Origin of the sequence: Streptomyces sp. NBC_01460, assembly GCF_036227405.1 — a bacterium.
Classification (GTDB): Bacteria; Actinomycetota; Actinomycetes; order Streptomycetales; family Streptomycetaceae; genus Streptomyces.
This window is the reverse complement of the sequence record NZ_CP109473.1, coordinates 1,203,885-1,661,216: the sequence shown is the minus strand read 5'-3', so window position 1 is coordinate 1,661,216 and position 457,332 is coordinate 1,203,885. Positions and strand designations below refer to the sequence as shown.

The 457,332-nt window shown below is 71.4% G+C and carries 397 protein-coding genes, 7 tRNA genes, 3 rRNA genes, 5 pseudogenes and 2 riboswitches (2 of these 414 running past the window's edge); of the genes and pseudogenes, 271 read left to right on the top strand and 141 right to left on the bottom strand.

Features of this window, described 5'->3' with window-relative positions; all coding sequences use genetic code 11:
* A protein-coding gene (locus OG488_RS07360; RefSeq protein WP_329227022.1) for an SCO1664 family protein crosses the window boundary here: on the top strand, window positions 1-429 show its 3' portion. It extends 420 nt beyond the left edge of the window; only the last 429 of its 849 coding nucleotides appear in the window; the start codon falls outside the window, past its left edge; its stop codon occupies window positions 427-429.
* A gap of 222 nt (window positions 430-651) precedes the next feature.
* On the top strand, window positions 652-1,881 hold the full coding sequence (gene mshC / locus OG488_RS07355; protein WP_329227020.1) for a cysteine--1-D-myo-inosityl 2-amino-2-deoxy-alpha-D-glucopyranoside ligase: 1,230 nt from the start codon (window positions 652-654) through the stop codon (window positions 1,879-1,881).
* A gap of 85 nt (window positions 1,882-1,966) precedes the next feature.
* Here mshC and OG488_RS07350 read toward each other — a convergent pair whose 3' ends face one another.
* On the bottom strand, window positions 1,967-3,001 hold the full coding sequence (locus OG488_RS07350; RefSeq protein WP_329227019.1) for a PAC2 family protein: 1,035 nt from the start codon (window positions 2,999-3,001) through the stop codon (window positions 1,967-1,969).
* A gap of 230 nt (window positions 3,002-3,231) precedes the next feature.
* On the opposite strand from OG488_RS07350, the gene OG488_RS07345 reads away from it, so the two are divergent.
* Window positions 3,232-4,551, top strand: a complete 1,320-nt coding sequence (locus OG488_RS07345; RefSeq protein WP_329227017.1) for an enolase C-terminal domain-like protein — start codon at window positions 3,232-3,234, stop codon at window positions 4,549-4,551.
* Complete coding sequence (locus OG488_RS07340) at window positions 4,548-5,333, top strand: SDR family NAD(P)-dependent oxidoreductase (protein WP_329227016.1); 786 nt, start codon at window positions 4,548-4,550, stop codon at window positions 5,331-5,333. The genes OG488_RS07345 and OG488_RS07340 overlap by 4 nt, the downstream gene beginning before the upstream one ends.
* A gap of 40 nt (window positions 5,334-5,373) precedes the next feature.
* Here OG488_RS07340 and OG488_RS07335 read toward each other — a convergent pair whose 3' ends face one another.
* From OG488_RS07335 to OG488_RS07305, 7 genes and pseudogenes are all read right to left on the bottom strand, one after another.
* A complete protein-coding gene (locus tag OG488_RS07335) occupies window positions 5,374-6,045 on the bottom strand; it encodes a FadR/GntR family transcriptional regulator (protein WP_329227014.1) in 672 nt (223 codons plus the stop codon).
* A gap of 78 nt (window positions 6,046-6,123) precedes the next feature.
* Window positions 6,124-7,181, bottom strand: a pseudogene (locus OG488_RS07330) (LLM class flavin-dependent oxidoreductase).
* A gap of 33 nt (window positions 7,182-7,214) precedes the next feature.
* A complete protein-coding gene (locus tag OG488_RS07325) occupies window positions 7,215-8,180 on the bottom strand; it encodes an LLM class flavin-dependent oxidoreductase (RefSeq protein WP_329227013.1) in 966 nt (321 codons plus the stop codon).
* A 153-nt stretch (window positions 8,181-8,333) separates the two neighbouring features.
* Window positions 8,334-9,944, bottom strand: a complete 1,611-nt coding sequence (locus OG488_RS07320; protein ID WP_329227011.1) for a glycerol-3-phosphate dehydrogenase/oxidase — start codon at window positions 9,942-9,944, stop codon at window positions 8,334-8,336.
* 12 nt (window positions 9,945-9,956) lie between these two features.
* Window positions 9,957-11,486, bottom strand: coding sequence for a glycerol kinase GlpK (glpK, locus tag OG488_RS07315; RefSeq protein WP_329227009.1), 1,530 nt, complete (start codon window positions 11,484-11,486; stop codon window positions 9,957-9,959).
* A 41-nt stretch (window positions 11,487-11,527) separates the two neighbouring features.
* The gene (locus tag OG488_RS07310; RefSeq protein WP_329227007.1) at window positions 11,528-12,319 is read right to left on the bottom strand and encodes an MIP/aquaporin family protein; all 792 of its coding nucleotides are present in this window, start codon (window positions 12,317-12,319) and stop codon (window positions 11,528-11,530) included.
* 264 nt (window positions 12,320-12,583) lie between these two features.
* Window positions 12,584-13,348 (bottom strand): IclR family transcriptional regulator, encoded by a 765-nt coding sequence (locus OG488_RS07305; protein WP_329227006.1) that lies wholly within the window; start codon window positions 13,346-13,348, stop codon window positions 12,584-12,586.
* A 240-nt stretch (window positions 13,349-13,588) separates the two neighbouring features.
* Here OG488_RS07305 and metH point away from each other — a divergent pair, with 240 nt between their 5' ends.
* From metH to OG488_RS07290, 3 genes are all read left to right on the top strand, one after another.
* On the top strand, window positions 13,589-17,101 hold the full coding sequence (metH, locus tag OG488_RS07300) for a methionine synthase (RefSeq protein ID WP_329227004.1): 3,513 nt from the start codon (window positions 13,589-13,591) through the stop codon (window positions 17,099-17,101).
* A 140-nt stretch (window positions 17,102-17,241) separates the two neighbouring features.
* On the top strand, window positions 17,242-17,940 hold the full coding sequence (locus OG488_RS07295; RefSeq protein ID WP_329227003.1) for an HAD family hydrolase: 699 nt from the start codon (window positions 17,242-17,244) through the stop codon (window positions 17,938-17,940).
* Between the two features lie 308 nt (window positions 17,941-18,248).
* Entirely contained in the window at window positions 18,249-19,841 is a 1,593-nt protein-coding gene (locus OG488_RS07290; protein WP_329227001.1) for an ABC transporter substrate-binding protein, read from the top strand.
* A gap of 84 nt (window positions 19,842-19,925) precedes the next feature.
* Here the strand turns inward: OG488_RS07290 and OG488_RS07285 are convergent, their stop codons facing one another.
* Entirely contained in the window at window positions 19,926-20,597 is a 672-nt protein-coding gene (locus OG488_RS07285; RefSeq protein ID WP_329227000.1) for a response regulator transcription factor, read from the bottom strand.
* Window positions 20,598-20,606: 9 nt separating this feature from the next.
* Window positions 20,607-21,452 (bottom strand): RecB family exonuclease, encoded by an 846-nt coding sequence (locus OG488_RS07280; RefSeq protein ID WP_329238489.1) that lies wholly within the window; start codon window positions 21,450-21,452, stop codon window positions 20,607-20,609.
* A 170-nt stretch (window positions 21,453-21,622) separates the two neighbouring features.
* Between OG488_RS07280 and OG488_RS07275 the strand changes: the two genes are divergently transcribed.
* The 3 genes from OG488_RS07275 (at window position 21,623) to OG488_RS07265 (ending at window position 24,619) form a co-directional block, all read left to right on the top strand.
* Complete coding sequence (locus OG488_RS07275) at window positions 21,623-22,873, top strand: site-2 protease family protein (protein WP_329238487.1); 1,251 nt, start codon at window positions 21,623-21,625, stop codon at window positions 22,871-22,873.
* Between the two features lie 42 nt (window positions 22,874-22,915).
* A complete protein-coding gene (locus OG488_RS07270; protein WP_329226998.1) occupies window positions 22,916-23,824 on the top strand; it encodes a tRNA (adenine-N1)-methyltransferase in 909 nt (302 codons plus the stop codon).
* Between the two features lie 198 nt (window positions 23,825-24,022).
* Window positions 24,023-24,619, top strand: coding sequence for a hypothetical protein (locus OG488_RS07265; RefSeq protein ID WP_329226997.1), 597 nt, complete (start codon window positions 24,023-24,025; stop codon window positions 24,617-24,619).
* 25 nt (window positions 24,620-24,644) lie between these two features.
* On the opposite strand, the gene OG488_RS07260 is transcribed toward OG488_RS07265, so the two are convergent.
* Complete coding sequence (locus tag OG488_RS07260; RefSeq protein ID WP_329226995.1) at window positions 24,645-24,956, bottom strand: ferredoxin; 312 nt, start codon at window positions 24,954-24,956, stop codon at window positions 24,645-24,647.
* Window positions 24,957-25,197: 241 nt separating this feature from the next.
* Here OG488_RS07260 and arc point away from each other — a divergent pair, with 241 nt between their 5' ends.
* The 6 genes and pseudogenes from arc (at window position 25,198) to prcA (ending at window position 31,033) form a co-directional block, all read left to right on the top strand.
* Window positions 25,198-26,964, top strand: coding sequence for a proteasome ATPase (arc, locus tag OG488_RS07255; protein WP_329226993.1), 1,767 nt, complete (start codon window positions 25,198-25,200; stop codon window positions 26,962-26,964).
* 230 nt (window positions 26,965-27,194) lie between these two features.
* The gene (gene dop, locus OG488_RS07250) at window positions 27,195-28,706 is read left to right on the top strand and encodes a depupylase/deamidase Dop (RefSeq protein WP_329226992.1); all 1,512 of its coding nucleotides are present in this window, start codon (window positions 27,195-27,197) and stop codon (window positions 28,704-28,706) included.
* 120 nt (window positions 28,707-28,826) lie between these two features.
* Window positions 28,827-29,045 (top strand): ubiquitin-like protein Pup, encoded by a 219-nt coding sequence (locus OG488_RS07245; RefSeq protein WP_073751996.1) that lies wholly within the window; start codon window positions 28,827-28,829, stop codon window positions 29,043-29,045.
* Window positions 29,046-29,163: 118 nt separating this feature from the next.
* Window positions 29,164-29,341: pseudogene (locus OG488_RS07240) on the top strand (endonuclease domain-containing protein); the annotation flags it as partial.
* On the top strand, window positions 29,293-30,138 hold the full coding sequence (prcB, locus tag OG488_RS07235; RefSeq protein ID WP_329226989.1) for a proteasome subunit beta: 846 nt from the start codon (window positions 29,293-29,295) through the stop codon (window positions 30,136-30,138). The pseudogene OG488_RS07240 and the gene prcB, both read left to right, overlap by 49 nt.
* Window positions 30,139-30,193: 55 nt before the next feature.
* Entirely contained in the window at window positions 30,194-31,033 is an 840-nt protein-coding gene (prcA, locus tag OG488_RS07230; protein ID WP_329226987.1) for a proteasome subunit alpha, read from the top strand.
* 59 nt (window positions 31,034-31,092) lie between these two features.
* Here the strand turns inward: prcA and OG488_RS07225 are convergent, their stop codons facing one another.
* Complete coding sequence (locus OG488_RS07225; protein WP_329226986.1) at window positions 31,093-32,121, bottom strand: LacI family DNA-binding transcriptional regulator; 1,029 nt, start codon at window positions 32,119-32,121, stop codon at window positions 31,093-31,095.
* A gap of 129 nt (window positions 32,122-32,250) precedes the next feature.
* On the opposite strand from OG488_RS07225, the gene OG488_RS07220 reads away from it, so the two are divergent.
* The 12 genes from OG488_RS07220 (at window position 32,251) to OG488_RS07165 (ending at window position 44,240) form a co-directional block, all read left to right on the top strand.
* Window positions 32,251-33,510 (top strand): MFS transporter, encoded by a 1,260-nt coding sequence (locus OG488_RS07220; protein WP_329226984.1) that lies wholly within the window; start codon window positions 32,251-32,253, stop codon window positions 33,508-33,510.
* A 9-nt stretch (window positions 33,511-33,519) separates the two neighbouring features.
* The gene (pafA, locus tag OG488_RS07215) at window positions 33,520-34,881 is read left to right on the top strand and encodes a Pup--protein ligase (protein ID WP_329226983.1); all 1,362 of its coding nucleotides are present in this window, start codon (window positions 33,520-33,522) and stop codon (window positions 34,879-34,881) included.
* 122 nt (window positions 34,882-35,003) lie between these two features.
* A complete protein-coding gene (locus OG488_RS07210; protein WP_329226981.1) occupies window positions 35,004-35,936 on the top strand; it encodes an FKBP-type peptidyl-prolyl cis-trans isomerase in 933 nt (310 codons plus the stop codon).
* Window positions 35,937-35,979: 43 nt separating this feature from the next.
* On the top strand, window positions 35,980-36,351 hold the full coding sequence (locus tag OG488_RS07205) for an FKBP-type peptidyl-prolyl cis-trans isomerase (RefSeq protein WP_329226979.1): 372 nt from the start codon (window positions 35,980-35,982) through the stop codon (window positions 36,349-36,351).
* Between the two features lie 115 nt (window positions 36,352-36,466).
* Entirely contained in the window at window positions 36,467-37,420 is a 954-nt protein-coding gene (locus OG488_RS07200) for a helix-turn-helix transcriptional regulator (protein WP_329226977.1), read from the top strand.
* A 14-nt stretch (window positions 37,421-37,434) separates the two neighbouring features.
* Window positions 37,435-38,391 (top strand): helix-turn-helix transcriptional regulator, encoded by a 957-nt coding sequence (locus OG488_RS07195; RefSeq protein ID WP_329226975.1) that lies wholly within the window; start codon window positions 37,435-37,437, stop codon window positions 38,389-38,391.
* Window positions 38,392-38,427: 36 nt separating this feature from the next.
* Window positions 38,428-38,703, top strand: coding sequence for a hypothetical protein (locus OG488_RS07190; protein WP_329226974.1), 276 nt, complete (start codon window positions 38,428-38,430; stop codon window positions 38,701-38,703).
* Window positions 38,704-38,727: 24 nt separating this feature from the next.
* Window positions 38,728-38,925 (top strand): hypothetical protein, encoded by a 198-nt coding sequence (locus OG488_RS07185; protein WP_129261536.1) that lies wholly within the window; start codon window positions 38,728-38,730, stop codon window positions 38,923-38,925.
* Between the two features lie 216 nt (window positions 38,926-39,141).
* Window positions 39,142-39,438, top strand: a complete 297-nt coding sequence (tatA, locus tag OG488_RS07180; RefSeq protein ID WP_329226971.1) for a Sec-independent protein translocase subunit TatA — start codon at window positions 39,142-39,144, stop codon at window positions 39,436-39,438.
* A 49-nt stretch (window positions 39,439-39,487) separates the two neighbouring features.
* A complete protein-coding gene (gene tatC, locus OG488_RS07175) occupies window positions 39,488-40,453 on the top strand; it encodes a twin-arginine translocase subunit TatC (RefSeq protein WP_329226970.1) in 966 nt (321 codons plus the stop codon).
* An 18-nt stretch (window positions 40,454-40,471) separates the two neighbouring features.
* A complete protein-coding gene (locus tag OG488_RS07170; RefSeq protein WP_329226968.1) occupies window positions 40,472-41,362 on the top strand; it encodes a diacylglycerol kinase in 891 nt (296 codons plus the stop codon).
* A 49-nt stretch (window positions 41,363-41,411) separates the two neighbouring features.
* Window positions 41,412-44,240 carry a DEAD/DEAH box helicase gene (locus OG488_RS07165; RefSeq protein ID WP_329226966.1) on the top strand — a complete coding sequence of 943 codons (2,829 nt, stop codon included), beginning with the start codon at window positions 41,412-41,414 and terminating at the stop codon, window positions 44,238-44,240.
* 144 nt (window positions 44,241-44,384) lie between these two features.
* On the opposite strand, the gene OG488_RS07160 is transcribed toward OG488_RS07165, so the two are convergent.
* From OG488_RS07160 to OG488_RS07145, 4 genes and pseudogenes are all read right to left on the bottom strand, one after another.
* Window positions 44,385-44,891, bottom strand: a complete 507-nt coding sequence (locus OG488_RS07160; RefSeq protein ID WP_329226964.1) for an SPW repeat protein — start codon at window positions 44,889-44,891, stop codon at window positions 44,385-44,387.
* Window positions 44,892-44,980: 89 nt separating this feature from the next.
* Window positions 44,981-45,915, bottom strand: a pseudogene (locus OG488_RS07155) (ADP-ribosylglycohydrolase family protein).
* A 103-nt stretch (window positions 45,916-46,018) separates the two neighbouring features.
* Entirely contained in the window at window positions 46,019-46,666 is a 648-nt protein-coding gene (locus tag OG488_RS07150; protein ID WP_329226963.1) for a fasciclin domain-containing protein, read from the bottom strand.
* A gap of 69 nt (window positions 46,667-46,735) precedes the next feature.
* A complete protein-coding gene (locus OG488_RS07145) occupies window positions 46,736-48,274 on the bottom strand; it encodes a molybdopterin-dependent oxidoreductase (protein ID WP_329238485.1) in 1,539 nt (512 codons plus the stop codon).
* A gap of 251 nt (window positions 48,275-48,525) precedes the next feature.
* On the opposite strand from OG488_RS07145, the gene OG488_RS07140 reads away from it, so the two are divergent.
* Genes OG488_RS07140 through OG488_RS07120 form a run of 5 tightly spaced genes read left to right on the top strand, consistent with a single transcriptional unit; the run spans window position 48,526 to window position 54,017 of the window.
* Window positions 48,526-49,797: an NAD(P)/FAD-dependent oxidoreductase gene (locus tag OG488_RS07140; protein ID WP_329226961.1), complete on the top strand. Its 1,272-nt coding sequence runs from the start codon at window positions 48,526-48,528 to the stop codon at window positions 49,795-49,797.
* Window positions 49,794-50,519 carry a DUF1365 domain-containing protein gene (locus OG488_RS07135; RefSeq protein WP_329226959.1) on the top strand — a complete coding sequence of 242 codons (726 nt, stop codon included), beginning with the start codon at window positions 49,794-49,796 and terminating at the stop codon, window positions 50,517-50,519. Before OG488_RS07140 ends, OG488_RS07135 begins: the two co-directional genes overlap by 4 nt.
* Before the next feature lie 50 nt (window positions 50,520-50,569).
* Complete coding sequence (locus OG488_RS07130; RefSeq protein WP_329238482.1) at window positions 50,570-51,832, top strand: cyclopropane-fatty-acyl-phospholipid synthase family protein; 1,263 nt, start codon at window positions 50,570-50,572, stop codon at window positions 51,830-51,832.
* A complete protein-coding gene (locus OG488_RS07125; protein ID WP_329226957.1) occupies window positions 51,829-53,196 on the top strand; it encodes a cyclopropane-fatty-acyl-phospholipid synthase family protein in 1,368 nt (455 codons plus the stop codon). The genes OG488_RS07130 and OG488_RS07125 overlap by 4 nt, the downstream gene beginning before the upstream one ends.
* Complete coding sequence (locus OG488_RS07120) at window positions 53,193-54,017, top strand: DUF1295 domain-containing protein (RefSeq protein WP_329226955.1); 825 nt, start codon at window positions 53,193-53,195, stop codon at window positions 54,015-54,017. The genes OG488_RS07125 and OG488_RS07120 overlap by 4 nt, the downstream gene beginning before the upstream one ends.
* Before the next feature lie 22 nt (window positions 54,018-54,039).
* Here the strand turns inward: OG488_RS07120 and OG488_RS07115 are convergent, their stop codons facing one another.
* Window positions 54,040-55,836 carry an FUSC family protein gene (locus OG488_RS07115; RefSeq protein WP_329226953.1) on the bottom strand — a complete coding sequence of 599 codons (1,797 nt, stop codon included), beginning with the start codon at window positions 55,834-55,836 and terminating at the stop codon, window positions 54,040-54,042.
* A gap of 100 nt (window positions 55,837-55,936) precedes the next feature.
* On the opposite strand from OG488_RS07115, the gene OG488_RS07110 reads away from it, so the two are divergent.
* Window positions 55,937-56,581 (top strand): DUF1345 domain-containing protein, encoded by a 645-nt coding sequence (locus OG488_RS07110; protein ID WP_329226951.1) that lies wholly within the window; start codon window positions 55,937-55,939, stop codon window positions 56,579-56,581.
* On the opposite strand, the gene OG488_RS07105 is transcribed toward OG488_RS07110, so the two are convergent.
* From OG488_RS07105 to OG488_RS07080, 6 genes are all read right to left on the bottom strand, one after another.
* Entirely contained in the window at window positions 56,571-58,880 is a 2,310-nt protein-coding gene (locus OG488_RS07105) for an FdhF/YdeP family oxidoreductase (protein ID WP_329226950.1), read from the bottom strand. The two genes, OG488_RS07110 and OG488_RS07105, sit on opposite strands and share 11 nt — an antisense overlap.
* Window positions 58,881-58,932: 52 nt before the next feature.
* Window positions 58,933-59,451, bottom strand: coding sequence for an SRPBCC family protein (locus OG488_RS07100; RefSeq protein WP_329226948.1), 519 nt, complete (start codon window positions 59,449-59,451; stop codon window positions 58,933-58,935).
* Window positions 59,452-59,644: 193 nt separating this feature from the next.
* Window positions 59,645-60,400, bottom strand: coding sequence for an anti-sigma factor (locus OG488_RS07095; protein ID WP_329226947.1), 756 nt, complete (start codon window positions 60,398-60,400; stop codon window positions 59,645-59,647).
* Window positions 60,397-60,981 carry a sigma-70 family RNA polymerase sigma factor gene (locus tag OG488_RS07090; RefSeq protein WP_329226945.1) on the bottom strand — a complete coding sequence of 195 codons (585 nt, stop codon included), beginning with the start codon at window positions 60,979-60,981 and terminating at the stop codon, window positions 60,397-60,399. The genes OG488_RS07095 and OG488_RS07090 overlap by 4 nt, the downstream gene beginning before the upstream one ends.
* A 95-nt stretch (window positions 60,982-61,076) precedes the next feature.
* On the bottom strand, window positions 61,077-61,547 hold the full coding sequence (locus OG488_RS07085; RefSeq protein ID WP_329226943.1) for an ABA4-like family protein: 471 nt from the start codon (window positions 61,545-61,547) through the stop codon (window positions 61,077-61,079).
* Complete coding sequence (locus tag OG488_RS07080; RefSeq protein WP_329226941.1) at window positions 61,544-62,455, bottom strand: hypothetical protein; 912 nt, start codon at window positions 62,453-62,455, stop codon at window positions 61,544-61,546. The genes OG488_RS07085 and OG488_RS07080 overlap by 4 nt, the downstream gene beginning before the upstream one ends.
* Before the next feature lie 153 nt (window positions 62,456-62,608).
* On the opposite strand from OG488_RS07080, the gene OG488_RS07075 reads away from it, so the two are divergent.
* On the top strand, window positions 62,609-63,277 hold the full coding sequence (locus OG488_RS07075) for a MerR family transcriptional regulator (RefSeq protein ID WP_329226939.1): 669 nt from the start codon (window positions 62,609-62,611) through the stop codon (window positions 63,275-63,277).
* A gap of 83 nt (window positions 63,278-63,360) precedes the next feature.
* On the opposite strand, the gene OG488_RS07070 is transcribed toward OG488_RS07075, so the two are convergent.
* Both OG488_RS07070 and OG488_RS07065 read right to left on the bottom strand, forming a co-directional pair.
* Window positions 63,361-64,203, bottom strand: coding sequence for a siderophore-interacting protein (locus OG488_RS07070; RefSeq protein WP_329226937.1), 843 nt, complete (start codon window positions 64,201-64,203; stop codon window positions 63,361-63,363).
* A 65-nt stretch (window positions 64,204-64,268) separates the two neighbouring features.
* Window positions 64,269-65,177, bottom strand: a complete 909-nt coding sequence (locus OG488_RS07065) for a 5'-3' exonuclease (protein ID WP_329238479.1) — start codon at window positions 65,175-65,177, stop codon at window positions 64,269-64,271.
* Window positions 65,178-65,439: 262 nt separating this feature from the next.
* Here OG488_RS07065 and OG488_RS07060 point away from each other — a divergent pair, with 262 nt between their 5' ends.
* The 4 genes from OG488_RS07060 to OG488_RS07045 all read left to right on the top strand — a co-directional run bounded on the left by OG488_RS07060 (window position 65,440) and on the right by OG488_RS07045 (window position 70,607).
* Window positions 65,440-66,531, top strand: a complete 1,092-nt coding sequence (locus OG488_RS07060) for a quaternary amine ABC transporter ATP-binding protein (protein ID WP_329226935.1) — start codon at window positions 65,440-65,442, stop codon at window positions 66,529-66,531.
* Window positions 66,524-69,151, top strand: coding sequence for an ABC transporter permease/substrate binding protein (locus tag OG488_RS07055; RefSeq protein WP_329226933.1), 2,628 nt, complete (start codon window positions 66,524-66,526; stop codon window positions 69,149-69,151). Before OG488_RS07060 ends, OG488_RS07055 begins: the two co-directional genes overlap by 8 nt.
* Before the next feature lie 191 nt (window positions 69,152-69,342).
* On the top strand, window positions 69,343-69,888 hold the full coding sequence (locus tag OG488_RS07050; protein ID WP_329226932.1) for a helix-turn-helix domain-containing protein: 546 nt from the start codon (window positions 69,343-69,345) through the stop codon (window positions 69,886-69,888).
* Window positions 69,889-69,902: 14 nt separating this feature from the next.
* The gene (locus OG488_RS07045; RefSeq protein WP_329226931.1) at window positions 69,903-70,607 is read left to right on the top strand and encodes a helical backbone metal receptor; all 705 of its coding nucleotides are present in this window, start codon (window positions 69,903-69,905) and stop codon (window positions 70,605-70,607) included.
* On the opposite strand, the gene OG488_RS07040 is transcribed toward OG488_RS07045, so the two are convergent.
* Window positions 70,546-71,700, bottom strand: coding sequence for a TDT family transporter (locus OG488_RS07040; RefSeq protein WP_329226930.1), 1,155 nt, complete (start codon window positions 71,698-71,700; stop codon window positions 70,546-70,548). The two genes, OG488_RS07045 and OG488_RS07040, sit on opposite strands and share 62 nt — an antisense overlap.
* A gap of 70 nt (window positions 71,701-71,770) precedes the next feature.
* On the opposite strand from OG488_RS07040, the gene OG488_RS07035 reads away from it, so the two are divergent.
* Entirely contained in the window at window positions 71,771-72,715 is a 945-nt protein-coding gene (locus tag OG488_RS07035; protein ID WP_329226928.1) for a LysR family transcriptional regulator, read from the top strand.
* 45 nt (window positions 72,716-72,760) lie between these two features.
* Here the strand turns inward: OG488_RS07035 and OG488_RS07030 are convergent, their stop codons facing one another.
* Both OG488_RS07030 and OG488_RS07025 read right to left on the bottom strand, forming a co-directional pair.
* Complete coding sequence (locus OG488_RS07030; RefSeq protein ID WP_329226926.1) at window positions 72,761-73,489, bottom strand: gamma-glutamyl-gamma-aminobutyrate hydrolase family protein; 729 nt, start codon at window positions 73,487-73,489, stop codon at window positions 72,761-72,763.
* Between the two features lie 112 nt (window positions 73,490-73,601).
* Window positions 73,602-74,375: a FadR/GntR family transcriptional regulator gene (locus OG488_RS07025; protein WP_329226924.1), complete on the bottom strand. Its 774-nt coding sequence runs from the start codon at window positions 74,373-74,375 to the stop codon at window positions 73,602-73,604.
* Between the two features lie 59 nt (window positions 74,376-74,434).
* Here OG488_RS07025 and OG488_RS07020 point away from each other — a divergent pair, with 59 nt between their 5' ends.
* The 4 genes and pseudogenes from OG488_RS07020 to OG488_RS39235 all read left to right on the top strand — a co-directional run.
* Window positions 74,435-75,796 (top strand): glutamine synthetase family protein, encoded by a 1,362-nt coding sequence (locus tag OG488_RS07020; protein ID WP_329226923.1) that lies wholly within the window; start codon window positions 74,435-74,437, stop codon window positions 75,794-75,796.
* An 8-nt stretch (window positions 75,797-75,804) separates the two neighbouring features.
* A complete protein-coding gene (locus OG488_RS07015) occupies window positions 75,805-77,169 on the top strand; it encodes an aldehyde dehydrogenase family protein (RefSeq protein WP_329226922.1) in 1,365 nt (454 codons plus the stop codon).
* A 6-nt stretch (window positions 77,170-77,175) separates the two neighbouring features.
* Entirely contained in the window at window positions 77,176-77,967 is a 792-nt protein-coding gene (locus OG488_RS07010; protein ID WP_329226920.1) for a 3-oxoacyl-ACP reductase, read from the top strand.
* Between the two features lie 19 nt (window positions 77,968-77,986).
* Window positions 77,987-78,091 (top strand): annotated as a pseudogene (locus tag OG488_RS39235) (DUF2510 domain-containing protein); the annotation flags it as partial.
* A 104-nt stretch (window positions 78,092-78,195) separates the two neighbouring features.
* Here the strand turns inward: OG488_RS39235 and OG488_RS07005 are convergent.
* Window positions 78,196-79,398 (bottom strand): amino acid deaminase/aldolase, encoded by a 1,203-nt coding sequence (locus OG488_RS07005; RefSeq protein ID WP_329226919.1) that lies wholly within the window; start codon window positions 79,396-79,398, stop codon window positions 78,196-78,198.
* A 535-nt stretch (window positions 79,399-79,933) separates the two neighbouring features.
* On the opposite strand from OG488_RS07005, the gene OG488_RS07000 reads away from it, so the two are divergent.
* Window positions 79,934-80,797 (top strand): hypothetical protein, encoded by an 864-nt coding sequence (locus OG488_RS07000; RefSeq protein WP_329238477.1) that lies wholly within the window; start codon window positions 79,934-79,936, stop codon window positions 80,795-80,797.
* Entirely contained in the window at window positions 80,794-82,038 is a 1,245-nt protein-coding gene (gene mycP, locus OG488_RS06995; protein ID WP_329226918.1) for a type VII secretion-associated serine protease mycosin, read from the top strand. Before OG488_RS07000 ends, mycP begins: the two co-directional genes overlap by 4 nt.
* A gap of 16 nt (window positions 82,039-82,054) precedes the next feature.
* Here the strand turns inward: mycP and OG488_RS06990 are convergent, their stop codons facing one another.
* Window positions 82,055-82,963, bottom strand: coding sequence for a serine hydrolase (locus OG488_RS06990; protein ID WP_329226916.1), 909 nt, complete (start codon window positions 82,961-82,963; stop codon window positions 82,055-82,057).
* A gap of 86 nt (window positions 82,964-83,049) precedes the next feature.
* Between OG488_RS06990 and OG488_RS06985 the strand changes: the two genes are divergently transcribed.
* Complete coding sequence (locus OG488_RS06985; protein ID WP_329226914.1) at window positions 83,050-83,778, top strand: SseB family protein; 729 nt, start codon at window positions 83,050-83,052, stop codon at window positions 83,776-83,778.
* 55 nt (window positions 83,779-83,833) lie between these two features.
* Here the strand turns inward: OG488_RS06985 and OG488_RS06980 are convergent, their stop codons facing one another.
* A complete protein-coding gene (locus tag OG488_RS06980; RefSeq protein WP_103516633.1) occupies window positions 83,834-84,199 on the bottom strand; it encodes a DUF1844 domain-containing protein in 366 nt (121 codons plus the stop codon).
* Window positions 84,200-84,528: 329 nt separating this feature from the next.
* Here OG488_RS06980 and infC point away from each other — a divergent pair, with 329 nt between their 5' ends.
* The 9 genes from infC (at window position 84,529) to OG488_RS06935 (ending at window position 94,424) form a co-directional block, all read left to right on the top strand.
* Window positions 84,529-85,248: a translation initiation factor IF-3 gene (gene infC / locus OG488_RS06975; protein ID WP_329238475.1), complete on the top strand. Its 720-nt coding sequence runs from the start codon at window positions 84,529-84,531 to the stop codon at window positions 85,246-85,248.
* A gap of 120 nt (window positions 85,249-85,368) precedes the next feature.
* Window positions 85,369-85,563, top strand: coding sequence for a 50S ribosomal protein L35 (gene rpmI / locus OG488_RS06970; RefSeq protein WP_099176763.1), 195 nt, complete (start codon window positions 85,369-85,371; stop codon window positions 85,561-85,563).
* A gap of 112 nt (window positions 85,564-85,675) precedes the next feature.
* Entirely contained in the window at window positions 85,676-86,059 is a 384-nt protein-coding gene (gene rplT, locus OG488_RS06965) for a 50S ribosomal protein L20 (protein ID WP_003970214.1), read from the top strand.
* A 154-nt stretch (window positions 86,060-86,213) separates the two neighbouring features.
* The gene (locus OG488_RS06960; RefSeq protein ID WP_329226911.1) at window positions 86,214-87,053 is read left to right on the top strand and encodes a TrmH family RNA methyltransferase; all 840 of its coding nucleotides are present in this window, start codon (window positions 86,214-86,216) and stop codon (window positions 87,051-87,053) included.
* A 139-nt stretch (window positions 87,054-87,192) separates the two neighbouring features.
* Window positions 87,193-88,347: a sensor histidine kinase gene (locus tag OG488_RS06955; RefSeq protein WP_329226909.1), complete on the top strand. Its 1,155-nt coding sequence runs from the start codon at window positions 87,193-87,195 to the stop codon at window positions 88,345-88,347.
* A gap of 114 nt (window positions 88,348-88,461) precedes the next feature.
* The gene (pheS, locus tag OG488_RS06950) at window positions 88,462-89,589 is read left to right on the top strand and encodes a phenylalanine--tRNA ligase subunit alpha (RefSeq protein WP_329226908.1); all 1,128 of its coding nucleotides are present in this window, start codon (window positions 88,462-88,464) and stop codon (window positions 89,587-89,589) included.
* On the top strand, window positions 89,589-92,099 hold the full coding sequence (gene pheT / locus OG488_RS06945) for a phenylalanine--tRNA ligase subunit beta (protein ID WP_329226906.1): 2,511 nt from the start codon (window positions 89,589-89,591) through the stop codon (window positions 92,097-92,099). Before pheS ends, pheT begins: the two co-directional genes overlap by 1 nt.
* Window positions 92,100-92,465: 366 nt before the next feature.
* Window positions 92,466-93,806, top strand: coding sequence for a transcriptional regulator (locus tag OG488_RS06940; RefSeq protein ID WP_329226904.1), 1,341 nt, complete (start codon window positions 92,466-92,468; stop codon window positions 93,804-93,806).
* A gap of 87 nt (window positions 93,807-93,893) precedes the next feature.
* The gene (locus OG488_RS06935; RefSeq protein WP_329226903.1) at window positions 93,894-94,424 is read left to right on the top strand and encodes an NUDIX hydrolase; all 531 of its coding nucleotides are present in this window, start codon (window positions 93,894-93,896) and stop codon (window positions 94,422-94,424) included.
* A 141-nt stretch (window positions 94,425-94,565) separates the two neighbouring features.
* Here OG488_RS06935 and OG488_RS06930 read toward each other — a convergent pair whose 3' ends face one another.
* On the bottom strand, window positions 94,566-95,192 hold the full coding sequence (locus tag OG488_RS06930; RefSeq protein WP_329226902.1) for a hypothetical protein: 627 nt from the start codon (window positions 95,190-95,192) through the stop codon (window positions 94,566-94,568).
* A 164-nt stretch (window positions 95,193-95,356) separates the two neighbouring features.
* Between OG488_RS06930 and OG488_RS06925 the strand changes: the two genes are divergently transcribed.
* From OG488_RS06925 to OG488_RS06890, 8 genes are all read left to right on the top strand, one after another.
* Entirely contained in the window at window positions 95,357-95,629 is a 273-nt protein-coding gene (locus OG488_RS06925; RefSeq protein WP_329226901.1) for a hypothetical protein, read from the top strand.
* 47 nt (window positions 95,630-95,676) lie between these two features.
* Window positions 95,677-96,645, top strand: coding sequence for a hypothetical protein (locus tag OG488_RS06920; protein WP_329226899.1), 969 nt, complete (start codon window positions 95,677-95,679; stop codon window positions 96,643-96,645).
* Window positions 96,642-100,382: a CHAT domain-containing protein gene (locus tag OG488_RS06915; RefSeq protein WP_329226897.1), complete on the top strand. Its 3,741-nt coding sequence runs from the start codon at window positions 96,642-96,644 to the stop codon at window positions 100,380-100,382. Before OG488_RS06920 ends, OG488_RS06915 begins: the two co-directional genes overlap by 4 nt.
* Before the next feature lie 1,059 nt (window positions 100,383-101,441).
* On the top strand, window positions 101,442-101,780 hold the full coding sequence (locus OG488_RS06910) for a helix-turn-helix domain-containing protein (protein ID WP_329226895.1): 339 nt from the start codon (window positions 101,442-101,444) through the stop codon (window positions 101,778-101,780).
* Between the two features lie 700 nt (window positions 101,781-102,480).
* Window positions 102,481-102,684 (top strand): cold-shock protein, encoded by a 204-nt coding sequence (locus OG488_RS06905; protein WP_076967088.1) that lies wholly within the window; start codon window positions 102,481-102,483, stop codon window positions 102,682-102,684.
* Window positions 102,685-103,022: 338 nt separating this feature from the next.
* Window positions 103,023-104,534 carry a DEAD/DEAH box helicase gene (locus OG488_RS06900; protein WP_329226890.1) on the top strand — a complete coding sequence of 504 codons (1,512 nt, stop codon included), beginning with the start codon at window positions 103,023-103,025 and terminating at the stop codon, window positions 104,532-104,534.
* A gap of 46 nt (window positions 104,535-104,580) precedes the next feature.
* On the top strand, window positions 104,581-104,985 hold the full coding sequence (locus OG488_RS06895; RefSeq protein WP_406461475.1) for a CBS domain-containing protein: 405 nt from the start codon (window positions 104,581-104,583) through the stop codon (window positions 104,983-104,985).
* Window positions 104,986-105,041: 56 nt separating this feature from the next.
* Window positions 105,042-105,353, top strand: a complete 312-nt coding sequence (locus tag OG488_RS06890) for an SCO5918 family protein (protein ID WP_329226888.1) — start codon at window positions 105,042-105,044, stop codon at window positions 105,351-105,353.
* A 105-nt stretch (window positions 105,354-105,458) separates the two neighbouring features.
* Here the strand turns inward: OG488_RS06890 and OG488_RS06885 are convergent, their stop codons facing one another.
* Together OG488_RS06885 and OG488_RS06880 are read right to left on the bottom strand one after the other, a co-directional pair.
* Entirely contained in the window at window positions 105,459-105,818 is a 360-nt protein-coding gene (locus OG488_RS06885) for a hypothetical protein (RefSeq protein ID WP_329226887.1), read from the bottom strand.
* A 222-nt stretch (window positions 105,819-106,040) separates the two neighbouring features.
* Complete coding sequence (locus OG488_RS06880) at window positions 106,041-106,901, bottom strand: 3-hydroxybutyryl-CoA dehydrogenase (protein ID WP_329226885.1); 861 nt, start codon at window positions 106,899-106,901, stop codon at window positions 106,041-106,043.
* Window positions 106,902-107,099: 198 nt separating this feature from the next.
* On the opposite strand from OG488_RS06880, the gene OG488_RS06875 reads away from it, so the two are divergent.
* On the top strand, window positions 107,100-108,356 hold the full coding sequence (locus OG488_RS06875; protein WP_329226883.1) for a glycoside hydrolase family 10 protein: 1,257 nt from the start codon (window positions 107,100-107,102) through the stop codon (window positions 108,354-108,356).
* A gap of 82 nt (window positions 108,357-108,438) precedes the next feature.
* Here the strand turns inward: OG488_RS06875 and OG488_RS06870 are convergent, their stop codons facing one another.
* Window positions 108,439-108,642, bottom strand: coding sequence for a DUF1918 domain-containing protein (locus OG488_RS06870; protein WP_329226881.1), 204 nt, complete (start codon window positions 108,640-108,642; stop codon window positions 108,439-108,441).
* Window positions 108,643-108,684: 42 nt separating this feature from the next.
* Window positions 108,685-109,674: a DMT family transporter gene (locus tag OG488_RS06865; RefSeq protein WP_329226879.1), complete on the bottom strand. Its 990-nt coding sequence runs from the start codon at window positions 109,672-109,674 to the stop codon at window positions 108,685-108,687.
* Here OG488_RS06865 and OG488_RS06860 point away from each other — a divergent pair.
* The 4 genes from OG488_RS06860 to OG488_RS06845 all read left to right on the top strand — a co-directional run bounded on the left by OG488_RS06860 (window position 109,673) and on the right by OG488_RS06845 (window position 113,466).
* On the top strand, window positions 109,673-111,133 hold the full coding sequence (locus OG488_RS06860) for an aminotransferase-like domain-containing protein (protein ID WP_329226877.1): 1,461 nt from the start codon (window positions 109,673-109,675) through the stop codon (window positions 111,131-111,133). The two genes, OG488_RS06865 and OG488_RS06860, sit on opposite strands and share 2 nt — an antisense overlap.
* Window positions 111,130-111,567 carry a GNAT family N-acetyltransferase gene (locus tag OG488_RS06855; RefSeq protein ID WP_329226875.1) on the top strand — a complete coding sequence of 146 codons (438 nt, stop codon included), beginning with the start codon at window positions 111,130-111,132 and terminating at the stop codon, window positions 111,565-111,567. Before OG488_RS06860 ends, OG488_RS06855 begins: the two co-directional genes overlap by 4 nt.
* 65 nt (window positions 111,568-111,632) lie before the next feature.
* Entirely contained in the window at window positions 111,633-112,208 is a 576-nt protein-coding gene (locus OG488_RS06850) for a histidine phosphatase family protein (protein ID WP_329226873.1), read from the top strand.
* 94 nt (window positions 112,209-112,302) lie between these two features.
* Window positions 112,303-113,466: a serine hydrolase domain-containing protein gene (locus OG488_RS06845; RefSeq protein ID WP_329226871.1), complete on the top strand. Its 1,164-nt coding sequence runs from the start codon at window positions 112,303-112,305 to the stop codon at window positions 113,464-113,466.
* Here OG488_RS06845 and OG488_RS06840 read toward each other — a convergent pair.
* The 5 genes from OG488_RS06840 to OG488_RS06820 all read right to left on the bottom strand — a co-directional run bounded on the left by OG488_RS06840 (window position 113,460) and on the right by OG488_RS06820 (window position 118,471).
* Window positions 113,460-114,128, bottom strand: coding sequence for a response regulator transcription factor (locus OG488_RS06840; RefSeq protein WP_329226869.1), 669 nt, complete (start codon window positions 114,126-114,128; stop codon window positions 113,460-113,462). The two genes, OG488_RS06845 and OG488_RS06840, sit on opposite strands and share 7 nt — an antisense overlap.
* A complete protein-coding gene (locus OG488_RS06835; protein ID WP_329226867.1) occupies window positions 114,125-115,429 on the bottom strand; it encodes a sensor histidine kinase in 1,305 nt (434 codons plus the stop codon). The genes OG488_RS06840 and OG488_RS06835 overlap by 4 nt, the downstream gene beginning before the upstream one ends.
* Window positions 115,422-116,609 (bottom strand): acyltransferase family protein, encoded by a 1,188-nt coding sequence (locus OG488_RS06830; protein WP_329226866.1) that lies wholly within the window; start codon window positions 116,607-116,609, stop codon window positions 115,422-115,424. The genes OG488_RS06835 and OG488_RS06830 overlap by 8 nt, the downstream gene beginning before the upstream one ends.
* Window positions 116,602-117,561, bottom strand: coding sequence for an alpha/beta hydrolase (locus OG488_RS06825; protein WP_329226864.1), 960 nt, complete (start codon window positions 117,559-117,561; stop codon window positions 116,602-116,604). The genes OG488_RS06830 and OG488_RS06825 overlap by 8 nt, the downstream gene beginning before the upstream one ends.
* 136 nt (window positions 117,562-117,697) lie before the next feature.
* Window positions 117,698-118,471 (bottom strand): LysR family substrate-binding domain-containing protein, encoded by a 774-nt coding sequence (locus tag OG488_RS06820; RefSeq protein ID WP_329226862.1) that lies wholly within the window; start codon window positions 118,469-118,471, stop codon window positions 117,698-117,700.
* A 58-nt stretch (window positions 118,472-118,529) separates the two neighbouring features.
* On the opposite strand from OG488_RS06820, the gene OG488_RS06815 reads away from it, so the two are divergent.
* Window positions 118,530-118,928 (top strand): DUF5997 family protein, encoded by a 399-nt coding sequence (locus OG488_RS06815; RefSeq protein WP_329226860.1) that lies wholly within the window; start codon window positions 118,530-118,532, stop codon window positions 118,926-118,928.
* Window positions 118,929-119,171: 243 nt separating this feature from the next.
* On the opposite strand, the gene OG488_RS06810 is transcribed toward OG488_RS06815, so the two are convergent.
* Window positions 119,172-119,804, bottom strand: coding sequence for an SRPBCC family protein (locus OG488_RS06810; RefSeq protein ID WP_329226858.1), 633 nt, complete (start codon window positions 119,802-119,804; stop codon window positions 119,172-119,174).
* Between the two features lie 140 nt (window positions 119,805-119,944).
* On the opposite strand from OG488_RS06810, the gene OG488_RS06805 reads away from it, so the two are divergent.
* A complete protein-coding gene (locus OG488_RS06805) occupies window positions 119,945-120,334 on the top strand; it encodes a hypothetical protein (protein ID WP_329226856.1) in 390 nt (129 codons plus the stop codon).
* A gap of 50 nt (window positions 120,335-120,384) precedes the next feature.
* Here the strand turns inward: OG488_RS06805 and OG488_RS06800 are convergent, their stop codons facing one another.
* Complete coding sequence (locus OG488_RS06800) at window positions 120,385-120,846, bottom strand: DUF2199 domain-containing protein (RefSeq protein ID WP_329238469.1); 462 nt, start codon at window positions 120,844-120,846, stop codon at window positions 120,385-120,387.
* 56 nt (window positions 120,847-120,902) lie between these two features.
* Complete coding sequence (locus tag OG488_RS06795) at window positions 120,903-121,799, bottom strand: alpha/beta fold hydrolase (RefSeq protein ID WP_329226854.1); 897 nt, start codon at window positions 121,797-121,799, stop codon at window positions 120,903-120,905.
* A gap of 103 nt (window positions 121,800-121,902) precedes the next feature.
* On the opposite strand from OG488_RS06795, the gene OG488_RS06790 reads away from it, so the two are divergent.
* The 6 genes from OG488_RS06790 (at window position 121,903) to OG488_RS06765 (ending at window position 127,371) form a co-directional block, all read left to right on the top strand.
* Complete coding sequence (locus OG488_RS06790) at window positions 121,903-122,316, top strand: winged helix-turn-helix transcriptional regulator (RefSeq protein WP_329226852.1); 414 nt, start codon at window positions 121,903-121,905, stop codon at window positions 122,314-122,316.
* Window positions 122,317-122,412: 96 nt separating this feature from the next.
* Window positions 122,413-123,441, top strand: coding sequence for an N-acetyl-gamma-glutamyl-phosphate reductase (gene argC / locus OG488_RS06785; protein ID WP_329226850.1), 1,029 nt, complete (start codon window positions 122,413-122,415; stop codon window positions 123,439-123,441).
* A gap of 88 nt (window positions 123,442-123,529) precedes the next feature.
* Window positions 123,530-124,684 (top strand): bifunctional glutamate N-acetyltransferase/amino-acid acetyltransferase ArgJ, encoded by a 1,155-nt coding sequence (gene argJ, locus OG488_RS06780; protein ID WP_329226848.1) that lies wholly within the window; start codon window positions 123,530-123,532, stop codon window positions 124,682-124,684.
* A complete protein-coding gene (gene argB, locus OG488_RS06775; protein WP_329226846.1) occupies window positions 124,681-125,607 on the top strand; it encodes an acetylglutamate kinase in 927 nt (308 codons plus the stop codon). The genes argJ and argB overlap by 4 nt, the downstream gene beginning before the upstream one ends.
* Window positions 125,604-126,800: an acetylornithine transaminase gene (locus OG488_RS06770; protein ID WP_329226845.1), complete on the top strand. Its 1,197-nt coding sequence runs from the start codon at window positions 125,604-125,606 to the stop codon at window positions 126,798-126,800. Before argB ends, OG488_RS06770 begins: the two co-directional genes overlap by 4 nt.
* Before the next feature lie 25 nt (window positions 126,801-126,825).
* Complete coding sequence (locus tag OG488_RS06765) at window positions 126,826-127,371, top strand: arginine repressor (protein ID WP_329226843.1); 546 nt, start codon at window positions 126,826-126,828, stop codon at window positions 127,369-127,371.
* On the opposite strand, the gene OG488_RS06760 is transcribed toward OG488_RS06765, so the two are convergent.
* The 3 genes from OG488_RS06760 to OG488_RS06750 form a co-directional block, all read right to left on the bottom strand.
* Complete coding sequence (locus tag OG488_RS06760) at window positions 127,365-128,066, bottom strand: L,D-transpeptidase family protein (RefSeq protein ID WP_329226842.1); 702 nt, start codon at window positions 128,064-128,066, stop codon at window positions 127,365-127,367. The genes OG488_RS06765 and OG488_RS06760 overlap by 7 nt on opposite strands.
* A gap of 64 nt (window positions 128,067-128,130) precedes the next feature.
* Window positions 128,131-128,730, bottom strand: a complete 600-nt coding sequence (locus OG488_RS06755) for a pyridoxamine 5'-phosphate oxidase family protein (RefSeq protein WP_329226839.1) — start codon at window positions 128,728-128,730, stop codon at window positions 128,131-128,133.
* Window positions 128,731-128,771: 41 nt separating this feature from the next.
* Window positions 128,772-129,986 (bottom strand): hypothetical protein, encoded by a 1,215-nt coding sequence (locus OG488_RS06750; protein WP_329226837.1) that lies wholly within the window; start codon window positions 129,984-129,986, stop codon window positions 128,772-128,774.
* Between the two features lie 181 nt (window positions 129,987-130,167).
* On the opposite strand from OG488_RS06750, the gene argH reads away from it, so the two are divergent.
* Window positions 130,168-131,601, top strand: a complete 1,434-nt coding sequence (gene argH, locus OG488_RS06745; RefSeq protein ID WP_329226835.1) for an argininosuccinate lyase — start codon at window positions 130,168-130,170, stop codon at window positions 131,599-131,601.
* A 67-nt stretch (window positions 131,602-131,668) separates the two neighbouring features.
* Entirely contained in the window at window positions 131,669-132,640 is a 972-nt protein-coding gene (locus OG488_RS06740) for an aldo/keto reductase (protein ID WP_329226833.1), read from the top strand.
* A gap of 16 nt (window positions 132,641-132,656) precedes the next feature.
* On the opposite strand, the gene OG488_RS06735 is transcribed toward OG488_RS06740, so the two are convergent.
* Entirely contained in the window at window positions 132,657-133,157 is a 501-nt protein-coding gene (locus tag OG488_RS06735) for a hypothetical protein (RefSeq protein ID WP_329226831.1), read from the bottom strand.
* Window positions 133,158-133,279: 122 nt separating this feature from the next.
* On the opposite strand from OG488_RS06735, the gene OG488_RS06730 reads away from it, so the two are divergent.
* Entirely contained in the window at window positions 133,280-133,831 is a 552-nt protein-coding gene (locus OG488_RS06730) for a TetR/AcrR family transcriptional regulator (protein ID WP_329226829.1), read from the top strand.
* Window positions 133,828-135,375, top strand: coding sequence for an MFS transporter (locus OG488_RS06725; protein ID WP_329226827.1), 1,548 nt, complete (start codon window positions 133,828-133,830; stop codon window positions 135,373-135,375). Before OG488_RS06730 ends, OG488_RS06725 begins: the two co-directional genes overlap by 4 nt.
* Window positions 135,376-135,484: 109 nt before the next feature.
* Here the strand turns inward: OG488_RS06725 and OG488_RS06720 are convergent, their stop codons facing one another.
* Window positions 135,485-136,156 carry a lysophospholipid acyltransferase family protein gene (locus OG488_RS06720; RefSeq protein ID WP_329226826.1) on the bottom strand — a complete coding sequence of 224 codons (672 nt, stop codon included), beginning with the start codon at window positions 136,154-136,156 and terminating at the stop codon, window positions 135,485-135,487.
* Window positions 136,157-136,389: 233 nt separating this feature from the next.
* Here OG488_RS06720 and OG488_RS06715 point away from each other — a divergent pair, with 233 nt between their 5' ends.
* The 3 genes from OG488_RS06715 to OG488_RS06705 all read left to right on the top strand — a co-directional run bounded on the left by OG488_RS06715 (window position 136,390) and on the right by OG488_RS06705 (window position 138,766).
* On the top strand, window positions 136,390-137,550 hold the full coding sequence (locus OG488_RS06715; protein ID WP_329226825.1) for a glycerophosphodiester phosphodiesterase: 1,161 nt from the start codon (window positions 136,390-136,392) through the stop codon (window positions 137,548-137,550).
* A gap of 105 nt (window positions 137,551-137,655) precedes the next feature.
* Window positions 137,656-138,225, top strand: coding sequence for a sigma-70 family RNA polymerase sigma factor (locus OG488_RS06710; RefSeq protein ID WP_329226823.1), 570 nt, complete (start codon window positions 137,656-137,658; stop codon window positions 138,223-138,225).
* 37 nt (window positions 138,226-138,262) lie between these two features.
* The gene (locus tag OG488_RS06705) at window positions 138,263-138,766 is read left to right on the top strand and encodes a GNAT family N-acetyltransferase (protein WP_329226821.1); all 504 of its coding nucleotides are present in this window, start codon (window positions 138,263-138,265) and stop codon (window positions 138,764-138,766) included.
* Between the two features lie 22 nt (window positions 138,767-138,788).
* On the opposite strand, the gene OG488_RS06700 is transcribed toward OG488_RS06705, so the two are convergent.
* Window positions 138,789-139,235, bottom strand: a complete 447-nt coding sequence (locus OG488_RS06700; protein WP_329226820.1) for a hypothetical protein — start codon at window positions 139,233-139,235, stop codon at window positions 138,789-138,791.
* 2 nt (window positions 139,236-139,237) lie between these two features.
* On the bottom strand, window positions 139,238-139,597 hold the full coding sequence (locus OG488_RS06695) for a hypothetical protein (protein ID WP_329226818.1): 360 nt from the start codon (window positions 139,595-139,597) through the stop codon (window positions 139,238-139,240).
* Between the two features lie 601 nt (window positions 139,598-140,198).
* On the opposite strand from OG488_RS06695, the gene OG488_RS06690 reads away from it, so the two are divergent.
* The 8 genes from OG488_RS06690 to OG488_RS06655 all read left to right on the top strand — a co-directional run bounded on the left by OG488_RS06690 (window position 140,199) and on the right by OG488_RS06655 (window position 151,171).
* Window positions 140,199-141,281, top strand: coding sequence for a methionine ABC transporter ATP-binding protein (locus tag OG488_RS06690; protein ID WP_329226816.1), 1,083 nt, complete (start codon window positions 140,199-140,201; stop codon window positions 141,279-141,281).
* Window positions 141,278-141,949, top strand: a complete 672-nt coding sequence (locus tag OG488_RS06685; protein ID WP_329226814.1) for a methionine ABC transporter permease — start codon at window positions 141,278-141,280, stop codon at window positions 141,947-141,949. Before OG488_RS06690 ends, OG488_RS06685 begins: the two co-directional genes overlap by 4 nt.
* Before the next feature lie 73 nt (window positions 141,950-142,022).
* Window positions 142,023-142,889: a MetQ/NlpA family ABC transporter substrate-binding protein gene (locus tag OG488_RS06680; RefSeq protein ID WP_329226812.1), complete on the top strand. Its 867-nt coding sequence runs from the start codon at window positions 142,023-142,025 to the stop codon at window positions 142,887-142,889.
* Window positions 142,890-143,031: 142 nt separating this feature from the next.
* The gene (locus OG488_RS06675) at window positions 143,032-143,670 is read left to right on the top strand and encodes a GNAT family N-acetyltransferase (RefSeq protein ID WP_329226810.1); all 639 of its coding nucleotides are present in this window, start codon (window positions 143,032-143,034) and stop codon (window positions 143,668-143,670) included.
* 121 nt (window positions 143,671-143,791) lie between these two features.
* Entirely contained in the window at window positions 143,792-145,009 is a 1,218-nt protein-coding gene (gene cbiE / locus OG488_RS06670) for a precorrin-6y C5,15-methyltransferase (decarboxylating) subunit CbiE (RefSeq protein WP_329226808.1), read from the top strand.
* Between the two features lie 331 nt (window positions 145,010-145,340).
* Window positions 145,341-148,757, top strand: a complete 3,417-nt coding sequence (gene cobT / locus OG488_RS06665; protein ID WP_329226806.1) for a nicotinate-nucleotide--dimethylbenzimidazole phosphoribosyltransferase — start codon at window positions 145,341-145,343, stop codon at window positions 148,755-148,757.
* Between the two features lie 276 nt (window positions 148,758-149,033).
* Window positions 149,034-150,287, top strand: coding sequence for a uroporphyrinogen-III C-methyltransferase (cobA, locus tag OG488_RS06660; protein ID WP_329226804.1), 1,254 nt, complete (start codon window positions 149,034-149,036; stop codon window positions 150,285-150,287).
* A 59-nt stretch (window positions 150,288-150,346) separates the two neighbouring features.
* Window positions 150,347-151,171, top strand: coding sequence for a TrmH family RNA methyltransferase (locus tag OG488_RS06655; RefSeq protein ID WP_329226802.1), 825 nt, complete (start codon window positions 150,347-150,349; stop codon window positions 151,169-151,171).
* A 207-nt stretch (window positions 151,172-151,378) separates the two neighbouring features.
* Here the strand turns inward: OG488_RS06655 and OG488_RS06650 are convergent, their stop codons facing one another.
* Window positions 151,379-152,698, bottom strand: coding sequence for a serine/threonine-protein kinase (locus OG488_RS06650; RefSeq protein WP_329226801.1), 1,320 nt, complete (start codon window positions 152,696-152,698; stop codon window positions 151,379-151,381).
* A 205-nt stretch (window positions 152,699-152,903) separates the two neighbouring features.
* On the opposite strand from OG488_RS06650, the gene OG488_RS06645 reads away from it, so the two are divergent.
* The 10 genes from OG488_RS06645 (at window position 152,904) to OG488_RS39230 (ending at window position 162,312) form a co-directional block, all read left to right on the top strand.
* Window positions 152,904-153,152 (top strand): hypothetical protein, encoded by a 249-nt coding sequence (locus OG488_RS06645; RefSeq protein WP_329226799.1) that lies wholly within the window; start codon window positions 152,904-152,906, stop codon window positions 153,150-153,152.
* 329 nt (window positions 153,153-153,481) lie between these two features.
* Window positions 153,482-154,279 (top strand): IclR family transcriptional regulator, encoded by a 798-nt coding sequence (locus OG488_RS06640; protein ID WP_329226798.1) that lies wholly within the window; start codon window positions 153,482-153,484, stop codon window positions 154,277-154,279.
* A 122-nt stretch (window positions 154,280-154,401) separates the two neighbouring features.
* Window positions 154,402-156,069: an OPT/YSL family transporter gene (locus tag OG488_RS06635; protein WP_329226796.1), complete on the top strand. Its 1,668-nt coding sequence runs from the start codon at window positions 154,402-154,404 to the stop codon at window positions 156,067-156,069.
* A 66-nt stretch (window positions 156,070-156,135) separates the two neighbouring features.
* Window positions 156,136-157,194: a hypothetical protein gene (locus OG488_RS06630; RefSeq protein ID WP_329238467.1), complete on the top strand. Its 1,059-nt coding sequence runs from the start codon at window positions 156,136-156,138 to the stop codon at window positions 157,192-157,194.
* Window positions 157,195-157,300: 106 nt separating this feature from the next.
* Complete coding sequence (locus tag OG488_RS06625) at window positions 157,301-158,596, top strand: alpha/beta fold hydrolase (RefSeq protein WP_329226795.1); 1,296 nt, start codon at window positions 157,301-157,303, stop codon at window positions 158,594-158,596.
* Window positions 158,597-158,835: 239 nt separating this feature from the next.
* Window positions 158,836-159,042, top strand: a complete 207-nt coding sequence (locus OG488_RS06620) for a hypothetical protein (protein ID WP_329226794.1) — start codon at window positions 158,836-158,838, stop codon at window positions 159,040-159,042.
* A 364-nt stretch (window positions 159,043-159,406) separates the two neighbouring features.
* Window positions 159,407-160,369: an aminoglycoside phosphotransferase family protein gene (locus OG488_RS06615; RefSeq protein WP_329226792.1), complete on the top strand. Its 963-nt coding sequence runs from the start codon at window positions 159,407-159,409 to the stop codon at window positions 160,367-160,369.
* A gap of 62 nt (window positions 160,370-160,431) precedes the next feature.
* On the top strand, window positions 160,432-160,737 hold the full coding sequence (locus tag OG488_RS06610; RefSeq protein ID WP_329226791.1) for a TFIIB-type zinc ribbon-containing protein: 306 nt from the start codon (window positions 160,432-160,434) through the stop codon (window positions 160,735-160,737).
* Window positions 160,738-160,865: 128 nt separating this feature from the next.
* Window positions 160,866-162,215: an L-lactate MFS transporter gene (locus OG488_RS06605; protein WP_329226789.1), complete on the top strand. Its 1,350-nt coding sequence runs from the start codon at window positions 160,866-160,868 to the stop codon at window positions 162,213-162,215.
* 7 nt (window positions 162,216-162,222) lie between these two features.
* Entirely contained in the window at window positions 162,223-162,312 is a 90-nt protein-coding gene (locus OG488_RS39230) for an MFS transporter small subunit (protein WP_443074275.1), read from the top strand.
* A 71-nt stretch (window positions 162,313-162,383) separates the two neighbouring features.
* On the opposite strand, the gene OG488_RS06600 is transcribed toward OG488_RS39230, so the two are convergent.
* The 5 genes from OG488_RS06600 to OG488_RS06580 form a co-directional block, all read right to left on the bottom strand.
* A tRNA-Val gene (locus tag OG488_RS06600) sits at window positions 162,384-162,455 on the bottom strand.
* A gap of 23 nt (window positions 162,456-162,478) precedes the next feature.
* Window positions 162,479-162,550 (bottom strand) — tRNA-Val (locus tag OG488_RS06595).
* A gap of 19 nt (window positions 162,551-162,569) precedes the next feature.
* Window positions 162,570-162,641 (bottom strand) — tRNA-Val (locus tag OG488_RS06590).
* Between the two features lies 1 nt (window position 162,642).
* A tRNA-Cys gene (locus OG488_RS06585) sits at window positions 162,643-162,716 on the bottom strand.
* A gap of 37 nt (window positions 162,717-162,753) precedes the next feature.
* Window positions 162,754-162,826, bottom strand: a tRNA-Gly gene (locus OG488_RS06580).
* Between the two features lie 144 nt (window positions 162,827-162,970).
* Between OG488_RS06580 and OG488_RS06575 the strand changes: the two genes are divergently transcribed.
* The 3 genes from OG488_RS06575 to OG488_RS06565 all read left to right on the top strand — a co-directional run bounded on the left by OG488_RS06575 (window position 162,971) and on the right by OG488_RS06565 (window position 165,775).
* On the top strand, window positions 162,971-164,032 hold the full coding sequence (locus tag OG488_RS06575) for a chorismate-binding protein (RefSeq protein ID WP_329226787.1): 1,062 nt from the start codon (window positions 162,971-162,973) through the stop codon (window positions 164,030-164,032).
* A complete protein-coding gene (locus OG488_RS06570; protein ID WP_329226785.1) occupies window positions 164,029-164,850 on the top strand; it encodes an aminotransferase class IV in 822 nt (273 codons plus the stop codon). Before OG488_RS06575 ends, OG488_RS06570 begins: the two co-directional genes overlap by 4 nt.
* Window positions 164,851-164,938: 88 nt before the next feature.
* On the top strand, window positions 164,939-165,775 hold the full coding sequence (locus OG488_RS06565) for a GNAT family N-acetyltransferase (protein ID WP_329226783.1): 837 nt from the start codon (window positions 164,939-164,941) through the stop codon (window positions 165,773-165,775).
* A gap of 19 nt (window positions 165,776-165,794) precedes the next feature.
* Here OG488_RS06565 and OG488_RS06560 read toward each other — a convergent pair whose 3' ends face one another.
* Window positions 165,795-166,310, bottom strand: coding sequence for a DsbA family protein (locus tag OG488_RS06560; RefSeq protein WP_329226781.1), 516 nt, complete (start codon window positions 166,308-166,310; stop codon window positions 165,795-165,797).
* A gap of 154 nt (window positions 166,311-166,464) precedes the next feature.
* On the opposite strand from OG488_RS06560, the gene OG488_RS06555 reads away from it, so the two are divergent.
* The 3 genes from OG488_RS06555 to OG488_RS06545 all read left to right on the top strand — a co-directional run bounded on the left by OG488_RS06555 (window position 166,465) and on the right by OG488_RS06545 (window position 168,570).
* Window positions 166,465-166,929, top strand: a complete 465-nt coding sequence (locus OG488_RS06555) for a hypothetical protein (RefSeq protein WP_329226780.1) — start codon at window positions 166,465-166,467, stop codon at window positions 166,927-166,929.
* A 299-nt stretch (window positions 166,930-167,228) separates the two neighbouring features.
* A complete protein-coding gene (locus OG488_RS06550) occupies window positions 167,229-168,248 on the top strand; it encodes a LacI family DNA-binding transcriptional regulator (protein WP_329226778.1) in 1,020 nt (339 codons plus the stop codon).
* 166 nt (window positions 168,249-168,414) lie between these two features.
* Window positions 168,415-168,570: a hypothetical protein gene (locus OG488_RS06545; RefSeq protein ID WP_329226776.1), complete on the top strand. Its 156-nt coding sequence runs from the start codon at window positions 168,415-168,417 to the stop codon at window positions 168,568-168,570.
* Window positions 168,571-168,637: 67 nt separating this feature from the next.
* Here the strand turns inward: OG488_RS06545 and OG488_RS06540 are convergent, their stop codons facing one another.
* The gene (locus tag OG488_RS06540) at window positions 168,638-169,195 is read right to left on the bottom strand and encodes a CGNR zinc finger domain-containing protein (RefSeq protein WP_329226774.1); all 558 of its coding nucleotides are present in this window, start codon (window positions 169,193-169,195) and stop codon (window positions 168,638-168,640) included.
* A 349-nt stretch (window positions 169,196-169,544) separates the two neighbouring features.
* The gene (locus OG488_RS06535) at window positions 169,545-169,958 is read right to left on the bottom strand and encodes an SsgA family sporulation/cell division regulator (protein ID WP_003959770.1); all 414 of its coding nucleotides are present in this window, start codon (window positions 169,956-169,958) and stop codon (window positions 169,545-169,547) included.
* Between the two features lie 190 nt (window positions 169,959-170,148).
* On the opposite strand from OG488_RS06535, the gene OG488_RS06530 reads away from it, so the two are divergent.
* The 7 genes from OG488_RS06530 to OG488_RS06500 all read left to right on the top strand — a co-directional run bounded on the left by OG488_RS06530 (window position 170,149) and on the right by OG488_RS06500 (window position 177,573).
* Complete coding sequence (locus tag OG488_RS06530; RefSeq protein ID WP_329226772.1) at window positions 170,149-170,604, top strand: TIGR02611 family protein; 456 nt, start codon at window positions 170,149-170,151, stop codon at window positions 170,602-170,604.
* 75 nt (window positions 170,605-170,679) lie between these two features.
* A tRNA-Val gene (locus OG488_RS06525) sits at window positions 170,680-170,751 on the top strand.
* Between the two features lie 279 nt (window positions 170,752-171,030).
* Window positions 171,031-172,317 (top strand): ABC transporter substrate-binding protein, encoded by a 1,287-nt coding sequence (locus OG488_RS06520; RefSeq protein ID WP_329226770.1) that lies wholly within the window; start codon window positions 171,031-171,033, stop codon window positions 172,315-172,317.
* Window positions 172,318-172,327: 10 nt separating this feature from the next.
* Window positions 172,328-173,317, top strand: coding sequence for a carbohydrate ABC transporter permease (locus OG488_RS06515; RefSeq protein ID WP_405696161.1), 990 nt, complete (start codon window positions 172,328-172,330; stop codon window positions 173,315-173,317).
* Window positions 173,314-174,174, top strand: a complete 861-nt coding sequence (locus OG488_RS06510; RefSeq protein WP_329226769.1) for a carbohydrate ABC transporter permease — start codon at window positions 173,314-173,316, stop codon at window positions 174,172-174,174. Before OG488_RS06515 ends, OG488_RS06510 begins: the two co-directional genes overlap by 4 nt.
* A 6-nt stretch (window positions 174,175-174,180) precedes the next feature.
* Complete coding sequence (locus OG488_RS06505; protein ID WP_329226768.1) at window positions 174,181-174,771, top strand: hypothetical protein; 591 nt, start codon at window positions 174,181-174,183, stop codon at window positions 174,769-174,771.
* 54 nt (window positions 174,772-174,825) lie between these two features.
* Window positions 174,826-177,573, top strand: a complete 2,748-nt coding sequence (locus OG488_RS06500; RefSeq protein WP_329226766.1) for an exo-rhamnogalacturonan lyase family protein — start codon at window positions 174,826-174,828, stop codon at window positions 177,571-177,573.
* Window positions 177,574-177,615: 42 nt separating this feature from the next.
* Here OG488_RS06500 and OG488_RS06495 read toward each other — a convergent pair whose 3' ends face one another.
* Entirely contained in the window at window positions 177,616-180,036 is a 2,421-nt protein-coding gene (locus tag OG488_RS06495; RefSeq protein ID WP_329226764.1) for an SCO7613 C-terminal domain-containing membrane protein, read from the bottom strand.
* A gap of 115 nt (window positions 180,037-180,151) precedes the next feature.
* Here OG488_RS06495 and OG488_RS06490 point away from each other — a divergent pair.
* Window positions 180,152-180,223, top strand: a tRNA-Val gene (locus tag OG488_RS06490).
* A gap of 62 nt (window positions 180,224-180,285) precedes the next feature.
* Here the strand turns inward: OG488_RS06490 and OG488_RS06485 are convergent.
* Window positions 180,286-181,011, bottom strand: coding sequence for a 3'-5' exonuclease (locus OG488_RS06485; RefSeq protein WP_329226762.1), 726 nt, complete (start codon window positions 181,009-181,011; stop codon window positions 180,286-180,288).
* 194 nt (window positions 181,012-181,205) lie between these two features.
* Here OG488_RS06485 and OG488_RS06480 point away from each other — a divergent pair, with 194 nt between their 5' ends.
* The 3 genes from OG488_RS06480 (at window position 181,206) to thrS (ending at window position 185,133) form a co-directional block, all read left to right on the top strand.
* Window positions 181,206-181,805 (top strand): DUF4365 domain-containing protein, encoded by a 600-nt coding sequence (locus tag OG488_RS06480; RefSeq protein ID WP_329226761.1) that lies wholly within the window; start codon window positions 181,206-181,208, stop codon window positions 181,803-181,805.
* The gene (locus OG488_RS06475) at window positions 181,805-183,055 is read left to right on the top strand and encodes a hypothetical protein (RefSeq protein WP_329226759.1); all 1,251 of its coding nucleotides are present in this window, start codon (window positions 181,805-181,807) and stop codon (window positions 183,053-183,055) included. Before OG488_RS06480 ends, OG488_RS06475 begins: the two co-directional genes overlap by 1 nt.
* A gap of 101 nt (window positions 183,056-183,156) precedes the next feature.
* On the top strand, window positions 183,157-185,133 hold the full coding sequence (gene thrS, locus OG488_RS06470) for a threonine--tRNA ligase (RefSeq protein WP_329226757.1): 1,977 nt from the start codon (window positions 183,157-183,159) through the stop codon (window positions 185,131-185,133).
* 28 nt (window positions 185,134-185,161) lie between these two features.
* Here thrS and OG488_RS06465 read toward each other — a convergent pair whose 3' ends face one another.
* Window positions 185,162-185,839 carry a potassium channel family protein gene (locus tag OG488_RS06465; protein WP_329226755.1) on the bottom strand — a complete coding sequence of 226 codons (678 nt, stop codon included), beginning with the start codon at window positions 185,837-185,839 and terminating at the stop codon, window positions 185,162-185,164.
* Between the two features lie 66 nt (window positions 185,840-185,905).
* Here OG488_RS06465 and OG488_RS06460 point away from each other — a divergent pair, with 66 nt between their 5' ends.
* Window positions 185,906-186,478 carry an HIT family protein gene (locus OG488_RS06460; protein WP_329226753.1) on the top strand — a complete coding sequence of 191 codons (573 nt, stop codon included), beginning with the start codon at window positions 185,906-185,908 and terminating at the stop codon, window positions 186,476-186,478.
* A gap of 24 nt (window positions 186,479-186,502) precedes the next feature.
* Here the strand turns inward: OG488_RS06460 and OG488_RS06455 are convergent, their stop codons facing one another.
* Window positions 186,503-188,173: a hypothetical protein gene (locus tag OG488_RS06455; protein ID WP_329238464.1), complete on the bottom strand. Its 1,671-nt coding sequence runs from the start codon at window positions 188,171-188,173 to the stop codon at window positions 186,503-186,505.
* 156 nt (window positions 188,174-188,329) lie between these two features.
* Entirely contained in the window at window positions 188,330-190,555 is a 2,226-nt protein-coding gene (locus OG488_RS06450; protein ID WP_329226751.1) for an elongation factor G-like protein EF-G2, read from the bottom strand.
* Between the two features lie 279 nt (window positions 190,556-190,834).
* Between OG488_RS06450 and pgsA the strand changes: the two genes are divergently transcribed.
* From pgsA to OG488_RS06375, 15 genes are all read left to right on the top strand, one after another.
* Window positions 190,835-191,503 carry a phosphatidylinositol phosphate synthase gene (gene pgsA / locus OG488_RS06445; protein ID WP_329226750.1) on the top strand — a complete coding sequence of 223 codons (669 nt, stop codon included), beginning with the start codon at window positions 190,835-190,837 and terminating at the stop codon, window positions 191,501-191,503.
* On the top strand, window positions 191,500-192,423 hold the full coding sequence (locus tag OG488_RS06440) for a phosphatidylinositol mannoside acyltransferase (RefSeq protein WP_329226749.1): 924 nt from the start codon (window positions 191,500-191,502) through the stop codon (window positions 192,421-192,423). The genes pgsA and OG488_RS06440 overlap by 4 nt, the downstream gene beginning before the upstream one ends.
* Window positions 192,420-193,580 (top strand): glycosyltransferase family 4 protein, encoded by a 1,161-nt coding sequence (locus OG488_RS06435; RefSeq protein WP_329226748.1) that lies wholly within the window; start codon window positions 192,420-192,422, stop codon window positions 193,578-193,580. The genes OG488_RS06440 and OG488_RS06435 overlap by 4 nt, the downstream gene beginning before the upstream one ends.
* Window positions 193,581-193,632: 52 nt before the next feature.
* Window positions 193,633-194,178 (top strand): hypothetical protein, encoded by a 546-nt coding sequence (locus OG488_RS06430; protein ID WP_329226746.1) that lies wholly within the window; start codon window positions 193,633-193,635, stop codon window positions 194,176-194,178.
* A gap of 160 nt (window positions 194,179-194,338) precedes the next feature.
* Window positions 194,339-195,259 carry a pyridoxal 5'-phosphate synthase lyase subunit PdxS gene (gene pdxS, locus OG488_RS06425; protein ID WP_103514736.1) on the top strand — a complete coding sequence of 307 codons (921 nt, stop codon included), beginning with the start codon at window positions 194,339-194,341 and terminating at the stop codon, window positions 195,257-195,259.
* Between the two features lie 6 nt (window positions 195,260-195,265).
* Complete coding sequence (gene pdxT, locus OG488_RS06420; protein ID WP_329226744.1) at window positions 195,266-195,859, top strand: pyridoxal 5'-phosphate synthase glutaminase subunit PdxT; 594 nt, start codon at window positions 195,266-195,268, stop codon at window positions 195,857-195,859.
* A gap of 61 nt (window positions 195,860-195,920) precedes the next feature.
* Complete coding sequence (locus OG488_RS06415) at window positions 195,921-196,673, top strand: YebC/PmpR family DNA-binding transcriptional regulator (protein WP_329226742.1); 753 nt, start codon at window positions 195,921-195,923, stop codon at window positions 196,671-196,673.
* 118 nt (window positions 196,674-196,791) lie between these two features.
* Window positions 196,792-197,325 (top strand): crossover junction endodeoxyribonuclease RuvC, encoded by a 534-nt coding sequence (gene ruvC, locus OG488_RS06410; RefSeq protein ID WP_329226740.1) that lies wholly within the window; start codon window positions 196,792-196,794, stop codon window positions 197,323-197,325.
* Window positions 197,322-197,948 carry a Holliday junction branch migration protein RuvA gene (gene ruvA / locus OG488_RS06405; protein WP_329226738.1) on the top strand — a complete coding sequence of 209 codons (627 nt, stop codon included), beginning with the start codon at window positions 197,322-197,324 and terminating at the stop codon, window positions 197,946-197,948. Before ruvC ends, ruvA begins: the two co-directional genes overlap by 4 nt.
* Before the next feature lie 79 nt (window positions 197,949-198,027).
* Entirely contained in the window at window positions 198,028-199,113 is a 1,086-nt protein-coding gene (ruvB, locus tag OG488_RS06400) for a Holliday junction branch migration DNA helicase RuvB (protein ID WP_329226736.1), read from the top strand.
* 168 nt (window positions 199,114-199,281) lie between these two features.
* The gene (gene yajC, locus OG488_RS06395) at window positions 199,282-199,761 is read left to right on the top strand and encodes a preprotein translocase subunit YajC (protein WP_329226734.1); all 480 of its coding nucleotides are present in this window, start codon (window positions 199,282-199,284) and stop codon (window positions 199,759-199,761) included.
* A 147-nt stretch (window positions 199,762-199,908) separates the two neighbouring features.
* Window positions 199,909-201,660 carry a protein translocase subunit SecD gene (gene secD, locus OG488_RS06390; protein ID WP_329226732.1) on the top strand — a complete coding sequence of 584 codons (1,752 nt, stop codon included), beginning with the start codon at window positions 199,909-199,911 and terminating at the stop codon, window positions 201,658-201,660.
* A 1-nt stretch (window position 201,661) separates the two neighbouring features.
* On the top strand, window positions 201,662-202,771 hold the full coding sequence (secF, locus tag OG488_RS06385) for a protein translocase subunit SecF (RefSeq protein ID WP_329226730.1): 1,110 nt from the start codon (window positions 201,662-201,664) through the stop codon (window positions 202,769-202,771).
* Window positions 202,768-203,325, top strand: coding sequence for an adenine phosphoribosyltransferase (locus tag OG488_RS06380; RefSeq protein WP_329226728.1), 558 nt, complete (start codon window positions 202,768-202,770; stop codon window positions 203,323-203,325). The genes secF and OG488_RS06380 overlap by 4 nt, the downstream gene beginning before the upstream one ends.
* 169 nt (window positions 203,326-203,494) lie before the next feature.
* Complete coding sequence (locus tag OG488_RS06375; protein WP_329226726.1) at window positions 203,495-206,206, top strand: RelA/SpoT family protein; 2,712 nt, start codon at window positions 203,495-203,497, stop codon at window positions 206,204-206,206.
* Window positions 206,207-206,350: 144 nt separating this feature from the next.
* Here the strand turns inward: OG488_RS06375 and OG488_RS06370 are convergent, their stop codons facing one another.
* Both OG488_RS06370 and OG488_RS06365 read right to left on the bottom strand, forming a co-directional pair.
* Window positions 206,351-207,580, bottom strand: coding sequence for a DUF349 domain-containing protein (locus OG488_RS06370; RefSeq protein ID WP_329226724.1), 1,230 nt, complete (start codon window positions 207,578-207,580; stop codon window positions 206,351-206,353).
* A 191-nt stretch (window positions 207,581-207,771) separates the two neighbouring features.
* Complete coding sequence (locus tag OG488_RS06365; protein ID WP_329226722.1) at window positions 207,772-208,572, bottom strand: peptidylprolyl isomerase; 801 nt, start codon at window positions 208,570-208,572, stop codon at window positions 207,772-207,774.
* Window positions 208,573-208,720: 148 nt separating this feature from the next.
* Here OG488_RS06365 and OG488_RS06360 point away from each other — a divergent pair, with 148 nt between their 5' ends.
* The 4 genes from OG488_RS06360 to OG488_RS06345 all read left to right on the top strand — a co-directional run bounded on the left by OG488_RS06360 (window position 208,721) and on the right by OG488_RS06345 (window position 213,146).
* Window positions 208,721-209,407, top strand: a complete 687-nt coding sequence (locus tag OG488_RS06360; RefSeq protein ID WP_329226719.1) for an MBL fold metallo-hydrolase — start codon at window positions 208,721-208,723, stop codon at window positions 209,405-209,407.
* A gap of 15 nt (window positions 209,408-209,422) precedes the next feature.
* A complete protein-coding gene (gene hisS / locus OG488_RS06355; RefSeq protein ID WP_329226717.1) occupies window positions 209,423-210,685 on the top strand; it encodes a histidine--tRNA ligase in 1,263 nt (420 codons plus the stop codon).
* A 408-nt stretch (window positions 210,686-211,093) separates the two neighbouring features.
* Window positions 211,094-211,729 carry a vitamin K epoxide reductase family protein gene (locus tag OG488_RS06350; protein ID WP_329226715.1) on the top strand — a complete coding sequence of 212 codons (636 nt, stop codon included), beginning with the start codon at window positions 211,094-211,096 and terminating at the stop codon, window positions 211,727-211,729.
* Window positions 211,730-211,772: 43 nt separating this feature from the next.
* Entirely contained in the window at window positions 211,773-213,146 is a 1,374-nt protein-coding gene (locus OG488_RS06345) for a replication-associated recombination protein A (protein ID WP_329226713.1), read from the top strand.
* 10 nt (window positions 213,147-213,156) lie between these two features.
* Here the strand turns inward: OG488_RS06345 and OG488_RS06340 are convergent, their stop codons facing one another.
* Window positions 213,157-213,858 (bottom strand): DUF2470 domain-containing protein, encoded by a 702-nt coding sequence (locus OG488_RS06340; RefSeq protein WP_329226712.1) that lies wholly within the window; start codon window positions 213,856-213,858, stop codon window positions 213,157-213,159.
* Between the two features lie 188 nt (window positions 213,859-214,046).
* Here OG488_RS06340 and rpsD point away from each other — a divergent pair, with 188 nt between their 5' ends.
* Window positions 214,047-214,661, top strand: coding sequence for a 30S ribosomal protein S4 (gene rpsD, locus OG488_RS06335; protein ID WP_031097728.1), 615 nt, complete (start codon window positions 214,047-214,049; stop codon window positions 214,659-214,661).
* Between the two features lie 14 nt (window positions 214,662-214,675).
* Here the strand turns inward: rpsD and OG488_RS06330 are convergent, their stop codons facing one another.
* Window positions 214,676-216,916: an ATP-binding protein gene (locus OG488_RS06330; RefSeq protein ID WP_329226710.1), complete on the bottom strand. Its 2,241-nt coding sequence runs from the start codon at window positions 216,914-216,916 to the stop codon at window positions 214,676-214,678.
* A gap of 240 nt (window positions 216,917-217,156) precedes the next feature.
* On the opposite strand from OG488_RS06330, the gene OG488_RS06325 reads away from it, so the two are divergent.
* From OG488_RS06325 to nusB, 13 genes are all read left to right on the top strand, one after another.
* Window positions 217,157-217,606, top strand: a complete 450-nt coding sequence (locus OG488_RS06325) for a DUF948 domain-containing protein (protein ID WP_329226707.1) — start codon at window positions 217,157-217,159, stop codon at window positions 217,604-217,606.
* A 7-nt stretch (window positions 217,607-217,613) separates the two neighbouring features.
* Window positions 217,614-217,910 (top strand): DUF6167 family protein, encoded by a 297-nt coding sequence (locus tag OG488_RS06320; protein ID WP_329226706.1) that lies wholly within the window; start codon window positions 217,614-217,616, stop codon window positions 217,908-217,910.
* On the top strand, window positions 217,910-220,579 hold the full coding sequence (gene alaS / locus OG488_RS06315; protein WP_329226704.1) for an alanine--tRNA ligase: 2,670 nt from the start codon (window positions 217,910-217,912) through the stop codon (window positions 220,577-220,579). The genes OG488_RS06320 and alaS overlap by 1 nt, the downstream gene beginning before the upstream one ends.
* 8 nt (window positions 220,580-220,587) lie before the next feature.
* A complete protein-coding gene (ruvX, locus tag OG488_RS06310) occupies window positions 220,588-221,061 on the top strand; it encodes a Holliday junction resolvase RuvX (protein WP_405698147.1) in 474 nt (157 codons plus the stop codon).
* Window positions 221,062-221,161: 100 nt separating this feature from the next.
* Window positions 221,162-222,928 (top strand): endolytic transglycosylase MltG, encoded by a 1,767-nt coding sequence (mltG, locus tag OG488_RS06305; protein WP_329226700.1) that lies wholly within the window; start codon window positions 221,162-221,164, stop codon window positions 222,926-222,928.
* On the top strand, window positions 222,925-223,755 hold the full coding sequence (locus tag OG488_RS06300; RefSeq protein ID WP_329226699.1) for a shikimate dehydrogenase: 831 nt from the start codon (window positions 222,925-222,927) through the stop codon (window positions 223,753-223,755). The genes mltG and OG488_RS06300 overlap by 4 nt, the downstream gene beginning before the upstream one ends.
* 212 nt (window positions 223,756-223,967) lie before the next feature.
* Complete coding sequence (gene aroC / locus OG488_RS06295; RefSeq protein WP_329226698.1) at window positions 223,968-225,152, top strand: chorismate synthase; 1,185 nt, start codon at window positions 223,968-223,970, stop codon at window positions 225,150-225,152.
* On the top strand, window positions 225,149-226,795 hold the full coding sequence (gene aroB / locus OG488_RS06290; RefSeq protein WP_329226696.1) for a 3-dehydroquinate synthase: 1,647 nt from the start codon (window positions 225,149-225,151) through the stop codon (window positions 226,793-226,795). Before aroC ends, aroB begins: the two co-directional genes overlap by 4 nt.
* On the top strand, window positions 226,792-227,235 hold the full coding sequence (locus OG488_RS06285; RefSeq protein WP_329226694.1) for a type II 3-dehydroquinate dehydratase: 444 nt from the start codon (window positions 226,792-226,794) through the stop codon (window positions 227,233-227,235). Before aroB ends, OG488_RS06285 begins: the two co-directional genes overlap by 4 nt.
* Before the next feature lie 124 nt (window positions 227,236-227,359).
* Window positions 227,360-228,211 (top strand): Pro-rich N-terminal domain-containing protein, encoded by an 852-nt coding sequence (locus OG488_RS06280; RefSeq protein ID WP_329226692.1) that lies wholly within the window; start codon window positions 227,360-227,362, stop codon window positions 228,209-228,211.
* A gap of 68 nt (window positions 228,212-228,279) precedes the next feature.
* Window positions 228,280-229,386 carry an aminopeptidase P family protein gene (locus tag OG488_RS06275; protein ID WP_329226690.1) on the top strand — a complete coding sequence of 369 codons (1,107 nt, stop codon included), beginning with the start codon at window positions 228,280-228,282 and terminating at the stop codon, window positions 229,384-229,386.
* 72 nt (window positions 229,387-229,458) lie between these two features.
* Complete coding sequence (gene efp, locus OG488_RS06270; protein WP_329226688.1) at window positions 229,459-230,025, top strand: elongation factor P; 567 nt, start codon at window positions 229,459-229,461, stop codon at window positions 230,023-230,025.
* A gap of 2 nt (window positions 230,026-230,027) precedes the next feature.
* Window positions 230,028-230,459 (top strand): transcription antitermination factor NusB, encoded by a 432-nt coding sequence (gene nusB, locus OG488_RS06265; RefSeq protein ID WP_031097763.1) that lies wholly within the window; start codon window positions 230,028-230,030, stop codon window positions 230,457-230,459.
* Window positions 230,460-230,626: 167 nt separating this feature from the next.
* Here the strand turns inward: nusB and bldD are convergent, their stop codons facing one another.
* A complete protein-coding gene (bldD, locus tag OG488_RS06260) occupies window positions 230,627-231,127 on the bottom strand; it encodes a transcriptional regulator BldD (RefSeq protein ID WP_014157378.1) in 501 nt (166 codons plus the stop codon).
* A gap of 221 nt (window positions 231,128-231,348) precedes the next feature.
* On the opposite strand from bldD, the gene pyrR reads away from it, so the two are divergent.
* From pyrR to OG488_RS06190, 14 genes are all read left to right on the top strand, one after another.
* Window positions 231,349-231,933, top strand: a complete 585-nt coding sequence (pyrR, locus tag OG488_RS06255; protein ID WP_329226686.1) for a bifunctional pyr operon transcriptional regulator/uracil phosphoribosyltransferase PyrR — start codon at window positions 231,349-231,351, stop codon at window positions 231,931-231,933.
* Window positions 231,934-232,023: 90 nt separating this feature from the next.
* Complete coding sequence (locus OG488_RS06250) at window positions 232,024-233,040, top strand: aspartate carbamoyltransferase catalytic subunit (protein WP_329226684.1); 1,017 nt, start codon at window positions 232,024-232,026, stop codon at window positions 233,038-233,040.
* A gap of 2 nt (window positions 233,041-233,042) precedes the next feature.
* Window positions 233,043-234,329: a dihydroorotase gene (locus OG488_RS06245; protein WP_329226683.1), complete on the top strand. Its 1,287-nt coding sequence runs from the start codon at window positions 233,043-233,045 to the stop codon at window positions 234,327-234,329.
* Entirely contained in the window at window positions 234,326-234,928 is a 603-nt protein-coding gene (locus OG488_RS06240; protein WP_329226681.1) for a PH-like domain-containing protein, read from the top strand. The genes OG488_RS06245 and OG488_RS06240 overlap by 4 nt, the downstream gene beginning before the upstream one ends.
* Window positions 234,925-236,067, top strand: coding sequence for a glutamine-hydrolyzing carbamoyl-phosphate synthase small subunit (carA, locus tag OG488_RS06235; RefSeq protein WP_329226679.1), 1,143 nt, complete (start codon window positions 234,925-234,927; stop codon window positions 236,065-236,067). The genes OG488_RS06240 and carA overlap by 4 nt, the downstream gene beginning before the upstream one ends.
* A complete protein-coding gene (carB, locus tag OG488_RS06230) occupies window positions 236,060-239,368 on the top strand; it encodes a carbamoyl-phosphate synthase large subunit (RefSeq protein WP_329226677.1) in 3,309 nt (1,102 codons plus the stop codon). The genes carA and carB overlap by 8 nt, the downstream gene beginning before the upstream one ends.
* Window positions 239,369-239,425: 57 nt before the next feature.
* Window positions 239,426-240,535: a quinone-dependent dihydroorotate dehydrogenase gene (locus tag OG488_RS06225; protein WP_329226675.1), complete on the top strand. Its 1,110-nt coding sequence runs from the start codon at window positions 239,426-239,428 to the stop codon at window positions 240,533-240,535.
* Window positions 240,532-241,371, top strand: a complete 840-nt coding sequence (pyrF, locus tag OG488_RS06220; RefSeq protein WP_329226673.1) for an orotidine-5'-phosphate decarboxylase — start codon at window positions 240,532-240,534, stop codon at window positions 241,369-241,371. The genes OG488_RS06225 and pyrF overlap by 4 nt, the downstream gene beginning before the upstream one ends.
* 245 nt (window positions 241,372-241,616) lie before the next feature.
* Complete coding sequence (locus OG488_RS06215; protein WP_014157387.1) at window positions 241,617-241,940, top strand: integration host factor; 324 nt, start codon at window positions 241,617-241,619, stop codon at window positions 241,938-241,940.
* A gap of 38 nt (window positions 241,941-241,978) precedes the next feature.
* A complete protein-coding gene (gmk, locus tag OG488_RS06210) occupies window positions 241,979-242,596 on the top strand; it encodes a guanylate kinase (protein ID WP_329226672.1) in 618 nt (205 codons plus the stop codon).
* Window positions 242,597-242,697: 101 nt separating this feature from the next.
* Window positions 242,698-242,970, top strand: coding sequence for a DNA-directed RNA polymerase subunit omega (rpoZ, locus tag OG488_RS06205; protein ID WP_003970369.1), 273 nt, complete (start codon window positions 242,698-242,700; stop codon window positions 242,968-242,970).
* A 178-nt stretch (window positions 242,971-243,148) separates the two neighbouring features.
* Window positions 243,149-244,351, top strand: coding sequence for a bifunctional phosphopantothenoylcysteine decarboxylase/phosphopantothenate--cysteine ligase CoaBC (coaBC, locus tag OG488_RS06200; RefSeq protein ID WP_329226670.1), 1,203 nt, complete (start codon window positions 243,149-243,151; stop codon window positions 244,349-244,351).
* A gap of 240 nt (window positions 244,352-244,591) precedes the next feature.
* Complete coding sequence (metK, locus tag OG488_RS06195; RefSeq protein ID WP_329226668.1) at window positions 244,592-245,815, top strand: methionine adenosyltransferase; 1,224 nt, start codon at window positions 244,592-244,594, stop codon at window positions 245,813-245,815.
* 122 nt (window positions 245,816-245,937) lie between these two features.
* Entirely contained in the window at window positions 245,938-248,076 is a 2,139-nt protein-coding gene (locus tag OG488_RS06190) for a primosomal protein N' (RefSeq protein ID WP_329226666.1), read from the top strand.
* Between the two features lie 125 nt (window positions 248,077-248,201).
* On the opposite strand, the gene OG488_RS06185 is transcribed toward OG488_RS06190, so the two are convergent.
* Window positions 248,202-248,705, bottom strand: coding sequence for a hypothetical protein (locus OG488_RS06185; protein WP_329226664.1), 504 nt, complete (start codon window positions 248,703-248,705; stop codon window positions 248,202-248,204).
* A 250-nt stretch (window positions 248,706-248,955) separates the two neighbouring features.
* Between OG488_RS06185 and fmt the strand changes: the two genes are divergently transcribed.
* The 4 genes from fmt to OG488_RS06165 all read left to right on the top strand — a co-directional run bounded on the left by fmt (window position 248,956) and on the right by OG488_RS06165 (window position 253,332).
* Window positions 248,956-249,888 (top strand): methionyl-tRNA formyltransferase, encoded by a 933-nt coding sequence (gene fmt, locus OG488_RS06180; protein ID WP_329226662.1) that lies wholly within the window; start codon window positions 248,956-248,958, stop codon window positions 249,886-249,888.
* A 98-nt stretch (window positions 249,889-249,986) separates the two neighbouring features.
* Window positions 249,987-251,420: an RsmB/NOP family class I SAM-dependent RNA methyltransferase gene (locus OG488_RS06175; protein WP_329226660.1), complete on the top strand. Its 1,434-nt coding sequence runs from the start codon at window positions 249,987-249,989 to the stop codon at window positions 251,418-251,420.
* Between the two features lie 102 nt (window positions 251,421-251,522).
* Window positions 251,523-252,206, top strand: coding sequence for a ribulose-phosphate 3-epimerase (gene rpe / locus OG488_RS06170; protein WP_329226658.1), 684 nt, complete (start codon window positions 251,523-251,525; stop codon window positions 252,204-252,206).
* A 139-nt stretch (window positions 252,207-252,345) separates the two neighbouring features.
* Complete coding sequence (locus tag OG488_RS06165; protein WP_329238462.1) at window positions 252,346-253,332, top strand: sugar-binding transcriptional regulator; 987 nt, start codon at window positions 252,346-252,348, stop codon at window positions 253,330-253,332.
* 82 nt (window positions 253,333-253,414) lie between these two features.
* On the opposite strand, the gene OG488_RS06160 is transcribed toward OG488_RS06165, so the two are convergent.
* Window positions 253,415-254,572 carry a terpene synthase family protein gene (locus tag OG488_RS06160; protein ID WP_329226657.1) on the bottom strand — a complete coding sequence of 386 codons (1,158 nt, stop codon included), beginning with the start codon at window positions 254,570-254,572 and terminating at the stop codon, window positions 253,415-253,417.
* A gap of 294 nt (window positions 254,573-254,866) precedes the next feature.
* Between OG488_RS06160 and OG488_RS06155 the strand changes: the two genes are divergently transcribed.
* The 5 genes from OG488_RS06155 (at window position 254,867) to OG488_RS06135 (ending at window position 261,334) form a co-directional block, all read left to right on the top strand.
* Window positions 254,867-256,333, top strand: coding sequence for a GuaB1 family IMP dehydrogenase-related protein (locus OG488_RS06155; RefSeq protein WP_329226656.1), 1,467 nt, complete (start codon window positions 254,867-254,869; stop codon window positions 256,331-256,333).
* A gap of 204 nt (window positions 256,334-256,537) precedes the next feature.
* Window positions 256,538-257,998 (top strand): aldehyde dehydrogenase family protein, encoded by a 1,461-nt coding sequence (locus OG488_RS06150; RefSeq protein ID WP_329226654.1) that lies wholly within the window; start codon window positions 256,538-256,540, stop codon window positions 257,996-257,998.
* Window positions 257,999-258,109: 111 nt separating this feature from the next.
* Window positions 258,110-258,565 (top strand): Lrp/AsnC family transcriptional regulator, encoded by a 456-nt coding sequence (locus tag OG488_RS06145; protein WP_329226653.1) that lies wholly within the window; start codon window positions 258,110-258,112, stop codon window positions 258,563-258,565.
* A 230-nt stretch (window positions 258,566-258,795) separates the two neighbouring features.
* Window positions 258,796-259,593 (top strand): carbon-nitrogen hydrolase family protein, encoded by a 798-nt coding sequence (locus OG488_RS06140; RefSeq protein WP_329226651.1) that lies wholly within the window; start codon window positions 258,796-258,798, stop codon window positions 259,591-259,593.
* Window positions 259,594-259,642: 49 nt separating this feature from the next.
* Window positions 259,643-261,334, top strand: a complete 1,692-nt coding sequence (locus tag OG488_RS06135; protein ID WP_329226649.1) for a flavin monoamine oxidase family protein — start codon at window positions 259,643-259,645, stop codon at window positions 261,332-261,334.
* Between the two features lie 42 nt (window positions 261,335-261,376).
* Here the strand turns inward: OG488_RS06135 and OG488_RS06130 are convergent, their stop codons facing one another.
* On the bottom strand, window positions 261,377-262,087 hold the full coding sequence (locus tag OG488_RS06130; protein WP_329226647.1) for a DUF5995 family protein: 711 nt from the start codon (window positions 262,085-262,087) through the stop codon (window positions 261,377-261,379).
* 95 nt (window positions 262,088-262,182) lie between these two features.
* Between OG488_RS06130 and OG488_RS06125 the strand changes: the two genes are divergently transcribed.
* On the top strand, window positions 262,183-263,373 hold the full coding sequence (locus OG488_RS06125; RefSeq protein ID WP_329226646.1) for a glycoside hydrolase family 6 protein: 1,191 nt from the start codon (window positions 262,183-262,185) through the stop codon (window positions 263,371-263,373).
* A gap of 246 nt (window positions 263,374-263,619) precedes the next feature.
* Here OG488_RS06125 and OG488_RS06120 read toward each other — a convergent pair whose 3' ends face one another.
* Window positions 263,620-264,000, bottom strand: coding sequence for a hypothetical protein (locus OG488_RS06120; RefSeq protein WP_329226645.1), 381 nt, complete (start codon window positions 263,998-264,000; stop codon window positions 263,620-263,622).
* On the opposite strand from OG488_RS06120, the gene OG488_RS06115 reads away from it, so the two are divergent.
* Entirely contained in the window at window positions 263,972-264,250 is a 279-nt protein-coding gene (locus OG488_RS06115) for a hypothetical protein (RefSeq protein ID WP_329226643.1), read from the top strand. The two genes, OG488_RS06120 and OG488_RS06115, sit on opposite strands and share 29 nt — an antisense overlap.
* 34 nt (window positions 264,251-264,284) lie before the next feature.
* Here OG488_RS06115 and OG488_RS06110 read toward each other — a convergent pair whose 3' ends face one another.
* A complete protein-coding gene (locus OG488_RS06110; RefSeq protein ID WP_329226641.1) occupies window positions 264,285-265,676 on the bottom strand; it encodes a uracil-xanthine permease family protein in 1,392 nt (463 codons plus the stop codon).
* Between the two features lie 138 nt (window positions 265,677-265,814).
* Window positions 265,815-267,056 (bottom strand): MFS transporter, encoded by a 1,242-nt coding sequence (locus tag OG488_RS06105; protein ID WP_329226638.1) that lies wholly within the window; start codon window positions 267,054-267,056, stop codon window positions 265,815-265,817.
* 140 nt (window positions 267,057-267,196) lie between these two features.
* On the opposite strand from OG488_RS06105, the gene OG488_RS06100 reads away from it, so the two are divergent.
* Window positions 267,197-268,396 carry an ROK family transcriptional regulator gene (locus OG488_RS06100; protein WP_329226637.1) on the top strand — a complete coding sequence of 400 codons (1,200 nt, stop codon included), beginning with the start codon at window positions 267,197-267,199 and terminating at the stop codon, window positions 268,394-268,396.
* A gap of 234 nt (window positions 268,397-268,630) precedes the next feature.
* Here OG488_RS06100 and OG488_RS06095 read toward each other — a convergent pair whose 3' ends face one another.
* The 9 genes from OG488_RS06095 to OG488_RS06055 form a co-directional block, all read right to left on the bottom strand.
* Entirely contained in the window at window positions 268,631-270,796 is a 2,166-nt protein-coding gene (locus OG488_RS06095) for a UvrD-helicase domain-containing protein (protein ID WP_329226635.1), read from the bottom strand.
* A 45-nt stretch (window positions 270,797-270,841) separates the two neighbouring features.
* A complete protein-coding gene (locus OG488_RS06090; protein WP_329226633.1) occupies window positions 270,842-272,431 on the bottom strand; it encodes a serine/threonine-protein kinase in 1,590 nt (529 codons plus the stop codon).
* A 421-nt stretch (window positions 272,432-272,852) separates the two neighbouring features.
* Window positions 272,853-273,182 carry a hypothetical protein gene (locus OG488_RS06085; RefSeq protein WP_329226631.1) on the bottom strand — a complete coding sequence of 110 codons (330 nt, stop codon included), beginning with the start codon at window positions 273,180-273,182 and terminating at the stop codon, window positions 272,853-272,855.
* The gene (locus OG488_RS06080; protein ID WP_329226630.1) at window positions 273,175-278,013 is read right to left on the bottom strand and encodes a putative T7SS-secreted protein; all 4,839 of its coding nucleotides are present in this window, start codon (window positions 278,011-278,013) and stop codon (window positions 273,175-273,177) included. Before OG488_RS06080 ends, OG488_RS06085 begins: the two co-directional genes overlap by 8 nt.
* Window positions 278,013-278,660, bottom strand: coding sequence for a hypothetical protein (locus OG488_RS06075; protein ID WP_329226628.1), 648 nt, complete (start codon window positions 278,658-278,660; stop codon window positions 278,013-278,015). Before OG488_RS06075 ends, OG488_RS06080 begins: the two co-directional genes overlap by 1 nt.
* Window positions 278,657-279,148, bottom strand: coding sequence for an SseB family protein (locus OG488_RS06070; RefSeq protein WP_329226626.1), 492 nt, complete (start codon window positions 279,146-279,148; stop codon window positions 278,657-278,659). The genes OG488_RS06075 and OG488_RS06070 overlap by 4 nt, the downstream gene beginning before the upstream one ends.
* Window positions 279,149-279,222: 74 nt before the next feature.
* Window positions 279,223-279,690 (bottom strand): ATP-binding protein, encoded by a 468-nt coding sequence (locus OG488_RS06065; RefSeq protein ID WP_329226625.1) that lies wholly within the window; start codon window positions 279,688-279,690, stop codon window positions 279,223-279,225.
* Between the two features lie 132 nt (window positions 279,691-279,822).
* Window positions 279,823-281,592: a hypothetical protein gene (locus OG488_RS06060; RefSeq protein ID WP_329226623.1), complete on the bottom strand. Its 1,770-nt coding sequence runs from the start codon at window positions 281,590-281,592 to the stop codon at window positions 279,823-279,825.
* Window positions 281,593-281,706: 114 nt separating this feature from the next.
* Window positions 281,707-282,753 (bottom strand): MarR family transcriptional regulator, encoded by a 1,047-nt coding sequence (locus OG488_RS06055; RefSeq protein ID WP_329226622.1) that lies wholly within the window; start codon window positions 282,751-282,753, stop codon window positions 281,707-281,709.
* Window positions 282,754-283,304: 551 nt separating this feature from the next.
* Between OG488_RS06055 and OG488_RS06050 the strand changes: the two genes are divergently transcribed.
* The gene (locus tag OG488_RS06050; RefSeq protein WP_329226620.1) at window positions 283,305-284,171 is read left to right on the top strand and encodes a helix-turn-helix domain-containing protein; all 867 of its coding nucleotides are present in this window, start codon (window positions 283,305-283,307) and stop codon (window positions 284,169-284,171) included.
* Window positions 284,168-284,422: a DUF397 domain-containing protein gene (locus OG488_RS06045; protein WP_329226618.1), complete on the top strand. Its 255-nt coding sequence runs from the start codon at window positions 284,168-284,170 to the stop codon at window positions 284,420-284,422. Before OG488_RS06050 ends, OG488_RS06045 begins: the two co-directional genes overlap by 4 nt.
* 70 nt (window positions 284,423-284,492) lie before the next feature.
* Here OG488_RS06045 and OG488_RS06040 read toward each other — a convergent pair whose 3' ends face one another.
* The 4 genes from OG488_RS06040 to OG488_RS06025 form a co-directional block, all read right to left on the bottom strand.
* Window positions 284,493-287,672 carry a type I restriction endonuclease subunit R gene (locus tag OG488_RS06040; protein ID WP_329226616.1) on the bottom strand — a complete coding sequence of 1,060 codons (3,180 nt, stop codon included), beginning with the start codon at window positions 287,670-287,672 and terminating at the stop codon, window positions 284,493-284,495.
* Complete coding sequence (locus OG488_RS06035) at window positions 287,669-288,946, bottom strand: restriction endonuclease subunit S (protein ID WP_329226614.1); 1,278 nt, start codon at window positions 288,944-288,946, stop codon at window positions 287,669-287,671. Before OG488_RS06035 ends, OG488_RS06040 begins: the two co-directional genes overlap by 4 nt.
* A complete protein-coding gene (locus OG488_RS06030) occupies window positions 288,943-291,060 on the bottom strand; it encodes a type I restriction-modification system subunit M (RefSeq protein ID WP_329226612.1) in 2,118 nt (705 codons plus the stop codon). The genes OG488_RS06035 and OG488_RS06030 overlap by 4 nt, the downstream gene beginning before the upstream one ends.
* Before the next feature lie 95 nt (window positions 291,061-291,155).
* Window positions 291,156-293,336 (bottom strand): N-6 DNA methylase, encoded by a 2,181-nt coding sequence (locus OG488_RS06025; protein ID WP_329226610.1) that lies wholly within the window; start codon window positions 293,334-293,336, stop codon window positions 291,156-291,158.
* Between the two features lie 175 nt (window positions 293,337-293,511).
* On the opposite strand from OG488_RS06025, the gene OG488_RS06020 reads away from it, so the two are divergent.
* Window positions 293,512-294,738 carry a DNA sulfur modification protein DndB gene (locus tag OG488_RS06020; protein ID WP_329226608.1) on the top strand — a complete coding sequence of 409 codons (1,227 nt, stop codon included), beginning with the start codon at window positions 293,512-293,514 and terminating at the stop codon, window positions 294,736-294,738.
* Window positions 294,739-294,791: 53 nt separating this feature from the next.
* A complete protein-coding gene (locus tag OG488_RS06015) occupies window positions 294,792-295,418 on the top strand; it encodes a hypothetical protein (protein WP_329226607.1) in 627 nt (208 codons plus the stop codon).
* Between the two features lie 162 nt (window positions 295,419-295,580).
* On the opposite strand, the gene OG488_RS06010 is transcribed toward OG488_RS06015, so the two are convergent.
* Window positions 295,581-297,959, bottom strand: a complete 2,379-nt coding sequence (locus OG488_RS06010) for a chitinase C-terminal domain-containing protein (RefSeq protein ID WP_329226605.1) — start codon at window positions 297,957-297,959, stop codon at window positions 295,581-295,583.
* A gap of 260 nt (window positions 297,960-298,219) precedes the next feature.
* Window positions 298,220-298,350: riboswitch (FMN riboswitch) on the top strand.
* 159 nt (window positions 298,351-298,509) lie between these two features.
* Here OG488_RS06010 and ribD point away from each other — a divergent pair.
* From ribD to OG488_RS05960, 10 genes are all read left to right on the top strand, one after another.
* Window positions 298,510-299,610 carry a bifunctional diaminohydroxyphosphoribosylaminopyrimidine deaminase/5-amino-6-(5-phosphoribosylamino)uracil reductase RibD gene (gene ribD / locus OG488_RS06005; protein WP_329226603.1) on the top strand — a complete coding sequence of 367 codons (1,101 nt, stop codon included), beginning with the start codon at window positions 298,510-298,512 and terminating at the stop codon, window positions 299,608-299,610.
* The gene (locus tag OG488_RS06000) at window positions 299,611-300,231 is read left to right on the top strand and encodes a riboflavin synthase (RefSeq protein WP_329226601.1); all 621 of its coding nucleotides are present in this window, start codon (window positions 299,611-299,613) and stop codon (window positions 300,229-300,231) included.
* Window positions 300,228-300,872 (top strand): nicotinamide mononucleotide transporter family protein, encoded by a 645-nt coding sequence (locus OG488_RS05995; protein WP_329226600.1) that lies wholly within the window; start codon window positions 300,228-300,230, stop codon window positions 300,870-300,872. The genes OG488_RS06000 and OG488_RS05995 overlap by 4 nt, the downstream gene beginning before the upstream one ends.
* Complete coding sequence (locus OG488_RS05990; protein ID WP_329226599.1) at window positions 300,869-302,155, top strand: bifunctional 3,4-dihydroxy-2-butanone-4-phosphate synthase/GTP cyclohydrolase II; 1,287 nt, start codon at window positions 300,869-300,871, stop codon at window positions 302,153-302,155. Before OG488_RS05995 ends, OG488_RS05990 begins: the two co-directional genes overlap by 4 nt.
* A gap of 25 nt (window positions 302,156-302,180) precedes the next feature.
* Window positions 302,181-302,666, top strand: a complete 486-nt coding sequence (gene ribH / locus OG488_RS05985; protein ID WP_103760538.1) for a 6,7-dimethyl-8-ribityllumazine synthase — start codon at window positions 302,181-302,183, stop codon at window positions 302,664-302,666.
* 35 nt (window positions 302,667-302,701) lie between these two features.
* Window positions 302,702-302,974 (top strand): phosphoribosyl-ATP diphosphatase, encoded by a 273-nt coding sequence (locus tag OG488_RS05980; RefSeq protein WP_014157415.1) that lies wholly within the window; start codon window positions 302,702-302,704, stop codon window positions 302,972-302,974.
* Between the two features lie 53 nt (window positions 302,975-303,027).
* Window positions 303,028-303,876: an ATP phosphoribosyltransferase gene (gene hisG / locus OG488_RS05975; protein ID WP_329226596.1), complete on the top strand. Its 849-nt coding sequence runs from the start codon at window positions 303,028-303,030 to the stop codon at window positions 303,874-303,876.
* 38 nt (window positions 303,877-303,914) lie between these two features.
* Window positions 303,915-304,394: a PH domain-containing protein gene (locus OG488_RS05970; RefSeq protein ID WP_329226594.1), complete on the top strand. Its 480-nt coding sequence runs from the start codon at window positions 303,915-303,917 to the stop codon at window positions 304,392-304,394.
* 188 nt (window positions 304,395-304,582) lie between these two features.
* Window positions 304,583-305,950: a hemolysin family protein gene (locus OG488_RS05965; protein WP_329226592.1), complete on the top strand. Its 1,368-nt coding sequence runs from the start codon at window positions 304,583-304,585 to the stop codon at window positions 305,948-305,950.
* Window positions 305,947-307,032, top strand: coding sequence for a hemolysin family protein (locus tag OG488_RS05960; RefSeq protein ID WP_329226590.1), 1,086 nt, complete (start codon window positions 305,947-305,949; stop codon window positions 307,030-307,032). Before OG488_RS05965 ends, OG488_RS05960 begins: the two co-directional genes overlap by 4 nt.
* Before the next feature lie 60 nt (window positions 307,033-307,092).
* On the opposite strand, the gene OG488_RS05955 is transcribed toward OG488_RS05960, so the two are convergent.
* Both OG488_RS05955 and OG488_RS05950 read right to left on the bottom strand, forming a co-directional pair.
* A complete protein-coding gene (locus OG488_RS05955) occupies window positions 307,093-309,000 on the bottom strand; it encodes an AAA family ATPase (RefSeq protein WP_329226589.1) in 1,908 nt (635 codons plus the stop codon).
* 366 nt (window positions 309,001-309,366) lie between these two features.
* On the bottom strand, window positions 309,367-309,981 hold the full coding sequence (locus tag OG488_RS05950; RefSeq protein ID WP_329226587.1) for a uridine kinase family protein: 615 nt from the start codon (window positions 309,979-309,981) through the stop codon (window positions 309,367-309,369).
* 269 nt (window positions 309,982-310,250) lie between these two features.
* Here OG488_RS05950 and OG488_RS05945 point away from each other — a divergent pair, with 269 nt between their 5' ends.
* On the top strand, window positions 310,251-311,612 hold the full coding sequence (locus tag OG488_RS05945; RefSeq protein ID WP_329226585.1) for a peptidase C39 family protein: 1,362 nt from the start codon (window positions 310,251-310,253) through the stop codon (window positions 311,610-311,612).
* A 160-nt stretch (window positions 311,613-311,772) separates the two neighbouring features.
* On the opposite strand, the gene OG488_RS05940 is transcribed toward OG488_RS05945, so the two are convergent.
* From OG488_RS05940 to OG488_RS05930, 3 genes are all read right to left on the bottom strand, one after another.
* Window positions 311,773-312,777 carry an NADP-dependent oxidoreductase gene (locus OG488_RS05940; RefSeq protein WP_329226583.1) on the bottom strand — a complete coding sequence of 335 codons (1,005 nt, stop codon included), beginning with the start codon at window positions 312,775-312,777 and terminating at the stop codon, window positions 311,773-311,775.
* Window positions 312,778-312,912: 135 nt separating this feature from the next.
* Complete coding sequence (locus OG488_RS05935; protein ID WP_329226581.1) at window positions 312,913-313,968, bottom strand: aldo/keto reductase; 1,056 nt, start codon at window positions 313,966-313,968, stop codon at window positions 312,913-312,915.
* Window positions 313,969-314,027: 59 nt separating this feature from the next.
* Window positions 314,028-314,720: an SDR family oxidoreductase gene (locus OG488_RS05930; protein WP_329226580.1), complete on the bottom strand. Its 693-nt coding sequence runs from the start codon at window positions 314,718-314,720 to the stop codon at window positions 314,028-314,030.
* Between the two features lie 115 nt (window positions 314,721-314,835).
* On the opposite strand from OG488_RS05930, the gene OG488_RS05925 reads away from it, so the two are divergent.
* The 6 genes from OG488_RS05925 to OG488_RS05900 all read left to right on the top strand — a co-directional run bounded on the left by OG488_RS05925 (window position 314,836) and on the right by OG488_RS05900 (window position 322,292).
* A complete protein-coding gene (locus OG488_RS05925; RefSeq protein ID WP_329226578.1) occupies window positions 314,836-315,396 on the top strand; it encodes a TetR family transcriptional regulator in 561 nt (186 codons plus the stop codon).
* A gap of 329 nt (window positions 315,397-315,725) precedes the next feature.
* A complete protein-coding gene (locus OG488_RS05920; protein ID WP_329226576.1) occupies window positions 315,726-316,565 on the top strand; it encodes an SDR family oxidoreductase in 840 nt (279 codons plus the stop codon).
* A gap of 34 nt (window positions 316,566-316,599) precedes the next feature.
* Window positions 316,600-318,069 (top strand): cytochrome ubiquinol oxidase subunit I, encoded by a 1,470-nt coding sequence (locus OG488_RS05915; protein WP_329226574.1) that lies wholly within the window; start codon window positions 316,600-316,602, stop codon window positions 318,067-318,069.
* Window positions 318,066-319,124: a cytochrome d ubiquinol oxidase subunit II gene (locus OG488_RS05910; protein WP_329226572.1), complete on the top strand. Its 1,059-nt coding sequence runs from the start codon at window positions 318,066-318,068 to the stop codon at window positions 319,122-319,124. The genes OG488_RS05915 and OG488_RS05910 overlap by 4 nt, the downstream gene beginning before the upstream one ends.
* A 49-nt stretch (window positions 319,125-319,173) precedes the next feature.
* Window positions 319,174-320,940, top strand: a complete 1,767-nt coding sequence (locus OG488_RS05905) for a cation:proton antiporter (RefSeq protein WP_329226570.1) — start codon at window positions 319,174-319,176, stop codon at window positions 320,938-320,940.
* Between the two features lie 71 nt (window positions 320,941-321,011).
* Complete coding sequence (locus OG488_RS05900) at window positions 321,012-322,292, top strand: DUF2254 domain-containing protein (protein WP_329226568.1); 1,281 nt, start codon at window positions 321,012-321,014, stop codon at window positions 322,290-322,292.
* 59 nt (window positions 322,293-322,351) lie between these two features.
* Here the strand turns inward: OG488_RS05900 and OG488_RS05895 are convergent, their stop codons facing one another.
* Together OG488_RS05895 and OG488_RS05890 are read right to left on the bottom strand one after the other, a co-directional pair.
* Window positions 322,352-322,504, bottom strand: coding sequence for a hypothetical protein (locus OG488_RS05895; protein ID WP_329226566.1), 153 nt, complete (start codon window positions 322,502-322,504; stop codon window positions 322,352-322,354).
* Window positions 322,505-322,788: 284 nt separating this feature from the next.
* Window positions 322,789-324,153 carry a glutamate decarboxylase gene (locus OG488_RS05890; RefSeq protein ID WP_329226564.1) on the bottom strand — a complete coding sequence of 455 codons (1,365 nt, stop codon included), beginning with the start codon at window positions 324,151-324,153 and terminating at the stop codon, window positions 322,789-322,791.
* Between the two features lie 302 nt (window positions 324,154-324,455).
* Between OG488_RS05890 and OG488_RS05885 the strand changes: the two genes are divergently transcribed.
* The 3 genes from OG488_RS05885 to OG488_RS05875 all read left to right on the top strand — a co-directional run bounded on the left by OG488_RS05885 (window position 324,456) and on the right by OG488_RS05875 (window position 327,930).
* Window positions 324,456-326,303, top strand: a complete 1,848-nt coding sequence (locus OG488_RS05885) for a glycoside hydrolase family 15 protein (RefSeq protein ID WP_329226562.1) — start codon at window positions 324,456-324,458, stop codon at window positions 326,301-326,303.
* Between the two features lie 145 nt (window positions 326,304-326,448).
* The gene (locus tag OG488_RS05880) at window positions 326,449-327,195 is read left to right on the top strand and encodes a phosphotransferase family protein (RefSeq protein ID WP_329226561.1); all 747 of its coding nucleotides are present in this window, start codon (window positions 326,449-326,451) and stop codon (window positions 327,193-327,195) included.
* 132 nt (window positions 327,196-327,327) lie between these two features.
* On the top strand, window positions 327,328-327,930 hold the full coding sequence (locus OG488_RS05875; RefSeq protein WP_329226559.1) for a hypothetical protein: 603 nt from the start codon (window positions 327,328-327,330) through the stop codon (window positions 327,928-327,930).
* A gap of 34 nt (window positions 327,931-327,964) precedes the next feature.
* On the opposite strand, the gene sbnA is transcribed toward OG488_RS05875, so the two are convergent.
* The 5 genes from sbnA to OG488_RS05850 all read right to left on the bottom strand — a co-directional run bounded on the left by sbnA (window position 327,965) and on the right by OG488_RS05850 (window position 336,232).
* On the bottom strand, window positions 327,965-329,017 hold the full coding sequence (sbnA, locus tag OG488_RS05870; protein WP_329226556.1) for a 2,3-diaminopropionate biosynthesis protein SbnA: 1,053 nt from the start codon (window positions 329,015-329,017) through the stop codon (window positions 327,965-327,967).
* A gap of 67 nt (window positions 329,018-329,084) precedes the next feature.
* Window positions 329,085-330,155, bottom strand: a complete 1,071-nt coding sequence (sbnB, locus tag OG488_RS05865) for a 2,3-diaminopropionate biosynthesis protein SbnB (RefSeq protein WP_329226555.1) — start codon at window positions 330,153-330,155, stop codon at window positions 329,085-329,087.
* Window positions 330,152-331,159, bottom strand: a complete 1,008-nt coding sequence (locus tag OG488_RS05860; RefSeq protein ID WP_329226553.1) for a TauD/TfdA family dioxygenase — start codon at window positions 331,157-331,159, stop codon at window positions 330,152-330,154. The genes sbnB and OG488_RS05860 overlap by 4 nt, the downstream gene beginning before the upstream one ends.
* 26 nt (window positions 331,160-331,185) lie before the next feature.
* Window positions 331,186-333,684: a non-ribosomal peptide synthetase gene (locus tag OG488_RS05855; RefSeq protein ID WP_329226551.1), complete on the bottom strand. Its 2,499-nt coding sequence runs from the start codon at window positions 333,682-333,684 to the stop codon at window positions 331,186-331,188.
* A 4-nt stretch (window positions 333,685-333,688) separates the two neighbouring features.
* Window positions 333,689-336,232, bottom strand: a complete 2,544-nt coding sequence (locus OG488_RS05850; protein WP_329226549.1) for a Pls/PosA family non-ribosomal peptide synthetase — start codon at window positions 336,230-336,232, stop codon at window positions 333,689-333,691.
* Window positions 336,233-336,700: 468 nt separating this feature from the next.
* On the opposite strand from OG488_RS05850, the gene OG488_RS05845 reads away from it, so the two are divergent.
* From OG488_RS05845 to OG488_RS05825, 5 genes are all read left to right on the top strand, one after another.
* The gene (locus OG488_RS05845; protein WP_329238459.1) at window positions 336,701-337,546 is read left to right on the top strand and encodes a helix-turn-helix domain-containing protein; all 846 of its coding nucleotides are present in this window, start codon (window positions 336,701-336,703) and stop codon (window positions 337,544-337,546) included.
* Window positions 337,547-337,714: 168 nt separating this feature from the next.
* Window positions 337,715-338,581 (top strand): ABC transporter ATP-binding protein, encoded by an 867-nt coding sequence (locus tag OG488_RS05840; RefSeq protein WP_329226548.1) that lies wholly within the window; start codon window positions 337,715-337,717, stop codon window positions 338,579-338,581.
* Between the two features lie 78 nt (window positions 338,582-338,659).
* Window positions 338,660-339,724, top strand: coding sequence for an iron-siderophore ABC transporter substrate-binding protein (locus tag OG488_RS05835; protein ID WP_329226547.1), 1,065 nt, complete (start codon window positions 338,660-338,662; stop codon window positions 339,722-339,724).
* Window positions 339,721-341,823, top strand: a complete 2,103-nt coding sequence (locus tag OG488_RS05830) for an iron ABC transporter permease (RefSeq protein WP_329226545.1) — start codon at window positions 339,721-339,723, stop codon at window positions 341,821-341,823. Before OG488_RS05835 ends, OG488_RS05830 begins: the two co-directional genes overlap by 4 nt.
* A gap of 58 nt (window positions 341,824-341,881) precedes the next feature.
* The gene (locus tag OG488_RS05825) at window positions 341,882-342,958 is read left to right on the top strand and encodes a peptidase C39 family protein (protein WP_329226542.1); all 1,077 of its coding nucleotides are present in this window, start codon (window positions 341,882-341,884) and stop codon (window positions 342,956-342,958) included.
* Between the two features lie 40 nt (window positions 342,959-342,998).
* Here the strand turns inward: OG488_RS05825 and OG488_RS05820 are convergent, their stop codons facing one another.
* Entirely contained in the window at window positions 342,999-344,243 is a 1,245-nt protein-coding gene (locus OG488_RS05820) for an MFS transporter (protein ID WP_329226541.1), read from the bottom strand.
* A 126-nt stretch (window positions 344,244-344,369) separates the two neighbouring features.
* Here OG488_RS05820 and OG488_RS05815 point away from each other — a divergent pair, with 126 nt between their 5' ends.
* Window positions 344,370-345,305, top strand: coding sequence for a LysR family transcriptional regulator (locus OG488_RS05815; protein ID WP_329226540.1), 936 nt, complete (start codon window positions 344,370-344,372; stop codon window positions 345,303-345,305).
* Window positions 345,306-345,594: 289 nt separating this feature from the next.
* Here OG488_RS05815 and OG488_RS05810 read toward each other — a convergent pair whose 3' ends face one another.
* Window positions 345,595-346,128 carry a GNAT family N-acetyltransferase gene (locus tag OG488_RS05810; protein WP_329226538.1) on the bottom strand — a complete coding sequence of 178 codons (534 nt, stop codon included), beginning with the start codon at window positions 346,126-346,128 and terminating at the stop codon, window positions 345,595-345,597.
* A 161-nt stretch (window positions 346,129-346,289) separates the two neighbouring features.
* Between OG488_RS05810 and OG488_RS05805 the strand changes: the two genes are divergently transcribed.
* Window positions 346,290-346,646 carry an ArsR/SmtB family transcription factor gene (locus OG488_RS05805; protein ID WP_329226537.1) on the top strand — a complete coding sequence of 119 codons (357 nt, stop codon included), beginning with the start codon at window positions 346,290-346,292 and terminating at the stop codon, window positions 346,644-346,646.
* A 108-nt stretch (window positions 346,647-346,754) separates the two neighbouring features.
* Window positions 346,755-348,119 (top strand): MFS transporter, encoded by a 1,365-nt coding sequence (locus OG488_RS05800; RefSeq protein WP_329226535.1) that lies wholly within the window; start codon window positions 346,755-346,757, stop codon window positions 348,117-348,119.
* Between the two features lie 17 nt (window positions 348,120-348,136).
* Here OG488_RS05800 and OG488_RS05795 read toward each other — a convergent pair whose 3' ends face one another.
* Complete coding sequence (locus OG488_RS05795) at window positions 348,137-349,663, bottom strand: aromatic amino acid ammonia-lyase (protein WP_329226533.1); 1,527 nt, start codon at window positions 349,661-349,663, stop codon at window positions 348,137-348,139.
* Between the two features lie 151 nt (window positions 349,664-349,814).
* Here OG488_RS05795 and OG488_RS05790 point away from each other — a divergent pair, with 151 nt between their 5' ends.
* The 5 genes from OG488_RS05790 to OG488_RS05770 are packed head-to-tail and all read left to right on the top strand — an operon-like array spanning window position 349,815 to window position 354,567.
* A complete protein-coding gene (locus tag OG488_RS05790) occupies window positions 349,815-350,858 on the top strand; it encodes an ABC transporter ATP-binding protein (RefSeq protein WP_329226531.1) in 1,044 nt (347 codons plus the stop codon).
* Window positions 350,855-351,505 (top strand): ABC transporter permease, encoded by a 651-nt coding sequence (locus OG488_RS05785; RefSeq protein ID WP_329226529.1) that lies wholly within the window; start codon window positions 350,855-350,857, stop codon window positions 351,503-351,505. The genes OG488_RS05790 and OG488_RS05785 overlap by 4 nt, the downstream gene beginning before the upstream one ends.
* A 3-nt stretch (window positions 351,506-351,508) precedes the next feature.
* Complete coding sequence (locus tag OG488_RS05780) at window positions 351,509-352,195, top strand: ABC transporter permease (RefSeq protein ID WP_329226528.1); 687 nt, start codon at window positions 351,509-351,511, stop codon at window positions 352,193-352,195.
* A complete protein-coding gene (locus tag OG488_RS05775; RefSeq protein WP_329226527.1) occupies window positions 352,192-353,127 on the top strand; it encodes an ABC transporter substrate-binding protein in 936 nt (311 codons plus the stop codon). The genes OG488_RS05780 and OG488_RS05775 overlap by 4 nt, the downstream gene beginning before the upstream one ends.
* Before the next feature lie 30 nt (window positions 353,128-353,157).
* The gene (locus tag OG488_RS05770) at window positions 353,158-354,567 is read left to right on the top strand and encodes a purine-cytosine permease family protein (RefSeq protein ID WP_329226526.1); all 1,410 of its coding nucleotides are present in this window, start codon (window positions 353,158-353,160) and stop codon (window positions 354,565-354,567) included.
* Between the two features lie 37 nt (window positions 354,568-354,604).
* Here the strand turns inward: OG488_RS05770 and OG488_RS05765 are convergent, their stop codons facing one another.
* From OG488_RS05765 to OG488_RS05755, 3 genes and pseudogenes are all read right to left on the bottom strand, one after another.
* Window positions 354,605-355,249, bottom strand: coding sequence for a DNA alkylation repair protein (locus OG488_RS05765; RefSeq protein ID WP_329238457.1), 645 nt, complete (start codon window positions 355,247-355,249; stop codon window positions 354,605-354,607).
* A 111-nt stretch (window positions 355,250-355,360) separates the two neighbouring features.
* Window positions 355,361-355,951, bottom strand: a complete 591-nt coding sequence (locus tag OG488_RS05760) for a hypothetical protein (protein ID WP_329226524.1) — start codon at window positions 355,949-355,951, stop codon at window positions 355,361-355,363.
* A gap of 117 nt (window positions 355,952-356,068) precedes the next feature.
* Window positions 356,069-356,146 (bottom strand): annotated as a pseudogene (locus OG488_RS05755) (3-oxoacyl-ACP reductase); the annotation flags it as partial.
* Between the two features lie 181 nt (window positions 356,147-356,327).
* Between OG488_RS05755 and OG488_RS05750 the strand changes: the two are divergent.
* Window positions 356,328-357,620 (top strand): CehA/McbA family metallohydrolase, encoded by a 1,293-nt coding sequence (locus OG488_RS05750; protein ID WP_329226522.1) that lies wholly within the window; start codon window positions 356,328-356,330, stop codon window positions 357,618-357,620.
* Window positions 357,621-357,694: 74 nt separating this feature from the next.
* Here the strand turns inward: OG488_RS05750 and OG488_RS05745 are convergent, their stop codons facing one another.
* Window positions 357,695-358,732, bottom strand: a complete 1,038-nt coding sequence (locus tag OG488_RS05745; protein WP_329226519.1) for an extracellular catalytic domain type 1 short-chain-length polyhydroxyalkanoate depolymerase — start codon at window positions 358,730-358,732, stop codon at window positions 357,695-357,697.
* A 283-nt stretch (window positions 358,733-359,015) separates the two neighbouring features.
* Between OG488_RS05745 and OG488_RS05740 the strand changes: the two genes are divergently transcribed.
* Window positions 359,016-359,162, top strand: coding sequence for an SCO1431 family membrane protein (locus tag OG488_RS05740; protein ID WP_329226518.1), 147 nt, complete (start codon window positions 359,016-359,018; stop codon window positions 359,160-359,162).
* Between the two features lie 88 nt (window positions 359,163-359,250).
* Here OG488_RS05740 and OG488_RS05735 read toward each other — a convergent pair whose 3' ends face one another.
* A complete protein-coding gene (locus OG488_RS05735; RefSeq protein ID WP_329226517.1) occupies window positions 359,251-360,516 on the bottom strand; it encodes a glycoside hydrolase family 18 protein in 1,266 nt (421 codons plus the stop codon).
* Between the two features lie 353 nt (window positions 360,517-360,869).
* On the opposite strand from OG488_RS05735, the gene OG488_RS05730 reads away from it, so the two are divergent.
* Entirely contained in the window at window positions 360,870-362,042 is a 1,173-nt protein-coding gene (locus OG488_RS05730; RefSeq protein ID WP_329226515.1) for an acyl-CoA dehydrogenase family protein, read from the top strand.
* Between the two features lie 398 nt (window positions 362,043-362,440).
* On the opposite strand, the gene OG488_RS05725 is transcribed toward OG488_RS05730, so the two are convergent.
* Window positions 362,441-362,857 carry a hypothetical protein gene (locus tag OG488_RS05725; RefSeq protein ID WP_329226513.1) on the bottom strand — a complete coding sequence of 139 codons (417 nt, stop codon included), beginning with the start codon at window positions 362,855-362,857 and terminating at the stop codon, window positions 362,441-362,443.
* Between the two features lie 202 nt (window positions 362,858-363,059).
* On the opposite strand from OG488_RS05725, the gene OG488_RS05720 reads away from it, so the two are divergent.
* From OG488_RS05720 to fxsA, 4 genes are all read left to right on the top strand, one after another.
* Entirely contained in the window at window positions 363,060-363,500 is a 441-nt protein-coding gene (locus OG488_RS05720) for an Lrp/AsnC family transcriptional regulator (protein ID WP_329226512.1), read from the top strand.
* A 69-nt stretch (window positions 363,501-363,569) separates the two neighbouring features.
* Window positions 363,570-365,210 carry an amidohydrolase gene (locus OG488_RS05715; protein WP_329226511.1) on the top strand — a complete coding sequence of 547 codons (1,641 nt, stop codon included), beginning with the start codon at window positions 363,570-363,572 and terminating at the stop codon, window positions 365,208-365,210.
* Between the two features lie 537 nt (window positions 365,211-365,747).
* Window positions 365,748-366,518 carry a polyprenol monophosphomannose synthase gene (locus tag OG488_RS05710; protein WP_329226510.1) on the top strand — a complete coding sequence of 257 codons (771 nt, stop codon included), beginning with the start codon at window positions 365,748-365,750 and terminating at the stop codon, window positions 366,516-366,518.
* Between the two features lie 81 nt (window positions 366,519-366,599).
* On the top strand, window positions 366,600-367,202 hold the full coding sequence (fxsA, locus tag OG488_RS05705) for an FxsA family membrane protein (protein WP_329226509.1): 603 nt from the start codon (window positions 366,600-366,602) through the stop codon (window positions 367,200-367,202).
* A 155-nt stretch (window positions 367,203-367,357) separates the two neighbouring features.
* On the opposite strand, the gene OG488_RS05700 is transcribed toward fxsA, so the two are convergent.
* From OG488_RS05700 to yczE, 4 genes are all read right to left on the bottom strand, one after another.
* Window positions 367,358-367,732, bottom strand: coding sequence for an RNA polymerase-binding protein RbpA (locus tag OG488_RS05700; protein WP_078598328.1), 375 nt, complete (start codon window positions 367,730-367,732; stop codon window positions 367,358-367,360).
* Between the two features lie 264 nt (window positions 367,733-367,996).
* Window positions 367,997-369,361: an MFS transporter gene (locus tag OG488_RS05695; RefSeq protein ID WP_329226507.1), complete on the bottom strand. Its 1,365-nt coding sequence runs from the start codon at window positions 369,359-369,361 to the stop codon at window positions 367,997-367,999.
* 46 nt (window positions 369,362-369,407) lie between these two features.
* Entirely contained in the window at window positions 369,408-370,181 is a 774-nt protein-coding gene (locus tag OG488_RS05690; RefSeq protein ID WP_329226506.1) for a glycerophosphodiester phosphodiesterase family protein, read from the bottom strand.
* Complete coding sequence (yczE, locus tag OG488_RS05685; protein ID WP_329226505.1) at window positions 370,178-370,846, bottom strand: membrane protein YczE; 669 nt, start codon at window positions 370,844-370,846, stop codon at window positions 370,178-370,180. The genes OG488_RS05690 and yczE overlap by 4 nt, the downstream gene beginning before the upstream one ends.
* A 101-nt stretch (window positions 370,847-370,947) precedes the next feature.
* Between yczE and OG488_RS05680 the strand changes: the two genes are divergently transcribed.
* Window positions 370,948-372,447 (top strand): SCO1417 family MocR-like transcription factor, encoded by a 1,500-nt coding sequence (locus tag OG488_RS05680; protein WP_329226503.1) that lies wholly within the window; start codon window positions 370,948-370,950, stop codon window positions 372,445-372,447.
* Between the two features lie 39 nt (window positions 372,448-372,486).
* Here the strand turns inward: OG488_RS05680 and OG488_RS05675 are convergent, their stop codons facing one another.
* Both OG488_RS05675 and OG488_RS05670 read right to left on the bottom strand, forming a co-directional pair.
* Window positions 372,487-374,088 (bottom strand): hypothetical protein, encoded by a 1,602-nt coding sequence (locus tag OG488_RS05675; protein ID WP_329226502.1) that lies wholly within the window; start codon window positions 374,086-374,088, stop codon window positions 372,487-372,489.
* Between the two features lie 37 nt (window positions 374,089-374,125).
* A complete protein-coding gene (locus OG488_RS05670; protein ID WP_056787333.1) occupies window positions 374,126-374,320 on the bottom strand; it encodes a hypothetical protein in 195 nt (64 codons plus the stop codon).
* Window positions 374,321-374,645: 325 nt separating this feature from the next.
* On the opposite strand from OG488_RS05670, the gene OG488_RS05665 reads away from it, so the two are divergent.
* From OG488_RS05665 to OG488_RS05640, 6 genes are all read left to right on the top strand, one after another.
* The gene (locus OG488_RS05665) at window positions 374,646-375,038 is read left to right on the top strand and encodes an ankyrin repeat domain-containing protein (RefSeq protein ID WP_329226499.1); all 393 of its coding nucleotides are present in this window, start codon (window positions 374,646-374,648) and stop codon (window positions 375,036-375,038) included.
* A 242-nt stretch (window positions 375,039-375,280) separates the two neighbouring features.
* Window positions 375,281-376,699, top strand: coding sequence for a HEAT repeat domain-containing protein (locus OG488_RS05660; protein ID WP_329226497.1), 1,419 nt, complete (start codon window positions 375,281-375,283; stop codon window positions 376,697-376,699).
* 188 nt (window positions 376,700-376,887) lie between these two features.
* Window positions 376,888-380,502 carry a hydantoinase B/oxoprolinase family protein gene (locus OG488_RS05655; RefSeq protein ID WP_329226496.1) on the top strand — a complete coding sequence of 1,205 codons (3,615 nt, stop codon included), beginning with the start codon at window positions 376,888-376,890 and terminating at the stop codon, window positions 380,500-380,502.
* A gap of 57 nt (window positions 380,503-380,559) precedes the next feature.
* Window positions 380,560-382,086: a hypothetical protein gene (locus OG488_RS05650; RefSeq protein ID WP_329226494.1), complete on the top strand. Its 1,527-nt coding sequence runs from the start codon at window positions 380,560-380,562 to the stop codon at window positions 382,084-382,086.
* Between the two features lie 67 nt (window positions 382,087-382,153).
* On the top strand, window positions 382,154-383,065 hold the full coding sequence (locus tag OG488_RS05645; RefSeq protein WP_329226493.1) for a hypothetical protein: 912 nt from the start codon (window positions 382,154-382,156) through the stop codon (window positions 383,063-383,065).
* Window positions 383,066-383,121: 56 nt separating this feature from the next.
* Window positions 383,122-387,855: a hypothetical protein gene (locus tag OG488_RS05640; RefSeq protein WP_329226491.1), complete on the top strand. Its 4,734-nt coding sequence runs from the start codon at window positions 383,122-383,124 to the stop codon at window positions 387,853-387,855.
* Between the two features lie 34 nt (window positions 387,856-387,889).
* Here OG488_RS05640 and OG488_RS05635 read toward each other — a convergent pair whose 3' ends face one another.
* Window positions 387,890-388,408: a hypothetical protein gene (locus OG488_RS05635; protein WP_406461211.1), complete on the bottom strand. Its 519-nt coding sequence runs from the start codon at window positions 388,406-388,408 to the stop codon at window positions 387,890-387,892.
* Window positions 388,409-388,918: 510 nt separating this feature from the next.
* Here OG488_RS05635 and OG488_RS05630 point away from each other — a divergent pair.
* The 4 genes from OG488_RS05630 to OG488_RS05615 are packed head-to-tail and all read left to right on the top strand — an operon-like array spanning window position 388,919 to window position 393,190.
* The gene (locus OG488_RS05630; RefSeq protein ID WP_329226489.1) at window positions 388,919-391,717 is read left to right on the top strand and encodes a sensor histidine kinase; all 2,799 of its coding nucleotides are present in this window, start codon (window positions 388,919-388,921) and stop codon (window positions 391,715-391,717) included.
* Window positions 391,714-392,157, top strand: a complete 444-nt coding sequence (locus tag OG488_RS05625) for a roadblock/LC7 domain-containing protein (protein ID WP_329226487.1) — start codon at window positions 391,714-391,716, stop codon at window positions 392,155-392,157. The genes OG488_RS05630 and OG488_RS05625 overlap by 4 nt, the downstream gene beginning before the upstream one ends.
* A gap of 9 nt (window positions 392,158-392,166) precedes the next feature.
* Window positions 392,167-392,604 carry a DUF742 domain-containing protein gene (locus OG488_RS05620; RefSeq protein WP_329226485.1) on the top strand — a complete coding sequence of 146 codons (438 nt, stop codon included), beginning with the start codon at window positions 392,167-392,169 and terminating at the stop codon, window positions 392,602-392,604.
* On the top strand, window positions 392,585-393,190 hold the full coding sequence (locus OG488_RS05615) for a GTP-binding protein (RefSeq protein ID WP_329226483.1): 606 nt from the start codon (window positions 392,585-392,587) through the stop codon (window positions 393,188-393,190). Before OG488_RS05620 ends, OG488_RS05615 begins: the two co-directional genes overlap by 20 nt.
* Before the next feature lie 142 nt (window positions 393,191-393,332).
* Here the strand turns inward: OG488_RS05615 and OG488_RS05610 are convergent, their stop codons facing one another.
* Both OG488_RS05610 and OG488_RS05605 read right to left on the bottom strand, forming a co-directional pair.
* Window positions 393,333-393,680, bottom strand: coding sequence for a DUF962 domain-containing protein (locus OG488_RS05610; RefSeq protein ID WP_329226481.1), 348 nt, complete (start codon window positions 393,678-393,680; stop codon window positions 393,333-393,335).
* Between the two features lie 127 nt (window positions 393,681-393,807).
* On the bottom strand, window positions 393,808-394,614 hold the full coding sequence (locus OG488_RS05605) for a M15 family metallopeptidase (protein ID WP_329226479.1): 807 nt from the start codon (window positions 394,612-394,614) through the stop codon (window positions 393,808-393,810).
* Between the two features lie 60 nt (window positions 394,615-394,674).
* On the opposite strand from OG488_RS05605, the gene OG488_RS05600 reads away from it, so the two are divergent.
* Window positions 394,675-395,172 (top strand): NUDIX domain-containing protein, encoded by a 498-nt coding sequence (locus OG488_RS05600; RefSeq protein ID WP_329226477.1) that lies wholly within the window; start codon window positions 394,675-394,677, stop codon window positions 395,170-395,172.
* Here OG488_RS05600 and OG488_RS05595 read toward each other — a convergent pair.
* Complete coding sequence (locus OG488_RS05595) at window positions 395,163-397,532, bottom strand: glycoside hydrolase family 31 protein (RefSeq protein WP_329226475.1); 2,370 nt, start codon at window positions 397,530-397,532, stop codon at window positions 395,163-395,165. The two genes, OG488_RS05600 and OG488_RS05595, sit on opposite strands and share 10 nt — an antisense overlap.
* Window positions 397,533-397,753: 221 nt before the next feature.
* Here OG488_RS05595 and OG488_RS05590 point away from each other — a divergent pair, with 221 nt between their 5' ends.
* Together OG488_RS05590 and OG488_RS05585 are read left to right on the top strand one after the other, a co-directional pair.
* Entirely contained in the window at window positions 397,754-399,730 is a 1,977-nt protein-coding gene (locus OG488_RS05590) for an acetoacetate--CoA ligase (protein WP_329226473.1), read from the top strand.
* A gap of 77 nt (window positions 399,731-399,807) precedes the next feature.
* Window positions 399,808-400,722, top strand: a complete 915-nt coding sequence (locus tag OG488_RS05585; RefSeq protein ID WP_329226471.1) for a hypothetical protein — start codon at window positions 399,808-399,810, stop codon at window positions 400,720-400,722.
* A 91-nt stretch (window positions 400,723-400,813) separates the two neighbouring features.
* Here the strand turns inward: OG488_RS05585 and ptsP are convergent, their stop codons facing one another.
* Complete coding sequence (gene ptsP, locus OG488_RS05580; protein WP_329226469.1) at window positions 400,814-402,484, bottom strand: phosphoenolpyruvate--protein phosphotransferase; 1,671 nt, start codon at window positions 402,482-402,484, stop codon at window positions 400,814-400,816.
* A gap of 76 nt (window positions 402,485-402,560) precedes the next feature.
* A complete protein-coding gene (locus OG488_RS05575) occupies window positions 402,561-403,010 on the bottom strand; it encodes a PTS sugar transporter subunit IIA (RefSeq protein ID WP_329226467.1) in 450 nt (149 codons plus the stop codon).
* A 687-nt stretch (window positions 403,011-403,697) separates the two neighbouring features.
* Between OG488_RS05575 and OG488_RS05570 the strand changes: the two genes are divergently transcribed.
* From OG488_RS05570 to OG488_RS05510, 13 genes are all read left to right on the top strand, one after another.
* Window positions 403,698-405,223, top strand: a 16S ribosomal RNA gene (locus OG488_RS05570).
* A gap of 303 nt (window positions 405,224-405,526) precedes the next feature.
* Window positions 405,527-408,651: ribosomal RNA gene (locus OG488_RS05565) — 23S ribosomal RNA — on the top strand.
* 79 nt (window positions 408,652-408,730) lie between these two features.
* Window positions 408,731-408,847 (top strand): 5S ribosomal RNA (gene rrf, locus OG488_RS05560).
* Together the 16S, 23S and 5S rRNA genes form the textbook arrangement of a ribosomal RNA operon.
* A gap of 149 nt (window positions 408,848-408,996) precedes the next feature.
* Window positions 408,997-409,605 carry a CDP-alcohol phosphatidyltransferase family protein gene (locus OG488_RS05555; RefSeq protein WP_329226466.1) on the top strand — a complete coding sequence of 203 codons (609 nt, stop codon included), beginning with the start codon at window positions 408,997-408,999 and terminating at the stop codon, window positions 409,603-409,605.
* Between the two features lie 110 nt (window positions 409,606-409,715).
* Window positions 409,716-412,211 carry a mannose-1-phosphate guanyltransferase gene (locus OG488_RS05550; protein WP_329226464.1) on the top strand — a complete coding sequence of 832 codons (2,496 nt, stop codon included), beginning with the start codon at window positions 409,716-409,718 and terminating at the stop codon, window positions 412,209-412,211.
* A 98-nt stretch (window positions 412,212-412,309) separates the two neighbouring features.
* Entirely contained in the window at window positions 412,310-413,230 is a 921-nt protein-coding gene (locus OG488_RS05545; RefSeq protein WP_329226462.1) for a DUF881 domain-containing protein, read from the top strand.
* Window positions 413,227-413,559, top strand: coding sequence for a small basic family protein (locus tag OG488_RS05540; RefSeq protein WP_003970459.1), 333 nt, complete (start codon window positions 413,227-413,229; stop codon window positions 413,557-413,559). Before OG488_RS05545 ends, OG488_RS05540 begins: the two co-directional genes overlap by 4 nt.
* A 5-nt stretch (window positions 413,560-413,564) precedes the next feature.
* On the top strand, window positions 413,565-414,401 hold the full coding sequence (locus tag OG488_RS05535; protein ID WP_329226460.1) for a DUF881 domain-containing protein: 837 nt from the start codon (window positions 413,565-413,567) through the stop codon (window positions 414,399-414,401).
* A gap of 190 nt (window positions 414,402-414,591) precedes the next feature.
* A complete protein-coding gene (locus tag OG488_RS05530; protein WP_329226458.1) occupies window positions 414,592-415,380 on the top strand; it encodes an FHA domain-containing protein in 789 nt (262 codons plus the stop codon).
* A 41-nt stretch (window positions 415,381-415,421) separates the two neighbouring features.
* Window positions 415,422-416,165, top strand: coding sequence for a transcriptional regulator FtsR (gene ftsR / locus OG488_RS05525; RefSeq protein ID WP_329226456.1), 744 nt, complete (start codon window positions 415,422-415,424; stop codon window positions 416,163-416,165).
* Between the two features lie 53 nt (window positions 416,166-416,218).
* Window positions 416,219-416,692 carry a bifunctional nuclease family protein gene (locus tag OG488_RS05520; RefSeq protein ID WP_006123076.1) on the top strand — a complete coding sequence of 158 codons (474 nt, stop codon included), beginning with the start codon at window positions 416,219-416,221 and terminating at the stop codon, window positions 416,690-416,692.
* 166 nt (window positions 416,693-416,858) lie between these two features.
* Window positions 416,859-417,476, top strand: coding sequence for a MerR family transcriptional regulator (locus OG488_RS05515; RefSeq protein ID WP_329226455.1), 618 nt, complete (start codon window positions 416,859-416,861; stop codon window positions 417,474-417,476).
* Between the two features lie 81 nt (window positions 417,477-417,557).
* Window positions 417,558-419,015 (top strand): DNA polymerase IV, encoded by a 1,458-nt coding sequence (locus OG488_RS05510; protein ID WP_329226453.1) that lies wholly within the window; start codon window positions 417,558-417,560, stop codon window positions 419,013-419,015.
* Here OG488_RS05510 and OG488_RS05505 read toward each other — a convergent pair.
* Window positions 418,937-419,308, bottom strand: a complete 372-nt coding sequence (locus OG488_RS05505; protein WP_329226452.1) for a PRC-barrel domain-containing protein — start codon at window positions 419,306-419,308, stop codon at window positions 418,937-418,939. The genes OG488_RS05510 and OG488_RS05505 overlap by 79 nt on opposite strands.
* 133 nt (window positions 419,309-419,441) lie before the next feature.
* A riboswitch (glycine riboswitch) is annotated at window positions 419,442-419,537 on the top strand.
* 192 nt (window positions 419,538-419,729) lie between these two features.
* Here OG488_RS05505 and gcvP point away from each other — a divergent pair.
* The gene (gcvP, locus tag OG488_RS05500) at window positions 419,730-422,615 is read left to right on the top strand and encodes an aminomethyl-transferring glycine dehydrogenase (protein WP_329226450.1); all 2,886 of its coding nucleotides are present in this window, start codon (window positions 419,730-419,732) and stop codon (window positions 422,613-422,615) included.
* A 70-nt stretch (window positions 422,616-422,685) separates the two neighbouring features.
* Here the strand turns inward: gcvP and OG488_RS05495 are convergent, their stop codons facing one another.
* Together OG488_RS05495 and OG488_RS05490 are read right to left on the bottom strand one after the other, a co-directional pair.
* Complete coding sequence (locus OG488_RS05495) at window positions 422,686-422,892, bottom strand: DUF5999 family protein (RefSeq protein ID WP_329226448.1); 207 nt, start codon at window positions 422,890-422,892, stop codon at window positions 422,686-422,688.
* 289 nt (window positions 422,893-423,181) lie between these two features.
* Window positions 423,182-423,796: a hypothetical protein gene (locus tag OG488_RS05490; RefSeq protein WP_329226446.1), complete on the bottom strand. Its 615-nt coding sequence runs from the start codon at window positions 423,794-423,796 to the stop codon at window positions 423,182-423,184.
* A 492-nt stretch (window positions 423,797-424,288) separates the two neighbouring features.
* On the opposite strand from OG488_RS05490, the gene OG488_RS05485 reads away from it, so the two are divergent.
* Both OG488_RS05485 and OG488_RS05480 read left to right on the top strand, forming a co-directional pair.
* Entirely contained in the window at window positions 424,289-425,794 is a 1,506-nt protein-coding gene (locus tag OG488_RS05485; protein ID WP_329226444.1) for a glutamate-cysteine ligase family protein, read from the top strand.
* A gap of 96 nt (window positions 425,795-425,890) precedes the next feature.
* Entirely contained in the window at window positions 425,891-426,670 is a 780-nt protein-coding gene (locus tag OG488_RS05480; protein ID WP_329226442.1) for a CPBP family intramembrane glutamic endopeptidase, read from the top strand.
* 85 nt (window positions 426,671-426,755) lie between these two features.
* Here the strand turns inward: OG488_RS05480 and OG488_RS05475 are convergent, their stop codons facing one another.
* Window positions 426,756-427,577 (bottom strand): PhzF family phenazine biosynthesis protein, encoded by an 822-nt coding sequence (locus OG488_RS05475; protein WP_329226440.1) that lies wholly within the window; start codon window positions 427,575-427,577, stop codon window positions 426,756-426,758.
* A 191-nt stretch (window positions 427,578-427,768) separates the two neighbouring features.
* Here OG488_RS05475 and OG488_RS05470 point away from each other — a divergent pair, with 191 nt between their 5' ends.
* On the top strand, window positions 427,769-428,494 hold the full coding sequence (locus tag OG488_RS05470; protein ID WP_329226438.1) for a DUF2625 domain-containing protein: 726 nt from the start codon (window positions 427,769-427,771) through the stop codon (window positions 428,492-428,494).
* 531 nt (window positions 428,495-429,025) lie between these two features.
* Window positions 429,026-429,538, top strand: coding sequence for an Imm21 family immunity protein (locus OG488_RS05465; protein ID WP_329226436.1), 513 nt, complete (start codon window positions 429,026-429,028; stop codon window positions 429,536-429,538).
* Window positions 429,539-429,652: 114 nt separating this feature from the next.
* Here OG488_RS05465 and OG488_RS05460 read toward each other — a convergent pair whose 3' ends face one another.
* Window positions 429,653-429,868, bottom strand: coding sequence for a hypothetical protein (locus OG488_RS05460; RefSeq protein WP_329226434.1), 216 nt, complete (start codon window positions 429,866-429,868; stop codon window positions 429,653-429,655).
* A 506-nt stretch (window positions 429,869-430,374) separates the two neighbouring features.
* Between OG488_RS05460 and OG488_RS05455 the strand changes: the two genes are divergently transcribed.
* The 4 genes from OG488_RS05455 (at window position 430,375) to OG488_RS05440 (ending at window position 433,934) form a co-directional block, all read left to right on the top strand.
* The gene (locus tag OG488_RS05455) at window positions 430,375-430,971 is read left to right on the top strand and encodes a PadR family transcriptional regulator (protein ID WP_329226432.1); all 597 of its coding nucleotides are present in this window, start codon (window positions 430,375-430,377) and stop codon (window positions 430,969-430,971) included.
* A gap of 280 nt (window positions 430,972-431,251) precedes the next feature.
* Window positions 431,252-431,716: a Clp protease N-terminal domain-containing protein gene (locus tag OG488_RS05450; RefSeq protein ID WP_329238452.1), complete on the top strand. Its 465-nt coding sequence runs from the start codon at window positions 431,252-431,254 to the stop codon at window positions 431,714-431,716.
* A gap of 67 nt (window positions 431,717-431,783) precedes the next feature.
* Entirely contained in the window at window positions 431,784-432,818 is a 1,035-nt protein-coding gene (locus OG488_RS05445; protein ID WP_329226430.1) for an EamA family transporter, read from the top strand.
* A gap of 162 nt (window positions 432,819-432,980) precedes the next feature.
* Window positions 432,981-433,934, top strand: coding sequence for a DMT family transporter (locus OG488_RS05440; protein ID WP_329226429.1), 954 nt, complete (start codon window positions 432,981-432,983; stop codon window positions 433,932-433,934).
* A 34-nt stretch (window positions 433,935-433,968) separates the two neighbouring features.
* On the opposite strand, the gene OG488_RS05435 is transcribed toward OG488_RS05440, so the two are convergent.
* Entirely contained in the window at window positions 433,969-434,664 is a 696-nt protein-coding gene (locus OG488_RS05435) for a pyridoxamine 5'-phosphate oxidase family protein (RefSeq protein WP_329226426.1), read from the bottom strand.
* A 35-nt stretch (window positions 434,665-434,699) separates the two neighbouring features.
* Between OG488_RS05435 and OG488_RS05430 the strand changes: the two genes are divergently transcribed.
* On the top strand, window positions 434,700-436,031 hold the full coding sequence (locus tag OG488_RS05430) for an aminotransferase class I/II-fold pyridoxal phosphate-dependent enzyme (protein ID WP_329226425.1): 1,332 nt from the start codon (window positions 434,700-434,702) through the stop codon (window positions 436,029-436,031).
* Here the strand turns inward: OG488_RS05430 and OG488_RS05425 are convergent.
* The gene (locus tag OG488_RS05425; protein WP_329226423.1) at window positions 436,018-437,016 is read right to left on the bottom strand and encodes a DMT family transporter; all 999 of its coding nucleotides are present in this window, start codon (window positions 437,014-437,016) and stop codon (window positions 436,018-436,020) included. The two genes, OG488_RS05430 and OG488_RS05425, sit on opposite strands and share 14 nt — an antisense overlap.
* Window positions 437,017-437,089: 73 nt before the next feature.
* Here OG488_RS05425 and OG488_RS05420 point away from each other — a divergent pair, with 73 nt between their 5' ends.
* Window positions 437,090-438,016, top strand: a complete 927-nt coding sequence (locus tag OG488_RS05420) for a LysR family transcriptional regulator (protein WP_329226421.1) — start codon at window positions 437,090-437,092, stop codon at window positions 438,014-438,016.
* 66 nt (window positions 438,017-438,082) lie between these two features.
* Here the strand turns inward: OG488_RS05420 and OG488_RS05415 are convergent, their stop codons facing one another.
* The 4 genes from OG488_RS05415 to OG488_RS05400 all read right to left on the bottom strand — a co-directional run bounded on the left by OG488_RS05415 (window position 438,083) and on the right by OG488_RS05400 (window position 441,221).
* Entirely contained in the window at window positions 438,083-438,553 is a 471-nt protein-coding gene (locus tag OG488_RS05415; protein ID WP_329226419.1) for a pyridoxamine 5'-phosphate oxidase family protein, read from the bottom strand.
* Window positions 438,554-438,658: 105 nt separating this feature from the next.
* A complete protein-coding gene (locus OG488_RS05410) occupies window positions 438,659-439,111 on the bottom strand; it encodes a Rieske (2Fe-2S) protein (protein ID WP_329226417.1) in 453 nt (150 codons plus the stop codon).
* Between the two features lie 206 nt (window positions 439,112-439,317).
* Window positions 439,318-440,523 carry a cytochrome P450 family protein gene (locus tag OG488_RS05405; protein ID WP_329238450.1) on the bottom strand — a complete coding sequence of 402 codons (1,206 nt, stop codon included), beginning with the start codon at window positions 440,521-440,523 and terminating at the stop codon, window positions 439,318-439,320.
* Between the two features lie 428 nt (window positions 440,524-440,951).
* The gene (locus OG488_RS05400) at window positions 440,952-441,221 is read right to left on the bottom strand and encodes a GlsB/YeaQ/YmgE family stress response membrane protein (RefSeq protein ID WP_329226415.1); all 270 of its coding nucleotides are present in this window, start codon (window positions 441,219-441,221) and stop codon (window positions 440,952-440,954) included.
* A 248-nt stretch (window positions 441,222-441,469) separates the two neighbouring features.
* Here OG488_RS05400 and OG488_RS05395 point away from each other — a divergent pair, with 248 nt between their 5' ends.
* Window positions 441,470-441,829, top strand: coding sequence for a hypothetical protein (locus tag OG488_RS05395; protein ID WP_329226413.1), 360 nt, complete (start codon window positions 441,470-441,472; stop codon window positions 441,827-441,829).
* A gap of 51 nt (window positions 441,830-441,880) precedes the next feature.
* Here OG488_RS05395 and OG488_RS05390 read toward each other — a convergent pair whose 3' ends face one another.
* The 3 genes from OG488_RS05390 to OG488_RS05380 all read right to left on the bottom strand — a co-directional run bounded on the left by OG488_RS05390 (window position 441,881) and on the right by OG488_RS05380 (window position 446,097).
* Window positions 441,881-443,344, bottom strand: coding sequence for a M20/M25/M40 family metallo-hydrolase (locus OG488_RS05390; protein ID WP_329226411.1), 1,464 nt, complete (start codon window positions 443,342-443,344; stop codon window positions 441,881-441,883).
* Window positions 443,337-444,401 (bottom strand): S-methyl thiohydantoin desulfurase domain-containing protein, encoded by a 1,065-nt coding sequence (locus OG488_RS05385; RefSeq protein ID WP_329226410.1) that lies wholly within the window; start codon window positions 444,399-444,401, stop codon window positions 443,337-443,339. The genes OG488_RS05390 and OG488_RS05385 overlap by 8 nt, the downstream gene beginning before the upstream one ends.
* A 64-nt stretch (window positions 444,402-444,465) precedes the next feature.
* Entirely contained in the window at window positions 444,466-446,097 is a 1,632-nt protein-coding gene (locus tag OG488_RS05380; RefSeq protein ID WP_329226408.1) for an OPT/YSL family transporter, read from the bottom strand.
* 252 nt (window positions 446,098-446,349) lie between these two features.
* On the opposite strand from OG488_RS05380, the gene OG488_RS05375 reads away from it, so the two are divergent.
* The gene (locus OG488_RS05375; protein ID WP_329226406.1) at window positions 446,350-447,132 is read left to right on the top strand and encodes an IclR family transcriptional regulator; all 783 of its coding nucleotides are present in this window, start codon (window positions 446,350-446,352) and stop codon (window positions 447,130-447,132) included.
* A gap of 7 nt (window positions 447,133-447,139) precedes the next feature.
* On the opposite strand, the gene OG488_RS05370 is transcribed toward OG488_RS05375, so the two are convergent.
* Window positions 447,140-447,820: an AroM family protein gene (locus tag OG488_RS05370; protein WP_329226404.1), complete on the bottom strand. Its 681-nt coding sequence runs from the start codon at window positions 447,818-447,820 to the stop codon at window positions 447,140-447,142.
* 247 nt (window positions 447,821-448,067) lie between these two features.
* Window positions 448,068-448,523 (bottom strand): hypothetical protein, encoded by a 456-nt coding sequence (locus OG488_RS05365; RefSeq protein WP_329226402.1) that lies wholly within the window; start codon window positions 448,521-448,523, stop codon window positions 448,068-448,070.
* A gap of 358 nt (window positions 448,524-448,881) precedes the next feature.
* Between OG488_RS05365 and OG488_RS05360 the strand changes: the two genes are divergently transcribed.
* The 7 genes from OG488_RS05360 (at window position 448,882) to OG488_RS05330 (ending at window position 454,964) form a co-directional block, all read left to right on the top strand.
* Window positions 448,882-449,766 (top strand): HipA family kinase, encoded by an 885-nt coding sequence (locus tag OG488_RS05360; RefSeq protein ID WP_329226400.1) that lies wholly within the window; start codon window positions 448,882-448,884, stop codon window positions 449,764-449,766.
* Window positions 449,763-450,146, top strand: coding sequence for a DUF3037 domain-containing protein (locus tag OG488_RS05355; protein ID WP_329226398.1), 384 nt, complete (start codon window positions 449,763-449,765; stop codon window positions 450,144-450,146). Before OG488_RS05360 ends, OG488_RS05355 begins: the two co-directional genes overlap by 4 nt.
* A gap of 200 nt (window positions 450,147-450,346) precedes the next feature.
* Window positions 450,347-451,108, top strand: coding sequence for a 3-oxoacyl-ACP reductase FabG (gene fabG / locus OG488_RS05350; protein ID WP_329226396.1), 762 nt, complete (start codon window positions 450,347-450,349; stop codon window positions 451,106-451,108).
* A 22-nt stretch (window positions 451,109-451,130) separates the two neighbouring features.
* Window positions 451,131-451,886 (top strand): SDR family oxidoreductase, encoded by a 756-nt coding sequence (locus tag OG488_RS05345; protein ID WP_329226395.1) that lies wholly within the window; start codon window positions 451,131-451,133, stop codon window positions 451,884-451,886.
* Between the two features lie 117 nt (window positions 451,887-452,003).
* Window positions 452,004-453,584: an ABC transporter substrate-binding protein gene (locus tag OG488_RS05340; RefSeq protein ID WP_329226393.1), complete on the top strand. Its 1,581-nt coding sequence runs from the start codon at window positions 452,004-452,006 to the stop codon at window positions 453,582-453,584.
* Window positions 453,585-453,674: 90 nt separating this feature from the next.
* A complete protein-coding gene (locus OG488_RS05335) occupies window positions 453,675-454,394 on the top strand; it encodes a uracil-DNA glycosylase (RefSeq protein ID WP_329226391.1) in 720 nt (239 codons plus the stop codon).
* A gap of 75 nt (window positions 454,395-454,469) precedes the next feature.
* Window positions 454,470-454,964, top strand: coding sequence for a hypothetical protein (locus OG488_RS05330; protein ID WP_329226390.1), 495 nt, complete (start codon window positions 454,470-454,472; stop codon window positions 454,962-454,964).
* A 30-nt stretch (window positions 454,965-454,994) separates the two neighbouring features.
* Here OG488_RS05330 and OG488_RS05325 read toward each other — a convergent pair whose 3' ends face one another.
* On the bottom strand, window positions 454,995-455,522 hold the full coding sequence (locus tag OG488_RS05325) for a DinB family protein (protein ID WP_329226388.1): 528 nt from the start codon (window positions 455,520-455,522) through the stop codon (window positions 454,995-454,997).
* Between the two features lie 54 nt (window positions 455,523-455,576).
* A complete protein-coding gene (locus tag OG488_RS05320; protein WP_329226386.1) occupies window positions 455,577-456,197 on the bottom strand; it encodes a TetR/AcrR family transcriptional regulator in 621 nt (206 codons plus the stop codon).
* Window positions 456,198-456,280: 83 nt separating this feature from the next.
* On the opposite strand from OG488_RS05320, the gene OG488_RS05315 reads away from it, so the two are divergent.
* A protein-coding gene (locus OG488_RS05315) for an FAD-dependent oxidoreductase (RefSeq protein WP_329226385.1) crosses the window boundary here: on the top strand, window positions 456,281-457,332 show its 5' portion. Its footprint extends 160 nt past the window's final position; the window shows 1,052 of its 1,212 coding nt (coding positions 1-1,052); the start codon lies at window positions 456,281-456,283; its stop codon lies off the right edge, out of view.

Below are 457,332 nucleotides of genomic sequence, written 5' to 3'. Positions count from 1 at the left end.
GTCGGCCTCGCCGAGGTGGGGGAGGGGAGGACGGCGCTGCTGGTCCATGCCGACGACCCCCGGCTGCGCAGGCTCGCGGTCCTCGACGCGGTGATCAACAACGGTGACCGCAAGGGCGGGCACCTTCTGTCCGCCCCGGGCGGGCGGCTGTACGGGATCGACCACGGCGTCACCCTCAACGCGGACGACAAGCTGCGGACGCTGTTCTGGGGGTGGGCGGGCGAGCCGCTGACCGCGGAGGCCACCGAGGTGCTGGACCGGCTGTCCGCCGTTCTGGAACCGGGGGCGGTGCTCGCCACCCGGTTGGGGGAACTGATCACCGCTGCGGAGCTCGATGCCCTGCGGGGCCGCGTGGAGAGCCTGCGCAAGGCCGGCAGGCACCCGCAGCCGAGCGGCGACTGGCCGCCGATCCCGTGGCCTCCCGTGTGACGGTCACGGCTCCGCCACCCGCGCCGGAAGCCGCCCTACCGCCCCCGAGCACCCGGCCCGGGCGCGCGTTGAGCCCGTCGGGCGCCCGACGACGCGTCGGCCCGGGATGTCCTCCGCCCCCAGCCTGTTAGAGGAGAACCGGGCCGCGCGCAAGACCGCCTCTTCGGCCACGATCTGCCATCCGGTTCGTATCCGGAAGCATCGTCCGGTTACGCTCATGACATGCATGCCTGGCCCGCTTCTGAGGTCCCCGCCCTTCCTGGCAAGGGCCGCGACCTTCGGATCCACGACACCGCGACCGGCGGACGGATCACCCTTGACCCCGGTCCCGTCGCCCGCATCTACGTCTGCGGCATCACGCCGTACGACGCGACCCACATGGGTCATGCGGCGACCTACAACGCGTTCGACCTCGTTCAGCGCGTGTGGCTCGACACCAAGCGGCAGGTTCACTACGTCCAGAACGTGACCGACGTGGATGATCCGCTGCTGGAGCGGGCCGTGCGCGACGGCGAGGACTGGACCGAGCTCGCGGAGCGCGAGACGGCACTCTTCAGGGAGGACATGACCGCCCTGCGCATGCTTCCCCCGAAGCACTACATCGGGGCGGTGGAGGCGATACCCGGCATCGTCCCGCTGGTGGAGCGCCTCCGCGACGCGGGTGCCGCCTACGAACTCGACGGCGACGTGTACTTCTCCGTGGAGTGCGACCCGCACTTCGGAGAGGTCTCGGGCCTCGACGCCGAGGCCATGCGCGTGCTCTCCGCCGAGCGCGGCGGGGACCCGGAGCGCCCCGGCAAGAAGAACCCCCTCGACCCGATGCTCTGGATGGCCGCCCGTCAGGGCGAGCCGAGCTGGGACGGCGGAACGCTCGGCCGTGGCCGCCCCGGCTGGCACATCGAGTGCGTCGCCATCGCGCTGGACCACCTGGGCATGACCTTCGACGTCCAGGGGGGCGGCTCCGACCTCGCCTTCCCGCACCACGAGATGGGCGCCTCGCACGCCCAGGTGCTGACCGGCGAGCACCCGTTCGCCCGCGCCTACGTGCACGCGGGCATGGTCGCCCTCAACGGCGAGAAGATGTCCAAATCCAAGGGCAACCTCGTCTTCGTGTCGGCGCTCCGCCGGGACGACGTGGACCCCGCCGCGATCAGGCTCGCCCTGCTCGCGCACCACTACCGGGCCGACTGGGAGTGGACCGACCAGGTCCTCGCCGACGCCGTCGAGCGTCTCGCCCGCTGGCGTGCGGCCGTCTCCCGGCCCGACGGGATCTCCGCCGATGCCCTGGTCGAGGAGGTCCGGGAGGCCCTGGCCGACGACCTGGACGCCCCGGCCGCACTCGCCGCCGTGGACCGCTGGGCCGAGCGGCAGAGCGCGGGCGGCGGCACGGACGAGGGCGCGCCCGGCCTCGTCTCGCGCACCGTCGACGCCCTGCTGGGCGTCGCTCTCTAGCCCGTAGCCGGGAACGCCGGACGGCCCCGGACCACGCGAGGGATCGCGGGGTCCGGGGCCGTCGCACGTAAGGCCGGGGGCCGGGTCAGCCGTCCGAGGAGTCCTCGTCAGGGCCCGTCGGCGGGTCCTCGGGCGCCGTGCTCCCGTCGCCGTCCTTCGGCCGCCCCTTCTCCGGGCGCTGCGGCTTCGGCGGTCTCGTGCGGCCGCCGGAGGTGTCCCGCAGATACGGCACGTCGCCGCTCTCGGTGGCATGACCGCCCGGTGCCTGACCGGGGCCGTTGACGTCCCTGCGCCGCAGATAACGCTCGAACTCGCGCGCGATCGCCTCGCCTGACGCCTCGGGAAGCTCCGCGGTGTCCCGCGCCTCCTCCAGCGTCTGCACGTACTCCGCGACCTCGCTGTCCTCCGCGGCCAGCTGGTCGACCCCGAGCTGCCAGGCGCGGGCGTCCTCGGGCAGCTCGCCCAGCGGGATCCGCATGCCGAGCAGGTCCTCGAGACGGTTCAGCAGCGCCAGCGTCGCCTTCGGGTTCGGCGGCTGCGACACGTAGTGCGGCACCGCCGCCCACAGGCTCACCGCGGGCACCCCCGCGTGCGTGCAGGCCTCCTGGAGGATGCCGACGATGCCGGTCGGGCCCTCGTACCGGGTCTCCTCCAGGTCCATCGTCCTGGCCAGGTCGGGATCCGAGGTGACGCCGCTGACGGGCACCGGCCTGGTGTGCGGGGTGTCGCCGAGCAGCGCCCCCAGGATGACGACCATCTCGACACCCAGCTCATGGGCGAAGCCCAGGATCTCGTTGCAGTACGAACGCCAGCGCATGGAGGGTTCGATGCCACGGATCAGCACCAGGTCACGTGGTTTCTCGCCGCCGACCCGGACCACGGAGAGCCGCGTGGTGGGCCAGGTGATCTTGCGTGTCCCGCCGTCCAGCCACACCGTGGGCCGATTGACCTGGAAGTCGTAGTAGTCCTCGGCGTCGAGCGCCGCGAAGACCTCGCCCTTCCACTCCCGGTCAAGATGCGCGACCGCTGTGGAGGCGGCGTCACCGGCGTCGTTCCAGCCCTCGAACGCGGCCACCATGACCGGGTCGATCAGCTCGGGTACCCCCTCGAGCTCGATCACCCAGGCCTCCTTCCGAAGTTCCCTTGTGTACGGACCAACCTTACGGCTTCCACCCTGTTCCGCCGCAGCCCGTTTGCGCGCGGAGGTGAAGCGTGCCACCTCATGATTCATCCGAGCTGTACCGGTCGAAAATGATCAATTTTCGTCTGGACCCTGGACTGTGAGGGCTGCGGGAGGCTATACATCGGATGACCATTGAGAGATCCGATGTTATTCCCCTGGGGGCGCACATGACTCTGACCGTCACGGATCTCGAGGTCGAGGACATCCGCTTTCCCACCTCGGAGGAGCTGGACGGCTCGGACGCCATGAACCCCGACCCCGACTACTCCGCCGCGTATGTCGTCCTGCGCACGGACGGCGGGGAGGAGGGGCACGGCTTCTGCTTCACCATCGGCCGTGGCAACGATGTCATGGCCGCCGCCATCGGCACGCTCCGGTCCCATGCCGTCGGCCGCCCGGCCCCGCGCACCGCCGCTGACCTGGCCGCCCTCCACCACACGCTCACCCACGACTCGCAGCTGCGCTGGCTCGGCCCCGAGAAGGGCGTGATGCACATGGCGGCCGGCGCCGTCGTCAACGCGGCCTGGGACCTCGCGGCGGGACTGGCGGGCAGGCCCGTCTGGCAGTTCCTGGCGGAGATGACCCCGGAGGAGCTCGTCTCCCTCGTCGACTTCCGCTACCTCACGGACGCCCTCACCCCGGAGGAGGCGCTCGGCATCCTGCGTGCCGCGGAGCCGGGCCGCGCCGAGCGCACCGCGCGGCTCCTCGCCGAGGGGTATCCGGCGTACACGACGTCGCCCGGCTGGCTGGGGTACGACGACGACAAGCTCGTGCGCCTGTGCAAGGAGGCCGTCGCCGACGGCTTCACCCAGATCAAGCTGAAGGTCGGGGCCGATCTGGACGACGACGTCCGCAGGCTCTCGCTCGCGCGCGGGGCCGTCGGTCCCGGCATCCGCATCGCCGTCGACGCCAACCAGCGCTGGGACGTCGCAGGAGCGGTGGAGTGGATGACCGCGCTCGCCCCGTACGACCCGTACTGGATCGAGGAGCCGACCAGCCCCGACGACGTGCTCGGCCACGCCGCGGTGCGCGCCGGACAGCCCGTCAAGGTCGCCACCGGTGAACACGTCGCCAACCGGGTCGTGTTCAAGCAGCTGCTCCAGGCGGACGCCGTCGACTTCGTGCAGATCGACGCCGCCCGCGTGGCCGGCGTCAACGAGAACCTCGCGGTCCTGCTGCTCGCCGCGAAGTACGGCGTCCCGGTCTGCCCGCACGCGGGAGGCGTCGGACTGTGCGAACTGGTCCAGCACCTCTCGATGTTCGACTACGTCGCGGTATCCGGCAGCTGGAAGGACCGTGTCATCGAGTACGTCGACCACCTCCACGAGCACTTCGCCGACCCGGCCGTCATCGAGCACGGCCGCTACGTCACCCCGCGCACGCCGGGCTTCTCGGCCCGCATGCTTCCGGCCTCGATCGCCGGGCACCGCTATCCGCAGGGCCCCGTCTGGCAGGCCCGCCGCACCCCCGAGGAGACCGCCCGATGACCGGTACGCAGGATTTCGACGGACTGTCCGCCCTGGTGACGGGCGGCGCGTCCGGCATCGGCGCCGCCGTGGCGAGCCTCCTGCTCGCCCGAGGGGCCCGCGTCGCGGTGCTCGACCTCGATCCGGAGGGCGCTCCCGAAGGGGCCCTCGCACTGGGGGCCGACGTGACGGACGACGACGCCGTACGGAGCGCCGTCGACCGGGCCGCCGAGGAGCTGGGCGGCCTGCACACCCTCGTCTCCAACGCCGGGATCGGCTCGGTCGGCACGGTGGAGGAGAACACCGACGCGGAGTGGACCCGGGTGCTGGACGTCAATGTGCTCGGCATGGTCCGCACCGCCCGCCACGCCCTGCCGCATCTGCGCCGGGCCGCCGCCGGACGCCCGGGGGCCGTGTCGATCACCCAGACCTGCTCCATCGCCGCGACCGCCGGGCTGCCGCAGCGCGCGCTCTACAGCGCGAGCAAGGGCGCCGTGCTCTCCCTCACCCTCGCCATGGCGGCCGACCACGTCCGGGAGGGGATCAGGGTCAACTGCGTCAACCCCGGTACGGCGGACACCCCCTGGATCGGCCGGCTCCTCGACCGGGCCGAGGACCCGGCGGCGGAGCGCGCGGCGCTCGACGCCCGCCAGCCCCTGGGGCGGCTGGTCTCCGCCGAGGAGGTCGCCGCCGCCGTCGTCTACCTGGCGAGCCCGGCGGCCGCCTCCGTCACCGGCACCGCGCTCGCCGTCGACGGGGGGATGCAGGGGCTGCGGCTGCGCCCCGCCCCGGCGCAGGGCTGACCGCGTCCGCTGCCCGGTCCGGCGCGGGGCGGGACGCGGTTCAGAGGGTCGAGCGCAGCCACTGCTCCACGCTCGCCACGTGCACCGTCGCCCAGGACCGGGCCGCCTCCGCGTCCCGGTCCCGCATCGCGGCGAGGATCGCCCGGTGTTCGCGCAGGGTGCGGGCGACCGCGTCCTCCTGCGTCAGCCCGCGCCACACCCTGGCCCGGGTGGTGGGGCCCGACAGGCCGTCCAGCAGGGAGCAGAGCACCGAGTTGCCGGAGTGCCGGACGATGCCGCGGTGGAACTCCAGGTCGCCGGCGACGAGTGCCTCCACCGAGGGGTCCGGGCCCAGTGCGTCCAACTGGGCATCCAAGGCGTCCAGTTGCTCCTCCTCGATGCGCAGCGCCGCCATCGCGGTGGCCGCGGGCTCCAGGATCCTGCGGACCGCGAAGAACTCCAGCACCGTGTCGTCGCGGTGGAAGTCCACCACGAAGCTGAGCGCCTCCAGGAGCAGCTGCGGGTCCAGGCTGGTGACGTAGGTGCCGTCGCCCTGGCGGACGTCGAGGATCCGGATCAGCGAGAGGGCGCGCACCGCCTCGCGCAGCGAGTTGCGCGACAGGCCCAGTTCGGCCGCGAGCTCGCTCTCCTTGGGAAGCCGGTCGCCCGGGGCCAGCGCACCCGAGACGATCATTCCCTTGATCTTCTCGATCGCTTCGTCGGTGACGGCCATGTGGGGCCTCCTCGCGCACAAGACATCCGATGTATGGCCTCATTATGCGGCCACACATCCGGGCGCGAGCCCCGCGGGTCAGTCCCAGAGCGTGGAGGGCGCCTCGCGCCGCACGACCGGGGCGATCTCCTCGGCGAACCGCTGGAGCGTCTCCAGCTGCTCCTCGTGCGGAAGGCCGAAGCCGTCGACGGTGACCGACTGGAGATCGTGCCGGTAGGCCGCGTGGAAGCCGAGGATCTTGTCGATGATCTGCTGCGGGGAGCCGATGAGCTGAGGTCCGCCGGCCATCGCGTCCTCGATCGTGCGAATGGTGTGTTGTAGCCCGCCCTGCCCTCCAGGTGCGGCTTGAAGGACTGGGCGACCTTGGCCTCGTACAGCTCCTTGTAGCGTGCGACGGCCTTGTGCGGGGTGTCCGCGATCAGCAGGCCGCCGGACCCCGCCGCCACCCGCGCGTCCGCCGGGTCGTGCCCGTAGGCCTCGAAGCGCTCGCGGTAGTGGGCGATGAGCCGGGCGTACGCCTCGCGGGGCTGGATCGCGTTGGCGGTGAACAGGGGGTCGCCGTGCTCGGCCGCCAGCTCGGGGGAGTTGAGGCTCGTCGCCGAGCCGTGCCAGACGCGCGGCGGGCCGGCGTAGGGGCGCGGCACCGTCGTCACGTTCTTCAGCGCGGGCCGGAACTCCCCCTCCCAGTCGACGCCCTCCTCGGTCCAGAGCCGCCGCAGCAGCTCGTACTTCTCCTTCTGCAGATCCCACTGCCGTTCCTCGTCCAGCCCGAACAGGCTGAAGTGACCGGCCTCCGCGCCCTTCCCCACGACGAGCTCGAGCCGGCCCCGCGCGATCTGGTCGAGTGTCGCGAACTCCTCCGCCACCCGCACCGGATCGAGGATCGCGACGACCGTCACCCCGGTCAGCAGCCTGATCGTGGAGGTGCGGGCGGCCAGCGCCCCCAGCACCACACCGGGGCTCGACGAGAGGAACGGCCCGGCGTGCCGTTCGCCGATCGCGTACCCGTCGAAGCCGAGCCGCTCCGCCGCCACGCCGGTCCCGATCACCTCGTGGAACCGCTCGGCGGCGGAGGGCAGCGCCCCGGTCAGCGGATGCGGGGCATGGCCGATGAGGGAGAGCACGGAGAACTTCACAGGGGCCTTCCTTCCGTGGTGCGGCGAGGGCGGTCAGGCGGCCTGGAGGCCGAGGTGGCCGCGCAGGGTCCGGGCGGTGTACGCGGTGCGGAAGAGCCCGCGCCGCTGCAGGACGGGCACCAGCCCGGTGACGATCGCGTCCAGGTCGTCGGGGAGGACCGCGGGCCGCAGCCGGAAGCCGTCGGCGCCGCCCTCGCGGAACCACTCCTGAAGAAGGTCGGCCAGCCCCTCGGACGTGCCGGAGAATATGGCGGCGTCCGAGGTGAACGGGGCTCCGGCGGCCTTCTCCAGCGCCGCTGTGCGCGCGTCGGCCGCCTCCTGGCTGTCAGCCAGGACGACGTTGACGTCGGCGAGGAGGCGCAGCGCTCCGGCGGGCCTTCCCGCCGCCTCCCGCAGCGACTCGACCTCCTTGCGGATGGTGACCAGGTCCGCGGTGTCGGCCGGGGTCACGAGGACGACGTCGCCGTGCGTGGCCGCGAGCCGGTAGGGGACCGTGGCGTGCGCGAGCAGCGCCAGCGGCGGCCTGCCCTGCGGTGAGGGCGCGGCGGTGGCCCACGCCCCGGTGACCTCGGTGAGGAACTCGTCCGCCCGGGCGAAGAGTTCGGCGACCTTCGCGTCCCCCTCGGGGGTGCCGAGGATCTTCAGCAGCCGGGCGTGCTCGGGGTTGCTCGTCGTGGCCCGGGGCCGCACCCCGGCCCGTCCCGCGCTCAGGTGGTCGAGCGTGGCGATCCGTGTCGCCCAGGCGCCGGGGTCACCCGTCGTCGGCCCCAGCGGGACGAGCCCGATCCGGTCGGTGACCTGTGCGGCCAGGGCGAGGAGCAGCCCGGAGTCGAGCCGCCCGGGGCCGTCCTCGACCGTGACGAAGTCGAGCAGCCCGGCCTCGGCACCGCGCACGAGCCGGACGTACTCCTCGGATGTGAAGGGCCTGGCGGGCGCGCCCGGATGTGAACCGGCGCCGTTCAGCGCCGCCGACAGATGGAATCCCTCTGGTTCGGACATCCCTCCACTGTCCCCGCGTCACATTGCGCCCGTATGGCGGCGGCATGGCACGTCCACCGGATCCGGGCCGCCGCGCCCGTCCGCCGGGCTCATGGCGGGAGGGCGGCCTCCCGTGACCGGGAGACCGCCCCTGCGCGTGCGTACGGCCCGCGGTCAGCGCCCGTCGGCCAGCATGGCCTCGACCCGGCCCCGGATGTCGTCCGTGGCCAGGCCCCGGATCGTCAGGGTCGTCCGGCGGCGCAGCACGTCGTCCGCCGTCTCGGCCCACTCGCGGTCGCGCGCGTACGCCACCTGCGCCCAGATCTCCGGGGCGTCGGGGTGGACGCGCTCGGCCAGCGCCGGGTTCTCGTTCGCCAGCCGTGCGATGTCGAAGGAGAGCGAGCCGTAATGGGTGGCGAGGTGCCGGGCCGTGTCGGCGGACATCCGCGGTCCCGGCGTACCGCCGTCGACCAGCAGCCGGTGTGCCACCGCGTTCGGGTTGGCGATACCGGGGAGCGGCATCTTCCTGGGCAGCCGGGCCATCGGCTCCATGTCCTCGGCGAGGGGGTGGCCGGGCAGTTCGGCCAGCTTGTTCATCACCGTACGGCCGATGTGGCGGAACGTCGTCCACTTGCCGCCCGCGACGGACAGCATCCCGCCGCGCCCCTCGGTCACGACCGTCTCGCGCTTGGCCTTGGACGTGTCACCCGGGCCGCCGGGCAGCACCCGCAGTCCTGCGAAGGAGTACGTGATCAGGTCCCGGGACAGCTGCTGGTCCCGCACGGAGAAGGCGGCCTCGTCGAGGATCTGGGCCGTGTCCTTCTCGGTGACCGCGACATCGGCCGGGTCGCCCTCGTACTCCTCGTCGGTCGTCCCGAGCAGCAGCATGTCCTCCCACGGCAGGGCGAACGTGATCCGGTACTTGTCGATCGGGGTCGCCAGTGCCGCCTTCCACGGGCGGGTCCGCCTGAGGACCAGGTGCGCGCCCTTGGACAGGCGTATGGAAGGCGCCGCGTTCGGGTCCTCCAGCTTGCGCAGGTGGTCGACCCACGGACCGGTGGCGTTCAGCACGAGGCGGGCGTCGACGCCGAACTCCGTACCGTCCTGACGGTCCTCCAGCTCGGCGCCGGTGACCCGGCCCCGGGTGAACCGCAGACCGGTCACCGCGGCGTGGTTGAGGACGACGGCTCCGGCGTCGACGGCCGCGCGGACCGTCATCAGCGCCATCCGGGCGTCGTTCATCTGGTCGTCGCCGTAGACCGCGACAGCCTTCAGGTTGTCGGTACGGAGCTCGGGCACGTCGCGCTGCGCCCGGGCGGGGCTGATCACATGGCCGACGCCGTCACCGAACGCGGACAGCGCCGAGTAGGCGAAGACGCCCGCGCCGAGCTTGGCGGCGCCGTGCGGGCCGCCCTTGTAGACGGGCAGGTAGAAGGTGAGCGGGCTGGCCAGGTGCGGGGCGACCTGACGGGAGACCGCGCGGCGCTCGAAGTGGTTCTCCGCGACCAGCTTCACCGCGCCGGTCTGGAGATAGCGCAGACCGCCGTGGAGCAGCTTGGAGGAGGCGGAGGAGGTGGCGCCGGCGAAGTCGCCGGCGTCCACCAGGGCCACCCGCAGCCCGGACTGCGCGGCATGCCAGGCGGTGGAGATGCCCAGGATGCCGCCGCCGATCACCAGGAGGTCGTACGTCGCCTTGGAAAGCTGCTCCCGGGTCTCGGCACGGCTCGGGAGGGAGCCGGAGGCCGGATGCGTCCCGAGGGCGGGGACGCTCTGCAGGGTGGTCATGTCGATTGCTCCTCAGCTCTCGTCGTCGTCGATCCAGCCCATGGTCCGTTCGACGGCCTTGAGCCAGCTCTTGTACTCGCGGTCACGGGTGGCCGCGTCCATACGGGGGGTCCACTCGGCGGCGCGGCGCCAGTTGGCGCGCAGCGCGTCGGTGTCCGGCCAGAAGCCGACGGCGAGGCCGGCGGCGTAGGCCGCGCCGAGGCAGGTCGTCTCGGCGACCATCGGGCGCACCACGGGTGCGTCCAGGAAGTCGGAGAGCGTCTGCATCAGCAGGTTGTTGGAGGTCATTCCGCCGTCGACCTTGAGCGCGGTCAGCTCGACGCCGGAGTCCTTGGTCATGGCGTCGCTGATCTCACGGGTCTGCCACGCGGTCGCCTCGAGCACGGCACGGGCGATGTGCGCCTTGGTCACGTACCGGGTGAGGCCGGCGATGACACCCCGGGCGTCCGGACGCCAGTACGGGGCGAACAGACCGGAGAACGCGGGCACGAAGTAGGCGCCGCCGTTGTCCTCGACGGAGGAGGCGAGTGTCTCGATCTCGGCCGCGGACTTGATCAGGCCCATCTGGTCGCGCATCCACTGGACGAGCGAGCCGGTGACCGCGATGGACCCCTCCAGCGCGTACACCGCCTTCTGGTCGCCGATCCGGTAGCCGACCGTCGTCAGCAGCCCGTTGTAGGAGTTGACGGGGGTCTCACCCGTGTTGATCAGCATGAAGGTGCCGGTGCCGTACGTGGACTTGGCCTCGCCCTCGGCGAAGCACGTCTGGCCGAACAGCGCGGCCTGCTGGTCGCCCAGCGCGGAGGCCACCGGGACGCCGTCGAGCACGCCGCCCTTGGCGGTGCCGTAGACCTCGGCGGAGGACCGGATCTCCGGCAGCAGTGCGGACGGGATGTTGATCGAACTGAGGATCTTCTGGTCCCACTGCATCGTGTGCAGGTTCATCAGGAGGGTGCGCGAGGCGTTGGTGACGTCGGTGACGTGGACGCCGCCTTCGGTGCCGCCGGTCAGGTTCCAGATGACCCAGGAGTCCATGGTGCCGAAGAGGATCTCGCCCCGCTCGGCGCGCTCGCGCAGGCCCTCCACGTTGTCGAGGAGCCAGCGGACCTTCGGGCCGGCGAAGTACGAGGCGAGGGGCAGCCCGGTCTCGCGGCGGAAGCGGTCCTGGCCGACGTTACGGCCGAGCTCCTTGCAGAGGGCGTCGGTGCGGGTGTCCTGCCAGACGAGGGCGTTGTACACCGGCTCACCGGTGTTCTTGTCCCACAGGAGGGTGGTCTCACGCTGGTTGGTGATGCCGATCGCCTTGACGTCGGCGGCGGTGATGCCGGCCTTGACGATCGCCCCGGCCACGACCTCCTGGACGTTCTCCCAGATCTCCTTGGCGTCGTGCTCGACCCAGCCCGGCTTGGGGAAGATCTGCTCGTGCTCCTTCTGGTCGACCGAGACGATCCGGCCGTCCTTGTCGAAGACGATGCAGCGGCTGGAGGTGGTGCCCTGGTCGATGGCCGCGATGAACGGTCCGGTGGTGTGTGCGTCGGTCACGGTTGGCTCCCGGAGGGTCTGTGTGGTGTGGAGGGTGTGGCTCAGGCGAAGGCGAGGTTGTAGAGCCCGCCGGCCAGTGCGGCCCCGATGAGCGGTCCTACCACCGGTACCCAGGCGTAGCCCCAGTCCGACCCGCCCTTGTTCGGCAGAGGCAGAAGCGCGTGCACGATCCTCGGGCCGAGGTCGCGCACCGGGTTGATCGCGTAGCCGGTCGGGCCGCCGAGCGACAGACCGATCCCCACGACCACCAGCGCGGTGATCAGGGCGCCCAGGGCGCCGAGGCCGTTGCCCTCGTCGTTGAGGCCCTGGGTGAGGATCGCCAGGACCAGGACGAACGTGGCGATGACCTCCGTGACGACGTTCTGCACCGCGTTCCGGATCTCCGGCCCGGTGGTGAAGACGCCGAGCACGGGGCCGGCCTTCGGCGCCGACGCCTGGTCGACCATGCCTTCCTCGGCCGGCTGGTCCTTCACGATCTCGGGATCGGTGAGGTGCGCGTGGAACTGTCCGTAGTAGACGGCCCAGACGAGCACGGCACCGATGATCGCGCCGAGCAGCTCGGAGGCGAGGTACAGGGGGACATCGCTCCACGCGGTGCCGCCCTGGATCGCGAGGCCGATCGTGACCGCGGGGTTGAGGTGAGCTCCGGACACGCCGGAGGCGATGTAGGCGCCCGTCAGCACGGCGAAGCCCCACCCGAAGGTGATGGCCAGCCAGCCGGCGTTCTGCGCCTTTGAGCGCTTGAGCGTGACGGCGGCACAGACACCGCCGCCGAGCAGGATGAGTATGGCGGTACCGATGGTCTCGCCGATGAAGATGTCGGAGCTGGACACCGCGACTCCTTTGTCCTTCGTCCAGGGGAAGGCGAAACACCGGGTCCCTCCGGTGGATCGCGCCCTAGGTGGGTACCCGTGAGAAGCGGGGCACATCACCTGTGTAGGGCTTGACCGGCCCTCGGCACTGTCACACCCTAACGCGTATTGCCGTTAGGTGTTCGGCAATGCCGACCGGTGAGCGGCAATGTTTCTCCCTGAAGGGGGGTGCGTCAAGGGGTGTGTGACGCGCGACTCGATCGTTACGACGTCGCGGGGGCGGGCTCAGAAGCGCCCGGCGCCCAGATCCCGGGAGACGGCGCGGGCGCAGTCCCGCACCGCGGCGACGAGCTCGGGCCGCAGTTCGCCGCCCGCGCAGACACGCTCCACGGCACCCGTCACGGCCACGGCGCCGACCGGCATCCTGCGCCGGTCGTGGATGGGGGCGGCCACCGCCGCCACGCCCTCCCAGGTCTCCTCGACATCGGCCGCCCAGCCCTGCGCCCGGATCAGGTCGAGCAGCGACTCGAACTCCTCCTCGCCCGTCACGGTGCGCGGGGTGAAGGAGCGTCGCTCCACCTCGGTGGCCTCGCTGTGCGCGACCGGGTCGTAGGCGGCGATCACCTTGCCGAGGGCCGTGGAGTGCAGCGGCTGCATGGCGCCGACCTCGAGCACCTGGCGGCTGTCGTCCGGGCGGAAGACGTGGTGGACGATCAGGACGCCGTGCTGGTGGAGCACGCCCAGGTGGACGCTCTCGCCGCTGGAGCGGGCCAGGTCGTCCGTCCACACCAGTGCGCGGGCCCGCAGTTCGTGCACGTCGAGATAGCTGTTGCCCAGGCGCAGCAGCTCGGCGCCGAGCTGGTAGCGGCCGGACGCGGCGTCCTGCTCGACGAAGCCCTCGTGCTGGAGGGTCCGCAGAATGCCGTGCGCGGTACCTTTGGCCAGACCCAGCGACGACGAGATGTCGGACAGGCCGAGCCGACGCTCGCCGCCCGCCAGCAGACGCAGCATCGCGGCTGCCCGCTCGAGCGACTGGATGTTCTTCGCCATCGCGCCGTACTCCTCCACCTCGGTTCGACAATGCTGAACACTATCGGTCGATGCCGACCTCTGTCCGGTGGCGCGAAAATTATGCGTCACGGCGCGAGCGGGCCTGTTCCCCGCACAGCATGCAGTCCGTCCCGTGGGACGCGATGACCGGCCCGGGCGCCTCCCGGCTACGCTGGCCGCGTGCCCCTCTCCGCAGAAGGGCGCAAAGCCGACAGCCGTCGCATCCCAGGGAGAACATCCATGGCCTCGTCGCCGACCCCCTCAGCTGACAGCCGGAACCGAGCCCGAGCGCTCCGTGAGGCGCTCGCCACCCGGGTGGTGGTGGCCGACGGTGCGATGGGCACCATGCTCCAGGCCCAGGACCCCACCCTCGAGGACTTCGAGAACCTCGAAGGCTGCAACGAGATCCTGAACGTCACGCGCCCCGACATCGTCCGCTCGGTGCACGAGGAGTACTTCGCGGTCGGCGTGGACTGCGTCGAGACCAACACGTTCGGGGCCAACGCCTCCGCCCTGGGTGAGTACGACATCCCCGGCAGGATCCACGAGCTCTCGGAAGCCGGCGCGAGGATCGCCCGCGAGGTCGCCGACGGCTTCACCGAGTCCACCGGACAGCAGCGCTGGGTGCTCGGCTCCATCGGACCCGGCACCAAGCTGCCGACGCTGGGCCACGCCCCGTACACCGTCCTGCGCGACGGCTTCCAGCAGAACGCCGAGGGTCTGATCGCCGGCGGCGCCGACGCGCTGATCATCGAGACCACGCAGGACCTCCTGCAGACCAAGGCCGCCGTGCTGGGTGCGCGGCGCGCCCTGGAGGCGATGGGCAGCGACCTCCTGGTGCTGTGCTCCCTCGCCTTCGAGACGACGGGCACCATGCTGCTCGGCTCCGAGATCGGCGCCGCGCTGACCGCCCTCGAACCGCTCGGTGTCGACATGATCGGCCTGAACTGCTCGACCGGCCCCGCGGAGATGAGCGAGCACCTGCGCTACCTCACGCGCCACTCCCGGATCCCGCTGCTCTGCATGCCGAACGCCGGGCTGCCCGTCCTCACCAAGGACGGGGCGCACTTCCCGCTCGACGCCGAGGGCCTGGCCGACGCCCAGGAGACCTTCGTCCAGGAGTACGGCCTCTCCCTCGTCGGAGGCTGCTGCGGTACGACACCGGAGCACCTGCGCCGGCTCGTCGAGCGGGTACGCGGCTCCGAGCTCACCCCCCGCGATCCGCGCCCCGAGCCGGGCGCCGCCTCGCTCTACCAGACCATCCCGTTCCGCCAGGACACCTCGTACCTCGCGATCGGCGAGCGTACGAACGCCAACGGGTCCAAGAAGTTCCGCGAGGCCATGCTCGACGCCCGCTGGGACGACTGCGTGGAGATGGCCCGTGACCAGATCCGCGAGGGCGCGCACATGCTCGACCTCTGCGTCGACTACGTGGGGCGCGACGGGGTCGCCGACATGGAGGAGCTGGCCGGCCGTTTCGCCACCGCCTCGACCCTGCCGATCGTCCTCGACTCCACCGAGCTGCCCGTCCTGCGCGCCGGCCTGGAGAAGCTCGGCGGCCGAGCGGTGCTCAACTCCGTCAACTACGAGGACGGCGACGGTCCCGAGTCACGCTTCGCGAAGGTCGCCGGGCTGGCCTCCGAGCACGGCGCCGCGCTGATCGCGCTGACCATCGACGAGGAGGGCCAGGCCCGCACCGTCGAGCACAAGGTCGCCATCGCCGAGCGGCTGATCGAGGACCTCACCACCAACTGGGGCATCCACGAGGCGGACATCCTCATCGACTGCCTGACCTTCACCATCTGTACGGGGCAGGAGGAGTCCCGCAAGGACGGGATCGCGACGATCGGCGCCATCCGCGAGCTGAAGCGCCGCCACCCCGACGTCCAGACCACGCTGGGCCTGTCCAACATCTCCTTCGGCCTGAACCCGGCCGCCCGCGTCGTCCTGAACTCCGTCTTCCTGGACGAGTGCGTGAAGGCGGGGCTGGACTCCGCCATCGTGCACGCCTCCAAGATCCTTCCGATCGCCCGGCTGGAGGAGGAGCAGGTCAAGGTCGCCCTCGACCTCGTGTACGACCGCCGCGAGGAGGGCTACGACCCCCTGCAGAAGCTCATGGAGCTCTTCGAGGGCGTCAACATGAAGTCGATGAAGCAGGGCAAGGCCGAGGAGCTCTTGGCCCTGCCGCTGGACGAGCGGCTCCAGCGCCGCATCATCGACGGCGAGAAGAACGGCCTGGAGACCGACCTCGACGAGGCGCTGCAGACCAGGCCCGCGCTCGACATCGTCAACGACACCCTCCTGGAGGGCATGAAGGTCGTGGGCGAGCTCTTCGGCTCGGGCCAGATGCAGCTGCCCTTCGTGCTGCAGTCCGCCGAGGTCATGAAGAGCGCGGTGGCCTACCTCGAACCGCACATGGAGAAGACCGACGACGACGGCAAGGGCACCATCGTGCTGGCCACGGTCCGCGGTGACGTCCATGACATCGGCAAGAACCTGGTCGACATCATCCTGTCCAACAACGGCTTCAACGTGGTCAACCTGGGCATCAAGCAGCCCGTCTCCGCGATCCTGGAAGCCGCCGAGGAGCACCGTGCCGACGTCATCGGCATGTCCGGCCTCCTGGTGAAGTCCACCGTGATCATGAAGGAGAACCTGCAGGAGCTCAACCAGCGCAAGATGGCGGCCGACTACCCGGTCATCCTCGGCGGCGCCGCCCTGACCCGGGCCTACGTCGAACAGGACCTCCACGAGATCTACGAGGGCGAGGTCCGCTACGCCCGCGACGCCTTCGAGGGCCTGCGGCTCATGGACGCCCTCATCGCCGTCAAGCGCGGGGTCCCCGGGGCCAGCCTGCCCGAGCTGAAGCAGCGCAGGGTGCCCAAGCGGGACGCCCCCGCGGCGGAGGTCGTGGAGCCCGAGGAGGGCGTGCGTTCCGACGTCTCCGTCACCAACCCGGTTCCCGAGCCGCCGTTCTGGGGCACCCGGGTCGTCAAGGGCATCCAGCTCAAGGAGTACGCCTCCTGGCTGGACGAGGGCGCCCTCTTCAAGGGCCAGTGGGGCCTCAAGCAGACCCGCGCCGGTGACGGACCGACGTACGAGGAGCTCGTCGAGCAGGAGGGCCGGCCCCACCTGCGCGGCTGGCTCGACAAGCTCCACACGGAGAACCTGCTGGAGGCCGCCGTCGTCTACGGCTACTTCCCCTGCGTCTCCAAGGGCGACGACCTGATCCTCCTGCACGAGGACGGCTCGGAGCGCACCCGCTTCACCTTCCCCCGCCAGCGCCGCGGCCGCCGCCTCTGCCTCGCGGACTTCTTCCGTCCCGAGGAGTCGGGGGAGACGGACGTCATCGGACTCCAGGTCGTCACGGTCGGTTCGAAGATCGGCGGGGCCACCGCCGAGCTCTTCGAGTCGAACTCCTACCGCGACTACCTGGAGCTGCACGGGCTGTCCGTGCAGCTGGCCGAGGCGCTCGCCGAGTACTGGCACGCACGGGTCCGCAGCGAGCTCGGCTTCGCCGGCGAGGACCCGTCCGACGTCGAGGACATGTTCGCGCTGAAGTACCGAGGGGCCCGCTTCTCCCTGGGGTACGGGGCCTGCCCCGACCTGGAGGACCGGGCGAAGATCGCCGAGCTGCTGGAGCCCGAGCGGATCGGGGTGAAGCTCTCCGAGGAGTTCCAGCTGCACCCCGAGCAGTCCACGGACGCGATCGTCATCCACCACCCCGAGGCGAAGTACTTCAACGCACGGTAGGGATCCGTTCAACGCGCGGTAATCCTCCACTCCGCGCGCCGTGCGGGCACGAGTCGTAGACTGGTCGGTCCAGTGCAGGCCGGTCGCCGTTCCCACCGGGACGGCGGCCGGCCTTCTCGTCCCTCATGGAGGTGTGCCGGATGACCAGTACGGTCCCCGCGTCCCTGACCCGCACGGCCGAAGGGTCGGCGCTGCAAGCGGTCCTTCTCGACATGGACGGCACACTGGTCGACACCGAAGGCTTCTGGTGGGACGTGGAGGTCGAGGTCTTCGCCGACCTCGGTCACCGGCTCGACGAGGCATGGCGCGACGTGGTCGTCGGCGGCCCGATGACCCGGAGCGCCGGGTACCTCATCGAGGTCACGGGCGCCGGCATCGGCATCGAGGAGCTCACGGTGCTGCTCAACGACCGCTTCGAGAAGCGCATCGGGCGAGGTGTCCCGCTGATGCCGGGCGCCGCCCGGCTGCTCGCCGAGCTCGCCGCGCACGAGGTGCCCACCGCCCTCGTCTCCGCCTCGCACCGACGCATCATCGACCGCGTCCTGGACTCCGTGGGACGCCACCACTTCGCGCTCACCGTCGCCGGGGACGAGGTGACGCGCACCAAGCCCCACCCCGAGCCCTACCTCGCGGCCGCGGCGGGCTTCGGTGCGGACCCCTGGCGCTGTGCGGTCATCGAGGACACGGCGACGGGGGTCGCCGCCGCGGAGGCCGCGGGGTGCCGCGTCGTCGCCGTCCCGTCCGTGGCGACGATCGCCCCCGCGCCGGGAAGAGTGGTCGTGCCCTCGCTGGAGCAGGTGGACCTGGCCTTCCTGCGGGGCCTGATCACGGCTGAGTGACCGCTGATGCACTGAGGGTGTTTCTCATGAATCAGGTCCATGTCAATGCGATCGGCACCCCGGGCGTGTGACTTCCCTCACTGAACGCGCTGTTCGGGCGCGCCCGGGGTGGACGCGCATGCCCGTTTCGTCAACCCCATACGTCCGGTTTCATGAGGTCGTGCACGAAACATTCTTGAGCCCTACATGGACAACCCGTCATCAGTGATCACCGAGTGGATACGCGGCCGGACGGCACCGGTCAAGCCCCCCTGCGACGCCTACTAATCTCAGTTTTCTCACATGCCGGACTGAGGGAGAACGTCCAGATGAACCGCAAGACGCTGGTGCTGCCGGCCGTAGTGGGCCTGCTCGCGCCCGTGCTCGCCGCCTGTGGCGGGTCGGACGACGGGGGCGATGCCATCGTGGTGGGGACGACGGACCAGTTCATCGCCTCGAAGGACAACCCGGCACCGCTCGACCCGGCCATCGGCTACGAGGCGGGCGTGTGGAACGTGCTGCGCCAGACCGTGCAGACCCTGACCCACATACCGAAGGGCGGCAGCGAGCCGGTGCCCGAGGCGGCCGAGAGCTGCGCCTTCACCGACACGGAGAACGAGAGCTACCGCTGCACGCTGCGCAGCGGACTCACCTTCGCCGACGGCACCGCGGTCACCCCGGAGGACGTGAAGTACTCCATCCAGCGGGTCATCGACATCAAGGACGAGAGCGGCCCGGTCGGCCTGCTCTCCAACATCGACACGATCGAGACCAAGGGCGAGAACGAGGTCGTCTTCCACCTGCGCACCCCGGACGCGACCTTCCCCTACAAGCTGGCCACGCCGCCCGCCGGCATCGTCCAGAAGGACAAGTACCCGGCGAAGTCCGCGCGCGAGGGCTTCCAGGTCGACGGCTCGGGCCCCTACACCATGGAGCCCGAGGTCGAGGGCGGCCAGGTCGTCAAGGTGGTCTTCACCAGGAACCCGAAGTACAAGGGCGACCTGAAGATCAAGAACGAGAAGGTCGAGCTCGACCTCTTCCCCGACGCCGCGGCGATGGGCAAGGCCCTCGACGACAAGAAGATCGACATGATGACGCGCACCATGTCGCCCGAGCAGGCGCAGCAGATGCTGGAGGAGCCGAAGGACGGCGTCAAGCTCACCGAGATGCCCGGCCTCGCCATCAGCTACCTCGGCTTCAACACCGAGGACCCCACGGTCAAGGACAAGGCCGTACGCCAGGCGATCGCGCAGGTCATCGACCGCGGCCCCATCGCGAGCAAGGTGTACGGCAGCACGGCCGAGCCGCTGTACTCGCTGATCCCGTCCGGTATCACCAGCCACACCAACTCGTTCTTCAACAAGTACGGTGAGCCCAGTGTCTCCGCGGCCGCGCAGACCCTGGACAAGGCCGGCATCAGCACTCCGGTGAAGTTCACGCTGCACTACACGACGGACCACTACGGCCCCGCCACCAAGGCGGAGTTCGAGATGCTGGCGAAGCAGCTCAACGACTCGAAGCTCTTCCAGGTGGACATCCAGGGCACGCCGTGGGACAAGTTCCGCCCCGCCCAGAAGAAGGGTGAGTACGCGGTCTACGGCATGGGCTGGTTCCCCGACTTCCCGGACGCGGAGACCTACACCGCGCCGTTCCTCGACGACGACAACTTCCTCAACTCGCCCTACCGGTCGACCCTCGCCACAGGGACGCTCATCCCGGAGTCCCGCCGCGAGGCCGACCGCAGCGCGGCGACCCCGACCTTCGAGAAGCTCCAGGACATCGTTGCCACCGACGTCCCCGTGCTCCCCGTCTGGCAGGGCAAGCAGTACGTCGCCTCGCTCGAGGGGCTGAGCGGCGTGGAGTGGTCCGTCAACTCCTCGGCCGACCTCCAGCTCTGGGAGCTGGGCCGCGGCGATTCCTGACGCGGAACCTCCTGAGAACCGGCGCGGGCCGGGGCCGAATCGAATCGGCCCCGGCCCGCGCCGGTTCTCGTCCCTCGCCCGGTCTCACTGGGCGCCGGGACGCACCAGCCCGCTCTCGTACGCGTAGACGGCCGCCTGCACACGGTCGCGCAGACCCAGCTTCGTCAGCACGTGCCCCACATGCGTCTTGACCGTCGTCTCGCTCACGAACAGATCGGCCGCGATCTCCGCGTTCGACAGACCGCGCGCCACCAGCTTCAGCACCTCCAGCTCACGCTCGGTGAGGGTGTGCAGGGCGTCCGGAACGGGCTCCTCGCCCGACGGCAGGTGGTCGGCGTACTTGTCGAGCAGCCGGCGCGTGATGCTCGGCGCCAGCATGGCCTCGCCCGCGGCCACCACCCGGATGGCCTGCACCAGCTCGTCGGCCGGCGCGTCCTTCAGGAGGAAGCCGCTGGCACCGGCGCGCAGCGCCTCCACCACGTACTCGTCGAGGTCGAACGTCGTCAGCACCAGGACCTTCGCCGGTCCGTCCCTGCCGGGGCCCGTGATCTGGCGGGTCGCCTCGACCCCGTCCATCCGGGGCATCCGGATGTCCATGAGGACGACATCGGGCTGCAGCGCCCGCACCTGGTCGATGGCCTGCAGACCGTCACCGGCCTCACCGACCACCGCGAGATCGCCTTCCGCCTCCAGGATCATCCGGAAGCCGGTGCGCAGCAGCGGCTGATCGTCGACGAGCAGGACGCGGATAGCCACGTGATCTCCTTAAGGGCCCTCGAGGGCCACCGGTAGGCCGGCCTCGGACCGGGCCGGCTCCATTCTGCCCTGCACAGCCTCCACCGGTTCGGCCGGGCGCACGGACAGCGGATAGACCGGGGGAGTCCCGCCGAACTCCGGACAGACCGCCCGGTGGTCGCACCAGCCGCACAGCTTCGTCGGCCGGGGCCGCCACTCGCCCGTCTCGGTGGCGAGCCGGATCGCCTCCCACAGCGCGAGCAGCTTGCGCTCCACCCGCTCGAGGTCGGCGGGAACGGGGTCGTACGTCAGCACGTCCCCGCTGCCGAGATAGACCAGCTGGAGCCGGCGCGGCACCACGTTCCTCAGGCGCCACACCACCAAGGCGTAGAACTTCATCTGGAACAGGGCGCCCTCGGCGTACTCCGGGCGCGGGGCCTTGCCCGTCTTGTAGTCCACGATGCGGACCTCGCCCGTCGGCGCCACGTCGACGCGGTCGATCACCCCGCGCAGCCGCAGCCCCGAATCCAGCTCCGTCTCGACGAACAGCTCCCGCTCGGCCGGCTCCAGGCGGGTCGGGTCCTCCAGCGAGAACCACCGCTCCACGAGCCGCTCCGCCTCGCCCAGCCACCCCGCGAGCCGCTCCCCCTCGGGATCCCCCTCGAACAGCTCCGTGAGCTCGGGCTTCGACTCGAGCAGCCGGTCCCACTGACCGGGGATCAGGGCCTTCGCCCTGGGCGCCGTACGGTCCGCCGCGGGGGCGTCGAACAGCCGCTCCAGCACCGCATGCACCAGCGTGCCCCGGGTAGCAGCCTCACTGGGCTTCTCGGGCAGCCTGTCGATCACCCGGAAGCGGTACAACAGAGGGCACTGCATGAAATCGTTCGCGCGCGAGGGCGACAGGGACGAGGGTGGCTGAGGCGGGCGCGGTACGGACGTCATGCCGAAGACCCTACGGCCCGCCACCGACACCCAGCGGCATACCATCGACGACAGAGCTCGCACACAGCATGATCGTGGCAGAAGCCACCGACCGGAGGGACCCCGTGGACGAGAGCGGCGACAGCGGGCGCCCGCAGCCCGGCGCAGGGGGCACGGACCCCGGCACCGGACCGAAGAAGGGCAAACCGCGACGCCCGGCGGAGCCCGGCGGCGGCCTCCTCATGGGCCGTCCCTTCGGTGTGCCGGTGTACGTGGCACCCAGCTGGTTCGTCGTCGCGGCTCTGATCACCTGGGTCTTCGGCGGTCAGCTCGACCGCGTCCTGCCGGAGCTCGGAGGCGTCCGCTACCTGGTCGCGCTCTTCTTCGCGATCGCCTTCTACGCCTCCGTACTGGTCCACGAGCTGGCCCACACCGTCGCCGCCCTGCGCTACAAGCTGCCGGTGCGCCGCATCCAGCTCCAGTTCTTCGGCGGCGTCTCCGAGATCGAGAAGGAGTCCGAGACCCCCGGCCGCGAGTTCGTCCTCGCCTTCGTCGGACCCCTGCTCTCCCTCGTGCTCGGCGGCCTCTTCTACGTCCCGCTCCAGTTCGTCGAGGCGGGCACCGTCCCCGGCGTGCTCCTCGCCGGACTGATGATCTCCAACCTCATCGTCGCGGCCTTCAACCTCCTGCCCGGCCTGCCGCTGGACGGCGGACGCATGCTCCGCGCCGTCGTCTGGAAGATCACGGGCAAGCCCATGAGCGGCACCGTCGCGGCCGCATGGGTCGGCCGCGGCCTGGCCGTCACCGTCCTCATCGGGCTGCCCCTCCTCACCCACACCGGCGCCCTCGGCAACGCCACCACCGAGATCAGCGGCGTGGAGACCGTCACCGACGCCCTGCTCGCCGCGATCCTCGCCGGGATCATCTGGACCGGCGCCGGCAACAGTCTGCGGATGGCGCGCCTCCGCGAACACCTCCCCGACCTGCGGGCCCGCACCCTCACCCGGCGCGCCGTGCCCGTCGAGTCCGCCACCCCGCTCTCCGAGGCGCTGCGGCGCGCCAACGAGGCGGGCGCCCGCGCGCTGGTCGTCGTCGACGGACACGGCAGCCCCAAGGGCGTGGTGCGGGAGGCGGCCATCGTCGGCGTCCCGGAGCACCGCAGGCCCTGGGTGGCCGTCAGCGGTCTCGCCCAGGACCTCACCGAGGGTATGAAGGTCCCCGCCGAACTCGCGGGTGAGGCACTCCTGGACCGGCTGAAGGCGACCCCCGCGACCGAGTACCTGGTCGTCGAGGACACCGGCGAGATCTACGGCGTCCTCTCCACCGCCGACGTCGAGCGCGCCTTCGTCAAGGCCATGGCCCGCCCGTCGGCCTGACACCCCGGAAAGCGGCCCCCGAAATACCGGTAGGCTGGTCACATGTCCGAACCGACCGGTGCCGCCCGCCGTCGCGGCCCATTCACAGTCGGGGACCAGGTCCAGCTCACCGACCCCAAGGGACGCCACTACACCTTCACGCTCGAAGCCGGAAAGAACTTCCACACCCACAAGGGTTCTTTCCCGCACGACGAGCTGATCGGTGCTCCCGAGGGCAGTGTTGTCCGTACCACGGGAAACGTCGCCTACCTCGCGCTGCGCCCCCTGCTCCCCGACTACGTCCTGTCCATGCCCCGCGGTGCCGCCGTGGTCTACCCGAAGGACGCGGGCCAGATCCTCGCCTTCGGTGACATCTTCCCCGGCGCGCGCGTCGTCGAAGCCGGCGTCGGCTCGGGTGCGCTCAGCACCTTCCTGCTGCGCGCCATCGGCGAGCAGGGCATGCTGCACTCCTACGAGCGCCGCGAGGACTTCGCCGAGATCGCCCAGCAGAACGTCGAGCGCTACTTCGGCTCCCCGCACCCCGCCTGGCAGCTCACCGTCGGCGACCTCCAGGACAACCTCTCGGACACCGACGTCGACCGCGTCGTCCTCGACATGCTCGCCCCGTGGGAGTGCCTCGAGGCCGTGTCCAAGGCCCTGGTGCCCGGCGGCATCCTCTGTGCGTACGTCGCGACCACGACCCAGCTCTCGCGGACCGTCGAGTCCATCCGCGAGATCGGCTGCTTCGCCGAGCCGCAGCCCTGGGAGTCGATGATCCGCAACTGGCACGTCGAGGGTCTGGCCGTCCGGCCCGACCACCGGATGATCGGCCACACCGGCTTCCTCGTCACCGCCCGCCGTCTCGCGGACGGCGTCACGCCGCCGCCGCGCCGCCGCCGCCCCTCCAAGGGCGCCTACGGCGACGACTACGACGGTCCCGGCAGCCGGAGCGGATCCGCCCCCCGCGACTGACGTCGCGCAACGAGCAGGCGCCGTCGCCGAGTTCCCGGACCGACCCGGGAGCCCGGCGGCGGCGCCTTTCCGCTGCCCGCACGCACCCCGGCGTTCCCCTCGGGTGTGAGGTGTGGCACGATGCTGGCCACCCCCCGCCCGCCGACGTCCGCTCGGCACCGCCTATCCAGGCTCCAGGAACCACAGGAGACATACCGCGTGCAGACCTCCGCGCTCCCGGACCTCGCGCACACCGACGCCAAGCCGGTGCACTGGCTCGCCACGGCGACGGCGATGGCCGCGGTCGTCGCCGCCGCGGGGCTGCTCCAGCCCGAAGCGGCCACCGCCACGGCCTCGGCGTCCGAACACCACGTGACCGCACCCCACAGCGGGGTGCCCGCGGCGGCGGCCCCCGATCCGGCCGGAGTCACCTTCCCGCTCGACTGCGGCGCCGCGGGGCGGACCGTGGCCGACAGCGCCCACGGCGACCTCGACGGGGACGGCGGGCCCGAGACCGTGGCCGTCGTCCGCTGCGCCGCGGGGTCCGGCACCCCGCCCAGCGGCATCTACGTCGTGACGCAGCAGAGCGGGGCCGCACCCAGGGTCGTGGCGACCCTGGTGGACCCCGCTCAGCAGCTCAACGTCACCGACTTCACCGTCCGGGACGGAAAGATCTCGGCCACGCTGCTCGGCTACTCCTCGGCCGACGTGCCACGCTGCTGCCCCGACGAGCTGGAGAACGCCGCCTGGCAGTGGAAGGGCGACGCCTTCATCAAGACCGTCGGTCCCGCCGGGAGCACGGCACAGGGCGTCTGAGCACCTTCGGCCCCACCCGCGGCCGTCACGCCGCGTCCGGCCCGAAGACTTCCACGTTGTCCGAAACGCGACGTACATGGATGCAGTCGCCCGGGCATTCCTTGGCCGAATCCACCACGTCCTGGAGGAGGGGCAACGGCACCGGGGTGGTGGCGCCCTTGTCCTGGAGGAGCTCGTCCTCGGAGCTCTTCACATAGGCGAGACCGTCGATGTCCAGCTCGAACACCTCAGGTGCGTACTGCACGCAGATGCCGTCGCCCGTACAGAGATCCTGGTCGATCCAGACCTCGAGATCCTGCGTGTCGCTGTCGCCCGGAGCGTCCTGCTGCACGGTCATGTGTCCTGCCGTTCCCTGCGTATCTGCACCAATTGAAGCCAGCCCTGACGGGTGTTGAACGCTTCGACGATACAACCGGCTGCTTTCCGGTGCCGAAGGGTGGGTATTCCCTTGGCGTGAGGGAGAGCGCAAGGGTGAAGATCGGACACACTCCCGGGTCTTTGTGATCTAGGGGTTTCAATCATCACCCACCCAGGTAGGGTCAGGAAGCGTCCAGCTCCCCTTGGAGGAGGTGAGGACCGTGGCAGCCCACGACGACGACATCAACCGCGGCATCCGGCCCGGGCGGGGGTCAGAAGACCCAGCCGGCCAGGTTGCCTATCTCGAGCAGGAAATCGCCGTCCTGCGACGTAAGCTCGCCGACTCTCCGCGTCATACGAGGATTCTCGAAGAGCGGATCGTCGAGTTGCAGACCAACCTGGCAGGCGTGTCCGCGCAGAACGAGCGGCTCGCCAACACGCTCCGGGAGGCCCGCGACCAGATCGTGGCCCTCAAGGAGGAGGTCGACCGGCTCGCACAGCCGCCGGCCGGCTTCGGTGTCTTCCTGCAGGCCAACGAGGACGACACCTGCGACATCTTCACCGGGGGCCGCAAGCTCCGGGTGAACGTCAGCCCCAGCGTCGAGCTCGAAGGCCTCCGGCGAGGCCAGGAAGTCATGCTCAACGAGGCGCTCAACGTGGTCGAGGCCATGGAATTCGAGCGGGCCGGGGACATCGTCACCCTCAAGGAGATCCTCGAGGACGGCGAGCGCGCCCTGGTCGTCGGGCACACCGACGAGGAACGGGTGGTGAGGCTCGCCGAGCCGCTCCTGGACATCACCATCCGTCCCGGCGACGCCCTCCTGCTCGAACCCAGGTCCGGCTACGTCTACGAAGTGGTCCCCAAGAGCGAGGTCGAGGAACTCGTTCTCGAAGAGGTCCCGGACATCGACTACAACAAGATCGGCGGTCTGGGCGACCAGATCGAACTGATCCGCGACGCGGTCGAGCTCCCGTACCTCCATCCGGACCTCTTCAAGGAGCACGAACTGCGTCCGCCGAAGGGCATCCTGCTCTACGGCCCTCCGGGCTGCGGCAAGACCCTGATTGCCAAGGCCGTCGCCAACTCGCTGGCCAAGAAGGTCGCCGAGGTCACCGGACAGCCCGCGGGGAAGAGCTACTTCCTCAATATCAAGGGCCCCGAGCTCCTCAACAAGTACGTCGGTGAGACCGAGCGGCACATCCGTCTGGTCTTCCAGCGTGCCCGGGAGAAGGCGAGCGAGGGCACCCCCGTCATCGTCTTCTTCGACGAGATGGAATCCCTCTTCCGCACCCGTGGTTCCGGTGTCAGCTCGGACGTGGAGAACACCATCGTCCCCCAGCTGCTCGCCGAGATCGACGGTGTGGAGGGCCTGGAGAACGTCATCGTCATCGGTGCCTCCAACCGTGAGGACATGATCGACCCCGCGATCCTGCGGCCCGGCCGTCTCGATGTGAAGATCAAGATCGAGCGTCCGGACGCGGAGGCGGCGAAGGACATCTTCGCGAAGTACCTCACGCCCTCGCTGCCGCTGCACTCGGACGACCTGGCCGAGCACACCGGATCGAGGGAGGCCGCCGCCCACGCGATGATCCAGTCCGTCGTGGAGCGGATGTACACCGAATCGGAGGAGAACCGCTTCCTCGAGGTCACCTACGCCAACGGTGACAAGGAAGTCCTGTACTTCAAGGACTTCAACTCCGGAGCGATGATTCAGAACATCGTGGACCGGGCAAAGAAAATGGCCATCAAGGCATTCCTCGAGCAGGGCCAGAAGGGCCTGCGCGTCTCCCATCTCCTCCAGGCGTGCGTGGACGAGTTCAAGGAGAACGAGGACCTGCCCAACACCACGAACCCGGACGACTGGGCCAGGATTTCCGGAAAGAAGGGTGAGCGGATCGTCTTCATCCGCACGCTCGTCACCGGAAAGCAGGGCGCGGACACCGGTCGCTCCATCGACACGGTGGCGAATACCGGACAGTACCTGTAAATCGCAGACCGGCTGCGGATGCCCGGCAGGGTATCCGCAGCCGGCCGTTTTCCCGGCAGGTCCGGCCACACACCCGAACAATGACGTAATTGATCTCCCCACCGGCGCGGAGGCGCTCTAGGCTCTGCCGTACCGCCGAGTCGCGCAGTGCAGGGGACGGGCACCGCGGACCAGCAGCGGTACTTGAGCGTCGCTCCCGGACGGGAGCGACGCCGGGCAAGGAGGGCCGCATGACCGTACGGCGAGTAATGGGCATCGAGACGGAGTACGGGATCTCCGTTCCCGGTCAACCCAACGCCAATGCCATGCTCACCTCGTCCCAGATCGTCAACGCCTACGCGGCGGCGATGCACCGGGCGCGCCGCGCCCGCTGGGATTTCGAGGAGGAGAATCCGCTGCGCGACGCGCGAGGCTTCGACCTCGCCCGTGAGACCGCGGACTCCAGCCAGCTCACCGACGAGGACATCGGCCTGGCCAATGTCATCCTCACGAACGGTGCGCGGCTGTACGTCGACCACGCGCACCCCGAATACAGCTCACCGGAGATCACCAACCCGCTGGACGCGGTGCTCTGGGACAAGGCCGGCGAGCGGGTGATGGCGGAAGCGGCGGAACGGGCCGCCGCGATCCCGGGCGCCCAGCCGATCCACCTCTACAAGAACAACACCGACAACAAGGGCGCGTCCTACGGCACGCACGAGAACTACCTGATGAAGCGGGAGACCCCCTTCTCGGACATCGTGCGCCACCTGACGCCGTTCTTCGTCTCCCGCCAGGTCGTGACCGGCGCCGGCCGCGTCGGCATCGGCCAGGACGGCCATGAGCACGGCTTCCAGATCAGCCAGCGCGCCGACTACTTCGAGGTCGAGGTCGGCCTCGAGACCACGCTCAAGCGCCCCATCATCAACACCCGCGACGAACCGCACTCCGACGCCGAGAAGTACCGCAGGCTGCACGTGATCATCGGCGACGCGAACCTCTCCGAGATCTCGACCTACCTGAAGCTCGGCACCACCTCGCTGGTCCTGGCCATGATCGAGGACGGCTTCATCAAGGTCGACCTGGCCGTCGACCAGCCCGTCCGTACCCTGCACCAGGTCTCCCACGACCCGACGCTCAAGCAGCTGGTCACGCTCCGTAGCGGCCGGACACTCACCGCGGTGCAGCTCCAGATGGAGTACTTCGAGCTGGGCCGCAAATACGTCGAGGAGCGGTACGGGGCGGACGCCGACGAGCAGACCAAGGACGTCCTGGCGCGCTGGGAGGACACCCTGAACCGCCTGGAGAACGATCCGATGAGCCTGTCGGGCGAGCTGGACTGGATCGCCAAGCGGGAGCTCATGGAGGGCTACAGGCGCCGTGACGGCCTGGACTGGGACGCCCCGCGCCTGCACCTCGTGGACCTCCAGTACGCCGACGTGCGGGCCGACAAGGGCCTGTACAACCGTCTGGCGGCCCGCGGGAAGATCAAGCGGCTGCTCGACGAGAGCGACGTCGAGCGGGCCCGTACGAAGCCGCCCGAGGACACCAGGGCCTATTTCCGGGGCCGCTGCCTGGAGCAGTACGCGGACGACGTGGCCGCGGCCTCCTGGGACTCGGTCATCTTCGACCTGCCCGACCGTGACTCGCTGCAGCGGGTGCCCACGATGGAACCGTTGCGCGGTACACGTGCTCACGTCGAGGGGCTCCTGGACCGCTGCCGCACAGCGGAAGAGCTGGTCCGGACGCTCACGGGGGGCTGAAAGGCGCTCCGGCTGGGAATCAATCAGATGACCTCCGGACGTTGAGGAAAGTACCGGGCCAATGTCGGACCCCGTAGGTAGGGTCTGATCAAGTGCTTCGAACCGAGCGGGGTGAGCTATATGGCGACCAAGGACACCGGCGGCGGACAGCAGAAGGCGACGCGTTCCACCGAGGAGACCGAGGAGCAGGCGCAGGAGGCGCAGGCGTCCGAGGACCTCGCGGAGCGGCAGGAGAAGCTCAGCGACGACGTGGACGACGTCCTCGACGAGATCGACGACGTACTCGAGTCCAATGCCGAGGACTTCGTTCGATCATTTGTTCAAAAGGGCGGCGAGTAACAGCCCGGAGATCCGGTCCGGACCGCTCGCCGACGAGTCGGCTCAGTCGGCCGGCGCCTTCCGTGGGATGCCCCGGCCACACCGGGGCATCCCACGGAAACGCTTCTGGTCCCGGGATCATGTTGATCACCGTCACAGGGCGGGTAGGGTCCGTGGCGTACTGCTTCAACTGCAATTCGGCCATCGGCAAGTTGGGGGATGATCCTGACTCCTTGCGCAGGGCCATCGCATACCTGGAGGGAAACGCGTGGAAGCCAACACTCGTAGCACCGGGCGTCTACCAGCTGCCTTCCTGACGCCGGGTTCGTCGTCGTTCATGGACTTCCTGTCCGACCACTCACCCGAGATCCTTCCCGGCAACCGCAGCCTGCCGCCGCTGCAGGGCGCCATCGAGGCGCCGCACGGCACGACCATCGTCGCGGCCTCGTTCCCCGGTGGAGTGGTGCTCGCCGGTGACCGGCGGGCGACCATGGGGAACATGATCGCGCAGCGCGACATCGAGAAGGTGTTCCCGGCCGACGAGTACTCGGCGGTGGGCATCGCCGGCACGGCGGGGCTCGCCGTGGAGATGGTCAAGCTGTTCCAGCTGGAACTGGAGCACTTCGAGAAGGTCGAGGGGGCCACGCTCTCCCTCGAGGGCAAGGCCAACCGCCTCTCCACGATGATCCGCAGCAATTTGGCGATGGCCATGCAGGGTCTGGCGGTCGTCCCGCTGTTCGCCGGGTACGACGTCGACCGCGAGAAGGGCCGGATCTTCTCGTACGACGTCACCGGTGGCCGTTCCGAGGAGCGCGGCTACGCGGCCACCGGCTCCGGCTCGGTCTTCGCACGCGGGTCGATGAAGAAGCTGTTCCGCGACGACCTGACGGAGGAGCAGACGCTCACCCTGGTCGTGCAGGCGCTCTACGACGCCGCCGACGACGACTCGGCGACCGGTGGCCCGGACGTGGCCCGCCGGATCTACCCGATCGTCACCGTCATCACCGACGAGGGCTTCCGCAGGCTGGACGACGCGGAATCCTCGGAGATCGCGCGCGCGATCCTGGAGCGCCGGCTCGAGCAGCCCGACGGCCCCCGTGCCGCGCTGCTCTGACCGGTCCGATGCCTCTCCGATGCACTCGTCACTGACAGAAAGGGACGGATAGCCGGTGTCGACGCCGTTCTATGTCTCACCCCAGCAGGCCATGGCCGACCGGGCGGAATACGCCCGGAAGGGCATCGCCCGTGGTCGCAGCCTGGTTGTGCTGCAGTTCGCCGACGGCATTGTGTTCGTCGGCGAGAACCCGTCCCGCGCGCTGCACAAGTTCAGCGAGATCTACGACCGGATCGGCTTCGCCGCCGCCGGCAAGTACAACGAGTACGAGAACCTCCGGATCGGCGGGGTCCGCTACGCCGACCTGCGGGGGTACACCTACGACCGTGACGACGTGACGGCCCGTGGCCTGGCCAACGTCTACGCGCAGACGCTCGGCACCATCTTCTCCAGCGCGGCCGAGAAGCCGTACGAGGTGGAGCTCGTGGTCGCCGAGGTCGGGGCCGGACCCGAGGGCGACCAGATCTACCGGCTGCCGCACGACGGGTCCATCGTGGACGAGCACGGCTCGGTCGCGGTCGGCGGGAACGCCGAGCAGATCAGCACCTTCCTCGACCAGCGCCACCGTGACGGGATGTCGCTCGCGGAGGCACTGAAGCTGGCCGTGCAGGCGCTGTCCCGTGAGGCCAACGGGAACGAGCGGGAGATCCCCGCGGAGCGGCTCGAGGTCGCGGTCCTGGACCGCACGAGGCCGCAGCAGCGCAAGTTCAAGCGGATCGTCGGCCGGCAGTTGACCAGGCTGCTGGACGCGGACGGCGCGGGGGCCACCCCGACGGACGCCCCGTCCGACACCGAGGAGCCCGAGGGCGGCAGCACCCCGGCCGCCGGTACCGACACCCCGGGGAAGGACTCGGACGGTCCTTCCGGCGCTTCGGGCGAGACCACTAAGGAATAGCCCCGGGCAGAGCTCATGACGGAGCCTCCGGCCGCCTCGCGCGGCGGCCGGAGGCTCCGTCACGTGGTGGGCGGGGGAGCGGTGGAACCGCGTGCCACCAGGGTGACCGGAAGGTCGTGGTGGGCCGCCGGGCGGCCTTCCAGGACGTCGAGCAGCGCCGTCATGCCCCGCTCGCCCACCTGTTCGGCCGGGAGGCGCACCGTGGTGAGCTCGGGTTCCACGGCCGTGGCGAGCGCCAGGTCGTCGAAGCCGGTCACCGAGATGTCGTCGGGCACCCGCAGCCCCCGTCGGCGCACCGCCTTGCAGGCGCCGGCGGCCAGGATGTCGTCGTCGCAGACGATCGCCGTAGGCAGGGGGCCGGGAGCGGCCAGGACCGCCTCGGCCGCCTCGCGCCCCGACCGTACGTCCAGCGGGGCGGTCACGGTGCGCAGGACCGTGCCGGGGACCTCTCCCACGGCTTCCCGCAGCGCCCTGGCGCGCACCGCGAAGGTCCAGGTGTCCACGGCGGACGCGAGGTGCACGATCCGGCGGTGGCCCAGCCCCAGCAGATGGTCCGTCACCTGGCGCATGCCGTCCGCGATGTCGAGATTGACGCGCGCCGCGGCGCCGCGGTCCCCGGGGTCGCTGTCCAGCATCACCAGTGGCAGTTCCGCGCCCCTCAGGGCTCCCAGGGCGTCCGCCGCCATGGACGAGGCGATCACCCCGTCGAGCGCCGCACGGGCCGAGGCGAAGGGGTCCCTGGCGGGGCCGGTGCCGTCGGGGGACGGGTAGAGGACCACGCCGAAGTCGTGCTCCGCGGCGACGGCCGCCGCGCCCGTGTACACCCGTGCGAAGAACTCGTTGGTGAGGGCGGGGACGACGAGGAGCGCCGTGCGGGTGCGGCCCATGCGGAGGCTGCGAGCGGCGAGATTCGGCCGGTAGTCGAGGTCCCGGGCGCTGTCGCGGACCCGTTCGGCGGTCGTGGCGGACACGCGGCCCTGCCATTTCCCGCCGAGCACGAGCGAGACCGTGGCCTGCGAGACGTCCGCGGCCCGTGCCACGTCACGGCTGGTGGGCCGGGGTGGGGCGGGCTGCCGCGCGCTGCTCACTCGTGCCTCCGTGCTGGGCCGGTCGGATGCGGCGGGATGGACTCCCGGCCTGCCCACATGGTACGTATGACCAGCGACGTTATACGTAAAACCCCGAGGCTGCGACACCGGCGGGGGAGAGGGGCGGACATGGCCGCGGGATATCTGGACATCCTCAGGACGCGGCATGCCGCCCGGCTGCTGGCGGGGACGCTCGTGGGGCGGCTGCCGAACGGCACCGCCCACATCGCGATCGTGCTGTTCACCCGGGCCGAGGGCGGCAGCTACACCCTGGCCGGCGCTCTCGCGGCGGCCTACGGCCTCGCCACGGCGGTGGGGCAGCCCCTGCTCGGCCGGGCCGTGGACCTGTACGGCCAGCCGCGCGTCCAGCTCCCCGCGGCGGTCGTCTCCGCCCTCGGCATGGCCGCGCTGGCCCTGGTGGGCCTCGGCCCGCTCCCCGCGGCCTACGCGGCGGTCGTCGTGGCCGGCCTGTTCACGCCCCCGCTGGAGGGCGGGCTGCGCGCCCTGTGGCCGACGGTCCTCGGCAGGGAGGACCGGGTGCACCGGGCGTACGCCATGGACGCGGTGGCCCAGGAGGTCATGTTCACCGTGGGACCGCTCCTCGTGACGGTCCTGGTGTCGCTCCGATCGCCCGCCGCCGCCCTCCTGGTCATCAACGCCATCGGGGTGCTGGGGGCGCTGTCCGTCGTCCTGTCCGAGCCCTCCAGGACCTGGCGCTCGGCGCCGCGCGAGGCCCACTGGCTCGGCGCCCTGCGCTCCCGGGGTCTGCTCGCCCTGCTGGGTGCCTTCTTCTTCGTCGGGCTCGCCCTCGGCTCGATCACGGTGGCCGGCGTCGCCTACGCCGACGACCACGGACGGGAGTCCGTGTACGGCTGGCTGATGGCCGCGCTCGGCCTCGGCGCGCTGATCGGCGGAGCGGTGTACGGGGCGCGGCAGTGGGCGGGTGCGCCCGAGCGCAGGCTGCGGGTCATCGTCGCGCTGCTGGCGCTGGGCTATCTGCCGCTGATGCTGACGCCCGGTGTGCCCGCCATGACCGCGCTGGCGGCCCTCGCCGGGGTCTTCCTGGCCCCGGCGATCGCGTGCTCGTTCATCGTCGTGGACCGGCACGCGCCGCGGGGCACGGTGACCGAGGCGTTCTCCTGGCTCGTGACGACCTTCGGGGTGGGCGCGGCGGCCGGAACGGCGGTGGCCGGCCCGGCCGTCGAGCTCGGCGGCACGGCGTGGAGTTTCGCCGTCGCGGGGGCCGGTGGAGTGGCGGCCCTGCTGGTCCTGCTGGCCACCGGAAGGGTCCTCGCAGCTCCCGGGCGTACGCCCGCGGTCGTGGCCGGTTCGGAAAATGATCGAAACGGTGCCGCCGAACCCGGTTTCAGCTCAGGCCATAAGGCGTAATGTTCAGTCATGGACCGCCGCATTTTCGGGCTGGAGAACGAGTACGGCGTCACGTGCACGTTCAGGGGACAGCGCCGACTGTCACCTGACGAAGTGGCGCGCTACCTCTTCCGCCGTGTTGTGTCATGGGGCCGCAGCAGCAATGTCTTCCTGCGGAACGGCGCCCGCCTCTACCTCGACGTGGGATCGCATCCGGAATACGCGACACCCGAATGCGACAACGTGACCGAGCTGGTCACGCACGACAAGGCGGGCGAGCGCATTCTCGAAGGCCTGCTCGTCGACGCCGAACGCCGCCTGCACGAGGAGGGAATCGCGGGCGACGTCTATCTCTTCAAGAACAACACCGACTCGGCCGGAAACTCCTACGGGTGCCACGAGAACTACCTCGTGGCCCGGCACGGGGAATTCTCCCGGCTCGCGGACATCCTCATTCCGTTCCTCGTGACCCGTCAGCTCATCTGCGGTGCCGGCAAGGTGCTGCAGACGCCCCGCGGAGCCGTCTACTGCGTGAGCCAGCGGGCCGAGCACATCTGGGAGGGCGTCAGTTCCGCGACGACGCGCTCCCGTCCGATCATCAACACCCGTGACGAGCCGCACGCCGACGCGGAGCGGTACCGCCGCCTCCACGTCATCGTCGGTGACTCCAACATGTCCGAGACGACCATGCTCCTCAAGGTCGGTGCCACCGACCTCGTGCTGCGCATGATCGAGGCGGGCACGGTGATGCGCGACCTGACCCTGGAGAACCCGATCCGGGCCATCCGCGAGGTCAGCCACGACATCACGGGCCAGCGGAAGGTGCGCCTGGCCAGCGGCCGCGAGGCTTCGGCCATCGAGGTCCAGCGCGAGTACTACGAGAAGGCCGTCGACTTCGTCGAGCGCCGCGGCATCCGCACCGGCACCGTCGACCAGGTCCTCGAGCTGTGGGGCCGCACGCTGGACGCCATCGAGGCCGAGGACCTCGACCGGATCGGCACCGAGATCGACTGGGTCATGAAGTACAAGCTCATCGAGCGGTACCGGGCCAAGCACAACATGACCATGTCGAATCCGAGGGTCGCTCAGATAGACCTCGCCTACCACGACATCCACCGGCGGCGCGGGCTCTACTACCTCCTGGAACGCAAGGGCCAGGTCGCCCGCATCTGCAACGACCTGAAGATCTTCGAGGGCAAGTCGGTGCCCCCGCAGACGACCAGGGCGCGCCTGCGCGGCGATTTCATCCGCCGCGCCCAGGAGCAGCGACGGGACTTCACCGTCGACTGGGTCCACCTCAAGCTCAACGACCAGGCGCAGCGCACCGTGCTGTGCAAGGACCCCTTCCGTTCCGTCGACGAGCGGGTGGAGAAGCTGATCGCGGGCATGTGATCCGGGACGGAGACGTCCCACCCCGTATGCGACCGGGCCCCGTACGTTCCTCGTACGGGGCCCTTCGCTCCGCCTAGAGTGTCGGGGGACCATTCACGTGCCGTCTGAGATCTGAGGAACCCGTGCGCCGACTTGCCGGCCTTCTCGTCGTCCCCCTTCTGCTGCTGTCCACGGCGGCATGCGGCGACGACAAGGCCTCTGACTCCGCTTCACCCAAGGGCGACCCCGCCATCACCGCGGGAGCGAAATTCGGTGAGAAGCCCACCCTGGCCAAGGGGGAGGGTGATCCCCCCAAGGAACTGAAGACCGATGTCATCAGCGAGGGTGACGGCGCGAAGCTCAAGAACGGCGACGCGATCCAGGTCAACTACCTCGGACAGGCGTGGGACTCCACCAAGCCGTTCGACAACAGCTTCGACCGCAAGCAGCCCTTCGATCTGACGCTCGGGGCGGGCATGGTCATCCAGGGCTGGGACAAGGGTCTGGTCGGCCAGAAGGTCGGCAGCCGCGTCCAGCTGGTCATCCCGCCGGAGCTCGGCTACGGCGAGCAGGGGCAGGGCGACATCAAGCCCAACGCCACCCTCGTCTTCGTCGTCGACGTCGTGAAGGCGACCCAGATCCCCACGTCCGCCAAGGGCACGCCGGTCGCGCAGGACGACATCGACCTGCCGAAGGTCGGTACCAAGACCGACGGCAAGGCGCCGTCCGTCACGATCCCCAAGAGCGATCCGCCGAAGAAGCTGGTCTCCAACTACGTCCTGGAGTCCGACGGTGCGGTCATCAAGGAGACCGACAGCGTCGTCGTGAACTACGTGGGTCTGCTCTGGAAGGGCAGCAAGCCCTTCGACAGCACCTACCAGACGGGCAAGACGCAGACCTTCCCGCTGGCCCAGGTCACCCTCAAGGGTCTCAAGACCGGTCTGGTCGGCAAGAAGGTCGGCAGCCGCGTGCTGCTCGTCATCCCGCCGGACCAGGCCTTCGGTGACAAGGCTCAGCAGTCCATCCCCGCCAAGTCCACGCTCGTCTTCGCGGTGGACCTCCTGGCGAAGATGTAAGACTGTCCCGGTTGCCCCGTTCACAGTCAAGAGGAGCAGTTCAGTGAGCATCGAGAAGCCCGAGATCGACTTCCCGGGTGGCGAGCCGCCGGCCGACCTGGAGATCAAGGAAATCTGGGAGGGCGACGGACCGGTGGCCCAGGCGGGTCAGACCGTCTCCGTGCACTACGTCGGTGTGGCCTTCTCCACCGGCGAGGAGTTCGACGCCTCCTGGAACCGTGGCACCCCGCTGCGCTTCCAGCTCGGTGCCGGTCAGGTCATCGCCGGCTGGGACCAGGGCGTCCAGGGCATGAAGGTCGGCGGCCGTCGCCAGCTGACCATCCCCGCGCGCCTCGCCTACGGCGACCGCGGTGCGGGCGGCGCCATCGCCCCGGGCGAGACGCTGATCTTCGTCTGCGACCTCGTCGGCGTCTGATCCGGCCGTCTACCGCAGTCAGGGCCCGTGCCGCAAGGCACGGGCCCTCGCTTTGGTCCGGACACCCCGGGGCGGTACGGTCGACGGTCGGAGAGCACGTCGAGAAAGGGCGTCGATGGCGATTGCCAAGGCCGAACGGCTGATGAACCTGGCGCTGTGTCTGCTGGGTACCCGGCGCCCGCTCAGCAAGCGTGAGCTCCGAGGGTCCATCGAGGCCTACCTGGAGGCGGGCTCCGACGAGTCCTTCAACCGGATGTTCGAGCGCGACAAGGACGATCTGCGCGAACTCGGCCTGGTCATCGAGACCGTGGAGAACCTGGACGGCGACACCGGGTACCTCGCGCGCCGTGACAGCAACCGCCTGCCCCCCATCACCCTGGACGCCGAGGAGGCCGCGGCGCTCGGGCTCGCCGCCAAGGTCTGGCAGCAGGCCCGGCTCGCCGGGGCCGCGAGCGGCGCCCTGCAGAAGCTGCGCGCCGCGGGCATGCCGGAGGCCGAGGACGCCTACGAGGTGCACAGCGCCCTCGAACCCCGTATCCCGGTCCACGAGGCCGCCTTCGAGCCCCTGATGCTCGCCTGCCGTGACCGCCGCCCGGTCACCTTCGACTACCGCAAGGGCAACGCGGCCCGCCCGGAGCAGCGTCAGGTCGAGCCCTGGACGCTCGAGTGCTGGCGTGGCCACTGGTACCTGGCCGGCTGGGACCGCGGCCGGGGTGCCGAGCGGGTCTTCCGGCTGTCCCGGATCTCGGGCCGGGTCCGCTCCCGCGCCGGGGCCTTCACGGCCCCCGTCCCCGACGCCGTCACCGTCCGCGAGACCGTCGAGAGCTGGGCGGGGGAGACCGCCACCAGGACCGCCCGCATCAGGCTGCGCGCCGGGTCCGGCTACCCGCTGCGCTCCCGCGCGATATCGGTACGGGACCTCGGTGACGGCTGGGACGAGCTGGAGATCCCGTACGGACACGGCCTGGACGCCTGGCTCGTGGAGTTCGGGCCCGACGTGACCGTGAGCGAGCCCGCCGACCTGCGGGCCGACGTGATGGACCGGCTGCGCGCCGTGGCCAAGGACTGAGGGGACCGCTACTCGTGGCCACGAACGCGATCGACCAGACCCGGCGGATGCTCTCCCTCGTCACGTACCTGCGTGAGCGCCCCGGCGCGCACGTCCAGGACGTGGCCCGGGCCTTCGGGATCACCGAGGACGAGCTGATCTCCGACCTCGACGTGCTCCCCATGTGCGGGACCAGCTTCCGGGGCGGGGACCTGCTGGACATCGACACCGACGGTGACCGGATCTGGTGGCACAACCCGGACGACGTCGCCGAGCCGCTGCGGCTCGCCGCCGACGAGGCGACCGCCCTGCTCGTCGCGGCCCGTGCCGTCGCGACGCTCCCCGGCCTGCGCGAGAGCGACCGGCAGGCGCTGGTGCGCGCGACCGCGAAGCTGGAGACGGCGGCCGGCGAGGTGGGGGCCGCGAGCTCGCGGCTCTCGGTCACCTTCGAGTCCGAGGGCGGCGTCTTCGCCGACGTGGACCGGGCGATCTCCGAACGGCGCCGGCTCTGGCTGCGCTACTACTCGCCCGCCCGCGACGAGCTGACCGAGCGCGAGGTGGACCCGATCCGGCTGTTCGCCGTCGGCCACACCTATATGGAGGGCTGGTGCCGGCTCACCGAGGCGCGGCGTACGTTCCGGCTGGACCGGGTCGCCGAGATCAGGCTCCTCGACGCCCCGTCCGCTCCGCCGGAGCTGGAGCTGCGTGATCTCTCCGAGGGACTGGTGCAGCCCGCGGCCGAGGATCCGGAGGTCGTGATCGAGGTCGGCCCCGGCGGCCGGTGGGTCGCCGAGTACTACCCGCACGACAGCGCGGAGGAGCTGCCCGACGGCGGTCTGCGGATCACGCTCCGTACCCCGGACCCGGCCTCCCTGCGCAGGCTCGCCCTGCGGCTGGGCGGCGAAGGGCGCATCACCTCGCCCCCGGAGCTCGCCGAGAGTGCCAGGGCCGCGGCGCGTGAGGCACTGGCCGCCTACGACGGCGCACTCTGAAGGGCGGCCACCGTGCACCGAGGGGACAGAGGTCACATGACCGCGATATCGAGCACGCAGACCGGACCGGCTCCGGTCCCGGTGCCCGACACCGTGCGCTTCCGGGCCGCCTGTCCGGACTGCCGTGAGCGGTTCGAGCTGGGGGCGGGGGCGCTGCGGCTGGCGATAGGAGCCAGCCGCCGTACGACCTTCTACTCCTTCACCTGCCCCGCGTGCGGCACCGCGGTCCGCAAGCCCGCCGGGGAGCGCATAGTGGAGCTCCTCAGCGGCGGCGGGGTGCGGACGCTGCGCCTGCACACCGCCCTGCGGTGACGAGACACGATCGAGGATCCGTCCATGTTCTGGCCCATGCTCGCCATCGCCCTGGGATTCGCCGGCCTCGCCGTGCTCGGCGTGCTGGCCGTCAAGGTCTTCGTCGAGGCACAGCGGCTCGCCGGACAGGTCGCCGCGACCACGCGGCGGATCAACCGAGCGGCCGAGGATCTCGAACGAGCGGCCACCACGCTCGCCGATACCGGCGAGGCACTGCGCTAGCAGGGCGCGGCCTCCGGATTCACCGGTTCGGGGGGTACGCTGCTGGAGTCGGCCCAGGCTAGGGAGGTGCGGGCCGCAAGCGGGAGTACGCACGGGCATTGCCTCGCGTTTACCCCTGCGGGTTACGATCGCTGCCAGCGTGCAGGTCGGACGTACGTCCGGTCGAACGGGTAGTGAGTCCACCCTCCGGTCGCCTCAGTGAGAAGGAAGTCGCACATGCCGCTCGGCAATCTGAAGCCCCTCGAGATCATCCTGATCATCGCTGTCATCCTGCTGCTCTTCGGTGCCAAGAAGCTTCCCGACATGGCGCGTTCGCTCGGCAAGTCGGCCCGCATCCTCAAGAGCGAGGCCAAGGCCATGAAGAAGGACGGCGCGGAGCCCGCGGCGCCCACCACGGAGACCGCCGCGGACGCCCCCCCGCAGCCGACCCCCGCCAAGACGATCCAGGCCGCTCCGGGAGACGTCACCAGCGCCCGCCCGGTCAGCGACGCCAAGCCCACCACCCAGAGCTGACAGCTGATCCGTACCACCGGAAGCTGCCGCACGAGACGAGGGAAGTGGGTTGCTCAAGTCTGCCCGCAAGCAGGAGAAGGACGACGAGGGGCGCATGCCCCTCCTCGATCACCTGCGTGAGCTGCGCAACCGTCTGCTGAAGTCGGTCCTGGCGATCCTGGTCGCCGTGGTCGTGGCGGCCTTCTTCCAGAAGGAGATCTTCGAGTTCCTGATGAAGCCGATCCTGGACTCGGTCGGCTGCAGGAACGGCGCCGTGACCATGATCAACGGTCGTCCGTGCGCGGAGATGACCACCAACGGTCTGCTGTCGCCGTTCACCATCGCTCTGAAGGTCGCCCTGATGACGGGCGTGCTGGTGGCCACCCCGGTGTGGCTCTACCAGCTGTGGGCGTTCGTCGCCCCGGGCCTGCACAAGCAGGAGAAGCGCTACTCCTTCGCCTTCGCGGCGGCGGGCGTGCCGCTCTTCGTCGCGGGCGCCTGGATCGCCTACTGGATCCTGCCGCAGACCGCCGAGATCATGCTGGGCTTCACGCCCGACAACGTGAAGAACCTGCTGCCGCTCGACGACTTCCTCGACCTGATCACCCGCATGGTGCTCGTCTTCGGCCTGGCCTTCGAGCTGCCGTTGCTGCTCATCCTGCTGAACATCACCGGGGTCCTCAGCGGTAAGCGCATGCTTGCCTGGTGGCGCGGGATGATCATCGGCCTCACCGGCTTCGGAGCCATCGCCACCCCGGGCGGTGACCCCCTGTCGATGCTCCTGCTGGCGGGCCCGCTGGCGGTGCTGTACTTCCTCGCCGTCGGTTTCTCGCTCCTCAACGACAAGCGCAGGCGCCGCAACAACCCCGACGCCGGGCTCGACGACGACGAGGCGTCCGAGCTGGACCTCACCCCCGAGCCCGTCGGCGCGATCGATCCGGTGTCCTCCCGGGCCGCCCTGCCCGAACAGGCCTCCGGCGACGCGGACGGCGGCGGCCGGTCCCACCGGCTCAACGGTTACGACGACATCACCTGACCTTGTAAGGTCCCGCGGGTGACCAGCGAGATCACCCTCTTCGTCAATCCCACCGCGGGAAGCGGCCGGGGCGCGCGTGCCGCGCAGCCGGCCGCTTCCGCTCTGCGGGACGCCGGATTCTCCGTACGCACCGTGCTCGGCGAGGACGCCGACGACGCCCTGCGGCGGGCCCGCGAGGCCGTGGCGGGCGGTACCGGCGCGCTCATAGCCGTGGGCGGGGACGGCATGATGTCCCTCGCCCTGCAGGCCGTGGCGGGCACGTCGACACCGCTCGGTGCCGTGGCCGTCGGTACCGGCAACGACTTCGCCCGTGCCCTCGGGCTGCCGGTCCGCGATCCGGTCGCCGCCGGACGGCTGGCCGCCGAGGCGCTCAAGGCCGGGACGGCGCGCACGATCGACCTCGGCCGGGTCGGGGAACGGTGGTTCGGCTCCGTGCTGGCCTCCGGCTTCGACTCGCGGGTCAACGACCGTGGCAACCGCATGCGCTGGGTCGGCGGACGCTTCAAGTACGACCTGGCGATCCTCGCCGAGCTGGCCGCCTTCCGGCCGATCCCGTACCGCGTCCGGCTGGACGACGGTCCGGTCACCGAGATCGAGGCGACCCTGATCGCGGTGGGCAACGGGACCTCGTACGGCGGCGGCATGCGGATCTGCGCGGACGCGGTGATGGACGACGGGCTCTTCGACGTGACCGTCGTCGGCGACTGCAGCCGGACCACCCTGCTCAAGGTGTTCCCGAAGGTCTACAGGGGAACGCACCTCGGGCACCCCGTCGTCACGGTGCACCGGGTCTCGTCCATCGAGCTGGCCTCCGCCGGTGTCACGGCGTACGCGGACGGTGAGCCGCTGGGCGCACTGCCGCTCACCGCCACCTGTGTGCCTGCCGCGGTGCGGGTCCTGGCACCGTGAAACAAAGATCGGGCTGACTGTCATACGAGGCGGGTAGGCTCGTATCAAGATGACAGAGGACCTCTCACCAGCTGAGCGATACCAGGCGTCCCGGGTCCGTGCGGCCGAGGCGGCCACGGCTCTCGGGCCCTTCCGCGAGATGTACGAGTTCGGGCTGGACCCGTTCCAGATCGAGGCCTGCCAGGCCCTGGAGGCCGGCAAGGGGGTGCTGGTCGCGGCCCCGACCGGGTCGGGCAAGACGATCGTCGGCGAGTTCGCGGTGCACCTCGCCCTGCTGCAGGGCCGCAAGTGCTTCTACACCACGCCGATCAAGGCCCTGTCCAACCAGAAGTTCACCGATCTCGCCCGGCGCTACGGCGCGGACAAGGTCGGTCTGCTGACCGGTGACAACAGCGTCAACGCGGACGCGCCGGTGGTCGTCATGACCACCGAGGTCCTGCGCAACATGCTGTACGCGGGCTCCCAGTCCCTCACCGGCCTCGGTTACGTGGTCATGGACGAGGTGCACTACCTCTCCGACCGCTTCCGGGGCGCCGTGTGGGAGGAAGTGATCATCCACCTGCCGGAGTCCGTGACCCTCGTCTCGCTCTCGGCGACCGTGTCCAACGCCGAGGAGTTCGGTGACTGGCTGGACACGGTGCGCGGTGACACCGAGGTGATCGTCTCCGAGCACCGCCCCGTGCCGCTCTGGCAGCACGTCATGGCCGGGCGGCGGATGTACGACCTCTTCGAGGAGGAGACGGACCACGGCGGTCGCGGCACCGGCCGGCGCGAGGTCAACACCGATCTCGTCCGGCTCGCCCGGATGGAGAACCAGCGCGGATACAACCCGCGCGAGCGCCGGCGCGGGAAGATGGTGCGCGAGGCCGACCGTGAGCGCGAGCGCCGCCAGCGCAGCCGCATCTGGACCCCGTCCAGGCCCGAGGTCATCGACCGGCTCGACGCCGAAGGGCTCCTGCCCGCGATCACGTTCATCTTCAGCCGGGCGGGCTGCCAGGCCGCCGTGCAGCAGTGCCTTCAGGCCGGACTGCGGCTGAACGACGAGGAGAAGCGCCGGCTGGTGCGGGAGATCGTCGAGGAGCGGACCGCGTCCATCCCCGGCGAGGACCTGCACGTCCTCGGCTACTACGAGTGGCTCGAAGGGCTGGAGCGGGGCATCGCCGCGCACCACGCGGGGATGCTGCCGACGTTCAAGGAGGTCGTGGAGGAGCTGTTCGTCCGCGGCCTGGTCAAGGCCGTCTTCGCGACCGAGACGCTGGCGCTCGGCATCAACATGCCGGCGCGCTCCGTGGTGCTCGAGAAGCTCGTCAAGTGGAACGGCGAGCAGCACGCCGACATCACGCCGGGCGAGTACACACAGCTCACCGGGCGGGCCGGGCGCCGGGGGATCGACGTCGAGGGCCACGCGGTCGTCCTGTGGCAGCGGGGCATGGACCCCGGGGCGCTCGCCGGGCTCGCCGGCACCCGTACGTATCCGCTGCGTTCCAGCTTCCGGCCCTCGTACAACATGGCCGTGAACCTGGTGCAGCAGTTCGGGCGGCACCGCTCGCGCGAGCTGCTCGAGACCTCCTTCGCGCAGTTCCAGGCCGACCGGTCCGTCGTCGGGATCTCCCGTCAGGTCCAGCGCAACGAGGAGGGACTCGAGGGCTACAAGGAGGGCATGACCTGTCACCTCGGGGACTTCGAGGAGTACGCGCGGCTGCGCCGCGACCTCAAGGACCGCGAGACGGACCTGGCCAAGCAGGGCGCGGCCCAGCGGCGCGCCGCCGCGGCCTCCTCCCTGGAGAAGCTGAAGCCCGGTGACGTCATCCACGTGCCCACCGGCAAGTTCGCCGGGCTCGCCCTGGTCCTCGACCCGGGACTGCCCGCCGGCCGGACCAACGGCCACCGCGGGCTGGAGTACCACGACGGACCGCGCCCCCTGGTGCTCACCGCGGAGCGGCAGGTCAAGCGGCTGGCCGGCATCGACTTCCCGGTCCCGGTCGAGGCGCTGGAGCGGATGCGGGTGCCCAAGTCCTTCAACCCGCGCTCACCCCAGTCCCGCCGCGACCTGGCCTCCGCCCTCCGGAGCAAGGCGGGGCACATCGACCCGGGACGGCACCGCAAGCAGCGGTCCGCGGCGGCCGACGACGGGGAGATCGCCCGCCTCCGCACGGAGCTGCGGGCCCACCCCTGCCACGGGTGCGACGAGCGTGAGGACCACGCCCGCTGGGCGGAGCGCTACCACCGGCTGCAGCGTGACACCCGGCAGCTGGAGCACCGCATCGAGGGGCGGACGAACACCATCGCCCGGACCTTCGACCGCATCGTCGCGCTCCTGACCGAGCTCGACTACCTGCGGGGCAGCGAGGTCACCGACAACGGGCGGCGGCTGGCGCGGCTCTACGGCGAGCTCGACCTGCTGGCCAGCGAGTGCCTGCGGGAGGGCGTCTGGGAGGGGCTCAACCCCGCCGAGCTCGCCGCCTGCGTCTCGGCGCTGGTCTACGAGGCGCGCCAGGCGGACGACGCCGTCGCGCCGAAGCTGCCGTCCGGGCCGGCGAAGGCCGCGATGGGCGAGATGGTCCGCATCTGGGGCAGGCTCGACGCCCTGGAGGAGGACTTCAAGATCAGCCAGACGGAAGGGGTCGGCCAGCGGGAGCCCGACCTCGGCTTCGCCTGGGCGGTCTACATGTGGGCCTCCGGGCGGACGCTGGACGAGGTGCTCCGCGAGGCCGAGATGCCGGCCGGGGACTTCGTGCGGTGGTGCAAGCAGGTCATCGACGTGCTCGGCCAGATCGCCGCCGCCGCGCCCAGGGACGGGAGTTCGGTCGCGAAGAACGCCCACAAGGCGGTCGACGCGGTGCTGCGGGGCGTGGTGGCGTACAGCTCGGTGGGCTGAACCGGCCCAGTCGGACGGCGTCTCTTTCCCGGGGCTCCTCTCCCGGGCGGCTTCGTGAGCGCGGCGCCCGGGACGGCGGTGTGAGCGGAGAAGTGGCCACAGGCGGCCGATGGGCGCCTGTGGCCACTTCTCCGCGTTATCCCGTCAGGTCGTGTTCCTGTTCGTCTTCCTGTTCTTCATCGAAAGTCCCGCGCAGGCTGCGCCCAGCACGATCGCCAGACCGCCGATGATCACGTTGTTGAGGATGACGCCCATGTCGGGGCTCTGGCCCACGACCCAGGTCGACACGATGAGCCACGCGCCCAGGGCGACGATGGCCATGCTCATCCCGGTCATCCGCTCGGGCATCGCCGTGAAGCAGAGTGCCAGCACGGCTATCGCGATGCCGATGACGAGGTTGTGCGTCACCAGGGAGGGCTGGCTCGCGGTGAAGTGCAGCACCCACGGCGAGACGGCGCAGAACAGTCCCAGCAGGAACACCGGAGCGTCCGCCATGGCCGTCGTACGGCCCCCGCCGCCACTGATCACGCGGTCGTGGCGCGCCCGCATCTCCTCGGCGTCGGGGTGCCCGGAGATGTCTTTCCCGGTGTGTCCGGAGACGTCTCGGGTGTTCCCGGAAACGTCCCTTCCGGTGTGCGAGAGGTTGCTCATGAGGATGGTCTCCTTCGGACTTGCTGGAGCGACCGCGGTGAAGAAGTACGGTCATCAGCTCTTGAGACCAGTGTGCTCTTATATGTCCCTTATGTGTAGTTTCTCTGGTGGTCGGATCCTGCGGTTCCGTCGAGCCGGCGGGCCAGTTCCTCCAGGTCCCCGGCCCGCAGCACGCGGCCCCGTATCCCGGCAGCGGTACGTGGAGGGGGCGCGTCCAGCGTTCCGGCACGGCGCCGATCCCGTACACCGCGCCGGCCAGGCCGCCCGTGACCGCGGCCACGGTGTCGGTGTCCCCGCCCACGTCCACCGCCGCCGACAGCGCGGCCTCGAAACCGTCCGTGGTGCGCAGCGCCCACACGGCGGTGGCGAGGCACGGCCACACCGCGCCGTTGAACTCGGTGGCGTCGTCCGGCTGCCAGTCCGGGGTGAGTGCGGAGGCCCAGCGCTCACGATGGGCGGCGTCTACTTCGGCCAGGGTGCCGTCCAGGGCCGCGAGCGGATCGCCGCCCTCCAGGGCCACACGCACCAGTTCGTGAAAGACCGCGGTGCCTTCCCACGCGGCGCGGTCGCCGTGAGTCAGTGCCGCGATGCGGCGGGCGGCGTCCATCGTGCCGGCCCGCCCCGCCCGGGCGAAGTACACCGCCGACGTGGTGGCCCGCATCAGTGAACCGTTGCCCGCCGCGCGGGCGTTGACCTGGAAGTGGAGTGCGGCGGCCAGGTCCCAGGGGTCGCCGCTCGTGAGCACGTCCTCGGTCTGCAGGCCGATGTCCTTCGGCTCGCCCGCCGCCCACCGGCGGAACCGGCCGAACATGTCCGGGAGGTCCAGGCCGCCCCGCTCCAGCAGCGACTCCCCGACGAGGACGGCCATCTGCGTGTCGTCCGTCGCCTCGCCCGGATCCCAGCCGCCGCCCCCGCACATCGTGCCGGCACCGTCCGGGAACCTGGCGCTGTAGACGCCGGGCAGCCCGAACTCGAAGGGGGCGCCCAGCGCGTCACCCACCGCGGACCCGACGACCGCGCCCATGGCACGAGCCCCGCGGTCCGCGCCGCTCCGGCCGTGGGGTCGGAGGGCGTGGTCCTCGGGGCTCGTCGGGGTCATGCCGTCAGCGTACCGACGGGCCGAGGGCTCAGGCGGCGGGCATCAGGACGGTGTCGACGATGTAGACCGTGGCGTTGGCGGTCGGGACGTTGCCGCAGACGACCTTGGAGGAGTCGTTCACGGTGTAGTCCTCGCCCGAACCGGCCGTCGTCAGCTTGGTCTTGGCCAGGGTGTCGAACGAGCCCTTCTCCAGCTGCTGCGGCGTCAGCTTCTGACCGACCACGTGTGCGGTGAGCACCTTGGTGAGCTCGGCCTTGTTCGCGAGCAGCTTGTCCAGGTCGGCCTTCGGGATCTTCGCGAAGGCGTCGTTGGTGGGCGCGAACACCGTGATGTTCTCGGCGCTGTTCAGGGTGTCGACAAGACCGGCCTGCTTGACCGCCGCGACCAGCGTGGAGAGCGCCGGGTTGTTCGACGCGGCCGTGGCGACCGGGTCCTGCGCCATGCCGTCGAAGGAGCCCGCGCCGTCCTTCGGGACCGACGCACAGCCCGGGCCGAACGGCTTGTCCATCGCCGCTGCCGACTCGGTCTCCTTGGCCGGCGCGCTCGACGCGGCCTTGTCCGCACCGGAGTCGGACGAGGAGGTGTCGGAGTCGCCGGAGCAGGCGGTCAGCGCGAGCGGCAGCAGGGCCGCGGCGGAGACGGTGACGGCGATGCGGCGAAGGTGACGGTTGTTCATGGTGTTCTCCTGAAGGGATCGTTGTTCGACAGAGGGAAGGAAAGAAGTAGTCCGGTGGCGGGGCGGGGGTCAGGTCACGTCGACCACCACCGAGTGCCAGCCGGTCGCACCGTCGGGGACGGTGCCGACCCGCTCGTCGGTCTGTGTGGCGCCGGTGCGGTCCGTCGCGCGGACCTCGAGGGTGTGGTGGCCGGTCGTGGCGGGCCACTCCCACACCCACTGGCGCCAGGTGTCACGGCCCGCCTCGGCGGCCAGCCGGGCGGTGTGCCACTCCCCGCCGTCGACCCGGACCTCCACCCGGGCGATGCCCCGGTGCTGGGCCCACGCGACACCGGCGACCGGCACGGTCCCGGCGCGCGGGGCGGCGAAGGGGCGCGGAGTGTCGATCCGTGACTGGGTCTTGACCGGGGCCTCGCGGGACCAGTCGCGCTCGACCCAGTAGGCGTCGTACGCGTCGAACGTCGTGAGCTCGATGTCCTGGATCCACTTGCACGCCGAGACGTAGCCGTACAGCCCGGGGACGACCATCCGGACGGGGAAACCGTGGTCGAACGGCAGCGGTTCGCCGTTCATGCCGACCGCGAGCAGGGCGTCCCGGCCGTCCATGACGTCCTCGACCGGCGTCCCGATCGTCATGCCGTCCACGGAACGCGACACGATCTGGTCCGCGCGCCCGCCCTTCGACGGGGGCTTCACACCGGCTTCGCGCAGCAGATCGGCCAGCCGCACGCCGATCCACCGGGCCGTGCCCACATAAGGGCCGCCCACCTGGTTGGACACGCAGGTCAACGTGATGTCGCGCTCCACGAGCTCGCGCCCCAGGAGGTCCTGGAAGCCGAGGGTGACGGGTCGCGCCACCCCCGTGCCGTGGATCCGCAGCCGCCACCGGTCGGCGTCGACGCGCGGAACCACCAGAGCGGTGTCCACCCGGTAGAAGTCCTTGTTCGGGGTGGTGAAGGAGCTCAGACCCCGGATGCCCAGATCCGCACCGCCCGGTATCGCGGGGGCGCCCGAGGCCGGGGACGGGAGCACGATGTCACCGCGCGCGGCGGAGACCCCGGCCAGCTGGGACGCCTGGAGCCGTCGCCCCACGAGTCCCGCGCCGGCCGAGGCCGCCGCCGCCGTGGTCGCCGCGATGACGAATCCGCGGCGGTCGAAGGCGCCCTGTACCCCGCCGCCTCCCGTCTCCCCAGCCGCGGGAGACGGGACGGGGACCGGGGCCAGCCGTCCGGTCAGGAGATACAGCACTCCTGCGGCCACCAGCGCGCCCACGACCGAGGGCAGTGCGTCGACCGGACGGCCTTCCGGCCGCCCGGTCGCCGCGACCGCCCCGACCACACCGAAGACCAGTACGGCCGCAGCGCCGGTCCGCCGGTGCCGCAGCGCCAGAACCCCTACCGCCATGGCGAAGAGCGCCAGGAGGACGAGGATCCCGAGCTGCAGCACCAGCTTGTCGTCGGTGCCGAAGTTCCGTACGGCGAAGTCCTTGACGGCCGGGGGAGTGCGGTCGATGACCGCCCCGCCCACGGCCGTGACCGGACCCGCCTCGGGACGCACGGCAGCGGCGACCAGTTCGGCGACGCACAGGGCGGTGAACCCGGCGATCAGACCGCTGAGCGCGGCGGATGCGGCACGCGCCCAGCGGGAGCGCCGGGCCCCTGAGGCCCCTTGCTTCTGCGAAACGTATCGGTCTGCTGTCACACCGGGAGTTCGGCGCCGACCGGTCGGCGGATTGGTCGTTCACTCGATCGAAGGAAGTCCGATCATCGGCCAATCCGTGGAGCCCGCTGCCTCGAATGACCTCTGAGGGGCACTCCAGTGGAGCCCCGGCCAGGCATGCAACACCGGAAGGAACCCGAATGACTGGGGAGCGGCGGCGCACAGCCGTAGTGGGCAGCGGGGTGGCGGGACTCACCGCCGCACACGTCCTGGGGAAGGCGCACGACGTGACGCTCGTCGAGGCGGACGAACGCGTCGGGGGGCACGCGCACACCCACGACCTGACCTCGTCGGACGGCCGGACGCACCGCGTCGACTCGGGGTTCATCGTGCACAACCGGCGGACGTATCCGAACCTCCTCCGGCTCTTCGACGAACTCCGGGTGGCCACGCAGGAGTCCGAGATGAGCATGTCCGTGCGCTGCGAGGGCTGCGGACTCGAGTACGCGGGAGCCCGGGGCGCCGCCGGACTGTTCGCCCGGCCGGGGTCCGTGGTCCGGGGCCCCTACCTGAGGATGCTGACCGAGGTACCCCGCTTCCACCGCGCGGCCCGGGCCCTGCTCGCCCTTCCGGAGGGCGCGGGGCCGATGACGCTGGGCGACTTCGCGGCGCGCGGGCGGTTCTCCCCGTACTTCTCGGCCCACTTCCTGACGCCCATGGTCTCCGCGGTCTGGTCCTGCGATCCGGTGACCGCGCTGCGCTACCCGGCCCGCTACCTCTTCAGGTTCCTGGAGCACCACGGGATGCTCTCCATCGGCGACTCCCCGGTCTGGCGGACCGTCACCGGCGGATCGCGCGAGTACACCGACCGCATCGCCAAGCAGGTGCACTCCGTGCGGACGGCCACCCCCGTCAGGACGATCCGCCGGCACGCCGACGGGGTGGAGATCGTCACCGACGACGGCGTGACCGAGGACTTCGACGCCGTGGTCGTCGCCACCCACCCCGACCAGGCGCTCCGGCTGCTCGCCGACCCCACCGACGAGGAACGCCGGACCCTCGGGGCCTTCCGCTACTCGGACAACCCCACGCTCCTTCACACCGACACCACGCTCCTGCCGCGCAGCCGGGGGGCCGCGGCCTCCTGGAACTACCTGATGCCGTCCTGCGCCGCCGACGCCGACCGGGTCACCGTCAGCTACGACATGAACCGCCTCCAGCGCCTGGACGCGCCCGAGCGCTTCGTCGTCACGCTGAACGGCGCGGACCGCGTGGACCCGGACCTCGTGCGGGCCCGCATGATCTACCAACACCCCGTGTTCACCCCGGAATCGGTGGCCGCCCAGGCCCGGCTGCCCGCACTCTCCGGGCCGGTCACCGCCTACGCGGGGGCCTACCACGGCTGGGGATTCCACGAGGACGGCTGCCGCTCGGGCGTCGAGGCGGCCGCCGCACTGGGAGTGGCGTGGTGAGCGGCGCCCTCTACCCGTGCACGATCACCCACGTACGGACCGCGCCCCGCAGGTACACGCTGCGGCACCGCACCTATCTGTGGCTCGTCGATCCGGACAGCCCGCCGCGGCTGCCGGCGCCACTGCGCCCGCTGGCCGGCTTCGACGCCCGCGACCACTTCGGCGGTACGGCGCCCACCGTGCGGGCGGGACTCGAACGGTTCCTGGAGGCCCGGGGCGTGGACCTCGCCGACGGCACCGTCAGCATGCTCACCCAGGCCCGGGTGTTCGGCCACGTCTTCAACCCGCTGACCGTCTACTGGTGCCACCGCGCCGACGGCACCCCCCTCTGCGTGGTCGCCGAGGTGCACAACACCTACGGCGGACGCCACTGCTACCTGCTGCGCCCGGACGCCGAGGACCGGGCGGTGACCGGCAAGGACTTCTACGTGTCGCCGTTCTTCCCGGTCGACGGCGACTACCGGATGCGGCTGCCCGAGCCCGACCGGCGGCTGAACCTGACGATCCACCTGGAGCGTGAGGACGCACGCCCGTTCACGGCGACCGTACGGGGCACCCGGCGCCCCGGCACGCCCGCCCAGCTGCTCCGGCTGTTCCTGCGCCACCCCTTCTCCACCGCGGTGGTGTCCGCCGCCATCCGCCTGCACGGCATCCGGCTCTTCCTGCGCCGGCTGCCCGTGCAGCCACGTCCCCCTCACCACACCCAGGAAGGCATGCAGTGAAGGTGCCCACCACTCCCAACCCGCCCGTGGCCCCCGCCCGGAGCGGCCTCATCCCGGCCCAGGCCCGGTCCGCCACGACCCCCTTCACGGGCGTGGACGCGGACCGCTGGCCGGATGTCGCCGCCCAGCCGGAGGCCTCCGGGATCAGGACCGCCGTGGCCGAACGGCTCGTGCGGCGGGCCCTCTCCCGGCTCCCGCTGCGCGTCCGGCTCGCCGGCCGCGACAGCATCGGGCTGGGCGGACCGCTCATGGAGATCCGCCGGCCCGACGCCTTCTTCAGGCGGATCGGCGCGGGCGGGCTCATCGGCTTCGGCGAGTCGTACATGGCGGGTGAGTGGGACTCACCCGACCTCGTCGGTGTCCTGACCGTCCTCGCGGGGAACGCGGCCGTCCTGGTGCCCGCACCCCTCCAGAAGCTGCGGAAGCTGTGGGCGCTGCGCCGGCCCGCCTCCCAGGCCAACACCCCCGAGGGCTCCCGCGACAACATCAGCCACCACTACGACCTGTCGAACGACCTCTTCGCGCTCTTCCTCGACGACACCCTGACGTACTCCTCCGCCGTCTTCCGCGGATTCCCGGCCGAGCACGACCTGCTGCCCGCCGCCCAGCACCGCAAGATCGACAGGCTGCTGGACCTGGCCGGAGTGCGCCACGGCACCGAACTGCTGGAGATCGGCACCGGATGGGGCGAACTCGCCGTACGCGCCGCCGCGCGCGGCGCCCGTGTCACCACCGTCACGCTCTCCCGGGAACAGCGGGAGCTGGCGATGGCCCGGATCCGCGAGGCCGGTCACGAGGACCGGGTCGACGTGCGGCTCTGCGACTACCGGGACGTCACCGGGGAGTACGACGCGATCGTCAGCGTCGAGATGATCGAGGCCGTCGGCGCGGAGTTCTGGCCCGAGTACTTCCGGACGCTGGAGCGCCGCCTCGCCCCCGGCGGACGGATCGCGCTCCAGGCCATCACGATGCCGGACGACCGGATGCTCGCCAGCCGCAGCACCTACACCTGGATCCACAAGTACATCTTCCCCGGCGGGCTGCTCCCGTCCACCGAGGCCGTCGAGCGCGTCACCACCGCTCACACCAACCTGCGGACGAGACAGCGCGACGGCTTCGGCACGCACTACGCCGAGACCCTGAGGCTCTGGCGGGAACGCTTCGAGGAGCGGGCCGCCCAGGTGGACGCACTGGGCTTCGACGCCACGTTCCGCCGGATGTGGACCTTCTACCTCGCCTACTCCGAGGCCGGATTCCGGTCCGGCTACCTCGATGTGCAGCAGCTTCTCCTGACCCATGAGGACACCGCGTGACCACCACGACCGACACCCCGGCCACCGGAGCGGCGCAGCGGATCGCGCCGGTCATCCAGCAGTTCCTCGGCGGCCCGCCGCCCGTCAGGATCAGGATGTGGGACGGCAGCGAGACCGGACCGGAGGACGCGCCCACGGTGCACGTCCGTTCCCGGCGGGCGCTGCGCCGGCTCCTGTGGCAGCCCGGCGAACTCGGCCTCGCCGAGGCCTACATCACGGGTGACATCGACCTCGCCGACGACCTCGCGGACGGTCTCCGGGCGATGCGCCGTGCCGCGCGCGAGCACGGCCTGCGCGCTCCCGGGCCCGCCTTCTCCGACCGCCTCCGCGCCCTGGGCACGGCCCTGCGCCTCGGCGCCGTCGGGCCCCGTCCGCCGGTCCCCGGGTCCCGGGCCGGGCTGAGCGGCGCGCTGCACAGCAAAGCCCGCGACCGGGCCGCCATCAGCCACCACTACGACCTGTCGAACGACTTCTACGCGCTGCTGCTCGACGAGACCATGGCCTACTCCTGCGGCTACTGGAGCAGCGACGCCCCCGGATACGGACCCGCCGACGCGCAGCGCGACAAGCTGGAGCTGATCTGCCGCAAGCTCGGTCTGACGGCCGGCGCCCGGCTGCTCGACATCGGCTGCGGCTGGGGCTCCCTGACCCTCCACGCGGCGGCCCGGCACGGGGTGCGGGTCACCGCCGTCACGCTCGCCGCCGAGCAGGCCGCGTACGTACGCGGCCAGGTGGAGGCGCGCGGGCTGGAGGACCTCGTCGAGGTGCACCGCTGCGACTACCGTGACGTCGCGGACCTGCCCGGATTCCTGGGCGGGTACGACGCCGTGTCCACCGTCGAGATGGGGGAGCACGTCGGCGACGCCGAGTACCCGGCCTTCACCGCGCTGCTCCACTCGGTGCTCCGGCCGCAGGGCCGCGCGCTGGTCCAGCAGATGTCCCGGGGATCGACCGCCCCGGGCGGCGGGGCGTTCATCGAGTCGTACATCGCCCCCGACATGCACATGCGCCCGCTCGGCGAGACCGTGGGGCTGCTGGAGGGCGCCGGGTTCGAGGTGCGTGACGTCGAGTCGATGCGTGAGCACTACGTCCGGACCGTCGAGGCCTGGCACCGCACGCTGGAGGAGCGCTGGCCGGAGTTCGTCGCCCTGGTGGGGGAGGAGACGGCCCGGGTGTGGCGCCTCTACCTGGTCGGCGGCGCCCTCGCCTTCGAGGAACGGCGCATGGGCGTCGACCAGATCCTCTCCGTGCGGCCCGACGCGCACGGCTCGGCGGGGCTCCCCGCCACCCGGCGCGGCTGGTACGCGGAGGGGGGCCACGTCCCCCACCAGGCCGTGGCACCGGACCGGACGGACGTCCCGTGAGTGCCTTCGGCTGGGCGGAGTTCGCCCAGAACCTGGCGGCGGCGGCGGGAGCGGCCCTCGGCGTCATGCTCGTGACGTTCCTGATCGCCCTGCGCAAGGGCCTGCACCGGATCGTCGACGTGGCGTGGGGCCTCGGCTTCGCGGCCGTCGCCCTCGCCTCGTACGCGATGTCGGCGGGCGACGGGGACGGCGGCGGCCGGCTCCTGGTGACCGTGCTCACCGTCGTCTGGGGCCTGCGGCTGGCCGTGCACATCGGCCGGCGGGGCCGGGGCCACGGCGAGGACCCGCGCTACGAGGCCATGCTCGCCAAGGCACCCGGCAACCCCGGTCTCTACGCCCTGCGCAAGGTCTACCTCCTCCAGGGCGCCCTCGTCTGGCTGATCTCCCTCCCGGTGCAGGCCGCCTGCTACCTGACGGGGCCACCGGCCTGGTGGGCCTGGGCCGGAACCGCGCTGTGGGCGGTGGGCCTCGGCTTCGAGGCGGTCGGGGACGCGCAGCTCGCCCGGTTCAAGGGCGATTCCGCCAACAAGGGGCGGATCATGGACCGGGGCCTGTGGTCCTGGACCCGGCACCCCAACTACTTCGGGGACTTCTGCGTCTGGTGGGGGCTGTTCCTCATCGTCTGCGGGGAACCGGCGGTCGCCGCGGCGACGCTCGTGTCGCCCGTGGTGATGAGCCTCCTGCTGACCCTGGGCAGCGGGAAGGCGCTGCTGGAGCGGCACATGGCCGGACGGCCGGGGTACGAGGAGTACCGGGCCCGTACCAGCGGCTTCTTCCCGCGACCGCCCCGCGCACCCGGGCGCCGACCGGTGGTCCGGTGAGTCAGCGGGTCCGGGGTGCCCGTCAGCGCCCCGGCCCGCGCCGGTCCAGCCGGCCGAGCAGCTCGTAGGCGCGCTGCTCGGCGGCCGCGAGCCGGGAGGGATCGATCCCGGCCGGCAGCAGCTCACCGGCCGCCGCGTCGTCGGCCTCCCGCAGCTCCACGGCCGCCTCGGCGAGTCGCATCTGCACGGGCGAGGGCCGGGGCCCGCCGACCGCCGCCAGGGACCGTTCGGCGAGATCGGCGGCCTCCGTACACGCCGCCAGCGCGCGGTCCACCCGTACCGCCGCACGGTCATGGACCACCAGCAGCGCGCACACCAGCCCGACGACGATGCCCAGGGCACTGCCGAGCACCCGGTCCAGGATCAGTTCCCCGGCCGGCGCCGGGGCCGACAGATCGCTCAGCAGCAGGGCCAGCGGCGTGAGGAAGACGACCCCGAGGGCGTAGTTGCGGGCCACGACGCACTCCAGCAGGAACTCCAGACCCACGATGGTCAGGACCAGCACCAGGGGTTCCGGGCGCGCCCCCAGGATGCCGAGCGCGAGCAGCAGGCCGACGGCGGTGCCCAGGGCCCGCTGGGCCGCGCGCTGGGCCGTGGTGCGGAGGTTGACGGAATGCAGGACCGCCGCGGCCGAGATCGCCGCCCAGTAGCCGTGCTCCAGGTCCAGCAGCGCGGCCAGGCCCCCCGCCACCCCGGTGCCCAGAGTCATCCGCAGGGCCGAGACGATCAGGGGGCCGTAGTGGCGGGAGCCGCCCCTCGGCCCGATCAGCAGTTCGGTGGCGCGCAGCGCGGCGGTGCCGGCCGACGCCGCGGGAGCCCGCGCCGGACCGGGGCCCCCGCCCTCCTCGATCTCCTGGAACGGCGCCGCCGCGTCGAGGCGGGAGCGCAGCTCCGGCAGGACGAGGACCCTCCGGCGCCGGACACCGAGCAGCCGCGCCTGGCGACGCAGATGGCGGGCGGTCCGCGCCGGCGCGCCGAGCGTGGCCTGCGCGGAGTCGACCAGGAGGGCCCAGGACAGGTCGGTGAGGCGCATGAAGACCGCGTCGCGCGCCGGTCCGCTCCGCGCCGCGGCGGCCGGCGGCGGGTACCCGAGGCACTGGTACGCGTGGAGCACCGCCACGGTCGCACGATGGCGGGTGCGATGAGGCACGCTCCCTGCTTCGGCGGCCTCCAGCAGATCGGCGACCCTGCGCAGGGCGGTGGCCACCGCCAGGCGCTGCGGCCGGTCCGGGTGGACGAGCCAGTCCACGGCCGCCAGCAGCCAGGCCGACGCCGCCCCCGCCGCCGCGAGCGCCGTGAAGGGCAGCACGTCGGCACCGGTCGCCGGACCGTTGGCCGCCACCGCGAAGGAGAACAGCAGCATGATCGCGCCGAGCCCGCTCAGCCGCGTGGCGTCGCACGCGAACTTCGCAGCGCCCGCGACCAGCGCGGTCGCGGCGATCCCCACGGCGACGGCCCCCGTGTCCTCGGGGCCCGCCCACGCGGCGAGCGCCGCACCGCAGCCCACGCAGGCCGTCATGGCCACGGCGGTGACGGCCAGGACGCGTGAGCGGCGCGCGTAGGGCAGGTCACGGCCGAAGGTGGTCGTGAAGGAGCCCAGCATCGCGTAGACCGCGAGACCGGGCCGCCCCACGCACACGAGCGGGACGGCGATCAGCCCCACGGCCAGGGCGGCCCGCGCGGCGAAGAGCAGCGATCCCTCCGCGTCACGCAGGGACAGCGCACCGCGCGGGGAGAGCACGCGGCGGCCCGCCCCGGCGAGTGAACGCCACCCACCGTGCCGAGGCACGGGGCTGGCGGATCTGCGCGGCGTCGGCATGTCTGATGTCTACCTCCCGCATGCGCCCGGAGCGACGCGCCTCGCCCGGGAGGCGCTCGGTGCCGGGCCGGTGGGCGGCCCCGGGGATACCCTCCGACGCATGAGCATCTGGTCGCCGCTGGACGCCGTCCCCCGGCTCGTCCGCGCGGTGGGTCTGGGAGTCGTGGTGGGCGCGGCCGTCGGGTGGCCGACCCAGGCGGCACTGGGGGTGCTCGCCGGGATCGCCGCGACCCAGTTCGCCTTCGTCGTCGCGGGGTGGTCGGTGCTGTGGCCGATGGACGCCGCCGCCACCCACCGCAACGCCCGCCGCGAGGACTTCCGGCCCCTCGTCGAGGAACTCGTGGTGGTGGCGGTCGCCCTGTGCGGCCTGTTCGCCATCGTGCTGCTGCTCCTCCTCGGGGAGGCCGACACGGGCCACGCCGGGGCCGCGACCGCCCTCTTCGGCGTCTTCATGGCCTGGGCCGCACTGCACCTGATGTACGCCACCCGCTACGCCTACGTCTACTACGACGAGGGCGGCGAGGGAGAGGGCGGCATCGACTTCAACTCCCGCCGGCCTCCGGCGTACCTCGACTTCTTCTACTTCAGCTACAACCTGGGCATGACCTACCAGGTCTCCGACACCGACGTCTCCAGTTCGGCGATCCGGGCGATCGTGCTGCGTCACACCCTGCTGTCCTACGTGTTCGGGACCAGCATCCTCGCCACGGCCATCAACCTCGTCGCGAGCCTCGTCACCGGATGACGCCCGCGCCCTCCCCGGCGGGCTCCAGCCGGACGATCATGCCCTTGGCGGTCGGCTGATTGCTGGACTCGGCGACGCTGTCCAGCGGCAGCAGGACGTTGGTCTCGGGGTAGTAGGCGGCGGCGCAGCCGGGGGCCGTCGGGTAGGGCACCACCGTGAAGTTCTCCGCGCGGCGGTCCGCGCCGCCCGCCCACACACTCACCAGGTCGACGTTCTGGCCCGCCGCCAGTCCGAGCCGGGTCACGTCCTGCGGGTTCACCAGGACCACCCGGCGGCTCCCGTGGATGCCCCGGTAGCGGTCGTTGTCCGTGTACGGGACGGTGTTCCACTGATCGTGGGAACGCAGGCTCTGCAACACCAGGTGCCCCTCGGGGGCGACCAGCATCTCCCAGGCGTTGCAGGTGAACATGGCCTTGCCCGTGGCGGTGGCGTAGACGCCCTCGTTGACGGGGTTGGGCAGTCTGATGCCACCGGGGCGGGCCACCCGGCGGTTGAAGTCGTGCAGCCCGGGCACGACGCGGGCGATCCGGTTCCGGATGGTGCCGTAGTCCGCCTCGAACTCCGCCCAGGGGATTCCCGTGCTGCCGTCGAGGGTCCGGACGGCGAGCCGGCACAGGATGGCGACCTCGCTGAGCAGGACCTTGGACGCCGGCTCCAGACGCCCGTGGGAGCTGTGCACCTCGCTCATCGAGTTCTCCACGGTGACGAACTGTTCGCCCGTCGCCTGGATGTCCCGTTCGGTGCGGCCCAGGGTCGGGAGGATCAGCGCGGTCCGGCCGCACACGGTGTGGGACCTGTTGAGCTTGGTGGAGACGTGCACGGTGAGACCGCACCGCCGCATGGCGTCCTCGGTGACGTCGCTGTCCGGGGCGGCCCGCACGAAGTTGCCCGCGACGCCGACGAACACCTTGATCCGGTCCTCGCGCATCGCCCGGATCGCGTTCACCGAGTCGAGCCCGTGGGCGCGCGGCGGCTCGAAGCCGAACTCGTCACGCAGGGAGTCGAGGAAGGAGTCGGGCATCTGCTCCCAGACGCCCATCGTCCGGTCGCCCTGGACGTTGCTGTGCCCACGCACGGGACACGCTCCCGCTCCGGCCCTGCCCAGGTTGCCGCGCAGCAGCAGGAAGTTGACGATCTCCCGGATCGTGGGGACCCCGTGCTTCTGCTGCGTCACCCCCATCGCCCAGCAGACGATGACGCGCTCGCTGCGCAGGACCTCGTCCCTCACCTTCTCGATCTCCGCGCGGGTCAGCCCCGTCGCGGCGAGGACGTCGTCCCACGCGACGGTCCGGGCGTGGCGGGAGAACTCCTCGAAACCACTGGTGTCGGAGCGGATGAACTCCTGGTCGAGGACGCTGCCGGGCCGCGCGTCCTCGGCCTCCAGCAGCAGCCGGTTCAGGCCCTGGAACAGCGCGAGGTCGCCACCGCTGCGGATCTGGAGGAACTGGTCGGCGATCTGGACACCGCGCCCGACGACCCCGCGCGCCTCCTGGGGGTTCTTGAACCGCAGGAGGCCCGCCTCCGGCAGGGCGTTCACCGCGATGATGCGGGCGCCGTTGCCCTTGGCCTCCTCCAGCGCCGAGAGCTGACGCGGGTGGTTGGTTCCGGGGTTCTGGCCCACCACGAGGATCAGGTCGGCGTGGTGGATGTCCTCCAGGCTCACCGTGCCCTTGCCGGTGCCCAGGGTCTCGTGGAGGGCGAACCCGCTGGACTCGTGGCACATGTTGCTGCAGTCGGGCAGGTTGTTGGTGCCGAAGGCCCGGGCGAAGAGCTGCAGGAGGAAGGCGGCCTCGTTGCTGACCCGGCCCGACGTGTAGAAGACCGCCTCGTCCGGCGAGTCCAGCGCCTTCAGCTCGTCGGCCAGCAGCCCCAGGGCGTCGTGCCAGCTGATCGGCTCGTAGTGGTCCGAGTCGGGCCGCTTGACCATCGGCTCGGTCAGCCTGCCCTGCTGGTTGAGCCACAGGTCGGAGCGCCGGCCCAGCTCGGAGACGGTGTGCCGGCGGAAGAAGTCGTCCGTGACGCGCCGCGACGTCGCCTCGTCGTTGATGTGCTTGGCGCCGTTCTCGCAGTACTCGTTGAGGTGCCGGTGCCCGGGGGACGGATCCGCCCAGGCGCACCCGGGGCAGTCGATCCCGCCCACCTGGTTCATGGAGAGCAGCGTCAGCCCGGTCCGCCGGACCGAGGTCTCCCCGAGGGAGTACTCCAGGGCGTGGGTCACGGCGGGCACGCCCGCCGCCCACTCCTTGGGGGGAGTCACGGTCAGTCGTTCGTCCGGCTCTTCGCGCGGGGCCTTCTTCATCGGACGTGCCCTCTCGGTCTCTCACTCGGTCTCTGGCTCGCGGACAGGCTGGTCAGCCGACCGGCCAGTGCGGGACCCGGCTCCTGACCGGTTCCGCCTCCAGGGGTCTGACGTGGCCGTCGCGGATGGTCCCGCGCCAGGCCCCGCCCTCCTGTCCCAGGCCCTCGATGAACTCCTTGAAGTGGCCGAGTTCGGCCCGGACCGTACGGCGCGTGAGCCCGGGGGCGTAGGCGAGGAGGTCCGTCACGCCGTGCGGCCTGACACCGATCCGTACGGAGACCGAGGTGCGGCCCGGAGCGGTCGGGTGGAACGACACCTCGCCGCGGTGGCTGAAACGCCGGCCGAGGCTCCGCCACGCCACGAGGGAGTCGGGCACCTGCTCCACGATCTCCGCGTCGAACTCGTACCGCAGCGGCCCCGAGCCGATCACCCAGCGGGTGAGATTGGGGCGGATCTGTTCGACGCTCCTCACGGCGGTCATGAACCGGGGGAAGCTCTTGAACTGCGTCCACTGGTTGTAGGCGGTACTGACCGGGACGGCTATGTCGATCGTCTCTTCAACGGTGCTCATGGCCCACCTGTCCTCGGGCGCTGCGGTGGTCGGTGTCGCCGCGCGCCCGGGCCCCCACCCCTCGGACGCGTCCTTGCCCACCCTGCACCGGCTCCCCGGGCACCGCCACTCAGGACGACGACGCCCGGTCACGCTCCGTACGGGCTCGTACGAAGCGTGACCGGGCGTCGGGGCGCGCGGAGGGGGCGGGGGCTCAGGCGTCCTGGAAGGCCACCAGGGCCACCGGATCCGAGGTCGGCTCGTCGGATCCGCCCGCCGGCTCGACGGTGATGCCCATGCCGGAGGCGCTGCCCACGGGCCCGTCCAGCAGCACCGCGTCGTCGGTCGCCGACGGATTCATGAGGCCGGCCGAGCGCATGGTGCCCCCGTCGTCGAACCACAGCTGGTACACCTTGCCGCCCGGCGGCGGCGCCATGTCCGATGCCAGGAACACCGCACGGTCCACGTTCTGCGAGACCACCACCGTGCCCCGGGCGCCGTCCCCGAGATCCGCCGCGCTGGTCGTGGCGTCGGGGGCGGTCAGCACGCGCGCCACCTGCTCGTTGTGCCGCTGAGCCTGTGCGGTCTCCTGCCGGGCGTCCTGCGCGACCTGGTTCTGCCACACGGCCACCCCGCCGAAGGCGGCAGCGGCGGCGAGGCACGCGGCGAGCGCGTAGCGCGACCACCGGCCGGTCCGGCCGGGGGAGGCCCCTGAGCGGGAGCCCCGACCGTGGGGCGGCGGCACCTGCCGTACGGTCGTGATGTCCCGCAGCACCCGGTCCCGGAGCGCCGGCGGCGGAGTGGCGGACACGGCGAGCCCGAGCCGGGCGGCGGTGGCGGACAGCTCCCGTACCTCCTGGCCGCACGCCTCGCAGGCACCCAGATGCCGTTCGAACGCGAGGCGCTCGTCCTCCGGCAGGGCGTGCAGGGCGTAGGCCCCGGTCAGCGTGTGAAGTTCGGCCGTGCTCATGCGCTCACCCCCAGGCAGTCGCGCAGCCGGATGAGTCCGTCGCGCAGGCGGGTCTTGATGGTTCCCAGTGGTACGGACAGCAGCTCGCCGACCTCCCGGTAGGTCAGTCCGCGGTAGTAGGCAAGCGTCACCGACTCCCGCTGGAGTTCGGAGAGCGTCCGCAGACAGCGGCGGACCTGTTCCCTCTCCAGCCGGCTCTCGACCTGCTCGGACACCTCGTCGAAGTCGGGGGTGCGGTCGAGGAGCGCGGCCTTGTGCTCCCGTGCCGCGGTCGCCTCGGCGGACCGGACGCGGTCCACCGCGCGGTGGTGGGCGAGCGTCAGCACCCAGTTCATGGCGCTGCCGCGGGACGGCTGGTAGCGGGGGGCGGTGCGCCACACCTCGACCAGGACCTCCTGGGCCACCTCCTCGGACTGGGCCGGGTCGCGGAGCACGCTCCGGACCAGGCCGAGGACCGGCCCGCTGACATGGTCGTACACCCGGGTGAAGGCGTCCTGGTCGCCACGGGCGACCTGGACGAGCAGATCCTCCAGGCCGGGGCCCTGCGAAGGGACCCCACTGATGTGTACGGCTTCTCTCACGCGGACGGTCCTCCCGGAGCACGCATCGGTTTCCTGTTTGATTCGGAGCCGACGCGCCCGCGGATTGGTCGGAGGTCCCCCGATCGCCCGGCCGGCTACCGGCCCTCCGGCGGTCCGGAACCCGCGTGCGCGGTCCCCGCCCTCCGGGACCTGGATCCTACGGCCGTGCGGATGACCAGCAGGACCAGCAGCCCGAGCGGGGAGAGCAGGATCGTCAGCACCAGCAGGGGGCCCGTCACCAGTGGGGAGAGCCCCAGCCTGCGGGCCTCCAGGAACATCCACTGACCCAGCAGGAGATCCCACGCGATGATCTGCGCCCAGACCGCCCCGGCGCCGTTCGCCGTCGCCGTCAGCGCACGGAAGGTATCGATGTCGGGGCTGCTCACCGCCGTCCACAGCTCGGGGAACACCGGCGCGGCCATCACCGCCCAGAGGGTGAGCACCGGCAGGACGGTCAGTGGGGAGGCGGCGAGACGCAGCGTGGGGCGCCAGCGCGGTGCGAGGATCATGAGCAGCCAGAACGGGGCGGCGGCCATGAACGTCATCTCGAAGAGTGCTCCGGTCATGACACGAGCTCCTTCCCGGGCGCACCGGCCCGCGGGGCGTCGGCGCCCGGCCGCAGCGCGACGAGGGCTCCGGCGGCGGTGGCGGCGGCGATCAGGCCCGCGGCGGCGAGCGTCGCGCCGTCGGGGCGGACCAGCGGCTGCCCGCGGAGCGCCTGCCAGGTCACCAGTGCGACGACCGCGGCATAGGCGCCGGAGGCGACGAGCACCAGACGCAGACGTACGCGGGGGTCGCGCAGCCGGGTGACACGGGGCGCGAGCAACAGCAGGGCGAGGAGGAGCAGCGGGAGCACCTGCAGGGCGTGCATGCCGACGAAGTGCGGGACGCGCAGGTCGCCGCCCGTCGTGGACCAGCCCGTCAGAGGCATCGAGGGCCCGCCGTCCGGCACGCCCACCGCGTGGGCCCCGACCACGTCGGCGGTGTCGAGACCGCCCGCCGCCCTCTGGCCGGCGGAGGGCTGCGTCATGAGGAAGCCGAACGCGGCGCCCACCAGGGCGATCAGCACTCCCGACCGCACGGCCCAGGCGGAGGCGCGGTCGGCGATCCGCGCCCGCAGCAGCAGGAGTGCGATGACGAGGGTGCCCGCCCAGAGGATCACGACGGTGACGGCCATGACCTGGTAGAGCGTCGAGTCGAGCGGGGTCGCCTGGTTGAAGTGGCTCCGCCTCCCCCTGACCACCTGACCGGTGATGACCGCCATCTCCCCGGCGCACGCGAGGGCGACGACCGTGCCGGCCCACCACCCGACGCGCCGGGCGCGGGTCAGGAGCGTCAGCATCCACGCGAGGGCCAGTGCGTACGCCACGAACGAGACGGCGAACTTGAACGGCTTGGCCCAGATCGGCGCGCCCGCGAGGACGCGGTCGTCCACCAGGACGCCCACCGCTCCGACGACGGACATCACGATCATCGAGGCGGCGAAGAGAACTAACGGCCGGTGCCACGTACGCCATGACTGCATGAGGACCCCCCCTTATATGGATAGTGGTGCTGTCCACTATCCGATAGGGGAACTATCTATGATGGGGGTCGGCCTGGCAAGCTCCTGAAGGGTGAACGCACAGTGCGCATCGGTGAATTGAGCCGGCGGTCCGGGGTTCCGGTACCGACGATCAAGTACTACGTACGAGAGGGGCTGCTGCCCGCGGGCGAGCTGACCAGCCCGAACCAGGCGCGGTACGGGGACGGCCACGAGCGCAGGCTGCGGCTGATCAGGGCCCTCCTGGACGTCGGAGGGCTCTCCCTGTCCGCGATCGCGGACGTCCTGAGGACGATCGACGACCCCGGGCAGCCGGTGCACGAGGTGCTCGGCGCGGCGGCCAACCGCATCACGTCCGCGGAGGCCGCGGAGCCGGGGGAGGCGGGGCCCGAGTCGACCGAGGCGCGCGAGGAGGTCGCCGCGCTGCTGGCGCGACGTGGCTGGCGGGTGAGCGAGGACAACCCGGCGGCACGGTCCCTGGCGGGTGTGCTGACCGCGCTGCACCGGGCGGGCCACGGCGGATTCGCCGAGCTGCTCGACGTCTACGCGGACGCGGCGGAGCCCGTCGCCCACGCGGACCTCGACTACGTCCGGCGGCGGGTGGCCCGCGAGGACCTGGTCGAGAGCGTCGTCGTCGGCACGGTGCTCGGGGAGGCCATGTTCGGCGCCCTGCGGCGGCTCGCGCATGTGGAGGCCTCGGCCGGCGTGTTCGGGGAGACGGGCGGGGCGGAGGAGGGCCGGGCGGCGGGGTGACGCGGTGGAACCCGGTCACGGTCCAGGACCGTGACCGGGTTCCGTGGTGCTCCGGGGATGGCCGGGCGGCCTTCAGAGGAGGGCTAGGCGGCGCTCTCCTGCTCGCGCTCCACCTGCTCGTTCCACTCGCGCTTGACCGCGCGCCACGCGTCGTCGTTCTGGCCGAGGCGCCAGTAACCCGAGATCGACAGCTGCTTCAGGGGGATGCCGCGCTCCAGGCGGAGGTGGCGCCGGATCTCCTTCACGAAGCCCGCCTCACCGTGGACGAAGGCCTGCACCTCGCCCTCGGGGAAGTCGAGCCCGCCCACCGCGGCGACAAGGGCCTCGCCGACCGGACGGTCGCCGCGGTGCAGCCAGGTCACCGAGACGCCCTCCGGCGCCACGAGCTTCTGCTCCTCCGAGGCGTCCGGCACCTCCACGAAGGCGTGTACCCGCGCGCCCTCCGGCATCCGCTCCAGCGAGGCGGCGATCGCGGGCAGTGCGCTCTCGTCGCCCACCAGCAGGTGCCAGTCCGCCGAGGCCTCCGGGACGTATCCGCCGCCGGGGCCCAGGAAGGTCACCTGGTCGCCGGGGAGTGCCCGCGCCGCCCACGGGCCGGCCAGGCCCTCGTCGCCGTGCACCACGAAGTCGACCGCCAGCTCACGGGCGTCGGCGTCCCAGGAGCGCACCGTGTACGTGCGGGTGGTGGGCCACAGTTCGCGGGGGTACTCCTCGCGGATCGCGGCCATGTCGAAGGGGTGGGCGTAGTCCGCGCCCTCGGGGGCGAAGCACAGCTTGATGTAGTGGTCGGTGTATCCCGCGAGGGTGAAGCCGGCCAGGCCCTCGCCGCCGAGGACCACACGCACCATGTGCGGGGTGATCTGCTCGGTGCGCAGAACCTGCGCCCCCTGCGCCTTGGGTGCCTGGCGTTGCGGCCGCTCTGCCACGAGGTTCTCCCTGCTCTCGACCGATAAGAGGATCGGCGTACTTAGGATTACCTAAGCTAGCACCTTCATACCTGGAGCGTGAGGAGCAGGCGCTGCAGTGCGTTCCCCAGGCCCCACCGCGTCGCGAGGGCCTCCAGGGCGGCGGGATCGCGGGGTTCGCGGGGGAGCGCGGGGTCGAATTCCGGCAGGGGGACGTCGCCGGCGACACGGACGACCTTCGGGGCGACCGCGACGTAGTCACGGGCCTCGTCCAACCGCTTGCGCTGGGACGGCGTCAGTTTGGCGGCGGGGTCGTCCACCGCGGCCATGATCCCGGCCAGGTCACCGAAGGCGTCCAGCAGCTTCGCCGCCGTCTTCTCGCCGATGCCGGGCACTCCCGGCAGCCCGTCGCTCGGGTCGCCGCGCAGCAGGGCCAGGTCGACGTATCCGCCGCCGTCCACGCCGTACTTCCCGCGCAGCCACGCCTCGTCGGTCACCTGGAGCGTCCCCACGCCCTTCAGCGGGTAGAGCACCCGCACCTCGCGGGCGTCGTCGACCAGCTGGTAGAGGTCGCGGTCCCCGGTGACGATGTCCACGGGCCCCGTGGCGCGACCGGCCAATGTGCCGATCACGTCGTCCGCCTCGTAGGGGGCGACGCCCACCCGGGCGATGCCCAGCGCGTCCAGGACGTCCTCGATCACCGGGACCTGCGGCGAGAGGGTGTCGGGGATCTCCTCCTCGTCGGGGACCCCCTCGGTGGTCTCCACGGCCACCCGGTGCGCCTTGTAGGTCGGGATCAGGTCGACCCGCCACTGCGGACGCCAGTCGGCGTCCATGCAGGCCACCAGGTCGTCCGGCCGGTGGTCCTGGACGAGCCGGGCGATGAAGTCGAGCAGGCCGCGCACGGCGTTGACCGGGGTGCCGTCCGGTGCGCGCACCGAGTCCGGGACGCCGAAGTAGGCGCGGAAGTAGAGGGAGGCGGTGTCGAGGAGCATCAGGCGTCGCGTCACACCCCGATGATGCCGTACCCCACCGACACCCACGTGGGGTGGAGCGGGCGGTTCCCGGAATGGCGAATTCATACAAGTGAACTGGGTCACACACGTGTTTGGGTTGTGTAAGTGCGGGCAGGCGCGGCACCGGAGCGGATCACGTCCATTTTCAACGATGCGCGTGCTCTGCGGGCCGAATCCGCGCCGCTCCACGGTCTGCCGACGGGGGTGGCAGAACGTTCTCGGTTCAACGCGTGAGGTGTATGTGTCAAGGCTGCAAGCGGAGCACCTGTACAAGGTGTTCGGCAGACGACCCGATCAAGCCGTGCAGAGGCTCGAAGGCGGTACCCACCGCGACGAGCTGCGCGCCGACGGAACGACCGCAGCGGTGATCGACGCCTCGTTCACCGTGGAGCCGGGCCAGATCTTCGTCGTCATGGGGCTCTCCGGATCCGGCAAGTCCACCCTGCTGCGGATGCTCAACGGTCTGCTGGAGCCCACGGCCGGCAAGGTGCTGTTCGACGGTCAGGACCTGACCGCGCTCAGCCCCCGCGAGCTGCGCAGTGTCCGCTCGACGAAGATCAGCATGGTCTTCCAGCACTTCGCGCTCTTCCCTCACCGCAGCGTGCTCGAGAACGCCGCGTACGGCCTGGAGGTCCAGGGCGTCCCGCGGGCCGAGCGGGAGACGCGCGCCACGGAGGCGCTGGAGATGACCGGCCTCGCCGGCTGGGAGAAGTCCTGGCCCGACGAGCTGTCCGGCGGCATGCAGCAGCGTGTGGGCCTGGCCCGCGCGCTCGCCACCGACGCCGACCTGCTGCTGATGGACGAGTCCTTCAGCGCGCTCGACCCGCTGATCCGCCGTGACATGCAGGACCAGCTCCTCGAACTGCAGAAGCGCCTGAAGAAGACGATCGTCTTCATCACCCACGACCTCAACGAGGCCATGCGCCTCGGCGACCGCATCGCCGTGATGCGGGACGGCGAGATCGTGCAGCAGGGCACCGCCGAGGACATCCTCGTCCGGCCCTCCAACGACTACGTCGCGTCCTTCATCCAGGACGTCGACCGCTCCCGGGTCCTCACGGCCGGCTCGATCATGGAGAGGCCCGAAGCGGGCCGCTCCGACGCCGAGCTGAAGGCCGAGGCGCCCGCGACGGTGACCTCGGAGACCCCCATAGCCGAGCTCTTCACCCCGTGCTCCACCAGCGGCGCGGACGTCGCCGTCACCGGTGAGGACGGCGGTGTCATCGGTGTCGTGCCGCGGGAGAGGCTCCTGGCCGCCCTAGGCGAGGAACCCCAGGTCCACCAGCAGGTACCGGTACAGCGTGAGGTCAAGAAGGTGATCGCCGGTGCCTAGGTTCACCTTCGGCGCGTGGGTCGAGGACGCGGTCGACTGGCTCCAGTCGAACCTCACCTGGATCTTCGACGCCATCAAGACCGTGCTCGGCGGCATGTACGACGGCGTCAACGCCGTGCTGGGCGGCGGTGAGCCCCTGCTCATGGCCGGGATCTTCGCCGTCATCGCGTTCTGGCTGCGCGGTGTCGTCCCCGCGGTGCTCACCTTCGTGGGCTTCGCCCTCATCGACTCCCTCGCTCTCTGGGACGAGGCGATGGCCACGCTGTCGCTGGTCGTGGTGGCGGCGGTCATCACCATCGTGATCGCGGTGCCCATGGGTATCTGGGCGGCGCGCAACAACCGCGTCAGCTCCGCGCTGCGGCCGGTGCTCGACGTCATGCAGACGATGCCCGCCTTCGTCTACCTGATCCCCGGCGTCATGTTCTTCGGCGTCGGTGTCACCCCCGGTGTGATCGCCACGATCGTCTTCGCGATGCCGCCCGGCGTCCGGATGACCGAGCTCGGCATCCGCCAGGTCGACAGTGAGCTGGTCGAGGCCGCCGAGGCCTTCGGCACCACGCCGAAGCACACCCTCACCCGGGTGCAGCTGCCGCTCGCACTGCCGACGATCATGGCCGGAATCAACCAGGTCATCATGCTGGCGCTCTCGATGGTCGTCATCGGCGGCATGGCCGGCGCCGGCGGTCTCGGTGAGAAGGTCTACGCCGCGATCACCCAGCTCCAGGTCGGCCTCGCCGCCGAGAGCGGGATCGCCGTCGTCATCCTCGCCATGTACCTGGACCGGATGACCGGTGCGCTGAACGAGCGGGTCTCCCCGCTCGGCCGCCGCGCGGCCGCCAAGGCCGCCGCCGGTGCGCGGAAGCTGAAGTTCGCTCACTACAAGCCGGGAACCGCCGTCGCCATGACCGGTGTCGTCGTCCTCGCACTTGTCGCGGGCGGGCTCAACATCGCCGGTTCCGCCGACTCGGAGGCCTCGCAGACCGACAGCGCGAACGTCGGCAAGGGCCAGAAGATCAACATGGGGTACATCCCCTGGGACGAGGGCATCGCCTCCACCTTCCTGTGGAAGGAGATCCTGGAGCAGCGCGGCTTCGAGACCGGGATGACCCAGCTCGACGCCGGGCCGCTCTACTCCGGTGTCGCCCGCGGTGACATCGACTTCCAGACGGACTCCTGGCTGCCGACCACGCACAAGGACTACTGGGACAAGTACAGCGACCAGCTGGACGACCTCGGTTCCTGGTACGGCCCCACCTCGCTGGAGCTGACGGTTCCCTCGTACGTGAAGGGCATCGACTCGCTCGAGGACCTCAAGGGCCAGGGCAAGAAGTTCGACGGCAAGATCATCGGCATCGAGTCGAGCGCCGGGATGATGGGCACGCTGAACAAGAAGGTGCTCAAGGAGTACGGCCTCGAAGGTGAGTACGAGGTGGTCTCCTCCAGCACCTCCTCGATGCTGGCCGAGCTCAACTCCTCGATCAAGAAGAAGGAGCCCGTCGTGGTGACCCTGTGGTCGCCGCACTGGGCCTACGGCAAGCACGACCTGAAGAAGCTCAAGGACCCGAAGGGTGCCTGGGGCAAGGGCGAAGAGGTCCACACCGTCGCCCACAAGGGCTTCGCGAAGAAGTCGCCGACGGTCGCCAAGTGGCTGAAGGACTTCAAGCTCAGCGAGAAGCAGCTCACCAGCCTGGAGAACGAGATCCAGGGAGCCGGCCAGGGCCAGGAGCAGGACGGCGTCCGCACCTGGCTGAAGAAGAACCCGGGACTCGTCGACAAGCTGGCACCGGTGCCGGGCGGCGGCGGCGCGCAGCAGGGCAAGGACGCGGGCAAGACCGTCAACATGGGGTACTTCCCGTGGGACGAGGCCATCGCCAGCACCTACCTCTGGCAGAACATGCTGGAGGACCGCGGCTACAAGACCTCGGTCAAGCAGCTCGACCCGGGCCCGCTCTACACCGGTCTCGCCCAGGGCCAGCTCGACGTCCAGTTCGACTCCTGGCTGCCCACGACGCACAAGGACTACTGGGACCGGTACAAGGAGAACCTCACCGATCTCGGTTCCTGGTACGGGCCGACCTCGCTGGAGCTGTCGGTTCCCTCGTACGTGAAGGGCATCGACTCGCTCGAGGACCTCAAGGGCCAGGGCAAGAAGTTCGACGGCAAGATCATCGGCATCGAGTCGAGCGCCGGGATGATGGGCACCCTCAACAAGAAGGTGCTCAAGGAGTACGGCCTCGAAGGTGAGTACGAGGTGGTCTCCTCCAGCACCTCCTCGATGCTGGCCGAGCTGAACCGGTCGATCAAGAAGAAGGAGCCGGTCGTGGTGACCCTGTGGTCGCCGCACTGGGCCTACGGCAAGCACGACCTGAAGAAGCTCAAGGACCCGAAGGGTGCCTGGGGCAAGGGCGAGCAGATCCACACCGTCGCCAAGAAGGACTTCGCCAAGGACTTCCCGGAGCTGACGGGCTGGCTGAAGGACTTCAAGCTCAGCGAGGCACAGCTGGCCTCGCTCGAGGTGGAGCTCCAGAAGGGCGGCGCCGGCAACGAGAAGGAGTCCGCCCGCCGCTGGATGGACGCCAACCCGGACGTCGTGGCGAAGCTGGCCCCTGTCGGCAGCTGATCCACGTCCTCCTTGCACGATGAAGGGGACGGTCCCGGTAGCGCACCGGGGCCGTCCCCTTCAGGCTTGTCGGAAGGAGTCCCCGAAGGTTCTCGTCCGTGCCCGACCGCCCGCTTCCCCCTCCGTGTCGCGAACGACATGCGTAGGGTGCTGGCAACCGGGAGGATGGCGATCCGGGGAGGGAGCCGGACATGGACGACAAGGAAGCCCTTCGAGTGGGCGCCGCGGTTCGCCGACGCCGCAGGACGCTCGGACTCACCCTGGCCGCGGTGGCCGGGCGCAGCGGACTGTCCGTACCGTTCCTCAGCCAGATCGAGAACGAACGGGCCAGACCCAGCCCCCGCTCCCTGGACCGGGTGGCGGAGGCGCTGGAGACCACGACCGAGCGGCTGCGGGCAGCGGCCGACTCGGCCCGCGCGGTGGACGTCGTACGCGCGGACGACGAGGACGGTGTGCGCCGTCTGGTGCGCGGGCGGCACCAGCTCAGCGCGCTGGAGTTCATCGGTGAACCGGATCTCGGACGCGAGTTCCAGCACCGCAACGACGAGGTGATGTACGTCGTGGAGGGCGCCGTCGAGGTCGAGGCCGAGGGACAGGCCCACCGGCTGGGCAAGGGCGACACGCTCTTCCTCTCCGGCGGGGTCCGGCACCGTTGGCGGGCGACGGTCCCCGGCACCCGGCTGCTGGTCGTCTCGGTCGCGGAGCACATCGACGCGACGTACGACTCGCGTCGATGACCGGGGGAGCGTCCGTGCGTGTCGTCTCCCTCGTCCCGTCGCTCACCGAGGCGGTGGCCGCCACCGGTCCCGGGCTGCTGGTGGGGGTCACCGACTGGTGCACCCACCCGGCCGGGCTGACCGCGGCCCGGATCGGGGGCACGAAGAACCCCGACATCGCCGCCGTGGCCGCGCTGCGCCCCGACCTCGTCCTCGCCAACGAGGAGGAGAACCGGGAGCCGGACCTGGCCGCCCTGCGGGACGCGGGGCTCGACGTCCTGGTCACCGAGGTCCGCACCCTGGACCAGGCCTTCGTCGAGCTGGGGCGGGTCCTCACCGCCTGCGGCCTGGCCCGGCCGCCCTGGCTGGACGAGTCCGAGGCGGCCTGGGCGGCGCTGCCTGCCGTTCACGTGCCCCGCCCCGCGGTCGTGCCGGTCTGGCGCAGGCCCTGGATGGTGCTGGGCCGCGACACCTTCGCCGGCGACCTGCTGGCCCGGCTCGGCGTCCGGAACGTGTACGCCGGCCACCCCGACCGTTACCCGCGCGTGCCCCTCGCCGAGCTGAACGCGTCCGGTGCCGAGCTGGTCGTGCTGCCCGACGAGCCGTACCGGTTCACTCCCGCCGACGGCCCCGAGGCCTTTCCCGGGCTGCCCTCCGCACACGTCGACGGGCGTCACCTCACGTGGTACGGACCGTCCCTGGCCGAAGCGGCCGGGGCGCTGCGAGCAGCACTCCGCTGAACAGCCCGCCCAGGGTCCGTACGCCCGCGACCGCCCAGGCCGTCACGAGCAGCGCGTAGAGCCCCACGGCCAGCCAGGTGAACGCGTCCAGGCCGGTGTGCCGAGCGAGGCCCGCCGCGCCGGTGACGCATGTACCGACCGGGAAGGTGAAGCCCCACCACGTCATCGTGAACCCCATGCCGCGCCGCATCGCGCGCACCACCATCGCGGCGGACAGGGCGAGCCACAGCAGGGCGAACCCCATCACCGGCACCCCGTACAGGACGGCGAACGCGCCGAAGGCGGACGCGTAGGGCGCCGCGATCGCGCCCGGCGCCACGTCGGCCAGCTGGTTGACGGCGGTCGTGGACTGGCCGAGCGGACCGAGCACGAGGAACAGCGTCGGGGTCATGGCCAGGGGCAGCGGACCCTCGTGGACCAGCCGGGAGAAGACGAGCGGCACGACCACCAGGGTGCCGAGCAGGGACAGCCCGAACATCGCGTAACAGGCGAGCAGAAGCGCCTCACGCCCCTGTCCGGGGGCCAGCTCCGGCACCAGCAGGGGGCCGACCGCCGCCGAGACCATCGGGGACACCAGCGGCAGCAGCCAGACCGGCGACGCGGTACCCGGGGCGAGACGGTGGCGCACGACCATCAGGTACGGGACGACCACCGCGACGGCGAGTGCGGCGACCGTGCCCGTCGTGAACAGCACCGTGTCCACGACGACGGCCGCAGGATGTCCGATGACGTCCCGGCCGACCACCAGGGTGCCCGCGCCGACCGCCAGCAGCGCCATCGACATACAGCCGTGGAAGGGGGCGACGGCCGGGTCCATGAGGTGGGCGCGGGCCTGGTCGCGGTGGAGGATCCAGTGCCCGGCCCGGGCCGTCAGCACGGCGGCCAGCGCCACGGCGGACAGGGCCCACACCACGACGCAGGAGGCGCGCATGCCCGGCACGTCCACGGGCAGCGAGGCGCCCGCCGTCGCGACGACGGCGGTCCCCATGACCGTCGCGTACCAGTTGGGGCCGAGGTACCGCAGGGACGGGAGCCGGAGGTCGACGGGACGGGGGGCTGCGGTCCCGGTCCCGGTCCGCGGAAAGATGGCCATGCCACGATTCTCCAGGGGCAGCCCACCGCCCACCAGGAGGCACCGGGCTATGAGGTCATAAGCTGGGGTTATGTCCAGCCCCGTGCCCCCGCCCTCCTCGCTCTCCCACCGGGTCCCCGACCTGGGGGCCATGGTGCTCCTGCTCGCCGTCGCACGGCACGGCAGTCTGGGCAGGGCGGCCCGGGAGGTCGGCATCAGCCAGCCCGCCGCCTCCAGCCGCATCCGGTCGATGGAACGGCAGCTCGGGGTCGCGCTCCTGGACCGCTCGCCGCGCGGCTCCCGGCTGACCGACGCGGGCGCCCTCGTCACCGACTGGGCGCGCAGGGTCGTCGAGGCGGCCGAGGCGTTCGACGCGGGTGCCCAGGCGCTGCGCGACCGGCGCGACTCCCGGCTCCGGGTGGCCGCGAGCATGACCATCGCGGAGTACCTGCTGCCGGGCTGGCTGATCGCGCTGCGGGCGGGGCGCCCCGAGACGGCCGTGTCCCTGCTCGCGGGGAATTCGACCGTCGTCGCCCGGCGGCTGCTGGAGGGCGAGGCCGACCTGGGCTTCGTCGAGGGCCTGTCCGTGCCGGAGGGGCTCGACGGCACCGTCGTCGCACACGACCGCCTCGTCGTGGTGGTCGCCCCGCTCCATCCCTGGGCCCGCCGGCGTACCCAGCTGACCCCCCGGGAGCTCGCGCGGACCCCGCTGATCCTGCGCGAGCGGGGCTCGGGCACCCGGCAGGTGCTCGACGCGGCGCTCGCCGTGCACGGCGGGCTGGCCCGGCCGCTGCTGGAGCTCTCCTCGACCACGGCGGTGAAGGGGGCCGCCGAGAGCGGGGCAGGGCCCTGCGTGCTGAGCGAACTGGCACTCGACGAGGAGCTCTCGGCCCGGCGGCTGGTCGAGATCCCCGTCGCCGGTGTCCGGCTGCGCCGGCAGCTGCGCGCGGTCTGGCCCGCCGGGCACCGCCCCACCGGCCCGGCCCGCGATCTGCTCTCCCTGACCGCACATCCGTCCGGTCCGGCGCGCGGCTGAGAGGCGCGGCTGAGGGGCCGTGCGGGTGCGGGCGCGGGGCGCCCGTCAGGCGTGGTGCGCGACCGGCCGGAGTGCCGCCGTCCGGGCCCGGGCGGCCTCGACCAGGGCCCGCATGATCCGGAGGTCGTCGCCCATCTCGGGGTGCCACTGGACCCCCAGCACCCACTGGTCGCCCGGCAGCTCGACGGCCTCCACCGTGCCGTCCGCCGCGTGCGCGGAGGCCACCAGACCGGGCGCGAGCCGGTCCACGGCCTGGTGGTGGTAGGTGGGCACGGACGCCACCTCCGGCACCAGCGAGCCGTACAGCGTCCCCGGTACCGGCGTCACCGTGTGCTCGCCGAGGACCCCGGTCTTCCCGAACGGGCCCGCGTGGCCGTCCAGATGCTGGGTCAGCGTGCCGCCGACGGCCACATTGAGCAGCTGCATGCCGCGGCAGATCCCGAGCACCGGAGTGCCGGCAGCCCTCGCCGCGCGCAGCAGCGCCACCTCCCAGGTGTCGCGTTCATGCGCCGGAGGGCCCGTCCTGAAGTCGCGCTCCGCGCCGTACAGCCCGGGGTCGACGTCGGCTCCGCCCGCGATCACCAGACCGTCCAGCCGGGCGACGGCCGCCCCTGCCCTCGCCGGGTCGTCGGGCGGCAGCAGCGCGGCGAGGCCGCCGGAGCGCTGGACCAGCTGGGGATAGGCGGAGGGGAGCACCGCCGCCGGGAGCTCCCAGACGCCCCAGCGAGCCGCTGGCTCCAGATAGGTCGTGATGCCGATGAGCGGTTCGTGCATGGCGCGGTCCCTCCGGCGGCCGGTCTGCGGGCCGGCCCGGTGCAATGGTGATGCGTCATACCTTTGTTCGTGCGGAGCCGCCGCGCAAGAGCGGTGAACCGGAAGAGCAAGATCAAGCCAGGAAGCCCCGGAGCAGCGCGGCCGTCCCCGCGCAGTGCTCGCGCGCCACCGCGCGGGCCGCCTCCTCGTCCCCGTCGAGCACCGCCTCGACGAGGACCGTGTGCTGGTGCTGCGAGTGTTCGAGGTTCCGCACCAGCAGGGGGATGCAGTCCAGCAGGTCGTTGACGGTCGCCCGGACGGCCGCGTACCGGGCGGCGAGGGAGGGAGATCCGGAGAGCTCGGCGAGCGTCAGGTGGAAGTGGGTGTCGAGTCGGCGGTAGTCGGGCAGAGGTGCCTCGTGCGTCGCAGCCAGAGCCCTCCGCAGCCGGTCCGTGCCCTCGTCGTCGAGGCCGCGCGACGCGCAGAGCCCGGCCGCCCCCGACTCCAGGACCTCGCGGAACAGCAGGACGTCCTCGATGTCGGTGCCCGTCACCCGGCGGCGCAGCTCGTCACCGTCGGCCGGGCCGGTGCGGGGCAGCACGAACGTACCGCCGTACCTGCCGCGTCTCGCCTCGATCAGCCCCTGTTCCTGAAGCACCTTCAGGACCTCCCGCAGGGTGACGCGGCTGATGCCGAGGAGCGCGGCCAGCTCACGCTCGGCCGGCAGCCGCCCGCCGCCGGGCACCAGCCCCAGCCTGACCACCTGGAGGATCTGCTCCAGCGCCTCCTCGAACCCGTTGCCCGCGCGGACCGGCCGCAGCGCGGGCAGCAGCCGGTCGGCGGACCAAGGCCCCCCGGTCTCTTCCGCCACGTCCCGATTCCCTTCCCCCCAATGGTTTTCTCCCATACCTTAGCGACCTCGGGGGAGGCCGCAGGCCTTCCGGCTGACCGAACGAGGAGTGCCCCGTGGCAGACCGAACACCCCCGCTGGCGACCGACGAGCTGCGCGTGCTCGTGGAGCGAGGTGAGATCGACACCGTGGTCCTCGCCTTCCCCGACATGCAGGGCCGGCTCCAGGGCAAGCGGTTCGCGGCGTCCTTCTTCCTCGACGAGGTGCTGGAACACGGCACCGAGGGCTGCAACTACCTGCTCGCCGTCGACACGGACATGAACACCGTCGACGGATTCGCCATGTCCTCCTGGTCCAACGGCTACGGCGACTTCGCGATGCGCCCCGACCTCGCCACCCTGCGCCGCGTCCCCTGGCACGAGGGAACCGCCCTCGTCATGGCCGATCTCGCCTGGGAGGACGGCACACCGGTCGTCGCCGCGCCCCGCCAGATCCTCCGGCGGCAGCTGGAACGCCTCGCCGCACACGGACTGACCGCCCACGTCGGCACCGAACTCGAGTTCATCGTCTTCAAGGACACCTACGAGCAGGCATGGGACCGCGACTACCGCGGCCTCACCCCGGCCAACCAGTACAACGTCGACTACTCCGTCCTCGGCACCGGCCGCATCGAACCGCTGCTGCGCCGCATCCGCAACGAGATGGCGGCCGCCGGGCTCACCGTCGAGTCCGCCAAGGGCGAGTGCAACCCCGGCCAGCACGAGATCGTCTTCCGCTACGACGAGGCCCTCGTCACCTGCGACCAGCACGCCGTCTACAAGACCGGCTCCAAGGAGATCGCCGCGCAGGAAGGCGTGTCCCTCACCTTCATGGCCAAGTTCAACGAGCGTGAAGGCAACTCCTGCCACATCCACCTCTCGCTCCAGGACGCCGACGGACACAGCGTCATGGCCGGCGAGGACGGCACGATGTCCCCCGTCATGCGGCACTTCCTCGCGGGCCAGCTCGCCGTCCTGCGCGACTTCTCCCTCCTGTACGCGCCGAACATCAACTCCTACAAGCGGTTCCAGCCCGGCTCCTTCGCCCCGACCGCCGTCGCCTGGGGGCACGACAACCGCACCTGCGCCCTGCGTGTCGTCGGCCACGGCCGCTCGCTGCGCTTCGAGAACCGGCTGCCCGGCGGCGACGTCAACCCGTACCTCGCTGTCGCGGGACTCGTCGCCGCGGGGCTCCACGGGATCGAGAACGAGCTGGAACTCCCCGAGGCGTGCGAGGGCAACGCCTACACCGCGGGATACGACCAGGTCCCCACCACGCTGCGCGAGGCAGCCGGCCTCTGGGGGACCAGCGAGGTCGCCCAGGAGGCCTTCGGCGACGACGTCGTCGCGCACTACCGCAACATGGCGCGCGTCGAACTGGAGGCCTTCGACGCCGCGGTGACCGACTGGGAGCTCCGCCGCTCCTTCGAACGCCTGTGAGGCACCCCGTGACCACCGAACACCGTGTCCTGAACCCGGCGACCGAAGAGCTCGTCGCCACCGTCCCCGCCACCACCGCCGAGGAGGTGGACGCCGCCGTCACCCGCGCGGCCGCCGCCCAGCGCGTCTGGGCCGGCCTCGCCCCCGCCGACCGGGCCCGGCTGCTGCGCCGCTTCGCCGTCCTCGTCGACGAACACGCCGAACGGCTGGCCCTGCTGGAGGTCACCGAGGCGGGCCACACCCTGGGCAACGCCCGCTGGGAGGCGGCCAACGTCCGGGACCTGCTGGACTACGCGGCCGGGGGAGTGGAACGCCTGACCGGACGGCAGATCCCCGTACCCGGCGGGGTCGACCTCACGTTCCTGGAACCGCTGGGCGTCGTCGGCGTGATCGCCCCGTGGAACTTCCCCATGCCGATCGCCGCCTGGGGGGTCGCCCCCGCCCTCGCCGCCGGGAACGCCGTCCTCCTCAAGCCCGCCGAGACCACCCCGCTCACCGCGCAGCGGCTGGCCCGGCTGGCCCTGGAGGCGGGCCTCCCCGAGGACCTCTTCCAGGTGCTGCCCGGCGCGGGGGACGTGACGGGCAACGCCCTGGTCGAGCACCCCGGGGTCGCGAAGATCGTCTTCACCGGCTCGACCCGCGTCGGCAAGCAGATCATGGCCAGGTGCGCGGACCGGGTGAAGCGGCTCACCCTCGAACTCGGCGGCAAGAGCCCCAACATCGTCTTCGCCGACGCCGACATCGAGGCCGCCGCTGCCGCCGCGCCCCTGTCCTTCCTGGACAACGCCGGACAGGACTGCTGCGCCCGCAGCCGCATCCTGGTCCAGCGGTCCGCGTACGACCGCTTCCTGGAGCTCCTCGTCCCGGCCGTCGCCTCCGTCGTCGTGGGCGACCCGTCGGACGAGAAGACACAGATGGGGCCACTGATCTCCCGCGCCCAGCTGGAGCGCGTCCGTGCCTTCGTCCCCGCGGACGCCGACGGCATCCGGGGCAACGCGCCCACCGGACCCGGCTTCTGGTTCCCTCCGACCGTCCTGACCGGCACCGCTCCCGACGCCCCCGTCGCCACCGAGGAGGTCTTCGGCCCGGTGGCCGTGGTGCTGCCCTTCGAGGACGAGGAGGACGCCGTCCGGCTGGCCAACGCCACCGAACACGGCCTGGCCGGCTCCGTCTGGACCCGGGACGTGGGCCGCGCCCTGCGGGTCTCGCGGGCGGTCCGGGCCGGCAACCTGTCGGTCAACTCCCACTCCGCCGTCCGCTACTGGACCCCCTTCGGCGGGTACAAACAGTCCGGGCTCGGCCGTGAACTGGGGCCCGACGCCCTCGCGGCCTTCACCGAAACCAAGAACGTCTTCATCGGCACGGAGGCCTGAGCACACATGACCACGGAATCCGGGAACATCTGCCGCCGGCTGACCGGCCGCACCGCCGTCATCACAGGGGCGGGCAGCGGCATCGGGCTGGCCACGGCCCGCAGGCTGGCATCCGAAGGAGCCCACGTCGTCTGCGGCGACATCGACGAGAGCGCGGGCAGGGCCGCCGCGAAGGAGGCGGGCGGCACCTTCGTACGCGTCGACGTCACCGATCCCGACCAGGTCGAGGCGCTCTTCGCGGCGGCGCAGGACACCTACGGCTCCGTCGACATCGCCTTCAACAACGCGGGCATCTCGCCGCCCGAGGACGACTCCATCCTCACCACCGGGCTCGAGGCGTGGAAGCGCGTCCAGGACGTCAACCTCACCTCCGTCTACCTCTGCTGCAAGGCCGCCCTCCCCTACATGCGCCGCCAGGGCCGCGGCTCGATCATCAACACCGCGTCCTTCGTGGCGCGGATGGGCGCCGCGACCTCCCAGATCTCGTACACCGCGTCGAAGGGCGGCGTCCTCGCCCTGTCCCGCGAGCTCGGGGTGCAGTTCGCCCGGGAGGGGATCCGGGTCAACGCCCTCTGCCCCGGGCCGGTCAACACCCCGCTGCTCCGGGAACTGTTCGCCAAGGACCCGGAGCGCGCCGCCCGCAGGCTCGTCCACATCCCCCTCGGCCGGTTCGCCGAGGCGACGGAGATCGCCGCCGCCGTCGCCTTCCTGGCGAGCGACGACTCCTCGTTCGTCAACGCCACCGACTTCCTCGTCGACGGCGGGATCTCGGGGGCGTACGTGACACCGCTCGACTGAGGCTCCCCGCAGTGGGGGCATGAGCGACGCGGTGCCGCCCGGCCGGTATCCGCACGTGAACGTGCCCGGCGCCGAACGGTGGTGGGACGGGGCGGCCTGGACCGGACACACCCGGCCGCCCGCCGCGTCCCCCTCCGGCGGCGGGCGGCCCGCGCCCGCGGACCCGGGAACACGACCCGTGCCGTGGTCCGCACCGAGGCGGCGCCCGTCGTCGCCGGTGGGGCGTACCTACAGGAAGGTGCGGCCCTCGCCCCGGTACGTCGGCACGGTCGCCGTGATCCGCTCACCCTCGATCAGCCGCAGCTCGTCGAAGCGCTCGCACAGCTCACCGGCCTTGGCGTGCCGGAACCACACCTTGTCGCCGATCAGCAGATCGTCCGCGGGGGCGCCCAGCAGCGGAGTCTGGACCTCGCCCGGACCCTCCTGGGGGTCGTAGCGCAGACCTTCGGGCAGATACGGCACCGGCAGCCGGTCGGGGCCCGCCGCACCGGACGCCGGGTAACCGCCGCCCAGCACCGTCACCACGCCCACGCCCGGCCGCCGCACCACGGGCTGGGCGAACAGGGCCGCCGGACGGCCCGTGAACGAGGTGTAGTTGTCGAACAGCCTCGGCACGAAGAGCCCGGACCCCGCCGCGATTTCCGTCACCGCGGACTCGGCGGCGGTGTGCTGCACGCTGCCGGTTCCGCCCCCGTTCACGAACTCCAGGCCGGGCGCCACCGCGCGGACCGCCCGCACGACCTCAGCCCGCCGGGCCGCCAGCTCCCTGCGCGCCGCCGCCTGCATCAGCCGGACCGCGCGCGACCGCAGCGGCCGGCCGGCCACCGAGTCGCCCACACCGGCCACATGGCCCTCGTACGCCATGATCCCGACCAGCCGGAAGCCGGGCATGCGGTCCACCGAGCGGGCCATCTCGGCCAGTTGGGCGGGGGAGCGGAGCGGGGAGCGCAGCGCGCCGATCCTGACCCTGCCCCCGAGCAGCCGCAGCGAGGTGTCCAGCTCCAGGCAGACCCGGATCTCCTCCGTGCCGCCGGCCCGCGCCGCATCGATCAGCTCCAGCTGCGCGGGGTCGTCGACCATCACCGTCACGGCGGCCGCGAGCTTGGGATCGGCCGCCAGCTCGGCGTACGCGGTCCGGTCGGCCGACGGGTAGGCGAGCAGCACGTCGTCGAATCCCGCACGGGCCAGCCACAGCGATTCCGCGAGGGTGAACGACATGATCCCGGCGAAGCCCGGACGCGCGAGCACCCGCTCCAGCAGGGCGCGGCAGCGTACCGATTTGCTCGCCACCCGGATCGGCTTCCCGCCGGCCCGGCGCACCAGGTCGTCGGCGTTGGCGTCGAAGGCATCCAGATCGACGACGGCCACCGGGGCGTCGAGATGGGCGGTGGCCCGGTTGTAACGGCTCCGGTCAGCGGTGCGGACAGTCATGGCGGCAGCTTGCCAGACGGCCGTACCACTGGGTAGGGGATGTTCGGTACAGATCGTCCCGCACCCTCCGTCCCGTTCCCACAGGGTGCCGCCCACCCCGTAGAGTGACGGTCACACGATCGACCGACGGCCCCGTGCGCAACGGCGGTCCGCCGGCCGTACGGGGCGTGGACCAGGGGGGCGGATGAGTACCGAAGCGCGGCGCGCTCCCGTGCCACCCCGCCCGACCACCCCGCCGTCCGTCCCGGCCCCGCAGCCCGGCCCGAGTGGCGTCCCGGCCCCGCACGTCCCCCGGACCCCGCCTCCCGCGCCCCGCGCCGAACCCGCGCCCGGCACGACGCCTGTACGTCCCGCGCCCGGCCGGGCGCCCGCGCCGCAGGTCCCGCGTCCGCAGGCCGCCCCGCCCGCGCCCCGCGCCGAGCCCGTGCCCGCTGTGGAGACGACCACGCGGCTCCGCCCCGTACCGCCGGCGCCGCCCGCACACCCCGGACCGCCGCCACCGCCCGCCGCCACTCGGCGCAGGCCCGTCGGCGCCGTGGACCTCACCCCGCGTCCCGGCGCCACCCCGGCCCCGCCCGGCGCGTACTACGCGTACGCCGAGACGCCGGCGGAGACCACCACCCGGCTGCGCCCCGTCAAGGCCGGGAACCCCTTCCGGACCGCGGTGGCCGCCGTCTGCGCGGTGCTGGGCCTCGGCCTCATCGGCGGGGCGGTCACCGGAAGCTGGCTCACCGGGGACTCGGCGGCCGAGCCGGGCGCCGGCAGCGCGTACACCGTGACCCGCTCCGTCTGGCACAGCGCGCCCGTCGACACCCTCTTCCCGCGCACCCTCAAGGGCGACGGCGCGGGCCCGGGCGCCACCGACCGGGTCTGGACCCGGGTCGCCGTCGCGAGCGACAGCGGCTGCGCGGCGGGCCTGGACCCCCTGCTGCTCAAGACGCTCGGCCCGGTCGGCTGCGAGCGTCTGGTGCGGGCCACCTACACCGACGCCACCCGCAGCAGCGTCACCACCGTCGGCATGGTCTTCACCGAGGGGGACGCCGCGGCGATGGGTGCCCTGAGCACCCGGTTCACCACGCAGAACCTCGCCGGCCGCTCCGACCTGATGCCCCGCACCTACCCGGCCGAGAACACCGTGGCCGCCGGATTCGGCGACCGGCAGCGGGCGAGCTGGACGGTCCACGTCCTGACCGAGGTGCCGGTGGTCGTCTTCGCCGTCTCCGGCTTCGCGGACGGCCGTCCGGTCGCCGAGCCGCAGCCCGCGGCCGAGGCCATGGCGGCCGATGCCGCCACGGCCGTCGCCCAGGCAGGACTCGGCCACGAGGCGAAGGGCGTCGCGGACCGGGTGGAGCGCGCCCTGCGCAGGACCGTCACCGACCTCACGGAGAAGCCGGAATGACCCGTCCCCGCCGGCTCCGGGCGCTCGCCGCCGTGGCCACGGCCACCGCCTTCGCCCTGCTGCCCGCCGTCCCCGCCCACGCGGACGCCATCCGCGACCAGCAGTGGGGGCTGGAGGCCCTCCACACCGACGCCGCCTGGCAGACGACGAAGGGCAAGGGCATCACGGTCGCGGTCCTGGACACCGGGGTCGACGGCGACCACCCCGACCTCGCCGGCCAGGTGCTCGCGGGCAAGGACCTCATCGGGTTCGGCGCCGGGCGCGGCGACAGCTCCTGGGCCCTGCACGGCACGGCGATGGCAGGGATCATCGCGGGCCGTGGCAGCGGCCCCGGCCGGGCCGACGGCGTGCTCGGCGTCGCCCCGGAGGCGAAGATCCTTCCCGTGCGCGTGATCCTCGAGTCCGGCGACCCGTCGCGCAAGAAGGCCCGCGCGTCACGCGGCACCGCGCTCGCCGACGGCATCCGCTGGGCGACGGACCACGGCGCCGACGTCATCAACCTCTCCCTCGGCGACGACAGCGAGTCGGCCCACCCGGAGCCCGGCGAGGACGCCGCCGTGCAGTACGCCCTCGGCAAGGGCGTCGCCGTCGTCGCCTCCGCGGGCAACGGCGGCGAGAAGGGCGACCGGGTCTCCTACCCCGCCGCCTACCCCGGGGTGATCGCCGCGGCGGCCGTCGACAAGTACGGCACCCACGCCGCGTTCTCCACCCGCCGCTGGTACGCCACCGTCAGCGCACCCGGCGTCGACGTCGTCGTGGCCAACCCCGACCGGCACTACTACATCGAGTGGGGGACGTCCGCCGCCGCGGCCTACGTCTCCGGGGCCGTGGCCCTGGTGCGCGCGGCGCACCCGGGGCTCTCGCCCGCGCAGCTCAAGACGCTGCTCGCGGACACCGCCCGCGACGCCCCTTCCGGCGGCCGCGACGACGCCAGGGGCTACGGCCTGGTCGACCCCGCCGCCGCGATCGAGGCCGGGGCGAAGCCGCGCCCCGACGACCTGGCCGCCCGGGCCGCCGAGGCCGGGCACCCCACGGAGTACTTCGGCTCCGGCCCCACCCCCCGGAGCGACGACGGCGGCCCGGCCGGCTGGCTCGCCCCCTCGGCGGGCGGACTCGGTGCCGTACTCCTCGCCCTGGCCGTGGTGCTGTGGCGCGGACGGAACGCCGGCGGCCGGAACACCCGGGGCAGGAGCCCCGCCGGGCCCGCGTACACCCCGTTCCCCGGCGGCCCCCTCCGCTGACCGGCGTCCGTCCCGCTCAGTCCCGGCCGGCCACCGCGCCCGTCACCCCGGCCGCCGCCTCGGCGACGGACTCCACCAGGGCGATCCCCGCCTCCTTCGTCGCGTGGCCGCGCGACAGCACCGCCAGCAGCAGGGTGTGCCCGCCGCTCTCCACCGACCCGATGCTGTTGATGTCCCACAGCCCCGTCGTGGTCCGGGGCATCCAGCCGTTCTTCAGCACCGCGCCGGTGCCCGCCGCCGACACGCCCCACCGCTGGTCCGCCTCGACCTGGCCCATCAGCCCCGTCAGATACGCGCGGGAGTCCGCCGACAGCGCCGAATCCGCACCGGTCACCGCCCGCAGCAGCCGTACCTGGTCGGCGGCCGTCGTCTGGGTCAGCCCCCACGCGTGGACGGCCTGCGTCCCGGTCAGTCCCAGCCGCTCGTTGGCCGCGTCGAGTCCGTCCTCGCCGCCGACCACCTTGAGCAGCTCGGTGGCCGAGGTGTTGTCGCTGCGCCGGATCATGGCCTCCGCGTACGCCTGCTCGGCACCGCTCAGCTCCCGGTCCTCGTCCTGCGCGAGCAGCAGGAGCGCCGCCAGGATGTCCACCTTCACGATGCTGGCGGTGTCGTACGTCCCGTCGCCGTACGAGGCGCCCGCACCGCTCTCCGTGTCCAGCACGGCCACCGACACATCGGCCCCGTCGGCCAGGGGTGCCAGCGCGTCGGCCAGCTCGGCGTCGAGATCCACCTGGGGCTCCTCGCTCGGGCCCGTCGCGGCGGGCGGGCTCGACGCGGACGGTACGGCGGCCACGGCCGCGTGCGCGTCATCGGGCGAGCGACCCACCGGATACACACCTCCCGCGGCGCAACCGGCCAGCAGTACGGCGGCGGCCGCGGTCACGAGGGAGGACGGCGCGGGCCTGCGCGTTCTGTGACGGGGCATGGCCCGGACGCTAGGCAGCCCACCTGGCAGCAGCCTGTGTCCGACCTGTCGCCCAGGTGGGAGAGGTGACCCACTACGCTCGTCGTGTGGCGCTCAAGAACATCCCGGACCCCGGTTTCTCCGACGACGACGGCACTGCCTCGCCCGAACTGACGGCGGCCCTCGCGGCCTGGGCCGCCGACCGGACGGCCGTCGGCCCGGTCCTCGCGGCTCTCCGCGACGCCCGGCTGCTCGTGCCGGTCGTCGCCGTCCTGGGCGAGGTGGAGGAGGACGAGAACGGGCTGCGCCGCGAGAAGACCAGCGACATGGCGGTGCCGACCCTGCAGGCCGGCGACCGGCGCGCGCTGCCCGCCTTCACCTCCACCGCCACGCTGGCCCTCTGGGACCCCGAGGCGCGCCCCGTCGCCGTACCCCTGCACCAGGCGCTGCAGGCCGCCGCGCACGAGAAGGCGGACACGGTGGTGCTCGACCTCGCGGGCCCGGTCGCCTTCGAGCTGACCGGCCCTGCCCTGCTGGCCCTGGCCGAGAACAGGGTGAGCGCGGACCCGCTCGACGACCCCGCGGTCGTCGCCGCGGTGCGCGAGGCGGTCGCCGCCGAGCCCGCGGTGCTGCGGGCCCACCTCGGTCCCGGCGGGGCCGACGGCACCCTCGCCCTCGTCCTCGCCCCGGACGCGGTGGTCGCCGAGGCCGCCCGCCGGGTCGCCGACGCCCTCTCGGCCAGCGAGGTGCTGCGCGCACGGCTGGTGCGGGGCATCGACCTGGCGCTCCTGCCGGCCGGTGCCGAGGCCCCGGGCGAGCCGCTGTTCAGCCGCTGACGCGCGGGAGCCCGCCACCTGTCGCAGGCGGCGGGCTCCGAGGAGTGCGGGGTGACTAGCCGTAGACGGGGCCGGTGTACTTCTCGCCCGGGCCCCGACCCGGCTCGTCCGGGACGAGCGAGGCCTCGCGGAAGGCCAGCTGGAGCGACTTGAGGCCGTCGCGCAGCGGTGAGGCGTGGAAGGTGCTGATCTCGGTGGCGCTCGCGTCGAGCAGCCCGGCCAGGGCCTGGACCAGCTTGCGGGCCTCGTCCAGGTCCTTGTGCTGCTCGCCCTCCTCGGTCAGGCCGAGCTTCACGGCGGCCGCGCTCATCAGGTTGACGGCGACGGTCACGATCACCTCGACCGCGGGAACCTCCGCGATGTCGCGGGCCATGTCGTCGAAGCCGGGGTTCTCGGTGCTGGGGGTGGTCGCGTCGCTCATGCCCCACACGATAAGGCCACGTCGGCGGGGATCTTCCTGCGGGAGCCGTACGGACAGCGGGTTCGCCGTGGCCCCGGGGAGCTGCTAACCTTGTGTAACGACCGGCCGGACACCTATGTGACCGGCCCACAAGTGGAGGCTCCGATCTCCCACCTGACCGTCCTCCGGGACGGCGGGTCACCGGTCAGGTGGCAGCCATCGTTCCGTACGGACGATGGGGCCGCCCGATTACGCCCCGCGGTTGCACGCGGCGGTGTTCCGGTAGTTCCTGGAGCCCCGCATGTGTCCCGTCCGGGGCATTTCTGTTTTCCCGGCTCGGTTGGTCATACATAAGACGTTACGCGGCTGTCCGCCAGGCGGTCGCGTGGTGCTACCGAGGAGGATCCATCAGCGCCGAGCCCCGCATCAACGACCGGATTCGCGTTCCCGAGGTGCGACTTGTCGGTCCCAGCGGCGAGCAGGTCGGGATTGTTCCGCTTGCCAAGGCCCTGGAGCTCGCACAGGAGTACGACCTCGACCTGGTCGAGGTGGCGGCGACAGCCCGTCCCCCCGTGTGCAAGCTCATGGACTACGGGAAGTTCAAGTACGAGTCGGCCATGAAGGCCCGTGAGGCGCGCAAGAACCAGGCGCACACGGTCATCAAGGAAATGAAGCTCCGGCCGAAGATCGACCCGCACGACTACGACACCAAGAAGGGTCACGTCGTCCGGTTCCTCAAGCAGGGGGACAAGGTCAAGATCACGATCATGTTCCGCGGTCGTGAGCAGTCCCGTCCCGAGCTGGGCTTCCGTCTGCTCCAGCGTCTCGCTTCGGACGTCGAGGACCTTGGGTTCATCGAGTCGAACCCGAAGCAGGACGGCCGGAACATGATCATGGTTCTGGGCCCGCACAAGAAGAAGACCGAAGCCATGGCCGAAGCCCGCGAGGCCCAGGCCGCCCGCAAGGCGGAGCGTCAGGGGACCACCCCCGACGCCGAGTCCGAGGGTGACACCGCTGAGGCCCCGGCCGCAGCGGCCGAGGCTCCGGCCGAGACACCTTCCGAGGCGTGACCTCCGGGGGCAGCCACCCAGGCGCCCCCGGGTCCCTCGGAAACCACCCAAAGATCTGACGCCCCTGCAGTCCGGTGCCCGCACCGAGAGGGGCGCCACTGACGAGGAGATAACGGCGCTATGCCGAAGAACAAGACGCACAGCGGTGCCAGCAAGCGCTTCAAGATCACCGGCTCCGGCAAGGTGCTGCGCGAGAAGGCGGGCAAGCGCCACCTGCTCGAGCACAAGTCGTCCAAGAAGACCCGCTCGCTGACCGGCACGGTCGTCGTGGCTCCGGCCGACGCCAAGAAGGTCAAGAAGCTTCTCGGCAAGTGAGGCGCCGTCTCCGGTGAACCCGGAGACGCCCTCGATCCGACCGGGACCAATTCGTTTCCGGGTCGGGTGAGTCTGAACTGCGACCACCCGCCCCCGCTGCAAGGAGTTAAAAGTGGCACGCGTCAAGCGGGCAGTAAACGCCCACAAGAAGCGCCGGGCGATCCTCGAGGCCGCCAGCGGTTACCGCGGTCAGCGTTCGCGCCTGTACCGCAAGGCCAAGGAGCAGGTCACCCACTCCCTGGTCTACAACTACAACGACCGCAAGAAGCGCAAGGGCGACTTCCGTCAGCTCTGGATCCAGCGCATCAACGCGGCTGCCCGCCAGAACGGCATGACGTACAACCGCCTCATCCAGGGTCTGAAGGCCGCCAACATCGAGGTGGACCGCAAGATCCTGGCCGAGCTCGCGGTCAACGACGCCAACGCGTTCGCCGCCCTCGTCGAGGTCGCCCAGAAGGCCCTCCCGAGCGACGTCAACGCCCCGAAGGCCGCCTGATCCAGGCAGCACTTCCAGCGTTCCGAGCCGGACCCGCAGGCGTGTGCCGTCTGCGGGTCCGGTGCGTTGCACGACGTGTCGCGTACGGAGTCAGCCGTACGCAGAGAAACGTACGCAGAGAAGCTGACATACGCAGAGAGGCTCGCCGCCGACCATGGGCACCCCCGAACTGATCTCCGCGCGATCGCCGCGAATCGCCGCCGCACGCCGACTGGCCAGGCGCAACTTCCGCGGCAAGGAGCGCAGGTTCATCGCCGAGGGGCCGCAGGCCGTGCGGGAGGCCGCCGCCCACCGGGGCGGTGACGGGGAGCCCACGCTGACCGAACTCTTCGCCACCGTCGAGGCCGCCGAGCGGTACGCCGACATCATCGACGCCGCCCGCGCCGCGGGAGCCCGCGTCCACCTCGCCGACGGCGACGCGCTCGCCGACATCTCGCAGACCGTCACCCCCCAGGGGCTCATCGGCGTCTGCCGCTTCCTGGACTCGCCCTTCGAGGACATCCTCGCGGCGAAGCCCACCCTGGTCGCCGTCCTCGCCCACGTACGCGACCCCGGCAACGCGGGCACCGTGCTGCGCTGCGCGGACGCCGCCGGCGCCGACGCGGTCGTGCTGACCGACGCCTCCGTGGACCTCTACAACCCCAAGTCGGTCCGTGCCTCCGTCGGCTCGCTCTTCCACCTGCCGGTGGCCGTCGGCGTGCCCGTCGAGCAGGCCGTGCGCGGGCTGCGGGACGCCGGTGTCCGCATCCTGGCGGCCGACGGCGCCGGTGAGGACGACCTCGACGACGAGCTCGACGCGGGCACCATGGGCGGTCCCACCGCCTGGGTGTTCGGCAACGAGGCGTGGGGCCTGCCCGAGGAGACGAGGGCCCTGGCCGACGCCGTGGTCAGGGTCCCGATCCACGGCAGGGCCGAGAGCCTCAACCTCGCCACCGCCGCCGCCGTGTGCCTCTACGCCTCCGCGCGGGCGCAGCGCCCCCGGCACTCCGGCTGATCCCGCCCGCACCCCACCGATCGATACGGGCCACACCCGGCCGGTGCCCACCCGGAGGGTGTCGCCCGGCTGCTGACGCCTAGTAGGGTGGCGAACTCGGGGGCCCACTGCACCGGTTCGAGAGGTGGGGTACGGGAGAATGGCTGTCGGCATGAGCAGGCCGCGAGCGACACACACGGCCGCCGTGCGCGCCCTCTCCGACGGGGCCGGCGGAAGCCGGGCCCTCGGGGACCCCGCGGCGGACATCGACCCGGACGATCTTCCCGACGGACTCGTCGTCGCCGACGAGAACGGCAAGGTCGTCTGCTTCAACAGGGCCGCGTCCCGGATCACCGCCACACCCGTGGCCGACGCCCTCGGCCACTCCCTGGACCAGGCACTGCCCCTCGAGGACCTCAAGGGACGCCGCTGGTGGGAGCTGACCGACCCCTACGGCGGGCTCGCCACCCGGGTCGGCCAGCCCGAGCGGAATCTGCTGCTCCCCGGCGGCCGCGAGGTCCTGGTCTCCGCCCGGTACGTACGGGAGGCCCCGACGGGGCCCGTCCGGAGGCTCGTCGTCTCGCTGCGCGGCACCGAGGCACGCCGGCGCACCGAGCTGAGCCACGCCGAGCTGATCGCCACCGTCGCCCACGAGCTGCGCTCCCCCCTGACCTCCGTCAAGGGCTTCACCGCCACGCTGCTGGCCAAGTGGGAACGGTTCACCGACGACCAGAAGCGGCTGATGCTGGAGACCGTCGACGCCGACGCCAACCGCGTCACCCGGCTCATCGCCGAGCTGCTCGACATCTCCCGCATCGACTCGGGCAGGCTCGAGCTGCGCCGCCAGCCCGTGGACATCTCCGCCGCCGTCGAACGCCACGTCCAGGCGCTCACCGCGAACGGCCAGGCACCCGACCGCTTCCTCGTGCACACCCGGCAGCCGCTGCCCGCGCTCTGGGCCGATCCGGACAAGGTCGACCAGGTGCTCGGCAACCTCCTGGAAAACGCGGTGCGGCACGGCGAGGGAACCGTCACTATTGACATCGCCCCTGCGCCCGCACCGGGCAAGAGCGACGAGAGCGGAACGGCAGTCACCGTGAGCGACGAAGGTCCCGGCATCCCCGAGGAGTCGATGGGCCGCGTCTTCACCCGCTTCTGGCGGGGGAGCAAGCGCGGCGGGACCGGCCTGGGCCTCTACATCGTCAAGGGCATCGTCGAGGCCCACGGCGGCACCATCACGGTCGACCGCGCGCCCGGCGGAGGCGCCGAATTCCGATTTATCCTGCCCGTGAGCGCGCCGGCCTATCTGGCCTGAGCGGCCCACGGGCTTCTTCGCCCCCCGGCGGCCCGTAGACTCGACTTTTGGCACCTTTGCGTCCTCAGTCGTCCAACCAGGGTCGCCACCAGCCAATCGGAAGCACGGGAAGAGATGTCGGCACCGAACAAGTCGTACGACCCAGTCGAGGTCGAGGCACTGAAACCGGAAGAGATCGAGCGCATGCGGGACGAGGCGTTCGCCGCCTTCGCCGCCGCGGGCGACCTCGACGCGCTCGCCCAGGCGAAGACCGCGCACACCGGTGGAACCTCGCCCCTGTCGCTCGCCAACCGGGAGATCGGCGCGCTGCCGCCGCAGGCCAAGGCCGAGGCGGGCAAGCGCGTGGGCCAGGCCCGCGGCGCCGTCTCCAAGGCGCTGGCCGCCCGCCAGACCGAGCTGGAGGCCGAGCGTGACGCCCGGGTGCTGGTCGAGGAGGCGGTGGACGTCACGCTGCCCTACGACCGCGTCCCGGCCGGTGCGCGCCACCCCCTGACGACGATCATGGAGCGCGTCGCCGACGTCTTCGTCGCCATGGGCTACGAGATCGCCGAGGGCCCCGAGGTCGAGGCGGAGTGGTTCAACTTCGACGCCCTGAACTTCGTGCCCGACCACCCGGCGCGGCAGATGCAGGACACCTTCTTCGTCCAGGGCGCCGACGGTGCCAAGGGCGACGAGTCCGGTGTGGTGCTGCGTACGCACACCTCGCCCGTCCAGGCGCGTTCCCTGCTCAGCCGCAAGCCCCCCGTCTACGTGGTCTGCCCCGGGCGGGTCTACCGCACCGACGAGCTCGACGCCACGCACACCCCGGTCTTCCACCAGATCGAGCTGCTCGCCGTCGACGAGGGCCTCACCATGGCCGACCTCAAGGGCACCCTCGACCACATGGTCCAGGCGCTCTTCGGTCCGGACATGAAGACCCGGCTCCGGCCGAACTTCTTCCCGTTCACCGAGCCGTCCGCCGAGATGGACATGGTCTGCTACGTCTGCCGCGGCGAGTCCGTCGGCAACCCGGACCGGCCCTGCCGCACCTGCGGCAGCGAGGGCTGGATCGAGCTCGGCGGCTGCGGCATGGTCAACCCGAAGGTGCTGGTCGCCTGCGGTGTGGACCCCGAGAAGTACAGCGGATTCGCCTTCGGGTTCGGCATCGAACGGATGCTGATGTTCCGCCACAACGTCGAAGACATGCGAGACATGGTCGAGGGTGACGTCCGGTTCACCCGGCCGTTCGGGATGGAGATCTGATGCGCGTCCCGCTTTCCTGGCTGCGGGAGTACGTCGACCTGCCGGCGACGGCGACCGGCCGCGACGTGCAGGCCGAGCTCGTCTCCGTCGGCCTCGAGGTCGAGACCGTCGAACAGACCGGCGCCGGCCTCAAGGGCCCCCTGGTCGTCGGACAGGTCCTGACCATCGAGGAGCTGGAGGGCTTCAAGAAGCCCATCCGCTTCTGCACCGTCGACGTCGGCACGGCCAACGGCACCGGTGAGCCGCAGGAGATCGTCTGCGGCGCCCGTAACTTCTCCGTCGGCGACAAGGTCGTCGTGGTCCTCCCGGGCGCGGTGCTGCCCGGGGACTTCGCGATCGCCGCGCGCAAGACGTACGGCAAGACCTCGCACGGCATGATCTGCTCCACCGACGAGCTCGGCATGGGCGACGACGGCACGCACGGCATCATCGTGCTGCCGCCCGAGTACGAGCCCGGCACCGACGCGATCGAGCTCCTCGAGCTCGTCGACGAGGTGCTCGACATCGCCGTCACTCCGGACCGCGGCTACTGCCTCTCGATGCGCGGGGTCGCCCGCGAGACCGCCATCGCGTACGGGCTCCCGCTGCGCGACCCGGCGCTCCTGGACGTGCCGCCGCCCAACGCGCACGGCTACCCGGTGAAGGTGTCCGACCCGATCGGATGCGGCAACTTCACCGCGCGCACGGTCACCGGCCTCCGGCCCGAGGCGCGCTCCCCGATCTGGATGCAGCGCAGGCTGCAGAAGGCCGGGATGCGTACGGTCTCGCTCGCCGTCGACATCACCAACTACGTGATGCTCGAGCTGGGCCAGCCGCTGCACGCCTACGACCGGAGCCGCGTCGAGGGCACGATCGGGGTGCGCCGCGCCCAGCAGGGCGAGAAGCTCACCACGCTCGACGGTGTCAAGCGCGTCCTGGACGCCCAGGACCTGGTCATCACCGACGACCGCGGGCCGATCGGTCTCGCGGGTGTCATGGGCGGCGCCGACACCGAGATCGCCGACGTGGCCGAGGACACGGCGACCACCGAGGTCGTCATCGAGGCCGCGCACTTCGACGCGATCGCCATCGCCCGGACCGCGCGCCGCCACAAGCTGAGCTCCGAGGCGTCCAAGCGCTTCGAGCGCGGCGTCGACCCGCAGGCCGCCGCCGCTGCCGCGCAGCGCACGGTCGACCTCCTGGTCCTCCTCGCGGGCGGTACCGCCGAGGCCGGCGTCACGGAGATCACCGCTCCGTCGGCGCCCCACACCATCGCGATGCCCGCGAACCACCCCGACCGGGTGGCCGGCGTCGCGTACGGCCGCGAGACCGTCGTGCGCCGCCTCCAGCAGGTCGGCTGCGACGTCTACGGGCAGGACGAGCTGATCGTCACCGCGCCGTCCTGGCGCCCCGACCTCGCCGCGCCGAACGACCTGGCCGAAGAGGTCATCCGGCTGGAGGGGTACGAGAACCTCCCGTCCACCCTGCCGACCCCGCCCTCCGGGCGCGGGCTCACCGACCGCCAGCGGCTCCACCGCCGCATCGGCCGGGCGCTCGCCGGCGCGGGTTACGTCGAGGCGCTCAGCTACCCGTTCATCGGTGACACCGTCCTCGACCAGCTCGGTCTGGAGAAGGACGACGCCCGCCGCCGTACGGTCACCCTCGTCAACCCGCTCTCCGACGAGGAGCCCGCGCTGCGCACCACGCTGCTGCCGGGCCTCCTCGGCGCGCTGCGGCGCAACGACGGCCGCGGCAGCCACGACCTGGCGCTCTTCGAGACGGGGCTCGTCTTCCGGCCCACCGGCGAGGAGACCAAGGCCGTACGGCTGCCCGTCGACCGCCGGCCCACCGACGAGGAGATCGCCGGACTGGACGCGGCGCTCCCGCGCCAGCCGCGCCGCGCCGCCGTCGTCCTCGCGGGCGCCCGTGAGCAGGCCGGCTGGTGGGGCAAGGCCCGCACCGCCACCTGGGCGGACGCCGTCGAGGCGGCGCGCACCATCGCCGGTGAGGCGGGCGTCGAGGTGACGGCCCGCGCCGACCGGCACGCACCGTGGCACCCCGGCCGCTGCGCCGCGCTGTACGTCACGGTCGACGGCGAGGAGACCCTCTTCGGCCACGCCGGCGAGCTGCACCCGCGGGTCGTCAAGGAGCTCCACCTCCCCGAGCGGACCTGCGCCACGGAGGTCGAGCTCGACGTCCTGGAGCGGGCCGTGGACGGTGCGCTCCAGGCGCCCCGGATCTCCTCCTTCCCGGTGGCGACCCAGGACGTCGCGCTCGTCGTGGCCTCGGACGTGCCCGCCGACGCGGTGGAGCGGGCGCTCCGTGAGGGCGCCGGCGACCTCCTCGAATCGCTGCGGCTGTTCGACGTCTTCACGGGCGAGCAGATCGGCGAGGGCAACAAGTCCCTGGCGTACGCGCTGAGGTTCCGTGCCACGGACCGCACGCTCACCGTGGAGGAGGCCTCGGCGGCCCGCGACACCGCGGTCGCCCTGGCCACCGAGCGCACCGGCGCGGTGCTGCGCGGCGCGTAGGGCCAGCACGGCACCCGAGGGGTGAGAAGGGGCGTATCCGGCCACCGGATACGCCCCTTCTGTTCTCGCCGGACGGCGGGGGACCGCACACGGCCCGTCTGTCATCGGGGCAGTGAGCCGTGCGATCCGGCGCCGCCCGCCCTGCCACGGAGTGTCGGGCAGGCCGGCAGGGCGGACGGCGCGGGTGCGGGTCGTCGAACTGTACGAGGGGGAGCCGACGACCCGGCCGCCTCTTGCGAGGCACTCATTCAAGCGAGCGGTACGCCGGTGCGGCAGGGCGCACGGCGGGACGGTTCGGGCATTCCGTTCACACCCCGTGTGAATCGTGCTGGACTAGGCTCATCGCGACGCGTACATGGGGGGGCAATGGAGCCCAACGTCCTGCTCGATTCCCTGATCGACGAGGCGGGTGTGTCCCGTGCGGGACTCGCCGTCCACGTCAACCAGGCCGGCCGATCCCGCGGGCTGTGCCTGCGCTACGAACACACGGCGGTCTCCCGCTGGCTCAAGGGCCAGCGCCCGCGCGGGCAGGTGCCCGACCTGATCTGCGAGGTCCTCGCGGGCCGGCTGGACCGGTCCGTCACGCTCGACGACATCGGCATGGGGATCGCCGGGCTCCACACGACGGCGCCGAGCGCCGGCCTCTCCGGATTCGTCGAGCACGCGCCGGCGCTGTGGCGCTCCGACCACCAGCAGCGCCCGCATCTCGCCACCGCGGCGGCCGTCACGGGCACCACGGCGGTGATGCCCGTCTGGGAGTGGGAGAACCCTCCCGAGGACGCCGACGTCTCCCGTCCCGGGCCCTCCCGCGTGAGCATGGCGGACATAGCGATGCTGCGCGCGGCCCGCGCCCACTACGAGCAGATGTACCGGAAGGCCGGAGGGATGGCGACCAGATCCCGCATCGTCGGCTTCCTCAACGCCGAGACCGCGCCGCTGCTGCGCGGCGGGTACAGCGATGCCACAGGCCGCCAGCTGCACCGGGCGACCGCCGGCCTGGTGGCCGTCGCCGGCATCTGCGCCTACGACTCCGACGCCCACGGGCTCGCCCAGCGCTACTTCCACCAGGCCCTGCGCCTGGCCAAGGCCAGCGGGGACCGGGGGCTCGGCGGCTATGTGATCGCGCTGCTCGTGAACCAGTCCCTGTACCTGGCCGAATTCCGCCGGTCCGTCGCCTTCGCCGAGGCGGCCCTGCGCGCCGCCGGCCCGCACATCACCCCGGCGCTGGCCACCGATCTGCACGCGATGCAGGCCAAGGCCTACGCCCGGCTCGGCGACCACCGCAGCGCACTGGAGTGCATCCGCCGGGCGGAGACCGAGGCCGGACGCATCGGCAGCGGGAGCGAGCCGGACGAGACGGGATACGTCCAGCCCGGCCTCGTCGACGTCCAGGTGGCGGAGGCGCTGCTGCGGCTCGGGGACGTGGCCGGCGCCCGGGAGCACGCGGCGGCGGCCGTACGCTCCCCCGCGCACGACCGCGGGGCCGTGCACCGGCTCGCCCTGCTGACCCATCTCGAACTGCTCCAGGGCGAGGCGGACAGGGCGGCCCGCACGGCCGCGGAGATGGCGGAACGGGCCCGGGGGATGGAGTCCCAGCGGCTCAGGGACCGGCTGCGCTCCGTGCGCGAGCACCTGGCCGCGAGCGGCAGCGCGGACGCCTCGGCGGCGGCGGCCCTCATCGACGGAGCGCTCCGCGTGCCCCTGTGAGCCTCGTCCCGGAGCCCTCCACGCGTTCCCCTGCGGGGCGGACCCTGCTGCGATGTTGCCATCGACCAGTCGGAAGGTGGCAGAACTGTGCAGTGGACGAACTTAAACGAACAGACCGTGTACGAGAATCGCTGGTTCCGGGTCAATCTCGCGGACGTCGCACTCCCTGACGGCCGGCACCTGGACCACTTCCTCATCCGCCTCCGGGCCGTCGCCGCGGCGACCGTCGTCAACGAGGCCAACGAGGTCCTGCTCCTGTGGCGGCACCGCTTCATCACCGACAGCTGGGGCTGGGAGCTGGCCGCGGGCGTCGTCGAGGACGGCGAGGACGTCGCCGTCGCGGCGGCGCGGGAGATGGAGGAGGAGACCGGCTGGCGCCCCGGTGAGCTGCTTCCCCTGATGACCGTCGAACCGGCCAACGGTCTCATCGACGCCCGGCACCACCTCTTCTGGTCCCGCGAGGCGACGTACACCGGACACCCGGCGGACGACTTCGAGTCCTCGCGGCGCGAGTGGGTGCCGCTCAAGCTCGTGCCGGACATGGTCGCACGCGGCGAGATCCCCGCGGCCAACATGGCGGCAGGGCTGCTGATGCTCCATCACATGCACCTGGGGTGAGGACGCGTGCCGGTGCGGCGGACGTTCCGGAGGTCCGCCGCACCGGCAGGGTTCGAAGGCGCGAACGCCCCGGACCGGAGATCTCGGTGGCGAGCCCGTCCACCAGGCGGAGCTTTCGGGCCGAAGGCCGACCGGGGCTCCTCACGGCCATGTCGTGCGCCACGACGCGGCGCACGTCCTCGGCAGGTACAACGACAGCACCCCGGTGACGACGTGGACCAGCGCCAGGAGCGCCATCTCACGGTTGGCCAGGAGCAGGACGGGGACGGCGACCGTGCCGCAGGCGAAAAGGAACCAGGCGATGGGGCGGAACGGGGTGATGCCCCCGGTCACGTCGCCGGCGCTCCACCGGCCGGAGGCGACGAGGAGGAGGGCGGCGGTGAACCGGATCCGGAACGCCGGAGTGCCGGTGGGGTCGGCTGCGGGGACCAGCCACGTGCTCACGTCGACGTCGGCCGGGCCCTCGGTCTCGCGCGTCACGGGTTCGAGGCGAGCCGCGACGAAGTAGCTCAGGGCCAGGTGGACCGCCCGTGCCAGGGGAGTCAGGGCCGTGCAGAAGGCCGCTCGGGCGCGCCGGACGCCCGGTACGGCGGCGGACCGGGCGCAGGCGTCGCGCGTGCGACGGTGGGCCGCCACGGCGAGGGCGTACCAGGCGAGCAGCCAGGTGGCGACGACGAAGACGTACAGGACGAGGCCGTGCGGGCCGAAGACGGATGCCAGGAAGGCCTCGACGAGGTCGTCAGGCTTCGTGAAATCGGTTATCGCCATGCGTCCCCCGGAGCGGCTGGTGACCGTGTGGGCAGGTGAAGTCAGCTCTCCTGTGTGGTCCGTGACGGCCTTTCGGGGGAATCGGCCGCTTCATGGACCGTGCTCGGGCCACCGGGCTACAGTGCGTGGCGGAACGCCGTACGGCCGTGAGCCCGGGGGGTCGGATGGGGCAGCGCAACCACGACGAGGACGCCGACGACTGGTTCGGCGGCGACGAGCCGCTGGACGTCGCGGCGGCGGACGGCCGGCTGGCCCTCGTGCCGCCGTCGCAGGCGGTGGGCGGCTCCCTCTTCAGCTGGCAGTGCTCCCGCGACCCCGGGGACACCGTGCCCTGCACCACCGACAAGCCGGGCAGCATGGACTTCCCCCATGACGGCGAGCTCCTGTGCGCGTGCGGGGCGGACCTGGTCTACCAGCGGCGGGGCGCCCGGGGCTGAGCCGGCGCTGACGGGGCCGGGGCGGGGCAGACACCAGGAGGAAGGCCGTGGGGATCATCTCGGCGCTGGCGTCAGGGCCGGCGAAGCGCTGGACGGCGCTGATCAGCGGGGGCGCCTACGCGTTCACCGCCGTGGCCGTACTGCTGCTGCGCCCCTGGCAGCCGCCCGCAGGCGGCTGCCGGGCAGCCGGCCCCACCGCCGTGCTCTGCGATGCCGGCCGCGGTGAGCCGCTGGCGCTCGCCGCCCTCGGGGTGCTGGTGGTCGTCGCCGCGAGTGGAGCCTCCCTGGTGGTGACGGCCCTGGCGGGACCGCTCGTGCATCTGCTGTCCGGCACGGCGCTGCCCGTACGCGGACCGGTCGCCGCACTGGTCGCCCGTGGGGTCGTCGGCCGCGTGAGGGCGAAGCAGCGGCTCACCGCCCAGGCCGAGGAGCCGTGGACGAGCCGCGCTGCCGCCGAGGCGCGCCGGCAACTGCACCGGCGTCCCGTGCAGGACGTGCTGACGGCGCCGACCAGGATCGGTGACAGCTTCGCAGCCATGGGCGAACGCATCCTGGGGAGGCACCGGCTGGATGCCCAGCTCTGCTGGCCGCTGCTCCAGCAGGTGTTCGACGAGCCCGCCCGGCGCGATCTGGAGCGTGCCTCGGACCAGGTGCTGGGCCGGGCGCGCAACCTGGTCTGGGCGGCGCTCACCGTCGTCACCGCCCTGCCGCTCGCCCTGCTGGACCGCGTCGCCCTGTGGCCCGCCGCGCTGGCCGCCCTCGCGGGCGCCGTGGTCGGCGCGTTGCTCCTTGCCGGGCTGGGGGACGGTGTCGACGACTACGCGGACACCGTGGAGGCGGCGCTGCTGCGCCACCGGGACGCGCTCTACGCGGCGGCCTCCTGGCCGCTCCCCGCGGACACGGGGGACGAGAAGCGGACGGGCGACGCGTTCACCGCCTACCTCCGGCGCACCGGCCACCCCGCACCGCAGATCACCTTCGAACGTCCGCCGCCCGAGGAGCCGCCGGTCCCGTGATCGACTACACCCACCCGGCGCGGGAGCGCGGCCGGGACAGCGACCTGGCGACCGCCCTGCGCGCCGCCGCGGACCACACCGAACGCCTCGTCCGGCAGGCCGCCCGCGCCGGGGCGGACCCGACGGGGGAGGTGAACGACTGGTACGACACGGTGCAGAGGGTCGCGGACGCCTGCGCCCGGGCCGCCGCCGTCGGCCACGTGCCCTCGCCGGACGAGGCGCGGACCCTGGACACGTGGCTCCTGCGGGCCACCGACTGCCTGGGAGCCTGTCGCCGGCTACTCCGTGCGGCCCGGCACCTCATCGAACCGCCCCTGACCGACGCCGAGGTGCTGGACGCCTACCTTGCCCTGCTCGACCTGACGCACGTGGTCCACGAGTCGGCCGACCACGTCCGCCGTTCCCTTGCCGTCCGGCGCGGCGGCATACCGCCGCGGGAGGCGCCCGAGCGGTTCGTCCGGAGCAGAATCGCCCACCAGGACCTCATGCGGAGGGCGTTACGCCTGCTCCCGGACGAGGACGCGCGGCGGGACGAGTGGATGTTCCGCTACGTGGTCCTCGCGCAGCGCGTCGCGGAGTACGGCGGGGACAGCCCCGGCGAGGCGGAGGCCGCCCGGGCGACCGCGGAGGAACTGGCCCGGCCCGGCAGCCGCCTGGACGACGCACAGCGGGCGCAGATGCGCGCCGCCGGGGCCGCGCTCGCCACCCAGGTGCACACCGGTGGGGACGCCGCCCGCGCCACGGGCGCCGCGGACCTCGCCCTGGCCCACCGGGCCGTCTGGCGGGCCGCCCAGGACGACCCGCTGGCGGCCGCCCGGTTCGGCGCCGAGCTGCTGCGGGCGGTCACGGTGGGCGAGAACGTCGACGGGCTGGGCCTCCACGACGCGGTGGCGGCACTGGAGCACGCCGTCCGGACCATGGACCCCGGCTCCCCGGAATGGCCCGAGGCCCTGGCGGCGAGGGCCCTGGCCCGCACCCAGGTGATCGGGACCTGGTCGGTCCGGGAGCGCGACATCGGGGCGGTCGTCAACGAACTCGACGGCGTCCGCGGCCTGTTGCCGCCAGGGCATCCGCTGACGGCGCCTGTCGACCTCGCCCTCGTACAGCTCCTGTCGCTGCGCGGCTCGGGTGAGGGCTCACTGAGCGACATCCGGTCCGCGCTCGCCATGCTGCGCCGGGCACGGGTCCAGCACCCCGCCGACCCGATGCACCGCCTGGTCCTGGACGCGGTCTTCGCGCAGGTCCACACCGCCTTCCACTACCACGCGGGGGCCGACGACGCGGACTGCACCGGCACCGGCGACGAGGCCACCCCCGCGGTGGACCGGGTCGGGCACGCCGCCCGCACGACGCAGTTGCTGCGCCTTTGCGTGGACCGGGCACGGCGGCTGGCGGACACGCGGGAGGACCACAGCCCGGAACTGCTGGCGCTGGTCCAGCACACCCTGGGCTGGTCGCTGCTGATGGCCGCCACGTACACGGACGGCGGCAGCCCGCCCGGCGGCGGCGAGCGGTACGCGCTGCTGTCCGAGGCCCGTACGGTCCTGAGTGAGTCCCTGAGCCGCACCGACGAGCGGTCGCCGCAGCGGGCCGGGCGGGAACTGCTGCTGCACATCGCCTGCTTCGTCGAGGCCCAGGCGCCGACGGCCCCGCCGGGCGCCGCCCGCCCGCCCGCCGACGCCATCGGCCTGCTGGTGGAACGGCCTGACGTCTCGTCCCGTCCGCCGTTCCAGGACACCGTCCGTGCCGTCCACTTCTACGCCCGGACCCTGATGGCCCACACCGCCCGCGGTGGGGAGGAGCCGGGGGACCGGGACCGGCGGCTGCGGCAGATGGAGGAGGCCGTGGCCGCCCGGCCGGAGGCGGTGGACACGCCCGCCGTGGACCTGCGGATGCAACTGGCCCGGGAACACCGCGCGGTGAACCCCGCCCCCGCCGGGCTCGGCGACCTGCTCGTCCGGGCCGCGCGGCCCGGACGGTCGTCGGCGGCAGGGGGCCGGGCGGGGCGCGAGCGGTCCCGCCGGCTCGGGTGGGAGGCCCTCGGTCTGCTGGCGCGCAGGGCGCTGGTGCAGGAGGTCGCCGCCGACGCGGTGCTGACGGCGGAACGGGCCGGGCCGCTCTCCCGAGAAGTCGCCGGGTGGTGCGTCGCGGACGGCGCGCTGGAAGAGGCCGTCGGGACGCTGGAGCGCGGCCGGGCGCTCGCCCTGCACACGGAGATGGTCACCGTGGACGTGCTGAGCACCCTGTCCGGGCTCGGCCGCGCCGATCTGGCCGGTGAGTGGCGCGGCTGGCGGGACGCCGCACTTCGGCAGGACCGGGCCGGGCGCCGGCCGGACGGGACGGCGACCGGGCCCGGGGCCGCCCTCGGGGAGGGAGCGGGCGGCGACGCCTGGGACTCGTACGCCGAACACCCGGTGCCCGAGCGCCTCGGAGCCCGGGTGCGGGCGGTGCTGGAGGAACACGGCGCCCTGGACACGCTGCTGGGGACGGTCCCGGTGCCCGAGATCGCGGCGGCGCTGCGCAGGACCGGCAACCACGAGCTGGTGTACCTGCTGCCGACCCAGAACTCGCCCGTCTCCGGGGGCGCGCTGCGGGTGCGGAGCGACGGCGGCGTCCGCTGGACGCCCCTGAGCGGCCTGGCGGATCCCTCCTCCCTGGACGCCTACACGGGCGCCCTGGAACTACTGCTCTCCGCACCGCGGGCGGATGCTGTCGAGCACGCCTGGCGGGCCCGTCTGGAGGAGGTGTGCGACTGGGCGGGGCGGGCGGTGGTGGAGCACCTGGCGCGGGACGCCGGGGGTGCCGGGGCCGACTGCCCGCGGCGGCTGGTGCTGGTGCCGCTCGGGGCGCTGGTCGCGGTGCCGTGGAGCGCGGCACGGCTGCCGGGGGCGGGCGGGCGCCCGGGCCGGGCGGTCGAGCGGATGGTGCTGTCCACCGCCCCTTCCGCCCGGATGTTCGTGGCCGCGGCCGGGCGGCCCCCCGTCCGGGCCGGGGACGACGCCCTGCTGGTCCTGGGGCTGACGGGGGAGCAGGCCCGGGTCTCGTCGAGCAGGGCACTGCACCGGCTGTACCCGAGGCCGCGCCTGCTGGCGCCCGAGACGGGCCGCCCCTCCGGCCGGCCCGTCCGCGGCCCGGACGGCACGACGCGGCCCGCGGAGGTCCTCGACGAGATCCGGCGGGCCGCCCTCTCGCACGGCATCGTGGACGTCTCGGCGCACCTGCTCCCCGATCCGTCGGACAGTTGGCGCTCGCACCTCGCCTTCGGCGCGGCCTTCGGCGCCGACGGGACACCGGCCGGTGACATCGACCGCCTGTCCGTGCAGACCATCGCGGCGCAGCGGTTCCCCGTGCCGCCGGACGGGCCCGGGCTGTGCGTCTCCCTGGCCTCGTGCATGAACGGACTGCCGCGTCGCCACCCGGACGAGTCCTTCACCATGGCGGCGGCGTTCCTGGCCGGGGGAGCGTCGTCCGTGCTGGGCTCGCTGTGGCTGGTGAGGCTGCACGCGACGGCCCTCGTGGACCTCCTGTTCCACCACGGTCTCCGCACGGGTCACGCGCCGGTGGACGCGCTGCGTCAGGCGCAGCTCTGGATGGCCGGCCCGGTGCGGGAGCCGCCCGCGTCGATGCCGGCCGACGTGCGGCGGCTCGCGGCCGACCTGCTGAACGCCCTCACGGCCTCGGGCCACGATCCGGCGGACCCGGCGTTCTGGGCCGGACTGGTGGTCGTGGGCCGCTGAGCAGCGGGCGAGGACGCGCGGGACGGCCGGCACGGCGGTCGGCCTGCCGGCTCGGTTCCCAGGCGCGGTCGAGGGCTGCGGGGAGCCGGGCGGCGACGGCGCGGGTACCGGTCCGGGTCCGGACGGCGCTGCGGGCCGCACACGGTCCTGACCTCGGGAAGGTGCCCCGGCGGGCCCACCCTGATCGTGGGCTCGTGCCCTGGCCGGCTGCGATCCGACCGGATGTACCCCGGCTGCGGCGCGTGCCCGTCCGATCGGCGGCGCAGCGGGCGAGAGGGCTGCGGGTAGCGGCCCTGGTCGGGTGCAAGGGCCCTGGCTGGGATGCCCCACGCTCCGCCCGGTCCAGGCAGACAGTCTTCCTGGCCGGCATCTGAAAATCTGTACTGGCGGGGGTAGACATTGAGGTGCAGGGTGATTACGGTTTCTCTCGTAGCCAAGAAGGACAGCAGGGCCGGGCAGAGATGAACCGCCTGGCAGCAGTAAAGGCAAGTTGCAGTGCGCAGGCCGGTGCGGTGGTGGAGTTCCGAAGCCAGGGTTTTCGCGGGATGGCGACGGGGCTGGCGACCGGACCGGGTGGCCCGCAGTTTCAGGGGCTGCCGTGAGCAGGACCGCAGGACGCAGGTGCAGTCCGCAGTACCAGTGGTCCCTCGGTACATGGCGTCAGGCTGCGGCGCGCGTACCGGGAAGTTCGGCAGTGGGGTTCCAAGCCGGAGCAGACGCAGGACGGGCGACGGGGCTGGCTGCCGAAGTGGCGCTGTGAGAGGCCACCAGGAGTACGGAAGTAGTCTGTCCAGAGGGAAAGAACGGAGGAGTTGAGCGCCATCAGGATCGCCCGGGCGGAAGTGTTGGGCCCGGGTACCGCAGGACATCGCAAGTGAGGTGGTCTCCGGTCGAGCAACCGCGATCCCCGCAACCCCCGGACCTCTTCCCGGCAGGTATGCGGAAACACAGAGCCGGCACAGCCGATCAAGGCCGGCTGATGGTGTAGCTGTTCCTTCGGGGCCCTGGTGCCATTGGCACCAGGGCCCCTCCGACGCGTGTTCCACAAGAGAGGTGCAAGTGACAGCAGGCGACTCGTTCGGCCGGCTCGACGACGACGACTACCCCGCCTACACCATGGGCCGGGCAGCCGAGATGCTCAACACCACACAAGGGTTCCTCCGTGCCCTCGGCGAAGCCCGCCTCATCACTCCCCTGCGCTCCGCGGGCGGGCATCGCCGTTACTCCCGCTACCAGCTCCGCATCGCCGCCCGCGCCCGCGAACTCGTCGACGGCGGTACCCCGATCGAGGCGGCCTGCCGCATCGTCATCCTCGAGGACCAACTCGAGGAAGCCCAGCGCATCAACGCCGAACACCACCGAGCCGCCGAGCCGCCCGGCACGCCGACCTCGGCCTGAAGCCCTGCGCGTCCGGTGGGGGACGGGCAGGTGCCTGATCCGCCTGCCCGAAGTGCGCCCACGGGCCGTTCCCCCTGCGGTGTCACGCTCGTAAGGATGCGCTCGTCTTCGGCGTGGGTGCTCTCTCGTGCCGCTGCTTCTCGCGGCTTCCCGGACGCGTACCGCCCAGCTCGTGATGTGCTCTTCGGGCTACCGCGAGCTCCAGGCTGGTCAGGCCGTGATGTGTGCCGACTTCCCGGACGGCACGGCCCGGCCCATGGACTTCGGCCGCGCTGCAGGGCTGTTGGGCACGGTGCGCCTTCCGCGACCCTTCGTTCTGACGGGCGACGCGCTGGTGGGCCGACCTGCATCCGAGCGGTCGGTTTCCCCGCGCTGTGAAGGTGCGCACCCTTCCTGCAACGCTGTGCTCGGGGCGGGCCGATATCTATGGCCACGGCGTGAGGGTTCAATGCGCCGCGCCGGGAGTGTTCTTACCCCGGCGAAGAGAGTGGAATTGTTCAGCGTACGCGGACCATTACGGCATGCTACTGTCCATCTCGGTTGCAGTTGTGGTTCCCAAAACTTCAAGCTTCTGCGTGGGTGTTTTCGACCAGTGGCAGCTTCATTGTATTTCCGGTTCTCTCCGGGCGGGGCATCATCGCGGCGACGCGGCATCCGTGCATCACGGATTCCGACGTACCTGCCCCGAAGGAGATATGACATGGCGTCAGGCACTGTGAAGTGGTTCAACGCGGCCAAGGGTTTCGGCTTCATCGAGCAGGACGGTGGCGGCGCTGACGTGTTCGCCCACTTCTCGAACATCGCCGCCCAGGGTTTCCGCGAGCTGCTCGAAGGCCAGAAGGTCACCTTCGACATCGCACCGGGCCAGAAGGGCCCGACGGCCGAGAACATCGTTCCCGCCTGACGCCGGAGCGCACTTCGTAGCTGGGACCCGCATCCTCCGGGGTGCGGGCCCCAGCTCCGGGCATTCTCCGGGAGTGGTGCCACCTGCGGTGAAAACCTCCGCCCGCAGAGCCATCCGCAGAGCCTTCTCGCTGCCCAACCCTTCCGAGTCCCACCTGTCGGTGGAACTGGATGCCTCGCCGATATGGCGTCACTCATTCCATGGTCTGCATCCCGCTCCAGGGGAAAATGCAGGTCTCATTTGATTTCTCATTCCGCTCGGCCCGTTCTTGTGATTCCCTGCGCTGTTCTTCCGCTGCGAGAATTCCTTGATACGTGCCGTATCAAGGAAGGTTCTGAATGAACCCCACACGTACGAACAACCGCTCTTCCCGCAGCCGTGCCGCCGACTCCGGCCGGGGCGGTAGCCGCTTCAACTCGACCGCCTCGACCCGTTCCGCTGCCCCGGCCCGTTCCGGCGGTTCGGGCCGCTCGGCCGGCCATGGGCGGCGGCCCGCCGCGGTTCAGGGCGAGTTCGCTCTGCCGGTCACCGTCACTCCCGCGCTGCCTGCCGTCGAGACGTTCGCCGACCTCGACATGCCGGGGCAGTTGCTGGCGGCGCTGACCGCCCAGGGGGTGAGCGTTCCGTTCCCGATCCAGGGGGCGACCCTGCCCAACACCCTCGCGGGCCGCGACGCCCTGGGACGTGGGCGTACCGGCTCCGGCAAGACCCTCGCCTTCGGCCTGGCTCTGCTGTCCCGCACCGCCGGTCAGCGTGCCGAGCCCCGGCAGCCGCTGGCCCTGGTCCTCGTGCCGACGCGTGAGCTGGCCCAGCAGGTGACCGACGCCCTGGCCCCCTACGCCCGCTCGGTGAGGCTGCGCATGGCCACCGTCGTCGGCGGCATGTCGATCGGCCGGCAGGCCAACGCGCTGCGCGGTGGTGCCGAGGTCGTCGTGGCGACGCCGGGCCGGCTCAAGGACCTCATCGACCGGGGTGACTGCCGACTCGACCAGGTCGCGATCACCGTGCTGGACGAGGCCGACCAGATGGCTGACATGGGCTTCATGCCCCAGGTCACCGCGCTGCTGGACCAGGTCCGCGCCGAGGGCCAGCGGATGCTGTTCTCCGCCACCCTGGACCGTAACGTCGACCGCTTGGTCCGCCGCTACCTCACCGACCCGGTCGTCCACTCCGTCGACCCCTCCGCCGGTGCGGTCACCACGATGGAGCACCACGTGCTCCACGTCCACGGCGCGGACAAGAACCGTACGACCACCGAGATCGCAGCCCGCGACGGCCGGGTGATCATGTTCCTGGACACCAAGCGGGCCGTGGACAAGCTCACCGACCACCTGCTGGCCAGCGGTGTGAGGGCCGCCGCTCTGCACGGCGGGAAGGCGCAGTCGCAGCGCACCCGGACCCTGACCCAGTTCAAGACCGGGCACGTCACCGTGCTCGTGGCCACGAACGTCGCCGCCCGCGGCATCCATGTCGACAACCTCGACCTTGTCGTCAACGTGGACCCGCCGACCGACCACAAGGATTACCTCCACCGCGGCGGCCGAACCGCGCGGGCCGGGGAGTCCGGCAGCGTCGTCACCCTCGTCACCCCCAGCCAGCGCCGGGACATGACCCGCCTCATGACCGCCGCCGGCATCGTGCCCCAGACGACCCAGGTCCGCTCCGGTGAAGAGGCACTCGGCCGCATCACCGGCGCCCAGGCCCCCTCAGGGATTCCCGTGACGATCACCGCGCCGGTGGCAGCGCGGCGTGAGCGCAGCCGCGGCGCATCCTCTCGTGGCCGGCGCAGCCCGGCCTCCGCGGCCCGGCGCGTGAGCGCGCACCAGTCCTCCTTCGACGCCGCTGCCTGAGAACTTCGTGATCCGCAAGCTGACCCATCTGTGCAGGAGGAACCTTTTGACGCTGGTCCAGATGCAGCCGGGCTCGACGGATGCCACGCCCGCAGGCAGGACGGTGGGCGACGTGATGGAGACCGCCGGGCCGCAGGTCTGTGACGACATGACCGTCGAGGTGGCCCTGTCCGTGATGACCAGTGCCCTTACCGGGCATCTGCTCGTCTGTGACGACAGCGGCCTGTGTATCGGCCTGGTCACCCGGTCCCGGCTCACAGCAGTCCGTGACGGTTCCGCGTACTCGGACAGGCTCCGGCTGCGGGACATCCTCAGCGACCGGGGGCCGTTCACCTCACCGGTGACCACCATGGCCGAAGCCGGGCACATGATGCGCCACAGCGACGTCGATGCCCTGCCTGTGGTCGACGAACACGGCAGTGCCCTGGGCGTCTTCGCCCTCGCCCGCTGAGTCGCCCCGTCCGCGGCAGAACCGCTCCCTCTTCGTTCCTCTCCCTGTGAGGCATCATGCGCTGTGTCATCGCCCGCTTCCCGTTCGACCTGACCAGGAGCGGCGTCCTGGAAGCGATGAAAGGCATCAAGCCCGAGCACGCTTCCGGCGAGTCCGTGATCATCGGCCGACGCACCTACCCCGTCAAACAGGTCGGCCAGGTCCTCACACGCCAGGACCGCCGCGACTTCAGCGCAGGAGAAGTCGTGCGGGCCATGACCCAGCTCGGCTTCACCTGCCGCGGTCCGGTCCCGGCCCCCGCCCCCGCTCGGGTTCTCAGCCCGTTGCAGCAGGCTTCCGCGATGCTCGGCGCCCCTCTGGCTGCTTGAGCGACCGGCAGACGCGAGCCGCCGGTACGCGGTGGTGAGGGTCCGGCCGACGCACTCCGGCCGGACCCCCACCGCGTATCGAAGTGTCCGGGCGCGGGCAGTGGGTCAGTGGTCGGAGTAGCTGAAGTCGCCCATCGTCCAGGCGCTGACGTCCTCGATCGCGACCCGGTACATCCCGCCCGTCTCCGGGATCCCCACCGTGCCCTGCAGAATCCGCGCCACGTGGAAGTGCAGATGCGTGGGCGGCCCTTCCTCGGGTGCCGCACTGGTGAACATGGCGGAAAAGTCGCTCAGGCGGGCCGAGTCCGCAAGGACCTCCGACACCCGTTGCCTCCAGACGGCTTCGGGAGCCAGCCGGCCCGTGATAACAGCACCACCGGCGACCACGGTCAGAGGCATCTGGTTGCTGTGCCCGGACTCCACCAGGGCGGCAACGTCAACAAGCAGCGCGTCATGCTTCGACATGAGGCCGATTGTATTCGTCGACCATCGGCCTGCCTTCCTGCGGTGCCGCTCCGGGCAGGAAGGCACTGAGGCTCCGTCGTTGAAGGCGCGGAACCGGCTGTGCGTGGCACGGCGTCGGGTCGGCCGTGGCGGAGGAGGCTCTTCGGGGCCGCACACGGTTCTGACCTGGGGGGTGCCCCGGCGGGCCCGGCGGCGTGAGCGCCGGGCCCGCCAGCAGGACGGTCAGTCGTACGGGTAGAAGCCCGAGCCGGTCTTGCGGCCGAGCCGGCCCGCGTCGACCATCCGCTGGAGCAGCGGGGGAGCGGCGTACAGGGGCTCCTTGTACTCCGCGTACATCGAGTCGGCGACCGAGGCCACGGTGTCCAGGCCGATCAGGTCGGCGAGCTTCAGCGGGCCCATCGGGTGGGCGCAGCCCATCTCCATGCCGTTGTCGATGTCCTCGCGACTGGCGATGCCCGACTCGAACATCCGGATCGCCGAGAGCAGGTACGGGATCAGCAGCGCGTTGACGACGAAGCCCGAACGGTCCTGGGCGCGGATCGCGTGCTTGTCGAGCACGTCCTGCACGACGGCTTCCGCACGCTTTATCGTCTCGTCGGACGTCGTCAGCGCCGGGATCAGCTCGACGAGCCGCTGCACCGGTGCCGGGTTGAAGAAGTGGATGCCGATGACCTGGTCCGGCCGGGAGGTGGCCACGGCCAGCTTCACCAGCGGGATGGACGAGGTGTTCGAGGCCAGGATGGCGTCCGGCCGGGTCACCACCTGGTCGAGCACCTGGAAGATCTCGGTCTTGACCTGCTCGTTCTCCACGACGGCCTCGATCACGAGGTCGCGGTCGGCGAACTCTCCGAGGTCGGTGGTGAAGCTGAGGCGGGCGAGGGTCTCGTCACGCTCCTCCACGGTGATCTTGCCGCGTTCGGCGGCCTTGGAGAGGGAGTTGTGGAGCCGGGTACGCCCTATCTCCAGCGCCTCGCCGGTGGTCTCGGCCACCTTGACCTCGAGACCGCTGCGGGCGCACACCTCCGCGATGCCTGCGCCCATCTGGCCACAGCCGACCACTCCGACGCGTGCAATGTCGGCCATAGAGTCCGTCACCTCGTGCCTTTCGCTGATCTTCGTGCGGCAGTTCCCGTTCGGTTCCGGTGCCCGCCTCGACCCCATGACGTTAACCCGCGTTCAGGCTCCGGTGAGCCGCGGGTCGAACGGTCCGACGGCGGGCATGATCTGCGTCACGCACCGCTGACATGGCATACGGGAACAAGCGATAAGAAAGGTACACAGATGCGTCGAATGGGCCGGAGGTCCTTGGTTCTGGGCGCGGCGAGCACGGTGGCCGCGATGATGACGGCGGGTGATGCCGTCGCGGCGCACCGGCCGGGTCCCGCCCGGCACCGGCACCGCAGGGCGGGCGAGGGTGAGCTGCGCGGGGTGTGGATCGCCACGGTCGCCAATCTGGACTGGCCCTCGGCGCCGGGACTGGGCGCCGCGGCCCAGGAGGCGGAGCTGATCGCCCATCTGGACCGCGCGGTCGACCTCCGGCTGAACGCCGTGGTCCTCCAGGTCCGGCCGAGCGCCGACGCCCTGTGGCCCTCGTCCTACGAGCCGTGGGCCCAGTGCCTCACCGGTGTCCAGGGCAAGGACCCCGGCTGGGACCCGCTGGGCACCGCGGTGCGGGAGGCGCACGCCCGCGGCCTGGAGCTGCACGCGTGGTTCAACCCCTACCGGGTCGCGAACCACACGGACCCCTCGCGTCTCGTCGCCTCGCACCCCGCCCGGCTTCACCCGGAATGGGTGCTGCCGTACGGCGGGAAGCTCTACTACAACCCGGGACTGCCCGAGGTCAGGGAGTTCGTCCAGGACGCGATGCTCGACGCGGTGAGCCGCTACGCCGTCGACGCGGTGCACTGGGACGACTACTTCTACCCGTATCCGGTGGCCGGCCAGGTCTTCGACGACGACGCCGCGTACGAGCTGTACGGGGAGGACTTCGCGGACAGGGCGTCCTGGCGCCGCGACAACACCGACCGGCTGGTGAAGGAGACCGCCGCACGGATCAAGGAGGTCAGGAGCGGTGTCCGCTTCGGGATCAGCCCCTTCGCGGTGTGGCGCAACGCCTCGACCGACCCGCTGGGATCCGACACCGCGGCCGGTGTGCAGACCTACGACGACCTGCACGCCGACACCCGTAAGTGGGTGAGGGAGGGCTGGATCGACTACATCTGCCCGCAGATCTACTGGAACATCGGCTTCTCCGCCGCCGACTACGCGAAGCTGCTGCCGTGGTGGGCCGAGACGGTCCGGGGCACGGGGGTCGGACTGTACGTCGGGGAGGCGCTCTACAAGGCCGGGGACCCGGCCCAGCCGGCCGCCTGGCAGGACCCGGCCGAACTCTCCCGCCACCTCGACCTCGCCGCCGGTCATCCGGAGGTGGGCGGGCACGTCTTCTTCTCCGCGAGGCAGGTGAAGGCCGACCCGATCGGCGCCATGGCCCGGGTGGTGGCCGACCACTACCAGGTCCGGGCCCGTACACCGAGTTGACCCCGCGGCCGCCCGGGGCCCCGCCCCGTCCGGCCCGGGCGCGTGCGCCGGGAGCCGCTCGTGCCCCCGGCCCACGCGCGCTCTACGGTTTCGTGTCCTCGGGCGCGGTGTGCTGGACGACGCTGTCGGGGCCCGGGGACCTGATCGATTCGTGTCCGTCCTCGAAGCGCAGGCGGTACGGGGGGCTGCCCCCGTCGCCGAGCACCTCGACGATCTCTGCGACCCGGTCGTGCTCTCCCACGGTCCTGCCGTGCGTCAGCAGCCGGTCGCCCGTGTGTGCCTCCATCGGGAGTGACCTCCTCACGGGTGGCGATCCATGTCGACAAGTCTATGACCGGACCGGCTCCCCGGCCCCCGGCCGTCGCGCACCCCGGCTCCCCGCACGCTGGGTGACGGCGATGCACACCAGGACCGCCACCGCCGCCACCGGAGCGGCGGGGGACACCTCCTCGCCCAGGGCCAGCACCGACCAGACCAGGGTGAGCAGCGGCTGCGCCAGCTGGAGCTGGCTGGCCCGGGGCACTCCGATCTCGGCCATGCCCCGGTACCAGACGTACAGCCCGAGGAAGGTCGACCCGACGGCCACCCACACCAGCCCGACGACCCCGTGGACCGTGAGGTGCACCGGTTCGTACGGCAGCGCCACGGCCGCGCCCGCCACGGCGAGCGGCAGGCAGAGGACGAGGGCCCAGCCGATCACCTGCCAGCCCGGCATCACCCCTGCCAGCCTGCCTCCCTCGGTGTAGCCCGCCGCGCAGACCAGCAGCGCCCCGAACAGGTAGAGATCGCCGCCGGAGAGCGAACCGCCGCTCTGCTGGACGGTGAAGCCGATGACCACGGCCGCACCGGCCAGTGCGGCGGCCCAGAAGGCACGAGGAGGCCGCGACCCGGTGCGCAGGGCCGAGAGGAGGGCGGTCGTGAGGGGCAGCAGCCCCACCACGACGGCCGCGTGCGAACTCGTCGAGGTCTGCAGCGCCAGCGAGGTCAGCAGGGGGAACCCCACCACCACGCCGCCCGCCACGACCGCGAGTCCGGCCCAGTGGCGGCGCGCGGGCACCGGGACGCGGCCCGCGAGCAGGGCGCATCCGGCGATCAGTGCGGCGAGCGCGCTGCGCAGCGCGACCAGGGACCAGGGGCCGAAGCTCTCCAGCCCCCACACGGTGGAGGGGAAGGTCAGCGAGAAGGCGAGTACGCCGAGGCCGGCGAGAAGGACACCGCTTCCGGGTCCGCGGCGCACGGTGGGGAGGGCGGCGTCGACCGCGGGGGCCGCCTCGACCGCTATCGCCGGGCGGGCAGTAGCGCTATTCTGTGCTGTCATGCATGAGCGTAGCAGTGTGGCCGCATTGGTGGTTTCCCTCAGAGGGGAGCTGAACCGCTACTCGTCAGGTGAGAAGCTGCCGTCGAGCCGCGCACTCGTCGAGCGCTTCAAGGTCAGCCCGGTGACCGTCTCCCGGGCCGTCGCGCAGCTCGCCGCCGAAGGGCTGGTCGTCACCCGGCCTGGCTCCGGGGCCTTCCGGGCCGAGACCCGCGGCGCCGCCCCCGCCCCGGGCGACACCTCCTGGCAGGAGGTCTCGCTCAGCGGCGGCGGCGGACCCGAGGTCGTGCCCCGCACCGTCGACGCGTCAGGGGTCCTCGTCACCCTCGCCGCACCGCCGCCCGGAGTGATCGAATTCAACGGCGGCTACCTCCACCCCGGCCTCCAGCCCGAGCGGGCGATGGCTGCCGCGCTGGCCCGGGCCGGACGCCGTCCGGGCGCGTGGGGCAGGCCGCCCACCGACGGCCTGGCCGAGCTGCGCTCCTGGTTCGCCCGGGAGATCGGCCCCGCCTTCACCGGGGCCGACGTGCTGATCACCGCCGGAGGGCAGAGCGCCCTGGCCACCGCGCTGCGGGCGCTCGCCCCGCCCGGCGCCCCGGTGCTCGTCGAATCGCCCACCTATCCGGGCATGCTGGCCGCCGCCCGCGCCACCGGCCTGCGGCCGGTCCCCGTCCCGGTGGACGCCGACGGGGTGCGCCCCGACCTGCTGGAAGCCGCCTTCCGCGCCACCGGGGCCAGGGTCTTCGTCTGCCAGCCCCTCTTCCAGAATCCGACGGGCGTGATCCTTGCTCCGGAGCGGCGCGAACGGATCGTGCGCGCGGCCCGGGAAGCGGGCGCCTTCGTCGTCGAGGACGACTTCGCCCGCCATCTCGTCCACGCGGACGCGGGCCCCCTGCCCGAGCCCCTGGCCGCGCACGACCCGGACGGCGTCGTCGTCCATGTGCGCTCCCTCACCAAGATCACCTCACCCAGCCTCCGGGTCGGCGCGCTGGCCGCCCGCGGCCCCGTGCTGGAACGGCTGCGCGCCATCCAGGTCGTCGACAGCTTCTTCGTGCCGCGCCCGATCCAGGAGGCCGCGCTCGAACTCGTCGGCTCCCCTTCCTGGGAGCGCCATCTCCGCGCCGTGGCCGCCGAACTCGCCGCCCGCCGCACGGCGATGACGGCGGCCGTCCGCGGTCAGCTGCCCGAACTCGCCCTGCCGCACGTGCCGTCGGGCGGCGGCAGCATCTGGCTCCGGCTGCCCGGCCCGGTGGCCGGCGAGCCCGCCCTGGTCTCCGCCGCCCTGCGGGCCGGCGTCGCCGTGGCGCCCGGCCGTCCGTACCACTGCGCCGAACCCCCCGCCGGACACGTCAGGCTGAGCTTCGCCGCGCTCTCGGGTCCCGCCGAGATCTCGGAGGGGGTGCGCAGGCTGCGTAAAGCGGTCGACGGGCTACGGGGACCGGGGGATAGCCTCCCGGGATGAACGGCAACGACACCGCCGAGCGGTCCTACGAGATCTCCGACGACCCCACCCGGCTCGACGCCGCCCGCGTCCACCACTGGCTGTCCACGGACGCCTACTGGGCGCTCGGACGCACCCGGGAGAAGCAGGACCGGATGATGGCGGGCTCGCTCAACTTCGGTGCCTACGACGTCGCTTCGGGCGAGCAGACGGCCTACGCGCGCGTGGTGACCGACCGCGCCTCCTTCGCCTGGATCTGCGACGTCTACGTGGACCGCGCGGCGCGCGGCCACGGCCTCGGCACCCGGCTCGTCACCACCGTCCGCGACGAACTGTCCCCGCTGGGGGTGCGCCGGTTCCTGCTCGCCACCAAGGACGCCCACGGGGTCTACGCGAGGCTCGGCTTCACCCCGCTCCCCGAGCCGGACATGTGGATGGTCCTCCAGGCGGGCTGAGGCGCGGACGCCCGCGGCGCACCGCCCTCTTGACCGGCGCGGCGCCGGGCCCCACGATCGCGCCCATGAGTGTTCGGGTGTCCCTGGTCGCCGCAGCACGCAGCTCCGCCCTCCTCGCCGAGCGTTTCGACGACGACCGGCCGCTCGACCACGCCGGCTGGCGTGAGGTCCAGCTCGCCGCCCACACCCTGGTGCGGCTCGGCGCCGCCGAGCTGCGCTACTGCTCGCCGACCCCGCGCAGCCGCGCCACGGGTGACGCCCTGGGTTTCGCCCCGCTCGTCCAGCTCGCCCTGCGCGACTGCGACATGGGCCGCTGGAGGGGGCTGACCCTGTCCGAGGTCGCCGCCCGCGAGCCGGCCGCCGTGGACGCCTGGCTCGCCGATCCGCGCTCCGCCCCGCACGGCGGGGAATCCCTGCTCGCCTTCATATCCAGGGTGGGAAGCTGGCTCGACACCCGTCCGGTCCAGGAGGGCGCCCTCGTCGCCGTCGCCGAACCCGCCGTCGTCCGCGCGGTTCTGGTGTACGCCCTGAACGCCCCGCCGTCGACGTACTGGAACGTCGACGTCCGGCCGCTCTCCGCCGTGACGATCACGGGATCCCCGGGGCGCTGGAGCGTCAGCTTCGAAGCGCTGCCGCGCTGACCGGATCACCCGGTCGAAGGAACGGGCCGTACGGCGCCTTCCCGCCAGTCCGACCAGTCGGTATGGTGCGTGGCACCGAGACGAGGAGAGACCCGTGCCCCAGATCCAAGGCCACTGTGACGACCGGTTCGCCGCGGTGCGCGACGCGTTCGAGGCGAACTTCGCCGAGCGCGACGAGCTGGGCGCGGCGGTGACCGTCCTGCTCGACGGCGCCCCCGTGGTGGACCTCTGGGGCGGCTGGGCCGACGGTGCGCGGACCCGCCCGTGGGAGCGGGACACCGTGGTCAACGTCTGGTCCACCACGAAGGGCCCGACCGCGCTCTGCGCCCACGTCCTCGTCGACCGCGGCCTCCTGGACCTGGACGCCCCGGTGTCGGCGTACTGGCCCGAGTTCGCCGCCGCGGGCAAGGAGTCCGTGCGCGTACGGCATCTGCTCTCGCACCGCTCCGGCGTCGCGGGGCTGCGTGATCCGCACACCCTGGCCGAGCTCTACGACTGGGAGCTGACCACGGCCCGCCTCGCGGCCACCGAACCCTGGTGGGAGCCGGGCACCCGCTCCGGGTACCACGCGATCTCCTACGGCTTCCTCGTCGGCGAGGTGGTCCGCCGGGTCACCGGCCTGCTGCCCGGGGAGTTCCTCCGGCAGGAGATCACCGGCCCCCTCTCCATCGACTTCTCGGTGGGCCTCCCGGAGCAGGACGCCGGACGCGTCGCCGAGCTGGTCCAGCCGAAGGCCGTCTCCCGCGAACAGGCCGCCCTGTTCGCGGCGATGCCACCGGTGGCCGTCGCCTCGCTGCTCAACCCCGGTACGGGCATCGCGGCCGCCAACACCCCCGGCTGGCGGGCCGCCGAGATCCCGGCGGCCAACGGCCACGGCACGGCCCGCGCGGTCGCCTCCCTCTACGGCATCCTCGCCGGGCGCGGCACCCTCGACGGCCGCCGGATCCTGTCCGAGGAGGCGGCCGAGCGGGTCCGCGAAGGGCAGGGCAGCTGCCGGGACCTGGTGCTGGGGGCGGGCTTCGCCCACGAGACCGAGCTGGGCCTCGGCCTCTGGCTGAGCGGCCCGAACGCCTCGTACGGCCCCAACCCGCGCGCCGTCGGCCACGACGGGGCGGGCGGCTCCTGCGGTCTCGCCGACCCCGAGGCCGGGATCGCGCTCGGCTACGTCATGAACCGCATGGGCCCGAACATCGCCGACGACCCGCGGAAGATGGCGCTGGTCGACGCGGTGTACGGCGCGCTCCCCGCGGCTCAGTAACCCGCCGGGCGCACCAGCCCCGACTCGTAGGCGAACACGGCCGCCTGGGTGCGGTCGCGCAGACCCAGTTTCACCAGGATCCGGCTCACATGGGTCTTCACGGTCTGTTCCGCGACCACCAGGCCCGCCGCGATCTCCGCGTTCGAGAGGCCCTGCGCGATCAGGGACAGCACCTCCGTCTCCCGTTCCGTCAGGTCACCGAAGCGCTGCGTCCGCGGAGCGCGCGTTCCGGCGCTCACCCGGGAGAACTCGGCGATCAGGCGCTTGGTGAGGTTCGGGGCGAGCAGCGCGTCCCCGGCCGCCACCACCCGTACGGCCTGGGCGAGTTCGTCGGCCGAGGCGTCCTTCAGCAGGAACCCGGAGGCACCTGCGCGGAGCGCCTCGTAGACGTACTCGTCGAGGTCGAAGGTGGTCAGGACGAGCACCTTCACCGCGGAACCGGGCTCCCCGGTGAGACGGCGCGTGGCGTCGATGCCGCCCAGGCGGGGCATCCGTATGTCCATCAGTACGACGTCCGGGCCCAGTTCGGCGGCCTTCTCCAGCGCGTCCAGACCGTCCACCGCCTGACCGACGACCTCGATGCCGGGCTCGGCGTTCAACAGTACGGTGAAGCCCTGACGGACCATCATCTGGTCGTCGGCGATCAGGACGCGGATGGTCATGCGGGGCCCTCCAGGGGGAGTGTCGCCAGTACTTCGTAACCCCCGCCGGGGGTGCGGCCGTGGGTGAGGTCGCCGCCCAGCATGGCGGTGCGTTCGCGCATACCGAGCAGCCCGTGCCCGACTCCGCCCGCACGGGCGGCGGGCACCTCCGGGGCGGTGTTGGTGACCCTGACCGTGACGGCGGAGGAGTGGTAGCCGACCTCGACCCGGGCGCCGGCCCCCGGGGCGTGCCGCAGCACGTTGCTCAGCGCCTCCTGCACGATCCGGAAGGCCGACAGCTCCACACCGGGCGGGAGCGGCCGGCGCCTGCCGGTGGTCTCCGCCGCGACGGAGACGCCCGCGCTCCGCACCTTGCCGATCAGCTCGTCCAGCCGCTCCAGCGTGGGCTGCGGGGCCTGCCGCAGTCCGTCCGCCACGGCGTCCTCCGAGCGCAGCACGCCCAGCACCCGGCGCAGCTCGGCCAGCGCCTCCACCGCGTTCTCCCGTATGCCGGCGAGGTTCTCCCTGAGCTCGTCCGAGGGATTCTCTACGAGGTGCGGGGCGACCTGCGCCTGGATGGAGATCACCGACATGTGATGGGCGACGACGTCGTGCAGCTCCCGCGCGATCCGGTTGCGCTCCTCCAGGAGGGTGCGCCGGGACCGCTCCTCCTCCGTCAGCCCGGACTGCACGACCAACTCCGTGCGGGCCACACGCAGGGCACGCAGAGCGGCACCGGTCACCACCGCCGTGACGAAGGCCGCCGCGCCGATGCCCAGGGAGTAGTGGTGGGGCCTGGTGGTGAAGCCGGCCACCAGCCCCGTCAGCAGACTCAGTGCGAGGGCGAGACACGCACGGCGCGGATGCACGCGGAGCGTCAGCAGGAACAGGGCCGTGCTCTGCGTCGCGATCTCGGGGCCGGTCCACGGGAACAGCTCGCCGGGCGACATCGCGGACTCGGTGATCCGTACGCTCACGGCCATCAGGACCAGCGAGGCCCACCAGGCGTACAGGGGCTGCCACATGCCGACGAGGAGCGCCATCGCCTGGCACACGACCAGGAGCACCGCGTACTCGGGCACGGCGGCACCGTGCGGGACCAGGTCGGGCACGTGCCACACGGCGACGGCCGTCGCCCCGAGCGTCAGCAGCATCCCGAACGCGGGCCGCCAGACCGGTGATCCGGGCTCCCCCATGGGCGGGAGGGGATCGACGGGAGCGGTCCACAGGTCCTCACGCAGCGCGTACGGCAGCCGCCGCACCACCGCCGCGATCCGGCCCCCGGCCCCCGCCACCCCCGTCATGCCGCTCAGCTTAGGCATGGTGCGACTCCGTGGTCAGGGCGGGGGAGCCGGATCGGACGACGGTCGAACGGCCGCCGCCCCGTTGCTCGTACGCGCCGAACGCGGACCGGCACAGCAGCAGCGCCAGTGCGAACACCGGCAGCCAGGCGAGCCGGGCGAGCACCCACCCGGGGCCGTCGGGGACCGTGTGCAGGCCGGGTACCGGGCCGCTCAGGAACAGCACGGTCGACGTGACCGCGATCATCGCGGTCTGGTGCCAGAGGAACACCGTCATCGCGGACAGGTTCATCAGCGCCACCGCCGCCCACACCTCTGGCCGCGCCAGGATCCGCCGCAGTGGTCGAAGCAGCAGCAGGGCCGCGCCGCACTGGGCGAGGCCGAAGGTGACGGCGGCGAGCGACGGCGGGTCGAGGTTGGAGAGCGCCCCGCCCGGAACCCCGACCATGGAGGCGGGATATCCGGCGAACAGCACCAGCCCCGCCGTCGCCCCCGCACCCCCGAGCAGCAGCACCCATCCGGTCCGGCGGTCGCTCAGCCCTCCACGGGCCCACGCCGCCCCCAGGCAGTAGGGGACCAGCCAGCCCGCGGCCACGTTGATCCACCCCAGGGAGGCCGGGCCGTCGAGGCCCAGCCGGAACAGGTCGACGTACAGGACGACGGCCAGCGGCCAGAGCGGGTGCAGCCGCGCGACCAGCGGGGTCGCCGCCGTCAGCGCGACGAACACCAGGAGGAACCACAGCGGCGACCACACCAGCTTGCCGAGCGCGCGCACCGTCCCGTCGTCCACCCCCGAGGCCAGCATCACGGCGGCGGCCACAGCCCATACGACCGTGACGACGGCGACCGGCCGGAACAGCCTGGCCGTACGGGCCCTCAGCCAGTGACCGTAGGACTCGCCCCTGGCCCGTGCCGAGGCGTAGCCCTTCGCGCCGACCTGACCGCCCACCAGGAAGAAGACGGCGAGCGTCTGGAACACCCAGGAGACCGGGGTGAGTCCGGGCATGTACCGGAGCGGACTCTCGCCGTGGACCGTGCCGCTGTCGGCGACCAGGGCCGTCACCAGCCAGTGGCCGCCCACCACACCCAGGATGGCGAGGGCGCGCAGGGCGTCGACCGCGCGGTCGCGGTCCGGGGGAGTGGCGGCTTCGATCCGCCGGACGAGAGCGCGCACCTCCGCGCGCCGAACGAGGTCACGCATGACGGGCCCCCGCCGTCCCCGAGACGATCGCGGCGATGCCCCGCAGCGCGACGCTCCCCGGTCTCAGGTAGTCGCTGTGCCCGGCGTCGCCCGCGTCGAAGACCTTCGCGCCGAACGCCGGCGACACCGGGTCCGTCCCGAACCCGACGGCACCGAAGGGCAGCGGAAGGACCAGGTGCGGGACCCGGCCGATCCAGTCGTCCCCGCCCCGGGCCGCCCAGACCGTGGCCCGGGTGCCCAGGGCCGCTCCGTCGTCCGCGCCGGTGCCGGGACTGCCGTACAGCACGATGTCCGCCACATCGAGCCCGGAGGCGGCACGGGCGCAGACCACGGAACCGTACGAGTGGCAGAGGAGGGAGACCCGGGCGGCGGGCCTGACCCGGCGCACGTCCCGGACGAAGGCCCGCAGGCCGGGAGCAGCCTCGTCGGCACGAGCCGCAGTCAGGGACGAGGGACCCAGCATGGTGGGTGTCCGGTAGCCGAGCCAGGCGACGACGGCGGCCCCGGGGCCCAGCTCGCCGAGGAGCGCCTCGGCGCCGCGCCGCAGACGGCCGTAGTGATCGAGGTCGACGCCCGAACCGGGCACCAGCACCGCGATCCGTCCGGCCCGCGACAGATCCCCGAAGACCTCCACGCCACGGCCGCCGTCGCGCCCGTCGAACATCAGGAAGACGCGTCCCGGAGCCGCCATGGCCGTGAGCGCGGCGGCCCGTCGCCGGTCGCCGTGGCGGGCGGCCATGTCCCGCGCCGCGCGGATCTCGTACCGGGCGGCGGCGTACCTGGCCTCCAGCACCGCGGGCTCCGCCGTGTCCAGCGGCGCGAGGCGCGCGGGGACCGGGGCGGGAACGGCGGCGGGGCGGGCCGCCCCCGAGACCGGCAGGGCCACCGACGCGGTGACGAGTGCGACGAGCAGGGCGCGGCGCGCGCGGCTGCTCCGTGAGCGGGACGCCATGGGAAGTCCTTCCGTACCGGATGGTGCTCGTTGAATCCGGTACCGAAGTTATGGAGTGATCCCCGTGGTCGGCGTCCCGCGCGGGAGTGCACCTGGCACGTAGCTCGGAAGTACTACGGGTAGGGGGTGCGCGCCCCTACGGCCGGCGGCGGGGCTTCCCGCGCTTGGCGCCGCCCTTGGCGTTCTTGGCCCCTCCGGAGCCGCCCGCGCCGCCGCGGGACGGCTTGCCCGCAGCCGGTTTGCGGGGGGCGCCGCTCTTCCTGTCGGCGCGCTTCGCCTTGGGCTGCGGCGGTGTCGGAGGGCGTCCCCGGGTGCTGTTGACCGTCCGGCCCCGGACGATCCCGATGAACTCCTCCACCAGGTCGGTCGTCTCCTCCTCCGGCCACGACAGCGCGATCCGCGACTCGGGGACACCCGTCAGCGGGCGGTAGGTGAGGTCCTTGCGGTGGTACAGGCGCGCCAGTGACTGCGGGACGACGAGCAGCCCGACGCCCGCGGCCACCAGCTCCACCGCGTCCTCGGTCGTGGCGGGCCGCTCGAACGCGGGCCGGCCCGGGGGGCGCTCCCAGTCCAGGGTGTCGTCGAGGGGATGCAGCACGATCTCCTCGGCGAGGTCCTCGGCCGACATCTCCTCGACGGCCGTCCCCTCATGATCCTTGGGGATGACGACCACGGTCGTCTCCGTGTAGAGGGGGATCGCGCTGAGGTCCGTACGGTCGACGGGCAGCCGCACGAAGCCGGCGTCGGCGCCGCCGTCACGCAGCAGACCGGCGGCCTCCGCGGCGGGGACGCCGACCAGGGCCAGCGGGGTACCGGGCAGCCGCTCGTTCCAGATCCGCACCCACTTGGTCGGGGTCACGCCCGGGACGTAGGCGAGCCGGAACGCGAGGGGTACTTCCGAGCCTGTCACCCCGCCAGGTTACCGGCCGTGGTCTCGGGCGCCGCACATGCTCGATACCCTTGACACCATGACGTCGCACCAGACCACCCAGACAATGAAGCCCGCCACCGCGGCGAAGAAGCTGGGTGTGTACCTCGAAGCCACCCCCGCCGAGTTCCAGGAGGGCGTCGTCTCGCGCGCCGAGCTGAACGCGCTGCAGTCCGACCCGCCCGAGTGGCTGCAGGAGCTGCGCCGCAACGGCCCGCACCCCCGGCCGGTCGTCGCCTCGAAGCTGGGCGTCTCCATCGCCGGTCTCGCGCGGGGCGGTGTCACGGAGCCCCTCACCACCGAGCAGATCGACGCCCTGAAGCAGGACGGCCCGGAGTGGTTGCAGAAGGAGCGCGCCACCCAGGCCGAGGTCCGCAAGGAGACGGTGCGCATCAAGGAGCGCGACGCCGCCCGCGCCCAGCAGGGCGACCGCGACTGAGGTGCCCTCCGGGCAGACGCCCGGCCCGTCGCCGCCGTCCGTGAGCGGGACGCGGCGCGGGCGTGCCTGGCCGCCGGAGCCGGTTCGGACACCCGCGGCGAGGACGGCCTCCCGGTCCTCCGCGCGGCCCTCGCCGTCTACGACGTACCCGTGGCCGTCCGAGTCCAGCGCTACGGGTCGCGGAACGGTCGGCGGAGGACCGACCCGCCGGCCGGTTCGTCGGCGGGAAGGCCCGCCGGCCGGTCACTCCCCGGTGTAGAAGGCGATCGTCGCCACCGTCGTCGCGGTCACGGTCTCCGGGTCCGCGCCGGAAGCGGCGAACGCCCGGCCCCACTCCTCGCCCGAACGTGCCACGAACGCCTTGGCCTCGGGAGAGGTCTGCCACTCCACGGCCTCCTGAGGGCTGAGCCCGCCGCCGGTGAGGTGCCACCCGAGCCCCAGCAGGGACAGGTCCCAGCCGATGCCGACCGCGCCCGGCCCGTACTGGCTACGGAACTCCTCCGGGACCACGGACACGTGTTCCAGTTCGAGCACCGTCCGGCCGCCGCCCTCCGGTGTGAGGCGCACCTCGACCTCGCTGAAGCCGGGGTCGGGGCCGAACCGCCAGGAGACCCGCAGCCGCTCCGGGGCCACGCACTCGATGATCTCGCCGCCGGCGTTCCCCTCCAGTTGGTAGCTCCCCCCGGCCCGGAGATCCCCGGTCACCGGGAGGAACCACCGGGCGATCCGCTCCGGAGAGGTCACCGCGTCCCAGACATCGGCCGTAGCGGCGTCGAAGGTCCGCCGCAGCAGCACGCTGCCCGCCTCGTCCTGTCCCACGCGGCGCGTGCCGACCTCCCGGTGCACCCGGCCGATCTCGTCGACGATCTCACTCATGGCCGCCCACTCCCGTTCCGCTCGTCCGCCCTGTGCCCCGTCGGCCATGTAACCGAAGTTCCGCCCCGCCCGCCTCATCGACACGGGCTCCGGCGCCCCCGCCGTCCCCGCTCGCACGACGGGGCGCGGACAATGCGTCCATGCAGCTTCCCGCGGGCGCCGTGGACGCCACCGCTCTGATCGAGGTCGTCAGGATCTCGGCCCTGCCGACCGTGCGGGGAGCGCCCTGTCCCGGAGAGGTCGTCGCCCATCGGGCGGGGAGCGAGATCGCGGACGCCCTCGCCTCGATCGAGAGCCTGCCCGGCAGCGAGCAGCACCGCTGCGGCTTCGCACCGGGCTGGGGCGTCCGGGCGTACGACGACACGCTCGACCTCGTGCTGTTCGAGGCGGCGTTCTGCTTCCACTGCCATGAGGTCCGCATGCACGGCCCGGCCGTACCGCCCGCCCTGGCGACACAGTTCTTCGACGCGGACGCGCCGCAGGCCCGCGCGCTTCTGGAGCTCTTCCGCGCCTCGGCCGTGCGGGGGTGACACCCGCCGTGACGGCCCTCGTGCGCCCGAGGCGTCGTCACTGCCGCTCGTCATTGCCGCTCACCGTCGGGGTGCAGCACGGCTGCGGCGATCTCACGGACGCGGTCCGGAGTGATCCCCGTCCGTTGCTCGACGGCGAGGGGATGGTCGGTGGGTTCGAGTTCGACGAAGGGGAGCTGTCCGACCGCACGGGTGTGCACGTTGGTCTTCAGGTCCAGCGTCATGGACGGGTAGACCGGCAGTTCGGTGGTGAGCCAGCCGAAGTACGGTGCTTCGCCCTCCCGTCCCGGGGTGTCCCACAGGTCCACCGCGCGGGAGTAGTTCTCGCGGCTGAGGGAGACCCAGACGCCCCAGGAGAACACCTCCTCGCGGCCGATGACGGGTATCTCGATCAAGCCCCTGACGAAGTGGTGCTGCCGGTGGATCACACACCGGTCCGACGAGAGCAGGCAGCCGTCGGCATCGGCGAAGGCCGGATCCCACACCGCCGGGGCTTCGGCCGTGTGGTGCATGGGCGGTTCGGGGTGGTGCGCGCCGCAGCGGGGGCAGGTGAATCCGAGGTCGCTGGTCATGGCGTGGAGCCTAGTGACCGGCTGTGACACCTCGGTGGGACCACCGCTGCCTTCGTGTCCTCGCCGGCCAGGAACGGATGCAGCAGCCTGAGCAGGGCGCGCGGGCGGTGCAGCGGAATGATGTGGCCGCAGTCCTCGATGACGTGTCCGGTGAGATCGTCGGTGACCGGGCGGAGCTGACGTTCCAGCGCAGCACCGACGGGCCGTGCGCCCAGTGCCATCGTCGGCACCGTCAGGCGGGCGGTGGCGACCGCCTGCTCGATCTGTACCGCGCTCTCGGGCAGCGCCCGGTAGTACGAGAACGCGCGGCTCAACGCCTGGCGGCCGGTGTACGCGCGGACGAAGGCGTCCCGGAGGCCGGGGCGCACCCCGTCGCCGAGCGTGCCGGCGCGCAGGAACCAGTCGACGTAGGCGGCCTCGTGGCCCTCCAGCACGGTCTCGGCTAGGCCGGGCGCGGCGGAATGGAAGCCGAACCACCACGGCGGCCCGTCGGCGAGGAAGTCCTCGGCGCCGGGCAGCGTGCCCAGAAGGGACTCCATGACGACCAGGCGCCGGACGAGACCGGGGCGGCGCAGGGCGAGGAGGAAGGCCGGCGCGGTACCCGCGTCGATGCCCACCACAGCGGCCGAGGGCACACCGAGCGTGGTGAGAAGCGCCGCGGCGTCCTCGGCCAGGGTGCCCGCGTCGTACCCGGAGGCGGCCCCGCTGCTCGCGCCGAATCCGCGCAGGTCCGGCGCGATGACGCGGTAACGGCCGGACAGGTCGGCCATGACGTCCGTCCACAGCTCCCAGGTGTGCGGGAAACCGTGCAGCAGCAGTACGGCCGGGCCCGATCCGGCGAGAGCGACGTTCAGTTCGACACCGTTGACGGGGACGTGCCGCAGTTCGGGCATGGAGAGGCTCCAGCTCTGTGGTGAGGAATGGTGACCAGGTCACGCTAGGGAACTATCCTGGTCCGTCCAAGACGGCACTTTCCCTTCAGGTGGTGAGCCCCGAGTGACCACGTCGAGGTCCGGCGAACCCGGCCGGCGGCCCGGTGAGCGGGGTGATCTGATGGATCCGCGCTGCCCGGCCCGCCAGTTGCTCGACCGTATCGGCACCAAGTGGACGTCGATGGCGGTCAAGGTGCTGGCCCAGGAGGCTCCGGACGAGCTCCGTTTCGCGGAACTGCGGCGCCGTATCCCCGGCATCTCGCAGAAGATGCTGTCCGTCACCCTGCAGAGTCTGGTCCGCGACGGCCTGGTCGCGCGCCGGGTGGAACCCACCGTGCCGCCCGCCGTCCACTACCGGCTCACCGAGCTCGGCCTGTCCCTCGAAGAGCCGCTCTCCGCCCTGCGGGCCTGGGCCGAGACACACATGCCGGAGATCGACCGCAGCAACCGGCTCGCCGACGAGCCACCCCCCGGCTAGGGGTGCCGCCCTGCGGGAGGCGGCGGATTCCCGGAGATCTTTGCATAACACTGCATAGTTGCGTATAGTCATGCCATCGATGAGGAGGAATGTCCGATGGTGGTACGTGCGGCAGTGGCAGGGGCGAGCGGATACGCCGGCGGGGAGCTGCTCCGTCTGCTCCTCACCCATCCCCAGGTCGAGATCGGGGCACTCACCGCCCACTCCAACGCCGGAGAGCGGCTCGGCGCGCTGCAGCCGCACCTGAGGCCGCTCGCCGACCGGGTTCTCCAGCCCACCACGGCCGAGGTCCTCGGCGGACACGACGTCGTCTTCCTGGCCCTGCCGCACGGGCAGTCCGCCGCCGTGGCCGAACAGCTCGGCGACGAGGTGCTCGTCGTCGACATGGGCGCCGACTTCCGGCTCGCGGACCCTGCCGACTGGGAGCGGTTCTACGGCTCCCCGCACGCCGGGACCTGGCCCTACGGCCTGCCCGAGCTGCCCGGAGCCCGCGCCGCGCTGGAGGGGACCAAGCGCATCGCCGTGCCCGGCTGCTACCCGACGGCCGTCTCCCTCGCACTCTTCCCGGCGTACGCGGCCGGCCTCGCCGAGCCCGAGGCCGTCGTCGTCGCCGCGTCCGGCACCTCCGGCGCGGGCAAGGCGGCCAAGCCGCACCTGCTCGGCTCCGAGGTCATGGGCAACATGACCCCGTACGGCGTCGGCGGGGTCCACCGGCATACACCCGAGATGATCCAGAACCTCGGGGCGGCGGCCGGTGAACCCGTATCCGTGTCCTTCACCCCGACCCTCGCGCCCATGCCCCGCGGCATCCTCGCCACGTGCAGCGCGAAGGCGAAGCCCGGGGTGAGCGCCGACTCGCTCCGCGCGGTCTACGAGAAGGCCTTCGCCGACGAGCCGTTCGTCGACCTGCTCCCCGAGGGACAGTGGCCCGCCACCGCGGCCGTGTACGGATCCAACGCCGTGCAGATCCAGGTCGCCCACGACGAGGCGGCCGGCCGGATCATCGTGATCAGCGCCATCGACAACCTCGCCAAGGGCACCGCCGGCGGCGCCCTGCAGAGCATGAACATCGCCCTCGGGCTCCCCGAGGACACAGGCCTTTCCACGATCGGAGTCGCACCGTGAGCGACGCACGCGCAGCCGCTCGGCTGCGGGCAACGACGGAAGCCGCGCCGCCGCGCCGCGTGGGCGGAGAAGCGAACGAGGAGATGCAGTGAGCGTCACGGCAGCACAGGGATTCTCGGCGTCGGGAATCGCCGCCGGAATCAAGGAGAGCGGTCACCCCGACCTGGCCCTCGTGGTCAACAACGGGCCCCGTCGCGCCGCTGCGGGCGTCTTCACCTCCAACCGCGTCAAGGCCGCGCCCGTCCTCTGGTCGGAACAGGTGGTCAAGGGCGGCGAGGTGACCGCGGTCGTCCTCAACTCCGGTGGCGCCAACGCCTGTACGGGCCCGCAGGGCTTCCAGGACACCCACGCCACCGCCGAGAAGGCCGCCGAGGTCCTCCCCGGGCACAGCGCGGGCGAGATCGCGGTCGCCTCGACCGGGCTGATCGGCCTGCTCCTCCCCATGGACAAGCTCCTGCCCGGCCTGGAGAAGGCTGCCGAGGCGCTGAGCGAACACGGCGGTGACAAGGCCGCCATCGCGATCAAGACCACCGACACGGTCCACAAGACGGCCCGCGCCGGCGGCGACGGCTGGACCGTCGGAGGCATGGCCAAGGGCGCGGGCATGCTCGCCCCCGGCCTCGCCACCATGCTGGTCGTGCTCACGACGGACGCCGACGTCGAGGCCCCCGCGCTCGACGCCTCCCTGCGCGCCGCCACCCGCACCACCTTCGACCGGGTCGACTCCGACGGCTGCATGTCGACCAACGACACCGTGCTGCTCCTCGCCTCCGGGGCGAGCGGGATCACCCCGGGCCAGGCCGAGTTCGAGCAGGCCGTGCAGAGCGTCTGCGCCGACCTCGCCCGCCAGCTGATCGGCGACGCCGAGGGCGCGTCCAAGGACATCCGGATCGAGGTGATCAACGCGGCGACCGAGGACGACGCCGTCGAGGTGGGCCGGAGCATCGCCCGCAACAACCTCCTCAAGTGCGCCATCCACGGCGAGGACCCCAACTGGGGCCGCGTCCTCTCCGCGATCGGCACCACGAAGGCCGCCTTCGAGCCCGACCGGCTGAACGTCGCCATCAACGATGTCTGGGTGTGCAAGAACGGCAGCGTCGGCGAGGACCGCGACCTGGTCGACATGCGCTACCGGGAGGTCAGGATCACCGCGGACCTCTCCGCGGGAGACGAGTCCGCCGTCATCTGGGCCAACGACCTGACCGCCGAGTACGTCCACGAGAACAGCGCGTACAGCTCATGAGCGCCGCGAGGAAGCACACCGCGCTGCCCAAAGCACAGATCCTCATCGAGGCGCTGCCCTGGCTCACCCGGCACAACGGCAAGACCGTCGTCATCAAGTTCGGCGGCAACGCCATGATCGACGAGGAGCTGAAGGCCGCCTTCGCCCAGGACGTCGTCTTCCTGCGGCACGCCGGCCTCAAGCCCGTCGTCGTGCACGGCGGCGGCCCGCAGATCAGCGCCCAGCTCGACAAGCAGGGCCTGGTCAGCGAGTTCAAGGCCGGGCTGCGTGTCACCACGCCCGAGGCCATGGACGTCGTACGCATGGTGCTCGCCGGACAGGTCCAGCGCGAGCTCGTCGGGCTGCTCAACGAGCACGGCCCGCTCGCCGTCGGCATGACCGGCGAGGACGCCCACACGATCACCGCGGTCCAGCACCGCCCCGTGATCGACGGCGAGGCGGTCGACATCGGCCGGGTCGGTGAGATCACCGCCATAGACACGGGCGCGATCCAGGCGCTGCTGGACGACGGCCGGATCCCGGTCATCTCCTCCATCGCCCGCTCCGCCGAGGACAACCACGTCTACAACGTCAACGCCGACACCGCCGCCGCCGCGCTCGCCGCGGCGCTGGGCGCCGAGACGCTCATGGTCCTCACCGACGTCGAGGGCCTCTACGAGGACTGGCCGAACAGCGAGGACGTCATCAGCCGCCTCACCGCCACCGAGCTGGAGAAGCTGCTGCCCGACCTCTCCAGCGGCATGGTGCCCAAGATGCGGGGCTGCCTCCACGCCGTACGCAACGGGGTCGAGACCGCCCGTGTCATCGACGGCCGGGTCCAGCACTCGATCCTGCTGGAGATCTTCACCGACGAGGGAATCGGCACCATGGTCGTGCCGGACGCGATCTCCGGCCCGACGGCCGGAACGAAGGGGGAGTCATGAGCAACGAGGAGTACGCGCAGCGCTGGCAGGGTGCGCTGATGGACAACTACGGCACCCCGCAGCTTCCCCTGGTGCGCGGCGCGGGCGCCCGGGTGTGGGACGCGGACGGAGCCGAGTACCTCGACTTCGTCGGCGGCATCGCGGTCAACGCGCTCGGCCACGCCCACCCCGCCGTGGTCGAGGCGGTCTCCACGCAGATCGCCTCCCTCGGCCACGTCTCCAACCTCTACACCGCCGAGCCCCCCATCGCGCTCGCCGAGCGGCTGCTCCAGCTCTTCGGGCGCACCGGAAGGGTCTTCTTCTGCAACTCCGGCGCCGAGGCCAACGAGGCGGCCTTCAAGATCGGCCGGCTGACCGGGCGCACGCACATGGTCGCCACCGACGGCGGCTTCCACGGCCGGACCATGGGCAGCCTCGCCCTGACCGGCCAGCAGGGCAAGCGCACCCCGTTCCTGCCGCTGCCCGGCGACGTCACGCACGTGCCGTACGGCGACGTCGAGGCGCTCCGGGCCGCGGTGACGACCGACACCGCGCTGCTGATCATCGAGCCCGTGCAGGGTGAGATCGGCGTCGTCGTCCCGCCCAAGGGCTATCTGGAGGCGGCCAGGGAGATCACCCGGGCCACCGGCACGCTGCTCGTCCTGGACGAGGTGCAGACCGGGATCGGCCGCTGCGGCCAGTGGTTCGAGCACCAGGCCCACCAGGGCGTCGAGCCCGACGTGGTCACGCTCGCCAAGGGGCTCGGCGGCGGCTTGCCGATCGGCGCCACCGTCGCGTTCGGCGCCGCCGCCGACCTGCTGAAGCCCGGTCATCACGGCACGACGTTCGGCGGTAACCCGGTCGCCTGCGCCGCCGGTCTCGCGGTGCTGGACACGCTCGCCGCCGACGGCACCCTGGACGATGTGAAGCGGCTGGGCGAGCGGATCCGGGACGGCGTCGAGGGCCTCGGACACCCGTTGGTCTCCCACGTCCGCGGCTCCGGACTGCTGCTGGGTATCGTGCTCACCGGGCCCCTCGCACCGAAGGTGCAGCAGGCGGCTCAGGGAGCCGGACTCCTGGTGAACGCGCCCGCCCCCGACGTCGTACGGCTGATGCCGCCGCTGATCATCGGTGACGCCGAGGTGGACGCGTTCCTGCGGATTCTGCCGGGAGCTCTCGACGCGGCTTACGGGGACGGACGATCCGGGGAGTGACGATCCGGAGAATGAGGCGACGACGATGACCGAGGCGCAGGAAACCGACCACGGCGGGCCGTCGGTGCCACAGACCCGCACAGCACGCCACCGCAGGATCGTGGACATCCTGAACCGCCAGCCGGTGCGCTCGCAGAGCCAGCTGGCCCGGCTCCTGTCCGACGACGGGCTGAGCGTCACCCAGGCGACGCTCTCCCGCGACCTGGACGAGCTCGGCGCGGTGAAGATCCGCAACACCGGTGGCGAGCTGATCTACGCGGTGCCGAGCGAGGGCGGGTTCCGTACCCCGCAGGCCCCGCTCGGCGGGTCGGCCAAGGAGGAGCGGATGCGCAGGCTCTCCGCCGAGCTCCTCATCTCCGCGGAGGCCTCGGCCAACCTCGTGGTCCTGCGTACGCCTCCGGGTGCCGCGCAGTTCCTCGCCTCGGCGATCGACCAGGCCGAACTCCGGGCGATCCTCGGCACGATCGCGGGGGACGACACCCTGATGCTGATCAGCCGTGACCCCAACGGGGGCCAGGCCCTGGCCGACCACCTGCTGCGGCTGGCCCAGAACGAGCGCGCTCCTCAGTAACGGGTGATCGCGGTCGGGCCGGACGCCGTCCCGACCGCGAGGTGCGGACGGCGCGCCGGATCGGCCCAGGCCAGGATCCGCTCCATGGCGGCCGCCGGCACGGACACACAGCCGGCGGTCGCGCCCTTCCCGTCGACGTGGAGGAAGATCCCGGCGCCCCTGCCCCGTACCGGCCGGTCGTAGTTGAACCCGATGACGAGCGCCCGGGCGTACTGGGTGGCGTAGGTGACGAGGTGCTCGGACTCCTCGGCGCGGCAGTCGGCGGGCCTCGGTTCCACCCAGCGGTTGTAGGCCGTGGACGCGTTGTCCTGGCACCACCACGAGTCCGCGCCGATCCGCCGGTACGGGTAGCGGGTCCCCGGCGGGGCCGCCCCGGTCCCGAAGGCGTACGGAAGGTCGTACAGCCCGGTGGGCGTGGTGTTCGTGCCCTGGGTCCGGGTCGCGCCCTCGGCCAGGCCGTTCGCCCCGAAGCGGGCGGGCGCCGAACCCGCCTCCGCCCAGTCGCCGCCGCGCAGCTCCCACCAGGTGACCGTGCCCGTGGTGGAGTCCGTGCCGGGGGCCTCGGCGGTGATCAGCTGCGTACCGCCGCCGGTGTCCGCCAGCCGCTGCGGAAGGGGTGGCGGCTCCGCGGGCCGCGCCGCGAGTGAACCGGCCAGTGCCAGCAGGACCGAGGCGGTCACCAGGAGTCTGCGCATGCTCCGGACCGTACGGGACGCGGCGGACCGCCCCCACCGCGCCTGCTCCGTACGGCCCAGCGCCTCACCCCGCCGGGGGCGCGGGCATCGCGGGCAGCGGCAGCGGGAGCCCGGGCAGCCCGTCGATGCTCGTCGCGATGGTGTCCTTCTTCTCGAAGTACCGGCTCAGGCTCTCGTCGTCCTCACGCCGGAAACGGCCGGCGTGCAGGGTGCGGTCCTCGTCGTACGACATGAACGGCACCGCGTAACCGCAGGAGTCCCGGATCAGTCCGGCCGTCACCACGATGATCGCGCGCAGCCCGTGCGAGGCGGGGTCGATGTCCGGGAAGTGGCGGAGCAGCCCGGCGAAACGCGGGTCGTCACGGAACACCGGCTCACCGCGGCCGTGCACGCGGACGATGTTGGGCGGGCCCTGGAAGGCGCACCACATCAGCGTGATGCGCCCGTTCTCCCGGAGATGGGCGACGGTCTCGGCGGTGCTGCCGGCGAAGTCGAGGTAGGCCACGGTCCGTTCGTCGACGACGGCCAGCGACCCGCTCATGCCCTTGGGCGAGAGATTGACCGTGCCGTCGCCGTCCAGGGGCGCGGTCGCGGTGAAGAAGAGCGGCTGCTCCTCGATGAAGGCGCGGAGCCGGCCCTCGATGCGTTCGTGTGTCTTTCCCATGACGCCATTGTCGTGCGAACAGGAGTGCGGGGCCGGGGGTTTCACAGGCCGGACAGCCCCCGCGTGCGGGCCAGGTCCTGGGCGTCCAGCAGTCGCCGCGCCGCCGTCCGCGCGGCGCGGAGCCGGTCCGGAGCGAGCCGCGCGCGCAGCCGCTCCCGGTCGAGCCCCGCGGCGTACGGAAGCAGGGCGCGGCAGGCCGCCCGGACCACGGCGGGCACCGGGTCGTCGAGCAGCGGTTCCACCCGGTCGGACCGTACGGCGTCGAGCGCGCGCAGCCCGGCCACGGCGTGGGCCCGCACGGCGGGCAGAGGATGGGCCGTCAGTGCCCACAGCGTGTCCGCCTCCTCACACGCGCCGCATTCGCCGAGTCCGGCAGCCGCGGCGGGGTGCTCCGCCGGCTCGGCGCACATCGACCGGTACAGCGGGAGCGGATCGACGCCGGCCTGGCGCAGGACGTAGCGGGCACAGGCGCGGACGATCGCCGACCGGTCGGCGAGGTAGGAGGCGGCCTCGTCGTGCCGCCCGGTCCGCCGCAGCCCGGTCACACCGGCCGAGCGGACCATGCCCGACCGGGCGGACAGCAGCAGATCCACCACGCCCTCGTCGTCGTCGCCCGTCCGGGAGAGTGCCGCCTCGGCGCAGAGCGCCTGGAGGCGTACGTCGCCCGGGGCGAAGGCCGCCGTGCGGGCGAGCTCCACCGGCGTCAGCAACCGCCGGTCGATCGCCACGCCATGGCCGAACCGGCGGACCGCCCGGTCCCCGCTCGTCAGCAGGGGGACGACGCCCGCGCCCGGACCGTCGCGCAGCGCGCGGTCCAGGGCGGCCAGGGCGAAGCCGCCCCGGTCCCGCCGGGCCAGGAGCAGGACCAGACCGGCGAGGGGGGCCAGTTCGGCGGAGACATCGGCGAGCAGGGCCCGGGCCCGGTCGCGGACCGGACCCACCCAGTCGGCGCAGCGGATCACCAGCAGGGGCCTCAGGGCCGGCGCACCCGCAGCCCGGTCCAGTGCCGCCGCACGCACCCTGCCGTCGGGGTGGCACAGGGCAAGCGCGATCAGGGACTCCTCGGTAGAGGAGGGCGGACCGGGCGGAAGGCTCCTGAGCCGGTGGCGTGTCGGCAGCGCGTCGGCGAGTCGGTGGCTCAGGGCCCGCACCTCCGCGTCCAGCGTCACCCAGGACGCGGGAGCGGTGGTGTCCAGTGCCCCGCCCAGCGGTGTCCCCCGGGCCAGGCGTTCGGCCGCCCCGCATCCGTCGTCCATCAGTCCCCCCGGGGTTCGTGTGCGAAGGGCCGATCGTAGGCCGGGCCCCCTTCCGGTCCAACCGGTTTTCGCCGGCCTGACCAGCAGCTTTGACAAAGCATGCAGACCCTCGCATAGTTATGCCATATGTGATCGCGCCGTGAGGCGGACGCACACCCCTTGCACTCCCGAGGAGCACGCAGTGAGCAACGGCACCGGAAACAGCGACGTACGCCTCTGGGGCGGCCGTTTCGCCGACGGTCCGGCCGAGGCGCTGGCCAGGCTGTCCGCGTCCGTCCACTTCGACTGGCGCCTCGCGCCGTACGACATCGCGGGCTCCCGCGCCCACGCGCGCGTGCTCAACAAGGCGGGTCTCCTCACCGCCGACGAGCTGACCCGGATGATCGAGGGGCTGGACGCGCTCGAAGCCGCGGTGGCCGACGGCTCGTTCACCGGCACCATCGCCGACGAGGACGTCCACACCGCCCTGGAACGCGGCCTCCTGGAGCGCCTCGGGCCCGACCTCGGCGGCAAGCTGCGGGCCGGCCGGTCCCGGAACGATCAGGTCGCCACACTCTTCCGGATGTACCTGCGCGACCACGCCCGCATCATCGGCGGCCTGATCGCCGAGCTCCAGGACGCGCTGGTGGGGCTGGCCGAGGCGCACCCGGACGTGGCCATGCCCGGCCGCACGCACCTCCAGCACGCCCAGCCCGTGCTCTTCGCCCACCACGTCCTGGCCCATGTGCAGCCCCTGTCCCGGGACGCCGAGCGGCTGCGGCAGTGGGACGAGCGGACGGCCGTCTCCCCGTACGGCTCCGGCGCGCTGGCGGGTTCGTCCCTCGGGCTCGACCCGGAGGCGGTCGCGGCCGACCTCGGCTTCGAGCGTGGCTCCGTCGCCAACTCCATCGACGGCACCGCGTCCCGCGACTTCGTCGCCGAGTTCGCGTTCATCACCGCGATGATCGGCGTCAACCTCTCCCGGATCGCCGAGGAGATCATCATCTGGAACACGAAGGAGTTCTCCTTCGTCACCCTCCACGACGCCTTCTCCACCGGCTCCTCGATCATGCCGCAGAAGAAGAACCCCGACATCGCCGAGCTGGCCCGCGGCAAGTCCGGCCGCCTCGTCGGGAACCTCACCGGGCTGATGGCGACGCTGAAGGCCCTCCCGCTCGCGTACAACCGCGACCTCCAGGAGGACAAGGAGCCGGTCTTCGACTCCTGCGACCAGCTCGAGGTCCTGCTGCCCGCGTTCACCGGCATGATGGCCACGCTCACCGTCAACCGGGAGCGCATGGAGGAGCTGGCCCCGGCCGGCTTCTCGCTCGCCACGGACATCGCCGAGTGGCTGGTCAAGCAGGGCGTGCCGTTCCGGGTGGCCCACGAGGTCGCCGGTGAGTGCGTGAAGGTCTGCGAGCAGCACGGCATCGAGCTCGACGAGCTGACGGATGAGCAGTTCGCGAAGATCTCCGAGCACCTCACCCCGGAGGTGCGCACGGTCCTCGACGTGCCCGGCGCGCTCGCCTCCCGTGACGGCCGGGGCGGTACCGCCCCCTCCGCCGTCGCCGTCCAGCTGGCCGAGGTGAAGGCCGACCTGGTGACGCAGCACGCCTGGGCGACCGCGCGCGGATGATTCGCGGGCATCGCGGGCTACGTTGACGGGAAGGCGTTTCGGAACGACCGACCCAGAGGAGCCCGCGATGCCCTTCGCCCGCCTGAACCGAGCGACCACCCCGACCTCCCACATCGGGCTCGGCCTGGCCGCCGTCGGCAGGCCCGGCTACATCACCCCGCACCGTGACCGCGATCTGCCCGGTGACCGCGGGGCCGACGCGCTGCGCGACCGCACCCACGAACTCCTGGACGCGGCCTACGCCCAGGGCGTGCGCTACTTCGACGCCGCCCGCTCCTACGGCCGCGCCGAGGAGTTCCTCGCCGAGTGGCTGACGGCCCGCCCCGAGGCGGCGGACGTCGTCGTCGGCAGCAAATGGGGCTACACCTACACCGCCGACTGGCGCGTCGACGCCGAGACGCACGAGGTGAAGGACCACGACCTCGCCACCTTCGAGCGCCAGCACGCCGAGACGGCGGGACTGCTCGGCGGCCGGCTCGATCTGTACCAGATCCACTCGGTGACCGCCGACAGCCCGGCGCTCACCGACAAGGCCCTGCACGCGCGTCTCGCCGAGCTCGCCGCCGGGGGCACCACGGTCGGCTTCTCCACGAGCGGTCCCGCCCAGGCCGACGCCGTACGGGCCGCTCTCGCCGTGACGGTGGACGGCGAGCCCCTCTTCCGTACCGTCCAGGCCACCTACAACGCACTGGAGACCTCCGCGGGGCCGGCGCTCGCCGAGGCGCACGACGCGGGGCTCACCGTCATCGTCAAGGAGGCCCTGGCCAACGGCCGGCTCGCCGGGACCGAGGCGCCCGCCGTCGTCCGGGAGATCGGCGCCGAGGCGGGGCTGGACGGCGACGCCGTGGCCCTGGCGCTCGGGCTGCACCAGCCGTGGGCCGGAGTCGTCCTGTCCGGTGCGGCCACCGTCACCCAGCTGGCGGCCAACCTGCACGCGCCGCTGCTCGACCTGGACCCGGACCGGCTGGACCGGCTCGCCGCCCTGGTGGAGGAACCCGAGGCGTACTGGCGCCACCGCGCCTCGCTGCCCTGGAGCTGAACGCGCCCGGAGCGGCTCAGGCCCATGCGGCGAGCGTCTCGAAGTCCTCACGCACCAGGCCGACCCAGGGGTCGACCCGCAGCAGCAGGGCCCGACCCGGGTGGTGCGCCGCCACCCAGGCCCTGTCGGGGTCGGAGATCTCGTCGTCGACCCAGGCGAACGGCCTCCCGTCCGCGTGGTCGACGACGTACCGCGTCTTCCAGTACGTCCCGTCCTCCCTGACGGCGTGCATCGCGGGCCAGTCGATGTAAGGCAACGGAGGCAGCCCGATGCGCGGGCCGACCCACTCGTTCGCCTCGTCCTTCCAGGTCGTCGCCCAGACGAGCTCGTACCGCGCGGCGAGGGCGAGCAGCCCGTCGCCGTGGACGGGGCTGAGCAGGACGGGCAGCGGCGGTCCCTCCTTCCACCCGGTCGGCCGCATCTCGTGCAGGGTGTAGCCCTCCGGCAGGGGGGTGCGGGCCAGTGCCGCGTACGGGTTCAGCGGACCGTCGATGTCGATCAGCAGCAGCGGCTTCATGGCGTCATGGTGCCCTTTCGGCCGCCCGGTACCGGGTGATTTCCGCGGGCCGCGTGCCGGGGGAGAGGCCTCCAGCTTCAGTCGCTGGGACGTTGGTGTCTCAATTGGGTTAGTGTCGTCTCATGACTCTTGATCGTGAGCAGGTGCTGCGGAGCGCCGCCGCGCTGCTGACCCGCAAATCCACGGCGACGATGGACGAGGTCGCCCGGGCCGCGGGCATCGGCCGCGCCACCCTTCACCGGCACTTCGCCGGGAGGGACGCCCTGGTCGGGGCGTTGGAGGACCTGGGGATCAGGGAGTTCGAGGCCGCCCTGGATGCCGCCACGCTCGACGAGGGCTCCGCCGAGGACGGGCTCCGGCGTCTGATCGCCGCCGTCGAGCCGAGTGCGGGGCTGCTGTCCTTCCTCGTCACCGAGAACCAGCTCTTCGAGGGCGACGACGTCAACGAGGGCTGGAGCCGGCTCGACGCGCGGGTCTCCGCCTTCTTCCGCCGCGGCCAGGAGCGCGGCGAGTTCCGGATCGACCTCACCCCGGCCTGGCTGACCGAGGCACTCTACGGCCTGATCGGCAGCTGCGCGTGGTCCGTGCAGACAGGCCGCGTCGCCGCGCAGGACTTCCCCTACATGATCGTCGAGTTGCTCCTCGGCGGAGCACGCCGGAGCGTGGAGAAATGAGCAGCACCAATCAGCGGGCGGGCGTCACGGGTGACCCGCACCATCCGGGCCGGTGGATCGCCCTCGCCGTCCTCGTCCTCGCCGTGCTGCTGGTCGCCGTCGACGCGACCGTCCTCGGGCTGGCGACCCCGTTCCTCAGCGAGGACCTCGAACCGACCGGCACGCAGCTGCTCTGGATCGGAGACGTCTACTCCTTCGTGATCGCCGGGCTCCTCGTCTCCATGGGCAGCCTCGGTGACCGGATCGGCCGCAAGAAGCTGCTGCTGACCGGTGCCACCGCCTTCGGGGCGGTGTCCGTGCTCAACGCCTACGCCTCCAGCCCCGAGATGATGATCGTGGCCAGGGCGCTGCTCGGTGTCGCGGGCGCCACCCTGATGCCGTCCACGCTCGCCCTGATCCGCAACCTCTTCCACGACCCGCGCGAACGCAGTCTCGCGGTCGGCATCTGGGGCGCCATGGCCTCGGCGGGCGCCGCCGTCGGCCCCGTCGTGGGCGGGCTCCTGCTGGAGCACTTCTGGTGGGGCTCGGTCTTCCTGATCAACCTGCCCGTGATGGCGGTCCTCGTCGCCGTCGGCATCAAGATGATCCCCGAGTCCAAGAACCCGGCGCCGGGTCCCTGGGACCTGCTCAGCGTGGGGCTCTCCCTGGTCGGCATGATCGGCGTCGTGTACGCCATCAAGGAGGCTGCCGCACATGGTGTGAGTTGGGAGAACGTCGCGGCTGCGGTGGGCGGGGTGCTGGCGCTCACCTGGTTCGTGCGCCGTCAGCTGAAGCTGCCCGCCCCGTTGCTGGACATGCGGCTCTTCCACCACCGGGGCTTCTCCGGCGCGGTCCTCGCCGACCTCCTGACGATCCTCGGCCTGTCCGGGATCGTCTTCTTCCTCTCCCAGTTCCTGCAGCTGGTCCAGGGGCGGGGCCCGCTCGAGGCCGGGCTCGCCGAACTGCCCGCCGCCGTCGGCGCGGTGACCGCCGGACTCCTGGCCGGGCGGGTGGCACGCCACTACTCCGTCCGCTCCGTGGTCGCCCTCGGGCTCGGAGCCATCGGCCTGTCGCTCGCGACGGTCACGGTGATCCACAAGGAGACCGGCTACCCGCTGATCGGCGTCCTGCTCCTGGTGGTGGGCGTCGGCGCGGGATTCGCCTTCACCGTCACCTCCGACGTGATCCTCTCCAGCGTCCCCAAGGAGCAGGCCGGATCGGCGTCCGCCGTGTCCGAGACGGCGTACGAGCTCGGCGCGGCCCTCGGTATCGCCCTGCTCGGGTCCATCGTCACGGGCGTCTACAAGGGCTTCGGGACACCCGAGGGCGTCCCGGCGTCCGCCGCCGCGGCGGCCCACGAATCGCTCGGCGGAGCCGTGGAGACCGCCGAGCGCCTTCCCGCCCAGCAGGGGAGCGAGCTCGTCGTCGCGGCGCAGGAGGCCTTCGTCAACGGGCTGCGGGTGTCGGCGGCGGTCGGCGCCGTGGTGCTGCTCGCGACGGCGGTCGCGGCGTGGTTCCTGCTGCGTGACCAGAAGCTCGAGGAGGGCATCATCCCGGACGAGTGACCGGACGAGTGACCCAACGCCGGACGAGTGACCCAACGAGTGGGTGGCCCAACGAGTGGGTGGCCCGGCGCGCGTCGCGCCGGGCCACCCACCCACACACTCGTCCGGCTCAGGCGGCCTTGGCCTTCGTGGCGTACATGTCGACGTACTCCTGGCCGGACAGCCGCATGACCTCGGCCATGACGGAGTCCGTCACCGCCCGCAGGACGTAGCGGTCGCGGTCCATGCCCTCGTAGCGCGAGAACTCCATCGGCTCACCGAAGCGGACCGTGACCTTGCCCGGGCGGGGCAGGCCGGAGCCGCCCGGCTGCAGCTTGTCCGTACCGATCATCGCGAACGGGACCACCGGCGCGCCGGTCATCAGGGTCAGCCGCGCGATACCCGTGCGGCCCCGGTAGAGCCGGCCGTCGGGGGAGCGGGTGCCCTCGGGATAGATGGCGAAGGCCTGGCCCTCCTCCAGCACCCGTCGGCCGGTCATGAGCGCCGCGACGCCCCCGCGTCCACCGTCCCGGTCCACCGGGATCATGCCGCAGCCGGTGAAGAACCAGGCCATCAGCCGGCCCTTGAGGCCCTTGCCGGTGACGTACTCGTCCTTGCCGATGTAGAACACCGGCCGGTCGCAGCAGATCGGCATGATCATCGAGTCGATGAACGTCAGGTGGTTGCCCGCGAGGATCACCGGCCCGGTCCCCGGGATGTTCTCGACGCCTTCCACCTGGGGCCGGAAGAGCAGGCGCAGGATCGGTCCGAGCACTGCCTTGATGACCGTGAGTCGGGACAACGCATCCTCCGGTGACGTGGCCGGGCGGCCGGGGCGGGAATTCGCGAGGGTCTGTGCAGGTGAGGACGATACTCGCGGGTACCGCCTCTCCGCACATCGGGTTCACCGAGCCGATACGCAGTGTTGACGTGTGTTTCCGCCATGTTCGTCCACCGGCCGCCCCACCGATGGCGTAGCTGCCTACGATCAAGCCTCCCCCCGAAGGTGCCGGACATCACAGGCGAGGAGCATTCATGACAGAGCGCGCGCGGACTGCACCCGGTCGGCGGACCCTCCTGGGGGCCGCCGTCCTCGGCACGGCCCTCAGCATCTCCGGCACGGCCCACGCGGCCGGGCGCGGCGCCGCGGACGGCCGAGGCGGCGGCAACGGCTCCTACCGGGACCTGCCCGTGCCCACCGTCATCGGCCACCGCGGCGCCAGCGGCTACCGTCCCGAGCACACCCTCGGCTCCTACCAGCTGGCGCTGGACATGGGCGCACACATCGTCGAGCAGGACCTCGTGCCGACCAAGGACGGCCATCTGGTCTGCCGTCACGAGAACGACATCACCGGGACCACGGACGTCGCCGACCACCCCGAATTCGCGAGCCGCAAGGCGACCAAGAAGGTCGACGGCATATCGCTCACCGGCTGGTTCACCGAGGACTTCACCCTCGCCGAGCTGAAGACCCTCCGGGCGAAGGAGCGCATCCCCGGCAACCGCCAGGAGAACACCCTCTACGACGGGCGCTGGGAGATCCCCACCTTCGAGGAGGTCCTGCGCTGGGCCGACAAGGAGGGCCGCAGGCGGGGCAGGCCCGTCTGGCTCTACGTCGAGACCAAGCACCCCTCCTACTTCAGGGGCCTGGGGCTCGGCCTGGAGGAGCCCCTCGCGAAGCTGCTGCGCCGCTACGGCAGGCACCGCGCGAACTCCCCGCTGATCCTCCAGTCCTTCGAGCCGGGCTCGGTGCGGCGGCTGGCGGAGCTCGTCGCCACTCCCCGGGTCGTGCTGCTGTCCGGGCCGAAGGAGCGGCCCTGGGACTTCGTGGAGGCCGGCGATCCCCGTACCGTCGCCGATCTGGTGAAGCCCGAGGGGCTGAAGTGGATCGCCTCGTTCGCACAGGGCATCGGCCCCACCCTCGACCTGGTCGTCCCCAGGGACGCCGCGGGGCGCCTCACCACCCCCACCACCCTGGTCGCGGACGCCCACGCGCGGGGCCTGGTCCTGCACCCGTACACCCTGCGCAACGAGAACACCTTCCTGCCGGCGGAGTTCCGGCGCGGCACGGACCCGAACGCGTACGGCGACGCCTTCGGTGCGCTCCGGGTCTACTTCGAGGCGGGCATCGACGGGATCTTCTCCGACAACCCGGACACCGCCCTGCTCGCGGCGGCCGACTTCGCCCGGGACTGAGCGCCGCGTGACAGGCCGGGCGTCAGCCGCCCGGCCTGCATGCCCCGGTCGGGTGGAGCTCCCCGTGCGCGGCAACCGGCCGGTCGCGGGGAGCGTTGACGGGGCATGAATCTTCTGGATCATGTTCCCGCGGCGCCGGCCGGGCGAGCGGATGACCAGGGCCGAGCCGTCGTCCAGGCCCTCCACGCGCTCGTACGCGCGGAGGCGGCAGCCGAGGCCCCGGCCGCCGGAACCGAGGCCGCGGACCTGGAACAGGCGGTGTGGCTGCGGCTGCTGGAGCGCGGTACCGCTCCGGCGGTGCCCGCCGACCCCGTCCGCTGGGTCCGCGCCGCCGTACGGGCGGAGGCGCGCACGGCCCGCCGCCGGACCCGGCGCGAGCGCCCGTACACCGCGGACGGGCCGCCGGGCGACTGGGCCGGGTGCCCCGAACGGATCGCGGTCGGGGCCGACGAACGCAGGGCGCTGCGCGCCGCGGTGGGCCGGCTGCCCGGACGGTGCCCGCGCCTGCTGGAGGCGATGCTGGCTCCGCACGACCCCACCTACCGGGAGATCGCGGGGGAGTTGGGTATGTCACAGGGCAGTTTGGGCCCTATGCGTTCCCGATGCCTCGGATGTCTGCGCAGAATGCTCGCGGCGGAGGTTGTAGCTCCTGAACTGCGGGGAAAGGAGCGGTAGACAACCGGCGGATCAGGTGAGCGGGAGGCATGCACACATGGGCATGAGTGTGACCATCTCGGCGGCGGCGGCACAGGACGTCGAGCAGATCTTCAGACTCCAGTACCTCTGTTTCCAGAGCGAGGCGGAGCTCTACGGCAACTACCGGATCGAGCCACTCGTCCAGACCTTCGACTCCGTCCGGGACGAAGTCGCCACCGACCTGGTGTTCGTGGCCCGGCTCGGCGACGAAGTCGTCGGTTCCGTGCGCGGCTTCACCGACGCGGACGGCGCCGGCCGGATCGGCAAGCTCTGCGTCCACCCCCGGCTCCGCAACCACGGCCTCGGCACCCGTCTCCTGCGGGCCGCGGAATCCGGCCTGGCCGACGGGCGTTCGGCCACCCGCTTCCGCCTGCACACCGGGGAGCGCAGCGAGGGCAATCTCCGGCTCTACCGGAAGGCGGGCTACGCCCGGGTGGGGAACGCCACCGGAGGGGACGGCGTCGAACTGGTCCTGCTGGAGAAGGACGCCACCGCGCAGGCCTTCGCGGCCAGCGCCTGAACGACGTCCGTGACGCCCGGTCTCAGGCGTTGCGCGCGCGGCGCAGCCAGATCATCCCGGTGATCGGAAGGATCACCGGGATGAGCAGGTAGCCCATGCCGAAGCCCGACCACACGGTGGAGTCCGGGAAGGCGGAAGGCTCCACCAGCGTCCAGGTACCGACGATCAGCACGCCCGCGAGCTCGGCGGCGCAGCACATCAGCGCCGCCCTGCGTGCCTTCTCGCCGCCCCGCACCAGGGAGTACGTGATGAATCCGTACACGACGGCGGCGACGGCCGAGAGGGTGTACGCGAGAGGGGCCTTCCCGAAGTCCAGGATCATCTCGACGATCGAGCGGGACGCGGCGGCCACCGTGAACACCCCGTAGAACCAGACCAGTACGCGGCCCGGCCCGGTGCCCAGCTCGAACCGCTGCTTCCGCGGCGGGGCGGTGGAGGAGGGCTCTCCCGTGCGGTCGGTGTCGCTCATGGTCAGCTTCCCCAGATGTCGTAGAGCCGCACTTCGAGGACGGCGAGCACGACCGCGCCGGCCGCCACCGTCACCGAGCCCCAGCGGGTCCGCTCCGACAGCGACAGGAATCCCGCCGCCGGCACGGCCGCGAAGGCGCCGACCAGATAGGCGATGAAGATCGTCATGCCCTGCTCGGGCCGCTCGCCGCGTGCCAGCTGCACGATTCCCACGACCAGCTGCGCCAGCGCCAGCACGGAGACGACCGCCATGCCGATGAAGTGCCAGTCCTTCGTGGGCTGGTCCCGGTAGGCGGCGAATCCGCACCAGGCGGCGAGGGCGAGCGCGGTCACGGCGACCGCGACCGTCAGGACGTCAAGCATGGGACGAGGGTATTACGGGCGGCGCCGGTCGCCGCGTGCGGCCCCGGCGGGGTGTGGACGCCTGCCCCCGGTGACGGCCGCGCTCCGCGTCCAGGAAGCGTGGCCTTTGCCACAGGGGCCGCACGGCATGATCGATCCGCCACGGGGGAGGGGGTCGGGCACCGCCTGCGTCACCGCAGGTCAAAGAGGCGTGGGGAAGGAAAGGGGCGAGCCGGATGAGCTGTCCGCGGCCGTCCGGAATGCGGACACCCCGCGAGGGCGGAACGTTACGTCTGTTTTACTTGGGGCATGACCACGACGAGCTACCGCAGCCCTGCGACCGAGGCGATCCTGACGCCCGGTGCTCGTTGTATGTGTCGAATGCGCGCCTTCTGAGGGCCCACGCCTGAGCCTCGCGCCCCGAAGCGAGACCGAGCCCGTGCCGTCCTTCCCCTGCGGATTCCCGCGGCCCGGGCATGCCCGCGCCCGGCTTCCCGTCGGGTCCGGACCATGCCGAGACTCCCACCGGTCGACCACTGAGAAAAGTCTCAACAGTCTCATCAGACGAATGCCCCGTGCCCGGCGGACCCCGCGCCGTGCACTCGACAGTGACGGAAACCCTGTGATCACCACTTCGGGCCTCACGAAGGTCTACCAGTCACGCGGCCGCGAGGTCACCGCCCTGGACGGCGTGGACCTGCACGTCCGCGAAGGCGAGGTCTACGGCGTCATCGGACAGAGCGGCGCCGGCAAGTCCTCCCTGATCCGCTGCGTCAACCTCCTCGAACGCCCCACCTCGGGCACCGTGACGGTCGCCGGACAGGACCTCACCGCCCTCGCGGGACGCGGCCGCCGCGCCGGCAAGGAGCTCCGCCGGGCACGCAGCCGCATCGGTATGGTCTTCCAGCACTTCAACCTGCTGGACTCGCGCACCGTGCGGGACAACGTCGAGCTGCCCCTGGAGATCCTCGGATTCTCCGGGCAGGCACGCACCGCCAAGGCGCTCGCCCTCCTCGACCTCGTGGGACTCGCCGACAAGGCGAAGGCCTACCCCGGTCAGCTGTCCGGAGGCCAGAAGCAGCGCGTCGGCATCGCCCGCGCTCTCGCGGGCGACCCGAAGGTGCTCCTCTCCGACGAGGCGACCTCCGCGCTGGACCCCGAGACCACCCGTTCCATCCTCCAGCTGCTGCGCGACCTGAACCAGGAGCTCGGCCTCACCGTCCTGCTCATCACGCACGAGATGGACGTCGTCAAGACCGTCTGCGACTCCGCCGCGCTGATGAGGCAGGGCCGCATCGTCGAGTCGGGAACCGTCGGCTCCCTGCTGGCCACCCCCGGCTCCGAGCTGGCCCACGAGCTGTTCCCCGTCGGAGGCACCGCGTCCGGCCCCGGCTCCACCGTCGTGGACGTCACCTTCCACGGCGAGGCCGCCGCCCAGCCGGTGATCTCACAGCTCTCCCGCACGTACAACATCGACATCTCGATCCTCGGTGCCGCCATGGACACCGTCGGCGGCAAGCAGATCGGCCGCATGCGCATCGAGCTCCCCGGCCGTTTCGAGGAGAACGTCGTACCGATCGGCTTCCTGCGTGAGCAGGGCCTCCAGGCCGAGATCGTGAACGACGCCCCCGCCGACGCCCTCGCCGACACCCCTGCCGTCCCCGCGCAGACCCCCGCCCCGATCACCAAGGAGGTGGCGAAGTGACCTGGTCCGAAATGCAGCCACTGCTCACGCAGGGAACCATCGACACCCTCTACATGGTGCTCTGGTCCACGCTCGTCACCGTCGTCGGCGGACTGCCCCTAGGCATCCTGCTCGTCCTCACCGACAAGGGCGGACTGCTGCAGAACACCGCGGTGAACAAGGTCATCGGCGTCATCGTGAACATCGGCCGCTCGCTGCCGTTCATCATCCTGCTGATCGCCCTGATCCCCTTCACCACCTGGGTCGTCGGCACCTTCATCGGTCCGTCCGCGATGATCGTGCCGCTCGCCGTCGGTGCCATCCCCTTCTTCGCGCGGCTCGTCGAGACGGCGGTGCGCGAGGTCGACCACGGCCTCGTCGAAGCCGTCCAGTCGATGGGCGGCTCGATCCCGACGATCGTCCGCAAGGTCCTGCTGCCGCAGGCCCTGCCCTCGCTCGTCTCCGGCGTCACCACCACCGTGATCGTGCTCATCGGCTACTCCGCCATGGCCGGCGCGGTCGGCGGCGAAGGACTCGGCTCCAAGGCCGTCACCTACGGATTCCAGCGGTTCGACAACCAGTTCATGCTCGTCACCGTCGTGCTGCTGATCGTCATCGTGACCGTGGTCCAGCTGATCGGCGACGGAGCCGGACGCCTGCTGGCCCGCCGGGGCCGCACCACCTCCTGAACCTCATCTCCCCATGAAGCCCGCACTCCTTGTCCGGGCGCACCACCTTCACCACCGGAAAGAGGCACTCTTCGTGCGTAAGAACATCAAGATCACCGCGGCTGCCGCCGCCACCGCCGCCCTCGCCTTCGGCCTCAGCGCCTGCGGCACGGACTCCGACCCGGCGTCCAAGGGTGAGACCGGCGCCGGCGCGGACACGTCCAAGGCGCTCGTCGTCGCCGCGTCCCCCGTGCCGCACGCCGACATCCTGAACTACATCAAGAAGAACCTGGCGGAGAAGGCCGGCCTCAAGCTGGAGGTCAAGGAGTTCACGGACTACGTCCTGCCGAACACCGCCACCGAGAACGGCCAGGTCGACGCCAACTTCTTCCAGCACAAGCCCTACCTGGACGACTTCAACAAGAAGAACAAGACCCACATCGTCCCGGTCGTCGACGTCCACCTCGAGCCCCTCGGCCTCTACTCCAAGAAGGTCAAGGACCTCAAGGACATCAAGGCCGGCCAGACCGTCGCCGTCCCCAACGACACCACCAACGAGGGCCGCGCGCTCCAGCTGCTCGCCGAGAACGGGCTGATCACCGTCAAGGACGGCGTCGGCACCAACGCCAAGCTCAGCGACATCACGGACAAGAAGGGCCTGGAGTTCAAGGAGATCGAGGCCGCGACCGTGCCGCGTGCCCTGGACGACGTCGACGCCGCAGTCATCAACGGCAACTACGCGATCGAGGCCGGTTACCAGCCGGCCAAGGACTCCCTGGCCCTGGAGAAGGCCGAGGGCAACCCGTACGCCAACCTCCTGGCCGTCAAGGAGGGCAACGAGGAGGACCCGCGGGTCCAGAAGCTCGCGAAGCTCCTGAACTCCGACGAGGTCAAGAAGTTCATCGAGGACACCTACAAGGGATCGATCATCCCCGCGTTCGGCGCACCCGTGAAGTCCTGACCCCCCGGCGCCACTTGCCGCACGAGCCCCGCACGCCCGCACCAGGGTGTGCGGGGCTCCGCCGTGCGGACCCGGCCATGCACATCCACGCCCCGATGCTGCATGCTGGAGCCTTTACACGGTCTTCGGCATGGAGCTGCGCATGACTACCACCTTCCCGTCCATCTCCATCAGCACGGACAGGTTGGTGCTGCGCCCCTTCGACATGGCGGACGTCCCGGCGTACATCGAGATGATGAACGACGAGCTGGTCACCGCGTGGACCGAAGCCCCCCACCCCTACACCCAGGTCGACGCCGAACGGTGGGTCCGCAGGATCGCCCCCGCCGAGCGCTCCCAGGGCAACGGCATCGTCTTCGCCGTCACCGAGTTCCTCACCCAGCGCCTCGTCGGATCCGTCCGGCTCCTCAACACCGACCGGCGCACCCTGGCCACCGAGGTCCGCTACATCACCGCGCCCTGGGCCCGCGGCGAGGGATACGCCACCGAGGCCGTCCTGGCCCTCGCCGAGTGGCTCTTCCGCGACCAGGGCTTCGAGCGCATCGAGCTGCGGACCCCCGCCGGGAACACCGCCTCCCAGCAGGTCGCCCAGAAGCTGGGCTGCATCAGCGAGGGAGTCCTGCGCAACGCGCGGATAGCCAGGACCGCGACCGAGGACGGGGGCTGGACCGACATCAGGACCGACCTCATCGTCTGGGGGCTCCTGCCGGAGGACCTGGAGGGCGTCGCCGAGCAGCTGGCCGACGCGGGCGGCTACGGCACGTACAACGACTGGAACTGACCTCCTCCCCGGGGTACGGGAGCCCCCGGCAGGGCGTTGGTACGGACCGGATACGCTCACCCTTGCTCCGCCCATCCCGCGCGGAGAGCCCCCGCCTGCTACACCCAGGAGACTGACGACGATGGCCGACCGGGTCACGGTGATCGGCTGGGACGGTTCGCCGCTGACCAGAGCGGCCACGGCGGCGCTCTCCGCCGCCACGCTCGTCGCCGGTGCCGCCCACCACCTCGCGCTGCCCGAGGTCTCCGGCCGCGCGGAACGCATCCGCCTCGGCAGCGTCGACCTGGCCGCCCGCAGGATCGCCGGACACCGCGGCAGCGCCGTGGTCCTGGCCGACGGCGACCCCGGCTTCTTCGGCGTCGTACGCACCCTGCGCAAGCCCGAACACGGCCTCGAGGTCGAGGTCGTCCCCGCCGTCTCGTCCGTCGCCACCGCCTTCGCCCGCGCCGGGATGCCGTGGGACGACGCGGAGACCGTCGTCGCCCACCCGCGCACCCTGCGCCGCGCGGTCAACGTCATCCGCGCCCACCACAAGGTGGCCGTGCTGACGTCCCCCGGAGCCGGTCCCGCCGAACTGGCCCTCCTGCTCGAAGGGGTCCACCGCACCTTCGTGATCTGCGAGGAACTCGGCACCGCACGCGAGCGGGTCACCGTCCTCACCTCCGACAAGACGGCCGACCACACCTGGCGCGACCCCAACGTCGTCATCGCCATCGGCGGCGGCCCCGAGACCACCGTCGACGGCGCCTGGATCGCCGGCCGCCGCCCGGACGGCACCCGGCGGGGATGGGCGCTTCCCGCCACGTCGTACGGCGGCACGGGGGAGTGGGGCGAGGGGGAGTCGCCCGGCCTCCGCGCCGCGCAGCTGGCCCGGCTCGGGCCGCGCACCGGCGACCTGGTCTGGGACATCGGCTCCGGCAGCGGCGCCCTCGCCGTGGAGGCGGCCCGCTTCGGCGCCGCGGTGATCGCCGTGGACAGCGACCCCGACGCCTGCGCGCGCACGGAGACGGCCGCCCGCACCTACCAGGTGGGCGTCCAGGTCGTCAGGGGCACCGCCCCGCACGTCCTGGAACGCCTGCCCGAGCCCGACGTCGTACGGATCGGCGGCGGCGGCGTCCCCGTGGTCACCTCGGTCGCCGACCGGCGACCGGAACGCATCGTCACCCATGCCTCGAACAGGGACGAGGCGGAAGCGCTCGGAGGGGCCCTCGCCGAGAACGGGTACACCGTCGAGTGCGCGCTGCTCCAGTCCGTCGAACTGGACACCTCCGCCTGGGCGGAGCGCGAACGCTCCGTCGTGTTCCTGCTCTCCGCGGTGCGTTCCGACCTCGCCCCCTGAGCCGTCGCCACGGTGCGCGAGGTAGGCTGACCGATTGTTGTACCGCGCCCGGACGTTCGACATTTCGTTCTTCAATGTCCGGAAAAGTGGACCGTTTTGGTCCGCGATGTGGTACAGCGCAACCGGGGGACGCGCAACGTGGCGCAGTCCACAGCGAGCCGAGGCAGAACTGTCTGTCGCGGCGGCGAACGACCGCGAGAATGTATACCTCCGCGCGCGTTTCGTGCCGCGCGGGGAGCCCGCTCGTTCTTGTTGACGAGCACCGGCGTGCCGTGGTTCGGGCATCCCGGGCGAAGGGCGAAGGAGCACTGACGATGGGCGAGGGGTACGCATGACTGACACCGGCCAGATCCCGGGCGAGGGACTGCCGGAGAACGCAGGCATGGTGGAGCAGCCGGGCGTCCCCGCCCCGGACGCCTACACCTACCTCGAACCCTCCGCGCACACCGTCGAGGACGACGATCTGCTCCTGATGCCCGCGCCCCAGGGCGCGTGGAGCGACGCTCCGGCGGCCCCGACCGGCCGCACCGAGCAGTTCCCGGCGTACGACCAGGCCGCGCACGGCACCCACGGCTCCGGTGTGACCGACGTCAACGGCGTACGGATCCCGGCGCACACGCCGGTACAGGTACCGGCCGCCGCGGCGCCCGCCCGGCGCCCGCTGCACCGGGGCCCCAGCGCCACCGAGGCGCCCTCCTACGGAGGGCCGCCGACCGGCGGGGTGGTCCGCTCGCTCGCGGACCGCGGGCCCGCGGGCCCGCAGAACCCCATGCCCGTGCGGCACGCCGGCCCGCCGACGACCGGCCCCGAGTACTTCGACATCCCGGCGGACGACGCGGCCGTGCTGCCGGGCCCGCAGCTGGGCGAGATCCCGCCGCAGGGCGGGTCCGCGTGGGGCTCGCCCGAGCAGGCGGCCGCCCCCGCCCCGGTGGCGGAGCCCGAGGCGCCCGTGGCCCCTGCCGAGCCGGTCGTGCCCGCCGAGCCCGTCGTACCCCTTGAGCCCGTCGCTCCCGCTGAGCCCGTGGCACCGGTGGAATCCGCGGCACCGGTTGAGCCCGTCGTGCCCGAGGTGCCCGAGACTCCCGCAGAAACGGTCGCCCCCGAGCCGGCGGCCGCCGACGTCGTGCCCGAGGCTCCCGTCGAGCCCGCGGTGGAGACGGTCGAGGAGCCGCCCGCCGCGGCCCTGGCCGAGGCTCCCGCGGCTGTACCGGCCGAGACTCCGGTGGCCGCCCCGGCCGAAGCCCCCGTAGAGGTGCCGGCCGAGGCCCTGGCCCCGGTCGAGACGCCGGGCCCGTCCCTGCCCGCGGACGGATTCGCACCGACTGCCCCCGACCTCGCCCCGACGATGCTGCCCGACGCGGTCGCCCCCGCCGTCGAGCCCGCGCCGGTCGTCGAGGCCGCCGCCGTCGAGCCCGCGCCGGTCGTCGAGGCCGCCGCCGTCGAGCCCGCGCCGGTCGTCGAGGCCGCCGCCGTCGAGCCCGCGCCGGTCGTCGAGGCCGCCGCCGTCGAGCCCGCGCCGGTCGTCGAGGCCGCGCCTGTCGTCGAGCCTGCCGCTGTCGAGGCCCCGCCGGTCGTCGAGCCCGCCCCTGAGCCCCCGGTGCTCGTGGCGGAGCCCGCGCCGGCCGCCGTCGAGGTCCCGGAGGCGACCGAGCCGGTCGCCGTCGAGCAGCCCGAGACGCCGGCGGAGCCCGAGGTGCACGCGGAGACGCCGCCCGAGGCCCTCGTGGAGCCTGAGCAGGCCCCCGAGGCCGTCGCTCCGCCACAGGCCGCTCCCCGGACGCTCGCGGAGCCGGAGCCGGAGCCGGAGCCGGAGCCGGAGCCGGAGCCCGGTACCGGACCCGAGATCATCGAGACCCCGGAGGCCGAGGTCCTGGCCGAGGAGGCTCCCGAGACGGCCCTGCCCGTGGAAGGGGCAGCGGCTCCCGCCGAAGCCGAAGCCGAAGCCGAAGCCGAAGCCGAAGCCCACGCCGAGGCCGGGACCGAGGCCGCAGCGGCCGTCGAAGAGTCCCCCTTCTCCCCTCCCGCCCCCGGCTACGGCGACGCCGAGCGCGAAGCCGTCCTGCGCGTGATGCGTGAACGGCGCGACATCCGCAACGGCTTCCGCAGCGACCCCATCCCGCACGAGGTCCTCCTCCGCGTCCTGGAGGCCGCGCACACCGCGCCGAGCGTCGGACACTCGCAGCCGTGGGACTTCGTCGTCATCCGCTCGGCGGAGACGCGCCGCTCCATGCACGAGCTGGCACAGCGCCAGCGCGAGGCGTACGCCAAGTCGCTGCCCAAGGCCCGGGCCAAGCAGTTCAAGGAACTGAAGATCGAGGCCATCCTCGACACCCCGGTGAACATCGTCGTCACCGCCGACCCCACCCGTGGCGGCCGCCACACCCTGGGCCGGCACACCCAGCCGCAGATGGCGCCGTACTCCTCGGCGCTGGCCGTGGAGAACCTGTGGCTCGCCGCCCGCGCGGAGGGCCTCGGCGTCGGCTGGGTCAGCTTCTTCGACGAGCGCGAGATGGTCCGTGCGCTCGGCCTGCCCGAGCACCTCGAGGTCGTTGCCTACCTCTGCGTCGGATACGTCGACGAGTTCCCCGAGGAACCCGAACTGATGCAGGCGGGCTGGGCCAAGCGGCGCCCGTTGTCCTGGGTCGTCCACGAGGAGACGTACGGACGCCGGGCGCTGCCCGGCGAGGAGCCGCACGATCTCCTCCAGGAGACCATCGCCGGCATCCGTCCCCTCGACGCCAAGGCGCTCGGCGAGGCCTGGGAACGCCAGAAGCGGATGACGAAGCCCGCCGGCGCGCTCGGGATGCTGGAGATCATCTCCGCCCAGCTGTCCGGGCTCTCCCGGCTGTGCCCGCCGCCCGTGCCCGAGCCGGCCGCCGTCGCGATCTTCGCCGGTGACCACGGGGTCCACGCCCAGGGCGTCACGGCGTGGCCGCAGGAGGTCACCGGCCAGATGGTCGCCAACTTCCTCGGTGGCGGCGCCGTCTGCAACGCCTTCGCCGCCCAGGTCGGCGCCGAGGTCTGCGTCGTCGACGTGGGTGTGGCGGCCGAACTGCCCGCGACACCCGGCCTGCTGCCCCGGAAGGTCCGTCCCGGAACGGCGGACTTCACCACCGGCCCCGCCCTCACCCGCGACGAGGTGCTCGCCGCGATCGAGGTGGGCATCGAGACCGCCCGCGACCTGGTGGCGGCGGGCAACAAGGGCCTGCTCACCGGTGAGATGGGCATCGCCAACACCACCGCGTCGGCCGCGCTGATCTGTGTCTACACCGGCATGGACCCCGCGGAGGTGACCGGTCGCGGCACCGGCATCAACGACGAGATGCACGCCCGCAAGGTCGATGTGGTCCGCCGCGGCCTGGAGCTGCACCAGCCCGACCCGGCCGACCCGATCGGGGTCCTGGCCGCGGTCGGCGGCCTGGAGCACGCCGCCATGGCGGGCTTCCTGCTGGGCGGGGCGTCCCTGCGCACGCCGGTGATCCTGGACGGTGTGAGCGCCGGCGCGGCGGCCCTGGTGGCCCGGGCGATCGCCCCCGAGGCGCTCGCCGCGTGCATCGCGGGCCACCGCAGTGCGGAACCCGGTCACGTCGCCGCCCTCAACAAGCTCGGGCTGCGCCCCCTGGTCGATCTGGACCTCAGGCTCGGCGAGGGCACGGGCGCGCTGCTCGCGCTCCCCATCGTGCAGAGCGCCGCCCGCGCGATGCACGACGTGGCGACGTTCGACTCCGCGGGTGTCACCGAGAAGTAGCCGACACGGTGCCCGGACGCTCCCGAACGGTGCGTCCGGGCACCTCCGGCGCTCGCGGGCACACCCTGCCCGGCCGGCGCTCCCCCGGCAGGCCCCCGGACCCCGCGGGCAGCGGACGAGGCTGGTCCCGGGCGGTCCGCGACCGCCCCGGGCCCCCTTCCCACCACCCCGTATCGTGGTCCCACGCGTCACCGCCCCACCCCGCCCACGTCACCGCCGCTCCACCGCCGCAGCGGCCCGCAGCACACCGCACCTGCACGAGGAGCCCGCACGACCATGGCCGAGCATGACGATCACCCTGCCTACCCCGTCGGACTGCGCCTGAACGGGCGCCGCGTCGTCGTCGTCGGCGGCGGTCAGGTCGCGCAGCGCCGGCTGCCCGCCCTCATCGCGGCCGGTGCCGACATCACCCTCGTCTCCCCGTCCGCGACGGCGTCCGTCGAGGCGATGGCGGACACCGGGGAGATCCACTGGGAGCGCCGCAGGTACCAGGACGGGGACCTCACCGACACCTGGTACGCCCTGGTCGCGTCGTCGGACGCCGCAGCCAACGACGCCGCGTCCGCCGAGGCCGAGCGCACCCGCACCTGGTGCGTCCGGAGCGACGACGCCGAGGCGGCCACCGCCTGGACGCCCGCCACCGGACGCAGCGAGGGCATCACGGTCGCCGTCCTCACCACCACCTCGCAGGGCCGGGACCCCCGGCACTCCGCCGCCGTCCGCGACGCGATCGTGGAAGGCCTGCGCGACGGCACCCTCGCCGCCCCGCACCACCGCACCCGCGCCCCCGGCGTCGCCCTGGTGGGCGGCGGCCCCGGCGACCCCGACCTGATCACCGTGCGGGGCCGCAGGCTCCTCGCCGAGGCCGACGTGGTCATCGCCGACCGGCTCGGCCCGCGCGACCTGCTCGACGAGCTCCCGCCGCACGTCGAGGTGATAGACGCCGCGAAGATCCCGTACGGCCGGTACATGGCGCAGGAGGCGATCAACCAGGCGCTGATCGACCACGCCAAGGCCGGCAAGTCCGTGGTCCGCCTCAAGGGCGGTGACCCGTTCGTCTTCGGGCGCGGCATGGAGGAGGCGCAGGCCCTGGCCGCCGAGGGCATCGCCTGCACGGTCGTCCCCGGGATCTCCAGCTCGATCTCCGTGCCGGGAGCGGCCGGGATCCCCGTCACCCACCGCGGTGTCGCACATGAGTTCACCGTGGTCAGCGGCCATGTGGCCCCCGACGACCCGCGCTCCCTGGTCGACTGGAAGGCGCTCGCGCAGCTGCGCGGCACGCTGGTCCTCCTGATGGCCGTCGACAAGATCGGTGCCATCGCCCAGGCGCTCATCGCCCACGGCAAGTCCCCCGACACCCCGGTGGCCCTGGTCCAGGAGGGCACCACCGCCGCGCAGCGCAGGGTCGACGCGACCCTCGGGGACGTGGGGGAGCGGGCCGTGGCGGAAGAGGTGCGCCCCCCGGCCGTCATCGTCATCGGTGACGTCGTCGCCGTCGGTACGGGGACGGCCCGACCGCTCGAAGGCTGAGCCGAGCGGCACGCCCGTCCGCCGGTACTCCACCCCACCCGACAAGGCAGTGGCACCACGTGGCTGAACCCCTCACCGTCGACGACCCGGACGACCCGCGTCTGAGCGATTACACCGGCCTGACCGACGTCGAACTCAGGCGTCGGCGGGAGCCCGCCGAGGGCCTCTTCATCGCCGAGGGCGAGAAGGTGATCCGGCGTGCCGCCGACGCCGGGTACGCGATGCGGTCCATGCTGCTCACGGCCAAGTGGATCGACGTCATGCGCGACGTCATCGAAGAGGCCACGGCGCCGGTCTACGAGGTGACACCGGCTCTCGCCGAGAAGGTCACCGGCTACCACGTGCACCGCGGTGCCCTGGCCTCCATGCAGCGCAAGCCGCTCCCCGACGTCGCCACACTGCTGGCCCCGGAGCGGGGGAGCGTCCGGCGGGTGGCCGTCTTCGAGGACATCGTCGACCACGCCAACGTCGGGGCGGCCTTCCGCAACGCGGCCGCACTCGGCGTCGACGCGGTCCTGCTGACCCCACGCTGCGCCGACCCCTTCTACCGGCGGGCGGTCAAGGTCTCGATGGGGTCCGTGTTCCACGTCCCGTGGACCCGGCTCGCCGCGTGGCCCGAGGACGTCGGCCTGCTGCGCGAGGCCGGCTTCACCACGGCGGCCCTCTGCCTCAGCGACCGGTCGATCACCCTGGACGAACTCGTCGCACAGCGCCACGAGAAGCTGGCGCTCGTCTTCGGCACGGAGGGCGACGGCCTCACGGCCGCGGCGCTCTCCGCCGCCGACGCCCACGTCCGTATCCCGATGGACGCCGGAGTGGACTCGCTCAACGTCGCCGCGGCCTCCGCCGTCGCCTTCTACGCGACCCGCACCAGGCCCGCCTGACCCGCGGCCGGTTCCGTGCCCGCCTGACCCGCGGCCGGTTCCGTGCCCGCCTGACCCGCGGCCGGTTCCGTGCCCGCCTGACCCGCGGCCGGTTCCGTGCCCGCCTGACCCGCGGCCGGTTCCGTGCCCGCCTGACCCGCGGCCGGTTCCGTGCCCGCCCGACCCGCCGCCGGCGCCGTCAGGGCCCGTCCACCGCAACCGGCGCCGTCAGGGCCCGTCCACAGCGGCCGGGCGGAGGGGCGCCCCTCCGTACGTCGGGGGCGCCGTGTCCCCCAGCCCGCGCGCGGGGCCCTGGCAGCCCTGGGCGGCCGCGATCCCCAGCGCGACCAGCAGCGTCACCACGACGAAGACGACGAGGCGCTGACGCAGCAGCCGGGGATTGGCCGGACGCCGCTTCCCGCCCTTCCCCGCCGAGGTCGTCCGGACGCCGGGCCGGGAGGCCGGCCTGCCGTTCGTCCCGTTGGGTCCGTGCGGCTGCTGCCCCGAGCGCGGACCGCCGCGGGTCCCGCGCGGCTGCGACCCGCCCGTGCGGGGAGCCGCCGGGCGCGACGACACGGGGCGCCGCCCCGGAGCGCGCGGAGCCTGGGCGGGCCCTCCCGCCGAGCGGCGGGTGGACTGCTCCGTGTACGGCCCCTCCAGACGGCCGGTCGGCCGGTCCAGCTCCTGCTCGCTCCGCTGCGCGGGCGGCCGGCGCTCCTGCAGCCCCTGCGCCTCGCGCGCGGCGATCTCCTTGAGCCGCATGGAGAGCTGCAGCGTGCTGGGCCGCTCCTCCGGGTCCTTCGCCAGACAGGCCCGGACGAGCGGAGCTAGCGCGTCGTGCACGTCGAACAGGTGCGGTTCCTCGTGGACCACGCGGTACAGCATGACCTCGGAGCTGCCGTGCCCGAAGGGCGAATCGGCCATCGCCGCGTAGGCCAGGGTGGCTCCCAGGGAGAACACGTCCGTCGCCGGGGTCACCGCCGCGCCGCGCACCTGCTCGGGCGCCAGGAAGCCGGGCGAACCGACGGCCGTCCCGACGTGGGTCAGCGTGCTGGCCCCGGTCGACCAGGCGATGCCGAAGTCGATGATCCGGGGGCCCTTGGGGGAGAGGAGGATGTTGGACGGCTTCAGGTCACGGTGGACGACCCCGGCCTCGTGCACCGCCACCAGGCCCTCCGACAGCGCCGCCCCGATCGAGGCCACCTCGGCGGCCGACAGCGGGCCCTCCTCGACGACCTTGTCGTGCAGGGAGGGGCCCGGAACGTACTGCGTCGCGAACCACGGGCGGTCGGCCTCCAGGTCCGCTGCCACCAGCCGGGCCGTGCAGCCGCCGCGGATCCTCCGGGCGGCGGACACCTCGCGCGCGAAGCGCGAGCGGAACTCCTGGTCCTCCGCCAGATCCGGCCGGATCACCTTGAGCGCCACCCGCTGGCCCCGACGGTCGGAACCCAGGTAGACGACGCCCATGCCACCCGCGCCGAGCCGCCGGTGCAGCCTGAACGAGCCGACGACACGCGGGTCCTCGCGCCGGAGCCGCATCATCGCCATCGTCTGCCCATCCCCGCTGCCGGTCCGCCTGACGCAGCACAGCTTACGTACCCGTGGCGCGGCGCGCTCAGAGGCCGCGCCCTCGCCCACCCATCGATTGTCAGTGCCCGGTGGGAGAATTGAGGAGTGGTCAGGGAGCCGGAGATCCAGGTTCCCCGGCCCGTGCGAGATCTCAAAGGACCGTCGCAGAAGGGGGATTGGATCAGTGAAGGGCGATCGTGTGGAAATAGTCGTGGACGCCGGGGACACGACCAGGACGTACGAGGTGGTGGCCTCCAGGGCGGGCCGCCGGGTGGAGACAGCGGTCCGCAGAGGTGTGGTGGAAGTGAGTGAAGTCACCCGAAGTGGATCAGTTGTCCGTACCGCCCGCTTCATGGCGACCAGGGTGCTCGCCCTGGTCGAACAGCCGGTCCCCCGGGAGGACGCCTCCGAGCGCTCCTCCGGGACGGCCTGACCTTCTGACAGCGCGCGAGACCCCCGGCCGCCTCCACGGCGCCGGGGGTCTTCGCACTGCCGCACGCCTCCGCCCACCCCGCGCGTGGAGGCGTGCGCCCCGCCGCCGGCCACGACGTCTCCCGGTCCGGCCGCCGGCCCGGCCCGTGCCCCCGCCGCCCCGCCGGACCACCCCCGGTGAATCTCCGGAACACCCTTGACACCTGGTCGACGCGCCCGCATCCTTTCGCCAGAAAACGCAACGGCGTTGCGATTTCCGCACCGAACCGAGTCGTCAGGCCGCCGGCCCGGCGCACGAACCACCCGTACGGAACGAAGGAGGCCGGACCCATGGCGGACCACGGCGCCGACACCACCCCGGTCGCAGCCGCACCCCAGGCGCCCGGCGTCCTCCAGACCGTGGACCGGGCCCTCGCCGTCCTGCTCACCTTCACCGAGCAGCGCCCCGAGTGGGGCGTCAGCGAACTCGCCCGCCACCACGGCTGGGACAAGGCGGTGGTCCAGAGGCTGCTCACCACCCTGACGTCCCGCGGGTTCCTGATCTGCGACGACACCAGCCGCCGCTACCGCCCCGGCCCCGCTCTCTCCCGGCTCGCCCGGGTCGGCGAACACAGCGGTGTCCTGCCCTCCCTCGCCCGCCCGATACTGGCCCGGCTGCTGCGGGAGACGGGCGAGAGCATCGTGCTGAACGTCCCGCACGGCTCCAGCTACCGCTGCGCCGCCGCCGTCGACGGAACCGGTCCCGTCCGCTACACCGCCATCATCGGAGCGGTCATGCCCGGCCACGCCGGGGCGTCCGGCCACACCCTCTTCGCGTACCACCCCGAGCGCGAGATCCGGCAGATGTTCGGCCCGACGGGACTCGCCCGCTTCAACGACCGCACCATCACGGACCTGGACGCGCTGCTCGCCTGCTACGCCCAGGTCCGCTCCGACGGGCACTGCGTCAGCTACGGCGAGTACGACGAAGCCGTCACCGCAGTCTCCGCCGCGGTCCTCCAGGGCGGCGCCGTCGCCGCCTCCCTCACCGTGATCGGCCCCTCCCACCGTGTGGACCGGGCCGTCGACACCCTCGTACCGCTGGTGCGCGCCGGGGCCGCGGAGATCTCCGCGGCGCTCGGCGGCTGAACCGGCCCCGACCGCCCACCGCTCGACCCCGCGGCGCCCCGCGCCGCCGGTGCGCCCCGCCCTGCCCGCGCACCGATGGGGGACAGCGCCTCCCCAGCCCTGCTCACCGAAGGGGGTGCCCCGTGGCGCACCACGCCTCCGCCCCGCACCACGCACCGCCGCCGTCCGGATCCCGTCCCGAGGACACCGGGGCCCATCCACGGGTCCTCGAACCCGTGCTGCTGGCCGTCCTGGTGGTGCTCGCCGCCGTCGGCGCCGTGATCGGCATCGACCTGGTGTCCAAGCTGGGCATCTCCGCCAACACCTCGGTCGTCGGCGCGCTCGTCGCCATGCTCATCGGCCGCATCCCGCTCGGGTTCCTGCGCCGGATGCGCTCGGTGCACCGCCAGAACCTCGCCCAGAGCGCCATCTCCGCCGCGACCTTCGCCTCGGCGAACGCGCTGCTGACGTCCGTGGCCATCCCGTACGTCTTCGGGCGGCAGGACCTGGTCTGGCCGATGCTCGCCGGATCGTTCATCGGCCTGGTCGTGGACGCCTGGGTGCTCTACCGGGCCTTCGGTTCCAGGCTGCTGCCGGCCGACGCCCCGTGGCCGCCCGGAACGGCCGCCGCCGAGACCATCAAGGCCGGCGACCGGGGAGGCCGCCGGGCGCTGATCCTCGCCGGAGGCACCGCCGTCGGCCTCGCCGGCACGCTCCTGAGCCTGCCGCTCTCCGCCGCCGGTGTGGCCTTCCTGGGCAACGTCTGGGCCCTGATGATGTTCGGCATCGGCCTGATGCTGAGGCAGTACAGCCCCGACCTCTTCGACACCGACCTCGGGGCCGGCTTCATCCCGCACGGCGTGATGGTCGGTGCCGGGATCGTCGCCCTGGGGCAGGCCGTCCACATGCTGGTCGGCCGCCGCGCCCGCAAGAAGCAGAAGGAGGACCAGGGGTCGGCGGCCACCCGCGTCGTGACCGACCCGACCGTCGAGTACACCGTCGACGAGCGTGCCCTGCGGCTCGCCCTGGTCCGCGGCTACGCGCTGTTCACCGCGGGCGCCGTCGTGCTCGCCGTACTCGGAGGGATCGTCGGCGACATGAGCCCGCTCGGGATCGTCGGCTGGGTCCTGTTCGCCGCCTTCGCCGCACTGGTCCACGAGCTGATCGTCGGCCTCGCCGCCATGCAGTCCGGCTGGTTCCCGTCCTTCGCGGTCACCCTGATCTTCCTGATCCTCGGCCTCGCCATGGGCATCCCCTCCGTACCACTGGCCCTCCTCATCGGGTACGTCTCCGCCACCGGCCCGGCCTTCGCCGACATGGGCTACGACCTCAAGGCGGGCTGGCTGCTCCGCCGCGACCACCGCCCCTGGGACCCGTACGAGCGCGAGGGCCGCCGCCAGCAGTTCCTGGCCGCGCTCATCGGCTTCGGCGTCGCCCTGGCCGTCGTCGCCCTCGCCTGGCGCTCCTACTTCGGGCAGGGCCTCGTCCCGCCCGTCGCCAAGGTGTACGCCGACACGATCAGGAGCGGCCTCAGCGACCCCGACGCGGTGCGCACCATGCTGCTCTGGGCCGTCCCCGGCGCGGCCGTCCAGCTGATCGGCGGCACCCGGCGCCAGATGGGCGTCATGCTCGCCACCGGCCTCCTCATCCTGACCCCGCAGGCCTGCTGGCTGGTCCTCGGCGCACTCGCCGTCCGCGTCGTCTACCGCAGGCTGCGCGGCCCGGCGGCCGACGAGGAGCTCAACCTGATCGGCGCCGGAGTGATCGCGGGCAGCTCGCTCGGCGACTCCGCGCAGATCCTCAGGACCTGACCCCTCAAGCCACCACCCGCACCACCCCGCACCACCCGCAAGGCAAGGAGAACCCCCACCGTGGACATGTACAGCAGGCTCGAACCGCGTCCCGAGTACCTCAGCTTCGAACTGGCCCTGGCCGCACGCAAGCTCGTCGAGGAGGTCATGCTCGTCAAGCCGGGCGAGCACGTCGTCCTCACCGGGGACACGAGCAGCGACCGCCGGGTGCTCGAAGCCACCGCGCAGGCCGTCGCCGCCGCCGGCGCCCACCCCGTCGTCGTCTGGTACGAGACGCTGCCCGGCGCCTCGATGGAGCCGCCCCGCCCCGTGGCCGGAGCGATCGCGGACGCCGACGTGTGGATCGAGTTCGCCGTGTCGTACCTGATGCACTCCGACGCCTTCCGCGCCGCCATGGCCAACGGCTGCCGCTACACCAACCTCACCGCCATGGATGTCCAGATGCTGGTCGCCACGGTCGGACGCCCCGACTTCCAGGGCGTCATCCGTCTCGGCAAGGCCCTCGTCGCGCTCCTCGAGGCCGCCGACGAGGTGCGCATCACCTCCGCCAACGGCACCGACCTCGTCGGCCGCAACGGCGACCGCCCGATCAACCTGCGCGGCAAGCCCGCCGAGAAGCCCGGCGAGACGGTCATGCTCTCCGGCCAGATCTCCTGGAACCCGCTGGAGGAGACCCAGGACGGAGTCCTCGTCTTCGACGGCGCCCTCTGGCCGCCGGACGAGATCGGCCTGCTGCGCTCGCCGGTCCGCTGCACCGTCGAGAAGGGCGTCGTCACCACGATCGAGGGCGGCGCCGACGCGGACACCTTCCGCCGCTGGATGGAGTCCTTCGACGACCCGAACATGTTCCGCGTGGCCCACTGGTCCCTCGGCTTCAACCCGGGCGTGCTCGCCCCCACGGGCCGCATCGTCGAGGACGAACGCGTCTTCGGCTGCGTGGAGCTCGGCATCGGCACGAAGGGCGCCTGGATCGGCGGCGAACCCTGGGTCGCCGCCGCGCACACCGACGGCAGCGTGCTCGGCCCGTCCATCTACCTGGACGGTGTCGCGATCGAGGAGGACGGGCGCTACGTGCACCCCGAACTCGTGGAGATCTGCCGCGACCTCGGCGTCGCCGGCTACTGAGCACCGGGGCGGCGGCGGGCAGGCACCGGAGCCTGCCCGCCGCCGCCCTCCGCGCGCGTGCCCCCGGCACGCCCCGACGAGCCCCCTCCCGCGACAAGGAGCGCCCATGCCCACGCCCGTCACCTACCGCCACGGCGGCCTGGTCTGCACCGACCACACCCTCGACGTGCCGCTCGACCACCGTGACCCCGACGGCCCGGCCATCGGTCTGTTCGCCCGTGAGGTGGTCACCGAGGGCCGGGAGCACGAGAAGCTGCCCCGGCTGCTCTGGCTCCAGGGCGGACCGGGCGGACGGGCCGAGCGGCCGAACGCGGCGGGGGCCTGGCTCCGCCGTGCGCTCGCCGGACACCGCGTCGTCCTCATGGACCAGCGCGGCACCGGCCGTTCCACCCCCGCCGACCGGACCACCCTCGCCCGGTTCGGCACGGACCACCGGGCCGCCGCCGCCCATCTCGGCCATTTCCGGGCCGACTCGATCGTCCGCGACGCCGAACTGCTGCGCCGGTACCTCCAGGACGGACAGCCGTGGAGCGTCCTCGGGCAGAGCTTCGGCGGCTTCGCCACCCTCACCTACCTCAGCCTCGCGCCCGAAGGGCTGACCCAGGCCTACATCACCGGCGGCCTGCCGACGCTCACCGGCCACGCCGACGACGTGTACCGGGCGGCCTACGCCCGCACCCTCGCCCACAACGAGCGCTACTTCGCCCGCTATCCGGCCGACCAGCGGATCGCCGACGCCGTCGCCGCCCACCTGGAAGCGCACGACGTCCGCATGCCGACCGGTGAACGGCTCACGGTGCGCCGCTTCCAGACGCTCGGCATCACCTTCGGCACCTCGGCGAAGTTCGACTCGCTCCACTACCTCCTGGAGACCGCGTTCACCGACGGAGCCCGGGGCCCCGAGCTCACCGACACCTTCCTGCGGGGCGTGGACGCCGCCGTGTCCTTCGCCGAACGTCCCCTCTACGCGGCGCTCCACGAGCCGATCTACGCCCAGGGGTCCCGCCCCACCGCCTGGTCGGCGCACCGCGTCCGCCAGGAGTTCCCCGCCTTCGACGCCCGGCCCGGCGGCCCGGTCCGCTTCACCGGCGAGATGGTCTACCCCTGGCAGTTCGAGGAGGACCCCGCACTCGTCCCGCTGCGCGGCACCGCGGAAGCCCTGGCCGCACGTACCGACTGGCCGGCCCTCTACGACCTCCCCCGGCTCGCGGCCAACGAGGTCCCGGTGGTGGCCGCCGTCTACCAGGACGACATGTACGTCGACCGCGAGCAGTCCCTCGCCACCGCCGGGGCCGTCCGCGGGCTGCGCACCTGGGTCACCCCCGATCACGCCCACGACGGTGTCCGTGCCGACCCGGCCGTCTTCGACCGGCTGCTCGCCATGGCGGACGGGAAGGACTGACCCGGGACGGGTCTTGAGGGGCACCCCCTAGGTGCCGGGTGCCGCACCCGACACGGTTTCTCCACCCAGGGGAGTACACCGGAGGGGGCCGGCTCATCCTCCGGGAGGCCCGGCATTCGGTACGCGGGCATGACGCCGGGCGGCTCCCGTCTCCCTAGTGTTGAGGTCAAGCGGCGGGCGTGGAACTCGTCCCCCGAGGCCATACGCCCGCCGCTCCGGAACAGGTCAGGAGAGGAACCATGGCGGACACGGCGACGCGGACCATGATCCGCACGCGGGAGCGCAAGGCGTACGCCTCGTTCGGCGTGCGTCCGTCCGGCACGCGGCACCCGCTGGTGGCGACGGCCATGGTTCTTCCTCTGGCGGCCCTGCTGGTCGTCGTCTTCGGCGGCTGGGACGCAGTGGTCACACAGGCGTCGTCCGTGGGCGTGATGCTGGGGCGCTGAGCGGCGCCCCGGGTCCGGAAGAGCGGTCCGGACCGGGACATCCGGCCAACAGCCCCGTGGGGACGGGGGTGCGGCGGGCGGCAGCGTTTGTCCGGCCAGCTGGGGAGCTGGCCGGACATCGCGCTGTCCGGGCCCTTTTCCCGAGCCCCTCACGCCCCCTGCCGCCCGGACCGTCCCGCGTGTCCACCCGGGGGAGCGGCGCGTCCACCCGGCGCCGGAGACGCCCACCCGCCGGGCGGGCCGTGCCCACCCACCAGGCCTGCCGGGATCAGCCGCCTACGAGGCCCGGGGGGAGCGGCCGCGTACGATCACGGCCGGGGCCCGCCGCGGGGGCCGGCCCATCACCGCGGAGGGAGCCGAGCCGATGACCACCACCCCCGTCGTCCGCGCGCTCGGCGACCTCGCGCACGGCAGCGTCCACGTGGGCGCGGCGGTGTGCGTGTGCGCCCCGCCCCAGGTGCTCGCCGACCGGCCCGACGGCACCGTGGTGCGCAGCGGCCACGTCGTCGCCAAGGCCCACGCCCCCGACACCGAGACCCCCGCTCTCGCGGCCCGGCTGTCCCTGGCCGCGTCCCCCCGCCTGGCGGGCATCCTGCTCCAGCCGCTCCCCACCTCCGACGGGGCGCACGCGGGCGCCGAGGGCCGCGTCGTGAGCCTCTGGCCGTACGGCGCGCCCGTCGACCCCTCGGACCCCGGCGCCGCCCCGTGGGAGGAGGCCGCCGTCCTCCTCGCCCGGCTGCACCGCACCCCGCCGCCGCATCCGCTCCCGCCGATGCGAGGACCGGTCAAGGCCGTACGGGCCGTCGCGCGGATGCGCGCCGCCCGCCCCGGCGATCCGGCCGTCGCCCCCGTGCTGGCCGCGTGGCGGGGACTGCCGGGCTGGGCCCGCGGCGAGGAACCGGTGCCTGGGCACCGTGACGGCTACCTCTGCCACGGCGACCTGCACCTCGGCCAACTGGTCCGGCACCCCGCGCCGCAGGGACCCTGGCTGCTGATCGACATCGACGACGCCGGTCTGGGCGACCCCGCCTGGGACCTCGCGCGCCCCGCCGCCTGGTACGCGGCAGGGCTGTTGCCGCCCGAGATCTGGCTGCGCTTCCTCGGGGCCTACCGGGCGGCCGGCGGCCCGGCCGTGCGGGCCGAGGGGGATCCATGGCCCGAGCTGGACGTCGCGGCGCGGGCGCTCACCGTGCAGACGGCCGCCCTCGCCCTGGCGAAATCCGTGGCGGAGGAGCGCAGTCCGGATGAGGTGGAACAGTTGATGATCGACGCATGTGCCCGAATTGCGTCCCTCCCGCCCGAGTTGGTGTCCGAACCCGCGTCGTAGGGTGAAGTCCTCGCCGCCGGGCATGCATCCGGCGACGTCGTCACGACTGAGGAGCCGACCCGATGATCCAGTGCCCCAAGTGTCACGCCCAGATGAACACGTACAACCGCAACGGTGTCCAGATCGAGCAGTGCAGTGGCTGCCGCGGGATATTCCTCGACTACGGCGAGCTGGAGTCCCTGACCCGCCTGGAGTCGCAGTGGGCCCAGCAGGCCCCGCCCGCTCCGCAGGCGTACCCCGCCGCGCCGCCCGCGCCGCAGGCCTACCCCGCACAGCAGGCGCCCGCCTGGGGAGCACCGCACCAGGGTGGCCACTACGGAGGCCACCACCGTCAGAAGAGCTTCGGCCGGATGCTGTTCAGCTCCTGACCGGTCCTCCGGGCGGAGCAGCCGCAGGGCGGGTCCGGGCCCGGCGCCCGGACCCGCAGTGCATACGGTCGACGGACTTCCGTTCATGATCTAGTCATGGCCATGGCTGATGCCTACAGTGCGGAGCCATGAACTTCCTCGACAGGTCCCGAACTGTCGCGCCCCCGGGGTGGAGCCGCTGGCTCGTGCCGCCCGCCGCGCTCGCCGTGCACCTCTCCATCGGACAGGCCTACGCCTGGAGCGTGTTCAAGCCCCCGCTCGAATCCGCCCTCGGCCTCTCGGGCACCGCCAGCGCCCTCCCGTTCCAGCTGGGCATCGTCATGCTCGGCCTCTCGGCCGCCTTCGGCGGCACCCTCGTCGAACGCAACGGCCCCCGCTGGGCCATGTTCGTCTCCCTCGTCTGCTTCTCCTCCGGCTTCCTCGTCGCCGCGCTCGGCGCCGCCTGGGGCCAGTACTGGCTCGTGGTCCTCGGCTACGGGTTCATCGGCGGCACAGGCCTCGGCATCGGCTACATATCGCCGGTCTCCACCCTCATCAAGTGGTTCCCCGACCGCCCGGGCATGGCGACCGGCATCGCCATCATGGGGTTCGGCGGCGGCGCCCTCATCGCCTCGCCCTGGTCCACCGGGATGCTGGAGAGCTTCGGCGCGGACCGTTCCGGCATCGCCACCGCCTTCCTCGTCCACGGCGTCGTCTACGCCGCCTTCATGGCGCTCGGCGTCTTCCTGGTGAGGGTGCCGCCGGAGGGCTGGCTGCCCGAGGGATGGGAGCCGAAGCAGGAGACCCGGAGGCTCGTCACCAACGCCCAGGTCTCCGCCCGCAACGCCCTGCGCACCCCGCAGTTCTGGTGCCTGTGGGTGGTCCTCTGCATGAACGTCACCGCGGGCATCGGCATCCTGGAGAAGGCCGTGCCCATGATCCAGGACTTCTTCGCGGACACCTCCGCCCCGGTCTCGGTCTCCGCGGCGGCCGGCTTCGTCGCCCTGCTCTCGCTCGCCAACATGGGCGGACGCCTCCTGTGGTCCTCCACGTCGGACCTGATCGGGCGCAAGAACATGTACCGGGTCTACCTCGGCGTCGGCGCGCTCATGTACGTGGTCATCGCGCAGCTGGGCAACGACTCCAAGCCGCTCTTCATCTGCTGCGCGCTCGTGATCCTGTCCTTCTACGGCGGCGGTTTCGCGACCGCTCCCGCCTATCTGCGCGACCTCTTCGGCACGTACCAGGTGGGAGCCATCCACGGCCGTCTGCTCACCGCCTGGTCCACGGCCGGGGTGCTCGGTCCGCTCATCGTCAACCGGGTCGCGGACGCGGGGGAGCGCGCCGGACACAGCGGCCCCAGCCTCTACACGACCTCACTGACGATCATGATCGGACTGCTCGTCGTCGGCTTCGTCGCCAACGAGTGCATACGCCCGGTCCACCCACGTTTCCACGAGGCACCGGAAGGGAGCCCCCGTGTCCACCAGCAGTCGTAAGCCGCTCATGGTGTTCGCCTGGCTCTGGGTCGCCGTGCCGTTCGGCTACGGGCTCTACGAGCTCGCCCGCAAGGCCACCCAGCTCTTCACCGGCTGACCCGCACCACACGACGGGCACCGCACACGACGAAACCCCCGGTCGTCGAGACGACCGGGGGTTTCGGACGGTGCGCGATACTGGGATTGAACCAGTGACCTCTTCCGTGTCAGGGAAGCGCTCTCCCGCTGAGCTAATCGCGCAGGGTGACCCTGCGTGTACTGCGTGCGCGATACTGGGATTGAACCAGTGACCTCTTCCGTGTCAGGGAAGCGCTCTCCCGCTGAGCTAATCGCGCGGGGATCCTTGCGGACCGGTGGACGATACTGGGATTGAACCAGTGACCCCTTCCGTGTCAGGGAAGTGCTCTCCCGCTGAGCTAATCGTCCTTGGAGGTGGAGACGGGATTTGAACCCGTGTAGACGGCTTTGCAGGCCGTTGCCTCGCCTCTCGGCCACTCCACCAGGGATGGGGGTTCGGGAAGATCCCCCACCTTCTGCGAGCGGACGACCAGGTTCGAACTGGCGACCTCAACCTTGGCAAGGTTGCGCTCTACCAACTGAGCTACGTCCGCTTGTCTTTCCCGTTCCGCTTGCGCGTCCCGGCGACGTGTTGAACTCTAGCGGATTCCCGGGCCAGCACAAAAACGCGTTTGCGCAGCGTGCTGCGCCGACGCCGCCCGCCGCAGGTCACCGCGTACCGCCCTAGACTCGGTCACGTGCGCGACCTCACCCCCCTCGCCCGCTTCGGCGGCCTCGTGGCCTCCGGTCTGCGGGACGTCACCAGCGACCCGGCGGCCCTTGAATCGTCCGGTTTCTGGGCGGTATCTGCCGATTTCGAGGGTGCTCTGGTCTGCGCCCGCTTCGCATCGGTCCGCTCCGAGGAGGTCCCCCTCCCCGTGCCCGGGGCCTGGCGGGGGCCGGCCCCGGAGGAGTGGACGTCCTCACTCGACGAGGGCGCCTACATGGCCGGCGTACGGCGGATCCGTGCACACATCGCGGCCGGCGAGGTCTACCAGGCCAACCTCTGCCGGGTCCTGTCCGCACCGCTGCCCGGCCCGCGGGCGGACGTGGACGCCCTCACCGCCCTGCTCGCCCGCGGCAACCCCGCCCCGTACGCGGGAACGCTCCGGCTCCCGGAGCACGGCGTGGAGATCGCCACCGCGTCCCCCGAGCTCTTCCTCGCACGCGACGGGCGGACCGTCGAATCCGGTCCGATCAAGGGCACGGGGCGCACCGAGGACGATCTGCTGGAGAAGGACCACGCGGAGAACGTGATGATCGTGGATCTGGTCCGCAACGACCTGGGCCGGGTCTGCGAGCCCGGCAGCGTGAGCGTTCCCGACCTCTGCGCGGTGGAGAAGCACCCGGGGCTGGTCCACCTCGTCTCCACCGTGCGCGGACGGCTCGCCGACGGCGCGGGGTGGCCGGAGCTGTTCACCGCGGCGTTCCCGCCCGGCTCCGTCACCGGCGCGCCCAAGTCCAGCGCGCTGCGGATCATCGAAGCGCTGGAGACGGCCCCCCGCGGGCCGTACTGCGGAGCTGTCGGCTGGGTGGACGCCGACCGGGGCGCCGCGGAGCTGGCCGTGGGCATACGGACCTTCTGGATCGACCGGACCGGGCCGTGCCCCCTCCTCCGCTTCGGTACCGGGGCGGGCATCACCTGGGGGTCGGACCCGGCACGCGAATGGGCGGAGACCGAGCTCAAGGCGTCACGGCTGCTCGCTGTAGCGTCGGGCGTCCACGGGGCACACGAGGCAACAGGAAGGACCGCGTCATGAGGATCTGGGTCAACGGCGGACTGTACGACGCCGATGAAGCCCGGCTGTCCGTCCTCGATCACGGGCTGACCGTGGGGGACGGCATCTTCGAGACGGTCCGGGTCGCCGGGGGCCGGCCGTTCGCCCTCACCCGGCACCTCGACCGGATGACGCGTTCGGCCCGGGGGCTGGGCCTGGCCGACCCCGACCGCGACGAGGTCCGCCGTGCGGTCGCCGCCGTGGTCGAGGGCAATCCCATGGAGCTCGGCCGGCTCCGCGTCACCTACACCGGAGGCCTCTCGCCGCTCGGCTCCGACCGGGGCGACGCGGGCCCGACCCTGGTCGTCGCGATGGGGGAGACCTCGCGCCGCCCCGACAGCACCGCCGTGGTCACCGTCCCCTGGACGCGCAACGAGCGCGGCGCGGTGACGGGGCTGAAGACCACCTCGTACGCCGAGAACGTCATCGCCCTCGCGCGTGCCCATGAGGGGGGCGCTTCGGAGGCGCTCTTCCCCAACACGGTCGGACAGCTCTGCGAGGGCACCGGATCCAACGTCTTCGTCGTCCTCGACGGCCGGATCCACACCCCGCCGATCGCCTCGGGCTGCCTCGCCGGGATCACCCGTGCCCTCACCGTGGAGTGGACGGGTGCGCAGGAGACGGACCTCCCGCTCGACGTGCTCGAGCGGGCCGACGAGATCTTCCTGACCTCCACGCTCCGGGACATCCAGGCCGTCCACCGCGTCGACGGGCGCGAGCTCGCAAGCGCCCCGGGGCCGGTGACGGCCAAGGCCATGCGGGTCTTCGACGAGCGCGCGGCGGACGACCTCGATCCGTGACCGGACCCGGGCCGGAATCAGCGGGAGCGGGTGGGCCGGAATCCGTAAAAGGGGTGACGGCCCGCCGTCCAGCGGATAGAACACCCTGATGACCACGACCATCCGGCCGGCCGGGCCGGTCCAGCAAGGCGCCGACGGCGTAAGGGAACGCACGTACGACGTGTGCGACAACGGGCGGCCCGTGGGAGCCGTCTCCGTCTCCACCGACCCGGCGTTCGGCCCCTCGGCGGGCATACTCCACTCGCTCGGCATCGAGGAGCCCCACCGCAGGCGCGGCCGCGGGACCATCGCCGCGCTCGCCGCCGAGGAGGTGCTGCGCGGCTGGGGGTGCACCCAGGTCCGCCTGGTGGCCCCGGTGGGCAACGAGGCCGCCCGGTCCCTGGCGACCGTGCTCGGCTACACCGAGCGCAGCCGCAACATGGTGAAGACCCTCCGGAGGACCGCCCCCGCGCTCCCCGCGGGAGTCACCGGGCGCCCCATGACGGAGCAGGAGTACGCCGCGTGGGCGGCCACCAGCGTCGGGACGTACACACAGGAGTGGGTGGAGCGCGGCGTCCCGGAGGAGCAGGCCCGGCGCAAGTCCGAGAGCGACCACGCCACGAACCTGCCGGACGGCCTCGCCACCCCCGGCATGTACTTCCACGTCCTCGTCCACGACGGAGTCGTCGTCGGCTACGTCTGGGTGGCCCGACGCGAGAGGACGGACGGCGACGACCTCGGTTACGTGTTCGATGTAGAGGTGCGCGAGGAGCACCGGGGGCGCGGCTACGGCCGGGCGCTGATGCACCTCGCGGAGGACGTCACCCTCGACGCGGGCCTCGGCGAGCTCGGTCTGCACGTCTTCACGACCAACACGCCCGCGCTGAGGCTGTACGAGTCGCTCGGTTACGAGATCACGCAGTACAACCTGGCCAAGCCGCTCTAGCCGGCCGGGACGCCCCTGGTCAGCCCTGGCCGGCGAGCAGGCGGTCGGCGATCTCCTCGATGCGCTCGCGCAGCCCGTCCTGGCTCTTCCCGCCGTCCAGCCGCTCGTCGCCGATCACATAGGTCGGCGTCCCGGTGACACCGATCGCCTTCCCCTCGGCCTGGTCCGCGTCCACGATCAGCATGTGCCGGCCGTCGATGAGGGCCGTGTCGAACTCCTCGGCGTCCAGGCCCAGTTCGCCCGCCACTTCGAGCAGCAGTGGCTCGCCCGCGCGGGCGAGGTCGGCGGTGCGGGCCAGCACGGCCTCGATGTACGGCCAGCCCTCGCCCTGGACGAGGGACTCCTCGGCGGCCTGCGCCGCGGCGTACGCGTGCTTGTGCTTGTCGAGCGGGAAGTGGCGCAGCCGCACCTCCAGCCGGTCGCCGTAGCGGGCGCGCAGGGCGTGGACGTCGGACAGGGCCCGGTGGCAGTCGGGGCACTCGAGCTCGCACCAGAGGTCGAGGACGACCGGCGCCGAGGAGGGGGAATCGCTCATGCGGCCAGTCTTCCAGGCCGGACCCGCGCTTCCCAATCGGCACCTGGGGAGGACGCCGGCCCTGAAATGTCCCTGATGTGGTTCCGGACCGTGGCCCCTGTGAGGGTGACCGGTGCAGGATGGAAGGGACGTATCCCGACCGCTGGAGGCCCCGATGCTTGCCGAGACCATCTGTTCCGCGGTGTCGGCTGCCGGTCTGGGCATCGCCGCGATCACCGCGTACCGGAAGCGGTTCCTCACGGCGACCCGGATCGCCGCCTACGCGCTGGTGCCGGTCGGCCTGGTGATGACCGGCGTCGTCGAGTGGGTGTCGGACATCGCCTTCAAGCCGAGCGTCTGGCTCGGCTTCGGCCTGCTGGCCGTGGCCTGGCTGCTCTTCATGACCACGCGCGCCGTCGAGCGCCGCAGCGGCACCACCCGCAAGGAGCGCAGGGCCGCGCGGGCCGCGGAGAAGGGTGCCGCCGTGGCACCGGCGGCCTCCTCGTCCTCCCTCACCTCCGGTGCCGGGGCGACGGCGCCGAGGACGCGGGACGGATCCGGGAGGAAGCCGCGGCAGGCGGCCGAGCCGGGTGACGACTTCAGCGACATCGAGGCGATCCTGAAGAAGCACGGGCTCTGACGGGGCGCCCGCGTCCGTCCCTACGCCCCGCAGTGGGCCGTAGGGTGTGAATCGATTCACGTCGAGGCCGGGGCGTGGAAGCGCTCGCGGACGTCCCGCGCCTCGGTATATTCGGGTCGCGTCGCTCCGATCTTGACGGTATCCCGTGAATGCGGTTAGCGTCCCGAACGGATTGAAACAATTCAATCCGGCGGGCGCGGTCCGGGCGACGGCGCGACGGACCACGCCGGACGTCCGTCCATGGACCAGGACCCGGCGCCGGCGCGCGGCGGGCCGAACGCATCAGTGGGGCAGGACGAGTGGGGCGTGTGGCAGGGATCAAGGACGTGGCCCGGCAGGCCGGAGTCTCGGTGGGCACGGTCTCCAATGTGATCAACCGTCCCGAGGCGGTGCTTCCCGACACCCGGGCCCGTGTGCTGGCGGCGATCGAGGAGCTCGGATACGTACGCAGTGAGTCCGCCAGGCAGCTCAGGGCGGGCCGCAGCCGCATCATGGCCCTGCTGGTGCTGGACATGGGCAACCCGTTCTTCGTCGACATCGCCCGTGGCGCCGAGCGTGCCGCCCGCGACGCCGGGCTCGGCGTGATGGTGTGCAACACCGGTCAGAGCCAGGAGGAGGAGGCCGAATACCTCGGGCTCTTCGCCGAGCAGCGGGTCTGCGGGGTGCTGGTGACCCCGGCGGACGCCACCGGCGGCAACCTCGAGGCCTTCGCGCGCCACCGGATCCCGTACGTGCTGGTCGACCGGGTGGCGGCGACCACCGACACCTGCGCCGTCTCCGTGGACGACGTGCGCGGTGGCATGCTCGCTGTCGGGCACCTCGTCTCCGCCGGCCACCGCTCCGTCGCCTATGTGAGCGGCCCCGGCGATCTCCACCAGATCAGGGACCGCCGCGAGGGTGCCCTCGCCGCGCTCGCCGAGGCCGGGCTCGGCCCCGAGGCGCTCGTCGAGATCCCCTCCGACCGCCTGGACGTGGCCGCGGGCCGCGACGCCGGAGCCCGGCTGCTCGGGCTCGTGCCCAGGCCGACCGCCGTGTTCTGCGCCAACGACCTGCTGGCCCTCGGTGTCCTGCAGTCGCTGTACGCCGCAGGCGTGCGGGTGCCGCAGGACGTGGCCATCGTCGGTTACGACGACATCGAATTCGCGGCGGCCGCCGCCGTTCCCCTCACCTCGGTCCGGCAGCCCGCCGTGGTGATGGGCAGGATGGCGGCGGAGCTCCTCCTGGAGGAGGCCGACGACGGGGACGGCAGCCACCGGCACCGGAGCGTCGTCCTCCAGCCGGAACTCGTCGTACGGGCCTCCAGCGCCGCCCCACGCTGACCCGGAGGCCGCCGGGCCATGGTCCGGCGGCAGGCGCCCGGGGCGAACGCCTGCGGGGTGTTCGGACGGGGGAGCGAATCCGACTGTCCCGGTGAGGGTGAACCGGCCCTGGGAAAGGCTCCGTTGATCGCCAACAGGGTCCGCTCTGCGTCATGATCACTACGAGATGGTGGACACATACCGGGGCGAGGCCCCCGCATCCCCTGCCGAAGAGCCGCGTGGCTGCCTCTTCGCGCTTTCCCAGCCGCCGTTGATGATCTTCCTGACGGTGGTCGGCGGCCTGCTGCTGATGGCCGCGCTGCACGATCTCTTCCTCCTGTGAGCGGCCGTCGTACCCGGAAGCCCCCCGCACCGCAGGGCCGCCCTCCGCCCGGTTCGCGTGCGCACGGTCAGCGCGCCGCGTCCCGGCGCCGGGCCCGGTAGGCGGCGACGTGGAGCCGGTTGCCGCAGGTGCGGCTCGAGCAGTAGCGGCGGGAGCGGTTGCGCGACAGGTCGACGAAGGCGTCCCGGCAGTCCGGTGCCTCGCAGCGCCGCAGCCGCTCCTGCTCGCCCGCCACCACGATGAAGGCCAGGGCCATGCCGCAGTCGGCCCCGAGGTGGTCGGCGATCGAGGCGTCGGGGGCGAAGTAGTGGACGTGCCAGTCGTAGCCGTCGTGGTCGGTCAGCTGCGGGGTGGTGCCGGCGGCGGCCACCAGGGTGTTCACGAGATCGGCGGCGGTACGGGCGTCGGGCGCCGCGAATATCTCGGCGAACCTGCTCCGGACGTCGTGCACGGCGCGCAGGTCCTTCTCGCCGAGCGTTCCGACGCCACTGATGTGGTGGCGCTCCGCGAAGGCGTAGAGCGCGGTGAGCTCCGCGAGTCCGTCGCCCGCGCCTTCCTCCGGTGCGGTGTTCACCAGATCGACCACCGTTTCGAGGGCGATCCGGGTGTCGTGTGGGATCAGCACGCTTCGCTCCCTGGCCTCCGGCGGACGGGCGTCCGCCGATGGCGGCTGACTCTACTGGCTCGGCGACGCCACTCAGGGCCCGGTGCGGGCTTACGGGAGGCTCCCGCCCCCTTTTCCCGGCCGGGCGGCCCCGGCGGAGCCTGTGGTGCCTCCTGATGGCTCCGCAGGCGGCTCGGGGGTGCGGGCGAGGCGCATGGTGCGGGTGGTGCGTGCCTGACCGGCCGCCGCGCGCCCCGGCGCCGCCGCCGCGGTGGGTTCCGCGGCGACGGCGCCGGTGTCTGCCCTATGAGGTTGTCCGCGCGACGCCGTCTCCCCGAGTCGGACGGCGTCCCGCAGCTCTCTGCCTGGCTCAGCTCTCGGCCAGGATGTGTGAGAGCTCCGTATCGAGGTCGAAGTGACGATGCTCGGTGCCGGGCGGAACCGCGGCGTCGGTCCTCTTCAGGAACGACTCCAGGGCCCTCGCCGGCGCTTCCAGCAGGGCTTCGCCCTCCGGGGAGCTCAGTGCGATGCAGACGACGCCTTGGCCGTGACTTCGAGATGGCCAGACGCGGACGTCTCCGGTGCCGGTGGGCCGGTGCAGCCCCTCGGCAAGGAGGTCACGGGCGAAAACCCATTCGACCGTCTCCTCCGCTCCGGTGTGGAAGGTGGCGTGCACGGCATAGGGATCGGCCGTGTCATACCGCAGGCCCGCGGGTACAGGCAGTGAGGACTCGCTCGACACAACGAGGCGCAGGTGCAGCTCGCAGCTGACCGTGGTGTTCATAAGCGCCAGGGCCTTTCGCTCAGTGTGCGCTCGGGGATTCGCACGTCGGCGAAATCGACATGCCACCTACGGTGGCGTTGTAAACCCCTCTGACCTATTTGTGATGCTTCAGGTCGCTCGTCCAGCGGTGTGTAACTTTGGGTCATGCGTCCATTCCGGTGACGATCGCCGTTCCGGTAGGTTGGGATTCATGAACGCGGAGAGTGACGAGCGGGAAGAGGTCGCCGCGACGGTGACCTCCCGGCCCGCTGCGGGGGACGAGGCCACGACGGAGCGGGAGCTGGGTTCACGCGCACCCGGATTCATCCGTGGGTCGAGGGTGCTGCATCTGAGCTGGCAGGTGGGGATCTTCCTCGTCGGCCTCGCCGTGGTCGGGGCGGGCGTCGTGATGCTGCCGCTGCCCGGCCCCGGATGGCTGGTGATCTTCGGCGGCATGGCGATCTGGGCGACCGAGTTCGTCTGGGCGCAGCTCGTCCTGCGCTGGACCCGGCGCAAGGTCACGGAGGCCGCCCAGCGCGCTCTCGACCCCAAGGTCCGGCGGCGCAACATCATCCTCACCGCGGTGGGGCTGGTGATCATCGCGGTGCTGGTCGGGATCTACGTCTGGAAGTTCGGCGTCGTGATGCCGTGGAAGATCGAGCAGTGACGCGAGCCGGTGGCCCGGTGGCCAGGTGATGGTCCGGAGGCGCCGCTGACATGGGGTAATGTTTGCGGTGCGCCGGGGCGATTAGCTCAGTGGGAGAGCACTTCGTTCACACCGAAGGGGTCACTGGTTCGAACCCAGTATCGCCCACCCCGGACCGATGGCCCGGAAGCTTCTGAGAAGCTTCCGGGCCATCGGCGTATCCGTGTGCGCCCGTCGCCGTCCGCCGACTCTCCGGCCGGTCGCCCTCCGCGCCTCACTCCGCCCCGCCTCCGCCGCTCCGGCCGGTCGTCGCGCGGCTCCGCTTGTTCGGTCGGTCGTCACACCGTCGAAATTTCGCCCTAACCGTTGACGTGCCCGGTGCGGCTCCCTACTTTGACCCAGCAAGCGCTTTCTAAAACGATTCAATGCGAACGGTGGGGGCGAGCTATGTCTCGGAACAACGGCATGGACAGGCGTCAGCTGCTGAAGCTGGCAGGCCTCTCGGCAGCCGGTCTCGGGCTGACCGCCGCGGGCTGCGGCTCGGGCGGCAGCGGCTCCGGCGGTCCGGTCACCATCCGGCACTCGTGGTGGGGCGCGGACGACCGGGCCAAGAAGGTCCAGAGCTGCGTCGCCCTCTTCGAGAAGAAGCACCCGAAGATCAAGGTGAAGACGGACTTCCAGCAGTACCCGGACTTCTGGAAGAAGTTCAACACCCAGGCGGCCGGTGGCAACCCCCCGGACGTCATCCAGAACGCCGTGACGTTCCTGCGCAAGTACGAGGCGAAGAACGTCCTCCTCGACCTCACGCCCCAGGCGGAGAAGGGCAACCTCGACCTCGGCGGATTCCGCTCCGGGCTGGAGAAGTTCGCGGAGATCGACGGCAAGCTGCTCGGCGTCCCGGTCGGCAGCAACTCGATGGCCCTGGTCATCGACGAGAAGGTGTACGAGAAGGCGGGCATCGCGCCCGAGATCGGCTGGACCTGGGACGACTGGCTGGCCGGTCTGGAGAAGATCAAGCGCGGCCAGAAGATCGCCGGTGACGCCGGGCCGCACGGCGTGATGTACCTCTACGACCTGATACTCCGCCAGAACGGCAAGGCCTTCTTCACCGAGGACGGCATGGGCTTCGGCGAGGCCGAGCTGCTGCCCTACTGGACCGAGGCGCTCGGGCGGGTCAAGTCCGGGCTCTACGCCGACCCCGGCAAGGTGGAACAGATCAAGCCCGCCTCGGCGACCGCCAAGGGCCTGTCCGCCGGCGAGTTCACCTGGGACAACTTCTCGGTCCGCTACAGCGCCGAGGGCGGGAGCAGCTACGGCCTCGCGCCGATCCCCAGCACCGACGGCAAGAAGACCGGCCAGTACCTGGGCTCGCTGATGCTCAGCGGCACGGCCCGCACCAAGCACCCCGCCGAGGTGGCGACCTTCATCAGCTTCATGACCCACGACCCCGAGGTGGCCCGGATCATGGGCTACGACCGCGGAGTGCCCGCCACCACCGCCCAGTTCGAGGCCTACGAGCCCTCCGACGCCCCCAGCAAGGCGATCGGAGCGTACGAGACCGCCATCGCGGACGCCGGCGTCCTGGAACCCATCACCCCGCACCCGGCCGGCGCCGACGTCATCGAGGCGGCCTTCCTGCGCATCGGTGCCGACCTGTCCCTGGGCAAGGCCTCGCCGAAGGACGCCGTGAAGCAGTTCTTCTCCGAGGCGAAGACCGCCCTCGCCTCGAACTGAGAGGACCCTGGTGACTCACATCCACACCTCCCCGGGCGTGCTCGCCCCCGGGGACGACCGTTCCGTCGCCAAGAGGAACGGTCCCGGAGGAAACGCGCCGCCCGCCGCCGAGCGGCCGGACCGCCGCGAGAACCTGGCCGGCTATCTGTTCATGTCGCCCTGGATCGCGGGCTTCCTGTTCCTGATCGCCGGGCCGATGGTCTTCTCGCTGTACCTGTCGTTCACCGAGTACAACCTGTTCGAAGCGCCCCGCTGGATCGGCCTGCAGAACTTCACCGACATGTTCGCCGATCCCCGCTGGCGCCAGTCGGTGAAGGTCACCTCCTGGTACGTGCTGATCGGCACCCCGGTCAAGCTGGCCGCCGCGCTCGCCGTCGCCATGCTGCTCGCCCAGAAGCGGTGGGGCCAGTCGTTCTACCGGGCGGCCTTCTACGCCCCGTCGCTGATCGGCGCGAGCGTCTCGGCGGCCATCGTCTGGCGTGCGCTGTTCTCGGACGACGCGCTCGTGGACCGTACGCAGAAGGTGTTCGGCGTCGAGGCCGGCGGCTGGATCGGCGACCCCGCGATGATCATCTACGCGCTGATCGCCCTCACCGTCTGGCAGTTCGGCGCGCCGATGGTCATCTTCCTGGCCGGCCTCAAGCAGGTCCCGCGTGAGCTGTACGAGGCGGCCGAGGTGGACGGAGCCGGGCCCTGGCGCAGGTTCTTCCACATCACCCTGCCGATGATCTCGCCGGTGCTGTTCTTCAACGTCCTGCTGGAGACCATCCACTCCTTCCAGATCTTCGGATCGGCCTACATCGTCAGCAACGGCAGCTGCGGACCGGCCGACGCGACGCTCGTCTACACCTGTTACCTGTACGAACAGGGCTTCGTGAACAGCCGCATGGGCTTCGCATCCGCCATGGGATGGCTGCTGCTGGTCGCGGTCGGCCTGGTCACCGCCGTGCTGTTCTGGTCCCAGAAGCGCTGGGTGCACTACGAGGAGGGCGGCCGATGAGTCTCCTGTCAGCAGCCGTACGGCGCCGGGGACCCGGCGCGCTCGCCTGGCACCTCGGCGCACTCGTCGTCCTCGCCGTGGTCCTGTACCCGGTGGTGTGGACGATCGGGGCGTCGTTCAAGCCCAGCTCCGAGATCATCGGCGCCCTGGACCTGTTCCCGGCCGACCCCATCGGTGACAACTACACCCGGCTCACCGAGGGCATCGCCGACATCCCCATCTCCACGTTCTTCCTGAACTCCGCGTACATAGCCGTCGGTTCCGTGATCGGCGTCGTGCTGTCCTGCTCACTGACCGCCTACGCCTTCGCGAAGGTGCGGTTCGCCGGCCGCAACGCCATGTTCGCCGTCATGATCGGCACCCTGCTGCTGCCTTACCACGTGCTGATCATTCCGCAGTACGTCCTGTTCCAGAAGCTGGAGCTGATCAACACCTTCACCCCGCTGCTGATCGGCAAGTACCTGGCCACGGACGCCTTCTTCGTCTTCCTGATGGTGCAGTTCATGCGCGGCCTGCCCAAGGAGCTCGACGAGGCGGCGCGGCTGGACGGCTGCGGGCACCTGCGGACCTACTGGTCGATCGTCATGCCGCTCTGCCGGCCGGCGCTCGTCACCAGCGCGATCTTCACCTTCATCAACGCCTGGAACGACTTCATGGGCCCGCTGCTCTACCTCAACGAGCCGGACAAGTACACCGTGTCCATGGGGCTGAAGATGTTCATCGACCAGGACGCGGTGGCGGACTACGGCGGCATGATCGCCATGTCCCTCGTGGCCCTGCTCCCGGTGCTGGCCTTCTTCGTGGCCTTCCAGCGCTACCTGATCGACGGCATGGCCACCTCCGGGCTGAAGGGCTGACGCGCCATGGCGACCAGGACCCGCACCCCGGCCGGGCGGCCGCGCGTCATGGACCGCTTCGCCCTGTTCTCCGAATGCCTGCTCGTCGGCGTGTGGATCGCCGTCGCCGCGCTGCCGCTGTTCACGTTCCCCGCGGCCTTCGCCGCGGGGACCCGGCACCTGCGCCGCTACCTCACCGGTGAGCACGGCGGCCTGCGCGAATTCGTGGCCGACGCCCGGACGGCGGCTCGCGGCGGATGGCTCGTCGGTGCGGCCGTGTGGGCCGCCGCGGCCCTGCTGGGGCTCGACCTGGCGGCCGTCCGGGCGGGGCTGCCCGGCGGCCCGCTCGTGGGAGCCGTAGGCATCCTCGCCATGATCGGCTTCCTCGTCGCCGTGGTACGCGCCGCCTCCTGCTGGGAGCCGGGAGCCCGCTGGCCCGCCCTCCTGGCCGCATCCGGCCGCAGGACGGTCACCGACCCCGCCGGATCCCTGCTCCTCGTCTGCGGGATGGCCGTCGTCGTCCTGTCCGGCGCGCTGGTGCTGCCGCTGGCAGTCCCCGTCCTCGGGGCCGTCGCCGCCGCGGCCACCGCCGTACGGCAGCGCGAACTCTCGCGCTGAACGTCCCCCGTCCGTCCCCCTGTTCCGACCATCCGCACGGAGAGAGGCACACCCATGTCCAGGATGCCCCGCAGAACGCTCCTGAAGGCCGCGGCAGCGGCCGGCGCGGCCACACAGCTCAGCTGGTCCCTCGGCACCACGCCCGCCTCGGCCGCCACGGGCGAGGAGAGGACCGCCGAGCCGGTCTCCCTGACCTGGCTCGAGTCCGGCGGCCTCGGCGCCGCCCCCGGCTCCACGGTGGGTGTGCCCTGGCCGAAGGGGCAGTACGCGAAGGACCAGACGTTCGCGCTGTCCACGGAGGACGGCAAGGACGTCCCCGTGCAGTCGTGGACCACCGCCACCTGGCCGGACGGCTCCGCCAAGTGGACCGCGCACGCCGTCGGCCCGGACGCCGCGGGCGCCAGGAAGTTCGTCCTCGCGCCGGGGACGCCGGCCGCACCCGCCCACAAGGTCACCGTGAAGAACACCGGTGGCACCATCAGCGTCTCCACCGGCGTCGTCACCGCGAGGATCGGGAAGAGCGGCTCCTCGCTCATCACCTCCCTCACCCGCGGCTCCACCGAGATCGCCAAGGACGGCAGGCTCGTCCTGATCCGCCAGGGGGAGATCGAGGACGGCGACCAGGGGCGTGAGACGTACGAACGGTTCGAGAGCGCCGTCACCACCGCCGAGGTCGAACAGAGCGGACCGGTCCGCGCCGTCGTCCGCGTGGAGGGCAAGCACCGCCGGGGGAAGCGCTCCTGGCTGCCGTTCTCCGTCCGGCTCTACTTCTACGCGGGCGCCGAGTCGTTCCGCATGGTGCACACCATCACCTTCGACGGCACGCAGGAGCCCGGGAAGGCGAGCGGCGACTTCATCCGCGGCCTCGGGGTCCGCTTCACCGTCCCCATGCGGGACGAGGCGTACGACCGGCACATCCGCATCGGCGGCGAGGACACCGGCATGCTCCGGGAGGCCGTCAAGGGCATCACCGGCCTGCGCCGCGACCCCGGCGCCGCCGTCCAGGCGGCCCAGTTCGAGGGGACGAAGCTCCCGGACCCGGCCACCTGGGACCAGCGCGTCACCAGCCGCCTCCACCTCATCCCCACCTGGGGCGACTACACCCTCAGCCAGCTCTCCGCCGACGGTTTCTCCCTGCGCAAGCGCACCAAGAAGGGCCACGGGTGGATCGCGGCCGGCGGCGGCCGGCGCGCCTCGGGCTTCGGCTACGTCGGAGGGGCGAGCGGCGGACTCGCCTTCGGGCTGCGCGACTTCTGGGAGAAGTTCCCCGCCCAGCTCGACATCCGGGACGCCCACACCGACGCCGCGGAGGTCACCGTCTGGCTCTGGTCGCCCGAGGCCGAGCCGATGGACCTGCGCTTCTACCACGACGGCCTCGGCCAGGACACGTACGCGGAGCAGCTCGAAGGCCTCAACATCACCTACGAGGACTACGAGCCCGGCTTCGGCACCCCCTACGGCATCGCCCGCACGAGCGAACTCGTCTTCTGGGCCCACGACTCCACCCCCGGCGCCACCGCGCTGGCCCAGCAGACCGAAGCGGTCCGCACCCTCCCGCAGCTGGTCGCGCCGCCGTCCCAGCTGATGGCCGCGAAGGTCTTCGGCGGACTGTTCTCCGCGGTCGACCGCTCGACCCCCGCGAAGGCGAGGATCGAGGACCACCTCGACTTCCTGTTCACGTACTACAAGGACCAGGTCGACATGAGGCGCTGGTACGGCTTCTGGGACTACGGCGACGTCATGCACTCCTACGACCCCGCCCGCCACCAATGGCGCTACGACGTCGGCGGCTACGCCTGGGACAACTCGGAGCTCTCGCCCGACCTCTGGCTCTGGTACGCCTACCTGCGGTCCGGCCGTGCCGACATCTTCCGCTTCGCCGAGGCCATGACCCGGCACACCGGCGAGGTCGACGTCTACCACCTCGGCGAGTGGGCCGGCCTCGGTACCCGCCACGGCATCCAGCACTACGCCGACAGCGCCAAGCAGCAGCGCATCGCCAACACCACCTACCGGCGCTTCTACTACTTCCTCACCGCCGACGAACGCGTCGGCGACCTGATGCGCGCCAACGTCGACTCCGACGAGACGTTCCTCGCCCTCGACCCGCTCCGCAAGATCCGCACCGAGCCCTACACCCCCGACCGGCACGCGCTCTCCGTCGGCTTCGGCACCGACTGGAGCGGACTGGTCTCCGCCTGGCTCACCGAGTGGGAGCGCGGCGGCCCGCAGGCCGAGAAGGCCAAGGCGCGCGTCCTCGGCACGATGGAGACGATCGCCGCCCAGCCCAACGGGTTCGTCCAGGGCAGCGGCCTGTACGACCTGGACACCGGGAAGTTCGCCGTCGCCGACGAACCCGTCGTGAGCGTCTCGCACCTCTCGGCGGTCTTCGGCCTCAACGAGCTGTGCGCCGAGCTCATCGACCTCGTGGGCGCCGACGTGCCGGCGTTCGAGGAGTCCTACCTCGACTACTGCCGGTACTTCAACGCGACCAAGACCGAGCAGGCGGAGCGGTACGGGACCAACTTCGGCAGCCTCATCCTCTTCCAGGGCCACTCACGGCTCGACGCCTACGCCGCGGTCCGGACGGGCGACGAGAAGCTCGCCGCCCGCGCCTGGGAGAAGTTCTACAACAGCGACGGGTACAAGGAGTCCGCCCCGTGGAAGACCGAGAAGGTGACCGGACCCGTCACCACCGTCCCCGGCACCGAGGCGAACTGGGTCTACACCAACGACACCGCCCTCTACGGCCTCGCCGCCATCGAGAACCTCGCGCTCATCGGTGACCGGATGCCGGCCTGACAGCCGGCCCCCGGTGCCGGCCCGAGGGCCGGCACCGGGGGGTCACCGCATCCGGCCGAAGCTCTCCCGCACCCGGCGCGCGTCGCGCAGCCGCTGTTCGTACGTCGCACCGACCGCGAGCAGCAGCAGCCCGGCGAGCGCCGGGGGCGCCCAGCGGGGGAGCGCGTCGAAGACCTGCACCACGTGCGGGGCGAGCTCGTGCAGCCCGTCCAGCGCCAGGACCGAACCGCCCAGCACCAGCGGCGCCCGCAGACGCAGGCGGGCACCGGCCAGCGTGACCACCAGCGCCGCGATCCCCAGCAGAAGGGGCCGCAGCCAGTGCGGATCGGCCCACGCCACCACCAGGCTCGGCACCATCGTCATCGACAGGGCGGGACCGTACGCCACCCACGAGGACGCGGCCGGATCCCGGCGGCGGCGCAGGTAGCCCACCACGAACGCGGCCAGGGACACGGGCAGCGTGTACGCCTCGGGGTCCGTCACCCCGGAGGCCGCCAGCCGCACCCAGGCCGCCGCCACGAACAGCCCCGCCGCCGGACACCCCGCCACCCGACGGCGCTCCGGCCGCAGCGCCGTCGCCGCGGCCAGCACCCCGCACAGCCCGAGCACCAGTGCCAGGAACGGTGCGTCCGTCACCGCGAGGCAGACGGCGACCACCGCGGCGAACGCCCCCGCGAGTTCCACCGGTACCGCCACCGCGGGCGTCCGCAGCCGGGCCCCGAGCAGCACCGTCACCGCCGTCACCACCAGCACCAGCGGGGCCGTGTGCGGGGCGCTCCACCCCAGCGACGCCCCCGTGGCACCCGCGACGCCGAGCGCGCAGAGCACCGCGGCACAGGCGAGCACCGACCTGACCGCGGGGACCCGGGATCCGGCCGCCGAGCCGGCCAACAGCACCAGCAGCACCCCGAGGACCACGTACGTCGCGGGCTCGGCGGCCAGCCCGAGCAGGCTCACGCTCACGGCCCCCACCAGCGCGCACACCAGGCAGGTCACCGCGACCGCACCGGCCGGACGGCGTACCGCGAAGCCCAGCACCGCTCCGACCAGGAGCAGTTCCACACCCACCGCCACCGCGTACGGCGCATCGGCCACCGCCAGCAGGGCCGGGACCGCGCCCCAGGCCAGAACGGCCCCGCCGGCCGCGGCGGCGACGCGCCACCCCTTCTCCGGAAGCGACCGCGGCCACCTGAGGTGGAGGGCGGCCGACAGCACCGCCGCCACCACGAGCACCACCGGTGCCGAGGCCGACCCCGACCACGGAACCGCGTGCCCCAGCGCGGCGCGGAAGCCGTCCGGCGCTCCGGACCACACGTCCGCCGTCCACATCACCGGCGCGAGCAGCGCCGCCGCCACCACGGGCGCGGCCCAGAGCACGGAGGCCGCCACCACCGACGCCGACGCCGCGAGGACGCCACCCACGACCGGCCGGGGAACCCGGAACCGCAGCACCACGGACAGGGCCGCACCGCACACCAGGTACGCCACGACCGCCCAGTGCCAGGGCAGCGCCGCACCCGGCACACCACCCACCGCCGCGACCGCCGCGAGGCCCGCCACGACACCCCCGAGCACCGCGAGCTCCTTGGGCGCGCGCCATGCCCCGGACACCGCCACGGCCGCCCCGGCCAGCAGCAGCGCCGCCGGGCCCAGAGCCCCCGGCACGCCGGCCGCCGACACGGACAGTCCCAGGCCCAGTGCCAGCGAGAGCAGCAGCGTCAGCGACGCCCCGACGCAGGCCGTGACCCGTACGCCGGTTCCCCGCCCCCACAGCGCCACCGTGACATCCGCGGCGGCCGTCACGAGGAGGGCCCAGCCGAAGCCGGTCGCCGACGCCCCCGCCGCCCACGCGGTGAACACCAGCGGCAGTTGTCCCGCCACCACGGCCGCGGGCAACGGCGTGCGCAGCGGGCCGAGCAGCAGCCCGTACAGGGTCCACACCGCCGCCAGCACCGCCGACGCGACCGCCGAGAACACGAGCCCGTCCGACTCCGGCGCCGCCACCGCGTGCAGCGCGACCGCGTCCAGCACCGTCAGCACCAGGGCCAGGACGGCCACCGCCTCCGCCGTCGAGGGCAGCCGCCGGCCCAGCAGCGGGGCGGGCGCCACCAGCGCGCCCGCCGTCACCGCCGCCAGCACCGCCGAACGCCCCGCGATGCCCATCTCGCCCCAGCTGAACAGGGTGAACGCGACCGCCGCGACCGTCAGCAGCAGACCACCCAGGACCAGCAGCACGTTCTGCGTGCCGTGCGCGGGCGCGGTCGGGGCCGGCGGACGGGGGACCGGCCCCGGGAACGGCCGTGAGGCGGCGGGCGCCGGAAACGGCCGGGGAGCGGCCGGTGCGTGCAGCACGCTCACCAGCCACGCGCGACGGCTCAGCAGCTGGAGCCGGCGGGCGTCCAGCCGGGACAGTTCGTGATCGAGGAGGGCCAATTCCTCGGCGGGCGGCGGCACATGTCTCATGTACGGGAGTGTGGCGGCCGCCACAGCCGCGGGCATGGGCTCGGATACTCAGTTCCGCCACTGAGTAGGAGTTTGAACCCAGGGCGTCGCGCCCTGTATGGTTCAACCCGTTCCCGGGCGATTAGCTCAGTGGGAGAGCGCTTCGTTCACACCGAAGAGGTCACTGGTTCGAACCCAGTATCGCCCACCCGGGGAAAGCCGGTCCGTCAGCACCACCGACGGACCGGCTTTCGCGTACCCCGGACCGGATCAGGCGGCCGCGGGCAGCTCCGGACGCAACGGCCACGCCGGGTCCACCGCCTCCGGCGCGCCGTTCTTCTCGAACCACGCCTGCAGCCCACGGGCCTGAGCCGCGTGCCACACCGCCTGCAGGGAGTGCACCTCCGCCGGCGACAGCCGCTCCAGCCGGGCGGAGAACCGCCGGCCCACGGCCCGCACCAGCTCGAGCGAGGCCGCCGCGTCGGCCGCCGCGTCGTGCGCGCCGTCCAGCGTCACGCCGTACAGCTCGCACAGGTCCGTCAGCGTGCGGCGGCCCTTGCGGTAGCGGTCCAGGTGTTTGTCCAGCACCCGCGGATCCAGCACGCACAGCGGCTTGTTCCGCAGATAGCCGGCCAGCGACGACGCCCGGTGGCGCCTCAGCTCCCGGTCCAGCAGGGTCAGGTCGAACGGCGCGTTCATCACGACCAGCGGCCGTCCCGTCGCGCACTGCTCCGCCAGCGCCCGGGCTATCTCCTCGACGACCGGTGCGGGCCACCGGCCGTTGCGCTGCAGGTGGTCATCGGTCAGACCGTGGATCTCGGTGGCGCCGGGCGGCACCGGAACCCCCGGATTGACCAGCCAGCGGGTGACGCGGAGCCGTCCGCCCGCCGTGTCCTGGACGACGAGGGCGGCCGAAACGATCCGGTCCTCCTCGACGTCCACGCCTGTCGTCTCGGTGTCAAAAGCCGCCAGCGGCCCCTCGAACCAGTGCATCATCCCCGAACTCCTCGCGCCTGCGCGGCAGATGACGGGATTCCTCTGCCCGGTTCGGTGATACCCGCACCGTATGCCTGATACGCCGTTTACGGCCCGGCTCCTGCGGTGACAACAGAAGTGACGGGCAAGGAAGTTGACCAGCCCGCCAGCGGAGACCGGGCAACCGGTCGGCACAGCCCGGAAGGCACGGAGCCATGGCGCTCGCGCAGCCGAACCCAGGGAGTCCCGCCCGCACCGAGGACCACGGGGGAAAGCCGCCGCAGCAGCGGAGCACCTCACCGCTGCGCGGCACACTCGCCACCACCGCCTGCATGGAGACCCTCCAGGTGGGCTACCTCCACGCGGTGGCGGCCGCGGCGGGCTGCTCGCTCTCGCAGCCCTTCCCCGACAACGGCATCGACTGGCACGTCAGCCACGGTGCCCCCGACCACACCGTCGACGACGAGGTGACCATCAAGGTGCAGCTCAAGTGCACCTACCAGATCCCCCCGCACCCGCCCGGAGCCGCGTTCTCCTTCACCCTCGACAACGCCCATCTGGTGAAGCTCGCGCGCACCCCCGTGTCGGTGCACAAGATCCTGGTCGTGATGCTCGTGCCCCGCAGCCAGGACGACTGGCTGCGGGCCGGACACGACGGCCTGGACCTGCGGCACTGCTGCTACTGGACGAACCTGGCCGGCCACCCCGTGACGGGCCGCAACCGGACCACCGTACGCATCCCGACCTCGCGGATCTTCGACGACCGCGCGCTCTGCGACATCATGGCCCGGGTCGGGGCGGGAGGGAGACCCTGATGCACCGGTCGACGGACGAACCCACCGGAGGAACGGTCCCGGCGGGCAGCCGCGCACACCCGTACGCCGACGGGCCTGATCCCGGCCGGACGCCCGACCCCGCACGCGTCGACCCCGCCGTCCTCGGAACGCTGCTCCGGCGGCACGGCTGGCACCGGCGCGGAGGCGCGCAGGGGCGCTACAGCCGCTGGATCCCGCCGGGCCCCGCCACCACCGGCACCAGCCTGCTCGTGCCGGACACCACCGCCTTCCCCGACAGCGAGGACCTGCTCGCCGAGGCCCTCACCGCGCTCAGCCGCAGCGCCGCCCCCTCCGCCCGCGACATCCTCGTCGCCCTCACCGTGCCCAGCGACGAGATCCACTGGTGGCGCGACGTCCCCGAAGGAGCCGCGGGAGCCACGGGGGCCGCCGACTGGACCGGCGCGGACCAGCTGCGGACGGCTGCCCGGCAGATCCTGCTCGCCGGAGCCCTCGCCGTGCGCGGCCGGGCCGGCTACCACGGTGCCCGCCACCTGAGGAAGGCCCGGAGCGCCCTGGACGGCACCCTCGTCGGACCGGCGGCCGACGGCCGGGCCCTCACCGCGTTCGTCCCCGTGACCTCGGGCCGCGCCGTGGCCATACAGCTCTACGCGGCGCTCCACGCGGCCCGGGAGGCCGTGGACTACCAGCGCGCCACCGGCGGGATGGAGGCGTTCGACGCCGCGGTCGCGGCCGGCGTCAGCCGGGAACTCACCGAGGCGGTCGTCGCCCTCGTCCGGGGAGCGGAGGGCACCAGGATCACCTTGGCCTGGGCTCCCGCCGCCGGCGCCCCACCGGGCTGCCCGGCCGGTCCCGAACCGGTCGAGTTCTCGCCCGGGGACCTGCCCGCCCTCCGCCTGGCCGGAGCGCGCTTCCTCCAGGACGAACCCGCCGTCGCCGTGCGGATCACGGGTGCCGTCGTCCGGCTGCGCCGCTCGGGGCCCCGGGGCTCCGGCGTCGTACGGCTGCGGGTCCTGGCGGGGGCGGAGGTCGCGCACGTGCGGATCGAGCTCGACGAGGAGGCCTACCGGATCGCCGGCCACGCCCACCTGGTCGGACTCCCGCTCCGCGTGGACGGCAGGCTGGAGAACAGGGGCGGCTTCCGGAGGCTCACCGGCGCCTCGCAGGTGGCCCCCGTCCAGGTCGACGAGGCCGAGCGCGACCGGCTGATGAAGTCGCTCCACGAGAACGTCGACTTCTTCGAGGAGGCGTGCACGGGGGACGAGGAGTAGGCGCCCCGGTATCCCTTTCGCGTCGAGGCCCCCCGGCTCGGTACGATTCCTCTTGCGCGCGCAAGAGGAAAGCGACGCACCCCCTCAGTCAGGAGAGACCGGTGTCAGACGTCCGTGTGATCATCCAACGCGATTCCGAGCGGGAAGAGCACGTGGTGACGACGGGCACGACGGCCGCGGAGCTCTTCCCCGGGCAGCGCACCGTCGTCGCCGCGCGGATCGCCGGGGAGCTGAAGGACCTCGCGTACGAGCTCCGGGACGGCGAGACCGTCGAGCCCGTCGAGATCTCCTCCGAGGACGGCCTGAACATCCTGCGGCACTCCACCGCGCACGTGATGGCACAGGCGGTGCAGGAGCTCTTCCCCGAGGCCAAGCTGGGCATCGGCCCGCCGGTCAAGGACGGCTTCTACTACGACTTCGACGTCGAGAGGCCCTTCACGCCCGAGGACCTCAAGGCCATCGAGAAGAAGATGCAGGAGATCCAGAAGCGGGGACAGAGGTTCTCCCGCCGGGTGGTCACCGACGAGGCCGCCCGCGAGGAGCTCGCCGACGAGCCGTACAAGCTGGAGCTCATCGGCATCAAGGGCTCCGCCTCCACGGACGACGGCGCGGACGTCGAGGTGGGCGGCGGCGAGCTGACCATCTACGACAACCTGGACGCCAAGACCGGTGACCTGTGCTGGAAGGACCTCTGCCGGGGCCCGCACCTGCCCACCACCCGGTTCATCCCCGCGTTCAAGCTGATGCGGAACGCGGCTGCGTACTGGCGGGGCAGCGAGAAGAACCCCATGCTCCAGCGCATCTACGGCACCGCCTGGCCCACCAAGGACGAGCTCAAGGCGCACCTGGAGTTCCTGGAGGAGGCCGCCAAGCGCGACCACCGCCGCCTCGGCAGCGAGCTGGACCTGTTCTCCTTCCCCGACGAGATCGGCCCTGGCCTCGCCGTCTTCCACCCCAAGGGCGGCGTCATCCGCCGGGCCATGGAGGACTACTCGCGCCGCCGCCACGAGGAGGAGGGCTACGAGTTCGTCTACTCGCCGCACGCCACCAAGGGCAAGCTCTTCGAGAAGTCCGGCCACCTGGACTGGTACGCCGACGGCATGTACCCCCCCATGCAGCTCGACGACGGGGTGGACTACTACCTCAAGCCGATGAACTGCCCGATGCACAACCTGATCTTCGACGCGCGTGGCCGCTCCTACCGCGAACTGCCGCTGCGCCTCTTCGAGTTCGGCACGGTCTACCGGTACGAGAAGTCGGGTGTCGTCCACGGCCTGACCCGCTCGCGCGGCTTCACCCAGGACGACGCGCACATCTACTGCACCAAGGAGCAGATGGCGGAGGAGCTCGACCGGACGCTCACCTTCGTCCTGAACCTCCTGCGCGACTACGGGCTGACCGACTTCTACCTGGAGCTCTCGACCAAGGACCCGGAGAAGTACGTCGGGTCGGACGAGACCTGGGAGGAGGCCACCGAGACGCTGCGCCAGGTCGCCGAGAAGCAGGGCCTCCCGCTCGTCCCGGACCCGGGCGGCGCCGCGTTCTACGGCCCGAAGATCTCGGTCCAGTGCAAGGACGCCATCGGCCGCACCTGGCAGATGTCGACCGTGCAGCTCGACTTCAACCTGCCGGAGCGCTTCGACCTGGAGTACACCGGCCCGGACGGTTCCAAGCAGCGCCCGGTCATGATCCACCGCGCCCTGTTCGGCTCCATCGAGCGCTTCTTCGCCGTGCTGCTGGAGCACTACGCGGGCGCGTTCCCGGTCTGGCTCGCCCCGGTCCAGGCGGTCGGCATCCCGATCGGCGACACCCACATCCCGTACCTCCAGGAGTTCGCCGCCGAGGCGCGCAAGAAGGGGCTGCGGGTCGAGGTGGACGCCTCCTCCGACCGGATGCAGAAGAAGATCAGGAACCACCAGAAGGCCAAGGTGCCCTTCATGGTCATCGTCGGTGACGACGACATGAACGCCGGCACGGTGTCCTTCCGCCACCGCGACGGCTCGCAGGAGAACGGCATCCCGCGCGACGAGGCGATCGCCAAGCTCCTCGACGTGGTGGAGCGCCGCGTACAGGTCTGATCCGTACGGTGACGAGGCCCCCGGTGAGCTACACGCTCCCCGGGGGCCTCTTCTCGTCCTCCCGGGCGAACACCTGCAGCAGCCACGACGAGAACGAGCCCGTCACCGCTCCCAGCAGCGCCAGCCCGCAGGCCATCAGCCCCGCCGCGACCACCCGGCCGCCGAACGTGACCGGCACGGCGTCCCCGTACCCCACCGTCGTGAGCGTCGCGCACGCCCACCACACCGCGTCCCCGAACGTACGGATCGTGGAGCCTGCCGCCCCCCTCTCCTGGTGGTACACCGCGAGCGCGGCGGAGAAGCCGAGGAGCACGGTCGTCAGCCCGGCGTACGTCATCACCCGGGCGTAGAGGCTCATCCGGGGCTGCTCCCGGCGCTTCTGGACCGCCGTGTAGATCTGGACCACGCGCAGCGGGCGCAGCAGCGGCAGCAGGAGGACGGCCGTGTCCAGCCAGTGCGTGCGCACGAAGCGCCGGCCCTGGCCGCTGAGCCGGAGCCGTACGCCGTAGTCCACCCCGAAGAGCAGCCACGTGAAGGCGACGAGGGCGAGGGCGATGTCCCGCCAGGGCTGGGCGCCGAGCGGGGCGAGGACCCGGACCGCGTAGCCGGTGAGGAAGACCAGCGCCGCGGCGAAGAGAGGCACCTCGGTGCGCTGCTCCCATTCCGTGAGCCGGTCGGGGACGGGGGCTGCGGGACGGTCGCTCATGGCGCCAGCATCGCGGGGCGCGGACGGGGTCGGCCCCGGCGACACGCGCGGCGGGAGCGACGCAATATGCTGACGGGCATGACGAGTGAGCCGGAACAGCAGATCGGAGTGGGGACGCCCGACGCGTTCCAGCGCCTGTGGACGCCCCACCGGATGGCCTACATCCAGGGTGAGAGCAAGCCGAGCGGCCCGGGGGCCGGCGACGGCTGTCCGTTCTGCGAGATTCCCTCGAAGTCGGACGAGGACGGGCTCATCGTCGCCAGGGGAGAGCAGGTCTACGCCGTGCTCAACCTGTACCCGTACAACGGCGGCCACCTGATGGTGGTCCCGTACCGGCACGTGGCCGACTACACGGAGCTGGACGGCCCGGAGACCGCGGAGCTGGCCGACTTCACCAAGCGGGCCATGGTCGCCCTGCGGGCCGCCTCCGGGGCGCACGGCTTCAACATCGGGATGAACCAGGGGGCGGAGGCGGGCGCCGGCATCGCCGCCCACCTCCACCAGCACGTGGTGCCCCGCTGGGGCGGGGACACCAACTTCATGCCGGTCGTCGGACACACGAAGGTGCTCCCGCAGCTGCTGGGCGACACCCGGACGATGCTGGCCGGCGTGTGGCCGGCCGAGCTGCCGTCCGCCTGAGCGGGCCTTCGCCCCGGACGGGGGTCAGGCGTCGTAGACGTCGGCCTTCCTCGGGGCGGGGTCCTGGACCATGCCGCTGAGGATCGAGGAGCGGGTGTCGAAGCGCTCGGTGTCGACCCCGTGCTCCGTCAGGACCCGCTTGGCGGCGGAGTGCACCACGCGCAGCACCGGGGTGGCCGCGCGCATGGCGTCGTCGGCCATGAAGCGGTGCCCCCACGGCTTGGCCGCCCAGGCGTGGCGCAGGCCGAAGGGCTCGGGCAGGACGATCTTGCCGCCCAGGTAGTCGAGCAGCGGGGGATACCAGGTCAGCGGGGCCCGGAGGGCGAGCCGCACGACCTCGCTCGCCTTGATGAGGGGAAGCGCGACCTTCCGGGTCTCCCAGAACCTGACCGCCTTCTTGACCGTCTTGGTCGGTGCCTCCGGCTTGCTGAGGAAGAGCCCGTGGACGGGACCCAGCGCGTGCCCGGTGACCTCGATCCTCAGGGTCTCGTGGAGCACGGTGACGGTGATCAGCATGGTGATCACCAGCTGCCCGTCCCAGAGGGTGAACTGGACACCCAGGTAGTGCCGGTCGCCGCTGCCGAACTGCTGGTGGTTGCAGATGCGCTGTATCTCGTGGGGCTTGACCTGGAAGGTCGCGACGTCCTCGCCGGCGGGCCGGGAGACGGAGTCCGCGTTCTCCCCGATGGGGGAGACGATCCAGTGCTTGACGGACGGCGTGGGGAAACCGCCGGTGTTCAGCGGGCCGCGCTCCAGCAGCTTCAGCTGGTCGTGGATGGCACGCACGACGTCCCAGCTGCGGAACTGGTGGATCTCCCTGGTGGGGTCCGCGGGGGTGAGCTCCTCGGCGAGATGCCAGCCGCCCCACCGGGTCCCCATCCCCAGGATGCCCTTGGGCCCGGCGTAGAAGACGGCGTTGGACTGCTGCTCCGCGGCGAGCTTCTCCAGGCTCTGGCGCAGCTCCTCGCGCGCGGTCTCGTTGGGACTCCTGGGCGCGGCCTCGGGGATCTTCGCGATGACGCCGGCGCCGGACAGGAGCCCCTCCCAGCGGGCCCGCAGGTCGCGTACGGACGTCTCGGCGATCCGCTTGGCCAGCAGCCAGCCGATGACCGGGGCGATCGCCGCGGCGCGCAGGTAGAGGGCCGGGAGCCCGGTCAGCGGCATGGCGATCAGGAAGATCGCGGCGAGGCCGCCGAGCACGACGAGCAGGATGCCGCCGAGGGCCTGGAAGAACTTGTCCGTGGACTTGTTGAGGGAGTCGCGCAGCCGGAAGGCGAGGACCCAGAAGAGCAGCCCGGGCAGGAAGAGGACGCCGAGGAGGACGGTGACCAGGGTGAGCTTCTTGTCCCGGGCCTTGCGCAGACCGCTCGCGGACAGGCAGTGCTCGACGACGGTCTGCGGGTCGGTGCCGAAGGACTGGATGAGCGCGGCCCGGCCGCCGCCGAGCATGCGCTCCTGGACGGCCCGGGAGAACGCCTCGCCGAGATTCGGCTTGAAGTAGTCGGACTTGAACAGCTTCGACTCGCCCGGTTTCACCTCGGACTTGTGCCACTCGCTGTTGGCCTTGAGGATCTCCGTCACATCGCTGTCGCGGTACGCGGCGGAGGCGAGGGCGTTGGTCGCCACCGCCTGCGCTCCCGCACCCTGGAGCGGGATCTGCGCTCCGGGAGAGAAATCGAATCCGTCGTTGGCCACTGTCGCCCCCACTCGCCCGCACGGTCTGCTCCTGCGGCTGTTCCCAACTACCGTACGTCGCACACCTTCTGAGCTGGGCCCACAGCGTATCGTCCGGGCCGGGCGCCCGCCCGCCGATCGGGCCGGAGGCGGGCGGAAGGGGTCATATCCAGTCAACTAGCTCACTTTTGTGCCGTTTTCCTGCGCTTCGCGGATGCGGTTCGCGAGGTGAGGGGGCATCGGCTCGTGCCGGGCGTACGCCCGGTCGAACCGTCCGGTGCCGTGCGTCAGCGAGCGGAGGTCGACGGTGTACCTGCTGATCTCGATCTCCGGCACCTCGGCGCGGACGAGCGTGCGCTCCCCGGTCGACTGTTCGGTGCCCACGACCCTGCCGCGCCGCCCCGCGAGGTCACTCATGACCGCCCCCACGTAGTCGTCGGGGACCAGCACACCGATCCGGGCGACGGGTTCGAGGAGCTCGACGCGGGTGTCCGCCGCGGCCTCCCGCAGCGCCAGGGCGCCCGCGGTCTGGAAGGCGGCGTCGGAGGAGTCCACCGAGTGGGACTTCCCGTCGAGGAGGGTCACCCGTACGTCGACGAGCGGATTCCCGGCCGCGAGGCCGCGAGCCGCCTGGGTGCGTACGCCCTTCTCCACGGAGGCGACGAACTGCCGCGGCACGGAGCCGCCGACCACCTCGTCGACGAACTCGACGCCCGAGCCGGGCGGCAGCGGCTCCACCTCGATCTCGCAGACGGCGTACTGGCCGTGGCCGCCCGACTGCTTGACGTGCCGGCCGTGTCCCGCGGTCCGGGAGGCGAACGTCTCCCGCAGCGGGACACGAGGGGGCTCGGCGTCGACCTGGACGCCGTACCTGCCGCGCAGGCGCTCCAGCGCCACCTCCGTCTGCGCCTCGCCCATGCACCACAGGACGACCTGGTGGGTGTCCTGGTTCTGCTCCAGGCGCATCGTCGGATCCTCGGCGACCAGGCGCGCCAGGCCCTGCGAGAGCTTGTCCTCGTCGGCCTTGCCGTGGGCGCGGACCGCCAGGGGGAGCAGCGGGTCGGGCATGACCCACGGCTCCATCAGCAGGGGGTCGCCGTCGTCCGAGAGCGTGTCGCCCGTCTCCGCCCCGCCCAGCTTGGAGACGCAGGCCAGATCTCCCGCGACACATCGGTCCAGCGGGCGCTGCTGTCCGCCGAAGGGCGCGGAGAGGGCGCCGACGCGCACGTCGGACCCGTGGTTCGGGCTCGCCTCGCCGTCGGGCCGGGTGAGGCCGTGACCGCACACGTGCACGGTGTCGTCGGGGCGCAGCGTGCCCGAGAAGACACGGACGAGGGAGACCCGTCCCACGTAGGGGTCGGACGAGGTCTTGACGACCTCGGCGACCAGGGGTGCCGCCGGATCGCGGACGGGGGCGGGGCGCGGGGTGCCGTCCGGGGTCGTGACGGCGGGCGGCGCGTGCTCCTCGGGCGAGGGGAAGCCGCGGGTGACCAGGTCGAGGAGCTCCACGGTGCCGACGCCCTGCCGGGCACCCTCGGCGGCCGGTGCGGCGGTGAGCACGGGGTGGAAGGATCCGCGTGCCACGGCGCGCTCCAGGTCGTCGACGAGCGTCGTGAGGTCCATCTCGCCGCCGCCGAGGTAGCGGTCCATGAGGGTCTCGTCCTCGCTCTCGGCGATGATCCCCTCGATCAGCCGGTCACGTGCCCCCTGGAGCGGCTCCCACCGGCCCCCGGAGGGCGGAGCCTCCCGCCGCTCCCCCGAGGAGTAGTCGAGGATCCGCCGGGTGAGGAGTCCGGTCAGCCCGGTGAGCGGGGCGTGCCCGTCCGGGCCCTCGGGGCCGTGCACCGGGAGGTAGAGGGGAAGGACGGCGTCCGGGTCGTCGTGCCCGAAGATCCGGCCGCAGACCCGGGTCATCTCCTCGAAGGACGTGCGCGCGGTGTCCAGGTGCGTGACGACGATCGCCCGCGGCATCCCGACGGCCGCGCACTCCTCCCAGACCGCGCGGGTGGTCTCCGCCACGGCGTCCGCCTCCTGGGCGGCCGAGACGACGAAGAGGGCCGCGTCCGCCGCGCGCAGACCGGCCCTGAGCTCCCCGACGAAGTCCGGATGTCCGGGCGTGTCCAGCAGATTGACCTTGCAGCCGTCCCATTCGACGGGGACCAGGGAGAGCTGCACGGAACGCCGTCGGCGCTGTTCGATCGCGTCGTGGTCGGAGACGGTCGAGCCGTCCTCGACCCGGCCGGCCCGGTTCAGCGCTCCGGCCGTCAGCGCGAGCGCCTCGACCAGCGTCGTCTTGCCCGAACCGCTGTGGCCGACCAGCACCACGTTCCGTACGGAAGCGGGCGGGCCGGCCGTCGCCGCCCTTCCGGCGGCGCCGGTGTGCGCATGTGTCCTGTCGCCCATGATGCGTGCCTCCCGATCGGTGGCGCGGTGCCGCATCATCCGGGAGCGGGTGCGGCACGGGCGGGGGAGAGCCGTCGCGGCGGTCCCGTCGACGCCCGCGGTCCTTCGAGCTTTCCACCCGCGCCGGACACCGTCCACACGTCACGTGCGCCGGGGCGTGACTTCCCGGACATGGGGCGGGACGGGGTGCCCCGCCGCTGCCGGGCACGGCTGGTGACTACGATGGGCCAGCCGGTGGCCGCAAGGGCCGCGCGGCGCCCACCGAACCTCGGGAAGGCCATGCTGAACAAGTACGCGCGTGCATTTTTTACGCGTGTCCTCACACCGTTCGCCGCTCTGCTGCTCCGCCTCGGGGTCAGCCCCGACGCGGTCACTCTCGTCGGCACGGCCGGAGTGATGGCAGGTGCGCTGGTCTTCTTCCCGATGGGGGAGTTCTTCTGGGGCACCATCGTGATCACGGTCTTCGTCTTCTCGGACCTGGTCGACGGCAACATGGCCCGGCAGGCCGGGATCTCCAGCCGGTGGGGCGCGTTCCTGGACTCGACGCTCGACCGGGTGGCCGACGGCGCGATCTTCGCCGGCTTCGCCCTCTGGTACGCGGGCGGCGGGGACGACAACGTGCTGTGCGCGGTCGCGATCTTCTGCCTGGCCAGCGGCCAGGTGGTCTCGTACACGAAGGCCCGGGGCGAGTCGATCGGTCTGCCGGTCGCGGTGAACGGGCTGGTGGAGCGCGCCGAGCGGCTCGTGATCTCGCTGGTCGCCGCCGGCCTCGCCGGACTGCACGGCTTCGGGGTGCCGGGAATCCAGGTCCTGCTGCCGATCGCGCTGTGGATCGTCGCCGTCGGCAGCCTCGTCACGCTGGTCCAGCGGGTGGTGACCGTGCGCAGGGAGTCGGCCGAGGCCGACGCCGCCGCGGCCGCGGAACAGGGGAGCGAGGCCGCGCAGTGAGCGGCACCGGATCCGATCTCAGGGGACGGTTGACCGACGGGCTCTACGGCCTCGGCTGGGGCGCGGTCAAGAAGCTTCCCGAACCGGCTGCGGCCGCGCTCTTCCGCACCCTGGCCGACCAGGTGTGGAAGAGGCGCGGGAAGTCGGTGCTGCGCCTGGAGTCGAACCTCGCACGGGTGGTGCCGGACGCGGACGCTGCGCGGCTCGCAGAGCTGTCCAAGGCCGGCATGCGCTCCTACATGCGGTACTGGATGGAGTCCTTCCGGCTGCCGACCTGGAGCCCGCAGCGGATCAAGGCCTCCATCGACGTCCGCGACGTCCACCGGCTCACCGAGGGACTGGACGCCGGGCAGGGTGTCGTCCTCGCCCTGCCGCACCTGGGGAACTGGGACCTGGCGGGCGCATGGGTCACCACCGACCTGAAGGTGCCGTTCACGACGGTCGCCGAGCGGCTCAAGCCGGAGACCCTCTACGACCGTTTCGTCGCCTACCGCCAGGGCCTGGGCATGGAGGTCCTGCCGCACAACGGGGGCGCCGCGTTCGGCACGCTGGCCCGGCGGCTGCGCGCGGGCGGGCTGGTCTGCCTCGTCGCCGACCGCGATCTCTCGGCCTCCGGCGTCGAGGTGGACTTCTTCGGGGACACCGCGCGCATGCCCGCCGGACCGGCACTGCTGGCCCAGCAGACCGGCGCGCTGCTGCTGCCCGTCACCCTCTGGTACGACGGCACGCCGGTGATGCGGGCACGGGTCCACCCGCCCGTCGCCGTACCGGAGTCAGGCAGCCGCACCGAGAAGACGTCCTCCATGACACAGGCGCTGGCCGACGCCTTCGCCACCGGGATCGCCGAGCATCCGGAGGACTGGCACATGCTGCAACGGCTCTGGATCTCCGATCTGGAACCCCAGGGAGAAGCTCCGTGAAGATCGGCATCGTCTGCCCGTACTCCTGGGACGTGCCGGGCGGGGTGCAGTTCCACATCCGCGACCTGGCCGAGCATCTGATCCGCCTCGGCCACGACGTCTCCGTGCTCGCGCCCGCCGACGACGAGACACCGCTCCCGCCGTACGTCGTGTCCGCGGGCCGCGCGGTGCCCGTCCCGTACAACGGCTCGGTCGCCCGGCTGAACTTCGGGTTCCTGTCCGCCGCGCGGGTCCGTCGCTGGCTGAACGACGGCATCTTCGACGTCATCCACATCCACGAGCCCACCTCGCCCTCCCTGGGGCTGCTCACCTGCTGGGCGGCGCAGGGGCCGATCGTGGCCACCTTCCACACGTCCAACCCCCGCTCCCGGGCCATGATCGCGGCGTACCCGATCCTCCAGCCGGCGCTGGAGAAGATCAGCGCGCGGATCGCGGTGAGCGAGTACGCCCGCCGGACGCTGGTCGAGCACCTCGGCGGGGACGCCGTGGTCATCCCCAACGGCGTCGACGTGGACTTCTTCGCCCGCGCCGAACCGAAGGCCGAGTGGCAGGGCGGCACGCTCGGCTTCATAGGGCGCATCGACGAGCCCCGCAAGGGGCTGCCCGTCCTGATGAAGGCGCTGCCCTCGATCCTCGCCGCCCGGCCCGGCACACGGCTGCTGGTCGCGGGGCGCGGCGACGAGGAGGAGGCGGTCGCCTCTCTGCCGAAGGAGATGCGCGAGCGCGTCGAGTTCCTCGGCATGGTGAGCGACGAGGACAAGGCACGGCTCCTGCGCAGCGTCGACGTGTACGTCGCGCCCAACACCGGCGGCGAGAGCTTCGGCATCATCCTGGTCGAGGCGCTCTCGGCGGGCGCGCCGGTCCTCGCCAGCGACCTGGACGCGTTCGCGCAGGTGCTCGACCAGGGCGCCGCGGGCGACCTGTTCGCCAACGAGGACGCCGACGCGCTGGCCGCCGCCGCGATCCGGCTGCTCGGCGACCCGGAGCGGCGCGAAGGACTCCGGGAGCGGGGCAGCGCCCATGTGCGCCGCTTCGACTGGACGACGGTCGGCGCGGACATCCTGGCCGTGTACGAGACGGTCACGGACGGGGCCGCCGCCGTCGACACCGACGAACGCACCGGGCTCCGCGCGCGCTTCGGCCTCGCCAGGGACTGACGGGCGCACCGGCGGGTCCGGGCGGGGCCCGCCGACGGTACCCTTGCCGCCCGTGATCGAAATCCTCATCTGGACCGCCGTCGCGCTCTTCGCTATCGGCCTGTATCTCAGCTGGACCGCCGGGCGGCTCGACCGGCTCCACGCCCGTATCGACGCGGCCCGCGCGGCGCTCGACGCCCAGCTGCTGCGTCGCGCCTCGGTCACCCAGGAACTGGCCACGTCCGGTGTCCTCGACCCCGCCGCGTCGATCGTGCTGTACGAGGCGGCGCACGCGGCACGCCAGGCCGAGGAGGAGCAGCGCGAGGTCGCCGAGAGCGAGCTGAGCACCGCCCTGCGGGCCGTCTTCGGCGAGTCGGCGCAGGTCGACGCGGTGAAGGAGGTCCCGGGCGGCGAGGACGCGGCCAGGGAACTGGCCGCCGCCGTACGCCGCGTACCGATGGCGCGCCGCTTCCACAACGACGCCGTGCGCGCCGCCCGCGCCCTGCGCAGGCACCGGACGGTACGGCTGTTCCGCCTCGCGGGGCACGCCCCGTTCCCGCTGGCGTTCGAGATGGACGACGCGCCCCCGGTCGCCCTGGCGGACCGTCCCGGCAGCTGAGACCGGGTCCTCCCGGGCCGGGGGCGGGGGACGGACCCGGGGCCCGCAGGCGTACAGAACGATCCACGCGGTACCCATTGGCCCTTGCTGTGGACTGCTCCCGGAGCGTTTGCTCGGATCTGCAGCATCCAGCGTCTTTTCACCCCAGTGAGGTCGATCCGTGTCCACGCTTCCCAGCACCCCGCAGTCCACCGAGGCCCCGGCCACCGGCACCGCCCGCGTCAAGCGCGGCATGGCCGAGCAGCTCAAGGGCGGCGTGATCATGGACGTCGTCAACGCCGAGCAGGCGAAGATCGCCGAGGACGCGGGCGCCGTGGCCGTCATGGCCCTGGAGCGAGTGCCGGCCGACATCCGCAAGGACGGCGGCGTGGCCCGGATGTCCGACCCCAACATGATCGAAGAGATCATCGAGGCCGTCTCCATCCCCGTCATGGCCAAGTCCCGCATCGGCCACTTCGTCGAGGCCCAGGTCCTCCAGTCCCTCGGCGTCGACTACATCGACGAGTCCGAGGTCCTCACCCCGGCCGACGAGGTGAACCACAGCGACAAGTTCGCGTTCACCACCCCCTTCGTCTGCGGCGCCACCAACCTGGGCGAGGCCCTGCGCCGGATCGCCGAGGGCGCCGCGATGATCCGCTCGAAGGGTGAGGCGGGCACGGGCAACGTCGTCGAGGCCGTGCGCCACCTGCGCCAGATCAAGAACGAGATCGCCCGCCTGCGCGGCTACGACAACAACGAGCTGTACGCCGCCGCCAAGGAGCTCCGCGCCCCCTACGAGCTGGTCAAGGAGGTCTCCGAGCTCGGCCGGCTGCCCGTCGTCCTGTTCTCGGCCGGCGGCGTCGCCACCCCCGCCGACGCTGCCCTGATGCGCCAGCTCGGCGCCGAGGGCGTCTTCGTGGGCTCCGGCATCTTCAAGTCCGGCGACCCGGCCAAGCGCGCCGCCGCCATCGTGAAGGCCACCACCTTCTACGACGACCCGAAGATCATCGCGGACGCCTCCCGCAACCTCGGCGAGGCCATGGTCGGCATCAACTGCGACACGCTGCCCGAGGGTGAGCGCTACGCCAACCGCGGCTGGTAAGCACCGATGACCGACACCCCTGTCATCGGAGTCCTGGCTCTCCAGGGCGACGTACGGGAGCACCTGATCGCCCTGGCCTCGGCGGACGCCGTGGCCAGGCCGGTCCGGCGGCCCGAGGAGCTCGCCGAGGTCGACGGGCTCGTCATACCCGGCGGCGAGTCCACCACGATGTCCAAGCTGGCCGTCCTCTTCGGGATGCTGGAGCCGCTGCGCGAGCGGGTCGCCTCCGGCATGCCCGTGTACGGCACGTGCGCCGGCATGATCCTGCTCGCCGACAAGATCCTCGACCCGCGCTCCGGCCAGGAGACGGTCGGCGGCATCGACATGATCGTGCGCCGTAACGCCTTCGGGCGGCAGAACGAGTCCTTCGAGGCCGCCGTCGAGGTCGAGGGTGTGCCCGGCGGACCCGTCGACGGTGTCTTCATCCGGGCGCCCTGGGTGGAGTCGGTCGGCGCCCGTGCGGAGGTCGTCGCGGTGCACGGCGGCCATATCGTGGCCGTACGGCAGGGAAACGCCCTGGCGACGTCGTTCCACCCCGAGCTGACCGGGGACCACCGGGTGCACGCGCTCTTCACCGACATGGTGCGCGCCGTGGGCTGATCCGATCCCGGTAGGATCTCTCGGGTTCGGATCGATTTTGGTGACGCGAAGGAGAAGGCAGATGTCCGGCCACTCTAAATGGGCTACGACGAAGCACAAGAAGGCCGTGATCGACGCCAAGCGCGGCAAGCTCTTCGCGAAGATGATCAAGAACATCGAGGTCGCGGCCCGCACGGGCGGCGCCGACGTGTCCGGCAACCCGACACTCTTCGACGCCATCCAGAAGGCCAAGAAGAGCTCCGTCCCGAACAAGAACATCGACTCCGCGGTCAAGCGCGGCGCCGGTCTCGAGGCCGGCGGCGCCGACTACGAGACGATCATGTACGAGGGCTACGGTCCGAACGGCGTCGCCGTGCTCATCGAGTGCCTCACCGACAACCGCAACCGCGCCGCGTCCGACGTCCGGGTCGCCATGACCCGCAACGGCGGCTCGATGGCGGACCCGGGCTCGGTGTCGTACCTGTTCAACCGCAAGGGCGTCGTGATCGTCCCGAAGGGTGAGCTGTCCGAGGACGACGTCCTCGGCGCGGTGCTCGACGCGGGTGCCGAGGAGGTCAACGACCTCGGCGACACCTTCGAGGTGCTCAGCGAGGCCACCGACATGGTCGCGGTCCGCACCGCCCTGCAGGAGGCCGGCATCGACTACGACTCCGCCGAGGCCAACTTCGTCCCGACCATGCAGGTCGAGCTGGAGGAAGAGGGCGCGCGCAAGATCTTCAAGCTGATCGACGCGCTGGAGGACAGCGACGACGTGCAGAACGTCTTCGCCAACTTCGACGTCTCCGACGAGGTCATGGAGAAGGTCGACGCCTGAGGCGGCCGCACGTGGTGCACCGACGGGCCGACGGGACACACCCCGTCGGCCCGTCGCATTGTCAGCGGGAGCCGATAGCCTGCGGGAACAGATGACCGAGCGGCGGAGGGGCCCTTTCGTGCGGGTGTTGGGCGTGGACCCGGGGCTGACCCGGTGCGGTGTCGGAGTCGTCGAGGGGGTCGCGGGCCGGCCGCTGACCATGGTCGGCGTCGGTGTCGTGCGGACCCCGGCCGACGCGGAGCTCGGCCACCGGCTCGTCGCGATCGAGCAGGGCATCGAGCGCTGGCTCGACGAGCACCGGCCCGAATACGTGGCCGTGGAGCGGGTGTTCGCCCAGCACAACGTCCGTACGGTGATGGGCACCGCACAGGCCAGCGCCGTCGCCATGCTCTGCGCGTCCCGCCGCGGCATCCCCGTCGCCCTGCACACCCCCAGCGAGGTCAAGGCCGCCGTCACCGGGTCCGGACGCGCCGACAAGGCCCAGGTCGGGGCCATGGTCACCCGCCTGCTGCGGCTCGACGCGCCGCCGAAACCCGCCGACGCCGCCGACGCCCTCGCCCTCGCCATCTGCCACATCTGGCGCGCACCCGCGCAGAACCGACTGCAGCAGGCCGTCGCCGCCCACCGCACGCTGAAAGGCCGTACCGCATGATCGCCTTCGTCTCCGGCCCGGTGGCCGCCCTCGCCCCGTCCACGGCCGTGATCGAGGTCGGCGGCATCGGGATGGCCGTCCAGTGCACCCCCGACACCCTCGCCGGCCTGCGGATCGGCAAGGAGGCCAGGCTGGCCACCTCCCTGGTCGTCCGGGAGGACTCGCTCACCCTCTACGGCTTCGCCGACGACGACGAGCGCCAGGTCTTCGAGCTGCTCCAGACCGCCAGCGGTGTGGGCCCCCGGCTCGCCCAGGCCATGCTCGCCACCCACAGCCCGGACGCCCTGCGCATCGCCGTCGCCACCGGTGACGAGAAGGCACTCACCGCGGTGTCCGGCATCGGCAAGAAGGGTGCCCAGAAGCTCCTCCTCGAGCTCAAGGACCGGCTTGGCGAACCGGTCGGCGCGCACATCGGCCAGCAGGGGATCGGCACCGCCGTGAGCAGCTCCTGGCGGGACCAGCTGCAGGCCGCCCTGATCGGACTCGGCTACGCCACCCGCGAAGCCGACGAGGCGGTGAGCGCCGTCACCCCGCAGGCCGAGGCTGCCATCGCCGGCGGCGGCCAGGCCCCCGTCCCGCAGCTCCTGCGCGCCGCTCTGCAGACACTCAACCGCGCACGCTGACCCCAGGGGCCCACCCCCCGTACGCCGGCCGGAGCACCACACGGCCCGGCACCGAAACACCCGAGGCGGGACTGACGAGATGAACTGGGACGAGACCGGAACCCCCACCGGAGACCTCGACGACGAGAGGCTGGACGACCGGCTGGTCGACGCCGGCGCCGACGGCGAGGACACCGCGGTCGAGGCCGCCCTGCGCCCGAAGGACCTGCACGAATTCGTCGGCCAGGAGAAGGTGCGCGAGCAGCTCGACCTGGTGCTCAAGGCGGCCCGCGCGCGGGGCGCCACCGCCGACCACGTCCTGCTCTCCGGCGCCCCGGGGCTCGGCAAGACGACCCTCTCCATGATCATCGCCGCCGAGATGGGCGCCCCGATCCGGATCACCTCGGGCCCCGCCATCCAGCACGCCGGAGACCTCGCGGCGATCCTCTCGTCCCTCCAGGAGGGCGAGGTCCTCTTCCTCGACGAGATCCACCGCATGTCGCGGCCCGCCGAGGAGATGCTCTACATGGCGATGGAGGACTTCCGCGTCGACGTGATCGTCGGCAAGGGGCCCGGCGCCACGGCCATCCCGCTGGAACTGCCGCCGTTCACCCTCGTCGGTGCCACCACCAGGGCCGGACTGCTGCCGCCCCCGCTGCGCGACCGCTTCGGTTTCACCGGCCACATGGAGTTCTACGCCCCCACCGAGCTGGAGCGGGTCATCCACCGCTCCGCCGGACTGCTCGACGTGGCCATAGACACAGCGGGGGCGGCCGAGATCGCCGGACGCTCCCGGGGCACGCCCCGTATCGCCAACCGCCTGCTGCGCCGCGTCCGTGACTACGCCCAGGTCAAGGCCGAGGGGCGGATCGACCGGGACATCGCGGCCGCGGCCCTGCGCGTGTACGAGGTCGACGCCCGGGGGCTCGACCGCCTGGACCGCGCGGTGCTCGGCGCCCTGCTCAAGCTCTTCGGCGGGGGACCCGTCGGTCTCTCCACCCTCGCGGTGGCCGTGGGGGAGGAGCGCGAGACGGTCGAGGAGGTGGCCGAGCCCTTCCTCGTCCGGGAGGGACTGCTCGCGAGGACGCCCCGGGGCCGGGTCGCCACCCCCGCCGCCTGGGCGCACCTCGGGCTGGTGCCTCCGCAGCACGGCGCAAAGGGACAACAGGGCCTGTTCGGGGCGTGACGAACGACGGGTTGGCCAGCAGGGGAACCACGATGCGATGCTGGACGTTGTTCCAATGATGCGGACTCGCTTAGACTCCGCCGATGCCGCCCTTACAGGTCGGTGTACCCACCCCCGTAGACCAGGCCGCGTGAATCCAGCGTGGTCGTGCGAAGGAAGTTCCGTCCCGTGAGTCTCGTGACCCTCCTCCCCTTCATCGTGCTCATCGGGGCCATGTTCCTGATGACCCGGTCCGCCAAGAAGAAGCAGCAGGCGGCTGCGCAGATGCGCAACGACATGCAGCCCGGCACCGGCGTCCGGACGATCGGGGGCATGTACGCCACCGTCAAGGAGATCCAGGACGACACGGTGATCCTCGAGGTCGCGCCCGGCGTCCACGCCGTCTACGCCAAGAACGCCATCGGTGCCGTCCTGGACGACGCGGAGTACAACCGCATCGTCCACGGCGACGACGAGCTGGAGGGCGAGGGCACGATCGTTCCCGACGACGCCTCCTCGCTCACCGACGGTGAGGCCAAGGAAGCGGACGCGGACGAGGACGTCGCGAAGATCGACCTCGGCAAGAAGGCCGAGGACGCCGACGCACCGAAGGACGCGGAGGTCAAGGGCTCCGAGGCCAAGGCCGACGGCGAGGGCGACGCGAAGTAGTTCCACGACCCAGAGACGCCGGACACCCACAGGTGTCCGGCGTCTCACGGGCCGTGCGGTCTTCTGCGGGGGCGGGTCCCCACAACACTTCGTGGCCGCTCGGGCGCGTACCCGGCGCGGGGCGGTTGGACAGGGAGAAACGAAAAGGTGGCAGCACCGAAGAAAGGCCGGGGCTCAACCGGTGGACAGGGCAGGCCGGGCCGTGCCCTGGCTCTGATCCTGATTGCCATGGTCGCCCTGACCGGCGGGATGTTCCTGTCCGGTCACACCACGCCCCGGCTCGGTATCGACCTGGCCGGCGGCACATCGATCACGCTCAAGGCGAAGAGCCAGCCCGGCAAGCCTGACGCGATCAACGAGACCAACATGAACACCGCGGTCAGCATCATCGAACGCCGTGTCAATGGTCTGGGTGTCTCCGAGGCCGAGGTCCAGACCCAGGGCGCATCGAACATCATCGTCAACATCCCCAAGGGGACGAACTCGAAGCAGGCCCGGGAGCAGGTCGGCACGACCGCCCAGCTCTACTTCCGGCCCGTGCTGACGGTCACCGACGGTGGACCGACGCCCGAGGGTTCGGCGAGTCCCTCCGCGAGCGGTTCCGGGAAGCCGAGCGCCACGCCCAGTGCGAAGGCGAGCGACCCGGAGACCGCCTCGAGCCCGAAGGCGACCCCCTCGGCGAGCGCCACCACCCAGGGCCGTGCCGTCACCGACGCCCTGAAGAAGGACGCGACGCCGACGCCCTCCGGCACGGCGAAGTCCTCGGACGCCCCCGCGGCGACCCAGACCCCGGATCCCGCCACCGCGGCGCTCGAGAAGAAGTTCACCGCACTGGACTGCTCCGACAAGTCCGCCCGCGCCAAGGCCGGCGACGGCGTCAAGCCCGAGGACCCCACGGTCGCGTGCAGCTCCGAGGGTGACGCCAAGTACCTCCTCGGCCCGGCCGAGGTCTCCGGTACCGACGTCGACGACGCGAAGGCCCAGTTCGACCAGCAGCGCGGCATCTGGCTCGTCTCCATGGAGTTCACCGACAAGGGCTCCAAGAAGTTCCAGACGATCACGAAGAAGCTGTCGGCGCAGCAGCAGCCGCAGAACCAGTTCGCGATCTCCCTCGACGGTGAGGTCGTCTCCGCACCCCAGGTGAACGAGACGCTCAGCGGCAGCGCCGAGATCTCCGGCAGCTTCACCCAGCAGTCGGCGGAGGACCTGGCCAACGTCCTCTCCTACGGTGCGCTCCCGCTGTCCTTCAGCGAGGACACCGTCACCACCGTCACCGCCGCCCTCGGCGGTGAGCAGCTGGAGGCCGGTCTCATCGCCGGTGCCATCGGGCTGGCCCTGGTCGTCATCTACCTGGTGGCCTACTACCGCGGCCTCGCGCTGATCGCGCTCCTCAGCCTGCTGGTCTCCGGCGTCCTGACGTACACGATCATGGCGTTGCTCGGCCCGGCCATCGGCTTCGCGCTGAACCTCCCGGCCGTCTGCGGTGCCATCGTGGCGATCGGTATCACGGCGGACTCGTTCATCGTCTACTTCGAACGCATCCGCGACGAGATCCGGGAAGGCCGCACGCTCCGTCCGGCCGTCGAGCGCGCCTGGCCCAGGGCCCGTCGCACCATCCTGGTCTCCGACTTCGTGTCGTTCCTCGCCGCGGCCGTGCTCTTCCTCGTCACCGTCGGCAAGGTCCAGGGCTTCGCGTTCACGCTGGGTCTCACGACCCTGCTGGACGTCGTCGTGGTGTTCCTCTTCACCAAGCCCGTCATGACGCTGATGGCCCGCACGAAGTTCTTCTCCAGCGGTCACCCGTGGTCCGGCCTGGACCCGAAGCGTCTCGGCGCCAAGCCGCCGCTGCGCCGCTCGCGCCGCGTCAACGCCCGCACCGACCACCCGAAGGAGGCGTGAGATGTCGCGACTCGGCGATCTCGGCGCCAGGCTCTACCGTGGCGAGGTCGGTTACGACTTCATCGGCAAGCGCAAGATCTGGTACGGCGTCTCGATCCTGATCACCATCACGGCCATCCTCGGCCTGGCGGTCAGCGGCCTGAACATGGGCATCGAGTTCAAGGGTGGTGCCGTCTTCACGACCGACACCAAGGCCAAGGTGTCCGTCTCCCAGGCCCACGAGGACGCGGTCGCGGCCTCCGGCCACGAGGCGATCGTCCAGGAGCTCGGCAACGGCGGGCTCCGGATCCAGATCACCGAGGTCGACACCGCCAAGGCCGACCAGATCAAGACGCAGCTCTCCGAGGACCTCGGCATCCCCGAGGCGAAGATCAACGCGGACCTCGTCGGCCCCAGCTGGGGTGAGCAGATCGCCAACAAGGCCTGGGCGGGCCTCGGCATCTTCATGGTCCTCGTGGTGGTCTACCTGGCCATCGCCTTCGAGTGGCGGATGGCCATCGCCGCGCTCGTCGCGCTGATCCACGACATCACCATCACGGTAGGTGTCTACGCCCTGGTCGGCTTCGAGGTCACCCCGGGCACCGTGATCGGTCTGCTGACCATCCTCGGTTACTCCCTCTACGACACGGTCGTCGTCTTCGACAGCCTCAAGGAGGGCACGAAGGGGATCACCAAGCAGACCCGCTGGACCTACAGCGAGATCGCCAACCGCTCCATCAACGGCACGCTGGTGCGCTCCATCAACACCACCGTCGTCGCGCTGCTGCCGGTCGCCGGCCTGCTGTTCATCGGCGGCGGTGTCCTCGGCGCCGGCATGCTGAACGACATCTCGCTCTCCCTCTTCGTCGGTCTCGCCGCCGGCGCGTACTCCTCGATCTTCATCGCCACCCCGCTGGTCGCCGACCTCAAGGAGCGCGAGCCGCAGATAAAGGCACTGAAGAAGCGGATCCTCGCCAAGAGGGCCGCGGCCGCCGCCAAGGGCGAGTCCGTCGAGGACGAGCGCGACGACCGGGCCGAGGACCTCGACGAGGACGACGAGCCCGCGGGGGCCGTCGTCGGCCAGCGCCGGCAGACCGGGGGCCACGGCCGTTCCCCGAGGAATCGCCGATGACCAGCACGGACATCGACGACACCACCCGGGAGCTGCTGCTCAGCCGGATCCGTGACGTACCGGACTACCCGAAGCCGGGGGTGCTGTTCAAGGACATCACCCCGCTGCTCGCGGACCCGGTGGCCTTCACGGCGCTCACGGACTGGTTCGTGGAGCTCTGCGTGCGCCACGGGGCCACGAAGATCGTCGGCCTGGAGGCCCGCGGATTCATCCTGGCCGCGCCGGTCTCGGTCCGGGCCGGGATCGGGTTCGTCCCCGTGCGCAAGGCGGGCAAGCTGCCCGGCGCCACGCTCGGGCAGGCCTACGAGCTGGAGTACGGCACCGCGGAGATCGAGATCCACGCCGAGGACCTGTCCGCCGACGACCGCGTCATGGTCATCGACGACGTCCTCGCCACCGGTGGCACCGCGGAGGCCTCGCTGGAGCTGATCCGGCGGGCCGGTGCCCAGGTCGCGGGCGTCTCGGTCCTCATGGAGCTCGGCTTCCTCGCCGGCCGCGGGCGGCTGGAGGCAGGGCTGCGGGACGCCCCGCTGGAGGCTCTGATCACCCTCTGACCTGCGCCGCCGCGGTCATAGCGCGCGTAGGGACGTACAGGACGGGTACCCGGGAACATCCGGGTGCCCGTCCTGCGTTGTGAGGGGTTCCGCACTCCCCGGGCGAGGACCTGCCCGGGGGTCGATACCATGGGCTTTCCGGTAGCCCGGATCCGCACGAGGAGCGCTCTTGCCAGACGAGGCCCAGCCCGCCGCCGCCCCGCAGCCCGAAAGGCCTGAGGCGGCCTCCGCCACGCCCGGGAAGGCGCAGTCCGACGGGGCCGCCGAGCCCGGGACCGCCGGCGAGCACACGCAGGGCCCCGCCGAGGCTCCGGCCCCCCAGGCGCCCGCCACACAGGCGAAGCCGTCCCCGCCTCCCGGGGCGAAGGCCGCCCCGTCCTCCGGAACGAAGCCCGCGTCCCCGGCCCCCGAGCCCGGGAAGCCGGCATCCCCGGCTCCCGAGCCCGACAAGGCCGCGTCCCCGGCTCCCGATGCCGCCACCAGGAGTCCCGCGCCCGCGGCGAAGCCCCCGGCCCCCGCGCCCGCGGCGAAGCCCCCGGCCCGGTCCGCCGCCGCGCCGCCGGCCGCCCCCGGGCGGTCCGGTGGCTCCTCCAACCGCGTCCGGGCCCGCCTCGCCCGGCTGGGCGTACAGCGCTCCAGCCCGTACAACCCGGTCCTCGAACCCCTCCTGCGCACGGTCCGCGGCAACGACCCCAAGATCGAGTCCGCGACCCTCCGCCAGATCGAGAAGGCCTACCAGGTCGCCGAGCGATGGCACCGGGGCCAGAAGCGCAAGAGCGGCGACCCGTACATCACCCACCCGCTGGCCGTCACGACGATCCTCGCCGAGCTCGGCATGGACCCCGCGACGCTGATGGCGGGGCTGCTGCACGACACGGTCGAGGACACCGAGTACGGCCTGGACACCCTGCGCAAGGACTTCGGGGACCAGGTCGCGCTGCTGGTCGACGGCGTCACCAAGCTCGACAAGGTCAAGTTCGGCGAGGCCGCCCAGGCCGAGACCGTGCGCAAGATGGTCGTCGCCATGGCGAAGGACCCCCGGGTCCTCGTCATCAAGCTCGCCGACCGGCTGCACAACATGCGCACCATGCGCTATCTCAAGCGGGAGAAGCAGGAGAAGAAGGCCCGCGAGACCCTCGAGATCTACGCGCCGCTGGCCCACCGCCTGGGCATGAACACCATCAAGTGGGAGCTGGAGGACCTCGCCTTCGCGATCCTCTACCCCAAGATGTACGACGAGATCGTCCGCCTCGTCGCCGAGCGCGCGCCCAAGCGCGACGAGTACCTCGCCATAGTGACCGACGAGGTCCAGTCGGACCTGCGCGCCGCCCGCATCAAGGCCACGGTCACCGGCCGGCCGAAGCACTACTACAGCGTCTACCAGAAGATGATCGTGCGGGGCCGCGACTTCGCCGAGATCTACGACCTGGTGGGCATCCGCGTCCTCGTCGACACCGTCCGCGACTGCTACGCGGCGCTCGGCACCGTCCACGCCCGGTGGAATCCGGTGCCCGGGCGGTTCAAGGACTACATCGCGATGCCCAAGTTCAACATGTACCAGTCGCTCCACACCACGGTGATCGGCCCCAGCGGCAAGCCCGTCGAACTCCAGATCCGTACGTTCGACATGCACCGCCGCGCCGAGTACGGCATCGCCGCGCACTGGAAGTACAAGCAGGAGGCCGTCGCGGGCGCCTCCAAGGTGCGCACGGACGTCCCCAAGAACACGGGCGGCCGCGGCCAGGACACCGTCAACGACATGGCGTGGCTGCGCCAGCTCCTGGACTGGCAGAAGGAGACCGAGGACCCCAGCGAGTTCCTGGAGTCCCTGCGCTTCGACCTGTCGCGCAACGAGGTCTTCGTCTTCACGCCGAAGGGTGACGTGATAGCGCTGCCCGCCGGCGCGACGCCGGTCGACTTCGCGTACGCCGTCCACACGGAGGTCGGCCACCGGACCATAGGAGCACGGGTCAACGGACGGCTCGTGCCACTGGAGTCGACCCTTGACAACGGCGACCTGGTGGAGGTCTTCACCTCCAAGGCGGCCGGCGCCGGGCCCTCCCGCGACTGGCTCCAGTTCGTCAAGTCGCCCCGGGCGCGCAACAAGATCCGCGCCTGGTTCTCCAAGGAGCGGCGTGACGAGGCGATCGAGCAGGGCAAGGACTCCATCGCGCGGGCCATGCGCAAGCAGAACCTGCCGATCCAGCGCATCCTGACCGGTGACTCCCTGGTCACGCTGGCGCACGAGATGCGCTACCCCGACATCTCGTCGCTGTACGCCGCGATCGGCGAGGGCCATGTCGCCGCGGCGGGTGTCGTCCAGAAGCTCGTCCAGGCGCTCGGCGGGGAGGACGCGGCCAACGAGGACCTGGCGGAGAGCTCGCCGCCCTCGCACGGCCGCAACAAGCGCCGGGCCAAGGCGGATCCGGGCGTGGTCGTCAAGGGCGTCGACGACGTCTGGGTCAAACTGGCCCGCTGCTGCACGCCCGTCCCGGGCGACCCGATCATCGGGTTCGTCACCCGGGGCAGCGGAGTCTCCGTGCACCGCGCGGACTGCGTGAACGTCGACTCGCTCTCGCAGCAGCCCGAGCGGATCCTGGACGTCGAGTGGGCGCCCACCCAGTCGTCGGTCTTCCTCGTCGCCATCCAGGTCGAGGCGCTGGACCGGTCACGACTGCTCTCCGACGTCACCCGCGTCCTGTCCGACCAGCACGTGAACATCCTGTCGGCGGCCGTGCAGACCTCCCGCGACAGGGTGGCCACCTCGCGCTTCACCTTCGAGATGGGCGACCCGAAGCACCTGGGACACGTCCTGAAGGCCGTACGCGGCGTGGAGGGCGTCTACGACGTCTACCGGGTCACCTCGGCGCGCAGGCCTTGAGGACGACGCTTCCGGCAGGCGCTGAGCCTGCCGGAAGCGGGTCCAGAGCCGTCCACGGCTCTTCGCTGCCGTCCACGCACGAGAGGGGCTCCCGTACGCCAGGCGTACGGGAGCCCCTCTCGTTCCGGACGCGGTCGCCCCGGCTCAGCCGCCGAACTCCTCCAGGCCCTTCAGCGCCTGGTCCAGCAGCGCCTGCCGGCCCTCCAGCTCGCGGGAGAGCTTGTCCGCCCGGGCGTTGTTGCCCGAGGCGCGAGCCGCGTCGATCTGCGTGCGCAGCTTGTCGACGGCTCCCTGGAGCTGCCCGGTCAGCCCAGCGGCGCGTGCCCGCGCCTCCGGGTTGGTCCGGCGCCACTCGGACTCCTCGGCCTCCTGGAGGGCCCGCTCCACGGCGTGCACCCTGCCCTCGACCTTCGGACGGGCGTCACGCGGGACGTGGCCGATGGCCTCCCAGCGCTCGTTGATGGACCTGAAGGCGGCCCTGGCCGCCTTCAGGTCCGTCACCGGGACCAGCTTCTCGGCCTCGGTGGCGAGCTCCTCCTTGAGCTTGAGGTTCTCGCCCTGCTCGGCGTCCCGCTCGGCGAAGACGCCGCTGCGCGCCGCGAAGAAGACGTCCTGGGCGCCGCGGAAGCGGTTCCACAGCTCGTCCTCGGACTCGCGCTGGGCGCGGCCCGCGGCCTTCCACTCGGTCATCAGGTCGCGGTAACGCGCGGCCGTCGTACCCCAGTCGGTCGAGCCGGAGAGCGACTCGGCCTCGGCGACGAGCCGTTCCTTGACCTTGCGGGCCTCCTCGCGCTGGGCGTCCAGCGCGGCGAAGTGCGCCTTGCGGCGCTTGGAGAAGGCGGAGCGGGCGTGCGAGAAGCGGTGCCACAGCTCGTCGTCGGACTTGCGGTCCAGACGAGGCAGCCCCTTCCACGTGTCGACCAGCGCACGCAGGCGCTCACCGGCCGACCGCCACTGCTCGCTCTGAGCCAGCTCCTCGGCCTCGACGACGAGCGCCTCCTTGGCCTCACGGGCCTCGTCGGTCTGCTTCGCCTTCTGGACCTTGCGCTCCTCGCGGCGGGAGTCGACCGTCGCGACGAGGGTGTCCAGCCGCTTGCCGAGCGCGGCGAGGTCACCCACGGCGTGGTGCTCGTCGACCTGCTGGCGCAGGTGGTCGATCGCCGCCGTGGCGTCCTTGGCCGAGAGGTCGGTGGTCTTCACCCGCCGCTCGAGGAGGCCGATCTCGACCACCAGACCTTCGTACTTGCGCTCGAAATAGGCCAGAGCCTCCTCGGGGGAACCGGCCTGCCACGATCCGACGACCTGCTCGCCCTCGGCTGTACGCACGTACACGGTGCCCGTCTCGTCGACACGGCCCCACGGGTCGCTGCTCACAGCGCCTCCTCCACCTGATGCATCGACGGGGATTGTCGCCCCCTGTGCATCGTCCACAGTTTCCTGGGGCGGGCAGCGCCCGCCCTGCACAACGCCAATCTAGGCGACCGGCCGCCCGGCTGTCCGCACTCAGCGCGGCTGAAATTCTCCGGTGCGGTCCGTGACCCCGCGCCGGGCGGCCTCGCGCACGGTCAGGCCTTGTCGACCGTCGCCTTCTCGACCGTGACGGTCTTCTTCGGGGCGCCGTCGCCCGCGCCACCGGTGACGCCCGCCTCGGCGACCTTCTTGACCGCCTTCAGGCCGGCATCGTCCATGGTGCCGAACGGCGTGTAGCTGGGCGGCAGTTTGGTGTCCTTGTAGACCAGGAAGAACTGGCTGCCGCCGGTGCTCGGCTGGCCGGTGTTCGCCATCGCGACGGTGCCCGCCGGGTACGTCACCGAGCCGTCGGTGCCCGCCTTGCCGAGCGCCGTCAGGTTCTCGTCCGGGATCGTGTAGCCGGGACCACCGGTGCCGTCGCCCTTCGGGTCCCCGCACTGCAGGACGAAGATGCCCTCCGTGGTCAGGCGGTGACACTTCGTGTCGTCGAAGTACCCCTTGTCCGCGAGGGCCTTGAACGAATTCGTGGTGTGCGGGGTCTTCGCCGCGTCCATCGCGATGCCGATGTCGCCCTGGCTCGTCTTGAGCGACATCGAGTACGTCGCCTTCTTGTCGATCTTCATCGCGGGCTCGGGAGCCTTGCTCTCGGCCTCCGTGGGGGACGGCGACGCCGACGCCGACGGGTCGGCGCTCGCGGCCGCGTCCGCCGAGCTCTTCGAGTCGTCGTCGCCGAGGGAGACGTAGGCGCCCGCGCCGATGACCGCCACCACGGCCACCGACGAGGCGATGATCACCGTGAGACGCCTGGTCCTCCGGCGCGCTTCCTCCCGGCGCTGCTGCTGCCGCTCGAACTTCTCCCGGGCGAGCTGCCGCCGCCGCTGATCGCTGCTGACCACCGGATGGTCTCCTTGTACGTCGTGTGATCGGACCTGGAATGCCCGTACGGTATATGGGTTAGCTGTGGAATGAGGAGCGCCGGTAGGCTCTGATCTGCCGCATTTCCCCTCCGCGGCCCTCCTCGTCGGACGAACACTAAGGACGAACGTGCTGATTGCCGGGTTCCCCGCCGGGGCCTGGGGGACCAATTGCTACCTGGTCGCCCCCGCCGCCGGTGAGGAGTGCGTGATCATCGACCCGGGCCACCAGGCCGCCCAGGGCGTCGAGGACACGCTGAAGAAGCATCGGCTCAAGCCCGTCGCCGTCGTCCTCACCCACGGCCACATCGACCACGTCGCCTCGGTCGTCCCCGTCTGCGGTGCCCATGACGTCCCCGCCTGGATCCACCCCGAGGACCGCTACATGATGAGCGACCCGGAGAAGGCGCTCGGCCGGTCCATCGGGATGCCGCTGATGGGCGAACTGACCGTGGGCGAGCCGGACGACGTCCACGAGCTGGACGACGGCGCCGTGCTGAACCTCGCGGGCCTGGAGTTCGGCGTCGCGCACGCGCCCGGGCATACCAAGGGGTCGGTGACGTTCAGGATGCCCGAGGCCGCGGACGTCCCGCAGGTCCTCTTCTCGGGCGACCTGCTCTTCGCCGGCTCCGTCGGACGCACCGACCTGCCCGGCGGCGACCAGGCCGAGCTGCTCGACTCGCTGGCCCGTGTGTGCCTGCCGCTCGACGACTCGACCGTGGTGCTGTCCGGCCACGGCCCCCAGACGACCATCGGCCGCGAGCGCGCCTCCAACCCGTACCTGAACGGTCTGGCCGCGCCCCGCCGAGGAATGTGACGAGAGAAAAGAACCGTGAGCACCTTCCAGGCCCCCAAGGGCACGTACGACCTGATCCCGCCGGACTCCGCGACCTACCTCGCGGTGCGCGCGGCGCTCGCCGAGCCCCTGAAGAACTCCGGCTACGGCTACATCGAGACGCCCGGCTTCGAGGACGTCGCCCTCTTCGCCCGCGGAGTCGGTGAGTCCACCGACATCGTCTCCAAGGAGATGTACGCCTTCGAGACCAAGGGCGGAGACAAGCTCGCGCTGCGCCCCGAGGGCACCGCGTCCGTCCTGCGCGCGGCGCTGGAGGCCAACCTGCACAAGGCGGGCAACCTCCCGGTCAAGCTCTGGTACTCCGGCTCGTACTACCGCTACGAGCGCCCGCAGAAGGGCCGTTACCGCCACTTCTCGCAGGTCGGTGCCGAGGCGATCGGCACCGAGGACCCCGCGCTCGACGCCGAGTTGATCATCCTGGCCGACCAGGCGTACCGGTCGCTCGGCCTCAGCCGGTTCCGCATCCTGCTGAACTCGCTGGGTGACAAGGAGTGCCGCCCCGTCTACCGCGAGGCACTCCAGACGTTCCTGCGCGACCTCGACCTCGACGAGGAGACCCGTCGGCGCATCGAGATCAACCCGCTCCGGGTGCTCGACGACAAGCGGGCCGACGTACAGAAGCAGCTGACCGGGGCCCCGATGCTCCGCGACTTCCTCTGCGACGCCTGCAAGGCGTACCACGAGGAGGTCCGCGATCTGCTGACGGCGGCGGGCGTGGTGTACGAGGACGACGAGAAGCTGGTCCGGGGCCTCGACTACTACACGCGCACCACCTTCGAGTTCGTCCACGACGGTCTGGGTTCCCAGTCCGCGGTGGGCGGCGGCGGCCGGTACGACGGCCTGTCCGAGATGATCGGCGGCCCGGCCCTGCCGTCCGTCGGATGGGCCCTGGGTGTGGACCGCACGGTGCTGGCGCTGGAGGCGGAGGGCGTCGAGCTCGAGATCCCCTCGACCACCAGCGTGTACGCCGTGCCGCTCGGCGAAGAGGCCCGGCGGGTGCTCTTCGGCCTCGTGACGGAGCTCCGCAAGGCGGGCGTCGCCGCCGACTTCGCGTTCGGCGGCCGCGGTCTGAAGGGTGCGATGAAGAGCGCGAACCGCTCCGGCGCACGCTTCACGATCGTGGCCGGTGAGCGTGATCTCGCCGACGGCGCCGTCCAGCTCAAGGACATGGAGTCCGGCGAGCAGGAGCCGGTCGCGCTCGACGCGCTCGTGGCCACGGTGCGCGCGAAGCTGGCCTGATCACACCTGTCCCCTCGCTGTGCCCGCCCGGTCCGACCGGGCGGGCACAGCGCGTCCGGGGCGCCGGACATGCGCCGCCGACGCCCTGTGGCAGCCGTACCGTCAACTCCGCGCATGCGGATTCATCCTCCGGGCCACTTCGGGTACGGGACCGCCGCCCGCACCCGGTGTCACCCCGCCCGGTGCCGGCCGCGGAGCCCGCGCCTGGCCGCCATGTCCCCTCCGGCCGCGCAGGATCCGCGCGGCGGCGCTTCCGCTCCCTCGCCCGGACCGTGGGTCAGGCTGCGCGGGACCGCCCGGGTCCGGCCCCCCGGGGCGCACGCATTTATGCCGATCGAACGGCTGGCCACGACCTCGGTGCGGCACAATGACCCTGCCCGGCTGGCTACTCAGTGATGGAACGGCGATATGACGATGGCAGCGGTAGATCATCCCTCCTCCCGGCAGGACGAGGACGACGGCGCGACGACCTACGGCGGCAGCCGCGCGCTCGCGCTGCTGCTGGTGATCACCGGTGCTGCCGGGCTGCTCGCCGCCTGGGTGATCACGATCGACAAGTTCAAGCTGCTGGAGGACCCGAGCTTCACGCCGGGCTGCAGCCTGAACCCTGTCGTCGCCTGCGGCAACATCATGAAGAGCGAGCAGGCGGCCGCCTTCGGCTTCCCCAACCCGATGCTCGGCATCGCCACCTACTCGGTGGTCATCGGCATCGGCATGGCGCTCCTCGCCGGCGCCCGCTTCCGCGCCTGGTACTGGCTGGGCCTCAACGCGGGCACCCTCTTCGGCGTCGGCTTCTGCACCTGGCTGCAGTACCAGTCGCTCTACAACATCAACTCGCTCTGCCTGTGGTGCTGCCTGGCCTGGGTCGCCACGATCTTCATGTTCTGCTACGTCACCACGCACAACATCAAGCACGGCATCCTGCCCGCCCCCGCCTGGCTCCGGAACACGCTCACCGAGTTCCACTGGGTGCCGCCGGTGCTCTGGATCGGGATCATCGGCATGCTGATCCTGACCCGCTGGTGGGACTTCTGGACCAGCTGACGCGGCAGGGGTCCTGTCAGTGGGGTGACATAGGCTTCCGTACGTGGAGCCCGACCTCTTTACCGCAGCAGCCGAAGACCGCCAGGAGAAGGACCCGTCCAGCAGCCCCCTCGCTGTCCGGATGCGTCCTCGCACGCTGGACGAGGTCGTCGGCCAGCAGCATCTGCTCAAGCCGGGCTCACCCCTGCGCCGCCTCGTCGGCGAGGGCGGCGGGGGCCCCGCCGGCCCCTCGTCCGTGATCCTCTGGGGTCCGCCCGGCACGGGGAAGACGACCCTGGCGTACGTGGTCAGCAAGGCGACCAACAAGCGTTTCGTCGAGCTCTCCGCGATCACCGCGGGTGTCAAGGAGGTCCGGGCCGTCATCGAGGGCGCGCGCCGCGCCACCGGCGGCTTCGGCAAGGAGACCGTCCTCTTCCTCGACGAGATCCACCGCTTCTCCAAGGCCCAGCAGGACTCCCTGCTGCCGGCCGTCGAGAACCGCTGGGTCACGCTCATCGCGGCCACCACGGAGAACCCGTACTTCTCGATCATCTCCCCGCTGCTGTCACGCTCGCTGCTCCTCACCCTGGAGCCCCTCGGCGACGACGACCTGCGCGCCCTGCTGCGCCGGGCCGTGACCGACGAGCGAGGACTGGGCGGAGCGGTCGCGCTCCCCGAGGACGCCGAGGCGCACCTGCTGCGGATCGCCGGGGGAGACGCCCGGCGGGTGCTGACCGCGCTGGAGGCCGCCGCGGGAGCGGCACTCTCCAAGCACGAGGACGAGATCTCGCTGGAGACGCTCGAGGAGACCGTCGACCGCGCCGCCGTGAAGTACGACCGTGACGGCGACCAGCACTACGACGTGGCGAGCGCCCTGATCAAGTCGATCCGCGGGTCCGACGTGGACGCCGCCCTGCACTACCTGGCCCGGATGATCGAGGCGGGGGAGGACCCGCGCTTCATCGCCCGGCGGCTGATGATCTCCGCCAGCGAGGACATCGGGCTCGCCGATCCGACGGCGCTGCCGACGGCCGTGGCGGCGGCCCAGGCCGTCGCCATGATCGGCTTCCCCGAGGCGGCGCTCACCCTCAGCCACGCCACGATCGCGCTGGCGCTCGCCCCCAAGTCGAACGCGGCGACGCTGGCGATCTCCGCCGCGCAGGAGGACGTCCGCAGGGGCCTCGCCGGCCCGGTCCCCGCCCATCTGCGCGACGGCCACTACAAGGGCGCCGCCAAGCTGGGCCACGCCCAGGGCTATGTCTACCCGCACGACGTGCCGGGCGGCATCGCCGCCCAGGAGTACGCACCGGACGCCGTCCGCGGCAGGCGGTACTACGAGCCCACGCGGTACGGCGCGGAGGCGCGCTACGCCGACGTGGCGGAGCGGGTCCGCGAGCGGCTCGGCCGTACCGATCCGGGCGGCCCGGCGTCCTCGTGACCGCCCCGGCTCAGCAGGACGCCGCCTCGAAGAGGGTGTGCATCGCCCGGCGCAGCTCGGTGACGTCGCGTACGGGCTCGGGAAATTCGAACCGGGCGTCGAAGCAGGCGCTCCCGTCCTCGACGAACCGCACCCGGAGACCGAAGCGGTCCAGCGCCACCGGTACGGCGTCGAGCCGGTGGTCCGCGCAGCCGCATTCGGCCCGGTCGCCGAGCAGCGCGGACAGGGTGGCCATCTGCTCGCCGTGGGCGGCGTGAAGATGCTGGAGCAGCTCGGCCTCGTGCGCCACCAGCGGGTCGGCGACGGCGTCCCGGAAGTCCTCCGGTTCCACCTCCTCGAAACCCCAGAGGTCGTCCACCGACGCCTCCCCGAGCTCCAGCCGGAGCATCATCCGGCCGGGCCGGGCGAGCCCCGGCACGGCGGTGAGCCAGCCGGCGACCCGGGCGCGGCCGCGGATCCGGTGCGGGACGGAGACCGGGGCGACGTCGGTGATCTCCAGCACGGCGGTCAGCTCGTCCCCCAGGGCACGCGTTGCGGCCCGTACGACCGGGGAATCCGCGGGGAAACCGAGGAACAGATCCCCCTCCGGGCCGATGCTCGTGCTGTCGGGCATCAGCTGGTCCGGGTGGATCACCGACAGCCCCGGTACGAGCAGCACCGCGGAGCAGGTACTCTGTACGAGAGTTCGTGTGCGCTCGGCTGCTGACGGCATCCGAGTGTTTTCAAGCCCGCTGGGACGCGGCTGACCACGATCAGATCGGCCTTCCGTCGTAGCAGCACCTTCAGGTGTGCTGCCGCTGTCTGTGCTGTCCGTGACGTGTGTGGTGTTCCCAGGGCGAGACATGCGATCTCCTTGAGTAAGGTAAGCCTAACCTAACCCACAACGGAGGTCTGGAGAACGTGCCTAACCAGTCGCGTCCCAAGGTCAAGAAGTCGCGTGCCCTCGGCATCGCCCTGACGCCGAAGGCTGTCAAGTACTTCGAAGCCCGCCCCTACCCGCCGGGCGAGCACGGCCGTGGCCGCAAGCAGAACTCGGACTACAAGGTCCGTCTGCTCGAGAAGCAGCGTCTGCGTGCGCAGTACGACATCAGCGAGCGCCAGATGGCGCGTGCCTACGACCGCGCCCGTAAGGCCGAGGGCAAGACGGGCGAGGCGCTGGTCGTCGAGCTCGAGCGCCGTCTCGACGCCCTGGTCCTGCGTTCGGGCATCGCCCGCACCATCTACCAGGCCCGCCAGATGGTCGTCCACGGCCACATCGAGGTCAACGGTGGCAAGGTCGACAAGCCGTCCTTCCGCGTGCGCCCCGACGACGTCGTGCAGGTCCGCGAGCGCAGCCGCACCAAGGTCCCCTTCCAGGTGGCCCGCGAGGGTGGTTACGACACCGACGGTGAGACCCCGCGTTACCTCCAGGTGAACCTGAAGGCCCTGGCCTTCCGCCTGGACCGTGACCCGAACCGCAAGGAAATCCCGGTCATCTGCGACGAGCAGCTCGTCGTCGAGTACTACGCCCGCTGATCCAGGCGTAGCGCTCAACCGAGCTCGGGCCCGCCCCTCCCTGGTGTACGGGAGGCGGCGGGCCTTCGCGTTTCCCCGGCTGCCCCGGCCGTGGGAGCCCCGTCCTCGGCGGGGGCGGTGCCGCCAGCCCCGGTGCCGGACGTCCCCTCCCGGCGGGCCCCGTCGTCCGCCCCCGCCCTGAGCGCCCGCGCCACCACCGCGTTCGCGTCCAGCCGGCGGCCGGAGCGCCGCTCCGCGTCGTACCGTGCGTCGCCCAGCTCGGCCCTCGCCCGCTCCTCGCACTCGGCGCGGGGCCTGCCGTAGTGCGCCGAGCCGAACAGCGGCAGGCCCACCGCGGGCCAGATCCGGTCCGCCGCGCCCTGGAGCACCGCCGCCTCCGCCGCGTCGCCCCCGGTGAGCGTGATGAGGGCCAGCAGCTCCAGCGACAGGGCCGTGCCGAGCAGATCGTGAAAGGCGTGCGCGATGGAGAGCGACTCCCCGAGCATCCGGCGTGCCCGCACGCTCCGCCCGGCCTGCAGCGCCGCGTAGCCCAGGACGTACAGGGCGTAGGCCAGGGTCCACCGCTCACCGTGGTCCTCGCAGATCTCGCGGACCTCGTCGCAGATCGCCGCGGCCCCGTCCAGATCACCGCGGAACGCCACGGCCATGCCCAGTTCGACCTGGGCCATCAGCACGTTGCTGTTCAGCTCGCCGATCTCCCGGTAGCGCCCGAGTGCCTCACGCAGCAGCTCCTCCGCGCGGACCGGGTCGTCCGTGACGATCGACAGGCAGCCCGTGCGGTGCACGGCGTAGGCCACCGCCGTGGCGTCCCCCGAGCGTTCGCCCTCCTCGCGGCACTCCTGCAGGGCCGACACCGCGGCGATCGGGTCCCCCTGCAGTACGGCCACGTAACCGAGCACCCACAGGGCCTTCAGCCGTGAGTGGTCGTAGGGGGTCTCCTCCTCCAGCACGTGGTCCAGCCAGTGGCGGCCCTCGGAGAGGCGCCCGCACCCCGCCCAGTAGAACCAGAGCGTGCCCGCCAGGTACTGCGCGAGATGGACCTCCTCCGGGCTCTCCATCGAACACTCCATCGCCCGGCGGAGATTGGGAAGCTCGCTGTCGATCCGGGCCGCCGCCTCCGCCTGCCGGGGGCTGAACCAGTCGAGCTCGCACCAGGTGGCCAGCCCCAGGTACCAGTCCCGGTGCCTGCGCCGCAGCCGCTCGGCGTCCCCGGTCGCCCGCAGCCAGTCGGCGCCGTACTCGCGCACGGTGTCCAGCAGGCGGTAGCGGCTGCCGACGACGGAGTCCTCACGCACCACCACCGACTGCGCCAGCAGTGCGTCCAGCACGTCCAGCACGGAGTCGGCCGGCAGGCCGGGGCCGCTGCAGATGTACTCGACGGCCTCCAGGTCGAACTGCCCGGCGAACACCGAGAGCCGCGCCCACAGCAGCCGCTGCTCGGGGGCGCACAGCTCATGGCTCCAGCCGATGGCCGTGCGCAGCGTCTGGTGGCGGGGGAGCGCGCTCGGGCTTCCCCCGGTCAGCAGCCGGAAACGGTCGTCGAGGCGGTGCAGGACCTGTTCCACCGTCAGGGCCCGCAGCCGTCCGGCGGCGAGTTCCAGGGCCAGCGGGATGCCGTCGAGCCGGCGGCAGAGCTCGCGCGCGGTCTCCCGGCCGGCGCCGGTCAGCCGGAACCCGGGCCGGACCGCTGCGGCGCGCCGGGTGAAGAGTTCCAGGGCGTCGTCGTCGGCCATCGGCGCGAGCGGGAAGGTGAGTTCACCGTCCACCCGCAGCGGCCGGCGCCCCGCGGCGAGCACCTGGAGGCCCGGCGCCCGGCGCAGCAACTCCCGCACGAGTTCCGCACAGGCGTCGGCGAGGTGCTCGAAACCGTCGATCACGAGCAGGAGCCGGCGCTCCGCGCAGTGCTCGACCAGCACGGCGCGCGGCGGCCTGCTGGTGTGGTCGGTGAGCCCCATCGCGTCGACGAGCGCGTGTTCGAGGAGATCCGGGTCGTGGACGGCCGACAGCTCGGCCAGCCAGACGCCATCGCAGTACCGTTTCTCCATCAGAGCGGCGATCCGGGTGGCGAAGCGGGTCTTGCCGACTCCCGCGACGCCCGCCACGGTGATGAGCCGGGACCTGCCCAGGAGCGACCGGAATTCGGCCAGTTCGGCCTCGCGCCCCACGAAGGCGTTCAGCTCCGCCGGGAGATTTCCGCGCACGGGGACGGGTTCCGGGTCGTCGGGCGTGGGAGAGGGGCGCTGAGGGCGTCGCATGAAACACGCAGAGTACTGGCACGTAAGCTCTCCGTACAATCGCCCCGCGTCCGGGACCCGCGCCGCACGCCCTGTCATGCGGTGCGGCGCGCGACGCCCGGCGCGATAGGCTCGGGGGACGACGATCGGCAGGGGTGGCAGGACGCGCCGGCCGAGCGGCGACAGGCAGAAACCGGCCGGGGGAGGTCCCGGCCGACGAGGGCGACGAGCAGAGAGCGGTGCACTGTGTCCGGTGGAGAGGTGGCCGGCATCCTGGTGGCTGTCTTCTGGGCGATCCTGGTTTCCTTCCTCGCCGTTGTACTGGTGAGGCTGGCCCAGACGCTCAAGGCGACCACCGCGCTGGTGGCGGACGTGACGGAGCAGGCGGTCCCGCTGCTCGCCGACGCCTCCGCGACGCTGCGCTCGGCGCAGACCCAGCTCGACAAGGTCGACGCCATCGCCAGCGACGTCCAGGAGGTCACCTCCAACGCCTCCGCGCTCTCGACCACCGTCGCGTCGACGTTCGGCGGCCCGCTCGTGAAGGTCGCCGCGTTCGGCTACGGGGTGCGGCAGGCGATCGGCCGCCGTACCGCCGCGGAGCCGGAACCGGCCCGTCGGGCCTCCCGCCGCACCGTGATCGTCGGCCGTACCGTGCCGTCCGCCCGTGACAGGAAGCGGAGCGGCCGAAGCTCCCGCGGACAGAAGGACTGATCCAGCGATGTTCCGCCGTACGTTCTGGTTCACCGCCGGCGCAGCCGCCGGCGTCTGGGCCACCACCAAGGTCAACCGCAAGATCCGGCAGTTGACCCCCGAAAGCCTCGCGGCGCAGGCCGCGGACAAGGCGATCGAGGCAGGTCACAAGCTGAAGGACTTCGCCCTCGACGTGCGTGAGGGCATGGTCAGGCGCGAGGCCGAACTGGGCGGGGCACTCGGCATCGAGGCGCCGGCCGACCCCGAGCTCGTCGCCCCCCGCACACTCCCCTACAACTCGAACAACCGGAATGAGGACCACTAATGGAGTCGGCTGAAATTCGCCGCCGCTGGCTGAGCTTCTTCGAGGAGCGCGGCCACACCGTCGTGCCTTCGGCGTCGCTCATCGCGGACGACCCGACTCTGCTGCTGGTCCCCGCGGGCATGGTCCCCTTCAAGCCCTACTTCCTCGGCGAGGTCAAGCCGCCCGCCCCGCGCGTCACCAGCGTGCAGAAGTGCGTGCGCACGCCGGACATCGAAGAGGTCGGCAAGACCACCCGCCACGGCACGTTCTTCCAGATGTGCGGCAACTTCTCGTTCGGCGACTACTTCAAGGAAGGCGCCATCGAGTTCGCCTGGGCGGCGCTCACGAACTCCGTCGAGGACGGCGGCTTCGGCCTCGACCCCGAGCGTCTGTGGATCACGGTCTACCTCGACGACGACGAGGCCGAGCAGATCTGGCGCGAGAAGATCGGTGTCCCGGCCGAGCGCATCCAGCGTCTCGGCAAGAAGGACAACTTCTGGTCCATGGGCGTCCCCGGACCCTGCGGCCCGTGCTCCGAGATCAACTACGACCGCGGCCCCGAGTTCGGTGTCGAGGGCGGCCCCGCCGTCAACGACGAGCGCTACGTGGAGATCTGGAACCTGGTCTTCATGCAGTACGAGCGCGGCGCCGGCGACGGCAAGGAGGACTTCCCGATCCTCGGGGACCTCCCGTCGCAGAACATCGACACCGGTCTCGGCCTCGAACGCCTCGCCATGATCCTTCAGGGCGTGCAGAACATGTACGAGACCGACACCCTGCGCGTCGTCATGGACAAGGCCACCGAGCTCACCGGCGTCCGCTACGGCGCCGAGCATGGCTCCGACGTCTCCCTCCGGGTCGTCGCCGACCACATCCGCACGTCGGTGATGCTCATCGGCGACGGCGTCACCCCCGGCAACGAGGGCCGCGGCTACGTCCTGCGCCGCATCATGCGCCGCGCCATCCGCAACATGCGCCTCATGGGCGCCACCGGCCCGGTCGTCCGTGAGCTGGTCGACGTCGTCGTCGACACCATGGGGCAGCAGTACCCGGAGCTGGTCACCGACCGCAAGCGCATCGAGACGGTCGCCCTCGCGGAGGAGGCCGCCTTCCTCAAGGCCCTCAAGGGCGGCACGAACATCCTCGAGACCGCCGTCACCGAGACCAAGGCCGCCGGCGGCAAGGTCCTGGCCGGCGACAAGGCGTTCCTGCTCCACGACACCTGGGGCTTCCCGATCGACCTCACGCTGGAGATGGCCGCCGAGCAGGGTCTCGCGGTCGACGAGGACGGCTTCCGCCGTCTGATGCAGGAGCAGCGGGACAAGGCCAAGGCCGACGCCAAGGCCAAGAAGACCGGTCACGCCGACCTGTCCGCCTACCGCGAGGTCGCCGACAACTCCGGCGTCACCGAGTTCACCGGCTACACCACCATCGAGGGCGAGTCGAAGATCGTCGGTCTGCTCGTCGACGGTGTGCCCTCGCCCGCCGCCTCCGAGGGCGACGAGGTCGAGGTCGTCCTGGACCGCACCCCGTTCTACGCCGAGGGCGGCGGCCAGCTCGCCGACCAGGGCCGGATCAGGCTCGACACCGGCGCCGTCATCACCGTCCGCGACGTGCAGCAGCCGGTTCCGGGTGTCTCGGTCCACAAGGGCTCGGTCCAGGTCGGCGAGGTGACGGTCGGCGCCTCCGCCTTCGCCGCCATCGACAACACCCGCCGCCGGGCCATCGCCCGCGCCCACAGCGCCACGCACCTCACCCACCAGGCGCTGCGCGACGCCCTGGGCCCGACGGCCGCCCAGGCCGGTTCGGAGAACTCGCCCGGCCGCTTCCGCTTCGACTTCGGCTCGCCCGCCGCCGTGCCCGGCACGGTCCTGACCGACGTCGAGCAGAAGATCAACGAGGTCCTCGCCCGGGAGCTCGACGTCCAGGCCGAGGTCATGTCCATCGACGACGCCAAGAAGCAGGGCGCCATCGCCGAGTTCGGCGAGAAGTACGGCGAGCGGGTCCGCGTCGTCACCATCGGCGACTTCTCCAAGGAGCTGTGCGGCGGTACGCACGTCGGCAACACCGCCCAGCTGGGCCTGGTGAAGCTGCTCGGCGAGTCGTCCATCGGTTCCGGGGTGCGCCGCATCGAGGCCCTCGTCGGCGTGGACGCGTACAACTTCCTCGCCAAGGAGCACACGGTCGTCGCCCAGCTCCAGGAACTGCTCAAGGGACGCCCCGAGGAGCTCCCCGAGAAGATCTCCGGCATGCTCGGCAAGCTGAAGGACGCCGAGAAGGAGATCGAGAAGTTCCGCGCGGAGAAGGTGCTCGCCGCCGCCGCCGGGCTCGTGGAGTCGGCCAAGGACGTGCGTGGCGTCGCCCTCGTCACCGGGCAGGTGCCGGACGGCACCACGGCCGACGACCTGCGCAAGCTCGTCCTCGACGTGCGTGGACGCATCCAGGGCGGCCGGCCGGCCGTCGTGGCCCTGTTCACCACGGCCAACGGCCGCCCGCTGACCGTCATCGCCACCAACGAGGCGGCCCGCGAGCGCGGTCTCAAGGCCGGTGACCTGGTCCGCGCCGCCGCCAAGACCCTCGGTGGCGGTGGCGGCGGCAAGCCGGACGTCGCCCAGGGCGGCGGGCAGAACCCGGACGCCATCGGTGACGCCGTCGCCGCTGTCGAACGCCTCGTCACCGAGACGGCGTGACGCCCGACATGTCGCAGATGCGCCGGGGACGCCGACTCGCGATCGATGTCGGCGACGCCCGCATCGGGGTCGCCTCGTGCGACCCCGACGGGATCCTCGCCACGCCGGTGGAGACCGTGCCGGGACGTGACGTCCCGGCCGCCCACCGGCGGCTCGGCCAGATCGTCGAGGAGTACGAGCCGATCGAGGTCATCGTCGGGCTGCCCCGCTCCCTCGGGGGCGGGGAGGGCCCGGCGGCCGCGAAGGTCCGTGCGTTCGCCCAGGTGTTCGCCCGTGCCGTCGCACCGATTCCTGTACGTCTCCTGGACGAGAGGATGACCACAGTGACGGCCACTCAGGGGCTGCGCGCTTCGGGCGTGAAGTCCAAGAAGGGCCGGTCTGTCATCGACCAGGCTGCCGCTGTGGTGATCCTTCAGAACGCTCTGGAGTCCGAACGGGCGTCAGGCGCTGCGCCGGGTGAGGGCGTCGAAGTGGTTGTCTGATCGCGATACGGTAACGTTCCGCGCGATGCGCCGGTGTTCGAACAGACACCGCACAGCAAAGCGAAGAGGCGGAGCGTCGTCTCGCGGCTCAAGGGGATCGATGACTGAGTATGGCCGGGGCTCCGGCTCCGAACCGTGGCATCCCGAGGACCCCTTGTACGGGGACCAGGGATGGGGAGGCCAGCAGGCCGCCCACGGCCAGGACCAGGGCCAGTACGACGGCCGGCAGCAGCAGCCCTACGCCCAGGACCCGTACGCCCAGCAGGGCTACCAGCAGGACCCGTACGCGCAGCAGCAGAACCAGCAGCATCAGCAGGACCCGTACGCGCAGCAGCACCAGCAGGACCCGTACCAGCAGCAGCCGCCGTTCGGCGCGCCACAGGACCCCTACGCCCAGCCGCAGCAGCAGCCGCAGTACGACAACGGCGGCTGGGACACCGGCCAGCAGGCGGCGATGCCGTACGGCGCCCAGCAGCACCAGTACGGCAACGACTCCGGCGGTTACGGCGAGCAGGCCGACTACTACGGCACCCCCGAGGCCTACCCGCCGCCGCAGCCCCCCGGCCACCGCGAGCAGGCACCTCAGCAGCCCCAGCAGTCTCAGCAGCAGGGCCAGGACTGGGATCCGGACGTGCCGCAGGAAGAGACGCATCCTTTCTTCACCGGCGCGGACGAACCGGCCGACGAGCGCGGATCCCGCTCCCGTACCCGTGAGGACGACGCGTACGACGACGACCCCCGTGAATCCGGCCGGGGCGGTGGCGAGCGTCGCGGCAAGGGGAAGAAGAAGAGCCGCAACGGCTGCGCCTGCCTCGGCGTGGCCGCGGTGCTCGTCGGCGGCCTGGGCGGAGTGGGCTACTTCGGGTACTCCTACTACCAGAGCCAGTACGGCCCGGCCCCCGACTACACGGGCAGCGGCAACGGCTCGGTCGAGATCGAGATCCCTGACGGCGCCCTCGGCAACGAGATCGCGAGCATCCTCAAGAAGGCCGGCGTCGTGAAGTCGTCCGACGCCTTCATCTCCGCACAGAGGGGAAACCCCAAGGGGAATTCCATTCAGGCCGGTGTCTATCTCCTCAAGAAGGAGATGTCGGCGGACAGCGCCGTGGAACTGATGCTGAACCCGAAGAGCCAGAACGCACTGGTCATTCCCGAGGGGTGGAGTACCACCCAAATCTACGCTGTGATCGACCGAAGGCTTGAGCTGAAAGCCGGTACCACGGCCCAGGTCGCGAAGACCAAGGCCGAGAGTCTCGGACTGCCTGAATGGGCGGACGACGACCCCAAGATCAAGGACCCGCTGGAGGGGTTCCTCTTTCCGGCCGCCTACGCAGTGCCCAAGAGCTCGAAGCCCGAGGACGCGCTGAAGAAGATGGTCACGCGGGCCAACAAGGAATACGGCAAGCTCGACCTCGAGCAGAACGCGAAGAAACTGAATCTGGACTCCCCGCTCGACCTCATCACCGTGGCGAGCCTCGTCCAGAAAGAGGGAAAGTACAAGCACGACTTCGACAAGGTCGCGAGAGTGGTCTACAACCGGCTCAAGCCGGACAACCTCGAAACCGTCGGAAGGCTCGAATTCGATTCGACGGTCAATTACATTCGAGATGAGAGCACACTGGACATCGGTGCCGTCGACGACCTGCGGAAGATCGACGATCCGTACAACACGTACAGCATCAAGGGGCTCCCCCTCGGGCCGATCTCGAATCCGGGTGCGGACGCGTTGCACTCCGCGATCAGTCCGGCATCCGGCCCTTGGTACTACTTCGTCTCCGTGACCGAGGACAAGACACTGTTCGCGGTGACGAACGAGGAGCACGAGCGCAACCGCAAGCAGTACGAAGAGAACAAGGCGGACCAGTGAGCGCCAAGTACCGGGCCGCCGTCCTGGGCTCGCCCATCGCCCACTCGCTCTCGCCCGTCCTGCACCGCGCCGCGTACGCGGAGATGGGCCTGCGTTCGTGGTCGTACGACCGCTTCGAGGTGGACGAGGCGGGGCTCCCGGGCTTCGTGCGGGACCTGGACGCCTCCTGGGCCGGGCTCTCCCTGACCATGCCGCTGAAGCGGGCGATCATTCCGCTGCTGGACGGGATCAGTGACACGGCGGCGTCGGTCGAGGCCGTCAACACCGTCGTGTTCACCGAGGACGGCCGCCGCCTCGGTGACAACACGGACATCCCGGGGATGGTCGCGGCACTGCGCGAACGCGGCGTCGACAAGGTCGAGTCCGCCGCCGTCCTGGGCGCCGGGGCCACTGCCTCCTCCGCGCTGGCCGCTCTCGCCGAGCTCTGCACCGGACCCGTCACGGCGTATGTGCGCACTGCGGCACGGGCCGACGAGATGCGCGGCTGGGGTGAACGTCTGGGCGTCGATGTCAGGATCGCGGACTGGTCCGAGGCCGATGCCGCCCTGCGCGCCCCCCTGGTGATCGCCACCACCCCGGCCGGCGCGACGGACGACCTCGCCGACGCCGTCCCCGCGGCCCCCGGCACGCTCTTCGACGTCCTCTACGACCCCTGGCCGACCGCCCTGGCCCATCGCTGGGCGGAAGCCGGAGCGGGTGTCGTGGGAGGCCTCGACCTCCTGGTGCACCAGGCCGTCCTGCAGGTGGAGCAGATGACCGGCCTGGACGCACCGCTCGCCGTCATGCGCGCGGCGGGCGAGGCGGCGCTCGCGGCGCAGAGCCACTAGTTCTCGCCGATCGGTGGCGTGTTCGATCCGCTCCCACCACGTCGGTGCGGCCGAGGGCGGCTCGCTGACCGTGGGGGACGGGGCCACGGCGTCCGTCCCCTGGACCGGGGGCAGGCGATCGCGCCCGTCCATGGGAGGATCAGGGGCGGCGGGCCAGGGCCGCGCACCCGGTCGCGCCGTTGCAGTTACAGGCGCGAGCATGAGGAGCACCGTTGAGCAGGTTGCGCTGGCTGACCGCCGGAGAGTCGCACGGCCCCGCACTGGTGGCGACGCTGGAGGGTCTTCCCGCCGGTATCCCCGTCACCACGGAGATGGTGGCGGACGCGCTCGCCAGGCGACGGCTCGGTTACGGGCGCGGCGCCCGTATGAAGTTCGAGCGGGACGAGGTGACCTTCCTCGGCGGTGTCCGGCACGGCCTGACCATGGGCTCGCCCGTCGCCGTGATGGTGGGCAACACCGAGTGGCCCAAGTGGGAGCAGGTCATGTCGGCCGACCCGGTCGACCCCGACGTGCTCGCCGCGCAGGCGCGGAACGCCCCGCTGACCCGCCCCCGGCCCGGCCACGCCGACCTCGCCGGGATGCAGAAGTACGGCTTCGACGAGGCCCGCCCGGTCCTGGAGCGCGCGAGCGCCCGTGAGACCGCGGCCCGTGTGGCCCTCGGCGCCGTCGCCCGGTCCTACCTCAAGGAGACCGCTGGCATCGAGATCGTCTCCCACGTCGTCGAACTCGCCGCGGCCAAGGCGCCCTACGGCGTCTACCCCAAGCCCTCCGACGTCGAGCGGCTCGACGCCGACCCCGTGCGCTGCCTGGACGCCGACGCGTCGAAGGCGATGGTCGAGGAGATCGACCAGGCCCACAAGGACGGCGACACCCTCGGCGGAGTCGTCGAGGTGCTCGCCTACGGTGTGCCCGTCGGCCTCGGCTCGCACGTCCACTGGGACCGCAGGCTCGACGCCCGGCTCGCCGCCGCGCTCATGGGCATCCAGGCCATCAAGGGCGTCGAGGTCGGCGACGGCTTCGACCTGGCCCGGGTGCCCGGCTCCCAGGCGCACGACGAGATCGTGGCCACCGCGGACGGCATCAGGCGTACCTCCGGCCGGTCCGGCGGCACCGAGGGCGGGCTGACCACCGGTGAGCTCCTGCGCGTGCGCGCCGCGATGAAGCCCATCGCCACCGTGCCCCGCGCGCTCGCCACCGTCGACGTCGTCACCGGCGAGGCGGCCAAGGCGCACCACCAGCGCTCCGACGTCTGCGCCGTGCCGGCCGCCGGCATCGTCGCCGAGGCGATGGTCGCCCTGGTGCTGGCCGACGCGGTGGCGGAGAAGTTCGGCGGCGACAGCGTCGCCGAGACCCACCGCAACGTGCAGTCGTACCTCTCCCACCTCCAGATCCGGTGAGCGGCCCGCTGATCGTCCTCGTCGGCCCCATGGGGGTCGGCAAGTCCACGGTGGGGGAGCTGCTCGCGGAGCGGCTCGGCACCACCTACCGGGACACGGACGCAGACGTCGTGGCCGCCGCGGGCAAGTCGATCCCCGAGATCTTCTTCGACGAGGGCGAGGAGCGCTTCCGGGCCATGGAGCGCGAAGCCGTGCGGGAGTCCCTCACCGAGCACCCGGGTGTCCTCGCGCTCGGCGGCGGGGCCGTCCTCGACAGGTCGACCCGCGCGCTGCTCGCCGGTCACCGGGTCGTCTACCTCTCGATGGACGTGGACGAGGCGGTCAAGCGGGTCGGTCTGAACACCGCCCGCCCCCTGCTCGCCGTCAACCCGCGACGTCAGTGGCGCGAACTCATGGACGCCCGGCGCCATCTGTACGACGACGTGGCGGATGTGACCGTCACGACCGACGCACGCACCCCCGAAGAGGTCGCCCAGGCGGTCCTCGACGCAACGGAACTGCCGGAGCGCACGGCCGGGGCCGTGCCGTCCGGCCGGGAGACCACACGCATGAGCGAGCAGGGCACCACGCGCATCCAGATCGCCGGCACGGCAGGCACCGAGGCCTACGAAGTGCTCGTCGGCCGCCAGCTCCTCGGCGAGCTGCCGAACCTCATCGGCGACCGTGCCAAGCGGGTCGCCGTCCTCCACCCCGAGGCGCTCGCCGAGACCGGTGAGGCGGTTCGCGGGGACCTCGCCGCCCAGGGCTACGAGGCCATCGCGATCCAGCTGCCGAACGCGGAGGAGGCCAAGACCGTCGAGGTCGCCGCCTACTGCTGGAAGGCGCTCGGCCAGACCGGTTTCACCCGCACCGACGTCATCGTCGGCGTCGGCGGCGGCGCCACCACGGACGTCGCCGGGTTCGTCGCCGCGTCCTGGCTGCGCGGGGTGCGCTGGATCGCCGTACCGACGACCGTGCTCGCCATGGTCGACGCGGCCGTCGGCGGCAAGACCGGCATCAACACCGCCGAGGGCAAGAACCTCGTGGGCGCCTTCCACCCGCCGGCCGGAGTCCTCTGCGACCTGGCCGCCCTGGACTCGCTGCCGGTCAACGACTACGTCTCCGGCATGGCCGAGATCATCAAGGCCGGTTTCATCGCCGACCCGGCCATCCTCGACCTCGTCGAGGCCGACCCGCAGGGCGCCCGCACGCCCGCCGGGCCGCACACCGCGGAGCTGATCGAGCGTTCCATCCGGGTCAAGGCCGAGGTCGTCTCCAGCGACCTCAAGGAGTCCGGTCTCCGGGAGATCCTCAACTACGGGCACACCCTGGCGCACGCCATCGAGAAGAACGAGCGCTACAAGTGGCGCCACGGCGCGGCCGTCTCGGTCGGCATGGTCTTCGCGGCGGAGCTCGGCCGGCTCGCCGGACGCCTCGACGACGCGACCGCCGACCGGCACCGTGCCGTCCTGGAGTCCGTCGGACTGCCGCTCACCTACCGCGGTGACCAGTGGCCGAAGCTCCTGGAGAACATGAAGGTCGACAAGAAGTCCCGCGGCGACCTGCTGCGCTTCATCGTCCTGGACGGCATCGGGAAGCCCACCGTGCTGGAGGGCCCCGACCCGGCCGTCCTGCTCGCCGCCTACGGGGAGGTCTCCGCGTGACGGCCCGTCGGGTCCTCGTGCTCAACGGCCCGAACCTCGGACGTCTCGGCTCCCGTGAGCCCGACGTCTACGGGGCGACGTCCTACGCCGGTCTCGTCGACACCTGCCAGGCCGTCGGCAAGGAGCTCGGCTTCGACGTCGAGGTCCGGGAGACCAACGACGAGGGCGAGCTGATCCGCTGGCTCCACGAGGCGGCGGACGGTTCGATCCCGGTCGTCCTCAACCCGGGCGCCTTCACGCACTACTCGTACGGGATGCGCGACGCGGCGTCCCAGCGCACCGCCGCGCTGATCGAGGTGCACATCTCGAATCCGTACGCGCGCGAGGAGTTCCGCCACACCTCCGTGGTCGCCCCGGTGGCCACCGGCACGGTGGCAGGGTTCGGGATCGGCTCCTACCGGCTCGCCCTGCGCGCCCTGGCCGACGAACTGACGGACTGAAGGGCTGACGGACCGACACCGGGCACTTCCCGCCTTCCCCGCCCGTTCACCGCAGGGCGGCCGGGGAAGGTACGGTTGCCGTTCGACCAGCGCTCATCGCCCGTACGAGACGGAGTGGCACCGGATGCAGCACGCAGTGGGGGCCCCGCTGCCTCCGCCCCAGGGCCCGGGCATCGGACCGTGGACGCACCAGGCCCAGCACTCGGGCCGACCGGGCCAGGCGGGGCCACCGCCCCCTCCCGCGGCGCCGGGGTACCGGCCCGGCGCGCCCCAGCACGCCCCCGTGGCGCCGGGACCCCAGCCCCCCGCCCCGCAGCACGCCCCGGTGCCGCCCTCCCGGGAGACCACCGGGCACGTCCAGCTCCCGCCCGGGGGGCCCGTCCCGCTGCCGGCGCCGCCCGCGGAGCCGGGTACCGGAGCCGCGACGCTGGCCGTGCTGCTGATCGGCCCCGCCGGAGCGGGCAAGACCACGGTCGCCAAGCTCTGGGCCGCCCGGCGCCGGGTGCCCACCGCTCACGTGTCCCTCGACGACGTCCGCGAATGGGTCTGCTCCGGATTCGCCGACCCGCAGGCCGGATGGAACGACCACTCCGAGGCCCAGTACCGCCTGGCCCGGCGCACCTGTGGCTTCGCCGCCCGCAATTTCCTGGCCAACGGCATCTCCTGCATCCTCGACGACGCGGTCTTCCCCGACCGGCCCGTCGTCGGACTCGGAGGCTGGAAGCGGCACGTCGGCCCCGGGCTGCTCCCCGTGGTCCTCCTGCCCGGCCTGGAGGTCGTCCTGGAGCGCAACGCCGCCCGCAGCGGGAACCGCAGGCTCTCCGACGAGGAAGTGGCCCGGATCCACGGGCGGATGGCCGGCTGGTACGGCTCCGGCCTGCCGATCATCGACAACTCCACCTACGACGTCGAGACGACCGCCCGGGTCCTCGACGACGTCCTGGCCCGCTCCATAGCCAGCCCGCCCGCCTGGTAGGCGCCCTCGGTTCCCGGTCGGGTGCGCTGACCGGGCGGAGCTGCGCCCGCGCTCGTAGGCTCGGAAGCATGTCAGAGGTGTACGCCGTACGACGCGGGCTGCTGCGTGACCGGTACGCCGCCGCCGGATCCGCGGCCGCACTGGTCTCCCGCCCCGCCAACGTCCGCTATCTCGCGGGTGGGGCCCCGCCGGGCGCCGTGCTGCTGCTCGGCCCCGGCGAGGACGTCCTGCTCTGCCCCCGCGCGCCGACCGGGGACCCCGCCCACGGGCGCCCCGACGAGCAGCTGCGGCTGACCGTCCTGCCCGATGCCGACGGCGACCCGGTCGTCGCCGCGGCGGGTCTCGCCGGCGGCCTGCACGCCGACTCCCTGGCCGTCGAGGAACACGACCTGACGGTCTCCCGCCACCGCGCCATGAGCGCCGTCGCCCCGCGCCTGCGCCTCGGCGACCTCGGCAGCACCGTGGAACAGCTGCGCCTGGTGAAGGACGAGGAGGAGATCGCCTGCCTGCGGATCGCCGCGGAGATCACCGACCAGGCGCTCGGCGAACTCCTCGAATCGATCCTCGTGGGACGCACCGAACGCCACCTGGCCCTGGAGCTGGAGCGCCGGCTCGTGGACCACGGTGCCGACGGCCCGGCTTTCGCCACCTCCGTGGGGACGGGCCCCCACTCGGGGCTGGGCCGCCACCGGCCCACCGATCGCAGGGTCGAGGAAGGTGATTTCCTCTCCGTCTGCCTCGGGGCGAACTACCGCGGATACCGCTGCGAGATCGGCCGGACGTTCGTCATCGGGACCAGCCCCGCCCAGTGGCAGATCGAGCTCTACGACCTCGTTTTCGCCGCTCAGCGGGCCGGACGTGAGGCCCTCGTCCCCGGTGCCGCCTACCGCGACGTGGACCGCGCGGCCCGCCATCTCCTGGACTCCGCGGGCTACGCGGACGGCCTCCAGGCCTCCACCGGGCACGGGGTCGGACTGGAAATCGACGAGGACCCGCAGTTGGCACCGACAGCCATGGGTAAACTGGACGCTTGTGTGCCGGTCACCGTCGAACCGGGGGTCCACCTCCCGGGCCGGGGCGGTGTCCGGATCGATGACACGCTCGTCGTGCGCCCTGAGGCGGACGGCGGACCCGAGCTACTCACCATTACGACCAAGGAGCTGCTCGCGCTCTAGGGATCTCCTCGCGGAGGACCCGGCGCGCATCCCCGGTCGTCCACCAGCTTCAGTCCAGGAGATTCCGCAACCGTGGCTTCCACGAACGACCTCAAGAACGGCCTGGTGCTCAAGCTCGACGGAGGCCAGCTCTGGTCCGTCGTCGAGTTCCAGCACGTCAAGCCCGGTAAGGGCCCTGCCTTCGTGCGCACCAAGCTCAAGAACGTGCTCTCCGGCAAGGTCGTCGACAAGACGTTCAACGCCGGCGTGAAGGTCGAGACGGCCACCATCGACCGCCGCGACATGCAGTTCTCGTACATGGACGGCGAGTACTTCGTCTTCATGGACATGAGCACGTACGACCAGCTCATGGTCGACCGCAAGGCCGTCGGCGACGCCGCCAACTTCCTGATCGAGGGCTTCACCGCCTCGGTCGCGCAGCACGAGGGCGAGGTGCTCTACGTCGAGCTGCCCGCCGCCGTCGAGCTGACCATCCAGCACACCGACCCCGGTGTCCAGGGCGACCGCTCCACCGGTGGCAGCAAGCCCGCCACCCTGGAGACCGGTTACGAGATCGGCGTGCCGCTCTTCATCACCACCGGCGAGAAGATCAAGGTCGACACCCGTACGGGCGACTACCTCGGCCGGGTGAACAGCTAACCGTGGCTGCCCGGAACAAGGCCCGCAAGCGCGCCTTCCAGATCCTCTTCGAGGCCGACCAGCGCGGTGAGTCCGTGCAGACGGTCCTCGCGGACTGGGTACGGCTCTCGCGGACCGACGACCGCCAGCCGCCGGTCGGTGAATTCACGATGGAGCTGGTCGAGGGGTACGCCCAGTACGCCGACCGGATCGACGACCTCATCGTCACCTACGCCGTGGACTGGGAGATCGACCGCATGCCGGTCGTCGACCGGAGCATCCTGCGGCTCGGTGCGTACGAGCTGATCTGGATGGACTCGACCCCGGACGCCGTCGTCATCGACGAGGCGGTCCAGCTCGCCAAGGAGTTCTCCACGGACGACTCCCCGGCCTTCGTGAACGGCCTGCTGGCCCGGTTCAAGGACCTCAAGCCGAACCTCCGCCGGGAGCAGTAGCTCCGGGCGGCGTCGAGCCGAAGAAGGGCCCACGGTCGATGTGCGACCGTGGGCCCTTCGGCGTACCGGGCCGGATGCCTGCGAGGGCGTGCGGACATGCGAACGCCGGGTGGGCGGGGTCCTGGGGACCCCGCCCACCCGGCGGTACGCGTCTTCGTCCGGGCAGGTCAGCCCTCGTCGTGCGCCACGGCGCGGCGCGCGTCGGCGTCCAGGACGCCCCAGCTGATCAGCTGCTCCGTGAGCACGGACGGCGACTGGTCGTAGATCACGGCGAGGGTCCGCAGGTCGTCCTGGCGGATCGAGAGCACCTTGCCGTTGTAGTCGCCGCGCTGGCTCTGGATCGTCGCCGCGTAACGCTGCAGCGGTCCGGCCTTCTCCGGCGGCACGTGGGCGAGGCGCTCGAGGTCGAGGACCAGCTTCGGCGGCGGCTCGGCGGCACCGCCGGGGGTCGTGCCGGGCAGGAGCTCCTGCACCGGGACGCCGTAGAAGTCGGCCAGCTCGGCAAGGCGCTGCACGGTCACGGCGCGGTCGCCGCGCTCGTAGGAACCGACCACGACGGCCTTCCAGCGGCCCTGCGACTTCTCCTCCACGCCGTGGAGGGAGAGGCCCTGCTGGGTGCGGATGGCGCGGAGCTTGGCCCCGAGCTGCTTTGCGTATTCGCTGGACATAAGGCTCCCCGGACGCTGGAACATTCTGCGGCTGGGCCGCGTGGCTGGTAACTCACTGTGAGGTTACGCAGCGTTACTTGGCTGCGTCAAGCCGAAAGGTCCGGACTGCCACCTCCCGGGGGTGGGGCCCAGGGCTCGCACAAGCCCTGGTAACGTGGATGACGCAATTTCGACGTCCTTTAACGTCCGTCCAGTGAGGCGGAGAAGGAGGTCCGTTTCTTATGGACGCACAGCATGACCACACCGGCAATGCGGCACGCCCCGTTCTCGAGGCTCCCGACATCGCCCGGGCACTGACCCGAATCGCCCACGAGATCGTCGAACGCGCCAAGGGCGCCGACGACGTGGTGCTTCTCGGCATCCCGACACGCGGGGTCTTCCTCGCCCGTCGGCTCGCCGGAAAACTCGAAGAGATCACCGGCCGGAAGACGCCGGTCGGGTCACTCGACATCACGATGTACCGCGACGACCTCCGGATGCGCCCCGCGCGCGCCCTGGGACGCACGGAGATCCCCGGTGAGGGCATCGAGGGCAGTCTCGTCGTGCTGGTCGACGACGTGCTCTTCTCCGGCCGCACGATCCGCGCCGCACTCGACGCGCTCGGCGACATCGGCCGGCCCCGTGCCGTGCAGCTCGCCGTCCTCGTCGACCGCGGCCACCGGGAGCTCCCGATCCGCGCCGACTACGTCGGCAAGAACCTCCCCACGTCGTTGCGGGAGACGGTCAGGGTCCAGCTCGCCGAGGAGGACGGCCGCGACGCCGTGCTGCTCGGCGTCAAGCAGACCGTCCCGGCAGCCGAGCAGTAGCGGAGTCCCGTCCCGTGCGTCCCACCGGCCGCACGGCTGCTTCGCCACGCCCGCCTGCCTGATTCCTCCACCCTTCACGGAGAACTCCAGATGCTGCGCCCTCCCGGGGACAACCCCCGGACCCCCCGTCACCTCATCTCGGCCGCAGACCTCACCCGCGACGACGCCGTCCTGATCCTCGACACGGCCGAGGAGATGGCCCGGGTCGCTGACCGGCCGATCAAGAAACTTCCGACGCTTCGTGGACGAACGGTCGTCAACCTTTTCTTCGAGGACTCGACCCGCACGAGGATCTCGTTCGAGGCCGCAGCCAAGCGCCTCTCCGCCGACGTCATCAACTTCTCCGCGAAGGGCTCGTCCGTCTCCAAGGGCGAGTCGCTCAAGGACACCGCCCTGACCCTGGAGGCCATGGGCGCCGACGCCGTCGTCATCCGGCACGGCGCCTCCGGGGCCCCGTACCGCCTCGCGACGTCGGGCTGGATCGACAGCGCGGTCGTCAACGCCGGTGACGGCACCCACGAGCACCCCACCCAGGCGCTGCTGGACGCGTTCACGATGCGCCGCAGGCTCGTCGGGCCCGACACGGGGATCGGCCGGGACCTCGAAGGCCGGCGGATCACGATCGTCGGCGACATCCTGCACAGCCGCGTCGCCCGCTCCAACGTCCACCTGCTGCACACGCTCGGCGCGCACGTCACCCTGGTGGCCCCGCCCACCCTCGTGCCGGTCGGCGTCGAGCAGTGGCCCTGCGACGTCAGCTACCGCCTCGACGACGTGCTGCCGAAGTCGGACGCGGTCATGATGCTCCGTGTGCAGCGCGAGCGGATGAACGCCGCCTACTTCCCGACCGAGCGCGAGTACTCCCGCCGCTACGGCCTCGACGGCGAACGCATGGCGAAGATGCCGGAGCACGCCATCGTGATGCACCCCGGCCCGATGGTCCGCGGCATGGAGATCACGGCCGAGGTGGCCGACTCCGACCGCTGCACCGCCGTCGAGCAGGTCGCGAACGGCGTCTCCACCCGCATGGCCGTCCTGTACCTGCTGCTCGGCGGTTCCGAGACCGCCCTGCCCTCCGCCTCCGCCCGTACCGAGGAGAACAAGTAACCATGAGCAAGATCCTGATCCGCGGTGCGAAGGTCCTCGGCGGCGAGCCGCAGGACGTCCTCATCGACGGCGAGACCGTCGTCGAGGTCGGCACCGGCATCGAAGCGGGTGACGCCACCGTGATCGAGGCGGCCGGCCAGATCCTGCTTCCCGGCCTCGTCGACCTCCACACCCACTTGCGCGAGCCCGGCCGCGAGGACTCCGAGACCGTCCTCACCGGCACGAAGGCCGCCGCGGTCGGCGGCTTCACCGCCGTCCACGCCATGGCCAACACCTTCCCCGTCGCCGACACCGCCGGCGTCGTCGAGCAGGTCTGGCGGCTCGGCAAGGAGTCCGGCTACTGCGACGTGCAGCCCGTCGGCGCCGTCACCGTCGGCCTGGAGGGCAAGCAGCTCGCCGAACTCGGCGCCATGCACGACTCCGCCGCCGGGGTGAAGGTCTTCTCCGACGACGGCAAGTGCGTCGACGACGCCGTGATCATGCGCCGCGCGCTGGAGTACGTGAAGGCCTTCGACGGCGTCGTGGCCCAGCACGCCCAGGAGCCCCGCCTCACCGAGGGCGCCCAGATGAACGAGGGCGTCGTCTCCGCCGAGCTCGGTCTCGGCGGCTGGCCCGCCGTGGCCGAGGAATCGATCATCGCCCGCGACGTCCTGCTCGCCGCCCACGTCGGCTCCCGGGTGCACATCTGCCACCTGTCGACCGCCGGCTCCGTGGAGATCGTCCGCTGGGCCAAGTCCAAGGGCTGGAACGTCACCGCCGAGGTCACGCCGCACCACCTGCTGCTCACCGACGAACTCGTGCGGACCTACAACCCGGTCTACAAGGTGAACCCGCCGCTGCGCACCGAGGCCGACGTCATGGCCCTGCGCGAGGCCCTCGCCGACGGCACCATCGACTGCGTGGCCACCGACCACGCCCCGCACCCGCACGAGGACAAGGACTGCGAGTGGGCCGCCGCCGCCATGGGCATGGTGGGCCTGGAGACCGCGCTCTCCGTGGTCCAGCAGACGATGGTGGACACCGGACTCCTCGACTGGGCGGGCGTCGCCGACCGCATGTCGACGCGCCCCGCGGCCATCGGCAGGCTCGAAGGACACGGCCGGCCCGTCTCGGCGGGTGAGCCCGCCAACCTCACCCTGGTCGATCCGGCATACCGTGGAGCTGTGGACCCCGCGGGCTTCGCCTCCCGCAGCCGCAACACTCCGTACGAGGGTCGCGAGCTGCCGGGCCGAGTGACCCACACCTTCCTGCGGGGCCGTGCCACGGTCGTCGACGGGAAGCTCGCGTGACAACACTCAACCCCCTCCACCTGCTGGCCGCCGAGCAGAAGTCGGCCGAAGTGACGGACTGGTCCGCCCGCGTCAGCTGGGTCCTCGGACTGATCGTCTTCATCGCGTTCGTCTACTGGCTGATGCGCCAGGGATGGAAGTGGCGGGGGCGCCTGCAGTCCGGTCTGCCGGAGCTCGCGACCACCCCCGCGGGGTTCGCGGACGGCGAGAGGCTCCTCACACTCACCGGCCGCTACCACGCCTCCACGACCGCCGGGCAGTGGCTCGACCGGATCGTGGCGCACGGCCTCGGCACCCGCAGCCGGGTCGAGCTGACGCTCACCGCCCAGGGCCTCGACGTCGTACGCCCCGGCGCGGCCGACTTCTTCGTGCCGGCCGCGGCGCTCCGCGAGGCCCGGCTCGACAAGGCACTGGCCGGCAAGGTCCTGCCCGAGGGTGGCCTGCTGGTCATCACCTGGGCACACGGCGACCAGCTGATCGACTCCGGGTTCCGCTCCGACCACGCGGCCGAGCACCAGGCCTGGGTCGACGCCGTCGACCACCTCACCGGCACAGCCGGCAAGAACCTCACCAGTACAACGGAAGGCACCGTACGATGACGATCTCCACCCGGGGAGCCGGAAAAGCTCCCGCCGTACTCGTCCTGGAGGACGGCCGCTCCTTCCGCGGCCGGGCCTACGGGGCCGTGGGGGAGACCTTCGGAGAAGCGGTGTTCTCCACCGGCATGACCGGTTACCAGGAGACGCTGACCGACCCCTCGTACCACCGCCAGGTCGTCGTCATGACCGCCCCGCACGTCGGCAACACCGGCGTGAACGACGAGGACCCCGAGTCGAAGCGGATCTGGGTCTCCGGCTACGTCGTGCGCGACCCCGCCCGGACCCCCTCCAACTGGCGCTCCCGCCGCTCGCTGGACGAGGAGCTCGAGAGCCAGGGCGTCGTCGGCATCAGCGGCATCGACACCCGCGCCCTCACCCGGCACCTGCGTGAGCGCGGTGCCATGCGCGTCGGCATCTTCTCCGGGAACTCCCTCCAGGACGAGGGCATGCTCCTCGCCAAGGTCCGCCAGGCCCCCGAGATGAGCGGCGCCGACCTCGCGGCCGAGGTCGCCACCAAGGAGGCGTACGTCGTCCCCGCGATCGGCACCAAGAAGTTCACCGTCGCCGCGATCGACCTCGGCATCAAGGGCATGACCCCGCACCGCATGGCCGAGCGCGGCATCGAGGTGCACGTCCTGCCGGCCACCGCCACCCTGGAGGACGTGTACGCCGTCGAGCCCGACGGTGTCTTCTTCTCCAACGGCCCCGGCGACCCGTCCACCGCCGACCACCCGGTCTCCGTCATGCGCGGGGTCCTGGAGCGGAAGACCCCGCTCTTCGGCATCTGCTTCGGCAACCAGATCCTGGGCCGCTCGCTCGGCTTCGGCACCTACAAGCTGAAGTACGGCCACCGCGGCATCAACCAGCCCGTGCAGGACCGCACGACCGGGAAGGTCGAGGTCACCGCGCACAACCACGGCTTCGCCGTCGACGCCCCGCTCGACAAGGTCTCCGACACGGAGTTCGGCCGCGCCGAGGTCTCCCACGTATGCCTGAACGACCAGGTCGTCGAAGGGCTGCAGCTGCTCGACCAGCCGGCCTTCAGCGTCCAGTACCACCCCGAAGCAGCCGCGGGCCCGCACGACGCCGCGTACCTCTTCGACCGTTTCGTCACCCTGATGGAGGGCCAGCGTGCCTAAGCGCTCCGATATCCAGTCCGTCCTGGTCATCGGCTCCGGTCCGATCGTCATCGGGCAGGCCGCCGAGTTCGACTACTCCGGCACCCAGGCCTGCCGCGTGCTCAAGGCCGAGGGCCTGCGCGTCATCCTGGTGAACTCCAACCCGGCGACGATCATGACCGACCCGGAGATCGCCGACGCCACGTACGTCGAGCCGATCACCCCCGAGTTCGTCGAGAAGATCATCGCCAAGGAGCGCCCCGACACGCTCCTCCCGACCCTGGGCGGCCAGACCGCGCTCAACACCGCGATCTCGATGCACGAGAACGGTGTCCTGGAGAAGTACGGCGTCGAGCTCATCGGCGCCAACGTCGAGGCCATCAACAAGGGTGAGGACCGCGACCTCTTCAAGGGGGTCGTCGAGGCCGTCAAGGCGAAGATCGGCTACGGCGAGTCCGCCCGCTCCGTCATCTGCCACACCATGGACGACGTCATCGCCGGTGTGGACACCCTCGGCGGCTACCCCGTCGTCGTCCGCCCCTCCTTCACCATGGGCGGCGCCGGCTCCGGCTTCGCCCACGACGAGGAGGAGCTGCGCCGCATCGCCGGACAGGGCCTCACGCTCTCCCCGACCACCGAGGTGCTCCTGGAGGAGTCCATCCTCGGCTGGAAGGAGTACGAGCTGGAGCTGATGCGCGACAAGAACGACAACGTCGTGGTCGTCTGTTCCATCGAGAACTTCGACCCGATGGGCGTCCACACCGGTGACTCGATCACCGTCGCCCCCTCGATGACGCTCACCGACCGTGAGTACCAGCGGCTGCGTGACATCGGCATCGCGATCATCCGCGAGGTCGGCGTCGACACCGGCGGCTGCAACATCCAGTTCGCCATCGACCCGGTCGACGGCCGGGTCATCGTGATCGAGATGAACCCGCGCGTCTCCCGCTCCTCGGCGCTGGCCTCGAAGGCCACCGGCTTCCCGATCGCCAAGATCGCGGCCAAGCTGGCCGTCGGCTACACGCTCGACGAGATCCCCAACGACATCACCGAGAAGACCCCGGCCTCCTTCGAGCCGACGCTCGACTACGTCGTGGTCAAGGCCCCGCGCTTCGCCTTCGAGAAGTTCCCCTCCGCCGACTCCACCCTCACCACCACCATGAAGTCGGTGGGCGAGGCCATGGCGATCGGCCGCAACTTCACCGAGGCCCTGCAGAAGGCCCTGCGCTCGCTGGAGAAGAAGGGCTCGCAGTTCGCCTTCACCGGGGAGCCCGGCGACAAGGCCGAGCTGCTCGCCGAGGCCGTCCGTCCCACCGACGGCCGCATCAACACCGTGATGCAGGCGATCCGCGCCGGCGCCACCCAGGAGGAGGTCTTCGACGCCACGAAGATCGACCCCTGGTTCGTCGACCAGCTCTTCCTGATCAAGGAGATCGCCGACGAGCTGACCTCCGCCGAACGCCTCGACACCGAGCTGCTCGCCGAGGCCAAGCGGCACGGCTTCTCCGACGCGCAGATCGCCGAGATCCGCGGCCTGCGCGAGGACGTCGTGCGCGAGGTCCGGCACGCGCTCGGCATCCGCCCGGTCTACAAGACGGTCGACACCTGTGCCGCCGAGTTCGCCGCGAAGACGCCGTACTTCTACTCCTCCTACGACGAGGAGAGCGAGGTCGCGCCGCGCACCAAGCCCGCGGTGATCATCCTCGGCTCCGGCCCGAACCGCATCGGCCAGGGCATCGAGTTCGACTACTCCTGCGTCCACGCCTCCTTCGCCCTGAGCGACGCGGGCTACGAGACCGTGATGGTCAACTGCAACCCGGAGACCGTCTCCACGGACTACGACACCTCCGACCGGCTCTACTTCGAGCCGCTCACCCTCGAGGACGTCCTGGAGATCGTGCACGCCGAGTCGCTGGCCGGCCCGATCGCCGGTGTCATCGTGCAGCTCGGCGGCCAGACCCCGCTGGGCCTGGCGCAGGCGCTCAAGGACAACGGCGTGCCGGTCGTGGGGACGTCCCCCGAGGCCATCCACGCCGCCGAGGACCGCGGCGCCTTCGGCCGGGTGCTCGCCGAGGCCGGACTGCCCGCCCCGAAGCACGGCACCGCCACCACCTTCTCCGAGGCCAAGGCCATCGCCGACGAGATCGGCTACCCGGTTCTCGTACGCCCGTCGTACGTGCTCGGCGGACGCGGCATGGAGATCGTCTACGACGAGACCCGGCTGTCCTCCTACATCTCCGAGTCCACCGAGATCAGCCCCACCCGGCCGGTCCTGGTCGACCGCTTCCTCGACGACGCCATCGAGATCGACGTCGACGCGCTCTACGACGGCACCGAGCTCTACCTCGGCGGCGTCATGGAGCACATCGAGGAGGCCGGCATCCACTCCGGCGACTCCGCCTGCGCGCTGCCCCCGATCACCCTCGGCGGCTACGACATCAAGCGGCTGCGGGCCTCCACCGAGGGCATCGCCAAGGGCGTCGGAGTACGCGGACTGATCAACATCCAGTTCGCCCTCTCCGGCGACATCCTCTACGTCCTCGAAGCCAACCCGCGCGCCTCGCGGACCGTGCCCTTCACCTCGAAGGCGACCGCGGTCCCGCTCGCGAAGGCCGCCGCCCGCATCTCGCTGGGCGCGACCGTCGCGGAGCTGCGCGAGGAGGGTCTGCTGCCGAAGCACGGTGACGGCGGGACCCTGCCGCTCGACGCGCCGATCTCCGTCAAGGAGGCCGTCATGCCGTGGTCGCGCTTCCGCGACATCCAGGGACGCGGCGTCGACACGGTCCTCGGCCCGGAGATGCGCTCCACCGGTGAGGTCATGGGCATCGACTCCGTCTTCGGCACGGCGTACGCCAAGTCGCAGGCCGGCGCCTACGGACCGCTGCCCACCAAGGGCCGCGCCTTCATCTCGGTCGCCAACCGCGACAAGCGCACGATGATCTTCCCGGCCCGCGAGCTGGTCGCCCACGGCTTCGAGCTGATGGCCACCTCCGGTACGGCCGAGGTCCTCAAGCGCAACGGCATCAACGCCACGGTCGTGCGCAAGCTGTCCGAGGGCGAGGGCCCCGACGGCGAGAAGACCATCGTCCAGCTGATCCACGACGGCGAGGTCGACCTCATCGTCAACACCCCGTACGGAACGGGCGGCCGGCTCGACGGCTACGAGATCCGCACCGCGGCCGTGGCCCGGTCCGTGCCGTGCCTCACCACGGTCCAGGCGCTCGCCGCCGCCGTCCAGGGCATCGACGCGCTCAACCACGGCGGGGTCGGCGTACGTTCCCTCCAGGAACACGCGGAACATCTGACCGCGGCCCGCGACTAGGAAGCCGTCACAGGGGGACACCGGAAACGGTGTCCCCCTCTTCATGAGGACACCGTGATGTACAAACTCTTCTTCCAGCTGGTCTTCAAGCGGATGGACCCGGAGCAGGCCCATCACCTGGCGTTCCGGTGGATCCGCCTCCTCGCCCGCGTCCCCGTGCTGCGCACCTTCGCCGCTGCCGCGCTGGCCCCCCGCCACAAGGAGCTGCGCACCGAGGCCCTCGGCCTGCGGATGCACGGACCCTTCGGGCTCGCCGCCGGCTTCGACAAGAACGCCGTCGCGATCGACGGCATGTCGATGCTCGGCTTCGACCACATCGAGATCGGCACGGTCACCGGCGAGCCGCAGCCCGGCAACCCGAAGAAGCGGCTGTTCCGCCTGGTCGCGGACCGCGCGCTGATCAACCGCATGGGCTTCAACAACGAGGGCTCCGCGGCCGTGGCGGAGCGCCTCGCCGCCCGCACCCCTGTCTTCCGCACGACCGTCGGCGTGAACATCGGCAAGACCAAGGTCGTCCCCGAGGACGAGGCCGTGGGCGACTACGTGAAGTCCACCGAGCGGCTCGCCGTCCACGCCGACTACCTCGTCGTGAACGTCTCCTCGCCCAACACGCCCGGCCTGCGCAACCTCCAGGCCACCGAGGCGCTCCGCCCGCTGCTGACCGCCGTGCGCGAGGCGGCCGACCGCACCGTCACCGACCGGCGGGTCCCGCTGCTCGTCAAGATCGCCCCGGACCTCGCGGACGAGGACGTCGACGCGGTCGCCGACCTCGCCGTGGAGCTCGGTCTGGACGGCATCATCGCCACCAACACCACCATCGCCCGCGACGGCCTCGGCCTGACGTCGGACGCGTCCCTGGTCGAGGAGACCGGCGGACTCTCCGGCGCGCCCCTCAAGGAGCGCTCCCTGGAGGTCCTGAGCCGCCTGTACGCCCGTGTGGGAAGCCGGATCACCCTGGTGGGCGTCGGGGGCATCGAGAACGCCGAGGACGCCTGGCAGCGCATCCTGGCCGGTGCCACCCTCGTCCAGGGCTACAGCGCCTTCATCTACGAGGGCCCGTTCTACGCCCGCGCGATCCACAAGGGCCTGGCCGCCCGTCTGGCCGCCTCCCCGTACGCCACCCTCGCCGAAGCCGTCGGCGCCGAGACACGGAAGGTCACGCAGTGACCCTTGAACCCTTCGGCGCGCGTCTGCGCCACGCCATGGACACCCGCGGGCCGCTCTGCGTCGGCATCGACCCGCACGCCTCCCTGCTCGCCTCCTGGGGCCTGAACGACGACGTCGCGGGGCTGGAGCGCTTCACGCGCACGGTCGTCGAGGCGCTGGCCGACCGGGTCGCCGTGCTCAAGCCGCAGTCCGCGTTCTTCGAGCGCTTCGGCTCGCGCGGCGTCGCCGTCCTGGAGGAGGCCGTCGAGGAGGCCCGCGCGGCCGGGGCCCTCGTGCTCATGGACGCCAAGCGCGGAGACATCGGCTCCACGATGGGCGCCTACGCCGCCACCTACCTCGACAAGGACTCGCCGCTCTTCTCGGACGCGGTCACCGTCTCGCCGTACCTCGGCTTCGGCTCGCTGCGCCCGGCGCTGGACGCCGCCGCGGTCTCCGGGGCGGGTGTCTTCGTGCTCGCCCTCACCTCCAACCCGGAGGGCGCCGAGGTGCAGCGCGCCACCGCCGCCGACGGGCGCTCGCTGGCGCAGCTGATGCTCGACCACATGGCCGCCGAGAACACGGGCGCGACGCCGCTCGGCTCCGTCGGCGCGGTGGTCGGCGCGACGCTCGGGGACGCGGGAGTCGACCTGTCGATCAACGGTCCGCTGCTCGCTCCCGGCATCGGCGCCCAGGGCGCCACGCCCGCTGATCTTCCCGGTGTCTTCGGTGCCGCGGTGGGCAACGTGGTGCCGAGCGTGAGCCGGGGTGTACTGCGTCACGGACCGGACGCGTCAGGGCTGCGCGAAGCCGCCGGACGGTTCGCGGAGGAGATCCGTACGGCCGTCTCGGATGCTTGACCATGCCACGTAACTGCCTGTTGGTGGAATCCTGACCAAAATTCCGGGTTGTTATGGCCTAAATGTCCGGCTCGATCGAGGCTGACCAGGACTTTTCCGCTGTTCTCGCTGACTCAGGCGGCCTTGGCCGCTAGTCTCCGTCGAGAGCCAACGAGTACACGTTGTTCGTTGGCTCACCAGGTGCGGAGCCATCAGGTTCCTCGCCGGTCCGTATCCGACAGATCGACATCCGAGGTGACGTAGGCGTGGCTCTTCCGCCCCTTACCCCTGAACAGCGCGCAGCCGCGCTCGAAAAGGCCGCCGCGGCTCGCCGGGAGCGGGCCGAGGTCAAGAATCGACTCAAGCACTCCGGCGCCTCGCTCCATGAGGTCATCAAGCAGGGCCAGGAGAACGACGTCATCGGCAAGATGAAGGTCTCCGCCCTTCTCGAGTCCCTGCCGGGCGTGGGCAAGGTCCGCGCCAAGCAGATCATGGAGCGGCTCGGCATCTCCGAGAGCCGCCGGGTCCGGGGTCTTGGCTCCAACCAGATCGCATCCCTGGAGCGTGAGTTCGGCGGCAGCGCCGCCTGACGTTCTCAGGCACTCCTGAGAGCGGGGATAATCGCCCCATGGCTGCAACATCCCGGGGGAAGTCCCCCGTACCCCCGGACGTACGTCCGCGGCTGACCGTGCTCTCCGGCCCCTCTGGGGTCGGCAAGAGCACGGTCGTCGCTCATATGCGCAAGGTTCACCCCGAGGTGTGGCTCTCGGTGTCGGCCACGACCCGCAAGCCGCGACCCGGCGAACGCAACGGTGTCCACTACTTCTTCGTCGACGACGAGGAGTTCGACAAGCTGATCGCCAACGGCGAGCTGCTGGAGTGGGCCGAGTTCGCGGGCAACCGCTACGGCACGCCCCGCCGGGCCGTGCTCGACCGCCTGGAGGCGGGCGAGCCGGTGCTGCTGGAGATCGATCTGCAGGGTGCCCGGCTGGTCCGCCAGTCGATGCCCGAGGCGCAGCTCGTCTTCCTCGCGCCGCCCGGCTGGGACGAGCTGGTGCGCCGGCTCACCGGCCGCGGCACGGAGGCGCCCGACGTGATCGAGCGCCGTCTCGCGGCGGCGAAGGTCGAGCTGGCCGCCGAGGCCGAGTTCGACACCACGCTCGTCAACACCTCCGTCGAGGACGTGGCACGCGAGCTGCTAACGTTGATGCTGCAGGCTTCCGGCCTCCACGGTACCGACGACTGACCTCACGGTCCCCTCGCCGGCCCGCGGACGCAGAGCATCACACTGCGGAACCAGCATGATCAAAGATCTCTTTGGTCACTATCCCCTTCGGAAGGCAGAGAGTGTCCTCTTCCATCACCACGCCCGAGGGCATCATCAACCCGCCGATTGATGAGCTCCTCGAGGCCACCGACTCGAAGTACAGCCTTGTGATCTACGCCGCCAAGCGCGCGCGCCAGATCAACGCGTACTACTCGCAGCTCGGTGAAGGCCTCCTCGAGTACGTCGGTCCGCTCGTCGACACCCACGTGCACGAGAAGCCGCTCTCGATCGCGCTCCGCGAGATCAACGCGGGCCTGCTCACCTCCGAGGCCATCGAGGGCCCCGCGCAGTAAGCAGGCGGCACGCAGGAAACGCACCTTCACCACAGGCCCGGCGGCCCGTAACCGCCGGGCCTGTGGCGTGTCCGGTGCCGGACCCGGCACAGGCGGCCCGGCGCGGTGAGGCAGCATGGAGTCCGTACGTCACGAGGCCGCACGCGAGTGCGCGGAGACACGAGTGCGGGGAGACGCAGTGGAGAAGCCGAAGGTCGTCCTGGGGGTCAGCGGGGGCATCGCCGCGTACAAGGCGTGCGAACTGCTGCGCAGGCTGACCGAGTCCGGCCACGACGTACGGGTCGTCCCGACCGACGCGTCGCTGAACTTCGTCGGGGCCGCGACCTGGTCGGCCCTCTCCGGGAACCCCGTGTCGAGCGAGGTCTGGGAGAGCGTGCACGAGGTGCCGCACGTCCGGATCGGCCAGGCCGCCGATCTCGTCGTGGTCGCGCCCGCCACCGCCGACATGCTGGCCAAGGCGGCCCACGGCCTCGCCGACGACCTCCTCACCAACACCCTGCTCACGGCGCGCTGCCCGGTCGTCTTCGCTCCCGCGATGCACACCGAGATGTGGGAGCACCCGGCCACCCGGGAGAACGTCGCCACCCTGCGCCGCCGCGGTGCCGTCGTCATCGAGCCCGCCGTCGGCAGGCTCACCGGAGTGGACACCGGCAAGGGCCGGCTGCCCGATCCCGGGGAGATCTTCGAGGTCTGCCGCAGGGTCCTGGCCCGCGGCCCCGTCGCCCCGGACCTCGCCGGCCGGCATGTGGTGATCAGCGCGGGCGGCACCCGTGAGCCGCTCGACCCGGTGCGCTACCTGGGCAACCGTTCCTCGGGCAAGCAGGGCTACGCCCTCGCCCGCACCGCCGTCGCCCGGGGCGCCCGGGTGACGCTGATCGAGGCGAACACCGGGCTCCCCGACCCCGCGGGAGCCGACGTCCTGCGGGCCGGGACCGCCGTGCAGCTCCGCGAGGCGGTGCTGAAGGCGGCGGCCGACGCCGATGTGGTCGTGATGGCGGCGGCGGTCGCCGACTTCCGGCCGGCCGCGTACGCGACGGGGAAGATCAAGAAGAAGGACGGTCAGGAACAGCCTCCGATCGCGCTGGTCCGCAACCCCGACATCCTCGCCGAGGTCGCGGCTGACCGGGCCCGGCCGGGGCAGCTCGTCGTCGGATTCGCCGCGGAGACCGACGACGTCCTCGCCAACGGCCGCGATAAGCTCCGCCGCAAGGGCTGCGACCTGCTCGTCGTGAACGAGGTGGGGGAGCGCAAGACCTTCGGTGCCGAGGAGAACGAGGCGGTCGTGCTCGGGGCCGACGGGGGCGAGACCGCTGTGCCGTACGGGCCGAAGGAAGCGCTTGCCGACACCGTCTGGGACCTGGTCACGGCGCGTTTCCGTTAGATTGCGTAAAGGCCGTCCCGCCGGGCAGGAAGACACGGCGATCGGCTCTCTCTCGACCCCGTGAGGAGGGATTGTCGTACTGCCGTCAACAGTGCCGCAGGTCACAGACCTCCCAAGGGGCGAGACACGTGACCCAAACACCGGAAGCGACCGATAAACTGGCCGACGGAATGTGCCGGGCGCAGCTCCCGGAGTTCCATCAATGATCAGCCAGCAGCCGCTGCAACCCCAGGGAGCGATGTGTCCCGCCGTCTCTTCACCTCGGAGTCCGTTACCGAGGGCCACCCCGACAAGATCGCTGACCAGATCAGCGACACGATTCTCGACGCCCTCCTGCGTGAGGACCCCTCCTCGCGCGTCGCCGTCGAGACCTTGATCACCACCGGTCTGGTGCATGTCGCGGGTGAGGTCACGACCAAGGCCTACGCCGACATCCCCAACCTCGTGCGCAACAAGGTCCTGGAGATCGGCTACGACTCCTCCAAGAAGGGCTTCGACGGAGCCTCCTGCGGCGTCTCGGTGTCCATCGGCGCCCAGTCCGCGGACATCGCCCAGGGTGTCGACACCGCGTACGAGAAGCGGGTCGAGGGTGCCTCCCGGAGGGAGGAGGAGGACGAGCTCGACAAGCAGGGCGCGGGCGACCAGGGGCTGATGTTCGGCTACGCCTGCGACGAGACCCCCGAGCTGATGCCGCTGCCGATCCACCTCGCGCACCGGCTCTCGCGCCGCCTCTCCGAGGTCCGCAAGAACGGGACCATCCCGTACCTGCGCCCCGACGGCAAGACCCAGGTCACCATCGAGTACGACGGCGACAAGGCCGTCCGCCTCGACACGGTCGTCGTCTCCTCGCAGCACGCCTCCGACATCGACCTGGACTCGCTGCTCGCGCCGGACATCCGCGAGTTCGTCGTCGAGCACGTCCTGTCGCAGCTCATCGAGGACGGCATCAAGCTGGACACCGAGGGCTACCGCCTGCTGGTGAACCCGACCGGCCGCTTCGAGATCGGCGGCCCGATGGGTGACGCCGGCCTCACCGGCCGCAAGATCATCATCGACACCTACGGCGGCATGGCCCGCCACGGCGGCGGTGCCTTCTCCGGCAAGGACCCGTCCAAGGTCGACCGCTCGGCCGCCTACGCCATGCGCTGGGTCGCGAAGAACGTCGTGGCGGCGGGGCTCGCCACCCGCTGCGAGGTCCAGGTCGCCTACGCGATCGGCAAGGCCGAGCCGGTGGGCCTCTTCGTCGAGACCTTCGGCACCGCCGCGGTCGACACGGAGAAGATCGAGCACGCCATCGGCGAGGTCTTCGACCTCCGCCCGGCCGCGATCATCCGCGACCTCGACCTGCTCCGCCCGATCTACGCCCAGACCGCGGCCTACGGACACTTCGGCCGTGAGCTCCCGGACTTCACCTGGGAGCGCACCGACCGCGTGGACGCGCTGCGCGCGGCCGCGGGGCTCTAGTACCGCCCGCAGTCCTTCACGCCGGGGCCCGGACACCTTACGAGGTGTCCGGGCCCCGCCGTGCTGTCCCGGCCGGTCCCGGCGGTCCGGACGTGTCAGTGGCGTCTGGTAGGAAGGTGGCTGTGAGCAGCGACGACGAGCGGTCCGACGAGCCCGGGGCACCGGAGCAGCTCGCGCTCATCCGGGAGACGGTGCGCCGGGCGGAGGTGCCGCGTGCGAAGCCGCGGACCTGGCGGGGCGCCGCGCTCGCCGGGGAGCTGCCGGTCGCCCGCGTCCTCGTGAACAAGGGCGCCCTCCACCTCGACCAGTACTTCGACTACGCCGTCCCCGAGGAGCTCGACGCCGACGCGCAGCCCGGCGTGCGGGTCCGGGTGCGCTTCGGAGCCGGAGGACGCCAGGTCCGCGGCGGGCGGCGCGAGGGCGGCGGCCTGATCGACGGCTTCCTGATCGAACGGCGCGCCACCTCGGACTACCAGGGAGCCCTCGCGGCCCTCGCCTACGTCGTCTCACCGGAGCCGGTCCTCGGGCCGGAGCTGCTCGAGCTCTCGCGGGCCGTCGCCGACCGTTACGCCGGCAGCCTCGCGGACGTGCTCCAGCTCGCCGTGCCCCCCAGGAACGGCCGTGCCGAGGGCAAACCGTCGCCCGACCCCCTTCCGCCTCCGCCCGTCCCGTCACCCGGCACCTGGGAGCGTTACGCCCAGGGGCCCGGTTTCCTGCGGGCACTGGCCGAGGGCGGGGCGCCCCGGGCGGTGTGGACGGCGCTGCCGGGACCGCACTGGCCCGAGGAGATCGCCCGTGCGATGGCCGCGACCCTGGCCTCGGGCCGGGGGGCGCTCGTCGTCGTACCGGACGGCCGGAGCGCGGGCCGGGTCGACGCCGCGCTCACCGCGGTGCTGGGGGAGGGGCGCCACGCGCTGCTGACCGCCGACTCCGGGCCGGAGAAGCGCTACCGCCAGTGGCTGGCGGTCCGGCGCGGTTCCGTGCGCGCGGTGGTCGGGACCAGGGCGGCGATGTTCGCCCCGGTCGCCGACCTCGGCCTGGTGGCGCTCTGGGACGACGGGGACTCCAGCCACAGCGACGACAACGCTCCCTTCCCGCACGTCAGGGAGGTCCTGGAGCTCCGGGCGACGCACGGCCGCTGCGCGTTCCTCCTGGGCGGGACGAGCTGCACGGTCGAGGCCGCCCAGCTGGTCGAGAGCGGCTGGGCCCTGCCCCTGCGCGCGGAGCGGGAGCAGATGCGGATCGCCGCCCCCCTGGTGCGCACCGTCGGCGACGGGGAGCTCGCCCGGGACGGCGCGGCCCGTTCGGCGCGACTGCCCAGCCTGGCGTGGCAGACCGTGCGGGACGGGCTGCGCAGCGGCCCCGTGCTCGTCCAGGTGCCGCGCCGGGGGTACGCCCCCCGGCTGGCCTGCGAGCGCTGCCGCGAGCCTGCGCGGTGCCGGCACTGTGCGGGACCGCTCCAGGCCCCGGACCAGCGGGATCTCGACTGCGCGTGGTGCGGGCGGGCCGAGACGGCCTGGAACTGCACGGCCTGCGGCGGTGTGCGGCTGCGGGCACAGATCGTCGGGGCCCGCAGGACCGCCGAGGAACTGGGCCGGGCGTTTCCCGCCGTGCCCGTACGGACGTCGGGGCGGGACCACGTGCTGGACTCGGTGCCCGACCAGCCCGCCCTCGTCGTGAGCACCCCCGGGGCCGAGCCGGTGGCCGAGGGCGGCTACGCGGCGGCGCTGCTGCTGGACGGCTGGGCGATGGTCGGCAGGCCCGACCTGCGGGCGGGTGAGGAGGCCCTGCGGCGCTGGACGGCCGCCGCCGCGCTGGTGCGGGGGCAGCCGGAGGGCGGCACGGTGGTGATCGTGGCCGAGCCGACCCTGAGGCCCGTGCAGGCCCTGGTCCGCTGGGACCCGGTCGGTCACGCCCGCCGCGAGCTCGCGGAGCGGGCGGAGCTCGGCTTCCCCCCGGTGTCCAGGATGGCCGCGGTGACCGGCCCGCCGGAGGCGGTGGCCGCGTACCTCGCCGGTGCGGAGCTGCCCCCCGAAGCCGAGGTGCTCGGCCCGGTGCCCGTGCAGGGGGCCGGTCCCGGCAGGCCCCGCAGACAGGGCGACGCCCCGCCGGGGGAGACCTGGGAGCGCGCGCTGGTGAGGGTCCCGCCGGGGCGGGGTGCCGCGCTGGCGGCCGCCCTGAAGACGGCCCAGGCGACCCGGACGGCCAGGGGCACCGGGGACCCCGTGCGGATCAGGATCGATCCGCCGGACATCGGCTGACCCGGCCGGAGCCGGGCGGGCCACCGGGTGCCTCCGGCTCCCGACCCCTGGTGCGGCGGCCGAGCGTCCTCGACCGCCGTCCTGGCGCCGCCCCGGCCGGGTGTGCCCGGCCGTCCCCGCCGCCGTCAGCCGTTGCGCGGGCCGGGGAAGACGCCGGGCCGGTCCGAGGGCTGTGGCGGCATGGAGCGGGCCGCGGGCACCACGGGGGAGGAGCCGGGCCCCGCGGGCACCGGGCGGTTCACGGTCTCCGCGACGGCCTCCGCCGCCCCCGGCTGCGGGGTGGCGCGACGTGCGCCGTAACGGCGGTGGACCGCCTGCTTGGTGACGCCGAGGGCGGAACCCACCGCGTCCCACGAGAAGCCCAGCGAGCGGTCGAAGTCCACCGCGGCGGTGACCAGCGTCTCGACGCTGTCCCGCAGTTCCTGGGCCAGCCGCACCGTCGGGGCCGGCGCCCTGCCGTAGACGACGAAGCCCGCGGACGGGCCGGAGCGGCGGGGACGGTAGACGTTGCCCAGCTGCGCGGTGAGGGTGCGCAGCGCGTCCACCTGCCGCCGGACCCGCTCGATGTCCCGCACCAACAGGTGCAGGCTGGCACGCGCTTGGGCGTCGTGGGTTGCGTGGTCGGCCATGAACAAGCCTCTCGAACCGGCGTTGAAAGGGATCGGACCGCGCGGCGGCGGTCCACTTCGGTCAATCTCACTTGACCAACGCGTCACCCGGCCATGTGGTCACGCAATAGGGGCGTATGTGCATATGCGCGGGGCGCACCCGCGTGCGTACGCCCCCGGTCCGGGCGGCCCGGGCGGGACCATGGGGCACCCCCTAGACTGGTGTGCTGCTCGCCACGTACGTTCCGGCCCGAGAGGCAGTCCGCCACCCATGAAGCTCGTCTTCGCAGGCACCCCCGAGGTCGCCGTCCCCGCTCTGGACGCCCTGATCGCCTCCGACCGCCACGAGGTGGCCGCGGTGGTGACCCGCCCCGACGCACCGGCCGGGCGGGGACGCCGGCTGGTCGCCAGCCCCGTGGCCGAGCGCGCGGAGGAGGCGGGCATCGAGGTGCTCAAGCCCACCAGGCCGCGTGACGAGGACTTCCTGGCGCGGCTGCGGGAGATCGCACCGGACTGCTGCCCCGTGGTCGCGTACGGCGCCCTGCTCCCCAAGAGCGCGCTGGACGTCCCGGCCAGGGGCTGGGTCAACCTGCACTTCTCGCTCCTGCCCGCCTGGCGCGGTGCCGCGCCCGTGCAGCACGCGGTGATGGCCGGCGACGAGGTCACCGGGGCGTCGACCTTCCTCATCGAGGAGGGGCTGGACTCGGGCCCGGTGTACGGCGTCCTCACCGAGGAGGTCCGGCCCACCGACACCAGCGGTGATCTGCTCACCCGGCTCGCCTTCGCGGGCGCCGGGCTGCTCGCGGCGACCATGGACGGCGTCGAGGACGGCACCCTGCACGCCGTGCCGCAGCCGGCCGAGGGCGTCACGCTCGCCCCGAAGATCGGCGTCGAGGACGCCCAGGTGCGGTGGACGGAGCCCGCGCTCCGGGTCGACCGCGTGGTGCGCGGCTGCACCCCCGCCCCGGGGGCCTGGACCCTCTTCCGCGGCGAACGCCTCAAGCTCGTCCAGGCCGTCCCCGTCCTGGACCGCACCGACCTCGCCCCGGGCGAGCTGTCCGCCGGCAAGAACAACGTGTACGTGGGCACCGGCTCCCACGCCGTGGAGCTGCTCTGGGTCCAGCCGCAGGGCAAGAAGCCGATGAGGGCCGCCGACTGGGCCCGGGGCGTGCGCATCGTCCACGGGGAGCTCCTGGGCCTCTGAGGCCACAGGCACGCCTGCCGGGGCCCGGGACCGGGCCCCCGGGCGGCGACGTACGCTGGACGGGTTCGCCCCCTCACCATCAGCGGAGCACCTTTCACGTGAACGACCAGCAGCGTCGACGTCCCGCCAAGCCGCATCGCCGCCCCAAGAAGGACCCCGTCAGGTTCCTCGCCTTCGAGGCGCTCAGGGCGGTCGACGAACGCGACGCCTACGCCAACCTCGTCCTCCCCCCGCTGCTGAAGAAGGCGCGCGCCGCGGGCGACTTCGAGGGCAGGGACGCGGCGCTGGCGACCGAGCTGGTCTACGGGACCCTGCGCCGTCAGGGCACGTACGACGCGATCGTCGCCGCCTGCATCGACCGGCCGCTGCGTGAGGTCGACCCGCCGGTGCTCGATGTCCTCAACATGGGTGTCCACCAGCTCCTCGGCACCCGTATCCCGACCCACGCGGCCGTCTCCGCGAGCGTGGAGCTCGCGCGGGTGGTGCTGGGCGAGGGCCGCGCCAAGTTCGTCAACGCGGTGCTGCGCAAGGTGTCCGCGCACGACCTGGAGACGTGGGTGGAGCGCGTCGCCCCCTCGTACGAGGACGACGCCGAGGAGCACCTCTCGGTCGTCCACTCGCACCCCCGCTGGATCGTCTCCGCCCTCTGGGACGCCCTGGGCGGCGGCCGCGCCGGGATCGAGGACCTGCTGGAGGCCGACAACGAACGGCCCGAGGTGACCCTGGTGGCCCGGCCCGGCCGCTCGACCCCCGACGAGCTGCTCGACGCCCTCGGTGAGGAGAGCGGCCTGCCCGGCCGCTGGTCGCCCTACGCCGTGCGGATGGCCGAGGGCGGCGAGCCGGGCGCCCTGGAAGCCGTACGGGACGGCAGCGCCGGTGTGCAGGACGAGGGCAGCCAGCTCGTCGCCGCCGCCCTGGCCAACGCCCCCGTCGAGGGTGACGACACCCGCTGGCTGGACGGCTGCGCCGGCCCGGGAGGGAAGGCCGCGCTGCTGGCCGCGCTCGCCGCCGGACGCGGCGCGACGCTGCTCGCCGCGGAGAAGCAGCCGCACCGCGCCCGGCTCGTCGAGCGCGCGCTGGCCGGCAACCCCGGGCCCTACCAGGTGATCACCGCCGACGGGACCCGGCCGCCGTGGCAGCCCGGGTCCTTCGACCGGGTCCTCATGGACGTGCCGTGCTCCGGTCTCGGCGCGCTGCGCAGGCGTCCGGAATCCCGCTGGCGGCGGCGCGCCGGGGACCTGGAGAGCTTCGCCCCCCTGCAACGCGGCCTGCTCCGTGAGGCGTTGAAGGCCGTCCGGGTCGGCGGAGTCGTCGGCTACGCGACCTGCTCGCCGCACCTCGCGGAGACCAGGGTCGTCGTCGAGGACGTGCTCAAGGGGCGCGGCGGACCGGCCCCCGCGGCGGAGTGGATCGACGCCCGCCCGCTGCTGCCGGGTGTGCCCGCGCTGGGAGACGGTCCCGACGTCCAGCTGTGGCCGCATCTGCACGGCACGGACGCGATGTACCTCGCCCTCCTGCGCCGCACGGCCTGACCGGGGGGAAAAGGCCGGGATTGCGCGAACCGTAATGATCCCGTGAGGCTTTGAGGCCCACCGGGGCGGGGAAGTGGCGCGGAGCATGGCAGGCTTGGGTGCATGGCCCAGATCAACCCCAGCATCCTGTCCGCCGACTTCGCCCGCCTCGCCGAGGAGGCGAAGGCCGTGGAAGGCGCCGACTGGCTCCATGTCGATGTCATGGACAACCACTTCGTGCCCAACCTGACGCTGGGCGTGCCCATCGTCGAGGCGCTGAGCAAGGCCACGGACACCCCGCTGGACTGCCACCTCATGATCGAGGACGCGGACCGCTGGGCCCCGCAGTACGTCGAGGCCGGGGCCGGCTCGGTCACCTTCCACGCGGAGGCCGCGGCCGCGCCCGTACGGCTGGCACGGGAGATCAGGGCCAAGGGCGCCCGCGCCTCCATGGCGCTGAAGCCCGCGACGCCCATCGAGCCCTACGAGGACCTGCTCCCCGAGCTCGACATGCTGCTGATCATGACGGTCGAGCCGGGCTTCGGCGGCCAGGCGTTCCTGGACATCATGCTGCCGAAGATCCGCCGCACCCGTGAGCTGATCTCGAAGCACGGCCTCGAGCTGTGGCTCCAGGTCGACGGCGGGGTCTCCGCCACCACCATCGAGCGGTGCGCCGAGGCGGGCGCCGACGTGTTCGTCGCCGGCTCGGCGGTCTACGGGGCCGAGGACCCCGCCGAGGCGGTCCGGGCGCTCCGCGCCCAGGCCGACGCGGTCACGGCCACGGCACCCTGGGCATGCGGCCACTGAACCAAGCTCAGGTGAACGCGGCCCGACGGGCCTGATCAAGGATCGCCGGATCTGACAGGATGGACGGCGTATCGAGCGTGTGAACAGCAGTGAGGAGATCGCGGTGTCTGGCATCTCGGCGGGTCGGTCAGCCATGCGGATGGGACCCGCGGAGCTGGTGCAGGCGGCGGCCATGGCCCGCCGGTTCTACCTCGAGGGAAAGTCGAAGATCCAGATCGCCGAGGAGTTCGGCGTCAGCCGCTTCAAGGTGGCCCGGGTCCTGGAGACGGCCCTCGAGCGTGATCTCGTACGGATCGAGATCCGGGTACCGGCGGAGCTGGACGCGGAGCGCTCCGACGCGCTCCGCGCGCGGTACGGCCTGCGGCACGCCGTCGTGGTCGAGTCACCGGCGGAGGAACAGGACGACGCGGCCGACCCGGAGAACCTGGGCGAGGTGGCGGCCGACCTGCTCGGCGAGCTGGTCAACGAGGGCGATGTGCTGGGGCTGGCCTGGGGCCGTTCCACCATCCACATGGCGGCGGCCCTCGACCGGCTGCCCCCGTGCACGGTCGTCCAGCTGACCGGGGTCTACGACGCGGGGACGGCCGAGCGCGGCTCGGTCGAGGCGGTCCGCCGCGCCGCGCAGGTGTCCGGGGGAGAGGCGCACCCCATCTACGCGCCGATGCTGCTGCCCGACCCGGCGACGGCGGCGGCGCTGCGCCACCAGACGGGGATCGCCCGGGCCTTCGAGTACTTCGACAAGGTGACGGTCGCCGCGGTCTCCATCGGCTCCTGGGAGCCCGGCATCTCCACCGTCCACGACATGCTGTCGGACGAGGAGCGTGCGCACTACGCCTCCCTCGGCGTGGCGGCGGAGATGTCCGCCCACCTCTTCGACACGAACGGGCGACGGGTCGGCCGGGACCTGGGCGAGCGGTGCATCACCGTGGAGGCGGACCGGCTGCGCCGGATCCCCGAGGTGGTGGCCATCGCCGGGGGCCAGCGCAAGGCGGCGGCGATCGGCGCGGTGCTGCGCTCGGGGCTGGTCACCAGCCTCGTGACGGACACCGCCGCGGCCGACTACCTCCTGACGGAGTCCGCCGCGGGCTCCCGGCCCGCCCTGGAGCGGGCCGACCCGGACGACTGAGACCGGCTGCTCACGGCACCGGTCACGGCGGAGGCCGGGCACCCGCACGGGTGCCCGGCCTCCGTCTTCCGTCGTGACCGGCTCAGCGCCGGCCGTGGCCCGCTCCCAGCCGGGCGTCGCCGGTGTCCAGGTGCGCCGGGTCCGGGGTGTCCGGCCGGGCCCGGTCCGGCCGTGCGGCCCCCGTCCCGGGCCGTGCGGCCCCCGTCTCAGGCTCTGCGGGCTCCGCGCCCACGCCGAGCACGGACTCCTCCAGGTACGCGCCGGGCTCGGCGTACTGGCTGACCTCCGCGGGGTTGTAGCGGGGTGTCTGCCGCGACCAGTCGAGATTGCCCCGCATCCAGCTCCGCATCCCGTCGAGATAGGGCACGAGCAGCCCCGCCAGCTCCGGGTACAGGTCGAGCAGCTCGCCCTCGGCGGTGAGGAAGCGCTCCGTCTCGGTGGCTATCTCCGCACACACGTGCTCGAGCGCCTCCTGCTTCCCGTAGCCGCGGTGGTGGCGTACCAGGTGCACGAGGTTGTGGATCTCGCCCAGCACCTGCTCCTTCTCGTAGGAGTAGACGTCGTTGGCCCAGCACACGACGTTGCAGGACGCCTCCAGCGCGGTGATGAACCGGGCGTCGTTGTGCACCGACTCGGGTGCCCCCATGCCGGCCACGATCTCTATCAGGTCCATGCACACATGGATGGCCCCGGTGTGCCTGCGCTTGGCGATGTACGTCGCCTCGGACGGCACGACACCGTCGGCGCGGTTCCCCGCCTCCCAGGCCGTGGCGGTCGTCAGGTAGGTCATGAGGTGCCAGGTGAAGCGGGCGCGCCAGTGGGGGGCGGCCTGCGGAATCGTACGTTCCCACAGGTCCGCCAGGGCGATCAGCGCGGCGGGGGCCTCCTCGCCCGGACGGGGGCCGGGAGCGGTGCCCTCGACCACGGCGCGCATGCGCTCCACCACGTCGCGTACACGGTCGGGGCTGCGGCCCAGGTGTCCGTCGTCGAGCTGGTCGTCGACGAGGAAGAGCCAGACGAACCAGTCGGCGACCAGATCCAGGTGCTCACTGTCCGCCGTCGGGTAGACCATGCCCACGAAGGCGCCGAAGTCGGCCTGCTCGAAACGTTCCCTGGCGGACTCCCGGTGGACCAGGCCGGTGCGCCGGGTCCAGGCGTCGAGGTGCTCACGGGTGTGGTCCACATGCGGATTGCTCCGCTGGGGGAAAGGGCAGTAGATGTCGGGCAGTTCGCTCTCCACAGGCGGATCCCCATCCTCTCCGGCCAGACGCGCGACAGGTGTTCGGGGCTCGTGGACGGCGTGGTGCCTGCCGCCGAGACCTGCGGGTTTGAAGCTACCTGAGCCCCCGTCACCCGGTCCAGGGATCGTGATCACGAAGGAACGAATCCTGTTCGGGTAGGGTCCATGGGTAAGGCAGGTTTCCACTTGCCCCGCCCCCGGGCAGCCTCCTTGGAGGATGTGACGAACGCGGGGGCGCATCGCTGTGTCTTCGTGGAAACGACCTGCACCGTTTCGTATGAAAAAATGAGTGTTATGCGTTTTCTTGAGCCCGGCACCGGTCGCTACACGACCTCCCCCTCGGTCCCCTACGACCTGACGTACGACGACGTCTTCATGGTCCCCGGCCGCTCCGCGGTCGGGTCCCGGCAGGCCGTGGACCTCGCGTCGCCGGACGGCAGCGGCACCACCATCCCGCTCGTCGTCGCGAACATGACGGCCATCGCGGGCCGCCGGATGGCCGAGACGATCGCCCGGCGCGGCGGTCTGGTCGTGATCCCCCAGGACATTCCGATCGAGGTCGTCACCGAGGTCATCAGCTGGGTCAAGAAGCGCCACCTCGTCCTCGACACGCCCATCGTGCTGGCCCCCGGCCAGACGGTCGCCGACGCGCTCTCCCTGCTGCACAAGCGGGCCCACGGCGCGGGCGTCGTCGTCGACGCGGAGAACCGGCCCGTCGGCGTCGTCACCGACCACGACCTGACCGGCGTGGACCGCTTCACCCAGCTGTCCGAGGTCATGTCCAAGGACCTGGTCGTGCTCGACGCGGACATCGACCCGCGCGAGGCCTTCACCACGCTCGACGGCGCCAACCGCAAGCTCGCCCCGGCGGTCGACGCGGACGGCCGGCTCGTCGGCATCCTCACCCGGAAGGCCGCACTGCGAGCGACGCTCTACACCCCCGCTACGGACGCGGACGGCAAGCTGCGGATCGCGGCGGCCGTGGGCATCAACGGCGACGTGGCGGGCAAGGCCAAGCAGCTCCTGGACGCCGGTGCCGACGTGCTCGTCGTGGACACCGCCCACGGGCACCAGGAATCCATGATCAGCGCGGTGCGGGCCGTCCGGGCGCTCGACCCGCAGGTCCCGATCGTCGCGGGCAACATCGTCGCCGCGGAGGGCGTGCGCGACCTCATCGAGGCGGGCGCCGACATCATCAAGGTCGGTGTGGGCCCCGGCGCGATGTGCACCACCCGGATGATGACCGGCGTCGGCAGGCCGCAGTTCTCCGCCGTGCTGGAGTGCGCCGCCGAGGCGAAGAAGCACGGCAAGCACGTCTGGGCCGACGGCGGCGTCCGGCACCCGCGCGACGTGGCGATGGCGCTGGCCGCCGGCGCGTCCAACGTCATGATCGGCTCCTGGTTCGCCGGTACGTACGAGTCGCCCGGCGACCTCCAGCAGTCCGCCGACGGGCGGTACTACAAGGAGTCGTTCGGGATGGCCTCGGCGCGTGCCGTCAAGAACCGCACCTCGGAGGAGTCCTCCTACGACCGGGCCCGCAAGGCGCTGTTCGAGGAGGGCATCTCCACCTCGCGGATGTTCCTCGACCCCACCCGCCCCGGTGTGGAGGACCTGATCGACTCGATCATCGCCGGTGTCCGCTCCTCCTGCACCTACGCGGGCGCGTCCTCGCTCGAGGAGTTCGCCGAGAAGGCGATCGTGGGTGTGCAGAGCGCCGCCGGTTACGCGGAGGGCAAGCCGCTCCACGCCAGCTGGAGCTGATGCCACGGAGGCCGGTGCGGCCTCGTCACAGGTGCCCCTTCCGGGAGTTCACGCCGGGAGGGGCACCTGCATGTGTGCCCGCCGGACGCCCGGAGCGGCACCCCGCTCCCACCTGTGAGCACTCCCGTCACCCCTTCAACGTGGTTGAAGGGTAAGTAATATGAGCCGCAATCAGCTGCCCGCCCCTCTGCGGTAAGGGATCTCATGTCTTCCTTCTTCACCGACCTGGCCCAGCAGTACATCGACGGTGAGTGGAGGCCGGGGAAGGGGTCCTGGGACATCATCGACTTCAACCCGTACAGCGGGGAGAAGCTCGCCTCGATCACCGTGGCGACGGCGGACGAGGTCGACCAGGCCTACCGCGCCGCCGAGCGGGCCCAGCAGGGATGGGCGGACACGAACCCGTACGCCCGGCGGACGGTGCTGGAGAAGGCGCTGCGCGTGGTCGAGGAGCGCGAGGCCGAGATCGGTGAGGCGATCGTCGCGGAGCTCGGCGGGACCCGCCTGAAGGCGGGCTTCGAGCTGCACCTGGCCAAGGAGTTCCTGCGCGAGGCCATCCAGCTCACCCTGCGCTCCACCGGGCAGATCCTGCCCTCGCCCACGGAGGGCAAGGAGAACCGCGTCTACCGCCTGCCCGTCGGCGTCGTGGGCGTCATCAGCCCCTTCAACTTCCCCTTCCTGCTGTCGCTCAAGTCGGTCGCGCCCGCGCTGGCCCTCGGCAACGCCGTGGTCCTCAAGCCGCACCAGTCCACCCCCATCTGCGGCGGCACCCTGATCGCCAAGCTGTTCGAGGAGGCGGGGCTGCCCGCCGGGCTGCTGAACGTCGTGGTCACCGACATCGCCGAGATCGGCGACAGCCTGCTGGAGCACCCCGTCCCGCAGGTCATCTCCTTCACCGGCTCGGACGCGATCGGCCGCCACGTCGCGCGGGTCTGCGCGGCCCACCTCAAGCGCGCGGTGCTCGAACTGGGCGGCAACAGCGCGCTGATCGTCCTGGACGACGCCGATGTCGACTACGCGGTCGACGCGGCCGTCTTCAGCCGTTACGTCCACCAGGGCCAGGTCTGCATGGCCGCGAACCGCATCCTGGTGGACCGCTCGGTGGAGCAGGAGTTCACCGAGAAGTTCGTCGCCAAGGTCGCCTCCCTGCGCGTCGGCGACCCGGCGGACCCCGCGACGCACATCGGCCCGCTGATCAGCTCCTCACAGGCCGACGCGGTGTCCAAGCTCGTCGACGAGACCGTGGAGGCGGGCGCCACGGCCCTGCTGCACGGCCGGGCCGACGGCAACCTGGTGAGCCCGTCCGTACTGACCGGCCTCGCCGCCGACTCCCCGGTCCTCCAGCAGGAGATATTCGGCCCGGTGGCCCTGCTCGTCCCCTTCGACGGCGAGGACGAGGCCGTCCGCATCGCCAACGACACCCCGTACGGGCTGAGCGGCGCGGTCCACACCGGCAACATCGAGCGCGGCGTGCGGGTGGGGCAGCGGATCCGCACCGGCATGATCCACATCAACGACGGCACCGTCCACGACGAGCCCATCGTCCCCTTCGGCGGCGAGAAGAACTCCGGACTCGGGCGGCTGAACGGCGAGTCGATGCTCGAGGCCTTCACCACCCAGAAGTGGATCTCGGTCCAGCACGGCCGCTCGCAGTTCCCCTTCTGACCGGCCTCTCCCTGCGGCGGGCGCGCCCCTCGTGGCGCGCCCGTGGTCTACTTCGGGGGCGGCCCGTGCCGCCCCCGAACCCCTCCGCCGCAGAGAAGTGACCCACCCGACGTGCGCCTGAACGACCTCGACGAACGCATCGTCCACGCCCTCGCCGAAGACGCCCGCCGCTCCTACGCGGACATCGGCGCACTCATCGGCCTCTCCGCCCCCGCCGTGAAGCGCCGCGTGGACCGGCTGCGCGCCGAAGGCGCCATCACGGGCTTCACCGTGCGGGTCGACCCGGCGGCGCTCGGCTGGGAGACCGAGGGTTTCATCGAGATCTACTGCAGCCGCAACACCGCCCCCGAGGCGATCAAGCGGGGCCTCGCCTCCTATCCGGAGATCGCGTCCGCCTCCACGGTGACGGGCGACGCCGACGCGATCGTGCAGGTCTTCGCGGCCGACATGCGCCACTTCGAGCAGGTGCTGGAACGGATCGCCGGCGAGCCGTACGTCGAGCGGACCAAGTCGGTCCTCGTGCTCTCCCCGCTGCTGCGCCGGTACTCCTCGGGCCCGCCGGCCTGACCTGCGGCGCCGCCGGAGCCGGGCGGCGCCGCCCGGCGGACGCGCCCCGGAGAGACCGATATCACTCGCCTGACCTGCGACGACGTCCTGCGCAACGAATCGCCGTACCGGCCACTCCCCGCGCAACGGATCGACGGTGTACGCGCAACATCCGCGTCTTGTCGGCCGTGATCCCCGCACCGTACCGTCGATACGTCTCCCCACCCCGTCCGTCCCGCCCGAGGTCACCCATGCCGCCGTTGCGCACCGCCCTGCTCCAGAGCTCCGGACGGACCGGTTCCGTGGACGCCAACCTCGCCACGCTCGACGAGGCCGCCACCCGGGCCGCCGCCGCCGGGGCCCGGCTGCTGGTCTGCCCGGAGCTGTTCCTCACCGGCTACGCCATCGGCGACGCCGTCCCCGCGCTCGCCGAACCCGCGGACGGGCCCGCCGCGCACGCCGTCGCCGAGATCGCCCGGCGCCACGGCCTCGCCGTCCACTACGGCTACCCGGAGCGCGCCGGCGACGCCGTCTTCAACGCCGCGCAGCTGATCGGCCCCGACGGCACGGCGCTCGCCAACTACCGCAAGACCCATCTCTTCGGCAGCTTCGAGGAGCAGTGGTTCACCCCCGGCGACCAGCCCGTGGTGCAGGCCGAGCTGGACGGCGTACGGGTGGGGCTGCTCATCTGCTACGACGTCGAGTTCCCGGAGAACGTCCGCGCGCACGCACTGGCCGGGACCGAGCTCCTGCTGGTCCCGACCGCGCTGATGCACCCGTTCCCCTTCGTCGCCGAAGCCGTCGTGCCCGTCCGCGCCTTCGAGAGCCAGCTGTACATCGCGTACGTCAACAGGGCGGGCAAGGAGGGCGAGTTCGACTTCACCGGGCTGAGCTGCCTGGCCGGCCCCGACGGCACGGCCCGCGCCCGCGCCGGCCGCGGCGAGGAGCTGCTCGTCGGCGAGGTCGACCCCGGTCTGCTCGCCGCGTCGCGCGCGGCCAACCCCTATCTCGCGGACCGCGTCCCGGGGCTGTACGGCTCCCTGGTCTGAGCACCACCCGCCCCCTGTCCCACGCTTCCCCGCAAGGAGTCCCAGCCCCATGACGTCCACGGTGCCCAACGCCGTCCAGCACACCGACGCGCAGCCGCCGATCACCATGTTCGGGCCGGACTTCCCCTACGCGTACGACGACTTCCTGGGCCACCCGGCCGGCATCGGGCAGGTACCGGCCACCGAGCACGGCACCGAGGTCGCCGTCATCGGCGGAGGGCTCTCCGGCATCATCACCGCGTACGAGCTGATGAAGATGGGCCTGAAGCCCGTCGTGTACGAGGCGGACCGGATCGGCGGACGGCTGCGCACCGTGGGCTTCGACGGGTGCGACCCGTCGCTGACCGCCGAGATGGGCGCCATGCGCTTCCCGCCGTCGTCCACGGCGCTCCAGCACTACATCGACCTGGTGGGCCTGGAGACCAAGGCGTTCCCCAACCCGCTCTCCCCGGCCACCCCGTCGACCGTCGTCGACCTCAAGGGCGAGTCGCACTACGCGCGGACCATCGACGACCTGCCGCAGGTGTACCGCGAGGTGATGGACGCCTGGAACTCCTGCCTGGAGGAGGGCGCCGACTTCTCCGACATGAACCGGGCGATGCGCGAACGCGACGTACCGCGCATCCGCGAGATCTGGGCGAAGCTCGTCGAGAAGCTCGACGACCAGACCTTCTACGGCTTCCTCTGCGGCTCCGACGCCTTCGCCTCCTTCCGCCACCGAGAGATCTTCGGGCAGGTCGGCTTCGGCACCGGGGGCTGGGACACCGACTTCCCCAACTCGATCCTGGAGATCCTCCGCGTCGTCTACACCGAGGCCGACGACCACCACCGGGGGATCGTCGGCGGCAGCCAGCAGCTGCCGCTGCGCCTGTGGGACCGCGAACCGCAGAAGATCACCCACTGGCCGCTCGGCACGTCCCTGGCCTCCCTGCACGACGGGGAGCCGCGCACCGCGGTGACCCGTCTCGACCGCACCGCCGGGAACCGCATCACCGTCACCGACGCCACCGGCGACATCCGCACCTACCGGGCAGCGGTCTTCACCGGCCAGTCCTGGCTCCTGCTCTCCAAGATCGCCTGTGACGACGCGCTCTTCCCGATCGACCACTGGACGGCGATGGAGCGCACCCACTACATGGAGTCGTCCAAGCTGTTCGTCCCCGTCGACCGGCCGTTCTGGCTCGACAAGGACGCGGCGACGGGCCGCGACACGATGTCCATGACACTCACCGACCGGATGACCCGGGGGACGTACCTCCTGGACGACGGGCCCGACAAGCCGGCCGTCATCTGCCTCTCCTACACCTGGTGCGACGACAGCCTGAAGTGGCTGCCCCTCTCCCCGAACGAGCGCATGGACGTCATGCTCAAGTCCCTCGGGGAGATCTATCCGGGCGTCGACATCCGCAAGCACATCATCGGCAACCCGGTCACCGTCTCCTGGGAGAACGAGCCGTACTTCATGGGCGCGTTCAAGGCCAACCTGCCGGGCCACTACCGCTACCAGCGGCGCCTGTTCACCCACTTCATGCAGGAGCGGCTGCCGGCCGACAAGAGGGGCCTGTTCCTCGCGGGCGACGACATCTCCTGGACGGCGGGCTGGGCCGAGGGCGCGGTGCAGACCGCGCTGAACGCCGTGTGGGGTGTCATGGCGCAGTTCGGCGGCTCCACCGACCCCACGAACCCCGGCCCCGGGGACGTCTTCGACGCGATCGCGCCGGTCGAGCTCCCGGAGGGCTGAGAGGACCGCGAAGGGGCGCGGCCGGGTGCCGGGCGAAGCGTTTCAGCGGCACGGCGTGAGCAGGAAGCGCCCCACCAGGCCGGTCCCGGCGTCCATCCGCGCCCGGAACTCCTCGGCCAGCGCCGGCACCCCGCGCAGCCGCCACAGCATCCTGGCCGCCGACCACGACGCCTCGCGGGCCCTCTCCAGGCTCCAGGCCCCGGCGAGATGGGTGAGCGGATCGGCGACCTCCAGCAGATCGGGGCCCGGCATCAGCTCTTCGCGGATCTGCTCCTCCAGCAGGACGAGGAGATCACCCACCCGGTCGAAGTCCTCCTCCAGGTCCGCCGGAGCGCAGTCGAGCGTACGGCAGGTGTCCACCACGGCCAGGGCGAGATCGTGCCCGATGTGCGCGTTGATACCGGCCAGCGCGAACTGCAGCGGGCGTACACCGGGGTGGCGACGGTACTGGAAGAGGGGACGCCAGCAGGCGGGCGGGGAACCGCCCGAGACGGCCGTGTCGACCGCCGTCAGATAGTGCTCCGCGAACCGCACGTCCAGTGCGGACACGGCCTCCCGCTCCGGGAACGCGCCGTCCGTGATGTGCCGGCCCAGGGCCTCCGTGACCGTCAGATAGACCTGGTTGAAGACGGCCACGCCGTCCCCGGGCGGCCAGTCGGAGCGGAAGGCACGCATCCGCTCGATCACCGCGCCGACATCGGTCACCGTGCCGGCGCCGCCGGCCGGGAGTGCGAACTGCTCGATCCGGTCCATGCGGGCAGAGTCCCAGCCATAGGCTCGCCACGGCGCCGACGGGCCGGAGAGTTCATCGGAACGGACGAACACCGGGCGCCGGGAGGGGGCGAGGGGTGCCGGGCGTGAGCGAACGAGGCAGGACCGAGGTCAGGCGCCGGAGACGCGCCGCACGACGCCACACCATGGCCGCGCTGGCGTCGGCCGTCGTGGCCGCCGGTGCGGCGACGGGCGTGATGACCGCCGCCGACGACGGCGGGCGCACGACCGCCCGCCCGGACACGAGCGTGTCCCCGGTCCTGGAACCGCTGCCCGCCGTGCCCGTCCCCTCCGTGTCCCCCTCGGCGTCCGTGACGCCCTCGCCGACTCCGGAGCCCTCCCGGACGGTGCGCAGGAGCCCCGCTCCGGCCACGTCGACCGGGCGGCCCGCGCAGCGCGCCGCGCCGCACCCGGAGCTCTACCGGCACCCGCGGTCCCAGGTCCTGGAGTGGGTCGACTCCCACCGGGACGACCCGCGCCGCCCGATGATCGAGTCCAGGATCGCGGCGCAGCCCGCCGCGGTCTGGTTCCCCGCCTACAACCCGGGGGCCGTGACCGGCCAGGTCCGGGGCGTGACGGCCGCCGCCGCGGCCGCCGGGCGGACGCCCGTACTCGTGCCGTACGCCATACCCGACCGGGACTGCGGCGGGGCCTCCGAGGGAGGGGCGCCCGGCCTGGACGCCTACGACGCGTGGATGGAGGAATTCGCCGCGGGCCTCGGCGGCGGACCGGTCATCGTGGTCCTCGAACCGGACGCGGTCGCCCTGTCGGACTGTCTCACCGCCGGGCAGCGGGCCGACCGCTTCGCGTCCCTGGCCCGCGCGGGCCGCACCCTGCACGCGGCGAACCCGCGGGCCAGGGTCTACTTCGACGGTGGGCACTCCGGCTGGCACGGCGCGGCGAAGCAGGCCGCGGCGCTCCGGGCGGCGGGGGCCGCGACCTCCGGCGACGGCATCTTCACCAACGTGTCCAACTTCCACAGCACGGCCGACGAGGCCGCGTACGCCCGCCGGGTGCTCGCCGCCCTCGGCGGTCCGCCCGGCCTGGGCGCCGTCATCGACACCAGCCGCAACGGCAACGGCGCGCCTGCGGCGGGGGACTGGTGCGACCCCTCGGGCCGCGCCCTCGGCAGGGCCCCGACGACGGACACCGGTCTGGCCGGGATCGACGCGTACCTCTGGGTGAAGCTGCCGGGGGAGTCGGACGGCTGCAAGGGCTCTGCGGGCAGCTTCACCCCGGAGTACGCCTACGAGCTGGCCACGGGCTGAGTGTCAGGAGTGCGGTGCCGGCCACGGCCCGGTCCGCGACTCCGGGAAGGGGCGTCCGGCCGGGCTGTCTCCTCGGCTCCTGAGGGGGCGCGTTCGACGAGTTGCGGAAACGGACTGCTGAGCGCGTCCGGAGGACGGTCCTCATCGACCTCTGCCGAGATCGGCGGCGCGGGTGGCACGGGTGGCGCGACGTGGCGGCGTGGTCGGATCACGTCGTCACGTCGATCCGGCCACACCGCCGGTGGATCAGAGGCCTTCCGGGTTCTCGAGCCTCTTCGACGAGCAGTAGTTCAGCAGGGTGTCACCCTCGAAGGTCGCGGCCTGGAGCAGGATGGAGCCGACGTGACCATTGGGAACCGACGTGATGTACGTGTTCCACTCCTTGTAGGTCCCGTACCCGGCAGTGTTGCTGTGCCAGCCGAAGTAGCTCCACGAAACGCCGTCCGGGTTCCCGGTCGCGAGCCGGACCCGGACGTGGTGTCCGTCAGGCTTCTCGTCGTACGCCTTCAGGGAAATGCCCGTGACGGAACCCGTGTAGGGCCAGTTCGCGATGTTCACCGATCCGCTGGCCCCGGTCGTGTAGCAGGAGCCGTAGGCCGTGCCCGCACTCGCGGAGCTGATCCCCATCACCGAGAACATCATCACGCCTGCGGCGGTCAGCCCGATTTTCGCGGTGTTCTTCATGTTGTTGCCTTCCCCGCATCATCAACAAGTACTGGTGTTCGATTGCGATCTGATGGTAGATCAGCGACTGATCGCACGCAATGGCGGGTTCATGTCATGGGTGATCGTGGCGCGAACCCGCCTCACGGGCAGCTTTCCGTCCGTCGCCGAGCCCGGTGCGGGCGGATCGGAGGTGGACGGACCACGCCTGTGAGGCGGGTTCGCGAGCCGGCGGAACCGCCCGGGGTTCAGGACGTTCCGGCCGGCGGCTGCTCGTCGTACTGGGACGTGCCCGAGTCCAGCAGGGGTTCCTGCGTCTTCAGGTGTGCGGGGGCGAAGGCGCGCAGCGCGTGGTAGCCGGTGATCACGACGAGTGTGCCGAGGGCGATGCCGCTCAGCTCGAAGTTGTCGCTGATCTTCAGGCTGACCCCGCCGACGCCGATGATGATGCCCGCGGCGGCCGGCACGAGGTTGAGGGGATTGCGCAGGTCGACCTTGGCGTTGAGCCAGATCTGGGCGCCCAGCAGGCCGATCATGCCGTAGAGGATGACGGTGATCCCGCCCAGCACCCCGCCGGGGATCGCGGCGACGACCGCACCGAACTTGGGGCAGAGGCCGAAGAGCAGCGCGAAGAACGCGGCGGCCCAGTACGCGGCGGTGGAGTAGACCCGGGTCGCCGCCATCACCCCGATGTTCTCGGAGTACGTGGTGTTCGGCGGGCCGCCCACGGCCGTGGACAGCATCGATGCCGCGCCGTCCGCGGCGATGGCGGTGCCCAGCTTGTCGTCGAGGGAGTCGCCGGTCATCTCGCCGACGGCCTTGACGTGTCCGGCGTTCTCGGCGATCAGGGCGATGACGACCGGCAGCGCCACCAGGATCGCCGACCACTCGAAGCTCGGGGCGTGGAAGGACGGCAGACCGATCCAGTCCGCGTGCCCCACGGCCGAGAGGTCCAGCCGCCAGTGGTCGACCGCCTCGGCGCCGCCGGCCGGGGAGTGGATCTTCCCGAAGACGAGGTCGAGCACCCAGGACAGCACGTATCCGAAGACGAGGCCCAGGAAGATCGCGATGCGGGAGAAGAACCCGCGCAGGCAGACCACGGCCAGCCCGGTGAAGAGCATGACCAGCAGGGCCGTCCACTGGTCCTGGGGCCAGTACGTCGACGCGGTGACCGGCGCCAGGTTGAAGCCGATCAGCATGACGACGGCGCCGGTCACCACGGGAGGCATCGCGGCGTGGATGATCCGCGCGCCGAACCGCTGCACCATGAGCCCCACGAGGAACAGCACGGCGCCGACGACCAGGACCGCGCCCGTGACGGTGGCACTGCTGCCCCCGCTCGCGCGGATCGTGGCGGCCACCCCCACGAAGGAGAGCGAGCACCCCAGATAGCTGGGCACCCTGCCCTTCGTCGCCAGGAGGAAGATGGCGGTGGCGACACCGGACATCATGATGGCGAGGTTCGGGTCGAGGCCCATCAGGACGGGAGCGACGAAGGACGCGCCGAACATGGCCACCACGTGCTGGGCGCCGAGCCCGAACGTGCGCGGCCAGGTGAGCCGCTCGTCGGGGCGTACCACGGCCCCCGGTGCGGGGGTCTTTCCGTCGCCGTGCAAGGTCCAGCGCACGCCGAGGCCCATGGTCGCTCCCTGATTGATGTGTGCGGTGCGCCCTGGGGGTCCACCCGCGGAAAAGATCAGAGCCATGGTAGTGCCGGGGGGCGGGGACCTCGCGCTCGGCCCCGCCGCAAGTGGAATCTACTGCTCCGCCTCCGCCCGTCAGGCCTTCGGTCGGCCGCCCGCCGGGCTCCTGGTCGGCGCCGGTTGCGTGACGCCGCCCTCGGCGACCGTGCGGTCGCCCGCCCGCAGCACGCCGGCTCCCAGGACCAGCCCGAACGCCAGCACCGTGACCAGGCCGAACGAGGTGAGCAGCGAGGTCGCCTCCGCCAGCGAGCCGATCGCGGACGGGGCGATGAGTCCGGAGGTGTAGGTGATGGTGGCGACGCCCGCGATGGCCCGGCTCGGGTTGTTCCCGCTGCGGCCGGCCGCCGCGAAGGCCAGCGGTACGACGACCGCCACGCCGAGGCCGAGCATGCCGAAGCCGCAGAGTGCCAGGGCCGCGCCCGGCGCCATCACCACGAGGAGCCCGCCGGCGGTGGCCAGGACGCCTCCGACGCGTACGGTCCGCACCGCGCCGAAACGGTCGACGACCCTGTCGCCGGCGATCCGGGCGATGGCCATCATCAGGGCGAACGCCGTGGTCGACGCCGCCGCGAGCCCGGCCGAACTGCCCATGACGTCCCGGAGGTAGACCGCGGACCAGTCCATGCTGGCGCCCTCGGCGAACACCGCGCAGAAGCCCACCGCGCCGATGACCAGAGCGGACTTCGGCGGCAGGGTGAAGCGCGGCGGCGGCTCCTCGTCGGGCTCGCTGCGCAGGTCCAGGACGCCCTGGCAGGCGGCCAGCCCGAGCCCCGTCAGCACCAGCGCGGCCAGGGTGTGGTGCAGCCGGGCATCCGCTCCGATGTGCGCGGCGACCGTGCCGCCCGCCGAGCCGATCAGGGCGCCCACGCTCCACATGCCGTGCAGCCCCGACATGATCGACTTGTCGAGACGGTTCTCCACCTCCACGCCGAGCGCGTTCATCGCCACGTCCGACATACCCGCCGACGCCCCGAACGCGAACAGCGCGGCGCAGAGGGCGAGCAGGTTCGGGGCCAGGGCCGGCAGGATCAGCGCCAGGGTCCAGAGCGCCAGCAGTCCCCGCAGCGCCGTACGGGCGCCGAACCGGTGGCTGACGCGTCCGGCCAGCGGCATGGCCAGGGAGGCGCCGATGGCGGGGAAGGCGAGGGCGAGCCCGAGCTGGCCCGCGCTCACCGAGGCGTGGTCCTGGATCCACGGGACCCGGGTCGCGAAGCTGCCGGTCACCGCCCCGTGCACGGCGAAGACCGCGGCGACCGCGTATCTGGCCCGCCTGACCTGCTCCGTGCCGAAGACCGGGACCGCTGAGTCCTTTGTCATGCGCCGTGCCCTCCCCTGGGAATCCTGGACCGCCGTGTCTCCGGCGGGCGTCGCGCGGTGCGGGCGTAAACTATCAGGAACCCTGCCTGATAAATAACCCCCATGGCGGCGGACCGTCAGTGATCTGGAAGGATCCCGGCATGCCCGCATCCCCGAGCACCGCCCGGGCCATCAACGACCGGCTCGCCCTGCGACTGCTCCAGCAGGACGGCCCGCTGACGGCCACTCAGCTGAAGACCCTGACCGGCCTGTCCCGTCCCACGGTCGCCGACCTGGTGGACCGCCTCCAGGGGGCCGGGCTGATCCGGGTGGTCGGGGAGAGCGGCGCGGACCGCCGAGGACCCAATGCCCGGCTGTACGGGATCGTCGCCGACCGCGCGCACCTGGCAGCTCTCGACGTCCGGACGGACAGCGTCGCCGTGGTCGTCGCGGATCTGCTCGGAGTCACGCTCGCCGAGGCGACCCTGCCGATCGGCAGCGACACCGGCGCGCGCCCCGCCGTCGAGAGGGCGGTGGCGATGCTGGAGCGCACCGCCCGCACCGCGGGAACGGCGCCGCTGCACAGCGTCGGCATCGGCGCCCCCGGCCTGATCGACCCGGTCACCGGGGAGCTCAGGAACACCGCCGGTCTCCCCGCCTGGCACGGGGGCCTGGTCAAGGAGCTCCAGCAGCGGCTGTCCGCCACCGTCCTGGTGGAGAACGAGACCAACCTCGCCGCCGTCGCCGAACACCGCATCGGGACCGCCCAGGACCGCGACACCTTCGTCCTGCTCTGGCTCGGCCACGGCGTCGGCGCCGCCGTCATGCTCGACGGGAGACTGCGCCGGGGCGCGTCGGGCGGAGCGGGGGAGATCGGCTTCCTTCCCGTGCCCGGAACGTCGGGAGTCCCCTCGGCAGTCAACTGCGACGGTGGTTTTCACTCCCTGGTGGGGTCGGCCGCCGTGTGCGCGCTGGCCGCGGAGCACGGCATCCGGTCCTGGGGCCCCGCCGCCGAGGGCGGTCACGAGCAGGACCCGGCCGCCGCGTTCGCCGTACGGGCCGCACTGCGCGCCGACGACGCCGAGGGCGAGGCCTTCCTGGCCGCGCTCGCCGACCGCCTCGCACTCGGGGCCGCCGCCGTCGTCTCCGTGCTCGACCCCGGCTGTCTCGTCCTGGCCGGCGAGGTCGGCCGCGCAGGCGGCGACGCGCTCGCCGCACGGGTCGAGGAGCGGCTGGCCCGGATGTCACCGCTGCGCACGGAGGTCAGAGCCGGGACGCTGGGTGGCGGCGCGGTCCTGCGCGGTGCGCTGTTCGCCGCCCGGGAATCGGCCCAGGAAGAGCTGTTCGCGCCGAGGGGGTGAAGCGTCCCGGGGGCCGTATCCGGCCAGGTGGCGTGAGCTCTCCGCCCGATGCCCGAGGTGCGATCGCCCACCGGGCGGCGGTGATCAGGCTCGAGGGGCATGTCAACGCGAAAGGCCCCGCAACCGGACGCTGCCGGTCTCGCAGGGCCTGCCGTACGTGGGTGAGCACGGCTTTTCGGATGAGACCGGAGCAAGTGTCGGCGGCCGCGTTTGAATCGGGCCTGGGACGGCTCCTCAGCCCCGATCAGGGAGGGCTCGGCGGTTCACGGCGCCCGTTTCCACCAGGAACTCACTCGGGTCGCCCGACCAGGACACGTACAGCCCGTCCCGGGCCCGCGTGCACGCGACGAACAGCAGACAGCGCTCCGCCAGGAGGTCCGCGTCGTGCTGGAGCCGATCCACCTCCGCCGCGGTGACCGCCTTCGGGAACGGCAGGGCTCCCTCACTCACCCCGATGACCGCGACGCACCGGAACTCCAACCCCTTGAACGCGTGCATCGTGCCGATCTGCACGGTGTCCGGGTCGGTCGGCGCGTTGCCCCGGAGGCGCACGGCAGGGACGCCCGCCGCCCTGAGGCGGTCCACCGCCCTGTCGCACGTCTTGTTGAACCGGGCGCTGACACCGATCTCGCCCGGCGCGATGCCGCTTCCGAGCCATCCGCACACCCTCGTGACCAGGGCGTCCAGCTCGGCGTCCTCGGAACCCCCGCCGAACGTCTCGGGCCCGCTGCCGTGCAGGGCGGAACGGTAGCCGAGCAGGGTTTCGTTGCGGGCGTCGTCAGCCAGTTGTTCGAAAGGGCGGCCGACAAGAAGCGCGGTGGACCAGCTCAGGATCTCGTGGGTGGAGCGGTAGTTCTTGCGCATCTTCGTGGACCGGCCGGTCACCTTCACGCCGACCGCCCTCAGGGAGACCTTCGTGTCGTAGATGCGCTGGTGAGGGTCGCCCGCGATGAACAGATCGTCCGGGCGGGCCGGAGCCGCAGAACGCAGCAGCCGCCACTGGGCCGGGTGCAGGTCCTGGGCCTCGTCGATGACCACGTGCCTGTAGGGCGGTCCGGAGGTCTCCAGCAAGTCGGCGGCCTCCGCGCACGTGCCGAGGTAGGTGCGCAGCCCGTCGACGCCGAGCCGGTCGGTGAACTCCTCGACCGTGCGCCACACCAGAGCGCGGGCGGCCGTGGGCAGAGCGCTGCCGCGTCCTCGTCGCTCGCAGGCCTCGTACTGTTCCAGCGTCCGCAGGTTCTGGGCGAGGACCACATGCTTGTACTCCTGCGCGAGGAACTGTGGCGTGCCGGTGAATCCGGTGGCGCGGGCCGCGCGTTCCCATCGGGTCTCCTCCTCACCGCCTCGCAGCGGCCGCCGCGATGTGGACACGACACGGCCCGCGAACGCGTCGACGGTCATGATGTCGACACGGTCGCGCAGCCCTTCGTCCTCGACCAGGGCGGCGAGACCGGCGCGCAGCGCAGTGACCAGGGCATTGGTGTACGTCGTCAGCAGCACCCGGTCGCCGTCGCGCACATGGCCCAGGAGATGGCGTACCCGATGCAGGGCGACGACCGTCTTTCCGGTCCCGGGACCGCCGGTCACCTGTGCGGGACCGGAGTACGAGGGGCGGTAGGCGACCTTGTGCTGCGACGGGTGGAGGAAGACCCGCCAAGCCGCGAAGGGCTTGTCCAGGATGTCGCGCAGCTCATCCGACGCGGAGACCAGAGCGATGCGCGCACGGGTGCGCTGAATCGCCGTGGCGAAGTCCTGCGTGTCTACGGGCGGGTCACCGGCGGTCACGGTGGACATGGCGACGGACACCACGTCCCGCCAGACGTCCTCGACGCTGAAACCGGCAGCCAGATACTCAAGCACCTCACGCTGGTCCTGGGGGAAGTACGGCGCGAAGACCTCCAGTTGTTCGGCGTCGGTGAGCACGCGGGCCTGCCGAAGAGTGGTCTCGTCGATGCCGAGCGCGGCCATGTCGCCGTCCGACACCTTCGCGAACAGTCTCTCGTCGGGAGCCGGAGCGATTTGCTCATACGCGGGAGTGAGCTCGTCGAGCATGGCGATGTCCCGGATCTCGACGGCCCGGGTGACCGTGTTGATGCTGGCCTTCTGCTTGATCGCCCACGCGATCGCCTTGTCGTGTGGCATGACGCGCAACAGCACATACGTGTCACCGCTGTCCGGGGCCAGGACGACACCTCGCGTGCCCTGGTCGATACGGATGGTCCGGATGTGCGGATCACGGGCCCGCTTCAGGGTCTCCAGCTTCAGCCCCTGGTCCTTGAACAGCTGGTCGAGGGTGAGGTGCTCGAACTTCTCCCAGGCATCGAACACTCCCTGTTTGACGCCGCCCTGGAGCTTGCTGAGCTGAGCGCAGAAGTCGATGTCGAACGCGAGGTGGGGCATGGGCGGACTCTCCGGGGGAGCGACGGGCGTAGGGGCGGTGGCGGGTCAGAGGGTCGGGCCGTCGAGATCGAGTTCGATCACGCTCAGCACCTCGGCGACCTCTTCGGACATGTCGTCCGTCGGACCGTAGACCAGACACAGATCGTCGTGGAGGGGCGCGAGGATCAGCTGTGCCTCAGGCGCCTGTCCCTGGGCAAGCAGGAGCATGCCGATGTCCCGGCGCAGCTCGACCGCCTCGTCGCTCACGTCGCCGTCGACCGCGCGGGCGATGTCCAGGACACCCCGTAGCGCGGCCAGCGCGTCGGTCGCCTGGCCCAGTTCGGCACGGCACCGGGCAGCCTGTGCACGGCACGCACGTGCCTGCGTACTGCTGGGGCCGCTGGTACGTGTGTATGCGTCGGCCAAGGCGTCGAACTCCGGCAGCGCCGCACGGTAGTCGCCGCCGAGCAGCCGGATCGCGGCGCGCTGCGTACGGAGCTCCAGGACCTTCCTGTTCTCGGCGCCGAGTGCATGGGCGGCCGGCTCGATGACCTCGCTCAGCACCTCGGCGGCCTGGGCGAACCGTTCCTCGTCCAGCAGCGCGTCGGAGTGCGCGTACGCCTCCGCGATCTCCTCCCGCAACTGCGCGGGCACGGCGACGGGGACCGGCGGTGCGGCGGCCGGATCGACCGTGGTGGGCACGGGCCGTCCTGCACCGGCGCGGGCACGTGGCGCGTACGGCTGACGGAAGAGCGCGGTCGGATCCGGCGCTCCCTGCGGCCCGGCCTCACCGGGTGCGGGGAGGGTGCCGGGCGCAGGCAGGAAGTGCCGAAGCCGCTCGTACACCTCCTGGACGTCGGCGGGCCGCGCCTCCGGCGCCTTGAGCAGCAGGTGCAGGACCAGCTCCTCCAAGGACTCCGGCACATCCGGTCGCAGCAGGCGCAACGGGGTCGGAGCGGCGTTCACATGCTGGTACATCACCAGGTACTCGCTGTCGGCGGTGAACAGGGTTCGCCCGCTGAGCAGTTCGTGCAACACGCAGCCCAGCGCGTACAGATCGGTCTGAGGGCTGGTACGCCCGCCTCGGACCTGCTCCGGTGCCATGTACTGGTACGTGCCGATGGGGCTGCCGGTCGCGGTCAGCTTGGTGACGTCGGTGCGCAGGATCGCCGCGATGCCGAAGTCGAGGACCTTCACGGTGCCGTCCCGGGCGACCAGGATGTTGGACGGCTTGAGATCTCGGTGGATGACGGGCACGTCGTGGGCGTGCGACAGCACGGTGGCGACCTGCGCGGCGACGGCCACGGCCCAGCTGACGGGCAGCGGGCGGTCGGGATGGATGTACGTGGACAGGGGGATGCCGTCGACCAGCTCCATGACGAGGAAGAGCCGCTCGAAGGAGTCATCGAGCACCGCGTCGAACACCTGCGGCACGCCGGGATGCTGGATGCGCGCGGTGATGCGGGCCTCGCGCTTGAACCGCTTGGCGAACTCCTCGGCCAGCTGCGGTGAACCGGCAACGGCCTGCCGCCGGACCACCTTCACGGCGACGGGCCGGTCCAGCACGGCGTCGTAACCACGCCACACGTCGCCCATGCCACCGCTGTTGAGCTCCTCCACGAGCTCGTACCGCCCGGCGATCGGCTGCTCCGGCACCTTGCCCCCGTGTGTGCGTGTACTGAGGGCCGACGCGTGTCAGCGCGTGGACCCGGCGTGGTGGGGCCAAGTCTCTCCGTGCGGCGATCTCCAGTCCAGCGAAGCTGCGGGAGTGAGTGAGGGGGCGTCACTTTCCGGTCACCGGAGGCGGAGCGCCTCGTTGCGCGTAGCTTGGCCCGAACGTTGAGCATCCCGATCATCGCGGATGCGGCACCGGCACATGGCTGGCCACGGGAAGTGAGTTCGTTGTCAGCTGTTCTTCAAGCCTGTGAATGAGCATGCAACGTCTGATAGGCCAGGGCTGTGGCCGGTGACACCCGGTCCGGGCCGGCATGTGCGGTGATTGCAGCCCCGCCGACGGGACGGTGCCCCCCCGCCCTCCGGGAGGGAGAGGTCTTCGACGCCCGTGTCGACGGGGCGTTCAGTGCTGCGGTGCCGAATTCAGGACGTCGCGCCTGGCCAGCCTCTCTGCTCCGGTTCCCGTGAGCGTGACCTTGCCGGAGTGAACGGTGTCCAGTTGCTCGACCTGCCTGCCGTACCACTCAATGGCGGTCAGCGAGCACTCTGGTGTGGCCGTGCCCGGGGAGGCTGCGGAACCCGGGTGCTGGAACACCATTCCCAGCCGTGCCGTCCCCTCCACACAGCGGACGACGCAAATGGCCACGGCGTCCGCCGCGCCGGGAACGCCCGGTGTCACGGACTCGATGGATTCGATGCTCAAGGCTGCCTTTTCCGGCACGTTATCAAGCACGTCGGTGTGCCTCCTCTACGAAGTGCGCGATCTGCTCGGGGGTGAGCTTGGGAACATCGTATTCAAGAAGCGGATCGATGTCCCCGTTGCCGATCTTGCGTGGCACGTGGATGCCCATCTCGGAGAGGATCTCCCGGGCTACCGCCGAGGGCACTTGCACGGATGCGCGGGACGAGAGTTCTGCCGGGCTCAGCTCGACCGGCCACTCGGCCTCGCGCGCAATGTACCCCTGGTGGACCGGGACCCCGTCCAGCGCGCCGCGCGGGTAGATCTCGACGATGGCGTCGCCGAACCGCTCGGCCTGCGTCGCGAACACGCTGGCGACGCCGGGATCGGACGATGTCGGTGTGATGCTGTGCCGCTGCACACCGGGACTGCCCTCGAAACCCCTCGTGGTTCCGCGAAACAGATGCGTAGGGCACGGCGACAGGCCGAGCGGGTCGGTCCAGGTGTGCGGATTCAGAACATACGTCGATGGGTTCGGCGCCGGTACGAGGCCGAGCGGGTCCGGGGTGAGGTAGCGCGCAGTCTCCGGATCGTAATGGCGGGAGTAGTTGTAGTGCAGCCCTGTCTCAGGATCGTAGTACTGGCCGGGGAAGCGCAGCGGCGTGTACGCGGTGCTGCCAGATGCCCATGTAGTAGTACCCCACAAGGTCCGGCGGCTGCGCCAGGCGATACCGCCTTGCTCGTCGACAAGTTCGCAGGGCGCGCCGGCGAGGTCGGTGACGATGGCGAAGAAGCGAGAGTCGACGCTGGGCTGCGTGCGCCCCGTCCCGTTCGGAGTACCGACTGCTGCAGCTGCACCGCTCGCTCGAACCATGGTGTGTAGGCCCCCCAAGGGGCGAACCTGAGCGCCATGTCGGCCATCTCCAGCCTCCTGCGTCACCGCCGCCAGGATGCGTTCCGTCTGGGCCACCGGCCGCAGACCGTCGTGGTCCCACGTGAGGGTGACCGCATGAGGCAATTCGTCCGAGACCGTGGTCTGCTCGCACAGGGTCGGTCCGTCCCAGGTGAAGTCGCTGCGTTCGGTGATCGTTGTACCGTCCGCCGACAGGCGCAGCTTGGCTGTACGTCGGCCTGACGCGTCGTACTCGTACCGCCATCGCGTTCCGTCCGGCGTCGTCACTGCGGTGAGCCGGTCCTCGGCATCCCAGGTGTAGTGCCACACCTCTGACTTGCCTGACAGGTGGATCTTGCGGCGCTGGACGATCCGGCCGTCCGCATCATGGGAGTAGCGGAGAGAACCGGCCCGGGTGAGGCGGGTGCCCTCGTACTCACGCGCGCCTGTGGCTTCCTGCCCAGGGTGGCGTTGCGGCCAAGCTGCGTGGGTCTGGTTGCCGGCTGCGTCGTAGGCGTAGCGCTCGGTCCAGCCTGAGGCGTGGACGGCGGTGACACGTCCGGCAGGGTCGAGGTCGAAGGTGTGGGTCCCGCTGAACTGGTCCGTGAGGGTGGTCAGGTTGCCGTCGGCGCTGTAGGTGTAGTCGCGGCGCTGGATGCTTGTGCCCGTAGTGCCGGTGATCTGCTGGCTGGTGAGGCGACCGAGCGGGTCGTACTGGTTGGTGAAGGAGACAGTGTCGCCGATGTGGCGGGCGGTTTCCTGGCCGAGGGCGTCATGTTCGAAGACGATGGTGCGGCCGGAGGTGGTGAGGGAGGTTCGGCGACCGGCGGCGTCGTCGGCCCAGGTGCTGACAGCGCCGGTCGGGGTGGTGCGGCCGGCACGGCGGCCGAGGGCATCGTAGGTGTACGACATGGTGCGGCCGTTGACCGTCTCGGAGACAAGGCGGCCGTACCTGTCCCGAATGAGCGTGACGGTTGCGTCCTCGTTGACTGCTTCCACGAGGTGGTCGGCGAAGTCGTACGCGAAGGTGGAGGTGGTTCCGGCGGCGTTCTTGCGGACGACGCGACCGAGCCTGTCCCGCTCGTAGCGGGTTGTTCGGCCTGCGGCGCTGGTGCGTGCAGCGAGCCTGCCTGCAGCATCCCGCTCATAGCGGAGCGTCCGGTCATCGAAGTCCGTCTCGGATATCAGCTGACCGGCTGGATCGTATCCGTAGTTCCAGCTCAGGTGCTGAGGGTTGGTGACCCGAGTGAGCCGGAGGTTGCTGTCGTGCGTGAACTCGTACCGGGCGCCGTCCGCCTCTGTGCGTGACAGCAGGAGGTCGAAATCGGTGTACTCGAAGCTGACGGTCGCGCCGGCGGCATTGGTATGGGTGAGGCAGTTTCCTTCACCGTCGTAGGTCCACAACTCCTCGCTTGCGTCGGCTCCGACGCGACGGGCAACTCTGCCTTCGATAGTCCATTCGAGATGGGTGACCGCACCCCCAGCGTCCCTGAGCGAGACTGGGCGGCCGAAGGCATCCCGCTCGTAGAGAGCGGTCGCGCCGAATGGGTCAGTGACTGCGATGGGAAGTCCGGCCTTGTCGGGCGTGACGATCGAAGTCTGCCCGAGGGCATCGGCCATGGAGACGAGGTGACCCGCCTCGTCGTACGAGAATGCGATTGTGGCGCCGGTGGGTTCCGTGATCGCGGTTCGGTTGCCACGCTCGTCGAAGGTCTGCCGGGTGACATTTCCGTCGGTGCCGACGATGCGTACGGGAAGTCCCAGTTCGTTGTACTCGGCGCATGACCGGCGTCCGTCCGGCCGCTCCACCTCGGTCAGCCGCCCGTCTTCGTCGTAGGTGAAGCGCGTGATGTGGCCGAGCGGGTCGGTGTGGGACAACAGCCGGTGGTAGCGGTCCCGCTCGTAGCGGGTGACCGCCCCCAGAGGGCCGATCTCGCTGACGATCTGGGATCGGTCGTTGATCACGTATCGCGTGGCGTGGCCGAGGCTGTCCGTCATGGACGTCATGCGCAGGCCGGTGTCTGGATCGGTGTCGTCCCAGGTGAACCGGGCTTCGAGGTGGCCATTGGTGCCGCTCTGGTACACGCAGCGGTCGTGTTCGTCGTAGACGTACTCGTACCGGCTGCCGTTGGTGTCCGTCCACGCGGTGACGCGGCCCAGCTCGTCGCAGTCGAAACGCAGGGGCTTCCCCGAGGAGTTGGTGACCTCGGTGAGGTGGCCGTCGGTGTAGCCGTAGCGGAGGATCTCCTGATCGGTGCCGTCCGCTCCGGCGCCCGCCAAGTGAAGGGCGGTGACTCTGCTGTCGTGCGTGGTGAGCTTCAGGTGATAGCCGCCGTGGTGCACGATCGACGTCGGAGCGCCTACCTCGTCGTACTCGAAGGCGATCCAGCGGCCGTTACGGTCGTCGATCTGGGCCAGGAGCGCCAGGTCCCCGGTGGGCTGGTCGACGAAGTGCCGGATCTGGCCGGTTTCCGGGTCGGTGATGGTGTAGCCGTCGCCCACCCGGTCCAGGGGCCACCGCCTGCCGTGCGTAGGCATGACGGGAACGCCGGGTGCAGGGTGTGGGTATGCGAGCAAGCTGCCCTCGTTGCAGCTGAAGACCACACCTTCCGCGTCGATCTCGAGGCGTTGATCGACCGTGCTCGACCACCCTGTACCGAACCAGCGGCCGGCGCGGTGTGAAGAGTCGAAGACGCGCTCGAAGACCAGAGGTAGCGACCCAGGCAGCACGATGTCGGTCTGCGGAAGCAGCATGCGCCCGGTCGCGACGTCGACGGGGTCGTTGGCGCACTCGACCTTGCTGCACTGCTGCCCATTGGAGTCAGGATTGCGCTCGTGCCCTTGGCGGTTGGGGCCCGTGGGGCGCTTGCGGAGGTCCTTCATCCCGGCCCGCAGGCCGCCCTTGATCAGGCCCCCACCCTTGGTGCCGATCAGTTCGGGGACGAGCCTGCCGAGAAATTCGGAGGGGTCACCCTTTGCCGCGTCCCAGGCGTTCTTCAGCGCCCGGTCGGGGTTGGCGACGGTGGACGTGAGGCCGGCGAGCGTCATGTTGACGCCCTTGTAGTACTCGGCCGGGTGCGTCAGGTTGTACGGGTCCTGGGGATTGACCGAGCGGACGAAGTTCACCAGTCCCGCGGTGCCCTTGATGACACCACCGCCGAAGTGCGCCAACTCCATGCCCTGGCCGACCCCGTAGTCGATCAGTTCCTGCTTCGCCCGATCCATACCGGTCGGTTCCTTCGGGGCGTGCGCCATCGCGGCGGTGATCGCGCCCTTTGCCGTCTCGGCAGCGTCGTTGCGTGCCTGCCTGGCACGTTGCAGGATCTCCTGTGCGTGCCGCCGTTTGGTTGCGCCCGGATCGGAGAACGTTCCCGGGTGCGGAAGCGGATGGTCGGTGTTCCGGACCGCGTTGTATGCCTCCGCCTTCACCTTGAAAGCGGCAGCCGCAGTTTCGTAGTCCTGCTTGCCCTCCTTGAAGAGAGCGATCGCCTCAGAGGCCTTGGCCTGCGCGCTGGTGACCGACCCTGCGAACGTCTCCAACGCCTTGGCCGCGTCCTCGAACGCGTCCGCCGCGCGCACCCAGTCGGTGGGCAGCGTCTGGAACTTGGCGCGGAATGCGTCAGCGGCCTCACCCTTCCAATGGCCGGAGTCGAGCTTCCTCATTCCGCCGCCGACGAGATCGAACGCCTTCTGGAAGTCGCGGAGGTTCTTCACCGCCGCGCTGATCTTCTCCGGCCTGCCATGGATCAGCTCATCTGCCTCCTCGGTCTGACCGAGTTGCTGCTCCCCGACGTTCGCACCCAGGGCAGAGGCGGTCTCATCGCCCCAGTCCTCGACCTTGTCGGCCCACCCCTCGGCACCGACCTTTTCCAGACCCGAACCGAGCACATCGGTGCCCTTGTCGACGCCCTTGCCGACGATCTCCTTGCCCTTGTCGACCACGTCGCCGGCACCGTCGTACAGGGCGTCGCCCCACTTCCCCCAGTCCACCATCAGCGACTCTCCCCCCACCGCGGCTGCTCAGCCTGATCGATCGTCTCCTGCGACGGATCCAGCCGCTCCCGCAGCCGCTCGTCCGCAGCATCCCGCACCGCCGGGTCCATCAGCCCGTTGCGCTCCATCGAGTCGAGCGCGGCGTCCTCCACGTCGTAGGCGGTGTCCTTCCAGGTCTGCTTCACCTCGGCGTGGGCCGCATCCCACGACTCGCGGCTGTAGTCCGGGTTGTCGTAGGCGGACTGGGTGCTGATCGTGTCCCAGCTCATGCCCTTGACCTCGTCCTCGGACGCATGAGGATTCCCGTTCAGGGAATTCACACCGATCTTGATCGAGTCCTTGACGTACTGCTCCTGCTCCGCATACGAGCCCGCCGACAGACCGACACCGAGGGCGAAGCCGTTCCCCTTCTGCGTCAGGGCCCGCACACCCCACTCCCACCGGTTGCAGAACGTCTCGAACTCCGACGTCAGCCCGCCATGCCCCAGCTCCAGCCCCGACAGCGCAAGATCCGAGAACCCCCGCCCCACCGACGCCTCACCGATGAACCCGAGCTCCTTCAACTCCGCATGCGCCAGGTCGATCCCCTGCGCGATCTCCGCCAATGCCTCCGGCGGAACCCGAAGATCCGCGTTCTCCCCGCTCACTGCATCTCCCCGAGATCAACCGCCACCGCATCCGGCACGATGCCCGCCACCGGCGGGAACAACATGCCGTCCGTACTGCCCGCATCCAGCGCCACCCCAGCAGGGCCCGGCAGCAACGGCACCATCACGTCCAACAACCGCGCACCCAGAACGGCCTGATACGCCCACTCCCGCCCGGCCTCCCCCCGAGCCGACGCAAACCGGGCCAACGCCTCCTCGTCCGAGAAGGCGCATATCCAGCGCACACCGTTCTGCTCCGCCGACCACAGATCGCCGGCCTCATCCAGTGGCACCAGCACCGCCGTACGCCGGAACTCGCCCAGCAACGCTGCAAACTCGCGGCGGGCCGTATGCAACTGGTTCTGTTCGGCCTCCACCGACGTTGCAGCGCGTGCCCGTTCAGGAGGCGGCCCCGAAAGATCATCCAGGTCCGCGAGTCGTGATCGCATGCGCTGCCGCTCCGGTATCCCGTCCCCATCCGTGGTCATGCGAAGGATCATCACACGCACGGATTTTCGAGTGCAACGTGACTTCGCCTACTGGCTGGATCCTGCTGCCTCGGTCACGGGGCGACTTCCAGAACCGCCCACGCCGTCTTGCCCGGACCGTCAGCGCGGGGATACCACCCCCAGCGATCGGCCAGGGCGGCGACCAACAGGAGGCCGCGGCCGCCCTCCTGACCGGGTGAGGTCTGGCCGGTGAGGGCGAGGAGGTGGTCGCCCCGGGTGTCGGTGACCTCGATGCGGATGGCTGTTCCCTCGGCGGTGAGGCAGAGCCGGAAGTCGCGGCCGGATACATGTCCGTGGCGCACCGCGTTGCTGCTGAGCTCGGCGACGATCAGCAACAACGCGTCGTGCGCGTCACTTCCGTACGGGACGCCCCAGGCGTCGAGGCGTTCACCGGCCAGCCCTCGGGCGAGCCGGGCTCCCCGCGGCGTGGAGCTGAATCGCATCGTGAAGTCATGCCAGGGGAATCGCGTGTGAGAAGCGCGCGTCGGTCGTACGGGCAGGAGCGGCGGCTTGTCGGTCATTCCTCCACAGTGACGAATCATGACCACACGTCACCAGGGGTTACGCACTGTCATCGTCCGGATGTACGCGACCAGAACAAGCCCGTACGCAGAAGGGGCAGGCGGGATGCCCGAGGACAGCGGCGCTGGGGGCTACCCTGCGCCTGAGGTCTCGGCCTCGGAACCGGTCGGATCCGCCGAGCTCGCATCGCTACTCTCGCTCTCGCCGTCCGCCTCGACGGCCGTAAGGCGACGCTGTTGTAGTGCGTCGCGCTCCGCGTCCGGGATCGCCATCGACTCGGCCAGTACGGCGGCGAACGCGTCCACCAGCGTGCCGACCGTATCGGCCTGGAAGAGCCAACGGATGTTCTCGTCGCGGGTGATGAGGTCGACTGCCCGACGCGCGCTCTTGTCCTGGATGGTCCCTGCTCGGACGTATCGCACCTGGTCGATCGGGATGTCCGCGCGGATCTCGGCCTGTTCGAGGAACGCACCGGCCTTGGCCGTGATGATGCGGCGATCTGTGATGGCGACCAGTGTGCTCGCAGCAGCCTTGTCCCTTGCTGCTGTCAGCTTCTCCTTGGCCCCGCTGAAGATCGCAGACACCGGACCGAGCGCGTCGAGCTGGTCGGCGAAACCGAGGACTCGAAGGGTCTCACCGTCATCCAGGAGCCATCGCAGGATGCGGAGGTACGGATCGGGAACCAGCGACTCGGGTGCGCAGATGACGCCCGGAGCAACGAGGGGAGGGGCCGGCGGGCGTAGAGCATCGGCAACAGGCACGATCGCTTCCAGCAGGCGGGCAGCGGTCTGACGGGCTGCCTTCGAGTCCTTCCGCTTCCCGGGCAGGGGCGACGTGTCGCGTCCGGGGAGCTCGGCGATGATGCGTAGTTCGCGCGTCAGGGAGGCGATGAGGCTCGTCGACTCGGCGAGGGACGAGTCGAACTCCGCTCGGGTGTCGCGCGCGATGACCTCGGCGTACTGAGCCTCGGCCGCGTCTTCGCGCCCGGCAGCTCGCGACCTCGCGGCGCGCAGTGCGTGATAGCCGGTCCATGCCTTGAGGGCGGACAGGAGGGCGTAGGCGTCGAAGGCGATCGCCTCGGCGTTCGTCTGGAGGTACTCGTGGTGGCTGCGTGCGTCGGCCCGGTCGATCTGCTTCACGTGGTCGCCGACATGCCCTCGGTAGAGCTCAAGCTGCTTCTGCAGCAGCGCGCCACTGCCCGCGACGTCGTCCCACAGGGACGTCGGTACCGACTCGATCTCTCGCGCCTGGCCGACCGCCCGGTCGATGGCGGCGACGAGCCCTGTCAGTTCGGCCCACTGATCCTTGCGGATGGCGGTGAGGACCTGGCTCGTCACCGCGAGGTTGGTCCTGACGAGGCCGGAGACCTCGCTCAGCATCATCTGAAGGGCGATCATGGCCAGCCCCGGCCCGATCGAGGCCGCGCCCTGTGCCTTGCTCACCGCGTTCACGGGGTAGAGACGAGCCTGGCGCAGGATGCGGCCAGGAAGCATTACCGTTCCGAGGTTCGCGCCGTCCTTGACGGCGAGCTTCGCGCCGCTGTTCAACAGGGCCTGAGTCGCGTTACCGAGCCTGTAGAGCCCCTGCACGCTCGCGAAGGCGTTTCCGAGGTTGCCGGCCACGGTTGCCGCGTTCCCGAGCGAGGCGAGGACTGCGGAGATCTGCCTGCGGTCGGCAGCCGGCACGATGCCGAAGTCGATCAGATCGGGCTTGAGCTCCGCCGGGACCTCACCACAGACGACTGCCACCCCCGGGAGCACCTCCGCGATGACCGTCGACGTGGGTGACGAATCGACACCCGGGCCCGGTGCCGGACCGTCCGTCCCGGGTGAGTCGGCGGAATCGCCCCGGCCGTCCTCCTCAGGCTCGGGTATCTCCGTCGAGTCCAAAGAGCCCTGCATGCGATCTCCTCCTGCGGGGACGCCCAACGACCTGACGTCGTCGGCGTTCACGGCGGATTCTATGGCCCCATGCCCTACGGTTCGGCGCGAATGCCCCGAGTTGATCGCGGAAGGTCAGGGCAGGCGGGTCAGCTCGCGCAGCTGTCCGACCAGCGCGTGGACGTCGCGTTCAGCGGGTGGAGCGGCGGACGCCTGCTGCGGGGTGGTGCGGCAGAGGCGGCAGAGGCCGTCGGGTAGCGCCTCGGGCGAGCCGGGGCGGCCGCATTCGGTGCACTCGGCGAGGACGCGGCGCTTCGGGGTGACGGTCGTGGCAGGGGCCGGGCTGCCGGCTGCGTACGGCGGCAGTTTGTCTGTGAGGCGGCGGCGTACGATGCCGACGGGGGACCCGACCTGGGCAGGGAGGCCTGCGGTGAGGGCCTGCGTGAGGTAGTCGGCATCGACACCCCGTGCGAACCAGATGGCGGCCAGAGGCTCCAGGGTGCGGCAGTCGGCTGCGGAGAGTGCCAGGCGCGGGTCCCGACGGCCGAGTTGGGCCAGGGCGAGGTACGCGGGGGAGGCGGCGACCTCGGGTGTCACCGAGGTGCGCTGCTCGGGCATGGCGGGTGATGCGGGCGCGGGAGCAGGCGGGGCCGGGGGCGCGGTGGGCTCGGGTGGGGCGGTGGGTGTTGAGGGCGCCCGCTGAGGTGAGGTCGGGGCCGCGACGGGCCCTTCGGCGCCTCCGGGCGTGGGAGTGGGTGTCGTGCGCGGTGTGGAGTGGCTGCCCTCGGTGGTCAGGAACGTGTCCCACCACTCGTTGTCGCGTGCGGTACGGGACCAGTAGGTGCGGGAGACCCAGCGGACCTGCTCCCCCTCGCCGGCCAGGCAGCGTACGCGCCGTAGGTGTCCGGCCACTCCGAGGGCCTTCAGCGCGCTGGAGACGGCCATCTGGCCGTACAGCGGGAGGCTCTTGGCCAGTGACTTGATGTCCATGGCCGCGCCGTCGGGGAGTCGGTCGACGTATCCGGCGACGTACCGCTCGCGCTCCGCCATCAAGGCGAAGTCGGCCGCTTGGGAGGCGCGTTGGCCTGACGCGGTTCGTTTGCCGTAGCCGGGGCGGGCTTTCGCGTACGGGCGCGAGGATGCGGGTGCGCGGAGGGCAGGGCTAAGGTGCTCGGTAGCCACGAGATCGTCTTCCGTTCGATCTTGGGGTGAGACCCCGGCCCGGTGTTTCTGCACCGCGTCGGGGTCGATTCGTTGGGGGCACCGTAAGCAGGCGTGACACTGTGCCGCAAGCTGATCACAGTTAGTCATATCAGCTGGTTGTGGAGGGGTAGGGAGGGTGGGGAGGTTTTCCCAAAACCCTTCTTCTACCTACCGGGTGAACAACATCGCTCGGATCTCGAAGCTCGCATCTCGGCCTCCGAATCCCGAAGCTCAAGCGTCGGGCCCGCGCCCGTGATCGTGTCCTCCCAACGAGTGAACGATCCGTTTCCGACGCTCGAAGCTCGGCTCTCGGGTGCCGAGCGTCGGGCCACTCCTTCGATGGAACGCTGCGGGAAGGGTGTGCGTGCGAGAGGGCGGGTCGTTACGGTGCCCGAGTGGACAAGCCGGGGCGGGCGCTGCCTCCCGGGCCGGGTGCTGTCGGTGTGACGGGTGCTTGAAGAGCCCTTCTTCGCAGGCTGGTTGTACGTGATGGGCCGAGGCGTGAACGTACGTGGGACAGGCAGGTGGCGATGACGCAGGACGAGGCGGTCATGGACGCGGGGGCGGTGACCTCGTCGGGGACGCAGCCGGAGGGCAGGTCGGAGAACGGGGTTGCGGTCGCGTTCGGGCGGCAGTTGAAGCTGCTCCGGGTGAGGGCCGGGCTGGACCGGGTGGAGTTCGGCAAGCGGGTGGGGTACGCGGCGCAGTCGGTGGCCTCGTTCGAGCAGGGGCGGCGGATTCCTCAGCCGGAGTTCGTCGACAAGGCGGACCGGGTGCTGGACGCCGGGGGACTGCTGGTGGCGTTGAAGGAGGAGCTGGCTCGGTCACAGTATCCGGCGTTCTTTCGGGACATGGCGCGGCTGGAGGCTGAGGCGGTCGAGCTGTGCGCGTACGACACGCACATGGTCAAGGGCCTGTTGCAGACCGAGGAGTACACGCGCGCTGTTCTCGCCATGCGACGACCGTTGCTCGACGAGGACACCATCGAACAACGGGTATCTGCGCGCTTGGCGCGGCAGGAGATCTTCAGCCGCTGGCCCGCACCACTCATGAGCTTTGTCGTGGAGGAGCCCGTTCTGCGACGCCCGTTGGGCGGTCCAGCCGTTCTGCGTGGCCAGTTGACGCAGCTCCTGAAGTTCGGCCGGTTCCGTAATGTTGAAATCCAAGTGATGCCGCTCGATCGCGACGACAACGCCGGGGTGGACGGTCCCTTCACAGTGGTTACGCGCAAGGGCGGGGAACAGCTCGTGTATACCGAGGCACAAGGGCGCAGTAATTGGCTAAGTGATCGGGACGAGACGCGGCTCGCCGCAGCCCGCTATGGGATCATCCGGAGCCAGGCTCTCACTCCGGGAGAGTCCTTGGGGTTCATCGAGAAGTTGCTGGGAGAGCTATGAACACCGCCGAAGTTTCTGCCTCGCAGGAGCTTGCTTGGTACAAGAGCAGCTACAGCGGGGCTGAAGGTGGCGACTGCGTTGAGGTCGCCTGGCGTAAGAGTAGTTACAGCACCGGCAACGGCGGCGAGTGCGTCGAGTTTGCTGCTGCGGCTACCCACGTGCACATCCGGGACTCGAAGCAGGCCACTGGTCCTGTGCTGACCGTGGGGCCAGACGCTTGGACCGATTTTGTCGGGCTCGTGGCTGGCTGAGCAACGTTCGGTAGAGCCCGCCGCGACGCCGAACCAGCGCTGCGGCGGGCTTCTCCCGTTCGTGCGTGGGCTACTCGTCCACGTTCTCCTCGCGGCGGATCATCCGCCACGCCGCCCGGCGTGCGCTGCGGTCCAGGTTGGACCGGAAGCTCTTGTCGGGGCCGAAGTACTGACGCCCTATGCCAGCCGTCGTCTCGATGTGGTCAGCCATGTTGTCGGCGAAGGCTCTGTCCCAGACCTTGCCGAAGTTGGCCTCGTCGTTGACGACGGCCGCCGCCCGAACCTTGGGGTCTTCCTTGGTCTTGTCGAACGGCTTGCGGACGTCTTCCTCGGTGAAGTCCGTGCCGAACTTGGCGTTGAACGCCTCGATCAGCTCCGACAGCAGCGACTTTTCCGCCTCCGCCGCGCCGCCCGTGCCGTCACCGAAGCCGGGGAGCTGGGCGGAGCCCTCGGGCGACAGCGAGAGGTCGTACTCGTCGATCTTCTCCACGCGCAGGTGACTGAGGTCGATCTCCCCTATGTCCACGCCACCGTCCGCGCGGCGGGGCAGACGGTTGAGGAGGTAGCGGCCGTAGAGGTGAAGCCGTTCCAACTCGGCGTCGCGGTACGGAACGATCTGGGCCAGGAAGCCGTACTTGCGCACGTAGTCGTTGAGGTCTGCGCGGAAGTCCTCCGCCGTCTCCACGTCGTCTTCCTCCTCGCTCTCCATGAGCGGGGTGAAGCGGGCGACGGCGGGGGACAGGAGCCGGTACAGCTCCGCGTGCAGCTTCTCCCACTTGGCCTGAGAGCCGGCCGCCTTCTCCTTCGCCGCGAAGTAGGCCGCGGCGAACTCGTCCATCTCCGACTCCGAGATGATCGGCGCCGACATGACCCGACTCTGCGCGGTGTAAAGCAGGTTCGGGTCGGAGGGGAGGGTGTTGGCCTCCTCGAAGTACGGGCGGAACGCGTCCCGGATGTCCTCGGCGTCGTTCGCGAAGTCCAGGACCGCGAGGTCCGCCTGGTTCTTGCGGTCGGCCGTGCGGTTGAGCCGGGAGAGGGTCTGCACGGCGGAGATACCGGTCAGCTTCTTGTTGACGTACATGGTCGTCAGCAATGGCTGGTCGAAGCCCGTCTGGTACTTCTCTGCCACGACCAGGATCTTGAATTCCTGCTGGCCCCGGCCGCCCGCGCCGACCGCCTTGTCGTCGGCTCGGGTATAGGCGAACGCCTTCGGCAGCGCGCTCTCCGCGATCCCGCCGTTCTCCTTCGGCTCGGTCGTCTCCTCGTCGTCGATCGTGAGCGAGCCGGAGAAGGCCACCAGGACACCCAGGTCCGGGTACTTGGTGTCGTACTCCCGGTCCTTGATGTAGCTCTTGATCGCACGCGCCATCTCCACGGCCGACTGCCGCGAACCCGTCACCACCATCGACTTGGCCCGCCCGCCGAGCCGGCCGCGGGAGTGCGCCAGGAAGTGCTCGACGATCACCTGCGCGTGCTGGGAGACGGTGTACTCGTGGGTGAGCGCGTACCGGGCGAGCAGGCTGTTGGCCTTGGAGGGGTCCACCTCACGCTCGTCCGGGTTCTGGTTCACCAGCTTCCAGTACGTGTTGTACGTGACGTAGTTCCGCAGCGGATCGAGGATGAAGCCCTCCTCGATGGCCTGGCGCATGGAGTACGTGTGGAAGGGGCGGTAGGCCGCCTTGCCGTCCACTATGTCTTCCGTGCCGAAGAGTTCGAGCGTCTTCGCCTTCGGGGTGGCGGTGAACGCGAAGTAGGAGAGGTTCGCGGCCTGTGAGCGCTCCGCGGCCTTCTTCTTCAGCTTCTCGTCGAGCGTGACGGTGGTGGCGCCCTGGTCCTCCGAGTCGGAGTCCAGACCGAGGTCGCGCAGGGCCGCACGTACGGCGGTTGCGGCGTCGCCGGACTGGGAGGAGTGCGCCTCGTCCACGATGATGGCGAAGCTGGTGCCCTTGATCTCGGTGGGGTTGCGCTGGATGTAGTCCAGAAGCGCCGGGAACGAGTGCAGGGTGACCGTGACGATCTTGCCCGTGTCCCGTGACAGCGCGCGGGCGAGCTGCTCGCTCTTCGAACCGTGCTTCTCGTCCACCTTCACGACCAGGCCCTCGATCTGCGAGAAGCTGCCGACCGTCTCCCGGAGCTGGGCGTCGAGGTTGCGGCGGTCCGTGATGACGATGACCTTGTCGAAGACCGGTGTACCCGGCTTGATCCGGCCGGCTGACAGCGCATCCGGGTCGAGCGTCCGGGGGTCGGTGGCGGCGTGGAGGTCGCTCAGGCGGTGGGCGAGCCAGCCAATGGTGTTCGACTTGCCGGAGCCGGCGGAGGCCATCACGAGGTAGTTCTGGCCCACGCCGAAGGTCGCTGCGTGGGTGGTGAGCTTCTTGACCACGTCCCACTGGTGGAAGCGCGGGAAGATCGTCGACTTGGTGGTCCCGCCGCCGGGGGTCTTGGTCTTCTGCTGGTGCACGTAGCGCTGGAGCAGGTCCAGCCAGTTGTCCCGCGCCCAGACCTGCTCCCACAGGTAGGAGGTGGCGTACGTGCCGTACGCGGTGGGGGCCGGGTTTCCGGCGCCACCGGGCAGGCCGGCACCGTTGGAGCCGGTGTTGAACGGCAGGAAGCGGGTGTTCTTGCCCCGGAGCTGGGTGGCGACGAAGACGAGGTCCGGGTCGACCGCAAAGTTGGCGATCACCCGGCGGGTGAAGATCAGCTCGGTGGGATCGCGGTCGGTGCGGTACTGCTCCTTAGCGTCCTTGAAATTCTGCCGTGTGAGCGGGTTCTTCAGCTCGGCGGTGGCGACGGGGATGCCGTTGAGGAACAGCGTCAGGTCGAGCTTGTTGCCCCAGTCGGCCTGCTTGGTGGCGTAGACGAGTTCGCGTACGACGGTGAGGCGGTTGGCGCGGTAGCCGTCGAGGACGGAGTCGTCGGCGACGAGGTTCGGCTTGAAGTAGGCGACGCGCAGGCGGACGCCCCGGTCCTTGACGCCGTTACGGAGGACGTTCAGGAGACCGTCGTCGTTGATGGCCTTGTCCAGGCGCTGGGCGAAGCCGCGCTCGGCGGTTTTGACGTCGTTGCCGTAGACGGCGACGAGTTCAGCCCACTCGTGGGGCTGACTCGCGTTGAGGAAGCGGAACAGCTCTTTGGTGTCCAGGCCGAGGTCGGCCTCGTAGTCTGTGGGACTGGCCTTGCGCCATCCGCGCTCGGTCAGGGCGGCGACTATGGCGTCGCCGAAGGCGGACTCGCTGTGGATGGGGCTCATGCCGAAACTCCGTCCGTTACGTTACGGCCGCTGGCAGTGGAGACGTCGAACTGGCCGGTTACGGCGGCGGTGATGAGGGTCTGGCGACGTTCTTTGAGGCTACCGATTTGCAGGAGAAGTAGACGTTCCAAGGTACGCGTTTCTTTCTCCATCTCGCTTACGCGGGTAGCCAACCGCGTTTGCGAATCTTTGTCCGTCGGCCACCGTAGAGTGAAGTTGGACAAATCTTCCATGCCCAGGGTCCGTTGCGCACTGTCGTTTCCGGTGGCCAGCACGGCCTGCGTTTGAAATCCCTCGGAGTTGATCCATGAAGTCAGGAGGTTACGATTGATACCGGGATTGGTGCGCAAAACGGCGATTGCTCGATTGACGTTAGCGCCACTCAGGCTGGCGGGAGTCACGACTGCACGCCCCAGAGTGCCCACTACGCTTACGAGCACATCGTTTTTGCGCACTACGGTGGTGGGATATTGCTGCGAGACGTCAGTGGAAATCTGCAGCAGATTGTCTGCACGACCTTCGAGATTCAGAAGGTCATTGACACGAATGAATTTGACTCCACTAGCAACGTACTTGGGTACGAGGACGCCATAACGTGGACGGGCTGCCAAGAGAAATTTAAGACGGGTCGGCGTTGTATCAAATGCCAAGAACTGCTCACGAACCGCGACACTGAACCGGTTCTCGAGGAGGGTGTGCTGATGTGTTCGCAGCGAGACCAAGTGGTCGATGCGGCTGGTCTCGGCGTCGAGGAAGTCGGCGATGCGGCACTGCTCGTCCACCGGGGGCAGCGGGATTCTCAACTGCTCAATGTCCGGCATGTAGATGGTCTTGTGAGTTGATCCTGTGGCGATGCGTCGGAGGTCCGGCGCCATTCCGCGCAGAGCGTGGAGCAGGTAGCGGGGCTCCAGTCGTGGCCCACACGTCCAGGTTGCGAAATCTTGGCTTGTGGCCATTTCGGTTCCCATGATGGCCGAGAATCCCACCGACGCTGTGCGGGAAAGAATCACGGTTCCGGGAGGATGGAGAACAGCCGAAGAGTTCGCCAGACCCAGCGGGCTGATCATTTCCTTGGTTTCCGTGATGATGTTCCTCTGACCGCTTCGCAACTGCCAGACATCAGCCAAGGTGATCCATCGTGCGGTGCAGTCAGTCCAATACTCTGGCTTGCTTCGGCTAGGGGTGTGTCCAGATCCAAGGCGGGCAACCAGCCGGATGGGAACTGTGGGCCATCTTGACTCAGTGAGCCACGGGGCGATGCGGCTCCCACTCATTCCGTCACCTTGCCCAGCAGTGCCTGGATCTCTGCCTCAAGCGTCTTCAGCTCCGCGTCGATTTCCGCCAACGGCCGCGGCGGCTCGTACACGTAGAAGTGGCGCGTAAACGGGATTTCGTACCCCACCTTCGTCTTCGAGTGGTCGATCCACGCATCCGGCACGTGCGGGTGCACCTCGCGCTTCAGGTACTCCTCGACGTCCTCGCCCAGCAGCACGTTCTCGTAGTCCCGCAGCTCACCGTCGGGCTCCTTCTCCCCGCCCTTGAGGAGCTGCTGCTCGCCCTCCGGGTCCCGCACCCCCACCGTGTCCCGCAGTGCCTTCGTGAACGGCGCGCCCGTCGGGCCCTGCACGCCGGCTTCCGCCATGGCGTTCCGTACCGCCACCTGCGCCTCGGACTTGGTGGCCCACCCGCTGCCCAGCAGTGGGCTCAGTGCGTCCCCCAGCACCTGCGCCTCGGCGTCGGCCAGCTTCTGGAACTGCGCCTGCTCCTCGTCCGTCAGCTTCCGGCGGGCCTTCGCCTTCGCCGCCAGCTCTGGCTCGCGCGGCAGGAAGCGTTCCTCCGCCCACTTCTGCACCGGCTTCGACGCGAGCAGCGCCGCCAGCGTCTCCTCCGTCAGCTCGAAGCGCAGCTTCAACGGCCTTTCGACCGTGATCCGCTGGTAGCCGAACGCCGTGTTGTCGAAGACCTTCACCTTGGCGTGCATCGGGTGCTCCGGGTCCGCCGCGGCGGACACAGCCTCCCCGTACAGGCGGGTGATGTCGCCGATGTGGTTCGGCTTGCCGCCCGTCCCATCGCCCAGCTCCTTGCGCTTGTCGCCCAGCGACTTTCGCATCTTCACCCACTGGTCGCGCGCATCCAGCAACACGACCTTGCCCTTGTGCTGACGGTCCTTGCGGTTCGTCAGGATCCAGAAGTAGGTGGAGATGCCCGTGTTGTAGAAGAGCTGGTCCGGCAAGGCGACGATCGCCTCAAGCCAGTCGTTCTCCAGGATCCAGCGGCGGATCTCCGACTCACCCGAGCCGGCCGCACCCGTGAAGAGCGGGGAACCGTTGAAGACGATCGCGACGCGCGAGCCGCCCCCGCCGTTCACGTCCACCGGCTTCATCTTCGAGATCATGTGCTGGAGGAAGAGCAGCGAGCCGTCGTTGATGCGGGGCAGGCCCGCGCCGAAGCGGCCGGAGTCGCCGAGGTTGTTGTGCTCGAACTCGACGGCCTCCTTCACCTTCTTCCACTCCACGCCGAACGGCGGGTTGGCCAGCAGGTAGTCGAACGTCTCCCGCGCGTGGCCGTCGTCCGAGAAGGAGTTGCCGAAGGCGATGTTCTCCGGGTCCTGCTCCTTGATCATCAGGTCGGACCGGCAGATCGCCCAGGACTCCGGGTTGAGCTCCTGCCCGTAGACCTCCACCGTGGCGTCGTCGTTGTACGACTTGATGTGGTCCTCGGCCGCGCTGAGCATGCCGCCCGTGCCGCAGGCCGGGTCCATGACCGTGCGTACGACACCCGGCAGGCTGAGCGCGTCGCCGTCCGGGGCGATCAGCAGGTTGACCATCAGCTTGATCACTTCGCGCGGGGTGAAGTGCTCACCCGCGGTCTCGTTGGACTGCTCGGAGAAGCGCCGGATCAGCTCCTCGAAGATGTAGCCCATGTTGTGGTTGGGCACGACCTCCGGGCGCAGGTCCAGGTCCGTGAACTTGCCGATCACCTGGTAGAGCAGGTTCGCACTGTCGAGCTTGCGGATCTGCTGGGCGAACTCGTACTTCTCCATGACCTCACGGGCGTTGGGAGAGAAGCCCCCGACGTACACCTGGAGGTTCGCTGCCGCATTGCTCGCGTCGCCGGCGATCTTCCGCAGGGTCAGGCTGCTCGTGTTGTAGAACGAGTGGCCCGACGCCCGGCGGAGGAAGTGGTCCGTGTCGATCTCCTGGCCCTCGAAACGGGCGGCCGTCTCCGCGACCTTCTCCCGCGTCGGCTCCAGGACGCATTCGAGGCGGCGCAACACCAGGAACGGAAGGATGACCTTTCCGTAGTCGGACTGCTTGTAATCGCCGCGCAGAAGGTCGGCGACGGACCAGGCGTGGTTCGCCAGCTCCGTGTGCTTGCTGCTGTTCAAGGGATTCCCCGGTTTCCTTTCGGACCCCCCGCTCTCCGGTCTACCGGAGCGGGTACTGACAAGTGTGGTGGTTGGGTGAAGGCCGTAGTGCCGGTTCAGGCCGATTCCGCGGATGCCCCGCTGCCGGCCGCCGCTGGAGCTGACGGCACCAGCCCGCCCCCCGTCAGCCCGCCGACCAGCAGCCGGGCCGTCTCCTCGGCCAGTTCCGTGGCGCGCGCGGCCTCGGTTCTCAGTGTGTGGACGCGGCGGAACGCCTCGCCGTAGCGTCTCTGCTCCTCCAGTGGCAGCAGCGGGACGCGCAGTCGGCCCGGGCTGACGTGAAGCACCGTGCTGCCCGTCGACGCGCTCGCGATGTTCTCCTCCGCGCCCAGGAAACCGGCCAGGAACCACGGATCGAGCCTTGCCGGATCCGGCCGGAACAGGTGGACCTGTTGGCCGAGCAGAGCCCCCGCGTCCGCGTCGTTCGCCACCCGGGCCATCGCGCCATTTCCGCCCGCGACCGCGCGTACGAGCACGTCGCCCGCCGCGATCACCGGCGCCCCGTCCGCCCGCAGCCCGCTCGGGTCACCCGATGGGGCCGTACCGCGCGCGATGTCCAGGCCGGTGAGTACGGCAGCCACCGGTGCGGCACCGGCGGAACCCTTGGAGTCCGGCGCCGTGCGCAGCAACGTGAGCGCGCCGCCCCGGGACAGGTCCGACGCCGTGGCCGTGCGCCACACGCGCGGGGCGGGACCGGCCGCGCTCCAGTCGTCGTAACCAGCCGCCCTGCCCAGTGACTTGGCACCGGCGACGAGCCGTCGGCGTACCTCGTCCACTTCCCGGGCCAGTTCCGCCGGGGCGATGTCCGTGCGTGAGGCGCGTACATGGCGGGCGGGGGAGAGGTCCACGACGTCGTCCAAGAGGTCGACCACCGGGACCGCGCGGGCGGTACCCGGCTCGTCGGCGTACGCGTCCGGGTCCTTCGCGAAGGCCGACCACTGGGTGAGCGCCGTCTCGGTGAGAGCCGTCCAGTTCAGTGGGGCGCGGCCGGTGCGCGTGCCGGAGGCGGTGCCGCCCGTGCGTGTGCCTGTACCCGTGCCGGTCGCCGTGTCGGCGCCTGCTACCGCCGCCTCGGACGTGTCGACGAACAGGACCGACGTATGTGCGGGGCCGGCCGGTTCGGGGCGTTGCAGTATCCAGACCTGGAGCCCCACATGGAACGGCGCCGCCGCGCCCGGAGGCAGGGCCACCACCGCGCGCAGGGCGCCGCTGCGGACCAGCTCCATGCGGACCCGGCGGCCGGAGGCACGGGAGGCGGTGGCCGGGGGGAGGAGCAGGACGGCGTGGCCGCCCGGCACCAGGTGAGCCAGCGCGTGCTGGACCCAGGCCAACTCGGACTCGGCGCGCGGTGGCACGCCGTACGCCCAGCGGGCGTCGTATGCCAGCTCGTCCTGGCCCCAGTCGCGGTCGCCGTACGGCGGGTTGCACAGGACAGCGTCCACGGTGACCCGGCCGAACGCGTCCGCGCGGAGACTGTCTCCCGCACGCACCGTGATGTCCGCGCCCGGGGCGGCCAGCAGCAGGCTCACCGCGCTGCGCTGCGCCTGCACTGGAACGCTGTCCTGGCCGTACAGCACCTTCGCGCCCCGCCGGGCGGCGGCCGAGAGCAGGGAGCCGCTGCCGCACGCCGGGTCCATGACCTGTGCGTACGGGCCGGGCACCAGGCGGGCGACGAGGTCGGCCAGCTGCACCGGGGTGCGATAGGTGCCGCTCGCGGCACTGTCCTCCAGCTCGCGCTCCGCCAGCACGGCCAGCGCCGCCTCGCCGCTCGCGTCGTCCTGTACGCAGCGCAGCAGCGCCCGCAGGACATCGACGTCAGGCGCCGCGAAGTGGACCGCCTCCGCGCCGGGGACCAGCTCCGCGAGGTCGGCCACCGCCCTGTCGGCGCGGGCGACGAGCTCGGCGTCGGACAGGCGGGCCAGCGCGGTGCGCTCCTCGGGAGTGCGCCGAGCCGTGGCCAGCGCCAGAGGGAGCAGGGCGCCTGTCATGCCGCCACCCCCGGGGTGCAGTCGCAACGTGGTGCGCAGCTCCTCCGCAGGGTCGGCCGTCGATGCGTGGCCTCGGGCGCCGAGCCACTTCTGCACGGCGACCAGGTCGTACAGAGGGCTGGAATCGGTGCCCCCGGACGGCGCGGGGAAGTCGTCGTGCCGACGGCGCCAGTTGCTGACGGTGGCGCGCGTGACTCCCGCGATGCGTGAGATCTCGGCGGCGGTCACCTGGGCTGGTGGCTGGGGCATGGCGGGAGTCCTGGGCCTCTCGGTAGCTGACAGCTCACAACTTACACTCTCGGTCAAACGCGTCAAGCTGTTTGACAATGCTTTCATGGTGATGCTTCTCTGGTGTTGCTTCCAAGTGAAGGTGCTCGGCCCGAGGGGGTACGGGCAACTCGTCGATCCCGTGGGGGGAATCGCCATGCGCATCACCATGCCGACCGCTGTCGTCGAAGGCACCCAGCTCACCGTCATGCCGTTCCGGGCGGACGCCGTGATCGGGACCATGTCCGTCCCGACGCTCGTCCAGCTCGTTCCCTCTCCTCGCCGCGAGGAGGACACGAAGACGCTCAAGGCCGCCTCCGGCGCCGTGCGTCGTCACGCCGAACTGCGGTCGCTCGTGCAGCGGGCGCTGAAGTCCACGCAGAAGGGGAAGAACGTCGGCTCGTACGCCGAGTACATCGCCGACGGCGTCAAGGGGGAGCTGGGCGCCGGCTGGTCCACGCCGCCGATCACCTTCTGGCACGCCGGACCGCTCGCCGCGCTCAGCGACGAACTGCTGCCCGGCACCGGACTGCGCACCCTGACCATCACGCCCGGCACCTCGGTCGTCGCCATCGACGGCGAGACCCAGACGACCGCCTGGCATGAGCTGTACGACGACCCGGAGCACTTCGGGCTCACCTATGCCGAACTCGCGACGATCCGCGTGCCGTTCGAGCTGTACGTCGACCTGAGCGTCGCCGACGCGCGGCAGATCTTCTACGACCGCAACGTCCAGGGCGTGGCCGTCGCGAAGAACCTGGCCATGTCCATGGACCAGCGGGACTTCGCCACCCGCCTCGCGCACCGCGTCGCCGACGCCGTCAAGGTGGACGTGGACGGCAAGCTCGTGCCGTTCACGAAGCTCGTCAACGCCAGCAAGCGCCAGGTCGGCAAGAGCGACCCCGAGGTGATCACCCTCTCCGCGCTGCGGGCCCTGGTCATCACGGCGGTCTACGGACGCAACGGGTTGTCACGGTCCGCGGAGACCGTCCAGGAGGACGAGCTGCCCGCCGGTACCGACGCGGGTCAGGTCGAGGGACACGTCGTACCGCTGCTCGCCCGGCTCATCGCCGAGCACAGCGCGCACTTCGTCTCGCGCAGTGCTGTCACCGCACCCGCCGTGCTGGCCGGGCTCGGGATCGCCGTCCACCACACCACCCCGTGGGCCGACCCGGCGAACGCGCTGAGCACCGACGCGCTGCAGAGGCTCCTCGCCGACATCCGGTGGGAGCGGGAGGCGCGCTACTGGGACGGTGTGGCCGCGAAGGCCGGGGCGACCGGGCGGCTCAACTTCAGCGGTGGCGTGAAGGACTCCGGCGGCCGTGTCGCCGACGCGATGCTCTACCCGGGCACGGAGGCAGGACGGCGCATCCGGGGCCAGTGACCGTCCTCGCCACCACCACCGACGCCCGATCGCGACGACCAGGAGCCCGCACGATGAATCCCGACAACCCGCAGCAGCCCGGCACGCCCCGTCCCCTCAGCGCCCCCACCTACGGCGCGTACCCGACCCCGCCCGCCCCGCCGCCGCACGGTCCGTACCCGTGCGGGTTCACGCACCCGCCCGCCCCGCCCGCGAAGCCGTCGCAGGGCAAGAGGTGGCTCACCCACGGAGCCGTCGGTCTCGTTGCCCTGTTCCTCGGAGTCGGGATCGGCGTCTCGGACGACCAGGCCCAGGCCACGGACGCAGCCGGGCCCACACCGAAGGTGACCGTCACCAAGACGGAAACGAAGGAGGTGGAGGTGCCCGGGCCCACGGTGACCGTGACGAAGACCGCCACGGTCACTGCCCCGCCGCCCAAGCCCGCCAAGCCGAAGGGGCCGCCCACCACCGTCGAGGGAGACGGCGAGTACCTGGTGGGGGAGGACATGAAGGCGGGGACCTACAGGACCGCGGGACCCGATGGGGGCTTCGGGTGTTACTGGGAGCGGGCGAGCAACGCCAGCGGGGAATTCGACGCGATCATCGCCAACGGCAACCTGGACGGAAGCGGCCGGGTCACCGTCAACAAGGGCGAGGTCTTCAAGTCCACCCGTTGCCAGGAGTGGAAGCGCGTCGGCTGAGCAGCACCGAGACGGTGGCCGCAGCAGGGTGGGCACCGGTGCTGCGGCGGCGTCGTGGGACGCGCCGGCCGGACGGGGGTGCGCCCGCCCCGGCACGACGCGAGCCCCGCGGTGACCGGCACGGTGCCGGTCACCGCGGGGCGGTGTGGTGCGGGAGGGGGATCAGCAGGCCCCGAGGTCCTGCCAGACGCCCCACTCACCGGTGGAGCCGGGGGTCTCGCCCTTGGTCCACCACCGGGCCTTCCAGGTGTGCGAGCCGTGACTGACCGTCGTCCCGCCCCCGTACTCCGACGTGGCGCTCCACGCCGCCGCGGAGCAGCTGCCGCCGCCCGGACCCGAGGTCGGTGTCGGGGTGGGTGTCGGCGTCGGGGTCGAGGTCGGTGTCGGCGTCGGGGTGGGTGTCGGGGTCGGCGTGCTCCCCGTCCCCGGCTGGACCACGGTGGTGCCGCGGGCCAGGTCACCGGCGAGGGCGTACGTGGACCCGCCGAAGGTCACCGTCCAGTTGGACGGGGTCGACGTCGGGAGGTAGTAGACGAAGTCCAGCTGTACGGAGGCTCCCGGGGCCAGGGTCTGCCAGGACGGCAGCTTCAGCGAGACGCGGTTGTAGTCGCCCTTCAGCCCGCCCACGTTGTTCGCCGCGGTGTGGTCGCTGCGCACGATCTTCGTGCCGAAGCCGGACTGGTCCTTGGCGTTGGCCGGCGCCGAGGTCGCGTAGTCGAACTGGAACTCCGTGCCGCCCGGCAGGGTCGCCGTCGTGTTGTTGGTGATCTTCAGCTTCGGGCTGATCGGGTAGTTCGAGTCGCCCAGCGGGAACTGGTCGAACGACACGTCGATGTCGAGCGCTTCGGACGGCAGGCTGGTCGTGGACCGCGTCGCGCCGTACGGGGCGGCCGACTTGAAGGCGTCGTACATGGCCGAGGTCAGGGTCGAGCCCGGCTCGTACTGTCCCTTGGCCGCGTTCCAGGCGTAGTCGCCGGCGAGCTCCCAGATCATCGTGCCGCCGATGCCCTTGTCGACGACGTAGTCGGCCTTGGCGGCCACCGACTGCTCGTCCTCGGTGGACAGGAACACCTTCTTCTGGGCGTTCCACAGCCACGGCGCGACCAGCGTCGAGTCGTAGTTCCGGACGTAGGTGCCGGTCAGCTGTGTGGAGGCGGGGAGGCCGTACCGGGTGACGTAGTCACCGACGACGCCCTTCTCCAGGTTCTTCGCGTGCCACATCGGGTTGGAGCCGGCGGGCGCCTCCTTGCCGTTGGTGTCCAGGTCGTGCCAGAGGTTGTCGATGCCGACCGCCCCGTCACCGCACTTGGTCAGGCCCGCGCCCGCCGGGCAGTCGGTCGTGGAGGCCTTGCCCCACAGCCCGTTCGTACCGCCCTGCACGTTCTTGAAGCCGCGGGTGTAGTAGGGCAGCCCGATGTTGATCCGGCCGGCCGGCATCGAGCCGCGGAAGTAGTGGTAGGCCCAGTCCGTGTTGAGATAGCCGACGCCTCCGTACTGGGAGGTCGAGTAGACACCGGCCTGCGCCAGTTCGGCGTCCTTGCCGTCGTCGAAGAGCGAGGCGTTGGGGCCGACGTACTCGTTCCAGGCGCCGTGCAGGTCGTAGGACATGATGTTCACGTAGTCCAGGTACTTCTGGACCTGGAAGGTCTCCATCCCGCGCAGCAGATAGCCGGAGGAGGGCGCCGCGACCGTCAGCAGGTAGTGCGTGCCGTCGGCGGCGGAGGCGCGGTCGAGCTTCTCGCGCAGCGTCTTCATCAGGGCGCCGTAGCTCTTGACGAGGCCGGCGCGGCGGGCGTTGGCGAGGGTGTGGTCCAGCGGGTTGCCCGCGTCCTTCATGGTCGTCGGGTACTCGTAGTCGATGTCGACGCCGTTGAACCCGTACTTCTTGATGAAGGCGACGGTGGAGTCCGCGAAGGTGTTGATGCCGCTCTGGTTCACCGAGCCGTCGGCGTTCGTGGTCATCGAGTAGAAGCCGCCCGAGTCCACCCGGCCGCCCTTGTCGTCGAAGTAGCCGCCGGTCTCGGCCCAGCCGCCGACGGAGACCAGGGTCTTCACGGCCGGGTGCTGCTTCTTGAACTTGTTGAGCAGGTTGAAGTGGCCCTTGTAGGGGAGGGCGGGGTCCATCTCCGCCCCCGCCACGCCCGGCCAGGTCATCCCGGTGGACGCGTTGTCGGGGCCGTCCGTGCCCACGGAGATCTTGTTCGCGCCGTCGACGTGCGCGAACGCGTAGTTCAGGTGGGTGACCTTGTCCCACGGGATGTCCGAGGCGAGGTAGGCGGGCTTGCCGTCCTTGCCGGTACGCCAGTTCGTGAAGTACCCGATGACGCGCCGCTGGTGGTCGGCGCCCATCTTCTCGCGGCCCGCGGCGTCGTAGACGGAGCAGTAGGGCACGTCGACGCCGGGGGTCTCGTAGAGCCCGTCGGGCCGACAGGACTCCTGGTCGGCGGCGGCCGAAGGGGACGCGGTGAGAGAGCCCAGCAACAGGGCGCCGGCGGCGCCGGCGGCCATCAGGGCGGCTCTCAGGCGGGTGGGGGACAGCATGTGTTGTTCCTCCTGGGGAGGTCGGCAGAACACAACTGGCAAAGGGGGCTTGTGCGATGTCCGGGTGTGCGCACACCCGGACGACGTTCCTCGGAGGTGACGCAGAGATTAAGAGGACTAGACCAATGAGTCAATAGGTATGGACCATTCGGGAGGGGCGCCGTCCGTGACGGGTGCTCCCGCCCGCCTGTGAGACGCACCACAGAAGTCGCCCGGTCGGCCCGGTCCCGGTCGTGGCACAATGAGTCCTGTACCAGCAGCAGCGCACTCCGGGGTCGGTGTAATTCCGAACCGGCGGTTATAGTCCGCGACCCGTCCGCATCCAGCGGCCGGTTGACCAGGTGAGATTCCTGGACCGACGGTGAAAGTCCGGATGGGAGGCAGTGCGCGGCGGGCCGTCACAGGTACGCCGCCGTAGGCGGATGCGTTCCGGGAGGTCCCGGGACGGTCACATCCGTCTCCCGGTTCCCGGCGTTCCCTGTTGCGTTCCGCTCTCTCTGTCGTCATCGACAGGCCCCGGAGTCCGTGCCCGAAGAGGCAGGAGGACCCGGTGGAAACCGCAGCGACCCGAACCGCCATGCGGCGCGCGATCACGCTCGCCGCGCGCGGACTCGGCGCCACCAGCCCCAACCCGGTCGTCGGCTGCGTCATTCTCGACGCCTCCGGGGAACAGGCCGGCGAAGGCTTCCACCAGCGCGCCGGCGGGCCGCACGCCGAGATCCACGCCCTGCGCGAGGCCGGCGGACGCGCCCGGGGCGGCACCGCCCTCGTCACCCTCGAACCCTGCAACCACACCGGACGCACCGGTCCCTGCGCCCAGGCCCTCGTCGAGGCCGGTGTCAGCCGTGTCCTGTACGCGGTCGGGGACCCGAACCCGCAGGCCACGGGCGGTGCGGACACGCTCCGTGCCGCCGGTGTCCAGGTGGAGCAGGGCCTCCTCGCCGACGAGGCGGAGGCCGGCAACGCCGCGTGGCTCACCTCGGTCCGCCTCGGCCGCCCGTACGTCCTGTGGAAGTACGCGGCCACCCTCGACGGCCGGATCGCCGCCGCCGACGCCACCAGCCGCTGGATCACCTCCCCGGAGGCCCGCGCCGACGTCCACCGGCTGCGCGCCGAGGCCGACGCCGTCGTGGTCGGCTCCGGCACCGCCCGCACCGACGACCCCCAGCTGGGCGTACGCGGAATCGAGGGCGCCACGCAGCCGCTGCGGGTGGTCGTCGACACCGGCGCCACCGCCGTACGGCCCGGAGCCCGGGTCCTCGACGCGACGGCGCCCACCCTGATCGCGGTCGCCGACGACGCCGACGCCGGCCACCTCCCCGAGGACGCCGTGCTGCGCCTGCCGCGCGCCGCCACCGGCCCCGGCCTGGACGTCCAGGCGCTGCTCGCCGCCCTCCACGGGCGCGGCATCCGCTCCGTACTCCTCGAAGGAGGGCCGGTCCTGGCCGGTTCCTTCGTCGCCGCGGGGGCAGTCGACAGCGTCGTCGGCTATCTCGCTCCGGTTCTCCTCGGCGCGGGCCCGGCAGCCCTCGCCGATGCCGGAATCACCACCATCTCCCAGGCGTTGCGCCTCGATGTGACCGAGACCGTCCGTATCGGCCCCGATCTGCGCATCACCGCCGTCCCTGTTCCTGCTCGGAAGGGAAACTGAGTGTTCACCGGAATCGTCGAAGAACTGGGTGAGGTCACGGCCGTCGAGAAGCTCGACGACGCCTCCCGCTTCCGACTGCGCGGCCCCGTGGTGACCGAGGGCGCCAAACACGGCGACTCCATCGCCGTCAACGGCGTCTGCCTCACCGTCGTGGACCTCGGGGAGAACGAGTTCACCGCCGACGTCATGGCCGAGACACTGGACCGCTCCAGCCTCGGCGCGCTCGCGGCCGGCTCCCGCGTCAACCTCGAACGCCCCATGGCGCTCGGCGGCCGCCTCGGCGGGCACATCGTCCAGGGGCACGTGGACGGCACGGGACACATCGTCGAGCGCAAAATCTCCGAGAACTGGGAGCTCGTCACGGTCTCCCTGCCCGCCGGCCTGGCCCGCTACGTCGTGGAGAAGGGCTCGATCACCGTCGACGGGGTGAGCCTGACCGTCGTCGACGCGGGGCCCGACTTCTTCACGATCAGCCTCATCCCCACCACCCTCGCGCTGACCACGCTCGGCCTCAAGGGGCCCGGCGACCCGGTCAACCTCGAGGTGGACGTCCTCGCCAAGTACGTCGAACGGCTGCTCGGCCACGGCGCCGCGCCCGCATCCGGGGAGACGGTCGCATGAACGCCCTGGACTGGCTGAACTCGGAGGCCTTCACCGCCTTCGGACAGCACATCATCTGGTCGGACATGATCGGCAACACGATCGGGCTGATCGCCCTGGCGCTCGGCTGGCTCCGCTCGGTGTGGACCTGGCCCGCCCAGCTCCTGTCCGGGGTCGTCCTGGTCGCCGCCAACGTCTCGGTGCAGCAGGCGGGCAGCGTCGGCAAGCAGCTGATCGTCATCGCCGTCGCCGTCTGGGGCTGGCAGCAGTGGACCCGCGGCAGGCAGAAGGCGCAGGACGGTTCCCTCGCCGTGCGCTTCGCCACCTGGCGCGAGCGCGGATACCTGGTGGGCGGCGCCGCCCTCGGCACGCTGGCCGTCGGCGGGCTGTTCACGGCCTTCCCGTCGCTCTCCTGGAGCCCCTGGGCCGACGCCTACATCTTCGCCGGCACCCTCGTGGCGATGATCGCCCAGGCGCGCGGCATGGTCGAGTTCTGGTTCGCCTGGCTGCTCGTCGACCTCGTCGGCGTACCGCTCAACTTCCACAGCGGACTCGCCTTCTCCGGTCTCATCTACGTCGTCTACGGGGCCCTCGTCCTGTGGGGCATGCGCGACTGGTGGCTGCGTACGCGGACACCCGCTCTGGAAGGAGCCACGGCATGACTGCCCAGCCCACCTGGTTGCACGACCGAACCCTCGAAGACCTCTCGCTCGACCCCGTCGAGCAGGCGATCCGCGACATCGCCGCCGGGCGGCCCGTCGTGGTCGTCGACGACGAGGACCGGGAGAACGAGGGCGACCTCGTCATCGCCGCCGAGAAGGCGACCCCCGAGATCGTCGCCTTCATGATGAGCGAGTGCCGCGGCCTGATCTGCGCGCCCATGGAGAACGACGAGCTGGAACGCCTCGAACTCCCGCAGATGGTCACGCACAACACCGAGTCCATGCAGACCGCCTTCACCGTCTCCGTGGACGCCTCCGCGGAGCACGGCGTGACCACCGGGATCTCCGCGGCCGACCGGGCCACCACGCTCCGGCTGCTCGCGGGCGGCAGGGCGGGCCCCGGCGACTTCGTGCGCCCCGGCCACGTCTTCCCGCTCCGCGCCCGGACCGGCGGTGTCCTCGTCCGCAACGGCCACACCGAGGCGGCCGTCGACCTGGCCAGGCTCGCCGGACTGCGCCCCGCGGGCGCCATCGTCGAGATCGCCGGCGAGGACGGGGTGATGCTGCGGCTGCCCGAGCTCGTGCCCTTCGCCCGCAAGCACGGCCTCACGATCATCTCCATCGAGGACCTGATCGCCTACCGCCGCAGCTCCGAGCCCACGGTGCGGCGCGAGGCCGAGGTCCGGCTGCCCACCACCTTCGGCCCGTTCACCGCGTACGGCTACCGCTCCACCGTCGACGGCGTCGAACACGTGGCACTCGTCCACGGCGACATCGGCGACGGCGAGGACGTCCTCGTCCGGGTCCACTCCGAATGCCTGACCGGCGACATCTTCCAGTCGCAGCGCTGCGACTGCGGTCCGCAGCTCCACACCTCGATGGAGCGCGTCACGGCCGAGGGCCGCGGCGTCGTCGTCTATCTGCGCGGCCACGAGGGCCGCGGTATCGGACTGCTGTCCAAGCTGCGCGCGTACGAACTCCAGGAGCGCGGCTCCGACACCCTCGACGCCAACCTCGAACTCGGCCTCCCGGCCGACGCCAGGGACTACGCGGCGGGCGCCCAGATCCTCCGGGACCTCGGGGTGCGCACCCTGCGGCTGATGACCAACAACCCCGACAAGACGGCCGCGCTCGTACGGCACGGTCTCGAGGTCACCGGGCGCGAGCCCATGCCCGTCCAGGCGGGCGAGCACAACCTCCGGTACCTGCGCACCAAGCGCGACCGGATGGGCCACGACCTGCCCTGGCTGGACGCCACCGCGTCCGCCTGCGGCAACCAGTAAGCACCGACGAACACACAGGAGAGACATGAGCGGCAAGGGCGCACCCGAACTGTCCGTACGCAACTGCGGAGACCTGCGGGTGGCGGTGATCGCGGCCCAGTGGCACGAGCAGGTCATGGACGGACTCGTCGACGGGGCCCTGCGCGCCCTGCACGACCTCGGCATCGACGAGCCGACGCTGCTGCGGGTCCCCGGCAGCTTCGAGCTCCCGGTGGTGGCCAAGGTGCTCGCCGGCCGCGGCTACGACGCGATCGTGGCCCTCGGAGTGATCATCCGCGGTGGCACCCCCCACTTCGAATACGTGTCCCAGGGCGTGACCAACGGCCTCACCCAGGTCACGGTCGACACCGGGGTCCCCGTGGGCTTCGGCGTACTCACGTGCGACAACGAGGAACAGGCCCTCGACCGGGCCGGACTCGAGGGCTCCAACGAGGACAAGGGCCACGAAGCGGTCACCGCGGCCGTGGCCACCGCGGCCACACTGCGCACCGTCAGCGAACCCTGGCGCTGAGCAGCGGTCCGGGACCCCGTATTCTAAGGACCATCATGGCGAACAAAACCTTCGAAGAGCTCTTCGCCGAGCTCCAGCTCAAGGCCGCCGACGGCGACCCCTCCACCTCCCGCACCGCCGAGCTGGTGGGCAAGGGCGTGCATGCCATCGGCAAGAAGGTCGTCGAGGAGGCCGCCGAGGTCTGGATGGCCGCCGAATACGAGGGCAAGGAAGCCGCCGCCGAGGAGATCTCGCAGCTGCTCTACCACGTCCAGGTGATGATGGTCGCCCGCGGGATCTCCCTCGACGACGTCTACGCCCACCTCTGAGCCGCACCCCGCACGTTCCCGCACATCCCTCCGCACAAAGGAAACCCGACTTCATGCTGCGCATCGCCGTCCCCAACAAGGGTTCACTCTCCGGGCCTGCGATGGCGATGCTCCATGAGGCCGGCTACCAGCAGCGCAAGGAGTCGAAGGAACTCGTCCTGGTCGACCCGACGAACGAGGTGGAGTTCTTCTACCTGAGGCCGCGGGACATCGCGATCTACGTCAGCTCGGGCCGCCTCGACATCGGCATCACCGGCCGCGACCTCCTGCTGGACTCCGGTGCCGACGCCGAGGAGATCCTCCAGCTCGGCTTCGCGCGCTCGACCTTCCGCTACGCCACCAAGCCCGGCACGGCCGACGGCCCGCAGGACTTCGACGGCATGACGATCGCCACGTCGTACGAGGGCATCGTCGCGGCCCACCTCGCCGAGGCCGGCGTGAAGGCCTCCGTCGTCCACCTCGACGGCGCGGTCGAGACCGCCATCGAGCTCGGTGTCGCCCAGGTCATCGCCGACGTCGTCGAGACCGGCACCAGCCTGCGCAACGCCGGACTCGAGGTCATCGGCGAGCCGATCATGACCTCGGAAGCCGTCGTGATCCGCCGCAAGGGCGCCGACGCCGAGGACCCCAAGGTGCAGCAGTTCCTGCGCCGCCTCCAGGGCGTCCTGGTCGCCCGCACCTACGTGATGATGGACTACGACTGCCGCGTCGAGCACCTGGAGCGCGCCGTCGCCCTCACCCCGGGCCTGGAGTCGCCGACCATCTCCCCCCTGCACCACGAGGGCTGGGTCGCCGTCCGCTCCATGGTCGCCTCCAAGGAGGCCCAGCGGATCATGGACGACCTGTACGAACTGGGTGCGCGCGCGATCCTCACCACGGCCATCCACGCCTGCCGCCTCTGACGGCCGGACCACAGCACACCTGAGGACGACACCGCCCCATGACCGCCCCCGCGCCCGGTCCGACCGGACTCCCCGCTCTCCCGGCCACCTTCAGGCCCACCCTCACCCGGGTGGTCCTGCTGGCCGTGGGGGCGGCGATGTTCGTCGTCATCACGGCGGTCGCGCTGGTCCTGGAGAACCTCGGACCGGGGGAGCGGACCAGCTTCGTCTTCGTCGCCCTGCTCTTCTTCGGCGTCCTGGCCCTCCTCAGTAGGCCCCGGATCACCGCCGACGAGAGCGGGATCACGGTCGTCAACATCACCCGGACCCGACGGCTGGCGTGGGCGGAGATCCTCCGCGTCAACCTGCGGGCCGGTGACCCGTGGGTCTTCCTCGACCTCAGCGACGGCACCAGCCTGCCCGCGCTCGGCATCCAGCCCGGAATCGCCAGGAAGCAGGCGATCCGGGACGCCCGCGCACTCCGCGCGCTCACCGAGTTCCACGGCAGCGGAGTGAACGACGCCACGGAGAACGGCTGAGCCCCCTGCCCCGTTCGGCCGGATCCCGATTATTCTGGGAACGGCGGCGCACCGGGTGCGCCCCGCCCCGCACCAGAAGGCCCCCCGGGCCCGCGGGGCCTTTTCCTGCGACCCAAGGAGTGACTCCCTCCAGCAATGGACGGATCGTCCGGTAGTACCTGCGCCGCCCTCTCCCCGGAGGCGGCGGCATGACCACCCCCCTGTTGCTGCTCCTCGCGGCATTCCTCCTCATCCTCGCCAACGGGTTCTTCGTGGCAGCCGAATTCGGGCTCGTCACGGTGGATCGGCCGGACGCCGAACGCGCCGCCGCCGAAGGCGACCGCCGGGCCCGTACCGTCGTCGCCGCCCTGCGTGAACTCTCCTTCCAGCTCTCCGGCACCCAGCTCGGTATCACCATCACCTCGCTGGTCGTCGGCATGCTCGCCGAACCGGCACTCGCCCAGCTGCTCGCCGGACCCCTCACCGCCACGGGACTGCCCGGCGGGGTCGTGCCCGGAGTGAGCGTCGTGATCGGCATGCTGCTCGCCTCCGCCGTGCAGATGGTGGTCGGCGAGCTCGTGCCGAAGAACTGGGCGGTCTCCCGGCCGCTCCAGGTCGCGCGGTTCGTCGCCGGGCCCCAGCACCGCTTCTCCACCCTCCTGCGCCCGGTGATCACCGCCCTGAACGCCGTGGCCAACCGGCTCGTGCGGCTGCTGGGAGTCGAACCGACCGACGAGCTCGCCTCCGCCAGGACACCCGGCGAGCTGGTCTCCCTGGCCCGGCACTCCGCGGAGGCGGGGACCCTGGAGCAGGACACCGCCGACCTCTTCGTGCGGACCCTGTCCCTCGCCGGTCTCACCGCGCAGCACGTCATGACCCCGCGGGTGAAGGTCAGCGCGCTGCAGGCGTCGGCGACGGCGGCCGACGTCCTCAACCTCACCCGTGCCACCGGCCTGTCGCGCTTCCCCGTCTACCGGGACCGCATCGACGAGGTCGTCGGCATGGTCCACCTGAAGAACGCCCTGGGCGTTCCCTCCGGGGACCGGCTGCGCACCCCGGTGAGCCGTATCGCCGTACCGCCGCTCCTGGTGCCGGAGACCCTGCCCGTCGAGCAGCTGCTCCAGCGGCTGCGCAGCGAGCAGCCGATCGCCGTGGTGGTCGACGAGTACGGCGGCACCGCGGGTGTCGTCACCCTGGAGGACATCATCGAGGAGCTCGTCGGGGAGGTCAGGGACGAGCACGACGTGGAGGGCGCCGACCGTCCCGAGCTGACGCCCGTCGTCGCCGACGACGGACGGTCCGGCTGGGACGTGGAGGGCAGCACCCGGGTGCTCACCCTGCACCGGATAGGTCTCGACGTGCCCGAAGGCCCGTACGAGACCGTGGCGGGGCTGGTCGCCGACCTGCTCGGGCGCATCCCCGCACCCGGCGACCGGGCCGAGCTCCCCGGCTGGCGGATCTCCGTCCGCCAGGTCGGCCACTACCGCGCCGAACAGGTCCGCTTCGTCCGTCTGACGGACCTCCCGGACCCCTCGGCGGAACGCCTCACCCAGGAGCTGCTGGAGGCCGTGCGATGAGCCTCGTACAGCTGGCACTCGCCGGCCTCCTCGTGCTGGCGAACGGCTTCTTCGTCGGTGCCGAGTTCGCACTCGTCTCCGTACGGCGCAGCCAGGTCGAACCCCTCGCGGCCGGCGGGTCGAGCCGCGCCAGACAGGTCCTGTACGGCCTGGAGAACCTGCCGCAGATGATGGCCGCCGCGCAGTTCGGCATCACCATCTGCTCCCTCACCCTCGGTGCCGTCGCCGAGCCGACCGTCGCCCACCTCCTGGAGCCGGTCTTCCACGCGGCCCGTGTGCCCGAGGGGTTCGTCCACCCGCTCGGCTTCGCCGTGGCCCTCGTCTCCGTGGTCTTCCTCCACCTCGTCATCGGCGAGATGGTCCCGAAGAACCTGGCGATGGCCGCCCCGGAGAGGACCGCGATGTGGCTCAGCCCCGGCCTGGTCGGCTTCGCCCGGCTCTGCCGGCCGGTCACCTCGGCGCTCGGGGCCTGCGCCACGCTCGTGCTGCGGCTCTTCAAGGTCGAGCCGAAGGACGAGGTCGAGGCCGTCTTCACCAGCGAGCAGCTCAACCGGCTGGTGGAGGACGCGGGCCTGGCCGGCCTGCTGGAACCGGAGGCGCAGGAGCGCCTAGGGGACGCCCTCGAACTGGGCAGCAGGCCCGTCACCGACGTGCTGCTGGACCGGGCGTCCCTGGTGACGGTGGATCCCTCCGTCACCCCCCGCCGGGTCGAGGAGCTGACCGTACGGACCGGCTTCTCGCGCTTCCCCGTCTGCGCGGAGGGCGGCGGCGCCTTCATGGGCTATCTGCACGTCAAGGACGTCCTGGAGCTGGAGGACGGCGAGCGGGCCGTGCCCCAGCAGGTCTGGCGCCCCATGGCGACGGTGCGGGCGGAGCTCCCGCTGGACGACGCGCTGACGGTCATGCGGCGCGCGGCCACGCACCTCGCCCAGGTCGCCGACGCGTCGGGCAAGGTGCTCGGCCTGGTCGCCATGGAGGACGTCCTGGAGATGCTCGTGGGTGAGGTCCGCGACCCGGCCCACCGCGTGTCGGTGCCGCGCCGCACGGTGGACGTGCCGAAGGCCATGGCCCCGCTGGGCTGACACCCGGGGCTGGTCGTCACGGCCGCCGGGCGGCCCCGCCGGGGCCGCCCGGCGGCCGTGTCACAGCGCCCCGGGCTCCTGCGTCCCGCGGTCCATGGAGCTCCGCCCGGACAGCACCTCGCCGTACGCCTGCATCAGGTCCGGCAGCCGCAGGGTGGCCAGATCGTCGCGGGTCGGCGCGGCGGCGTATCCGGACAGCCGCAGATCGCGGTAGGCGCAGCTCTTCTCGTACAGGGTGCGCAGGAAACGGCCGTTGCCCAGCTCGTCGATCCAGCCCTGGTCGACCACGTGCCCGCTGATGCTGCGCAGCTCGTCGAGGGACTCCTCGTCCCACACGTCGCCGTTCTCGGCGGCCAGCACCCCGCCGATCGCGGTGAGTTCGAGGGGACGGTAGCTCGGGAAGTCGACGCGCGTCGTGAAGCGCGAGGACAGCCCCGGATTGGTGGAGAGCAGCCGGTCCATGCCCTCCGGGTAGCCGGCGAGGATGACGACCAGATGGTCCCTGTTGTCCTCGGCCCGCTTGAGGAGCACCTGCAGGGCCTCGTCGCCGTACGCGTCGCCCTTGCTGTAACCGGAGTTGGAGAGGCTGTACGCCTCGTCGACGAACAGCACACCACCGAGCGCCGAATCGATCAGCTCGTTGGCCTTCACCGCCGTCTGCCCGAGGAACTCGCCGACCAGATCGGAGCGTTGGGCCTCCACCAGATGGTCGCCGCCGAGGAGCCCGAGTGCGTAGAACACCCTGCCCAGGATGCGGGCGACGGTGGTCTTGCCCGTCCCGGACGGGCCGGAGAAGACGAAGTGGCGCTTCGGCGGCTGCACCGGCAGGCCCTGCTCCGCCCGCAGGCGCGCCATGGCGAGCTGCGCGGACAGGGCCTTGACCTGGCGCTTCACGGGCTCCAGCCCGACCATGCGCTCGAGCTCGGCCAAGGCCTGGGCGAGCATGGCCGGGTCGCTCGGCCCCGCGGGGAAGACGGCGGCCCGCGGTGCCCCCGGCTTCACCCGCGCCCCGCCGGCGACGGGCGCGGACGACGGCAGCACGGCCCCGGGCAGGACCTGCGGGTCGCCGCCGAGCCAGGGCTCACGGCCGTCCGCCAGATCGGTGCCGAGTGCCGTGTCCCCGTCCGTCCGGGCCTCCGTCCCCGCACTGTCCGAACCGAAGCCGGCCAGCGAGACCGGGGCGAGATCGGCGGCCTCGTCGTAACCGTCCCCCTCGGAGATCGCCGCGAGCCGGGCCGAGGTGTCCATGAAGGCCGGGTCCACCCGGTGCACCGCCCGGTACAGCGGCAGCGCCGCCGCGCTGCGTCCGGTGCCCTCGTGGGCCCGCGCCAGCCAGTAGCGGAGCTCCTTGCGCTGGGGCTGCTCGCTGCGACAGCGCATCAGAGCTGCGGACAGGAGGGGCTCCGCCTGCCCGTACATCTCCAGGCGCACCCGGGCCATGCCGCCGAAGAGCCCCGCCTCGATGCCGAGCAGCGGATCGTCGGTGAGCTGCTCCGTGGTGCGCACGAGCTGGTCCCAGTCCTTGACCAGGTAGGAGCGGCAGGCGTGCAGGAACCGCACCTGGGGGTCGGCGTCGACCGGCGGCAGCCCCGCCAACGCCCGGTCCAGCTCCGGAACATGGCGGCCGTCGAGCCAGTGCGAGGCGTGCGCGAGGAGCAGGTCGCGCGGGCTCTCCAGCACCGGCTGCACCCACCACCCCAGCCAGTACCAGGAGTTGAGCGTACGGCGATGGCGCCCGCGCTGTTCGCCGAAGCGCTCGCGATGGCGGTACATGCGTAACAGGGCCGTGGTGGTGTCGATCCGCAGCGCGTGCAGGCCCAGCCAGCCGTCCGCCATCCCGGGATCGATGCGTACCGCGGTCCTGAACTCGTCCTCGGCCTGCGGGTACGCGCCCATGGTGTAGGCGTCCACCCCGCGCAGCCAGGCAAGGTCGGCCGGGGCCTGTGTGCCCGGCGTGCCGATGTCCATCAGGTCCCCCACAAACCGTGCCCCCAGAATGCCCCGCCCGCACAGCATGCCCAGCGCGACGCACCTAATCACCGCGCCCGGGACGGGAATTGACCACACCGAGACGCATCGTACCTGCACAGGGAGTGAGCGGTTAAGTGCGATACCGGCGCTTCACCGGTGGTGACCGAGGGTGAGAGGGGGCCCGGTCCGAAGGGTGCGGGAGGGCAGGACGAAGCCCCCGGTCACGGGGGAACGACCGGGGGCTTCGCGTCTGTCGGGGCTCCGAAAAGCCGCACATTGAGAACGTAGGACCAGTACGGCCCCTCGGTCAAGCCGAGTTGGGGCCGCTCCGGCGCTTTTTCCTACTGGTCGGTATGGAGTACCTCAAGCTTCACTGTCCGTGATGATCCGACTCGCCCCCGCTGTCGGGTGAGGCCCTTCCAGCCACGTGTATCCCGTGGGTATCTGCCGCACCACCACGTCCGCGAAGGGAGCGGAGGGGTCGTCGGCGAAATGCCGCCGCTCCGCCGCGGTCCAGCCGTCCCAGAACTCCGTGAGCCCGGGGCCGTCACGGAGTCTGCCGCGCTCCCAGGAGGCCTCGCTGTCACCCTCCATCCACAGCAGCCCCGCGAGGAACGGCCGCACCGCGGCCCGGCCGGCCCCGACGCCCTCGATCAGGGTCACGGGGGCGGGGCCCAGGGTCCTCGGCGGACCGAAGCGCCGGGCCGTCCAGTCGTAGGGGGCGTACCGCGCGGACTCTCCGCGGGACAGCGGGTCCAGGACCTGCGCCCGCAGGCGGTCCGTCCAGTCGAAGAGCTCCTCGTGCGTGGCCAGGTCGTCGAGGTGCAGTACGGGGGCGCCGCCGAGCGCGGCGGCCAGGCGGCCGGCGAAGGTGCTCTTGCCGGACCCCGCGTGACCGTCGACCGCGACCAGCCGCACCGGACCGCAGGACGGGGGCAGGGCGCGCAGCCGGCGCGCGTGGTCCGCCAGGTCGTTCATGCCCCCACCCTATGAGAGCCCGTGAGCCCGTGAGCCCGTGAGCCCGTGAGCCCACGGGGCCCGGCCCCGGCACGCGTCCCGGCACTCCTTCTCAGGGTCACGACCGGGCCGCTCCTCGGCCCTCGCCCAGGTCACGCCAGTGGACCAGACCAATATTGCTCACGCGGCACGGCCCGAATCACTGGCCGGATGCCGCCCCGACCCGCGATAGTTGGCCCACCGATCGGCACCCGCAGCCCCAATCCGCTCAACGACCGGGGGTCTCGCCCATGACCAGACCGACTTCACGCAGGACCGTGCTGACCGCCGCGCTCGCGGCGGCGGCCGGGGCAAGCACCGTGGCCTCCGCCGGCCCGGCGAGCGCCGCCCCCACCCGTACCCCCTCAGCCCCGGCGGCAGCCTCGCTCGTGGACAACCGCTTCTGGACCTCGTACACCGACTGGCGCTTCGGCTCGTCGGCCGGCACCCGCGCCGTCGCCGGACGCCGGCCGGGGCTGGTGATCTCCGCCCCCGTCGGAACCACCGACTACGCCGACCCGCACACCGGCACCACCAGCACGTGGGAGTACGCCACCTGGACCTCCCCGGTCCACCGCCCGGACGTACCCGCCACCGAGGTGATCGCCTCCTGGAACGCCCACACCCCGCAGGGCACCTGGATCCAGATCGAGCTGCGCGGCGGCTACTCGGACGGGACGGACACGCCCTGGTACGTGATGGGCCGCTGGGCCGCCGGTGACACGGACATCCGCCGCACCTCGGTGGACGACCAGACCGACGGCCGGAGCACCATCTGGACCGACACCTTCTCCCTGGACGACGCGGCCAGCGGCCTGCGGCTGGTGTCGTACCGCCTGAGGCTCACCCTCCACCGCACCCCGGGCACCCGCCTCACACCGACGGTCCACCGGGTCGGCGCCATGGCCTCGGACATCCCGGACCGCTTCACCGTGCCCGCCACCGCACCGGGCATCGCCCGGGAGCTCGCCGTGCCCCGCTACTCACAGAACGTCCATGTGGGGCAGTACCCGGAGTACGACAACGGCGGCGAGGCCTGGTGCAGCCCGACCTCCTCGCAGATGATCATCGAGTCCTGGGGGCGCAGGCCCACCCCGGAGGACCTGGCCTGGGTCAAGCCGGGCATCGCCGACCCGCAGGTCTGCCACGCGGCCCGCAACACCTTCGACTACCAGTACGACGGATGTGGCAACTGGCCCTTCAACGCCGCCTACGCCGCGACCTACAAGGACATGAACGCCGTGGTCACCCGGCTCGGATCGCTGGCCGATCTGGAGAAGCTGATCGGCGCGGGCATCCCGGTCATCACGTCCCAGTCGTTCGTCAAGGACGAGCTGACGGGGGCGGGTTACGGCACGTCCGGCCACCTGATGACGGTCATCGGCTTCACGGCCGACGGCGACGTGATCGCCAACGACCCCGCATCACCGTCCAACGACGCGGTGCGCCGGGTCTATCGACGGCGCGAGTGGGAAAATATCTGGCTGAGGACCAAGCGCTACGACGCGAACGGCGCGGTCAGGGGCGGGACGGGCGGAGTCTGCTACATCTACTGGCCGGCCGATCCGAGTGCGCGTCAGCGCAGCGTCCTGAGGTCACTCGGGCTGGCCTGAGTATGTAGGGACCTACGGCCGCCTCGACGACCTGACGGCAGCGCTCCTGCCCGTCCTGCGTGAGGTGGCCGTACCGGTCCGTCGGCGGGTCGGCCCGCCGACGGACGGCTCCCGCTGGTCCCACCGGCGTGAGTGGTTGCTCCGGGGCCCGTTCCCGCCCTCACGTCATCGCGACGACGACCTTGCCGGCCTTCGTCCGCCCCTCTTCGACGTACTCCATCGCCTGAAGGGTTTCGTCGAAGGGGAAGACGCGGTCGACGACGGGGCGGATCTTCCCCGCGTCGACGAGGGAGGTGAGTTCGCGCAGTTGGTCGCCGCCGGCCTTCATGAACAGGAACGAGTACGTCACACCGTGACGTTTCGCGCTGCGCCGGGTCCTGAAACTGAGGGCGGTCATGGCCAGGCGGAGGATCGGGTTCACGCCGAGTTCGCGAGCGAAGGCCGGGTCGGGCGGGCCCGCGACGCTGATGGCCGTTCCGCCGGGCTTGAGCACGCGCAGGGACTTGGCGAGGTTCTCGCCGCCGAGGCTGTCGAGGACGACGTCGTAGCCGTTGAGGAGCTCTTCGAAGTCCTGCGTGCGGTAGTCGACGACGACGTCCGCGCCGAGGCCCTTGACCAGGTCGACCTTGGCGGTGCTCACCGTGGTGGCCACGTGCGCGCCCAGCGCCTTCGCCAGCTGGACGGCGATCGAGCCGAGGCCGCCTGCGCCCGCGTGGACGAGGACCTTCTGGCCGGGCTGCACGCGTGCCCGCTCGACCAGCGCCTGCCAGGCGGTCAGGGCGACCAGGGGGAGGGAGGCGGCCTCGGCCATGGTGAGGGTGGCCGGCTTGGGTGCCAGGTCGTCCTGGTGAACGGCGAGGAGTTCGGCGAAGGTGCCGATGCGGTCCTTGTCGGGCCGGGCGTAGACCTCGTCGCCCACCGCGAAGCGGGTGACGGACGGGCCGACCCGGACGACCGTCCCGGCGAGGTCGTTCCCCAGCACGAGCGGGAGACGGTAGGGCAGGAACGCCTTGAAGTCTCCCTTGCGGATCCTGAGGTCCAGCGGGTTGACGCCCGCCGCGTGGATCGTGACCAGGACGTCGTCGGCGCCCACCTCCGGGTCGGGCAGCTCGGCCTCGCGCATGCCGGCTGGATCGCCGTACCTCTCGACCGTGAAGGCCCTCATCGTCGTCTCCGTTCCGTGTTCCGTCCCTGAGAGGGCGGGTCTCCGCTCGTCCCGGCCTCCTGCCGGCACGAGACAGTTCGTGTCGTTCTCCTGGCTGCGGGGTGGGCGTGCCGCGTCCTCAGCGGCGTTCACCCCTCAGGCGACCGGCACGACCGGGGCGGTGACGCGGTCGGCGGCGCCTCCCTGGAGCCGGTCCAGGGAGGCGGCGATCGCCTCGTGGGGCGCGCCGAGCGGCACCGCGCTGACCTCGGTGAGGCGGGTGTACTGCGCGTCGGTCAGCTGGACGTCGAGGGCGCCGAGGTAGCTGTCGAGCTGGGAGAGGTTGCGCGGACCGATGATCGGGACGAGCGTGGCCGTGGAGCGGGCGGCGCGCTCGCGCACCCAGGCCACCGCCACCTGGGCGGGTGTCACGCCCGTCTCCTCGGCGACGGCCAGGACGGTGTCGACGACGGCGGTCTTCTGCCCGGTGCTCTCGGTGTGGATGACCATGCCCAGATCGCTGAGGCGCCCCTCGGCGGAGCCGCGGTACTTGCCGGTGAGCAGTCCGCCGCCGAGCGGGGACCACAGGGCGGCCCCCAGTCCGAGGCTCTCGGCCATGGGCAGGAGTTCGCGGTCGGCGGTGCGTTCGACGAGGCTGTACTCGTGCTGGATGCCCACGATCGGGGCCCAGTTCCTCAGGTCCGCGAGGGTCACGGCGCGCGAGACGCGCCAGGCGGGGAAGTTGGACAGCGCGGCATGGTGGATCTTGCCGGCGCTCACCAGGTCGTCGAGGCCGCGCAGGAGCTCCTCCATCGGAGTGAGCCCGTCGGGGAAGTGCACCCACAGCAGGTCGATGTAGTCGGTGCCCAGGCGCCTCAGGCTGGCCTCCACCGAGGCGACCATGTTCTTGCGGCTGTTGCCGGTCCTGGAGATGTCCGGCTGCGGGGAGGCGCCGAGGGCGAACTTCGTGGCGAGGACGAAGTGGTCGCGGTCGGCGGAGATCAGTTCTCCTGTCAGTTCCTCCGACTCGCCGAACTGGTAGCCGTCCGCGCTGTCGAGGAAGGTGCCGCCGGCTTCGGCGAACCGGTCGAAGATCCGGCGTGCCTCGTCCGGCTCGGCGCCCGCGCCCCAGCCGGTGCCGAAGTTCGCGGTGCCGAGCGCGTACTCGGACACGCGCAGGCCGGTCCGGTGTCCGAAGGTCGTGTAACGCATCAGGTGTCCTTACGTGCGTGAGGGTGGGAATTCGGTCGCGCCGGGGTGGAGGGGTGAGCTCAGCCCGCGTTCGGCCGGGGTGCCGCGGACAGACTCTGCTTGACGTACCGGCTGGTCTCGTCGGCGAGGATCTCGGGCAGGCCGGTCTCGATGCCGTGAAGGGCCTGGGCCGCGACGTCGGCTGCGGCGACCTTCTGAACGGCGGGCACACCGGCGGCCATGTCGGTGTCCATGTAACCGACGTGCAGCGCCGAGACGGTGATCCCGCGCGGCGCCAGCTCCTCACGGGTCGCGTCGCTCAGCGCCCAGGCGGCGGCCTTGGAGGCCGCGTAGGAGCCGAGGCCGGCCGGGTGGAACCAGGACAGGGCGGACAGGACGTTGAGTACGGCGCCGCCGCCGTTGCCCTCGATGACGGGGGCGAAGGCGCGGGTCGCGGCGAGCGGGCCGAAGAAGTTGGTCTCCATCTCCCGGCGCACCTCCTCCACGTCGCCTCCGATCAGCGTCGCGCCGGTCGAGATGCCCGCGTTGTTGATCAGCAGGGTCGCGTCGGACGCCACACGGGCGGCCTCCCGTACCGACGCCTCGTCCGTGACGTCCAGCCGCAGCGGGATGACGCCCGGCACGTCGACCGTCCCGGGGCGTCGAGCCGCGCCGTACACCTTCGCCCCACGCTCCACGAGCTGGGCGGACAGGTGCCGCCCGAGCCCCCGGTTGGCACCGGTGACCACCGCGACCGCGTTCTTCAGTTCCATGCCGGCTCCTCGTCCTGGCGGGCGCCGTCGGCCACCCGCGGCAAATTAGATTATGCATGCAATCTAAGCACGGGTCTATGATAGATGCCAGTCGACATCCAATCGGGAGATGGTCATGGGCCGCGTATCGCAGGCACAGGCGGAGGAGAACCGCCGGCGGGTGGTGGACACCGCGTCCCGGCTGTTCCGGGAGCAGGGGACGCACGTCAGCGTCGCCGACCTGATGAAGGCGGCCGGTCTGACCCACGGCGCCTTCTACAAGCAGTTCGCCTCCAAGGAGGCGCTCGTCGACGAGGCCACCGCCCACGCCTTCGCCGAGCTCGCCCGACGCCACGGTGCCGGGCTCGAGCGCTACGACGGGGAGCGCGAGGCCGCCCAGCAGGCGCTGATCGGCACGTACCTCTCCGTCGAGCACCGCGACGACCCGGCGGACGGCTGCCCGGTCGCCGGGCTCGCCACCGATGTCGCGCGCGAGGGCGGTGAGCGCGAGGCCCGTCGCGTCTACACCCAGGGCGTGGCCGACTTCGCCGGCTTCCTCGCCACCGACGACCAGGACGGCATCGCCCGCCTCTGCACCCTGTTCGGCGCGCTGGTCCTGTCCCGGGCCACGAAGGGCTCCCCGCTCTCCGAGGAGATCCTCGCCGCCGCCCACGCAGCCCTGACGGAGACCGGCTGAGCGGGGGCACGGTGCGGATGTACGCCGCCGGCACCCGTCGGTGACAAGGTGTCCGCTGCCCGGCGGGGCGGCGGGAGAGAGCCGCCGATGCCCGGCAACGTCGCGGTGCGCGATACCCGTACTCCGACGGGGCTTCACGGCATGGCGGTCCATGGCGGTCCACATGAACGCGGGCGCCGTACTCGGCCGACCGGGGGAAGCCGCTCCGCCGGATGGCCCAGCAGCGGCCCGCCGGAGCCGGAGCCACGTACGCCCGGTGATTCCCTGAGCCCCGCCTCCCGGGCAGCAGCCGGGCGGGCCGGAGCGGCGCAGCGAGGAGACAGGGCATCGTGGATTCCCACGTCGGGGCAGCGCGGGGTGGCCTGCCCGTCGGCTTGCTGAAGGGCCAGACGGCACTGGTGACCGGAGCCAATTCGGGCATCGGAAAGGGAACGGCCATCGCGCTGGGCCGGGCGGGCGCCGACGTGGCCGTGAACTACGTGAGCGATCGGGACGCCGCCGAGCAGGTGGTCGAGGAGATCACGTCGTTCGGGGTGCGCGCGGTGGCCTACGAGGCGGACGTGTCGCAGGAGACCCAGGTGACCGCGATGGTGGACCGTGCGGTCCAGGATTTCGGGACCCTCGACATCCTGGTCGCCAACGCCGGCATGCAGCGTGACGCCAGGTTCACCGACATGACCCTCGCCCAGTGGCAGAAGGTGCTCGACGTCAACCTCACGGGCCAGTTCCTGTGCGCACGGGAGGCGGCCAAGGAGTTCCGTCGGCGTGGGGTGGTCCCGGAGGTGTCCCGGGCGGCCGGGAAGATCATCTGCATGAGCTCGGTGCACCAGCTCATCCCCTGGGCGGGGCACGTGAACTACGCCTCCTCCAAGGGAGGCGTGCAGATGATGATGCAGACCCTGGCCCAGGAGCTCGCGCCGGAGAAGATCCGGGTGAACGCCGTCGCCCCCGGGGCGATCAGGACCCCCATCAACCGCAGCGCCTGGGAGACCCCGGCGGCACGCCAGGACCTCCTGCGGCTGATCCCCTACGACCGGATCGGTGACCCCGAGGACATCGCCCACGCCGTCGTCCTGCTCGCGTCCGACCTCATGGACTACGTCGTGGGGACGACGCTCTACGTCGACGGCGGGATGACGCTCTTCCCCGGGTTCGCGACCGGCGGCTGATCTCTTTCGCAGGACCCGAACAGCGAAGGCGGTCATGCACACCTCGGTCCCTCTCCTGGCGAGCGCTCCGGATCAACTCCTCCCGGCCCGGGAACTCATGGCCTTCACTCTGGCCTCCCACATCATCCTGGTCCCGCTGGGCGTGGCCCTGCCTCTGATCACCCTGGTCATGCACTACCGCGGCCTGCGCCACAAGGACGCGACCGCCCTCCTGCTGGCACGGCGATGGTCGGCGGTCATGGCCGTCCAGTTCGCCGTCGGGGTCGTCACGGGCACCGTGCTCTCCTTCGAGTTCGGTCTGCTCTGGCCGGGGCTGATGGGCCGGTGGGGCGATGTCTTCGGAATCGGCTTCGGGGTCGAGGCCTGGGCGTTCTTCCTCGAAGCGGTCCTCATCGCCATCTACCTCTACGGGTGGCGGCGGCTGAAGCCCCGGACACACTTCCTGCTCGGACTGCCGCTCCCGGCCGCGGCGCTCCTGGGGGCGTTCGGCATCCTGGCGGCCAACTCCTGGATGAACACACCGCAGGGCTTCTCCCTCGACCCCGCCGGCAATCCGACGGACGTGAACATCTGGAAGGCGATCTTCACGCCGATGTTCGGACCGCAGTACTGGCACTTCGTCGTGGCCATGCTGCTGACCGCGGGGTACATGGTGGCCGGCGTCTACGCGGTCGGCCGGCTGAGGGGACGCCGTGACCGTTACCACCGGCTCGGCTTCACCGTTCCCTTCACCGTCGCGGCGGTGGCGACACCGGTCCAGTTCGTGCTGGGCGACGCCATCGCCCGGTCGGTGTTCCACAAGCAGCCGGTCAAGTTCGCGGCCATGGAAATCGTCTGGAAGACCGACACCCGCGTACCGGAGTACCTGTTCGGCCGCCTGCACTCCGACGGTTCGATCTCGGGCGGCATCAAGGTTCCGCTGCTCGACTCCGTCCTCGCCGGATTCAGCCCGAACACGAAGGTCGTAGGTCTGACCTCCGTCCCGGCCGACCGACGGCCGACTGCCGTGCAGGCGACGATCGCCCACTGGGCCTTCGACATCATGGTCCTCATCGGCTCCGCCCTGGTGCTCCTCGCGCTCTGGTACGGCCTGGTCTGGCTGCGGCACCGCAGGCTTCCCGAGTCCACCTGGTTCTACCGCTCCGCGGCATGTGCGGGGCTGGGCTCGGTGGTGGCCGTCGAGTGCGGCTGGATCGCGACCGAGGTGGGACGCCAGCCCTGGATCGTCTACCAGAACATGCGCGTCTCCGAGGCCGTCACGGCGACGCGCTCGTCCACCCTGTGGATCATGCTCAGCCTGGTGATCGTCGTGTACCTGTTCCTCTTCGGTTCGCTCCTGGCGGTGCTGCTCAAGCTGCGCACCCGCTGGCGGCTCGCCGACGCGGAGCGGGGTTCCGGGCCCTCGGCGGATCCGCCGGAGTCGGCAGGCCCGTACGGCCCCCGCGCGACCGTCCGCGCGGGTGACGGCGGCGCGGCGCCCCCGTCCCAGGGCGGCCGGCCGTGACGGCCGACCTGATGGCAGGGGTCCTGCTGCTGGCCATCGCCGCGTACACCTGCGCGGGCGGCACCGACTACGGGGCCGGCTTCTGGGACCTGACCGCGGGAGGCACGGAACGCGGCAAGCGTCCGCGGTGGCTCATCGATCACGCGATGGCCCCCGTGTGGGAGGTCAACAACGTCTGGCTGATCTTCGTCTTCGTCATCATGTGGACCGGCTTCCCCCCTCTCTTCCAGGCCGTGTTCTCCGCGATGTGGCTGCCACTGGCGCTGGCCGCCGTGGGCCTCGTCCTGCGTGGCGCCGGCTTCGCCTTCCGCAAGGTCGTACGCCGAGTCGCCGGCCGACGGCTCTACGGTGCCGTGTTCGCTGTGGCCTCGCTCGTGACGCCGTTCTTCCTCGGCGCCGCCGTAGGAGGAGTCGCCTCGGGCCGTGTGAGGCTCGGCACGGAGGCGTCGGCGGATGCCTGGTCCAACCCCACCTCGATCGTGTTCGGCCTGCTCGCCGTCGCGGCGACGGCCTTCCTGGGCGCGGTCTTCCTGGCTGCTGATGCCCGCCGCTTCGACGCACCCGACCTGATCGGCTACTTCCGGCGGCGCGGGCTGCTGAGCCTCACCGTGCTCGTGGTGCTCGGGGTGATCACCCTCTTCGTCACCGGCGAGGACGCCCCGCACGTCCGGCACGGGCTCACCCACGGGGCGGGGCTGGCCTTCGGCATCGCCGCCGGAGCGGCGTCCTTCGCCGCGGCGTGGCTGCTCATCCGGAGACCGGGCGGCTGGGCCCGCGCCTCCGCGGCCGCCGCCATCGCCTGCGCGGTCATCGCCTGGGGCCTGGCTCAGCGCCCCTACCTCCTGCCGACATCGATGACCGTCGCCGAAGGCGCCGGGGCGTCGACCACGCTCACCTGGCTGGCCTTCGTCACCCTCGTCGCCCTGGTGGTCGTGGTCCCGGCCGTCGTCCTCCTGTACTGGCTCGACACCAGGGGCGATCTCGAAGAACTCACCGAGGCCGACCTGCGACGAGGCGGCGATCCCCGAGGCGGTGGCGAGGCGGGCACCACCTGATCGTCAGCCCCCCACCCACGACGCCAGGATCCTGCCGAAGGGAGTCGCTGTGACGGACGACGAGATCTACCTCGGGATCGCGCTGACCCTGATCCTCGCCGCGGGGTCACAGATCCTGGCGAGCAAGCTGCGCGTTCCCGCCCTCATCATCCTGCTGCCCGCAGGGTTCACCGCGGGTGCGCTGACGGACGTCATCCACCCCGACGAACTGATGGGCCGGAACTTCGACGTCCTCGTGTCGATGTCCGTCGCGGTGATCCTCTACGACGCCGGTCTCGGGCTCAACCTGCGCAAACTCACCGGCCGTACACGGTGGATCGTGGGACGCCTGTTGCTGCTCGGTGTACTCGTCACGTTCCTGATCACCGCCGCCGTCGCGCCGGCGATGTTCGACATGCCCCTCAGGGTCGCGTCGATGCTCGGCGTGATCCTGGTCGTCTCGGGTCCCACGGTCGTGGGCCCCCTCCTCGACTTCGTACGGCCCACGGACAAGGTGCGCCGCATCCTCATCTGGGAAGGGACCCTGACCGACCCGATCGGCGCCATCCTGGGCGCCCTGGTCTTCCACGCCATCTCCACCACGCACCAGGTCGACATCGGCCGGGGCTACCAACTCGGCCAGTTCGCCCTCAGCATGGCCGTGGGCCTGGCCGGTGGCGCGGTCGGCACGGCGATCCTGTGGCTGACGCTCCGCACGCTGCGGCTCGGTGAGACGCTCGGCACGCTCGCCCAACTGGCCACCGTGATCGTCGTGTCCGCGGGCGCCGACATCATCCGGGAGGACACCGGACTGATCGCCGCCATCGTCACGGGCCTCGCCGTCACCAACATCAGCGGATTCGACATGCCCGCGAGGCGTCCCTTCTTCGAGACGCTGGCCCAGCTGATCATCGGCCTGCTGTTCGTCTCCATCTCCTCCACGATCACACCGGCGTCCCTCGTCCCCGTGCTCCTTCCCTCCCTGGCCCTCATCGCCGTCCTCGTCCTCCTCGTCCGTCCGCTCGTCGCCTACGCGTCGACCGCGCACGCCGGGCTGTCCGGGGGCGAACGGGCCTTCGTCGGATGGATGGCCCCGCGCGGCATCGTCGCCGCGGCCACGGCAACGGCCTTCTCCGCGAACCTCGTGGACAGAGGAGTGGAGGGGGCCGCCAAGATCCTTCCTGTGACGTTCCTCGTGATCGTCGGCACGGTGCTCCTGTACGCCCTGAGCGCGGCCCCGGTCGCGAGACGGCTCGGCATCGTCAGACCCGCCGGGACACGGATCCTGCTCGTGGGCGGCGAGCCGTGGGTGGTGGATCTGGGAAGGAGCCTGAGATCGGCCGGCCTCGACCTGCTGATGTGGGCGGGCCTGGCGCAGGAGCGCCGACGGATCGCGGACGCCGGTATCCAGCTCGCCACGGGTGATCTGCTGGCCACGGCCACCAACCCGGGTGCCCGGCTGGAGGGCGTGACGGCGGTGTTCCTGGCCACGGACGACGACGACTTCAACGCGCTCGCCTCGGTCGTGATGCAGGACAGCGTCGAAGGACCCGTCTACCGGGTCGGGCCGCCCCATGACAGCCACGGTGTCGTGGCTCCCTACACCGGTGGGGACATCCTCTTCGGCAGATCACTCGTCCGTCACGTACTGGCCGCGCGGTACGAGGACGGCGCCCGGTTCCTGGTCCAGCCGGCCTCCGCTCCACTGCCGCCCGGGAGCGAGACCCTCTTCGTGGTCCGTGACGCCCTGCGGCTGGAACCCGTCACCGAGAAGCGGCGCGTCACCCCCGGAGAAGGGGACAGCGTCGTGCTGCTGGTTCCGGGCGCCGACCGGTGAGACCCGCTCGCGCATCGGAGTACGCGCGCACTGCGGTAGTGAAGACCTGACACCCGAACGGAAGGAAGCCGATGCGGACCATGTTCTCCTGGGCCTCCGTGTTCCGGCTGCGGCAATACGTGAAGGCGAGCCTGTGGATCAGGCCGCTGTTCGGTCTCGTGCTGGGCGTCGTGCTGGCCGAACTGGCTGTCGCCGCGGACAGTTCGGACTGGCCACCGAGTGGCTGGCGCTACTCTGCGACGACGGCGAGCGGAGTCCTGAGCGCCATCGTCGGGGCGATGATCGCCCTTCTGGGGTTCGTCGTGACCATCGGTGTCCTCGTCATCCAGCAGGCCACCGGAACGCTGTCCCCGAGGTACATGCGGCTCTGGTACAGGGACCGGCTGCAGAAGACCGTGCTGGCCACCTTCACCGGCACCTTCGCGTTCGCCTTCTCCTTGCTCCGCAGCATCGAGTCGAATTCGGTGCCGGACCTCGGGGTGACCCTCGCCGGCGCGGCCGTGGCCGTCAGCCTCTTGCTGCTGCTCGTCTACCTCAACCGGTTCACGCACAACCTCAGGCCGGTCGCCATCGCCGATCTCGTCGGCCGTATGGGAGAGGACGTCTTCGAGCGAGGCACCGGGACGGTCAGGGCCGCGGCGCCGGACCACGGTGACGCGGCAGCGCCGGGCGGACGGGTGACCGTCATCCGTGCGACCGGAGGCGGAGCCATCCAGGCCCTCGACACGACAGGCCTCTCGGCGGTCGCCGCGCGACACAGCTGTGTGCTCTCCGTGCCTCACGTGATCGGTGACTACGTCCATCGGGGCGCCGTCCTCGTCGAGATCCACGGCGGCACGTCCACGCCCGACAGCAGGCACGTCACCGGTCTCATCGCGCTCGGCCCCGAGCGGACGATCGAACAGGACCCGGCCTTCGCCTTGCGGGTGCTCGTCGACATCGCCATCCGTGCTCTTTCGCCCGCTGTCAACGACCCCACCACCGCCGTACAGGTCCTCAACCACATCGAGTCGTTCCTCACCGTGGTCGGCCGGTCCCCACTTCCCGGCCGGTACGTACTGGCCGGGGACGACGGCAGACCGCGGCTCGTGCTCAGGGGGAGGGCCTGGGAGGGCTACCTTCAGCTCGCCGTCTCCGAGATCCGCGACTACGGGGCGACATCCGTACAGGTGTGCCGACGGCTACGCGCGTTGCTCGACGCACTGCTCGACAGCCTGCCGCCCACCCACCATCCGGCGGTCCGGAAGGAGTTGGACCTGCTGCGTGAGTCGGTGGAACGGGCGTTCCCCGATGCGGCGCGCCGCGCCGTCGCGCAGACGGCCGACAGTCAGGGCGTGGGAGGCAGGTTCTGATCCGGCCGGCCGCCCGGGGCCGTATCGCCGGCCGTTCCGATGCCGGTCCCGGCGACCGTTCACCGGTGCTCCACCCAGCCGTGCCGGACGGCATGACCGCCCAGCTGGATGCGGGTCCGCACCCCGGCGATGTCCATGAGGCGGCGGTGCAGTGTGCGCGGTGAGAGGCCGAGCTGTGCGGCGGCCGTCGGGTCGGTCAGGCCGGCCGGCAACAGGGCGAGGATCTGCCGGTCCAGAAGGCGCGGGTCCTTCGCTTCTCGGTGTCGAGTGCCGCACCGCCGATGCCCTTGAGCTTGCGGGTCAGCTTGCTGCCCCTGGGGGGCGTCCGGCTCGGCGGCCGAGCCGGACTTCGAAGGTCGACATCGGCGGTCTGCTTGCCGTCAGCCGTCGTGGTGACCGTGACGAGGTCGCGGGTGACCAGGGTGACCTGGCCGACGTCGAATCGGGGGAAACGGGGTCGTTCGTGGAACGGCAGGCCGCTGGGGCGATCCGGAGATCAGTAACCGGTCCCGCGCTTGACCTGGGCCCGTTCGACACCGTGAGTCGAGCCCTTGTCGTCCAGCGTGCGGCACGCGTCGGTGATGTCCTGGCTCAGGCGATGGATCTGCTCGCGGCTCAGGGTTTCCTTGACCAGCGCACGCATGATCTTCACACCCTCTGCCTGGGGCGGGAGGGTGTACGCGGGCACCATCCAGCCGCGCTCGGCCGAGAGCTGCCAGGCGACGTCGGACTCGTCGTAGGAGTGCTTGCCGGCGAGGCGGAAAGCGACGAGGGGCAGTTGTTCGGCGTCGCTGCCGATCACTTCGAAGCGGCCGCTGTCACGCAGGTTGTCCGCCAGCGCGCGGGCGTTCTCCTGCATGATCTTCATGACGTAGGTGTAGCCCTGGCGGCCGAGACGCACGAAGTTGTAGTACTGGGCGAGCACCATGGCCGAGCCGGTGGAGAAGTTCAGGGTGAACGTCGCGTCGGTCTTGCCCAGATAGTTCTCGTAGAACACGAGGTCCTCGGCCAGGTCGGACTCCTCTCGGAAGATGAGCCAGCCGACGCCGGGGTAGACCAATCCGTACTTGTGCCCCGAGACGTTGATGGAGCGGACCTGCTCGAGCCGGAAGTCCCATTTCGAGTCCGGGTAGAGGAACGGCCACACGAAGCCGCCGCTGGCGGCGTCGACATGGATGGGGATGTCGAGGTCCCGCTCCTTGCGGACCGCCCGCAGAAGCTCGTCGATCCCGACGACATCGTCCTTGTGCCCGGTGAAGGTGGTGCCGAGCACGGCGACGACGCCGATCGTGTTCTCGTCGAGGTGGGGCTCCACATCCTCCGGGCCGATCGTGTACTTGCCCTCCGCGAGGGGCACGATCCGCGGCTCGACGTCGAAGTAGCGGCAGAACTTCTCCCACACGACATGGACGTCTCCGCCGAAGACCAAGTTGGGCCTGTCCACCGACAGGCCGGCCGCCTTGCGGCGTTCGCGCCATTTCCACTTCAGTGACAGCGCACCGAGCATGATCGCCTCGGAAGAGCCCTGGGTCCGGCATCCGGTCGTCTTTCCGGGCGCGTGGAAGAGGTCGGCGAGCATGCGCACGCAACGCTGCTCGATCTCGGCGGAAATGGGGTACTCCGCGTGGTCGATGAAATTGCGGTGGAGATTCTCGGCGATGAGTCGTTGCGCCTCCGGCTCCATCCATGTGGTGACGAACGTCGCGAGGTTGCGCTGGGGGTCGCCCTCCATGGCCAGATCGACGTCCACGAGCCTCATCGCGTCCGTCGCGGCCATTCCCTTTTCGGGGAAGGTCTCCGAGGGGGCGGGCGCGGTCAGAAATCGGTTACCGAAGAGGGCCGCATCGTCGCGCATAGTCATGTGACGGATTCAAACAGTTTCCGTGACGGCCTCCGGGAGGGACACGCCGGGGCATGACGCGCCGGTTCCTGCCATGGGCGAGGCTGCGTATCGCCGCTGTTCGCACACGAATTCCGCCGCGAATTCCGACCCGTGAAAGGCCAGGGCAGGGCATAGCCGGAGGTGCGGAAGGGGTGTTACGGGCACGCCGCCCCGGGGGAGGAAAGCGTCTTCTCCCTGTCGCCACCCCACCTCACCGCCTCGCCAGGACGGGGCGCCGTCGCTGGCCTACGCTGGTCATTCGAGGTCGAAAGGGGTTTGAAGTGGACGATTACCCCCTCATCGAGAACCACGGTTTGATCGGCGATCTGCAGACTGCCGCACTCGTGACGACCGATGCGACGATCGACTGGTTCTGCTGCCCGCGCTTCGACTCACCCAGCGTCTTCGGCGCTCTGCTCGACCGGCGGAAGGGCGGCCACTTCACCGTCAGGCCTGCCGCGGAGACCTACACCACCAAGCAGCTCTACCACCCGGACACCGCCGTGTTGGTCACGCGCTTCATGACCGAAGCCGGGGCGGGAGAGGTGGTCGATTTCATGCCGGTGACCGGCACGACGGCCACGGACCGGCACCGTCTGGTCCGCATACTGCGCTGTGTCCGGGGGAGCATGACGTTCGAGGGCGAGATCGCTCCGCGCTTCGACTACGGCCGTAAGCCGCACGAGCTGCACATCACCGAGCACGGAGCCGTGTTCACTTCACAGGACATGGACCTCGCCGTCCACGCCGTCCGTGAGCCTCAGGACGAGCGGCTGCTGAACATCCTCTCCGGTGACGACGACCTGCGCTTCACCCTGGCTCTGCAGGCGGGGCAGCAGCGCGGGCTGGTCCTCGAGTCGTCCCCCGGCGGGCCGCCGCACGAGGTCCGGGGAGCGGAGTTCGAGCAACTCTTCGACGAGACGGTCCTCTTCTGGCGCTCCTGGCTGGGGCAGTCCACCTACACGGGCCGCTGGCGGGAAGCGGTCGAGCGTTCCGCCGTGACCCTGAAGCTCATGACCTACGCGCCGACCGGCGCCCTCGTCGCCGCCCCCACCGCTGCTCTGCCCGAACAGCTGGGGGGAGAGCGCAACTGGGACTACCGGTTCACCTGGATCCGTGACGCGTCGTTCTCGGTGTACGCCTTGCTGGGTATGGGATTCAAGGAAGAGGCGGCGGCCTTCAACAGCTGGCTGCACGATCGCGTGAGGGAAGAGGCCGGCCAGGGTGACGGTGCGGGACCGCTGAACATCATGTACCGGGTCGACGGCTCGTCCGACATGGCCGAGGAGTCCCTGGAGCACTGGGAGGGCTACTGCGGCTCCGCACCGGTCCGCATCGGCAACGGAGCGGCGACCCAGCGGCAACTGGACATCTACGGCGAGGCACTCGACAGCATCTACTTCGCCCACCAGCACGGGATGCACCTCGACCACAGGGGCTGGACCGCGCTGCACACCCTTCTCGACTGGCTGGTGGACCACTGGGACCAGCCCGGAGAAGGGCTGTGGGAGACCCGCGGCGGCCGGAAGGACTTCACCTACGGCCGGGTGATGTCCTGGGTCGCCTTCGACCGTGCCGTTCGGATCGCCTACGACGACGGCCGCCCCGCCGCCCGCGGCCGCTGGGTGGACGCGCGTGACGAGATCTACGCGCAGGTGCTCAGCCGGGGATGGGACCCGCGGAAGCAGGCCTTCGTCCAGCACTACGGCGACGACGTGCTCGACTCGTCGCTGCTGCGCATGCCGACGGTCGGCTTCATCACCCCCGACGATCCGATGTGGAAGTCCACGCTGGACGCCATGGAGCACGAGCTGGTCAGCGACAGCCTGGTCTACCGCTACAACCCCGAGGCGTCACCCGACGGGTTGCGAGGCTCCGAGGGAACGTTCTCCCTGTGCACGTTCATGTACGTCGACGCCCTGGCGCGAGCCGGACGCACCGACCAGGCCCGGCTGGTGCTCGAGAAGATGCTCACGTACGCCAACCACCTGGGCCTGTACTCCGAGGAGATCGGCCTGACGGGACGGCAACTGGGCAACTTCCCGCAGGCCTTCACGCACCTGGCCCTGATCGACGCGGCGATCACCTTGGACGCGAAGCTCAACGGGGCTCGCACAGGCGGATCGTGAAGGCTCATGACCAGGTGGTGCACCTGACCTGGGCCGCGGTCGGTGTCATGCACGGGGCGGCCGGGTAGCGGGACGCGGTCAGCTGCGTCGTCGCAGGTGACAAACCCGGCGACGTCGGCGATCGTCCCCTGGATACTGGTCGCCCATGGATGAGGTCGAAGTCGTCGTCGCCCATTCCGAGCGCGCGACCCTGCGTGTCGGCGACGTGTTCCTGAAGGTGGACGCCGATCAGGCGCGCGTCGACGTCGAGGTCGAGGCGATGTCCCTCGCGCCTGTTCCGACCCCGGAGGTCCTCTGGCGCAGACCGCCCGTGCTCGCGATCGCCGCACTCCCGGGGACGACGCTCGGGCGCCTCGGGGGGCCGTCGACCGGGTCGTCGGCGGCGTGGGCCGCGGCGGGCGCCGCCATCCGGACGCTGCACGACGCGCCGGCGCCACCCTGGCCCGGCCGGGCCGGCCGGAGCACCGTCGCGCTGGCCGCGGAACTCGACGCCGCGTGCGCGTCGCTCGTGACGAACGGCCTCCTGCCCGCTGACCTGGTCACCCACAACCGCCGGGTCGCCGAGGCGGCGCTGCGGCCGTGGACCCCGGTGTTCACACACGGCGACCTCCAGATCGCGCACGTCTTCGTGGACGGCGACGAGGTCACGGGCATCATCGACTGGTCCGAGGCGGGCCAGGGGGATGCCCTGTACGACCTCGCCACCTTCACGCTCGGACACGAGGAGCACCTCGACGACGTCCTCGCCGGCTACGGCACCGACATCGACCTCGGCGTGATCCGGGCGTGGTGGTCGTTGCGAAGCCTGTTGGCGGTTCGCTGGCTGATCGAGCACGGCTTCGACCCGTTCGCTCCGGGCTGTGAGGTCGACGTGCTGAGATCCCGGATGTGAGGCTGCGCGGGCCCGACCGCTGAGGGGTCGTGACAGGCCTCCCGGTGGAGAGATCATGGACCTGACGCCGCGCAGCGGTACCGGCCCGTCCGCAGGAGGCGGCTCCGGAGACCGGCGGCCGGAGGGGGAGCGATGGCGGACCAGGGCATCAGCGCCCGTGGGGCGTTGGTGGCAGAGGCCGGAAACATGCTGCGGGAGGGCAGGGAACCTGCCGGGGTGTTCGCGGAACTCGCGGTGCGGACCGGGGAGTGGCCTTCCGCGGTGACAGCGGTCTGTCTGGCGCTCGGCCTGCCGCCGTCCGAGGTGGAGGCGAGGCTCGACGGCGAGGCCGGGGAGTTCGTCAGGCTCTTCTCCGCAGGGGAGGAAGACGTGTGCGGGGAGGTCCTCGAGACGTCCGGGGTGTTCGACGTTCCCCGAACGCTGGACGAGCGCGGGACGGAGACCCGTCGCCTGCTCGGCGTGGCCGTGGCGGCGGCGGGCCCCTTGGGCAGTGGGTACGCGTTCCGGCTGTCCCGCCGGTTCGTCCGGGGGGAGCTGACCGGCGCGTTCCTCCTGCTCGTCCGGGTCGGACCGCGCGTCGGGAGCAGCAGGGCCGCCGCGTTCTGGACCGCGTTGTCGGTGGCCGGCGCGCACCTGTTGTCCGGCCCCGGCGAGGAGGACCCGGAGGTGGAACGGGCTCTCGGGGAGTGCCGTCGGCGCCTGGCCGGGCACCCGGACGTGGCGGAGCGCCCTTAGCCGGCCCAGGAGGGTTTCCGTCCCGGGTGGCCGGTCACCGGTTCTCCGGCGACCCGGCCTGCTCCGGTGCGGAGCGGGTGGCGAAGGGACGGGCCACGGCCGGTTCCTCCCTGGCTGCCGGGGTGCGGGCAGCGGATTCGAGCACGTCCGCGCCGTACAGGTCCTCGACCCAGTTGTCCTGGTACACGGTGTCGAGGTAGCGCTCGCCCAGGTCGGGGGCGATCGCCACCGCGGTGAGTCCCGGGGTCCCGTGCCGGGCCAGCCAGCTGACCGCTCCGCTCACCACCGTGCCGGTGGAACCGCCGAACAGGAAGCCCCGCCTGGCCAGGCGGCGGCAGGCGCGGATCGTGTCGGTCTCCTCGACCCGCACCACCTCGTCCACGTACGACTCGTCCAGGAGCGGCGGACGCATGCTCATGCCGAGCCCGGGGATCATCCGGCGGCCGGGTGCTCCGCCGAACGCCACCGAGCCGGCGATGTCCACCGCGACGATCCGGACGGGGCGGGGCCAGTCCCGGAACCACCGCGCGCAGCCCATCAGGGTCCCCGTGGTCCCCGCGCCCATGAACAGGACGTCCAGCTGGGGGAAGGAGCGGGCGATCCCCGGAGCCGTCGTGAGATAGTGCGCCCTCCAGTTGGCCGGGTTGGAGTACTGGCTCAGCCACACGCACCGGTCGTCGGAGGCGCACAGCTGCCGGACATGGGCCAGACGCGCGGCGAGGAAGCCGCCGTTGGACTCCTCGGCGGCCACCAGGTGCACTTCGCTGCCCAGTGCCTCCATCATCAGCCGCGTGGCCAGGTTGCAGCGTGAGTCCGTCACACAGATGAAGCGGTAACCCTTGCTGGCCGCGATCATGCTCAGTGCGACGCCCAGGTTCCCGGACGAGGACTCGACGAGGACGGAGTCGGCCCGGAGCGTGCCGTCGCGTTCGGCCGAGGCCACCATCTCGGCGGCCGCCTTCAGCTTGATCGAGCCGGCGAAGTTGAAGCCCTCGCACTTGAGGAGCAGGGACTGGCCGAAGACGGCCTCGACGTCCACATAGAGATCCTCCTCGTTGAAGGCCTGGGGGACGGTTATGACCGACACGGTGAACTCCTCCTCGGGATGGTGCTGGGTCGTCGGGCGGGCAGGGCGGCGCATCGCGGCGGATCCGTCATCCGTAGCGGCTCAGTTCGTGGAAGAAGCCGTCGACGACACGAAGCTCGCCGGCGCGGGCGATCCGGTCGTAGACGTAGCTCCCGACCGCCAGATCGAGCACCCCGAGGCCGAAGGGTGAGAAGACCGCGGGCCGGTCGCCCGGCACGGTCACGCTTCCGGCCATCACGTCGTCCAGCGTTCCGTTCACGAACTCCCGGTTTCCCGTGAGCTGTTCGGTCAGATGGGGTGAGGTGGCCGCCCTGAGGCAGTGGTCGATGTCGTCCACGATGTTGGTCGAGGCCAGAAGGATCTCCGGCGCGAGGTCGCGCAGTGACACGTGCAGGACCACGGGGTCGTGGTCGAACCACGCCGGCTCGGTGACGTGCGGCTGTCCGGCCACGGTCGCGAAGACCACGAGGTCGCTCGTGCGGATGAGTTCCTCGGGGCCGGGGTGCACGGTGACAGCGGCGGCGCTGCCGGACTGCTCCACGTACACGCGGAATCCGGCCGCGCTGTCGGCCGACAGGTCGTACACCCCGACGTCGTCGAACGACCAGCCGGAACCTTCGAGGAAGGTGTGGATGTACCGGGCGATCAGGCCCGTTCCGAAGAACCCCACACGGGTGGGACGCGGCCGGTCACGGCTGAGCCGGTCCGCGGCCGATGCCGCGGAGGCGGCCGTCCTCGTCGCGCTGATGATCGAGCTCTCCATGCAGGCGAACGGATAGCCGGTGGCGGGGTCGTTGAGGATCAGCACGGCCGAGGCGCGCGGCACACCCGATGCCACGTTCCCCGGGAAGCTGGAGATCCACTTCATTCCGTCCACCGGTGACTCGCCGCCCAGGGAGGCGGGCAGGGCGATCATCCGGGAGGCGGGGCGGTCGGGGAAGCGGAGGAACGAGGAGGGCGGGTTCACCGTGCGGCCGGACCCGTGCAGCCTGTATGCCGCCTCGACCACCTCCACGATCTCCTTCTCGCGGCCTTCGAGGGCTTGCTGGACCTGGCCGCCGGGAACCACCGCGAACGGGGGCACGACGGTCTCTCCGGCTACGGCATGTGCGGGACCCGTGGTCCGGGTGGTGTTCATCGCAGCCCCGCCTCCTCCGTGACCGGGCTGGTCTCCAGCCGGGTGGGCGAGGCCATGGCGACCACGACCTCGCGCGGCCCCTCGTAGGCCTCCCTGCTGTGCGCGGTGCGGATGTTGTCGACGAGGAGCAGATCGCCCGACTGCCACGGCGTGCGAACGGTGTGCTGCTCGTAGACCGAGTTGAGGACGCGGACGACCTCCTCCTCGATGGGCTCGCCGTCTCCGTACCACGTGTTGAACGGCAGGCCGTCGGGCCCGTACTCGTCGATCAGGTACTCGGCCACCTCGGGGGCGAGCGTCCACCTGTTGAGGAAGGCGATCTGGTTGAACCAGCAGCGTCGTCCGTCGGCCGGGTGACGCACCACGGCGCTGCGGCGCTGCGCGGTACGCAGCGTCCCGTCGGTCTGCCAGGCGAAGTCGATGGCGTGGGCCCGGCAGTAGCGTTCCACCGCGTCGCGGTCGTCGGTGCCGAAGGCCTCGGTCAGCGTGGCCCCGATCTCATCGTTGTAGCTGCGGGTGAGGAGCCATCCCTCCCGCTCGAACCTCTCGGTCAGCCCCCGGGGCAGTGCGTCGAGGACGGCCGCCGCGTCGGCGAGGCCGGTGGCCCCGCCCGTGGTGGGCGCGGAGAGGCAGGCGAAGAGCAGGAGGCCGGGGAGGTCGAGCGTGTAGCTCAGCTCATGGTGCATGCACATCGGCTGGTTCGGCGGCCAGGCGGACGAGGAGTGGACGCCGGGGGAGTGGGTCCGCCGGGGGGCGAAGGCCTCCCTCTCCGTCACCGGTTCGACCGCCAGCTGCCGCAGGACCGTGCCGACGTCCTCCACGTCCCGCAGGCCGAGCCCGCGGACCAGGACGGCACCGTGCTCGGCCAGTGCCGATCGGATGGCGTCCCAGGCCCCTGCGGCCCGACCGGCCGGGTCGACGGTCGCCGGCACCCGCAGCATCGCGGGCCTGCCGGGTTCCTGCTCCAGGTCGAGCGGAGGGGCGGTGGTGTCGATGGAAGGCATCTGGGTCTCCTTGGGGGTGCGAGGGTTCATCGGGCGGAACGTGTGTCGATCAGCGCCGCCAGATCGGTGAGTACGGGGTGCCGGACGAGGTCCTTGAGCGAGATCTCCCGGTCCAGGGAGACCGCGACGCCGACCGCCGACAGTGAGGTGCCGCCACGGGCGAAGAAGTCGTCCTGCCGGCCCACGAGGTCCTGGGGGACCCCGAGCACCTCGGCCCAGGCCGCAGCGAGACGCCGCTCGGTGGGGGTGCGGGGCGAGTTGTCGCCCTCACGCCCCTCGGGTCCGTCCGACTCGGCGGCTATCAGGCTCAGTTCCCGGCGGTCGACCTTTCCGTTGGCGGTCAGCGGAAGCGCTTCGCGCCAGTGGAAGGCGGAGGGGACCATGTAGGGGGGAAGGGTGGTGGAGAGCCCGTCACGCAGGACGTCGGCCCGCAGCGGGGGTGCTCCGGTGCAGAAGGCGACCAGTCGCCGGCCGTGTCCGGCACCTTCGGCGACCACCACCGCACCGTCGCGCACCCCGTCCTGCCGCAGCAGGGCGTTCTCGACCTCACCGATCTCGATCCGGAATCCCCGGATCTTGACCTGGGCGTCCCGGCGGCCGAGGAACGCGAGCCGGCCGTCGGGCAGCCAGCGGCCGTAGTCCCCACCGAGGTGGAGCCGCTCACCCGCGCGGTACGGATCGGGCAGGAACGCCGCCCGTGTCCGCTCGGGGTCGTTGATGTACCCGCGGCCGACGCAGACCCCCGAGAAGGCGATCGCACCGGGGGAGCCCAGCGGCACGGGGGAGAGGTGCTCGTCGACGAGATAGACGCGTACGTTGCCGACGGGACGGCCGAGCGGGATCTCGTCGGTGTCCGGCACCCCGTCCATGACCGCGTGGTTGGTGTCGTCGGACGTCTCGGTCAGTCCGTAGGCGTTCACCAGCCGGACTCCGGGCCTGACGGCGAACCAGCGCTCGACGAGACCCTTCTTCAGCGCCTCGCCCGTGACCGAGACACAGTGCAGGTGCGGCAGCGGGCGCGGGTGCCGTTCCAGGAAGGAGAGGACCACGTCGAGGTAGGACGGAACCACCTGCACCACCCCGGCCTCGCCGTCCGCCAGGGTGTCGACGAACCGCCGTACGTCCATGATCGCCTCCTGGCCGACCAGGAGGGTGTGTCCACCGGTGATCAGCGGGGCGAGGAGCTGCCACAGGGAGATGTCGAAGCACTGGGGCGCGGTCTGGGCGACCACGTCGCCCTCGCGGATCCCGAGGTCGTCGATCTTCGCGAGGAGGTGGTTGAGCATGCCGGCGTGTTCCACCATCGCGCCCTTGGGCTCGCCGGTGGAACCGGAGGTGAAGAAGACGTACGCCAGATCCCCGGGGGCCACCGCCACACCGGGATCGGTGTCCTCGCGGCTCTCCTCGCAGATCCCCTCGATGCCGAGGATCCGGACGTCCGGCAGGGCGTCGGGGGCGCCGCCGAGCGCCGCGGTGGTGCCGAGCGCCGCGGTGGTGCCGGATTCCGCGAGCACCAGCCGGCAGCCGGCGCGGGCCAGCATGGTCGTGACGCGTTCGGCCGGGAAGTGCGGTTCGACGGGGAGGTAGGCGCCGCCGGACTTGAGGACGGCGAGGACCGCGGCCAGCCATTCCAGGCTCCGTCCGGCCACCACGGCGACGACGTCCTCCCGGCCGAGGCCGGCGCCGAGCAGCGCGTGTGCCAGCCGGTTGGCGCGGTTGTCGAGCTCGCGGTACGTCCACCGCCGGTCCTCCTGGACGGCGGCGACGGCGTCCGGGTGTGCGCGCACCCGCTGTTCGAAGAGCTGGTGGAAGCGCAGGTCCGGCAGTGCGCGGCTCGGCCCCGCGAGCCCGTCGAGCTGGTGGCGGAGTTCGTCCGGCGACAGCAGGCTCTGCGGCCCGTGCGGCGCGTCCGGGTCGTCGGCGATCAGCCTGAGCGCGGCGAGGTGGTAGCCGGAGATCCTGGTCGCGCACTCCTCGTCGATGACCTCGGTCCGGTACCGGGTCCGGAGCACGGACCGGCCGCCGCGACGTGCGAGAGCCACGTGCAGCACCGGGTCCCCGGCCGCGTCACCCGCGCCCGTCGGATCGAACACCGCCTCGGGCGTGGTGAGGGGCAGTCCCAGCTCCGCGCGGAGGACGTCGACGGGAAAGTCCTTGTGGGCCAGCAGTCCGGACTCGATGCTGTCCGCGTGCCTGATCAGTGCCCGCCAGGACAGGGCACGGGTCGTCAGCCGGCACGGCAGCGGACCGCCGCCCGCGCCCGCGACGTAGCCCGTGGTGACGTCGCGGTCACCGGACAGGGCGGAGAGCACCTTGGCGTGGGCGGCCAGGACGGGCGCGGTGGGGGAGACCCCCATCGCCGACGCCATGCCGTGCAGCTCGGTGACGAGCTCCTCGGGAACGGCCGTCTCGACCACGGCGGTGCCGGGTTCGGGGGTACGGGTCCACGGTCCCACCGAGGTGGTTCCGCCGGCGGCGAGCACGTCGCGCCAGTACTCCGCGGAGGTGTGTGTGAGCGTGTCCATGGGGTCAACTCCTCGCCCCGGGCGTCGCCGGGTCGATCCGGCGGGCCGGATTGCCGCCCCACAGCGCGTGCGGCGGGACTGTCTCGCCCTTCATCAGGAAGGAGTCCGGAGCGAGCTCCGCTCCGGCGCCGATCGTGACGCCGTAGTGGACGAAGGCTCCGACGCCGAGCGTGCAGCCGGCCCCGATGGTGGAGCGGTCGGACTTGAAGGCGCCGTCCTCCTGCGAGTGGCACTGGACGACACTTCCGGTGTTCAGGGTGGCGCCGTCCCCGATGGCGACCATGGAGCGCTCCGTCAGGGAGCAGCCGTCGTCGAAGACCCTGCGTCCGATCCGCACGCCCAGCAGACGCCAGACCAGACTCTTGAACGGGGTCCCGTTGAAGGCCTGGAGATAGGTCTCCGAGGGCACCTTCCAGAAGCGTTCGCGCTGCCAGAACCGGGGGTCGTAGATCGAACAGAACAGGGGGCCCGGCGGGTGGAGGGCGGTGACCGCGCGCTCCACGAGGATGAAGTACACGGCGCCGAGGAGCACGACGAGGATGTTGCCCAGGGCGATCGCCACCGCGCCGACCGAGGTGTAGAGCTCGGCGGATCCCGACGCGACCAGGGTGCACACGAAGACGAAGATCCACCGGACCAGCAGGTACAGCCCCATGGTGGCGCCGTTGTGCCTGTTCTTGCCCGCCAGACCGCTCGCCAGCTCCTTGCCGCTCTTCATGAGGTCGAAGCTGCTGTCGCGCCGGACCGACCGGGGGATCTCGAAGCTCGGGGAGCCGAGGAGACCGACCCCCTCGCGGATCTCTCCGTCCACCGGGACCATGACCTTGGTCGCCAGCAGGCAGTCGGCGCCGGTCCTGCCCCGGGCGGGGTAGGCGATCCGGTTGCCCAGGAAGTTCTGCGGGCCGATGGCGGTCCGGGACACCCGGAAGGAGGTGCTGGAGAATTCGGCGTTGTTGATCGACAGTCCGTCGGCGACCATCGTGCCCGTCCCGACCGAGCTCAGGAACGGCGTCTCGTGCTTCACCTCGGTCCCGAAGTTCGACCCTGTCTGCTCCACCCGGGAGAGGTCGTAGCCCAGCATGCGGAGGTAGGGGACCACAGCGGAGCTGTCGCCGAACAGACGGGTCAGGAAGCGACGGTTCGTCAGCAGGGTGATCGCGCGGTGCACACCGTAGTGGAAACCGTAGAGGGGGTAGACCCGGTCCGGCGTGATGGTGCGGCTGAGCAGCCGCGGGACGGTGGCGAGGACGAGGAAGCCGAGCGGCACGATCACGAAGACGATGACGAACGAGGCGATCAGGCCGTCGCGGTAGAACTCCCAGCTCGTGAGGACCGTGGATCCCGGTTCGAGCACCGCCCCGAGCTGCGGGGCCTCGGCCAGCAGGATGCCGATCCCGCCGACGGCCAGTGGCAGATACACCAGCAGTGCGCTCAGCAGCTGCGTGACGCTGTGCACCGACCGGCGCACCGGGCCGCAGGCCGCCGGCTCCACCACCGGGTACTCCGTCCCCGCACGTTCCGCCGGTGAGCCGTGCCAGTGTTCGCCCGCGGGTACCGTCTGCCCGCTGTGCAGGGCGGACGCGTGGGCCAGCCGGGCGCCGTCACCGAGCGACGTACCGATGTCGAGCACGGAGGCCTCGGCGACCAGCGCGTCCTTCCCGAGCGTCACGCGGCCCGTCTCGATCACGTCGCCGTGGGCGCGGTAGCAGGTGAAGAAGGAGTCCTTGCGGATGACCGTGGCGTCGCCGACGGTCAACAGGTCGGTGCAGGAGGGCACATGGCGGGAGAAGATCGCGACGCCTGATCCGATGCGCGCGCCCAGCGCCCTGAGGTAGAGCGTGTAGACCGGTGACCCGACGAAGAGGACGAGCGGGTCCGCGCGTACGAGGGTCTTGACGACCCAGAACCGGAAGTACGCCGGACTCCAGATACGGATCCGCTGGGGCTTCCAGCGCCCGACGAGGACCCACTTCACCACGATCGGCAGGGCGGACAGCCCCAGGAACACCGCGGCGCCGAAGACGACGGAGCGGAGATACACGTCGAGGACGCCGGAGCCGGCGGATATCCACTCGTAGCCCCGGACACCCACGAACGCGATGAGGCACGAGTAGGCGACGAAGGTCAGCAACTGCAAGGTCCCGCACAGGACATACCTGGCCCGGCCCGTCGGACCGGCCGGTGCCGGCGCGGGCCGGGACCGGGCGGGGGGTGACGACGGGGCGACGGGTGCGGCGGGGGCGTCCGTCGTCAGTGCGCGCGTCAGGGCGCCGACGGTGGGGTGCGCGTAGACGTCCTTCATCGAGACCGACGGCAGGTCCGCGCGCTTTCTGACCCGCGCGCAGAAATGGGCCATCACCAAGGAGTCGGCACCCAGGTCGTCGAAGAACCGGCTGTCGGCCGGTACGTGATCCAGGTGCATGACGTCGGCCAGCACCCGGGCGAGTGTCTCTTCGGTCGATGCGGCCGTCGCATCGGGCGGTTCCTGCCGCACTTCCTGGCCGCCCCCGGGGCTCGGGGACAGTGTGGCGACCTGATTGCCGGTCATGGGGGCTCCCTCGCGCGATTCCTTCGGTGGCCCGGCGCGTCGATGACGCGCGCGCCGGACTGCGGGCGCATGTGCGTCGGGCAGTGGGCCGGGCCGGGTGATGACCCGGTCCCGGGCAGGCTGCTCGGTGTGCCGAACGCGACTCGATGTGGGCGGTGAGCCGCGTGGGGACTCTCTACAAGGCATTCGGGACCGATGCGGAGAAGGTTTGCCCTTCCGGGGTGGAAATTTCGTATTGGTCACCTATGGGAGTCGGTGCCCCTTGCGTCCCGGTCGGCCGCGCTGCCGGGAGCGGGTCACCGGCTCCTGGGGGGCGTACGGCGAGGAGAGGGCGGCCCGATGCCCTCCAAGAGGTTCACCACCGGCGCGTCGCCATGTCGTCGCAGGCCGGGGCCCTGGGCGCCGGTGAGGGCCCCTGATAGTTTTGTCCCCATGGTCCGATCGTCCCGCGGTGAGGCGAGCCCCGGGATGTGGCGTCGCGAGGTGGGTACCGTGGTGCGCCGGGCGGCGGCGCTCCCGGAGCAGGCGGTGGCCCCGTTCGCCATCGTCGCCGGGCTCCACGTCCCCCGCGTCCCCACGGAGTGGGCGCCGCACGCGCACCCCCGGCACGAGCTCGTCTGGGTCCGCGGGGGGACGCTGACGTCCCGGGTGGAGGACCGGGTCTTCACCGTGTCCGAGGGGTACGGGCTCTGGATGCCCGCCGGGGTGGTGCACGGGGGCCGGGCGACGGCGGGCGCGGAGTTCCACGACGCGTTCTTCGCACCCGACCGCACACCCGCCGCGTTCGCGTTCGAGGAGCCCAGGGCGATCACGATGACGCCGTTGCTCGAGTCGCTGCTGGCCCATCTGTCCCGCACGGACCTCGGCGCGGAGGCCAGGGCGCGGGCGGAGTCGGTGGTGTTCGACGTGCTCCAGCCGTCGGAACGACAGTTCGCGCTCCACCTGCCCGGCGACCCGCGGATCGACGCGATCGCCGAGGCCCTGCTGGACGACCCCGCCGACGACCGCTCCCTGGAGGAGTGGGCCCGGTCGCTGGGGATCAGCGACCGCACGGTCACCCGTGCGTTCCGCCAGGCGACAGGGCTGTCCTTCGCGCAGTGGCGGCAGGTGCTGCGTGTGCACCGGGCGCTGACGCTCCTCTCCGCGGGTCTCGACGTGACGACCGTCTCCGAGACGCTCGGCTACGCGCAGCCCAGCTCCTTCATCGCCGCCTTCCGGCGTGTCATGGGCACCACGCCGGGTGCCTTCTTCGGCAGGGGCGACGGCACCTCCGGAGATGTCCGGAATCCCGTATCGCGTGTCCAGAACTCCTGATTGCCGACATCGCGGGCGGAATATAACCTTCCCGGAGTTAGGTAACCCTTAGTTGTTGCTCGCCGCGAACGGTGCTCTCCGTGCGTGGTGGAGTCTGCTGCCCGTCCGGCGAAAGACCGGACGGAGGGGTGCCGCGGACCCTGCCCCTGCGACCGTCCGGACCCACCCATGTTCAGAAGCCCCTTCCGGCACGCCGGTCGCCCCGCGGCCGGCGCGGCCACGCCGCCCGCCACCGCCCTCGACGGGCACGACCTCGTACTGCGGTACGGCGGCAAGCCGGTCGTCCACGGCGCCTCGCTGGCCCTGCGGCCCGGCCGTGCGACCGCCCTGGTGGGGCCGAACGGCAGCGGGAAGTCGACGCTGCTGCGCGCGCTCTCCCGACTGCACCGGGTGGACGGCGGCCGGGTGACGCTCGGCGGCCCCGAGGGGCTGCCCGAGCGCGACGCCGCCCTCCTCGGCGCCCGTGAGTTCGCCCGCGAGGTCACCCTGTTCTCCCAGTCGAGGCCCGCGCCCCAGGGGCTGACGGTCAGGGAGGTCGTGGCGTTCGGACGCCACCCCTACCGACGTGGCTTCGCCGGACCGACCGCCGAGGACCGGACGGCCGTCGACCACGCCATGGGCGTCACCGGCGTACGGGACATGGCGGGCCGCCCGGTCGGGGAACTCTCCGGCGGCGAGATGCAGCGTGTCTGGCTCGCGGCCTGCCTGGCCCAGGACACGGGCGTCGTGCTGCTGGACGAACCGACCAACCACCTGGACCTGCGCTACCAGATCGAGACGCTCGACCTGGTCCGCGATCTCGTCGAGGAGCACGGCATCGCCGTCGGGATCGTGCTCCACGACCTCGACCAGGCATCCCGTGTCGCGGACACGCTGGTCCTGATGCGCTCCGGCCGCGTCCACGCGGCGGGCGCACCCGCCGACGTCCTCACCGCCGAGAACATCCGCGAGGTCTACGACATCCGCGTCGAGGTCGGCGTCGACCCCCGCACGGGCCGTCTCCGTATCGATCCCCTCGGACGCCACCCCGCCTGAACGGGTCCGCGCCCCGCGGCACCCGACAGGAGCGGCACCTCCGCCGCTCCGCCGAACCACCGGAAAGAAGCCCCCTTCATGAACCGTGCCCGTCTCCTGACGGCGTCAGCCACCGCCGGACTCGTCGTCCTCACCGCCACGGCCTGCGGCACGACCGACGTCGACAAGGCCGCGCCCGGGAACAGCGCCGCCGCGGCACCCGCGTCGAAGAGCTGCGCCGACGACACGACGACCACCTCGACGAAGCCGGTCTCCTTCGAGGACGGCGTCGGCCGGCAGGTGAAGCTCGACAAGCCCGCCCAGCGGATCGCGGTCCTGGAATGGCAGCAGGTCGAGGACGCGCTGACCCTGTGCGTCACTCCCACCGCGGTCTCCGACGCGAAGGGGTACCGCACCTGGGTCAGCGCGGAGAAGCTGCCCGACGGAGTGACGGACATCGGGACCCGTGAGGAGCCCGACCTGGACACCCTCTACGCGGCGAAGCCCGACCTCATCGTCGTGGAGGCGTTCGACGCCGACGACGAGACCCTGAAGAAGCTGGAGAAGCGGGGCGTCCCCGTCATGGCGACACGAGGGGCGAACCCGGACGACCCGATCGGGAACATGCGCGAGGTCTTCAGCATGATCGGCGAGGCGACCGGCCGTACCGAGCGGGCCGACCAGGTGCTCGAGGAGTTCGACGAGCACCTCGCCACGGCGAAGAAGCAGGTCACCGACGCCGATCTCCCGACGAAGGACTTCGTGTTCTTCGACGGATGGCTCGAAGGAGGCAACCTCACCGTCCGCCCCTACAGCGACGGTGCCCTGTTCACCGAGATAGGCAAGGAACTCGGCCTGAAGCCCGCGTGGACCGACGACGTCAACAAGAAGCACGGTGACGGAGGCGTCGACCCCGCCTACGGCCTCGCGCAGACCGACGTCGAGGGACTCACCGCCGTGGGCGACGCCAACCTCTTCTACGCGAACGACGAGGGCGCCGGCGGGTACGTCGGGGCCCTGGCCAAGAACCCGATCTGGAAGACGCTCCCGGCTGTCGGGGAAGGCCGCGCCCACGCCTTCCCGGCGCGGGTGTGGGGCGCCGGCGGTCCGCGCTCCAACGAGCAGGCGATCGACGCCTACGTCGACGTACTCGACAAGAAGTGAGCGCACCGCAGACAGCGACAGCCGGTGGGGAGGCGCTGCCGCGTGCCGAGCGCGGCGGCGGCCCCACCGGGGTGGCCGTCCTGGCCCTCCTTCTCGCCGTGACCGCCCTGGTGGGCATGTGGCACCTGACGCAGGGCACCTCGGGCGTCGGCGTCGGCGACCTGGTGCGCCATCTCGCAGGGGAACGCGAGGACACCGGCGGCCCGCCGGTCGGGGAGATCATCTCCGGCTCGCGCGTCCCGCGCCTGCTCGCCGGAGTGGCCGTGGGCTTCGCCCTCGGCTGCGCCGGCGCGCTGCTCCAGTCCGTCACGCACAACGCGTTGGCCTCCCCCGACACCCTCGCGGTCACGGCCGGGTCCTACTTCACGCTCACCCTCGTCGCCGCCTTCGGCCTCACCGTCCCGCTGTGGGCGTCCGGAGCCGTCGCCTTCGCGGGCGGACTGGTCGCGGCGGCGCTCGTGCTGGCCCTCGCGGGCCGCGCCGCGGGCACCGCGGGCACACGCCTCGTCCTCGCCGGGTCGGCGACCGCGATGGCTCTGGACGCGGCGACCGGGATGCTCCTCATCCTGTTCGACCAGAACACGACCGGACTCTTCGCGTGGGGGAGCGGTTCGCTCGCCCAGCTGAACATCGACGCGTCCCTGCGCGCCGTTCCCCTCGTGGTCGTGGTGCTGTGCGCGGCCCTGGCACTGTCCCGGCGGCTGGACGTGATGAACCTCGGCGACGACGCCGCCTCCACCCTCGGGGTGCCGATCCGCACCACCCGGGTGACCGCCGTGCTCTGCGCGGTGCTCCTGACCAGCACGGCGGTGACCCTCGCCGGCCCGATCGCCTTCGTCGGCCTCGGCGCCCCCGTCCTCGCCCGGCTGGTCGCCGGAAAGGTCCGGGCGCTGCGCCGGCACCTCTTCCTGGTGCCCGCCGCCGGGCTGCTCGGCGCGCTGCTCATCCTCGTCGCGGACGCGACCCTGCGCGCGGTGCAGGGCGCCGACGGGGCGGCCTCCATCCCCACCGGCGTGCCGACCGCGCTGCTCGGCTCCGTCGTGATCGTGGTCCTCGCGCTCCGCCTCCGGGACACGGGTCAGCTGCGGCAACCCCCGCACGCCCGGGTCGCCGCGCGGTCGACCCGCGCGTTCCTCCTCGTCGTGCTCGGGGCGCTGGTCCTCCTCGCGGGGGCGGTCCTCGTGGCCGTCCTGGCGGGAAGCCTCTGGCTGCGGACGGGCGACGTCGCCCTCTGGGCCCGGGGCGCCGCACCCGGGCTGATCGGCCAGGCGATCGACGACCGGGTCCCGCGCGTGGCCGCCGCCGTCCTGGCCGGCGCGGCGCTCGGCCTGGCCGGATGCGTCGTACAGGGCGCGGTGCGCAACCCGCTGGCGGAACCGGGGGTGCTCGGCATCACGGCGGGCGCCGGGCTGGGCGCCGCGAGCGTCGTCACCTCCGGGACCCCCGGTGGGAGGCCGGTGCTCATCGCGGCCGCGGTCGCGGCCGGGCTGGCCACCTTCGCGGTGATCGCCCTGCTGTCCTGGCGCGGCGGATTCCTGCCCGACCGGTTCGTCCTGATCGGCATCGGCTGCGGTTACGGCCTCAGCTCGATCACCACCTTCCTCCTGCTGCGCGCCGACCCGTACCACACGCCCCGCATCTTCACGTGGCTCTCCGGCACGACCTACGGGCGCACGATGCCCGACGTGGTGCCGGTCGCGGTGGCCCTGGCACTGGCTCTCCCCGTACTGCTCGCCATGCGCGGCCGGCTCGACCTGCTCGCCGTCGACGAGGACACCCCGCGCATCGTCGGCGTCCGGCCGGCGGGCACGCGCTTCGTCGCCCTGTCGATCGCCGCGGTCCTGGCGGCGCTCAGCGTGGTCGCCGTCGGTGTCGTCGGCTTCGTGGGGCTCGTCGCCCCGCACCTCGCCCGCTCGCTGGTGGGCGCCCGGCACGGCCGCGCGATCCCGGTCGCGATGCTGCTCGGCGCCCTGCTGGTCTGCGTGGCCGACGCCCTCGGCCGCACACTCGTCGCCCCCGCCCAGGTACCGGCGGGCCTGATGATCGCCCTGGTCGGCGGTCCGTACTTCGTGTGGGTGCTCCGGAAGTCCCGCGCATGACGGACGGCAGCGCACCGGTTCCGCCCCACGTCCCCTCCGATCCGCAAGGAGCGCCGGAATGCCCCTCGACCAGGGAACACCCGTGAGAAGCATTGTCGTCCCGTACGAGTCCGACGCCCCGCCGGACCGGCTGGGGCGGCTCGGTCACCGCGAGGTGGCGGAGCGCTGGCGCGCGGTGGACCGCTCCGCCCACGCCCCCCACATCGTGGCCGTCCCCGCGGACGACGGCGACGGATGGACCGCTGCCGCGCTCGTGACGGCGCGCCCCCGCACGGCCTACCTGAAGATCGTCGATGCCGTCGGCGACGTGCCCGCGGCCGTCGGAGCCGTCGTCGCCCACGCACACGGCCAAGGGCTCGCGCAGGTCAAGTGGGAAGGGTGGACGGCCGTCCCCGGGGACGCCGCTGCCGCCGGCTTCACCGCGTTGCGCCCGCCGCTCGCTCAGGTGGAGGGCGCGGACGGGCCCACCACCGGATACGTCCGCTGGCTGAGCGACGGCGAGGTGAGCGAGCCCCCGTACTACCGGCAGAGCACGCACTTCACGTGCGGCGCCGTCACCGCGCTGGTCGCCCAGGCGCACGCGGGGGCCCTGGAACGGGAGGAGTTCGACCGCGGCGCGGAGCTGACGCTGTGGCGCGACGCGACCAACTTCCCCGCGTGCGAGCCCGTCCGGCTGGGCCTCGCCGTACAGCGGGCGTGGCCGTCGTCCCCCGTAACGGTCCACCTCGACGTGGACCGCCCCGTCCTGCTCGACCACTACCCGGAGAGCGAGCAGGAGTGGCGCGCCCTGCTCCAGCGCGCGTCGCGTGAGGACGCCGGACGGATCGGTGTCCCGGTCGACGCGGATCACCTCTCCCTGGCCGCGATCCGCGGCGCGATCGGCAGGGAGGAGCACGTGCTGCTCCTGGTCTCGCTCGCCGGGATGCAGGGGTTCGACGTGCCGCACTGGGTGCTCTGCCACGGCGCCGTCCCCGGCGCCCTGGTGATCGAGGACCCGTGGGCCAACGCGGCGGCGGGGGACACCTGGGTCGACGCCCATCTGCTGCCCGTCCCCGACGCCTCGCTCGACGAGATGTCCACCCTCTCGGACGACCGCTTCCGCGGTGCCGTGACCATCGGCCGCCCGCAGCGGTGAGGCGTCCCCTCCGGGCAGTCGTGGCCGCCCTGGAACACCGTCAGACACGGCTCCGCGCCGGGTCAGGCTCCGAGAGCGGCACGGCTGCCCGGCGGGGGAGCAGCAGCGGGGTCGCGAGCAGGAGCACGCCGGCCAGGCCGATGGCGGTACGCGGGCCGAGCAGGCCGCCCAGCACACCCCACACGGCTGTCAGGAGAGCCGTGCCGGCCTTGGTCGTCACCGCCCACGCGGACAGCGTGCGGGTGACCCGGTCGGTCGCGGTGCGCCGGAGCCGGCAGGTGGCCTGGACCGGGTTGAAGATCCCGCAGCAGAGGATGAGCCCGGACTCGACGCCGATGACGAGCACCAGCCCTCCGGTCCCCGGCCCCACGAACGCCAGGCCGACGGGCCAGACCGCGCGCAGGGCCCCGGCTGTGACGAGGACCCGGTGCTCTCCGAACCGGGCGACGAGCGGCCGGGCCAGCCGCGCGCCGAGCAGCCCGCCGACCGAGGGCGCGGCGAAGGCGAGGCCGTACTCCCACGGGGCGAAGCCGAGCCGGCCGAGCATCAGGACGGCGAGCAGCGGCGAGGTGGCCATCACCAGGCCGTTGAACAGGGCGGTGTTGAAGAACAGCGGACGCAGTGCCGCGTCGCCGAGGATGTACCGCCAGCCGTCGAGGAGGTCTCCCGCCCGCATGCGGACGGCCTCCCGGCGTTCCGGCGGCGGCTCGCTCCCGCCCGTCGCGCGGATGCCCAGGGCCGAGAGCAGACAGCTGACCGCGTCGGCCACCACCGTCGCCACCGGGCCGAGGAGCCCGATCGCCATGCCACCCAGCGGCGGTCCGACGATCGTGGTGGTCCAGGACGTGGACTCGAACCGGGCGTTGGCCACGAGCAGGTCCTCGGCGGGCAGCAGCGTCTTCACGTAGGCGCCCGACGCGGCGCGGAAGGTGATGTCGGCCGCCGCGACGACGGCGGAGACCAGCAGGAGCTGGAGGAAGGTGAGGACGCCGAGCGCGAACGCGGCGGGAACCGTCAGCAGCGCCGCGAACCGCACCAGGTCCATCGAGATCAGCACGGGCCGCTTGCGCCTGAACTCGACCCACGGGCCGAGCGGCACCGCCACCACCGCGCCCACCGCGGCCCCCACCGAGGAGAGCGCGGCGACCTCGGCCGGTCCTGAGTGCAGCACCTGGACGGCGATCAGGGGGAAGGCGCCGAAGGCGAGCCAGGTACCGAGCGCACTGGTCCCGTACGCTGCCCAGAGCCACCCGAACGGCCGCCCCAGCCGGTGCCCGTTGCCCATGCCCGACGCCTCTCACCCGTACAACCGTTCCGCCATCGGGAGCATCAAAGCGAGTGCCGTACCAGGGGATCAAACAACCACCTGGGCGTCCGGCACAACCAACGGTTGTGTCCGTAGGGTGTCGGCATGGACCTCGACACCGTCCGGACCTTCGTCACCGCCGCCGACGCGGGGCAGTTCCAGGAGGCCGCCGCCGAGCTCGCGGTCACCCAGCAGGCCGTCTCCAAGCGCATCGCCGCCCTGGAACGCACCCTCGGGGTGCGGCTCTTCACCCGCACTCCGCGCGGTGCCGAGCTCACCATCGACGGGCAGGCGTTCCTGCCGCACGCGCGCGAGCTGCTGCGCGTCGCCGAGCGGGCGGCCACGTCCGTGCGCACCGGCCGCCGGCCGCTGCGCGTCGACATCATCGCCTCGCGCGTCGCGGCCTCGGGCCTGATGCGCGGATTCCACCGCGCACACCCCGAGATCGAGCTCGACGTGGTGATGCTGCACGACATCGAGACGGCCGTCGCCGCGATCCGGTCCGGGGAGATCGACGCGACCTTCCGCGCCGTCGCCGCGCCCGGCCGGCCGCTCCCCGACGACATCCAGTCCGTCCGGGTGCTCGACGAGGAGCTCCAGCTCCTCACCGGCCCCGCCCACGCGCTCGCGGGCGCCCGGTCGGTGACCGTCGCGCAGCTCGCCGGGCACCGGATCTGGATGCCCGGCATCGTGCCCGGCACGGAGTGGGCCGCCTACTACGACGACCTCGTCGCCGCGTTCGGTCTCACCATCGAGGCGACCGGCCCCAACTTCGGGTCCGACGCGCTCCTCGACACCGTGGCCGACACACCGGCCCTGGCCACCTTCATGGGCGGGCACACCCGCCTGGTCTGGCCCTCCGGCCACGGGCTGCGCCGCATCCCGGTGACCGGCCCGACGCCCGTCTATCCGCACTCGCTCCTGTGGCACCGCGACAACCCCCACCCGGCGCTGGCCACGCTCCGCTCCCACCTCGCCGACGCGACGGCCGGCCATGACGCCGCCGGGACCTGGACGCCGAGCTGGGTGTTCAGGCGCTGAAAGCGGCCCGGTCACGGGGACGGGCCGTAACCCCGGGCCGGCCGGTCTCCGGAACGTATCGCGCGCGTATCGAGAACCGCATACGCCACCGCAACGCCCCTCCGCCCGCGATGGGGACACGAACCCCCACCCAGAGGGCGTCGGCCCCGGTGCACCGCATCGTCCGCGCCCATGACGGGACCCTCGACCTCGTCCCCCGCCCCGCCGGCGGCCTCCTCGTCACCGTCCGGCTCCCGGGCACGCCGTAGTCGTCCCGGCCCTTCGGGGGTGTGACGTGTGGTCGACGTCTTCAGGAGACGGACCCGCCGGCCAGTCTCCTCTCCCAGAACACCTCGTCGTGCCAGGCGCCGTCGGCGTGGAAGTGGTCGTGGGCGATGCCCCAGGAACGGAATCCGTGCTTGCGGAGGACCGCCTGGGACGCGACGTTGTCCAGCCGGGTGTGTGCTTCCAGCCGGTGGAGATCCAGCTCGTCCTCGGCGATCCGCAGCGCGAGGCCGACGGCACGGCTCGTGTGTCCGCGGCCCTGGTGGAGGGAGGAGACCCAGTAGCCGAGGTACCCCTTCTGGAACGGGCCGCGCAGGATCGAGCTGATGCTGATCTGGCCGATCACGGTCTCGCCGGAGACCATGACGCCGGGCCATGCGAGTCCCCTGGTGTGCGAGGCCAGCAGGGAGTCGACGACCGAGGCCTGCCCCTCCGGCGTGTAGAAGTCCGCGGGCCGGGCGGGCAGCCAGCGCGCGTACGCCTGTGCGTCCCGGGCGAGCAGGCCGGAGAGCGCGGGACCGTCGGAGGGGTCGATCAGGCGAATCGACGTGGCGTTCACGGGTGCTCCGCGGTCTGGTCGGCTTCGGCAGCCGGCCGTCGAGCCGGCGTGCTGCGGGGCGCGCCACACTACGCCGCCGCAGGCCCGGTCTCTCCGCGGGGGCCGGTGCCGGGACGCGCGCACGGGGACGTCGCTCCCGGACCCACCTCTACGATGGGCGCATGGCTTCACGCGCGGGTTCAGCAGGTGCGATTCATCTGCAGGAGGAGAAGGCGGGGGAGCGGCTGGACGTCGCCGCGTCGGTCCTGGCCCTGCTCGCGGACCGTACGCGCCTGGCCCTGCTGCAGCGGCTCGGGCAGGGCGAGGCCGATGTGACCACGCTGACCGAGGCGTGCGGTGCCGCCCGGACCTCCGTCAGCCAGCACCTGGCCAAGCTGCGTCTCGCCGGCCTGGTCGCGACCCGCAAGGACGGTCGCAGGGTCGTCTACTCCCTGCGCCACGGCCATCTGCGCCGCCTGGTCGACGAGGCGTTGAGCGTCGCCGACCACCAGATCAGGGCTCTGCCGCCCCACGACTGACCGGACTTCACCCTGAGGGGGCGGCGGTGGCCTGAAGACAACATGTGCGCAGGTGTGCACATGTTGTCTAATGGCATGGTCTCCTCACGTCGATCAGGGACGGGGCCGATGCTCTCCGTGATGCGCAACCGCACCTACCGCCACCTGTTCACCGCACAGGTCGTCGCCCTGGTGGGCACCGGACTTGCCACCGTCGCGCTGAGCCTGCTCGCCTACGACATCGCGGGCCGTGGCGCCTCGGCCGTCCTGGGGACCGCCCTGGCGATCAAGATGGTCGCCTACGTGGGCGTCGCCCCCCTGGCGGGTGCCTTCGCCGACCGCGTGCCGCGCCGCACGCTGCTGGTGGCGGCGGACGTCACCCGGGCCGGTGTCGCGCTCGCCCTGCCGTTCGTCACCCAGGTGTGGCAGATCTACGTCCTGATCCTCCTCCTGCAGGCGGCGTCCGCGGTGTTCACCCCGGCCTTCCAGGCCACGATCCCCGAAGTGCTGCCCGAGGAACGCGACTACACCCGGGCCCTCTCGTTGTCCCGGCTCGCCTACGATCTCGAGAGCCTGTTCAGCCCCGCGCTCGCCGCCGGCCTGCTGACCCTCATCTCCTCCAACTGGCTGTTCGCCGGGACCGCGGCCGGCTTCCTCGCCTCCGCGGCCCTCGTCGTCTCCGTGGCGTTGCCGAAACCCGCCGCGCCGGAACACCCGGGGGGTGCCCGTGCCAGGGCGGTCCGCGGGACCCGCCTGTTCCGGGCGACCCCGCGGCTGCGGGCCCTGCTCGCGCTCGACCTCGCCGTCGCGGCGACCGGGGCGATCGTCTTCGTCGACACCGTCGTCCTCGTACGGGACCACTTCCACCGCCCCGACAGCGCGCTGTCCCTCGCGCTCGGCGCCTACGGTGCGGGATCCGTCGCCGCCGCGCTGCTCCTGCCCCGTCTGCTGCACAGGGCCGGAGACCGCGCGGTCATGCTCACGGCCGGCGGCATGCTCCCCGTCACCCTCGTCGCGGTCGCCGCCCTCAGCGCCGCCGCGCCGAGCACCTGGTCGTGGGCGGCGGTCCTCGCCGTCTGGGCGCTGATCGGCGCGGCTTCCTCCGCCGTCCTCACACCGGGCGGCCGGGTCATCCGCCGCTCCGTCACCACCCCCGACCTGCCCGCCGCCTTCAGCACCCAGTTCTCCCTCTCCCACGGCTGCTGGCTGCTGACCTACCCGCTCGCGGGGTGGCTCGCCGCCGGTGCGGGTCTCCCGGTCACCGCCGTCGTCCTCGGCGCCGTCGCCCTCGCCGCGACCCTCGCCGCCACCGCGCTCTGGCCCGTGGGTGACCCGGCCCAGCTCGACCACGTCCACGCCGGACTGGAGCCCGGCCATCCGCACCTGACCGGAGCGAGCCCCACCCGGGACGGCTGGCGGCACCGGCACCACTACGCCATCGACCGGTACCACCCCACCTGGCCGTCGCCGGGGCGGGCCGCGTCGCGGCCCTGAAGGTGACGCCCCGGCGCTCAGGCGCCGTTCACCCCGGACCCGAGGTCCAGCCACAGCTCGGTGAACCGGTCGAGCAGGCCGGCCGCCCTGGTCACGTCGTCCGTCAGCGGCCGGTCGGCCAGCTCCGCGTCGAGCGCGGCGTCCGCCAGCTCGAAGGCACGGCCGACGGGCAGCTCCGGATCGAGCCGCATGTCGCGCTGGCGCAACGCCCGTACCGCTGAGACGAGTTCGCAGCCCACGACGAGCCGGTACGCCGCGCAGGCGCGCAGCGTCTGGCGGGCCGCGAGCGAGGCGAAGCTGGCCTGCTCCTCGACGCCCCGCGAGAGCACCGCGTGGCCGAGGGAGGCGGGCGCCGAGAAGGCCCGCAGGTCGCCGAGGGCCGCCCCTGCGGCGTATTCGAGGATCATCACGCCCGACGACGCGGGCTCGCCGTCCGCGAGGAACGGCCGCAGGCGGGTGAAGCCCGGCTCGTTCAGCGTCGAGAGGCGCGAGGTCGACAGACGTGCCGCCTGTGTCACCGCCAGCCTGAAGTGGTCGAGCGAAAGGGCGAGTTGGGCGAGGTAGAAGCCGCCGTGGTGGTAGGCGGCCCGGTCGTCCGCCGAGATCAGCGGGTTCTCGGCCGCCGCGTTGATCTCGACCGTGAGGACGTCTTCGAGCGCGTCCGCCGCATCGTGCGCAGGCCCGTGGATCTGCGGTACGCAGCGGAAGCCGTACGGGTCCTGGATCCGGCCGAGTGGAGGTGTGGGGCGGTCGGGTGCGCCGAGCAGCCGCCGCATCCGCTCCGCGACCGCGTACGACCCCGCGTGCCGTCGTGCCTCGTGCACGGGCAGCGCGTACGCCTCGTACGAACCGTCGATCGCCATCAGGGACAGCGCGGCCACCACCTGGGTGGCCGCGATCAGGCCGCGCAGCTCGTGCAGCGCGAGCGCGGACTGGCCGAGGGTGAGGGCGTTGCTGCTGATCAGGGCAAGGGCGTCGTTGTTGTCCAGGGGCTGCGGGCCGGGGGCCGCACCCGACCCCTCCCAGGGGTGTTCGCCCGCCAGCGCGAGACCCATCTGGGCGAGGGCGGCGATGTCGCCGGTGCCGACCGAACCGAATTCGTTGACCTTGGGGTAGGCACCCGTCCCCAGGGCCTCGCAGAGGGCCGTGACGACGGTCGGCCGCAGGCCGGCACCACCGGCCAGCAGCTGGTTGGCGCGGACCGCGAGCATGGCGCGCACCTGTCGTGCGGGCAGCTCCTCACCGATCGCCCCGGCGTGGCTGCGCAGGAGCCGCAGGCCGTGATCGGCTGCCGCCTCCGTGGGCACGGACTCATTCCGGTTGGCGCCCACGCCGGTGGAGCGGCCGTAGACACGACCCCACGAGGCGATCTCCCGCGCGGCGTTCCACGATGCCTCCACGCGCTTCATCCCGTCCTCTCCCGGAACGGGTTTTGCGGTGGATTCGGCCATGCGTACGACATCTGCGACCATCAGTCCTCGGCCGTCCAGGACGACGGTCGCACTGCTGGTGTCGGTCGCCCTGTCCGCGATACGAGACGACATCACTCGTGATTCCTCCTCAACCGGGCGTTCCGTCTCGCTCTACAGCCATGAGTAACCAGGGATTTACGCCTGAGCGGCGACGAACTATTGACAATCTATTCAGTCACCAAGAAGTCTGCATGACGATATACAGCCGGGCAAGGGACTCCTCATGATCCAATTCGATACGGTCCACAAGCGCTTCCCGAACGGCACAACCGCGGTGCACGACCTCACCCTCGAGATGCCGGAAGGGGGCGTGACCGTCCTCGTCGGGTCTTCCGGTTGCGGCAAGACGACGACGCTCCGCATGATCAACCGGATGGTCGATCCGACCTCCGGGACGATCAGGGTCAACGGCAAGGACGTCCTGGAGCAGGACGCCGCCGAGCTGCGCCGCTCCATCGGTTACGTGATCCAGCAGTCCGGGCTCTTCCCGCACCGCACGGTCCTGGACAACATCGCGACCGTGCCGCTGCTGCTCGGCTGGGGCCGCAGGAAGGCCCGGGCGCGGGCGGCCGAACTCCTGGAGACGGTCGGCCTCGCCGCCGACGCCGGGAAGCGCTACCCCCACCAGCTCTCCGGCGGTCAGCAGCAGCGGGTCGGCGTGGCCCGCGCGCTCGCCGCCGACCCGCCCGTGCTGCTGATGGACGAGCCGTTCGGCGCCGTCGACCCCGTCGTCCGCACCCAGCTCCAGGACGAACTGCTGAGACTCCAGAGGGAGTTGAGCAAGACCATCGTCTTCGTCACGCACGACATCGACGAGGCCGTGCGGCTCGGCGACCGCATAGCCGTCTTCCGCACCGGCGGCCACCTCGTCCAGTGCGCGGGCCCCGCCGAACTCCTGGCCCGCCCCTCGGACGCCTTCGTCGCGGACTTCCTGGGCGCGGAGCGCGGCCTGAAGCTCCTGTCCCTGACGACGCTCGCGGAGGTCCCGCAGGGACCCGCTCCCGAAGGCACCCGCTGGCAGCTGACGCTCGACGCCGCCCGCAAGCCGCTGGCCTGGCGCGACACCGAGACGGACGCGGAGGCCCCGGTCCGGCCGCTGCGGGACACGGACTCCCTCCTCTCGGCGCTCAACGAGTCGATCGCCGCGCCGAGCGCCCTGGTCGCCCGGGTCGACGCGCAGGGCGTCCTCACGGGAGTGACCTCCCGCGCCGACATCCACGACCACGCGGGACACGTGCACAGCGCGGCGAGCACGGTGGCCGCGTGACCGTCGACTGGTCGTGGATATCCGACCACACCGGCGATCTCACCACCCTGACCCTCTCGCACCTCCAGGCCGCCCTCACCGCCGTACTCCTCGGCCTGGCCGTCTCGCTCCCCCTGGCCGTGGTCGCGCACCGGGTGCGCCCGCTGCGCGGATTCCTCCTCGGCCTGTCGAACGTCCTCTTCACCATCCCGTCCATCGCCGTCTTCGTGCTCCTCCTGCCGGTCAGCGGGCTCACCCGCACCACCACCGTCATCGGCCTGACGATCTACACCCTCGTCGTGCTCCTGAGGAACACCGTCGAGGGCCTGGACTCCGTGCCCGCACGGACGAAGGAGGCAGCGAAGGCCATGGGCGCCCGGCCGCTGCGCACCCTGCTCACCGTCGAACTGCCGCTGGCCCTCCCCGTGATCATGGCGGGCGTGCGGATCGCGACGGTGATGGCCATCTCCCTCGTCTCCGTGGCCACGTACATCGGGGACGGCGGACTCGGGCAGCTGTTCACGGACGGCTTCCAGCGCAACTTCCCCACCCCCGTCATCGTCGGCGTCGTCCTCACCCTGCTCCTCGCCCTCGTCGCGGACGCGGCGCTCGTCACCCTCCAGTACGTCCTGACTCCCTGGACGCGCCGTCAGAAGCAGGGGGCCTGAACCGTGTACGAACTCTTCAAGGATCTCGGTGCCTGGCTGGTCAGCGCCGAACAGTGGACCGGGCCCGACGGCATCGGGCACCGCCTCGCCGAGCACCTCCAGTACTCGCTGCTCGCCACGCTCGTCGCCGCCGCCCTCGCGCTGCCGGTCGGCCTGCTCATCGGGCACACCGGGCGCGGTGCCTTCCTCGCCATCAACCTCGCGAGCTTCGGCCGGGCGCTCCCCACGGTCGGGCTCGTCGTGCTGGTCTTCCTCGCCAGCGGACTGTCGATGTGGCCCGTCTACATCGCGCTGGTGGCACTCGCCGTCCCCTCCATCGTCACCAACACCTACGCCGGGATGACCGCCGTCGACCCCGAGGTGCGGGACGCGGCACGCGGCCAGGGGATGCGCCCCCACCAGGTCCTCCTCCAGGTCGAACTGCCCCTGGCGCTCCCCCTGATCATGACCGGGCTCAGGCTCGCGCTCATCCAGGTCGTCGCCACGGCCACCATCGCCGCGTACGTCTCCTTCGGCGGGCTCGGCCGCTACGTCTTCGACGGCCTGGCCCAGCGCGACCTCGTCCAGGTGCTCGGCGGCGCCGTGCTCGTGGCGGTCGTCGCCGTCGTCCTCGATCTCGCGCTCTCCGCACTCCAGCGCGCCCTCTTCCGCCACCGCCCCGCCACGACTGCCCAGGAGCCAGCACGATGAACCGCAGAAACCTCCTCGGCGGGCTCTTCGCCGCCGCCACCGTCCCCGCGCTCGCCTCCTGCGGCAGCGGCATCACCTCGCTCGACGGGCAGGGGTCCGGCGGCGGGGGCGGAGGCTCCAGCAAGGGCGGCGTCACCATCGGCACCGCCAACTTCACCGAGAACCAGGTCCTCGGACACCTCTACGCCGCCGCGCTCGAAGCAGCCGGTGTGAAGGCCACCGTCCGCCCCAACCTCGGCACGCGCGAGATCCTCATCCCCGCCCTGAAGGGCGGCGACATCGACCTCCTGCCCGAGTACCAGGGCGCGCTGCTCCACTACCTGGACCCCGAGGCCGAGGCGACCGAGGAGGGCGAGATGCAGAACGCCCTCGCCATGGCACTCCCGCGAGGCCTGCAGATCCTCCCCTACGGCAGGGCGGAGGACTCCGACGCCTTCGTCGTCACCCGGGAGACCGCCGCGACCTACGGCCTGAAGTCCCTCGCGGACCTCGCGAAGCACAACGGGAAACTCGTCATCGGAGCCGCCCCCGAGGTCAAGAAGCGCACGGTGGGAGCGGTCGGCCTGAAGGACGTCTACGGCGTGGAGTTCAAGGAGTTCAAGTCCCTCGACTCCTCGGGGCCCCTGGTCAAGGGCGCCCTGCGGAAGGGGGACGTCGACGTCGCGAACCTCTTCACCACCGACACCGACATCGCCGCCGAGAAGTGGGTCGTGCTCACCGACCCCAAGAACCTCGTCCCCGGCCAGCGGGTCGTCCCGCTCGTCGCCGACCGCAAGGCCGACTCGACGGTGCGGGCCGCGCTCGCCCGCCTCGGCAACGCGCTGACGACCGAGGACCTCACCGAGCTCAACCGCCTGGTGGACAAGGACAAGAAGGACCCGGAGGACGTCGCGCACGACTGGGCCGCACGGCACGGGATCAGCACGAAGTAGCCCACCCAGCAGCAGGGAGCTCACCGGATCATGGCAGACACTCTCGTGGAGCGGCGCTCCATCGACGTCGTCCCCGACGGCGAACGGCACGGCACCGCGTTCAGCCAGTTCACCCTCTGGCTCGGCGCCAACCTGCAGATCACCGCGGTCGTCACCGGCGCGCTCGCCGTCGTCTTCGGCGGCGACGTGGTGTGGTCGGCGGCCGGTCTGCTGCTCGGCAACCTGCTGGGCGGCGCGGTGATGGCCCTGCACTCGGCGCAGGGACCGAAGCTCGGCCTGCCCCAGATGATCCAGTCCCGCGCCCAGTTCGGCGTACGCGGCGCGGCCGTGCCGCTGCTCCTGGTCATCCTCATGTACGTCGGCTTCTTCGCCAGCGGCAGCGTCCTCGCGGGACAGGCCACGGCGAAGCTCACGCACACGAGCGACACCACCGGCATCGTGGTCTTCGCCGTGGTCACCGCGGTGGTGGCGACGGCCGGCTACCGCGTGATCCACGCCCTGGGCCGCGTGGCGAGCGTCATCTGCGCCGTCGCCTTCCTCTACCTCGGCGTCCGGCTCCTGGACCGGGTGGACCTCCCGGCCCTCCTCGGCGACGCGCACTTCGACCTGCCGATGTTCCTGCTCGCGGTGTCGCTCTCGGCGTCCTGGCAGCTCGCCTTCGGGCCCTACGTCGCGGACTACTCGCGCTATCTGCCGCGTACGACGTCGAAACGGGCCACGTTCTGGTGGACCCTGTCGGGCTCGGCGCTCGGCTCGCAGTGGTCGATGACGTTCGGGGTGCTCGTGGCGGCGTCCGCGGGCGAGGCGTTCCTCGCCGACCAGGTCGGCTACGTGGTCGGCCTGGGCGGCACGGGCCTGATCGCCTCGTTCCTCTACTTCGTGATCGCGCTGGGCAAGCTGACCATCAACGTGCTCAACACCTACGGCGGTTTCATGTCGATGGTGACCGGCATCAGCGGGTTCCGCGGCCGGGCGACGCTCTCGCCGCGCGGCAGGACCGCGTACATCGCCCTGATCATGGCGGCGGGCACGGCGGTGGCGCTGCTGGGCAAGGACAGCTTCCTGACGACCTTCAAGGACTTCCTGCTGTTCCTGCTGACGTTCTTCACCCCGTGGTCGGCGATCAACCTGGTCGACTACTACCTGATCTCGCGGGAGCGGTACGACATACCGGCACTCTCCGACCCCGGGGGCCGCTACGGCGCCTGGCGGGGCGACGCCCTCACCGTCTACGGGGTGGGCGTCCTGGCCCAGCTCCCGTTCCTCGCGACACACTTCTTCACGGGCCCGATGGTGGAGCCGCTGGGCGGCGCGGACATCTCCTGGATCGTCGGCCTGGCGGTGCCCGCGGCCCTGTACTGGCTACTGGCCCGACGCGACACCTCGCACGTCCCGGAGGAGACGCGGTACGCCCTGGTCGCCCCGCGGAACACGTCCTGACACCGGCCGGGGACACCCGGGGCGCGGAGGCCCCGGGCTACCCGGCCTGCTCCCGGCGCACCATCTCGCCGATCCAGGCGGGCGCGTACGGGGAGGTGCAGCCCGGGGGCGTCGGATAGTCCTTGAGCACTTCCAGGCGCTCGCCGATGCCGATCGCGCGCGTGCGGTGGGCGGCGTGCGCGATCCCGATCCGGGCCAGGCAGTGGTTCATGGCCCATTGCAGGCGGTCCGGGGCGTCCTTCATCTCCGCCTCGATGACGTCGAGCAGGCCGCCGAGGTCGAGCCCGTCGGGCCTCTTCGCCACGCGATCGGTGGTCAGGGCCCAGCCGGCGCTCGCGACCACCGGGTCCGGATCGGCGGACCAGGCTGTGCGCAGCTCGTCGGCGTGCGGGTTCTTCTTCACCACGTAGTTCACGAGCCAGTCGTGCACCTTGGGGGTGCGGGCGTCGCGCACCATGGCGTCCAGCTCGTCACGGCCGAACGCCTTCGGACGGCAGATCAGGAGCGCCAGCAGCCTCGCCGCGGTGTCCTCCGACTCCCACAGCCGGCACGCGAGTTCCTGCTGCGTCCTCAGCCGCTTCGCGAGCGCCCGCAGCGCGCCGAGGTTCACGCCGTGATCGTCCCCGTGCCGCTCGTTCACCGCGCGTGCCTTCGGGTCCTCGAGCCCGGCCAGCTCGGCCATCACCTCGGCCACCGTCGTCCCGGCCACACCGGCCTCCTGTCTCCCATCTGGAGGAAGCAGCTTAAGGGCGGAGCCGCCACGACGGCTGGGTGCCGGACCCGGCGGTGGCGTTCAGTCCCCGTCGGAGCCGCCCGAGTCCGCATCGGCGCTGTCCCCCCAGTCGGACACGTCCGGAGGCCCGGCCGCCGCGCGGCGTCGTGCCACCACCGTGCCGGAGACGGCCGTCGCGGTGATCAGGCCCGCCACGCAGGCCATCATCAGCGCCGTCCCCGAGAGGAACACGGCAGCCCACCGCGGGCCGTCCGGGTCCACGTCCAGGAAGGTGAGCAGACCTGCCCCCGGCAACACACCGAAGATCCATGAGCCGCAGACGGTGGCGACCGTCATTCCCTGGTGGAGGTCGGAGAGGCCGGCGACGTCCCGCGGAGTCGCCGCCGGTGCCGGCCACACGACCGGGATCAGGGCCACCGCCTGGCAGAGGAGACAGACGAGCTGGACGACGGCGCAGCCCGCGAACGAGAGCGGGCGCGACCAGAAGTACAGCAACGCGGCGAGGGCGCAGGCGAAGGTCCCCGCGTTGCCCACGAACACCCACACCGAGCGGGACCGGACGAGATCGGACACCGCGTCGTACACGTCCTCCCAGAACCATGCGTCCGTGATCCTTCTCAGCGCGCGATTGTTCCTCAGACCGTCGAACATGTCCGCCCCCCGGTGCGTCGGTGCCGTCCCCGGCCCGCATCATGCCCACGCGGGGGAAGCCGTAAGGCGCCGTCCTCCCGCCATTTCTGTCCGGGGCACGCCGGGCCCTCCGCCCCTGCCCTCCAGCCAGGACGACTCGTCCGACAGCAGGAAGACGACCAGCGGGGCGACCTCGTCGACCGTCCCGGTGCGGCCCGGCTCGCCCGGCTCCTCTCCCCGCTCGCCCCGGTGCGGACCGCCGCCCGGGTCGGCGGACGTCCGGGCGACCCGCCGGGGCACGTACGCGCGCCTGTGAACGGGGCCGCTCACACAACGTTCACCTGCCGGTCGGTCACCTCATGTTGCCATGTTCCTGCCAATCGGATGGGATTGCGCCATGGGAGACCAGGGACACGACCACACGCACGGACACGACCACACCCACGGACATGACCGCGCCGACGGGCACGGCCCTCGCGCGCAGGCGGCGGGGACGGGCCGCCGGGCCCTGCTCGGCGCCGCCGCGGGCGGGATGCTCTTCCTGGCGGCGGCTCCCGGGACCGCCCGGGCCGCCACCACCGCCACGGCGGCTGCCGGTGGGTCTCGGGCCCTGGCCGCGGGCGGGGCGTCCCGTGCCTCGCTGATCACGCGGGGGACGACCCTCGTCCACGCGGACCTGCATAACCACACGGCCATGTCCGACGGCGACGGGGACCCCGCACTCGCCTTCGCCTCGATGCGTGGCGCCGGACTCGACGTGGCCGCCCTCACCGACCACAGCGGAGTGTTCACCATCGGGGGTCTCAGCTCCTCCGAGTGGAGGCGCACGGCGCAACTGGCCGACGCGGCCGACATTCCCGGTGTCTACACCGCGATCCGCGGCTTCGAATGGACGCACGCGCTGCTCGGCCACGCCAATGTCTGGTTCTCCGACTCCTATGTCGACATGTCGCTGGCTCCGGGCATGCGGGCGTTCTTCGACTGGCTGGACGACAAGGACGCGGTGGCCGGCTTCAACCACCCCGGGCGGGAGGTGCTGCGGTTCGACGAGTTCAGCCACCACGCGGCCGCGCACGACCGCATGGTCAGCCTGGAGATGTTCAACCGGACCGACGACTACCTCTTCGAGGGCTGGTCCTCGGGCAGGAGCTCGCCGTTGGTGGCCTGCCTGAACGCCGGCTGGCGCACCGGTCTGACCGGTGTGACCGACGAGCACGGCACCGACTGGGGCTACCCCGAGGGCAAGGGCCGCAGCGGCCTGTGGGTCACCGAGAACACCAGGGCGGGTGTCCTCGAAGCGATGCGTGCGCGGCGCTTCTTCGCCACGCGTGTCTCCGGTCTGCGCCTGGACGCGACGGCCGCCGGTGTCCGGATGGGTGGGCAACTGCCCCTCACCTCAGGGGACGTACGTTTCCGGGTCGACCTGGACCGGGGCGCCGAGTGGGCCGGCAGGCCCCTGGACATCCAGGTGCTGCGGCCGGGCACCGCCGCGCCCGAGGTCGTCGACGTCGTCACGACGACGGCCGGCCGGATCACCGAGTTCACCGTGCCGCTGGACACCGCCGACGGCAATTGGGTCGTCCTGCGCGTCTCCGACCCGGCCCGGGCCAACGGCTCGCCCGGACCGGCGGGGCACGTGTGCAACGACTGGGGGGTGGCGTACAGCAGCCCCTGGTGGCTCCAGGGCTGACCGGCCACGCCCTCCGGGGCCGGAGGGGTCGCGCCGTGACCGGTCAGGAGCGGTGTCGGTGGTGGAGGGGGGCGTCAGCCTCCCAGCCCGAAGAATCGTGCCGCGTAGTACGGACCGCAGAGCGAGTCGTGTCCCCGGCCGGCGGTGCCGCACCGGTCGATGCCCTCACCGGGGTCGACCGGCGCCTCATGGCCCATCGCGTCGATCAGGTACGTCTCGACCTGCCCGCCGCCGTACACCTGCTTCGTGACCCCGGAGGCGGGGCGTGAGGTGGACGACGGCGTCTGCGGGATGCCGAACACATCGGTCCAGCCGTCGCGTTGCTTCTCCAGGGACTTCTTGTTGATCAGCGGATCGGAGCCGCCGTGCCAGATCTGCACACGCGGCCGCCCGCCCGCGTACCCGGGGTGGGCGCCGCGGATCCTGTCGCCCCACTCCCGAGGGGAGATGAGGTTGTACCGGCCGGGGCACGGGGCGAGGGAACCCGTCCGGAAGTAGTCCTGCTCGTTGTCGGCGCACCCGTACGCCATGCCGAAGAAGACGGCGCCCGCCTCGAACACCTCGGGGTGGGCCGCCAGCATCACGTTGGTCGCCGCGCCCCCGCCGGAGTAGCCGGCGGCGAAGACACGGTCGGCGTCGGCGGCGTGGTTCGCCTTCATGTGGTCGACCATCTGGACCACCGAGCGCGCCTCGCCCTGGCCGTCGTGGGTGCGGTCGGCGGGGTTCCACGCGCTGAAGCACCTGTGCGGCACGATGCCGCCCGAGCCGACGTTCTCGTCCTTCTGCTCGGGGAGGACGAGGGTGAAGCCGTAGGCGTCGGCGTACTTGCGCCACCCGGTGTCGACGTCCAGGTCCTGGGCCGAGCCGCCGCACCCGTGGAAGAGGACCACGACCGGGGCGCCGGACCGCGCGCTCTCGGGGACGTACGCGAACATCTTCAGGTTGCCGGGGTTGCTGCCGAAGCCGGACACCTCGTGGAAGCCTGTGTCCGCCCGTGCCGGGACGGCGGTGAGCACCGCCGCGGCCGTCACCGCGACGACCGTCACCGACAGGGCCTTGAGCCTGTGCCGTAGGAAGCGGGATTCCGCGCCCGCCGCGCCTGGGGAGTCCATGCCCCGAAGGGTGGGGTCCGCGCCCCCGGCAGGGCATCGGCAGGATGACCGGTGCCGGGGGCGCCGGCAGGAGGCAGCCAGGTATGGCATGGACCACATCCGGTCCGTCCGCGAGGGGTGTCCCCGCTCCCGCAGATCCCCTGCGGGAGCGGGGCTGTGGGCCGGTGGAGCGGGGCGGGGCCCGCCGGCCGCTGTGAGCCGGATCTCTACCGCACCGCCCGTGCCCGCTGGCACTGTGGTCGGGTCACGGGGGACCCACTGCCGACCGACCGAGCGAGATGCCATGACCGCGACCACTGCCGAGAACCGGACACACACCCGCGCCCGCACCGGTGGGCCCGAGGACGGGCCCAAGGTCCTGGAGCACATCCTGGGCTGGACGCTCGTCGTCGTCCTCGCCATGTTCGTCACCCAGGCGGGGCTCATGTGACCTGCGGCCCGCGGACGACGGGTGGGGTGGGGCGCCCGCCCGGCACCCCACCCCTGACCCGCCCTGCGGTGCGTGTACCCCGCCAGGGCTAGTTGATGGCCTTGATGAGCTCACCGTTCGCCGTGTCGCCGCTGAGCTCCCAGAAGAAGGTGCCTCCCAGGCCCTGCTGGTCCTTGTAGGCCATCTTCGTGGCGATGGTCGCCGGGGTGTCGTAGCTCCACCAGTTCGTCCCGCAGAGGGCGTACGCCGTGCCGGCGACGGTGCTGGTGGCGGGGCAGGTGTCCTTCAGGACCTTGTAGTCCTCGATCCCCGCCTCGTACGTGCCCGGGGCCGCCCCGGTGGCCGTGCCGCCCGGCTCCGCCTGGGTGACACCGGTCCAGCCGCGGCCGTAGAAGCCGATACCCAGCAGCAGCTTCTCCGCCGGGATGCCCAGGCCCTTGAGCTTGGAGATCGCCGCGTCGCTGTCGAAGCCCTCCGTCGGGATGCCCGGGTAGGAGGTCAGCGGCGAGTGCGGAGCCGTCGGTCCCTTCGCCGCGAACGCACCGAAGAAGTCGTACGTCATCGGGTTGTACCAGTCGAGGTACTTCGCGGCCCCCGCGTAGTCCACCGCGTCGATCTTGCCACCGTCCGACCCGTCCGCGGTGATGGCCGAGGTGATCAGGTTGCCGGTGCCGAACTTCGTGCGCAGTGCCGACAGGAGGTTGCCGTACGCGTCACGGCCGCTGGTGTCGCAGGTCAGGCCGCAGGCGTTCGGGTACTCCCAGTCGATGTCGATGCCGTCGAAGACATCGGCCCAGCGCGGGTCCTCGACCAGGCTGTAGCAGGACTCGGCGAAGGCGGCGGGATTCCGTGCCGCCTCGCCGAAGCCGCCGGACCAGCTCCAGCCGCCGAAGGACCAGATGACCTTCAGGTCCGGGTGCAGCTTCTTCAGCTTGCGCAACTGGTTGAAGTTGCCCCGCAGTTCCTGGTCCCAGGTGTCCGCGACGCCGTCCACCGACTGATCGGCGGTGTAGGCCTTCTCGTGGTCGGCGTAGCTGTCGCCGATGGTGCACTTGCCGCCCTGGACGTTGCCGAAGGCGTAGTTGATGTGCGTCAGCTTGTCGGCGGAGCCCGACGTCTCGATGTTCTTGACGTGGTAATCGCGGTCGTAGACGCCCCAGTTGGTGAAGTATCCGACGACCTTGTCACCTGCTGCGGCGGGGGCCGCCTCGGCGGCTGCCGGAGCGGAGGCGGTGGGGGCCGCGCCCGCCGACAACGTGCCGGCGACGCCGAGGAGGGCGGCTCCGAGTGCGGCGGTACAGAGGGTGGCGGCGAGCGCCCTGAGGCGGGCGCGAGGACGGTGAAGTCCGGTCATGGTGGCTCCTCGTGGGGGAGGGCATGGGTGTGTGGGGGATGCCTGTCCCGTCCACCGGAAGTTGGCATGGACGCGATGAGGCAGTGGGGCAGACCGTAGAAGGACTAGACCAGTTGGGTCAATGGTTCGGACCAATTTCGCTGATCACGCCCCCGGTCACCCGGTGACGCGTGCGCTCCGATCGGGCATACTCGACGCGCCACAGCCGCTGGCCAGCGCCTCCCGTGATCCGGGAAGGCAGGATCGGCTGCGGAGCCGTAGATTTCCGGGCAACGCCCGGGACCACCCGGCGGTGCCGCGCACACCCCGCGCGCGCGACCGCCGTCACGCCCGACAGGGAGGAGAGCGCCGTCATGTCCGACCGTGCCCCGCAGCCGGTGGAACGCCGTCTGCCCACCGAGGAGTCCCGGCAGCTCGTCGAGCTCGTACGCGACATCGTGTCGAAGGAAATCGCTCCCCGGGCGGCCGAGGAGGAGGAAGCGGGGGTCTTCCCGCGCCCGGTCTTCACGCTGCTCTCCGAAGCCGGACTGCTCGGACTGCCGTACGACTCCGCCCACGGCGGCGGCGACCAGCCGTACGAGGTCTACCTCCAGGTGCTCGAAGAGCTGGCCGCCGCACGTCTCACCGTCGGCCTCGGCGTCAGCGTCCACTCGCTGGCCTGCCACGCGCTCGCCGGATACGGCACCGCGGCGCAACGGGCCGCGCACCTCCCCGCGATGCTCTCGGGCGGCCTGCTCGGCGCCTACTGCCTCTCCGAGCCGTCCTCGGGCTCCGACGCCGCCTCGCTCCGTACGAAGGCCGTACGGGACGGCGAGGACTGGGTGATCACCGGGACCAAGGCCTGGATCACGCACGGCGGCATCGCGGACTTCTACACGGTCCTGGCCCGTACCGGGGAGGACGGCCCGCGCGGGATCACCGCCTTCCTCGTCCCCGGCGACGCGGAGGGGCTCGAAGCGGCCCTGCCCGAGAAGAAGATGGGGATGAAGGGCTCGCCCACCGCCCAGCTGCACTTCGACGGGGTGCGGATCTCCGGCGACCGCCGCCTCGGCGAGGAGGGTCAGGGCTTCGCCATCGCCCTCTCCGCACTCGACTCGGGGCGGCTGGGCATCGCCGCCTGCGCCGTCGGCGTCGCCCAGGCGGCCCTGGACGAGGCGGTCCGGTACGCCACCGACCGGCAGCAGTTCGGCCGTCCGATCGCCGACTTCCAGGGGCTGCGCTTCATGCTCGCCGACATGGCCACCCGGATCGAGGCGGGCCGGGCGCTCTACCTGGAGGCGGCACGGCTCCGCGACGCGGGCCTGCCGTTCTCCCGCCAGGCGGCGATGGCGAAGCTGTTCTGCACCGACGCGGCCATGCGGGTGACCACCGACGCGGTCCAGGTGCTCGGCGGCTACGGCTACACCCTCGACTTCCCGGTCGAGCGGCTGATGCGCGAGGCCAAGGTGCTGCAGATCGTGGAAGGGACCAATCAGATCCAGCGCATGGTCATCGCCCGTCACCTCGCGGGTCCCGAGACGCGCTGAACCGGACGGGCCGGTCCGACCAGACCGGCGTCGTCATGATCCGGTTCCACTCCTGGTCATGACGGCCCGGGAGGGTCCGGCCCGTACTCTCCCAATGGTGCAGCACGGCCCGGTAGATGGGTGTATCGGTGATCTGCGGCACGGCCTGCCGTGCGGGCTCCCGGGGCGGTCCGGGCTGCGGAACCGATTCTCCGGACGCCGGTGCGGCGAGACGGCGGCGGACGGGGCCGGCCGTTGGATGCGGCGTGGTCATACAGAACCAACGCCGCTACCGGGTCCGGGGTCACTGTCCGGCCGATTCGCGCGCCCGTTCCTCGGGTGCGCGGCCACCGGCCGGCCCGTGAGCCGCCCGCACCACGATGGCCGGGCCGTCGTGGTGCGCCCGCGTGACGGGAGCGTCAGGCGGCGTGGCGTCGCGACTGCGGCACGTACCGCAGGGGGCGTGAGCCCGGGCCGCCGGCGTGCGAGAAGGGCTGCATCCGCCAGTCGAGCCCCTGGGGGAGCGTCAGCAGCAGTGCGGTCTCCTGCTCCTGGACCTCGAGCGAGTCGTCGGCCGGGCGGGCCCGGGAGACGTCGCGGTCGGTGCCGGGGCACACGGTGAGCACGAAGGGGTTCCACGGGGTGGGGCACAGCGCGTGCTCGGGGAGTACGTCCTCGTCCGCCAGCAGGGCGATCGGCCGGGCGCAGTCCGGGCAGATCACCCGGTACATCTCGAGTGTGTCGTACGCGTCGGGCACGGCGTCCGCGTCGGACTCCGGGTCTGCGTACGCGTCGGACTCCGGATCGGTACGTCCGGTGAGCTTCAGGCTCTGCATGGGTCTTTCCCCCCTCGGGTGGGCCGACATGGCGCCACGGCCTCGGCCACAGCAAGCACTTCCCGTGGGAAGTCGGCCGTAACCGCGTGGTCGTCGGCTACCCACCCGTAAACTTGTGGCATTCGTCACATGCCCCTCGAACGTGCCCTTCCGGGGGTCCTACGGCTGTGCCTGGGGGGAGCCGGGGCATAGGTTGATCCGCATGGAGGAGCTGGACCGTCAGATTGTGGAGTTGCTCGTCAAGGACGGGCGGATGAGCTACACCGACCTGGGCAAGGCCACCGGCCTGTCCACATCGGCCGTTCATCAGCGCGTCCGCCGGCTGGAGCAGCGCGGGGTGATCCGCGGCTACGCCGCGGTCGTCGACCCCGAGGCCGTCGGCCTGCCCCTCACCGCGTTCATCTCGGTGAAACCCTTCGACCCCAGCGCCCCCGACGACATCGCCGAGCGGCTCGCCGGGGTGCCGGAGCTGGAGGCGTGCCACAGCGTCGCGGGCGACGAGAACTACATCCTCAAGGTCCGGTGCGCCAGCCCGCTGGAGCTGGAGCACCTGCTCACCCGCATCCGGACCCTGGCGGGCGTGTCCACCCGTACGACCGTCGTCCTCTCCACGCCCTACGAGGCGCGGCCGCCCCGTATCTGAGGCGCCCGGCCGGGCGTGGCGGAGGGGGCCGGGGGAGGAACCGGACCCGGCAGGCGGGAGACTGGTCCCATGACCGAGAGCACCGCCCCCCAGAGCGACCACCGCACCGTGCTGCTGCGCGGTGGAGACGTCCACAGCCCCGCCGATCCGTTCGCCACCGCGATGGTCGTCGAACGGGGCCATGTCGCCTGGGTGGGCTCGGAGGGGGCGGCCGACGCCTTCGCGAGCGGCGTCGACGAGGTGATCGACCTCGAAGGGGCCCTGGTCACCCCGGCCTTCACCGACTCGCACGTCCACACCACGTCGACCGGACTCGCCCTCACCGGGCTGGACCTCTCCGGCGCGCGCACGCTCGCCGACGCCCTCGCGCTCGTCCGCGCGTTCGTGAACGGCCGGAGTGCGGAGGGGGTCGTCCTCGGTCACGGATGGGACGCGGCCCGCTGGCCCGAGCAGCGCCCGCCGTCGCGCGGCGAGCTCGACGAGGCGGCCGGCGGCAGGGCCGTCTACCTGCCCCGTGTCGACGTGCACTCCGCCGTGGTGACCACCGCCCTCCTGGACCTCGTCCCCGGCGTCACCGCGCTGGCCGGCTACCACCCCGACGCACCCCTGACCGGCGACGCCCACCACGCGGTGCGGGCGGCCGCCCACGGCGCCGTCACGCCCCGGCAGCGGGCGCGGGCGCAGCGCGCCGCCCTGGACCACGCCGCCTCCCTCGGCATCGGCACCGTGCACGAGTGCGCGGGCCCGGAGATCTCGGACGAGGAGGACTTCACCGGCCTGCTGAAGCTCGCCGCCGAGCAGCCCGGCCCCCGGGTCTTCGGGTACTGGGCCGAGCAGATCGACGACGCGAAGGGGGCTCGCCGGATCCGCGAGCTCGGTGCCGTCGGAGCGGCCGGCGACCTCTTCGTCGACGGGTCGCTCGGCTCGCACACCGCCCTCCTGCACGAGCCCTACGCCGACGCCCCGCACACCGGCACCGGGCGGCTCGACGCCGCGCGGATCGCCGCGCACGTGACGGCGTGCACCGAGGCGGGACTCCAGGCCGGCTTCCACGCCATCGGCGACGCGGCGGTCTCCGCCGTGGTGGAGGGCGTCCGCGCCGCCTCCGAGACCCTCGGACTCGCACGGATCCGGGCCGCCCGGCACCGGGTGGAACACGCGGAGATGCTCACCCCCGAGACCGTCGCGGCCTTCGCCGAACTGGGCCTCACCGCTTCCGTGCAGCCGGCCTTCGACGCGGCCTGGGGCGGCCCCGACGGCATGTACGCCCGGCGTCTGGGCGCGGAGCGCGCCGCGACCCTGAACCCGTACGCGGCACTCCTGCGCGCCGGTGTGCCCCTCGCCTTCGGCTCGGACAGCCCGGTCACCCCGCTGGACCCCTGGGGGACCGTCCGGGCCGCGGCCCACCACCGCACGCCCGGTCACCGGGTCTCCGTGCGCGCCGGCTTCACCGCCCACACCAGGGGCGGCTGGCGGGCCGTCGGCCGGGACGACGGCGGTGTGCTCGTGCCGGGAGCCCCGGCCGACTACGCCGTCTGGCGCACCGGTGACCTGCTGGTCCAGGCCCCGGACGACAGGGTGGCGCGGTGGTCCACGGATCCCCGCTCCGGCACCCCCGGCCTGCCCGATCTCACCCCCGGATCCGAGCTTCCGGTCTGCCTCCGCACAGTGGTCTTCGGACAAACTGTCTACGTACGGCCGAACGAGTGACGTCCGTATATTTCGTACCGCCGATCGAAGGCGCGGGGACTCTGCCACGACCTGCGCGTCCTCGGCACTGACCTGGCGTTTTCGGGAGAAACCGCAGGTCGGAGGAGTATTGACAGAAAGCGCCCAGGGGCCGGTAGGTTCGGCCGGGTCCACCACTGGACGTCCGACCGGTCAAACCTCCACGCAGTCGTCGAACGCCGCTGGGTCATGGGGTGGTGTGCCGCACCGGCGCACCACCACTGACAGCCAGGTTCAGCGCCCGCGCCTCGGGGGCGAGGGAGGGTTTCGTCCGGACGGCAGGTGCGACCCGGGTGGGGCCCGGAGGTTCAGTAGACAACGGCTCTCGGTCGACCCGCAGCCAGCGGGTCCCAGGTCGGCCCGAAGGACGCCGGGCCCCGATCCGCAGTGCGGTGGTCCTTCTGTCCGCAGTTCCGCGCTTCTGTCCGCACCGCACACGCCGCCCCGTGACCGTGTCGGAGTCCGGCCCCGGCGCGCTGGATATGGTGTGCACCTGCGTACGGACTTTAAGGGGCAGTAGTGAACGACGGCGGCGGTTTGAGGCAGTTCGGCCCGCTCGGCAGAGTCTTGGTGATCATTCCGACCTACAACGAGGCCGAGAACGTCAAGCTCATCGTCGCGCGTGTGCGTGCCGCCGTTCCCGAAGCGGACATCCTCGTCGCCGACGACAACAGCCCGGACGGCACCGGCAAGGTCGCCGACGAACTCGCGGTGGGCGACAGCCATGTGCACGTCCTGCACCGCAAGGGCAAGGAAGGCCTGGGTGCCGCCTACCTCGCGGGCTTCCGCTGGGGCTCGGAGCACGGCTACGGCGTCCTGGTCGAGATGGACGCGGACGGCTCCCACCAGCCCGAGGAGCTGCCCCGGCTCCTCATCGCGCTGAAGGGCGCCGACCTGGTCCTCGGCTCGCGCTGGGTCCCGGGCGGCCGGGTGGTCAACTGGCCCAGGCACCGCGAGATGATCTCGCGCGGCGGCAGCCTCTACTCCCGGATGCTCCTGGGTCTCTCGGTGCGCGACGTCACCGGCGGCTACCGGGCCTTCCGCACGGAGACGCTGGACGGGCTCGGCCTCGACGAGGTCGCCTCGCAGGGCTACTGCTTCCAGGTCGACCTGGCCCGGCGGGCCGTCGAGGCGGGCTATCACGTCGTCGAGGTGCCGATCACCTTCATGGAGCGCGAGATCGGCGACTCCAAGATGAGCCGCGACATCCTCGTCGAGGCCCTGTGGAGGGTCACCGGCTGGGGCATCACCGGCCGCGCCAACAAGGTGCTGGGACGCAAGACCCCCTGACCGCCCCGGCGCGGGGCCGCGCGACGGCCTCATGATCACCCCCTTACGCCGCCCGCACGCCCGTACAGGCACACTGGGGGCATGACGACCGGCACTCCGCCTCCGAACCGTCCACGGCGCTCGCGCGCCCGTACCCTCCTGCCGCTGGGCGTCGCCGCCTGGCTGGTGCTGGAGATCTGGCTGCTGACCGTGGTGGCCGGTGCGGCGAACGGCTTCACCGTGCTGCTGATCCTGGTCGCCGGGGCCGTGCTCGGTGCCGCGGTGATCAAGCGGGCGGGCCGGCGCGCCTTCCGTAACCTCACCGAGACCCTCCAGCGGATGCCCGGGCAGCCCGGCGCTCCCGCGGCCCCATCCCAGGCGGCCCCCGCCGCCACCGAGGGCAACGGTTTCCTGATGCTGGGCGGTCTGCTCCTGATGATCCCCGGCGTGATCTCCGACGTGGCCGGACTCCTGCTCCTGCTGCCTCCCGTCCGCTCCGTGCTCCGCCGCTCCACGGAACGCTCCCTGGAGCGCCGTATGAGGGAGTCGACGCCGGGTGGCCTCTCGGACGCCTTCCAGCAGGCCCGCATCCACCGGCCGGACGGCAAGGTGGTCCAGGGTGAGGTCATCCGCGAGGACGGTGCTCCGGCGCGGCCCCGGCCCGACGACGGCCCGGGCACCGACCGCCCGCCGCTGATCCCCTGAGAGTCCGCTGCGGCCCCGCCCTCCGTGCCACGGAGGGCGGGGCCGCAGCGTCTCCCGTCACCCGGGAAGCCGCCCGTACCACCAAGAGCCGCGGGCCGCGACACATGTGCTGTGTCGCGGCCCGCGGCTCTTGATATCTGTGCGGTGGTACGCGGTCAGGCAGACTTCCTGCTGTCACGCGGGTGCACGGCGATGTTCATGGCGCCGGAGCGCAGGACCGCCAGCCTCTCGGCCAGCACTTCCTCCAGCTCCTCGCGGGTACGCCGCTCCATGAGCATGTCCCAGTGCGTACGCGCAGGCTTGCCCTTCTTCTCCTCGGGGCCATCCCCGTCCACCAGGAGTGCCGTGGCGCCGCACGCCTTGCACTCCCACTCCGCCGGAATTTCCGCCTCTACCGAGAACGGCATCTCAAATCGATGTCCGTTCGGGCATGCGTACTCCACCGCCTGGCGCGGGGCCAGATCGATGCCGCGGTCCGTCTCGTAGCTGGTAACCACGAGTCGCGTACCGCGGAGAGCTCGCTCACTCATGAATCGTGCCTCCCGGGCTTGTCGCCCACAGGACAGGTGTCGCTGTCGTCGTCATCCGGTCAACGTCCGGTCGGCGGTAAAGATTCCCGCCGCCGGTCATGCGTCGCCCGTCGTGCCGCTGCTTGGTCTGGGTCTCCTACCCACCGGTGCCCGGTTTGCTACCTCTTGTCGAAGTTGTCACCCAACGGTTTGACTTCTTCGGTTCGCAGTAACGGTCCTCCGGGCACACCAAAGGCGTACACTACCGGCCTTTCACTTCAACGTCTAAATCCTGTCCGGCACGGGATTGCCCGCCGCGGCCACCGCGGCCCGCACGGGAACCCTCGCCAGCAGTACCGAACCGAGCGCGAAGAACAGCACCAGGGACAGGATCGCATCCCGGTAGCTGCCGGTGAGCTGATAGCCGAGACCGAAGACCAGGGGCCCCAGCCAGCTGAGGCCGCGGTCGCTCATCTCGTAGGCGGAGAAGTACTCCGCCTCCTTCCCACGCGGCACCAGGTGCGAGAACAGCGACCGTGAGAGGGCCTGGCTGCCGCCCATCACCAGCCCGATCGCGGCAGCCAGGGCGTAGAAGAACACCGGCGCGTCGGCCGGCAGCACGTACGCCGCGGCGAGGATCAGCGTCCAGACGGCCAGCGAGGCGAGAATCGTGCGCTTCGCCCCGTACGCCCGGGCGAGTCGCCCCATCCCCAGGGCCCCCGCCACCGCGAGCACCTGGACCAGCAGCACCGCCGTGATCAAGGTCGTCTGGTCGAGGCCGAGCTCCTCGGAGCCGTACAGGGAGGCCTGGGAGATCACCGTCTGGATGCCGTCGTTGTAGACCAGATAGGCGAGCAGGAAGGCCAGGGTCAGCGGATGGCGGCGCATGTCGCGCAGGGTCGCCCGCAGCTGCCGCCAGCCGGAGCCGACCGCGCCGTCGCCGTCGGGTGCCACCCGCCGGTCCCGCAGCCGCCGCAGCGGTACGAGGGTGAAGGCCCCCCACCACACGCCGGCCGAGGCGATGCAGATCCGGACCGCGTCGGACTCGGACAGGCCGAAGGACGCGTGGCCCGTGTAGAGGACCAGGTTCAGGACGAGGACGAGGGCGCCCGAGGTGTACCCGAAGGCCCAGCCGCGCGAGGAGACCGCGTCCCGTTCCTCCGGGCCCGCGATCTGCGGCAGATAGGCGTTGTACAGGGCCATCGACACGGAGATCGACGCGTTCGCCACGATCAGCAGGAAGGCCCCCAGGAGGTAGCGGTGGCCCTCCAGGAAGAACATGCAGGCGGTGGCCGTCGCGCCCGTGTACGCGGCCGCCGCGAGCAGTGGCTTCTTGCGCCCCGTGCGGTCCGCCGCCGCGCCCACGACCGGCATGACGACCACCGCCACCACGATGGACACCGACACGGCGTACGCGAAGAGCGAGCCGGCCCGCACGGGTATGCCCAGCGGATGCACGAACCCGTCCGCGTCGGCGGCGGCCTTCGCTATCGAGGTCAGATAGGGGCCGAGGAAGACCGTGAGGACGGTGGTGGAGTAGACGGAGCACGCGAAGTCGTAGAAGTACCAGCCGCGTTGCTCCCGCCTGCGTCCGTCTGCCCCGGCCGGCCGTCCGGGCGGATCCGCCTTGTCTGCGGTACCGGTGCTCACGCCGCGCCCCCTTGTTCGTCCCGTGCGGACGCGGCGGGTTCCGGCGTCAGGTCCAGGCCCCCCGCTCGCTCAGCACCGTGCGCAGCGTCTCGATGTGATCGGTCATGATGCCATCCACCCCGAGATCCAGGAGCGCGGCCATCCGGCCGGGGTCGTTCACCGTCCAGACATGGACCTGCAGACCGCGCGCGTGCGCCGCGCGGACGAAGCCCCGGTCGACGACACGGATCCCGTTCTGGCTCTCCGGGACCTGCGCGCAGACCGCGCCCGCCCGGAGCGCCGCCGGTATGCCGTAGGAGCGCAGCCGCAGGGCGAGCACCCCGCGCACCCCGTAGGAGGTGGCCAGACGCGGGCCCGCGAGGCGGTGGGCCCTGGCCACCCGCGCCTCCGAGAACGAGCCCACGCACACCCGGTCCCAGGCGCCGGTCCTGCGGATCAGGCCGAGAAGCGGGGCGAGGGCGGGCTCCGCCTTGATGTCCACGTTCCAGCGGGCGCCCGGGAACTCCTCCAGCAGCTCCTCGAAGAGCGGCAGCGGCTCGCTGCCCGCCACCCGCGCCCGGCGCACCTCGCTCCACGGCAGCTCGGCTATCCGGCCCCGCGCGTCCGTCACCCGGTCCAGGGTCGGATCGTGGAAGGCGACCAGACGGCCGTCCGCCGTGGCGTGCACATCGGTCTCGAAGTAGCGGTAGCCGGCGTCGGCCGCGCGCCGGAACGCGGCCGCGGTGTTCTCCATCCCGCCCGCCGCCCCGCCCCGGTGGGCGAAGGGGATCGTCGAGGGATGGTCCAGATAGGGGTGGCGCCCCGGAGTCGCTGGGTTCACCGCGGAAGTATCGCCCCTCGGGATGTCCGCCCGGCGACGGCCACCGTGCGGGCCCCGGGCGCGGAGAGGTCGAAGAAGCGCAGGAAGAACTGGGCGAGCGGGCCGATGGCCAGGGCGTAGAGGACCGTGCCGACGCCCAGCGAACCGCCGAGCAGGAAGCCGGTCACGACCACCGCCACCTCGATCGCCGTACGCACCAGCCTGATCGAACGGCCGGTGAGCCGGTTCAGGCCCGTCATCAGGCCGTCGCGCGGCCCGGGGCCGAAGCGTGCGGAGATGTAGAGGCCCGTGGCGACCCCGTTGAGCACGATGCCCGCGGCCATCAGCGGGATCTGAGCCCCGAGGCCGTGCACGTCCGGGACGAGGGCGAGCGTGCCGTCCATCGCGATGCCGACCGCGAAGACGTTGGAGACGGTGCCGAGCCCCGGGCGCTGTCTGAGGGGGATCCACAGGAGCAGGACGACCGCGCCGACGATGATCGAGACGACCCCGATGGAGATGCCGGTCCGCTCGGAGAGCCCCTGGTGGAGCACCCCCCAGGGCTCCAGCCCCAGCCCGGCGCGGACCAGGAGCGCCGAGCTCGCTCCGTACAGGGCCAGGCCCACGTACAGATGGGTCAGCCGCCGGGTGAGCCGGGTGCCGCTCCGGGCGGTGGTGTCGGACAAGTGGTGCCCCCTGTGTAGTGGTGGTGGACTGCTTCATGTCACTCTGTGGCGGGGGATTGGCTTCCAACTACGGCCAATCCGAGGAAGGTGGACTGATTTACATGGCGCAGTGGACTTCGACCGTCGGTGCCGCACAGCTCGCCCGCCAGCTCCAGGGCCAGCAGGCACGTCCCCTCCCGCCGGGTGTGCGCAAGCCTCCCGCCTACCGCGCCCTCGCCGACGGTGTGCGCCTCCTCGTCCTGGAGGGCCGGGTCCCGGTCGCCGCCCGCCTGCCCGCCGAGCGGGAGCTCGCGCTCGCCCTGTCCCTCAGCCGGACCACCGTGGCCGCGGCGTACGAGGCGCTCCGGGCGGAGGGGTTCCTGGAGTCGCGCCGCGGGGCCGGCAGCTGGACCGCGGTCCCCGCGGGCAACCCGCTTCCCGCCCGGGGTCTCGAACCCCTGCCGCCGGAGTCGCTCGGCTCGATGATCGACCTGGGATGCGCCTCGCTGCCCGCCCCCGAGCCCTGGCTGACCCGGGCCGTCCAGGGTGCGCTGGAGGAGCTGCCGCCGTACGCCCACACCCACGGCGACTACCCGGCGGGCCTTCCCGCGCTGCGGCAGATGATCGCGGACCGCTACACCGGGAACGGCATCCCCACGATGCCCGAGCAGATCATGGTCACCACGGGGGCGATGGGCGCCATCGACGCCATCTGTCACCTCTTCGCCGGGCGCGGCGAACGCATCGCCGTGGAGTCCCCGAGCTACGCCAACATCCTCCAGCTCATGCGGGAGGCGGGCGCCAGGCTGGTGCCCGTGGCGATGGAGGAGGGGCTCGGCGGCTGGGACATGAACCGCTGGCGACAGGTCCTGCGGGACGCCGCTCCGCGGCTGGCCTATGTCGTCGCGGACTTCCACAACCCCACCGGGGCGCTGGCCGACGAGCAGCAGCGCCGCGCCCTGGTCGAGGCAGCCCGGTCGGCGGGCACGGTCCTGGTCGTCGACGAGACGATGCACGAGCTGCACCTGGACGCGGATGTCGAGATGCCGCGCAGGGTCTGCGCCTTCGATCCGGCCGGCAGCACCGTCCTGACCGTCGGATCCGCGAGCAAGGCCTTCTGGGCGGGCATGCGGATCGGATGGGTGCGGGCGGCGCCGGACGTCATCCGGAGCCTGGTCGCGGCACGCGCCTACGCCGACATGGGGACGCCGGTGCTGGAACAGCTCGCCATCAACTGGCTGCTGCGGACGGGCGGCTGGGAGCAGGCCGTGGCGGTGCGGCGCGAGCAGGCGAGGGAGAACAGGGACGACCTGGTGCGGGCGCTGCGGCGGGAGCTGCCGGAGTGGGAGTTCGGGGTTCCGCGCGGCGGTCTCACGCTCTGGGTCCGCACCGGCGGGCTCTCCGGTTCCCGGCTGGCCGTGGCGGGCGAGCGGGTCGGTGTACGCGTTCCCTCGGGCCCCCGGTTCGGGGTCGACGGGGCCTTCGAGGGCTATGTGCGGCTGCCCTTCACCGTGGGCGGCCCGGTGGCGGACGAGGCGGCGCTGCGGCTGGCCGCCGCCGCCGAGCTGGTCGGCTCCGGGGCGGGTGCGGGAGCCGAGGCGCCCCGGACGTTCGTGGCCTGAGGCGCCGGGGGCCCCGGCCGACGCCGGGGCGTCCCGGGATCACCCCTCCGCGGCGGCCGGAGCCCCGATCAGCTGCTCGCCGTGCACGGGGAGGGGCTCGGCGTCCGCCTCGGGCGCGGCCTGCTCCACGGCCGGCGCGCCACCGGGCAGCAGGTCGAGGACCGCCTGGCGGTGTGCCTCGCTCGTGGCCTCGTCGAAGGGGTCCGGCGTGGCCGGCACCTGGAGCCGCAGCACCTCCCCGGCGCCGAGCCGGGTGTAGCCGCGGCCGGGCGGGACCTCGGGGGTGGGCGTGGTGTGCGGCCGGGTGCCCAGGACGGACTCGACCTGCTCCCGGTCCGCCGGACCGAGGACGACCCGGGCCCTGGTGTGGGTCCGTACGGTCTCGGTGAGGGCGTCCAGACTGTCGATCTGGTCCGCCACCACGACCGTCACACCGGCGGCGCGTCCGTGCCGCAGAGGCACCTGGAGGAGCTCCTGCGGATCCTGCCGGCCGTCGGCGGCCGCCAGGTGCCCCAGCGCGCTCGGGCGGTCCAGCAGGATCCAGAGGGGACGTTTGATGTCCTCGGGCTCGGGGTGCCCGGCCTGGCGGGCCCGGTTGGCGGCGATGAGCCGCCGCTCGGTCTCGTGCGCGGCCCATTCGAGCGTCGCGAGCGCGCCGGCCAGCCCGCACTCCACGGCCAGTACGCCGTCGCGGCCGGTCAGGAAGCCGTACTCGCCGGTGCCCCCGCCCTCCACGACGAGGACGTCGCCGTGCTGGAGGGCCTGCAGGGCGAGGGAGCGCATCAGCGTCGTGGTGCCGCTGCCGGGGTGCCCGGCGATCAGCAGATGGGGTTCCGTCGAGCGGGCGCCGGTCCGCCAGATCACCGGAGAGGCGTCACGCGTCGCGTCGCCGTCCTGGACCGGCACGGTGCGGCGGACCGCGTCGGCGTCGGTGAAGCCCAGCACGGTCTCGCCGGGCGCGGTGACGAAACGCTGGGCGGCGATGGTGGTGGGGAGCGCGGCGAGCACGGTCATGAGGAGGCGGTTGCCCTCCTCGTCCCACGCGAAGTGGTATTCGCGGCCCCGGCCGGACTTGGCGTGGAGGACCTGCTCGACCCGGTCCCGTGACGCGGGGTCACCATCGTCGAAGTAGGCCGGGTAGTTCACCTGGAGCCGGGTGAGGCGGCCGTCGCCGTCGAAGACGAACGACGTGTCGAAGACCTTCTCCCAGTCGCCGCCGTGGGAGAACAGCGGACCGGGGTCGTCGGCCACGGAGAAGTGCGGCACCAGCGCCTCGTACAGCGCCCGGAGCCGTGCGGTCCCCGCCTCGTCGGGGCCCGTCTTCGCGGGGGTGCGGTCGCGCCCCCGCCATGCGGCGGCGCCCATCACCGAGACGAGGGCCAGCAGGGGCCCGTAGGGGATGAGCGCCAGCGCCAGTACGCAGGCCGCGACGAGGAACAGCACGTGCCCGCGCCGGTCCCTGGGCGTCGCGGCCCACTTCTGCCGCCCCGCTCCCGCCAGCAGCCGCAGCCCACGGGTGACCGTGATCAGCGGGTGGAGGACGTCGGTGGCGTTGTCGGCGGCCGTGCGCGCGATCTCCCGGCTGCGGGTGATCGAAGCGCTGCCGCCCTTGAGGATGCGGGGGAGTGGTCGCCGGGCCACGTCGGTCTCCTGAAGAGGTGGGAGCGGTCTCGGAGCGTCAGAACTTGATTCCGCCGAGCATGCTGGCGAGGCTCGCCCCGCCGGCCGTGATGCTCGGGGCGATGGCGGTGCCGGCCAGGTAGAAGCCGAACAGCGCGCAGATGAGGCCGTGGGAGGCCTTGAGCCCGTCCTTCTTGAAGAACAGGAAGGCGATGATGCCGAGCAGGACCACGCCGGAGATGGAGAGGATCATGAGCGGTTCTCCTGGTTGAGGGGACAGTCACCATGAGTACTTCCAGGATCACAAGATGTACCTATACGATAAAAGGTGCAAGTGAGTGAATACCGTCTTATTTCACTCGACCGGTGGGTGAAATGCCCTTGCCCGGCAGCCCTTTGAGTCCCTCCGGCCCCGTCCCCGCCGGAAATCGGCGCCCTCGGCGTGATCTTCCGCCGCGGCCGGGCAGACTGACGACCACGCCGGAGCAGTACCCTGACGATTCACTCGTACGGCCCTCCCGCCGTACCCCCCACCAGGTCGGTAACGGCGACAACGGCAATGGAAGGCGGTCCGTCCGATGAGCGAAACCCCCGATCCCGAGGTGGTCGAACTGGCGACCAAGGTCTTCGACCTCGCCCGCCGGGGAGAGACCGACGCTCTCGCCGCCTACGTCGACGCGGGAGTCCCCGCGAACCTCACCAACGACCGGGGTGACTCCCTGCTGATGCTCGCCGCGTACCACGGCCACGCTCCGGCCGTCGCCGCTCTCGCGGGCCGCGGCGCCGACCCGGACCGGGCCAACGACCGGGGGCAGACCCCGCTGGCCGGTGCCGTCTTCAAGGGGGAGCGCGACGTGGTCGACGCGCTGCTCGCCGCAGGGGCCGATCCGGCCGCCGGAACCCCGTCCGCGGTGGACACCGCACGCATGTTCGGCAAGGGCGACCTGCTGGAACTGTTCGGTGCGCGCTGAGACGCCGCCCGGGCCACCGGCCGGCCGGTGCGTCGTAAATGTGGTCGCGTCGGCGAAATGGCTGGGTCATCATGACGTCGCGGGTCCGTTCCGGGCCACCGACGAGAGGCAGAGGAAGATGAGCACCAGGCAGAAGACGGCGGTCGGCCGATCATGTTGCTGCGCGGCCTAGGGGATGTCTCCCCGGCACATGGAACAGCACAGTCCCGGTTGCGTCGACAGCTTGATGTGAGGCTTTCCCCATGTTCGATCCGTTCATAGCGCCGAGCGGCACCCTGCTCGGCCTGCTGCAGAGGGGCCGCGGTGACGGCACGCTCCACGCGCTCGCCGCCCCCCGCCCGGAGGCCCTCACGGCTCTCAACCACTGCGTCCTGAGCGATCCGCGTCACGACTGGCAGGTCGAGAACCGCTCCCTCTACTACGCGCGCCTGTACCTCGACCTCGACGGCGGCACCGAGGAGATCGAGCGCCACCTGTGGGACCCCGAGGACCACCTCGACACCGACGACTCACGCACGGGCCTCGCGCTCGCCGTGCTCGGCCACCTCGCCTCCTACGGACGTGACGACGCCCTCGCGCTCCTGCGCCGGTACGCCGCGACCGGCGCCAACTGGGCCTGGGCGCTCGACGAGCTGGCCCTGCGCGACGACGACGCCGGCCTGCGCTCCCTCGCCGAGCCGGTGCTCGCCCGGTTCCCCGCCGGCGCCGAGGGCTCCGCCGACCTGGCGGCCGCCGTGCGCGACGCCTTCGAGCCCCGGCCCTGGCGGCTCTGGGCCGACGACCCGCGCGAAGCGGTCGGCGGCCGGGTCAGGGCGGCGGCGGAGCAGGGCTCCTTCGACCGGTGGCAGCGCCAGATGCGGCCGGGCGGGCCACGACCCGGCTGGAGCGTCCAGGCCGTCTTCGACTGGGCCCAGGAAGGGCTGGAGCGCGGCAGCGCGCTCCACGTCCCCGCGGCCCGCTGCCTCTCGGCCGTCGCCGGAGCCGAGGACCGCCCCCTGATCGTCGAGGCGGCCCGCAGCGGATCAAAGGGCGCGCGCTGTGCCGCCCTGCACTATCTGGCGGAGGTCCGCGACCCCGCCGTGCTCGACCTCGTCGAACAGGCCGCGGTCGGCCCGTCCCGCACCGTCGCCGACGCGGCCGTGGCCGCCTTCGAGCGCATGTGCGGAGAGGCGGCGGTCGACCGCGCCCGGCGCTGGGCCCACCGGCCCGACGCCCTCGGAGCCTCGGCGTCCGGAGTGCTGGCCTGCCGCGGAGCCGTCCAGGACGCGCCGCTCGTCCTCGCCGCGCTGCGCGAGGCGGTCAGGGGCGAGGGCCCCGACGCCCCGCGCCTGTGGACGCTCGTCGACGGCACCGGCCGCCTCGGCATCGCCTGCGCCGCACCCGTCCTGCGCCACGTCTACCGGGAGACGTCCTCCTCGCACCTGCGGGGCAGGGCCGCCCGGGCACTGGCCGCCACCGACCCCTCCTTCGCCAGCGGATTCGCCGTGGAATGCCTCTGGGACTGCGAGGAGACCACCCGGGAACTGGCCGCACACCACGCGGAGACCGGTGACATCCGGGTCGCCGAACGGCTGAGGCGGCTCGCCGCCGACCCCGCCGAGGAGGCCGAGGTCCAGACCGCGGTACGCAGCAGGATCGGGCCGGACGCACCCGCCGTCTGAACCGGCGCCCCGACGGCCGACCGAGTCCGGATGCCGCGCGCCGGGGGCGCGCGGCGCGCGAACGCCCGTGGGGCGTTCCACGGCCGGAAGCTCACCGCACCGCCACCGGGCCAGGCGCCGGACCCCGCGACGCCCTGCCGGGTCCCACCGCTTCTGCACGGGTCCGTCCCCCACGCGAGAATGGAGGGATGACCGGACGCTGGGAGTTCTGGATCGACCGCGGCGGCACCTTCACGGACGTGGTGGGACGTGACCCCGCGGGCAGGCTGGTCACCCGCAAGCTGCTCTCGCACGACCCGGACCGCTACCGCGACGCGGCCGTCGCCGGAATCCGGCTGCTGCTCGGTCTCGGCCCCCACGACCCGGTCCCCACCGAGCGGGTCGCGGGCGTCAAGATGGGCACGACCGTCGCCACCAACGCCCTGCTCGAGCGACGGGGCGAGCCGACGGCCCTGGTCATCACCGAGGGCTTCCGCGACGCCCTGCGGATCGCCTACCAGAACCGGCCGCGCCTCTTCGACCGCCGCATCCTGCTCCCCGAGGCCGTGTACGACCGGGTCGTCGAGGTCCCGGAACGCACCGACGCCCGGGGCGCGGTCGTGAAGGAGCTCGACCGCGCCGCCGTGGCGGAGCGGCTGAGGGCGGCCGCCGCGGACGGGATCCGCAGCGCCGCGGTCGTGCTCATGCACGGCTACCGCCACCCGGACCACGAGCGGGCGGTCGCGGAGGAGGCCAGGGCGGCGGGCTTCACCCAGGTCAGCTGCTCGCACGAGGTCAGCCCGCTGATCAAGCTCGTGCCGCGCGGCGACACGACCGTCGTCGATGCCTACCTCTCGCCGATCCTGCGCCGCTACGTCGAGGAGGTGGCCGGTGAACTCGCGGGAATCCGCCTCATGTTCATGCAGTCCAACGGCGGACTGCGGGAGGCCGCGCACTTCCGGGGCAAGGACGCGGTGCTCTCCGGACCCGCCGGGGGCGTGGTCGGCATGGTGCGCACGTCGGAGCAGGCCGGCCACGACCGGGTGATCGGCTTCGACATGGGCGGCACGTCCACCGATGTCTCCCACTACGCGGGGGAGTTCGAGCGTGAGCTCGGCACCCAGGTGGCGGGCGTGCGGATGAGCGCGCCCATGATGAGCATCCACACCGTGGCGGCCGGCGGCGGTTCCGTCCTGCACTTCGACGGCCGCCGCTACCGGGTCGGCCCCGACTCGGCAGGGGCCGACCCCGGTCCGGCCTGCTACCGGCGGGGCGGGCCGCTCACCGTCACCGACGCCAACGTGATGCTCGGGCGCGTCCGCCCGGAGCACTTCCCCGCCGTCTTCGGCCCCTCGGGCGACCAGCCGCTCGACGCCGCTCTCGTGGCCGAGCGCTTCGAGGAGCTCGCCGAGGAGGTGTCGGCCGCCACCGGACTCCGGCGTACGGCCGCCGAGGTGGCCGCCGGTTTCCTGGAGATCGCCGTGCTCAACATGGCGAACGCCGTCAAGAAGATCTCCGTCCAGCGCGGTCACGACATCACCCGCTACGCGCTCACCGGCTTCGGCGGCGCCGGCGGACAGCACGTCTGCGCCGTCGCCGACGCCCTGGGCATCGACACCGTCCTCGTCCCGCCGCTCGCCGGGGTCCTCTCCGCGTACGGGATCGGCCTCGCCGACGCCGCCGCGATGCGCGAGCAGTCCGTCGAGGCCCGGCTGGACGAGGGGACCGGGAGGCGGGTGGACGGCGTCTGCGACGGTCTGGCGGAGCGCACCCGCGCCGAACTCCGCGCCGACGGTGTCCCCGACCGTGCCATCGGCACCCGGGCACGGATCCTCCTGCGCTACGAGGGAACGGACGCCGCCCTGCCCGTCGCCCACGGCAGCGTCGCCGCCATGACCGAGGAGTTCACCGGCCTCCACCGGGCGCGGTACGGATTCACGGCGGACAGACCCCTGGTGGTCGAGGCCGTCTCCGTGGAAGCCACCGGAACGGCCGGACCGCACACCCCGCCCCGGGCCGTCGCGCGCACCAGGAGCGGGCGGCTCCGGCCCCTGGACACCGTCACGCTGTCCGCCGGGGGCGACCTGCGGGAAGCCGGACTGTACCGCCGCGGGGCGCTGTGCCCCGGGGACACCGTGAGCGGCCCGGCCGTCGTCGTCGAGGACGACGCCACCACCGTCGTCGATCCCGGCTGGAAGGCCACCGTGGGAACGGCCGGTCACCTCGTGCTGCACCGGGTGGAACCCCGGCCCGAGCGGACCGCCGTCGGCACCCGGGTGGACCCGGTCATGCTTGAGGTGTTCAACAACCTCTTCATGTCGATCGCCGAACAGATGGGCGTACGACTGGAGAACACGGCGCACTCCGTCAACATCAAGGAGCGGCTGGACTTCTCGTGCGCGCTGTTCGACGCGGACGGCAACCTGGTGGCCAACGCCCCCCACATTCCGGTCCACCTGGGGTCGATGGGGGAGACCATCAAGGAGGTGCTGCGGCGCAACGGGAACACCCTGCGTCCCGGGGACGTGTACGCCGTCAACGACCCGTACCACGGTGGTACGCACCTGCCCGACGTGACCGTCGTGACGCCCGTCTTCGACGTCGACGGGCCCACGGAGGGGGAGCCCGTGCTCCGCTTCCTGGTGGCGTCACGCGGCCACCACGCCGAGATCGGCGGCATCAGCCCCGGCTCCATGCCCGCCTTCAGCCGTACGGTCGACGAGGAGGGCGTCCTCTTCGACAACTGGCTGCTGGTGCGCGACGGCACCCTCCGCGAGGAGGAGACCCGGACCCTGCTCACCACCGCCGCACACCCCTCGCGCGACCCGGACACCAACCTCGCCGACCTGCGCGCCCAGATCGCCGCCAACGAGAAGGGCATCACGGAACTGCGCCGGATGACCCGGCAGTTCGGGCAGGACGTCGTCGAGGCGTACATGGGCCACGTCCAGGACAACGCCGAGGAGTCCGTACGCCGGATCGTGGCCGGTCTGCACGACGGCTCCTGCCGCTACGAGACCGACAACGGCGCCGTCATCGCTGTCCGCGTCACCGTGGACCGCGACGCACGCCGGGCCGTCCTCGACTTCGAGGGCACCTCCCCGCAGCAGCCCGGCAACTTCAACGCACCCACGTCCGTGGTCATGGCCGCCGTCCTCTACGTCTTCCGGACCCTCGTCGAGGAGGACATCCCCCTGAACAGCGGCTGCATGAAGCCCCTGGACATCCGCGTCCCGGAGGGATCGATGCTGGCCCCCGTCCACCCGGCCGCGACCGTCGCCGGCAACGTCGAGACGTCCCAGGCCGTCACCGGCGCCCTCTACGCAGCCCTGGGAGTCCAGGCGGAGGGGTCCGGCACCATGAACAACCTCACCTTCGGCAACGACCGGGTCCAGTACTACGAGACGGTCGCGAGCGGTTCCGGCGCCGGCGACGGCTTCGACGGCGCGGACGCCGTCCAGACCCACATGACCAACTCGCGGCTCACCGACCCCGAGGTCCTCGAGTGGCGCTACCCGGTGCTGCTGGAGAGCTTCGGCGTACGCGAGGACAGCGGCGGGACGGGGCGGTGGCACGGCGGACGCGGGGTGGAACGCAGGCTCCGCTTCCTCGAACCCGTCACCGTGGCCCTCCTCTCGGGACACCGCCGGGTCCCCCCGTACGGCATGGCGGGAGGCGGCCCGGGAGCCCTCGGCGAGCAGTACGTCGAACGGGCGCGCGGGGCACCGGCCACCCCGCTCGAAGGGTGCGACACCGCCGAGCTCGAGGCCGGGGACGTCCTGGTGCTGCGCACCCCGGGAGGCGGCGGTTACGGGCGTCCGTGACCGGTCGCTTCTGCGCCGTTTCGACCGTTGTCGGTGTGAGGACCTAATCTGTGCAGCGTGACTTCGCCTGCCGACACCCACACCGCTGCGCCGCAGCTCAGCGCGGGGCCGAGGCCCGCTCCGGGCCCCGCCGCCGACGAGGGGCTCTCGCGTCGGCTGCGCGCGCTCGCCTGCACGGCTCCGCTGCACGACCTCGACGTGCGCAAGGCCAATCTGGCGGGCGAGTACACGGTCTACGCGATGGCCGAGGTCGCCCTCGCCGCGATCGACCTCGTCACCCTCAACATGGACTTCGACACGGGCGCCGACCACGACCAGATAGTGGCCAGGCTCCTCCCGCGGGTCGCGGCCCAGGCACCGCGCAGGCCCGTCACCGAGCACGAGCGGGTCGCGCGCTGGGTCCTGGAGAACCTGGTCAACGTCGGGAGCGTGGACCGCGGGTTCCGCGCGGTCTACGGCACCTTCGGCCCCGACGGCGTCTACGTCCGCAGGGACTACGACTTCAAGCTCATCGAGGAGGTCCCCGGCCACGGCGGCAGCGTCTACCTCCGCGCCACCGACGAGGCGGTCAACGTCCTCGTCGGCGCCCTCGACACCGATGTCACCAGCGCCCAGATCGCCGCCGAGGTGAAGCTGGAGGTACTCGTCAGCAGAGGCCGCCTCGCCGACGCGCAGCTCGCCGCCGAGCAGGCCCGCTACCGCACCGTGCAGTACGCCGAGACGCTCCGCAGGACGCTGGAGGCGACCCGGCGCAACGTCCGCGCCGTCGACTGGCTCAACGCCGTGCCCGACATGATCGCCGAGGCGCTGGACCACGTCGCCGACCGCTACCGCCACGAGAACGCGATCCTCACCAACATCCGCAAGGCCAGGGACGAGGCGGAGGAGCCCGAGAACAAGCGCCGCGCCGCCGAGCTCGTCGACATCGTCAAGGACTGCATCCGCCGCCACACCCAGCTCCAGTCCAGGCTGCTGGAGGCGGGGCCGCTCTTCCGCGCCGAGCAGGACCGGCAGTCCTTCGCCGCCCCCACCGCACGGGCCGGCCTCGACCTGTACGGACAGCTCGTCGTCCCGCTGCTGCCGCTCCCCGTCGAGCAGGCCACCCGGGCCACCGACGCGTTCTTCGCGCACGGCACCGGGCTGCGCACACCCACATCGGTCCGGGTCGGCGACCTCGTCGACCTGCTGCTCATGCCCCCGGTCGAGCGGGAGCACCTGGGCGCCGAGATGCCCGAGCCCGACCTCATCGCCACCCCGGACGACAGCCGGTTCAGCGAGGAGCAGCTCGGACACGCCATGGACCTGCTCGACCTGGAGCACGACGCCCCCCGCCGGCTCTCCGGGCTCCTCGCGGAGGCCCGGCTGCGCGATCCCGAACTGCCCTACCTGGTCGCCCTGCTCGCCGTCCACGCGGCGAGCCCACCGGTCGGGACGGCCTACCGGCAGGGCGAACGCAGGCTGCTCTTCGCCGTCGACGACGGCACCCCGCTCGAAGACCGTGAATTCGGCGGGGCCGACCTGATAGTGGGCATGGCCCTGCTGGACGCGGCGGGCATGGCCGCGGACCGCAAGGACGCCTCATGAGCGTCCCCGGCCCGACCACCCACCCCCTGCCGCCCGGGAGCGGCACCCGTACCGAGGAGTCACCGAGTTGAGCGAGCAGCACGCCGAGCACACCGACGCGTGGGGCGACCCGTCCCCCACGCAGGCGGCCGACGCCGCACGGCCGGCCGCTCCCACCGCCGTCACCCCCGCCGACGCGGCCGACGCGGCCCGGCTCGTCTCCTTCGGGCTGCAGCCCAAGCTGCTGCCGGCCCGCGACGCCGAGTACACCGAACTGCTCCGCCGGTACCGCGAGGAGCCCGCCTTCGCGCGGCTCGCCGACGCGGTCGCCACCGGACTCGGACTCATCGTCCTGGAGGTCTCCACCCGCGCGGGGATGGCCGTGACCGCGGGCGAGGACTCCGTCTTCGCCGTACGCATGGGCGACTACGCCCGGCGCGCCTCCTCCGACTCCGCCGACCGCTTCCTGCACGGCCTCGCCCACCTCGCCGTCGCCGCCATGGCCTTCCCCCGCCCCGAGGACCTGGCCGACGACTCCTACATCGGCCGCATCACCGTCAACGGCGTGGACGCCTTCGTCCGCCAGGCCTGCCGGCGCCTGGAGGAGCGGGCCGAGGAGCAGGGGGACAACACCGACCCGGCCACCGACGCCCCCGGCCTGGAGTCGGGATGGCGGATCTACGCCCGGCGCAGCGCCACCGGAGCCACCAAGGACGCCCGCCGCCTCGCCGGATCCACCACGGGCATCATCGGCAAGGCCGTCGCCTTCCTCACCGACTCCGGGTTCCTCCAGCGCACCGGGGACGACGCGGGCGGCGCCTACCGCACCACGGCCCGCTACCAGCTCCAGGTGCGCGACATGGCGGGCAGCGCCGCCATGGCCGAGCTGCTGGAGCTCGGCGTCGTCCCGGTCACGGACGGCTCGGCCACCCTGCTGCCCCCGCCCGACACGGAGGGCCTGGAACTGGCCGCCGACGCGGGACTCCCCTTCCACTCCTGAGCCCCGCCCGCCGCCCCACCAGCCGCCCGCCTCCTGAACGACGAGAGTCCGCCGCCATGTACGAGTTGTCCCGGGTCCGCCTCTACTCCATCGGGCCCGCCGGTGCGCGCTACGCCGACACCGTGCTCGACCTGCGCGGAGTCGGAGAGCCCGTGCCCAGGCCCGCGCCGGCCCAGGCGGAGTTCTTCGAGGACGAGCCCGTCGGCCCCCCGCGCCGCCCGGCGCCCGCGGGCGTGCTGTTCCTGGAGAACGGCGGCGGCAAGTCCGTCCTGCTCAAGCTGATCTTCTCGGTGATGCTGCCGGGGCACCGGAACACCCTGGGCGGTGCCAGCTCCGGCGTCCTGCGCAAGTTCCTGCTCGCCGACGACTGCGGGCACGTGGCCCTGGAGTGGCAGCACACGCTCACCGGCGAGTGCGTGGTCGTCGGCAAGGTCAGCGAGTGGCGTGGCCGCCAGGTCTCCAACGACCCCCGCAAGTTCGCCGAGGCCTGGTACTCCTTCCGCCCCGGGCCCGGTCTCAGCCTCGACAGCCTCCCCGTCGCCGAGGCCACCACGGTGGGCCGCCCCGCCGAGGGTGTCTCGGGCGCCCGTGGCAGGCGCCGCACGATGAAGGGCTTCCGTGACGCCCTCACCGACGCGGGCAGGTTCTACCCGCACCTGGACGTGCACTGGGAGGAGATCCACGACCGGTGGAACGAGCACCTCGGTGACCTCGGGCTCGACCCCGAACTCTTCCGCTACCAGCGCGAGATGAACGCCGACGAGGGCGAGGCGGCGGGCCTCTTCGCCGTCAAGAAGGACTCCGACTTCACCGACCTGCTGCTGCGGGCCGTCACCGACACCCGCGACACGGACGGCCTCGCCGACCTCGTCAGCGGCTTCGGCAACAAGCTCGGCCGACGGGCCGAGCTCACCGCCGAACGCGACTTCACCGCCGGCTCCGTCGACCTGCTGGGCCGGATCGTCGAAGCCACCGCGACGAGGGCCCGCAGCCGGGACGTCCACGCCGGTGCCGAACGGCGCACCCGCACCCTCGCCCGCCGGCTCTCCGGCCGCGCCGCCGAGGAGCGCGGCCGCACCTCCGAGCTCGCCGAGCAGGTCACGGTCACGGCCGACACCGTCACCGAGGCCGAGGCCACCCGTGGCCACCGGAGCCTGATCGCCGCCGAACTGGCCTACCGGCACGCCTCCCTGGCCCTGACCGCCGCCGAGAGGAGCGCGGCTGCCCAGCGCCGGGAGCTGGGCGAGGCGCGCACCCTGCACGCCGCCTGGCAGGCCGCCGAAGCGGTCCTGCGCCACCGTGCCGCCGCCGACCGCTCCGCCCGTGTCGCCGTCGCCATCCAGGAGGCCGAGCGCGACGCGGCGCCCGCCCTGGCCGCACGCGCCACGGCGGCCGCCGACCTCGTACGCGCCCTGCACACGGCCGCCGAGGCGGGAGAACGGGTCGCCGAGGAGGAGGAGGAGCGCTCCGCCACCCTGCAGACCACCGGGGAGACCGCGCACCGGGACGCCACCACCGCCGCCACCGAGGCCCAGCGCGCCCGCAGCGAGGCCGGCCACCTGCGCCAGCGCCTCGCCGAGGTCGAGCAGGAGACCGCCGAGGCCGTGCGGGCGGGATGGCTCGACGACACCGCGCCGGACGCCGACCCCGCCCGGGCCGCCCTCGCCGCCAACGACGCCGAACAGAGTGCCGTCGCCGCCTGGGACACCGCGCGGGAGGCCGCACGGGCCACCGGCGACCAGGCGCGGGAGGCCGCGGCGGCGGAGAGCCGCACCGAGCTCGCGGCCGCCCGCGCCGCCGACGCGGCGGAGGCCGCCGAGCAGTCCTACGAGGCCGAGCGCAGAGCCGCCGAGTCGATCGCCGCCGACCACCGCCTCGCCGACCTGCTGGGCCTCCCCACCGCGGGCGCCGGCGTCCCGCGACCCCGCCGGGGCGCGGCCGGTGCGGACGAGAGCGGCGACGGCGCGCAGGAGGCCTCGGGGGACCCCCAGGCCCTCACGGCCCAGGAGTTCGACAACAGCGCCGACGAGCTGCGCGACCTCCTCGACCAGGGCGTCACCACCGCGGAGCGCAGGCTCTTCGACCTGCGCACGGCGGCCGCCGACGACTCACGCATCCTCGGGGCCCTCGGTGACGGCGGGCTGCTGCCCCCCGGTCCCGACGTCCTCGCCACCGTCGAGTACCTCGGTGAGCACGGCATCCCCGCCCTGCCCGGCTGGCGCTACCTCGCCCAGGCGGTCGACCCCGCCGACCACGCCGCGGTGCTGGCCGCCCGGCCCGAGCTCGTCGACGGCGTCGTCATCACCGACCCGGACGCGCACACCCGCGCCCGCGAGGTGCTGGCCGCCGCCGCCCTGCTGCCCCGGTCGGCCGTGGCCGTCGGTACCACCGCGGCGCTCCTCGCGCCCGTACCGGCCCCCGGAGGCGCCGCCGCCGACGATGTGTTCCTCGTCCCGCCGAACCCGGCGATGCACGACGAACACGCAGCCGACGAGGAACGCCACGCACTCAGGGCCCGCGCCGCCGCGCGCGACGAGGACATCAGGACGCTCGCGGCCCGGCTCACCGCCGACCGCTCGCTCGCCGCCCGCATCGGGGCCTGGCGCGCCGACTGCCCGCCCGGCATGCTCGCCGAGCTCGGTGAAGCCGCCCGTACGTCCCGTGCCGCCGCGGAGACCGCGGAAGCCGCCCTCCACGAGGCCCGCACCGTGCGCGCCGAGGCGGACGAGGCCGCCGCCGACGCCGCGCGTGTCCGCGACGAGCGGCAGGAGGCGGCCCAGCGCGCCCGACGGACCGCCGACGCGCTCGCCGGCCTGGCCCACCGTCTCCGCGACCGCGCGGGCTGGCAGGCGCGCCTGCGTGAACTGACCGACGAGGCAGCCGAGTCGGAGGCACGGGCGACGGTCTGCCTGGAGCGGGCACGCGCCGCCGACGAGGACCGCCGGGCCGCCCAGCGCGCCGCGGACGACGCCCACCGCACCGCCCGGGCCCTGCGCGCCGAGCGCGCCGAGATCGCCGGCGTCCCGGAGAAGCTCCCCGAGCCGGACCCCTCCACCGCGCGCACCTCCCTGCCCGCCCTGCGCGAGGCGTACCGCGCGGCCTCCCGGCTGTACGAGAAGGTGGGCGTCGGAGCCGACCTGCGGGCCGAGCAGGCACGCGCCGAGAGCGACGAGAGCGCCGCCCTGGCGGAGCTCGACCGCCTCACCAACAAGGTCCGCACCCGCGCCGCCCAGCTCCTCGAGGGCACGGACGGCGCCGACGGCCCCTCACGCCAGGCGGCCTCGGCCCGTGCCGAGTCCCACGTCCAGCTCCTGGAGACCCGGGCGTCCACGGCCAGCGAACAGCTCGGCCGGCTGCGCGGCGAGGCCGAGCGCCTCGCCCCCGCCGACGAGGCACCCCACCACACCGAGCTCCCCGCCGACCTCGCCCCGGCCGACGCCGACGAGGCCCAGACCCTGCTCCGTACGGCCACCGGCGAGCTGGCCTCCGCCACCGCCGCGCTGGACACCGCGCGCGTCGCCCACGCCGAACTGCTGCGCGCCCACCGCACCGCCGAGGACTCGGCGAGCGGCTTCGACGAGACCGCCGCGCTCCTGCGCGACCTGCTCAGGGACCACGGGGCGGAGGACGAGACCGAGGCCCCCGACCCGTACCCCGGCACCCTGGACGAGGCGAGGCGGTCCGCCGGTGAGGCACGCCGCTCGCTGCGCGGCTGCGCCACCGACCTCTCGGCCGCGGAGAGTTCGGTACGGGAGGCGAGCGACGTCCTCGTCCGGCACGCCAACTCCACCCGCTACGAACAGGTCCGCACCCCCGCCCGGCAGCAGATCCGGGAACTCCCGGCAGTGGCTCTGCCGGACCACGCCGAGAAGTGGGCCACGGCCTTCGCGCCCCGGCTGCGGGTGCTCACCGACGAGCTGGCCCAGCTGGAGCGCAACCGCGACTCCATCGTCGACCGGCTCCGCGGCCTGGTGGAGTCGGCCCTCACGACACTCCGCTCCGCCCAGCGGCTCTCCCAGCTGCCCGAGGGACTGGGGGAGTGGTCCGGACAGGAGTTCCTCCGGATCCGCTTCGAGGAACCCGACCAGGCCACGCTCACCGAGCGGCTCGGCGAGGTCATCGACGAGGCCACCCACGCGGCCCTCAAGAAGAACTCCGACCTGCGCAGGGACGGGATGTCCCTGCTGCTGCGAGGTGTGCAGGCGGCGCTGCAGCCCAAGGGCATCGCCGTGGAGATCCTCAAGCCGGACGCGGTGCTCCGCGCCGAGCGCGTCCCCGTCGGACAGATGGGCGACGTCTTCTCCGGCGGCCAGCTGCTCACCGCCGCGATCGCGCTGTACTGCACGATGGCCGCCCTGCGCAGCAACGACAGGGGCCGCGACCGGCACCGCCACGCGGGCACGCTCTTCCTCGACAACCCCATCGGGCGCGCCAACGCCACCTATCTGCTGGAGCTGCAGCGGGCGGTCTCCGACGCCCTGGGGGTCCAGCTGCTCTACACGACCGGCCTGTTCGACACCACGGCGCTCGCCGAGTTCCCGCTCGTCATCCGTCTGCGCAACGACGCGGACCTGCGCGCGGGGCTGAAGTACATCAGCGTCGAGGAGCACCTGAGGCCGGGACTTCCCCAGCACGACCCCGAGGGCGAGACCGTCCACGGGGAGATCACCGCGACCCGCATGTTCAAGCGGAGCGGCACGGCGAGCGGGGCGGCCTCCGGCGTCCCGGAGATGCGCACGGAGATGGCGGACGCGCGGAACGCTCCGGCCCAGGCCTCGGAGAAGCGGTAGGAGAAGCCGGGGCGCCGGCCGTTCGCAGGGGCCCTCAGGCCCGTGAGAGCCGGCCTTCGCCCCGGCGCCGTATCCCGGCCTCCTGTCGCACCCGCGCCCTGGCGGCGCGCCGGGCGGCCCGGCGCTCCCGCCGCATGCGTCGCGCGGTGCTGCTGGGTACGGACACCACGCCGTGGCGCTGGTTCCACACCTGCCGGGTCACCCAGACGTCCAGCACCGACCATGTCGCGACCACCGTGCCCGCCACACCGCTCAGCACCATGGGGAAGGCGAGCCACGACCCGGCCAGGGTGCACAGGAACGCCATCACGGCCTGAATGAGGGTCAGGGCCAGGATGATGACGGCGCGCACGGCGGCCGTCCGCACCGGGTCCGGCATGCGCCGCCGTATCGCGGGTTCCTCCACCCACAGCTGCCGCGGGATCCGGGCACCGGCCGATCGCGCGTGCCCCCGCGGGTCTTCACCGGCCGCCGACGCGGCTGTTCGCGACGTGTCCGTCACCGGTGCCGCGGCCGGCGGTGCCGCCGTGCCCCGGCGCTCATCCGTGTCCAAGGACCTTCAACTCCCCACCACTGTCCGACTCAAGGGTGGCTGCCCGGCTCGGGCCCGTTCTACGCGGACGGAGCCGCTCGCCTGTCGCACGTACCCCCGTGAGGTTCTTCTGCCCCGTACGTCTGGACGAACGCCAGGTCGCGAAGATTCCCGCCAAGAGGCCTCAACCAGCCCCGAAAGGTCACGGAACGAAGAATTCCAGCCAACTGCCGTGTGTGGATGCACCGCGTTCGGCCTGGAGTTCTCTGTCGCTTTCGCGAATTTCTTCGCAGGGAATACCGGGACAACTGGTGAGCAAGCCGTGGCAGAGCGGCCGGAAATCGCCCGGACGCGTCTTCGAGTTACTCGCGCGTCAGTAGTAGGCTCGCGCCGTTTGTTGACGGATGTCGACGGAGCACCGGCCGACGCGCGGTGGACCGCGGCAGGAACACCGGAACGACCAGGTGGACCGGGCGACCGGGCACACCGATACGACGAACCCCGTGATGCGGGGCCGAGCTGGGGGAGGCCATGCGCTTTCGCGGGAAGTCCATCCGCAGGAAGATCGTGGCGTTGCTCCTGGTGCCGCTCGCCTCCCTCACCGGTCTCTGGGTCTTCGCCACCTACGTCACCGGCCGTGAGGCCGGGGAACTGATGGGCGCGAGCGCCATCGTGGAGCAGGTCGGCCACCCGCTGGAAGACACCATCCGCGCCGTGCAGGGCGAACGCCGTCAGACACTCGTCTATCTCGCCGACCCCCGGGCATCGGACGCCCTGCCCCTGCTGCGCAGCCGTCGCGCCGTGACCGACCGGGTCGTGGCCGACGTCAGGCAGAGCGCGAAGAGCAAGGACATCCGGGGCAAGCTGAGCCCGGAGTCGGAGGCACAGCTCGACTCGATCCTGAGCGAGATCGACGGCCTCGACGCGCTGCGCGGCTCCGTGGAGAAGCGCACCATCGACCGGACCAGGGCGCTCGCCTTCTACAACGGCCTCGTCGACCCCTGCTACCGCTTCCTGAACGGTCTCCACACGATGGAGAACGTGTCGATGGACAAGCAGGTCCGGGCCCTGGTCGGCATTTCCCGGGCCCGCGAGATGCTGTCGCGCGAGGACGCCCTGATCGCGTCGGGGCTCCTGGCGGGCCGTCTCGGCGCGCCGGAACTCCGCGTCGTCTCCGACCTCGCCGCCAGCCGCTCCCTCCTCTACGAGGTCAACCTCGAGCTGCTGCCGGCGGGCGAGCGCGGACGCATGGAGCAGTACTGGCGCAGCCCCGACACGGAGCCGCTGCGGACCGCGGAGCAGAAGCTCATCGCCGCCGGACCGATCACGAAGCCGGGCCCCGTCGACTCCGAACGCTGGGAGGAGGTGGCCCCGCCGGTCCTGGAGCACCTCGCCAACGACGGCACCGAGATGTCCAACCGCTTCCAGGACCGCGCCGAACCCGCCGGCTTCCGGGTCCTGATCCAGGCGGGCGTCGCCGGCGTCCTCGGGTTCGTCGCCCTGCTCGTCTCCGTGTTCGTTTCCGTACGGGTGGGACGCGAACTCGTCCGCGACCTCTCCCGGCTGCGCAAGGACGCCCACGAGGTCTCCGGGGTGCGGCTGCCCAGTGTGATGCGACGCCTCGCCGCCGGTGAGCAGGTCGACGTGGAGACCGAGGCCCCCCACCTGAGTTACGAGCGCGACGAGATCGGCCAGGTCGGGCAGGCGCTCAACACCCTCCAGAGGGCCGCGGTCGAGGCCGCGGTCAAGCAGGCCGACATGCGCCGCGGCGTCTCCGAGGTCTTCGTCAACCTCGCCCGCCGCAACCAGGTCCTCCTGCACCGCCAGCTGACCCTCCTGGACGCCATGGAGCGGCGCACCGAGAACGGCGACGAACTCGCCGACCTCTTCCGCCTGGACCACCTCACCACCCGTATGCGCCGCCACGCGGAAGGCCTGGTGATCCTCTCCGGGGCGGCCCCGTCCCGGCAGTGGCGCAAGCCGATCCAGCTGATGGACGTGGTGCGGGCGGCGGTCGCGGAGGTGGAGGACTACGAGCGCATCGAGGTCCGGCGCCTCCCGCGCATCGGCGTGGGCGGCCCGGCCGTGGCCGACCTCACCCACCTGATCGCGGAACTGCTGGAGAACGCCACGGTGTTCTCACCCCCGCACACCGCCGTCCAGGTGCACGGCGAGCGGGTGGCCAACGGCTTCACCCTGGAGATCCACGACCGCGGCCTCGGCATGGCGCCCGAGGTCCTCCTGGACGCCAACCTCCGGCTCGCCGAGACCCCCGACTTCGAGCTCTCCGACACCGACCGGCTCGGCCTCTTCGTCGTCAGCCGGCTCGCCCAGCGGCAGAACGTCAGGGTGTCCCTGCAGATCTCACCGTACGGAGGGACGACCGCGGTCGTCTTCATCCCCGCGCAGCTGCTCACCGACGCACCCGACACGCACGGCACCGGCTTCCGCCTGGACCGCCGGGCGGAGAAGGCGCTCGGCGGCGGACGGCCGGGCAGCGCCGTGCCCGGCAGCGACAAGGCCCGCAGGGACGGAGTCGCGGACGCGGACATCCCGGGCAGGCCCTCGGGCCTCTCCCCGGTTCCCACCGGCCTCACCGACCCGTCCGTGCTCGACGGACCCGTCGAGCTCGAAGGCCCGGTGGGGACCCTCGGCTTCACCGACCCGGCGCGCGACCGGGAGCTCGATCCGGCTCTGGGCCCGGTCCTCGACGGGGTCTCCGACCTCGAGGACACCGAGAGCGAGCGGGGCGGTATCTTCCGTGCCCGCGACCTCCGCAGGGAAGCCGACCGGGAACAGCACCAGCAGGCCTTCGACGCCCCGGACGGCCGATCCGCGGACGTCCGGCCGATGCGGCCCGCCGGCCCCGTGCCGCTGCCCCGCCGCAAGCCGCCGACCCTCGTCGCCGACCAGGGCCGCCGCATCGGGGACGGGCCCCGTTCCCATCGGAGCGGACCCGGCGGCTTCCCCGCGGCCCCGGGCTCCGGAACCGCCGAACCCGCTCCGGTGGAGTCCCCGGCCGACGAGCCCCGGGCGCGGCCCAGGCCCGCGGTCCGGCCGTCCGCACCGGACACGGTCGGCGGCCTCCCACGCAGGGTCCGGCAGGCGAACCTCGCCCCACAGCTCCGGGAGGACGCCGCAGGGCGGACTACCGGCCACGCCCCCGCCGACACCGACGACGACCTCGAACGTGACGCGGACGACGTACGCAATCGCATGGCTTCGCTTCAACGCGGCTGGCAGCGCGGCCGTCGGCAGAACGCCGCCGAGGACGCGACAGGCCCCGGCGAGACAGCACCAGGAACCACTCCGGGAGGGGACGGTCGATGACCGCACCGAACGCCGCAGCACACAACGCCGCACGCCAGGGATCCGGCGAGCTCAACTGGCTCCTCGACGAACTCGTCGAACGTGTCGCGAGCATCCGCAAGGCGCTGGTCCTGTCCAGCGACGGCCTCGCCACCGGCACGTCCCAGGACCTGACACGCGAGGACAGCGAGCACCTGGCGGCCGTCGCCTCCGGATTCCACAGCCTGGCCAAGGGGGTCGGCCGCCACTTCGACGCCGGCCGGGTCCGTCAGACCGTCGTCGAACTCGACGAGGCCTTCCTCTTCGTCACGGCGGCCGGTGACGGCAGCTGTCTCGCCGTCCTGGCCGACTCGGATTCGGACGTCGGGCAGGTGGCGTACGAGATGACCCTGATGGTCAAGCGCGTGGGGGCCCACCTGGCCAACGCCCCCAGGACCACCGGTCTGCCCGCCGGAGGGTGAGGCGAGGGGATGAGCGCAGACTCCGTCCGGGACACCGCGTCCGGATCACCGCACGCTCCCTCCGAAGCGGGCTCCTCGCGCTGGTACGACGCCGAGGCCGGGCCGGTGGTCCGGCCCTACGCGATGACCCGCGGGCGGACCAGCAGCGCGTCCCGCCATCGCCTCGACCTGATCGCGATCGTCATCCCCGAACCGGCGGCCGACGATCCCGGCCGGGATCAGACGCTCTCCCCGGAACACGTGGAGATCGTCGAACTGTGCAGCGACATGCCCCAGTCGATCGCCGAGCTCGCCTCCGGACTGGATCTCCCCGTCGGGGTGGTCCGTGTCCTGGTGGGTGACCTCGTCGAGGACGAGCTGGTGCACGTCACCCGTCCCGTTCCGCCGGCCGAGCTGCCGGACGAGAGCCTTCTTCGCGAGGTGATCAATGGCCTTCGGGCGCTCTAGCCGCAAGAGGCGGCACGTGGAGCCCGTCACCCTGAAAATCCTGGTGGCGGGCGGCTTCGGAGTGGGCAAGACGACCCTGGTGGGTGCGGTCAGCGAGATCAGACCGCTGCGTACGGAGGAGAGGCTGAGCGAGGCGGGCCGCCCCGTCGACGACGTGGCGGGGGTCGAGGGCAAGAACACCACCACGGTGGCCATGGACTTCGGCCGGATCACCCTGCGCGAGGACCTGGTCCTCTACCTGTTCGGGACCCCGGGCCAGGACCGGTTCTGGTTCCTCTGGGACGAACTGGCCCAGGGAGCCCTGGGTGCGGTCGTCCTCGCCGACACCAGGCGGCTGGAGGACTGCTTCGCTGCGGTCGACTACTTCGAACGCAGGGGAATCCCGTTCACGGTCGCCGTCAACCTCTTCGAGGGCGCCGAACAGTTCCCCACCGAGACGGTCCGGGCGGCACTCGACCTCGACCCCGAGGTGCCGGTGCTGCTCTGCGACGCGCGTGACCGTGCCTCCGTGCGGGACGTGCTCGTCGCCGTGGTGGAGAACGCCGTGGTGCGTGCCGACCGGAACCGTGAGCCGGCCAGGACCTGACACCCGCCGCCCCCACCGCACGTGACGCGACCCGTACCCCCGCCGACCGGGGTACGGGCCGCGCGTACGGTGCGGGGACAGCGGGCGTGGATGCAGTGTTCACCCGGGGTGACGGGTCGTCAACCCTGCGCGCACCACCGGATCAGGCGTTCTCCGCGAGCCACTTGGCCGCGGTCTCGGCGAGTTCCGCGTCGCGTCCCGCGAGCATCGTCCGGATCATCTGCGCGTCCCCGCGCAGCGACCACACGGGATGCCCGAAGGTCGCCGGATTGTTCTTCTCGATGAGGAAGTGCGCGGGCCACGCGGTGCCGTATCCGATCAGGGGCAGCGCCAGGGCGTAGCGCTTGCGGCCGCGCGCCAGTCCGTAGGCGGAGAGCGCGAGCCCCGTCAGGGTCCCGGTCAGATGCACCCACCGGGTCGCCGCCCTGGAGTGCATGGCGACGTAGTAGGGCCAGAACTCTTCATAGGAATCGAACGTCTGTGGTGACATGAGGGCACCGTAATGGCTCGAACGGCAACCGGATACGGCAGTTCCGCGTCCGAAGAGGAGAACGGGCGGCCGGAGCCCACGGGGGTGGTCCCGGTCGCCCGTTCTCCTGCGTCCTCCGCCCGGGCCGTCAGTGCCCCGCGACGGAACGCCTGGCCACCGGGAAGTCGAAGTACGTGTCCGGGAAGAGCTCGGGCTTGTAGGTGAAGTGCCACCACTCCTCGGCCAGGTTCACGAAGCCCAGATCCGTGAGCGTCTTCTTGAGGAACTGCCGGTTGGCCCGCTGCGCCCCCTGCACCCGGGGGTCGTCCGTGTGCGACAGGGTGTCGAAACAGTCGTACCCGGTGCCCATGTCCACGGAGTTGTCGGGGAAGCGCTCGTCCTTCGGCGCGTAGCACGGAGCCAGTTCCTCACCGGGCCGGTACGGCCGCGTCGGCAGGGCGGGCAGCTTCACGAGCGTGAGGTCCACGGTGCTGCCCCTACTGTGACCGGACTTCTCCGCGATGTAACCGTCCGCGAACAGCCGCGTCTTGTCGACCATCGGGTAGAACTCACCCTTCATCGCCTCGTCGTCGAGATCCTCCGCCCAGCGCACGAAGTGGTCCACGGCCCGCTGCGGCCGGTAGCAGTCGTACACCTTGAGCGAGTAGCCCCGGCGCAGAAGGCTCCGCTGGGCCGACCGCAGCGCCTGGGCAGCGGGCCTGGTCAGGATGCAGACGGGCTGCCGGTAGCCGTCCACCGGCTCCCCCACGAAGTTGTGCGGGGTGGTGTAGCGCATCTCCGTGATGATCGTCGGATCGACGGAGCGGAGATCGACGAACTCCGGCGGAGCCTTGGGTTCGGGTTCGGCCACCGCCGCCGGTGCGGCGGCTGTCACGGCGAGCAGGGCGGCGCCGGAGGCGGCGAGGGCGCGGAGGACACGAGCAATTCCTGTCATGGGCACACCGTTTATCAGTTCAGGGGCCACAAGAGAAGGGTGATCGGATACAGTCCGGCCGTGAACGACTCCCACTGCGGCAGCTGCGGGACCCCGTACGCCGCCGACGACTGGCCCCGCACCTGCGTGGCCTGCGGCCGGACCGCCTACCGCAACCCGCTGCCCGTGGCCGTCGCCCTCCTGCCCGTCACCGGACCACGGAGCACCGGCCTCGTCGTCATCACCCGCACCATCCCTCCGCACCCGGGCGGCATCGCGCTGCCCGGCGGATACATCGACGGGACCGAGGACTGGCGCCACGCCGTCGTACGCGAACTGCGCGAGGAGACCGGGATCCCGGCCGACGAGACGGACGTGCGCCTCGCCGACGCCCTGAGCAGCCCCGACGGCCACCTGATCCTCTTCGGACTGCTCCCGCCCCGCCCCGCCGGGCAACTCCCGCCCTCGGCAGCGACGGACGAGACCTCGGGATACGACGTGCTGCGCACCCCCGACGACCTCGCCTTCCCGCTGCACACCCAGGTCGTGCGCTCCTGGTTCGCGGGGGCCTACGGCTGAGCCTCCTCCGGCAGCCCCCGCACCCGGACCGGATACGGCACCAGCCCCTCCCCACCGTCCCGCTCGACCACCACACGCCCGGCCAGGAGCCGCGACGTGTAGCGCTCCACCTCGGCCGCCTCCCATCCGTCCCCCATGTCCCGCACGACCAGCCCGCCCCCGGTACGCCCCGCGGGCGGAGCCCACACCTCCAGTTCGAGGCCCCCGTCCCGGCCCCGCACCGGGACCACCGCACCCGCCCGCACCAGCACCGGAACACGTGACAGCGGCGCCTCCACCACGACCTGGCCCGGCCCCTCGAACGCCCGCCCCGTCGCCGTGTCGTACCACCGCCCGCGCGGCAGCCGGACCTGCCGGCGGTCCGTCCCCTCCTCCAGCACGGGAGCGACCAGGAACGCGTCTCCCAGCAGGAACGCGTCCTCGCAGTCCCGCAGCTCCCGGTCCCCGGGAGCGCCCCACCACACCGGCCGCACGTACGGCGCGCCGGTCAGCCGGGCCAGCTGAGCCAGCGTCACGAAGTACGGGAGCAGCCGCTCCCGCTCCTCCAGCGCCCGCGCCGCGTGCCCGAGCACCTCCGGCCCGAACTCCCACGGCTCCCTGCGCCCCGCACCGATGGCCGCATGGGTGCGGAACAGCGGCATGTACGCGCCCAGCTGGAACCAGCGCAGATACAGCTCCGGCGACGGCGACCCGTCGAACCCGCCCACATCGGGCCCCGAGTACGGCACCCCGCAGAGCCCCAGCCCCAGCACCAGGGCCAGCGAGGCCCGGAGCCCCGGCCAGCCCGTGGCCACATCACCGGACCAGGTGCCCCCGTACCGCTGCATCCCCGCCCACCCCGAACGGGAGAACAGGAACGGCCGCTCGTCCGGGCGCAACCGGAGCAGGCCTTCGTACCCGGCCCTCGCCATCGCCAGGGCGTAGACGTTGTGGGCCTCCCGGTGGTCGCCGCCGCGGCCCTCCAGCGCGTGCCGGGACGAACGGGGCAGCGACGGATCCCCGAAGGCCGAGAACGACACCGGCTCGTTCATGTCGTGCCACACCCCGGAGAACCCCTGGCCGAGCCGCTCCTCGTACAGCGCACCCCACCACTCCCGCACCAGCGGGTCGGTGAAATCGGGATAGACGCACTCACCCGGCCACACCTCACCGAGCACCGGACCCCCCTCCGGACCCCGCACGAACGCGCCCTCCACGCCGACGTCGAGACCGCTGTCGAACACCGCGTTGCCCACCGACGCCTTCACCGCCGGATCGACGATCGACACCAGCCGGACCCCGTCCTCGCGCAACTCCTCCGCCAGCCGGGGGAGACCGGGGAACCGCTCCCGGTCGACCGTGAACACCTGGTGCCCGTCGAAGTGGTCGATGTCCAGATGGAGCACCGACAGGGGCAGCCCCCGATCCCGGTACCCCTGCACGATCCGGCGCACCTCCCGCTCGCTGCCGAACCCCCACCGGGCGTGCTGCGGGCCCAGGGCCCACGACGGCGGCAACGCGGGCGCCCCCGTCAGCGCCGTCCACCCCTGGAGCACCCTGGCCGGCGTACCCGCGACCACCCAGCAGCGCAGCGGGCCGCCGTCCATCCGCACCTCACAGGTGCCCGGCCGGTCATGGCCCGAGCCGGCGCCCTCCTCGCCCTCCCGGAGCGTCACCCGCCCCGACCAGGAGTTGTCGTGGAACGCCAGATGGGTCCCGGCGTCGGAGACCACCACCTGCACCGGCATCGTCAGATACAGCGGATCGTCCTCCGGGCCGAAACGCCCGCCCGGATCGGTGTTCCACAGCCCGTACGTACCCTCCGGCAGCCTCGGCCCGCCGGCCCGCCCGCCCAGTCCGAAGAATCGGGCGTCGGCCGGGACCTCGGACCGCTGCACCCACCGCGCCGTACCCTCTCCCGTCGGCTCCCACCAGCGCGGCGGCAGCTCCCGGCGCAGCAGGACCCCGCCAGGCGTACGCAGCTCCACCGCCCCGTGCCGCGACACGACGACGGTCAGCCGCTCCGCCACCACCTGCCAGCCGCCGTTCGTGTCCGGCTCGAGCCGCGCCCGCGGATCCGGATCGGGCCCGGCCTCCGGCAGGGCGTACGAGGGCAGCGGCGCGGCACCGTCCCAGGACCAGAACACCGCACCGCCCACCGACACCCGGACGCACAGCTCCGAGCGGGCGAAGCGCACCACGCCACCGCCCGGCCCCGGCTCCGCACTGACCAGGAGGCCGGGCACACGCGCCCTCTCCGCACCGCGCGGCACGAGTCCCCGCGCCTCCGCACGGTGCCGCCGCCAGGCCGAGCGCACCGTACGCATTCCTTGCACAGAACCGACCATTTTCACCGAGCGCACCAGGTCACGACCATCCATGCGGGCCACCCTGCCATCAGCCCGGACGGATACGTGCTCCGTTCAGCTTCCGTTCACCTGTGGCTCCGCCACACAGCCGGACACGCAACCATGGCGGGGGGACCCTGGTGCGCAAGACGATCACATGGCATCGTCCGTACCTGCCGTTCACGCGCACACCCCAGCCCGTGCGCGCGACGCACGCACACCCCGCGTACACCCCGAAAGGCCAGGGAGCCTCCATGACCTCAGCAGCCGGCGAAGCCCCCCTCTGGCAGCCCGAGCCCGAGCGTGTTGAGGCCGCGGCCGTCACCCGCTTCCAGCGATGGGCGGCCGGACGCCACGGAGCGCCGGCCGACGGCGGCTACGCGGCGCTTCACCGCTGGTCTGTCGACGAACTCGACACCTTCTGGGCGGCCGTCGCCGAATGGTTCGACGTACGCTTCTCCACCCCGTACGAGGCCGTGCTCGGCGACCGCACCATGCCCGGCGCACAGTGGTTCCCCGGCGCCACCCTCAACTACGCCGAGCACGCCCTGCGCACCGCCGACGACCCGCTCCGCGCGGACGCCCCCGCCCTGCTGTACGTCGACGAGACCCACACCCAGGTCGCCGTCAGCTGGTCCGAACTGCGGCGCCAGGTGGGCTCGCTGGCAGCGGAACTCCGCGCCCTCGGCGTGACCCCCGGCGACCGGGTCAGCGGCTACCTCCCCAACATCCCGCAGGCGGTCGTCGCGTTCCTCGCCACCGCCGCGGTCGGCGGAGTCTGGACCTCGTGCGCCCCCGACTTCGGCGCCCGCAGCGTCCTGGACCGGTTCCAGCAGGTCGAACCGGTCGTGCTGTTCACCGTCGACGGCTACCGCTACGGCGGCAAGGAGCACGACCGCACCGACACCGTGGCCGAACTCCGCAGCGAACTCCCCACCCTGCGCGCCGTCGTCCACATCCCGCTCCTCGGCACGGACACGCCCGAAGGCGCCCTCGACTGGGCGGCGCTCACCGCCTCGGACACCGGACCCGTCTTCGAGCAGGTCCCCTTCGACCATCCGCTCTGGGTGCTCTACTCCTCGGGCACCACCGGCCTGCCGAAAGCGATCGTCCAGTCCCAGGGCGGCATCCTGCTCGAACACTTCAAGCAGATCGGCCTGCACTGCGACCTCGGCCCCGACGACCGGTTCTTCTGGTACACCTCGACGGGCTGGATGATGTGGAACTTCCTCGTCTCCGGCCTGCTCACCGGCACGACCCTGGTCCTGTACGACGGCAGCCCCGGGTATCCGGACGTCAGCGCCCAGTGGCGCGTCGCCGAACAGACCGGCGCGACCCTCTTCGGGACATCGGCCGCGTACGTCATGGCCTGCCGCAAGGCCGAGGTCCACCCCGGCCGCGACCACGACCTGAGCAGGGTCCAGTGCGTCGCCACCACCGGCTCCCCGCTCCCGCCCGACGGCTTCCGCTGGCTCCACGACGAGGTCGCGGAGGACCTGTGGATCGCCTCCGTCAGCGGCGGGACGGACGTGTGCAGCTGCTTCGCGGGCGCCGTCCCCACCCTGCCGGTCCACATCGGCGAACTCCAGGCCCCCTGCCTGGGCACCGACCTCCAGTCCTGGGACCCCGCCGGGCATCCGCTCACGGGCGAGGTCGGCGAGCTCGTCGTGACCGCCCCCATGCCCTCGATGCCGGTCCGCTTCTGGAACGACCCCGACGGCAGCCGCTACCACGACAGCTACTTCGACATGTACCCCGGCGTCTGGCGCCACGGCGACTGGATCACCCTCACCGACCGCGGCTCGGTCGTCATCCACGGCCGCTCCGACTCCACCCTCAACCGGCAGGGTGTCCGGATGGGATCCGCCGACATCTACGAGGCGGTCGAGCGGCTCCCCGAGATCCGCGAGTCCCTCGTCATCGGCCTCGAGGAACCGGACGGCGGCTACTGGATGCCGCTGTTCGTCCACCTCGCCGAGGGCGCCACCCTCGACGACGCACTCCGCGACAGCATCAAGCGGACCATCCGCGAGAACCTCTCCCCCCGCCACGTGCCGGACGAGGTCATCGAGGTACCCGGCATCCCGCACACCCTCACGGGCAAGCGCATCGAGGTTCCGGTCAAGCGGCTCCTCCAGGGAACCGCCCTGTCCAAGGCGGTCAACCCGGGCTCCGTCGACAACCTCGAACTCCTCCACTTCTACGAGGACCTCGCCCGCAAGCGCCCCTGAACCGGCCGGCGGACGGCCGTTGTCAGTCCCCCTGATTACGCTGAGTGAGCAACGTTCGACAGCGCACAGGGGGATTCATGGCGCACATCAGGCAGACCGGGCGCGGCCGGCGACACTCCGCGACATCCATGCGACGCGCACTGCGCCGCGAAGCACCCACGACCGTCGGCCTCCTGGTCGACCCCGAGGACTTCGCGGCCATGCGCCACTACCGGACCTTCACCTTCGACGACCACACGGTCTACCTGCGGCAGGTCGAGGGCCTACTGCGCACGCTCGCCGCCCAGGGCATGCACACCACCGTCGCCCTCTTCGACCCGGAGGACTACGCGGAGTTCTGCGCCGAGTCGGGGCTCGAACCCGACGAGCGCGCGAGCCGAGGCCGCTTCACCGCCGAGATCGCCGCCGCGGGCGCCACCGTGGCCTACACGGGCCAGCCCATCGACACCCTGATCCCCCTGCTCGTCTCACGAGCCGTCCGCCGCGCGACATGGGAGTACGCCACCATGCTGCTGGCCGGCCTCGGAGACTGCGCGGACTGCGGGCAGGACATCGGCCGCGCCGCCTTCGACCGGGCCTCCCACCTGCTGACGCGGCTGCTGGACACCGCGGGCCCGGGCACCCACCACGTCGTCTGCAGCATCCCCACGGAGGACGAACAGCTCCTGGCCGTCCTCCACACGTCACGGGACGCGGACGGCCCGGCCCGTCTCGAGTCCGGGGAAGGGGCGGAGTTCGCCACGGTGCTCGCCGTGGGGGTCGCGCGCGAGAGCCAGGGAGGCGTCGTCCTGCGCACCACCGCTCCGGACACCCCGGACCGGGTGCACGGCTGGCGCCTGCACCGGGGAAGCCTCCTGCCGCTCACGGCGGGCGAGGTCTTCAGCGCCTACTGCACCGACGCGGACACGGGCGAACCGGTCTCGCCGGAGTCGGGCGTCGAGTACTGCGCGGGGTTCGACCTCGGCGCCGACGAACCGGAGGCCCATCACTGACAGCCGGAGCGGCCGTCGCCGACAGACGGAAGGGGTTCCCACCGGAACCGGCGGGAACCCCTTCACATCCGACTGCGTCCGGCGGGCGGCGTCACTCGCCCGAAAGCACCGCCTGCGCCGCGAGCCGCGCCTCTTCGGCGGAGTCCGCCGCACGCGCGGCGGAGGCCGCCCGCTCGCACTGGGCGAGCGTGTGCTTCGCCAGCGTCGCGCGCACGTAGGGGATGGACGCCGCGCCCATGGACAGGGAGGTGACCCCCAGTCCGGTCAGCACGCACGCCAGCAGCGGGTCCGAAGCGGCCTCACCGCAGACACCACAGCTCTTGCCCTCGGCCCTCGCGGCGTCCGCCGAGAGGGCTACCAGGTCGAGCAGCGCGGGCTGCCAAGGATCCTGCAGCCGCGACACGGCGCCCACCTGACGGTCGGCCGCGAAGGTGTACTGGGCCAGGTCGTTGGTGCCCAGCGACAGGAACTCCACCTCCTGCAGGATCGAGCGGGCCCTGAGAGCGGCGGACGGAATCTCCACCATCGCGCCGAACTTCGCCTGCAGCCCCGCCTCACGACAGGCGTCGGCGAACGCCTTCGCGTCGGCACGGTCGGCCACCATCGGGGCCATGACCTCGAGGTACACGGGCAGCCCCTCGGCCGCCCTGGCGAGCGCCGTCAGCTGGGTCCGCAGCACGTCGGGGTGGTCCAGCAGGCTGCGCAGACCACGCACACCCAGTGCGGGGTTCGGCTCGTCCGCCGGCGTCAGGAAGTCCAGAGGCTTGTCGGCACCGGCGTCCAGCACCCGCACGACGACACGCCCCTCGGGGAACGCCTCGAGGACCGCGCGGTAGGCCGCGATCTGCTTCTCCTCGGACGGAGCCTGCTTGCTGTCGTCCAGGAACAGGAACTCCGTACGGAACAGCCCGACACCCTCGGCGCCGGCCTCCACCGCGGCCGGCACGTCACCGGGACCGCCGACGTTGGCGAGCAGCGGCACCTTGTGACCGTCGGAGGTGGCACCGGGACCCGTCACGGCCGTCAGGGCCGCCTTGCGTGCGGCCGAAGCGCTCTCCATCTCGGCGCGCTTCTCCTGGCTCGGCTCGACGAAGATCTCACCGGTGCTGCCGTCCACCGCCACGACCGTGCCCTCGGCGATCTCACCCGCGCCGGGGAGAGCAACGACGGCCGGGACCCCGAGCGCGCGCGCGAGAATGGCGCTGTGGCTGGTCGGCCCGCCCTCCTCGGTGACGAAGCCGAGGACCAGCGTGGGGTCGAGAAGGGCCGTGTCGGCGGGGGCCAGGTCACGCGCGATCAGCACGTACGGCTGATCACTGTCCGGCACACCCGGCATCGGCACACCCAGCAGCCGCGCCACGATCCGGTTCCGTACGTCGTCGAGGTCGGCGACGCGCCCCGCCAGGTACTCACCGGCGTTGGCCAGCAGCGCCCGGTAGGCGGCGAACGCGTCGTAGACACCGCGCTCGGCGGTGCTGCCGACGGCGATACGGCGCTCGACATCAGCGATGAGCTCGGGGTCCTGCGCCATCATGGCCTGGGCCTCGAGCACGTGCTGTGCCTCGCCCCCCGCCAGGTTGCCGCGCGCAATGAGGTCGGCCGCGACAGCTTCCACGGCTTGGCGGGCACGCCCCTGCTCGCGCTCGGCCTCCTCCGCGGGAATCTGTTTGGCCGGCGGCTCGAGGACCGCCGTACCCATGTGCCGAACTTCGCCGATCGCCACACCGTGGCTCACGCCGACGCCTCGCAGCGTTGTCTCCATTTCACCCGTCTCCGGTTGTGCGGCGACTGCGCCGCCGCGGTTGATGCCCAACTGGCTCGTTACTGCGCCGAGGGTGTCACTGCCAGCCGAACAGTGTCTCGCCGACCTTCACGTCGCCGTCCTCACGGACCTCGGAGAGGGATTCGGCGGTCGCCTCCAGGGCGACGACCGGACAGATCGCGGACTTACCGGCCGCTTCCACACCGGCGGGGTCCCATCGGACGATGCCCTGACCGCGGGTCACCGTGTCCCCCTTGTTCACGAGCAGCTCGAAGCCCTCGCCGTTGAGCTGCACGGTGTCGATCCCGAGGTGCGTCAGCACTCCGTGCCCCTGGTCGTCGACGACGACGAAGGCATGCGGGTGGAGGGAGACGACGATTCCGTCGACCGGCGAAACGGCCTCGGACGGCTCGCGCACGGGGTCGATGGCGGTACCGGGGCCCACCATCGCTCCGGAGAACACGGGGTCGGGAACCGCGGTGAGTCCGATGACGCGGCCGGCAAGAGGGGACGTCACTGTGGTCATGGAGAGCCTCCCAGGGGTGGGGTCCGTATGGGGTCAACCGCCACGACTGATGGAGGGCGGCGTACTGATCAGCAGCGTAAGTCATATGAAGTCCCGGTTCCGCCCGAGAGCTACCGGTTGGCCGACCTAGGGGTGCACCGGAAACGATTTGCCTCGCCTCACAGCGGCCTGTACTGTCGTATCCCTGCCTGACCCCAACGCGACTTCGAGTCGGGGGTCGGCGGCGACTCCCAAGCCCAGACTCTAACTCTGATCGTGGCTCTCGCATGCTCGCGAGACCGTGGTCAAGGGAAAGGGAAAAGGCCTGATAGAGTCGGACTCGCCGGAAAGGGAAACGCGAAAGCGAAGAACTGGAAAGCGAAACAGCAGGAACCCGCTTCGGCCGGGAATCGGACACGAAAGAGTCTGATAGAGTCGGAAACGTAAGAACGAAGGGAAGCGCCCGGAGGGCCCCGGTGAAACGGGACCGAAGGAAGCGTCCGTTCCTTGAGAACTCAACAGCGTGCCAAAAATCAACGCCAAATTTGTTGATACCCCGGCCCACTTCGGTGGGTTGGTGGTTCCTTTGAAGTCCTACCGGCCCATGTGGCGGGTAGGCAACATCAGCGAGGACGCTGTGGACGACCATCCCTATTCCGGATCGGTCGTCCCGCTCTTCTATGGTGCTCTCCCGATTACGGGAAAACATTCATGGAGAGTTTGATCCTGGCTCAGGACGAACGCTGGCGGCGTGCTTAACACATGCAAGTCGAACGATGAAGCCCTTCGGGGTGGATTAGTGGCGAACGGGTGAGTAACACGTGGGCAATCTGCCCTTCACTCTGGGACAAGCCCTGGAAACGGGGTCTAATACCGGATAACACTCTGTCCCTCATGGGGCGGGGTTAAAAGCTCCGGCGGTGAAGGATGAGCCCGCGGCCTATCAGCTTGTTGGTGGGGTAATGGCCTACCAAGGCGACGACGGGTAGCCGGCCTGAGAGGGCGACCGGCCACACTGGGACTGAGACACGGCCCAGACTCCTACGGGAGGCAGCAGTGGGGAATATTGCACAATGGGCGAAAGCCTGATGCAGCGACGCCGCGTGAGGGATGACGGCCTTCGGGTTGTAAACCTCTTTCAGCAGGGAAGAAGCGAAAGTGACGGTACCTGCAGAAGAAGCGCCGGCTAACTACGTGCCAGCAGCCGCGGTAATACGTAGGGCGCAAGCGTTGTCCGGAATTATTGGGCGTAAAGAGCTCGTAGGCGGCTTGTCACGTCGGATGTGAAAGCTCGGGGCTTAACCCCGAGTCTGCATTCGATACGGGCTAGCTAGAGTGTGGTAGGGGAGATCGGAATTCCTGGTGTAGCGGTGAAATGCGCAGATATCAGGAGGAACACCGGTGGCGAAGGCGGATCTCTGGGCCATTACTGACGCTGAGGAGCGAAAGCGTGGGGAGCGAACAGGATTAGATACCCTGGTAGTCCACGCCGTAAACGTTGGGAACTAGGTGTTGGCGACATTCCACGTCGTCGGTGCCGCAGCTAACGCATTAAGTTCCCCGCCTGGGGAGTACGGCCGCAAGGCTAAAACTCAAAGGAATTGACGGGGGCCCGCACAAGCAGCGGAGCATGTGGCTTAATTCGACGCAACGCGAAGAACCTTACCAAGGCTTGACATATACCGGAAAGCATCAGAGATGGTGCCCCCCTTGTGGTCGGTATACAGGTGGTGCATGGCTGTCGTCAGCTCGTGTCGTGAGATGTTGGGTTAAGTCCCGCAACGAGCGCAACCCTTGTTCTGTGTTGCCAGCATGCCCTTCGGGGTGATGGGGACTCACAGGAGACTGCCGGGGTCAACTCGGAGGAAGGTGGGGACGACGTCAAGTCATCATGCCCCTTATGTCTTGGGCTGCACACGTGCTACAATGGCCGGTACAATGAGCTGCGATGCCGCGAGGCGGAGCGAATCTCAAAAAGCCGGTCTCAGTTCGGATTGGGGTCTGCAACTCGACCCCATGAAGTCGGAGTTGCTAGTAATCGCAGATCAGCATTGCTGCGGTGAATACGTTCCCGGGCCTTGTACACACCGCCCGTCACGTCACGAAAGTCGGTAACACCCGAAGCCGGTGGCCCAACCCCTTGTGGGAGGGAGCTGTCGAAGGTGGGACTGGCGATTGGGACGAAGTCGTAACAAGGTAGCCGTACCGGAAGGTGCGGCTGGATCACCTCCTTTCTAAGGAGCATCTAGGTTTCCTTCGGGGAATCCAGAGACCATTACGTCGGCAAATGTTCGACGGTGGTTGCTCATGGGTGGAACGTTGATTATTCGGCACGATGAGCACGGTTCTGTGAGTACTGCTTCGGCGTGGAAAACAGGATCGGGTTGGTCGGGTCGGGCACGCTGTTGGGTATCTGAAGGTACGGGCTCGTTGAGTCTGGATCTTCGGTTGCCGGCCCCAGTGAACTCGCCTGTTTGGGCGGGGTGATGGGTGGCTGGTCGTTGTTTGAGAACTGCACAGTGGACGCGAGCATCTGTGGCCAAGTTTTTAAGGGCGCACGGTGGATGCCTTGGCACCAGGAACCGATGAAGGACGTGGGAGGCCACGATAGTCCCCGGGGAGCTGTCAACCAAGCTTTGATCCGGGGGTTTCCGAATGGGGAAACCCGGCAGTCGTCATGGGCTGTCACCCGCTGCTGAACACATAGGCAGTGTGGAGGGAACGAGGGGAAGTGAAACATCTCAGTACCCTCAGGAAGAGAAAACAACCGTGATTCCGGGAGTAGTGGCGAGCGAAACTGGATGAGGCCAAACCGTATGCGTGTGATACCCGGCAGGGGTTGCGCATGCGGGGTTGTGGGATCTCTTTTTCATAGTCTGCCGACTGTGAGACGAGTCAGAAACCGTTGGTGTAGGCGAAGGACATGCGAAAGGTCCGGCGTAGAGGGTAAGACCCCCGTAGCTGAAACATCAACGGCTCGTTTGAGAGACACCCAAGTAGCACGGGGCCCGAGAAATCCCGTGTGAATCTGGCGGGACCACCCGCTAAGCCTAAATATTCCCTGGTGACCGATAGCGGATAGTACCGTGAGGGAATGGTGAAAAGTACCGCGGGAGCGGAGTGAAATAGTACCTGAAACCGTGTGCCTACAAGCCGTGGGAGCGTCGCTGTATGTGCTTGCACATGCAGTCGTGACTGCGTGCCTTTTGAAGAATGAGCCTGCGAGTTAGCGGTGTGTAGCGAGGTTAACCCGTGTGGGGAAGCCGTAGCGAAAGCGAGTCCGAATAGGGCGATTGAGTTGCACGCTCTAGACCCGAAGCGGAGTGATCTAGCCATGGGCAGGTTGAAGCGGAGGTAAGACTTCGTGGAGGACCGAACCCACCAGGGTTGAAAACCTGGGGGATGACCTGTGGTTAGGGGTGAAAGGCCAATCAAACTCCGTGATAGCTGGTTCTCCCCGAAATGCATTTAGGTGCAGCGTCGTGTGTTTCTTGCCGGAGGTAGAGCACTGGATAGGCGATGGGCCCTACCGGGTTACTGACCTTAGCCAAACTCCGAATGCCGGTAAGTGAGAGCACGGCAGTGAGACTGTGGGGGATAAGCTCCATGGTCGAGAGGGAAACAGCCCAGAGCATCGACTAAGGCCCCTAAGCGTACGCTAAGTGGGAAAGGATGTGGAGTCGCAGAGACAACCAGGAGGTTGGCTTAGAAGCAGCCACCCTTGAAAGAGTGCGTAATAGCTCACTGGTCAAGTGATTCCGCGCCGACAATGTAGCGGGGCTCAAGCGTACCGCCGAAGTCGTGTCATTCACACATATAGGGCCAACGCCTGTGTGGATGGGTAGGGGAGCGTCGTGTGCCGGGTGAAGCAGCCGCGGAAGCGAGTTGTGGACGGTTCACGAGTGAGAATGCAGGCATGAGTAGCGATACACACGTGAGAAACGTGTGCGCCGATTGACTAAGGGTTCCTGGGTCAAGCTGATCTGCCCAGGGTAAGTCGGGACCTAAGGCGAGGCCGACAGGCGTAGTCGATGGACAACCGGTTGATATTCCGGTACCCGCTTTGAAACGCCCAATACTGAATCAGGCGATGCTAAGTCCGTGAAGCCGGCCCGATCTCTTCGGAGTTGAGGGTAGTGGTGGAGCCGACGAACCAGACTTGTACTAGGTAAGCGATGGGGTGACGCAGGAAGGTAGTCCAGCCCGGGCGGTGGTTGTCCCGGGGTAAGGGTGTAGGCCGTGTGGTAGGCAAATCCGTCACACATTAAGGCTGAGACCTGATGCCGAGCCGATTGTGGTGAAGTGGATGATCCTATGCTGTCGAGAAAAGCCTCTAGCGAGTTTCATGGCGGCCCGTACCCTAAACCGACTCAGGTAGTCAGGTAGAGAATACCGAGGCGTTCGGGTGAACTATGGTTAAGGAACTCGGCAAAATGCCCCCGTAACTTCGGGAGAAGGGGGGCCATCACTGGTGATCCGATTTACTCGGTGAGCTGGGGGTGGCCGCAGAGACCAGCGAGAAGCGACTGTTTACTAAAAACACAGGTCCGTGCGAAGCCGTAAGGCGATGTATACGGACTGACGCCTGCCCGGTGCTGGAACGTTAAGGGGACCGGTTAGTGCACTTTCGGGTGTGCGAAGCTGAGAACTTAAGCGCCAGTAAACGGCGGTGGTAACTATAACCATCCTAAGGTAGCGAAATTCCTTGTCGGGTAAGTTCCGACCTGCACGAATGGCGTAACGACTTCTCGACTGTCTCAACCATAGGCCCGGTGAAATTGCACTACGAGTAAAGATGCTCGTTTCGCGCAGCAGGACGGAAAGACCCCGGGACCTTTACTATAGTTTGATATTGGTGTTCGGTTCGGCTTGTGTAGGATAGGTGGGAGACTTTGAAGCAGCCACGCCAGTGGTTGTGGAGTCGCCGTTGAAATACCACTCTGGTCGTGCTGGATGTCTAACCTGGGTCCGTGATCCGGATCAGGGACAGTGTCTGATGGGTAGTTTAACTGGGGCGGTTGCCTCCTAAAGAGTAACGGAGGCGCCCAAAGGTTCCCTCAGCCTGGTTGGCAATCAGGTGTTGAGTGTAAGTGCACAAGGGAGCTTGACTGTGAGACCGACGGGTCGAGCAGGGACGAAAGTCGGGACTAGTGATCCGGCAGTGGCTTGTGGAAGCGCTGTCGCTCAACGGATAAAAGGTACCCCGGGGATAACAGGCTGATCTTCCCCAAGAGTCCATATCGACGGGATGGTTTGGCACCTCGATGTCGGCTCGTCGCATCCTGGGGCTGGAGTCGGTCCCAAGGGTTGGGCTGTTCGCCCATTAAAGCGGTACGCGAGCTGGGTTTAGAACGTCGTGAGACAGTTCGGTCCCTATCCGCTGTGCGCGTAGGAATATTGAGAAGGGCTGTCCCTAGTACGAGAGGACCGGGACGGACGAACCTCTGGTGTGCCAGTTGTCCTGCCAAGGGCATGGCTGGTTGGCTACGTTCGGAAAGGATAACCGCTGAAAGCATCTAAGCGGGAAGCCTGCTTCGAGATGAGTATTCCCACCACCTTGAGTGGTTAAGGCTCCCAGTAGACGACTGGGTTGATAGGCCAGATGTGGAAGCCCGGTAACGGGTGGAGCTGACTGGTACTAATAGGCCGAGGGCTTGTCCTCAGTTGCTCGCGTCCACTGTGTTAGTTCTGAAATAACGAACGGCCGTGTTTTTGCCCGGTGTTGGTTAATTTCATAGTGTTTCGGTGGTCATTGCGTTAGGGAAACGCCCGGTTACATTCCGAACCCGGAAGCTAAGCCTTTCAGCGCCGATGGTACTGCAGGGGGGACCCTGTGGGAGAGTAGGACGCCGCCGAACAATTATTCCGGGAAAGCCCCGTGCCCTTGTGGCACGGGGCTTTTCTGCGTTCCGGGCCGGTCCGCCCGTACCCCTGTGCACCGACGCTCGGATGCTGAGGGTAGGGTCAGGGGGCATCATTGGCACGTTCTTCACATGGAGGCCCCCGGGTGGAGGTCCAGGAGACTCGAGTTCAGACGGACCGAGTACTCACCATCCCCAACATCCTCAGCATGGCTCGTCTCGTCGGCGTACCGCTCTTCCTGTGGCTGATTCTTCGCCCCGTGTTCGGCGGGCCCAACAGCGATGGCTGGGCCCTGCTGGTTCTGATGCTGAGTGGTGTCAGTGACTACCTCGACGGCAAGCTCGCCCGTCGATGGAACCAGATCAGCAGTCTCGGCCGGCTCCTGGACCCGGCTGCCGACCGGCTCTACATTCTGTCGACCCTCGTCGGGCTCACCTGGCGGGAGGTCCTGCCCCTCTGGCTCACGGCCGCTCTCCTGGCCCGTGAGCTGATGCTGCTCGTCATGGTGGGAATCCTCCGCCGGCACGGCTATCCGCCGCCCCAGGTGAACTTCCTCGGCAAAGCTGCAACCTTCAATCTGATGTACGCCTTCCCCTTGTTGCTGCTCAGCGACGGAAGTGGTTGGCTTGCTTCACTGGGCACCATTTTCGGATGGGCGTTCGCTGGATGGGGTACAACCCTCTATTGGTGGGCAGGGATCCTGTATGTGGTCCAAGTCCGCCGTCTGGTCAAGGCGGATGAAGTAGCCGATTAGCTCGTTGTTGTGGAGCCGTGCAGTGTCGCCGGCCCGCACCGGATGCTGTGGTGTTGCCCCGACGGGTGAAGTCGGCTAGACCGTCGTCTCTTTAGGAGGACGTTTCCGACATGAAGGCCGTCGTGATGGCAGGCGGTGAAGGCACCCGCCTTCGCCCCATGACCTCAAGCATGCCCAAGCCGCTCCTGCCCGTGGCCAATCGGCCGATCATGGAGCATGTGCTGAGGCTGCTCAAACGGCATGGGCTCAACGAAACCGTTGTCACCGTCCAGTTCCTCGCCTCTCTCGTCAAGAATTACTTCGGCGACGGCGAGGAACTCGGGATGGAGCTCAGCTATGCCAACGAGGAGAAGCCACTCGGTACCGCGGGAAGCGTGAAGAACGCCGAGGAGGCCCTGAAGGACGACACCTTCCTGGTCATCTCCGGCGACGCCCTCACCGACTTCGATCTGACGGACCTCATCGCCTTCCACAAGGAGAAAGGCGCACTTGTCACGGTGTGCCTGACCCGGGTCCCGAATCCCCTTGAGTTCGGGATCACGATCGTGGACGAAGAGGGCAAGGTGGAGCGCTTCCTGGAGAAGCCCACCTGGGGCCAGGTCTTCTCGGACACGGTGAACACGGGCATCTACGTCATGGAGCCCGAGGTCTTCGACTACGTCCAGGCCGACACCTCCGTGGACTGGTCCGGTGACGTGTTCCCGCAGCTCATGAAGGAAGGCAAGCTGATCTGCGGCTATATCGCAGAGGGCTACTGGGAGGACGTGGGCACGCACGAGAGCTATGTGAAGGCCCAGGCCGATGTGCTGGAGCGCAAGGTCGACGTGGAGCTGGACGGCTTCGAGATCTCGCCCGGGGTCTGGGTGGCGGAAGGCGCCGAGGTCCATCCCGACGCGGTACTGCGGGGGCCGCTCTACATCGGTGACTACGCGAAGATCGAGGCAGGCGCCGAGATCCGTGAGCACACCGTCATCGGCTCCAACGTCGTCGTGAAGACCGGTGCCTTCCTGCACCGGGCAGTCGTGCACGACAACGTGTACATCGGCGAGCACAGCAACCTGCGCGGCTGTGTGATCGGTAAGAACACCGACATCATGCGGGCGTCACGCATCGAGGACGGCGCCGTCATCGGCGACGAGTGCCTGGTCGGCGAAGAATCGATCATTCAGGGCAACGTCCGGGTCTACCCGTTCAAGACCATCGAAGCCGGCGCCTTCGTGAACACCTCGGTCATCTGGGAGTCGCGAGGGCAGGCGCACCTCTTCGGCGCCCGCGGTGTCACGGGGATCCTGAACGTCGAGATCACCCCGGAACTCGCCGTCCGGCTCGCCGGCGCCTACGCGACGACGCTGAAGAAGGGCGCGACGGTCACGACCGCCCGCGACCACTCCCGTGGTGCACGTGCCCTGAAGAGAGCCGTCATCTCGGCTCTCCAGGCCAGCGCCATCGACGTCCGCGACCTGGAGAACGTGCCGCTGCCGGTGGCCCGTCAGCAGACGGCACGGGGAAGCGCCGGCGGGATCATGATCCGTACGTCTCCGGGGGTGCCCGACTCGGTCGACATCATGTTCTTCGACGAGCGGGGAGCCGATCTCTCCCAGGCGCGTCAGAAGAAGCTGGACCGCGTCTACGCCCGTCAGGAATTCCGCCGGGCCTTCCCCGGTGAGATCGGCGATCTCCACTTCCCGTCGAGCGTCTTCGACTCCTACACCGGCTCGCTGCTTCGCAACGTCGACACGAGTGGCATCGCCGACGCGGGCCTCAAGGTGGTCGTGGACGCGTCCAACGGCAGCGCCGGGCTCGTTCTGCCGAGTCTCCTCGGACGCCTCGGTGTGGACGCGCTGACGATCAACCCCGGGCTCGACGAGTCCCGGCCGACCGAGTCCGCCGAGTCGCGGCGAGCCGGGCTGGTGCGCCTCGGCGAGATCGTCGCGTCCGCGCAGGCGGCCTTCGGCGTCCGGTTCGACCCGGTCGGTGAACGGCTGTCCCTCGTGGACGAGCGGGGGCGGATCATCGAGGACGACAGGGCCCTTCTGGTCATGCTCGACCTCGTGGCCGCCGAGCGAAGGAGCGGGCGGGTCGCCCTGCCGGTGACGACGACCCGGGTCGCCGAACAGGTCGCGGCCTACCACGGTACGCAGGTCGAGTGGACGACCACGTCTCCCGACGACCTGACCCGGGTGGGGCGCGAGGACGCCACCATCTTCGGGGGCGACGGCCGAGGCGGATTCATCGTCCCCGAGTTCAGCAGCGTCTTCGACGGTGCGGCGGCCTTCGTCAGGCTCATCGGCCTCGTGGCCCGGACACAGCTCACCCTCAGCCAGATCGACGCCCGCATCCCGCGGGCCCACGTGCTGCGCCGCGACCTCGCCACGCCGTGGGCGGTCAAGGGGCTCGTCATGCGCCGGGTCGTGGAGGCGGCGGGGGACCGCAGCGTGGACACCACGGACGGAGTCCGCGTGGTCGAGACCGACGGCCGCTGGGTCATGGTGCTGCCCGACCGGGCGGAGGCGGTCACCCACCTGTGGGCCGAGGGACCGGACGACGCCTCGGCACAGGCGCTGCTCGACGAATGGGCGGCGGTCGTGGACAGCGCGGGAGACTGAGCAGGTGACCGCTGTCCCGGAAGCCGTGTTCCACCGGCTTCCGGGACAGCGGTGGGCCCATTCGGCGGCAGCAGGCATGACGTGCGACGATGTGCGGCATGTCGCAGCCGCCCCCCGATCGGAGTAGCGCCCCGCCGCGTCCTCGCCCCGACGCGTCCATGTCGCTGCTGACCACGGTGATGGAACACAGCCTCGACGAGGGATACGCCGAGGCCTCGGCGCGCCGTCGGTCCGAAGGCAGCGACGGGATGCCGCGCACCCTGAAGGCGAAGCTGGGCCTCGCCGCGGGGCTGGTGCTGGCAGCGCTCGTCGTGACACTCGGTGCCGCCGAGGCGCAGGTGGCGGCTCCGGTCGTCGCCAAGGAGCGCGAGGAGCTCATCGACCGCGTGAACGCGGAGACCTCCACGGCGGACACGCTCCAGGCAGAGGTCGACGAGCTGCGCAAGGATGTCGGCGAGCGGCAGCGCAAGGCGCTGGAGAAGCACGGCGGGGACCAGGGCGCCCTGGTGGCCCTGCTGTCCGGTGCGACCCCCGTCGAGGGCCCCGGCATCAAGCTGGTGGTGGACGACGCCGAGGACACCGACCAGGGCGGTGGCGGGCCCCGCGAGTCCACCGGCTTCGCCGACACCGGGCGGGTGCGTGACCGGGACATGCAGCGTGTGGTCAACGGTCTGTGGCAGTCCGGAGCCGAGGCCGTGGCCATCAACGGGCAGCGGCTGACGGCCCTCTCGGCGATCCGTGCGGCGGGCGACGCCATACTGGTCGACAACAGGCCGCTCGTGCCGCCGTACACGGTGCTCGCGGTGGGGGACGGGAAGAAGCTCGCCACGGAGTTCCAGGACAGTGCGGACGGCCAGTACCTGCAGGCGCTGCACGAGAGCTTCGACATCCGCACCAGCCTCTCCGAACAGGAGAAGGTGCGCCTTCCGGCCGCGCCCAGCCTGATCGTACGTACAGCAGAGCCTCAGGCCGCAGACACGGGCAGTGGTGCGGCAGACACAGGGAAGGGCACATCGTGATCGCCGTACTGGGCCTCGTCGTGGGAGTCGTGGTCGGACTGTTGGTCCGGCCCGAAGTGCCGGCGGTGGTCGAGCCCTACCTGCCGATCGCCGTGGTGGCCGCGCTCGACGCCGTCTTCGGCGGTCTGCGGGCCATGCTCGACGGGATCTTCGTCGACAAGGTCTTCGTGGTGTCGTTCCTGTCGAACGTCGTGGTCGCCGCGCTCATCGTCTTCCTCGGCGACAAGCTGGGCGTCGGAGCCCAGCTCTCCACCGGTGTGGTGGTCGTGCTCGGCATCCGGATCTTCTCCAACGCGGCGGCCATCCGCCGCCACGTCTTCCGGGCGTGAGGCCGATGAACAACGAACAGAACCCGAGCAGCGGACACGGCCCCGGCAACGGGGAGCGCCCGGGTGCGCTCCCCGCCGAGGCGCCCGTGCCGACTCCGCCCCCTCCTGCCCCGGCCGAGGAGGTGTCCGGCCGCCAGCGGCTGCGGGCGGGTCTCTGGCCCCCGAGGGTGAGCAGGGCCCAACTCATCGTGGCACTCCTGTTGTTCGTCCTCGGCCTGGGACTGGCCATCCAGGTGAGGTCGAACAGCGACAACAGCGCTTTGCGCGGTGCCCGCCAGGAGGACCTGGTCCGCATCCTCGACGAGCTCGACAACCGCACCGAGCGTCTCGAGGACGAGAAGCAGCGCCTCGACGACCAGCGCACGGAGCTGGAGAACAGCTCCGACCAGGCCGAGGAAGCCCGGAAACAGACGCTGGAGAAGGAGCGGCAGCTCGGTATCCTGGCAGGTACCGTCGCGGCGCACGGTCCGGGTATCACGCTGACCATCAGTGACCCGGGCGGCGCCGTCGAGGCCGACATGCTCCTCGACACCATCCAGGAGCTGCGTGCCGCGGGCGCGGAGGCGATCGAGGTCGACGGCGTGCGGGTGGTGGCCGATACGTACTTCTCCGGAGACGGGGGAGAATTGAGGGTGGACGGCCGGAGGATCGAGGCTCCCTACGAGTTCAAGGTCATCGGCAAGCCACAGGATCTGGAACCGGCTCTGAACATCCCAGGCGGTGTGGTGCAGACGCTGGAGAAGGAGCAGGCCACGGCGGAGGTGGCGCGTGCCGACGACATCGTCGTGGACGCCCTGCGGCCGGCGAAACAGCCTGATCACGCTCGGTCGTCGTCACGGTGAGACGGTGGTGTGAGGGGCTCGGAGGACACGGGTACCGGGTTGCGGGGGGTCGGCGCAACGGATCGGTGGCGTGTGGTGGAAACTGTCGGGTGGATACGGACGTTGTGAGGATGTCCGGGTCGGCAGGTGTGTTCGTTCAGGGTTCGTCCTGCCCCACGGGCGGGTCTATTTCGGTCAAGGGGAAACGCCCGTGAAGTTGTTTGCGAAGTTGTTCGGAAAGAGCGCCCGCGAGGACAGCGGCAGCGCTGCCCGTCACCGTGCCCCGCGTCAGGGCCAGGGCGCCGAGGAGCAGGGCTCGGAGCGCCCGCTCTTCCGCGACGAGGTACAGGGGTCCGCCGGTGGGACCGGCGCGTCGTCCGTTGACCCCGGAGGTGCAGGCCGCATAGGTTTCGGGGAATCATCAACCTCGAGTACGGGTGGAGGGTTCGCCTCCGCTCCGGAGGGCTCGTCCATGCCGGTCTGTACGAGGTGCGGGCATCAGAATGCCGAGGCCAGCCGTTTCTGCTCCAACTGCGGCGCGCCGCTGAGGGGCGGAGTACCCGAGCGTGCCGCGGAGACGACCTCGACGATCTCGATCTCCGGCATCGAGGCGTACGAGGCCGAGGTGACCGGCCAGACGGCCGTCCCGTCGCTCTCCCCGGAGGCACAGGCCGCGGTCGACGCCCTGCCCGCGGGGTCCGCACTGCTGGTGGTCCGCCGCGGCCCGAACTCCGGCAGCCGATTCCTGCTGGACGGCGACCTGACGACGGCCGGCCGTCACCCGCAGAGCGACATCTTCCTCGACGACGTGACCGTGTCGCGGCGTCATGTGGAGTTCCACAGGAGCCCGGACGGTAGTTTCACCGTGGGTGATGTCGGCAGCCTCAACGGTACCTACGTCAACCGCGAGCGCATCGATTCCGTCGCGCTGACCAACGGCGACGAAGTCCAGATCGGGAAGTACCGACTGGTCTTCTACGCGAGCCAGCGGGGCGTGTGACCCTTCCCCGGACCCGTCCGGGGGGACCCCCAGGAAGGTCCATGCTGCGAACACCTACAGGCGGTGCCGGTCACGGCACCGCCGCCGCGGGCGAGCGCGCGATGAGCATCGGCACGGTGCTTCTGCAGCTGCGCGACGAGTTTCCCGAAGTCACGATCTCCAAGATCCGCTTCCTGGAGGCGGAGGGGCTCATCGAGCCCCAGCGGACGCCTTCGGGCTACCGGAAGTTCAGCCCTGCCGACGTCGAGCGGCTGGCCCAGGTGCTGCGCATGCAGCGGGACCACTACCTGCCGCTCAAGGTCATCCGTGAGCACCTCGAAGCGCTGGCGTGCGGCGAACAGGCGGCCCTGCCGCCCGGTGGCGGGCAGGGCGATCCGGCAGACCCCCGCTGGGACCAGGAGCCGGGTGCGGCCACAGCGGCCCGTATCGGACGCTCCGAGCTCCTTGCCGCCACCGAGGCCACCGAGGAGCAGCTCGACGAGTGGGAGTCGTACGGGCTGATCGTGCCCGCCGCCGGGGGCAGCTACGACGCCGAGGCCGTGACCGTGGCGCGGCTCGTGGCGGACCTGGGCCGATTCGGCCTCGAGCCCCGGCATCTGCGGGCCGTCAAGGCGGCCGCGGAGCGCGAGGCAGGGCTGGTCGAACAGGTGGTCGCGCCCCTGCGCCGGCACCGGAATCCGCAGACCAGGGCCCATGCGGAGGCCACCGCGAAGGAGCTCGCGGAGCTGTCCGTCCGGCTCCACGCCGCGCTGGTCCAGACGGCTCTGAAGGTCAGTTTCCACTGACGGCGGAGGAGCCCGACTATCCAAACATGGCGGGCACGTCCTAGGGTTGCTGTGTGAACGAGCTCGACGTTGTGGGTGTCCGGGTGGAAATGCCCTCCAACCAACCGATCGTGCTCCTGCGTGAAGTGGGAGGCGACCGGTACCTCCCTATTTGGATCGGTCCTGGGGAAGCGACCGCGATCGCCTTCGCCCAGCAGGGCATGGCTCCGGCCAGGCCGCTGACCCATGATCTCTTCAAGGATGTGCTCGAGGCCGTCGGCCAGGAGCTCACCGAGGTCCGCATCACGGACCTCAGAGAAGGGGTCTTCTACGCGGAGCTGGTCTTCGCCAGCGGGGTCGAGGTGAGTGCGCGGCCGTCCGACGCCATAGCGCTCGCCCTGCGCACCGGCACGCCGATCTACGGCAGTGACGGGGTGCTCGACGACGCCGGCATCGCCATCCCGGACGAGCAGGAGGACGAGGTGGAGAAGTTCCGCGAGTTCCTCGACCAGATCTCGCCGGAGGACTTCGGCACGAACAGCCAGTGACCGCCGTGGGGGCGGTGTCAGCGCATCCGACAAGCCGTTCCCGGAAATCAGTCACGGGAAACCACCCTCAGGGTGATTATCACTCGGCGTGCCGAGTGTGGCGATCGTTGACGCACCCCTGGTGACTGCCTACCTTCGAGATGGCAGGTCAAGGACGGAGGTCGGCGTGAGAATCAGCGGCGACGGTACGGCTGCGGGTGGGCCGTACCGGCAGCACGGCAGTGCGGCCGACCACTCCATCAGACAGCCGGTTCAGCCGGCGGTGGTGGCAGCGGACGGTGTGGCAGAGGCAGGGGACATCGGCTACCGGGGGCCTACAGCGTGCGCGGCTGCCGGCATCACCTACCGACAGCTCGACTACTGGGCGCGCACGGGGCTCGTGGAGCCGAGCGTGCGTCCCGCGTACGGGTCGGGGACACAGCGTCTCTACAGCTTCCGGGACGTGGTTCTGCTCAAGATCGTCAAGCGTTTCCTGGACACGGGGGTCGCCCTTCAGAACATCCGCACCACCGTGCAGCACCTCAGGGCCCGCGGGTTCACGGATCTGGAGCGGATGACCCTGATGAGTGACGGGGCGACGGTCTACGAGTGCTCGTCGCCGGACGAGGTCGTGAGTCTGCTCCAGGGCGGCCAGGGCGTCTTCGGCATCGCGGTGGGGGTCGTCTGGCGCGACGTCGACGCGGCGCTGTCCCAGCTCCACGGAGAGCGTGTCGACACGGGGGAGACGCTGATCGGTCACAACCCCGCGGATGAGCTGGCTCGGCGGCGCAACCGCGCGGGCTGAGCCACAGGAGCAGGAGCAGAGCGGTGCGGCGCGTGCGTCGGGCGGGTCGAATGTCAGTGGCATGAGGCACCATCGGTCCGTGTGAGAGCCGCGCCCACCATTCTGCATCTGGACATGGATGCCTTCTACGCCTCTGCGGAGCAGGCGGCGAAGCCAAGCCTGCGTGGCAAACCGGTGGTGGTGGGCGGCCTGGGGATGCGCGGCGTGGTCGCCACCGCGTCGTACGAGGCGCGGCGGCTGGGTGTGCATTCGGCGATGCCGATGGCACAGGCACGGCGGCTCGCTCCCAACGCCGCGTATCTGGTCCCGCGTTTCGCGCTCTACCGCACGGTGAGCGACCAGGTGATGGGGCTCCTCGGGCGGCTCTCACCCCTCGTCGAACCGCTCAGCCTGGACGAGGCGTTCGTCGATCTGGAGGCCGGCGGGGTCGCCGACGACGCGGCGTCCGCCCGCGCGATCGGCGGGCAGCTGCGCACCGTGATCAGGGCCGTCACCGGCCTCAGTGGCTCCGTCGGACTGGCCGGCTCCAAGATGCTGGCCAAGATCGCCTCCGAGGAGGCCAAGCCGGACGGTCTGCTGCTGATCGAGCCCGGCACCGAGCGTGAGCTCCTGGCGCCCATGCCGGTGCGGACCCTCCCGGGTGTGGGGCCCGCCACCGGCGACCATCTCCGGCGCGCCGGCATGACCCTTGTCAGTCACCTGGCGGAGGCGGGCGAGGCGGAGCTCGTACGGCTGCTGGGCAAGGCGCACGGCGTCGCGCTCCACCGCATGGCGCGGGGCTACGACGACCGTCCCGTCGTCGCCGAGAGGGACGCCAAGTCCGTGTCGGTCGAGGACACCTTCGACGTGGACCTGCACGACCGTGTGCGGGTCAGGTCGGAGGTGGAGCGGCTCGCGGACCGGTGCGTGCGTCGGCTGCGGGACGCGGGGCGGTCCGGGCGCACCGTGGTCCTCAAGGTGCGCCGCTACGACTTCTCGACGCTCACCCGGTCGGAGACCCTGCGCGGCCCCACCGACGACCCCGCGGTGGTCCGCGAGGCCGCCGCACGGCTTCTGGAGGCCGTGGACACGACCGGCGGCGTCCGGCTGCTCGGAGTGGGCGTCACGGGGCTGGCGGACTTCACGCAGGAGGACCTGTTCGCGCAGGCCGCCGAGGCCGAGCACGCAGCGGAGGGGTCCGCGGCCGCCGCCCCGGACGAACACGACGACACGGCGGAGAGGGCCGCCGACCGGGGCCCCCGGGAGAGCGGCGAGCCGCCGTCCTCGCGACGCTGGCCGGCCGGACACGACGTACGGCACGACGTCCACGGGCACGGCTGGGTGCAGGGCAGTGGCGTCGGCAGGGTCACCGTGCGTTTCGAGGAGCCGTGGACGGGCCCGGGCCGGGTGCGTACGTTCCGCATCGACGACCCGCACCTTCGGCCGGCCGAACCGCTTCCCCTGGTGCGGGATCCGGTGGACTACTCCTCGTGGCCGGCCAGTTTGCCGAAGTCCTTGTCGGGGGCAGGGCCGGCCGAGGGCGAGGAGTCCAGTCCGTAATGCCGGTAGAGCTGCAGCTCCTGCTCGGGCGAGAGGTGGCGGCCCACGCCGAAGTCGGGGGCGTCCTTGATCAGGCCCCGGTCGAAGGGGATCCGCAGCGCCCCGTCGACGAATTCGCTCGGTTCCAGCGGGACGAACGCGTCCCGGGTGAAGAGTCCGGTGCGTACGGCGGCCCACTCGGGTACCCCGGTCGCATCGTCGAGATAGACCTCGTCCACCGTACCGATCTTGGCACCACGACGGTCGAAGGCCTTGCGGCCGATCAGGCTGCGCGGATCGATGTCGGTCTGCACGGTGCCTCCCACTGGTCACAACTGCATCAGGTGGTCGCGACTGCTCCACAGGCTCTACGAAAGGCCAGATCCGGGCCGTCGGCCACTCGAGACGGCCCGCACCGACCCCGCTGGTAGGCTGGAACACGGCTGCTGACCCTGTGCGGGAGAGTCCTCCGGAGAGATCCGGGGGCGCCGAAGGAGCAACTCCTCCCCGGAATCTCTCAGGCCCCTGTACCGCACGGACGAGGTCACTCTGGAAAGCAGGTCGGGATCCGTACGGCACGTGCCGTCACGGGTGTCGCCCTCACCGACGGTGAAAGCCGGTACGCCCCGGGGCGTGCCGGTGAAGCTCTCAGGTCGAGATGACAGAGGGGGAGGCCGTTCGGGCAGCCACGCCGTGGCGCCCTCGCAGGTCGTGGCAGACCAGGAGGCCTCCATCATGACCCCCCGTCGCACTCCGCTCTCCCAGCTGGAGCAGGGCATTCCGTTCGAGCAGCGCCACATCGGGCCCGATGCCGGGGCGCAGGCGAAGATGCTCGCCCAGGTCGGCTACGGCTCCCTCGACGAGCTCACCGCCGCCGCCGTGCCCGACGTGATCAGGAGCGCCGAGGCGCTGAACCTGCCCGAGGCGCGCACCGAGGCCGAGGTCCTGGCCGAGCTGCGGAGCCTCGCCGACCGCAACCAGGTGCTCGCACCGATGATCGGCCTGGGCTACTACGGCACGTTCACCCCGCCCGTCATCCTGCGCAACGTCATGGAGAACCCCGCCTGGTACACGGCCTACACGCCGTACCAGCCGGAGATCTCCCAGGGGCGCCTCGAGGCCCTCCTGAACTTCCAGACGATGGTCGCCGACCTCACCGGGCTTCCCACCTCCGGCGCCTCGCTCCTCGACGAGGGCACCGCGGCCGCCGAGGCCATGGCGCTGGCGCGCCGCGTCGGCAAGGTGAAGAACGGCGTCTTCCTGGTCGACGCCGACACCCTGCCGCAGACCGTCGCGGTGATCGAGACCCGCGCCGAGCCGACCGGCGTCGAGGTCGTCGTCGCCGACCTCACCGGGGGCATCCCGGCGGAGGTCGCCGAACGCGGCGTCTTCGGGGTGCTGCTCCAGTACCCGGGCGCCTCCGGCGCCGTACGCGACATCAAGCCCGTCATCGAGCAGGCGCACGAGCTGGGGGCGATCGTCTCCGTCGCGGCCGACCTGCTGGCCCTGACGCTCCTCACCTCGCCCGGCGAGCTGGGCGCGGACATCGCCGTCGGCACGACGCAGCGCTTCGGCGTCCCGATGGGCTTCGGCGGACCGCACGCCGGCTTCATGGCCGTACGCGAGAAGTTCGCCCGCAGCCTGCCCGGCCGCCTCGTCGGGGTGTCCGTCGACGCCGACGGCAACAAGGCCTACCGCCTGGCGCTGCAGACCCGTGAGCAGCACATCCGCCGCGAGAAGGCCACCAGCAACATCTGCACCGCCCAGGTGCTGCTCGCCGTCATGGCCGGCATGTACGCCGTCTACCACGGTCCCGACGGGCTGCGGACGATCGCCGGGCGCACCCACCGGTTCGCCGCCATCCTCGCCGAGGGGCTGCGGGCCTCCGGCGCGGAGGTCGTGCACGGCGCGTACTTCGACACCCTCACCGTCCGTGTGCCGGGCAAGGCCGCCCAGGTGGTCGCCGACGCCCGCGAGCGCGGGGTGAACCTGCGCCTGGTCGACGCCGACCATGTCTCCGTCGCCTGCGACGAGACCACGACCCGCGCCCGGGTCGCGGCCGTCTGGGCGGCCTTCGGGGCCGGCGGCGACATCGAGGCGCTGGACGCGGAGACCGCCGACGCGCTGCCCGAGGGGCTGCTGCGCACCGACGCCGTCCTCACCCACCCGGTCTTCCACCAGCACCGTTCCGAGACGGCGATGCTGCGCTACCTGCGTAAGCTCGCCGACCGCGACTACGCGCTGGACCGCGGCATGATCCCGCTCGGCTCCTGCACCATGAAGCTGAACGCGACCGCCGAGATGGAATCGATCACCTGGCCCGAATTCGGCGCGCTTCACCCCTTCGCGCCCGCCGAGCAGGCACAAGGCTTCCTCACCCTCATCCGTGAGCTGGAGGAGCGCCTCGCCGAGGTCACCGGTTACGACGCCGTCTCCATCCAGCCCAACGCCGGCTCGCAGGGCGAGTTCGCCGGGCTGCTGGCCGTGCGCGCCTATCACCGGGCCAACGGCGAGCACGAACGCACCGTCTGCCTGATCCCCTCCTCCGCGCACGGCACCAATGCGGCGAGCGCGGTGATGGCCGGCATGAAGGTCGTCGTCGTGCAGACCGCCGACGACGGAGAGGTCGACATAGAGGATCTCCGGGCCAAGATCGCCAAGCATCGCGACGAGCTCGCCGTCCTCATGATCACCTACCCCTCGACACACGGTGTCTTCGAGGAGCACGTCGCCGACATCTGCGGTGAGGTGCACGAGGCCGGCGGCCAGGTGTACGTGGACGGTGCCAACCTCAACGCGCTGGTCGGTCTCGCCAAGCCGGGCCACTTCGGCGGCGACGTCTCCCACCTGAACCTGCACAAGACCTTCTGCATCCCGCACGGCGGCGGCGGCCCGGGTGTCGGCCCGGTCGGTGTGCGCGCCCACCTGGCGCCGTACCTCCCCAACCACCCCCTCCAGCCCGCGGCGGGTCCGGAGACCGGCGTCGGCCCGATCTCGGCCGCCCCGTGGGGTTCGGCGGGAATCCTGCCGATCTCGTGGGCCTACGTACGCCTGATGGGCGGCGAGGGTCTGAAGCGTGCGACGCAGGTGGCCGTACTCGCGGCCAACTACATCGCCAAGCGTCTCGAACCGCACTTCCCGATCCTCTACAACGGCCCGGCCGGTCTGGTCGCGCACGAGTGCATCGTGGACCTGCGGCCGATCTCGAAGGCGACCGGCGTGAGCATCGACGACATCGCCAAGCGGCTGATCGACTACGGCTTCCACTCACCGACCATGTCCTTCCCGGTGGCGGGGACGCTGATGATCGAGCCGACCGAGAGTGAGGACCTCGCCGAGCTCGACCGATTCTGCGACACGATGATCGCCATCCGCGGGGAGATCGACAAGGTCGCCTCCGGCGAGTGGAGCGCGGACGACAACCCGCTGCGCAACGCTCCGCACACGGCGGCCGCCCTCGGTGGCGAGTGGGCCCACGCCTACACCCGCGAAGAGGCGGTCTTCCCGGCCGGTGTCACGCCCTCGGACAAGTACTGGCCGCCGGTCCGCCGCATCGACGGGGCGTTCGGCGACCGCAACCTGGTCTGCTCCTGCCCCCCGCTGGACGCGTACGACCAGTAGGCACGCGGATACGCGTCGGGGCCGGTGCGGAGAGCTCTCCGGGCCGGCCCCCGTGTTCCGTCCGCCGTGGTCAGGCGGCCTTCATCACCTGACCGCTCTTCAGCGAGCGGTGCGGGGCGATGATCTGCCCGTTCGGGAGCAGCTCACCGGTGTCCTCGAAGAGCAGGACGCCGTTGCACAGGAGACTCCAGCCCTGTTCCGGGTGGTGGGCCATCAGGCGCGCGGCTTCCCGGTCGTTGGAGTCGGCGGACGGGCAGGGTGGCTGGTGCTGGCACATGGGTGGGTTCTTTCGCTGCGTTGAGTCGAGTGTCCTGCGGCTGGACGATGTGTTCATGGCCGCCCCCGTATCAAGTCGGTCCGTTCCCAGTGTTGCCCTACGGGCGTCTCTCCGCAGGGATTTCGCGGCAGCTGCTGTTCTCCTCCCATGACGCATCACCCGGCCGGACGGTTCAATCCGACGGCACTGTCCGTTCGGATGGTCAGGGGTGACCTGACCGGACTAGTCCGCCCGGGTACGGACGCGCCCCCGCCGAGGAGCTCGGCGGGGGCGGGTGACGGCGGAGGCGTCAGGCGGGCGATCCGAGGAGACCCGGGACCTCGGGGAGGTCCGGAAGGGGTGCCGGGGTGAGGCGCAGGTTCATGACCGGGAGCAGGTCGGCGACCCGGTGGGGGCGGTGGGCCGTGATGCCCGGAGGAGCCGGTGCCAGGGGCACCAGCACGTCGGTCGGTGCGAGTGCCCCGCCGCCGGCGTCGGCCTCGGTGTCGTGGTGCAGCCACAGGGTGAGCATGTACAGCCCGGGCACGGACAGCAGCCGCGGCTGGTAGGACGTCGTCGACGACTCCGCCTGGCGCAGGGCGAGTTCGGTGGACGTGATGTACGGGCCCTCGAAGAAGTGCGAGAAGGTCCAGCCGTCGGCGGTGAGCATGGTGTCCGCGGCGGCCACGGCGCGTTCGCCGCTGCGGATCAGGAAGCGCCAGCCGGCGAGGCGGGTGCGGGGTGCGGCGTCGCTCGGCACGATCCGGTCCAGTACGTGGACGGGGAGCGGGAGTTCGGGGCTCAGCGATCCCTGGACGGACCGGAGGGCGGGCGTATGGGCCTCGCGGACTGCGGTGGGAGAACCGAGTGCCGCGAGAACGCTGCGCAGTGCGGGCGCGGGGGCCGGAGAAACATGCAGCGGCATAGTGGGTTGCCTCTCACTTCGGAGACACGGTGGTGCGTGGGCGGGTGCAGACGTCGCTGTCGGCGTGCGGGGCCAGAGGAAGGCCGGTGACGGGGCGGACGGGCCGATGCGTCAACTCTCTGCCTCGTTCGCAGAGTTTATACGACAAATGTTCACACGGTGTTTCGGCTAGCCGTCCCGCGTATTGCGCGCAAGGTGGATCTGAGCCTTTGGATTGCGAGGTTTCTGTGGATTCGAGCCGCTCGCGACCCCTGTCGCCAGGAACTTTCCCGATGTGGCGGTAGGCTCAAACTCACCGGTGTTTCCGCGGCGCAACTCCGTCATGCACCCTGCATATGCCCCATGCCTTCGGAATGTGCCTCCGGCTTCAGTCGTCAGACTACTGGGTACCCGAGGGGCGTGGGGGCGTTACGGATCATCTCGTCGGGGCATTATCGATCGTGATACGAGCGGCCTGGGCCGCGGGCCGCCCACTCGAGGAGGGACCCTTCGATGGGCGAGAAGATCGTGGCGGGCGCCTTTGCCCCGTCCGATCGGCAGGCGTACCGCGAGAAGCTGACCCGGTGCCTGACCGGGCTGGAGAGGCTCCTGTCGGAGCGGAGGTTCGATCGGCCCAGAAATCTCATGGGTCTCGAGATCGAGCTGAATCTCGCGGGTTCGGACGGCATGCCGAGGATGCGGAATGCGGAGGTGCTCCAGCGCATCGCCAGCCGGGATTTCCAGACGGAACTGGGGATGTTCAATCTGGAAGTGAACATTCTTCCTCACCGGCTGAGCGGCCGGGTATTCGATCAGCTGGCGGAGGAGTTGCGTACCGGGCTCGCATATGCGCACCGGAAGGCCGCGGAGGTCGACGCCGGGATCGTGATGATCGGCATCCTGCCGACCCTGGGACGGGACGACGTGGTTTCGGCGAACCTGTCGGACGTCGACCGCTACACGCTCCTCAACGATCAAATGGCGGCCGCGCGCGGAGAGGAATTCGTGCTCGATATCGAAGGCGTCGAGCGACTGGTCTCGACCTCTGCCTCCATCGCCCCCGAATCGGCGTGCACGTCCGTCCAGTTGCACCTCCAGGTGACGCCCGACCGCTTCGCGGACGTCTGGAACGCCGCCCAGGCCATCGCCGCCGTGCAGATCGCCCTCGGTGCCAACTCTCCCTTCCTGTTCGGCAAGGAGCTGTGGCGTGAGTCGAGGCCACCGCTGTTCCAGCAGGCCACGGACGTGCGGCCGCCCGAGCTCCGGAACCAGGGGGTGCGCCCCCGGACCTGGTTCGGGGAGCGGTGGATCGGTTCGGCGTACGAGCTCTTCGAGGAGAACCTCCGCTACTACCCGCCCCTGCTGCCGATCTGTGACGAGGAGGACCCCTTGCAGGTCCTCGACGAGGGCGGAGTGCCGGCTCTCGGTGAACTCGTCCTGCACAACGGCACGGTCTACCGGTGGAACCGGCCTGTCTACGGGCTGGCCGACGGCGTTCCCCACCTGCGGGTGGAGAACCGGGTCCTGCCGGCCGGTCCCACCGTCGTCGACGTGATCGCCAATGCCGCCTTCTACTACGGACTGGTGCGCGCGCTCGCCGACGACTCCCGGCCGGTGTGGACCAAGCTGCCCTTCGAGGCGGCGGCGGAGAACTTCGACGCCGCCTGCCGCCACGGGATCGAGGCCGAGCTGCTCTGGCCGCGCCCCGGCCGTTCGGGCGGCGTGGCGAAGGTACCCGCCGTCAAGCTCGTACGGGACGAACTGCTTCCGCTCGCGGCCGCGGGGCTCGACGCCTGGAACATCGAACCCTCGGACCGCGACCGCTACCTCGGCGTCATCGAGGAGCGCTGCCGGCTCCGTGTGAACGGGGCCTCCTGGCAGGTCGACACGTATCACCGGGCCCTGGAGGCGGGCCTCGCGCGGGAGGGCGCGCTGGCGGCCACCACGCGGCGCTACGGCGAACTGATGCAGCTGGGTGAACCGGTGCACACCTGGCCGGTGGGCTTCCCCGCGCCCTGAGGGGAGGACCCGCCCGGTGTCCCGCCTCCGCGACGCCGTCAGGCAAGCTATGACGACGCATGGCTGACGGCAGAAGTACAGGTGGAGGCGGGGCGCGTGGCTGAATCCATTCCTCACGAGGGGGTGCCCCGGCGGATCCTCCGGTCGGAGACGCTCCTCGTACTGGCTCTTTCACTCGGGGCCAGCGGGGTGTCCGCCCTGATCAGCTTCATCGGGTCGCTGACGAAACCGGGGGGCCTCAAGGACCAGGCCGCGACGCTGAACGGGTCGTACGCCCCTGGGCGCCCGTGGCTGGACCTGGCATGGCAGCTGTTCGGTATCGCATCGGCGCTGGTGCCGGTCGCGCTGGTGGCTCACCTGCTCCTGAGGGAAGGGGCCGGCCTGCGGACCCTCGGCCTCGACCGCACCCGGCCGTGGGGGGACCTCGGCAGGGGCGCCCTGGTGGCGGCGGGGATCGGCAGCGCGGGGCTGGCCTTCTACCTGGCGGCGCGCGCCGGGGGGTTCAACCTGACGGTGGTTCCCGAGTCACTGCCCGAGGTGTGGTGGAAGTTCCCCGTCCTGATCCTCTCCGCGGTGCAGAACTCCCTCGTGGAGGAAGTCATCGTCGTGGGCTATCTGCTGCGGCGGCTGGGGCAGCTGGGGTGGACTCCGATGGCCGCCCTGGTCGCCAGCTCCGTGCTGCGCGGCTCCTACCACCTGTACCAGGGGATCGGCGGCTTCATCGGGAACATGGTGATGGGCGTCGTCTTCGTGCTGCTGTACAGGCGCTGGGGGCGGGTCGGGCCGCTGGTCGTCGCGCACGCGCTGCTCGACATCGGGGCGTTCGTCGGATACGCGCTGCTCGCGGGGAAGGTGGGCTGGCTGCCCACCCCGTGAGGCTGCCGCCCCGTGAGGCGGGTTCGTCTCACGCGGCGGTCCGCTGCTCCCGCGCCCGGCGCCCGAGGGCGGGGCTCACACGTGCTCAGAGCCCTGCGAGGAGCTCCCCGTCGATGACCGTGACGGCGCTGCCGGTCAGCAGTGTGCGCTCGCCGCGCAGCGAGACACGGACGAGGCCCGAGCGGGCTGACGCCTGGAGGCCGGTGAGGCTGTCGCGGCCGAACCTGGCCGCCCAGAAGGGTGCCAGGGCGGTGTGGGCGCTGCCGGTCACCGGGTCCTCGTCGATGCCGACTCCGGGGAAGAAGCCGCGCGAGACGAAGTCGTACCCACGCATGGGGTCCGCGGACGCAGCCGTGGCGATCACGCCCCGCCGGGAGCAGGCGGTGAGCGCGCGGAAGTCAGGCCGGAGGGCGCGCACGGTGGCTTCGTCGGCCAGTTCCACCAGCAGGTCGCCGAGGCGCTCCCCCGTGTCGTGGACGGAGAAGGGCGACGCCCCGAGCGCATCCGCGAGGCCGGCCGGAGCCTGCGCGGGTGTGAGCGGTGCCGTCGGGAAGTCCAGCGTCAGGGTGCCGTCCTCGTGCGCCGTGGTGCGCAGGACCCCGGACCGGCTCGCGAAGCGCACCGTGCCGCTCGCGACCCCCGTGGTGTGCAGGACGTGGGCGGTGGCCAGGGTCGCGTGCCCGCAGAGGTCGACCTCGGTGGCCGGGGTGAACCAGCGCAGGGCCCAGTCGGCCTCCCCGCCCGGCGGCAGTGGATGGGCGAAGGCGGTCTCCGCGAGGTTGACCTCGGAGGCCACGAGCTGGAGGCGGTCCGCTCCGGGGAAGGCGCCGGAGTCCAGGAGCACGACTCCGGCGGGGTTGCCGGCGAAGGGGCGGTCGGTGAACGCGTCGACGATACGGATCTTCATGGGGCCGACCGTAGGCGGGCGGTTCCGCGCGGTCCAAGGCCAATTCGGTATGACCGGCCCTGGGATGGAGGGGCCGTGCACGTCACAGCCAGGGTGCGACGTCGGATTTCTTGTATGGGCCTGCCGGCATCATGCCCGGCGTGCTCCAGCCCGCTCGATGAGGCGGTGAGCAGGGGTGCGACCATCCTCGGATGCGAGAGATCGACGAGTTGGTCCACGTGGACGATCCGGCGTGGCCGGAGCTTCGCAAGATGGTTTCGGCGGGCTCCGTGCCCGTTCAGGTGTTGTCTGCCGACATCGACGAGGGTCGCCGATGCCTTCTGCAGATGCAGGTCACGGCGCGATCGGCGCTGGGTGCTCTGGCGTTGAACACCGGCGGTCTGCTCGTGGACGACGGGTGGGTGCGTGTGTTCGGCGGGGGGTCGGTCACGGGTGGGGGGCTCCCGAGTCTGGCGCAGGTCAACCGCTTCCCCGCGGACTTCGACCCGGTCTGGCATCCCGCGACAGGTCTGATCGTCGGCCACGACGTCGTCGGCGGGGTCTTCGCGCTGAACGGTGGCGATCCTGCAGCTGCGGGCCGGCCCGGGGCACCTGGGCAGATGACGTACTTCGCTCCCGACACCCTTGAGTGGGAAGCGATGGAAATGGGCCACTCCGGATGGATCTCCTGGCTGCTCTCGGGCCAGTCGGAGACGTTCTACGAAGGGCTGCGATGGACTGGCTGGCGTGAGGAAGCTGCGGCCCTGGCCATTCCGCAGGGCATTTCTGTGTATCCGTTCCTGTGGTCCGAGGAGGCCCGTGCGGATCTCGCGGCCACGAGTCGGCGGCCTGTGCCGATGCGCGAGATCATCGGCGTCGCTGCGGACTTCGCCCGGCAGATGGGGCCGTCCGATCCTGGGTTCCTCGGCGACGTGTGACGGGGTTCGCCGCCGCTCGGGCATGGTGTCGCTGAATTCCGGCTTCCCGTGCGAGTGGCGCCTTTCGTTGAGACGGCCGGATCACGTCAGGTGGAACAGCACCGGAAGAACCTGCAGCCGACCGCCGAGCTGCTCGGCCCCGGTCCGTAACGGCAACGGCTACGCGAACACATCGATCAGCCGGTACGCCATATCCGCCCCGCGCCCCGAACGGCGGCGCCGGCTTCGGGCCGGCCGACGGACGTCCGCCATGAACACCGGCTCGGGCGTATCCGCCCGTCCGCCCGTCCGCCCGTCCTGGTGGTTGAGGGACCGGACATCGACCACCCGGGCCCGGTCGTCGGCGAACCGTACGAAGTGGTCAGGGGCGTGACGACGCGGACGGGCCAGTACTCCCAGCCTGCCTCGACCGCACCGGGCCCGGGTCGGCAAGGTCGGATGTCAAACGATCAGACCCGTCCGTGTGCCGGGACGTATAGGTGTCATCTGGCCGTGGTTGTTGTCAAAAACGGCGGCCAGTAGCTTCCTCGCATGACAAGGTACGCAGATCCAGGTGCGGTCGAGGAGGTGGAGTCCGGTGGCGGGCCGTTGACCGTTGTGCCCGAAGCAGTCCTGTCTTCGTGGTCCGGCGCAGACAACGATGAGTCCGAAACCGATGACGGCAGGGCCTGCGGCGTCGACGGGTATACCGGCCTGGTGGCGATCGGGCAGTCGCAGGCCCTGGTCCTCGGTGATGACCCCACCTCGACGTCCGTCCTCCCGGAGCGTGACCTGTTCGTGCGGTGGTGCGCCGCTGAGTCGGAGGAGGAGCTTCTCGGCAGCGTTGATGCCGCTCTCGCTGATGCTGCCTGGGAGCCCGAGCGGCATCGGTACGTGCCGGGGCCAGTGGTCTTGTTCGACTCGGCTTGGCCTGGTGACGAGTGGGAGCCGGATAGCCATCTACGTGTGGAACTGGGGCCAGGTCGCTATTCGGTTCGTGCCGCGCATGTGGAACCGGATCCGGAGACCTCGCTCCACCTGGTTCAGCTTCGGCGTCTTCCGTAGCGATCAGCCCAGTCTGCCCGGCACCCGGTCCGAACCGGTGACAACAAGCCGCTCGGCGACTACGAACCGGCAGACCACACACGGTTCCGGGCCCGGACGGCCGGTCAGCCAGAGTCAGCTGGGGGTGCCGGCGAACAGGGGATGGAGTGGATCGCCCTCGTACCCGACGACGAGGCAGGCCGCGGCGATCGGCCCCCGGGAGAGCTCCACCAGCCGGGCCAGGGCCCCGGGAGCATCCCGCCACCACGGTGCCACCAGACACAGCCGCACCGACTCCGGCAGCCCGAGCACGAGCGGTCCGGCCTCGCCGTCGAGGCTGACGTACACCACGGGGCGTTCCTCTCCGCCTTCGCCTACGAAGCAGAACGCGTCACCTGAGCCCGCCCGCGCAAACCGTTCCAGCCGGGCTCCGGAGGCAAGCCGGACCCCGCAATCCAGCTCCTGAGAAGTCGATGACCTCCTGGTCGGCACCCAGGAGAGGCAACAGTGCGCCGTGGTGGGCGGGAACGTCGGCTGGTGCATTCGATCCGTTCACCCGGCAGCCGTAGCCGGGGCCTCCGACAGCGGCGGCGTCAGACCGCCAGGGGGCTGGGCGGTGACGAGGCGGCGAGGGCCCTGGTGTGCGTGCGCGGTCTCATCTGCGAGCTGGTGCTCGAGCTTCCACGAAACGGCATGGGCGTCGTCGAACTCCTGTGGCACTGGTCGAGGTCCGATGAGACAGGACGACGAGGCACACGCACGCAGCCTTGCCAGGCGATAGCTTCCGATATATCGTTGAGGCATCGCGACCGTTCAAAGAAGAGTCGCGTCATCACGATGAAGAGAGGAGCGCAGTCATGCGTTCACATGGATACGACCACGAATGCGGCCCCGGGCGCCGAGGCGCCGGCAGGGGAGACTTCCAAGGCGGCCGCGCCGCTTTCGGGCCGTTCGGCCCGCCCTTCGGGGGCGGACCCTTCGGCGGCGGACGCGGCCGGGGAGGCGGCCGGGGGAGGGCGAGGCGCGGTGACGTACGCGCGTCGATCCTCGCCCTGCTCAAGGACCGTCCGATGCACGGGTACGAGATGATCCAGGAGATCGGCGAGCGCAGCGGCGGGGCCTGGAAGCCCAGCCCCGGCTCGGTGTACCCCACCCTCCAGCTGCTGGAGGACGAGGGCCTGATCGTCAGCGCCAGCGAGGGCGGCAAGAAGCTGTTCACCCTGACCGAGCACGGTCGCGGCGAGGCCGAGTCGGGCCCCGAGGCCCCCTGGGAAGAGGCGGGGCGCGGCGTCGACTGGGAGGGCGTCAACGAGATCCGGCAGGCCGGTTTCGGCCTGATGGAGGCGTTCGGCCAGGTCTGGAAGACCGGCTCGGCCGACCAGCGGCAGAAGGCTCTCACGGTGATCAACGACGCCCGTAAGAAGCTGTACCTGATCCTCGCCGACGAGCACTGAGCCGTGCAGCACGCGCAAACGGAGAAGGGCCCCGGCGACGGGGCCCTTCTTCTGTCCACCCCACGTGCCGCCATGGAGTCCTTCTCGGGGTCCTCCTCATCCCCAAGGAGGAGGAGGACCCCGGCCGTGCCCGCCTTTCGCGGGATGGCGGATGGGCCGCGCCGGGGATGTTTTCGCTCCCGGGGGCTGATGGGGTGGAGAGGTGCAATTCCGGACATCGAAGATCCCCGAGCAAGCCGCTCAGGTCCACCCCTGGGCCGGTGCCGGACTGAGTGACGCGATGATCGCGGTGACGACCGGTGCGCGCCGGCGGGCGGTGCGCGACGGGGACCGTCATGTGGACACCGCCCATCTCCTGCACTCGCTCGTCGAGTCCGATCCCGAGGTCCGGGAGGTCTTCGACGGAGGACCGCAACTCGCCAGGGTGCTCGGATACCTGGTGCAGCGCAGCATCGGATACGGCCTCCGCTGGCAGGGGACCCAGGAGGACTCGGGCGGCTTCCCGGCCGTGAGGGAACCCGGGGGTGAGGGGTGGTCACCCTCCGCGGAGGCGGCGCTGGACCGTGCGGTCGGCGGCGCGCTCCTGCGCGGTGAGCGCCACGCGGACGGTCTCGACCTGCTCGCGGCGCTGGTCGCGGATCCCCGGTGCCGTGCGGTCGAGGTGCTGGAGCGGGCCGGTGTCGCGACCGGACCGCTGGGTGCCCGCGCGGCGGACCGGGCAGCCGCCGAGGGCTCGGTGGGGTGATCATGAACACGCGGCGGACAGGTGTGACGGGGGTGACGCTGCTGACGCCTGCTGCCATGATGTGCCGATGCACGCGACTCAGAGGAGAAGTGCCGGTCTGGGCCTGGCCCTTGCCTCGGCCTTCGCATTCGGTGGTTCAGGGGTGGCGGCCAAGCCGCTGATCGAGGCGGGGCTGGACCCCCTGCACGTGGTCTGGCTGCGCGTGACCGGCGCCGCCCTCGTCCTGCTGCCGGTCGCCTGGCGCCACCGGCACCTGGTGCGGGAGCGGCCTGTCCTGCTGGCCGGCTTCGGGCTGTTCGCCGTGGCGGGGGTGCAGGCCTTCTACTTCGCCTCGATCTCCCGCATCCCTGTCGGCGTCGCCCTGCTCATCGAGTATCTGGCCCCCGCCCTCGTCCTCGGCTGGGTGCGCTTCGTGCAGCGCCGGCCCGTCACCCGGGCCGCGGCGGTCGGCGTGGTGCTGGCGGTCGGCGGACTCGCCTGCGTCGTCGAGGTGTGGGCGGGACTGACCTTCGACGTGGTCGGGCTGCTGCTCGCGCTGGGCGCGGCGTGCTGCCAGGTGGGTTACTTCGTCCTCTCGGACCAGGGCGCCGGGCACGGGGGCGCGGCCGACGCCGAACCCCCGCATCCCGTCGGGGTGATCGCGTACGGACTCCTGGCCGGTGCCGCCGTGCTCACGGTGGTGGCCAGGCCGTGGGGCATGGAGTGGGCTGTGCTCGGCGGGAGCGCGGAGATGGACGGGCGCCATGTGCCCGCGTGGCTCCTGCTCGGCTGGATCGTGCTGCTCGCGACCGTGCTGGCCTACGTCACCGGTGTGGTGTCCGTGCGGCTGCTCTCGCCGCAGGTAGCGGGCGTGGTCGCGTGTCTCGAAGCGGTCATCGCGACCGTGCTCGCCTGGGTCCTGCTGGGCGAACACCTCTCCGCACCGCAGTTGGTGGGCGGAGGCGTGGTGCTGATCGGCGCCTTCATCGCGCAGTCGTCCGCGCCCCGGCCGCCCTCGGGGCCGGTGGCATCGGGTCCTGCCGTGCCCGCCGCCGGGGCGACAGGACCGCCCGAGCCGGTTGGAACCGGGGGAGAGTTGTCCCGCCCTCCGGGCCCGTCGTAGGGTGTCGATCATGCCGCAGACCGTACTTCCGCCTCCCGCCGCCTAGCGCGAGGCGGCAACTCCGGACGAAGACCGGGCTCGGGTACGCCCCGAGCGGTTCGTCGCTGCCCGCGCGCGGAGCCGAGCGACCACCACCCCCTTCTTCCTTCTCCGGAGCGTCACATGTCCCACCCTGTTTCCGCGCTGCCCGTCGGGCGGAGCCTCCTCTATCTCGTCGTCGCCGGACTCGCCTGGGGGACGGCGGGTGCCGCCGCCTCCCTGCTCTTCCGGATCAGTGATCTCGGGCCACTCGCGATGTCGTTCTGGCGCTGTGTCGGCGGCCTCGTCCTGCTGGCCGGGGCACTCGCGCTGCGTCCCCGTCGCCCCTGCGCCTCCGGCGAGCCGCGCCGCCGGAGGCTGCTGCGCATCCTGGGGACCGGCATCGGCCTCACCGTCTTCCAGAGCGCGTACTTCGGGGCGGTGGAATCGACCGGGCTCGCCGTCGGAACCGTCGTGACGCTGGGAGCGGGACCCGTCCTCATCGCCGTCGGTGCGCGGCTGACGATGGGGGAGCGGCTGGGAAGGGGCGGGCTGCTCGCCGTGGCCGGCGCCCTGACCGGCCTTGCCGTGCTGGTCCTCGGCGGCGAGCCGGCCGAGGTGCGGCCCGCCGGACTGCTCCTGGCCGTGCTGTCCGCCGCGGGGTACGCCGCGATCACCCTGCTGACCCGGTGGCTGGGCAGGGACGGCGCGGCGGGCGACTCCCTCTCCACCAGTGCGTGGGCCTTCGGCATCGGGGCCGTGGGGCTGCTGCCCCTGGCCGCGGCCGAGGGCCTCGTGCCGCACACGGCCGAGACGGGCCAGGTGCTGGGGCTGATGATCTACGTGGCGGCGGTGCCGACCGCGCTCGCCTACGCGCTCTACTTCGCGGGGGCCGCGGCGGTCCGGTCCGCGACCGTGTCCGTGATCATGCTGCTGGAGCCCGTGAGCGCCGCCGTCATCGCGGTGACCGTCCTGCGTGAGCGGCTCACGGCGGCCACCGTCATCGGCACGCTGCTCCTGCTCACCGCGGTGGCGGGGCTGGCCTTCGCGGAGACCCGCGGTGCGGCGGCCCGCCGGCGCGCGGCCCTGCCCGCCTGACCCGGTGGGCGGGCCGCTGCTCGTCGCCGGCCGGTCAGAGCGCGGTGAGGTAGTCCGGCACCTGGACCGAGGGGTCCAGGTCGTCGGACGGCACCGGCGCGGCGTATCGCCGGGCCACCGGGACCACACCGGCCCAGTACGGCAGGGCGAGGTCCTCCGGGTCGTCGTTCGGGCCGCCGGTGCGGATCTTGGCGGAGACCTCGTCGAGGTCCAGCCGGATCACCGCGGTCGCCGCGAGCTCCTTCGCGTCCGCGGGGCGTGAGTCCTTCGACCTGCCCGGTACGACCTGGTCGACGATCGCGTCGAGCGCGACCCGCCGCTCCTCCGGGTCGGTCACCGTACGGGCGACGCCGTGGACCACCACCGAGCGGTAGTTCATCGAGTGGTGGAACGCGGAACGGGCCAGCACCAGGCCGTCCACATGCGTCACGGTCAGGCAGACGGCGAGGCCCGGGTCCGCCGCTCCCGTCGCGCGCAGTGGACGCGATCCGGTCGAGCCGTGCACGTACAGCCGTTGCCCGATCCGGCCGAAGAGCGTCGGAAGGACCACGGGTGCTCCGTCGCGGACGAAGCCCAGATGGCAGAGGTAGGCCGCGTCGAGTATCGAGTGGACCGTCTCGTGGTCGTACGAGGCGCGCTGCCTGGCGCGGCTCGGGACCGTGCGCTCCGTCGGCTCGTAGGCGGCACCCCCGGCGGGGCCGGTGCTGTCGGGCGTGGCGGTGTCCGGCATTGCGTTCTCCATTGCACTAGTGCATAATGATGTTTGTGCTAGGAGAGTATCGGATCAGTGGGCGGCGTGCATCCGAGATCGCCGCGAGTGTGGAGGGCGGGGTCGCCACGGGCGATCTCGCGCCCGGTCATGTGCTGCCGCCCATGCGGGAGTTGGCGACCCACCTCGGGGTCAACCCGAATACGGTGGCCGCCGCCTACCGGACGCTTCGCGAGCGCGGAGTGATCGAGACGGCGGGGCGGCGGGGGAGCAGGGTCAGGTCACGCCCCGCGAGCACGGCGCGTGGCTCCCTCCGGGTCGAGGCCCCGCCGGGCGCGCGTGACCTGGGCGCCGGCAACCCCGACCCCACCCTGCTGCCCGGTCTGGGGGAGGCGCTCGCCGCGGCCGGGGCGGACTACGACGGAGGGCCCTGCCTCTACGGGGACGCCGCCGTCGTCCCGCGGCTCGCGGAGCTCGCACGGGCAGGCCTGGACGCCGACGGCGTCCCGGCGGGTCCGGTGGCGGTCGCCTCCGGCTCCCTCGACGCGATCGAGCGCGTGCTCGCCGCGCACCTCAAGCCCGGTGACGCGGTGGCGGTCGAGGACCCGGGATGGGGGGCCCTGCTGGACCTCGTTCCGGCGCTCGGCATGCACGTCGTTCCGATGGCTCTCGACGAGGACGGCCCGCTGCCCGGTGAGGTGGAACGGGCGCTGCGTGCGGGGGCCAGGGCTCTCGTGGTCACCGGCCGGGCGCAGAACCCGACCGGTGCGACGGTGGGGAGCCGCAGGGCCCAGGAGCTGCGGAGCGTCCTCGCGGAACACCCCGGGGTGCTCCTGATCGAGGACGACCACGGCCATGCCATCGTCGATCTGCCGCTGCATCCCCTCGCCGGGGCGACGGAGCGCTGGGCCTTCGTGCGGTCCGCCTCCAAGGCCTACGGTCCCGACCTGCGGCTCGCCGTGCTCACCGGGGACGCGCTGACCGTCGACCGGGTGACGGGGCGTCAGCAGCTGGGGCCCGGCTGGGTCAGCGGGCTGCTGCAGCGCACCGTGGCGCACCTCTGGGCGTCGGGCGCCGTCGACGTCCCGGCGGTGGCCCGCTCCTACGGTGAGCGCCGGGACGCGCTCGTGCGGGCGCTGGAGAGCCGGGGGATCGTGGCGTACGGACGGACCGGGATGAACGTGTGGGTGCCCGTGGGCGACGAGACCGGGGCGGTGGCCCGGCTGCTGCAGGCGGGCTGGGCGGTGGCCCCCGGGGCGCGGTTCCGGATCGCCTCGCCCCAGGCGGTGCGCCTCACTGTCTCCGCGCTGTCCGCCGCGGACATCGAGCCGTTGGCGGACGCGGTGGCGGCGGCGGTCCCGCCCGCCCGCCCGGTCAGCTACGGCTGACCCGGCCCGCTCCGGCGAGGCGAGGAGGTGCACCGGCGGAGCCGCGGGTCCGGCTCCCCGTCAGCGCGGCGCCCGCGAGGATCACCAGGGCGCCCACCGGGGTGTTCCAGCTCAGCCGTTCGCCGAGCAGCATCACTCCGGCCGCCGTGGCGATCACCGGGATGACATAGGTGACCGTCTGGGCCGTCGTCGGGCCGACGTCCTCGACGAGGCCGTACTGGAGGAGGACGGCGAGCCCGGTCCCGAGCGCCCCCAGAGCGACGACGGCAAGCGTCGGCAGCACGGGGAAGCGTCCGGGTACGGAGGTGAACGCGGTCACGACCAAGGCCAGTTGCAGCGTCCCAAGAAAGAGCTGGCTCCCCGTCAGCGCGAGTGTGGAGGTGCCCGTGCCGGCCAGGGTGCGGCGGACGTAGATCCAGCCGACGGGGTAGCTGAGGGAGGCGAGCAGGGCCATCGCCGTACCGGACGCGTCCAGCCCCGAGAAGCCCTGCCAGGCGCCCAGCACGGTCAGTACGCCGATGAATCCCAGGCCGAGCCCGGCGACACGGCGGCGCGTCGGCCGGTCCTCGGAGAGCGCGACGAGGGAGAGGGCCATGCCCCACAGCGGAGAGGTCGCGTTGCAGATGCCGGCGAGAGTCGACGGGATGGTCAGCTCGGCGTACGCGAAGAGCGAGAACGGCAGCGCGTTGAGGAAGAACGCGGCGACGAAGAGGTGTCCCCAGGTCCGGCCGGAGCGAGGCAGCCGTTCCCGGCGCACCGCCATCGCGACGGCGAGCACCGCCGTCCCTGACAGGAGCCGGCCGAAGGTCACCTGGAACGGGGCGTACCCGTCGGTGCCGACCTTGATCAGCAGGAAGCTGAACCCCCAGATGAGCGACAGCGCGGCGAAGCGGACGCGCCAGTCCAGGGCGCGTCGGGGCGGCGGGGGTCCGGGGAGGGAGGTGTCGGGGAGTGGCCGGCTTCTCGGTGCGGCAGGAGCGCTCATGTGACCACCATGGCGAGCGACATAGCGTAGGACAAGTGATACTTTCTTGGCCGCTCGGTGTAGCGTTGCTTACATGTTGAATCTGGAGCGCCTTCGGACGCTGGACGCCTTCGCCCGGCACGGTTCCGTGAGCGGGGCGGCCGACGGTCTCCATGTCACCACCTCGGCCGTCTCCCAGCAGATGGCCAAACTGGAACGTGAGGTGGGGCAGCAGCTCCTGGCCAAGAACGGCCGAGGGGTCCGCCTCACCGACGCGGGCCGGCTGCTCGCTGACCACGCGGCGAAGATCCTTTCCCAGGTGGAGGTCGCGCAGGCCGACATCGAGGCTCAGCGGGGACAGGTGGTGGGCGAGGTCCGCCTCGCGGCCTTCCCGACGGCCGCCCGTGGACTGTTCCCCGCCGCCCTCACCGCGCTCCATGCCGAACACCCCGAACTCAAGGTGCGTACGACCGAGTTGGAGCCGGAGGGCGGGATCCGCGCGGTGCTGCGCGGGGACGTCGATCTCGCCGTGGTGCTCGACTGGAGCAACAAGCGTCTGCCCGTTCCCGGTGGTCTGGCCAAGGCCGAGCTCCTCGACGACGCCCCGGACATCGCCATGCCCGCGGAGCATCCCCTGGCGGAACGGGCCGAGGTGGACATCGAGGAGTTCGCCGAGGACGACTGGGTGTCCTGGCCGGAGGGGGAATTCTGTTACGACTGGCTGATGTTCACCCTGCGGTCCAAAGGCGTCGAGCCCCGGATCGCGCACCTCGCGGGCGAGCACCACACTCAACTCGCCCTGATCGCAGCGGGATTCGGTGTCTGCGTGGCGCCGCGACTGGGGCGGGGGCCGGTTCCGGACGGTGTGAGTCTGGTGCCTGTGCGGCAGCCGATGCGCCGCCACGTCCACGCGGTGTGGCGTACGGACGCGGACCGGCGGCCGTCGATCAGGGCCGCCGTGGCCGCCCTGCGCTCCGCGGGCAGGGTTCTGCACGCGCCCGTCCCCGGCCGGTCCGGATGAACACGCCGGCTGAGCCCTCAAGGTCCCGGCAGCGAGGGGCTGATCTCCAGCCACCGGCCGGAGGTGTCAGTGCGGCCCGGACAGCTTCCGGAAGTCCCAGGACCTGACGGCCCGGGGTGTGAGCCGCAGCCACCCGTGCCGTTCGTCGTGCGGCAGGGAGTCCAGGCCGAAGTACTTCGACGCGAACATCCGCTCGGGCGCCTCCAGCTCGGCGCAGTCCGCGCCGGTGCGCGGGACCTCGCCGACGAAGCTGACCTCGCCGGACAGCTCCACCCCGCGCAGCTCGCCGTACTCGAACCCGTCGTCCACCACCACGGCGATCTTCGGATCACGGCGGAGCTGCGACCAGCGCAGACTCCGGGTGAGGGAGTAGAGCCAGAGGGAGGCGCCGTCCCAGACGAACCACAGCGCGGCTACGTGGGGCGTGCCGTCGGGGGAGACGGTGGCCACCCGGCAGGTGCGCTGTTCCGCGAGGTAGGCGTCCCGTTCCGCGTCGGTCATCATGATCCGACGGCCACGGCGCTGGGCAACGGTCACGGGACGCCCTTCCTGGGATTCGGCCGGTTCCGGGAATCATGGAGGTTCATCCGTGATCACGCAATGGCCCGGCCAGGCCTCTCACACCGGTGTTCGCACCGGAGTTCAGGCCAGGGTGATGGAGTCACCCTCCACCCGGATCTTCTTCTCGGGCAGCGGCATCGTCGCCGGTCCGCCCGTCACTTCGCCGGTCGCGGCGTCGAACGTACTGTTGTGACAGGGGCAGGTGATGACGCCGTCGGCGATCCCCTTCACCGCGCAGCCCTGGTGGGTGCACTTCGACGAGAACGCCTTGAACTCACCGGCCGTCGGCTGGGTCACCACCACCCCCTGCTCGGCGAAGACCATCCCTCCGCCCTCCGGGATGTCGGCGGTCCGGGCGAGCGCGGTGCCACCGTTCGCGCCGTCCCCCTCCCCGGCCGGTTCGACCGTGTCCGAGCCGCCGGAGTCCTTCGACCCGCCGCCGCACGCGGTGAGGACGGTGACCAGCCCCGTCGCACCGGCCGCGACGACGGTACGGCGTCCCAAGCGGGCCCGGATCTCCTGCGATGCGCTCATGACGGCATTCCCTTCATCGGATACGAGACGTCAGGTGAGGATGACATCAGGTGTGGGTACGGATCCGTGCGGCCGGGTGTTCACCCACGAGGAGAGTCCTTCCGGAGTCGGGCGAGCTGGGCCCTGCCCCAGTGACGGCCGCGCGCACGTGGCCGGCGCGGCAGCCGAAGCGCGGGTCCGAGCCGACCGCCGTGGGTGGGCCCGGCTCAGCCGTGCGGCCGCACCGGAAGTGCCTGCACGCTGTTGCCCACGAAGGACGCGTGGCGTGGCAGTTCGGCATCGGGGACGGCGAGATCGAGGTCGGGGAAGCGCGCGAACAGCTGCGAGAGCGCGGTGGTGGCCTCCATCCGCGCCAGTGGGGCGCCCAGGCAGTAGTGCGCGCCGTGGCCGAGTGAGAGGTGCCGGGCACCGCTGTCGCGGGTGATGTCGAAGCGGTCGGCAACGGGTCCGTGCGCCTTCGTGTCGCGGCCCGCGGCGGAGTAACCGGCCAGCACCGGTGTGCCCTTGGGGATCAGGGTGCCGTCGACCGTCAGATCACGGGTCGGGTAGCGGAACGGGAAGTAGCTGACCGGGCTGTCCCAGCGCAGGGTCTCCTCCACCACGTCGGCCCAGCTCGCACCGCCCGACCGGACGAGGGCCAGTTGGTCCCGGTGGATGCAGAGGGCCCGTACGGCGTTGGTGATCAGGTTGAGCGTCGTCTCGTGACCGGCGATGATCGTGAGCATCAGGGTGCCGATCAGCTCGTGCGGCCCGAGCCGGTCGCCGTCGGCCTCCCGGGCCGCGATCAGCGCGCTCACGAGGTCGTCCCCCGGTTCCTCCGTCCGGGCGTCCGCGACCGCGCTGAGCACCTCGACCATCTCCCGGTTGGCCGCCATGGCCTCCGCCGGGCCGATGTCGGTGGCCACGATGCGGTTGGAGAGATGGTGCAGCCGGTCGTGGTGTTCCGCGTCCACGCCCAGGAGTTCGCAGATGACCCCCATGGGCAGGGGCAGCGCGAAGTGCGTCCGCAGGTCGGCGACACCGTCACCGGCGACCGCGGCCCGGTCGAGGCCGTTCAGGAGCGATGCCGTCAACGCCTCGATGCGCGGGCGTAGTTCCTCCACGCGGCGCGGGGTGAACGCCTTGCTCACCAGGGAGCGCAGCCGGCGGTGGTCGGCGCCGTCGGCGGTCGTCATCCCCTGCACCGTGGCGAACGTCCTGAGCGGCCAGCCGTCGGCGATCTCGCCTGACTGGAGCGCCGTGAAGTGCCGCGCGTCCTTGGCGACGTCGGGGTGCGCGAGGAACTCCCTGAGGGCGTCGTGGCCCAGGACCGCCATGGCTTCCACGTCACCGGGAAGCAGGACGGAGGCCACCGCGCCCCGGGCCAGCAGACGGGCGTTGGCCGCGTGCGGACAGCCGCCGGACGGGTCCATACGGTGCGGCAGGCCGGGGGAGGAGTTCACCGGTGAGGTAGTCAACTGGGCTCCAGGTCGAAGGGTGGGCAAGGGCGTGCGGAGCGCACCGAGCCGTAGTGCGTGACCTCGGCCTCCCGGCCGAGGACCCACGGTGGCGCCGGCGGTCCGGTCCCGTACCGGGCTCCCCACGGCGCCCTCGAAGCGGCGGCCTTCCGGCCGTGACGGCCACGCCGCAGCTTCGATGTCGTGTCGAACTCCCGGACGGAACAGAGGACATGGGAAGCCTAGACCAGCGAGCCCGGTCCGATCGGAAACCCGCGAAGTCCGGTCGTGACAGGCGTGGACCTCCGCCTGCCGGAGCCACCGCGACGACGAACGCGCTCGTCATGCGCGAAGCGGCTCCACCCAGGGAGGGCGGAGCCGCTTCGCGGTGAGGGTGCTGCGGGTCAGGCGTGGCGACGGTTACCCGTGATGACGCGGTACAGCACGAGGAGGATGAGCGAGCCGACGATGGCCGCGATCCAGGTGGAGAGGTCGAAGAAGCCGTCGATGGAGTCGACGCCGAAGATGACCTTGCCGAGCCAGCCGCCGAGCAGGCCGCCCGCGATACCGATGAGCATCGTGATGATGATGCCGCCCGGGTCCTTGCCCGGCATGAGCGCCTTGGCGATGAGGCCCGCGAGCAACCCGATGATGATCCAAGCAATGATGCCCATAATGCCTCTCCTACCTGGTGATATAAGGACGCTGTCAAGGACCGTGTTTACCGTGCCGCCGCTTTCAAACATTCGGTACCGCTCCTGTGCCGGACGCGTGGAGACTTCTCGAAGGCGCGAGGGCGCCCAGCGGCGTCGGCTGAGTGGTCGTCGCGTCGCCGCACCCGAGTGGGCCCTGCCCCTGCGGCACAGCCGCACCCGAGTGGGCCCTGCCCCTGCGACACATATGATCAGGACATAATGCTCATATGATGCACTTTTCCTCCCGATCGATCGACGGTTCCTCCCTCTCCTTGTGGTCGAAGGACTCGTTCCTGTCCATCGGCTCCGTGGGATCCGTGCTGTCCATCGGTTCGGTCGGCAGCGCGCTGTCCGTCGGGTCCATCGGATCTTCGATGTCCCTCGGCTCGATCGGCTCCGCCATGTCCCTTGTCTCGCTGGGATCGATCCAGAGCACCGGGAGTGCGCTGTCCATCCAGGCGCGGCGCTCGGTGCTGACCGTCGGCCCGTACCGCGTGATCAGCTCTCCGGGCCTGCTCGCGCTGGCCGGAGCAGGCGCGCTCGCCCTCGTCGGTGCGCTTGCCCTGCACTCATGTACCAGGCCGTGAGTGGTCCGGCGCCCGTCTCCGCCGGCTCTGTCCGAGTGGCATCCGGTGGGTCTACTCAGGCGTCCGGGACCGGAGCGCGCACGCGTTCAAGGTCAGGGACAGGCTTGCCGTGAGGCGCCGCGCGTAGGGGACGTGGAGGGATTCGTTCGGGCCGTGGGCGTTCGCGCCCGGGCCGAGCACTCCGCAGGCCAGGAACTGGGCCTCCGGGAACCGCCGGGCGAGGTTCCCCATCAGGGGGATCGTTCCGCCCTGCCCGACTCGCGCCACGTCCGCTCCGTCGAAGCAGGCCCGGCTCGCCGCGGACAGTGCCGCTTCGAGCCACGGCTGTTCGGCGGGCGCGTGCCAGCCGTCGGCGCGGACCCGGTCGGGTGTGAACCGGATCGACGTGCCGTACGGCGGGTCCGTCTCCAGGAGCCGACGGACCTCCGCGAGGGCCGTCACGCTGTCCACCGCCGGGGGAAGCCGCAGCGAGACCTTGACCCGGGTGTACGGGCGCAGCACGTTTCCCGCGGAGGCTGTCGGCGGCAGGCCGTCCGCCCCGGTGATCTCGAGGCTGGGGCGCCATGCCCTGTTGAGGAGCAGCTCCTCGGGGTCGGCGGTCACGGGCGTCGCGTCGCCGTGCCAGTCGAAACGGCCCCGGACCTGGTGGCCCAGGAGAGCCGCCGCCTCGCGGTTCTGGGTGAGGCGTTCCTCCGGTATCGCGCAGTGGAGCGCTTCAGGGCGCAGTGTCCCCGTCGCGCCGTCCTCCAGCCGGTCCAGCAGCTGGCGCAGCACCCGGAACGACGACGGCACCACGCCGCCCGCGTCCCCGGAGTGTGCGCCGTCGCCGAGGACGCGTATGTCGAGGGTCCCGCCGCAGGCTCCTCGCAGCGACGTGACCAGCCACAGCCGTTCGTAGTCGCCGGCGCCGGAGTCCAGGCAGACGACAAGGGCCACACCGCCGATACGCGGCGCGAGCCGCGCGAACCAGTGGTCGAGGTCGGGGCTGCCCGATTCCTCGCCTGCTTCGAACACGCCCACGCAGCGAGGGCGGGCCGCGCCCTGTTCGGCCAGCGCCCGCACCGCGGTCACCGCCGCGGGCAGTGCGTACCCGTCGTCCGCACCGCCGCGGCCGTACAGCCGGGTGCCGTCGAAGGCCGGTTCCCACGCGGTGCGGCCCCCGGTCCATCCGTCGCCCTCGGGCTGCTTGTCGAGGTGCCCGTAGAAGAGGACAGCCTCCTCGGCGTGCGTGCCCTCACCCGGGATCTCGAAGAAGAGCAGAGGCGTGCGTCCGGACGCGCGCAGGACCTCCACCCGCAGGCCGGGCAGCGGCACGTTCCGCAGCCACGCGGCCGCCGCGTCGACGGCCCGGTCGAGGTGGCCGTGGGCCTCCCAGTCGGGGTCGTACGCGGGGCTGACCGCCGGGACGCGGATGTGCTGCCGGACGAGGGGGAGCACCTCCGTCTCCCACTGGGCGTCACAGAAATCCCGTACGGGGCCGGCGCCGGCGACACCGGCCGGGGCCTGCTCAGGCATCGGCGAGGACCCGTGCGGCCGGGGCGAACCCGATGCCGAGCAGCTCCTCCACCGGCGCGTACACGTCGGGCATGTACATCGTCCGGGAGAGCAGGAGGTTCTCGGCCGGGGCGACCAGGACGCTGACCTGCTTGCCGACCTCGACGTGCGCCGATGCGAGCGGCTGCCCGTCCTCGTCGAACGTCGTGATCAGATCGGGGAACGAGGCACGGCGGACACCGTCGATGTCGAGCGCCATGTACTCGTTGACGATGTACAGGGTGGTGCGCGCCGCGTCGTCCAGGACCGCGACGCCGACGTCCAGGCCCTCGCGCTGCTCGCAGCGGTACTCCACCACCGTGCCGGTCACGGCGATCTCACCGCCGAGGTGCTGGGCGGCGCCGCGCACGCCGCCCGCCAGGAAGCGGCGGCCCAGCTCGATGGCGGAACCGATCGCGCCCGGCGCGCCGTTGCGCACCGCGTAGCCGACCTCGACGGGGTTGCGGGCCACGCCCACCCAGCCGCCCGCCTCGACGGAGGCGCGCCGGACCATGTTCGACGTGGCGTCCAGACGGCCGGAGACCGAGCCCTCGACGTACGCGTACGGCTTGCCGCCCGCGTAGCCCTGGGAGGAGAGGTAGCCCTCCTCCTGGTGCAGGCCCATCGCGCCCATCACGCTGGAGGGGTGGGCGCGGCCGTTGCAGGCCAGGTCGATGACGGGCAGGCCGGTCATCGCGGAGTGGAACCAGCCGTTGATGGTGGTCTCGGCGCCGTTCTCGTTCGTGTGGATCGCGACGAGCGGGCGCGGCAGGTCACGGCGGAGCAGCTCCAAGGCGCGCAGCAGGTGCGTGGGCAGCACCTGCGGGTCAGGCGCCGCGGGGGCGCCGACCAGGGCCACCGTCGCGGTCAGGTCGTCGGCCGCGAACTCGTCGGCCGACCACAGCTCCGGTATGCCGATCTGGAGGGCCAGTTCGGCGGTGCGCAGACCTCGCTCGACGAATCCGCCGCCGCCTCCGCCCAGTACGGCACCGCCGTACACGGCCGCGCGGATGTCGTCATGGGTCAACTGTCGCTTCACGGGGGTCTCCCAGGGTGGTTCTGTACAGAGGTGCGAGAGGAGGTGGAGGGTCCGGCTGCGTGGCCTACTCGGCGGCCTTGAACACGCCGCTGCCGAACGAGTAGAGGGCGTCACCGGCGATCGCGCCGCCGGCGAAGACCTCCAGGTCGTCCTTGGCCTTCGGGCCGAGGACGCGCGGGGCGAGGACGCGGACGGCGATGCCTGCGGCGACCATCCAGCCGGCCATCGGTGTGGTGATCAGCAGCCCGGTCGCCAGCAGGATGCCGAGCTGGCGCTTCGAGCCGCCGATCAGCTGCACGATCGCGCCGGGGATCGCCCACAGGGCGAGGTCCCGGGCGGTCTCCGCGGACGGGCCCGCCTTGATCGCGGCGACGTATGCGGCGTCGATCGGGGCGGTCTGCCCGTTGTCGAAGAACATCCGGTACGAGACCAGCACGACGACGATGGCGACGCCGAAGCCGATCATCGCGGCGATCAGCTGCTGACGGCGGCCCTCCAGCTCGAAGGCCGGGTCGGCGTTCTCGCCGCGCAGCAGATGGCCCGCCTTCAGGTCGTACCCCATGTCGGCGAAGGCCGGACCGGTCGCGGCGGTGAAGCCGGACAGCACGACGAGCGCCTCGGGCGGGAAGCCGATGAGGATGCCGAGCAGCAGCGTGATCAGGGCGATCGCGAAGGCGGGGAACCAGCCCGAGTGCATCGACGCGATGCCGACGAGCAGTTCGTGCAGGAACGCGGCGACCGAGGCGTACAGCAGGAAGCCGATCAGCATGCCGGGGCTCATGTGCGTGGCGGCGCCGGTGGCGAACGCCAGCAGGACCGAGATCACGAGGTAGGCGCCGAAGCCCAGCCGCATGGAGCGCCCCAGACGCCTGGCGCCTTCCTGCGCGCCGGCCGCGCCGGTCGCGGGGGTGTCGTCCGCCGGGTTGCGCCGGACCTTGACGACGGTGCGGCCCACCTGGATCAGGGCGACCAGGCCCGCCCCCATCATCATGCCGTGGGGCAGGTACATCCCGTTCAGGTCGAGGCCGAACAGCGGGTCGGCGTACTGGTTGAACAGCAGGCCGGCACCGAAGGCTGCCATGGCGCCGAACCCGCCGATCAGGGCCACGCCGAACGCCGACATCGGCAGCGTGAACGCGGCGCCGACCAGACCGGTCAGCAGGCCCAGGCCGAGCACCTTGGCGCGGCGGCCGCCCTCGTCGCCGGCCTTGATGGCCTGGGCGGCGGCGAGCCCGGGCGGCCAGGGGTTCTTCGCGGGGAAGGCCGGGGTGTCGTACATCCGGTAGAGCAGACAGGCATCGACCAGCATCGCGGCGGAGACCCCGATCAGCATCGGGATGATCATGTCGTCCATCCCGAACAGGAACGGGATGCCGATCGGCAGGAACAGGCTGTTCGCGGCGCCGAACGTGGCCGAGGAGATGCTGGTCTGCGCGAGGTTCTGGGCGTGCACCGAACGGAAGCCGCGGAACATGACGAGCGGTACGCGGGCCAGCGTCATCGCGGCCAGCGCGCCGATCAGCGAGGTGCTCGGGGTGACGCCGAGCGTGGCGAGCAGCTGTACGCCCACGATCGCGCCGAACACGCTGAGCACCACGGTGAGGATCAGATTGCCGGGGGCGAGGGCGCGGGGATGGCGTCGGACCTCACTCGCGGGGTGCGAGGTCTCTGCCTGGGGCGAGGCGTCAGTGCTCATGGGTCTTCGGTGCTCCCGTGCGGGTGGGCGCCTTGTCAGTCGCCTGGGAAAGTTCTAAAATATGGAACAGCATCTGAATATCTGGATCTCCTTGGATCATCCATACGGCTCATTCCGCCGTCAAGGGCTGAGCCGGGATTCTCGGAATGTGGGCGGTCCGGAGCCACGGACGAGGGGCGGTCAGGAGCACGCCCGGGTGCCCTTTACGATCGGACGACACGACTCGGGGGAGCTCCGGGAGACGGGGGAACGGTGAGCACACTCGCCAACGCGCGCGATGTCCTGCGGCTGATGGCGCGCCTGCAGCGCGACCTGACCGTGACGGACGTCGCGGGGGCTCTGGACCTGCCCAAGAGCTCCGTGTCCCGGACGCTCAGCATGATGGCCGACTACGGCTTCCTCGACCGCGATCCGACGAGCCGCGCCTACCGCCCCGGCGTGCTCGTCATGGAGGCCTCGTACCACTTCCGCGCCTCGCGCAGCACCGCCTCCCTCCTGGAGGAGGAGCTGGCCAGGCTGGTCGCCGACATCGGGTACACCGGATACGTGGACGTGCTCGACGGGCCGGAGTCGCTCGTGCTCCACATGCGGCTCGGCACGACCGGCGCCCTCCAGGCGTACACCCCGGCGGGCACGCGGGCACCGGCCTATGCCAGCTCCATGGGGCGGGCGCTGCTCGCCCGCCTCGACGACGCACAGGTCCTGCGGCTCGTCGACGCCCGCCTCGAACAGAGCACGGGCTCGGCGCCGCGGACCCCGGGTGAACTGACCGCGTGTCTGGCCCGGGTCCGTGCCGACGGCTGGGAGTCCTCGCGCGGCGAGTACGTACCGAACGTCGCCGGAGTCTCCGCCGCCGTACTCGACAGCGACACCGGACAGATCTTCGGCATAGGTGTGGCCCTGCCCGCGCCCGAGCTCGACGACGGGAACGCGGCCCGCTTCGGCCGGGCGGTACGGGACGCCGCTCTGCGTGTGGGCAAACGCATCGGCGACCCGTACTGGCTGCGGTACGCCGAGCCGGGCGCCGGCCGCTGAGTCGTTCTCAGCTCAGCAGAGGCCCGAGAACGGCCCCCACCACCGCTCCGGGCGTCAGGACCGGCGCCGTCACCCCGGCCGCGCGCAGCACCTGACGGTGTCGTGACCCGTAACCCATGCAGTCGAGCATCAGGGCGTCCGCGCCGGCCTCGAGGTGGGTACGAGCCGCCGCGCACAGGGCCAGGTCGTCCTCCGCGTAGGGCGACGCCGTCGTGAACAGGGGGGCCGGGGTGATCTCCCGCCACTTCTCACGAGCCTCGGCGACCTGCTCCGGCAGCGGTACGACGATCCCGACGCGGCTGCCCCGCAGTGCGGTGCCGACGTATCCCGTGACCAGGGCGTCCGGCTCGACGAGCCGCGCCCGCCGGGCCCGCAGGCCGGGGAACACGCCGGTGCACAGGAGCACCACCACATCGGCCCCCGCGTCCTCCGCCTGATCGACCAGGGGCTGTATCCCGGCCCCGACCGCCTCGGCGTCCAGGGTCACGGATGTGCCGTCGGCCAGTCGGCTCAGAAGGGTCGCGCGTCCCTCTGCCGCCCCGAAACGGAGCTCGGCCTCCCGGCGGGACAGCCCGTCGAGCACGCCGGCGTGCCGCACGCGCGCTGTCGCCGGCAGGTGCGCCTGGATTGCTTCCGACAGGTCTGGACGCGGGGACTGACCGATGGTCAGGAAGGTGAGGGTGTGCACGGCGCCTCCTCTCGAAAGGATTCCATATATTGGAACTTGGTTCCGAATAAAGGTAGCCCGGGTTGCCGCATCCGGGTAGGGGTGTCAGTGGCCGACGGAGGACGGCCGAACCGGCGCACGCCCCCGGCCGGGCATGCAGGAGAGGCTGCCGGTCTCCGGTCGGCAGCGTTCCTTGACACCACGTCGTTGCCGTACGGGACGGCGGCCGCAAGGTGATCGCCGCCCTGTCCCGGACGCGCCGCGGAAGCTACAGGCCCAAGCTCCGGGCGAAGCCCGAGAAGGTAGGCGCCGCGACCCGCCACCGGCACAGAAGGGGGTCCGTCCAGAAGTCGCTGCCGACGACGCGGGGGTCCGAGGGGTCGGTCCGGTAGTCGAGAGCCAAGGCGCCGTCATCACCAGGGTTGCGGGTGATGGCGATGAGCACTGCCTGTTCGACGTCGAGCCACGGGAGTTCGAGCGGGGCGGCGCCCCTGCTCCCGCGTGCCTGGCGGAAGAAGGCGGAGTGCGGATCGTCGGCGAACATGTCCATGGACCGGGACGCGTACGCCATCTGCCCGGGGTCGGACACGAAGCTCAGCGGGTCCTTGAACCACGGGATGACCTCGGCCAGCACCGCATCGCCCGGGTGACGCCAGAGTTCGCGATCGAGGAGGGACATCAGCGGGGCGGGCAGAACGAGTCCACGGACTGTCGAAGACGCCATGGCGAGCAGCTTCGCACGGTGGCCGCCTGGCGAGGCAACACCGGCCTGACCGGCCAAGTCGTCGCGGACGCACCCGTGGTCCTGTTCAGGCTTCCTCCGGGATTCCCACCCCCGGTCGATGGTGGCGGCTCGAGTGCTCCTCGTTCGTGATCACCCTCGGTTACTATGCTCATTCGTGCCGGAGGCCGGAAGTGCGGAGCGCAACGCCCGCGACGGACTGCCCGGGGGAGTGAAGGGATCGGGGTCCGGCCGACACTCCTCAGTTGCTCCCCGAGCCCGTCGACGGTGATTCCCACCGTTGTACCCCTCCAGGGTGTGCCGTGGAATGCAAGGATGAAGAGATGGATGGCCTGGGAAAGTGCTGACGGAAGTAATCGCAACTCGCTATGTCACGCCCTTGCGTGAGGGCGGATCGCTCCCCGGGATCGTCGAGGCCGACGACCTCGGCACGTATGTCATGAAGTTCACCGGAGCCGGGCAGGGGCGCAAGACCCTGGTCGCGGAGGTCATCTGCGGGGAGCTCGGCCGCAGGCTGGGGCTGCGGGTGCCGGAGCTGGTGACCATCCAGCTCGACCCCGTCATCGGGCTCGCCGAGCCCGACCAGGAGGTGCAGGAACTCCTCAAGGCCAGCGCGGGGCTGAACCTCGGGATGGACTACCTTCCCGGTTCGCTCGGATTCGACCCGCTCGCGTACGAGGTCGGCGCGGCGGAGGCCGGAAAGGTCGTCTGGTTCGACGCGCTGATCAACAACGTGGACCGTTCGTGGCGGAACCCCAACATGCTCGTCTGGCACGGTGACCCCTGGCTGATCGACCACGGGGCGACCATGATCTGGCACCACAACTGGCCGGGCGCGCAGGCCTCCGCGGCGAAGCCGTACAACGCCTCCGACCACGTCCTCGCACCGTTCGGGCCGGACATCGCCGCCGCGGCCGCCGAACTCGCCCCGCTGGTCACCGAAGAGCTGCTCACCGAGGTGACGGCGGAGGTGCCCGACGCGTGGCTGGCCGACGAGCCGGGGTTCGAGACCACGGACCAGTTGCGCCGTGCCTACGTGGAGCCGCTGCTGGCGCGCGCCGGAAGCATCCACGAGCGCATCGTCATGGACGGGCCCACCAGGACCCGGCCCTCCCAGGCCCCCGGATGGCTCACCGAACGCCTGGCCCCCCGGCCGCGCCCCACGGAGAAGGACCGCGACGCGCAGGCCGGCGCCGGGCGGGACAGCAAGGACGGTGGCCGATGAGCAAGCGCGATGTCTTCGAGTACGCGGTCCTGCGCGTCGTCCCCCGCGTCGAGCGCGGTGAGTGCTTCAACGCGGGTGTACTGGTCTACTGCCGGGCGAAGTCCTTCGTCGCGGCGCGCACCCATCTGGACGAGCGCAAGCTCAAGGCGCTGGACCCGCAGGCCGACGTACGCGGGGTGCAGGCCGCGCTGCGGGCGGTCGAGGGCGTCTGCGGCGGCGGCGAGGCGGCGGGCCAGGCCGCCGGTGACGACGCCGGCCGGCGCTTCCGCTGGCTGATCGCGCCGCGGTCCACGGTCGTCCAGCCGGGCGTCGTGCACAGCGGTCTGACCACGGACCCGGCCGCCGAGGTGGAGCGCCTGCTCGACCTGCTGGTGCGCTGATCCGGCACCGGAGCCGCCGCCCTGGCCGTACGGGTGGCGGCTCCGTCCGGTGTGACATGCGCCCGTGCCCCCGTGTGCCGTTGACACCGGGTGCCAGGGCTTCTAGCGTCTCGTCTGCTGAAGGTACTAAGCGGTTGCTCAGTTATCGGGAACTTCCTGACGTCCGCTGAGCCGCGATCCAAGGGCGAGGAGAACCAAGCATGTCCACCACCGAGCAGCGCGTCGCCATCGTGACGGGAGCGGCACGGGGCATCGGCGCCGCCACCGCCGTACGCCTGGCGGCCGAGGGCCGCGCCGTCGCCGTACTCGACCTCGACGAGGCGGCGTGCAAGGACACGGTCGAGAAGATCACCACCGCCGGGGGCAAGGCCCTCGCCGTCGGCTGCGACGTCTCGGACAGCGCCCAGGTGGAAGCGGCCGTCGCGCGCGTCGCCGCCGAGCTCGGCGCCCCGACGATCCTCGTCAACAACGCGGGCGTGCTCCGCGACAACCTGCTCTTCAAGATGAGCGAGTCCGACTGGGACCTCGTGATGAACGTCCACCTCAAGGGTGCGTTCCTGATGGCCAAGGCCGTCCAGTCGCACATGGTGGAGGCCAAGTTCGGCCGTATCGTCTCGCTCTCGTCCTCCTCGGCTCTGGGCAACCGGGGCCAGGCCAACTACTCCGCGGTCAAGGCCGGTCTCCAGGGCTTCACGAAGACGCTCGCCAAGGAGCTCGGCAAGTTCGGCGTGACCGCCAACGCCGTCGCCCCCGGTTTCATCGTCACCGAGATGACCGCCCAGACGGCCGCCCGGGTCGGCATGGGCTTCGAGGAGTTCCAGGCCGCCGCCGCGACGCAGATCCCGGTGCAGCGCGTGGGGCGTCCCGAGGACATCGCCAACGCGATCGCCTTCTTCACCGGCGAGGACGCGGGCTTCGTGTCCGGCCAGGTCATGTACGTCGCCGGCGGACCGCTCAACTGACCCCGGAAGGGCAACGGACACCATGACAGTGCAGGACAGTGGCAAGGTCGCGCTCATCACGGGCGCGAGCCGGGGCATCGGTTACGGCATCGCCGAGGCGCTCGTCGCCCGGGGTGACCGCGTCGTCATCACGGGACGCGGCGAGGACGCCCTGAAGGAGGCCGTCGAGAAGCTCGGCGCCGACCGGGCCGTCGGGATCGCGGGCAAGGCGCACGACGAGGCGCACCAGGCCGCGGCCGTCGAGCGTGCGATGGAGGCGTTCGGCCGGGTCGACTACCTGGTCAACAACGCCGGCACGAACCCCGTCTTCGGGCCGATGGCGGAGCTCGACCTCAACGTCGCCCGCAAGGTCTACGAGACCAACGTGATCTCGGCGCTCGGGTTCGCCCAGCAGACCTGGAAGGCGTGGCAGCGGGAGAACGGCGGGGCGATCGTCAACATCGCCTCGGTCGCCGGTGTCTCCGCCTCGCCGTTCATCGGTGCCTACGGCATGAGCAAGGCCGCCATGGTCAACCTGACCCTCCAGCTGGCGCACGAGTTCGCGCCGGTCGTGCGGGTCAACGCGATCGCCCCGGCCGTGGTGAAGACCAAGTTCGCCGAGGCGCTGTACGAGGGCCGGGAGGCCGAGGCCGCGGCCGCCTACCCCCTGGGCCGGCTCGGTGTCCCGCAGGACATCGGCGGTGCGGCGGCGTTCCTCACGTCGGCGCAGTCCGACTGGGTCACGGGGCAGACCCTCGTGGTCGACGGCGGTATTTTCCTGAACGCCGGCGTGGCCTGAGAGGGACTGCGCCAGTTTGGCCCTGATTGACGCAAGTGCCTCGCCGGGCCAGCGGATTGTTCCGGCGAGGCGCTGCGGTATGGTCTGCCGACCCAAGGCTGATCGAGGAGCGTGCACGTGTTCTACCGGGCCAGTCTGCAGACAGTTGCAGCCCTTGCTTCCCTTTCTCTGCTGACCGGCTGCGGCCTGTTGTCCGACAGCAGCTCGGAGACGGACCAGCGGATATCGGTCGGGACGACGAGCTCGCCCTCGACCCTGGATCCGGCCGCGGCGTGGGACGGCTCGTGGGAGCTGATGAGGAACGTCTTCCAGACCCTGGTGAGCTTCCCGACCGGCAGCACCAGCCCCGAGCCCGACGCGGCGCAGGAATGCCGGTTCACCGACGCCACGAGCATGGCCTACCGGTGCACCCTGCGATCCGGCCTGAAGTTCTCCAACGGCGAGAAGATCGACGCCGAGACCGTGAAGTACTCCATCGACCGGATCTCGAAGATCAAGGTCAAGGGCGGCCCGGCCGGCCTCCTCGGGTCTCTCGACCGGGTGGAGACCAAGGGCGAGGACACGGTCATCTTCCACCTCGCCAAGGCGGACGCGACCTTCCCGTTCATCCTGGCCACACCCGCGATGTCGATCGTTCCCCCCGGTGAGTACCCGGCGGACAGCATCCGGGACGACGGCAAGGTCACCGGTTCGGGGCCGTACGTCCTGGACTCGTACGAGCCCGGCAAGCAGGCCGAACTGACGAAGAACCCCGGCTACAAGGGGTTCGCGGACCGGAAGAACACCGCGGTCACGATCCGCTACTTCGACGACTCCGCCCCCATGGTGGAGGCGTTGAAGAAGAAGGAGATCGACGCCACCTACCGAGGCCTGACCGCCGAGGAGGTCATCGGTCTCGAGGACAACAAGAAGGACAACAACGGTCTGCAGATCGTCGAGTCCGTCGGCGCCGACATCCGCTTCCTCGTCTTCAACCCCAAGGACCCCGCCTCGGGGAAGCTCGCCGTCCGGCAGGCCATCGCCCAGGTGGTGGACCGTGACGCGCTCGTCGCCAAGGTCTACCGGGGCACCGCCGAACCGCTCTACTCCATGGTCCCGAAGGGCATCGCCGGCCACACCACCAGCTTCTTCGACTCCTTCGGCGACCCCGATCCGGCCAAGGCGAGGGCGATCCTCTCCGACGCGGGGATCACCACGCCCGTCAAGATGACCTTCTGGTACACCACGGACCGCTACGGCTCCTCCACCGCTCCGGAGTTCGCCGAGCTGAAGCGCCAGCTCGAGGCGTCCGGCCTGTTCCGGATCACCCTCAAGAGCGCGCCCTGGAAGTCCTTCCAGGAGGGCTTCACCCAGGGCGAGTACCCGGTCTTCGGGCGTGGCTGGTTCCCCGACTTCCCGGACCCGGACAACTTCATCGCTCCCTTCGTGGGCCAGGAGAGCGTCACCGGCACCCCCTACCTGACCGACGAGATCACCCAGGAGCTGCTGCCGTCCTCCCGCAAGGAGAGCGACCGCGGTGCCGTCTCCGATCAGTTCAAGCGGGCCCAGGAGATCCTCGTCAAGGACGTGCGGCTGCTGCCCCTGTGGCAGGGCAAGCTCTACGTGGCGGCCGGTGAGGACATCGGCGGCGGCGAGCGCGCGCTCGACCCGCAGACGGTCATGCAGATGTGGGAGCTGTACCGCAAGACCAGCTGGTAGGAAGGTGGCGGCGGGAGCGGCGGTTCCGTTGTCAGTGGCCCCCGGTAGGTTCTGTGACGAAGAACCGATCGCTTACCGGAGGTTGTGCACGTGACCGACACCGACCTGCTGCCCGAGTCCTGGCGCGGCGTCCTCGGCGAAGAGCTGCAGAAGCCCTACTTCAAGGAGCTCACCGACTTCGTCGAGGAGGAGCGGGCCAGGGGACCGGTGTACCCGCCGCGCGATCAGGTCTTCGCCGCGCTGGAGGCCACGCCGTACGACCGGGTGAAGGTCCTCGTCCTGGGCCAGGACCCCTACCACGGCGAGGGTCAGGGCCACGGCCTGTGCTTCTCGGTCAGGCCGGGTGTCAGGACACCCCCCTCCCTGCGCAACATCTACAAGGAGATGAACGACGAGCTCGGCCTGCCGGTCCCGGACAACGGGTATCTGATGCCGTGGGCCGAGCAGGGCGTCCTCCTGCTCAACGCGGTGCTCACGGTCCGCGCCGGCGAGGCCAACTCGCACAAGGCCAAGGGCTGGGAGAAGGTCACCGACGCGGTCATCCGCGCGGTGGCCGAGCGCCCCGACCCGGCCGTCTTCGTCCTCTGGGGCAACTACGCCCAGAAGAAGATCCCGCTGATCGACCAGGACCGCCATGTGGTGGTCAAGGGCGCGCACCCGTCCCCGCTCTCCGCCAAGAAGTGGTTCGGCTCCCGCCCCTTCACCCAGATCAACGAGGCCGTCGCGGCGCAGGGCCACGAGCCCATCGACTGGCGGATCCCGGACCTGGGCCGGGAGGTGGCACGGCCGGCCGCCGGGGCCCGCGCCTGAGCCGGATTGCCGGTGGCTGCGGCTAGCGTCGGAGCCACCGGAACAGGCCGGACGTGGATCAGGGAGACCTCTGACGTGGAGCAGCGGGAAGTGCCGGGGGACGTCGTCATGACCAGGATCGGTCAGGCGATCATGCTGCTCCACGCAGGGGACCGTGAAGAGGCCAGGAATCGGTTCGGGGTCATCTGGTCGGAGATCGGCGAGTCCGGCGAAGCCCTGCACCGCTGCACCCTCGCGCACTACATGGCGGACACCCAGGACGACCTCGAGGACGAACTCGCCTGGGATCTGAAGGCGTTGAAGGCTGCCGAAAGCCTGGCGGGGGAGGCGGCCGTGGAACGGGCAGCACCGCACCGGGACGCCGGTGCGGTGCGGGCCTTCTTCCCCTCGCTGCATCTCAATCTGGCGGCGGACTACCTGAAGCTGCGGCGCTTCGGGGCGGCCCGCATCCATCTGGACCGGGCCTGGGACGCCGCCGGGGTCGTGGAGGGTGACGGGTACGGCGGCGCTGTCCGCGACGGCATCAGGCGGATGGAGCAGCGTCTGCGGCGGAGCGTGGCAGGGGAGTGAAACGGACCGGCCCCCGCAGTGTGCCACCGGTCATTCGCCGGTGGCGCCGTCGATCCGCTCCCTCACCAGGTCCGCGTGCCCGTTGTGCCGGGCGTACTCCTCGATCATGTGCGTGTAGATCCAGCGGAGGCTGAAGGGCTTGCCCTCCTTGCTCACACCGACGGACGGGCTGTCGAGTTCGAACCTCGCCGCGTTGGCCCGGGCCTTCTCGATCTCCGCCTGCCAGGTGGTCCTGGCCTCCTCCCAGGTGTCCGCCTCGGTGAGGTGGAACTCGCCGTCCGGATCCTCGTCCGTCCCGTAGATCAGGGGGAGCTCCTCACCGGCGAGCACCTCCCGGAACCAGCCGCGCTCGTTCTCGGCGAGGTGCCGTACGAGGCCGAGGAGGGTGAATTCCGACGGAGGCACGGAGGCCTCGCGCAGCTGGGCGTCGGTCAGGCCCTCGCACTTCATGGCCAGGGTCGCGCGGTGGTAGTCCAGCCACCCCTCGAGCATCTGCCGCTCGGCCGCGTCGAGCGCGGGTTCGGACCGTTCCGGTGCGGTGGTCTCTTCTGTGGTCATCGGGCCATCCTGGCGCACTGATGATCACCAGGCCATCGCTTTCCGGCTCCCCGGTCAGCGGCTGCCGAGCATCCCCCGCACCAACTCGGTGCAGCTCCTGCACAGTTCTGCCTCGGTAGGCACGGCCCGGTGGTAGGAACCCGCGGCGCAGGCGAACATCATGCCTTCCGCCCAGGCCACGACCGAGAGCGCGTGGCGTTCCGGTTCGGCCGATCCGGCCGTGGTCATCAGTGCCACCAGCGGCGCGCGGAACCGTTCGCCCGCACTGTCGTAGAACGCCCGCAGACCGGGCCGCCGGGTGGCCTCCAGGGCCAGTTCGTACCGGCAGACCAGGAGCTCGGTGCCGCTGGTCAGATACCGGTGCAGGGCGCGCGCCAGCCCCACTGCGACCTGCCCCGGATCGCCGCTCACCAGCCATTCCCCGGGCGCGAGCACCTGGGCCTCCCGCTCGGCGAGCCGGCGTACGGCCGCTTCCAGCAGGGCCTCCCGGGTGCGGGCGTGGTTCGACGTCGAGCCCTGGGGGAGCCCGGCCCGCTCGTCGACCCCCCGGTGGGTCAGGCCCCTCATCCCGCGCTCGGCCAGAAGGGCGAGTGCGGAATCGGCGATCAGGTCGGTGCGGGAAAGGGGCGGCGGCCCGGACGGGGTGGCGTGCGTGGAGGCGGAACGTGGGGACATGGGGTCAATCTACCTCCTCTACTACACCTGTAGTACGGTGGAGCTCGCGTACTACAGGTGTAGTTCCAAGAGGGAGTTCAGTCATGACGACGTCCCATGCGGTGGTCATCGGGAGCGGAATCGGCGGGCTCACGGCCGCCGTGGCCCTGTACCGGAGAGGCTGGGAGGTCACGGTGCTGGAGCGCTCCCCCTCGCTGGAGCCCATCGGCGCGGGCATCAGCCTCGCCCCCAACTCCCAGCGCGCCCTCGATGTGATCGGTCTCGGCGACGCGGTCAGGGACCTCGCCGCCTGGCAGGGCGACGGAGGCATGCGCACACCGTCCGGGCGCTGGCTCGCCCGCACCGACAGCGCCGACGCGGCCGCGCGGTTCGGGGGGCCGCTCGTCCTGCTGCCCCGCTCGGCGCTCGTCGAGCTGCTCCGCGCCGGACTCCCGGGGGAGGCGGTACGGACAGGCACGTCGGCGCTGCTCGTGGACGCGGGCCACGCGGGCGGGCGCCGGGCCGTGGTCAGGACGCCCTCCGGGGACATCGAGGCCGATCTCGTGGTCGGCGCCGACGGGATCCGTTCCGGAGTCCGCGCCGCGCTCTTCCCCCGCCACCCAGGGCCGTCGTACAGCGGTTTCACCACGTGGCGTGTCCTCGCCCCCGCTCCCGAAAGGCCGTTCCCCTCGCACGAGACATGGGGCCGGGGGTCGCTGTGGGGCAGCCATCCGATGAAGGACGGCCGGATCTACGCGTACGCCGCCGCCACGGCCCCGGCCGGAGCGCGGGCCGCCGACGACGAGAAGGCCGAGCTGCTGCGCAGGTTCGGGGACTGGCACCACCCGGTACCGGAGATCATCGAAGCCGTCGAGCCCGGTCAGGTCCTGCGCCATGACGTGCACCAGATGACCGTTCCCCTGCCGGCCTTCCACGGGGGCCGCACGGTGCTCGTCGGTGACGCCGCGCACGCCATGGCCCCCACGCTGGGCCAGGGCGGCAACCAGGCCATCGAGGACGCGGTCGTGCTCGCCCACCACATGGCGCCGGAGGCGGACCAGAGGGCGGCGGCCGCCGCCTACAGCGCGGACCGGCAGCCCCGCACCACCGCCATCGTCCGCAAGGCGGCGCGGGTCTCCCGGATGATGCAGCTCTC

What these genes read in the sequence shown, in the direction of transcription:
- mshC (WP_329227020.1), top strand. Translation starts at nt 652, where the DNA reads ATGCATGCCTGGCCCGCTTCTGAGGTCCCCGCCCTTCCTGGCAAGGGC.
- OG488_RS07345 (WP_329227017.1), top strand. Translation starts at nt 3,232, where the DNA reads ATGACTCTGACCGTCACGGATCTCGAGGTCGAGGACATCCGCTTTCCC.
- OG488_RS07340 (WP_329227016.1), top strand. Translation starts at nt 4,548, where the DNA reads ATGACCGGTACGCAGGATTTCGACGGACTGTCCGCCCTGGTGACGGGC.
- OG488_RS07335 (WP_329227014.1), bottom strand. Translation starts at nt 6,045, where the DNA reads ATGGCCGTCACCGACGAAGCGATCGAGAAGATCAAGGGAATGATCGTC.
- OG488_RS07325 (WP_329227013.1), bottom strand. Translation starts at nt 8,180, where the DNA reads ATGTCCGAACCAGAGGGATTCCATCTGTCGGCGGCGCTGAACGGCGCC.
- OG488_RS07320 (WP_329227011.1), bottom strand. Translation starts at nt 9,944, where the DNA reads ATGACCACCCTGCAGAGCGTCCCCGCCCTCGGGACGCATCCGGCCTCC.
- OG488_RS07305 (WP_329227006.1), bottom strand. Translation starts at nt 13,348, where the DNA reads ATGGCGAAGAACATCCAGTCGCTCGAGCGGGCAGCCGCGATGCTGCGT.
- metH (WP_329227004.1), top strand. Translation starts at nt 13,589, where the DNA reads ATGGCCTCGTCGCCGACCCCCTCAGCTGACAGCCGGAACCGAGCCCGA.
- OG488_RS07295 (WP_329227003.1), top strand. Translation starts at nt 17,242, where the DNA reads ATGACCAGTACGGTCCCCGCGTCCCTGACCCGCACGGCCGAAGGGTCG.
- OG488_RS07290 (WP_329227001.1), top strand. Translation starts at nt 18,249, where the DNA reads ATGAACCGCAAGACGCTGGTGCTGCCGGCCGTAGTGGGCCTGCTCGCG.
- OG488_RS07280 (WP_329238489.1), bottom strand. Translation starts at nt 21,452, where the DNA reads ATGCAGTGCCCTCTGTTGTACCGCTTCCGGGTGATCGACAGGCTGCCC.
- OG488_RS07270 (WP_329226998.1), top strand. Translation starts at nt 22,916, where the DNA reads ATGTCCGAACCGACCGGTGCCGCCCGCCGTCGCGGCCCATTCACAGTC.
- OG488_RS07260 (WP_329226995.1), bottom strand. Translation starts at nt 24,956, where the DNA reads ATGACCGTGCAGCAGGACGCTCCGGGCGACAGCGACACGCAGGATCTC.
- dop (WP_329226992.1), top strand. Translation starts at nt 27,195, where the DNA reads ATGACCGTACGGCGAGTAATGGGCATCGAGACGGAGTACGGGATCTCC.
- OG488_RS07245 (WP_073751996.1), top strand. Translation starts at nt 28,827, where the DNA reads ATGGCGACCAAGGACACCGGCGGCGGACAGCAGAAGGCGACGCGTTCC.
- OG488_RS07220 (WP_329226984.1), top strand. Translation starts at nt 32,251, where the DNA reads ATGGCCGCGGGATATCTGGACATCCTCAGGACGCGGCATGCCGCCCGG.
- pafA (WP_329226983.1), top strand. Translation starts at nt 33,520, where the DNA reads ATGGACCGCCGCATTTTCGGGCTGGAGAACGAGTACGGCGTCACGTGC.
- OG488_RS07200 (WP_329226977.1), top strand. Translation starts at nt 36,467, where the DNA reads ATGGCGATTGCCAAGGCCGAACGGCTGATGAACCTGGCGCTGTGTCTG.
- OG488_RS07190 (WP_329226974.1), top strand. Translation starts at nt 38,428, where the DNA reads ATGACCGCGATATCGAGCACGCAGACCGGACCGGCTCCGGTCCCGGTG.
- OG488_RS07185 (WP_129261536.1), top strand. Translation starts at nt 38,728, where the DNA reads ATGTTCTGGCCCATGCTCGCCATCGCCCTGGGATTCGCCGGCCTCGCC.
- tatA (WP_329226971.1), top strand. Translation starts at nt 39,142, where the DNA reads ATGCCGCTCGGCAATCTGAAGCCCCTCGAGATCATCCTGATCATCGCT.
- OG488_RS07165 (WP_329226966.1), top strand. Translation starts at nt 41,412, where the DNA reads ATGACAGAGGACCTCTCACCAGCTGAGCGATACCAGGCGTCCCGGGTC.
- OG488_RS07160 (WP_329226964.1), bottom strand. Translation starts at nt 44,891, where the DNA reads ATGAGCAACCTCTCGCACACCGGAAGGGACGTTTCCGGGAACACCCGA.
- OG488_RS07150 (WP_329226963.1), bottom strand. Translation starts at nt 46,666, where the DNA reads ATGAACAACCGTCACCTTCGCCGCATCGCCGTCACCGTCTCCGCCGCG.
- OG488_RS07140 (WP_329226961.1), top strand. Translation starts at nt 48,526, where the DNA reads ATGACTGGGGAGCGGCGGCGCACAGCCGTAGTGGGCAGCGGGGTGGCG.
- OG488_RS07115 (WP_329226953.1), bottom strand. Translation starts at nt 55,836, where the DNA reads ATGCCGACGCCGCGCAGATCCGCCAGCCCCGTGCCTCGGCACGGTGGG.
- OG488_RS07110 (WP_329226951.1), top strand. Translation starts at nt 55,937, where the DNA reads ATGAGCATCTGGTCGCCGCTGGACGCCGTCCCCCGGCTCGTCCGCGCG.
- OG488_RS07105 (WP_329226950.1), bottom strand. Translation starts at nt 58,880, where the DNA reads ATGAAGAAGGCCCCGCGCGAAGAGCCGGACGAACGACTGACCGTGACT.
- OG488_RS07100 (WP_329226948.1), bottom strand. Translation starts at nt 59,451, where the DNA reads ATGAGCACCGTTGAAGAGACGATCGACATAGCCGTCCCGGTCAGTACC.
- OG488_RS07095 (WP_329226947.1), bottom strand. Translation starts at nt 60,400, where the DNA reads ATGAGCACGGCCGAACTTCACACGCTGACCGGGGCCTACGCCCTGCAC.
- OG488_RS07085 (WP_329226943.1), bottom strand. Translation starts at nt 61,547, where the DNA reads ATGACCGGAGCACTCTTCGAGATGACGTTCATGGCCGCCGCCCCGTTC.
- OG488_RS07080 (WP_329226941.1), bottom strand. Translation starts at nt 62,455, where the DNA reads ATGATCGTGATGTCCGTCGTCGGAGCGGTGGGCGTCCTGGTGGACGAC.
- OG488_RS07065 (WP_329238479.1), bottom strand. Translation starts at nt 65,177, where the DNA reads ATGCTCCTCGACACCGCCTCCCTCTACTTCCGCGCCTACTTCGGCGTC.
- OG488_RS07050 (WP_329226932.1), top strand. Translation starts at nt 69,343, where the DNA reads ATGGACGACAAGGAAGCCCTTCGAGTGGGCGCCGCGGTTCGCCGACGC.
- OG488_RS07040 (WP_329226930.1), bottom strand. Translation starts at nt 71,700, where the DNA reads ATGGCCATCTTTCCGCGGACCGGGACCGGGACCGCAGCCCCCCGTCCC.
- OG488_RS07035 (WP_329226928.1), top strand. Translation starts at nt 71,771, where the DNA reads ATGTCCAGCCCCGTGCCCCCGCCCTCCTCGCTCTCCCACCGGGTCCCC.
- OG488_RS07030 (WP_329226926.1), bottom strand. Translation starts at nt 73,489, where the DNA reads ATGCACGAACCGCTCATCGGCATCACGACCTATCTGGAGCCAGCGGCT.
- OG488_RS07025 (WP_329226924.1), bottom strand. Translation starts at nt 74,375, where the DNA reads ATGGGAGAAAACCATTGGGGGGAAGGGAATCGGGACGTGGCGGAAGAG.
- OG488_RS07010 (WP_329226920.1), top strand. Translation starts at nt 77,176, where the DNA reads ATGACCACGGAATCCGGGAACATCTGCCGCCGGCTGACCGGCCGCACC.
- OG488_RS07005 (WP_329226919.1), bottom strand. Translation starts at nt 79,398, where the DNA reads ATGACTGTCCGCACCGCTGACCGGAGCCGTTACAACCGGGCCACCGCC.
- mycP (WP_329226918.1), top strand. Translation starts at nt 80,794, where the DNA reads ATGACCCGTCCCCGCCGGCTCCGGGCGCTCGCCGCCGTGGCCACGGCC.
- OG488_RS06990 (WP_329226916.1), bottom strand. Translation starts at nt 82,963, where the DNA reads ATGCCCCGTCACAGAACGCGCAGGCCCGCGCCGTCCTCCCTCGTGACC.
- OG488_RS06980 (WP_103516633.1), bottom strand. Translation starts at nt 84,199, where the DNA reads ATGAGCGACGCGACCACCCCCAGCACCGAGAACCCCGGCTTCGACGAC.
- rpmI (WP_099176763.1), top strand. Translation starts at nt 85,369, where the DNA reads ATGCCGAAGAACAAGACGCACAGCGGTGCCAGCAAGCGCTTCAAGATC.
- OG488_RS06960 (WP_329226911.1), top strand. Translation starts at nt 86,214, where the DNA reads ATGGGCACCCCCGAACTGATCTCCGCGCGATCGCCGCGAATCGCCGCC.
- OG488_RS06955 (WP_329226909.1), top strand. Translation starts at nt 87,193, where the DNA reads ATGGCTGTCGGCATGAGCAGGCCGCGAGCGACACACACGGCCGCCGTG.
- pheS (WP_329226908.1), top strand. Translation starts at nt 88,462, where the DNA reads ATGTCGGCACCGAACAAGTCGTACGACCCAGTCGAGGTCGAGGCACTG.
- pheT (WP_329226906.1), top strand. Translation starts at nt 89,589, where the DNA reads ATGCGCGTCCCGCTTTCCTGGCTGCGGGAGTACGTCGACCTGCCGGCG.
- OG488_RS06940 (WP_329226904.1), top strand. Translation starts at nt 92,466, where the DNA reads ATGGAGCCCAACGTCCTGCTCGATTCCCTGATCGACGAGGCGGGTGTG.
- OG488_RS06930 (WP_329226902.1), bottom strand. Translation starts at nt 95,192, where the DNA reads ATGGCGATAACCGATTTCACGAAGCCTGACGACCTCGTCGAGGCCTTC.
- OG488_RS06925 (WP_329226901.1), top strand. Translation starts at nt 95,357, where the DNA reads ATGGGGCAGCGCAACCACGACGAGGACGCCGACGACTGGTTCGGCGGC.
- OG488_RS06905 (WP_076967088.1), top strand. Translation starts at nt 102,481, where the DNA reads ATGGCGTCAGGCACTGTGAAGTGGTTCAACGCGGCCAAGGGTTTCGGC.
- OG488_RS06900 (WP_329226890.1), top strand. Translation starts at nt 103,023, where the DNA reads ATGAACCCCACACGTACGAACAACCGCTCTTCCCGCAGCCGTGCCGCC.
- OG488_RS06890 (WP_329226888.1), top strand. Translation starts at nt 105,042, where the DNA reads ATGCGCTGTGTCATCGCCCGCTTCCCGTTCGACCTGACCAGGAGCGGC.
- OG488_RS06885 (WP_329226887.1), bottom strand. Translation starts at nt 105,818, where the DNA reads ATGTCGAAGCATGACGCGCTGCTTGTTGACGTTGCCGCCCTGGTGGAG.
- OG488_RS06880 (WP_329226885.1), bottom strand. Translation starts at nt 106,901, where the DNA reads ATGGCCGACATTGCACGCGTCGGAGTGGTCGGCTGTGGCCAGATGGGC.
- OG488_RS06875 (WP_329226883.1), top strand. Translation starts at nt 107,100, where the DNA reads ATGCGTCGAATGGGCCGGAGGTCCTTGGTTCTGGGCGCGGCGAGCACG.
- OG488_RS06870 (WP_329226881.1), bottom strand. Translation starts at nt 108,642, where the DNA reads ATGGAGGCACACACGGGCGACCGGCTGCTGACGCACGGCAGGACCGTG.
- OG488_RS06860 (WP_329226877.1), top strand. Translation starts at nt 109,673, where the DNA reads ATGCATGAGCGTAGCAGTGTGGCCGCATTGGTGGTTTCCCTCAGAGGG.
- OG488_RS06865 (WP_329226879.1), bottom strand. Translation starts at nt 109,674, where the DNA reads ATGACAGCACAGAATAGCGCTACTGCCCGCCCGGCGATAGCGGTCGAG.
- OG488_RS06855 (WP_329226875.1), top strand. Translation starts at nt 111,130, where the DNA reads ATGAACGGCAACGACACCGCCGAGCGGTCCTACGAGATCTCCGACGAC.
- OG488_RS06850 (WP_329226873.1), top strand. Translation starts at nt 111,633, where the DNA reads ATGAGTGTTCGGGTGTCCCTGGTCGCCGCAGCACGCAGCTCCGCCCTC.
- OG488_RS06840 (WP_329226869.1), bottom strand. Translation starts at nt 114,128, where the DNA reads ATGACCATCCGCGTCCTGATCGCCGACGACCAGATGATGGTCCGTCAG.
- OG488_RS06835 (WP_329226867.1), bottom strand. Translation starts at nt 115,429, where the DNA reads ATGCCTAAGCTGAGCGGCATGACGGGGGTGGCGGGGGCCGGGGGCCGG.
- OG488_RS06830 (WP_329226866.1), bottom strand. Translation starts at nt 116,609, where the DNA reads ATGCGTGACCTCGTTCGGCGCGCGGAGGTGCGCGCTCTCGTCCGGCGG.
- OG488_RS06825 (WP_329226864.1), bottom strand. Translation starts at nt 117,561, where the DNA reads ATGGCGTCCCGCTCACGGAGCAGCCGCGCGCGCCGCGCCCTGCTCGTC.
- OG488_RS06815 (WP_329226860.1), top strand. Translation starts at nt 118,530, where the DNA reads ATGACGTCGCACCAGACCACCCAGACAATGAAGCCCGCCACCGCGGCG.
- OG488_RS06810 (WP_329226858.1), bottom strand. Translation starts at nt 119,804, where the DNA reads ATGAGTGAGATCGTCGACGAGATCGGCCGGGTGCACCGGGAGGTCGGC.
- OG488_RS06805 (WP_329226856.1), top strand. Translation starts at nt 119,945, where the DNA reads ATGCAGCTTCCCGCGGGCGCCGTGGACGCCACCGCTCTGATCGAGGTC.
- OG488_RS06800 (WP_329238469.1), bottom strand. Translation starts at nt 120,846, where the DNA reads ATGCACCACACGGCCGAAGCCCCGGCGGTGTGGGATCCGGCCTTCGCC.
- OG488_RS06795 (WP_329226854.1), bottom strand. Translation starts at nt 121,799, where the DNA reads ATGCCCGAACTGCGGCACGTCCCCGTCAACGGTGTCGAACTGAACGTC.
- argC (WP_329226850.1), top strand. Translation starts at nt 122,413, where the DNA reads ATGGTGGTACGTGCGGCAGTGGCAGGGGCGAGCGGATACGCCGGCGGG.
- argB (WP_329226846.1), top strand. Translation starts at nt 124,681, where the DNA reads ATGAGCGCCGCGAGGAAGCACACCGCGCTGCCCAAAGCACAGATCCTC.
- OG488_RS06770 (WP_329226845.1), top strand. Translation starts at nt 125,604, where the DNA reads ATGAGCAACGAGGAGTACGCGCAGCGCTGGCAGGGTGCGCTGATGGAC.
- OG488_RS06765 (WP_329226843.1), top strand. Translation starts at nt 126,826, where the DNA reads ATGACCGAGGCGCAGGAAACCGACCACGGCGGGCCGTCGGTGCCACAG.
- OG488_RS06760 (WP_329226842.1), bottom strand. Translation starts at nt 128,066, where the DNA reads ATGCGCAGACTCCTGGTGACCGCCTCGGTCCTGCTGGCACTGGCCGGT.
- OG488_RS06755 (WP_329226839.1), bottom strand. Translation starts at nt 128,730, where the DNA reads ATGGGAAAGACACACGAACGCATCGAGGGCCGGCTCCGCGCCTTCATC.
- OG488_RS06750 (WP_329226837.1), bottom strand. Translation starts at nt 129,986, where the DNA reads ATGGACGACGGATGCGGGGCGGCCGAACGCCTGGCCCGGGGGACACCG.
- OG488_RS06740 (WP_329226833.1), top strand. Translation starts at nt 131,669, where the DNA reads ATGCCCTTCGCCCGCCTGAACCGAGCGACCACCCCGACCTCCCACATC.
- OG488_RS06735 (WP_329226831.1), bottom strand. Translation starts at nt 133,157, where the DNA reads ATGAAGCCGCTGCTGCTGATCGACATCGACGGTCCGCTGAACCCGTAC.
- OG488_RS06730 (WP_329226829.1), top strand. Translation starts at nt 133,280, where the DNA reads ATGACTCTTGATCGTGAGCAGGTGCTGCGGAGCGCCGCCGCGCTGCTG.
- OG488_RS06725 (WP_329226827.1), top strand. Translation starts at nt 133,828, where the DNA reads ATGAGCAGCACCAATCAGCGGGCGGGCGTCACGGGTGACCCGCACCAT.
- OG488_RS06715 (WP_329226825.1), top strand. Translation starts at nt 136,390, where the DNA reads ATGACAGAGCGCGCGCGGACTGCACCCGGTCGGCGGACCCTCCTGGGG.
- OG488_RS06710 (WP_329226823.1), top strand. Translation starts at nt 137,656, where the DNA reads ATGAATCTTCTGGATCATGTTCCCGCGGCGCCGGCCGGGCGAGCGGAT.
- OG488_RS06705 (WP_329226821.1), top strand. Translation starts at nt 138,263, where the DNA reads ATGGGCATGAGTGTGACCATCTCGGCGGCGGCGGCACAGGACGTCGAG.
- OG488_RS06700 (WP_329226820.1), bottom strand. Translation starts at nt 139,235, where the DNA reads ATGAGCGACACCGACCGCACGGGAGAGCCCTCCTCCACCGCCCCGCCG.
- OG488_RS06695 (WP_329226818.1), bottom strand. Translation starts at nt 139,597, where the DNA reads ATGCTTGACGTCCTGACGGTCGCGGTCGCCGTGACCGCGCTCGCCCTC.
- OG488_RS06675 (WP_329226810.1), top strand. Translation starts at nt 143,032, where the DNA reads ATGACTACCACCTTCCCGTCCATCTCCATCAGCACGGACAGGTTGGTG.
- cbiE (WP_329226808.1), top strand. Translation starts at nt 143,792, where the DNA reads ATGGCCGACCGGGTCACGGTGATCGGCTGGGACGGTTCGCCGCTGACC.
- cobT (WP_329226806.1), top strand. Translation starts at nt 145,341, where the DNA reads ATGACTGACACCGGCCAGATCCCGGGCGAGGGACTGCCGGAGAACGCA.
- cobA (WP_329226804.1), top strand. Translation starts at nt 149,034, where the DNA reads ATGGCCGAGCATGACGATCACCCTGCCTACCCCGTCGGACTGCGCCTG.
- OG488_RS06650 (WP_329226801.1), bottom strand. Translation starts at nt 152,698, where the DNA reads ATGGCGATGATGCGGCTCCGGCGCGAGGACCCGCGTGTCGTCGGCTCG.
- OG488_RS06640 (WP_329226798.1), top strand. Translation starts at nt 153,482, where the DNA reads ATGGCGGACCACGGCGCCGACACCACCCCGGTCGCAGCCGCACCCCAG.
- OG488_RS06630 (WP_329238467.1), top strand. Translation starts at nt 156,136, where the DNA reads ATGTACAGCAGGCTCGAACCGCGTCCCGAGTACCTCAGCTTCGAACTG.
- OG488_RS06625 (WP_329226795.1), top strand. Translation starts at nt 157,301, where the DNA reads ATGCCCACGCCCGTCACCTACCGCCACGGCGGCCTGGTCTGCACCGAC.
- OG488_RS06620 (WP_329226794.1), top strand. Translation starts at nt 158,836, where the DNA reads ATGGCGGACACGGCGACGCGGACCATGATCCGCACGCGGGAGCGCAAG.
- OG488_RS06615 (WP_329226792.1), top strand. Translation starts at nt 159,407, where the DNA reads ATGACCACCACCCCCGTCGTCCGCGCGCTCGGCGACCTCGCGCACGGC.
- OG488_RS06610 (WP_329226791.1), top strand. Translation starts at nt 160,432, where the DNA reads ATGATCCAGTGCCCCAAGTGTCACGCCCAGATGAACACGTACAACCGC.
- OG488_RS06605 (WP_329226789.1), top strand. Translation starts at nt 160,866, where the DNA reads ATGAACTTCCTCGACAGGTCCCGAACTGTCGCGCCCCCGGGGTGGAGC.
- OG488_RS39230 (WP_443074275.1), top strand. Translation starts at nt 162,223, where the DNA reads ATGGTGTTCGCCTGGCTCTGGGTCGCCGTGCCGTTCGGCTACGGGCTC.
- OG488_RS06570 (WP_329226785.1), top strand. Translation starts at nt 164,029, where the DNA reads ATGAGGATCTGGGTCAACGGCGGACTGTACGACGCCGATGAAGCCCGG.
- OG488_RS06565 (WP_329226783.1), top strand. Translation starts at nt 164,939, where the DNA reads ATGACCACGACCATCCGGCCGGCCGGGCCGGTCCAGCAAGGCGCCGAC.
- OG488_RS06560 (WP_329226781.1), bottom strand. Translation starts at nt 166,310, where the DNA reads ATGAGCGATTCCCCCTCCTCGGCGCCGGTCGTCCTCGACCTCTGGTGC.
- OG488_RS06555 (WP_329226780.1), top strand. Translation starts at nt 166,465, where the DNA reads ATGCTTGCCGAGACCATCTGTTCCGCGGTGTCGGCTGCCGGTCTGGGC.
- OG488_RS06545 (WP_329226776.1), top strand. Translation starts at nt 168,415, where the DNA reads ATGGTGGACACATACCGGGGCGAGGCCCCCGCATCCCCTGCCGAAGAG.
- OG488_RS06535 (WP_003959770.1), bottom strand. Translation starts at nt 169,958, where the DNA reads ATGAACACCACGGTCAGCTGCGAGCTGCACCTGCGCCTCGTTGTGTCG.
- OG488_RS06530 (WP_329226772.1), top strand. Translation starts at nt 170,149, where the DNA reads ATGAACGCGGAGAGTGACGAGCGGGAAGAGGTCGCCGCGACGGTGACC.
- OG488_RS06520 (WP_329226770.1), top strand. Translation starts at nt 171,031, where the DNA reads ATGTCTCGGAACAACGGCATGGACAGGCGTCAGCTGCTGAAGCTGGCA.
- OG488_RS06510 (WP_329226769.1), top strand. Translation starts at nt 173,314, where the DNA reads ATGAGTCTCCTGTCAGCAGCCGTACGGCGCCGGGGACCCGGCGCGCTC.
- OG488_RS06505 (WP_329226768.1), top strand. Translation starts at nt 174,181, where the DNA reads ATGGCGACCAGGACCCGCACCCCGGCCGGGCGGCCGCGCGTCATGGAC.
- OG488_RS06500 (WP_329226766.1), top strand. Translation starts at nt 174,826, where the DNA reads ATGTCCAGGATGCCCCGCAGAACGCTCCTGAAGGCCGCGGCAGCGGCC.
- OG488_RS06495 (WP_329226764.1), bottom strand. Translation starts at nt 180,036, where the DNA reads ATGAGACATGTGCCGCCGCCCGCCGAGGAATTGGCCCTCCTCGATCAC.
- OG488_RS06485 (WP_329226762.1), bottom strand. Translation starts at nt 181,011, where the DNA reads ATGATGCACTGGTTCGAGGGGCCGCTGGCGGCTTTTGACACCGAGACG.
- OG488_RS06480 (WP_329226761.1), top strand. Translation starts at nt 181,206, where the DNA reads ATGGCGCTCGCGCAGCCGAACCCAGGGAGTCCCGCCCGCACCGAGGAC.
- OG488_RS06475 (WP_329226759.1), top strand. Translation starts at nt 181,805, where the DNA reads ATGCACCGGTCGACGGACGAACCCACCGGAGGAACGGTCCCGGCGGGC.
- OG488_RS06465 (WP_329226755.1), bottom strand. Translation starts at nt 185,839, where the DNA reads ATGAGCGACCGTCCCGCAGCCCCCGTCCCCGACCGGCTCACGGAATGG.
- OG488_RS06460 (WP_329226753.1), top strand. Translation starts at nt 185,906, where the DNA reads ATGCTGACGGGCATGACGAGTGAGCCGGAACAGCAGATCGGAGTGGGG.
- OG488_RS06450 (WP_329226751.1), bottom strand. Translation starts at nt 190,555, where the DNA reads ATGGGCGACAGGACACATGCGCACACCGGCGCCGCCGGAAGGGCGGCG.
- pgsA (WP_329226750.1), top strand. Translation starts at nt 190,835, where the DNA reads ATGCTGAACAAGTACGCGCGTGCATTTTTTACGCGTGTCCTCACACCG.
- pdxT (WP_329226744.1), top strand. Translation starts at nt 195,266, where the DNA reads ATGACCGACACCCCTGTCATCGGAGTCCTGGCTCTCCAGGGCGACGTA.
- OG488_RS06415 (WP_329226742.1), top strand. Translation starts at nt 195,921, where the DNA reads ATGTCCGGCCACTCTAAATGGGCTACGACGAAGCACAAGAAGGCCGTG.
- ruvA (WP_329226738.1), top strand. Translation starts at nt 197,322, where the DNA reads ATGATCGCCTTCGTCTCCGGCCCGGTGGCCGCCCTCGCCCCGTCCACG.
- ruvB (WP_329226736.1), top strand. Translation starts at nt 198,028, where the DNA reads ATGAACTGGGACGAGACCGGAACCCCCACCGGAGACCTCGACGACGAG.
- secF (WP_329226730.1), top strand. Translation starts at nt 201,662, where the DNA reads ATGTCGCGACTCGGCGATCTCGGCGCCAGGCTCTACCGTGGCGAGGTC.
- OG488_RS06380 (WP_329226728.1), top strand. Translation starts at nt 202,768, where the DNA reads ATGACCAGCACGGACATCGACGACACCACCCGGGAGCTGCTGCTCAGC.
- OG488_RS06350 (WP_329226715.1), top strand. Translation starts at nt 211,094, where the DNA reads ATGACGATGGCAGCGGTAGATCATCCCTCCTCCCGGCAGGACGAGGAC.
- OG488_RS06340 (WP_329226712.1), bottom strand. Translation starts at nt 213,858, where the DNA reads ATGCCGTCAGCAGCCGAGCGCACACGAACTCTCGTACAGAGTACCTGC.
- OG488_RS06330 (WP_329226710.1), bottom strand. Translation starts at nt 216,916, where the DNA reads ATGCGACGCCCTCAGCGCCCCTCTCCCACGCCCGACGACCCGGAACCC.
- OG488_RS06320 (WP_329226706.1), top strand. Translation starts at nt 217,614, where the DNA reads ATGTTCCGCCGTACGTTCTGGTTCACCGCCGGCGCAGCCGCCGGCGTC.
- alaS (WP_329226704.1), top strand. Translation starts at nt 217,910, where the DNA reads ATGGAGTCGGCTGAAATTCGCCGCCGCTGGCTGAGCTTCTTCGAGGAG.
- ruvX (WP_405698147.1), top strand. Translation starts at nt 220,588, where the DNA reads ATGTCGCAGATGCGCCGGGGACGCCGACTCGCGATCGATGTCGGCGAC.
- mltG (WP_329226700.1), top strand. Translation starts at nt 221,162, where the DNA reads ATGACTGAGTATGGCCGGGGCTCCGGCTCCGAACCGTGGCATCCCGAG.
- OG488_RS06280 (WP_329226692.1), top strand. Translation starts at nt 227,360, where the DNA reads ATGCAGCACGCAGTGGGGGCCCCGCTGCCTCCGCCCCAGGGCCCGGGC.
- OG488_RS06275 (WP_329226690.1), top strand. Translation starts at nt 228,280, where the DNA reads ATGTCAGAGGTGTACGCCGTACGACGCGGGCTGCTGCGTGACCGGTAC.
- bldD (WP_014157378.1), bottom strand. Translation starts at nt 231,127, where the DNA reads ATGTCCAGCGAATACGCAAAGCAGCTCGGGGCCAAGCTCCGCGCCATC.
- pyrR (WP_329226686.1), top strand. Translation starts at nt 231,349, where the DNA reads ATGGACGCACAGCATGACCACACCGGCAATGCGGCACGCCCCGTTCTC.
- OG488_RS06250 (WP_329226684.1), top strand. Translation starts at nt 232,024, where the DNA reads ATGCTGCGCCCTCCCGGGGACAACCCCCGGACCCCCCGTCACCTCATC.
- OG488_RS06245 (WP_329226683.1), top strand. Translation starts at nt 233,043, where the DNA reads ATGAGCAAGATCCTGATCCGCGGTGCGAAGGTCCTCGGCGGCGAGCCG.
- carA (WP_329226679.1), top strand. Translation starts at nt 234,925, where the DNA reads ATGACGATCTCCACCCGGGGAGCCGGAAAAGCTCCCGCCGTACTCGTC.
- OG488_RS06225 (WP_329226675.1), top strand. Translation starts at nt 239,426, where the DNA reads ATGTACAAACTCTTCTTCCAGCTGGTCTTCAAGCGGATGGACCCGGAG.
- gmk (WP_329226672.1), top strand. Translation starts at nt 241,979, where the DNA reads ATGGCTGCAACATCCCGGGGGAAGTCCCCCGTACCCCCGGACGTACGT.
- OG488_RS06185 (WP_329226664.1), bottom strand. Translation starts at nt 248,705, where the DNA reads ATGGCCGACCACGCAACCCACGACGCCCAAGCGCGTGCCAGCCTGCAC.
- fmt (WP_329226662.1), top strand. Translation starts at nt 248,956, where the DNA reads ATGAAGCTCGTCTTCGCAGGCACCCCCGAGGTCGCCGTCCCCGCTCTG.
- rpe (WP_329226658.1), top strand. Translation starts at nt 251,523, where the DNA reads ATGGCCCAGATCAACCCCAGCATCCTGTCCGCCGACTTCGCCCGCCTC.
- OG488_RS06165 (WP_329238462.1), top strand. Translation starts at nt 252,346, where the DNA reads ATGGGACCCGCGGAGCTGGTGCAGGCGGCGGCCATGGCCCGCCGGTTC.
- OG488_RS06155 (WP_329226656.1), top strand. Translation starts at nt 254,867, where the DNA reads ATGCGTTTTCTTGAGCCCGGCACCGGTCGCTACACGACCTCCCCCTCG.
- OG488_RS06150 (WP_329226654.1), top strand. Translation starts at nt 256,538, where the DNA reads ATGTCTTCCTTCTTCACCGACCTGGCCCAGCAGTACATCGACGGTGAG.
- OG488_RS06140 (WP_329226651.1), top strand. Translation starts at nt 258,796, where the DNA reads ATGCCGCCGTTGCGCACCGCCCTGCTCCAGAGCTCCGGACGGACCGGT.
- OG488_RS06135 (WP_329226649.1), top strand. Translation starts at nt 259,643, where the DNA reads ATGACGTCCACGGTGCCCAACGCCGTCCAGCACACCGACGCGCAGCCG.
- OG488_RS06130 (WP_329226647.1), bottom strand. Translation starts at nt 262,087, where the DNA reads ATGGACCGGATCGAGCAGTTCGCACTCCCGGCCGGCGGCGCCGGCACG.
- OG488_RS06120 (WP_329226645.1), bottom strand. Translation starts at nt 264,000, where the DNA reads ATGGGGATCAGCTCCGCGAGTGCGGGCACGGCCTACGGCTCCTGCTAC.
- OG488_RS06110 (WP_329226641.1), bottom strand. Translation starts at nt 265,676, where the DNA reads ATGGGCCTCGGCGTGCGCTGGACCTTGCACGGCGACGGAAAGACCCCC.
- OG488_RS06105 (WP_329226638.1), bottom strand. Translation starts at nt 267,056, where the DNA reads ATGACAAAGGACTCAGCGGTCCCGGTCTTCGGCACGGAGCAGGTCAGG.
- OG488_RS06100 (WP_329226637.1), top strand. Translation starts at nt 267,197, where the DNA reads ATGCCCGCATCCCCGAGCACCGCCCGGGCCATCAACGACCGGCTCGCC.
- OG488_RS06095 (WP_329226635.1), bottom strand. Translation starts at nt 270,796, where the DNA reads ATGCCCCACCTCGCGTTCGACATCGACTTCTGCGCTCAGCTCAGCAAG.
- OG488_RS06080 (WP_329226630.1), bottom strand. Translation starts at nt 278,013, where the DNA reads ATGGTGGACTGGGGGAAGTGGGGCGACGCCCTGTACGACGGTGCCGGC.
- OG488_RS06070 (WP_329226626.1), bottom strand. Translation starts at nt 279,148, where the DNA reads ATGACCACGGATGGGGACGGGATACCGGAGCGGCAGCGCATGCGATCA.
- OG488_RS06065 (WP_329226625.1), bottom strand. Translation starts at nt 279,690, where the DNA reads ATGACCGACAAGCCGCCGCTCCTGCCCGTACGACCGACGCGCGCTTCT.
- OG488_RS06060 (WP_329226623.1), bottom strand. Translation starts at nt 281,592, where the DNA reads ATGCAGGGCTCTTTGGACTCGACGGAGATACCCGAGCCTGAGGAGGAC.
- OG488_RS06050 (WP_329226620.1), top strand. Translation starts at nt 283,305, where the DNA reads ATGACGCAGGACGAGGCGGTCATGGACGCGGGGGCGGTGACCTCGTCG.
- OG488_RS06045 (WP_329226618.1), top strand. Translation starts at nt 284,168, where the DNA reads ATGAACACCGCCGAAGTTTCTGCCTCGCAGGAGCTTGCTTGGTACAAG.
- OG488_RS06040 (WP_329226616.1), bottom strand. Translation starts at nt 287,672, where the DNA reads ATGAGCCCCATCCACAGCGAGTCCGCCTTCGGCGACGCCATAGTCGCC.
- OG488_RS06035 (WP_329226614.1), bottom strand. Translation starts at nt 288,946, where the DNA reads ATGAGTGGGAGCCGCATCGCCCCGTGGCTCACTGAGTCAAGATGGCCC.
- OG488_RS06025 (WP_329226610.1), bottom strand. Translation starts at nt 293,336, where the DNA reads ATGCCCCAGCCACCAGCCCAGGTGACCGCCGCCGAGATCTCACGCATC.
- OG488_RS06020 (WP_329226608.1), top strand. Translation starts at nt 293,512, where the DNA reads ATGCGCATCACCATGCCGACCGCTGTCGTCGAAGGCACCCAGCTCACC.
- OG488_RS06015 (WP_329226607.1), top strand. Translation starts at nt 294,792, where the DNA reads ATGAATCCCGACAACCCGCAGCAGCCCGGCACGCCCCGTCCCCTCAGC.
- OG488_RS06010 (WP_329226605.1), bottom strand. Translation starts at nt 297,959, where the DNA reads ATGCTGTCCCCCACCCGCCTGAGAGCCGCCCTGATGGCCGCCGGCGCC.
- OG488_RS05995 (WP_329226600.1), top strand. Translation starts at nt 300,228, where the DNA reads ATGAACGCCCTGGACTGGCTGAACTCGGAGGCCTTCACCGCCTTCGGA.
- OG488_RS05990 (WP_329226599.1), top strand. Translation starts at nt 300,869, where the DNA reads ATGACTGCCCAGCCCACCTGGTTGCACGACCGAACCCTCGAAGACCTC.
- ribH (WP_103760538.1), top strand. Translation starts at nt 302,181, where the DNA reads ATGAGCGGCAAGGGCGCACCCGAACTGTCCGTACGCAACTGCGGAGAC.
- OG488_RS05980 (WP_014157415.1), top strand. Translation starts at nt 302,702, where the DNA reads ATGGCGAACAAAACCTTCGAAGAGCTCTTCGCCGAGCTCCAGCTCAAG.
- hisG (WP_329226596.1), top strand. Translation starts at nt 303,028, where the DNA reads ATGCTGCGCATCGCCGTCCCCAACAAGGGTTCACTCTCCGGGCCTGCG.
- OG488_RS05970 (WP_329226594.1), top strand. Translation starts at nt 303,915, where the DNA reads ATGACCGCCCCCGCGCCCGGTCCGACCGGACTCCCCGCTCTCCCGGCC.
- OG488_RS05965 (WP_329226592.1), top strand. Translation starts at nt 304,583, where the DNA reads ATGACCACCCCCCTGTTGCTGCTCCTCGCGGCATTCCTCCTCATCCTC.
- OG488_RS05960 (WP_329226590.1), top strand. Translation starts at nt 305,947, where the DNA reads ATGAGCCTCGTACAGCTGGCACTCGCCGGCCTCCTCGTGCTGGCGAAC.
- OG488_RS05955 (WP_329226589.1), bottom strand. Translation starts at nt 309,000, where the DNA reads ATGGACATCGGCACGCCGGGCACACAGGCCCCGGCCGACCTTGCCTGG.
- OG488_RS05950 (WP_329226587.1), bottom strand. Translation starts at nt 309,981, where the DNA reads ATGAACGACCTGGCGGACCACGCGCGCCGGCTGCGCGCCCTGCCCCCG.
- OG488_RS05945 (WP_329226585.1), top strand. Translation starts at nt 310,251, where the DNA reads ATGACCAGACCGACTTCACGCAGGACCGTGCTGACCGCCGCGCTCGCG.
- OG488_RS05940 (WP_329226583.1), bottom strand. Translation starts at nt 312,777, where the DNA reads ATGAGGGCCTTCACGGTCGAGAGGTACGGCGATCCAGCCGGCATGCGC.
- OG488_RS05935 (WP_329226581.1), bottom strand. Translation starts at nt 313,968, where the DNA reads ATGCGTTACACGACCTTCGGACACCGGACCGGCCTGCGCGTGTCCGAG.
- OG488_RS05930 (WP_329226580.1), bottom strand. Translation starts at nt 314,720, where the DNA reads ATGGAACTGAAGAACGCGGTCGCGGTGGTCACCGGTGCCAACCGGGGG.
- OG488_RS05925 (WP_329226578.1), top strand. Translation starts at nt 314,836, where the DNA reads ATGGGCCGCGTATCGCAGGCACAGGCGGAGGAGAACCGCCGGCGGGTG.
- OG488_RS05915 (WP_329226574.1), top strand. Translation starts at nt 316,600, where the DNA reads ATGCACACCTCGGTCCCTCTCCTGGCGAGCGCTCCGGATCAACTCCTC.
- OG488_RS05900 (WP_329226568.1), top strand. Translation starts at nt 321,012, where the DNA reads ATGCGGACCATGTTCTCCTGGGCCTCCGTGTTCCGGCTGCGGCAATAC.
- OG488_RS05890 (WP_329226564.1), bottom strand. Translation starts at nt 324,153, where the DNA reads ATGACTATGCGCGACGATGCGGCCCTCTTCGGTAACCGATTTCTGACC.
- OG488_RS05880 (WP_329226561.1), top strand. Translation starts at nt 326,449, where the DNA reads ATGGATGAGGTCGAAGTCGTCGTCGCCCATTCCGAGCGCGCGACCCTG.
- OG488_RS05875 (WP_329226559.1), top strand. Translation starts at nt 327,328, where the DNA reads ATGGCGGACCAGGGCATCAGCGCCCGTGGGGCGTTGGTGGCAGAGGCC.
- sbnB (WP_329226555.1), bottom strand. Translation starts at nt 330,155, where the DNA reads ATGAACACCACCCGGACCACGGGTCCCGCACATGCCGTAGCCGGAGAG.
- OG488_RS05860 (WP_329226553.1), bottom strand. Translation starts at nt 331,159, where the DNA reads ATGCCTTCCATCGACACCACCGCCCCTCCGCTCGACCTGGAGCAGGAA.
- OG488_RS05855 (WP_329226551.1), bottom strand. Translation starts at nt 333,684, where the DNA reads ATGGACACGCTCACACACACCTCCGCGGAGTACTGGCGCGACGTGCTC.
- OG488_RS05850 (WP_329226549.1), bottom strand. Translation starts at nt 336,232, where the DNA reads ATGACCGGCAATCAGGTCGCCACACTGTCCCCGAGCCCCGGGGGCGGC.
- OG488_RS05845 (WP_329238459.1), top strand. Translation starts at nt 336,701, where the DNA reads ATGTGGCGTCGCGAGGTGGGTACCGTGGTGCGCCGGGCGGCGGCGCTC.
- OG488_RS05840 (WP_329226548.1), top strand. Translation starts at nt 337,715, where the DNA reads ATGTTCAGAAGCCCCTTCCGGCACGCCGGTCGCCCCGCGGCCGGCGCG.
- OG488_RS05835 (WP_329226547.1), top strand. Translation starts at nt 338,660, where the DNA reads ATGAACCGTGCCCGTCTCCTGACGGCGTCAGCCACCGCCGGACTCGTC.
- OG488_RS05825 (WP_329226542.1), top strand. Translation starts at nt 341,882, where the DNA reads ATGCCCCTCGACCAGGGAACACCCGTGAGAAGCATTGTCGTCCCGTAC.
- OG488_RS05820 (WP_329226541.1), bottom strand. Translation starts at nt 344,243, where the DNA reads ATGGGCAACGGGCACCGGCTGGGGCGGCCGTTCGGGTGGCTCTGGGCA.
- OG488_RS05815 (WP_329226540.1), top strand. Translation starts at nt 344,370, where the DNA reads ATGGACCTCGACACCGTCCGGACCTTCGTCACCGCCGCCGACGCGGGG.
- OG488_RS05805 (WP_329226537.1), top strand. Translation starts at nt 346,290, where the DNA reads ATGGCTTCACGCGCGGGTTCAGCAGGTGCGATTCATCTGCAGGAGGAG.
- OG488_RS05800 (WP_329226535.1), top strand. Translation starts at nt 346,755, where the DNA reads ATGCTCTCCGTGATGCGCAACCGCACCTACCGCCACCTGTTCACCGCA.
- OG488_RS05795 (WP_329226533.1), bottom strand. Translation starts at nt 349,663, where the DNA reads ATGTCGTCTCGTATCGCGGACAGGGCGACCGACACCAGCAGTGCGACC.
- OG488_RS05790 (WP_329226531.1), top strand. Translation starts at nt 349,815, where the DNA reads ATGATCCAATTCGATACGGTCCACAAGCGCTTCCCGAACGGCACAACC.
- OG488_RS05775 (WP_329226527.1), top strand. Translation starts at nt 352,192, where the DNA reads ATGAACCGCAGAAACCTCCTCGGCGGGCTCTTCGCCGCCGCCACCGTC.
- OG488_RS05770 (WP_329226526.1), top strand. Translation starts at nt 353,158, where the DNA reads ATGGCAGACACTCTCGTGGAGCGGCGCTCCATCGACGTCGTCCCCGAC.
- OG488_RS05765 (WP_329238457.1), bottom strand. Translation starts at nt 355,249, where the DNA reads ATGGCCGAGCTGGCCGGGCTCGAGGACCCGAAGGCACGCGCGGTGAAC.
- OG488_RS05760 (WP_329226524.1), bottom strand. Translation starts at nt 355,951, where the DNA reads ATGTTCGACGGTCTGAGGAACAATCGCGCGCTGAGAAGGATCACGGAC.
- OG488_RS05750 (WP_329226522.1), top strand. Translation starts at nt 356,328, where the DNA reads ATGGGAGACCAGGGACACGACCACACGCACGGACACGACCACACCCAC.
- OG488_RS05745 (WP_329226519.1), bottom strand. Translation starts at nt 358,732, where the DNA reads ATGGACTCCCCAGGCGCGGCGGGCGCGGAATCCCGCTTCCTACGGCAC.
- OG488_RS05740 (WP_329226518.1), top strand. Translation starts at nt 359,016, where the DNA reads ATGACCGCGACCACTGCCGAGAACCGGACACACACCCGCGCCCGCACC.
- OG488_RS05735 (WP_329226517.1), bottom strand. Translation starts at nt 360,516, where the DNA reads ATGACCGGACTTCACCGTCCTCGCGCCCGCCTCAGGGCGCTCGCCGCC.
- OG488_RS05730 (WP_329226515.1), top strand. Translation starts at nt 360,870, where the DNA reads ATGTCCGACCGTGCCCCGCAGCCGGTGGAACGCCGTCTGCCCACCGAG.
- OG488_RS05725 (WP_329226513.1), bottom strand. Translation starts at nt 362,857, where the DNA reads ATGCAGAGCCTGAAGCTCACCGGACGTACCGATCCGGAGTCCGACGCG.
- OG488_RS05720 (WP_329226512.1), top strand. Translation starts at nt 363,060, where the DNA reads ATGGAGGAGCTGGACCGTCAGATTGTGGAGTTGCTCGTCAAGGACGGG.
- OG488_RS05715 (WP_329226511.1), top strand. Translation starts at nt 363,570, where the DNA reads ATGACCGAGAGCACCGCCCCCCAGAGCGACCACCGCACCGTGCTGCTG.
- fxsA (WP_329226509.1), top strand. Translation starts at nt 366,600, where the DNA reads ATGACGACCGGCACTCCGCCTCCGAACCGTCCACGGCGCTCGCGCGCC.
- OG488_RS05700 (WP_078598328.1), bottom strand. Translation starts at nt 367,732, where the DNA reads ATGAGTGAGCGAGCTCTCCGCGGTACGCGACTCGTGGTTACCAGCTAC.
- OG488_RS05680 (WP_329226503.1), top strand. Translation starts at nt 370,948, where the DNA reads ATGGCGCAGTGGACTTCGACCGTCGGTGCCGCACAGCTCGCCCGCCAG.
- OG488_RS05670 (WP_056787333.1), bottom strand. Translation starts at nt 374,320, where the DNA reads ATGATCCTCTCCATCTCCGGCGTGGTCCTGCTCGGCATCATCGCCTTC.
- OG488_RS05665 (WP_329226499.1), top strand. Translation starts at nt 374,646, where the DNA reads ATGAGCGAAACCCCCGATCCCGAGGTGGTCGAACTGGCGACCAAGGTC.
- OG488_RS05660 (WP_329226497.1), top strand. Translation starts at nt 375,281, where the DNA reads ATGTTCGATCCGTTCATAGCGCCGAGCGGCACCCTGCTCGGCCTGCTG.
- OG488_RS05655 (WP_329226496.1), top strand. Translation starts at nt 376,888, where the DNA reads ATGACCGGACGCTGGGAGTTCTGGATCGACCGCGGCGGCACCTTCACG.
- OG488_RS05640 (WP_329226491.1), top strand. Translation starts at nt 383,122, where the DNA reads ATGTACGAGTTGTCCCGGGTCCGCCTCTACTCCATCGGGCCCGCCGGT.
- OG488_RS05630 (WP_329226489.1), top strand. Translation starts at nt 388,919, where the DNA reads ATGCGCTTTCGCGGGAAGTCCATCCGCAGGAAGATCGTGGCGTTGCTC.
- OG488_RS05625 (WP_329226487.1), top strand. Translation starts at nt 391,714, where the DNA reads ATGACCGCACCGAACGCCGCAGCACACAACGCCGCACGCCAGGGATCC.
- OG488_RS05620 (WP_329226485.1), top strand. Translation starts at nt 392,167, where the DNA reads ATGAGCGCAGACTCCGTCCGGGACACCGCGTCCGGATCACCGCACGCT.
- OG488_RS05615 (WP_329226483.1), top strand. Translation starts at nt 392,585, where the DNA reads ATGGCCTTCGGGCGCTCTAGCCGCAAGAGGCGGCACGTGGAGCCCGTC.
- OG488_RS05610 (WP_329226481.1), bottom strand. Translation starts at nt 393,680, where the DNA reads ATGTCACCACAGACGTTCGATTCCTATGAAGAGTTCTGGCCCTACTAC.
- OG488_RS05605 (WP_329226479.1), bottom strand. Translation starts at nt 394,614, where the DNA reads ATGACAGGAATTGCTCGTGTCCTCCGCGCCCTCGCCGCCTCCGGCGCC.
- OG488_RS05595 (WP_329226475.1), bottom strand. Translation starts at nt 397,532, where the DNA reads ATGGATGGTCGTGACCTGGTGCGCTCGGTGAAAATGGTCGGTTCTGTG.
- OG488_RS05590 (WP_329226473.1), top strand. Translation starts at nt 397,754, where the DNA reads ATGACCTCAGCAGCCGGCGAAGCCCCCCTCTGGCAGCCCGAGCCCGAG.
- OG488_RS05585 (WP_329226471.1), top strand. Translation starts at nt 399,808, where the DNA reads ATGGCGCACATCAGGCAGACCGGGCGCGGCCGGCGACACTCCGCGACA.
- ptsP (WP_329226469.1), bottom strand. Translation starts at nt 402,484, where the DNA reads ATGGAGACAACGCTGCGAGGCGTCGGCGTGAGCCACGGTGTGGCGATC.
- OG488_RS05575 (WP_329226467.1), bottom strand. Translation starts at nt 403,010, where the DNA reads ATGACCACAGTGACGTCCCCTCTTGCCGGCCGCGTCATCGGACTCACC.
- OG488_RS05550 (WP_329226464.1), top strand. Translation starts at nt 409,716, where the DNA reads ATGAAGGCCGTCGTGATGGCAGGCGGTGAAGGCACCCGCCTTCGCCCC.
- OG488_RS05545 (WP_329226462.1), top strand. Translation starts at nt 412,310, where the DNA reads ATGTCGCAGCCGCCCCCCGATCGGAGTAGCGCCCCGCCGCGTCCTCGC.
- OG488_RS05535 (WP_329226460.1), top strand. Translation starts at nt 413,565, where the DNA reads ATGAACAACGAACAGAACCCGAGCAGCGGACACGGCCCCGGCAACGGG.
- ftsR (WP_329226456.1), top strand. Translation starts at nt 415,422, where the DNA reads ATGCTGCGAACACCTACAGGCGGTGCCGGTCACGGCACCGCCGCCGCG.
- gcvP (WP_329226450.1), top strand. Translation starts at nt 419,730, where the DNA reads ATGACCCCCCGTCGCACTCCGCTCTCCCAGCTGGAGCAGGGCATTCCG.
- OG488_RS05495 (WP_329226448.1), bottom strand. Translation starts at nt 422,892, where the DNA reads ATGTGCCAGCACCAGCCACCCTGCCCGTCCGCCGACTCCAACGACCGG.
- OG488_RS05490 (WP_329226446.1), bottom strand. Translation starts at nt 423,796, where the DNA reads ATGCCGCTGCATGTTTCTCCGGCCCCCGCGCCCGCACTGCGCAGCGTT.
- OG488_RS05485 (WP_329226444.1), top strand. Translation starts at nt 424,289, where the DNA reads ATGGGCGAGAAGATCGTGGCGGGCGCCTTTGCCCCGTCCGATCGGCAG.
- OG488_RS05475 (WP_329226440.1), bottom strand. Translation starts at nt 427,577, where the DNA reads ATGAAGATCCGTATCGTCGACGCGTTCACCGACCGCCCCTTCGCCGGC.
- OG488_RS05470 (WP_329226438.1), top strand. Translation starts at nt 427,769, where the DNA reads ATGCGAGAGATCGACGAGTTGGTCCACGTGGACGATCCGGCGTGGCCG.
- OG488_RS05465 (WP_329226436.1), top strand. Translation starts at nt 429,026, where the DNA reads ATGACAAGGTACGCAGATCCAGGTGCGGTCGAGGAGGTGGAGTCCGGT.
- OG488_RS05455 (WP_329226432.1), top strand. Translation starts at nt 430,375, where the DNA reads ATGCGTTCACATGGATACGACCACGAATGCGGCCCCGGGCGCCGAGGC.
- OG488_RS05450 (WP_329238452.1), top strand. Translation starts at nt 431,252, where the DNA reads ATGATCGCGGTGACGACCGGTGCGCGCCGGCGGGCGGTGCGCGACGGG.
- OG488_RS05445 (WP_329226430.1), top strand. Translation starts at nt 431,784, where the DNA reads ATGCACGCGACTCAGAGGAGAAGTGCCGGTCTGGGCCTGGCCCTTGCC.
- OG488_RS05440 (WP_329226429.1), top strand. Translation starts at nt 432,981, where the DNA reads ATGTCCCACCCTGTTTCCGCGCTGCCCGTCGGGCGGAGCCTCCTCTAT.
- OG488_RS05435 (WP_329226426.1), bottom strand. Translation starts at nt 434,664, where the DNA reads ATGCCGGACACCGCCACGCCCGACAGCACCGGCCCCGCCGGGGGTGCC.
- OG488_RS05425 (WP_329226423.1), bottom strand. Translation starts at nt 437,016, where the DNA reads ATGAGCGCTCCTGCCGCACCGAGAAGCCGGCCACTCCCCGACACCTCC.
- OG488_RS05420 (WP_329226421.1), top strand. Translation starts at nt 437,090, where the DNA reads ATGTTGAATCTGGAGCGCCTTCGGACGCTGGACGCCTTCGCCCGGCAC.
- OG488_RS05410 (WP_329226417.1), bottom strand. Translation starts at nt 439,111, where the DNA reads ATGAGCGCATCGCAGGAGATCCGGGCCCGCTTGGGACGCCGTACCGTC.
- OG488_RS05405 (WP_329238450.1), bottom strand. Translation starts at nt 440,523, where the DNA reads ATGGACCCGTCCGGCGGCTGTCCGCACGCGGCCAACGCCCGTCTGCTG.
- OG488_RS05400 (WP_329226415.1), bottom strand. Translation starts at nt 441,221, where the DNA reads ATGGGCATCATTGCTTGGATCATCATCGGGTTGCTCGCGGGCCTCATC.
- OG488_RS05395 (WP_329226413.1), top strand. Translation starts at nt 441,470, where the DNA reads ATGATGCACTTTTCCTCCCGATCGATCGACGGTTCCTCCCTCTCCTTG.
- OG488_RS05390 (WP_329226411.1), bottom strand. Translation starts at nt 443,344, where the DNA reads ATGCCTGAGCAGGCCCCGGCCGGTGTCGCCGGCGCCGGCCCCGTACGG.
- OG488_RS05380 (WP_329226408.1), bottom strand. Translation starts at nt 446,097, where the DNA reads ATGAGCACTGACGCCTCGCCCCAGGCAGAGACCTCGCACCCCGCGAGT.
- OG488_RS05365 (WP_329226402.1), bottom strand. Translation starts at nt 448,523, where the DNA reads ATGGCGTCTTCGACAGTCCGTGGACTCGTTCTGCCCGCCCCGCTGATG.
- OG488_RS05355 (WP_329226398.1), top strand. Translation starts at nt 449,763, where the DNA reads ATGAGCAAGCGCGATGTCTTCGAGTACGCGGTCCTGCGCGTCGTCCCC.
- fabG (WP_329226396.1), top strand. Translation starts at nt 450,347, where the DNA reads ATGTCCACCACCGAGCAGCGCGTCGCCATCGTGACGGGAGCGGCACGG.
- OG488_RS05345 (WP_329226395.1), top strand. Translation starts at nt 451,131, where the DNA reads ATGACAGTGCAGGACAGTGGCAAGGTCGCGCTCATCACGGGCGCGAGC.
- OG488_RS05325 (WP_329226388.1), bottom strand. Translation starts at nt 455,522, where the DNA reads ATGACCACAGAAGAGACCACCGCACCGGAACGGTCCGAACCCGCGCTC.
- OG488_RS05320 (WP_329226386.1), bottom strand. Translation starts at nt 456,197, where the DNA reads ATGTCCCCACGTTCCGCCTCCACGCACGCCACCCCGTCCGGGCCGCCG.